The organism is Ktedonobacter sp. SOSP1-85, from assembly GCF_016587415.1.
Taxonomy (GTDB): domain Bacteria; phylum Chloroflexota; class Ktedonobacteria; order Ktedonobacterales; family Ktedonobacteraceae; genus Ktedonobacter.
This window is the reverse complement of record NZ_BNJI01000001.1, coordinates 576,716-905,000: the sequence shown is the minus strand read 5'-3', so window position 1 is coordinate 905,000 and position 328,285 is coordinate 576,716. Positions and strand designations below refer to the sequence as shown.

Sequence of the window (328,285 nt, the reverse complement as noted above, 5' to 3'; positions counted from 1 at the left end):
ACAACGTATCGAGGCTTAAGCATCGTACCGAAGCCGTGGAATACAGGTCAAACTGTATTGGTAGGGGAGCGTTCTCGACGCCTGAGAAGCCAGACCGCAAGGACTGGTGGAGGTAAGAGAAGTGAGAATGCCGGAATGAGTAGCGTAATGTCTGCGAGAACCAGACACACCGAATGCCTGAGGGTTCCTGGGCAACGTCAATCGTCCCAGGGTGAGTCGGGCCCTAAGCCGAGGGCGTCATGCCGTAGGCGATGGAAAGCAGGTCAGAGAATCCTGCACCGGAACATTTCGTTATGAGCAATGGGGGGACGCGGTAGGGAAGGTGAGCCGATCGAATGGACAGGATCGGTGCCTCTGTTGAAGCGCGTGACCGAGGAAAATCCCGGACACATTATGCGTAACACTGAGGCCGAGCGCCCGCAAGGGTGCGGAAGTCATTGGTCCCCAGGCCGTCAAGAAAAGCCTCTCGCCAGAAATTGTTCCGCCCGTACCGCAAACCGACACTGGTAGGCAGGGGGAAATCTCCCCAGGTGATCGAGCGACCCTCTGTTAAGGAACTCGGCAAATTAACCCCGTACCTTTGGAAGAAGGGGTGCCTGCGTAGCTGTCGCTCTTCGGAGCGGTGGTGAGAAGGTTGCAAGAAATCGGCTCAAGCGACTGTTTACCAAAAACACAGGTCTCTGCGAACGCGAAAGCGGAAGTATAGGGGCTGACTCCTGCCCAGTGCCGGAAGGTTACGAGGAGTGGTGTGCGTAGCCACGAATCTAAGCCCCGGTGAACGGCGGCCGTAACTATAACGGTCCTAAGGTAGCGAAATTCCTTGTCGGGTAAGTTCCGACCCGCACGAAAGGAGTAACGACTTGAGCGCTGTCTCGACAGAGGACTCGGCGAAATTGAAGTACCCGTGAAGATACGGGTTACCCACGACAGGACAAAAAGACCCCGTGGAGCTTTACTACAGTTTGGCCTGGAAACGAAGTATGGTGTGCGTAGCATAGGTGGGAGCCGGAGAACTCATCCTTGTGGGGGTGAGGGAGGCAGCAGTGAAATACCACTCTCACCATGGTTTGTGTCTCACACGTCACCGTGATCCGGGACGTGAACAGGGCCAGATGGGTAGTTTGACTGGGGCGGTCGCCTCCCAAAGAGTAACGGAGGCGCCCAAAGGTTCCCTCAGGGTGGATGGACATCACCCTCTGTAGAGTGTAAAGGCACAAGGGAGCTTGACTGTAAGGCAGACAAGCCGAGCAGGGACGAAAGTCGGGCTTAGTGATCCCACATTCCCGTGTGGAAGGAGTGTGGCTCAACGGATAAAAGCTACCCCGGGGATAACAGGCTTATCTTGCCCAAGAGTTCACATCGACGGCAAGGTTTGGCACCTCGATGTCGGCTCGTCGCATCCTGGGGCTGGAGTAGGTCCCAAGGGTTGGGCTGTTCGCCCATGAAAGCGGCACGCGAGCTGGGTTCAGAACGTCGCGAGACAGTTCGGTCTCTATCCGTCGTGGGCGTCGGAAAAGTGAGGGGAGTCATCTTCAGTACGAGAGGACCGAGATGGCTTGACCGCTAGTGCGCCAGTTGGGGGGCCTCCTCCAGAGCTGGGTAGCTACGTCAAGAAGGGATAAGCGCTGAAAGCATCTAAGCGCGAAGCCGACCCGAAGATAACTTTTCCCACTCTCTTGGAAGAGTCAAGATCCCAGGAAGAAGACCTGGTGGATAGGCTGCGCGTGGACGCCTGGTAACAGGTGGAGCGGAGCAGTACTAATGATCGTACGGCTTGTTTCCCATTCTGTTTCTTCGCGAAGTGTGGTGAGTCCTTGTGGTGTGAGTGAGAGCGGTCTGTGATCGGACCTGAGCACGAGCAAGAGGGCGAGCGGCACGGGGAGCAGGAGCAGGCCAGCGTGGCTCAGCAAAATTGAGGGAATACTTCTTTGGACAGGTATCGACAAGAGCGTGATTTCATCAGCAGACACTTGATGGAGTCACGCTCTTTCTATTTTTTGATCTTGATTTCTCCGTGATATACTGGAGCTACCATCTTACATCCCCAAAGGAGAGCTCTCCATGACTGATGTGGCTTTGCAACGTGAGAAGATAAATCAGGCAATACAAATTCTTGATGAGCTTCAGCTTGATTGCTGGCTGACTTTTGTACGTGAGACAGGTGAGCAGCCTGATCCTGCGCTCAAACTTATTTTTGACCAGGAGCTGACCTGGCATTGCGCTTTTATTTTGACGCGCACTGGTGAAAAGATCGCGATAGTTGCGCGCTATGACGATGACCTGGTTAAGCAGGGAAACCTGTACGATACCGTGATTACCTATACCGATAGCTTTGCCTCTGTCCTGGTTGAAACATTGACGCGGCTCAATCCTTCCTCCATTGCATTGAACTATTCTATCGATGATGTGGCGGCCGATGGCTTGACGCATGGCATGTACCTCCAATTAGTGGAAGCATTGAAAGCCACTCCTTTCCCAGGGCGTTTTACCTCCTCTTCTCCCCTTATCTCTCGCCTGCGTAGCCGTAAGACTTCCCAGGAATTGGTGCGTATGCGCCAGGCCATCGAGGAGACGTATGGCCTCTTTGACTTGATTACACGCTCCCTTAAAGCTGGAGTGACTGAGCGGGAGATTAGCGATCTTGTCCACGCTGAGATGGCGAGACGTTCCCTGGGGAGTGCCTGGTCTTATGATAGCTGTCCAGGCGTTAAATTTGGCCCCAATACGCTCTTTGGGCATGGAGTACCTGGAGGGATAGAAATCGAGCCAGGATTTGTGGCTAGCGTCGATTTAGGGGTATCATACGCTGACTACTGCTCTGATCTCCAACGTATTTGGTATCTGCGCAAACCTGGAGAGCAGAATGTGCCCGAGGTTGTCTCCCAAGCCTTTGCTGCTGTTAAGGGGGCTATCGAGGCTGGCAAGGCTGTGCTTAAGCCAGGCGTTCAGGGGTGGCAGGTAGATGCCGCGGCACGCGAGTATCTCGTGCAGGCTGGTTATCCTGAGTACCAGCATGCGCTGGGACACGGCGTTGGTCGCTACGCTCATGATGGTGGACCCATTCTAGGGCCGCGTTGGGCCCGTTATGGCGAAACACCCTATTATACGATTGAAGAGGGACTTGTATTTACTCTAGAACTGGGTGTTATGACCGAGCGTGGATATGTGAGCCAGGAAGACGAGGTTATTGTCACAGCACAGGGCTGTGAGTGGTTCTCACAACCTCAAGATGCGATTTACGTGGTTTAAGCGCTTGTTATAAAAGGATGCGGCTCTGAGCTGGAAGGCTTAGAGTCGCACCCTTTGGCGTTTGAATAGGTCATGTGGCGGTTTATACGGGGAGCGGCGAGAAAACCACGAGGTCTTCAGCCTCGTGGTTTTCTCGCCGCTCCTTCCTCCTATCCCTGGCTTTCAATGTACTGGCGAATAGTCTCCTGGCTTGCATCCCCGATGGTGCAGCAGAGGTACCCATCACTCTAGAATTGTCATTTATCAGATAAAATTGGTGGTTTCTCAGAAAACGTGCTACGCTGCCAAGCGCTTTAGGAGGATGGGTTTTCTCACATAATTTGGCACTGCATCATTTCTTGTTCTCGTGGTGCCTTCCACTCCTCTTGTTTCTGAGATCCTCTGACATCTTTGCCACGATATCTGAGAAAGACGCCAGGAAATGGGTTGGCACCACTGTATTCGCTCAGCCTTGCAAAAAGCTTTCCTTTCTTTTATAATGAGTATGTACTCAGTCATTATTCGATTGGTGAGAGTGTATGGCAAGACCCAAAAGTCCAGAGAAACGCGACGCTCTCCTTGCGGCAGCAGTTCAGGTGATCGCCGAGCAAGGTTTGAGTGTCCCTACCTCCAAAATCGCCAAAGTAGCCGGAGTCTCAGAAGGATCACTATTCACCTACTTTGAGACCAAGGAGACACTGCTCAATGAATTGTATTTGGAATTGAAGGCCGAAGTGCGAGCAAACATGCTCGACACGTATCCCGCCCATGCAAGTTTAGAGGTCCGTGCTCGTTACATTTGGGACATGTATGTTAGGTTCGGCATTGCCCATCCTGATAAATACAAAGTCATAACCCAATTGAGCGTTTCGGATTCCATCTGGGAACAGACCAAATGCCTGAGTATGGAAGGATACGAAGCTCTTCATGCAATGGTTCAAGAGATGTTTGCCTATGGTGCTCTCAAGGATCAGCCCTATGCATTTGGCACAGCCTTACTCCTCTCTCTCATGAATATGACGATTGAGTTCATTGCACTCCATCCTTCAGAGGCCGATCGTTTTTGGGATGCTGGCTTTACCGCTTTCTGGAATGCGGTAACAGGGCCCTAAAAATTTTCCTGTTAAATGAGTATGTAAGCGCTTATTTAACAGGAAACAAATGACTGCCAGACGTTGTCTGACTATCGGTTCTGAGTTTGAGAAAGGAAGTTATAGTATGGCACTCATTGCCACACGGTTTGGTCTACTGATCTGACTCCAACTATCATGATCATGCCATTCGCCTGTTCGGGTATGATCCCCTGACTTTTTGGTTCTCTTCGTCACGTGTAGATTAGATCGTGCCAGGGAAAATGGGACGTGTGCGTCATCAATCACGGCTCTCCACACTTCCGGTACAATCACAAACACTCATGCTTCTTTCAAGAGGTTTTCATGACAGCACCCAATTCACTCATCACAACCCGATTCAACGCCACAAGCACCACTGAGGACGTCGTGGCTGGTCTCGACCTCTCCAGTGTCCGTGCCATCGTCACCGGAGCCTCGTCTGGCATCGGTCTTGAGACCGCTCGCGCACTCGCCGGTGCTGGCGCGGAAGTCACCCTCGCAGTCCGCAATACCGACGCTGGCGCGAAGGCCGCTGAGGACATTGCGAAGTCAACCAGGAATGAGCGTGTGCGCGTCACCGCTCTGGACCTCGCCAATCAAGCCTCAGTAGCCAACTTTGTCCAGAACTGGAACGGCCCGCTGCATCTGCTGATCAACAATGCAGGGGTCATTCCGAGCACTCTGTCCCGAACCGCGGAAGGCTGGGAACTGCAGTTCGCCACCAATTACCTTGGCCACTTCACCCTGAGCCTCGGATTGCATGACGCCCTCGCCGTTGGCGCCCGCGAACGGGGCGAAGCACGCATCGTCTCAGTCAGCTCCACGGCACATATGAGATCACCGGTCGTGTTCGACGACATCCACTTTGAACGACGCGAGTACGACCCGCAGGCGGCCTACGCGCAGTCCAAGACCGCCGACTCGTTATTCGCGGTCGAAGCCACGCGCCGCTGGGCCGCTGACGGCATCGTCGCCAACGCTGTCAACCCCGGCGGCGTCGCCACCGGGCTGCAAAGAGACTTCACACAGAAACAAAAAGATTACTTGGCCGACGCCGAGGCCGCCGGGGTCTTCGCCTACAAGACTGTCGAGCAAGGCGCCGCAACTACCCTCGTCGCGGCAGTTGCCCCCGAATTCGCCCAAACCGGCGGGCACTATCTTACCGACGGCCAGGAGGCCCACACGGTGCCCAACGACGCCGACTTGTTCAAAAATGGCGACGGCGTCAAGCAGTGGGCGATTGACCCGGACACCGCACAGAAACTGTGGGCGGTCTCGCTCGAACTCATCGGCCAACCCGCCGCGTAAGGCGAATCGAATCCGCGTTGCGGGGGGATGCGTGTCCCTATCGGAGGGAGGCCCAGGATACGTGAAAAAATCTATCACTTTGAGTAGTTTTCACACGTATCCTGGGCCTCCCTCCGATTTGCTTCTCGTCACCGTTTGCAACAGCCCGAAAAGGACGCCATTTTATGCTTACAAAATGAGCCGTTGCATTTTTCCGAAAAGCATCAAAGAGATGAGATGAAATTGCACCGCCATATTATGAGAGAGAAGTTTTTCTCAAAAATCGTCTCAATGCATTCTTCAAGCCAATCGTCGGCAAATTATCTGAGAGAAACGCGCCAATTTACCGGCTCATACACAACTTTGGTGAAGTATGGGCTTATTTTTGAAATCTCCTCGCGGTTTTGAGCGGAAAGAATTGCTTCTCAGCATTCTATTGATGTGCTTATCACCAAAGTTGTGTATGAACCAATTTACCTGAGAAATGACAAGAATGCCCTCTCTTTCCAAAATTGCCTTTTTAAGGCATTGCGCATGCCTTTGCCACAGGCGCATGGTCGAGATGTGTTTCAGTCTGCGGACGATGGCCAGCGGTGCGCATCCGAGGTTCGCTTTTCACCAAAGAGTGAATGGGATCTTGATCCACTTCAAGTGCCTCAAAAGAATAATCTGAGTGAGCTGCAATTTCCTCGAATCCTTGTTTCACCTCATTTCCAGAGAAGATAAGCAGCTTTTTCCGGTATTTGCACACGAATTTCAGATGAGGGAGAATGAGGAACTTGGCATGCTTCTTTGACTGATCATCCAGGAAGATCGAGCACTCACTTTCCGCATCCTGGCAAACTTGGGAATTGGTTTCAAATCCGCTTTTTTGCCGGGAAAATCCACAAGGATCGCATATCCTGTAGACATACGCCCCTTGACGATGTAGTTCTGACCCTGGTAGCGCACTTGATCGAATTTGCGCAATCCCCCGATTTTTCCTGTCGTGAGACGTTGCTCGCTTCGCTTTCCTTTGGTTTGCTGATAATCTCCATCTGGAATGCATTTCTTGACAAGCACCGTTTGTATCTGGAAAACAGGCTGATTTCCGCGTGTCGCAATCATGGCCGCGTCAAAACAATGTTCTTTGGGCAAACCCGCAAGCAATCGATGTTCTTTGGTCACGAATCCCCAGGTTTCTTCCGCCTCAACCAGTTTCAACAATTGCACGCGGATGCTATTCATCTGGGTCGCGTGTAGCAAATTCCCTTTTTTCTTCCCGGTGTGTTTGAGCGCCATCATTCCCGCGTGAAGGGTATCATGACAGGTCTTGCAGAGCGTCAAGAGATTGCTTTCCTCATCGCTTCCGTGTTGACTACGAAAGATGATGTGATGGACTTCGAGCCGTTGATCCTTTGCTTTCCCCTTGCAGTGTTGACAGGTGTAGCCATCCCGTGTGAGCACATAGGCTTTGGTATTGGCAAAGCCGTAATTGATGCCCTTCTGATAGAGCCACTTCTTTCGCAAGACCTCCGGGTTTTTGAGTGCATGCGGGTCAAAGGTCGCTGTTTCCAGCACCATGGACGTGATCGGCAACAAGGATTGCACAAAGTGGATTTCTCGTAGATGAGCGTCGATCTTGCTTCTCATTGTCGGGGAGAAGCGTCCAGTCTTGATGGAATTCCTTCGATGTAACCAGCGCGCAGGCCGATACCTGGTTTTGCGTTGACGACGATTGCGACGATGGGTGGCTCGCTCTTTCATCGTCGTGGCAATATCATTGCGGACTTCTATTTCAGAAAGATAGCAGATGTTGCCCTGTTCATCTGCGACAGCCAAACCAATCACCGTACTGCCTGTATCCACACCCAGCGTCAAGGGTTGGGTGTAGGTCCTCTCCGGCTGTGCGTACAACTTGATCGTAAACGGCGTTCTGTGGACGACTTTGGCCTTTCCCTCTTTGAGCAACAAACGGGCAATCGCGGCAGAGCAGGGCATCAATGGTATCTTCTCTGGTGAGAAGACATAGACCATGTTCAGACGATTCCTTTCGGAAAAATGCTCCGGCAAGCGCCGGGTGATGCGTATCCCTGCACTGTGACCATGCAGGGAATCCGACCTCATCTCGACAGTGTTCAAAAGGCTTTTTGTACCTGGATCACCGGGCCTTTCCTCAGCCCTACTTAAATCCAGGCGACAGAGCAGCGGTCTGATGCGTCAACCGCAGGTGTCATGACCTTTCAAACGGTCTCATCATTTCTGATGAGGAGTCTGGTGAACTTGAGCTTCCGAAAAAGCGACCAAACCGCAGACCCGACTACTTCCGAAGAAGCCGCTGCGTCTTCAGCTCAGTGGTAGTTCACTTCTTACGCCTCCCTAGCAGGAATAGCCCCAGCAGAAAACCCAGCCCAATGCCTATGAGCAACGTCTGTCGCTGCTTCTGGCGCTGCCTTCCTGATGAGCGATGCTCCAAATCCGCTTGCTGGGCTTGATCATAGAGACCACCTTGTTGATATGCCTCGTCGAGAAGCTGAATAGGATGGACAACTTTCATGGCGAGGCCGCGCTGGCGTACTCCCATGTCGATCTGCATCATACATCCCGGGTTGCCTGTGGCGATGATCTCCGCGTCAGTCGCGGCAACATTATTCATCTTTCGCTCGAGCAGCTCATTGCCCATCTCCTGATTGACGATGTTGTAGATGCCGGCGCTGCCGCAGCACCAATCGGCCTCTTTGAGTTCAGTCAGCCGTAAGCCGGGAATGGATTTGAGCAGTTGGCGTGGTTGCTGCCTGATTTTTTGCCCGTGTGCCAGGTGGCAGGCATCATGATAGGCGACGGTCCGTGAAATCTCGCCCATTTGTGGATTGAGCGTGAGCCCAGCTAGAAACTCGCTGATGTCTTTTACCTTGTGGCTAAAGGTCTTTGCTCGCTCGGCATAGGCGGGATCATCGCGTAGCATGTAATCGTACTCTTTGAGGGTTGAGCCACAGCCAGCAGAATTGATGATAATGAAATCACAATTATACTGCTCAAAGGTGTCGATGTTGCGCTTGGCCAATTCGCGTCCGCGTGCAGCCTCGCCTCCATGTACATGCAACGCTCCGCAGCAATTCTGTTGAGGTGGCGTAATCACCTCGCAGCCATTGGCGGCCAGTACACGGATGCTTGCTTCATTGATATCGCGAAAAACCTGGTCCATAATACAGCCGCTGACGAAACCAACGCGATAACGCCTTACTCCGATTGCGGATGTTATCTCGGGGAGGAGATCAGGAAATAGGTCTCCAGAGGCCGAGTTCATGAGCTGTTCAGGAAGTTTCAGCTTGCCTTGAAATGGTGTGGGAAGCTCATTGGCCACATCTATGAGGCCTGTGCTGCGCGCGAGCTTCTGTAGCCCACTCCTTTGGTAGATCTTTAGCCCTGAGAAGACAAGCGTCGTTATCGGACGCGAAGGGAGCATGTAGTCAAAGAAGAAGCGATGAAGCAGTTTCCCAGCCACTGATCCCTGTGCATTGGGGCGCTCCTCTTCTGGCTCGGTTGCTGGAACAGTCTGGGTACGCGCCTCGGGCTGCTTGTCGGCTAGCTGAATCTGCTCGCGAGCCGCTTCAATTAGCTTGCCAAATTGCACGCCTGATGGACAAGCGGTTTCACAGGCGCGGCATCCCACACAGCAATTCATATGCTCGATGAAATCATCAGAGATGTCCAGGCGCCCTTCCGCCACTGCCTGCATCTGATAGATGCGCCCACGAGGCGAGTCCATCTCTACGCCCAATACTGCGTAGGTAGGGCAGGTAGGCAGGCAGAAGCCACAATGGATGCATTGACGCATCAGGTCATACGTGTGCGTATCGCGGCGCAATGGCCCCTCTGTGGGGGGAGTGATCTCTGGATATGTCTCATGCCTAATGATCGGCTCTGATACCATGAGGGGACCTCCATATGATGAAAAAAGGCGTGCATGCCTTTATCTACGCGTAGGAAGCGGCTGCGCCGCCGCAACGGTGATCTCTTGCCTGTTATGAAACAACTGGTGTGCTCGCACTATATTGAAATGTTTACGCATCGTTTTCAAGGCTTCGTTCACTGTTTTGAGTGGGTTAATGGTCTCGGTTGCGTGAGGCAACTTAAACACACTGATAATAAAACCCTCTGGTCGTAACTGTGCCGAGGCTCGCACCAGGAGTCTCGCGGCTTCCCGTGCATCCATTTTCATATCATTGACGATCAGGTCAAAGCGGGTGAAGTGCTTCAATTGAGCCTGGGCGTCGAGATAGCGTTCGGTATATCCTTGATAATGTTCGAGTCCTCTATAGGCGCGTAGGCGTGGATCCAGATTTGCTGGGTCGACAGCGACGACATCCAGTCCTGCGTTGAGCAGCAGGCGTGTCCAGCCACCTGGGGCGGCCCCTAGGTCTAGCGCCTTGCCTTGCTCGGGAAGCGTAATATGAAACACCTCCAGCGCTTCAAGTAGCTTAAACTCGGCCCGACTGATTTGCTCTTCTGTCTGGGCGTAGTGGCGCGCTCCTCCAGGCCAACTACTCAGGTTATCTTCGACGTTTGAGATGCCGACGTAGCACTGGTGGGAAGCGCAGAGCAGAGAGACCACCACTTCGGGTTTTTTTATATCTTCGATGGCGCCTGTCTCTTCCGCGAACGCCATGGCTAATTCACGATTGAGCATGCCACTACTGTAGGGGCGTTTGCTCTGTTGTTTGTCCGTCTGAATAAAGCGTGTTTGTACGGCGAAATGAATCCCACGCTCGATGCGTACAAAGCCTGGTAGCTCTGCTATCGCGGTGGCAATGTTGCCTAGATCCTGTTCACTATTGTGTAGCGCAACTATGTCCTGTACAGGCGCCAGGTGGCGTACAAAGATAAGCTGGGCCTGGCTGGCGCGTCGCATAAGTACTGCGCTATCAGGCACGCTACAGTGCAGGATGCCTGGCACAAGCTCTTCCAGAACTTCGATCTGTTTCTCTAATATGCGCAACTCATCTATGGCAGCCTGGGTAAACTCAGGCTGAGTTGTAATAAGCAAAGTATTCTGACTACTCACAATCCTCCCAAAAACCGTCCTTTAATAAATGTTTCCTGTGGATCAAACTGACTTTTGAGGCGCTGCATCATCGTGAAGGCGGCTCCAGGCTCGCCCCAGACATCAATATGTTGTTTCAACCGAGTTGGACAGTGCTCTATTACTAGACTACCACGTAGGGCTTGAACAGCGCTACGTAGCGCTGTCAGGGTGCCAACCAGGCGCGGTGTAGCATCGACAGGTTGGAGTTCTGTATAAACGATGCCGTTGCCAGCGTGCGCAATGTTGGTGGCCTCAAGATCATATTGGTGACAGGTTGAGGACAGTATACGCAGATAATGGGGTATTTGTGAAGGGAGGAGATTTATTTTGCAGGTAAGCGTTCCCTGTGTTTGTTGACGAATAGTCTGCCAGAAGTGCTCTTGCGCGTGATTAGTAAGATCTTCTCCCAGCAGGGCATGTTGTCTACGCGCCAGGAGACGGGTCTCATTGATCTGCCGTTCTATGGTCGAGAGACTGCCCTCAAAATTTACGGCCAGAGTATAGCCATTCACAGGCAGGTTGATGCCGTGAAAGTCGCTCATGACGCTGGCTGCACCGCTATCAATTAACTCAAGAGCTGTAGGTGTGATTACTGAGCCAAGTAGCTGGGTAACAGTCTGCATAGCATCTTCTACATTGGTATAGGTCAACAGGAGTGTATGCTCCGCTGGTGGCAGGGGTTGGAGCTTAAAGTTCGCCTCAACAATAATTCCCAGCGTGCTTAGGGAGCCGATGAAGAGTTTATTCAGGTCATAGCCCGCGACATTCTTCACGACCCGTCCGCCGCTCCTGGCGATCTCTCCATTGGCTTGGATGACACGTAAGCCAATGACGAGATCACGGGCTGTTCCATAAAGAAGGCGTTTAGGTCCGCTGGCATTGGCCGCGAGAAGCCCTCCAATAGTTGCCTGCTCAGCATGGGGTGGGTCAAGGGGTAATCTCTGCCCCTTACGTGCCAGCAATGCCTGAAGGGTTGCTAGTGGCATGCCAGCCTCAACCCGGCAAGTCAAATCGCCCGCTTCATGCTCAAGGAGATGATTAAGCCTGGTTGTAAGCAAGACGGTATCAAAGGGGCTGGGAATGCCGCCGAGATGTATGTAAGTGCCGTTTCCACGTGCTTGTAAGGTTCCCCCATATTGGTGAATAAGCGCGACCGCCTGGGCTGTCTCTTCAATCGTATCTGGTATGAGGATGAATTTTGGCGCAACGTCATCGACTGCATAGGTGTGTCGCTGCTCGGCCTCTTGTAATAGCGTTAAGCTGGGTAGATGTGTTTGCAGGCGCTGCGCAAGCAAGATGCTCTCTCCCATTAGTTTTTCAGCTCCTCATCAAATAAGTAAGTGCAGGGCGTAGCGTTTGGTATGCGAGAATAAGGCATACCAGAGTAGTTATGGCTGGCGCTAGCGCTGTTAGAGTTGTTTCATGTCGGCGCAACGTCCTGGTAGGGGAAAGAGTTTTCCTGGATTGAAGAGCTGATCGGGATTGCAGGCCTGGCGAACCTGTTGCATGACGCGTAAGTCTGTGTCACTGAAGATAAGCGCCATTTCGGCCTGCTTTTCAATTCCTACCCCATGCTCACCGGTAATGGACCCGCCAACGTCAGCGCATACCTGGAGAATCTCGTGTCCGGCCTGGCGCACGCGTTCAATCTCGCCAGGGATATGGGAGTCGAAGAGGATGAGTGGATGCAGGTTTCCATCGCCAGCGTGAAAGACGTTTCCGACTCGTAAGCCATAGTGTTGACAGATCTCATTCACGCGCCGTAGGACATAGGGGAGCTGTGTTCGAGGTACCACGCCATCCTGCACATAAAACTCCGGGCTAATGCGTCCCACCGCGCCGAAGGCATTTTTGCGCCCAGCCCAGAAGCGCTGGCGCTCTATTTCGTCGGCAGCAATGCGTACCTGGCGGGCGTGATGCTTTTCGCAGATGGCGACGATCTGTTGCAACTGCTCCTCAACACTTTCGTATAGTCCTTCTGTTTCTATCAGGAGGACAGCCGCGGCGTCCAGGGGATAGCCTGCGGGAGTATCGGCTTCAACTGCCTGCAAAATCACCCGGTCCATCATTTCAATGGCGGCTGGAATCACTCCGTGCGCAATGATCTCTGTGACCGTATTAGATGCATCCTGCATGGAGTCGAAGATCGCAACCATCATCTTCACAGCCTCGGGCAGGTGAACGATGCGTACAATAATTTTGGTAATGATGCAGAGCGTGCCCTCAGAGCCGATGAGTAGGCCAGTCAGATCATAACCAGAAGCATCATATGTCCAGCTGCCAACCTCGACGATTTCGCCCTCGGCAGTGACCAGTTCAACGCCCAGGACGTGATTTGTGGTGACGCCGTAGAGGAGGGTGTGTGGCCCACCTGCATTCTCGCCCACGTTTCCACCAATCGTGCAGGACCGCTGGCTACTCGGATCAGGGACATAGTAGAAGCCATGTGGATTGAGAGCATGGCTCAAATGCAGATTGACCAGCCCGGGTTGCACGACTGCGCGCAGGTTTTCGTAATCGACCTCTAGGATCTGATTCATACGCGTGAAAACTATTACGATTCCTCCATAGCGTGGAATAGCCCCACCACTCAGGCCCGTCCCTGCACCGCGTGGCACAACGGGTATGTGATAACGGCGCGCACATTTAACGATGGCAGCTACGTCTTCGGTGCTGGCTGGAAAGACAACAACATCTGGCCGACCTCGTTCGATGGAGGCGTCATACTCATAGAGCGCGAGATCATAGGGGGAGTGGAGAACATGTCGCACACCAAGAAGCTGTGTAAGCTCTCTTACCAGCGCTTCTTTGGTTTCCGGGGTCACCCGTTCATAGACTGAAGCGGTGGTCCCGGCTGTTGATCGTTCTGCGATACTCATAATCCCCTCCTTGCGGTGATGCTGCATTGCAGGCAATAGAAGCGCTACACATGCACCCTCCTGCCATTTTCTAGCGTTACTCTGCTACTGTTTGTCTTCTTCGACTACATCCCTTGGATAGATGATACCATGCGCTCTCTAGCTTGTGAAGCTGAACAGTTGTAAGACAAGAAAATGGTAGTAGAGATGTGCTATCGCTTATGAAGCGTGAACATGCAATGTTTGTTGTGCTATGCCGATAGCTGCTTCTTTCTTTCTTTCTTTCTTTCTTTCTTTCTTTGCGTCGGTTATATCACCATGCTTATGGTTGGTTTTTTGGTTGGGGATCAGATGTAGGTTGCTTCGCTGGACGTCGTAGCCAGCGTCGTGCGCCCCAATATATGCCAGCCGCCAGGATAACGGTTAGCCCGCTAAGGAGAAGTTTGCGCGGCGTTGTATCAGGTGTCGTGGATGACATTGACATCTTCCCCACGGCTTGAGCCGGGGGATTCCTCGAGTCACCTCGAGGGTTTCCTGCTTCGCGGAGTCTTGCCAGAACGAGACAAAACTCGTCCAGGTCTTACAGCCTCTCCACAGGCATTGAGGACCGTGAGCCCCACGGACCTAATATTCTTGGCTGCGTTGATATCGCGGTCGTGCTGCACAGCACACGCTGGACACGTCCACTGACGGACATCAAGCGCTAAGGAGTCGAGGAGGTGACCACACTCGAAACAGCGCTTACTGGAGGGATACCACTTGTCAATTTTGACAAGATCTCGACCGTACCAGTCGGCTTTGTATTCCAGTTGGGCCACAAACTCACTCCATCCCACATCGCTGATGGCTTTGCTGAGGGTGGGATGCTTGACCATGTTCTTGACCTGCAAACTCTCCACGCACATCGTTTGGTTCTCACGGATCAAGCGTGTAGAAAGTTTGTGCAGAAAATCACGGCGGCGATCAGCGATACGGGCATGAATGCGAGCTACCTTGAGACGCGCTTTGTCTCGGTTCTTCGAGCCTTTTTTCTTCCTGGCGTGACGGCGTTGGGCTTTGGCCAGGTTCTTTTCATCCTTGTGAAAGAATTTGGGGTTGCCTACCACTTCACCGGTCGAGAGCACCACAAAGGACTTCAAGCCAAGGTCAGCACCTATCGAGGTCTCGATGCAGGGCAAGTGTTCAATCTCATCCTCAACCAGGATGCTGATGAAGTAGCGATTGGCAGCGTCTTTGGAGATGGTCACACTCGAAGGGGTTGCCCCATCTGGCAGGGGACGCGACCATCTGATCTCGAGGGGTTCACTCATCTTGGCGAGGGTCAGGTGCCCATCCTTCCACGTGAAGGCACTGGAGGTGTACGTGGCAGATTGCTTGTTCCGCTTTTTGTGGTACGTTGGATACTTTGCACGTCCCTCAAAGAAATTCAGAAACGCTTTCTCAAGATGACGAAGAGCTTGTTGCAGAGGCACGCTCGAAACGTCATTGAGCCAGGTCATTCCCTCTTGCTTTTTCAGCTCGGTCAGCATCGTGCTCAGGTCTTTATAGTAGAGGCGTTGCTGTTCGTTGTAGTAGGCATCAGTCTTTTTACGCAATGCCCAATTGTAGACGAAACGGCAACATCCAAAGGTATGAGCAAGCATATGCTGTTGTTCTAGTGTCGGGTATATCCGATACTTGAAAGCGCGTTTCTGTTTCATGCTTGCATGATAGCAGAAAAGATGTAAAAAATCAAGCATTCCCCATCCCCTCAAACAAGGAACGCGCCATTTATCCCCATGTCTCAAGAACAGGGGCCTTCTGGCGCGCATATGATGATGCGTAGGAGTTGAGTAGGAGAAATAGGTGTGAAAAAAGAAAAATCCATTAGTTATGTCCAATGCCATAACTAATGGATTCAAGTTCTGCTTATCGCTGGAGGGTTCCTCGGACCAGGATAGACGCTTGAGAAACCCCAAAAATTGAGAAAGAGCAGAGAAACTATTGGGAGAGGTATTTAAACGGCACCTTGTTTCTGTTGGGGAGGCGCGTATCAATGGCGCGGCGAAGTGCCCCTACACTGCTTTCACCAAGTGTGAAGGCAATGATAGAGCCGATGATAAGCCCACAAATGCCGCCGAGGGCAATTCCTTCAAGAAACATGCGGTTGCGAAAAAATGTCATCGTCGTCACCTTTTCTAATTTTTATTGGAGATACACAACTGTTTTGGCATCGCTCCAAAGTCGCTCCAATCGGTAATATTCGCGTTCTTTAGGTGCGAAGATGTGTACAACGACGTCGCCAAAGTCCAGGAGAATCCACCCTGTGTCTGCTGTCCCTTCGCGGTGCAGCAACCTGGCTCCTTGTTTTCCCAACTCCTCGTCAATTGTGCTGGCGATTGTCTGGATCAACCTGGGGTTGCTACCGCTACAGATGACAAAGTAGTCGGCAAAGACAGTAACCTCTCGAATATCGAGGAGTAAAATGTCTGATGCTTTTTTATCAGACGCAATATCGACTGCGGCTTTCGCTAACTGTGCTGGATCTAGCAGAACTCCCTCCACAAGTACTCCCTTGCTTACTTCTAAATGACCCGACACGACGTAGGTCACACATGGTTTTCGCCTAATATAATTTCTATACGTATCTACCAGCCCTTGAGTTCACAACCAGGAAAAATAGGCGGTTCCTTTGGGTTATGGTAAAGACCAGTGACACTGTATTCGTGTATGGGTCCTTAAAGACCTACATGCCCTGGTACGAGTATATTCACATTGTATTTTGTATCCGCATTATAGCATGCTGGGCAAGGCTTGTTAAGTAGTGGGAGATCCTGGTGAGATCGAGACTGGTTGGTCGATGCGAAGAATGCCCTGCTGTGAAACCACCTCAAGTAATTCACGCATGTTCTTGCCAAGAGCAGGGTGCCTGAGGTCTGGGGCGATCTCGGCCAGGGGAGCCAGGACGAAGGCTCGCTCAGCGAGTCGCGGATGTGGAAGCGTAAGCCCTTCTTGCTGCCACTGCTCCTGGTCATAGAGGAGAATATCGATGTCAATGAGTCGTGGCCCGTTGCGAAATGTAGCCTGGCGACCTAGTGTCTGTTCTATGCCCTGGGTGGCCTGTAGGAGCTCTGGTGCGCTTAATACAGTCGTTCCGCTACAGGCCATGTTCAGGAATTTCGGCTGGTTGGCGTAGCCTACTGGCTCGGTTTCATAGACTGAGGAGATACGCTCTAGTTGGAGGTGTTCGCGCAGGAGGCGCAAGGCATACTCCAGGTTGTGGATGCGCTCGCCCAGATTCGTACCAAGCGCCAGGTAGACGCGATGCCTGGCAGGGAGGGCTGTACTTGCTGGCTGCTCTGAAAAATGTGAATGGGGCATGCCTGAAGAAACCTCGCGAACTCTTTCTATCTCCAATGTCGCATGTGTGGAGAACATGCTACTTCTCAAATATCCATAGATTGCGGAAGACGGCTTCGCTATCACCCTCCTGGTCGCTACCGGTCAGGAAGCCAACCATCCCCGAAGTATAGGCGTTATCCACAACATTGGAAAAAATAAGCTGCTTATTGATGTATAACGTAAACTGCGTCCCCTGCATAATTGCGAGCAGGGTATTAAGTTGCCCATACCCATTTATAATAGCACCTGAATGCGTCCAGTCAATAAGAGGTAGCCAGGCGGCCGGGTCGCTACCCTGGGCGCGAACAAAGCGGTATGAGCCTGTATTATTGAGTTCGAGCACATAAAATGACTGGCTCTCTGGTTGCAGGCGGAAGATAAGCCCATAGATGGTGCCACGTGACAGGCGAGCCTGGACCGTAATAGCCATGTTCGTAAAGGAGGGTGCATTCGTATAGCACCAGGCCAGCGCTCGGCTGGCGGCGTAGACATGATATCCTTGAGGCGTGAAATAGCACTGTTGGCCATCATTGAGCCAGCCACCACCTGGCGAGGTGAGGTCATGCGTATAGAGGACGGGACCAGCCCCAATCTCTGAGGTAATACCGGCTGTCGCCTGGACACGTGCGCGTGCTGCCAGCGTTGCCTGAGCCGGATTGCCTGGCAGGAGTCCCTGTGAGGATTGGCTGGCGAGAGAGAACAGGGAATTTGGCGCTGCCTGCCAGCGGATACTGTACCAGAACATAAGCAGGGGCAAGGCCAGGAGCAGGAGCAAGAGGCTAATGAGTGTGAAGAGGAGGGGGCGGCTAGGGCGATGTGCCTGGCGCAATTGGTTCGGTGAAGGCCAGCTAGCCATCGGCATTTGCAGGGGGAAGAGCGGTGTTGGGACCTCTGAGAGCACGAAATCTGGGTCCACTGGTGGCTGGAGCTTCGTTGTCTTCTTGATTAGTGGCGAGGCGTCCTCATCAGGCTCTGTTGGCTCGGAAATAGTGAGCATGAGATCTGTTTGGGTGAGTGCCAGGGCATTCTCAAGCGAGCAGGTGGGTATCGCTTTTTGCAGGGCTTGCAGATAGGCGTTGGAAAAGGCTCGTGCGCTCTGGTAGCGTTGCTCGGGATCCTTGGCGAGAGCCTGGAGCATGACGCTTTCGACGATGGTGGGGATGGCATCATTGAACTGGCTTGGAGGGGAGGCGGGGCCTGGATATGTTTTAAGGTGATGCCGACCGGTGTCTCTGCGCTAAAGGGAACGCGGCCAGTAAGCATTTGATAGAGAATGATACCCAGGGCGTAAATATCGCTGCGATAGTCGCTGATGCCATTAGACTGTTCGGGTGCCATATATTCAGGCGTGCCAACCGTCGCGCTGGAGTGGTTATAGGCGTCCGCCTCAATTTTGGCTTTCGCCAGGCCGAAATCGGCAAGATACGCGTACCCATCGGGACGCAGGAGAATATTGGATGGTTTGACATCACGATGCAGGATATCATGATCATGCGCATATTGCAGCGCGGATGCGATCTGATAGAGATAGCTGCCAGCTTCGTCAAGAGGGAGACGTTCACGATGATAGAGATAGTCGCGTAATGTGCCGCCTTCGATGAAAGGCATCACGAGATAATACCAGGGGCTTTGCTCGCCGAAATCGTACAGAGGGAGAATATGGTTATGGGAGAGCGCGCCAATTGCCAGGGCTTCGCGTTCAAAGCGACGGACGAATGGTTCATTACTCCCGTAGAGGACCTTGATGGCGACGCGCCGTTTGACGCGACGATCAAAGCCTAAGTAGACCTCAGAGGTTGATCCTTGTGCTACACGCCGATGTAGCTCATATCTGCCGAGGGTTGTTCCTTCTATGCCCTTCATCTATCCACACTCCTGCTGTTCCCTCTTGTTCAAGTTGCGCTGCGCTGCGCGGTGCCAGATCGAGCATTTGGTATTCGCCGTTGTGAGGAAATCTTGCTGGCGATTGGCGGTGAACACGCCCGACTGGACGTTTTTCCTGTCACTCTTCAGGATACCACGCAATGCCATGACAGGCGTTAGAAAACGCCTGTCAATAGCACAGATGAGTAAGTTTAGCGGCGGTAGGTCCAGTAGCGTTCCAGGTAAATGGTTTCTACGGGACGAATATTGTGCGTGTAGTGTGTCATGGCCTGGCGCATCTGCTCGGAGCCGCCAAAGTTCTGCTGGGTCTGTGTCGCGTATGCCTCAGCCGCCTCAATGCGCAGCTCAAGCATTTCTGACATCTCAACCAGGGTGGGCTCAAGCGGGAGGTCCAGTTCTTTCAAACGCGCGTCCAGGGCGCCGCTCTGTGTCACATAGGGGAAATCCTCGTAGAAGTAGACCTTTGCCCCGTGCTGTGCCAGGCTATCGGCCACGGATGCCACAATCTGGTGATCGACATGGCGTCCAACGCCAAGTGGCGCGTACCACACTGTATCGGGAAGGCGATTGTGCAGTGTGAGCAGGCCATTGAGCAACTGACGCTCGATCTCGGCGTCGGCGGGATGTACATCACCACCCATCAATTGCGAATCGCTGTTGTAATAGGTTGGGGTGCCGCGATAAATGGCATCTTGGTAGTCGAGCCAGAGATAGTCGGTTGGGAAGAGATCAAGCGCCTTGGCATCCTCTTTACGGCGTATCTCAATAATGTCCTGGGCCGTGGTTGTGCCACCAAAGCCGCGCTGGCGATGCACCTGTTGGGCGAAGGGGCTGAGGGTACCTGTGGTTGGGGCGCCCCCAAAAACGGTGATGACCAGGGGACGCAATCCGCTGCTCAACTGTACACCCAGTGTGCCTCCACAGGAGTAGACCACGTCATCATAGTGTGGTGAGAGAAAGATGTGGCGATGATGTGTTTGTATATCGTTCAAGCTTGTTAGTCGCAACTGCTCGTTCCTCCAAGTAAAATATAGTGCCTCTCAGAAAACCTGAGCGCGCGAGCGGCGTTAGTTTTCGTATAGGGAGACCGGCTCCAGGTAATGAATAAAACAGGTTTCTTTGGTCACCTACAGGTGGGTTAGGGTAAGCGGACTCCATCCTCTGCATCGTCGACCAGGCCGTCTTTTGCCAGACCACTCACCAGACGTTGTAGCCAGGGTTGGTCCGCATCGCTATACTCAGGCTTGATTTTGGGTCCGAGAAGAGTGAGAGTGATGCGCTCTCCCGCTGGCAACGAACGAAGCAGATCAACGATCCGCCCACGAAAGTAGCGATTGGTGCTTGTGAAGGGTTGGCTCTGATAGCTGGTTTTCTTTTCCCCCACCTTGCGCATCTGTCGTAGAACCACCCCGGACGGGAAGAGGCTATGCTGGCTCATCTCCTGATAAGCTTTGCAGGGCTCTTGTAGTGGGCATGCCATACAGCGCGGATTGTTACTTGTACAGGTCGTTGCTCCCATATCCATCAGGGCCTGATTCCAGTTGTAGGCCTCGCCAGGTGGCAAGACCTGTTCCGCAAGCGCCAGCATAGCCGCGTCGTTCAATGCTGTCTCTGGCTGCTCAACACCAATGAAAATGCGATGGAGCACGCGGCGAATGTTGGTATCAACGGTGGCTACTTGCTTATGATAAGCGAAACAGGCAATGGCACCAGCCGTATAGCGGCCAATCCCTTTGAGAGAGAGCAATCCCTCGACAGTATCGGGAATACGTCCATCATACTGAGCCATAACCTGTTGCGCAATGGCTTGTAGGCGCACCGCACGCATGTTGTATCCCAGGGGAACCCATACGTTGATGACATCGGCGGTAGGAGCCACGGCCAGGTCTGCAAGCGTCGGGAACGCGCTCAGAAATTGTTGATATTTGGGCAACACGCGATCAACCTGGGTCTGTTGGAGCATTATCTCTGACACCAGAATCGCATAGGGATCGCTGGTGCGACGCCAGGGTAGATCACGTTGCTCTGCTGCATACCAACGCAGTAAGTCACTCTGAGCGCGTGTAATATGGTCAGGCGCGAGCTGAGAAGAAATAGATGAGGGCTGTGAATCCATGCTCATGCAGATCTAAACTTTGCTCTTCTGCGCGCTTGCTTCTGGTGACGATGCCTGGTCAGCACTGCGCTTGCGCGGCGTAATGTTGAAGAGCGTTTTGCCGCCCTCTTTCCAGCATTGCGCGTCGGGAGCAGGCAGATTTTCGCACAAGACCCAGTCCTGGGCATCTTTGAGAACATGGCCCTTGACGCACTTGGCATACATAATGTGCTCGTTCAGGTCGGGGTCGCCCGGCTTGATGTTTGCTGAGGCAATTTTAGGAATGAAAAATCTACACCACGGCACGGCTAGGTACCTTCCTTAATTTTGATTGATAAAGACACTTGAAACACCACCGCTCTATTCCTTCATTTGACTATGGTGGCACTGCCAATTATAACGCATTATGTTTGATAGCGTCTAGAGCACTCGTTATTGCGATGGTGTGGGTTTCTGGCTGACGATGACGAGCCGGCTATCGAGTGTCAGGGCGTTGCCATCCAGGTCGCCATAATAGCCTGTGACCTGTAACCCTGCTTGATTGATCAGGCTGATGAGTTCGGTAAGTGTATAGATGCGTATGGATTGGCGATGTTCGATGCGCTCGCCATTGGGATGAAGCAGGGTGATGCGGACGTTATTGCGGCTCTTGAGCAGATCGATCTCACGCTCTTCCATGACGATTAAGCCATTGTCGTAGCGAATCATACTTTGAGGGGTAAAGGCACGTACGACTCGTGGTTGGTAGACGGTTTCTAGTAGAAAGATGCCTCCGGGCGCGAGTGCTTTGTGAATCTCTTTGAGCACCAGAAGATCATCTTCTTCCTGCTCAAAATAGCCAAAGGAGGTAAAGATATTGATGGCTGCATCAAAGGTGTCTTCATAGGGGATGGAGCGCATATCTTGCTGTAACCAGTCGATGTTGAGGTGTAGCCTGGCGGTCTCCTGGCGTGCTCGATCAAGGAGGGCCGCGCTAAGGTCTAGCCCGGTAACAGCATATCCGCGTTGCGCTAATGGGAGGGCATGGCGTCCATCTCCACAACACACATCTAAGATCCGCATGCCTGGCGTGAGGTGAAGTAGCGCTTCAATGGCACTGACCTCATGTTGGGTGCGAGATGCAGGTAGGAATGGGGAGTAGATCTGTAGATAGTCTTCGCCAAAAAACGTTTGGTACCAGGGCTGGCTACTCATGCTCAACTCCTTTGACCTGTGCTGGGTATGTCTGTTTGAAGGTGTCTTATACTAAATCTTCTACTAAGAATAAACGATCTTATACCCTCTTTTTGTGGGAACCACGTATCTACCTCTTTACAAGATGTTCTCAGCGTCTGCGATGCTTAGCAGGGGCAGCGCTTACGGCAAAAGTGTCAGGCGGACCCACCAGGTGCAGGCTTTGAAGGCAAGGAGGCCGTAGAGTACACCCCACACTTCGTGCAGCAAGGCGTAGCTGGCGGCCATCGTGAGGAGGAAGAGCAGGGCCAGGCCAGCGGTTTGTTTCATGTATAGGGCGCGCTGGTAGCGGCGAAAGCCGCTCGGTGGCGAGTCGCGGAAGTGCCAGGTAATAATCCATACTCGGGAAAGTAGTACTATAATCCCAGTCGGCCCTATAATATGCAGGCAGAGAGAGAGCACTGAAAGATAGGACATCTGCGTCTCCTGGTTAGACCATGTGACGACTAATAGTATAGTAGAACGCGCAAACACGGCTGGAATGTATTATAATTGAGACGGCCTGAGAACCGGAAATGGGCCTGATTGATCTCTTATTTCGAAAGGCAGTTGTACGTGTGTTTGCAGAAGAATTAGTGGTGATAGATACTGATTCGGCATTATGGGAGGCGGTCAGGCCTTTGGTAGCCGCTGCGCTACGACTTGATCAACAGCAGGAGCCATCCTGGCATGGGTGGAATAAGGAGCAGATAACCACGTTCTTACGCACGCTCCCAGAGCACTGTACCCTTGTCTGCGGGGTATGGGATACGCTGACTGATGAAGAGGGCGATGAGCGCGAGGTGCTGGTGTTGGGATGCGTGTGCGAAGTACAAAGGGGAGAGGTGCTGACAGTGAGGACGTTTGAGGCGCTACAGGACGAAAAGCTTCCCCCACTACAGGAGTTGGAGCCGGGTTTTGAGCATGCACGCGAAATTATCCGCACCATAAAAGCCCAGATTGCTCCCGTGGCCTGGGCTTTGTTTACCGATAAGACGACCTGGGATGAATGGTTGCTGGCTGAGGGTAATGAGGGGGGCGTAGCCGATAAAAAAGCGCTACTTTCGCTCTTTGCCCAGCAGGGGCGCTGTGTACTTATGGGCAGCCAGGCCGCGCATCACTCTCATCATCCATAAATAGAGACTTGCTCTTCTGATAGGTGGTATGGTGGGTCATGGCGGCCTGTGGCTGTTACGATCCACCATACCACCCATTCAGAGATATGTTGCACACAAGATTCATAGAATATAAAGCAAAGAATTTGGGAATAATATGGAACAGAAGACGCCTTTAATTTGGAATCCAATTCTACGGCAATATTTGGTGAATGCACCTCATCGTATGAGCCGCCGCGAAGGAACAACGCAATGCCCGTTTTGTGCTGACATTACCGAAGGGCGTGTAAGTGAGGATACGCAGGTATGGCTCCATCCGAATGATTTCCCTCCCTTGCAACCTCCAGTTGGTGAGGCGGTTGTAGTTATTTATAATCGCGACCACGAGAAGACCTTCACCCAGCTGACCGTGGATGAAGTGTTCGCGGTGACGAAGCTCTGGCGCGAACTATATAATGATCTCTCCTCGCGCTACCCGGCGGTAATGATCTTTGAGAATAGCGGTGAAGCTATCGGCCAGACGCAGCACCATCCTCATGGACAGGCCTATGGCGTCTCTGTCTTACCTCCTGTTCTGGAGCGTAAGTTGGAGACAACGGTACTCGAACACGAGGCTGGCCGCGGGTGTCCCTTCTGCCGCGTGCGCGATGAATTGACGGATACCGATTTTGAGGTAGCCCACAATGAGACCTGGCAGGCGTTTTTGCCCCCCTATGTGCGCTATCCCTATGAGACGCATCTCTATTTGAAGCGGCATGTGCCTAGCCTGGCACAAGCAACCGATGAGGAACTGCGCGACCTCGCCGCCATGCTCCTGAAGGTCATTCGTGGCTATAACAATCTCTTTGATGGCGCGATTGCTCCGATGCCCTACCTGCTAGGTCTGCATCAATTGCAGGATGAGCGGTTCCACTTCCACGTTGAGATTCTTGCTATTGGACGTGCGCCGGGTAAGCTTAAATTTGCCGCCTCCTCAGAGTCTATCTGGGGCATGTGGACTAACGACTCCGCTCCGCAGCAGAAGGCGCTGGAGCTGCGACAGGCTATTGAGAAAGAGATGGAGTAGTAGCATGGAGAGAAAGCAGTATCCACAACCCGCCCTTGAGGCGGCCCAGAAGTTCGCCACGGTTTTCCAGGACGATGGCGTGTACGCGGGTCCGCTCAGTGCAGCCTGGGCGCCGGGTCGTGTCAATATTATTGGCGAGCATACTGACTATAATGACGGCTTTGTCTTGCCATTGGCGGTCGACCGTGTCTCGGCCTTTGCGGGCCGTACGCGCCAGGATCAGGAGGTGCGCCTCTGGTCAGCGCATTTTGAGGAGTATGCGCAGTTTTCGCTTGAGCAACTGCCCGGCTCATTTGAGCAGCAGCGCCAGGGACTTCCCGGCTGGGCGCGCTATGTTCTGGGTGTGGTGACCGAACTGGTACGCGCGGGCTTTGCGCTCAAGGGCTTTGACGCGGTTGTGGCTGGCGATGTACCCCTGGGTGGTGGCATGAGTTCTTCAGCGGCCCTTGAGGTGGCGACGGTCTATGCCTGTGCCCAGTTCTCGGGTGGGCAGCTCAAGATTGGTGATGGCGAGGAGAGCCAGCCGCGCCCCCAGTGGGGGTTACAGAAGATGGAGGTCGCGGCGCTCTGCCAGCGTGCTGAACACATTGCCTCTGGCCTGCGCTCGGGTATTCTGGACCAGGCGGCCTCATGCCTGGGGCAGCCCGGACAGGCGGTCTTGCTGGATTGCCGCTCGTTTGCGTACCAGTATTTCCCCTTCTCTGACCCAGAGGTCGCGGTTGTAGTCATTGATACTAGCGTGCGTCGTGAACTGGCGAGTACGGCTTATAACGAGCGTCGCCAGCAGTGCGAGGAGGCGGCGAGCCTGTTGCGCGAGGCGATCTTGCGCGATGAGCCGGAGAACGCCCAGGCGCGCGAGATCAAGGCTCTCCGCGATATTACGCCTGAGCAGTTCGCGCGCTACAAAGATCAGCTTCCTGAACTGCTACGTAAGCGCGCGGGCTATGTTATCGCCGAGGACGAGCGTGTGATGCAGGTTGTGGAGCTGTTAAAGCGCAATGATTTTGAAGCTGTTGGTCAGGTGCTCTGGCAGGGCCACGCGGGTTTGCGTGATGAGTACGAAGTAAGCTGTTCAGAACTGGATGCCCTGGTGGATATCGCACATAGCGTTCCCGGTGTGCTCGGGGCGCGTATGCTGGGTGGTGGCTTTGGTGGTTGCACAATCAACCTGGTGCGCCAGGAGGCGGTCACCGCGCTGACACAGGCCGTCGAAGAGCAGTATCCCGAGCGCACAGGACGCCAGGCCAGCATCGACATCTGTCGCGCGGCAGGCGGTCCCGGCATGGCGGTCCTGGAGTAAGCTACCTGCCTGGCTGTATCCTGTCGAACGACGTCTACAGGTGCTCCGTGTTCCTCATGTTGCACGATGTGTGTGGAGAGGTGCGCGGAGCACCTGGCTTTAGTAAGGGAGTTGCTATGAAGCTTTTTCTTTCGACCGATTTTGAGGGAACAAGTGGGATCGTGGCCTGGGAGCAGATCATCGAGGGCAATCCTGAGTACGCCCAGGGACGAAAATTGCTGACCGACGAAGTCAACGCTGTAATCGCTGGCGCTCAGGAGGCTGGCGCGCACGAGTTTGTCGTCAATGATGCCCATCATGCGATGCGCAACCTCCATCCCCAGGACTTGCTGGGGCGAGCGACCCTCATCACTGGTCGACATAAGCCGTTGTATATGATGCAGGGATTGGATGCCTCCTTTGATGGCGTCTGTTTCGTCAGCTATCACGGTTCGATTGGGGCCGAGCGCGCGATTCTCTCGCATACCTATAATCCTGGAGCGATCTGGGAGGTGCGCATCAATGGCGAGGTCGTGGGCGAGTCTGGTTTGAATGCCCTGGTCGCGGCGCATTATGGTGTACCTATTATTCTGGTGAGCGGTGATGCGGCAACCGCCCAGGAGGTGCAAACCTTTGCTCCCCAGGCTGAAACGGTCGTGGTGAAAGACTCCATTGGACGTTTTGCCGCGGTCAACCTGCATCCAGAAGTAGCCTGTGAGATGCTGCATGCAGGGGCAAAACGAGCTGTTGAGCAGCTCGCACAGGCACAACCTCCCCATTTCAAACTACCCGTCATGCTGGAGATAACCTTTCTGGTGGCGGATATGGCGGATATGGCGCTCTGGATTCGCGGGGTGGAGCGCGTCGGACCCCGCACCGTGAAGGTCGTGAGCGAGCAACTGTTAGACCTCTACCGCATCTTTGTGACGATTGTCACTCTAACGCGCTCGCTAGTGGATCGCTAACGTTGAATTGTAGGGTCCAAGCTAGCTTGGACCCTACAACAACTCTCTAGGCGTGTTCGATTTCGACAAGAGGAGCTGTCTGGGGTGTGGTGACGCCAGCTTGCTGGAAGAGCAGGCTGTATCGGCCAATCTGGATATTATCTCCGTGATGCAGGGGATAGCCAATGCCGCTGGTAAGCTTGCGTCCATTGATGAACACTCCTTTGGCGCTGCGCTGGTCGAAGAGCACAAACTGGTCATTGACACATTTGAGTAGCGCGTGGTGGCGCGAGGTAAGGTTATCTTGCTCCAGAAGAATATCGCTGGAGCCAGCGCGTCCCAGGGTGATGGTCTCGGCTGGCTCTAGCTTGATCTCTATAGGGGTTGCAGTGTAGGGCGAGGTGATGGTAAAGCGCGCTTGCGTTATTACAACCTCTTCTTGTACATCTAATTCAGTGATAGGCTCTTGCTGGGCCTCGGGTTGAGGCTCATCCACTGGCTGGATACCGGGTGGTGGCGTGAGCGGTGGCGTAGGAAGCGGTTGTGGAATATCTGGTTCCGGCTGTGGTAGCGTTACTGGTTCCTCGGGAGCAAGTGGCTCTGTGCGTGGCTCCTTTGGTTCAGGCACCTCGTTTGGCTCTGTAGGCAGTGATGGCTGCTGCGGTTGGGGATGCGTTGGCACCGGCTCGCTAGGCGTTGGCTGCTCAGGCTGTGGTTGAGGACGAACGGGCTCTGTCGGCTTCTCAGGTGCGGGCTGCGTAGGTTGAGGCTCAGCGGGAATAGATGGCTCCTGTGGCTGAGGGTGAGTGGGTTCAGGCTCAACTGGTGGCTGGACTGGCTCTGGCGCGGCAGGAGGGATGGGCTGCGCGATATCTGGCTCGATGCGTGGTTGTGGTTCAGGCTGCTGCTGTTGCTCTATGGCCGGAGTAGCGCCTGGAGTGTGAGAAGACGCCAGCATCTCCAGGAGCGAAAGCGTATTTGATGTCTCAGCCTGTCTCATTGGTTCCAGTGGGGTGGTATGACTGGTTGGTGTGGTCTCCGATGTAGGTGTAACCGGGAGGGAAGGGGTGAGCAGCGAGGCCAGCAATCGCTCGAATTGAGAGAGTTCTGGCGCCGCAGGAACGATCTCTTCAGGTTGCTGTTCCTTGTCTTGCTGAGCGGCCTGTGCCTTAGCCTTCTCTGAAGCCGCGAAGATCTCTTTGAGCAGGTCGAGTGAAAGCACGGTTGTCTCAGGCATTTCAGCAGCGCCTTGCTCTGCATTGCCGAATTCGTTTGGTAAGAAAAGGGTGCCTTCTAGAGCCTGGACGAAGGCTAGCATAGTGGAATAGCGTCGCTCGGGGTTGGGATCGAGGGCACGGTGGAGAATCGTCTCTTGCTGTCTCGTAACGTGGGGATTGAGAGGGAGGAGCGAAGGTGGAATTTCAAACTGTTTCTGGCGCAGGACCTCCTGGGGGCGACCAATAAATGGGAGGCGGCCAGCTAGCCAGAAATAGAGCAGAATAGCTAAGGCATACTGATCGCAAGCGGGGCTATAGTGACGGTGCCACTGTTCTGGTGCCGCGGTTGCGGGTAGTAGAAGAGGCTGTAGACCTCCCACATGTTGCGCGAAGTAGGTAAAGCCTGCGTCCGCGACCTGGAGCGATGTGGTTTCCGTAGGGGTGGGGATTTCTTCATTGAGAAGGACATTGGAGAATGTGAGGGCACCATGGATATACCCATGCGTATGCAGGTTATGGAGGGCCTGTGCCAGTGGCACAAGCTGCTTGATCGCGACCTGTGGCAGCATTGGTGCTTGAAAGTGTGCTCGCCCTGCATCACCAAGCAGGGAGCCAGCCGCAAAGTAGGTACGTGTGGCATACAGGCGCCCCTCGAAGTCGCCATAGTCGAGGAGGGCTGTGAGTTGTGGGTGAACAATCAAGCTGATATCTTGCATCTCGTGGAAGAATTGATAGCGAGCAGAATTGGGGAGCGCAGGCCATGGGTGCATGACTTTAAGCGTCACTATACATCCGAGATGGGAATCTTCTGCGGCATAGCTCTGGCTGATCAAGCTACCCCCCAGGGCGCGCACAATACGATAGCGCGCAAACATCTGACCTTCTGCCAATTCTTGCATACTTTCACCTCACAATGCGTATTCCAGTGCTATGAAGCATGGGGATATCGGTGCTCGGACTTATGCTTCGCGTCGTTATTGTAGCATACCATGCTTCCCAAGAATAGAGAGAGATCTGGAATATCCAGGATAGCCCAATGGTGGGAGTGCCTTGTCTTCAGGGATGGACACTACTATGCTGCCAGTGTGACCCGTCGATGATTGGAACGTCGTAGAAAGAAAAGATAGAGAAATATTCGATGGATACTGATATCTCACAAGAGAACGATGCTCAGCATGACTCTTCAAGCATACAGACTTCTTCTAATGCTCGGCGGGGGCGCCTGCTCGCTGATCCATGCGTTATTGCCCTGGGGGTAGCTGTAATCTTTTATGCTGCCTCGCTTACGCATCTTTTGCCGGGCGTGGGTATCTGGCATGCCGTGCTGGATATGGCTTTACTCATCTGTATAGGGACCTTGTTGCTCTATAAAGCCTACCAGGTTGCGCGTGCGCATGTATGGCCTGCCGGGAGGCGCCAACGCGTGGTACTGGATGCCTGCCTCTTGCTCTTGATGGGTTCTCTTCTCTTCTACGGCGCCTCCTGGCAGATGTTCAAGGCCTATACCGATGCCGCGAAATACAATTGCTATGCTCTAGCTTTCTGGCAGGGCCTGGACGCGGTCAAGACCTTACCTCCAGCGCAATGTGAGTTTATCTTTCGCCCGGTTACTTTTGACCAGGTGGCCGCGCCTCAGACACAGCAACATGTGCAGCAACCTCCATCTCTGTTAGACCAGGCGGAGCAGTATGGCGTTCCTGCCTCCTGGATGCATCAACTGCGCGCCTGGCAGCCTACCTCGCAGCCCCTGCATACGCTGCCGAATGAGTATCCATTGCCCGTATTGCTGCCATTCTCGCTGGGGCTTTTAGCACCGCAGGGTTGGTACCAGGTTAGTTTTGCCATCTGGATGGCGTTGCTAGCAGGCCTGCTGTGTTATCTGCTGGCGCGCTATCGCTCACGGGAGGCGGCCCTCTCATGTGCCTTTTATCTCATTACCGGTTGCTGGGCGACGGCGGTGGGCCGTTTTGACCTGTTGCCAGCGCTGTTTACGTTGCTGGCGGTCGTCTACGCGGCCCGCTCGCGTTGGGGCTGGGCATTTGCCTACCTGGCCCTGGCCACGCTCTGTAAATTTTACCCAGTATTGCTCTTGCTTCCCTTCCTGCTCCAGCAGCAGCGCCTGGTGCAGGGGAACTGGCGTGCCTGGCAACGCTGGCTTCCCCTGGTGGTCTTTGGGCTTGTGTGCGCGGGCATTGTTGTGGTTTCACTGCTCTTCAGTGTGGAGGGAACCTTGAAGCCCCTGACCTACTTTGGTGACCGCCCAATCCAGGTAGAGTCGCTGCCCGCCTCGCTAATGTGGCTCACGAGCCTGGTCACGGGATTGCCCTTGACCTTCAAGTTTACGTATGGTTCCTTGAACATGTTTGGCTCGCCCGCGCAAATCATTGGTAGTCTGAGTACGCCCCTGTTGTTGGTAGGCCTGGCGTATACCTACTGGCTGCAATGGCGAGGCAAGATCGATCTGGCGACCAGCTCGCTCTTGACGCTCCTCCTGGTGATTGGTACCAGCAAAGTGTTCAGTCCCCAATACTTGATCTGGGTGGCGCCGCTGGTGGCCTACGTTGGCCAGGCAAACTGGCGCTGGATGGTGTCCTGGGGACTTTTGGGTGTGCTGACAACCTTGATCTATCCCTACATCTATATCTCCGTCTCGTTGCAAGCGGTTCCCCAGCAGCCAATCTTCTTTCCCATTGTCACCATACGCAATTTTATTCTGGCCGGTTTTATTATTGCACTCCTGATAGCAGGTCAACGCGGGCGGCTCTCTGCGCGTTCGCAGGAGCATTCACCAGCCGCGCTTTCATGATGTGGTGAGGTTGGATAGGTAGCAAGAAGGCCCGCGTCATATGCGACGCGGGCCTTCTTGTCTCTCAGGTGGAGAATAGTGCTTTACTAGGCCTGGTGTACGTGCTCTTCCTGAGTGAGCATTGCTGCCTGGGAGTGGCGGGGCCGCCAGTAGTAGAGAACCAGGAAGGTAGCTATAGGGGGGAGCAGGGTCGTCAAGAAGTCCCAGCCATTCCAGCGCCCAAAAGGCGAGATAGGAAAGAAGAAGAGGTAGAGGAAATGGATGGTCAGCGTAAATTGCAGGGTTGTACCCACCAGGGCGCGCGGCAGGCGACCACGCGCGGGTAGGCAGATGCAGGCCAAGCCTATGACCCAGGTAATATACCAGGGGAAGAGCCAGGTGATGACGAGGTAGAGCAGCGATAGGAAGGCGATACAGGCCAGTGCCCATACTTGAATACTGGGTTTACGCCAGAGCGCGACCAGGCCTGCTAGCATCGAGGTGCCTATGACAATCACATTGATGATCCGCCAGACAACGGGAGTTGCCAGCACGGTAAAGATTGTGTAATTGACGCCCTCCTGCTGACTCTTGTTCCAGTCGAGCCAGCGGCCAGCGGCTTGCTGAATGGAGTTGTAAGATAGGTAGGAGGATGGTGGGGACGAGAAGCTCTTGATAATATCGGGAACGCTATGTCCCAGGCAGAAAGGCAGGTAGAAACCGATCACCAGCACCGCGCAGAAGGCGCCGCCAATGAGGATATCCCTGCCTGCCTCTAAGAGCTGACCCCGAAGCGCTTTCCCTTGTTGAGCCGCGGCCAGCATAGCACGCCGCCCCATGAGCACGAAGAAGAGCAAGACCAGGGGGGCGCAGGAATACTTGATCAGGATCGCGATAGAGAAGCAGGCCAGCGCGGGCAGGTAGTCGCGTACCCTCAAGCGCTCTGTGAAGGCGCGTAGTTCGTGTTGTAGCCAGCAGTAGGTCCCCAGAAGGAGGAAGGTGACCATAACCGTATCGTTATGGCCGCCCAGGCCGTTCTCTTGTAGCATCAAGGGATTCCAGGCATAGAGAAGCATGCCCAGGGTAACTGTACGCTCAGGGCGTCCCAGTTTGCGGAGAATCAAACCCACCAGGAGAATATTACAGAGATTGGAAGCCAGTGCCAGGAGGCGATAGGTCAGCAGGTAAGACAAGATATTTGTGCCTGCCAGGGTTGAGACCAGTGTACAGATGAGTACCCAGAAAGGTCCATAGGCGCATGTGGCACCCCGCCAATCGTCATACAGATTGAGTTTATCAGGGTAGTTTGTGAGTAGATCAAAGTAGGGACTGGCATGATAGGCTGAGACCAGTCGTCCGTAGCCAGCGTACACAAAGACATCATTGGAGAGCATGGCCGGCGTGAAGACGAAGCAGAGGCCAGCCAGGAGCGCAATTGCCATAATCCAGCGTTGAGTGACGCGGTAATTTGCCTGAGCGGGCTGGCGTGCAAGCCACCAGGCGCTTATGCCATAGACAAGAAACGCGAGAAGGGTCGCGCCGATAAAGAACACCAGGCTGGTATTTTTCACTGATCTGGCAGGAGTGCCCACGAGATGGAGATCTGTTGGGAGCCAGGCACTCAAGCTGAGAAGTGCATTGATGAAGGGCGCGATCCCATTCATATGCTGTACCCCAACCAATCGTGAGAGGGGTGAGAGCATCAATACTGTGCAGAGCAGGAGCGCCAGAGCACAGAGGCCGAGTCCTCTCAGGGAGGGACTCGGCGCCTTTACTTTTATACTGGTATTCGCTGTGGCCGGGAAACGTTCTGATATGGTTGAATGCATACGGTAAACAAACTCCTGGCTACATGCTCAAACGCAGATCGCTTTCTGAGTCGCTAGAGAGGCGACCTGGGGACGGTTAGCGCGAGAGAATGTAGCAGTAAATGGTATTGCCACCGGTGACGGTATGCACAATATGCGAGCGCCAGGGTTCGGGTATTGTATACCCGCGCTGCTGCAGGTGCATTGGCCAGACAAGGTAGTCGCTTTTGTAGGTGCGATCGGACGGGGTCACCGTCGAGAGGCTGAGCTGTTTGGGTAAATCCTGATTGTAATAGTACCAGCTCTGCTCATCCTGAGGGCCGCTCCCTAGAGTCGCTGAGGAGATCGCCACGAGACCAACCCTGGCAGGCCCTTTATCGTTGTCAGCCAGCCAGAGGACAGCATCGCGATAACCTGGATAGGCCACTTGCAGTGAGGCATTTTCGTTTGGGAAAAGTTCACTGGTATAGCCCTCAGCATCCGGAATAGTCACGAGGCCGATCAGGTGTGGAATTGTGAGGATGAGTACCATCAGCGCAATGGTGATTCCTGCACGGGCGTTCAAGGGTGTATAAGGGCGTACGAGCGAAATTTTCTGCTCATCGAGAGGTGTCCCATCTATCGCGACTGCCTGACTGCTTTGCTGCTTCCACGGTAGGGAACGGCGGTAGCGTAACAGGACTGCCAGGCCAAAGGCTCCACTTAGAGCGATAGGTGGCACCACTGGCAGATAGTAGTGTGTCCCTACAACAATATTTAGCAGGCCATACATCGCTATGGCGCTAACGAGCCAGATCGAGAGGAAGACCACGCTAGCTGCCTCCATCGGGGTAACGGTGTTTGGCGTGCGGTGATAGCGAACGAGTTTGACTACAGCATACACGATAAAGCCGAGCGCTGGCAGCGTCAGGAATACACTGAGCTTGGCTCCCAACATGTAGAAAATGGTCCAGCGTGGCATATGCTCGTAGGCGGCTCCGGCCATAAAGGTGAGATGCCCATTTGAGGAGTGATTCCACTCAAAAAAGAAGCTTTGAAAGAGCTTCACAGGTGGATTGGTCCAGATGGCGGGATCGACGAGCAGGAAAACGAGTGGCGAGAGCAGCATGGCGCCAAGCCACCATTTCCACGGTAGTTTGCTAGCTTCGCCCAGGCGAGGGTGGATGAAGAAGGTATAGTAGAGCGCATAGAGCACCATACCTGGCACCAGGAAGACGGCGGGATATTTGCTATCAGCCGCCAGCCCCAGGAAGACGCCCACCAGCAGATACATCCAGGGACGCTGGACCGCGTACCACAGCAGCAGGAAGGCGATGGTCGCGAGCGCGGTCATCGTCATATCCAGGTAGGCCAGGGCGCTAAAATAGGCCAACCAGGGGCTGACCGCCAGGCAGAGCGCTGCCAGCGTCGCCACAGTACGCCCAAAGGGGCGGCGACCAAGCCAATAGATAGCTGCGATCAGGAGCACGCCCATAACAATGCTGGGAACGCGCCCGGCCTGTAGCGTGGTGAGAGGATGTCCCAGGCGCGAGTTACACGCCAGAGTGAAGCCAATTAAGAGCTTTACCAGCGGCGGATGCTCGTAGTTGTAGTGCCAGGCTGGCGAGGTGAATTGGAGGTGGGTGAGGAGGGGGAAATAGACTTTTCCGCCCCAGATATAGACAATCTCGTCGGTAACCATGTCAAGCTGGTTCGCGAGCTGGATGCGTGGAATAAGCGCCACGATGAGCAGAACGAGGACCACACAAATATCGATAATAGCAGGGCGTGTAAGCCTGAAACGCGAGGTGGTGCCGCTCTGGATCGTGCTCTCTTTCTGGCGTTCAGTGAGTTGTTTGATCATGCTTGGAAAGCCTCTCCGCCAAGATGTTAAGTGTCAAACGAAGCGTGTTGATGTGCCAATGAGCTATTAAGAAGCTGTAGCCGTAGTATATATAGCATACTCTGGTAGAGTTGTCGAGCAAATAGCACGAAATGCATAAGACTGTAGGATGCGCAAGAGGGCGTCTGCACATGCAGACGCCCTCTTATCCTGTTTTATACTATGACGGGTTAAACGCAGTCGTGAAGCGCTTGCGCGTTGGTGACACTGCGGAGCTTCATGAGCGCCACAACTTCGAGCTGGCGTACACGTTCTCTGGAGATACCGAGCTCTTTGCCCACCTCCAGCAATGTACGGCTGCGACCATCACCTATGCCATAGCGCAGCATCACGACTGAGCGCTCTCGCGGCGTGAGCACGGCCAGGGCACGGTGGAGTTCTTCTCCAAGCAGGTGGCGCGAGGCTGTCTCGGCTGGCGCGGGAGTGGTATCGTCTTCGAGCGTATCGCCCAGCGAGTAACGTGTCTCATCGTCAACGGGTGTATCGAGGGAGACTGGCTGTTCGATAACTCCGAGCAAATTTTTGACCTCGTCGACCTCAAAATGACAGGCTTCCGCGATCTGCTCAGGCATAGGATCAAGCCCGTTTTCCTGGGAGAGCTGAGCGGAGATGCGGCGAATCTTGCGCAGGCGCGTTGAGACGTGTTCAGGGAGATGGATCATGCGCGATTGCTCGCCAGCGGCGCGGCTGACGGCCTGGCGAATCCACCAGGTGGCATACGTGCCGAAATGGCAGCCACGCTGGTAATCAAACTTCTCAGCGGCGCGCATTAAACCCAGGTTACCCTCCTGGATAAGATCGATCAAGGGGACACCTGTGCTGGTGTAGCGGCGTGCAATGGAGATGACCAGGCGCAGGTTGGATTCGACGAGTTTACGGCGAGCTATGGTGTCGCCTGCCGCCGCTCTTTGTGCCAGGTCGATCTCTTCCGCGTGTGTGAGGAGTCCATACCCGCGAATGTCACGCAGGTAGCTCTGGAAGGCATCTTCAGAACCATTGGCCTTGGTACTGGTTACCCCACCGCGATGGGTATGTGCTGATGAAGTGCTATCCTCATCGCCCTCTTCGTCGTCGTCGTCATCATCATCACTCAGTAGGGCTGCGATCTCGTCTTCCAGTACCACAAAATGGGGAAGAGATTCGGTTGTACGTTGCGCTGTAAGCGCCTCGTCAATCTCAATGCCCAGGGAAGTGGTGAATTCTGCTAGCACATCCTCGTGGCTAGAAAGCCTGGATCGGCGCTCATCACTAATAGGATTGGCAATTGCCATGCTTCCACGCTCCCTTCTGGAAATCTACCGACAAATCAGCGTCGGCTCCATGGCCCGGTCTACAAAATAAGCATTCAGCTTATTGTGGCAATCTTTGGCTTCTGTCTGTTTATCTATACGTCCTAAGTGTAGTCAATGCCGCTTGTTATTACATCAGGTAATTACCTTAAATCGAGTAAGGTTCTAACCGTATCTTGTAGGGAGATAACAGTAGGCAGTTTTGTGCCAGGTCCAGGAACCCACGGTTGCTTCCGTCGAGGCTACAGCATAGCCAGAAAAACGGGATTTTGAGGTTCTATGCCTTAAGGTGATTTTCCTGAAAGCAGGTTGCCTGATTGTGGTAGAGCGGGTAGAGAGATATGCCTCTTTTCGGGAAAGTGCAAAAAAAACACCGGTCTGGCTGCTTGCTATACCGGACCGATGCTCTTACTGCATGTAGTATGCGGATTCAAAGAAATTATGCGCGATGGGTATTTAACGGATTATCGAGGTCAGTGCCGTGATCGTAGAACGTTTGCAGGGTGTCACCTGTATGCTCGTTGGGGCGCTGATCCCAGCGCATCTCTCTGGCCTCGGCCTTACTGACCATAAGATGGACGTTTTCCTCATCAATCGTTGAGATCACACTATAGGGAATGTAGCGATCCTTGTGGAAGAGGAGCCCTTTCTGCACCAGGAAGGAATCATCATAGACATCTTCGACATGCCCCAGATCCTCATTCTCTGCGGAGTATACTTCCATGCCTTTATGTATATTATTTGATGTCCACTGTGTCATGTGGCTTTGCCTTCCTTTCTACTGTATGTAAATGTCACAATGCAAAAGTTGACCTTATTATCTGGCTATCTTGCCATATTCACGCGTTACGCACCAGAAAAGTTTCATTTCTCTTCGCTCCTGCTACTTGACTCAACCGTGTAAGAGCGGTATGATAACCCTTGTAAACAAAATCTATAAAGTGACTGCGAACGAGCGGAGTAAGGGAAACGCGGATTGCCAGAGAAGAGAGGCCACCGGGTGAGAGCCTCTTTCAATTTAGTCCCCTGAACGTGGCTCGGAAGTCGAAGAACTGAGATGCACAAAACGTGTAGTAAGTTCTTCCGGGTGTGGCCCGTTATTGCTGCGCATAAGGATAGTCTGACCCTTGTCATGGTTGGGCGGGTCGACTATCGAATCAAGGTGGTACCGCGAGCGCTGCCCTCGTCCTTGTTTGACGGCAGCGGAATGTCTTCATCTGAAGGAGTACCACAATGAGCTTGCCCGACCGCTACAATTTTCGCTCCGCTGAGCCGCGCCTGGCGCAGTTTTGGCATGATGCCCAGACCTATGCCTTTCAGCCTGATGGCTCTGCGCCTGTCTACACGATTGATACCCCACCCCCTACTGTCTCTGGTGAACTCCATATTGGACACTGCTATTCCTATACGCAGGCCGATGTTATCGCGCGCTTTCACCGTATGCTTGGCGAACGCGTTCTCTATCCTATGGGCTTCGATGACAATGGTTTGCCTACGGAGCGCTTTGTTGAGAAGACCATCAAGCGCAAGGCTCTGGAGATGGAACTGCCCGAGTTCCTGGAGCAGTGTCATACCCTGATACACCAGACCGAGGAGCGCTTCGAAACGTTCTGGCGGCGCTTAAGCCTGAGCATCGACTGGCGCTATCGCTATTCCACCATTTCGCCGCAGGCGCAACGTACCTCGCAGTGGTCGTTTATTCAGCTCTACCAGGCAAAGCGTGTCTATGCGCTCCCGGCCCCCACCCTCTGGTGTCCCGAGTGTCAGACCGCAATAGCCCAGGCGGAAGTTGATGATACGACACTGTCAACGCGCTTCTCTACCCTGGCTTTTACGCTGGAGAATGGCACGACACTCCCTATTGCGACCACGCGCCCAGAACTGCTGTCAGCCTGTGTCGCCGTCTTTGTTCACCCTTCGGATGCGCGCTATGCTGGCCTGGTTGGGACACATGCCTCGCTCGCGAGCGCGTCTTTCGCCTCCAGAGAGCGTATTGAGGTTCCTATCCTGGCGGATGAGGCGGTTGATCCCGCCAAGGGGAGCGGCGCGGTTATGTGCTGTACCTTTGGCGATTCCACCGATGTTCGCTGGTGGCGCACCCATCAATTGCCGCTGCTGGCGGCTATTGGTCGCGATGGACGCATGACGGAACTGGCAGGACCACTGGCCGGTCTCTCTGTTCCACAGGCACGAAAGCGTATCCTGGAAATCCTGGCGGAGCAGGGATTGATCTTGCAGCAAGAGACGATTGAGCATAACGTCGGCGTTCATGAACGCTGTGGTACGCCCGTCGAATACCTGCACACGCGCCAGTGGTTTATTCGTGTCCTGGATCAGAAGGAGCGTTTCCTTGAGGCCGGGCGCCAGACTCGCTGGACGCCTGCCTTTATGCAGGCGCGCTATGAGCACTGGGTCGAGAATTTGCAATGGGACTGGTGTATCTCGCGCCAGCGCTTCCTGGGCGTTCCCATTCCTGCCTGGACGTGCCGAGCCTGTGGCCAATTGTTGCTGGCCTCGCGGGAGCAGTTGCCAATTGACCCGCGTACGACCGCACCCGAGCAGCCATGCTCCTGTGGCTCGACGGAGTTTGAGCCTGAACGCGATGTTATGGATACCTGGGCGACCTCGTCGTGCTCACCTCTGATCATCGCGAACTGGGTTGATGATCCAGAGCGCTTTGCGCGTCATTTCCCGGCCAGCCTGCGTCCTCAGGCGCATGACATCATTCGAACCTGGGCCTTCTATACCATTGTTAAGGCTCTGTATCATACTGGCGAGATTCCCTGGCGCGAGGTCCTGGTCTCGGGCCATGCCCTCTCGGCGGAGCGCTCGAAGATCTCGAAGTCCAAGGGGAATAGCCACACGGGTGGACCACTGGAACTAGTTGAGCGCGAGTCGGCGGACGCGTTGCGCTACTGGGCGACCTCGATTAAGCCTGGCCTGGATACGCCCTTTAATCCCGAGCTGATCGCCAATGGTCGTCGCCTGGTCACTAAGCTCTGGAACGCGGCCCGCTTTGCCGCGCGTCACTTGCGGGAACTCTCGCCTGAGGAGATAGCTTCTACGCAAGAGCCGGCTGGACTCCTGCCAACGGATCGTTGGCTGCTGGCTCGCCTGGCGCAGACCATGGAGCACGCCACCAGGGAACTTATGGAGAACGACTATGCCGCTGCGCGTGCGGAGGTCGAACGCTTCTTCTGGTCGGATTTCTGTGATAACTACCTGGAACTAGTCAAGGCGCGGTTGTATAACGATGAGGGCGAGCACACGCAGGCGGCCCGGTGGACACTTTATCAGGCCTTGCTGGCGGTTATAAAGCTGCTGGCTCCATATATGCCCTTTATCACGGAGGAGATCTACCAGGGCCTCTTTCAAGAGAGGGATGGTGCATCTTCGCTGCATCTCGCGTCCTGGCCCCAGGCGCCCATGTGGTGGCAGAATGCGCGAGCCGAGGCCGATGGGCAGGCGTTGCTGGACCTGATAAAACAGGTTCGGCGCTATAAAGCGGAGCAAGGACTCTCGGTTGGGGCAGAACTGGAGCGATTGGAGTTGAATGTTCGTCCAGAACTCAAGGATATGCTTGAGGCCGCCCTGGTCGACCTCAAAAGCGCCACGCGTGCGCGGGAATTGACCTTCACCTGGCAAGAGGCATAGTGGCGGCATACCGTGCGCTACGTACGTACGTGCCTACGCTCTTCGAGATCGCGAAGGAAGGGCAGGCATTTCGTAGGAGTAACGTCGACCCGGCATGAGTTGCGTTGGCGCGTACGTACGTAGCGCACGGTCCCTTCCTACAGGACAGAAGCGATCATGGCTAGTACGCCAAAGACCACTAATGTTCCTCCCAGGTAGATATCTTCAACCTGACCAGGGTTTGCTGCTGGCACTACAGTGCTCAAGCCTTCAGCAATAATGAGAACGATAAAACCAATGATCGTGATACCTAGAAAGGCCAGTAAACGTACCCACCACTTTAAACGTGGTTTTTTGTGCTTGATCATAATAAAGACAAGCGCCACTATAGCAACCAGGAAGAAAACTAAAAGAGCAACAATAGATATATCATTGCTAGTGAAGCCGGTTAGAAAGCCAAATACTCCTAGACTAGCCCAACATAAATTGAAGAGGTAGAGCATAATACTCAAAATAATTCCACCAGTGGAACGTCCCTGTTCGATTGGAACTTGAGGATATATCGGGGTTGCGTAGTAAGGCGTTTGCATTCCCGCAGATTGTTGTGCGTAGGGAGGAGGTGCATAGGCTTCCCCTGAGCCATAAGGACTGTAGGAGGCTGGAGTTGTATAGACAGGTGTGTCCTGGTAATTAGGGGTAGTAGATATCGCATCTTGCGACCGCCTGGTGACCCCATACATCTCTTCTCGCTGATTGACTGTATAGAGATCATTATTGGCGGGTTTCTCAACGATTTGCCCACAGGCCTCACAATAAAAGGCGCTGAGATCGTTGGCTTTACCACAATGAGGACAGTTTTTCATATAGTGCGGCATATTTCCACGCGCTAACGCGGAAGGGGAGCCATCCTCCTGTTTGCGTGTTTTTATGTATCAAAACATCTTCAGATGATATTTCTTATATGCCTAGTTGGTGCTAGAAATACTGGGTTATAAAAGCGTTCCCGGCATAATGATACACTGTTTAGTTCTCAATGTACAGCAAGAAACTGGTAATGGTTGCTTTTGAGGTATGATAAACAGGAACCGTTGTCTTTGCAGTGAACTAATTTGCATTTATCACAACCATGAATTTACAGAATCTACGTATCTTTTTGAAAGTCGCAGAGCTTGAACATGTGACGCGCGCGGCGGAGGAGCTTCACCTGAGCCAGCCTGCTGTAACCAAGATGATTCATAGTCTGGAGCAGGAGGTGCATCTGAAGCTCATTGAGCGCCAGGGGCGGCGCATCGCCTTGACTAATGCCGGGCGTGTGCTCAAGGAATACGCGCAACAACTCTTCTCGCTGGAGCGCGAAATGGAGGATGCCCTAAAGGAGTTGCGCGATGTCGAGGGCGGCGAGGTGCGCCTGGCCTTCAATCGCACGGCAGGTGTCTACCTGTTGCCGCTCGTTGTCTCGCGCTTTCGTGCCCGCTATCCGCAGGTGACGCTGCATATTTCTATCCTGAATTCACCTGAGATTGTGCAAGCCCTGCTCAACTGGCAGCTGGATTTTGGTCTTGTCGAGAGCGATACCTCGATCTGCCCGCCAGAGTTGCAGGTCGAGATGTCGACGAGTGATGAGCTGATCCTGGTGGTGGCACCCACTCATAAATGGAGCAAGCTTCAGGTCTTGCCGGTTACAGCGCTAAATCAGGGCGAATTGATCCTGCGCGAGGAGGAGAGCGTTATTCGAGTGATGATCGAGCAAGAGTTGGAGCGACACGAAGTTCAAATTCACTCCCTTTTTACCCTGACCGACAACGAGGCGGTAAAACAGATGGTCATGAGTGGCGTGGGCGCGGCGATTATCTCTGCCTTCTCGGTGCAGCGTGAGCTCATGCGTGGAGAACTGGTGCATGTTCCTGTGAGCAACCTTAATCTGCATCCACAGCTCTGCCTGATGCGGCGTGCGGATCGACGGCTCTCGCCAGCGGCCCAGGCCTTCTGCGCCGTGCTCTCGCCCATCTTAGAGCATGGCTTAGAGACCATACGCACCGCGACCCTCGAAGGCAGCCGGTAATGTCGTGTATGTAGTGTTGACGGGGCAATGCCACAGGCATTGCCCCGTCAACACTACATACACTTTTTGCTTAGAATAAAGTTGGCATATTTACGGCTGGTGGGGCTTTGGGTGGTTGCTCGCGTGGATCACCATCGCGTGTCATCAGGTAGGGGTTGAGGATGCCGTCTTCGTCGGTGGGCTTGAGCCCGGCCTCGTAGATGAAGCGGGAGGCCTGGGCATCGCTACCGCGATAGCGCAGGAGAGAGGTCAGGAAGAGCAACTGTTGTGCGCGTGTGTAGGCAACGTAGGCCAGGCGGCGCTCCTCGGCAATGCCCGAGGTTTCAATCGGGCCATCCTCCGTCATGGTAAAAGAGCGCTTGTGCGGGAAGATGCTCTCCGTCATGCCCACGACAAAGACTACTGGCGCCTCCAGTCCCTTAGATTTATGCACCGTCATCAGGCTGACGCAGTCGCGCTTGTTCTTGCTGCTATCCTCGGCCTGTTCTTTAAGCTGGGCCATGGCCTGCAAGAAGTGGCGAATGGTGTGGTGACGCTGGGCAATCTCGGTGAGCTCTTCCAGTTCGTCGTAGCGCCCCTCAAGCTTGACCTCTTCGCGTGGTTTGGGTGTTTCCTCGTCCTCATCCGCGTTCTCTTTGTGACGGCTATCATAGTGCAATAGATGGGTGTCGTAGGCGTATTCGCGCAGGAGCTTGATAGCCTCGGCTGGCCGATTGCGACACTTATTGCTGATCCGCTGAATCAAGCCAACGAAGTCTTTGACGCCCAGCTGGAACTCAGAGGCGATGGTATAGGCCTGCTCTTCACAGAACTGTAACAGAGGCTGTCCCCCTGCAAATGAGGAGAGCGTGCCATAGAAGGTAGGCGTAAAGCGATGCGAGATCTTTCCTGTGCGTGTGAAGTACTCCCGAGAGGGGATATTTGCCACCACGCGGAAGGCCGCGTTCTGCTCGCCGCAGTGTACGGGCGTCAAAACGTCTTCGCGTCTGCGCGGATTGGGTGTCTGGCGCGATGCGAGAAAGTCCTGGTAGATGCGCGTGCCATCGACCAGGGTCAGGAAGGCCAGAATGTCACGCGTGGTCTTGCGCTTAAAGAACGAGGAGCCGCCTACCGTGCGGTAGGGGACGCGGTGCCGGGCCAGGGCGATCTCCAGGTTGGCCAGGTGATGATTGGTACGCGCTAGCACGAAGATATCGCGATAACTGAGCTTATCCTGCTGGGTGCGCCAGGTGCGGGCCAGCTCCTCAATGCGCGTCGCGACCCCGTCTGCCTCGCTCTCCTGGTCCGGGTAGGCTGTGACTAGTACTGGTGCGCCACTGGGCAGTGTTGGGCGCAAGACCTTTTCGAAGCCGGGCGTGATATCATTTTTGCTGATCAGGGTGTTTGCGGCTTCGAGGATCTGTGGCGTCGAGCGATAGTTGTGCTCGATGCGATAGATCTGCCCCTTGGGATACATGCTTTTAAACGAGAGGATCGAGGCCTCGGGGCTGGCGCCACGGAATTGATAAATGGCCTGGTCCGGGTCACCAACGACGACCACGTTATGCCTGGGCGCCGCCAGGTACTGTATCAGCTTATACTGTGAGGGGCTGGTATCCTGCGTCTCGTCGATCTGGAGATACTGATAGCGATTCTGCCAGGTCTTGCGGAATTTGGGGCTGCTCTCAAGCAGCAACAGCGGAATATAGATCAGGTCTGAGAGGTCGTAGAGCTTCTCCTTCTGCTTGGTCTGCTCATAGCGCTCAAAAAACTCCTGATAGCGGGCCGCCAGTTCGGGCATGAGTCCCAGGTGGCGGCGGAAGAATTCCTGTGATTGATCGGGCTGGATAAGCTCTTCCTTGGCCCGGTCGACTGCTGCCAGCACGTCGGTAATATTGACTTCCCAGTTCATGCCGCGTGAGCGGTCGCTGCGCCAAGGGCGTACAATATCTTCGGCCAGCCATTGGCGTGGATCGCCGCTGATGAGGCGCTGGTTGAGTTCCTGTGGTTTAAGCTGGAGCTTCTCGCGCAGCATGACGTGTCCCAGGCCGTGAAAGGTCACGACGCGGAGGGCCTTGAGATCTTTGATGAGTAGACCCCTGGCTTTCAGGCTTTTGAGGGCGCGCTTCTCCATCTCCTCTGCGGCGGCGCGGGTAAAGGTGACACAGAGAATGGCCTCGGGGGCAACCCCGACATCGGCGATCAAGCGCACAAGGCGTTGCACGAGGATCGCGGTTTTGCCTGTGCCTGCCGCCGCGATAAAGGCCGCGGGACCATCTGTATGGGCGATGGCGGCCGCCTGTTGCGGATTGGCGACAAACTCTATCTTTGAAGCTGTTGTTTTCGAAGCTGTTGTTTTCGCTCTGGATTGTGCTCGCTGCGTTGCCATCCTACAAATTTCTCTTCCTATACTTACTATCCAAGTTATCTCGGTCACGGTTTTGTACTATAGCATGCCCCGCCAGTGATGGCAACGACGCATAGTACCGGGCGTCCCAGCAGGAAGCAGGCTCTCCGGGCCGTTTTTCGGGCCCTTTTTGTAGCTCTGCGGTACGCTAACAAAAAGGGCATCGCTTGAGAAAGCGTGTTTTTGGCGGGGATGTGAGCTTTATCACTGCCCTCTTCTCTGCCTTTGACATATACTGGCTTCTAATGTCGCGTGTGCGTACTGCGTTGGTCGTACGGCCTTGTGTTCTGGCAAAAAAAGGCTACAATCAGAGAAAAGCAGTTTAATTAGGTATGTAAATTCTATGTTTCGAAATTTAAAAGCTATTGAAATCGCTGAGGGTGCCCTGCTGGCTGATGTCGCGGTTATCGCGCAACTGGCTGTGACTTATCTGCCCCTGGTGGGAGAGGTCTTTCGCAGCCTGATCTTTCTGGTCTTCGCTGTTCTGGTCTTGCGCCGTGGACTCTATACGGCCTGTTTTGGCCTGGGGGTCGCACTCTTCCTGATTCTGGTGTTGATGGGACCAGCGGCAATGCCGCTCATCTTCCTGGAATGTGTGGGCGGGCTTTTTTTGGGTTTTACCATGCGCCTGCGTCTCCCACACTGGCTCCTCCTCTTCATTGGCATTACTTGTGGAGCTATGGCGTTTTATGGGTTGGTCCTGCTGGTGTTTGTGCTCTCGGGTCGTCCATTGGGGACGATTACCCAGACCATTGACCAGCTTAACGCTAGCATGAGTCAGCTTGTCACGCTCTTCACAAAGCGATTGGGATGGTATGTCTGGTGGCAGCATACCTGGGCCACGCGTGCACAGGCGCTTGGACTCTGGTTAAAGTCGTACTGGTGGCTGACACTCTATCTTGTAATGTGCGCGATCATGCTCCCATTTGTGACGATTGTCTATACCTCTATCAACTTGTTTGTACGCCTGCTTGGCTATGATGTGCGCCCGTTCCCTGGACCACGGATTGAGCGTTTCGTGCGCAGGCTCCTTATAGGGACCTTTAAGCTTGTGCGTGAGATGCTCTTACGTTTGCACAGCTGGAGAGGGAAAGAAAAGAGAGGAGAGGCCGCGTGAGAGAACAGGCACCATTTATTGACTTGCAGGGTATTTGCTATGCTTATCCAGTTTCTGGTCAGGCAGAAACTACAGCCTCCCTCGCGCTCAATGAGGTCTCGTTGCAGATTAACCGTGGCGAATACGTCGTGCTCCTGGGTCATAATGGGAGCGGCAAGTCAACCCTGGCACGCCATTGTAACGCCCTGCTCTTGCCTGATGCCGGGCGTGTGCTGGTGAATGGTATTGATACGCGTGATGAGGGGAAGCGGCGCTATGTGCGCGATAGTGTGGGCATGATCTTTCAGCATCCCGATAATCAGATCATCGCCACTATTGTGGAGGATGATGTGGCCTGGTCTCTCTCTGTGCGTGGTTTCTCGCGCCAGGAGATTCGAGAGCGCGTCTCTCAGGCACTTGAGGCCGTTGGCATCGCGCATTTGCGCCATTCACCTCCGCATAAGCTCTCCGGAGGGCAGCGTCAGCGCCTGGCAATCGCTGGAGTGCTGGCGCTCCGCCCACAGTGTATCATTGCCGACGAGGCGACATCCATGCTTGATCCGCTCTCCCGTCGCGAGATTACCCGCCTGTTGCATCAGCTTCAGCAAGCGTATGGTCTCGCTGTGATCCAGGTGACACACCTGTTGGAGGAGGCTGTACTGGCTGAGCGCGTGGTGGTAATGGAACAGGGCCGTATCGTGCATGAGGGGCAGCCCACTGAGATCTTTCGTGACCTGGAGCATTTGCGGCGTTTGAAGCTGGCTATTCCTGAGCCGCTAGAACTGGCGCAGCGCCTGCGGTTGAGTGGTTTCTCTATCGCGCCCGAGGCCTTGACGCTGGAGGCCATTGCGCGGGAGGTGGCACGTGCCTGAGCCGATTATTCGCGTACATCAGTTGAAGCATATCTATCAAGCTGGCTCCCAGCCAAAGGTGGCGCTTAACGAGGTGAGCCTGGAGATTGCTCGTGGGAGCTGCACCGCCATCATTGGCGTCACGGGCTCTGGGAAGAGCACGCTTATCCAGCACTTTAATGGTCTGCTCTTTCCCTCTGCGGGCGAGGTCATCGTGGATGGCGTGAAGGTGATTGCGCGGGGCGTCGACCTGCGTTTACTGCGACAGCGGGTGGGGATGCTCTTTCAGTTTCCAGAAATGCAGCTTTTTGAGAAAACCCTCTTCGACGATGTAGCCTTTGGCCCAAGGCGGATGAAATTGCCATCCGCTGAGATAGAGGTGCGGGTGAACACGGCGCTTGAGAGCGTCGGACTCGCGCCCGAGCGCTACGCGAAACGTTCGCCTTTTGAACTGAGTGGTGGTCAGCGGCGGCGTGCTGCCCTGGCTGGCGTCCTCGCGATGCAGCCCACGGTCTTGATTCTGGATGAGCCAACAGTAGGCCTGGACGCTGAAGCTCGTACCGAGTTCTATACCTATCTGCGCGAGGCTTCGTTGGAGCGAGGCATAACCATTATTCTGGTTTCACATGATATGACTGAGGTCGCGGCCCTGGCGGATAATCTGCTGGTCCTCCACCAGGGAAGACTGGTCGCCCAGGGAACTCCGCGTACAATCTTTGCCCAGGCGGATCAACTTATAGGTTGGGGGCTGGCACCACCGCCGCTACACGAGCTCTTTGTCTTGCTGCGGCAGCAGGGGGTTCCGCTTCCCGTTGATGTCTATTCGCTCGAAGAGGCTTTTGCCTGGCTAGCTACACATAGCAAGCTCTCCCGCTCATCGTCGTAGTTACCTCCAGGTAGGAGGTCCATGAGAGAAGAAAGAGATAATGCTACAAAATTTGCCGATTGGCGTCTATTATCCTGGTCAAAGCTTCCTCCATCGTTTGCGAGGGCGTACCAAGCTAGTGCTGCTCTTCTGGTGTGCGATCTGGCTGTATATCGCGGAGACGCGTACATGGCGTTTTGCGCCTTATATCGTGGGTATCATCCTGCTAGCTGCGACCATTTCCGCTTCAGGCATCGTGCCGCGCGTGCTCTGGTTGCGCATGCGCTTTCTCCTGCTATTGTCTTTGCTCGGCTCGCTTACGCTGCCCTTTGCCACCGTTGTGCCCAAGGATGATCAAGCACTCTCCACGTTGGGTCCCTGGCCTGTTTCTTATAGTATTGCCCTGAACGGACTACTGACCATCCTTGGCGTTTCTCTAGTCGTGGTGGCCTCTCAGTTTCTCCGCCTGTCTGCGGTACAGGCCTTCTGGCGGCGTCCATGGGTGAGGCGACTCCGTTTTCTCGCCTGGGTTCTGTTGTTTGGCTCTTTGGTGGGTATCTGGCTGCTTACTGGTAGCGCCGGAACCCAGATGTTGGCGCTTGGGCCTGTGTTTGTGACGCGTCTGGGCGTCTGGTATGTCTTTGAGGTGGAGGGGCTATTGTTGCTCTATGCCTTTTCGCTGCTGATTATGCTCACGACCTCGCCGGTCATACTCGTTGAGAGCGTTACTAGCTTGATGGCCCCCTTGCGCCTGGTACGCTTCCCCGTTGATGATTTTGCCTTGATGCTGCTGATCGCGTTGCGTTTTATCCCAACACTCTTGGAGGAGATTGAGCAACTTAGTAAGGCACAGCAGGCTCGTGGAGCATCACTGGCTGATGGAACCCTGGCCGAGCGCTTTCAGGGCTTTACCATGCTGGTCATTCCCCTGATGCGAGGTATATTTCAGCGCGCCAATGACCTCTCGACCGCGCTTGAGGCGCGAGGACATGCCGTCGATGGCAAGCCGACCATGCTCCACGAGACCGGGCTGCGGGGAATAGATTATGTGACGCTTGTCGCTGTCCTAACCCTAACCATTAGCTCGCTGCTGTTGTAGGTAGAGAGTGCAGAGAAAGAGGTATACTCTCTGTTCGTTCAAGACAGCCATTGTCTACAGTTCTCCTGTCGGATTTGTGTATGTCGTTTTCTCAACCCGAAGCATTATATTCCAATGAATCTCAATCGTATCTTAACAAGTCGATAACCCGTTCTTCTGCTCCATCGGCTACTATATGCTCTGGGGAACGAAATCGACTACATGCTCTATATATGCGTTATATGTAGTGCTTGTAGAAACGAAAGATTGTCCGAGTTAAGTACCGCTTATCTGTGCATCCTGCGTATAGGACCATCCATAAGCGATTGCTCCTCACTTTCATATGCCGGGATGAAAACGTCAAATAGGGTTGTAATTCTATTTGCGTTTGAGTGAATGGTACTGGTGAGCTGTCTTGGGGGAGAACGCTCACCAATGACTCGGCATCTGGGTCCCTGTTGGGGGCAATAGGAGAGAGTTGCGAAACGACTCTCTCCTATTGTGTTTTTGGAGAAAAATTTCCTCTTGCATTCGCTTGAGAGCCTGTTTCTCTCGTTAGATTTGAGGCGAGATCAGACCATAGTGTAGGGCAAAGCGCACCAGTTGGGTAATATCATGCAACCCCAGTTTCTCCATCATATTTGAGCGGTGGGCCTGTACTGTTTTGATGCTAATGACCAGCTTATCCGCGATCTCTTGATTGGTAGAGCCCTCGGCAACCAGCTTCAAGACCTCCATCTCACGCGCAGTGAGCGTTTGTAAGGCTTTGTCAAGCTCGGCCCTTTGGGGAGGGAGTGAGCCAGGCTGCTCTGGCGAACTCTGTGGTGCGACATAGGCACGAATCAGAGCTTTGGCCAGACCCGGGTAGAGGAAGGCCCCACCTTGCGCGATAGTACGTACCGCGTTGCACAGTTCCGTGGGCGCCGCTTTCTTGACAATGTAGCCTGCGGCCCCTTTTTTGAGCGATTGGAGAAAATATTCTTCGCTCTCGTGCATAGTGAGCATAAGCACCTGCGTGCCAGGGGCCAGGGCGCGAATACGCTCGCAGGCCTCCAGCCCGTCGAGCTGTGCCATACTAATATCCATGACAACGATATCGGGCCGTTGCTCCTGAACGAGTTTGATTGCCTCCAGCCCGTTACGGGCCTCGCCCACGACTCGCATATCAGCCTGGGCTTGTAGGAGGAGCGTTAAGCCCTGGCGTAAGATGTCATGGTCATCGGCTAGGACAATGCGCGTGATCCGTGCTGGATTGTTCTGGGTCATAGCTTTTTCCTTCCTCCAGAATCTGTAGGGATGTCGCCTGTGTCGGCAGGGGGAGGCAGACATCGATATGAGTGCCCTGTTCTGGCTGTGAGCGCAGGGTCAGTGTTCCCTGGAGTAACGAGGCCCGTTCACGCATGCCAACGACTCCCGAACCTGCATGCGCTCTGGCGGGATCATAGCCGCAGCCTTGATCGCTAATTTGGAGCAAGAGATGTTGCTCGGTCTGGCGCAGTGTTATCCTGGCCTTCTGTACCTGGGCATGGCGTGCTACATTGGTCAGGCTCTCCTGGGCGATGCGAAAGAGCGTCGTCTCGTAAAGCGGTGGCAGCGCATGAACCTCTTCGCTTATGCCCTCAAGCGTCAACCCAACCTCCAATTGGAGCCGTTGCGCGCTATCTTCAACTAGCCAGCGAAAGGCGGCTGCCAGCCCCAGGTCGTCCAGGACGCTGGGGCGGAGCTGTTGTGCCAGGATGCGTACTCCCTCAAGGGTCTGTTGCGTGAGCTGGTTCAGATGCTGTAGGCCTTGCTCAAGCTGCTGCCGGGTCGCGGAGCGCATCTCCTGTTCGGGTAGGAGCTGAAGCTGCTGGCGCAGTAGCTCATTATGAATTAGGAGCGCAGTAAGATTCTGCCCCGCCTCATCGTGCAGCTCCAGGGCGATGCGCCGGCGCTCATTCTCTTGAGTCTGGAGAATAAGGCGCGTTTGCTCTTGTCGTGTATGTTCCAGGCGATCAAGCATGGTATTAAAAGAGCTCGCTAGCTCGCCAATTTCGATGTCTACATGTCTATCGAGTGGCGCGCGTAGCTGAGTCTCTCCTGTACTGATCTGGCGTATGGTCGCGAGCAGGCTAAAGAGGGGGCGGAAACTGAGGCGGAGGAGGATGAAGTTGATCACCACAGTTGTCAGGGTCGCCACGACGATAAAAACAGTGTCTAGCAGATAATGCGCGGATTCAAGGTTATGGCTGGTAACCCAGAATCCGACCTGGGCCTCGCCCAGGAGCATGAGGGTGTTGGCGAGAATGACCTTCTCAAAAAGTGAGAGTCGCCAACGTCGAACCTGCCGCACGAGAAAATGAATCACTGTCTGCTCGCTTCACATAGTATATTTTGGTGTTTGATGCTATATCTTGCCATAGTCTAGCATAGTTTGATAGACTCGACTATGTTCTAACCTGTTGAGGAGGGGGATAGAGAGAGCTTATTGATGAGGTCTGCGTGTCTTTTGTGACTTTGACATGCAGTACATAGGTAAGGGGGGAGAACCCATCGGCCTGTGTCTGAAAGGTGATCTCCCAGGTCCCCGCCATCGTCAGGTACATATGTATCGCATACTGGCCCGAACCCAACGGAGCGACGCGTGAACTGACGGGTTCCATCTGCATATCGGGCATCTGGGCGCTGGGTGTTACCTGCGCCTGGTTAATTGGCAGCCCTTGAGTATCTGTGAGATGAAGATGAATAAGTGCTGCATGGTTAGCGACCAGGCTCTCCTCACTAATCTGTACCTGGAGTTTGGCTGGAATAATCGCGGGTCGAAGTAGCGCCACACTCAAGACGCCCACACAGGCGAGAGCCAGGCAAAGCCAGAAGAATGGTCGTACACGCATCTGCTAGAGATCCTTATCACTGTAGAGAAAATGAACGTTTGCCGTCTTCACCGAAAACGCCGCAGGATGCCCCTGCCCTTTCAGGCATGGGGAGGAATACGCCGTAGACATGCTTTCATCTGCTCATGTATCATTGACAGGCAGATGAAAACTATGGTATAATTCAGATTATGAAAACGGTATTAACAGCGAAACTCAAATTGAATACAACGCCCGAGCAATTCAAGGCATTACGTACAACGCAACTGGCATATCGTGATGCTCTCAACTATGTGAGCCAGTACGCCTTTGCGAATGGCAAAGTGAGTAATGCCCTTCGTTTGCAAGATGCCACCTACGATGAGATCCGCCTCCGTTTTCATCTGCCTTCGCAAATGGCCTGTTCTGTTCCTCGCCAAGTTGGTGCCTCGTATAAAGCCCTCTGGACAAAGGTGAAGAACAATGCTGCTCATCGTAAGGCAGGTCTCACCAAGAAACGGTACAAAGGGCTTGATAAGGCTCCCACGTTTCTCTCCCCCACGTTGACCTACCAGTATAAGAAAGACTACACGTTCAAGAAAGAGCAGCACGTGAGTCTTCTCACTCTCGATGGACGTATCGTTGTGCCCTATACTGGCTACAATAAGCACGTGACATTGATCCAGCGTGGTACGGAGATAGGTGCATCGAAACTCTGGTATGACAAAGCCAAGAAGCAATTTTACCTCCTTGTCTCCCTGGAAGTGGAGATGGCTGATCCTACCCCCGAAACGCACAAGCAAGTCGTTGGCGTGGATGTGGGGATGCGATACCTTGCTGTCACGGCGACAATGCAAGGCGATTGCACCTTCCATGCTGACATCTCTACGGTTGCCAAATCACACCACTCTGCACGACTGAGAAAGCGTCTGCAAAAAAAAGGCACTCGTTCCGCGACGAGAAGGCTCGTTGCCATCAGTGGGCGAGAGAGACGGTTGAAAGCAAACGCCAACCATGTCGTGAGTAAACGGATTGTGAAGCAATATTCGCAAAGCTTGATTGGACTGGAGCATCTGACAGATATTCGCGAGCAGACCAAACGACGGAAAGGCAAGCAAGCCAGTGCCAAACAGCGCAAAGCCAATCGTGTCTTTTCCAAATGGTCCTTTGCAGAGTTGCACAGTATGATCGCTTATAAAGCGCTCTTGCATCGAAGTATGGCGATCAAGGTGGATGCCAACTACACCTCGCAGGCCTGCCCCAAATGTGGGCATACCTGCAAAGAGAATCGTCCTCACAAGGGCCTGCTCTTCGTCTGTCAGAATTGTCAGTACACGCTCCATGCCGATCTGGTTGGTGCAAGAAACATTGCGATGCGAACGCTTCTTATCCGGCAAGACTGGATAGGAACGGGCCTCTTGTCAGTACGCCCTGATGTGTCGGACAATGAAGCCAAAGCAGCACGCCTGAAAAGGTATGCTGAGTTGCGGTGGAGTTCAGACACAACTCCAAGCCCTCGGCTTTCGCCGTAGGGTACTGACTATCTATAACATAGAGAACTGTCCCTGTCTATTGGAGCAAGTCCCTATTTTTGCTTTGTTCCACCCTACATTGTAGCGCCGCAGGCGCGAATTTGTGAGTCCCCAATGAGCGCAAGGCTAGACTATTGCAGCTAATATACAGTGCAATAGTCTAGCCTTTATCCACCTAACGCTCGATTGGTGAAACGGAAATAGAAGAGTAGTAGGGGCAGAAGTCGAGGATGGGCGAGAAAGTTGCCTCTTGTGCAGTATTTACACCTTAGAAAAATAGATGAGGTAAGATTTGCCCAATACTGATTGTTTGTTGAGATCACCCTGCTCAAGAGTATTCAATCAAGTTTCCGCTTTTATGCATCTATATCTTTCTCTGATCTTAGTCCTAAACTATAAATAGATGATATAGCTAAATATTATATCGTTTAGTGATGTTCTTAATGCAGCAATAAGGTTTTGCTTATTTTTCATTTTTGTTATATAATAAAAATAAATATGCATGCATCCTTTTATAAGTGTGTAACAGTTCTGCGTGACACACCGTGTTAGAGATGATAAAGAGAGATCAATGGTTCTCTCCTGTCCTCTTACTACTGGCGCTTGAGGAGGCAAGCATATTGTGTACACCTCGTCTGCCGGTTTTTACCGCTCCTCCTGTTCATGGATGTTCTGAGGTGGTTGGCTCAACTTTGTAGTGCGTTGAACTGCCTGGAGAAATTATCATATGAACATCGTACATATTGCTCCCGCCTGGATTTCTATTCCACCCAAAAACTATGGGGAACTGAAGTTGTCATTTATAACTTAATCGAGGAGCAGGTCGCTCAGGGACATTCTGTCACCCTTCTTGCTCCTGGTAATACCAAAACATCGGCACGCCTGGTCTCATTTTTACCTAAAGCGCTTGTGGAGGATGACGTACCCTGGTACGCTCATCTGAAGGCGTTTTATCATCTCCAAAAATCCGTTGAGTATATTCGTGAGCATACCTTCGATATTGTGCATATGCATCTCTCTTCTGCCTCTGATATGTACCTCCTGCCGCTCACCGCGAGCCTCTTGGTTCCCAGGGTTATGACGCTCCATAGCTGTTTCCCCTTTGACCGGGCGGGTTCCTATATTGGTGACGCGGACAGCTATTATATGGACTGGCTTGCCGACGTGCCACTGGTCGCCATTAGCGAGCAGGCGCGTAAAGAGGTTCCTTATGACCTCAAGTTCCTGGGTGTGATTCCTCATGGTCTGCCTATGCAGGTGTTTACGCCGACGACCAGCGAGCCAGAGCCATACCTGGCCTGGTTAGGACGTTTCGTTCCTGAGAAGGGGGCGCACCTGGCGATCGCCGCGGCGAAGGAGGTGGGGGTGCCACTGGTACTGGCGGGCATTGTGGATCGTCACCTGCCAGAGGCTGTTCGCTACTTTGAGGAAGAGATTGAGCCTGAGCTTGATGGAGAAAGGATCAAATATATTGGTCCTGTCAATATGGAGCAGAAGCTCGACTTCCTCAGTCGCGCGAAGGCGCTGCTCAATCCCATTACCTGGGAGGAGCCCTTTGGTATGGTCATGCTTGAGGCAATGGCGCTAGGTTGTCCTGTCATCTCCTTTAGGCGTGGGGCCGCTCCTGAGGTGGTGCATCATGCCAGGAGTGGTTTCCTGGTCTCCAATCTTGAGGAGATGGTGCAATCTATAGCACATATTGAGGAGCTTGACCGTGCTCAGGTGCGCGCTCATGTGGGGCAGCATTTCTCGGTCAAGGTCATGGCTGAGCGCTATACGCAAGCCTATCGCCGTGCCATCGCGACCCATGTGCGCAACCATTGGACGCATCCAGCCCTTGTGACCCCTCCCATTGTTCATCTGCCTGTCTCTCCTACCTTGATGACTAAAAGAGACGACCTTGCGTCGGCTGGGTTTCCGTCGCTGACGACTCAGTTTCCCATGGCAGAGACGGAAGCGGGACGTATGTCTTAATGCGGGTATAGAGCTCACGACAGATAGCTGGTGAGTGTTCTTCAAATGGGCAGTGGCAGAAAGCATAGACGGTTGTTCCCTGCTTGAGCCATGTGCCCATTTGTTGTGCCCATTCATCGAGGAAGGGGGTATTGACCTCCATGCGTGGATGCCCGATATAACGCACAAAGACAAAGTCTGTAGTGTGAGCTAGATGCACTGGTAGATTGGGTTTACGTTCGCGGGCCTGGAGCATCTGCTGTTCGCTGCTCGACCCTGTGCGTATTGGGCGTGTATCCATAATCACACGTGCTACCGCGTAGCGCTGGAGCAACTCGTCCAGGGGCTGGGCATGGGGTGCTTTAAAGAAGTCGGGATGGCGCACCTCGACGGCGAGGCGCGCGTCTTGCGGCCAGAAGTCAAGGAAGTGTTCGAGTTGGGTCAGTTGCCCTGGGCCAAAGGAAGGGGGCAGCTGTAAGAAGATGGGTCCCAGGCGCTCGCCCAGTCCGCGTATGCGCTCAAGAAAGTGGAGCGCGGCGCTCTTTTGCGCGTCGAGTGGCGCGCTATGGCTGATATCACGTGAGATTTTTGGGCAGAAGCGGAAGGTGGCCGGGGTTTCCTGGTACCAGCGCGCTACAGTCTCCTCGGAGGGTAATGCGTAAAAAGTCGTATTTCCCTCGACACAGGTCAGTCTTCTACTGTAGAGGTGTAGAAAATCGCTCGCGGGTGTCTTTGCCGGAAAAAAATCTGTTCCCACCCATGCTTTGTAGCCCCACATGGGACAGCCCAGGTAGAAGTGTGGCTCCATGGTGTGTTGGTCCTCCTCCCTTGCTTATGCTCAGCGTGTGTGTATGCTCTGGATGCTTGCGCATGCTTTGCCGGATCAGTATAGCATATTTGCTTTATATTCTCTCGTTGGCTTATGTAAAAATGTCGGATTATTGTCGATTTCGCCTTGTACTCTCGCATCCTGGCTGGTAATGTTGTGTTTTGGTATTATTCGAGTATTTTGCTCTTTAACACGCTTGCTTTTGCGAAAGGTCCGGGTGCGCTTCCGATGAAATTGCAGACAATTCTTGATCCCGTTGAGGCCTCTCCTCCTGAGACCCAGACACAACCTCTGCGCCGCTCTGGCGGCTGGATACCTTTTGCGCTTCCTCGTATTGGTCTCCATCTCCATAGCGACGGTGAACAGTTGCTCCTGGCGAACAGGACTGCCATCTCCTGGGTGATCTACCACAAATTTCACCAGCTTGGCGTTATCGATGCCGATGAGACGCTCTTGCTCTCCCTCCCCAAATATGGCTCCTTGAGTGTACGCCCCCATGGGACCAATGATAACGCGGAGTTTCTGGTCCTGCCCTTGCACCATACCATTCAGCAGGTGGTCATTTACAGACATACGATGGGTGCAAATATAGAAATCTATGATATGAAGGGCATGGCAATCTAAGGCGTATTCCTCCACCGACAATACGAAAAGTTGCTATCGTTGCGTTCTTTCCTCAAGAGAAGGACTTGCTGTTTCTCTGAATATGGGAAAGACTCCCATCATATGGCCGTTTTGGGGGATGGGTTAGTTGTGTGGCGAGTACCTGGGCTATACTTATGGATGGCTAATTATGAATGTAAAGATTCAGGGAAAGCGTAACGGCGCATCTTTCCATGCGCAAGCAAGGATTCTTGCGCTCCAGAGATTCTTACAATATTAATGGGGTTTTTGTATATGTCGGCTGCTGCCATCACATCATTTCTGACTGTCGTTATGCTGTCTATTGTTGCTTTTGTTGCCGTGAGTGCCTGGCGTGACCATCAACGTAATAAGCAGATGTTTGCCGCGCAAAATCGCCTCCCGGCTCACCCCCTGGATCGCCACGTGACCGCTATTTTACACCTGCATGATGGGCAGATTGTCTCCGTTGAGAAGCCTACAGGCGCGCTCATGCCTGTTTCGAGACCGTCGTCCTGGTATCAGCATCGTCGCTCACTGGTTTCGCTGGGCGTGCTTGTGCTCTTTGTGTTGACACTCTTCGTGCAGACCGGGATCGCCGGCGGAAGCGTCAAGAGCTTCTCGCAGGGTCTGAGCCTGGGCCTGTTTAATACCTCCGCCAATGGCGATAAAGCGTATGAACCCACGAGCCATGGTATGCCTACCAGTGCTAGCTCGCTCCTGGTGCGAGTCGATTCGGCTGACCCTCATCAGTATGCCAACCTGTATCAGCTCCAGGTCTGGAGCTACTCTTCCTGTTCAGGGATTGCCTTAGAGATGGTGATGAATGCTTACGGGCGCCATCTTATCGCCTCTGATGTGTTGACGCAGGAGCTAAAACTGGGGGTGTGGGACGTCAATCTTGGCCTTTTGCGCGAAGAGGGAATCGCGATGACTGCTGATAGCTATGGCTTTAATGCCAGTGCCGGTCGGACGCGCACCCTGCAACAGGTCATTGATAGCGCAAATAGCGGTTCTCCAGTCATTGTCAGCGTGCGCGATTCCTTCTATTTTCCAGGTGGCCACTTCTTTGTCATTCGCGGTGGCGATAGTCAGAATGTCTATATTGCTGACTCTGCCCCCTCAAACTTCCAGCGTATGCCCCGTGCAATGTTTGTCGGAATGTGGCAGACCTTTAGCGCCGTGCTTACTCCACGCGAGTAGATATGCGCAGTGTATATCCCTCCCTTGCAGGGAATGCCTCTTACAGAGAAGCGCCCTGGCAGCCTTCAGGCTGCCAGGGCGCTTCTCTTTACTTGTATATTGGTAGGTTAGTAGATGAAGACGCCGGTATATAACTGGACGAAGTCATAGACCTGGCTGGCGTTCTCCTTGGAGAGGTTGACGCAGCCGTGGGAGCCTTGCGAGGAGAAGGAGTCACCGCTATCGTCGGCGTGGGGGAAGTTCGTTCCCGGGCCATAGTTGACACGCCACCAGCTATCGTGGATGAAGTAGCCTTCGCTATGGTACTGCATTGCGTAGTTGATGGGTGTATCAGGATAGTAGTCGGGATTTCCTGGTTTGACCCCCGATTTAAAAACGGTCGGCGCTTTTTTGCCCTCTACCCACCAGGTTCCTGGCGGGGTTGGCTTATTGGGACGCCCGGTCGTGACCAGGAAGGCCTTGACCAGCTTCCCATGGTCGTAGAGGCGCATAGCCTCTTCACTCAGTGAGACAACCACGACTTTGCTGTCCATCTTGTTATAATGTTTGAGCATGTCCATGTCGCTCTGGTGGACCTGATTGTAGGGTGTTTTGTCGGCGCTGGCTTTTTTCATTTCCTGAAAATTGTACAGGTACATCTGCTCATTCTCGATGGCCTGCTGGTAGTCAGCAACGTTCTTCGCAGCGTCCAGGTCATCTTGAATCCACCCACCAATACCCTTGGAGCCATATTCAAAGCCCAGTGGGTAGCTTGTGTTGTCGTAGGTGTCATGATAGCTATGCCCGTTGCCCCAGTCACTGACTTGTTTGGCCAGGTTCTGTTGCAGATTCTTACTCTCGGCTTTGAGCGCGTTGAGCTGAATGGAGGCAATCTGGCCGTTAAGGGTATTCAGGGCAGTCTGGTAAGCAGACGCCGATTTGGCACTGTCGAGTGCCTGCTTTGATGCACTAAATTGTTGGTCATATGTGGTGGTATCGCCACCCGATTGCTTCATCAGGGTGATCCATTGTTGAAAGGTTTGCAGCTTGGTATCGCCTTGATTCTTGAGCGAGGTATCAACCGTTGGCGTGGAAACGCTCGTCCCCGTGGTCTGATTCGCGGAGTTGGGCAGGCTGCTACACGCGCTCAAAAAGAGTAGGCCAAGAACGATCACACCTGGAAGTAGCCTGGTGAGCCGCCTGGATCTCTTGTCTTGATGATGGCGTTCTCTATTGTACATGGCCCCCTCTATCTCTCTAGCCAGCCTATCTGGCTCTCGCATAGAAACATATGTATATATATGAATATTCGTCAATGGGAGCGTATCTGACACATCTCTATATATACAAGCGTACCTTTATCCTGCGGGGAAGAACAATGAACCACTTCACAATAATTTTGTGAGAATGGCCTCATGTAACTCTTTTGTTCCGGCGACGACCAGTGAATAGCCCTCGGTCAGGTTCTGGATTGGACGCAAAGGGTTTCCCTGATGATCGCTGACAACTCCCCCTGCCTCTAACACGATGCTGGCGGAGGCAAGGAATGATTCCCCCGTGACGACATCTCCCACATCTATATAGGCGTCGTATGTGCCGCTGGCGACATAGACGCAATCAATGGCTGTGCTTCCCGTACGGCGAATCTGACTGGTCGTAGGCGGCTTTGTCAGAAGATTGCGTACCACGCGTTCATCGCGCTTATCCAGGTTTAAACCCACCAGGCTATGTTTAAGACTGGTAGCATGACTGGTCTGGCAGCGCAGGCCATTGCGGAACGCTCCCTTTCCACGCTCAGCCTGGTAGACGCTCCCATTAAAGAGATCTCCCACAAGTGCCCATTGGACGTGCTCGGGCACAACTGGGGCGTCAATAGGGAGGACTGCCATGGCTACGGCTGCGATCATAATGCCGCGCGCCACGTTGGTAGAGCCGTCAATGGGATCAATAATGATCCGATACTGGACGTTGTCGCTGGTGGAAAGGGTTTCGCGTTCTTCCGTGACGATTTCAAAGCCATGCCCACTCTGGATCAGACCTTCGATAATAATATCTTCCGCGTCCCGATCGAATTGCATGGTTGTGTGCTTTGAGGATTGGTGATAGACTCTGGCTCTATCCCGGTCAAAGCGTTCGGTTTGCGAGTAGTGTCGCACCTGGCGAAAAAGTTGCTCTAGCAATTCAAGCATGGCTATTTTTGTTATTCCAATTTCTGACTACGTACATAGAAACTGCCTATGTATGCTCATTATAGCATACGACCAGGATTAGCCTCTCTCTATGTAGTATCAAGCCATTGAAGATTTTAGCCGAAGTTGCTCTCTTTTGCTTGTAGCGTATATAGCCTTTTATAGGGGTAGTGCAGCGTGTGTTGCTGGAGTCGCTGGCTGGTGGTGGTAATGGCCAGCTCACTCTTGTCGCAGGCAATCCATCTCCGTTTCAGGTGTTCCGCCACGATTGGCGTGACCCCACTGCCACAGAAGCAGTCCATGACCAGGTCGTCATCCTCGGATGAAGCCAGGAGAATGCGTTCCAGGAGCGCGGTGGGCTTCTGCGTGGCGTAGCCTGTACGCTCGGGATCGCGCTGGTGCAGATGGCTGATATCGCTCCAGACATCGCTGGGAGGAATGAGCGTATCTTCGCTATAGGTATAGAGCTTTCCCGCTGACTTGATTGTCCAGCTAATCTGTCCATTTGGCCCCACGACCTGGCGCATATGATTGCGTTTCTGCGCTCCACGTCGTTCACCGATGCGCTCTTTATGGAAGCAATAGTTCCCAGACTTGGTGTAGAACAGGATGGTGTCATGTTTGCGCGTATAGTAGCGCCTGGTCTGTCCCCCGCTCTGGTAGTGCCAGATGATCTCATTTTTAAAGCCTCCCCCATTGCCCTGAACGTTGAAGCCAAAAATTTCATCCAGCATTACTTTAACGTAATGGCTGGTGCGCCAGTCGAGATGAAGGTACATGCTGCCAGTTGGGGCAAGGAGTTGATGGAGGGTCTGGAGAATGGGATAGAGCCATTGCAAGTAGGCATCGATGTCATTGTTCCAGGTATCGCTATAGGCCAGTTGCTCTTTGCGACCAAAGGTGCGCCCGGTCATAAAGGGTGGGTCAATGTAGATGAGATTGACCTGGTCACGAAAGAGTGGGAGGAGAGCTGGCAAGATATCCTGGTTATCACCCCAGATGAGCCGGTTAGACCATCCAGGCTCATTATTGACTTCTGATGTTTCTTCCATGGTAATCAACTCAATGGGCGGGCGTGAGGCCGCTAAATTGCTCCCCTCCGTGCCACCCATTTGCTGCTGTTTCTTTTTCCATACCAGTTCGGCCATCTGCTCTTGCTCCTGCTCACTATGCTGTTCTTTTTTTGCCTTCAAACTGTACCATATGTCGCCTGGCTTGAAAAGGATGAGAGAGGGGCTGCCTATAGCCTCTTTGGGCTATGTCTCTGCATAGATAGGCTGCGATATAGTGGCATACTCTGATATAGTTTGTATCGATGTGTTTATTGTTATGAGCTCCAACCGCTGAACTCTCTAAATGTAGATATTGAGGTTATTTGCTATGCGGCGATCTCTCTCTCTGACGATGCTTATTTTGGCTGTGGGCCTGGTGTTGCTTCTAGCCGCCTGTAGCCCAAAGAGTGGCTCTGTGCCTTCAGGTATCCCCGATACTGGCAATGGTACTCCGGCCGTGCTTGTTTCGCCCACCCCCACGCTACAGGCGGCTTCTGCTGGCTCAAAGGTTGGCTTCTATACCTTTGTGCGTCAGAATCAGCTCTGGATGGCGCTCAATAGCGAAAATGCGACTCAGGTAACCCATTTCGACTTCTCGCAGGCGCCGGAGGTGTTCTGGCAGTCTCCTGCCTGGTCGCCTGACCATAAACACCTTTCTTATCTCTTTAATGCTCTGCCCGCGGGAGTTGGTGGTGGTGGCTGCCCCGAGCCAGACTATACTGCTACAAGTAGCCTGTATGTGCTTGATACCAGTACCCAGCAATTGACGTCCATCACCCTGCCCCAGGTCGCGACAGATGCCAGAGCGGAGGGAAAACCTCGTAGCGATTCCTGGCAGTACGCCTTCTGGGAGGATGCGCAACATCTCCTGGCATGGTACAATGGCGTTACAGGAAAAACAAGCAATGATGCAGGCCTCTACCGCTATGATTTGCAGACGCATAGCCTGATTAAGGTCGCTTCGAGCGAGCAGCTTGGCGCAACCTCGCCTATCAATGCTCAGCAGGGGCAATCGATGCTGCTCTCATTGCGCTATCGCCAGGGACAGCTCTATTATGAGACGGTAGAACAGCCTGGGCAGCAAGATAGCCGCCTGGCGATTTATCGTCTGTCGGTCAATGACCCAGGCGCGCCGCGCCAGCAGGTCGTGGAATTAGGCAAGGAGACCTGGTGTGCTGGAGGACAAAGCAGTGCGCTAACTCAGCCTGGTTGGGATATCTCGCCCGATGGGACGAAGCTCGTTGTGCAGAAGATTGAGAACGGAACGCCGGGTCAGGAGGCCAGCTCGCTCGATATTGTGCCAGTTGATGGAAGCGCCACGCAAAAGGTATTTTTGCAAGCGCCTGCGACTTTTCTGGCCCAGAATGCGTTGCTGCGTTGGAGTCCTCAAGGTAACGCTGTTGTGGCCTCTGAGCGGCATCATATTACTGGTCAGGGGCCTTACCTGGTATCCCTCGATCACCCGCAAGATACCCAGGCGTATGCGCCTTTCGTCTCAGGAGCTGTCTCCTGGCGCAGCGATGGGCAGGCCTTCGCGCTACAGAGCAGTGAGGCCGTCGAAGGTATGGCGCCCTCTGACGTCTACTTGTTTGCTCCTGGCGAAAAGAACGCGCGTCTCTTAGAGAAAGATGCTCGCGTGTTCTCCTGGGGATAAAAGTTTTCTTGGGCTAAAAAATTTCGGGGATACGTTCGCATGCAATTAGTAATTCTGTCTTTGCTCAGTATTATTGCATATATTGGTGGTTTAGTACTCATCTTGCGCATCTCTCCCAGGCTGTTGGGCGCGGCCTTTGATGAGCCGCGCTTTATGGGGCTGGCCATTCTTGAAATCCTGGGTGCTATTCTGATGTTTGGCGCGGTGGTGATCACCTTCGCGGTCTTTAATGGCGCCTTTCCTATACGCGTCCTGGACTTTGTCTTCCTGGTAGGTATCTTTATTGTCTCGGCCAGGGTGGCTCTGTATAGTTTTCAGCCACCGGCCCATATGTTGCGTCGCACGCACCGGGTCTCGCGCATTATTACAGCCGCCTTTGGTATATTCCTGGCGCTAGCGGCCATCTTCTACGTCGTCCAACTCTTTACCGCCAGTTAATTAGTAGTAGAGAAACATAAAACGCCCGGCAGCCAGAGGCTGCCGGGCGTTTTATGTTTCTCCTACTTTTACCCTACAAAAAATGCTCGAACCAGGCGATGGTGCGGCGCAGGCGATCTAGTCGCAGCCTGGGTGTACCCACGGCTGGCCAATCCATCAGATGACCGGTGTTGGGATAGCGCACCAGTTGCACCATCTGCTTGCGCTTGCGCAACTGCACAAACATCTGGATCGATTCGCTGGTGGGACAACGCAGGTCGTTCTCGGCATGTAAGAGCAAGAGCGGTGTCGTGATACGCTCGACATAGGTCAGTGGCGAGCGCTCGCGCTGTACCTCTGGGCTTGTGAGCGAGAGGTTGAACCAGAGTGTCTGATCCGAGAGCATGCCGGCGTGTGTAATATCGCTGATGCCGTTGCGGCTGACTGCAGCCTTAAAACGCCCAGTTTGCGTAATGGCCCAGTTTGTCATATAGCCGCCATAGCTGATGCCGCCGATACCCAGGCGCTCACCATCAATGGGTTCGTTCGCAATCATGGCATCAATCCCCGCCATGAGGTCCGCGAAGTCGGCGCCTCCCCAATCGTTGAGGACGGCGCGACAAAAATCTTCGCCATAGCCAGCGCTGCCTCGCGGATTGGGGGCCAGGACGGCATAGCCGCGCCCCGCCAGGACCTGAAATTCATGGACATAGCTATCTCCCCAGGCCAGGGAGGGACCACCATGTGGTGCCAGGATGAGTGGCACACGTCTCCCCTGTTCAAGCGTTGGTAGGTAGAGCCAGCCCTCGATCTCCGTCGTGCCATCGCCCCCTTTCCAGGTCACCTTTTTCGGACGAAGTAACTGGCGCTGACGTAGCAGTGTGTCGTTGACGCTGGTGAGCTTGCGTAAATTTTCGCCATTCCCGTCCATGCCCCAGACGTCGCCGGGGGTAAACCAGTCCGCACGCACCAGGGCGATGGTCTGCCCGTCGCGTGAGAGTTGGGGCGAGAGGTAGCGTCCATTACCGCGCGTGAGCTGTTCAATCGTATTCTTTGTGGGGTTAATGCGGTAGAGATGAATCTGTCCATGTGTTTGTCCTGGAACCAGGAGCCATTGCCCATCCGGAGACCACTGAGGCGCTACGAGGTAGTCGGTGCGTAGCTCATCGATAATCCACATCTGAGAGTTGATGTCTTCGGCTCCAGTGGCGGCGGGACGTGGCGTCTCCTGCCCATTGGCTGCGACGATCCAGGGGGAGATATTGCTCGCCTCTGTCTGGTCGGGTGAGCGCAAGTAGGCAATAGACCTGCCATCAGGTGACCAGGAAGGCATCTGAGCCAGTTCTTCCTCAGGCGTCAAACGGCGCAGTTGTCCCGTAGCCAGGGTCAGCACCCAGAGAGCCGCGCTCACGCTCAGATCGGGATCCGCCCGGCGATTGGCGCTAAAGACGATCTCGCTGCCATCAGGCGACCAGCAAGCCTGGGTGAGATCGACTGGTTCGGAGGTGAGGCGGGTCGCCGTGCCGTCCAGCCCCAGCAGCCAGAGCTGTTCATGTCGACCATGCTTATAGCCTGAACCATCCCAATGGCTGGCCAGGCGCATCACGACATAGGAGGTCTCTTCTCCTTGTCCCGATCCTTGCTCGTCAGCAGCCTTCCAGGCGCTATGGGCGAGAAGTATCGCGCCATCGGGTCGCCAGCTATACTCGGAGACACCCAGGGGAAGATTACTCAGCTGGCGGGCCTCGCCGCCCCGCAAGGGGAGGAGATAGATCTGTGGTGTGCCCTCTCTATCGCTTAAGAAGGAGAGATAGCGTCCATCGGGCGACCAGCGAGGCGCGTAATCATGCTGTGTGCCACTGCTGACCTGCCAGGGAGACTGGGTCTTGCCACCTCTGCTCTCTACGATCCAGATGGCGCTGCTCGTGCTATTGGTCTCCGTATCGCATTGGAGCATACTAAACGCGATGCGTTTGCCATCGGGTGAGATCTGTGGCTCCCCCACTACACGTAATTGCGCCAGGTCCTCAATACTCATAAAGGGAAGGGCTGGCGTCGTGGGGGCCGGCTGCTCTTTGGGGGCAGGTGTAAAGGCTTCAACGGGAACGCTCACCGTTGCCGGGGTCTCTTCGGAAGCGCGCAGTGTGGGTGACACGGTCTCCTCGCCCTCGCGATCCTCCTCCGGGGGGATCGTAGGTGGAATAGTGGCTGTTCCCGGCTGGGCTTGTTTCTCCTCTAGTTCTAGTGGTAGGTCGACATCGGTTGTAGGTTCTGTTGGATTCTCTATCGTGCTTGCTGCTGCTGTCACATCATCCCTGGTGGCAGATGCTGCGTTCTCGTTTGCTGGGCGTTCGGGAACGGTGCTATCGCCCAGGGGATGGATGGCAACCTCGTCGACGTTGGGCTCGCCTGAAATGGAGTGCTCTTGTTCCACGTTGCGTGTTTGCCCTCCTGGAATTGTTGGATCATCGGATGCTTGTATAGGACGTGGCGTTGTATGTTCAGTATTTTCGGCCATCGGCTATTCCTCATCTCTTTAAAAATTTGCATCTCTATCTTCAGGATAGACGCGTGTAGATGGCTGCGTATGTAGCCTGGCGTGATAAAGTGTGATGTTCTTTCTCTACGCATATTTACGGTGGGTACACGAAGAAGTTGTGAAGAGTGGCTGGTTAATATGCTATGATACAAACTGTTTCCACCGGAGGTCGCTTTTCTCTATTTGGTTGCGTCTCTGTACTGTTGCCTCTCTCCGACTAAGGAGAGACTGCGTCGCCTCCGCTCTGGCGCGTAGGGAGGAAATAAATGATCGTTCGCGATATTATGTCTACCAATCTAACGACAGTCGCTCCAGATGCTACGCTTGCCCATGCTGTCAATTTGTTGCGCCAACATGGCTTCCACCATCTGCCCGTAGCGCGTGTACGTCATGTGGCCGACCCAGAGTCAAAGAGCAAGAAGAAGCATAAGACGCTGCTCTTGCTTGAAGGCATGCTGACCTCTCACGATATCGATATACAAGCGGCCCTCGCGCGCCAGGAAGCCTCCAGTAGCGCGCTGCAACGCTCCTGGCTTGAGCGCCGCGTCGTGGAGGTAATGCATCGCGCCTTGATTCGCGTGACGCCAACCACGAGCGTCCCCTCTGCTGCGCAGATCCTGGTCGAGCGAAACTTGAACTATCTGCCCGTGGTCTCCTATGAGCAGCTGGATGGTGAGAGTAAGGCGGTCCTGGTAGGCCTGGTAACGCGTAGCGATCTCCTGGTGGCTCTCTCGCGTGCCATGGGAGCCTTTGAGCCAGGAATGCAGTTGACTTTGACGCTGCCGCTGGGGGATATTACGCCCCTGGCGCGTTTCCTGGATATTGCCTCGCAGATGCATGTGCATATTCGCAGCGTGCTCGCGGCCCCCTCCGAAGGTGGAGTGCCCTCCCTTGCCGTTGTGCGCCTGGGTACAATTAATCCAGCTCCCCTGCTGATGCGTTTGCAGCAGGAGGGTATTCAATATGTATTTGGTGCTTCGCCAGCTGAAGGGGACACGATTCATGCCGAATGAGATCACGCCATCGACCAGCACGCAGGCAGACAACAACTCCACTCTGGCTCGCTTACTCTTCGATACAGAGGAGTTACGTTACAATTTTGGCCCTCAGCATCCCTTGCAGCCGGCACGCTTAAGTGCCTTGATGGATCTGCTGGAGTGCTCTGGTCTCTGGGATCCCAAGGACGAGCATACCTGTTTGCCCCTGCGCCAGGCTACTTATGAAGAATTGAGCCTGGTGCATGAGCCTGAGTATATCCAGGCCGTGCAACGCCTGAGCCAGCCGCTGGGGGACGAGAGCAACGCGAGCCAGCGTGAGGAGCGTCAGCGCCTGGAGCTGCGCTTCGGCTTTGGCGGCGATGACACACCCGCCTTGCCAGGGATGCACGAGGTTGCCGCGCGCATTGCTGGGGGAACGCTGGTTGCGCTATCGACGGTGATGGGCCTGCCAGAGGGAGAGCGCTTGCCGGAGCAGGAGCGCCCCCTGCGCGTCTTTCATCCCTCGGGGGGCCTGCATCACGCCTGGCAGGACCGGGCCTCAGGCTTTTGTGTCTATAATGACGTGGCGGTTGCCATTGCGCACGTCTTGCAGGCCAGCGAGGCCAAGGTGCTCTACATCGATTTTGATGCCCATCATGGCGATGGTGTACAGCGCGCCTTCTATGATGACCCTCGCGTGATGACGATTTCGCTGCATGAGACGGGGCGCTATCTCTTTCCAGGGACTGGAGATGTCCTGGAGACCGGGAGTGGCAGTGGGCGTGGCTTCGCGGTCAATGTGCCGCTGGAACCCTTCACCGAGGACGACTCCTATATTGAGATGATGGAATCGCTACTCTTGCCGCTGGTAGCCTCGTTCTCGCCTGATGTGATTGTGACGCAACATGGTTGTGATACCCATGCCTGGGACCCGCTGACACACCTGAGCCTGACGATGCGTGGCATTCGTGCCCAGACCAAGATGGCTCGCCGCCTGGCAGATGCATATAGCCAGGGGCGCTGGGTGGCCGTCGGTGGTGGTGGCTATGCGCTCTATCGCGTGGTTCCGCGTGCTTGGAGCATGGTTTGGGCCGAGATGACGGGGCAGGAGCTGCCAGAGATGTTGCCCGAGCCGTGGGTTGAGCGTTGGCGTCCTATCTGGCTCGCGATCAGGGAGGATGACGAGGCGGCGCAGTCGGTAATGGGGAAATCCTCCATGCCACACGACTTTCCGCTCACCTTTATGGACAGCGTGGAGCATTTTCCCGCCCAGCCACGCCGGATGTCGATCAGCAGCACCAATCGCCACACGGCGGCCCTGGTGCGTCACCTGGTGATTCCCCCCTCGGTGCGCCAGGCCTTCCCTGCTGGACGCCATCGCTCGCCCCTGGCGGGCCTCTTCGACCTCCTCCATCTCAAGCGAGATTCCACGACCTCGCCCTCGCGTAGTCGCTCGTTGGAGACCCTTAGGGGCCCTTTACTCTTGCGTGACTTCTGTCCGGTCTCGCTGGTGGAGCGTTTGCGGCCCGACCCCGGCTTGCGTACCTTTGCGCGTCTGCCCGAGCGTGAGCATCAATTACTGCTCGATATTGCGCGTAGTCCCGATTGCGCGCTAACCCTGGCTCATACTCCCCTTGGAGCCATTGTAGGTCAGGTGACCATTGCCCCCGCCGATGAATGGTGGGAGGGCATTGAGAATCTCTACGAGGTCGCGATTGAAGTCAGTTCTGATTGGCGCGGCGCGGGTATTGCGCGCAATATGCTGGCTTTTGCTCTGGAACTAGACGCCCTTGAAGATATGATTCTCTTCGCCATTGGCCTCTCCTGGCACTGGGATACGGAGAGCCTGGGCATTTCTGTCTATCGCTATCGCGAGCTGATCTCGCGCCTCTTCGGCTCGCAAGGCTTTATCGAGTATCCCACCACCGAACCCAATGTCAGCATGGAGCCAAGCAACGTCCTGCTGGCGCGCATCGGCAAGCGAGTGGACAAGCGCACCGCGAACCAGTTCCTGAGCCGTTTACTAAGCTCTCCCAACCTCGCACGCATTTAACTTTTTCAGAAAACACAGCACAAAGCTTAAGCCCAGCTAGCAATGCTTAAGAATTGCTTGGGCAGAGGCCTCTTCACACCGCTGAAGGGGCCTTTTTCTATCCTCCCTGCTTGCGAATAAACGTCTCTGTGTAACGGTGTAGCTAAATGTTCTAAGATGTGTTATTTGGCTGTCTTAGCACATCCGAAGTCTCGCAATAGTTAACGATTTGTATCTCTTTGGGATTGGCGCTTCGTACTATATGTAGTTATCTTGCAGTTCCAACCTCACCCCGCCCCTGGGAAAGCTTAGAGATCGCTTAAAGAACGATTAGAGGAAGATTAGGAATCGATTAAAATCTCTCTAAGCTTAAGCTTATGTGGTCTTAATGTTGTTAGTTTACGCTTAAAGTCGTTTATAGCAGAGTTTATAACCCCCCCAAATACTTGAATTCCCAACCTGAAGAGGCTACTCTATAGGGGACAAAGAGAAAGTGAGGTTGGAACAAGAATGCAAGTACGTGAACGCTCTAAATCCCAGGCGAAGAATGAAGCCGCTCAAATTACCGATGGTATGCTCGTCCAGCGCACAATGGCTGGCGATCAGACTGGTTTTGAAATGCTGGTCAGCCGCTATAACGTGGCGCTGTTTAACTTTATCTGCCATTGCCTTGGCGACTATGACCTGGCAAACGATATTCTTCAGCAAGTATTCTTGCAGCTATATATTTCCATGCCAAAGCTGCGCACTGGCGAGCCTTTGAAGGCATGGTTATTCCAGGTCGCGCGTAATCGCTGTCTCGATGAGCTGCGTCGCAAGCGTGCGATTCACTTCTCCGAGTTGGAGTCTTCCAGTGACGATGATGATCTTTCTCCGCTGGATATCATGCCCGACAATAGCCCACTGCCTGATGAGACTGCTGAACATAATGATTTGCAGCGCGCTTTGCGCCAGGCTATCGATAATCTCCCTCCCAAGTTTCGTTCGGTTGTCTTACTGCGTTATGCTGGTCAGTTGAGCTTCTCAGAGATTGGCCGTACCTTGAAAATGCCTGAGGCGACCGCGAAGACCTACTTCCAGCGTGCACGCCCATTGCTGCGCCAGGCACTTGCGCTCCAGTGGCAGACATTGAAGGCTACTATCTAAGCTCACAAAGGGATTTTTTAAAATTAGATAAGAATGCTTGGAAATCTGAAACTTCTTTCTTATGTTGTTCGTGATATGCTTAGAAGCAATACATACGAACAAAGAGGGAGCAGATATGGACAAGCAATCATTTGATAAAGATTTTTTCAATGCAGATATTGTAAATAATGTCGAGAACGCTGATGATTTCATGGCGGATGATGAGGTTGACAGGCTCTTTAGCCAGCTTGGGCAGATGGAGCCCCCAGTGGGGGTTATTGAGAATATTCTAAATACTGTCTCGCGTTTGCCTCTGCCTCAGTATCTCTCGGATGAGGACATCGAAGAGGCGATGAAGGCGCTACGCTCGTCAGAGCAGGAGCCTGAGGACTCGCTCCTGGCTTTGCTCAATGGCTTGGTGGCGCCTACTCCTCACCTGCAGCACTCATAGGTGCTGGCTAGAAGTAGGTGAGGTATGGGAAAAAGACCCGGACTCGTGCTGATTCGTTCGGGACCATGGATGCTGGCACATGCAGAAATTTCTTGCGGCATCCATGGTTTCTTTATTATGTTTTTGTGGTGTTTTTTTATCAATAACCAAAACAACCGGTTTCTAAGCCATTTCTAAGCTTTCTGCTCGAAGCTTGTCTATCTAGCTTTCTAGAAACCGGTTGTGTATCTGTTCCAGGCGAAAGCACTGGTATATTTCCTCATCAAGCGATCTGATCGCTCAACTTCCCAGTGACGACGAGCCAGCGAATAAACTCCAGACGACGCTTCGTAGCTGCGGCCTGTTGCTTCTCTTTCTCCGCGTGGAAGGCACGCAGTTTACTCAACTCTACTACTTCATTCTCAGCGAAACCACCCTTGCGCAGGATATCTCGATCTTCCTTGCGATCCATATGAACCTCCTTAGTGAGAATCAATGGCTTACGAATTGGGTGCGACCATCAGCATGCGCTGCACCTGTTTGAGGAGTGAAGGCATGGTGTACGGTTTTGCCAGGTGGTCGAGCGTCGCTCGGCTTTCTGCATGGTCTCGTAACTGTTTGCGTACCCCCACAATCGCGCTTGTCGTCAGCAAAACCGGGACGTTGGCGCGGTGTCGCAGGAAGTGTAACACCTGCCAGCCGTCTAAGCTGCCAGCCAGTTCGATGTCGAGTACGACCATATCAGGGAGACTGCCCTGCAAGAAAGCTATGGCATCCTCTCCATTGTGTACGGTGATAACAGTAAAGCCATGAGTTGCCAGGAAATTCGCTTCGAGGCTCGCAAGATCAAGATCGTCCTCAACCACTAAGAGATGCTTGAGAGGCTTTTGCATTGCCAGTACTTCTTTTGTCGGTTGGGCCAATACTTGTTGCAGTGCCTGTGCTCCTTTTGACAAGCTCACATGGTCGTCACGACCAGTTTGATCACTCGCCGCTTGTATGTTGTGCATATCACTTGCATCCCGCTGAGGTGATGATGTACCGCTAGGCGGTGCGTCGACTGGCGCGACGCGGAGGCGCGAGTTCTTCTGCCTCCGTTTTTATAGTGTACCCGAAAAGGAGTGAGAAAGACGTAAAGATCAGGCGCGTTCTGTGAAAATGGTGTGAAAAAATATTGAAATGTATGCGGTTGCGCCTGATCTTGGTTTACGGCTGTGAGGGGGTACCCTGGGCCTCTGTTTCCAGGTTGCTTTCGGCATCGGGCGCAGGCACATAGTAGCCTACCCCCAGTTCATTGTGCAGGAAGCGTGGATTGGCTGGATCTGGCTCCAACTTTCGGCGCAGGTGACGGATGAAGGTACGCAGGTAGGTGTTCTCTCCGCTATAGTCTGATCCCCACACGCGCTGTAGCAGTTCGCGGTGTGTGAGTACCTTACCGGGATGGCGTGTAAGCTCGCAGAGCAGGTCATACTCAGTTGGGGTGAGATGTACCTCCTGTCCATTGGCGATGACCTGTCTGCGGGCAAAGTTGACCTGGAGTCCATTCTGTCCACCATAGCTATACCCTGGACGCTGCTGCTCTGCTACGGCATTGTTGCGCAGTCGGTCCGTCTCCTCGCTCCGCCTGAGCGCGACGCGTATGCGCGCCAGTAGCTCGTTTAAGCTAAATGGCTTGGTGAGATAGTCGTCGGCGCCCATGTCCAGCGCCTTGATCTTGATTGGCTCCTCATCATGGGCCGAGAGGACGATCACGGGCGCCTTGCTCCATTCGCGCAATCGTCGCAGAAAGGTCAGACCATCCAGGGAAGGTAGCGACAGATCGAGCAACACGAGCTGGGGCTGGAAGATGGCGGCTACATCGATGGCTTGTGCTCCATCGCGTACGGCTTGCGTTTGAAAACCACGTGCCTTGAGCTGCGCAGTCAGAAAGGTACGCATCTGGGCATCATCTTCAATACAGAGTATACGCGTCTTTTTTTCGCTGGCTGCCATGTTGTGCTGTCCCTTCCCAGATCGGTATAACCTTGGTAGGGACCAGCTTTAGCGCGTCCGAATGCCATTTATGGCAGTGCGGCGCAAGCCGTTCTTTGTCTGGGAAACGCGTCCACCCTACGATGGCGAAACAGAAGCGTTTTTGGCTAGCGCCGAAGTGCGATGAATCGCCTTCGGACGCGCTAAAGCTGGTCCCTACCGAAAAAAACACCTATCGCTTGCATTGCAGATCGATTGAATTTATTAGGGTTCTTTCCACATTATTTTGTCAAACTCCATGAGCAGCGTCGGGTCACCTCTAATGTTTCCCTGCTGGCTGTGTCACGTAGAGCGGAAGCGTAAACGCGAAGCTGGCTCCCTGACCCGGGCTGGTGCGGAGTGTCAGCTTGCTGCCATGGGCCTCGATGATGCCCCGGCTGATGTAGAGCCCTAAGCCCGTGCCAGGACTCCAGCGCGCGGCGCCACGTTTGCGTGTTGGGGGAGGCTGCTCCTGGGAACGATTGCGCATTGCAGCGAAGGTGTTAAAGCGCTTGAAAATGGCTCTCTGTAGCTCCTCGCTCATACCCGGACCGTGATCGGTGACGCGTAGGGTGACCCCTGTCGCGCCTCGCTGCTTCCCACCCCTGACAATTTCCGCCTCTAGCTGAATTATATCGCCATCCGGGGCGTAATTAAAGGCATTACTCAACAGGTTTGTGAGTACACTCATAATCAGCTCATAATCGCCTTCTACTGCTGGTACCTCTGGGGGGACCGTGATCTGTAACTGGCGGCTGGAACCCAGGATCAGGGCCTCCAGGCGTTCTTGCAGGTCTTCAAAAAGCTCTGGGATGATGATTGGCTCCTGGTCAAGCCGCAACGCTCCTGCCTCCACCCGTGAGGCATCCAGAAAATGGTTGACCATACCTACCAGGCGCTCTACTTGCTCGTCTGAGGTTTGCAGATAGCCTGATTGTTCCTCCTGGGTGAGCTTGAGATCGGGTGTCAGGAGTGCGCTCAGATGGGCTCGAATGTTTGCTAGAGGCGTCTTCAATTCATGGGCCATGGTATTGAAGAGATCTTCGCGTGCACGCTCCAGGGCCTTGGTCCGGCTAATATCGTGCATTACAACAACGGCGCTGGTGATGGCCCCCTCTGGTGAGAGCATTGGCGCCGCATTGACGAGCATACACGTGATCGAGCCATCTTCACGCGTCATATTCAACTCGGCCTCGCTGGCCTGCCCTTTGTGTAGTGCCAGGTACATAGGCTGTTCTTCATACGGCACCACTTGCCCGGTTGAGTTATACATGGTGACGCTACGTAGCAAGGTGTCGTAGCAGAGGCCAATGGCGTTCTGAGCTGCCTGGTCTGGATCATCAAGAGGCTCCAGGGACAGGCCCATCTTTTGTAAGAGCTGGATGCCACGCTGATTGATGAGATTGATGTGCGTGTCCGGGGCATTGACGAGGAGCACGCCTGAGGGCATGCGGGTGAGCAGGAGTTGTAGGCGGGCATTGGTAAGCTCCTGGTGGGCCTTGGTTTGCTGAAGGGCTGTGTTGCGCTGGGCCAGTTCAGCGGTCCGTTTAATGACTTCGGCCTCGATGCGCTCCATGGCCGCAGCCTCTTCGCTGATGTCGTGGTAGACAATGATAAAGGCGAAGATATCGCCCGAGTCATCACGAATAGGCGTATAGGAGCAGCGCAGGGTGTAGCTCTCCCCACCAGGACTGATGAGCTTCATCTCATCGATGACGCGGTTGAGCGCGCGCTCCTCCAGGACGGCAATAAAGTCCAGGCTGGCCGTGACTTCGTGTGGCAGCAGTGGCACGCTGCGTGCCACCAGTTCCTGGATAGAGAGGCCCTGGATCTCCTCGCCCCAGCCAAAGAGCTGACAGGCCGCGGGATTGGCATCGGCCACGCGCCAGCGGGGGTCAAAGATGACGATACCATCGGGAATCGCGCGCATCATATTCTGCTGCTGGTGTGCCTGGCGGTTCGCGGTCCTGGCCCAGTTCTCGATACCACGGAAGAGGCGCGCGTTATGAATGGCCAGCCCGGCCTGTTGCGCGAAGCGCTCCAGGAGCTGGACCTCCTCAGCGGGGAAGCCCCGGGCTCGCTTATGGTAGACCTCAATGGTGCCCAGGATGCTGCGCATATCAGGTGTTGTAGCAGGCTGAGCCGGTGCGACGGTATCACCCTCGTAGGGAACATGAATGGGCACACACAGGGCGGAACCAGGGCGGCAAGGCGTGCCATGATCATCGATCAACGGCAGCTCCAGCTCGGGCTGGGTACTGGTATTGGGGATGATCAGGGCGTGACGGCTCGCGGTTACCTGGGCCAGCAGGGTGTGCTGACTCTCCTCGGGACTCCACTCATAGGACATGGGGTGGATGCCCTTGCGGGCGGCGATGCGTATAAAGCGTAAAGGCCGGGCTTGCGCTTCAGGCGTTTGGGCCTGGCTGCGCTCTTCCTCTGTCGTGGCCTGCTCGGTGAGCAGGATCGCGCAGCGCTTGGCGCCGATCATCTCGTTCAAGGCTTGCAGGATGCCATCGAGCACCTGGGGGAGGCCCGTGGGACCGGCGATGACCGCCGAGATACTATGAATCGCGTTCAAATGCAGGCGAGAGCGTACCTGCTCCGTCACATCCTCGAGCGTGATCAGGAGCATTGGCAGCGCCTCCTGCCCATCATAGGACACGTGCACATACTCTAAACCCACCTGCCAGTAGGTCCGTCCACGCGTCTCTAGCAAGCCCTCATAAGGGACCTCGGTGTAGCGCAGAGCGTGATGGGTATTGGCGACCTCTTGCAGACGTGGTAGGGCCGCCGCAAAGACTTCCGCGGGGAGAATCTCGCGTATATGTCGTCCACGCACCTCCTGATAGCTGCTCCATGGCTCGCTCATCAGCGTACGCAGGTAGGAATTGGCATAGCGAATATTCAGGGTATGGGCATCAAGCAGTGCGACCCCACTGGAGAGATGCTCCAGGATCGGCTCTAGTTGCATAGTTGGTACTAGTTCCATCGATTGGTGCTTCCCTGCTGCTTGTACTCCAGAGGCATACAATTGACTGTTGGTTTTCGGATCCACACGCACCCTACCTTCCCCATCCACAACATGCTTGCTAAGAAGTTATACGAGCGTTCTACGAAATGTATAGGAAACAACAGTACAAAAGATGTCGCTATTTTCCCTTTCGTTGCCACCTAAAAAATGGCATAAGCTAACCTGGAACTGTCGCATCTTCTATTGTACCATGAATACTCATGCCTTTGCATGGCATACTATGTACCTCTTGCTGCCAGCGAGCCATTCAGCTCCTCCTCTCCCAGCATCTGCTGCCTGACTGGATCGCCAGGGAGGCGCGTTACGACAACAATTTCGCGATTCGAGAGCTGATTTTGAAGTATTAGAACACGTTTGCTGGCGTAACCCCCCTTTGTGAATCTAAAAATAAATGCGAATCGATCGATTTGGTAGGTATAACCATACTTTTCTTGTAAGCGACTTATGGATGCCTAGTCGCGGAACTTAGCGCAGGGAACCTTTGAGCGAACTAACAGGTACTTACAAACTCCAAGTAGGAAGGAAAACAAACTATGAAACCAACTAATAACGATAGTTAGGCGCGAGAGAGAAAGCTTTCCGCAGGGAACCTTTGAGCGAACTAACGGGCACTTACAAGCTCCAAGCAGGAAGGAAAACAAACTATGAAACCGACTAATAACAACAGTCTGGCGAGTGAGAAAAAGCTTTCCGAACAGCTTGTGGATTTTGTAGATCTGACAGATGAAAATCTGGAAGAGGTTGAGGTTCCTGGAATTGGTCGTATTCAGGGAGGTTGGGGTGGAAGTTGTGGTGGTTGGGGTGGAAGTTGTGGAAGTTGTGGTGGTTGGGGTGGTGGTGGTGGAAGTTGGTGGGATAGGGGTGGAAGCTGGGGTGGTGGGGGTGGAAGCTGCTGGGGTGGAAGTTGCTGGGGTGGAAGTTGCCACGGCCACGACCATGACTGGGGTGGAAGTTGCGGAAGCTGTGGCAGCTGTGGCTGGAGTTGTGGCAGCTGTGGCAGCTGTGGCTGGAGTTGTGGCAGCTGTGGCAGCTGTGGCAGCTGTGGCTGGAGTTGTGGCAGCTGCGGAGGTTGGAGTTGCGGAAGCTGTGGAGGCTGGGGCTAAGCTTGCCTGCCCACAACAGGGAAAGTTAGCTGGCTCTGTATATATCAGGTAGCAGAGCATTGTTGAGATAACTTTCTCTCTAGAAATGGGATGCTTTTCAGTCCTTGTTCAGGATCTTAACGATCCTGAACAAGGACACCCACAAAGGGGAATGAAATCTATGCCAATGCGAAATATGCAGCCAACCTGGAAGGCAGATACTTACTGTGTCCCTCTGCCCGATGGCGTCTATTTACGTGGAAACAATAACCGCCTCATTCTGAAAGGAAAAAGCTTATATCTGCTCTTACAACAACTCATTCCCCATCTCGATAGCAAGGTGACGCTTGGAGAGATAACAGAAGGTCTGGATGCAGATAGAAAACGAATGGTGACGAATCTGATCGAGAAATTGTTCGCCCATCATTTTCTTACTGATAGCAGCCAGGATCAACCGCATACGCTTCCCCTGCTAGAGCAAGAAAGCTACGCCTCCAACATTGCTTTCATTGAGTCGTTTCAAACGTCAGCCGCCCACCGTTTTGAAGCGTTTCGTGATAAGCATTTTCTGCTTGTCGGTGATGGACTTGCCTGCGTTTCGCTCATCCAGGCAAGCCGCCAATGTGGCATAAAGAACATCAGCGTAATCACAACGTCAGAGGAAGAGCATTTCCGCCAGGAGATGCTAAATTTGTTTGTGCGTGATGCTTCGGCAGAAGATGTGCATGTGATCGATCCTTTCTCATGGGCTAACGAGACGGAGGTGCGCCATACTATCCAGGCTTATGATGCCATTCTTCACATTGCACAAAGCCCCATGCTAGCACGCGCGCAGCTCTTAAACAGGTTGTGCATTGAGGAGGGGAAAACGCTGCTCCAGGCCATCACGGTTGATGATCATGCCTGGATTGGCCCGCTGGTATGTCCAGAGACTGATGCCTGTTGGGAATGCGCATGGCGACGCCTGCAAGCTAATCTGGCTGATGCAGACCAGCCTGCACACTATGAATTTCGCGATCTGCCACCGCCCTCTAGTAGCCAACCTGCCGTCGCGCAGGGATCCAGCATACTTGCCAATCGACTGCTCTTTGACGTATTTCGGCATTTTACGCAAGCTGGCTCTCCAGAAACTGGCGGAAAGATAAGCGCACTTCACACCCAAACATTCCTGAGCGAGAGCCACACCTTTCTGCCGCACCCTCATTGTCAGGCCTGTCGACATACTACTGCCCAAACCGCATCGCAGTTCCTGGAGCAGATGCATAGCGTGCAGCATCAAGAGCCAGTTGACCCGGACCACTTCCTGGAAAAATTTGCTCATTGTGTTGATGCGCGCATGGGACTCTTTACAGCGGTTGAGAACAGTCACTTTGTGAGGCTGCCTCTCGCGGTGTATAAGGTCAATGTGTCCCATCCCCTATCCAGGGAAGATCACCCGGAAACCCTCAGCGTTATTGCTGCAAGCATTGATACAAGAGGCGCGAGAACGCGTGTAGCGCAAAAAGCCTGTGAGCGCTATGCGGCCAATTGTGTGGACCAACGACGATTGCTTTCTTTTGAAGCGGTACAACAAGCGGCTTTGCCTACCATAGCATCCGAGCAATTGCTTGCTCTAAAAGCGTCCTCTTCAGAAAGTGAGATGTGGACCTGGGCGCTGAATTTGCAGACGCAACAGGTCGCGCTTGTGCCAGCGATCTCTGTTTTCTCTTCTTCCTGCGAGCATGAGCGAGGGATTGGGTCCGGAATGACCTGGGAGGAAGCGATCTGCCAGGCACTGTTGGATTGGTGTTGCTACCTCACTGTTGCCCGATTGAAGACCGCACAGCAGCCATATCCCCAGATTGATCTTGAGAGGGCATGCTCAACTCCAGCAGGAGCCTACCTCTATCGCCAGCTCAAAGCAGCAGGTGAGCAGATCACCGCTTACGATATCACTGGCCCGTTAGGTGTTCCAACCTTTGCTGTGTGTGCCGGTGAGAAGGCCGTTGCATACAGCACACATTGCGATAGCGCTCTGGCCTTGAACAGGGGACTGGAACGGGCATTGCAGCAGTATCAGGCCACCTACTTTCAACAGCCTGCATACGCGCTAAGTCCTGTCCCCGATTTTGCGGTCAATCTGCGCGGTGACCAGGTGCTTGTGCCAGATTACGCATTGCCAGGTGCATGGCCAGCCAGGAATGAGTGGTTATTACAGCAATTGCAGAAGAATGGTTTACAAGCGTTTGTCGTGCCCTTGGATCATGATTCGACCCTGACCCAGATATTGCCATATATTGTGCGTGTGCTTTTAAGCGGAAAAGTGTCGCAGGAGGGGAGATAATCTCATGAGCGAGAAGCAGAACTACTCGATTGGGCTTATTGGGCAGGGACTCATCCACCAGCAGGTGAAACGTCATCTTGAGAACACATATCAAATCATGCCTTTGACGACAGAGAGTTCTTCCCAGCAATTGGCAGCGTGTAGCATCATTGTGTATTGCAGCAATACCTGGGCGCCTAGAATACTTCGGGCGCTCAATCGGCGTTGTCTGCAAGCTGATGTAGCGCTGCTTCCTGTGTACACGCAATTTGATGAAGGTGTGCTTGGACCCTGTGTTGTTCCCCGCAAGCAGGGATGCGTAAGCTGTGCCGAGCTACGTAAATTAGGGGCCGCGTCCTTTGAGGGTGATCGTGAGCTTCTGCACCAGTATCTCTCTCATGAGCGAGAACCAGTCGCCTCACAGCCCTGGCTCTCATCCTTCAGTCTGGAGGCATTGGCAGCGCTTGCCAGCAGGGAGGTTGCCATGTATTTGCAGCGATCAGGCCAGCTCCAGACGGAGAGTGCTCTGTTCACTCTCTCTCTGGCAACGCTAGAGTGCTGCAGTCACGCGTTCCTTCCATTTCCTGCCTGCCCTGACTGTGGACAGCTTCCCAGAGATGAAGCTGATCAGGCAGTCATTGAACTTCAATCGCGGCCTAAAGCGGATGTGTTTTCCTACCGTATCAGTCAGCCAGTAGCCACCCCCGAGCAGATCCTCTCAACGTACGTTGAACCGCAGACGGGGCTGATCTCTACGCTTGTCGTAGAGAATGCAAATCTTTTGCCGACAGCCTCATCGCATCTCTTCTCGGCTGGGGAGACAATGACTGGTACTGGCTGTACGCTGCGTCCCGAACAAAGTAAGGTGGTCTCTGTGCTGGAGGCCATTGAGCGTTATGCTGGCTCGCGTCCCAGAGGGAAACGCACCACAGTGCAAGCGAGCTATAACCAGCTCGTCCGAGACGGGCAACCGGTGCTTGATCCCACTATCCTGGGACTGCATACTTCGGAACAATACGAGCAGCACAGGCAGAGTCACGCCTGTCGTCAATTGATCCCATATCATCATGATCTGTTATGCCGCTGGGTGTGGGGGTATTCCTTCCAGAGGCAAGCTCCACTCCTCATCCCAGAACACTGCGCCTATTATAGTGTTCCCGCAAGCAAAGACAATCCAGTTTTTGCCTTCGAAATATCCAATGGTTGTGCGCTTGGGAATTGCCAGGAAGAGGCGATCTTCCATGGCATGCTCGAAGTAGCTGAGCGCGATGCTTTCTTACTCACGTGGTATGCTCGGCTCCAGGTGCCGCGCCTGGATCTGCGCTCGCTTGATGATCCTACGATTCGTTTGCTTATTGAACACCTTGAGTATCATTCAGGGTATACAATCCGCGCTTTTAATATCACCCTGGATCACGCGGTTCCCTGCGTCTGCTTGTTATGCGTTGATGAACAAAATCGATACGAGATGCCAAAGGCCTTTGTCGCGGCTGGTTCACACCCTCATCCTGAGCAAGCCGTGTTGAAAGCACTGCGCGAGTTTGCCATGTTCCTGGCTTTTCCGCGCCGGTTGAATCAACATAACAGAGCCGAGGCCCTGAAGCTGCTCGCGGATTCGAACCTGGTGCGTAACATGGATCAGCACCCACTGGTATACTACCTCCCGGAGGCCTTTGAGCGGCTAGACTTTCTCTATCACACGCCACGCCGGCAAACTTTCCAGGAGGGATTTCGTGATTTTTATGCGCAACCGTCAGAGTGTCTGGATTTGCGCGAAGACCTGGAAGCACTCACTAGCTACTATCTCAAGCGTGGTATTGATATTATGGTCGTCGACCAGACCGCGCCAGAACACAGTGCTTGTGGCCTACACTGTGTGAAAGTGCTCATGCCTGGGATGCTTCCCATGACCTTTGGGCAGTCTAATCGCCGCGTTACCGGGTTCGAGCGCTTGCAGCAAATCCCATATACGTTGGGCTATCAGAGTCAACCTCTAACAGAGGCCGAGATAAATCCATATCCGCACCCATTTTTCTAGCGCCTGTTCTACCATGTGACACTCCGCATGGGCTAAAGCCCAGCAGCTTCTGACACGGCTCCGTACGCGCCTCCGTGAGACCAGTCCCGTAGGGACTACTCAAAATGGAGGCGTAGTGTGGTAGCCATATCTGAGGGGCGCGCACCCATCCGGCGCAATCCCCCCTGGGCGGTGCCAGGCCCGTTGGCGTGATCCCCTTGCCTTGCTTGAGCAATAGATGGTTGCCCTTCGCCTTCGGCATCCTGGGAGATCCCAACACCTGGGTCTTTCGACCCCCTCGTCGCACGTCGCGAACGAGCATGAGGCTTTTCCTTCAACGGTTCTTGGTCGCGCTCTCTCAAGCGCTGCTCGATTCTCAGACTGGCATTGCGGTCGGCATGGGTGCGCATCTGGCATTGTGGGCACAGGCAAAGCGCCGCGCCGGGCGTGTATCCCTCAACCGGCTCGCCCTCATTGTAGCGAATGACGAGCGCATGACAGCGATGGCATTCCCGGCTCGTATTGCGCGGATTGACGCGGCACGTGATGAGACCACTTGCATTCCACGCCTTGTACTTTGCGTACGTGAAGATGCGCCCTTTCATCCAGTATGCGCGTTTCAGGTTGCTGCGGCGCGAATACGTGCCTTTTTCCGGGCGCAGGTTGCCCAGATGCTCGAAGACCAGGATGCTTGCTTGCTGCTCGATGGCGAACTGGACAATGCGGGCGCTCACCTGGTGCGCGATGTGCTCATCGACGTGCCTGATCTTGCGCCACAGATCAGCATTGTCCTGTTCCCCTTCGGCAATGATGCCAGTCTGAGATCGGTTGTGTGCAATGCGTCCGAGCAGTCGCTTCCTAAAGCCCGATACCGCTGTGCCATTTCCAATGAAGGAAGTAGCCAGGATGGTGCCTTCGACGGTCTGGACGGTACACACGGCTACATGCTGGTCGAGGTTCACATCGACCGCGCAGAGACGTGTCTCTTTGGATGCTATCTGTTCAACAACCTTGGCGGGGGCCTCCAACGTTTTCTCGATAGGAGTATGCAACCACCAGCGGTTGCCCTTGCGAACCAGTTGCGGGCTCCCGAGTGCGTACCCCTCGGGAATATCGCGAGGAAGCGCACCAACTTTGAGCCAGGACCAGCACGAGCCAGTCCACACTCTGAGCATGATGGAGTGCGTAGAGCGTTCTTTCCACAAGCCGGCGTAGAAGGAGGCCGATTTGTTCCAGGTGCGCGGCGGGACCGGTGGCCGCTCCCTGAACGGCTGCTGCTTCTTGCCCTTTTTGCATGGTTTGGCCTCGTGCTTCTCTTTGCGTGCTCGCCACGTTTTGAGCGAGGAGAAAAAGGCGCGAGCAGAGCCAAGGGCCGCATTGATGGCGGCGCGGCGGAACATCGCGGGAATATCCGGGGCGATGTCGGAGAGAGGCAGAATGGGATGGGGGCTCTTCTCCGTCGCATGGGTGAGTTTCTCCAGGGCGGTGAGGGCCTCCTTGTTCTTGAGAGAGAGGATGCCCTCATGGGCCTGGATGACCTCAAAGTAGAAGGCCACGACACGATTGTAGAGCGCCTGATGCTCCGCGAAGGAGTGGGCTGACTGTGGCGGATACTGCAACGCGTGTCTGATTGTTTTCGTGGCTTTTGCCATGTTTCGTACTTTTCTCTCAAGAAAATACATCGTGTCTCTTGTAGAGTATACTCCAACGTCTTGGAGTTGTCAAACATACGTTCTATATTGTGCGATGCAAGGGCGAAAGCCGGGACACGCCTCACTGCCGCCGTTGAAACGGCACAGCTTGCGGCGGGCTAAAGCCCGTTATGTCAAAGCGAAGAGGGCTGAATAAGTATCGGCCCTCTTCGCTTTGTGTTTTGGGTTAATGATATTCCTTCTTAAAGAGACAATGTATGCAGTTGCTTGGCATACAGGTAACGGCTATTGCTGTTTGGTGGAGAACGTTGGCCCTTCGCCTGACGTGCTCCTATGTTATATGCTATGGGTAAGATTTGCGGTGCTCTAACCACCTGCTAAGGAGTTTGCATACATGACACACTTGCTGGTCGGAGTTGATACTGGGGGGACATTTACCGACATTGTGCTGTTGCGTGATGGCGGCTTCAAAGTTCATAAAGTGCTTTCGACGCCTGAGGATCCCTCGCGAGCCATTCTTCAGGGATTGCGCGAACTGGGTATTCTAGAGGATATCGAGGCCCTGGTGCATGGGTCGACTGTGGCGACAAATGCCGTTCTAGAGCAGAAAGGTGTCCCCACGGGCTTGATCACGACGGCAGGCTTTCGCGATATCCTGGAGATCGGCAGGCAGACGCGCCCCAGGCTGTATAGTCTGCGCCCGCAAAAGGTCCCTCCCCTGGTGTCTCGTGAACGACGCGTAGAAGTCAAAGAACGCTTAAATGAGCGAGGGGAGGTGCTTATCGCGCTGGATGAAGCCTCGTTGGAGCGCGCACTGGACGCCTTACAATCTGCTGGCGTGGAGGCTGTGGCGATCTCTCTCCTCTTTAGCTTCGCCAATCCTGAGCATGAGCGGCGTGTGGCGGCGCGGGCGCGTGAGGCAGGATTCTATGTGTCAGCCTCCTCAAGCGTTCTGCCCGAGTTTCGCGAATATGAGCGCACGAGTACCACCGTTTTGAACGCCTACATCGGCCCCTTGATCGCACGCTACCTGGAGCGCCTGGAGCAGGAACTGCCCTCGCGTACCACATTGCGCATTATGCAATCTAATGGTGGCTCGATTTCAAGCGCTATGGCGCGGAGCGAAGCAGCCAGAACTCTGCTTTCGGGACCCGCTGCCGGTGTCGTTGGGGCCGCCTTTGTGGCGCAGGCCTCGGGATTCACGCAGACTATTTCCTTCGATATTGGCGGGACCTCGACCGACGTGGCCCTGATCAATGGGACCGCGACCGAGACGACCAATGGCATGATTGGAGGCTATCCGACCCGCCTGCCGATGATCGATATTCACACTGTGGGTGCGGGCGGCGGCAGCATTGGTTGGTTTGATACGGGTGGGGCGTTGCGTGTAGGTCCAATCTCAGCGGGGGCGAATCCCGGACCTGCCGCCTATGGGCGCGGAGGGAGTGCCGCCACGGTCACTGATGCTCATGTCGTGCTTGGGCGCTTGATACCCGAGGCCTTTCTCGGAGGAACAATGAAACTGGATGCACAGGCTGCTCAGCAGGCAATGCAGGCCATTGCGGAGCGGCTGGGGGGATCAGTTGAAGAGGCCGCTCTGGGTATCATCCGTGTTGTGAATGCCAATATGGAGGCGGCCATACGCGTTATTTCAGTGGAGCGTGGGTGTGATCCACGCGATTTTGTCCTGGTGGCCTTTGGTGGCGCGGGACCGCTCCATGCCTGTGAACTGGCGAGTGCCCTGCGTATTCCACGCGTGCTGATTCCTACTGTCCCCGGCGTGCTCTCGGCGCTTGGAACCCTGGTCGCGGATACATTAAAGGACTATGTACGCACAATCATGCTTCCCGCTGAAGAGGCTCAGGAGGTTGCGACCACAGTCCTGGGTGAGTTGGAACAACAGGGACGCGAGGATTTAGCGCATGAGGGTATCGCCCCTGAAGATATACGAATCGAGCGCTACCTGGACCTGCGTTATGTTGGGCAGGCTTATGAACTGCTCATCCCCTATGGGTATGATGTGGCGCAGGCAGTGCTGGACTTCCATCGCATGCACGAGCAGCGCTTTGGGTATAGCGATAGTCATGAGCGAGTGCAGGTTGTAAACGTACGCCTCAAGGCGCGTGGGGTAGGTGATAAGCCTGCCTATGAGTGCAGAGAGGCTGAGGAACAGGTGGATGTGCGTCCGTTTGCCCGGCGCAAGGCTCTTTTCACAGGTGCGATGGGCGAGGCGCTCGCGTACGAGGTGCCGGTATACGAGCGCGCTTCACTGCCGGTGGGAGGCGTGTTGCAAGGCCCGGCGATTATTGTGCAATATGATACAACTACCGTGCTACCGCCTAACTGGCGCGGCTCTGTTGATGCCGTCAACAACCTGGTGCTTGAGCACATAGAGGAGGGTGAATCCGCATGATTGAGTCACGCAAGGTAACACCCATCAGCCTGGAGATCTTTCGCAGCGCTCTGACCGCCATCGCGGAGGAGATGGGAACCGTCTTGATGCTTAGCAGTTATTCACCCAATATTAAGGAGCGTCGCGACTTCTCCTGCGCGCTTTTCGATGTGCAGGGGCGTTTGATCGCCCAAGCGGCTCACATCCCCGTGCATCTTGGCGCCATGCCCGACTCGGTTGCGACCGCGCTCACGACCTTCGACCATTTCGCCCCAGGCGACATTATTGCGCTCAACGATCCCTTCCTGGGTGGTTCCCACCTGCCCGATATTACCCTGATCACACCCATTTATGCCGAAATTCAGAACGCGCCATGTTTAATTGGCTTCGCTGCCAACCGGGCGCATCACTCAGACGTAGGCGGTATCTCCGCAGGCTCCATGCCACTTGCTAGCGAGATCTACCAGGAGGGGATCATTATTCCCCCAGTCAAGTTGTGGGATGCAGGACAGCCCAATCAGCCTCTGCTCTCGTTGCTCTTGCGCAATGTGCGTACGCCTGCTGAGCGCAGGGGCGACCTGGCGGCTCAGGTGGCGGCCAATCGCACCGCCGTCCGCCGCATGGAGGAAATGGTCGCGCGTTGGAGTCTGCCCACGCTGCAAGCGCATATCGAGGAGCTAATCGCCTATGCCCAGCGCATCACCTGTGCGACCATCGCGAATATGCCCGATGGCACCTATTGCTTCGAGGATTATCTCGATGATGACGGCATCGGCGAGGAGCCAGTGAGAATCGCGGTGAGCGTGACCGTTAGCGGCGAAGCTATGACGGTCGATTTCTCAGAGAGTAGCTCGCAGGTGCGCGGGAATATCAATACCGTGGCGGCGGTGGCGAAGTCGGCGGCCTACTATACCGTGCGCTGCCTGATGCCCGATGATACCCCCATGAATCACGGGACATTTGCCCCAGTGACGGTCATCGCGCCCGCTGGAACGGTGGTCAATGCGCGTCCTCCGGCAGGGGTAGCCCAGGGAAACGTTGAGACCTCGCAGCGTATTACCGATACCATCTTTGGTGCGCTGGCCCAGGCGCTACCGGAGGTTATTCCTGCCGCCGGGCAGGGCACAATGAACAATATTACCGCCGGAGGGATTGATCCACGAACAGGTCAGCCCTTTGCCTACTATGAGACCATGGGCGGAGGTATGGGGGCACATCCTGAGCAGGATGGTCTCTCGGGCGCGCATGTGCATATGAGCAACACGCTCAATACACCGGTCGAGGCCTTTGAATACGCCTATCCCATGCGTATCAGCCGCTATGAGCTGCGCGCATGCTCGGGTGGCCAGGGTAAGCATCATGGTGGTGACGGCCTTGTGCGTGAGATCACCTTTGAGGTACCCACCGATGTCACGCTACTCACTGAGCGGCGGCGCTTCGCCCCCTATGGCCTGCAAGGTGGAGAGCCAGGTCAGCGTGGCGAGAATCGCCTTGTTCACGAGGGGCAAGAGAAGCTTTTGCCGGGGAAGGTCCATTTCCGTGCGTCCCCAGGGGATCGTCTGGCCATTGCCTCACCAGGTGGTGGAGGTTGGGGAAAAGCTAGCCCAGGAGGAGAGGAAGATTCCCTGGGTGCTATCGTGATCGAAGTTTCTACAGAGGAATAACGTATAATAGGGCAAGACTGGTATATAAGAGCGTATAGTAGGCAGGAAGCGAGGAGACTTCACAATGAGGTTTGGTATCTGTGCATCCATGCGCGAGGTTGCCGCACTCAAAACGATTCCCTTTGATTATCTTGAGGAGAGTGTGCAGCGTTTTCTAGTGCCAGAGGCGCCCAGAGATGTTTTTCTGGAGCGGTTGCAGTTTGCGCGCACCTTGCCTGTTCCTGTTGAGACAGCCAATGTTTTCCTGCCCGGGGACCTGGCGTTGATCGCTACCCCCGCGCGACCTGTAGATCGCTCACGCATTGAGCGCTATGTGCAAACAGCCCTCCAACGAGCGGCGGAGGCCGGTATTCGTTTGATTGTCTTTGGCAGTGGCGTGGCGCGTGCCTGTCCAGAAGGTTATGCGCATAATGAGGCTCTGTCACAACTCGGAGAGTACCTGGAGCACTGGAATGTCTGGGCCAGCAGGTATGGTGTCGAGCTTGTGCTGGAGCCTCTGCGCTATGAGGAGAGCAATATCTTCAATACAGTCAGTGAAACGGGGGCTTTTGTCGCAAGTCTGAACGCATCGCATGTACGCTTGCTGGCAGATACGTATCATATGGCCTGTAATGGTGAGGCTCCTGAGACCCTTATCCCCGTTGCTCGGAATCTCGCACATGTGCATGTGGCAGAACATGCGGGGCGCTCGGCCCCGGGGCGCCATGGCGAGGACCTGCGTCCCTATTTTCGGGCGCTTCACCAGGTTGGCTATGATCATCGTATCTCGATAGAGTGCAACTGGGATGATTTCGCGGTGCAGGTTGCTCCAGCCTTTGAGGCATTGCGTGAGCAATGGGAGGGTAGTGTACACCGCTAGCGCAGCTTGATGCCCGAGACATCATGTGCTGCGTTAGTAGCACATGACGTTTCGGGCCCTGGAACTTTTCTGGCTCTGCTTCGTTGTATCTGCGAAGGAGGTGCTACTTATGCGTCGTACATTTGTTTTCTTCTCTTTGTGTTTGCTTTGCGTGTTGCCATTAGGTATGGCTGCTTGCGGGAGTGGCGCTCAGCCAGGTTTTGGTTCAAGCGCCACTCCAGGGGAGACTCCAACTCCCAGCGAAAAAACTGCTACCCCTGGTGCCCCAACGCCGGTGCCTTCGCAGAAGACGCCTGGCACGTCCACCTCTGTGGAGGTCGTTGTCAGTAAGACATCCTATGCGAGACAGGAGGCGATAACGGTAACGATCTCTAATCGTTCTGCGCAAAGCATCTTTGCCGCGATTAATCCCTCCAGTTGCACGATTATCCAACTTGAGCGCCAGACCAGTGCGGGCTGGCAGGTTCAACGTCTCTGTGGTTCTTTCTCCGCAACAAGTATGGTCGCGATCACAGCCCAGTCGAGCAAGATCATCATGCTTAAACCCAGATTGCCAGGCATGCAGCCCGCAACAACGCCGGGTATGTGGACTGTGGGAACATATCGTGTCGTTCTGGCCTATCATCCAGCTCCAGATCCAGATACGATTGGTGGCGGAACGCAGGTTTATTCACAGAACTTTGCAATCGCTTGAAAACATGTTCTTGCATATATATTGACATTGTTCAAACTTAACGGTATGCTTATAAACGTGTAAGCAACAAAAGCATTTGTGCCATCTTTGCTGTTATTGATGTGCTTGCATGACATTTCCCTGTTCCCTTCACGCTGCATAAGATGCAGTTCATCACACGCACGGCTCTGGGGGAGAGCCTGGTTCCCTTGTACTATACGCACAACTTAACAAAAGCATATACGGACATGCACATGCTTTTTGAGACAGCTATGTGCCAGGACTGCGTATGCCTGGAGGGTGCATGGGGTAGTAGGGTATGGCCTGCGATATATCCAGTTGGTAAGACTATGTTCCTATCGTGCTGAGATACTTGACTGATTTCTGACTAAATAATCTGTACTATCAGTCGTGTCCTCGCAAAAGCAAGGAGGTTTTTCGCGTATGTCTCGCTCCCACGCATGGCGGCGCTATGTCATCGCGAGCATTTGTGCCGCACTTATGCTTTTTGGCTCATCTGCCGCGTATGCCAGACCAGTGCAGCCACATTACAATCACTTCCTCTATAACAATCCCGATGGCGATGCCCTGTATGCTGATGGCCCCGAGGGGCAAGCGGAGGCGGCGGCACAACAGTATGATGATCGTGCCTATCCACAAACGTACATCGATTATACGCGTGTCAACACTGCCTATAATGCACATCTTGCTGTTACCCAGCAGGTGATGCCAGCCAACATCAAGTCAAACAGTAACGGTGACTGGCAGCTTGTGGGTCCTAGCACTCCCCAGGTTGCACCTCAGGCTACCTACACTGGGCGTGCTACCGTTACATCTGGCCGCATGAATGTTATTTTAGTAGCCAACGACTGTAATGCTACGCTCTGTCGTGTCTGGGTTGGCGCGGCTGGTGGCGGCATCTGGTCGACTGAGAATGGCCTGGCTGCGGAACCAACCTGGACCAACTCTTCGGATGGCCTCTCCTCCAATGCGATTGGATCGATTGTGCTTGATCCCAATGATCACTCGGGACGGACGCTGTATGCTGGCACTGGCGAGCAGAACGGCTCAAGCGACTCCGAGGCAGGCGTTGGTCTCTTCAAGTCAACCGACTATGGCAAGCATTGGAAACTGGTTGAGGGCAGCGTCCCAGCAGCCAAGGATCGCGCAATTAGCTCGGTCGCCGTCGATCCCACGAACGCCAAACATATCTACATTGGTACGGCGGTTGCGCGCCACGGCTCATCCGCGGTCAATGGTGGACGTTTTACACCTCCCCACGCGCCAGTCGTTGGCCTGTACGAGTCGCTCGATGGTGGTAAGACCTTTAAATTGGTCTTTAGCAAAGAGAGCGATACCGTCGACCCCTCTTCCCCCAATGGCAGCGACTTCTTCCGTGGTGGCGTAAGCAAGGTACGCTTCTATCACCAGGGGGCAACGACGCAGGTCTACTTCTCTGTCTTTGACTATGGCCTGTATCGCAGCAACAACGGTTCGTTTGAGCAGGTCTTTGCCTCCGCTGGTCAGGGCACAGTTGCCAATAGCTCACTCTCACGTACCGAGTTCGCGTTGGCCCCCAATGGGAATAAACTGCGCATCTATGTTGGCGATAGCGGCAGCTCTGCTGCACAGCTATACCGCGTCGATGATGCAAATGTGCCGGCCAGCACTTTGACGAATGGTAAGGCCAATCCTGGCTGGCTCGACCTGTCAAACCAGAATGCTGGCACACCTGGTTTCTCGTCGTACAACTATTGTGGTGGGCAGTGTACCTATGACATGCCAGTAGAATCTCCCGCCGGACATCCAGATACCGTCTGGATTGGTGGGCAGATGCAGTATGACGAGATCTTTACCACAACCCCGCCCTCCAATGGTCGCGCGGTTCAGCGCTCTACCGATGCTGGAGCTAGCTTTACCGACATGACCAATGATACCCAGAATCCTCCCCTGGGTATGCATCCCGACCAGCACGTCATCGCCTTCGCACCCAGCAATCCTGATATTGCCTTCCTGGGTTCGGATGGTGGCATCGTGCGTACAAGTGGGCAGTTCGCGGATACCTCCAGCGATTGCGCGAATCGCGGCATCTCGGGGACTGATCTGACGGATTGCCAGGCATGGCTGAAGGCGATTCCAACGCGCATTTACAGTCTCAACGATGGTCTCTCGACCCTTCAGTTCCAGAGCTTGTCGGTCAACCCGAAGGATCCCAAGCATGACCTGATTGGTGGTACTCAGGATAACGGCACCTTTGCCAGCACGCCATCAAACCTCTCCGTCTGGACACAGACCGTGGGCGGCGATGGTGGCAACTCGGTTATTGACGCTGGTAACCCCACTATTCGTATGCACACCTATTATGGTCCAAATGGCGACGTCAACTTCCGTGGCAATGATCCCAATGGTTGGGATTACTGGGCGGACCCGCTCTTCGCGAGTGGAGAGGCGGCTTCGTTCTATGTGCCTCTGATCGGCGATCCCAAGGTGAGCCAGACGATGTTTGTCGGCCTGGAGCACGTGTGGCGCACGCAGGATAGTGGTGGTCCCCAGGCATACCTGGATCAGCACTGCAACGAGATCACAGGCGACTTCACGGTACAGTGTGGCGACTGGGTCCCACTGGGTCCCAATCTGGTGGACTCTACTTTTGGCACAGATAAGGGTGGCAGCTACGTGGTAGCCCTCAAGCGCGCACCGAGTGATACGGGTACGCTCTGGGCGGCGACACGCCGTGGCCGTCTCTTCATCTCGACCAACGCCAATGCTCCCGCCGCTAACGTGACCTATACACGTATCGATACCTCGGCACAGCCCAATCGCTTCATCAGCGGTATCGCGGTTGATCCGAAGGATAAGTATCACGCCTATATCTCGTTCTCGGGGTATGACGCGTATACTCCCAATACGACAGGCCATGTGTTCGATGTCCATTACGATCCCGCGACGGGCAAAGCGTCGTGGAAGGATATTAGCGCTAACCTGGGCGATCAGCCTATCACGAACGTTGCCTATGACAGCGTGACCGGCAACCTTTATGCCGCGACCGACTTTGGTGTCGATGTCCTGCGTAAGGGTAGCTCGCACTGGCGCACCGCCGCTAAGGGTTTGCCGATGGTGGCTGTGTATAGCCTGACCATCTCTGAGTCCGGACGCGTGCTCTATGCGGCCACACATGGGCGCAGCGCCTGGCGGCTCAATCTCTCCAACGACTAAGTGACTGCCCTGTCAGTCAGTACCAGGGACCCCGCGCTCAATTGAGCGCGGGGTCCCTTTTTTATGGCCTGGGCTTCCTATTGGTTGGCACTGTGTTCTATTTATTGGCTGTTGTATCGCAGCCAGACATACTATAGGCTTTCTGTAGGTATATGTGATGGAGTGAGGAAAATGCAGGAGGCATTTTCCTCACTCCATCACATATACTCAAACGAGCCACAAGGTGGCGAGAAGTCCTGAGTAGAATACATAGAAGAATGGATACTACATGCGGCATATCTTCTGGCGCTCCCTCTTTTCATGGAAGTATTTTTTGCGTTTGCTGGTGGTTATCACTGGCTTATTCCTCTACGCGCTTGGTATCGTACTAACCTATCGCTCTGGTGTAGGACTAGACCCCTGGGATGTCTTTCACCAAGGCATTAGCCGGCATACTCCGCTCTCCTTTGGGATGGCCAATATCGTGGTTGGCGCGGCTTTGATTGTGTTGACGTTGGCGCTCAAGGTCTACCCCGGCGTAGGGACCATTTTGAATATGTTCCTTATCGGAACCTTCGTGGACCTGCTCTTGCGCTTCAATGTTATTCCAGATATAGGGCACCTGGCGCTGTTCTGGCGTCTGCTCTGCAACGCACTTGGTGTAGGCGTCATTGGCCTGGGAACGGCCTTCTACATTACACCCCGTCTGGGCACGGGACCTCGCGATGGCTTAATGATGCGCCTGCACACCCTGACTGGGCTGCGCGTGGCGATTGTGCGTACCTCTATCGAGGTGTGTGTACTGGTGATAGGGTTCCTGCTGGGCGGCACCATTGGTATTGGCACACTCATCTTTGCCCTGGGCATCGGACCCGCGGTTGAGGGAAGTTTTTACCTGCTAAAGAAGGTTATGGCGTGGATGCATCTGGTTTCCCATACCAGGCCCGTGGCGCAGGTCCATATAGATGCTGTCGGAGAAAACGCGACCCTCTCGGGCGAAAAATAGGGCATTTGACCCATCCCTCTTGTTCTGCCAGGCTGTATGCTAAGAGGCGTAGAGTGGTAAGTATTGATAAGGCGAGGCCATAGGTTGATGCATCTAACTATTAATCTAGATATAGCCTCGTTTGCAATAATCTTTGGACAGGAGGGCTCGTAATGGCTCGAAGCCTCTATCGTTTCTACTTATATGCGGTTGCCACGGCATTATTGATTTTTGCGATTACCGCCTTTGGCTCGCTGCTCTCGACAGGCCTCGCGTTTACATCCCTGCGTGGCACATATCAGAGTATACCGACACAGGCGCAGTTCGTGCAGGCTGTGAGCTATGCCTGTGTGGCATTTCTCATTGCAGGCCTCTTAGGTGGCCTGCACTACTGGCTCATACGCCGTGATCTCCGGCAAGAACCTCAGGCAGCACATAGCGCTATCCGTTCCTTCTTCTTGAACACAACCGAAGGGATAAGCGTTGCCTTTGGTGTGCCATTGCTGGGCGCGGCACTCTCGTCGTTGGCGTCGACTTACTATAGCGGTGTCATCTTCATCTGGTCGTCAGCTCTCTCCTTCTTGCTTCTAGCCTGCCTGGTACATCTTGAGCGTCGACGCACTGGTGAGCCTACGGGACTCGCGCTCGTCTTTCAACGCATCCACATCTTCGGCGTGCAACTCGTTTTATTGTTTACTGTGACGGCCTTCTTCGTGTTTGTGCCTGCGATCAGAGAGGCGATCGATACGTTTTTCTTTGGTGGTGCTGCCCAGTGTGATATGAATTCCTCCTGCAATCCTGCCAACCCCTTCTGGCTACTGATCTCCTTGCTCTGGGTCGCGGGAAGCTGGATTTTTTACAGTTGGATGGCACGTCAGGATCGATCCCTGGCGACACGTTTGATCTTTCATGGCCTGGGCCTGGCCTATGGTGTGGCCTTCCTGCTGCGAGGATGTTTTCTGGCGATTGTTGTGCTGCTTCACCTGGGGTATAGAGACGCTGTCCACCTGGCGCAGATTCTGGGGTATCAGGGAACATATGATTTCTTCTCGCCCTTGGTGTTGGGGGTGCTTCTCATTGGCATCTATGCCTGGTCATTGAACAGTAGCATACGCCAGGAATTGATGCGTTTGGAAGTATTGCGCCTGACCATGCTGGCAATTGTAGGGGCCGTCCTGGCGGGCGCGTTCTGGTGGGGGCTAGGGAGATTACTCTTTAATGCGCTGGAGATAGTGTTTCCAACCAATGGAATGCTGGTAGATCACCAGGCGTGGTTTGAGTCCTGGGCATTGGTGCTCTGCGGGGCCTGCTATATGTTGGTAGACTGGTACGTGCGCAGAGTATATAAACGGGATGGCGAACTGGTAGCGGGACCGCGTCGTGGGTATGTGCTCACCCTTCTGGGAGCAGGCGTCCTGGCGGGTGCGATTGGCCTGGCAGTGGTATTATATACCGGTGTTACCACACTGCTTGGTTCAGCTGTGTCGAACTGGCAGCTGGCGGCGCAGGGAGGACTTAGTGCCTTCCTGGTTGGCGGCGTCCTGGTGGGTATCTATCTGCCAACCGCGCTTCGTGAGCATCTCTTCAAAGGGAACGAGGTGCCACATGAGGAGAAGCCCTCTTCTGTGGCAGTTCAGCAACCCACAGGTGTGGTACCGGAAGAAGGTCATGAGGAACAGCCTGCTTTGTCGCAAGACGCGGCGATTGAAGCGATCCTGGATGCCTTGCTGGCCAACAATCTCTCGCGTGATCAAGCTGCAGCGCGTCTGCATGAGCTTATACACGTGGGCAAGTAGTATACGCTGGAGCAAGACAAAGCCCTGATAGTGCGTCTGGCCTATCAGGGCTTTGTCTTGTTAAGTTATGTTTCGGGTGAGCGGCCCAAGGAGCCTTAGGCGTGCGAATAGTGGAGCGTCTCCACCTCAAGGGGTGTCGCTGTATGCGCATGTGATGTGGCCTGCGTTTTAGGTGAGCAGTGTGAGCAATAGGAGAACAGAACTGAGCTATGTGGACGGCGCATTTTGCATGCGTGACGGTTGCAAATGGTATGCCCGCACTTGATGCAGGACTGAGTGTTCCACCAACCTAGCGATGCATTGCACAGGGTACAAGACTTTTCATTATGCATGAGCTTCATGCCTCTGGCTCCTTTGACCGATTCTCAATCGGGATGATACGTCTGGTCAAACCAAACTCTGATCTATTCCTGGTAAATGATCATATTTCCGACTGCTCTAATAAGATATTAGCACACCCTAACAAAGACGTCAATATAGTGGTAATGATGAGTGGCTACTGTTTCTTCCAGGTCTGCTGGCCGTATTATTTCATATAGGCGAGGAGAGCGAGCCAACCAAGCGTTAGTAGGAGAAGAGCCTTAAGACTTTCGACGAGAATAAAAGCCTTGTGATGATAGGTGGTGGGGAGCGGATTACCTGCTATCGCCTGCTCTGCGCGGCGATTAAGGGCTGGACGCAGGCTCATTGATTGGTAGAGCACAAGGATAATGATGAGAGCAAGAAGGAGCGCCAGGAGAAGGCTGGGGAAGTGCAGAGCATAGCTGCCAATCAGGAGGACTGCCAGGAGAATTTCTATTCTATTGAGAGCGGTAAAGACCAGGCGCCCGATCCCCAGCCCCAAGGCCTGAGTAATGCCGGGTGCGCGGAATTTAAGTGGTGTCTCCAAAAAAGAGATGCCCAGCAGCAATCCCAGCCAGAGAAAGGGTAGCGCAACCTGTAATGCTTGAGCTATGTAAGCCATGAAAATATTTCCTTCGCGACTTTCTAATCGATATCTGTGCTTGTTACTCCTCTATAGATTGTAGAGCAACAGCCAGCGGAACACAAAGGCAAATAAGACATAGGGTGTCATATAGGGAGCGCTATACTTTGTGGAGGAAAAAGGCAGGTTGTGTTTAAGGAAGGAATGTTATGGCACGTATGAAGTATGGCTTTGTCTTACTGGGAAACGACAAGCAGGTCGTGGAACTGGCGCAGGAGGCAGAGGCGGCGGGCTGGGATGCTATCTTTTTACCTGATGACTATGGGAGTGCCTGGCTTAGATTGGCAGCTATTGCGATGAAGACTGAGCGCATACGCCTGGGGACCATGCTTACTCCCTTGCCTCAGCATCATCCCTGGACTGTCGCGGCGCAGGTGGCAACGCTGGATCATCTCTCCAATGGACGTGTGATTCTGACCGCTGGCTTAGGTGTGCTGGAACTGGATAAGGTTGGCTTGCAGGAGAATCGTAAGAGGGCACAGATGCTAGATGAAGGTCTGGATCTATTGTCGTTGTGGTGGCAGGGAACCTCTATGCGCGAACTGACCTACCAAGGACGACATTATCAACTGACAGAAATGGCGGCGGATGTTCTCTGGCCGACCCATAAGCCGCTCCAGCAGCCGCGTATCCCTATCTGGGTCGTAGGCGGAGAGAAGGCGAGCCAGGTACGAAGGGCGGCGCGCTGGGACGGCGCGCTTATGCATGGCAGCCCCGAGGAGATTCGTCAGCGTTGGGCCATGATTGAGGCACAGCGCATTGATAGCGTCCCTCTGGAGTATATCGTCGAAGGGGAGACGCCAGGTAATGATCCAGAGCAGGCTCGCGCGATGGTCCAGACCTACGCCGAAGCGGGAGCTACCTGGTGGATCGAGAGCATGTGGGAGGAGAAGGATCGTGGCTACGACATGTTGGGGCGCATCAGAATGGGACCTCCTGAAGGTATTGAAAATATACAGGGCAGGCGATAGCGTGGTATGCCCCCGACACATGCTTTAGTAGCGCTGGTCGGGGGCATGTGCGAATATTAAAAAAACTTCAGGGGGCTTGCGACTCCCTGAAGTTTAGCTGTGATTCCGAATTGGAAGTTAATCTTCGCCTACACTGACAGCCTCTGCCAGTTCATGTTCCTCTGATGCTGGCACATGGCCATTGGAACCTACCAGGGAAGGTGTCAGCCCCGCGAGGGCATACTCAGGATAGGCGACCGCGCCGTGCTCGTGCAGGTCCAGGCCCTCAATCTCACCCGCTTTAGAGACGCGCAGCACGCCCATATATTTCAGCGCAAACATGAGGACAAGGGAGACAACCATGGTTGCCGCCACTACCGCGCCAGAGCCGATAGCCTGGTCGAGCAGTTGCGTGGCCCCGCCACCGTAGAAGAGACCTGTGACAACCGAACTGGTGTCGGCACCTGTGGGTGTCGGCAAACCGTATGCACCCGATGCGAAGAGACCGAGAGAGAGCGTACCCCAGATACCCGCTGCCAGGTGGACAGGGACAGCGCCAATAGGATCATCGATACGCAGGTACTCCAGGGCATCAATGCTCCAGGCTACGACCAGAGCGGCAATCGCTCCAATGAAGAACGCGCCAATAGGATCGACCCAGTAGCAGGGGCAGGTGATGGCGACCAGTCCTCCTAAGAAGCCGTTGACAGTGAGACCGAGATCCCATTTTTTCGTGCGAGCGTAGGAGTAGAAGAGAGCGACCAGGCCACCGCTACAAGCCGCGAGCGTGGTGTTGAAGGCGACACGACCAATGCCAACCGCATCGAGCGCAGAGAGTGTGCTACCAGGATTAAAGCCATACCAGCCAAACCAGAGGATCAAGCCACCGACTGCGCCAATGATCAGGTCGTGTGGCGCAGGTGGGCCACCGCCATCGCGCTTGAAGATGCGACCCAGGCGAGGACCAAGAGCGATAGCACCCGCTAATGAGATGGCACCGCCAATGCTGTGAACGACCGTCGAGCCAGCGAAATCGTGGAAGTTGAGGCCGACGAGCCAGCCATCAGGACCCCAGGCCCAGTGACCAATGATCGGATAAATGAAACCGGTAACGCCAATGCTATAGAGGATGTCGCCCCAGAAGCCGCAGCGGCCGATCATCGCACCCGAGGTGATGGTCGAAGCCGTATCAGCGAAGGCGAACTGGAAGACCCAGAAGGCGAGCAGTGGCACACCCGTCGAAAGATAGGTGGAAGGGAGACCCATAAGGAAGAAGCCCTGGGTGCCGATAAAGGGCGTGCCAGGCTCGAACATAAAGGCAAAGCCCCAGGCCCAGAAGAGAATGCCACAGATGCAGGTGTCAGCGATACCTTCGACCAGGATGTTGACCGATTCGCGAGAGCGTGCGAAGCCCGCCTCAAGCATAACAAAGCCAACCTGCATACCAAAGACCAGGAACGCAGCAACCAATACCCATACCGTATTCACGGCATTTATTTCTGGTGTCATAGTTGGGGCGCCATGGACTGTTGCATGTACCACTGTTGGCAGGATCACCCACATTGCGGTGAGGACAAGAGCCAGGCCTAACAACTTTCCAGTCATGAGGAGTGCGACGTTCTTACGAACGATTGGATTGCTCGCGTTTGTGCGCAAGCGCTCCCAGGTAGTGCGGAGAAGTTTCGTCATCTTGCAATAAGTCCTTTCGTGCGAAAGACAACTTGAGTAAGAAATGTGCTCAATGCGAGCAGATGGCGAACGTACTCGGCGCTGAGTAATTGTGGGCAGGCCTGTGGGGGGCGCTGCCACCAGGGAGGGAGTCTGTAAATATCATCATTGATGTGCATCGGTTCTATGGATTAGTATAGAGTCTTTTGATTTATATTCTTAGATACAACTTGTCACAAATCGCTTGCCTGTTTTTGTGCAAATTTTACAAAAATAGACACTTTGGTGAGCTTTTCTTGAGAAAAAACACCTTTTTATTGAGCTTATATTTAGTATAAAGGCCTTTTTATTGAGAATTCCTTTATAAAGTAGCCGCGGCAATTTGTTTAAAATGCCCATATTTATATGCCTCCCATCCGAGTTGAAGAGGTTTCTATCTCAGATAGAGGCAGCTGCAGATCCAATGTATGGTGTTGAGTCGTAAGGTGGGAGAGAGCAGAGGAATGGCCTCAGGAGGAGTGCGTGTTCCCTTTGCGGTTCCACCAGCGGCGAAAGGCGACTATGGCCCAGATGCCCTCCACCACACCAAAAGGCCAGGTGCCAGCCAGCCAGCCATAGAGCGAGGAGGCCGCGCAGGCACAGGCAAAGATCAGAACCCAGTAAGCAGAACGATGTTCGAGGGCATAAGAAAGTAGCATGACGCCCACGGCGCATGCTCCAAAGATCGTTAGCGCATCCATAAATTTTTGGTTCTCGTTTCTAGAGGGGTAGTGAAGTGGCTTGCCAGGATGAGTAATCCAACGCTAGCGCTCGATGATATGTCCAGCTTGTTCTAGCACCTGCAAGGCGCGTTCCACGTTCTCTTCTTTGACTAGCAGGTAATCAGTCGCGTACGTTGCGATGGCCAGGACACTGATGTAGGCCTCTGCCAGGGGAATTGCTAGCGAGGCATTGACGCCCGCGATTGAGAAATCAAAGGCCCCACGCACCTGAACGCAGCGCCACCCGCGCTCCGCTTCAATATCGCCAGGAACATTATCCTCCTGGCAGACGATAGAGAGTTCTTCGGGTGTACGTGTCAGGGAGACAAAATTGCCGAGCAGAGCCCAGTAAGGGATATGTTTATCAGGGTGGAACTGACACACAGCATATTTATCTGGGAGTAGTGAGAGATTGAGTTGTTTCATCGTTAACTGCGCTTGCTCCTTTATTGCTTGCATTTTAGCCTTTAACTGCATCAAGTTGCCGATTACAAGCGTATTAGTCTTTTTGTTTCTGCCAGAGCGTCCACAGCGATAGCAGGCGGGGACGCAATTCTCGACGGTTGTTCCTCCTCCTTGTGGTAGTGGAATAATGTGACTCATGACCTGGAAGGGCCGCTCCTGGCAGTAGGCGCAATGCCAGTTGAAATAGTGCAGGGTCGTAAGCCATTCAAGTAGCGTTAGCGTGGCCTGTGCCTGGAGCGAGCGTGTTTTGCATAATTGTCCCTCAAGGCGATCTATTTCACGGATGATCAAGAGATAGTATTCTTCTGTACCAGCGAGTTGGCGAATCGTCTGTACATGTTTACGCTTGCTCGTCATGACTCGTTCTGCGATGCAGAATAAGGCTCGCTGATGTTTTGGTCCCATTGATGTTTCCTTACATCTCTAGGCGCGTCCTTACCTGTATATTGTGACCCCTACCCCTTCGATCCCTCTATACACAAGGGGATCGAAGGGGTATTACTAATGGTATTGAATGCCGTTAGTCGCCGCTTGTTAGCGCGCCATCACTACCAGTTTCGAGTACAACATCACTGTTGCTACCAAGGCTCGCTTTGTGATCCTCTGGATAGAGGATGGGAATACCTTTGACGAGCTTGCGAATGTAGAGATAGGCGAAGCCAACAACCAGCCAGAGGAGTGAGAAGACACCTGCGATAATCGTGTCTGTCTGCGTAGTACCACCACCAGCGATGGCGAAGTAAAGCACGCCGATCAGCATAGCGATATTGAGCAAGGCTCCCAGCCCTGGGAAGATAAACGTTGTAAGGAAATTCCGTCCCACGACACCGGCAAAAGCGACGATGCAGATGAGGCAGGTCAGGCCATAAAGTATGAACGTGCCGATATTTGAAATGAGTGTTACCTGAGTAAGATTATCGATGTTGAGCACACCATAGCCGCCGATGACCGCTGAGATCACGGAGAGCACAATGACACCGACATGTGGTGTGCGATATTTGCCGTGCAGAAAGCCGAAGACCAGGGGAAGCTCTGTATCTTTCCCCATCGCATAGGTTACGCGAACGCCTGTGTTGAGACAGGAGAGCGCGGTACCAATGAGCGCGATAACAACTGTAGCGGCCAGGATCACCGCGAAAGCCAGGCCATTGCCACCAAGCATCTGGTCGCCAATGATTTTCGCCATGTCCCCAATGGGCGCCCCAGAGGCGAACGCGGCATCAAAACCAGTCTTGCCAGCAGCATGGTAGCCCGTGTTGATAAAGTAGTTCGCGGCAAAGTACTCCAGGAAGTAGAAGACAACCGCCTGAATAACCAGGGAGAGCAGAACGCCACGTGGAATATCGCGTCCAGGATTCTTGGACTCAGCTGCCAGGGCCGTCGCCGATTCAAAGCCAACAACTAGCAAGATGGCGATAGTGGATTGCTGAATAAGACCTGAGAGGTCATGTGGCATAATCACGCTCAGCGCGCTGGTATGCAGATAATGTACCGCGGGATGCTGAGCACGATAGATAATGGCAAGTACAGAGAAGGTGACAAGGGCGACGATCTGAATCACGTTGATGACGATATTGGCCAGTGTCGAGCCAGTCACGCCAACATAGGCGATGGCGCCGACGATTCCTGCGAAGACCACACACACCAGTACCTCTTGCCAGGGTGCGCCAAAATCAGGATAGAACGTCTGGATAATGTAGGTGATGAGCAGGCCCATGAAGGCCACCATCACGCCCGGGTAGATCCAGTAATACAGGTGAGAGGCCCAGCCAACCAGGAACTTGCTCAGGCGCGCGAACTTGAAGTGTCGATGCTCTTCTTTATGTAGCACCGAAGCTTCAGCGAAATAATACGAGCTACCAGCACCTGCTTCAGGGTAACGGTTCGCCAGCGCTGAGTAAGCGACGGCTGTGAGCAAGGCAATCGCGGTTGCGATAAAGACCGAGGCCCACATGTTCATTGCGGAGGAGGGATTGGCTTGCAACTGATAGGTGGTCCAGAGGAAGGCTCCAGGCGCGATAAGCGCCATGGCATTGATCGTGACACCGGTGAGACCAAGGGTAGGTACCATTTTGACTTCGCTTGGGTTTTGAGCTGCCATGTCAGACTCCCTTCTTAAACTGGTTTGAACCGTGCATATGGCGTCATCACCATGGAGAGGGGCCGTCTTTGCTCACCTGGAGACAGAGGTTCGCGTCCGTTGCGTACCTGTTCCAAATCTTCTGCTCCGAACACCCCGAGTGCGTGGCCGCTGTGCCCCCGCATGGGGTTGGGGTTCAGAATAAAATCACATCTCTTAGAGCAAAGTATATGAATTTTCTGGCAGAGATGCTATGTGTAAAACAGAAAAATTTAAGCGTGATTTTTGTGCATCTTACACAAAGACCACGCTTTCCTTGAGTGCCCTTTGAGGAGAGCCAGTCCTTTTTTGCGCGAGCTTTGAGCCTTTCAGCATAGCAAATAGTCAATTTGTACAGAGGGGCAATAAGTCAGGAAAAGAGGGGATTGGCCCGCTTCTATGGCTGGCGCGGGCCACAAGATATTGGGGTCTATTAGAGTTGGTGTACAAAGCCTCGCCCACCAAAATAGAGGCCACCATCAACATTAATGCAGCAGCCACTTGCATAGATCCAGGGATGCTCAACTTTTTTAGGAGAGCAGCCAAGCATGAGGTGAATCGGCGTATGACCATGGAGGAGTTGCTTGCCACCATAGATGCCTAAGAGGCGGCGCGCGAACTCCTCGCCGTGCTGTGCATGGAGAAAGGCGCCACGCCTGGCGAAATCTTCCAGCATCTCCTCCCAGGCCAGGGCATCGCTGTGGCTTAGCAGCTTACGAAAGGTGGTGTTGACCTCGTCGATGGTGCGCCCACATTTAAGATAGAGGGGGGCGTCGGCGTGCAGCAGAAGGCTCTCATCTACGATGGCCATGGCGGGCAGGTGTGCCATCCAGTCGAGGTGGTGCAAGGTTAAGCTGGCGATATCTTTCTGATTGCCCCCATTGCGTTTCCAGCGCGTGAGGAAGGTGCTTCCTAGCCCGGTTGAGCGTCTGCCGAAGCGGTAGGCTGCCAGCAAGAGCATCTCATGATTGCCCAGCAAGGAGGCCACGGTGCCGCCTACGGCAGCGGCCTCGCCCTGGAGACGTATCACGAGGTCCAGAACTTCAATGCCCTGGGGGCCTCGATCCACAAAATCGCCCATAAACCAGAGGGTCGCATTCCCTCCGCACCAGGAGTGATGGTCATCAATTAGTTGGGCCGCCTGTAGCAGTTTAAGCAGCGACTTGAATTGTCCATGAATGTCGCCTATAACATAGACTGGCGCTGAAGCAATATTCGTTGTCATAGAATTTCTTGAAATAGTCAATCCTTGTGTAAATTATGTGGGGCAGTGGGTATGGTAAGTGCTGGCGACCATTGGTCGCCAGCACTTACCATACCCACTGCCCAGGCGAGCGCCGCAGGCGCGAGCAGTCAATGCTGGGCATTATGTACAAATTGTACAAGGAAACCAAGCGCGATGATCACCACAAAGATGGCGAGAATGATCAGTGTCGCGGTAAGCGCAGTCCGGCTGGACTGATTGAGTTTGGGCGCCTCTGGCTCATAGGGGACCGGTTGAACCTCTTCAAAATTGCGCAGGTCGTGATAGAAATCGCGTATCGATTTGTAGCGCTTCTCCGGATCACGGCGAATAGCGCGCATGACCACCGTTGCCAGAGCGGGTGAAAGGTCCGGGTTCGCGAGAAGCAGTGAGGGAGGATCCTGCGAGACATGCTGATTGATGATAGCGAAGACATTTTCTCCCTCGAAGGGGGTATGGCCGCAAAGCATTTCGTAGAGCATGATGCCAACCGCGTAAATATCAGAGCTGGCGGTGCCACGCTCGCCTTTGAGTTGTTCGGGTGACATGTAATCGGGTGTGCCTACGGTTCCGGAGAGTCCGCGCCAGGTCACACGGCGCGCCCCTTCGAGTAGGGCAATGCCAAAATCAATAATTTTGATGTCTCCATCATCTGTGACCATGACATTTTCAGGCTTTATATCCCGGTGAAAGACACCCTGCTCATGGCAGTAGGCAAGCGCATCGCAGAGTTGAAGCGTGATGTGAAGCGCCTGGCTGGTTGGCATTGGTTTGCCCTCTTGATCCTCCAGTAGCAAGCGCAGCGTCTGCCCTTTGATATACTCCACAACGAGATACTCTTGTGAACGTTTCTCATCTGTATTGAGCAGTTCCTGTACCGAGGGATGATGTAGCCGGTTCCCGATCTCTGCCTCGCGTCGATAGCGTTCAAAGACCGCGACATTGCCAATGAGATCTTCGCTAGGAAATTTAAGAACCACGTCGCGCTGATCGGAGAGATCACGCGCGAGATAGACCCGGTTCATCCCACCATGACCCAGCATGCGAATAATTTTATAATGATCAATACGCGTGCCGGGTTTATAGGCTGTGGTCATGCGTGCCATCGGCCTTTCTTCAATACGATCACGATCAATTTGGGACCTGCGACGCTAGTATAGCATATCCCTAATTTAAAGGAATAGAGTGAGACCAGGGAATATGCCTAAAAATTTCTTGAGCGTATTTTACCTTTTTTCTGACGCGAAGGCGAGACCACCAGGTGGAGAAACCGGCTCTTGTAGGACTTCTCGCGCAACGTTGAGGAAGGATTGAATGGCGGGCGAGAGCCATTTCTCTTTATGCCAGAGCATCTGTGTTAGCACCTGAAAGTGCTGCTTACCCCACTGGAGGACGACGAGCTTCCCCTGGGCGATTTCTGTCTCGACCACGAGCGACGGCAGGAAGGCGATGCCCATGCCCGCCATTGCACATTGCTTGATAGCCTCGACGCTGATAAACTCCAGATCAGTCACGGCATCGACGCCAGCAGCATGGAGTGCGCGCTCAAAGACATTGCGGTAGGTGCATCCTTTCTCGGTGAGGAGAAATTGTTCGCCTCGGATATCCTCGGTCTCTACATAGTGTTTGGCTGCCAGGGGATGATCGGGTGAGACCAGCATTAGCAGGGCTTCCTCTGCGAGCGGCTCGCTTTCAAGCGCGCTGGAGCGAACCTGGTCCTCGAGGACAAAGGCAACATCGATGCTTCCCTCGTGAATGCTCTGGCGTTGGTCCAATGTTGGACGAAAGATCAGGCGCGAACGAGGAAACCTGGCACGAAACTGCTGAAGCACTCCGGGTAAGCGATAGGTGCAGAGCGATTCAGGCGCGCTGATCGTCACGGATCCAACTGGATCTCCATCCTCCATAACCGCGCTTCGCGCCTCATCCACCAACCCCAGAATTTTTTCACTATAGAGGAGCAGCTTCTTCCCTGCCTCAGTAAGCGCCACGCGTTTCCCCAAACGATCAAAGAGCTTGACCCCCAGTTCCTCTTCCAGGGCTTGAATCTGTGTTGTGACACTTGATTGCACATAGTTAAGAGCGATGGCGGTGCGGCTGAAGCTGAGCGTATGCGCCACCATGCGGAATGTGGTGAGTTGGCGTACATCCATGTTGGTTTCCTATCGTTTTTATCGATGGTAGATATCAAAAACGTTTCCTTGACTTGATACTACCACTATATTACACTTATGACAAGGGTAAATTCTTATATGCGCATGGAGACATGCAGAAGGATGAGAACATTATGGATGCCGCTTTTGTCTTCTTCTTTTTCTTGCTTTTAGGAATTGCTGCCTATCGCTGGGGCATAGATAGCCAAGAAGGACTGAATGGCCTGGAGTGGGAGCGACGCGCGCGCTACTGGGCCACGCACCTGAGATGCAGCCATGAATAGCCTGGGTATACGATGTCGCTTGCCATGGTCGTAGTGACGGTAACACATCAGGTTGTGTATAGAAGAGGGGACAAAGCATCATCAAACCGATGTTTGTCTCTTCTTTTATGCACAACCTGACTTGCATTTCTCTCTGGATACATAGGTGACCACTCGTGATGTGCTTGTCTCTGACACCGCTCCTTCCTCTATCTCTATTGTATAATGAGTTCCCTTATGCTGTACTATTGCGAGAGAAGAATGCTTGGTATTGTGTTCCTATGGTCTGCTACGCAACGTTTCCCTGCGGTCGACCGTGTCAAGGCATAGAGAACGGAAATCATGCTGCCTGGTATGCGCATACCCTCTAGAGCAGAAAGAAGGATAAAAGCTATGAGTAAGGATCTCTTGTGGAAGGTCAAAGAAGGCGATCATGTCAAACTCAAGGACTATGACCCCGACCACATTGCAAGCCAGATTGATCGTGATGCAGCCGAGAAGCAGTTGCAGAAACTGAGCCAGGAACTAGGAGAGCTCCAGGAACTGATGACGGCGGCGCAGAAGCATAGCTTTTTGATGATTCTACAGGGGATGGATACCAGTGGTAAGGACGGCACCATTCGTCATGTGTTGAGCTCCTTGAACCCCCAGGGGTGCCAGGTGCATTCATTTAAAGCTCCTTCCCAGGATGAATTGCAGCATGATTTTCTCTGGCGTGTCCATCAACATGTACCACCCAGGGGCATCTTCGGAGTTTTTAATCGCTCACACTACGAGGATGTGTTGATCGTGCGCGTACATAATCTTGTGCCAGAAGATACCTGGCACAAACGCTATCATATCATTAATGCCTTTGAAGAAATGTTGGCTGAGAGCGGTACTATCGTGGTCAAGTTTTTCTTGCATATCAGCAAAGATGAGCAGGCCAGGCGTTTAAAGGCGCGCGAGGACGAGCCAGAGAAGTCCTGGAAGCTTAATGTTGATGATTGGAAGGAGCGGCAGTTCTGGGGCGATTACCAGGAGGCGTATGAGGACGCCTTGAGCAAATGTAGCACGAAGCAGGCACCCTGGTATATTGTGCCCGCCAATCATAAGTGGTATCGTAACCTGGCTATTGCCCAAACGCTGGCAGATACGCTGAAGCCATTTAAGGACGAATGGCAAAAAGATTTGCTTGCGCGTGGTCAGCGTGAGTTGGAAGCTCTGAAGCAGATGCATGTCCAGGCTGAGAAGTAAGGCCTGCCAGGCACGAGAAAATAAAGCAATGAGAGGGTATCCATGTATCTTGATTTGTATGATTATCGTTTGCGCGTCCAGGCTATGTACCGTGAGCGGAACCAGGCTATACTGGCTGGAGAGGATGCAGAGATGGTGTGGCAGCGTTTTCGCCAGAGCCGCGACGCACTCTTTGCCCAGCACTCGCAGTCGGCGCTTGATGCTGAACAGCGTCGTGTCTTCTCCGGCTTGCGGTACTTCCCATACAATCCTGCGCTCCGCTTTGCGGTCACGATTGAGACTGATGTTGAGCCACAGCGACAGATCATTACGATGAGCAGTACTGAGCAAATGACCATGCTTACTATAGGGCGTGTGCGTTTCACCGTTGAGCAGGAGCTAGTAATGCTGCATATCTACTGGCTCGATATCTATGGTGGCGGCCTTTTTCTTCCCTTCCGAGACTTGACCAGCCCTGAAGAGGCGTATGGCGGTGGACGCTATCTCTTTGATACCATCAAAGGGAGCGACTGGCTGCCTGTGCCAGGGAAGACGCACCAGCAACAAATCATGCTCGACTTTAATTATGCATATAATCCATCCTGCGCTTACAATGACGCCTGGATGTGTCCTCTCGCGCCCCGAGAGAATCAATTGCGCGTGCCTCTACGCGCAGGCGAGCTGCGTTATAAGTAAAAGAGCATCTGCGCGCAGGTCCTAGGCGCTTATACGCGTCAGGCTAGCTGGGACCGCAGAAATTTTGTGTAACTCAACACAGGATTGCTGGACAATGATGAGCCTGGCCTCACCATCGATGATAATGGAGAGTTCATAGAGCGCGGGGGACTGAGCAGTCTCGTTGATAGTGTGTAGTATTTGCACATTGGGATAGATTTCAGCCACAGAAAAATAGGTGCTATGGCCGTAGATATCGCTGAAGGTCATGGAACGACGAAATGCAAGCGCATAAGTATCCTTGGTAGATGGCATGAGTTGAGTCCTCCTTTGGCGAAAAATAGACAGTTAAGAAATGTATCTGCCTTAAACATCGGAAGCGCGTAGATATCCTGGTCTAGCTATCTTGTTGGCTCGGTACAGAGTCGCCGGGTAACTGGTAGACACCTTTGCTGTAGGCCTGGGGATTATGTTGTCGTAACCAAAGTTCAACGTAGCCAATGGGGAGCGGTTCAGTAGCGAATTCCGCGATAAATGTGTAGAGTTGGGCGCGTGCCTGACGCGTATCCGCCTCCTCTGAACACTCGATCTCGGCTTCAAGAAAGTCGCCCAGGCCCGAGACATGATCCACACAGAGTTGGACCGAGTCCAGGCTATACTGCCGGCGCGTATTCTCGATTCGTGCCAGTTCCACCAGATTGTTTTCCAGCCGGGCGGCCTCCCAGGTGGGCATAGGGTTCCAGGTGGGAAGAAAATGGTTAAAGAGTTCGTTCATCGCTGCCGCTTGATCGGGCTGTGGTTGGAGTGCAAAAGCATGCTCAGTACTCTGAATATGGGCTTTCTCCGCCTGTTCATTGAACTTAAACTCAAGCTTTTGCTGGTTGCGTACTCGCAGGAAAACCGCCCTCTGGAGCAGGTCCCAATCAGGTGTATCGTAGTAGACATCGACATTGTGGATGTGCCGCTCGAAGCGGGCCTCGCGTAACCTGGCTTCAAGCAAGGGCCACGCTTGAGGCGCGACAGCGCTTTTTACTTCAACTTCAATCATGCCACTGCCCTCCTCTGGCTCAGGCCCGCCATGGCATCAGCCGATGAAGTGTACACCGTTCCCTCTTTCTTCTCAATGAAGGTTGCCAGCCTTTGGAGGCGTGCCTCGTCTTCATAACGGGTCCATTCCGGAGCGTGCGCGGACCAGGAGACGGTTGCTCTCCGGCTGGGTACCTGTGTCAGTACCTCGGGCGGAATGAAACGCGCGAATTGTCCACGGTCATCGACGTAGAGCGGCCCAAGCACAAAGCCATCACAGCCTGCTAGCAGAGCCTCGGCTACCAGGCGCTCGTATTCAAGGTCTGGAATATGGGGAAGGATAGGGCGTACAGCGATAAAGACAGGAATGCCAAGGCGTTTCAAGCTAGCAACAGTCTGCATTCGCTTGGCAGGTGAGGGAGTATGAGGCTCGACAAGCGGGGCAGAGTCCCAGCAACTGACAGATACCAGCGCGCTTAAGGTTGTATCATACGCTTCCATCTGGCTTTGAATAGCGGCTAATCCCTCTAGTGTGGTGGCGTTCATCGCGCCCTTTGTGCTGAAATTAACATGTTTACCGTAGGTGGCCAGTCGCCCTAGCATGGCTATTCCTCGCTCGGGACGTGCGAAAGGGTCGCCATCATAGCCAAATTGGATCGTATCAAAGGCAGCTTCGTGCGCGAAAGCTTCAAACTGGGTAAGAACTTCCTCTGGATCCACGCGCGAAAGTCCAACTTCGCCACCACGCGTATAGCAGTAGCGACAGCCAAAGGGGCAGGGTTCCCCAACCGGGACAAGAACGCGATTCTTTTCAACTTTGAACATGATGCGCTTCTTCATATATAACCCCTTTCAAACTCACCCCTACTCGCGACTTTTGGGCACATCATACTATGGACCTGACAAGCGTAAGTGCGCTTGTAGACGTATGACATTCTGGATATTTCTTTAACTCTCCCAGTAAGAGTATAACATAGAATTGTTAATTAGAATACAATTTATGCTAAATTGTAAATTTCGTAGCATTTGCGCAAATGATAGGATGATTCCGAGGATAGTCTTAAACCGGTTTTTTTAAGGCAGTTGCTATAGGTGCAGGAAATCAGCATTTGCTGTTTAATATATGTTTTCACGAAGACATATGTAAGCTATTGCCTGTGCAGAAAATACTTGTAAACGAAGTAGTCGATTTGAGGCTATTGTTTACGCCTGCTCGGGAAAAGAGCGACTGTTGTGTTTTTGTAAAAGATAGTTGCTATGTTCTTTATAATGATGCATAGTAGCAATATGTAGCCTTATGTAGAAAAGAGTGCCCTTGTCATGCAAAATTGCTAAAGAAAACATTTTGAGAATACATATGTTAAATACTTGCATTGCCTATGAATATAGAGTATGCTCTTCTTGTAATATAAAAGCTAGATGTTTGTATGCTTCGCTATATCCACCCCATAGTCTGGCCATGTTGCCCTGAGATATCAAAACCCGGTTCATATGGAAAGGAATTGAGATGCTATGCCAGTAGATGGGCCACAAGTAGGCGGTTCCGAGGTGAAGTTACTCGGTGACGAGCGCTTTCTTCGTAGAGTTGCATATCTCTACTATGAAGAGGGAAATTCTCAAGAGGTAATCGCTGAGAGGGAGTATTGCTCCAGGCAGACCGTAAGTAAGGCACTCCAGAAGGCTAAAGAGCGAGGCATTGTGCGTATTTCGATTGTGCCCGATCTGCGCGCAGGCTTTTTGCGGAACCTGGCGCGTGATGTGCGCATAGAACTGGGACTGGAAGACCTGGTTCTTGTTCCGGGTCGCAGCTTTGATCATCTGAAAGAGTGCCAGTCGTCCTTTGACGAGGTTGTGATTGAAATTACAACCGCGGCGGCTGATTACCTTGATCAGCTTTTGAAAGATGGAGATAAGCTGGCTATCTGTGGTGGTAAGACATTTATGCGCAACGTGGAGCGATACCTTAAACCAACGAAGCTATTACCCAATCTCGATGTTGTCGCAACGATTGGTTTCGTCCAAGCTCACACTACCTATGGCGATGCGAACTTGATCGCGCATGATATTGCGGTTGCTTATGGAGGAAGACATACCTGGTTTTGTGCAGGGGCATTTTTCCCCAATGCCACACCTGATTTTAACTTAGATGGATTTAAGGCCCTGATTCGACAGTATCCTATGCTAGATGACGCCTATTCGCTGTATGAGGAGGTCTCGATTTTTATGTTGAGTGTCTGGCCTCCTCACACGAATGATGATGTTGTCACGCACGGTATTATCTCTCCGGAACAGATGCAGGCTATGGATAATCTCCATCCAGTGGCTGATATTAACCACTGGGTGTTTGATGCCAAGGGACGCTGTATCAATGAGCTTATGGACTCGCCTCCCTATTACCTTACAGGGTTTGAGATTCCTCGCTTAAAGGAGGTATTACAGGGCAGCGGCAAGAAGTCGATTCTTGTCGCTGGCGGCGGTCCAGACTATATTCCCGCCATTCGTGCCGCTTTGAGAGCTGGTGTGGCTAACATCTTAATCACTGACCATGTGACCGCCCAGCTTTTGTTGGAAATCTGAGTACGACATACCCACCCAGGCTATATAAAGGATGCGGCAAGCTGCTGTATTGAAGAGCATACCTTGCCGCAATATAAGCTGATGGAACATATACATATACCCCCACTTTATTGTCCCTTTGAGCCGCGTGTCAGCCCGCATGTCCAGATTGTCCAGGACCATACACAGGGCTGGGTGCAGCATTTCCGTCTGCTGAAGGATGAGGCTACGCGCCATTTCGCAGCAGCACGGATGGGTTGGCTCGTCGCGCGTTGCTATCCCACGGCGACAGTGGGTGAGCTCTCGTTGCTTGCTGATTGGCTCACCTGGTTGTTTCTTGTGGATGATCTTTTTAGTGAAGGGGCGATGAGCCAGCACCCAAAACAAATACAGTTTATTATGGATGAGTTTATTGTCACTCTTTACGGCATATCCGCGAATTTTAAGAAACCATTAACGGAAGCGCTGCATGATCTCTGGTCGCGAACAGCACAGGAGGCGACTACATCCTGGCAAGCGCGCTTTAAACGCCACCTGGTTGCCAATTACTTCGCCGGTACATGTTGGGAGGCGGATAATCGAGCGCAGGGGCGCATGCCGGACGTGGACACATATATTGAAAATCGTCGGAGCTCTAGCGGTATGCTCATGGGGATCGACTTTATTGATTTTGTGGAGCGTATCTCCTTTCCAAGTACTTTGCGCTTGAGTGATGCTTTTCAAACGATCCTGCGCATGACAAACAATATTGTGTGCTGGGCTAATGATATCGTTTCTCTGAGGAAGGAGATAGAGCATCATGATGTCAATAACCTGGTGCTCGTGTTGCAACATACCTATCAATTGCCTTTGCAGGATGCCGTAAATATAACATCTGAAATGATAGAGAGAGAGACGAAGGATTTCCTCCTGGCTGAACAGCGCCTGATTACGCATTTCCCCCTCTTTGAGGAGCAATTGCAGCGCTATACCGCAGCACTGCGCGCATTGATACGAGGGAATCTAGACTGGTCGCTTGAAACTGCACGTTACTTACAAAAAGAGTCTTCAGCAGTATTGAAAAAGTAGGGAAATCATGTTAGAATGTATGTATGGAGCATACATATTCACCAAAACAATTTGGAAAACTGATTGGAAAATCGGTCAATACCTTGCAAAAATGGGATCGCAAGGGGATTTTACCCGCGTTTCGGAGTCCGACAAATCGGCGCTACTACACACATGAACAATACTTGCAGTATCGTGGGCTGATTTCCTCCGAGCAGGGATTGGTGATCGCGTATGCTCGTGTGTCTTCCCCCTCACAGAAAAAAGACCTGGCTCTCCAAAAAGAAGCTCTGCGCGCCTACTGCCTGGAACATGGGATCAACGTGGACCAGTGGATCGAAGACATTGGCTCTGCACTCAACTACAAACGCAAAGGCTTCAATCAGGTGATCGAGCACATTGAATTAGGACAGGTAGCTCGGCTCATTATCGGCTATGAGGATCGGTTCGTGCGCTTTGGTTATGACTGGTTTGAGCAGTTTTGTGAACGGCATGGAACCCAGATCACGGTGGTGAACGGCGAACCCTTCTCCCCCGAAGAAGAACTGGTGCGGGACTTGATGGCCATTGTGACCGTCTTCAGCTCCCAGCTCCCCGGCCTGCGTTCGCACAGAAACCTGATTCGAGCAGCAGCTCTGGGAAAGGATATCAAGGATGATCAAGACCCACAAGATCAGACTGCATCCCACACCTGAGCAAGCCCATTACTTTGCAAGAGCCGCAGGAACGAGCCGGTTCGTGTGGAATTGGGCGCTGGCCGAGTGGAATCGGCAGTATGAGGCCGGAGAAAAACCCACTGCCTTGAAACTCAAGAAGCAATTCAACGAGATCCGGCGCTCTCAATTTCCCTGGACATGGGAGGTGACGAAGAACGCCTCAGATCAGCCCTTTCTCGATCTGGGAAAAGCCTTCACCGCGTTTTTTGAAGGCAAAGCCAAACGCCCCACGTTCAAGAGCAAGAAAACAAGCAAACCCTCCTTTTACCTTGCCAACGATCAATTCGCGTTGGGGGATCATCGCATGTGGATCCCCAAGCTCGGATGGGTCAATCTGGCTGAGAAGCTGCGGTTTGTGGGCCGCGTGAAAGGGGCACGCATCACCAAAACAGCGGATTGGTGGTTTGTTTCCATCCAGGTCGAGATCCCTGATCCCATCCCAGTGAACAAACCAGCCGCCGTGGGAATTGATGTGGGGCTCAACCGCCTGGCCACCTTGAGTACAGGAGAGGAAGTCGAAAACCAAGCCTTCCTCAAAACCGCTCTCAAGAAATTGCGTCAGGCCAACAAACGGCTGCATCGCCGAAAACTGGGATCAAAGAATCGGGAGAAAGCGCGCCAACAGGTCGCCCGTCTGCATTATCGCATCACCTGCCTGCGCCAGGATGTCCTTCAGAAGCTCACCACCAGGCTGGCCGACAGTTACGGGATCATCGGAGTGGAAGATCTCCACCTCAAGGGACTTCTCAAGAATCGCCGTCTCGCTCGCTCGTTGGCCGATGCCTCGCTGGGCACCCTCAGGCGTCTGCTCGAGGCAAAAGTGGCGCAACGTGGGGGACTGGTGATCAAGGTGGGCCGTTTCTTTCCTTCCAGTAAGACCTGTCATTGCTGCGGTTGGACGTGGGAAGTGATGACGCTCAAGGATCGCATCTTTGTGTGTCAGAATCCTGCTTGCCCATATGACCAGTTTTCGCAGGATCGAGATTACAACGCAGGTCAGAATGTGTTACGGGAAGCCCTTCGCTTGATCGGGCTCATTGATCAAGCCGTCTCCGGTACTGGCTCGGACGAAGACGCAAACTTGCCTGCGGACGCGGGGTAAGACCAAAAGGCTTCGGCCCGGAGGCACCTGCGGATGAAACAGGAACAACGAAATTCGGTGTGAACGTATGCTTGCATACGTTTGCATAGGAAAATCGGAGCAGTCTACCGTCGGGAAATGAGGGATAAGGTGGCGAGAAAAAAGTCCTCCGGTGGTACCCGAGGTTTGGGTATGTGAGCAATAACAGGCTGAAGCGTTATACTGAGTAGACAGGGCTAGATTCGTCTGTCTGGCAGATGTGCTTGAGAGTCTGAACGCAGGTACGTTTCGTAATAATCTTAAGGAACGGGTTTTCTGTGTTTTGTTCTGTCCGCGATATTTAGAGTGGTAGCAGGCTGATTGAGTTCCAAGGAGGAGACATCGTATGAGTAATCAACCTTATGGGTCGGATCCACGATATCCGCAGCAAGGTTATCAACAGGCTCAAGAACCAACGGAACCCGTTTATAATGAGCGGGTCTACCGAAGAAATGAAGGCGATGGCTATGTCCAGAGCCAGCAGGAGCGCTATGTCGGACCCAATCAGGTGGAGCGGCGCGAGGAGGTCTATGTTAATCCTGATGTGCAGCGGGCCAAGATGCGCTATTGGGTGGCGGCAACCATCTACTTTATCCTCAGCGTGCTAGAAATTATCCTGCTTTTGCGCTTTATCTTCCGCCTGTTGGGCGCCAATGAATCTAACGGCTTCGTCAAGGGGCTGTATGATCTAAGCTATGTCTTTATGGGACCTTTCAAAGGCATCTTTAGTGACCCATCCTTTGGCCAGGCAAGCATGTTCGAGATCTCAACGCTGATTGCGATGCTCATCTATGCCCTGATTGCCTGGGGCCTGGTGGCGTTGAGCCGGGTCGCGTTGGGTCCCACAGTACGCGCTTAAAGAACTTCTCGCCACTATGTGGCTTGCAGATTATGAGATGGGAGTGGAAATGCCTGCTGCATTTCCACTCCCATCTCATCACGCTGCTCAGCGTTGCAGACGCCGAGAACATCTCTTTTTACAGAGATAGTGGCGAGAAAGCCCCGGTCATTGATGCCTGACACTTACACACAAATCATGAAGGATGGAGACGAGCGGCGAGATGAACGCCCTCCAAGACGTCCATGACCCGCATCCATCCTTTCCATAAGGTCTGCCATCCTGGTGGTCCATCACTCTTCCGGTCGAGGTAACCTCCCAGACGGGCAATCGCGCGCCACAAGTGCTCGGCCGTCACAATGTTGCGGTGACGGTGATCCAACAAGATCACGGCCTGGATAGCCTCTTGAGAAACCACATTCCCCGCAGGGATCTCGGTGGCTTGCTGTGCCGCTTGTCGTATCAGCAACAGGCGCAAGGCAATGGGAGTGAGGATGGCTAACAGGTTCCATTGGGCCTGCATGCTTTGCAGATTGTGCTGCTCCATCCGACAGCCAGTTTTGAGTGCCTTGTGGAAGTCCTCCAGTAGCCAACGCCAGCCATACCATTGCACCACCTCCCATGCCTCGCTTGGGCAAGTGATCGGCAGCGTGGTCAACACGATCCATTCTAACGGTTCTTGCCCTTCGGGTGGGGACGGTTCCCAAACCCGGACGACCCAGGCGACAATCTCCGTTTTGCGCAAACAGGCTCCGTTCACAGGTGGCTGGACTCGCACCTTTTGAAAATTCATCTGTAAGAGTGCTTCTCGCTTGGGCTGAGCATGCTGGGCAGGAATGTGCACCAGATGGGCATCTACGCCAGGGAGGGCACGAGCCAGGGCCTTGAGATGCCCTTCGTCGAGCCTTGCTTGCGCATCCCCTTGGGAAATCTCCACGTTACGATCCTGGGCCACTCGCAACACAAAATCATACTCTAGATCCTCACACGTCTGCCAAAACGTGTAGACATCGCTGCCGCTATCGCTTACATAGACCCATTGATGATGCTCAGGCACTCGCCCGATCTGCCGCACGCTCTCTTCCCAGACGTGGGATTCTCGCTCTCTCTTTTTGCGCTCCGCCTTGGTTTCCCCAACGGGAGCAAGCTGACGAATGAAGGGTGAGAGCGTCATACATCCTAAGATCTGCTGGTTGTGCGGATTCATTGCAAGCACGGTGTGTAAACTGAAGCCAATATCTTTTTTGCTGTTGCCCATCGGCCCTCGTCCTTTGAGTGCATGATGGGTCGAAAAGTCAAACTCGGTCGTGTCTGCCAGCAGCAGGGTGCAAAAGTGTTGGGTTGCCTCGCCGTAGACCTGGCTCCAGTGGGGAGCCAGGATATCCTGATAGGTGATGGCGTCCAGATTCAGCAGGCGATAGGCCCCCTGCGTTTCGCCCCAGGTCTGCAACGCATGAGGCAAGGAACCCGATGGGGTTGTTGCCAACGCGCTGGAGACCTTGAGCAAACGATCTGTGCGTCGTGGATCCCCCAATTCTGCTGCTCCGAAGGTCTGGGCGGCCCATTCGTCGGCATGCTGCAAAGGTTCTTGTTCCATGAGCCTTCCTCCTTGGCTTTTTCACGCTTTTCTTTTCAGCACGCCAAAACTTGTGTGTAAGTGTCAGTCATTGATGCCGGGGATGAATCGCCACCTCCTCGCGTGCGAGAAGAAAACCGGGAGAACGCATACATCTAGAACTTGCGTTCTCCCAGTTTTTCTGGTAAAATAGACGCACAATGATTGGTCGCAGGTGTGAGCTTGAAGGAGGAGCGCAAGTGCCGAAGAAAGGCCAGGGACCGCGCACGCAGAAAGAACAGCAGGAGAAGCGACCCGCGACCCCCACCTTTCTGCTCGAACTGCCTCTGGTGGTCGATCCAGGACAAGCCGCACGCCTGTGCGCCCACCTGGAAGCGGCTCGCCAACTCTACAACGCCATCCTCTCCCAAGGACAGAAGCGCCTGCGACGCATGTGGGCTGACCCCGCCTGGCAAGAGGCCCGTGCCATTCCTCGCACGCACAAGACCGAACGAGCGGCCGCCTTCTCCACCTTGCGCCGCGCGCATGGCTTCACCGAAGCCGCCCTGCACGAAGCGGTCAAGGGGCTACGCGTGGGCTGGATTGCCGAGCATATCGAGGCGGTGCTGGCGCAAACCCTGGCCACCCGCGCCTATCGTGCCCTCAATCGCATCTGTCTGGGCAAAGGAAAACGCGTGCGTTTCAAGAGCCGAGGACGCGGCTTCTCCAGCATCGAGAACAAGCGCAATGATACCAGCCTTCGCTTTGTCCTGCAACCGCCCGAAGCCGGGAATGCGGGATATCTGCTCTGGAACGGAGACCGGTTGCCCGCCCTTATCGACTGGAAGAATGAGGTGGTGACCCACGGCTTGAAGCACCGCATCAAGTATGCTCGCCTCATCCAACGCCCCGCCAGCAGCCCCAGAGCCGCCGGAGCCGATGCGCATGGAGATCGGTATTTCGTCCAACTGGCGCTGGAAGGCAAGCCCCACCACAAACCGAAGCACAAGGTTGGCACAGGCATCGTTGGAGGCGATCTCGGGCCCTCCACTCTGGCCATTGTTCCCCAGGAAGGGGAGGCGAGCCTGAACGTGTTCTGTGCTGAGCTGGCTCCTGATGCCAAAGCCATTCGTCGCTTGCAGCGGCAGATGGATCGGCAGAGGCGAGCGGGTAATCCTGAGCACTATGACGAGAAGGGGCGCATCAAAAAGCAGGGCAAAAAGACGCCGCGATGGAAGCACAGTAAGCGCTACCAGACCACACGACGGCGCAAAGCCACCAAAGAGCGCACGCTGGCAGCTCACCGCAAGAGCCTGCATGGCCGTAAGGTGCATGAGGTCGTGGCGCTGGGCAACACCATCATTCTCGAAAAGGTGTCCTACAAGGCCTGGCAAAAAACGTTTGGCAAGAGCGTGGGGCTGCGAGCACCGGGGATGTTTGTAGAATTCTTGAGACGCACCGTTGCAAGCACGGGCGGCACCCTGGTGGAAGTTCCCACACGCAAAACGGCGCTGAGCCAATGGTGCCATGGCTGTGGCAAGCGGGTCAAGAAGCCGCTCTCCCAGCGCTGGCATCAGTGCTCCTGTGGCATTGGTCCCGTCCAACGCGACCTCTACTCGGCGTTTCTTGCCGCCTACCTTGATCCAGCAGATCCCACTCCCTCGTGTGCCCGATACCAGGGGTATTGGGAAGGTGCGGAAGCGCGCCTGATGGCAGCACATGAGCGTACAACACAACGCGCGAAAGAGGGGCAGACCATGCCCCAAAGCTTGGGCCTGGCCCGAGCCGGAGCGCGTCTGCCCGAAAGTCCAGGGGAACCACCACAAGAGCGAGCAAGCCTCCTCACCAAAGGAGGTCAGTTCGAAGCGTGGGCAGAACCTCTGGAACCCCCGTTGCTTTAGCACGGGGAGCTCTCAGTTGACTTCGATTGTGTCTAGATATTTGGGCGTGCGACGGGCATGCGTACCCTGCTCAAAGGCGTAGGCGAGGCGGATAAGGGTTGCTTCGCTGTAAGCGCGGCCCATAAAGGTCAGCCCTACGGGAAGCTCAAAGACAAAGCCTGCCGGGACGGTGATCGCGGGGTAGCCCGCCAGGGCTGCGGGCTGAGAGCTTCCTCCGAGTGGATGGTCTCCATCGATGACATCAATGCACCAGGCGGGGGCGCTTGTGGGCATGATCAGGGCGTCCAGGTTATACTGCTCCATAATGGCATCAATCCCCTCCTGGCGCGAGAAGCGGCGATTCTCCTCCAGGGCGTGCAGGTAGGTAGAATCATCCAATCCCACTGTCTCCTGGGCGCGCAGGAGTAGTTCCTGTCCAAAATAGGGTAATTCCTCGGTGGCATGAGCCTTGTTAAAGGCGATGATCTCCTCCAAGCTGCGCACGGGACTACTTTCGAGATCTGCCAGGTAGCTATTAAGGTCGGCCTTAAACTCATGCAGCAAGACGATCATCTCGCTTTGGGACTCGCTCATCTGCTTGGCTGTGGGAATATTGGCGGGATCAATAATCTCAGCTCCCAGGCTCCGCAATTGCTCGATAGCCTCTTCAATAATGGCGTCCGCCCTGGCGCTATAGCCAAAATAGACATCGCGTGCCACCCCAATGCGCGCTCCCTTTAACCCATTGCCATCGAGAAATTTCGTGTAGTCAATTGTCTCTGGATGAGGATTCTCGTGACTTGTCGGGTCGAGTTCATCGGGGCCGGTAATGGCGCTTAGAAGGGCGGCGGCGTCTGCGACCGTGCGCGCCATTGGACCAACAGTATCCTGGCTATGCGCGATAGGTACCACACCCGCGCGGCTGGTCAGACCGACCGTTGGTTTGATGCCGACAAGACAGGAGACGGCTGAGGGACAGAGGATAGAACCATCGGTCTCAGTTCCCAGAGCTGCGGTGGCCAGGTTTGCAGCGATGGCCGTGCCTGAGCCGGAACTGGAGCCACAGGGTGTGCGATTGAGCACATAGGGGTTGCGGGTCTGACCTCCTCGGCCACTCCAACCACTGGAGGAGGCGTCTGAGCGAAAGTTGGCCCATTCGCTGAGGTTGGTTTTCCCCAGGAGAATGGCTCCCGCTTCGCGGAGTTTGCGCGCCACCGTTGCGTCGCGACGTGGGCGTGATCCAAGCAGCGCCAGGGATCCCGCGGTGGTCTCCATCTGGTCAGCGGTAGCGATGTTATCTTTGAGCAGGATGGGAATGCCGTGGAGTGGACCTCGTGGCCCCGTGTTTCGGCGCTCCTCGTCAAGCGTATCGGCGATCTCAAGGGCCTCGGGATTGATCTCAAGGACAGATCGCAGGTGTGGCCCCTGCTGGTCAAACTGCTGGATGCGTTCGATATAGTCTTCGGTTAACTGGCGCGCGGTGAGGCGCCCGGAGTCCATGGCGGCTTGTAGCTCGGCAATGCTTGCCTCTTCCAATCGCATATATACCCTTTCTGCACGGAGGAAGTTTGATCTCTTTGTGTATATATGCTCTGGAAAGCGTGTTCCTCACATTGGCTAACATACGAGTAAGCTTAGTACTTTGAAGGTGGTAACCAAAATGGCTAAGCAAGGACCTTAATCATTGTCCTATGAATAAAAAATGTCGAGAAAGCTTTATAACATAGTAGTTGACCTTGCATCAGTAGTGTGTTGCCCTTCTGTTGATTCGAGTGCATAAAAGCCCTTTGCTTGTATGTCTGATCTTTTTGATGAGAGTACGCATATATGCTTCAGTGTTAGCTCATTATTCCAGGGAGTGAACCGCCCATGTCTACCCAGATTAAGCAGGAGAGAATGCCAGATTTTCGTCAAGAGATACCACCTGAAACCGATAAATTGTTGGTATGCTCCGCCTCGCCTGCTCCCAAAGAGCGTGTGCCCTGGACTGTGCGCCTCAAAAATTTTCTCCAGTCTTCTTCATTCTCACCCGAATGGCTTCCTCCTTCCTTACAATCTCCTTTTGTTGGGTATCTTCTTGCGGTGCTGCTCCCTATCTTGATGGTTGGGTGTGTGTACCTGATTACATGTTTTTTGCCTTCGTTTCGCTTTGCGAGCGCTCCCATTATCCTGGCCGTTGTTCTCATCTCATTGGGTTGGGGAACGCTATCCGGCTTGCTTGCTACCCTGGTGGGGACGCTTGCATTGACAATCTTAGTCGTTCCCTCGCTGATGCCATTGACCTTTGATCATGATGAGTATGTCTATAGCGCGATTATGTTTACAATTATTGGCATCAGCTTGAGCCTACTTACCAGCCAGACTCAGCATGCCCGTCGGCAGTCTACAAGAGCGCAAGTTTCCGCTGAATCTACCAGGGGCTTTCTCTACCATATCCTCATGCATGCACCGACTCCTATTGCGGTTGTGAGCGTGCCTGAATATCGTTTTGAGTTGATCAATTCCCATGCCTCTCGTTGCTTTGGCATGTGCGCCTCAATGATTCTTGGGAGATCGGTAGGTGAGGTCATTACGCACGATGATATTCACCAGGTTATCCCGGCTCTCGATTGGGTTCAGAAGACTGGGAATGAATTATCCCTTCAGGAGCGCCCTTTCTTTGTTGATCTACGTTGTGATGGCGGGCGTGTGAAGCAGTACTTTAATATCTACTATCAGCCGATGTTTAGCCTGCAAGGCATCCTGGATGGCATTATCATCTTTGGCGTGGATATAACTGAACAGGTAGAAGCGCGGCAGAAGATTGAACAGCTACTCTCTCAACTCGATAGCTTTATCGGGGTGGTTGCCCATGAATTGCGTACGCCTTTAACTGCTACCAAGACCAGTCTGCAAATCGCGCAGCGCAAATTGAAGCGCACGTTCACAACGCAACCGCTGCTGGGCGTCTCTCTACAGAAAAATGAGGTATTGGGCGCGTTAAGTAAGAATCTCATGCGGGCGGAGCAACAGGTGGACCTGCAAAATCGTCTGGTAGGAGATTTATTGGACGCATCCCGTATGCGTTCTGATCGCCTGGAACTGCATTCCAGGCACTGCGACATCACACGTATCGTTCAGGAGTGTGTCGATGTACAACGTGAGCAACACCCCCAACGTGTGCTGACATTGAAGATGCCCTCAACTCAGAATATCTCGATCATGGCCGATCCTGACCGCGTTGGACAGGTGGTGACGAATTATCTCACCAATGCGCTTAAATATTCCGATGCGGAATACCCCGTCGCGGTTGAGGTCACGCTGAAAGGGGCACATGTGCGTGTCTCTGTGCGTGATCAGGGACCGGGTCTCCAGCTGGAGCAGCAGGAACATCTCTGGGACCGCTTTTACCGCGTGCCGGGTATTCACGTGCGCAGTGGTTCTGGCGTTGGTCTGGGCCTGGGTCTGTATATCTGTCGCTCTATCATGGAGCGCCTGGGAGGAACAACAGGCGTGCAAAGCCGGCCAGGTGAGGGTTCGACCTTCTGGTTCACCCTGCCTGTGAGTGCGTAGTAGGCAGGGTAGCAGGAAATATGATACGCTGCTAGCATGGCCATTCGACATATTAAATGTATCATTGATATTGTGAGGGGGGAAGTATGTCAACTGTTCTTGAACATATCCTACGGAGTCGCCTGGTCGCTATCGTGCGCCTGGAGCATTATGAAAATGCCTTAGATATTGCCCGCGCGCTCCTGGCAGGTGGCGTCACAGCGATAGAATTTACGTTGACTGGTAAGGGTGCCAATCAGGCGATTACTGAGGTGGGCTCGGCTCTGGGTGAGCAGATGAGTATTGGGGTTGGCTCCGTGCTGGAGGCGCGTGCGGCTGAAGAGGCGATTGCTGCGGGTGCTCAATTTGTGGTTACTCCTGTCGTTGTACCTGATGTCATTGTAGCCTGTAAAGCAGTTGGAGTTCCTATTTTGTGTGGAGCATTGACCCCAACCGAGGCTTTAAACGCGTATCGTGCGGGAGCCGATCTTATCAAAATTTTTCCAGCGCGTGTGGGAGGGCCACAATACATTAAGGATATCCTGGCTCCATTGCCGCAGTTGCGTGTCGTCCCGACAGGCGGCGTCAGCCCGGAGAACGCGCGCACCTACCTGGATGCAGGAGCTGTGGCCGTTGCTATGGGTGGCAACCTTGTCTCAGCGAAGGCGGTTGCGGCCGGCGATTGGGAATATATCACGGCTCAGGCGCGTGCCGCCGTTGAGGCGGTGCGCTAAGGTGGAGCACTGTTTGATGTTAAAGGGAGCGTCTCATGTATGATGTGGTAACGCTTGGCGAGTGCATGGCCGTGCTCTATCCCACCGAACCAGTCCCAATGGATCGCGTCTCCACGTTAACGCTTGATATCGCGGGGGCTGAATCGAATACAGCCATTGGTTTGAGTCAGTTGGGACATCATGTGCGTTTTGTGAGCCAGGTGGGCAATGATTCGCTTGGCCAGCGCATTCGAACCACGCTGGCGCAGGAGGGCGTGGATACCACGTATCTCTTGACTGATTCGGACGCCCAGACAGGCGTCTTCTTCCGCGAGTGGCTGCCAGATGGGGCCAGGCGTGTGCAGTATTATCGACGTGCCTCCGCTGCTAGCAGGCTCAGCCCCGAGCACCTGAAGTCGGAGATGTTCGCGGGGGCGCACATCGTGCATATGACAGGTATCACTCCCGCGCTGAGCGAGACGTGCGCGGCGAGCGTGGCACGCGCCATTGAACTGGCACATGAGGCGGGCGCGCTGGTCTCCTTTGATCCAAATTATCGCGCACCCCTATGGAGCGTGGAGGCTGCACGTGTGGCTCTTCTTCCGCTCATGGCCCAGGCTGATATCCTGCTACTGGGCCACGAAGACGCGCATGCCATCCTGGGAACGCATAACGAGGAAGAGGTGCTTGCCCCTATGCCAGGTTTTCGCGCCCAGGTAGTCGTATTGAAGCAAGCCGAAAAAGGGGCCTGCGCCAGGGCTGGGGAGGCGCGTGTCACGGTTCCCGCGACGCCAGTGTCCGAGGTTATTGACCCGGTAGGCGCGGGCGATGGCTTTAATGCCGGTTTCCTCTCGGGTTGGCTACGTGGTTATGCGCTGGCCGATGCCTTGCGCCTGGGGGCACGGGTAGGCGCGCGGATCGTCTCCCAGACGGGCGACTATGTACACAGTCGCGATAAGGCCTAGTCAGGTATTGTCAGATATTTAAAAAGAGCCCTCGAAGCAGGTCTGCTTCGAGGGTTCTTTTATGTTTCATTTAGCGAATGGCTGCTACCTCAGGTGAAGTAGGTGTTTCGTCGATGATCGGGGCTGGGGGAGGCGTGGGGGAGCCGGAGCGACCACGCGCACTCTCCGCGATGACATAGAGCGTCGGAACCACGATCAGGGTCAGGATGGTTGAGGTCGTCAGGCCACCGATGACCACAATGGCCAGCGGGCGAGAGATGAATCCACCCGAGCCTGCACCACCAATACCCAGTACCATTGGCATCAGAGCCAGGATGGTCGCGATAGCCGTCATCAGAATGGGGCGCAGGCGATGGCGCCCACCCTCGACAATCGCTTCGCGGGCCGTCATCCCCTGCTCGCGATACTGGCGTACCAGGTCAAGCAAGACGATGGCGTTAGTGACTACGATACCGACCAGCATCAGGAAGCCGATGAGTGCCGCGGCACCCAGCGGGGTGTCGGTCGCCAGCAGCAGGATCAGCGAACCCGTCGCGGCGAAAGGAATCGAGATCAGTAGAATGACGGGCTGCAAGAGGCTGCGGAAGGTCACAACCATGATGATATAGACCAGCATGATCGCAACGAGTACCGCGAGCCCCAACTGACGGAATGTATCAGCCTGGTCGGAGCTGATACCACCCAGGGAGACCTTGGCGCCAGAAGGCAGGCTCAGCTTGTTCAGGGCCTGCTGCACGTTGGTGCTGACCGCGCCGACATTGCTATCGGTCACAGTCGCGTTGACCGTGGCTGTGCGGTTGCCGTCGATATGCGTGATCTGTGTTGGCCCATTGACCTGGGTCACCGTCGCGATATCCCCAATCTTGACACTGCCAGTTGTCGTGGGAATGCTTAGTGCTTTGATCGCGTCGATATTCGAGGCTGGATTACCCACGAAGAGATCGACATCCTGCTGGCTGCCATTCACGGTGATATGCGTCACCGTCGAGCCGGAGTAGACCTGGCGGATGTTCTGTGCGACCTGTATGGGGGTCATGCCGATCTGCCCAGCCTTAGTCGAATCGACCACAATATTGTACTGTGGAGAGGCTGAGGTCAGGCTGCTGGTGATATCGGCCAGGCCAGAGATGTTTGAGATGCTGTCCTGTACCTGCTTGGTTGTATCATTGAGCGTCTGATCATCATTGGCCTGGATGTTGATGGCAATATTGGAGTTCGATGGACCCGAGTTACCAGCGGAGACCGTCAGTGTCCCCAGGCTTTTATCCGTCTCCAGGCGATCACGAAGATTTTTCTCAAAGGCCGTCTGATCAACACTGTCTTTGGTTACTATGGTGAAGCTAATGGCGTTAGAGCCGCCACCACCAGAGAGCGATGAGAAGCTACCCGCGGAGCCAACGGTTACCTGGTAGGTTTTGATGTCAGAGAGATCGGAGATGGATTGCTCGATCTGCTTGGCGACCTCGTCGCTCTTATCCAGGCTGGTCGCAGATGGAAGCGTCAGGCTGACGCTATAGGTACCCTGGTTAGAAGAACCGAAGAGGTTCGTTTTCAAGCCGCCAGCAAAGGCGAATGAGACGACCAGGAGTGCGATGGCGGCCACAACCAGGACTGTGCGCTGCCACCAGGCACCCGTGACCCAGCGTACAATCGCCACATAGCCGCGCTCAAGCCAGGAGCCAGAATGCTTCTTTGCCTCCTGTCTTTTGGCAAGTACCTCGGCTTTAGGAGCCTTGAGGAACCAGTAGGCCAGCACTGGAATAATGGTCAGGGCCACGAAGAGGGAAGCCAGCAGGGCGACAGTTACTGCCACCGAGAAGGAGCGGAAGAGCTCGCCGACCAGTTGCCCTGTAAAGGCAATGGGGAGGAAGACCGCCACGGTCGTCAAGGTCGAGGCTGTGACCGCGCCCGCGACCTCGCGCACACCATTGAGGACGGCGCTTTTCTTCTCCTCACCCTCTTGCAGGTGACGATAAATGTTCTCCAGAACGACAATCGAGTCATCCACGACGCGGCCCACAGCGATGGTTAGACCACCGAGAGTCAGGATATTGAGGGTAAAGTTGCCGATGTAGAGGCCGATCAAAGCGATAACGATGGAGAGCGGAATGGAGACCGCGGTCACCAGCGTCGAGCGCAATGAGAAGAGGAAGAGTAGGATCACCACGATGGCGAAGAAGGCGCCGATCAGGCCCTCTCTCGTCAGATCATTGACCGACTGGGTGATAGTGGGAGCCTGGTCAGAGATGACCGAGATCTTCGCACCATGCCCCAGTTTGTTCTGGAGTGCGGTGATGTCCTGATTGACGGCCTGTGAAATCGAGACTGTATTGCCGCTCGTGGTCTTGACCAGTGAGATGCCCAGGCTGGGCTGCCCATTGGTACGCGTAAGCGAGGTCGAAGGCGAGAGATCCTCCTTCACCGTCGCGACATCTTGTAACTTGACTGGTTTTGCGGGCGCGAAAGTCTGTGTCGTGTTCGCACCGGGGAAGCCCGCGCCGGCGCTAGTGCCAGGGAAGCCGGAGCCTGTAGAGGCCGACTGGCTACCCACAACCAGGTTTTTCAGGTCGTCTAGCGACGTAAAGGTGTTGCCCGCTGTCACGGGATGTTATTTATGGTGACTTCACTGGAGAGAAGCTAGAGCGCCTTATCACGCTCCTAGAGCGCATAGCGGTGTAGTAAGCCGGGGGACGAGCGTAGGGCACGACCAGGGCGTATGCAGTGTGTACGCCCTCTCTTTTTGCCCACTTTATAGGCCCCTTATTCCCCCCTATCGTAGTGATACATAGTATTAGTAGGGGGTTTATGGGCCTTTATTGTTGGCTTCCTGCTATCAGCAACCCACTAATGAAGCCCCTGGTGTGTTGTTATCGTTAGTACATGTCAGACGGGCCTCTACCATAGCCCCCACCTACGGTTGCGTTACGTCGTGATTGTAGCTTCTCCCACTCGTCAATAAGAGGCTTAACGATAGCATCAAAGATATGCGTTAAGTTAGCATACGACCTCATGAAACTGATATAGCTCTCCAGGCTGTCGATACGCACATAATGCTTCGTACCTTGCCCCGACTCAAAGAGCACTACATAGTCATTGCCATCAGCCGTCGAATAGCTTGGCTTTTGGGCTACGTAGGTCGTGATACCATTCTGTACATACTGTTCTGTGGCCCTTGCAATAACATCAGAGCACGCATTATCATGTGAGTATGCTAGCCCCCCGCTATATGTCCAGTATCGCTCTACTGCCTCTCTTTTCTTCGTCACTGTATGCCCTCTCTTCCCTTCATAGCTTCACTTACCAGACGATCAAGTGTCTCTACCATGCTTAAGCCTAGCAAGGCAGCAAGCACCCGTAGTCTTTGGTGTGTCTTAGACCATACTTTGATTGTGGTCTGTGGCTCCCTATGTCTTCGTGTTTCCATAGTAGTTATTTTACTACACTTCAGGCCGATAGAGAGCATTTTTAGGGGTAGGGCGTGTAGATGTGGGAGCGGCTTTATAAGTCGTTGGAAGTCGTTTTTTTAACGCCCTAGGCGTTAGGGTGGACAGAAGTAGGTACTACCATGCTACAATGGTGGTACATTGTAATGACATTGTAGTAGCATTGTTAAAAAAACGGGGGAACTTATGACAACGACAGTAGAGAAGACGACCACAACCAGGGCGATAGATAGAGATCGTTACTACTCTCTAGCACAGGTAGGGGCCTTCATTGGAAGGTCGCGCTATACCATACACCGTCGCGTAGGGGCTGGCGTGATACCAGCTAGCAAGGCTGGTCGCGCCTTCATTGTGAAGGGTAGTGACGTATTGGAGATCATTGCACAAAGAGCCTAAGGTGTGGATAGAAAAATAGCCCTTTACCTATTGGCGTAGGTGTGGGCTAGTGGAATGGGAGGTTTGTTCAGTTGATAAGTACAATTATAAGCGATTTAGAGGCAGAACACAAGAGGAGTGACGACAGCCATAGAGTAAAGAGATTAACGGTAGGAGATAGTCTGTACAAAGAGATTATACGAACCTACCCACCGCTAAGAGATAACCCAACGTATAGGCGCTTATTCCGCTACATCGTCCTTCAGTATCACTCTGATAGGTACATACCTATCCCACACAAGCTACTAGCTGATATCGCAAGAATACACCCTCGTAAGTTTAATGGAGAGCGGCTGTTAGAAGACTTTAGAAGGAACGTGCTACCAGGCATGGCCTGGTCTAGTTACTCACCAGACAACCATAAATGCCGTGTCATTCTTAAGACTGGTATAGATGAATTTTTACAGCGTCGACTAGACGAAGACAACGAACCAAAGAGGCGCGATATGGAGAGCGGAAAAGTCTATAACCGTGTTTCTCAGAAAGAAGTACACGCTCGTATGCTAGAGGCAAATAACGCCCTGGTAGAAGCTAGCCTCTGCGAGAATGAGGCCATGAGGGAGGTACACCGGGCAATGCTAAACGACCTCAATAACCTGCCTCTTACCCTCTTTCAAGGACTGGCAGACAAACACTACAACGAAGCGTGGTCTGTAGCCTCTCACCTCCCCTATGAGGATGAAAGCGACAGGCGAAAGCTTCAGCTAGAGCTACAGGAAGTGCGCGATATGCCTAAGCCCTTCTATCATCCTTCAGGACAACAGGCCAGGGTATACAGCAGTGGAGGGCTAGCGAATATCAAGAAAGAAGTACGCAGGGCCTTCTTCCTCAAAGAAGAGGGCCATGTAGAGCTAGATATAGCCTGTTGTAATCTCAGTATCGTGGCTCGTCTATGGAATATTGAGAGCATACAGGAGATACAACAGCAAAGGGGTTCTGTCTGGTCGGAATTGTTAGATTATATGGAAACATCAGACGAGCTAAGGGCCATAACCAAGCCGATATTAAAACAGGGCGTCTGTTCCTCGATATACGGTATGAAAGCCAGCAACGTAGAGGGGCAAGTAACCTTGGAGTTTGGTGGAAAGACGCTGAAGGGCAAGGGCGAGAACAGGTACGCTAAGCCGGTAAAAGGACGCCCTGTTCTTCTCAAAGAGAAGCGCTTTACTGATAATCCCCTTATTGCAGATTTACTACAGGCTATCAATCTGGCTAAACAGGAGATCAGAGACGACGGGGGCTACAATGGGGCCTATGGTTTTATTGAATACGACGGTGTAGAGGATATCGATAGTTATCTATGTAGGGTTATAGGCTCGTACGAGCTGGCAATAGTAGCCAGTTGCTTTGAACTAGCCAGGGAGAGAGGCGACTTCCAAGTAGTGCTGTATCAATACGACGGGGTAACGATCAAAGTAGCCAAGAATGATAGGCCCGATAGGGTAGCGTCTGTACTGACAGCGATACAGCACAGAGCCAGTCAAGTAGCGCAAAGCTTTGGAATTTACACGACGCTAGAGCCTTGTTAATCGCGCCCCTGTATTGGCGCAGTAGCGCCTTTAGGTAGCGCGGATATATAGGGGGTAAGTAGCGCTTATATGGGGAGATCAGAAGGAGCGAGAGGAGAGGAACACTCACAGCACACAGCGTCTAAGGGTCTAGCGTCTAGCGTCTCTCTAGTCTCTTTCTCTCTTCTCCTTCATGTATGTCCACTCCCTAAAGTGGGATAAACCCAGATGTAGAGCCACTTTAGACGATTTTGATTTTTTCAGATTTTTCCCAAAGATGTTGAAACGGCTTAGGAAGGTGCTGTAACACCCCCTAAGCCCTACCCTGAACTGTTAGCTACAGGGCAACGTTTATTATAAGCCCTGTAGATAGAGGGAGCAACAAAACATGGTCGTCAATCAGTCGTACTTATCAAAGGGTATCCAGTGGTTTGAAGAGAGGCTTGTAGAGCTATCCTATCTGTTCCTCATTGTGGGCTTCTGTCTTGGAACAATAGACCTCTTCACACAGGGTACACTTATGAGCAATGGTCTAATGGTGTACATCTGGGCCACCACCCAGGCTATAGCTATTGATGGGTCGTTGCTTGTCAAGTGGAAGCGGTTCGCCTTGGCCCTATATACCAAATCATGGGGCGCGGCCTTGGCCTATCTCCCTATCTGCATACTCTTCTCTGTCGTGGCATGGGCTGTCAATGATATTCAGTCTATGGCTGAAGTGTTGAAGATAACCCCTATCGAGTCGGTACAAAGGCTTGGGTTAGACCTTCCAACCTTGACCCATATTAGGGGTGCATTGGTCGTCCTGGTGGCTATATCCATAGCCGTAGAGAACGCGATAAGTAAGGCTGTCGAAGACAAGAAGGTACAAACGAAGAGCTCGGAGCTTGTACCAAACCAGGGTACACGCTCGGTACAAATCGCTGTAGAGGAGCTTGACCCTATGGAGTTAGAAGGGGCCAAGGATGTAGCCCTGCTAGGTACAAGCAAAGACCAGGGTACAAGCCAAAAAGACCAAGGGCCAAACGCAGAGGTACAAGGGTCAAAGGAGCAAGGTACAAGCGGACTTGACGATCTTGTACCAGGGGCTAAGGTACAAAGCAGTGAGGTACAAGGGGATAAGCAACGACGCGCACCATTAACCCCTGAAGCCCTGAAGGTATACGACGCTTATACCGCCCTGATAGCTAAAGGGCTTAAGCCTACAGCCTCACTTCTTCAGGTAGAGGCGGCTGTATCGTTAGGGACTGCGAAGAAATATCTGCGGGAGATACGACAGAAAGAAGCCGTCTAAACCGAAGATGTACGCTCTTTGCCTCTCCTATGGGTGGTATGTGGCTGTGTGGAGTGAGAGAGGGCCTATTAGGCCTATACGACGAATCGTATATGACGTTTTTCGCGTCATATATTGAAGAGGCAGAAACCATGGTGAGAAAAGAACGTGTACAAACAGGTGTGTCACTAGAGAGAAGCAGGGAGATACCTGTGTTCTGTCAGCTAGTGATATTGACCAGTTTTCCGCCACACAAATAAGAATGAGTTGCTAGACAGTGGATTTAGGTTTATATGTGCTGATGCATGAATGGCATGGATTTACTCTCTTCTTGTGGCAGAAAAGGATCTAAGCTCGAGGTATGCGACGTGAATGCACTGTTGGTACGGAAGGTGTCTCACTATCAACAGCAGCATGTGAAAGCCGCTTGTTTTGGAGAGGAGTACGTATCCCTACGAGCACCAACTGGAATAGTTGCACCCGTGTATTGATGAGTTTTTCTAGCGAATGTGAACCAGAGCCCTAAAAAGGGTCTCCCCTTCGCGTACATGACCAGGTATGTCTGCTGCTTTCCGCCTGGTGATCGCTGGTGCGATAGTCAGTCCCGGCGGAATATAGGAGCAGGTCACACAACAGAAAGAGGAAGCAATGAACTCCCATGTTCGTTTGCGCCATTGGTTGCTATTACTGATGGTCAGCAGTGTTTTACTCATGAGTTGCAGTGAGAACACCGACCGAAAAGCGGCCGAATCCCCGACGACGACCTCTGTCTCAACCGAGCTACCACTGCAATCAGCGGTCGATTTTTCTGGCTATATCACTGGAACGATGCAAATTGATCAGACTACGTGCAGTATAAACGGAGATGTTGATAAAAACGGCAATGTGCCGAGAGGAGTCTATAGCATTTCGCTCACCGGCGCCGTGAACGGGAATCTTGTGAATATATACATTATGATGACATTCTATAAGGGCCCGGGAGTCTATACTGACCTCGGGGGAAATACTATTACCATGGATCTGTCTGCAGAGAATTGGGTGCGAGCCTCTCCAGAAACACTGACGAGCCTCAAAGTGTTCCCTGATCCGAAAACTGGCCAGTTCTCCTTTTCAGTACAAGGTCAAAATGGCCCCAGCCACATAGACCCTCCTTCTCTTCCTACTCTTGTCACTATTCAGGTTTCTGGAGTATGGGGATGTACGGAGCTCGAGTAGGCCTATTAGGCCCGTCAGCGCAAAATACAACGTTAAGCTAAGATCGAGCTACTTTCAGATAAACCATGCAAGTTATCGGCAGCGTCTTTTTTGATAGGTGGCGCTCAAAATGAGCACCTTATCGGCAGCGTAGGAGCTATGTGTGCGGCTCACAGTGCCGATAAGGGAGATTCTCAGCGCCGTGGGTCGCTTAACGTTGTAAATTTCGTCGCCGGGCCTAACTGGCTGAGAGGGAGAGGGAGAGCGTTTTATATAGAGTCTTTGTTATCCCTTACAAACACCCTTCGCCTTCGTGGCGAGGGGTGTATTTCTTTGGTGACCAGTAGAGGTAAGCTTCTCCAGTAATAAGCCTTTTACGTATGGGCAATGAAAACGTTCATATTGATGAATATACTTCTATAAGGAGAGAAAAGAGCAATGAAGCTAAACATCATCAGGAGCGTTCTTAGTAGCCTAGTGCCCACACGGAAGCGACCACAAATACAAGCTAGCACTGTTCAGGCTGATACACAACACCCTCCTGATAGTGATGAAGAGGCTTGGCGTAAGTATTGGGAAGAGCGGGGCCAGCCTTGGAGAAGAGAACCGGAGATTAACGTAGAGCGCAAGAAGGAACTTACAAACCTCTATATCATTCAGTGTGATAGGGATAACCCTATGTTCCCTTTTAAAAGCGTTATGTTAACTCGTGCTGACATTGAGTGGTTAATCGAAGCCTCTAAAGGTGAGTTTTTAAACTTGCACAAAGCTAACCTTCATGGTATTGACCTTAGTTATGCCGAGTTAGAAGGTGCAGATCTTAGTTATGCCAGATTAGAAGGTGCAGATCTTAGTTATGCCAGATTAGAAGGTGCAGACCTTAGGAGCGCTAACCTCTTAGACGCTCAGCTAAAAGGCGCTCACCTTCAGAAAGCAAAACTGGATGGGGCTTATCTTATGGGTGCCAAACTAGAGGGTGCTCGTCTCTTCATTACCCAGTTAGAGGGTGCTTATCTCATGAAGGCTTATCTAGACGGGGCTTATCTCTTCGGAGCTCAATTAGAGAGTGCTAATCTCATGGAAGCCCAGCTAAATAGAGCCAACTTCCTAAAAGCCAATCTGAAGGGAGCTAACCTTAGAGATGCAAAGCTAAATAGAGCTAGCCTTTTAGCTGCTCAGCTAGAGGAAGCAGATCTTAGGGGCGCTCAGCTAGAAAGTGCTGATCTTACACAAGCCTGGCTGAATGGAGCTAGCCTTATACAAGCTCAGCTAAAAGGAGCCAAACTTACACAAGCCCAGCTAACAAGAACCGACTTTAGACTGGCTCAGCTAGAGGGAGTTTCTCTTGGGGGGGTTAAGCTAGCTGATAGCAAAAAGATAGGGCCTGCCCTGGTCGATGCCCAATGGGGAAATACAAACCTTACTATTGCAGATTGGTCACAGATAGAGCTTCTAGGTGATGAATGGCAAGCAAGACAAAAGAAGGATAAACAAGGCAAGACAAAGGGCAAAGCCGAGAGGCTAGAAGAGTTCAAAGATGCTGTAAGGGCTAATCGCCAACTTGCTGTAGCCCTGAAAAACCAAGGTATTGATGAAGACGCTGCACGTTTTGCTTATCGTGCTCAGGTGCTACAGGAGCGTGTTTTGTGGTATCGAATGATTCAGCCAAGTACTGATGAGGAGAAGGTTACTTTAGAACGACGTGTATCATGCTTCTTTGCCTGGCTCTACTCCCTGCTTCTCTTCCTACTCTCTGGCTATGGATACAGAATACATCGCAGCTTCTTGACTTACTTGGCTGTGATTGGCCTCTTTACTGTACTCTACCACTTCCTTGTCCCTGGCCTTGCGTGGCAAGTAGCGCTAGAGGTAAGCCTGAATGCCTGCTTATCAAGGGGCATTCCCCCTAGTGCCTTCCAAGCTGGTGATATGGCGTCCCTGGTTTCGGATGTAGAGGCGTTTATTGGGCTGGTGATAGAGGTAGTGTTTATCGCAACCCTGACACAGCGCTTCTTTAATAAGTAGGCTTGTAGCATCGAGGGAGGTTACTTATATGTGATTGTCTTGCCATTAACGCGATACTTGCCAAGATTAGTAACGCCTATATAGCCCTTCTCATAAGTTCCAACCACTTTGATAAAGACGCCAGCTATTTTGATCGTGCCATATTCCAGGCTCTCTCTCGTTCCATCATCATGCAATACCTCGCATTGTCCCAGCACGTCTACATTCCTGGTGTGGTGGTCTATCCCTTTGTCACCTTCATTTAAATACAGGTAGCGAGGTAAACGCACTTGCATATGGGCGCGTGTGATCTTGCGTTCGTTTTTGATCTCTCTGATTATCTGCATTTGGTATCCTTCCTTCAGATAAGCTGACTTGTGGCATATGCAAGCTTGGTGCCCTCTGCCAACATGGTAGATGTAATTTTCCCTGCCTAAAAGGGAAAACCGTTTTTTGCACTCTTCGTTATTCTCCTGTGAAGACGTAGCTCGTAGATTTCTTTCGAACGTCCTTGCACATTGAGGTCAATTTCCCTGCGAGTTTCCTCATCTGGTGCCTTTCCCAAAGCCATCTTCAATGCGCTCTCTGCTTCCTGCTTACGTAGTTTACAGGAACAGACCAAGTCAAGCGCTCTTTCTCGAAGTTCAGGGTCTTGGGTGAGAAGATCTGAAATATAGAGGTCAAGCCCGGCTTCCATGAACTGTCGGCATACTTGCATCAAGGGTTCAGTATGCCCATCAGGGAATGTGAACATTTCTTTGTAGGAAGCTTCTCCATTTCCAATTTCATAAAGCAGATCATACGTTAACACTTTGTCAAACAACTGCCCATTTCGTAACCTTCGTAGTACCTCCGACGCGGCAAAGGGTGCATCTTCTCCGAGATTCCCTTGAATGACCACGACGTTATCTATCTGCCAATAGGCTTCTTCTCGTGCCTGTGAGTCAATAGAATTTAACTGATCGAGCGCTGTAAGTATATACTGAGGTATCGGGAGGGAGACCGCCTCTACTCTTTTCCAATCAATGTCGTTCATCTTTCCTCCTTTATATTCTCTTCTCTCTTTTCTCTATTCTATCATGCAAATATGGTTCCCCATCATTTAATTGGTATAGCAATGTCAAAGCCAGAGTAGAACATCATGTTGTACTCTTGTCATTCCTAAAAGAGAGTGTTATAATCTCTGCTATGAAGTACTGATTATTAAGGTAAATCAGTACTTGAGAACGTAAAACAGAGAGGGAAGGATACCTATGGAGATGCTACCAGCCACACTACACAATGCAGAGATCATAGAGGTTAATGGCCCCCAAAGCATAGGAGAGCTAGCCAACCTGATAGCGGGGAAGACAGCGCATACCAACTATAGCGCTACCAAAGCAGAGAATACCTTGAGACGACAGAAGGCAGATTTAAAGCTGTTCTTTCAATTCTTAGAGGTAGCGCATTATGAACAGCCTATACACACCTTCCTGGTTACTGGTGAGTGGGCGTTGTGGAGTGGTATTACACATGGGCTGGTAGAGGCGTTTGTACACTGGCAAGAGCAGCAAGGCTATTCTATTGGCAGCATTAATGTAAGGCTAGCGACGGTCAAGACGTATTGTACTCTAGCTCACAAAGCAGGAGTAATAGAACAGACAGCCTATGCTTCTATCAGGCTGGTAAAGGGCTTCTCTCACAAAGAGGGTGTACACCTCAATAAAAAGCGTGAGGTAACCAGAGTGGGAGAGAAGAAGGAGAGCGCTACCTCTGTCAGTGTCGCACATGCCGCTATGCTAAAGAGCCAACCAGACGATAAGCAAGGGCGTCGTGATCGTGCTATGATGTGCCTCTTACTAGATCATGGCTTGCGTTGTGGAGAGCTTACAGGGCTGTTAGTCGAGAATATCGACCTACAGGCAGGTACAGTTACCTTCTATCGTGAGAAGGTAGATATGGTACAGACACATAACCTCACTCCAGACACCCTGAAGGCGCTTATGGCCTACCTGCCTGATGTACAAGGGCCTTATCTCTTTGGTGGCTACAAGGGGAAGGCTATCACGACCAGAGCCATAAATAAGCGTGTGGGAGAGCTAGGTAAGGCCATAGGGCTAGAGACGCTTAGTCCCCATGATCTTAGACATTACTGGGCAACTGTCGCCATGAGGAACGGTACAGACGTGAAAAGCCTACAGGTGGCAGGTGGTTGGAAGTCTCCATACATGCCCCTACGCTATGCAGAAGCTACCAGTATTGCCAACCAGGGCGTAAAGCTGTCATAGCCTAGCCCTTGCCCCCCTCCTCTGCCTTTCCCCTGGTGATATGCCGGGGGATATTTTTATGCTTCGTTGCGTAGCATCTCATCACGCACATATGCCATTTAATGGCCCTGAGAGGCCAAATAGAGCCTTTTCAATGGGGCTGTAATGCCGACTATTACACACGCTACCACAGGGGCCTAGAATCGCACTACAGCGACAAATAGCAATGTATATGCGATATGTAAGGCAGAAAGAAGGCAGAAAGAAGCCCCTGGAAGAAGGAGAGAACCAGGGGCCGTAGCAAAGGACAAAAAGGAGCTGCCCCTACCAAAGGGCTTTTCTTCTTAGCAATGTCGTATACCCTATTCTACCATAGAACAATGCAAATATACGCTATTTTACAGCCTCCTCTCAAAGAAACGCGCTACAGTGGGCTAGAGAGGGGCTTGTATATCTGGTTGGTATCTTCTATGGTTGTGATAGCGTAAAGCCCTCAGATTTGCGTCTCAGAGCCAAGAAATAGCACTGTAGGGCATTCAACGACAGCCGTACAATGCCCTACTCCTCTGGTGTGTTTGGTACGTCTTCGATGAGATCAGTAGAGGGGACATTAAGCGCTTGTGCCAATTTGGCAATAACAAGCGTAGACACCTCTTTCGTAGGGTCTTGATAAATACGGCGTAGTGTTCTGATGTCTATGTCTGCTTTTCTGGCTAACTGCGCCATTTTGAAGCCTTGCTTTACGGCTTCTTCTTTTACTCTCAGTCTAATCATTGATAAATCCTCTTTACATGTCGTGTTATTCACATTCTAGCATATTGGCCCTCTTGACGGGTAGTGCGTTAACTGGCTATCATTGTACTAGGTGTTGTCATTGTAGCACGTTAAAAGAGGGCCTTTAACAGAGAGCCTTAGTATGCCAGAAAGGAGCGCATAATAAAGCCCCCTTGTGTCTGATACACACAAGAGGGCCATTGTCGAGAAACCTTTTAACCACGGCTAAGCAGTCTTTAGGGCCTCTCTATGTCTATTCTTGCATAGGGAGCGCCCACCGTCAAGAAAAAGGCATAACAGCACATGTATAAACCTGTTAGAGATCTTCAAGGGCAAGAAGAGCCAACGACCAGCAAGGGCAAAGGCAAGAAGCTAGAAGCCCGCTCCCTCTCTCGCCATAACTGGTATGAGGGTGATGAGGTCGTACTTGTTCCCCGCGTAAAGGGCCATGGTATCAAGGGTAAGCATAAGTCAGTCAAGACACGGCCTATCTATGAGGCTGAAGAGGCAGAAGCAGAGGCACGCCCCCGTCAAAGTAACGCTCTCCTCATCATAGGGGCTGGTATGGCAGGCGCATTACTTCTCATCTGGCTCATGGTCATGGTCGTAATCCCCCTTTGGAACGGCCTACAAACGCAGTGGCACTATGGAGATGCCCACGTATCGCACTACGATTTAGGAGAGCATCACCTTGTAGGAGAGGTCTATAGGGGCTTCGTAACCGTCTACGACATTCCACAGGGCCACCCTGATAAGGCGCACGTGTTTCTACTCCAGAGTGCGACAGATAACGCTGTCGTGCAGTTTGAAACCAGGGACGCCAATAGCGACGGTATACCAGATATCACGGTTGGTACAGAGGGCAGTAGCATAGGTATCACCCTCTATGGCTACAAAGACGGTAGCTTTAGCCAGCAACCCCCACAGGAGGGCAAATAGGCCATGATCGTCTTACATCTCCCCTTTGATATAGAGCACCCCGCTTTGAGGGCTGGCTATGAGAGTGCTAGGCGTCCAGCATTCCAGGCTGATAAACCGACTAACGATATAGACTTTGTGCGATTAGTCAGGGACATACAGGAAGACGACCCCGCTACACTTGCCTTCCATGTGGGCTTCTTGGTTGGCTTATTTGCCGTTCCCTACGAAGAACAGCAACCATAGGCTAACCAGCTTCTAGCCTCTCTCAAAGATTAGAAATTCTCCAGAGAGGCTAGAATTGCCCTTCCAATAGGAATATTCTTCCCTTCTCTATGTATCCAAGTAATTAGAGGGATTGATACATAGATACAGGAGGTAGGAAGGCATGAGCCAGGAAGAAAAATTAAACAGGATAATGGTTATCCTATGCCAAGTGTGTTTGAGATTAGAGGCTGAAGACGAAGCCAAAGAACTAGAGGAGATGAGCAATGCCACGAAGCTACGCGAAGAAAGCAAAGACAGCGCTTAACCCTAATGCGTATGTAGACGAGCATTTAAATTTCCCCCTCCAACAGGGGATTATTATTACCTATGCAAGACAAAGCAAAGAGGAATACTACGGTAACATCAGCACAGAAATACAAACAAAGCATATGCTAGAGCACGCTAGAGGGCTATGTGTTACCCCTGATGAGCAAGTAGTATTTATTGATGAGAACCTACAGGAAGACGGTTCTATCAAGTCTATTAGTGGGACGTGGGGGGCCGACAAGCGTAAAGGCTTAGCCTCACTGTATGAAGCCATAGCCAACGGGGTAAATGGTCAGCGTGTCGCCCTGGTGCTTGCCTTTGCTGAAGATCGTATGTTCAGGGATGATAGCGCTATTGAGTATAACAACTACATCCAGATAGCACAGAAATACAAAGTACAAACGAAGATCTTTCAATCAGGCAAGATTTACAACTTTGCTAACCAGTGGGATAAAAAGCAGTTTCGTGATAAATGTGAGTGGGCGGCTGATGAGCTGACTACAAAGATCTTAGGGCGTATGCTAGGTGCTAGGGAGTACATGACCACTATGGGGCAATATAGTGGCCTCGGTAGCTTGCCTCTTGGCCTCGTGAGGGAAGAGGGTAAGTTGGATAGTGAAGGCAAGCCTAATAAGTATTATCGCAAGCCTGTACCCCTAGAGCCTCATGCCAGCAAGATTAAAGAGCTATTTGAAGCCTACTACGAGAGTGGAAGCCCACGCGCCGTATACAACGAACTGGTGAAAGATCGTTACGTATTTACCCCGCTTCCTGAAGGCACACCTGACTTCTATTCTTCAACCTTCACAGAGAAGGGAGGTAGACTCTCCTATACTGGTCTAATCTCCATTCTGACCAACCCTATGTACATAGGCTGGTGGTACGATAGCGTCAATGGTCGCTGGTTAAAAGACAACCACCCGGCTATAGTGGAGTCGCGTGTATTCTGGTATGCCTTCAATAGACTCTCAGCCACTAAACTAGACGGCACTCCCAACCCTGAGCGTGTACGGGTGCAGGCACAGCGAGAGGGCAAGATAGAGGCGAAAGGGGGCATACTGGAGGGGCACATATACCACCGGGATAGTACAGTGAAGGTGTATTGTACTGTGCGTAAGGGAATAAAGCATTACGACCTTGTAGATAGCAAGGGGTATGGAGAGAAAAAAGCCTTTATGTCCATTCGCTGTGCTGAGATTGATGGGGTAGTGTTGAAGCTGCTTAAGCAAAAGTTAGCTCAGGATGGAAGGCTACAAGAGTTTAAGAAACACGAAGAAGAACTTGCAAAGAAAAAACAGGAGAAGGTTACAGCACGCGCTGTTACCCTGGCAGCTCTTGACGCTCAAATGACAGACCTTAAGGGGCGCATTAAACGAGTCAAGACTCTTGACTTGATCGAGTCGCTAGACGCTGACTATGCAGAGTTGGCTGCTGAGAAGAAGCGGCTACTAGAAGAGCCTGAAGAGACGAATGGCAAAGGGAAGAATGGTAAAGGGAAAGGCAGGCGCTACGACTACTTCACCTTATTGGAGAGGCTAGGCCCCCAACTAGGCGCACTCAAGGATGATGAGCACAAGATATTCATAAAGGCCACTTGTGATATTTACCTAGAAGTCCTGTCGCCACGGTTTTACTTGCTTTCTATCCACTGGCAAGTGTGGGGGCAAGATGTGTACATAATGGAGAGGAAAAATAGAGGGGCTGTCAAGTTTACCACGGAAGAAGACGATCTTATCAGACAGCTATACACTACTGTCTACTCTCCAGACGACCTTACGAAGCGCCTCCCTACTCGCATATGGGGTGCTATCAAGAATAGGGCCTTTGCTTTGGGGGTAGCCAGCAGACCGCGATTAGGGGATGTGATCGACAAGAGAATATGGAAGTTTTCACAAGAGGAGATAGCAATACTAGACCAGTATGGGGTGAAAGAGCTAAACGGGTACGCAGAAGTCACAGAAAAACATGTCCAGTCGTGATGGGAATGGTTTTGCCATCACTGGTTGTCGAGCCAGCGGGGAGCGTGATGTTATTGGCCTGCAGGGCGCCCTGCAACTGGCTAAAGCTCACACCATGATCTTTCAACTTCTGGAGATCAACTGTGATCGTTACGATCTGTGTGCGTACGCCAGTGACATTGACGGTACCAACGCCATCGATGCGCTGCAAATCTGGTACCACATCATGCTTAAGCGCGTCAGCCAGCACCTGCTGATCCTCATCCGCACTGACTGCAAGCTGGATGATAGGGAGGTCTGTGAAGCTAAAGCTCTGCACCTGCGGCGTCACATTGCTCGGGAGGCTGGACTGCACTTTGTTAATGCGCTGTGTGACGGTCTGGGTAGCGCTGTCGATGTCCGTGCCATAGTCGAAGGAAACGACAAGGATCGCAGTTCCCTGATTAGAGTAGGATGTGACTGTTTTTACACCCTTGATGCCCTGAATATTTTGTTCCAGGAGATTGGTGACATCATGCTCGACGACGGAGGGCGATGCCCCTGGATAGGGCGCGATAACCGTGAGTGCCGGGAAAGTAATGGAAGGGAAGAGTTCCTGTTTAAGGGATGGAATAATGTAACCCCCCACCAGGAGGATCGCGATGGTCAACAGCGCGACCGCACTTCTATTAGCGAGGCTGAGCCTCGAGAGGTATGACATACCTCGTGATCTCCTTTCATAATGGCCGCGAGGCACATTATTGAAACAGTGATGGCTGTAGAGATGAAAAAAGTTCGCAGGCTCTGGTAACGGCAAGATGTTTACACATAATGGCCTGTTCAGAGCATGCTCTGGATTGGTATGCGCGTAGAAACGCTAGCTTCTGTCAGGCATCTCAGGGCTATTCCTGCGCGTGAGGATGGTCCGGCACGTAGGTTTGCAGGACTTTGCGAACCTCTGCCTCCATCTGCTCAGGCGGTGTCTTCACCTCAAGGAAGACATAGCCAAAGATGAGGCCCAGGCCCAGACAATGCAGCAGATCCGCCGTTGCCTGGGAACCTTGGAGTTGCACCTCTTCCTGATGGGCCTCTTCCTGGCAACGATCTCTGTCGCGCTGGCGTAAAGAGGCAAAAAAATCTCGTAGACGCTCGCCAATGTCGGGTCGATGGATGGAAGAAGAGGCAAAATGGAGTAACAGCAGGTAGAGTGAGCGGTCAGCATCAACTGATTGGCAAAGAGCTTGAAAGAAACGATTCAGAGAGCGCGGTGTTCCCTCTTCCGTCTGTGTTTCTTGAAAGCGCGCATGCAGACGCTGAATGACATCTTCCAGAACGGCAAATAAGATCTCGTCTTTATCTTTGAAGTGATGTGTCAGGCCGCCAACCGATATATCAGCCTTTTTGCATATATCGGCGATAGTTGTCTCGGCCCATCCTCGCTGCGCTGCGAGTTCTTCAGCGGCTTGAATGATTTGCCTGCGCCGGATGGAGCGGATGTCGATCCTGCTCATAGGCTCTCCTGTGCTCTCCTTCTCGTCTTGTTGCTATCACCTTACAGAATTATCGTTCGATAAACAGAATATACATTCTGTCCAGGTAATCGTCAAGCCCATAGGAGTAAGGGATAAGAGGAAGGTGATGTGATACGCCCTGGCAGCCGCAGGCCGCCAGGGCGTATCACATCACCTTCCTCTTATTCTGGCTTATGAGCAGGCGCGATGCTAGGCGTGCTGCGGCGCTGCTATTGCGTCGCGTGTCCATGCGCCGTCGATGACACGCCAGGCATGGGTGGGATTCTCATCCTGGAGTTCACGCGGCAGGCGCGAGGGGCGGACATTGTCATAGCTTTGCAAGACTGTGAAGCGACTGATAGAGGCTGGGATGCCGACGGAGGTAAAGCCCGCGTGCCCCGTGGAGGGGAAGGGTCCGCCATGCTGCATAGCCGGGCTGACCTCGACGCCCGTAGGCATTTTGTCATTGAGCAGGCGTCCCACGCGCTGACGCAGGACCGGTTCCAGGCTCTGGTACAGGGTCTCGTCGACGCTTCCGGTGTGACTGTAGATGGCGCCGGTCAGGTTGCCCTCCAGGTGACGCGCAATCTCCACCATTTGCTGCTCATTCTCGACGACAACAAAGAGGCTGACGGGGCCAAAGGCTTCGGTTTGCAAGGCCTCGCTCTCGCGCAGGAACTGTTCTCCGGAGACGCGAAGCAGGGTATTGTTGAAGCGGAAGCCCTGCCCCTCTACAGGCGCTCCACCTGTGAGTAGTTCGGCACCATGCGCGGTAAGTGCCTTGAGACTTTCCTGTAGCCCACTAGAGGTGCGCTCGTTGAGCAGGACGCCTGGAGCTTTCTCCTGAAAGAGTGCGGCCACGCGCTGGACAAACGTCTCGCTCTGGGGTCCATCAGGGAGGACCACGAGTCCGGGATTGGTACAGAACTGGCCCGTACCCATCAGGCATGAGGTGGCGAATTCGTTTGCCAGAGTCTCCAGGCGCTCTTCAAGCGCTCCCGGAAGGATAAAGATTGGATTGACGCTTGAGAGTTCGAGATAAATGGGCTTGCCTGCGCGGTCCGCAGCCGCTTTCAAAGCCAGTCCCGCGGGGCGTGACCCCGTGAAGCCCGTGGCACCAATCAGGGGATGGGAGACAAGCTCCAATGCGAGCTCGTTGGGGAAATGATAGAGCAATTGAAATGTGCCTGCTGGCAGGCCAACGCTTTGTAGCGCCTGCGAGGCCAGTTCCGCTAGCAGACGTGTCGTTCCTGGATGGCCAGGATTGGCCTTGGCGATGACGGGATTACGCGCCACGAGCGCTGCGGTAAAGTCGCCTCCGGCCACGGCATTGAAGGCGAAGGGGAAGTTATTGGGGCCAAAGACGACGACTGGCGCTCCTAGGGGGGCATGATATGAACGAATGTTACGTTTGGTATCGATGACGGGATTGGTCCAGGACCCTTCGCGAGCGGCCTGCGCCCCCAGGCGGAGCTGGTTAGAGGTGCGGGGTAGCTCGTTTGAGTTCAGGCGTGGCTCTTTCGGTAGACCGGTCTCACGATGAGCGCTCTCGACCAGGGCCACGCGGTTGACTTCAATCAGCTCCGCGAACTGTTCGAGAAAGGCTGCGATCTGCTCAGGCGAGGTCGATGAGAGCACCTCTGCCGCCTGGTGCGCGGCCATGATTGCCTCATAGACATCCTCTTTGCCAGAGATGGGGTAGCTGCCTTCCAGGGCCTGCCCCGTGCTTGGATCAACTGCCTGAAAGTTTCCTACCGGGTTGCGCGCCTCGCGCCATTGCCCTGCGATAAAGACTGGTTGGGTGCTACTCATCGTCTCGCCTCCTTGTGGCTTCTCGTAATCTATGCGAGTGAGCGAAGCCAGTTCTACATCGCTCACTCGCTTTTTTGGCATTGCTTAATTTAGGACTGGCCTGTGCTTCAGAGCCTCCTCGATGATCTGCCTGGCGCTGGCAAGCTCCTCTCCTTCCAGTTCGAGGCGTGGTCCTCGCACCTGGGCGCTGCCCATGCCGACCATCTCCTGGGCCAGTTTAATAAGCTGGACAAACTTGGGAACCGTGTCCAGGCGTAGCAGCGGCAGGAACCAGTTATAGAGCGCTTCGAGCTGCGCGTGGTCTCCCTGTCCCAGGCGGGCCTGCTGTGCAAGCTGGAAGAGCGCGACCGATTCGTGGGGGAAGGCATTGACCAGGCCAGCGATCCAGCCCATGGCGCCTGCTTGCACTGCCTCGACAAGGCAATCATCAACGCCCACAAGCAGCTCTAGACGCTCGCCAATCAGGGCGCGAATGGCCGCGATGCGTCGCACATCGGCGCTGGATTCTTTGACAGCCTGCAGGTGGCTATGTTCACGCGCCAGTTCCGCAATCTGTTCGGGCAGAAAGTCGGTCTTATAGGCCAGTGGATTGTTATAGAGCATAGCTGGCAGCGAGGTCGCGCGTAAAACCGCGTCGACGTGTGCCTTCATCTCGCGCCAGTCTGTCGAGTAGACATAGGGTGGGAGGACCATGAGACCACTGCAACCTATGCGTTCCGCGGCTTGTGCCAGCCGCACCGCCTCCGTAGTCGAGAGCGACGCGATACCAGGAATAACCGGGACACGGTCTCCGACTGCCTCAAGGGCCGTTTTGAGCAGGGCAATCTTCTCTTCAAAGCTTAGAGTTGCCCCTTCCCCAAGCGAGCCGAGTGGTACAAGCCCTATACATCCCGCATCGACCAGCCAACGACAATGGTTGGCAAAGAACGTATAGTCAATTGTATCATCTCTATTGAATTTTGTGGTAATAGCCGGAATAACGCCTTGCCAGTTGACTTTCATCGAGAAATCTCCTTTGAGTGTGTGTCTTGCATGGATGCGAGACTTGCTATGCGTGTGGAAGCGAGAGGGGGACGGATGGAATCCTGGGTCCAGCCAAAGAGAAAATCGGTCGCGGCGCCACAGACGCGTCCCTGGCAGGGACCCATCCCACAGCGTGTCTGTAGCTTGGCACCACGCCAGCTTGTATGTTGTTCAAGCTCGCCATAAGTAACGTCTTCACAGCGGCAGACAATGGTTCTGGCATCGGCCAGGGTGCGCAGCTCCGGCCGGAGCGCGAAATATTTGGTTTGCAGGGTGGCGAAAGCGCGTGCGCGTACGCGTCGAGTGAAGAGCTGGCGCGCTTCCTCGAAGTGTTCAGTCGCAGCCAGGCCCGCAATCTGCCCCTCAAGCAGAGAGAGCTCCAGTCCACCGATACCAGTAACCTCGCCCGCGCAGTAGATGCCAGGCTGGTTCGTTTCCTGCCACTCATTGACGTGGACTAACCCTTCCTGACGCTCACAGTTAAGCGCGGCTGCCAGCTCCACGTTGGGCGCGAGCCCAAAGCCACAGGCCAGGTAGTCACAATCCAGGGCCAGGCTTCGCTTGCCATACTGGAGAATGACCGCCTCAAGTCGCTGGTCGCCCAGGGCTCGCGTAACCCAACAACTGGTTTTTAATGACACTCCTGCCAGCTCGCGAGCAAAGCCAGCAGCTTGCCAGAGGTACGAGGTGTGGCGTGGCAGGTGGAGCGCGAAGCGCGCCAGGTTGCTCCGTGAGGCCTGCTCTGCGATCAGGCTCACTCGGGCACCCTGGTGCTTGAGGTAGACCGCCACCGCCAGGAGGAGCGGCCCACTACCAGCGATGACAACTCTTTTTCCTGCGATTGGAAGACCTCCCTTGACTAGGGCCTGGAGACCACCAACTCCCATGATACCAGGCAGCGTCCAACCAGGGAAAGGGAGAAAGCGCTCGCGCGCCCCCGTCGCCAGAATAAGCTGCTTATAGCACAGCTCCAGCGAGCCATCAGGAGTTTCTACAAGCAGTTTTCCAGGCTCAAAGGACCCGATGACACGGGAGCGCATATAGTGAGTGATGCGCTCATTTTTGCTCTTTAAGAGCCAGGAGTGAGCCTGGATCCCTGGCTGCTTTGTATGGTCTGCGCGCCAGATTTGCCCACCGGGGGCGGGATTATCGTCCACGAGGGCTACGCTAGCCCCACCTCGGGAGGCGCTACTGGCTGCGGCCAGTCCTGCTGGACCCGCGCCAATGACCAGGACATCAAAAGAGGTGTGTTTCATGTTGTCGTCACCACCATTCCTTCCTCGCAAAGTGTCTGACAACTCAGGGTGTGCTCTCGCTGGTTGATTGTGACCCGGCACTCGTAGCAGATGCCCATGCCACAAAGAGGAGCGCGAGCTTCTCCCTGTACCGAATGGCGATAGGCCTCCACGGGGAGCCGGGCGATGGCCGCAGCCACCGTACTACCCACGGGAACGCGAATGGCCTGTCCATTGATTGTAAGCTGGACGTGATGATGCATGAGTTGTGTATCAGTCATGTGTCGCCTCCTCCAGCTTGCGGGTTGGGAGATAAGGTCCCCAGGGAATAGCTGAGGGTCGACCAAGCATCTGAGACGCGAGCAGGTGTGCCGTGCTTAGAGAGGTGGTGATGCCCAGCCCCTCATGCCCGGTCGCCAGCCAGATATTTTCGCGCTCTGGATAGGGGCCAATGAGAGGGAGCCCATCGGGTGTGGCTGCACGCAGCCCGGTCCAGGCGCGAATGCAGGCGCAGTTCCCTAAGTCTGGCAGGTACTCAAGCGCTCCGGCGAGCACCTTTGCCAGGATGGACTGCTCTATCTCGCGGGAGGCGACGCCTGGCTGGCGCGAGGAGCCGATGAGGATCTGCCCAGTTGCGCGTGGCTGGACGTTGAAAGAGACAGTGTCGCCGCTGGCTGCATGGGCGTTTTTGACGTAGCCTAGCTCTACCAGTTGGTGGCGTAGAAAACCTGGATAGCGGTCTGTGATCAGGAGATGGCCTTTCTTCGGCTCGATGGGGAGTCCTGGTACGAGTGCGGCCGCTCGGACGCCATTAGCGAGAACGACCTTTGAGCCACTGATCACCTGACCATCCTCCAGACGGACGCCATCATTCAGGACATGGGTTACCTGCCCATAGAGTAGCCTGGCGCCATGTTTCTGTGCTTGCTGGAGCAGCCAGTTCGCGCTACGCGGGGGATAGACGACGCTATCGCCGGGGACCAGGAGCCCTCCCGCCAGACCCGGGCGTAGACGTGGCTCCAGTTCATAGAGCTGTGTCGCGTCGAGAATAGAGCTGGGAATCGTATGTGCCGCATATAGGCTGTGCTTGCGCTCTACCTCCTGCATCTCCTCAGCATTGGAGGCTACCCAGATTGTGCCACAGCGTGTGTACTCGTGCTGGTCGGGCGCCTCCTGGACCAGCTCGTCCCAGAGCAATTGCGAATGGCGCGTGAGCGTAAGCTGGGCGGGACTGTCATCCATGACAACGATATGGCCCATGCCTGCCGCCGTCGCGCCGCTACCCACCGTATCGCCTTCGAGGATGCCTACGCTGCAACCCGCTTTAGCAAGCTCCAGAGCGCATGCCGTACCCACGATTCCCGCGCCTACGATGAGCACATCAAAGGTCTTACCCATAGCGAATCCCCTTCCAAAAAGGATCGTGCTCGTCAAGGATCAGTCTCCCTTGCAGGGTGATGAAGGCTTCCCCGGTAATCTGGGGGGAGATCCGCCCATTCTCTACCTGGTAGCTGGCTATAAAACGGCTGCCGATAATGCTCTCATGTATCCAGGACTCTCCAGGAGCCAGTTTGCCATCGGCTGCCAGGCAAGCCACTTTGGCGCTGGTCCCAGTCCCACAGGGGGAGCGGTCATAGGCTTTGCCCGGGCAGAGCACGAAGTTTTTGCTTTGTGTGCCGGGGGAACCCGGACCAAAGAGTTCAATATGATCGATGAGTGCGCCCTGTGCTCCGGTGATCCCAGCCTCTTCCAGAGCCTCGCGAATGCGCCAGCAGAAGGCGGTGAGTTGCTCGACACGCTCAAAACTGAGTTCTTGCCCATGCTCCTCTACCAGGAAGAACCAGTTGCCACCCCAGGCGATATCACCCTTAAGAGGGCCATAGCCCGCTAAGTCAATGGTGACCTGGCTGGCATAGCGATAGCTGGGCACGTTGTGAACGGTAACGCGTCCATTCTCATGCAACTCAGTTGTGACGATTCCAACCGGGGTTTCGATCAAGTGCCGCCCGGGCTGAATACGTCCCAGGTGCGCCAGGGTTGCGACCAGGCCAATGGTTCCATGTCCGCACATGCCCAGGTAAGAAACGTTATTGAAATAAATGACGCCAGCGCTACAGCGCGGATCGACTGGCTGACAGAGGAGTGCTCCCACCAAAACATCTGAGCCGCGTGGCTCATTGATAACGGCGCTGCGGAACCAGTCAAACTGCTCGCGAAAGATACGTAATCTCTCAGAGAGGCTCGTCCCCATTCCCAGGTCCGGTCCACCCTCAAGCACGACGCGTGTTGGCTCACCCGCAGTGTGTGAGTCAATCACATCGACATAGCGCATGTCTTTACCACCTTCTCTTTGTCTCATACAAGTCGGAGCTTAAAATTCTTGTATGCCTTTATCTTATGTGCTAGGAAGGCATAGTTTCTTGTACAATTAAGGGAAGATATATGCGGATTTTGGCATAAGTGAGGTGCGAGAATGTCTTCGTTCCAAACAGAGGCGCGCTCAAGGCAGTCGGCGGAGTGGTTAATGTCTGCTCGCCAGCAGCTCGCGCACGCACTCATTGACCCCTTTTTCGTCGAGGTGCTTTTTGATCAATTGTCCGATGTCGTTTTCTTTATCAAAGACCTGCATGGTAGATACCTGGTGGTCAATGATACATTGAGGCGGCGCTGTGGGTATAAGCAGAAGAGTGAGCTTTTAGGCTGTTCATCCCTGGAGGTCTTCCCCGCCGAACTGGGGGCGATCTACCTGGCTCAGGACCTCGAAATAATCAGGCAGGGACGAGCGATCTCGAATCGCCTTGAGCTTCACCTGTATAACGATGGTGCCCGTGGCTGGTGTCTGACACATAAGATTCCCTTGCTCGACCAGAACTCTCAGGTCGCTGGGCTGGCCGGTATTTCGCGCGACCTGCATATGCCCGATGAATCTCACCCTGTCTATCAACGCCTCTCCGATGTCGTAGCTCATATCCAGCGCTTCTATGCTCAGCCGCTCAGGCTCGAGGACCTGGCTGCGATCTCACACCTCTCTGTATCGCAACTTGAGCGACACATGCAGCGTATTTTTGAACTAACCCCCAAGCAATTTATTATTAAAACGCGTCTCGAAGCGGCAACACGCCTGCTGGAAGGCGATGCCTCCATCACGACCATTGCCCACGCCTGTGGTTATACCGATCACAGCGCATTTTCAAGGCAGTTCAGGCAGGTCGTTGGTATCGCCCCCGCGAAATATAGGGAGCTTTTTCGCAGCCATAGGACGTGAAGTATCGCATGGCTGCATCCAGTCTCGGTCTGCTCACGTAAATAGAATAGAGTGAATACAAAGTGGAAAATATGTTGAAGAACGGTTTAAAAAACATCACATACTTGTAAAAAAGAGGATTGGTATTATGCAAAGCGAAAAAGCATTATTGGCGATCAATCCCCGGGCAGGGCAGAATGTTACCAAGATTCCTGATGTCGTCTCAGTGCTCTCTGCGGCTGGCTGGGAGACCGAGGTGGCCCTGAAGCAGTACGGCGGCCAGTCGATTGAGATGGCGCGTGAGGCCAGTGAGGATGGCCACGATCTCGTAATTGGCTACGGTGGTGATGGAACAGTCAACCAGGTGGTAAATGGTATCATGCGCGCGAAGAAGCCTGGCAAGAGCGTGGTGGGCGTCATTCCAGGCGGTACAGCAAACCTGTGGGCTGGTGATATTGGTGTGCCAACTGAACCTGTCAAGGCTGCCCTGGCATTGGTGAATAGCGAGGTTCGCCGTGTCGATGTGGGCCGTGTGGAAGTTTCTTCAGTCTCTTTCCCGGAGAATATAGAGTCTCAACGAACGCCACAGAACGGGAAGAAAGCGAAGAAGCGCGCGCGCAAGCAGGTTGGTTCACGTGTGCGCAACCATTTCTTGCTCATGGCGGGTTTGGGTTTTGATGCCGAGGTCATGCGTCACGCCCCCAAGCCGCTGAAGTATCGACTCGGTCCGCTTGCCGTTGGTCTGACAGTCGCGCAGAAGTTGCCTGACCATCAGACCTTTCCCATTGAGATTCGTGGCGTTGGTGAGAGTGGGGAGAGCGATATGATCTGGCAGGGCGAGGCGCTCCAGGTCATTATCGGTAACACCCGCCGCTATGCCATGGTGCTGGAGACCACACCTGAAGCTTATATTGACGATGGTGTGCTTGATGTCTGTATCATCGTGGGTGGCGATCCTGTCTCAACCATGCAGCAGGTAGGTTCGCTGTTACTGCGCCATAAGCCCCATAACACAACGAGTCAATACTTCCATGGCTCACACCTGGAGATCAAGGTTCCAGCCTCCGTGCCTATGGAACTGGATGGAAGCGCGGTCAAGCTCAAAGACTACGTAAGCAAGGAAGATTACGAGCTCATTGGCCAAGTGGAAGACTCCAGCCAGGTGATGGTCTCCTATCGTTTTGACGCGCTCCACAAGGCGCTTCCTATGGCCTTCCCCTGTACCTACAATGAGGAATTGTTCCAGCATCCCCGGCGACACAAGAAGCTGGATCTGGAGCAAGAAGAGGAACATAAGGCCAGTAACATTGGTGATAAGAAGAAAGATGATCCCGCACAGACTGAACTGCAAGAGGCAACCGAGCGAGCCATTTCGCAGCCAGAGCATTCTGTAGATGTGGAGAAAGAGAAGCGCCAGGAAGAGATTCGTGCTGAACTGCCGAGTCTTGTTACTTCGCTCTTCGAGAATGGGCGCAAGGTGACTGTGATAGGGAAGGCGCAACACCCGGAGAAACCCGGTACCTATATCGTGGCGGGTACAACGCTAAACACCTTGACCAGCGAGCAGAAGCCTACCGCGGTCATTATTGGTAACAATACCGAGGTCTTCGACCAGAACGGCCAGCATATCCTCAGCTCTGCCGTCGCGGATATTCAGGAGGGTGGCACGATGATAGTTGAGGGCAAACGCAGCAAGCTTGGCGTGATCAAGGCTACGCGCGTGGTCCTTTAAGGGTAAGGTAGGAGGTGTGAGATGGCCCCTGGTTGCCTGCGGCAACCAGGGGCCATCTCACACCTCCTGTTAATCCAAAAAACTGATGCCATATTGGCGGGCGAGCTTCTTCAGGCCCTCTGGCGTCAGTTCATTCTGACGAATGCGTTGCCCCATGGTGATAAAAAAGTCTTCCAGCCCGGCTGGAGTGACCATGATCAGGACATGCCAATGCCCAGATCCTGTGGTGTGAAAGGTGTGGGGGATGTTGCGTGGCCCGAAGATGGTCATCCCTGGACTGGCGGAGACGAGATTATCGCCAATGCGAAACTCGTAGTCGCCTTCGAGGATATACCACGTCTCATCCTCACGCGTATGGACATGTAGCGGTGGCCCGACATTGGGAACCGAAGAGTAGGCATCGATCAGGAAGAAGGCTCCCCCTGTCTCCTTCCCGGTCAGGGTAATTGCAGTCGGGTCCTCGGGAGAGCCCGCGATGCTGATCCCCTCTCCCGGCTGCCTGATAAGCGGCTGGAGAGCAGGGAGTGTCTGGACCTGGGTATGTGTCTGTTGGCCCTTGTTGCGCTTCCTTGCCTCATAACCTATTTTGTTATCTGGCATGCAGTCACCCTTTCTGCTTGAAGAACGGGGAACAGGGAGACATTAGCTTCTTGAATGCAACAGAGAGATGCCAGCTATACTGGCGCTTCTCTGACCAAAATTACGTCCCAACTTTGCCCTTTTTACAATTTCATTTTGTTAGGAGGTGCAAGGCTATGCCTTTCCCCAGCATAAAAAAATCGACCAGGCTATTCTATATGGCCTTGAATTAGCATCCAGCATTTCTATTGTACTACTGTCTATTGGTGTGGTGGCTTCAATGTCGAACACGCTGACCAATGCAGCCGTCGGCTGAGGGGCTTTTCTATACCTCGGCAGAAGAAGGTATAATAGTGGAAAATTTCTGGCATAGCTTGTAGGACGCCGACAGGCAGTCGCCCAACCGCACCGTTAGATCGAGCGTCTGGGCATAGCCCACCGTTTTGAACGTTCTACTCATGTTCTCCCGTATACCATCGCAGAGCCTTTCTTGTCTGCTACGATGTTAACGATCCAAGAAAATCCAACACGATCTGGTTGAACTCGGCTGGCTTCTCCAGAAAAGGATGATGCGCTGTCTCTGCCATGACCACCTTTTTCGCTCCCGGGATCTCTGCTGCCAGGTGCTCCAGCGGATTTGGCCCGTCCCACTCTCCTAAAATGACGAGCGCAGGCACTCCAATCTTCGCCAGACGTCCAACGGCAGGCGGCTCTAATGGTACTGGCTGCGTCTCAGCCTGCGCTTCATCGTCTGGGCGCTCCCAGTTGCGCGTCGTCATCTTGCGTACCCGCTCGCGAACCTCGGGAGCCGCCTGCTCCGGGAGCCGACCCGGCCCATCCGTCCATAATTCGAGCGAGATCTCAACTGCTCGCGCAATGTCGTGCTTCTCAAAGGCTTCATTCAGGCTCGTATACAGACGCACCACATCTGGATGCTGTTTCATCACTTCTTCTGAGGGGCGAAATCCGCTGACGCCTGCGGTGACCGGGATTAGCGCATCGACCATCTCAGGATGCTCAAGCGTAAAATCGAGAGCCAGCGCGCCTCCTCCAGAGACTCCCATCAGGTAGGCGCTCTCGATGCCCAAGAATGTCATCAATGTGTAGAGATCCTGGCGATCAGAATAAGGCTCCCCTTTCGTGATCAGCCCTGAATCGCCAAAGCCTCGCTGATCATAGCGGATAACCCGGTATCGTTGGGCGAAGACGGCGAACTGCTCGTCCCACGATCTTCTATCCAGAAGATGTCCATGGATAAGAACAAATGGATGCCCTGCACCTGCAACCTCATAATACAGTGTTGTACCGTTTACCTCTGCAAAACCAGTCTGTACGCGTTCTGTGTGTGACATAGTGCTGCTCCTCTCTTTTTAGGTACCTCTCTCGTTATGATAGCATCGAAAGCGGTTAGGAACGGCCCTGTATTGGGGTCCCAGAGCTTTTCCATTCTCAAACACCGAACAGTGCAAAGTCGAGGAGGAACCCAATAGCTCGGGCGCGTAGCGAGCTTGTCGTGCCACATTACGAACCCTCAGACGATCTACGAGATACAGGAAATCACACCAGAGAAAGGGGTTGTCTACGGATGGGATATTCTGAAGGGCGAATGGGCCTACCATGACAGGCGGGCGGATATCTGCTTCTCTCCGACAAGCTGCTAGGCAAAGCGATCTACGGGGCACGCAAATGTATTGTCGAACCAGTGATTGGGATTATCAAAGAGGTACTCGGCTTCCGCCAGTTCTCCTTTGATCTACCGCAACCTGCGCGTTGTAATCCTGCTCAAAGCCGGCATGCGTCGAGCTTTTCATTTTGAATCTTCTCTTCATGCTCGCAAGTATGCCACCACAAGCGACGATAAGATGGCACAAAAAAGAACTCGCTCCAGCGAGTTCTTTTTTGTGCCTATGGGCAGATCGTTTGCTGTTGTTACTGCCCTTCCATCACTGAGGAGACCACCTCACTGACGTCCGTCAGCACAGATGCCTCATCAGGTTTCTCAGCAAACACCGATAGGTCGACTCTATCCAAGTGATGCCTATCATTGTAGCGTTCGAGCAGCCAGTGGGGCGGCCAACCTTCACGCGTAAGCAACTGCCAGTGAGTGATGGCGGTAAAGTCGGTATCGACGCTAGCGCGGTGAAGATTGTGGATATTCATGCCAAAGAAGTAGGTGAAGCTGGCCTCGACAATCCCGCCATGGCAGACCAGCACAATCGTCTTTCCCGCGTACTCTTGCGCCAGGCGATTGAGTGCTGACATGGCACGCAGATTGAATTCCACCCAGTTCTCGCCATCGGGTATCCAACGAAAATACGGACGCTGATCGCGCGGCACGTCTTTCCACATGCTGAGAAACTGCTCCCCACTCAAACTGCCATCCTCGTTGCGCCACTCTTCAAAATCAGGATCTTGCACTACAGGCAGCTTGAGCGCTGGCGCGATCACTTGGGCAGTGTGCCGTGCACGCTGCATGGTGCTGGTTATCAACACATCCGCTTTGATCTCGTCGGTCGCAATCAACCGATCGCGCAATAGCTCGGCTTGCTTCACACCGAGCGGCGAGAGGCCGTGGTCAACCAGTTTACCATCGATTTCACTGAGGAGATAGCGCCGACGTATATCATGGAAGTACTGAAGGAATCTGGTTTTGTCCAGACTCCCACCTCAAAGGGCGAAGTTGCGACGCCCGTTTCACCAGTATAGCCCCATTAACAAAGCTTGCTATGAGCAAGGATAGCAAGCTTTGTCAATTTATTGATGGAACTTTAGCTTATCTACGATCTTGTCAATTACTTTTCTCTCTGCTCTGATGGCGAGCCCCACTAGATTCAGGTTCTCTCGTTCGACACCGCGAACAGCATCACGATTGGCGGCATCATGAGTGGTCGAAAACATCTCTTCTGTATAGAGGGCAGGCTGTACTCCTCGAGTGAGGGCGCGATCAAGCGCTCGTGCTAGCGCGGCATGATCCGCTCCATAAATCAATATAGGTTGACCAATGAGTCGCAGATATCCATTTCCGGATGCGTCTTCGTATGGTTCTCCAATACTTTGTGGGTAGGATGCAGCAATCCCGCTTGCCAGGAACGCAGCCACATTCATTTTTTGCCACGAGGCCAAATCATCTCGAATGATCAATGCAATTTTTGTATCAAAGAGCATAAAAATAATCCTCACTTTACAATTTCTGTGTGAGTCTCCGGGAGCGTGCTGCTCTTATAGTGTTCTCGCTTCTCTCAAACCACTCTATCAAGTAGTAGGTGGAGACTCCGGCTGCTTCCATCTGGCGAGGGTTGTGAGCAGATTCCGTAAAACTTTCCTCTCTTCAGAAGAGAATTCGCCGAGAAAATCCTGATTCATTTGATCCATCTCGCGATCAAGCGGAGCCTGGAGATCGCGTCCGCGAGTAGTGAGCGCAACTCTATTCACACGACGGTCGGTCGCATGTGCCTTGCGCTCAATTAGTCCCGCATATTCTAGGCGATCAAGGAGTCCGGTCATCGTCGCGCTGTCTAGCAAGAGGCGCTCACCTAGTTCGGCTCCACTCTGCTGATCGTGTTCCCAGAGGACCTTGAGCAATGCGTATTGCACGGGCGTAACACCATACGGGGCTAGACGCTGTTTGGCTGACTGCGTGACCCGTTGATATGCCTTGCCGAGATAAAAGCTTAAACAATCCTCAATCTGATCCATGAGCACCTCCTGTCGAGAGAGGAAGGGATACGTTCTTGTATTAATCTATATGTATGCAAGTATAACGTAGACATAATACTTTTACAATAGTTACTTGTATACAAGGTAAATTTTGCGCAAGAATGCAGTTACTAATTCTTGCACAAAACATTTTCAAAACGTAGGTGCAGGTGCGCGGCGGAGAGAGAGATTTTCCAGGCTCTTGTGGACGTAGCGGGGGAGGAATAAGCCCGCTAGAAAGGCGATACCAGCTGCGACAATAGGTAGATAGGGGGTTGCAAACGTGTGGGCTAGCCAGACGCTTAGGAGTAGAAAGAGTCCTGTGAGTAGGCCACCTACCAGGCTGACAATTATTCCTTTGAGCAGAGAGCCAAAGATGGTATCGCCAAGCTCGCGATGAAAAACCTGTGCCCCTATCTGCTTGAGCAAAGCGCTTCTCTCTTGTGGCTCAAGCGCCTCGATGGCACTGACCAAACGAGCGCGCTCCTCTTTGGAGAGCTTGCGTGTGAAAAGCGAGCGTAGCATGTGCAGAAAATCGAGCAGGGCAAAGAGCAGGAAGCCAAGGAAGAAGGCTACCAGGGTGGCGAGCGTGGTTAAGAAGGCTGAGCCTGGGGCTTGTAACAGCGCCAGCAGGAAGACACAGGCGACCGCCGCTACGATATAGATGGCTGACCAGAGAATGCCTTTGACATAGTGCTCGATAAGCAGTTTGAGCGCCAGGTGCGGTACCTGGTGTTTGAGAAACTGGATGCCAGCCGCCCCCAGCACCTCACTCTTCTCTTTTGTACCCAGCGGTCGCGTGGCTTTAAAGAGAATCTCAATCTTCTCCCGTGTCGTAAGGAGAGGGAGCCTGCTCTGAATAAGCTGGTGCGAACTTACACGCTCTGGCGGCTGGTTCATCGTCTTATGTGCCTTCCTCAGAGATAAGAGTCAATGTTCTATATGCTGAATTGAAGCAGAAAAACATTGGCCCTTTCTCTCTTATACGCGGCTAAGCTCACGTTCCGCTTCATTGCGTGATTTGGGGTGCACAAGAGGATAGAAGTTGATGGTCCAGCCTACGCCAAAGATATGAGGCGTGAAAATGCTTGAGGTGTTGGGGTTCCACATTCGCTCACGGATACGCTCAGGCGTGGGGGCACGGAAGTCATAGGGCACGCCCAGGATCTGCCCTTCCCAGGTGCGCTCCTCTTGCGGTTTGCGCAGTTGCTCACGCAGGGCGGCCCCGGTCAGTGCGATTACGGCCACGCCAAGCGCGACGTTCTTGACGTCGAACTTTTTCCGTCGTCGACTCATGATTTGTATGTCTCCTTGTTTTTCATCCTGGTAAGGAGTATGGTACACCCTGGCACGCACCGGCGTGCCAGGGTGTACCATACTCCTTACCAGGGCGAGCGCCATAGGCGCGAGAGGTCAAGAGTAAAACTTACACATGGCATTCTTAATCATTTACGCGTATTTGCGCTCCTGGTTGCAATGGATATGCTCCCTCTGCTATTTCTAACAGATGCGCGGCAGGGGATCACCCACCAGCATGTCCAGGACGCGCAGGCCGCCGATATCAGTATGCAGGAAGACCATGCCGGGCGGCTCTGCTTGCACGGTGCCGATCAAGGCCGCCTCGCGCCCCAGTGGGTGTGCGTGGAGCACATCAAGGGCGTGCTCAGCTTGCTCTGGCGCTATGACTGCCAGTAGCTTGCCTTCATTGGCGATGGTCAGGGGATCGAGGCCGAGAATCTCGCAGGCTCCACGCACTCCGGCATGAACCGGGATGGCGTGTTCTTCGAGGCCAATTGAGACCTCTGAACTCATGGCCATCTCATTGAGCGAGGTCGAGACGCCTCCGCGCGTAGGATCCTTCAGACAGTGCACGCCCTCGCCCACGGCTGAGAGCAGCGCCTCAGTCAGGGAGTGTAGCGGCGCTGTATCGCTCTCGACGTCGGTCTCGATATCGAGAGCCTCGCGCGCCATCATGATTGCGATGCCATGATCCCCTACAGGCCCGTTGAGTAGGATCTTATCCCCCGCTCGCAAGAAGTTCTGTCCCATGTTCCAGGTGGCCTGAATGTGCCCGACACCGGCAGTATTGATAAAGAGGCCATCGGCCTTGCCGCGCTGAACGACCTTGGTATCTCCCGTCACAATTGCGATTCCCGCTTCGCGGGCGGCGTTTGCCATCGAGTCGACGATGCGGCGTAGCTCGCTGATGGGAAACCCCTCCTCCAGGATAAAGCCTGCCGAGAGGTAGAGCGGCCTGGCACCTGCCATGGCCAGGTCATTGACTGTGCCATGGACCGCGAGCTTGCCGATATCGCCGCCGGGAAAGAAGAGCGGACTCACCACATAGGTATCGGTAGTGAACGCCAGTCTTGGCTGTTCGCCAGTGACGGTGAAGATCGCTGAATCATCCATGATATCTAGCATAGGATTAGAAAAGGCCGGTGCGAAGACGCCCTCAATGAGGTTATGCGTGGCCTTGCCGCCGCTGCCATGGCTCAAGGTAATGCGTTCATCTCGCAGGTAGAACTTGTGCTTGCGCGCCTGCCGCGTGCGCTCAATCTTTTGTAAAACGCTCTCAACCATGTCCGGGCTGCCTGGGATATGTGCTTGCATCGCGACCCCTCCTCTTTATGAACGGGTGGGAATAGTAGCGTTCGATTCTATATGCAGGCGGGAGCGCTCAGCCGCCATCGAGAAGCGTCCATAGTTAAAGTAGGCTGCGCAGGCCCCCTCCGGCGAGACCATGCAAGTGCCAATGGGTGTTTCAGGGGTGCAGGCCGTGCCAAAGACCTTACACTCCCATGGCTTGATCACGCCCTTGAGCACTTCGCCACACTGGCAGGCCTTGGGATCGGCCACGCGGAGCCCCGGCACGTCGAAGCGTAGCTCGGCATCCCACTCCGCGAACTCCGGGCGGAGCTTCAAGGCGCTATGCGTGATAAAGCCCAGTCCGCGCCACTCGAAGAAGGGGCGTAGCTCCATCGTGCGTGCCATGGCCTCCAGGGCTTTGATGTTCCCCTCCGGGCGGACGACACGTGTATACTGGTTCTCGACCTCTGAGCGCCCCTCGCTGATCTGCTTGACGATCATATAGACAGATTGAATAATGTCGAGCGGCTCAAAGCCTGCGATTACGACTGGCTTGCGATGCTGCTGCGCGATAAAGTTATAGGGCCGCATGCCGATGACCATGCTCACATGTCCAGGTCCGACAAAGCCGTCCAGGCGCAGATCGGGCGAGTCGAGGATAGCCTTGATGGCGGGAATGATGGTCACGTGGTTACAGAAGACCGAGAAGTTGTGCACACCTTCGGCCTTGGCGCGCAGGAGTGTGACCGCTGTTGAGGGCGCTGTCGTCTCAAAGCCGATGGCGAAGAAGACCACCTGGCGGTCGGGATATTGACGGGCCAGCTTAAAGGCGTCCAGGGGTGAGTAGACGAAGCGCACATCGGCTCCCTCTGCTTTGGCATCCAGCAAACTCCCCTTAGAACCCGGGACGCGCATCATATCGCCAAAGGTGGTGAAGATGACGTCCTCCATGCGCGCGATCGCCAGGGCATCGTCGATGCGGCCCATGGGCAGCACACAGACGGGGCAGCCTGGGCCATGCACCAGGTCGATATTGTGTGGTAGGACGTCCTCAATCCCATGTTTATAGATGGTGTGGGTATGCCCGCCACAGACCTCCATAAGCTTGAGCGACTGACCCTGGCTCAGGCGATCTACTTCCGTGGAGATGCGCTTCGCAAGTTCGGCGTCGCGGTATTCATCGATGTATTTCATGCCCATTCGCTTGCTCTTTCTGTTGCTGCTCGCTGAGCAGGAAGTGTATTATTTCAAGGAGCGTGTGATAGACGGTGGCCTGCGCCTCCTGAATGCGTGGAATATGATCGCTTGGTGAGTTGATGCAGTAGTCAAGGGCTTTCGAGCGCAGCATTTTCCCGCCCTCATAGCCTGTCAGGCCGATGGTCAGCATCTGTTGCTTTTTTGCCTGCTCCAGAGCCAGAAGGACATTCGCTGAGTTGCCACTGGTCGAGACGCCCAGCGCGATGTCGCCGGGATGGCCAAAGGCGATGACCTGGCGTAGGAAGACGTTTTCATAGCCTACGTCATTGCCTACTGCCGTGACGACGGCGATGTCATTGGTGAGGGAGATGGCTGGCAGAGGCCTCCCACCTGGAAAGGGTGGGTCTAGCAGCTCGGCCACGATATCCTGGGCGTCGGTCGCGCTGCCGCCGTTGCCAAAGGCCAGGAGCAGCGCTCCATTGGCGAAGGCGTGCGTCATGGCCTCGCCCGCGGCGACGATCTGTTCTTCAAACTCCGCGAGCGTGGCCCGCCTGAGCGCCACGACCTCGTGGCATTTCTCCAGTGTGGAGTGTCGTACCTCCGCCAGCACCTCTGCTACATCAGCTTTTCCCCCTTCAAAGAGGAAGGGGTAGAAGAGCTTGTCGTATTCCGAACCTTGTGCTTCACTCATCGCTTTCCTCCTCCTACTCTCTCTTTAAGGCGAATTCACGAAATGTAGGGTCCATGCTTGCATGGGCTTTTTCGGGCGAGCAGAGTCCATGCAAGCATGGACCCTACATTTGCTTCTGCTTTCCCTCAAGGCTGTCTGCATAGAGTGATATGCCTGTGCCTCCATGTACCAGGATCATGTCGCCTGGTTCCAGGTGATCGAGCAGCGTGACATCGACCTCGGTCTGCTCATCTGCAATCTCTACCACCGCCATCCCACATGCCTCGTCAACGCTCAGAATGCGTGCGGGTAGCGCCTCGTCCGAGCAGGTGATACAGTGCCCATCTATACCTGTAGTGCAGTTGCTGTATGTATCCTGCATCCGCTGCAAGAGCGTCTCTTCCTGATTGTGTGCTTCATGTTTCTTCATTGCGAAAGTAAGCCCTCATGCTCGAAGAAGACGTGAACCAGTTCCCAGAGGACGTGGTAGAGCGTCTCATGCGTCTCTTGAATGACCAGTGGATCCTCGGCCTGGACGACGAAGCAGAAGTCAAGATCACTTCGCGCGATCTCTCCGCCATCACGCCCCAGCAGGGCCAGGGTCAGCAGCCCCCGTTGCCGGGCGAGCGCCAGTCCAGCAAGCACATTGGCGTCCTGCCCATCAACGGAATAGCCAACGGCGATATCCTGGGGGCGTGCCAGGGCTTGCAGTTGACGCGCGAAGGGCATAGTTGGCGCGCCACCAGCCATTAAACCGCTAATGGTGGCGCTATCATTGGTCAGGGCCATGGCCGGAAGGGCGCGTTTCCCCACAATGACCGGGTGGACAAACTCCACCGAGATATGCTGGGCATCGGTGGCCCAGGCCCCATTGCCAAAGGCAATCAGCCGACCTTGCTGGTGAAAGCGGCGTGCCATGGCCCAGCAAGCCTCCGCGATATGCGGGGCCTGAGCGGCGAAAAACGTTTCGGGGACCGAGGTGCTCTGGGCGAAACGGGCCTCGACGAGTGTGCGCAGGTCGACATGTTTTTGTGGCATTGCTTGCGTCATGCTGTCCCCCTCAATCTAGCGTAATAATAGCCATGGCTGGCTGGATAGATCTATTCAATTTGGCTTGAGCGCAGCATCTTCAATTCATCGGTATAGACATCGCCCATCTGGTGGAGGGCAGTCATCGTCTCCTGGGCCTCGTGCTCATCGATCTTGCTCATGGCGAAGCCGACATGAATCAGCACCCAGTCGCCAGGACCAATGCCCTCGGGGCGTACCAGCGCTACATTCACGTTGCGCTTGACGCCCGAGACATCGACTTTGGCAATCGAGTTGGCGTCATCAACAATATCTACTACCTTGCCAGGGATGCCAAGACACATAGCGTTTCTCCTTTTTTCTTATCTAGTGCTTCTTTTAACATCTCTTAGGGAGAGAAGGAAAAGTATCGGGGGACACCCCCGAAGCCCCCGGCAGGGGAGATCCCTGCACCAGGCGCGCCGCCGCTGTGGCGAGCTGTCCCAGGCAGAGCCCGCCATCATTAGGCGGGACCTGCCGATTGACGTAGACATGAAACCCGGAGGCCCCCAGGCGCCGCAGCACTTCTTCAAGCAGGAAGCGATTCTGGAAGACGCCCCCGCTCAGCGCGACGCGCCGCAGCCCGCTGCTCGCCCCCAACTCGCAACAGGCTGTGACCAGCATCTCCGCAATAGTGCGATGAAAACGGGCGGCGATATTGGCTGAGACTTCACCGCGCTTCATGTCCTCGACTATAGCTTGTATGGCAGGCGCGACATTCAGGAGCCTGGGGTGTTGCTCGCCTTGCCCCTGGATGGCGAAGGGATAGCAGTCGTCTTCGATGCTCGGGCCTGCCTTGTGCGCCAGGATTTCAAGTTCAATCGCGGCCTGTCCCTCGTAGAGTACCTCCTGGCGTAGCCCCAGGAGCGCGGCCACGGCGTCAAAGAGTCGCCCCAGGCTGGAGGTAGCTGGACTATTAAGCTGGCGCTCGATCATCTGCGAGATGGGGCGCCAGGCGCGGCGATCAAGCATATGCGTGAAAGGGATGGGTAGCTCAGGGAAGCTCGCGCCAAAGGCCTGGTCCAGGTAGACCGCCGCCATGCGCCAGGGCTGACGGATAGCTTGCTCGCCCCCTGGGAGTGGTATGTAGTCAAGGTGCGCCAGGCGCGTGAAGTCGCCAAGCGTGGCCTGCATAATCTCGCAGCCCCAGATGGCGCCATCCGTCCCATATCCCGTGCCATCGGCGGCGATGCCGAGTACGCTCCCCTCAAGCTGGTGCTCTGCCATGACGCTGGTAATGTGCGCGTGGTGGTGTTGGACACCAATCTTCTGAGGTATGTCCGTCTCAAGGGCATATTTGGTCGCCAGGTACTCGGGATGCAGATCGTATGCGATGGCCTGTGGCTCGATATCGAAGAGGCGCTGAAAGTGTGTGATGCCTTCGCGGAACGAGGTCAAGGTCTCCAGGTTCTCCAGGTCGCCAATGTGGTGGCTGAGGAAGGCGCGGCGCTGCTTGCCAACGCAGAAGGTGTTTTTCAGATGTCCACCACAGGCCAGCAGGGGGACAGGCAGGTCAAAGCCCAGCGCGATAGGCTCGGGCACATAGCCGCGTGCGCGGCGCAGAAACTGTATCCCTCCGCCAGTAACGCGGGCGACCGAGTCGTCGGTGCGCATATGAATCTCGCGGTTATGGCTGAGCATTCCCTCCGTGATGGGGGTGAGGCGGGTCCGCGCATCCGCGTCACGATAGGCAATGGGTTCCTCGCTCAGGTTCCCGCTCGTCATCACGAGGACTGGCACGCCATCCGCCCCGACGTATTCACGAAAATGCCGGAGCAGGAGATGGTGGAGTGGGGTATAAGGCAGCATCAGCCCTAGAGTGTCATAGCCTGGCGCGACACCGGAAGCCACCAGGTTCTCGGGTAGTTGGTCAAGCAGAACAATCGGGCGGCGATGAGACTGGAGCAGGGTCGCCTCGTTCTCGTGGATATGGCAGAGCTGTTGTGCTATCTCAATATCCGGAACCATCAGGGCGAAAGGCTTGGCCTCGCGTCGCTTGCGCTGTCGCAGGCGCTGCACAGCTTCGGCGTTGCAGGCATCACAGGCCAGGTGATAGCCACCCAGTCCCTTGATGGCGAGGATGGCTCCTTGCCCAAGCTGTTCAGCCGCGAGCGCGATCTGATTTCTATGCGGGTCGAGATCAACTTGTGTTTCTTGCCATGCCTGGAACTGCACATGGGGTCCGCACACAGGGCAGGCGTTGGGCTGGGCGTGGAAGCGCCGATTGGCCGGGTCCTCGTATTCCGCCTGGCAGGCGGGACACATGGTGAAGGCGCGCATAGTGGTCTTCTCCCGGTCATAGGGGACATCCTGGATGATGGTGAAGCGTGGACCACAGTTGGTGCAGTTGATAAAGGGATAGGCGAAACGCCGGTCGCCTGGCGTGAAGAGTTCGCGCTGGCAGTCAGGGCAGGTCGCGCAGTCTGGCGAGATGAGAGCCTGCCGCTCGTCTCCTGCCTCGCTGTGAGCAATGCGAAAGTCTTGCTCATGGCACAGGGGAATGGACTTGACTTCCATGGTATCGACGTGTGCCAGGGGAGGTGTGTCATGGCGCATAGTGTGCTGAAAGCGCTCAAGTTGTGCAAGGGTGCCTTCGACCTCGATGGTGACTCCCAGGCTGTTGTTGAGCACAAAGCCTGTCAGCCCGCACCGGAGGGCCTGGGTGTAGACGAATGGGCGGAAACCTACCCCCTGGACGATGCCCCGGATTGTGAGGCGTCTACGCTCAATTGTCATGCCACTGACCGTTGCCATGACTGCTCCTTCGCAGGGCTAAGCGCGTCACTGCGACATCACACCTGATCCTTCCCTGACTCTATACAAAAACGCTAGAAAACGCCCTACCAGATGGGAAATGGACGCGGTCAACCGGGTCCCCTACCGAGGGGGGAGCGACTTGAGCCAGCCGCACCAGGCTGGTAGGCCGGTACCTGTTCGGCAGCTCACTTCGAAGACCGTCAGATCTGGATTGATAGCCTGCGCCTGCCGTTTGACCTTTTCCCGGTCATAGTCGACATAGGGTAGGAGATCCAGTTTGTTGATGATCAGGGCCTGCGCGCTAGCGAACATCTCGGGATACTTGGCTGGTTTATCGTCCCCCTCGCTGGTGCTGACCATCACGACGCGCAGGTCTTCGCCCAGGTCCCAGGCGGAGGGACAGACCAGGTTGCCGATGTTCTCAATGAAGAGCAGGCGCAGAGGAGCCAGGTCCATCTGCGTGAGTGCGTCACGCACCATATGGGCCTCCAGGTGGCAGGCCCCACGCGTATTGATCTGGACGGAGATGCCACCTGCCGCCTCAATGCGCTCGGCGTCCGCGCTGGTCTCGATATCGCCCTCGATGACGCCGATGCCGATGCGTGTATGCAGGCGCGCAATAGTCTGCTCCAGCAGCGTGGTCTTCCCGGCGCCCGGTCCGCTCATGAGGTTGATCGTGCGGATGCCGTGTGCTCGTAGCTGCTGGCGTATCTCCTGGGCGATATCCTCGTTGACCGCCAGGATCTTTTGCGCGATAGTAACCTTGGGCATGCTCACTACTCCTCTGCCTGCATGGGGGCTTCAATCTCTATGTCGACGATCTGCATCTCGGTGCCAGAAACAACCTCTGTCTCCCAGCCCTGACAAGTTGGACACTGGCGAATAAAGTTTATGACGGTGAACTCGCTGGCGCAGTGCTGGCAGCGCGCGCGGTATGGGATGAACTCAATTGAGAGCCGCGACCCCTCTAGCAGCGGGTAGAGGCTGGCCACCATCTCAAAGCAGAAGGTGAGCGAGTCATTCACCACGCCCTGGGCCTCCCCAATCTGGAGGTGGATCTCGCGTACATGCGTGGCCTGGTGGCTCTGCGCCTGGGCGTCGACGGCTTCGGCTATACCCTGCGCGATAGCGAGTTCATGCATAGTGGCCCCTTATTACATATTACATATGGCGTATGCGCATATAGCGCTGATAGTCGGGATAAAGTTGCCTGAGGATGAGCGCTATCAGACCAAGCACGGCGAGTAAGGTAAATGGTTTCATAACATTACCAGACCTTTCCTTGCTAAAAGGATGACTCCTTTGTCCTGGATGAAACGGTTGCCTGCTGAGTATCTACGAGGGTCTCTGCTACAAGTGTGTCAATAAGTTGAATGGCCTCACTAATCGCGGCCTCGACTGGCTGACTTAACCCTGGATGAATGTCGAAGTCGTCTGCCTGGGTGTCGAGTGGCGAGGGTTCGCAGCCAACCAGCAGGGTGCGCCCGGGCTGGGCGCCGAGTGTGCGGGCGAAGGCCAGCATCTTGACCGGGTCCATGCTGTGTGCATCCAGGGCGATGCGACCCGCCTCTGTTCCTTGCTCAGGCGTCGGTTGTGCCTGGTCTATTTCGAGCAGGTAGAGGGTGCCGGGCGCTCCTCCCCGTGCCACCGTGTCGATCAGGATCAGGTTATCGTAGCCATCGAGCAGGGTATAGGCGAGTTCCACGCCTCGGATGCCGAAATCAACTATCTCTACACCTGCGGGATATGGTTTGGTCTCGCGACGCAGGAGGCGCTGAGCTACCTCGCAGCCGAATCCATCATCGCCCAGAAAGATGTTGCCAATCCCGGCGATCAGAATGGATGGTTGGCTTTGTGCCCTGGATGCAGACTGACTCATAGCGTTCCCTCCACCAATGGTTCAACCTCCTCGGGCGCGAAGAAGAAGCGATGCCCGGGCAGGACGCGCTCATCCCATTGCTCGCGCCCGGGATCATCATCCAGCGTCACGACGAGGAAGAGCCGGTTTTCAAAATCCTGCTGGATGCCTTCGACGCGTGCCACCTTGCCATTGAGCAAGAGATCAAAGGCATCTGCCCGCAGTTTGGGATGCAGACGCACGCGGTCGCCAGCGCTTACCTCGCGGTTAGCGATGCGTATCGCCCGTGGCGGCGGATAGTCCTCGCCAGGAAAGGTCTGCTCATAGGTCTTGCTCGCCGGTTGCGGCTTGCTGGTCTGCCACTCGCGAATGGTGCCGTGAAGCGCCATCAATTGTTCTGGCGCCAGAGTCTCGATTCGTTCGAGGAGCTGGCGCGCCTGCTCGCTCCCGTGACGCATGGCCTCTTTCTCCTCATCGCTGAGCGTCAAAATGCGCAGTGAGAGCAATTCGTCGATCTCGGTACCGTCGAAGAAGGTGCCGGGACTCTCGGGTGCGATCTGAGGATAATCATAGAGAATGATGGGCGCTGAGAGCATGGTGTCATGCGCACCCTGTTCTCCAACCAGCACCGGCCATGTGTGGACATTCTGGCAGCTCTGTACCGCCTGGCTCAGCTCGTCGGGGTATTCCAACAGCGAGATAAAGCTACCGTGCTCTACCTGCAAGATTGTGTGAGTGGAGATGAAGGCATGCAAGAGAATGGCATCATGGCGATTGCTGATCTGCTCCGTGCCGGGCGTCGTGTTTTCGATCTCCACCTTGAGCTTGAAGAGTTGCGACTCAAGCCGTGTCGCGCTAATATGTAACCTGCCCTGAAGTGGCTGCTGTACCCGTGTGACAGCGGTTCCGCCAGGCGAGGCGGACGCATCTGTCTGTTGCATGCCCTCGAAGCTAATCTCTATTGTCTTGGGCTGCGCAAGCAGGTCGCCAAGCACCATCTCAGGGGCCAGGACCTCGCGTTCCATGCCCTCTTGCCAGCTCTCTTGCTCGCTTGCCTCACTTTGTGGTGTGTCTGGAGTGCAGGCAAGCAGGTGGAGGAAGCGGGCCAGGACCGCCAGGCGGGTGGTGGGCGAACCCTGTATTAGGCATTCGGTGCGCATGTGCCAGGGTTCAATATTGCCCTGCGCCTCGCTATAGGGGCGAGGATAGACTACGCCGATGGTCCAGCGCAGGCGATTTTTGAGCGCATCGTGACGATAGGGATAGAGCAGGTAGCCCTCGTAGAGCACCGCATCGGCGATGGCTTTGATATGCTCTGATATCATGGCTCTACCTCCTTGCTGGCTGTATAGAGCAGGCGTTGCAGGGTATCATCCCAGGTCAGCAATTTATGTCCCATCTTATAGGCATAGAGAAGATCAAAGACGTCTTTATGCATGCGAATCCAGGCGCTATTGGGATAGTAATGATTCATCATGTCATGCCAGTGGCTGACCGGCAGGCGATAGAAGGCCTCCTTCGACCAGGGGATCTGTCCGATTTGCAACTGTCCCTGCTCTCCACTGTAGAAGACTGTCCCACTAAAGAGAAAATTGAGAGGGATCTCGCCATCCTCGAGGGCGTCAAAGTATTTTGCTCCGATGACATCAAAGTCGTAGGTACAGGGAACAGGCAGATCTACAAGTGTGCTGCCGCGAAACTGTGGTACAACGACCCCCACATGCGTCCAGTGCAGGCTGCGCAGGGTCTCGCCCCAGCGCTGGGGTTCGCCAAAGACTTCAAGAAGGCGAGCCTGGGCGCGGGGGCTGTAGTGGCGCTGCGTGACCGCGATCTGGATCTGGCAGCGGAGCGCGATGCTGTGAATGGTCTCTTCTGCGTCTTCATTGCTCACACGTAACTGAAAGAGCAGCATGGGCGTCGCGGCATATGTTGGAACCTCGGCCTGGACAATTTCGAAGTTCAGCTCTGGCATGACTGCTCTCCTCCATCTGAGGGCGAATTTGTCGGCCTGGTATAGATCGTTGCCTGCGCCCGCAGGTGCTCGAAGAAGGCTCTGATTTCCTCCCATGCCTCCTGCCCGCCACTAAGGCCACGCCAGTGCAGACGAATCTTGCCGACAAGCTGATAACAGACATCGATAGGTGCCAGATAGTATTCGCGCTGCTCGCGCACCCGGTTAATCAGCAAGGCCTCTACATCCTCCTCCATCTCCTCCGATACTGGATTGGCCGCGAGGATGCTCTGCCACTGCTCCAGGCCTAGCAGCGACTCCATAGCGCCAGCCGGACTGGGATAGAAGGCGCGTGCCCCTTGAGCCGTGCGAAAGATGTAGACCATGTTGACCGGGAGCATAAGCGCCTCCCACTGGGCCTCGTCGAGCTGAAAGTCTGAGAGGAGCAGGACGCGCCGGGGAATAGCCCGATAGCGTGCCTGCTGGCGCTCACCCGCAAAGAGGAGCGTACAGGCGTTACAGGAACAGAGGCAGGCGCGGCTGGAGAGGTCCAGGAGGTGGCGATGCTCTGACGCGAGGACCTCGCCACACAGCTCACAGTGTTCCGCAGAGGCCTGTTCGATAGGTTGCGTGCGCGCGAACCTCCTCAGCGCCCGCAGGGGAGGCGGCGCGATATGCCCATCATCTGGATAATTCGCTGTCATAGCGCTTCCCCCGTGCTCTTCTTCTGGCGCTGCCTGGGAACAAAGGTCACAGGCAGCGTTGCCTTATGTTGATTGTTCTGCTCGATCAGGATCTCTTCCAACTCAGGAGCCACCTCATGCACAGTCTGTTCAATTTTTGCCGTCAGGGAGGCGTTTGAGGAGGGACAACTGGAGTGGTTCCCATTGAGGACGAGGTAGGCTCTGGCCTGTTCAATCTTGAGCAGGTCGAGTGTGCCTCCGCGCGGTCCAAGCGTGGTTTGCAGTTTGCCCAGAGCCTGGCGCACGCGCGTCTCCAGGTCGAGGGGGTGAAGTCCATGTAGCAGCAAGAGCGAGGCCAGAAGCTCATCCTGAGCAAAGCGCTCCACGAGCGCGTCTCCTGTGGTTTGAGCGCGTTGGGCGATATCGAGCAGGCGTGCCAGGCCCTCGCCATAGAGGTCGAGCAGCAATTGTACAAGCTCTTCGGTGGTCTCGCGAGCCTGCTGGTCGCGAAAATGGGCTACTTCCTGAAGTAGCGCCTCGATGCGTTCTGCTCGCTGCTGGTGCTCCTGTAGATGTTGCTGCATGGAACCCTTCTCCCTCGCTACTAGGATGCTGGCATGGCCTTCTCCCCCGTGACTTCCACCACGTCAGCGGGAGGAGTCCAAGCCAGCTTGGACCCTACAATGTACTGACTGCTTCTGGGTAGATGCGCTTCTAGAGAAGCATCTACCCATGCTATCTACTGTTTAGGGTGGTGGTAGATACGGACTACTGGGGTCAATTGGTTCTTCCTGGCGGGGATTGATACCTGTAGAGAAGCGCCCTGAGGCCTTTCCCGCACGGCGTTGAGCTCCTCTGATTCCAGTATCGTGGCGTCCTGCCTCTTTGCCGGTCTCTCTGACCGCCTCTTCACCCTTGCCTACCCCGCTCTGGTGCACGGGTTCAGAGGTTTTCTTGCCCTCTGCCATAGTCGTACCTCTTTCTATAGCGGAACCGCGCTACAACGGCTGTCCAAAGGTGGGTGAATGCACAACCTGTAACTCTTTCCCCTTGCCCAGGTACATGTGCACACCGCAGGGTAAGCAGGGATCAAAGCTGCGTACCGTGCGCATGATATCAATGCCCTTGAAGTTGTCTGGCCCATTCTCCTCGAAGATGGGCGTATTTTGTACGGCATCTTCGTATGGTCCAGGAGTGCCATAGATGTCGCGCACGCTGGCATTCCAGGGCGTGGGTGGATAGGGATGATAGTTGGCGATCTTCCCGTTCTCGATCACCATATGGTGCGAGAGCACGCCGCGAACAGCTTCATGGAAGCCGCAGCCAATGGCCTCCTTCGGCACCGAGAAGTCGCTCCAGGTCTTGGTATGCCCGGCGCGGATTTCGGCCAGGGCTTTATCCATACAGTAGAGAGCCACCGCAGCCGCATAGGCCTGGAAGTAGGTACGCGCGCGGTCGCGCTCGAGAGCGTTGCTCCACTGGGGAATCTTCCACTCAAACTCAACCTCGGGCTTCATAGCCGTCTTGGGCAGGCGGATCTTCACGCTATGGCCTGTGGCCTCGATATAGCCATCCAGGTTGACCAGGCCAGCCAGGGCCGTGGTCCATAGGCGCGCGATGGGGCCGCCGCCGGTATCCAGGGCCAGGTGTTTGCCACTACGCTGATCGTACCAGCGGGGCGACATGACCCAGCTATACTTCTCATTGAAGTCGCGCTTCTGCGGCTTTGGAATCGTCGTCTGGTTCCAGGGATGATGCTTATCGACCGGGTTCCCCAGGGGATCGCGATCAACAAAGGTGCGCTCGTTCTGCCAGTCATCATAGTATGAGCTGCCCAGCAGAATGCGAATGCCCAGGTTGATGTCTACGAGGTTCGTGGTGATCAGTTCATTGTCGACGATCACGCCTGGCGTCACAAACATGGCCTTGCCCCACTCATTCATCGTGCGATAGTCATAATCGCAGACGTCCGGGTCCTGGAATGAGCCCCAGCAGCCGAGAAGTGTCTGACGATGCCCGACTTTCTCATAGCCGGGGAGGGCCTGGTAGAAGAAGTCGAAGAGATCATCATGCAAAGGGACGACCTTTTTCATGAACTCGACGTACTTCATCAAGCGGACCAGGTAGTCGGTGAAGAGCTGGACAGTCGCGACGGTACCTACACCACCGGGATAGAGGGTCGAAGGATGAACGTGGCGTCCTTCCATGAGGCAAAACTTCTCACGTGTCAGCCTGCTCATTTGCAGTGCTTCACGATAGAACTCGCCACTGAAGGGATTGAGCGCACGCATAATGTCGGCAATGGTGCGATAACCATGATCTTTAGCGTGCGGAGCCTCGGTCTTTTCCGCCAGGTCGAGTACGCCAGGGTTGGTCTCGCGTACCATCTGTTCGCAGAAGTCGACCCCCGCCAGGTTCTCCTGGTAGAGGTTATGGTCGAACATGTACTCCGCGGCCTCGCCCAGGTTCAGAATCCACTCGCCGAGCGCGGGTGGTTTGACTCCATAGGCCATGTTCTGGGTATAGACCGAACAGGTGGCGTGGTTATCGCCACAGATGCCACAGATGCGGCTGGTAATAAAGTGCGCGTCGCGTGGATCCTTGCCCTGCATAAAGAGGCTATAACCACGGAAGATTGATGAGGTACTGTAACATTCAGCGACCTTGCGCTGCTGGAAATCGATCTTGGTATAGATGCCCAGGCTCCCTACGATACGAGTAATGGGATCCCATGCCATTTCTACGAGCTGGGTTGGTGGCGCTGGAGCTGCTCCTCTCTTGATTTGAGTCGCCATAAATCTCTCTCTTTCTGTCGAGATGTTTCATTGCGCTAGCATCTCGTGGTGGCGTTTACCATTTCGGGTGATAGCTCGTCGCCAGCTCCCGGCCCTTGTGCCGCCAGGATGGCTCTTTGTTGAGTGTTGTGTTAGTGATACTGCGCAGCTTGCGCATGACCGGGCCATAGAGCTCAATCAGGTTAGTAGAAGCCTTGGCGCCGGGTGGCTCATCCATGAAGGGCATGAACTTGTCGGGGAAGCCGGGCATGGTGCAGCCGATGCAGATGCCGCCGACATTGGGGCAGCCGCCCAGACCCGCCATCCAGCCACGCTTGGGCACGTTGCATTGCACGACCGGTCCCCAGCAGCCCAGTTTGACCAGGCACTTGGGCGAACCATACTCGGTCGCGAAGTCACTCTCCTCGTAATAGCTGCCTCGGTCGCAGCCCTCATGGACGGTTTTGCCGAAGAGCCAGGTGGGTCGCAAGGCCTCATCGAGGGGGATCATAGGAGCCATGCCTGCTGCCTGATAGAGCAGGTAGAGCAGGGTCTCCATGAAGTTATCGGGTTGTACTGGGCAACCTGGCACATTCACGATTGGGATGCCGGCCCATGAGCGCCAGTTCTTGCCCAGGTAGTCTGCCAGTCCCATAGCGCCAGTAGCATTGCCCTGCATGGCATGAATGCCGCCATACGTGGCACAGGTTCCTGCGGCAACGACGGCCCAGGCCTTGGGAGCCAGGCGATCTATCCATGTGGCTGTGGGAATGGGCTGGTTGGTTACCGGGTCATTGCCCTGAGCAGCCCAGTAGCCCTCTGCTTTGATGTTTTCATTGGGAATGGAGCCCTCAACAACGAGGACAAAGGGGTCGATCTCTCCGCGCTCGGCCTTATACCACCACGTCATAAAGCCTTCTCCAACCTCGTAGGCCAGTACCGGATTGTGTAGATGCACCTGAGGAAGCCCAGGGATGGCGCCCATTACCACGTCTTCGACGCTTGGTTGGCTGGCTGCGGTAATCGAGATGGTATCTCCATCGCAGCCCAATCCCCCTGTCATCCAGATAATATGAACTTCCTCTACGCGTGCTCGCGTTGCCATACTATCCTTCCTTGAGCATCTCTGCTCCTGGTTGGTAGCTCTGCCCAGGCTGCTCATGTGCTGAGCTGAGGGCAGAAGCGGAGGCTATACAAAACAGATCGCGAAACTCTGGAGAACAGGCCAGATAGCCGCCTGGCGTTTTCTTTTTTTATGCTATGAAGAGGTTATAGAAGCATACCTTCAGGTTGTGTTTTGCTAGCAAGGAAGAGAAACAGGCAGCACTCCGAGCAGAAATTAGCCCGCCGCAGCACATACTTGTTGCTATCCATAGGGCATATGCAGCGAAGACGGTGCGACTTCTCCTCTGCCCTATCCTTACAAGCGAGCAAAATGTATCATAAAAAAAGTAGATTAGCAAGCTAAGCTATATATAGAATAATAGCTGTGTCTGTGTGTAAATAGACGATACCGCTACATTGCTGCTGTCACATTGCCTAAATTATGGTACCACTAGGTACTTTGTCCTATATATCGACGTGTATCATTGCATATCTGGCAATTTCAAGATAATATATCCTTAATCTCAGAAACACCGCTTGCTTGTTGAAGCGATGGTAAGAGATGCGCGTAAGGTTAAGGCAAAGGATTGTCTGCGCGTACAAATGGTAGTCGTTATATTGGTTTTTCTCAATGTATGCTTTGTGACCTGTGATCGCACAAGAAATCACAGAGCAGCAGGTGAGAACGCGAGCAAGGATTATAACCCTAGCCCTGGCCGTGCCAGGACGCAGAAGAGTGTCAATGGGATGGGTGGACTGCTCGTATGAGGAACACACAACCTGACGTTACGAAGAAGGGTTGACTGTTTTAGTTCCTGGCCAATGAGCTATGTTCTTATTCCGAAACCCAACGTCACTGGCGTGACTAGCGCTTCCCCCATTCGGGGACCACCTAACCCCCATTCGGGGGCAAGCGGTGGCACGGCAAGCGCACTCAGGGTTTTCGGAGAAGAAGATGTAGAAAGTCGAGAGGTCCTAATTGAAGGATTTTAAGCAGATCCGTAATGCCTTACGTTTGAACAACATTCAGCGCTTCGGCCTGGTGCGCTTCGCGCTTGTGCTTACCGTGCTCTGTCTGAGCATTCTCTGGGGAGCCAACACGGTGGGCGCTCATGCCCAGACCCGTTGTAGCGGAAAGTCCTATGACGTGGTGAGTGGTGATACGTTGAGTGCTATTGCAGCACAATTTGGCCTGAAATGGCAAGATCTGGCGAAGCAGAACGAACTGACAAATCCCAATCTTATTTTTGTCGGTCAGCAAATCTGTCTTTCGAATGCGGAGAAGAGTAATCCCGCCCCGGCTCCCGCACCTGTGCAGAAGCAGCCCGTCACGACTGCGCCTGCCGCGCCTGCACAGACCACAAGCACGAGCATTGATGGGATGATTGACCAGGTATTTGGCGCTTATGCTCCTGGGGCCAAGCATGTCGCGATGTGTGAATCATCGATGAATCCCAATGCGACTAATCCCTATGCCATTGGTGGTAGCCATGCCGCCGGCCTGTTCCAGATTCTCTATCCAAGCACCTGGAATACGACGTCGCAGGCCAGCCAGTCGCCTTACAACGCTCAGGCGAATATCAAGGCCGCCTATGAAATCTTCCAGCGCGACGGCTATAGCTGGCGCGAGTGGGTCTGCCAGCCCTAATCCTGGCAAATGGATTTACTACCAGCCCAAAGTATGGACCCGGCTAGAGCATATCGCTAGCCGGGTCCATACTTTGGGCTGGTACTCGACCATGTGTAGACGCGTGCTTATGGAGTTTTAATAATTAATCAGATAACGTTGAGCATTATCGTTCCCAGATTAATTATTAAAAGAGCATTAGCAGCGTCAGTAGAGTACTCTGCCAATAAGACATTTATGTTACCTGCTACCTTTCTCATACTCAAACGTGTGCAAGACACGCCCGAGCGGTCAGTTCTTCCTGCTTCATCGTCGATAGCCAGCGCACGGGAACCTTTGGATCAGCCCTCCCGTTTCGGTCTCACATCAACTCCCCAGGCATTTTACGTCCGGCGGTAGCCACTCTCCAGGACGGCCAGCGTTACGCGTGAAGCTGGCGAAGCTGTTGTGTTGCGAACCACAGCACATTCAAGGCGGCATTGAGGTCCCGATCGATGACCAGCCCACAGGCCAAGCACTCATAGGTGCGGTGTTTGAGCGGCATCCTCTTCTTGACCTGCCCACAGCACGAACAGCGTTTGGTCGAGGGAAACCAGCGCGAGGCGATGAAGAGATCGCCCCCGGCGTTGGCCACTTTGGTCTTGAGGAACTGCAACAGCTGCCCCATCGCGGCATCGGCTACGGCACGCGAGAGCTTCCGGTTGGCCATCATCCCCAGGATGTTGAGGTCTTCGATGCCGATGGCCCCGCAGGTTCGCGCCAGTTCGGTCGTGAACTTGTGCTGGACATCCCGCCGGATGTTGGCGATCTGCTGATGCTTGCGCGCGACCTTGAGCCGTTGCTTCTCATACTGCTTGCTGAAGACGGTTCGCTTGGTTTGAAGGTCTTTCGTCTTCTGTTTCTTTGACAGCTTCCGTTGCAGCTTGCCGAGCTTCTTGAGATGGAGCGCGAACGGCCTTTGGTTCTCAAGCCGTCGTCCATCGCTCACCACAGCAGCTTGCTTCAAGCCCACATCCACCCCCACCACAGCTTCGGGGGTTTTGAGGCGCTCCCGTGTGATCTCTACCTGGATGGAGATGTACCAGTGGCCCGCTTCGCAGCTGACGGTCCCCCCAGGATCTTGACGCGTTCGCACGCGACGTGCTTGCGCCTGTTGCGTTTCTTCGTGGGAGTGGTGGCTGCCCCCTTTTCGACGAAGCGCAGTTTTTCTGCCAGGTTCACCGTCCCCAGTTTGCGTAGGAGCTTGCCCCGGTCCTTCTTCGTTTGGCGTTGATCGAGGATGAAACGGCCAAGCCCGGGGATCGAGATCCAATGGCTTCCCAAGGTGAATTTATCGTTGGAGAGATAGAACGATTCGTGCGACTTCCCCTTTTTCTTGTACTGGGGGTAGTTCGCTCTGCCTGCAAAGAAGTTGTCATACGCTTTCTTGAGGTCGTCGAAGGCTCCCTCCACCACACATTTCGTGACGTCATAGGTCCAGGGGTACTCGTGTTCTCGAATCCGGTTGAATTGCTTCTTGAGTGCGAGGGCATGCGGCAGTTTGAGCACGCGCTGCTCCTCGGGAACGGTTTCCTGCTCAGCTTTATACGCCTGATACTGCTTTTCCCACTGCTCGCGCCCCCAGTTGTAGAGAAAGCGCCTCGTGCCACAGGCTCGTTTGAGATACTCCACCTGTTCAGGCGTGGGGTTCATCCGGATCTTGTGCGCGGTTTTCATCCTTGAGCGCCTTTTCTCACGCGTTGCGGGAATGCCGCAGGCCATACAATCTCGATGAAAAACAGTGGAGCATGCTCATCACATCCTGGACAAGCTCTTGTTGTGGAGAGAGCGTCTCGGTGTTCATCACGACCAATTCCGTGTGGTGGGTCTCGCACAGGTGTTTGATCAGAGCAAAGCCAAAGCGCGCCAGCCGATCCTGGTGCGCAATGAGCACACGCTCCACTTCCCCTGCCACAATGGCATCCACCAGAGTCAGAAACCGTTTGCGCTCAACATTGAGACCCCCACCAATCTCCAGAATCCAGTCGTCCACCACCAGCTGCTTGGAGGCCGCGTAGTTCGAGAGCGCTCCTCGTTGGTTCTGCAAGTCCGGTCGTTGAGCAGGACTCGACACCCGGCAAGAGGCGATCGTTCGGCGAGCGGCTGGCCGCTGAGGAAGGTTGAGTGCCGTGGCCAGATCGGCCTCATTGTAGTAGCGGCGCCCGGAAAGCGTTCGTTTGGCTTTGAGCCTGCCTTCTCGGTCCCAGCGCTGCAACGTTTTCACGCTGACACCCACCTGCTTGGCAAATTGTGCGACTAAGTACATATAATGATTTTAGTTCACTTTCGTGCACTTTGTCAATACCTAGTACATTCCTCCCTCTTTGGGGAAACATTCCCCGCCGATCTATGCTACAAATAGCCATACTTTCCCCCTATTGACAAAACAATGACGTTCTGTTAAATTTATGACTACAAAGTCAAAGATTTAAATGTTAAGTCAAACTGAACGAAGAGAAGTCACGCTTTGGCTTTGTAAGTCAAGTATTGGGAGGCATGGAACGGATCGTATGGCTCAATCCCTCTCTCTGAAGGAGCGACAACGCAAGGAGCGCGAGGACCTGATTCTACAGGTCACCCAGGACATACTGTTTGAACAGGGCTATCACCAGATGTCTATGGACGAAATTGCGTCTCGCGTGGGAATTGCCAAAGGTACGCTCTATCTGCATTTTCAACACAAAGGAGATCTTGTAACTGAACTCTTTGCGCGTCGCCTGCATTCTTTTCAGGAGATGGTTGAGCAAGCCATGGCGACTCCGGGCTCTCCTCGCGAACGCCTGGTCTGCGTGCTTGATTCAATGCTGCTGTACCTTTCCGATAAGTACGCACACTTTATGTATGCGTACCATAATAATCTGGAACTGGCATCTTTGCTCCAGGCGAAGCTTTCACAACCTTTTACCTGTATTCGGCAGGGCATTGCCACGTTGCTGGAGGAGGGGAAGCAGGTTGGTGAGTTTGAAGCCTCTCTGCCTACCTTTGTGATGGTGCAGACGTTTTTTAGTGTACTCTCGCCCCTGGCCTATACCCATGTGCTACGGGAGAATCCTCAGCTCACACCTGAAGAACTGTCGGGCTACCTGAAGCGCATTTACTTTCAAGGCATCACTGCTCATCGATGAGCTGAATACATCGCCGTTATTTCCTATCGTGCTGTTATAAACTATTGTTAACCTGATGATCAGACGTACATATTACCCGTCACCGGTAACTGGATATGGTGTCTTATTCTTCTATCCGCTACCAATGTATGTATGTTTGCTTAAATCTTTCTCGTTTGCCTTGTGTGTTTTTTTAGATTGATGTATTGAAATTTTTGTATACATACTAGGAGGTGCTTGCGTGCAAGTTTCCGTCCCCGCTGCAAAGCGAGAGGGAGGCCTCCCGTATAAGTGGATTGTGGCTGGCGTGGTGATTTTTGGTATCTTCATGTCTATTCTGGATGGTACCATCGTCAATATCGCTGTCCCCCGATTAGAGACGGCCTTTGGTTCTGATCTTAATAGCGTACAGTGGGTGCTTACCGCTTATACGCTGGCTCAGGGCGTCGCTACTCCGCTTACGGCTTTCCTTGCCGATCGTATCGGTACTAGACGTTTATACATTCTGGCTCTGGCAGGCTTTACCCTTGGCTCGGTCTTGTGTGGCCTCTCCTGGAGCTTGCCCATGCTCATCCTCTTCCGTATCATGCAGGGTGTGGCCGGTGCCTTTCTCTCGCCTCTAGCCATTACCTTGCTCTACCGCGAGTTTCCTCCCCAGGAGCGTGGTACTGTGATGGGTGCGCTGGGTATTCCTATCTTGCTTGGCCCGGCTCTGGGACCAACTATTGGTGGCTACATCGTGACCTATATGGACTGGCAGTTGATTTTCTATATTAATCTGCCAATCGGTATTCTGGGCGTCTTGCTGGCCTTCTTCTTCCTGCGCGAGGGCGAGATCGTTCCGGATAAAAAGTTTGATATTCCTGGTTTCTTATGCTCAAGCATTGGGCTGGCTCTCCTGCTGTATGGCCTCTCTGATGCCAGTACAGATGGTTGGACCTCACCTATCGTCATGGGCTCGTTGATCGTGGGTATTGTTCTGCTGATAGCTTTCGTTGTCGTGGAACTGAGACTCTCGCGTCGTAATGAGCAACCATTGCTAGACCTGACGGTGTTCGCGGATCGCTCGTTCTCTACCAGTAGCATTGCCAGTATTCTGGTGACCTTTGCGCTCTATGGTGGTCTATTCTTGATCCCCATCTATCTGCAAAACCTGCGTGGTCTGAGCGCGTATCAGGCTGGCCTGGTGCTGCTGCCGCAGGCGCTGGCTTCGATGGTGGCTGTACTTATTGGTGGTCGCTTGGTGGATAGGATTGGTGTGCGAGCCGTGGTTATTCCAGGCTTGATTATTCTGGCGATTGCCATGTGGCTTTATACCTCGCTGAACACCTCAATTCCCATTGGTGATTTCCAGTGGCTCTTGATCTTACGCAGCTTTGGCATTGGCCTTTGCATGCAGCCATTAAGTGTCTCGGCGCTGGCCAATATTCAGCCTCGCCGCCTCTCACAAGCTTCTTCCGTGAGTACGACGCTGCGTTTCGTTGGTAGCTCTCTAGCTGTAGCGATTATCGCGACGCTGGTGCAATCACAGAACAAGGTTCACTACGCTCACCTGGCTGAGCAGGTGACTCCTACGTCTTCGTTTGGTCACATGGTAATGATGATTCAGGCGGGACTGATGGGGAATGGCGCTTCCGCGATGGCGGCGTATGCCTACGCGCTGAAGACTATTGGTGGACTTCTGCAACGCCAATCATATATGCTGGCTATTCAAGATGCCTTCCGCGTCAGCCTCTTCCTGGCCATTGTAGCCATCATTGCGACGCTTTTTGTGACTGGCAGCAAGAAAAAGGCTGTCGTGGTTGACGAGGCGTCGATGACCGCTGAAGAGCGTGCGGAGGCGGAAAAAGCCCGTGAGGAAGCGTCGATGGCGCTCTAATCCGGCACACTCTCGATTCGTAATTTATTAGCTTGCGTAAGCACTTTTGATATTCTTCGTTCTTCTCATTTTACTACTTCATATCCGAAAACCCTGAGCGCGAAGCGCTAGTCACGCAAGTGACGTTGGGGTTCGGAATAAGATCCTTAGGAGGAAACGCATCGTGCGTCGTCTCATTCTTGTTCCAGTTCTCGTCTTTGTGGCCCTGCTGGCTATCGCGGGTGCCGGTGTCTATTGGTTCTACAATAGCTATAACTTCTACTCCACCGATGATGCTCAGATTTCCGGGCAGATTCTCAGTATCAGCAGTCCCCAGGCGGGTCAGTTAACGCAACTGAATGTCAAACAGGGCGATAAAGTTCAGGCCGGACAGGTCATTGGTAGCGTGGCAGCTGTCGCGCAGACCGGCCAGAAGGTGAACGTCAATCTGACCAGTCCTATTGATGGCACTATCGTGCAGGAGACCGGTGTTGAGGGACAGCTTGTCAGCGCTGGCCTCTCCCTGGCTCAGGTCGTTGACCTCTCGAAGCTCAATGTGACCGCGTATGTTGACGAGGCTCAGCTCAACAATATCAAAAATGGTCAGGACGTGGATGTCAGTGTCGATGCCTACTCCGGCGATTCCTTCACTGGTCATATCGATCACATCGTGCAGGCGACTGCTGGCCAGTTCTCGCTGCTGCCTTCTTCCGATAACTCAAGCGGCAACTTCACCAAGGTTGGTCAGCGCGTTCCCGTGGTTGTGAGCCTGGATGGCAACGGTGGTCATACCCTGGTTCCTGGCTTGAGTGCTACTGTAAAGATCCACCTGCACTAATTTGTAGGGATTTACCGTACCACTCACTAGAAAGGAATGTCGCATGTTTATCGTCGGAGGTTTGATCGCGGTCGCGATCCTGGCGATTATTGGAGCCTTCCTCCTGGCGCGCGGTGGCGGAGCCACCAGAGAAGCGAAAAAAGCGGCGCCCGCCGCGCCAGTTCAGGCTCAGGAGGCCATCCAGCAACAGCCGGCTGTGCCTGCCGAGGAGGGTGTGCATACACGCCCACTCGCGTCTGAGTCTACCGCGCAGACGCCTGTCGCTATCGCTGACGCGCCCACAGCTGCTATCCCGGTTCAGGTCTCTCAGCCTCTCGCTGCGATGCCATCTCTGGACCATTTTGAGCAAGAGATTCACATGCTGCAGGATAATGTCTATCAACTGACCGAGCAGCTTCAGATTCTCAATCATCACTCCCGTGAGATCGAGCAGCGCCTGGGACGCATCTATGCCTCCCTCTCCCAACGCGAGCACAGTGCTCCGGCCCCAAAGGAAGAGCGCACTTACTAAAAAGAGAGAAGAGGGAGTGCTGGCCGGGCGACCGCCCGGCCAGCACTCCCTCTTCTCTCTTCCTTATTTGTCTCTACTTGGGGATTCTGGTATGATGGAAGGACGAAAAAAGGGAAGCGAGGGTTTGAAGATATGAACCTGCGGGGAAAGCGCGTGCTGGTCATGGGCCTGGGGCTACAGGGCTCGGGCATGGCTTCAGCTCGCTACGCTGCTCAGCAAGGCGCGGTCGTACGTGTGACCGATATGAAATCGCCTGAGGTCCTGGCCCCCAGCGTGCGTGCGCTGGCTGGCCTTCCCATCGAGTTTATCCTGGGCGAGCATCGCGACGAGGATTTTATCTGGGCCGACGTGGTGATCCGCAATCCTGGAGTGCCGCGTACCTCGCGCTACCTCCTGCTGGCACAGGAGCACGGGGCGCAGATCGAGATGGAGATTGGCCTCTTCTTTCTGGCCTGCCCCGGACGCATTATTGGTATCACTGGGACGCGTGGCAAGACGACCACTACCAGCCTGATCTATGAGATACTGCGTGCTCACGGGCAGGCGCCAGTCGTGATCGGTGGCAACGTCGCGGGCGTGGAGACGCTCTCGCTCTTACCACAGATTACCCCTGAGACACTGGTGGTGCTGGAGTTGTCGAGTTGGCAGCTTGAAGGGTTAGCTCCACACAGCATCAGCCCCTCGGTCGCGGTCATGACCAATATTTATCCCGACCACCTCAATACCTACAATGGCATGGAGGACTATGCCGAGGCCAAGGCTAATATCTTCCGCTTCCAGACGGAGCATGGCATGGCCGTCTTCAACTATGACAATCCCTGGACGCGCCGCTTTGGCCTGGAGGCCCCAGGCGAGACCTGGTTTACCAGCGTTGAGCATGGTGGAAGCTTTCCCCGTTCGGCCCTGGTCGACGGCGCACCCACACAGGTTGAGCCCCTCGCCTTCGCCGAGACGCCCTTGAAGGGGAGGCATAACCTGGAGAATATCTTGCTGGCGACGACGACTGCGCGCCTCCTCGGGATACCCGAAGGTGTGATCGCTGAGACTGTGCGTCGCTTCAAAGGCGTCTCGCATCGCCTCGAAGAGGTCTGCGAGTGGCATGGCGTACGCATTGTAAACGACAGCACCAGTACCTCACCTATCGCAGGCCAGGTGGCTTTGGAGGCTTTTGAGCAACCCATCGTACTCGTCGCGGGCGGCAATACCAAACACCTTCCATTGGAGCAATGGCCCGAAACGATCATCAAGCGCTGTCGCAATGTGATCCTGTTGCCCGGCAGTGGCACCGATGAACTTCTGCCTGAACTACGTCAGGAGATAGAGCGGCAAGGTGTGATTGATCCCGTTCGCGGTACCTTTGATGATTTCCACCAGGCTATCGATGCCGCCCTGGCCCTGACACGCCCTGGCGATGTTCTGCTCTTCTCGCCCGGATTTACCAGCTTTGGCATGTTCCTAAACGAATTTGATCGAGGCGATAAGTTCGTCGCTTACATTCGCGAGAAGACAAAAGGCCAATAATCTGGCATCGCCTCAATGCATGCCCCACAAATTTATTATCGATCACACCGTCGCTTCTCTAAGAGAGGCAACAGTGTGATCGATTGCTTTTTCTGCCTATGCCGGATCACCCTCTCTTCTATCGCGCTTGTGGTTGGGGAATTTGTCTTTGTGTACGTATGTGTGAATATGTGGAATTGTTATGGGACAATTGTGAAGTAGTTGATAGTGCTATTCTGTGTCATCGTTTATGATATCTAGCAGTTAGACGCGGTGAAGAGTGAAAGAGGATGCAACTGTTTCCCAAAAAGTGGGAAACAGAGATCAATCGTGGGCAAGACGCCACGCTTTCGGGCTTCTTGACAGATGAGAACATTTGTCCTATACTGAAGAAAATATGAGGTAAGAGAAAGAGCAGAACCGCATGATTCGCGCCCATAAGATCAGACTGCATCCCACACCTGAGCAGGCCAACTATTTTGCTCGTGCCGCAGGCGTTGCTCGCTTTGTGTGGAATTGGGCGCTGGCCGAATGGAACCGCCAATATGAGGCCGGAGACAAACCCACCGCCTTGAAACTCAAGAAGCAATTCAACGAGATTCGGCGGGTGCAATTCCCCTGGACATGGGAGGTGACGAAGAACGCCTCAGATCAGCCCTTTCTCGATCTGGGAAAAGCCTTCACCGCGTTTTTTGAAGGCAAAGCCAAACGCCCCACGTTCAAGAGCAAGAAAACAAGCAAACCCTCCTTTTACCTTGCCAACGATCAATTCGAGTTGGGGGATCATCGCATGTGGATCCCCAAGCTCGGATGGGTCAATCTGGCTGAGAAGCTGCGGTTTGTGGGCCGCGTGAAAGGGGCACGCATCACCAAAACAGCGGATTGGTGGTTTGTTTCCATCCAGGTCGAGATCCCTGAAACCATCCCGGTGAACAAACCAGCCGCCGTGGGTATCGATGTGGGGCTCAACCGCCTGGCCACCTTGAGTACAGGAGAGGAAGTCGAAAACCAAGCCTTCCTCAAAACCGCTCTCAAGAAATTGCGTCAGGCCAACAAACGGCTGCATCGCCGAAAACTGGGATCCGCGAATCGGGAGAAAGCGCGCCGACAGGTCGCCCGTCTGCATTATCGCATCACCTGCCTGCGCCAGGATGCCCTTCAGAAGCTCACCACCAGGCTGGTCGACAGCTACGGGATCATCGGAGTGGAAGATCTCCACCTCAAGGGACTGCTCAGGAATCGCCGTCTCGCTCGCTCGTTCGCCGATGCCTCACTGGGCACCCTCAGACGTCTGCTCGAGGCAAAAGCGGCGCAACGTGGGGGACAAATAATCAAGGTGGGCCGTTTCTTTCCTTCCAGTAAGACCTGTCATTGCTGCGGTTGGACGTGGGAAGCGATGAGGCTCAAGGATCGCATCTTTGTGTGTCAGAATCCTGCTTGCCCATATGATCAGTTTCCGCAGGATCGAGATTACAACGCAGGTCAGAATGTGTTACGGGAAGCCCTTCGCTTGATCGGGCTCATTGATCAAGCCGTCTCCGGTACTGGCTCGGACGAAGACGCAAACTTGCCTGCGGACGCGGGGTAAGACCAAAGGGCTTCGGCCCGGAGGCACCTACGGATGAAACAGGAACAACGAAATTCGGTGTGAGCGTGTGCTTGCATACGTTTGTATAGGAAAATCGGAGCAGGATAAATAAGAGCATGAATAGATGGATGAGACCTATAAATATATATCTGGGTTTGAGTTGTCTTCTGCTATTGTGCGGCGCTGTAACTGGAGCCTATCTCTCTGAGCCCTCTCAGGAGGAGAGTATTAAGCATGAGATCAGAAATGCGTCGATGCTGGTGGTGCGAGCAGTTCACCCTGCATTGCCAGGCATGAGCTTCGCGCAGGGAAAGGGCGTGGATGCTATTTTGACGAGCCAGGGGCGCCCATGTACATGCAGACACACTACTACTTACCACTATCACAGTTCATATCATAGCTCATCTGGCTCATCTGGCTCATCTATGCCCGCCTGGATGGTTTGGCCTCTTCTTGGCGTTATCGTCCTGATCGGGATCGTCTCCTGGATTGTGAAGTATAGGCGAGGCGGTGATATGGATGACGACTGTGAGGACTATACCTGGAGACGCGAGAATCATGCAAGTAGTAGCCTCTTTACCTCGAGTTCCGACAATAGCTGGCCGAGTAGCAGCAGTAGTAGTAGTGATAGTGGTAATACGAACGAGGGCAGTGGCTTCTTCGGTTCGGATACCTCAATCAACTGGAGCGATGGCGATACGTCCAGCAGCAATGGCGGAGGCGGCAGCTTCTAAGCCGCAAAAAGATGGATTCTACAACTTGCTGGATGAACCAATTAGCATCATTGGGCGAAGGGAAGATATCTAAAGAGGCCTGGAGTAGTATCTCCAGGTCTCTTTTATATTTTGTGCAAGGAGAGAGATAGGTGGCTGTGAAACCAGGCAGGGGTGCCAGTCGTTTGTAAGGTGAATCACACTTATGTGTAAGGTGAATATGTATTTACTTTTTTATTGGGTTATTATTAACATTTATTGCTAGATCTGGCTATTCAGACTGAAAATGGGTTGCTTTATAGCCATGAATTGTATTAAACTAACGGTGGTTAGGTTGGGGCCGGACGCGTTGTAATGGTACTCGGTGGATGAGTGCCAACACCATTGTAGTTGTGAAGCGCGCAAACCAAGAGAGGACCTGGCCCCGAAGGAGATTAAACAGTATGACAATGATGATGAGCAGGAAGGCTCTTGAAGATTACGGTTTAACAAATCTAGGCTCTATTAATTGGAATTTAGATCCTGCTGTGTTGATTGAGCAAGCGCTGTCTCGTAAAGAGGGCGTTCTGGCGTCGAATGGTGCTTTTCGTGCGACGACAGGAAGCCACACTGGCCGCTCCCCCAAGGATAAATTTATCGTTTCAAACGAGGAGATCGCATCGAAGATCTGGTGGGGCGAGAATAATCATCCCATGTCTCCCGAGACATTTGCTCTTATTCGCCAGAGCTTGTCGGACTATCTTCAGGGGCGCGATGTCTATGTCTTAGACGCGGCGGCTGGTGCTGATCCCAACTATCGTATGCCGATCCAGGTTATTACCGAGCTGGCCTGGCATAATCTCTTCGCACGCCAGCTTTTCTTACGCGCGAACGAGAGCGATCAGACGAGCGAGAATCCTGGCTTTACGATTCTCTGCGTTCCTCATTTCCGCATGAATCCACGCGCTCATGGTACACGTTCCGAAACCGCTATTATTATTGATTTTGAAGAGCGCCTGGTCTTGATCGCGGGTACAGAGTACGCGGGCGAGATGAAGAAGTCGATCTTTACTGTGCTTAACTTTATTCTTCCGGCCCAGGGAGTGCTGCCGATGCACTGCTCCGCCAATATTGGCGAAGATGGTGATGTGGCGCTCTTCTTCGGCCTCTCTGGCACGGGTAAGACCAGCCTCTCCGCCGACCCCGAGCGCCGACTGATCGGTGACGACGAGCACGGCTGGGGTGATAATGGCGTCTTCAACTTTGAGGGCGGCTGTTATGCCAAGTGCATCAACCTCTCCGAGAAGTACGAGCCTCAGATCTGGAACGCGATCCGCTTTGGCTCGGTCTACGAGAATGTTGTTCTCGATGAGAAGACTCGTAATCCCAAATACGAAGATAGCTCGCTGACCGAGAACACACGCGTGGCCTACCCGATCGACTTCATCGACAATGTTGTGGAATCTGGCATGGGCGGCCAGCCCCAGGCGGTGATCTTCTTGACGGCTGACTCCTTTGGTGTCTTGCCTCCCATCTCGAAGCTGACGACTAAGCAGGCTATGTACTACTTCCTCTCGGGCTATACCAGCAAGCTGGCGGGTACCGAGCGGGGCGTGACCTCGCCCCAGGCGACCTTTAGCTCCTGCTTTGGTGCGGCCTTCTTGCCCTTGCGCCCAGGTGAGTATGCGAACCTGCTGCGTGAGCGCATCGAGAAGCACAATGTGCGCTGCTACCTGATCAACACCGGCTGGACGGGTGGTGCCTATGGCATTGGCTCGCGTATCAACATCAACTACACGCGCCAGATGGTCAAGGCCGCGATTAATGGCGATATTGAGCAGGCGGAGATCATGACCGATCCCATCTTTGGCCTGCAAATTCCAACGACCTGTCCAGGCGTCCCGGCTGAGGTCTTGCAGCCGCGCAACACCTGGATCGACCAGGACGGCTATGATCAGCAGGCCACCTACCTGGCCGAACTGTTCAAAAAGAATTTTGAGCAGTTCACCCTCGTTAGCGAGGATATACGCGCCGCTGGCCCACGCTAAGCTAATAACCTCATCAAGAGAAAAGCCCGGACCATTCACCGAAGGTGAATGGTCCGGGCTTTTCTCTTGATGAGATTGTGAGTTGAGACAAGAGAACCTCAAGAAATTTTGAGAAACTCGGATAATGATGAACATTTTTATTGACAGCGATCCATGTATGAGCTTATACTATGAATAATAAACCGAGAGTATGTTTGTTAATTGGGAGAGGGAGGATATGGCACGAGTCGTTAACGAGGCAGCCCATGCAGCCAGGCGTAACGCTATTCTTGACGCGGCCCAGCGGGCTATTGCGACCAAAGGTTATGAGCAGATGGCAATTGCCGACTTGCTGGGTGAGCTGGGCATTTCTTCTGGGGCGTTCTATCACTACTTTGATTCCAAGCCAGCATTGCTCGCGGCACTTGTCGAACGCATGGGGAGCGCGGTTGAAGCCCAAATACTCCCCATCGTTCATGATCGAGAATTGGGCGCGATTGAAAAGTTTCAGCGCTTCTTTGCTACAGCTGACCGCTGGAAGCTGGCGCATAGAGACCTGTTGCTTGCGTACACTCGTATCTGGTATGCCGATGACAACGCCATTGTGCGCCATAAGCTGCATTCCACCAGGATCAAGCGCCTGACTCCCTGGCTGGAGGAGATGATCCTGCAAGGATCTCGGGAAGGCGTCTTCCAGATCGCCTATCCCGACCAGGCAGCGCGCTTGATCATCTCCATGCTTGAGGATTTTGGCTATGCATTTGCCGAGCTGTTTCTCTCAGAGGAATGTTCGCAAGACGACCTGCCACGCCTTGAGAGGATCGCTGTCGCGACCTCTGACGCCATGGAGCGTGTGCTCGGCGCGCCCGCCAACAGCCTGTGGCTCGCTACACGCGACGACCTTGCCCAATGGCTGCCACCTTATTCCAGACTGGTAGGGACCTCCACGATGAATCGGGAGGCTAGCGTGTCCGAAGGCGATTAATCGTGGAGATCCCCACCGGAAAAAATACCATGTGTTTTATGCTTTTTGTGAATTTTTAGCCTCTCAATAAGAGGAAAAGGACGCTAACATGACAGCGATTATTGAAGTGGACCACCTGACCAAGCGCTATGGTAGCAAGCGCGGCATTACCGATGTCTCCTTCCAGGTGGAAGAGGGCGAGGTCTTTGGCTTTCTTGGCCCCAATGGCGCGGGCAAAACCACGACGATTCGCCTGCTGATGGCGCTGTTACGCGCCGACGCGGGCACGGCACACATCGCTGGACTGGATATCTGGCAGCAGTCCGTAGAGATCAAGCGCCTGGTCGGCTACCTGCCGGGCGAACTCTCGCTTGATCCCAACCTGACCGGGGGCCAGATTCTCCAATACTTTGGCCATCTACGCGGCGGCATCGATCAGAGCTATCTCAAGCAACTGATCGCCCAGCTGGATTTCGATCCCACCCGTAAGATCCGCCAGTATTCCACTGGCAATAAGCGTAAACTTGGCATCATTCAGGCCTTTATGCATCGCCCGCGTCTGTTAATTCTAGATGAGCCGACCAGTGGCCTGGACCCGCTGAACCAGCAAGAGTTTGATCGCATGGTTACAGAGGTGCGCGATGATGGGCGCACGGTTTTTCTCTCTTCGCACATCCTGACCGAGGTTGAGCAGACGTGTAATCGCGTCGCCATTATTCGCGGTGGTCAACTCGTGCGCGTAGGTCTTATTAATGATTTGAAGGATATCAAGCGTCATGAGCTGACCATCACCTTTGCCAGCCCGGTTCCTGCTGAGGCCTTCAAAGGGCTTGCGGGTGTGGAACAGGTGGAATCGCTGGTCGACGGGCATACCTTGCGCCTGTTTGTACAGGGCCAGGCGGATGCTGTGATCAAAGAGGCAGCTCAGTTTTCAGTTATAGGCTTGACGAGCCACGAGCCGAGCCTGGAAGACATCTTCATGCGCTATTATGAGAGCGACGGTCAGGCCGTTAAGGAGGCCAGCCATGTGGTTCACTAGCGTCTACCTCAAGACCCTGCGCGAGGCCCGCATTGCCATTTTAGGCTGGGGCCTGGGCCTGGGCCTGCTCATGTATGTCGTGCTCTCCGCCGTTCCCTCGCTGGTGAATACGCCACAGGCGCGGGCCGCGCTCGTCAGCCTGTCTAGTTCGTACGCCTGGCTGGCCGAGCCGATCGCTGTAGATACCCCCGGAGGCTATGCAACCTTTAAGTATGGCTTTACTATCTTGATTATCGCCATCTGGCCGCTCCTGATATGTAGCCGCCTGCTGCGTGGCGAGGAGGAGCGCGGCTCCATGGATGTCCTTCTCTCGCTGCCGCGTGGACGCGTGCGCATCGCGCTGGAGAAGCTGGCCGCTGTATGGACCGCTCTGCTGGGTATGGGCCTGCTTATTGGACTCCTGACCTTCGCGGGTGGCCAGTCTGTAAAAGGATCTTTTGGCCTGGGCGATGCCCTGCTCTATGGCTTGAATATATCGCTTATAAGCGCTGTGTTTGGATCTATCGCGCTGCTGCTCTCCCAATTCTTGCCCGAGCGCGGCAAAGCGGCTGGCGTGACTGGTGGCCTGCTGGTACTCTTTATCATGCTGGATATGGTACACCGGGTGACACCCAATACCGAATGGATCAGCCGTTTGTCTCCCATCTACTACTATAATCTGAGCAAGCCCATCGTGCCGGGTCACAGTGCCGACGCTCTTGGGCTACTTGTCCTGCTGGGCCTGAGCGTTCTGCTGAGTGTCGCGGCGCTGGTTTTCTTTGCGCGGCGCGATATTGGCAGTGTGGTGCAGCTGCCACGCTGGCTGCGCCTGCCAGAGCGAACTATGTCCCTGGAGCGAGCGCTCCCGGTAAATTCCTGGTCGCTGAAGTCGGTCTATACACGCAGCCTGGGGATGGTTATAGCTCCCGCCTGCTGGTGGACGCTGGGTATCGCTGGCTTCGCCGGGTGGGTAGTTGTGATTGTTAAGCAGTCTGAGGCGCAACTCTCCTCCATGTACCAGGACTCGCCCTTGCTCAAAGGGTTTATCACAAAAGTTGGTGGGAGTGATGTCAATACCAATGCCACCCTGCTCAGCGCGCTCTTCTCCTTCCTGCCGCTGCTCCTGATGGCCTTCGCCATTACCCAGGCCAGCCGCTGGTCGTCTGATGAAGAGGATGGTTTGCATGAAATGGTGCTGGCAACGCCGCAGTCGCGCCTGACCGTCATTCTGGCACGCTTTGGTGCGCTCACCACGGCCACGGTGCTTATCGGCCTGGTAACCCTGGGCGCCACGGCGCTGGCCTCGGTCGCCAGTGGCCTGAAGCTCGACGGAGGTAACCTGGCTGCCGCGACGCTCTCGCTTATTCCCCTGGGGCTGCTGATGGCCGCCATTGGCTACCTGCTCTCCGGCTGGCTGCGTGCGGCGGTGGATACTGGTCTCCTGAGCTTCTTGCTGGTAATCTGGTTTTTTATCAGCTATGTCGGTCCAGAGCTGAGCTGGCCGGAGACGACGCTGCGCCTCTCCGCCTTTTACTACTATGGAACGCCACTGATTCATGGTCTATCGCTGGGCAATATGCTAGGGGTGCTGGCGGTTGCCATCGTAGCCCTGGTGCTGGCTGCGGCGCGCTTTGTCCGAAAAGATATTGGGCGCTAAGCGGTGAATTCACGAAGAAAGTCAGTGTAGTAGGGTCCATGCTTGCATGGACTCTCTTACACGTGGAACGTCTCTACGCTCGCAAGTCCATGCAAGCATGGACCCTACTTTTAAAATATCAACAGGTGAAAGCCATTTTTGAGTGTAATCGGTTGGTTTTTGTAGAAGGATTTCCAGGCGTACTTGCTCATATGGGCCTGGGTACGAATGTGATCTAGTAGTTCATCGCAAAAGTGTTCCGAGGCAAATAAGATAGCGCGATGAAGTTCTGTGCGTTGGCGTGTGATATCATTGGCCAGGAGGTCTAGCTGGCGTTCATTGTAGGGAAGGTGCTGAATGGCGAGCCGTGCCAGGTAGGCCCATTGCTGGTAGGGGAGACGCAGCGCCGCGTAGCGCTGGCTGATATACGCCGCCAGGGTTGGGAAATCCGGCTTATCGTGGTAATCAATCATGACGTGCATTCATTCCTCCTTCCTGGATACTGGGATGAGAAAAGCATACCACGGGCAGATATGAAAAACAATAGATATAAATAGAGAGAAGAGGATCATGATATGTAGGCGCGTGCTTTAGCGCGCGCCTACATATCATGATCCTCTTCTCTATAACTTAATCAGGCAGCCTTCGTGGGCGCGGAGCTGGAGGTGCGCCAGGTCGACGTCCTCTTCGCGGTCCAGGTAGGTGGAGAGGATGATGTGCCCCTGACCAGTTGGCAAGGGTTTCACTACCTGCTCGGTCTCTGCGAAGTTGAGGACGACCAGGTAGCGCGTGTCCTCGTGTTCGCGCAGAAAGGCGAAGCAGTTGGCATTATCCTGGTCCAGGGTCTGATAGGTACCCTGGGAGAGTGCCGGAAGTGCGCGGCGCAGCGTCAGGAGTGTGCGCGTCAGAGTCAGGAAGGAGCGTGGGTCCTGCTGTTCCGCGGCGACGTTATTGTTCTGATAGTCTAAGGCGATAGGAAGCCAGGTCTGGATACCCGCCGGGCTGAAGCCCGCGTTCGGCGTGTCGTCCCACTGCATGGGTGTGCGATTTGGATCGCGGCCATTGGCGGGATTATCCTTGCCCTGGGGATCATGCATCATCTCAAGCGGGATCGCTACGTCTTGCATGCCCAGTTCATCGCCATAGTAGCATGTGGGGGTGCCGCGTAGGGTCAGCAGGAGCATCTGCGCGGCGCGTGCCTGCTCGCGACCCAGGCGTGAGGCCACGCGTGGGCGGTCGTGATTCCCCAGCACCCAGTTGGGCCAGGCCCCCTCGGGTAGGGCCTCCTCGTACTCATGGACCATGCTCTGGATGGTGCGTGCCTCCCAGGTTGGCGTGGTCACAAACTGGAAGTTGAAGGGGAGATGGGCCTCGTCCAGCATCTCGCCGTAGTAATGCATCAAGCGGTGGATGGGGAGGTAGATCTCGCCGATGAAGACTCGCTCGCCAAACTCGTCGAGGGTCTTGCGCATCTCGCGTACAATCTCGTGTATGCCGGGCTGGTCTTCAGTATAGCGGCCTTCCTGGCGCAAATAAGGGGGATCGCCGGGCTTCCAATCTGGATGCTGTGGGTTGTCGCGCAGTTGTTCATCTTTAAGCAGCATCCAGAGTACATCGACACGGAAGCCATCGATGCCGCGCTCCAGCCAGAAGCGCAGGACATTATACATCGCTTCGCGCATATCGGGATTGCGCCAGTTCAGGTCAGGCTGCTTAACATCAAACATGTGCAGATAGTATTGTCCCGTCTGCTCATCGAATTGCCAGGCCGAACCACCAAAGAAACTGGTCCAGTTATTGGGAGGGCCACCATCGGACGCGGGATCATGCCACATATACCAATCGCGGCGTGGGTTGTCGCGGCTAGAGCGTGACTCCTGGAACCAGGGATGCTCGTCCGAGGTGTGGTTGGGCACGAAGTCGAGGATGACCTTGAGGTCACGCTTATGAGCCTCCACGATGAGTTGCTCCATATCGGAGAGCTTGCCGAAGATCGGATGGACATCGGTATAATCTGCGATATCATAGCCGAAGTCGGCCATAGGTGAGGGATAGATTGGCGAGAGCCAGATCGCATCGACGTCAAGCCAGCGGAGATAATCGAGTTTGCTAATAATGCCGGGGATGTCACCGATGCCATCCCCATTGCCATCCATAAAGCTACGTGGATAGATCTGATATATGGTCCCGGTCTGCCACCAGGAGGGAGTCTGCGTCATAAATTAAAAATTACCTCTCTGTAAAGGATTCTGTTTCGTATAGTAGAGCATGAATATGAAGGATGCAAGAGGGCAATCCCACGCCCATGCAGGAGGAAAAAAGGTAGGTGCGCCGTTTACAAGCACCTACCTTTTTTCTTCCTGCCGGGCGTGGGTCGCACCAGAGAAACGCAGCCGTCCAGCAGGAGGGGCCTTGGTAGGTTGTGCCGCTGCGCCCCCGAATGGGGGTTTACAAGCACTACAGGCCCTTCCTGCATGGGCGGCGGGACTACTACAGGCGGAGTGGTTTCTCGTAGAGGCGCGTGACCCTGGGATACTTCGACTGGTGGTATATGCATTTGTTGGTGCTATCTCACATGCGATGTACGACAAAATAATTGTCCTGGTCGGCGTTCTCAATCAGTTCGCCCAGGCGATCCATATGCATGTGAATCTCTGCGGGCGGTTCGCTTGCCAGTAGATCTTCCACGCTGGCCCAGAAGCTCATGACGATCAGGCGATTGGGATCACTATCGCTATGCTGAATCTGAGCACCTTTAAAGCCCTTCTGCTCCTGTGCGCTGGGGAGAATAATGTCGCGAAAGAGGGCAATGGCCTCCTCATATGTGCCCGGGACGAGACGGATGATCGAGGTGCGTACGTGCATGATCTTCTCCTCTCCGTGGTCTGCAACGCGGAATATATGCGTCTATTCTGCTCATATAATATCACACTGGCATGTGTGCCCATATCCAAAAACAACTCGGGTTAGTTGTGGAGTGGAATGTGCGCTGGTGGCCTGCAGGCCACCAGCGCACATTCCACTCCACAACTATTTTTTTCTCACTCCAAAGGGTCAGGGGAGAATCACTCCTTCGTGGGATGTAGCAAGAAGTAGGGGTGGCATATACTGATTCGTACGTGTTGTGTAGCGGTTTGCATGGTATGTGTTAGCCGGTTAATTTGGTTTGGAGGTTTGGCAGATATGGAGAACGAATATCAGCGTGACCAGAATCTCGATGGTGAGCTGGGAGGTGGGTCTCAGCGCGACCAGAATCTCGATGATGAGCTGGGAGGTGGGTCTCAGCGCGACTTAGGTACTGAACAGGGGACAGAAAAGAAGGGGCTGTTTGAGCGCGCGAAGGAAGTGTTTCAGAAACCGAGTGAGCGGCACGACCAGGATGTAACACAGAGTGATGTTCCGCAACGCGATGAGGACCTGGCAGGACGTTCTTGGCAGGGTGATACGGGTGCCTATGAGCAGGATCAGGGGGTGACGCAGAGGCCGTCCCAGGGCGACGTCACCCAGCAGCAGAACATCAACCAGGAGCCGCTTCAAAGTGGCATCCCTCAGCAGGGCCAGGATGTTTCAGGGATGGGCCAGCGAGACGTCTATCAACGTGACCAGGATGTGGGCCAGACGCCTCTCACAGGCGGGACCCAGCGCGACCAGGATGTGAACCAGTCTCCCCTCTCCGGTGGAGTGCAGCGGGATCAAGATGTAATACAGATGCCGCCCGCAGGCGGGATGCAGCGCGACCAGGATGTGACGCAGACACCAGGTGTACAGTCAGGGCCAGATATCACTTCTGGCTCGGCCCAGCGAGATGTATACGAGCGTGATCAGGGTCTCAATCAGGGACAGGGGCCGCTGACAGGCAGGGATAGGGACGTGACCCAGAACCGCGATGTAAGCCAGGCCCCGTGGAGTGGGCAGCAATTTGATAACCAGCCAGAGGAGAATTACTCTGCGGGAACGACCCCACAGACAGAATCAGGCTTCGACCTCATACGCGAGCGTGACGATGAGCCGCGAGACACCGGATCAGCGGGCGCGGCAGGCATGGCGGGGAATGAGCCCTATACGCAAAGGGGCGCCCAGGGAGATATTACAGAGAATCGCCCCCCTGAAGCCGAAAGACATCCCAATGATTGGATTGACCGGGCGAAGGACAAACTTGAGGGCCTCTTCGGGAATCCCGATGACCCCAGCCCCGAACGCTAAGAAAGTAAGTAAGTAAAGAAAGCAAAACAGCGATCATACCGGACATGTCCGGTATGATCGCTGTTTTGCTTTCTTTACCCTTATTATTGGCCAGTGCTGATGATGATGATTTTGATCTGGTCGGTCTCAGTGGGGAAGTGGTCGCTGTTGAAGGGGAGGCGGAGCTCGACGCGTGCCACGCCAGGTTGCTGATTCAGATAGGCGAGGGCGGTAGTGCTGGTCGAGCCTTTGAGATTAGTGGGCCAGCTTGCGATCTGGCTCTGACTGAAGTTGTAGATCCACTGGCCGTGTACCTGGATATTGAGATAGAGGGCATTGTTCTGCCCGGCCTTGACACTGGTTGTCCCAACCTGGCTTACCTGGTCGTGGAGGGTATAGTTCGCTCCCAGGGAGTGCTGTGCCTCGGTGGTAAGTAGTTGCGCTGCGATATGCGTGGCCAGTTCTTTGTTATAGGCCAGGGTGTCGCCAGTAATGGTGACATCAATTTTTACCTGGTTGGTGGCGGTTCCAACAGGCTGCTCAGGCGTGATATTCATGTCGTAGTGAGGCTGGGCGCCCAGAACCTCGCCGGAGGAGAGGTTCTTTTGGAATTGTTGCTCAAGCTGCTGGCGCAGGCGCGGGATGAGATCGGTTTTGACGCTATCGACGTCGCTCTGCTGGATGGTGTGGATGGTCTGCCCGTTGCTGCCGCCGGTAAAGGGGCTGGGATTGGCGACGCTGACACCTGTGGCATTATAGTTGCCGTCCAGGACATGCGCACCCAGGTTGCCTGCGTCTCCTGGTGTGGTGACGAGCGCCGGGACAACGGCGGTGGCGGGTTTATTGCTACGCTGTCCTTCGAGCTGTACAGGCTGGGTGGTGCGTATTGTCAGGCCGTTGCGGGTCAGGGTTACGACGCCCAGGTTTACGGGTAAGAAGCCGCTATTGCTAAAAATAAGGGTGCCTGTGGCCTGGGTCGGGTTGCTGGTCTTGGTGCCCGTGGCTTTGACGGTGCTATTGCCCTTCACTGTATATTTGAGCTGGCGCGCGGGAAGGCGGTGCGTGGTGGGGTCGGCGGTCTGCACCAAGGGTGAGGCAGTCAGGACATAAGTATTCTGGAGGGTCTTGCTCTCCGCCGTCACATAGACGGTGGCGACCGATGAGCCGCCGAAGAGGTTAAAGCCGAAGACGCGCGGCACGATGAGTAAGAGCAGCGCAAGTGCCGTAAGAAACATAGATATGATGATCAAGGGGAGGGCGACGCGCCTCTGCTTGCGGCGTCGTTTGATCTTTCCCGGACGCATGACCCTGAAATCGGTGGGCTCCTCTGTCACGCGGTGCTGTTGAGTGCGGGCCATCGAGGGGCGAATATCGCCTGTTGTGCGCGCTCGGCGCTCCTGCATGATAATGGGCTGGGGCTGTGCGATCTCAGTATCCAGCGTCGTGTCCTGGTGAGGTGCTCCGGCAACCTCGCGCTTAAGCTCCTGGCTGGCGGTGGCTTCGCGTGGGAAGGGACGAGGCGAACGCCCCGTATTGGGCAACGTGGCCTGGCTGTGGAGGTCCGCGGAGGTCTGACGCCTCTCCTCGTCGAGATCGGGGGCGAGGAATTGATCTATATGCTCGCCGGGTTGCTCATCACTATCGGTAAAGATTTCGACGCGCGGGCCGGAGGTGGCCTTGAGAAATGCCTCACGCAGCTCGGCAACGTTCTGGAAGCGCTGGGCTGGATCTTTGGCCATGGCTTTACGCACAACCTCGCCTAATTCTATCGGAATGGAGGCGTCGCGGTCGCATGGTGAGGGGATGGGATTATAGAGCTGCATCTCGATAACGCGTACATCATCGGGATCATCATAGGGTAGTTCGCCGGTAAGCACCTGGTAAAGCAGGACGCCGAGCGCGTAAATATCAGTTAAAGGTGTGATGATGCCTCGTGTCTGCTCGGGGGCCATATAGTGTGGCGTTCCCGGCACCTGGTCGAGGGGAATGGGTTTCCCAGCCTGCGCGGGATCACCGGGCCAACTCGCGCCGGAGCGTCGTCTGCCACGGCCCGCAATGCTTTTACTCGGCCGAACGAGGCCAAAATCAGCCAGGTAGAGGTGCGGAACCTTGCCGCGTCGCATCTCCAGCAGAACATTCGAGGATTTAATGTCGCGATGGATCAGGTCCTCGTCGTGCGCATACTCGACGGCATCAAGAATCTGCTGATAAAGCGCGGTGACCTCCGCCAGGTCTGGGAGACTACGCCTGAGATAGCTGGTAAGGGTGCCGCCATCGATAAAGGGCATAACCAGGAAGAGGACGCCGCGCTCCTCACCAAACTCAATTAAGGGGAGAATGTTTGGATGGTGCAGACGAGCGACGGTACGCGCCTCGCGCATGAAGCGGCGGCGCATGTCCTGGTCAGTGGCATAGTCGCCCAGGATGACCTTGATGGCGACGCGCCTGCCAAAGGCACTGCGTTGCCGCCCCTCATAGACGGCCCCCATGCCACCTACACGGATGCGACGTATAACGTCATAATTTCCAAGTTGCTTGCCTTCCAACGACAGCATTGGCAGCAATGTTCCTTTCCAAATAAATTACTGGAGGTGTGGAGTGTTGTCCCTGGCGGCCACTGGCCGCCAGGGACAACACTCCACACCTCCTACCCCTTCCCCCCCTGGGGAGTTGCGCTGGGTGCGGTAACGGTGGGTGTGCCCTGGCCTGGGGGAACGTCGCCCAGGCCCTCGATGTTCTGAATGGTAAAGGTGATCTGGTTAGGATCGCCAGGCAGAGTATCGCCATCGACCTGGATATTATTGACCTTGCCGACGCCCTTGGTACTGCTCAGGATGGTCTGGGCCTCGTTGACGTGTTTCCCCGCGATATGCCGGGCCAGCTCCTGCTCAATGCTGGTCGTGATCTGATAGACCCAGAGGCCCCGCGCCTCCATGACCCAGGAGATGCCTTTGTCATTCTGGCGCTGCTGAACGGCGCGTGTCTGGATCTTGCCAACCAGCTTGTAGCCGCTACCCAGGTCGGTATTGGCCTTATCCTGGAGCTTGCTCGCGACCAGACTCTGGAGCTGTTGTCTGTTATAGACCTGGGCCGTACAGGTCACGCTGACACTGACGCTGGTCGAAGGTACATTGGCCCCGGTATCGCCGATGGGTTGGCTATACTTGGGTGACGATGGTTGGCACTGCGGATTGCTTGCCATCTCCTCGCCGTTCTGTATCTGCCCACGTAGCTTGGTCAGGGCGCTCTGCGTAGTCTGGGTTTGCAGATCATTCGCCACTTTGCCAGCCTCGTCATTCGTGACGAAGGTATAGTTCTGTGGGTCCTGCCCACCGCTAAAGCCATTTGTATTCTTTACAAGAATCGAATTTCCGCCTGTGCAGCAGTTTTTATTGATTTTCAGAGATCCGATATTGCCATTCGCGCCAGGATCGGCGGCGTGCGCGTTGACGGTAGCTGTTCCTACAACGCCCGCGCTTAGATTGGCGGGAGGAATAATCACCAGCGAATCGGTAACGACGGTGACCCCGCCTCCGTTGGTGGTAATAGGCGTTCCGCCAGCCAGCGAGAATGAGTTGGATGATCCATTAACAAAGGTAAGCACACCAGAAGCACGGATGCCTGGCGTTTGCTTGTGACCGCTGCCGTTGACGGTCCGGGTGTTGGATTGCACGGTCGCGGAGATCTGGCGGGCCGAGACCTCCAGCTTGGCCGGGTCGGGATTAGTCGTCACGCCATTGACGATGTAATCGTTCTTGACGAGCTGGCTATCAGGTGTGATCGTTACCGTCGCCGGGGATTGGCCCGTGATGGCATGCAGGACCTGGGTGCGCAGGGCGGGCTGGGCGTAGGCCGTCATGCCGCAGGCCGCCAGGAGGACGAGCACTACTATAGCCACGATGACCCAGGGCAGGCCACGGCGCTTCTGACGCTGGTTGGGCTGGAAGCGCCCGCCGCCACTGCCACGACCACCGCCGCCTCCGCCACGTGTGGGCGGCAGACCACCGCCACCACCATTATTAGGTAGAGTCGCGGCCCCGGTGCCCGCGCCAACGGCGGCGGTCTTGCCAGTGCTGCGAGAACCGCTGGCGAGGGCCTCGCCCGCTGCAAGGCCAGCGGCGCCAGCCGCGACTATCTTACCACTATCACGCTTAGAGGTGCGGGTTGCCGGATCGTCGTTCACATTCTTCTTGTCAATTTTTCCGCTGGGGCGTCGCTTGTTCGCGAGGGCGGCGGCGGTTGCCGCACCCTCGGGATTGGCACTCTTGAGATTGACGGTGGTGCGCCTGCGCGGGGCTACTGTCAGGTCGATGGGTTCTGGCTCTGGCGCGCCCGATCTGGAGTTGGACGCGGCCTTCGCGCCCAGCGCGCCACCCACGGCGGCCGCGGCGCCCAGTCCTGCCAGGCCCGCGCCTCTCCCTGTGCCTTCCTCGTTTTCATCACGCGGCGAGATACGTCCCCGGCCAGTCTTGCCAGTGGTCCGGCGCCTGGGGCCGGCTTCTTGCAGCTCACGCGATGGGCGTGGCGCTGGTGGAGACTCACGTCGTAGGCTGAAGGGGCGAGGGGTCGCCTCGTCGTCCTCCAGTTGCATATCGACGGTCTCATAGTCCTCTGCGCGCATCATGCCAGCACGCTGGAGGCCAGGTCCTTTATCGCCGAACTGCTCATCCATCTGCTCAGGCGTGGGAGGGGCCAGCAGGTCACCCTCATCGTCAAAGGCTGGATCGAAGTCGAGTGGCTGTGGCCTCCCCTTCATGGGACCGATAGGCTCGGCATCCTCGTCCAGGTTTGGCGTGTTTGCCACCTCGTCAAAGTCGGAATCATCCAGTGGCCCATTATTGTTAGGTGTGGCCCTGGTAGGGGCAGCCTTGCCTGGGCTAACAGGCTCGGCGTCGACGATGCGTGGAAGCTGCTGCGCGTCCCGCTGTGGAGGACGCGAGGCCATAGCGGCACCTACCGCAGCGGCGGCTCCGCCCAGCACAACTGGATTGACTTCTTGCGATTTACGGCGACCGCTTCCCGATGGTGGCTCGCTGGCGTCCTGGCCCGCGGATGGTGCAGCCTGAGGAGTATTCTTCTTAGCAGGCGTGGCGCTCTTCTTCTCGCCGCGCTTAAAGATGCCGCCCAGGAAGCCAGTGGGTTTGGGTTCTGCCTCGGCGGCTGGCGTCTCCTCAAGGGATTGCGTAAAGCCCTCAAGCGATGAGAAAACCGTGAAGTTGCGATGGCGAGCGAAATTGGCGGGAGGCGAACCGCTGGGAGCTACAAATACAACCTGGGCATGCAGCTTCTTGCGGAGCGACTTGAGGCCATCAAAATCCGCCGGGCGCTGAAAAGCTTTATTCTGAGCTGGTAAAACAACCGCAATTCTCTCGCGGCCAACCTTTTCCTGGGTAAGGATCGCTGTGAGCACATTTTTATGCTCATCATTGGCCGTTACATAGATCATGCCTATCTTCTGGCTGCGGGGATCATTAGGCCCCAACACATCCGAGCCATTTCCTTGTCTCATCTTACAAACCTCTGAATCCTTCAAAGTCTGTTTCTTCTCGCTCCGCAGATATTGTACTATATCGAGCCCCTCCCGTACATACCCACGTACCCGAAGGCGACGCGCATGGGCGCGCGAAGCGATGTATTTCCGTACATAAAAATTGGCGTATAAGTGCTTCTTTATTAAAAATCATGGGTCCACTAACTATTGTTGTTATCACGCATCGTCCAGTTGCCGGGCTTCAAGAACGGACCCAATTTTCCGATAACCATAGGCGCCCAATTTATCGCGCGCCTATGTGATTCCCGAAAGGGAAATGGGTGCGCTGTGAATAGGGCATAAACATAGGTTCCCCCATAGGGTTAAACGCTTGTGGAGCTGGTTTTGGCTGGTTAGTGATGGTAAAGGTGATCTGGTTGGGATCGCCGGGCAGGGTTGCGCCGTTGAATTGGATGTTGGCGTGGGCGACGCCATGGGTGTTCTGGAGTAGGGTCTGGGCCTCGGTGGGGCTCTTGCCGGCGATGAGGCGGGCCAGGGCTTGCTGAGCGGTGGCGTCGAATTGGTAGGCCCAGGTACCCTGCGCCTCTATGCTCCAGGTGGCGTTGGCGCCATCGAGTTGCTGCTGGAGCACGCGCAACTGGAGTGGGCTGGCGAGCTTGCTGCCACTACCCAGGTCGCTATCGGCCTGGGGTTGCAGCTTGCCGATGAGGAGCGTTTGCATCTGCTGCCGAGAATAGGCGAAGGCGTTACAGCTAACGGTCACACTGATGGTGGTGCTGGCGACATTGGCCCCGGTGTCCCCGATGGGGTTAGTGTGATTGGTCGTGTTTTTGCACTGTGGATTACCCGCCATCTCCTCTCCGGCCTGAAGCATCCCATGTAGTTGCTGAAGAGCCTGCACCTGGGCACTATTCTGAAGCCCCCCGCTCACACCGCCCACATCCTGTTGCGTGACAAAGGTATAGTTCTGTGCGTCCTGCCCACCAGTGAAAGGGACCAAGTTTCTTACAAAGATTGTATTGTTGGCAGCGCAGCAGGTTTTATTTATATTCATGGTTGGTATGTTACCCCTGGTACCAGGAGTATCTGCATGAGCAGTTACTTCTGCTTGGCTTACTTTCCCTGTTGCAGAGTTCGCGGCAGGTATGACAAGCGCCGTATCTGTGTTTACTTGAATACCGCTTGCACTTGTGATAGTAGTTCCCGCACCTACTGTAAAGCTATTAAAGGACCCATTGAAAAATGTGAGCATTCCGGTTGCTTTTGTTCCTGCTGTTTGTTTTTTGCCGGTACCCTGGATGGTCTGGGGGGTGGATTGGGCGCTGGCGGTGAGTGGGTGGGCCTGGACCTGGGATTGGGCGGCGTCGGGATTGGTGGGGACGCCGGTTACCTGGTAGGTGTGCTGCTCCAGGTGGCTGGAGGTGGTCAGGACGATGGTAGCACGATTGCCGTTCAGGAGGGTCGCGATGGGGCTTGGCACGCCACGCAGGACGGGAAGGGCAATGATCACACCTGCAATGAGGATGAGGGCCAGGGGCGCTGCCAGTAGCCACGTGCGCCAGGAGTGCCGTGGGGGGACGACGCTACTAAAGTACGCATCTACGTATGATGGTACGGCATGTTTCGTGCCATTATATGTAGACGCGTGCTTTAGCAGCGTTGGTTGGGGCTTTGGATGCAAGCGGGGAGCAGGTGTGACCGGTGAGTTTTCCATGCCGGAACGCGAGCGGCGGGCGGAGGATGGTAGCACGACCGGTCGGGGCTTTGGACGCAATTTGGGAGCAGGTGTGATCGATAGATTTTCACCGCTGCTCTCTAGATCACTCTCCTCCAGGATATCAATATCGCTCTCCTCGCCCTCCTCTATAAATGAGTGGCTCACAGGTGTGATCGATCCCCTATCCAGGTCCTGCTCCATTGCGTAGGTGTGTATCATATGCCCTTTAGGGTAGTAAGTAGCGCTCCTCCCTTGCTCAGCAGCCCTGCTAAAATCATCCCAGAGTGCCTTCGCATCCTGATAGCGCTGTGTGGGATCGTGGGCGAGGGCGCGCAGGATGACGGCATCCAGGTCGGGCGAGAGGAGGGGGTGAAGGCTACTGGGCCTGGGCGGAGGCGTGAGCTGTTGCTGGCGCGCCAGGTCGCGTCCAACCTCGAAGAGGGTGCGGCGGAAGGGGAGGCGCCCGGTACAGAGCTGGTAGAGAATCACGCCCAGGGCGAAGATATCGCTTTGAGGGAGGGCGCCGCCTCGGAACTGCTCCGGAGCCATATAGGGGAGCGTGCCCCCTGCGGGAAAGGTGTGATGGGTCGCGCTGATCTCGACCGCCAGGCCAAAGTCGCTCAGCACGGCCTGCTCTGAACCATTGGGGAGGACGCGAAAGAGAATGTTCAGCGGCTTGAGATCGCGATGGATCACACCATGGGTGTGGGCATAGGCCACAGCGCTACAGAGCTGGGGCGCGAGGGTTAGAATTTTATTGAGCGGGTAGGGCTGGCCTGGACGGAGGCGTTTATGCAGGTCGCCCCCGGCGGCATATTCCATTACTATATAAGGAATCATTGAGCCGCGAGTGGGATCAACCAGCTCAAGTTTGAGGTCGCTATAGATATGTAGGATGTTGGGATGGTTCCACTGCGCGACCTTGGCGGCCTCCTTCACAAAGCGATCCAGTGTGCGCTGATCAAGCTCGTCAGGCTTGATGACCTTGATGGCAACCTCGCGCTGGTCGTGCTCATCCCATGCCAAGCAGACATCGGCCATGCCGCCGCTACCCAGAGAGCCCAGGAGTTGATAGCGCTGTCCAAGTGTCTCAAATGCGCGATTATAGCGCCACAATTTCACAATAGATGCCTCCCGCTACTGGCGTACGCGGCTACTGATAGCCTTTTATGTTGAGGGAGTATACCCGATTAAAAGCATTATTGCATGTGAATAGACAAAAAGGCAACGTATTTGCAGGGACAGTGAAAAAGAGCTGCATAACGCCACAAAATTGGACGTGAATCGTCGGGGTATGGGAGGCGAAGACGCGCCTACACTCAATGTGTAGGCGCGTCCTGTGAGCGTGTATATGGATGTGGATATGAGCGTTATTGATTAGGAGTGACGCTGGTGATTGCGGGAGCGTTCATCTCCGGGCTGTAGGTGGTGCTGGGCGCGTTAGACGCGATATTGGGCGTGCTAGGAGCGTTAGACGCGATATTGGGCGTGCTAGGAGCCGTAGGAGCACTGGCTTCGGTGGCCTGGTTGGCGTCAGACATCGAGCTGCTCTGCTCGCTCATGTCGGAGGGATCGCTCTTCATCCAGCCACCACGCATCATCATACCGTGACGATAGTAGTGGTGGCGATGATAGCCTTTACCACTGATCTTGAGGATGCAGTTGGCATTCTTCTCAAGCTCAATCTCGAAGTCACGATTGACATTGACGGTCATGTTGGTACTATTCTTGCCATCGACGGCGAGAATGATAAAGGTGGAGCAGATTGAGAGGGCGCGTGGTGACCCTTTATAACCCATAGGATAGTCCTGGTGGCTCTGAGGCAGATTGGCTCGTCCAGGTGTAAGGCTGGAGGCGTGAGCGGATGCCGTATGCCCAAAGGCCATGTAGAGGAGGAAGAGGCTGGTGATAGCGAATATGCATGTGCTTTTCTGGATGCACGAACGCGACATTCTCTGTTCCTTTCCACTGTGTCATCTCTGATGGTGAGGATGACAATTTGCTTTTCTTATAGTGATGGGTGCAGATGCGCTGATGCGCGCTACAATGTTCGCTCTACAAAACCATCCCAGGAGCCATAGCTGTTATCCGTAGATGAGTCTGCGCTATGTCTGCTCTCTATTGTTATAGAGGGTCAACCAAGCTCAAGCGTTATGTATACAGAGAAAAACCAGAGCTACCACGATGACGGTACGCCGTCATCGTGGTAGCTCTGGTTTTTCTCTGTATGACAAATTTTATGACGACAAATTTTATGACAAAAATTTAAGAGGGGCATAAAAATTGGGAGGGAGCGTCTGAGACGCTCGCCTCCCTCGTTGTGCTTATGGATCTGGCAGGCGCTTACCAGTAGTGGCAGCCGTACCAGCAGGTGCGATAGAAACTGTGGTTGACGCTATAGCTGTAACTAACGCTATAGCTGTAACTAACGCTATGGCTGCTGCCAATGCTGCTGCCAATGCTACCGCAGCCGTTGCCACAACCGCCACCCCATTGTGCGGTGGCATGAGTTTGTGCTTTCGTGGGGGTCAGGCTGGCCGCGGAAGCGGTATGAATGTTTCCAAACAATAGCGCTGCTGCTACAACACCGCTAAGCATAACGAGACAGACAGCCTTGCGGAGAGTTGAAAGTGCCACTGTTTGCTCCTTTTCCTTTGCTTGGGAAAATGGCTGGAGCCGGACTGCTGGAAGGGGTGCGCTTATACCGTTTCCTTCTTATGCGGAAACCAACGTCGCTCTCGCGACTAGCGCTTCCCCCTTCGGGGACCACCTAACCCCCATTCGGGGGCAAGCGGTGGCACGGCAAGCGCGCTCAGATTTCCGAATAGCACTTCGCTTACCAGCTGGCGTGGCCTCTAGGGCCACGCCAGCATTGGTTTTGCATGTGTAATTGTCTGTTCTGGTCTTAAGAGCTGACCTCTGCTGGCTAGCGGAAACCACGACCGCCGAAGCCACGACCGCCGAAGCCACGACCGAAGCCAAAGCCACGACCGCCGAAGCCGCCGCCAAAGCCACGACCGAAGCCAAAGCCACGACCGAAGCCAAAGCCACGACCGTAGAAGCCACGACCGAAGCCAAAGCCACGACCGTAGAAGCCACGACCGTAGAAGCCACGACCGAAGCCAAAGCCACGACCGTAGAAGCCACCTCCATAGAAGCCGCGACCGAAGCCGAAGCCGCGTCCGTAGCCATAGCCGCCCCAGCCGCCGCCCCAGCCAAAGCCGCGTCCGTAGCCATAGCCACCGCCCCAACCGGGGCCACCCCATGTAGTGGTTACGTGAGTTTGTGCTTGTGTGGGGGTAAGGCTTGCTGCGGAGGCGTTAGCTGTCGTTCCCATGACCAAGGCAACGGCGACGATCGCGCTGAGCATGACCAGACATAGGGTTTTCCGTATGGCGGAAAGTTGCATGTCTTTTTTTCTCCTTAGTGCCTGAGCCTAGATTGCTCCTGTCATGTATATCGTTTTGAGGTTGCTACTACAAGTGATGCCTTCCAGGGGATGCACTACAGGTTTCAGCTTTTTCTGGTTTTAGTATACAGGCATGTATAAACTCATGTATGCTTGTAGCTGTGCTCTGGCCTACGTGATTACTGGGTTCAGTGAGTACACTTTGAAGATACGTCGTAGGTTACAGAGAGGCTTGAGGCGCGATGTTATGGGAATGAGTGTGGATTACCCCACACTTATGCATGCCTGACGGGTAGGTGTGCCATTGAGAAGCACTGCCCAATTTGTATCTTCCCGATCTGGCATAGAGAGAGCAGGACCTATGTTGGTCCTGCTCTCAGAAGGTTTGGATGCTGTAGTGGTTAGAGGCTAGGGGTTATTTGCAGCCGCACTTAAAGCCTTTGCCGCCGAAGCCGCCGAAGCCAGTACCGTAGCCGCCACCATAACCGAAGTTGCCGAAGCCAGTACCGTAGCCGCCACCATAACCGAAGTTGCCGAAGCCAGTACCGTAGCCGCCACCATAACCGAAGTTGCCGAAGCCAGTACCATAGCCGAGGCCATAACCGAAGTTGCCGAAGCCTGTACCGAAGCCGAGGTTGCCAAAGCCTTTGTTGCCTTTGAAGCCTTTACCGCCACCGAAGCCACCACCGAAGCCATAGTTACCGAAGCCAGCGCCATAGCCACCACCGTAACTGAGGCCATAGCCATAATTGCCGAAGCCACCACCATAGCCAGCGCCATAGCCGAAGCCGAGGCCATTACCACAGCCGCAGGAGTGGGCCGAAGCATGGCTGGTAGGCCCTACCATCAGCATCAGGGCGAAGATGGCGGTAAATATGACCGTACAAACGGTCTTCTTAGCAAGTGACATGTTTGTTCCTTTCCTTGCTTAGGTTTATGCTAATTACTCCCTTTTCCTGTGCAGGAGCGGGTTTTTTGGGCATAAACCAGTAACATTCTGGAAACTGTTTGTCTTCTCTTATGGCTCGAGAAGGCGATGTAGCGCGCTCTGTATGTTGCAGAGTTTGGCTACCAGTGCCATTATACGTAGGCTTATAAACTTATACATGTGTACATATGGAAGGGAAGGAACAGCATTGAATAGTGTGCGGCCCGACGTGTGCTTTTGCACACGTCGGGCCGCACACTATTCAATGCTACGTATTGTTCTAGAGGATGGTCAAAAGTTCGGGGGCGCCATCGGTCACGGCTAGCGTATGCTCGAACTGCGCGGAACGCTTGCCATCGGCGGTACAGACGGTCCACTGGTCCGCGAGCACGCGGGTCTTGGCGGTTCCCACATTGATCATAGGCTCGACGGTGAAGACCATGCCCTGGCGGATACGCAGGCCGGTGCCATGCTTGCCAAAGTGCGAGACGTGGGGATCTTCGTGCAGGGAGCGTCCAACGCCATGACCTCCCAATTCACGCACAGTGGAGAAGCCATTGGACTCGGCGTATTCCTGGATGGCCGCGCCCACATCGCCGAGACGTTTGTTGTGGCGAGCTTCGGCGATACCCAGTTCAGTGCAGCGTTTTGCGACCTCCATGAGCTTTTGCGCTTCCTCATCAATCTCGCCAACGGCATAGGTCACGCAGGAGTCGCCGACCCAGCCATTGAGCAGGACGCCGATATCTACGCCGACGATATCGCCCTCCTTCAACTTGACCTCTGCGCTGGGAATGCCGTGGCAGACCACCTCATTGATAGAGATACAGATGGTGCCCGGGAAGGCAGGAATTGCGGGATGCCCGTTATAGGCGGGGCGAGCACCATAGCCTTTATAGATGGGGAGCGCGCCCTTGCCGCGAATATAGTCCTCGGCGATCTGGTCCAACTCAAGGGTCGTCACGCCTGGTTTAACATATGGGCGCATAACCTCAAAGGTCTGGGCCACCAGTCGCCCGGCCTCGCGTAGTTTGGCGATCTCCTGGCGAGATTTCATCATCACTGCCATCGTATATAATCCTCGTTTCTTCAATTTGTAGGGTCCATGCTGGCATGGACTTAGAACCTCGCCAAGCGAGAACTTGCCCGATCCACAACCGCCTTGCTTGGCGGCGTTTGAGTCCATGCCAGCATGGACCCTACAGGCTTTTTGTCAGGTGGCGCGTCCTCGGCTCGCATCAAGGGTGAGAGGAACCTCATCCTGAAGGGCGTGTTCCCAGGTGAGGAGATCATTGACCGTCACACCGAAATAGCGGTTAAAGTAGTTGAGTAACTGATCGATGGTGGTATAGTCAACGCGCCGGCTCTGGCCACGATGAAGCGCGGCCAGGACACTCAACGAGACGCCGCTTTCCTGAGCCAGGCGGCGCAGGCTCAAGGGGGCTGGCCCTCTTTTGCTCGCTCTACATTTGCCCTTGCCAATAGCAAGCGTAGTCTGCACGAGATGGTCAATGTATTCTCGCCTCCCATAAAGCTTATGGAAACGTGTGCCGTTTTGGTAGCACTCGTCCCCATGACCCGCGACATATGTCCTGATTTCAAGAATGTTTGTGTTCCTAAAATAGCAGAAGTGTAGTGGAATGTCAATACAATTGTGAGTAATTTCAGGTACAAAGGGGCGATGGTCAGGTATGGTATCAGTAAATATCGATTTTATGATACAATCGCATCGGTATGATCCCTGGCGCTAGAAATGGCGGGTGGTGGCGATTGAGGAGAGGGATAGCGTTGAATATGCAGGTAGATGCGCATGAGTAAGCAGACAAAAATGTGCAAAGGAAGCGAGAGCAATGGTCAAATTCTGGGGCATAATTGTGCTTGGCATTCTTGTGTATGCTATAGCTTTATTTGGAGCCGTCTTATTTAGCAGGCTGGACCCGCTGAACAAGTATCGCTGGCAGCGTGAGAAGTTGTTCAGGTTCAAACTGGCACGCTTCATGCTCGACTATGGGCAGGGCCTATTGATCGGCCTCTTCTTTGTGCTCGCGACGGTGGCGACAGGCGCGCTCAGTTTGTATACCACAAATACGACGAAAGCACTCCCTAAGGATTGGTATGCCCTGGTCAGCGAGAACCTGGCCTGGCTGAGCAATGGTTTCCTGGTGATCGCAGGCTTGACGGCTGTTATCTGGATCCTGGCGGCGCTTGGAACGACCATTATAGGGAACAAGGGCGCGCGTGGGCGTGGCCTGGGGCTGATGACCAGCCTGGTGGCGATTGTATTCGAGTTTCTCTATGGAGCACAATGGTATCACATGTTTGTGCATATAAAGTAAAAAATGCCAGATTTCCCGATTCAACTGAGCCGAACCGGGAAATCTGGCATTTTTTTGTATTTTAAAAGAAGAGTCAGAGCGCGTTCTTTAAGAGAGGGCTTTATTGGTATTGTTTCTGCTGAGAGGAAGAGAACTATGATGAACGAACTGGCAAAAACATTTTTTGATAATATCTGGCTAATTATGATTTTTTTGTTTATTTTCGGCGGGTCGATTACGAGCATTGTGCGAGGGATATTCAAAGCTTCTTTCGAGCAGCAGTTGAAGATGCAGGAGAAGAAGAACGAAGAGCTGCGCTTGCGGTTGGAATTGGAGCGCTTGCAGAAAGGGCCGGGTAGAGGGTCCAGCATGCCCCAGCCGAAGGAGTCGGCCTGGGACGAGCAGCCGCTGGCGGGCTACGATGATGGATACGAGGGGCAGGACCTGGACCGGAGCACAAAGGAACGTGAGCAGCAGCCTGTAGAGCCATATGTATCAGAAGGACAGGAATTGCCGCCGCAGGTCCAGGGGTAGAGGGCAACCCACATATAGGCGCCCCGCCGCGCCCCCGAATGGTGGTTTACGGCGCGCCAGGCGATTTATCGCAGTGATACCGTGTGCGACCAGTCCCATGGCGAGGCGGTGTTTGTCACGAGATGTTATATCGTTATGGTGAAATAACTGCAATTATGTGTCACTGCGATAAATCGCCTGGCGCGCGATAAATCGGGCGCCTATGGGAGTGAGAGGGCGCTTAGAGGTAGAGAGGTGTGGTGTAGTCGCGGGAAAGTTTGTGTTATACTGTGTTCACCAATATATCGGCTAGTTTGACGCTCGAAGGCACGGGTCCACTCCACGGCTTTAGGAAGTGTAGCGTCTGTCAAATAGTAGCACAGGAAAAGCCTCCGCCCTGGTGGGTACGTTCCCCAGGATTGAGTCTCGAAAGAGGCGGGTGATGCTTCTCTCCAGGAGGCCAAAAACGGGAGTTGTGGGCCATCTCTCCCTTTTCGTAAGGCATGAGAGCAGCACCGCGCATGGCACCGCGCAAGAGAGAACACGCATGGATGGATGCGTCCTCTCAGCTTTTCCTCCTCCACTACGAGAGGCAACGAGTCGGAGTTCTGCTCCATTTCTCTGCCACTCGCGTACAGAGGAGAGGCGAAAGAATCCGTGGGGCTTTAGCCCCTGGCGGAGTGTCACATATGCTGTAATGTCTTATCAGCTTTAACGACATTACATCTGTATGCTTGTTTTGACGCTGACACAGGGAGATTGTAAGGGCCAGGGTTGGCTAAGCTGCGGGGCCTCGAAGTGGCATCAACGTTGATCTCACGCGCTTTATCCCGCCATGTCCTCGTGTCGTCCGCGTTTCGCTGTGTCGTCATTTGTACATCGACGAGGTCGAAATGATAGAAACCAATAAGGATAAGGCTCCCTTGAGGGAGGGGAATATGCGTTATTACGATTCGCTATTAGAGGGGATCGGGAATACGCCGCTGGTGCAGTTGAAGCGCATCGCAAGCGATGTGCCGCCGATGGTGCTGGCGAAGGTGGAGTTTTTTAATCCGGGTGGGAGCGTGAAGGATCGCATTGGCCCGGCGATGATCGAGTACTGCGAGCAGCAGGGCCTGCTGCGTCCAGGTGGGACAATTGTCGAGCCAACGAGCGGTAACACCGGGCATGGCCTGGCAATCGCGGCGGCGATCAAAGGCTATCACTGCATCTTCGTCATGACCGACAAGGCCAGCGAGGAGAAGCGGAGCCTGTTGCGCGCGTATGGCGCGGAGGTTGTGATCTGCCCGAGCAGCGTTACCCATGACTCGCCGGAGTACTACAAAAATGTCGCCTATCGCCTGGCGAAGGAGATTCCGGGCGCGTGCTGCCCCGACCAGTATTCGAATCCGGCCAATCCGGCGGCGCACTATAGCTCCACGGGCCCAGAGATTTGGCGCGATACGGCGGGCAAGATCACGGCTTTCGTCGCGGGCATCGGCACAGGTGGAACTATTTCTGGGACCAGCCGCTATCTCAAAGAGCAGAATCCACAGATCAAAATCATTGGCGCGGATCCTCCAGGCTCGGTCTACTCGGGTGATACCCCCAAGCCCTACAAGGTCGAGGGTATCGGCATGGACATGTTCCCGCGCAACTATGATACCGCTGTTGTCGACGACGTGATTCGTGTTGATGATCGTACCTCGTTCTACTGGGCCAGGCGCCTGGCACGCGAGGAGGGTATTCTGGTTGGTGGCTCGGGGGGCACGGCCCTGGCAGCGGCTATGACCTATGCCAAGCGTCTTACTCCTCAGGATGTGCTGGTTGTGTTGCTCCCCGACACGGGTCGCGGCTACCTGACCAAGCAGTTTAACGATACCTGGATGCGCGAGAACAACTTGCTGGTCCAGGCCGAGAGTGAGCAGCCAGTCATGCAGGATGTGCTAGCGTATCGCCGCTCGCACTCACAGAGCATGCCCCTGGTGGTCAGTATCACTCCCAACGACTCGGTCGCCGATGCCGTTGAGTTGCTGCGGCGCTATGGTATCAGCCAGACGCCCGTCATGGAGGGTGGCAAGATGGTGGGCAGCCTGACCGAAGACCTGCTGCTACGTCGCCTGGCGAGTGGAGAGCCCCTGGAATCGACCACGGTCGGCCAGTTGCAAGGACCAGCCTTCCCCGTACTGGACGCGGTCTCTGAGGCCCGCGAGGCCTATACGCTCTTCAACATGGGGCACTCGGCAGTCGCCGTCGTTCACAATGGCCTGCTTGAGGGCATCGTTACCAAAAGCGACCTGCTTGAATTCTGGGCTCACGCTAGATAAAAAAGAACGAAAAGCAAATGGACCGATCACCCGCGGGTGATCGGTCCATTTGCTTTTCGTTCTTGCTTGATTTTTATTGGATTTCTTCAATTTGGTGGCAAAATGTATTGACAAATCACAATGTCGTGGGTACTATTAAAGCATCTACTACTAATACTTCATAGGAAAAGGAGGGCAGTCATATGTATCGCAGTAATAGCTTTGCCTCTGCATATATCCCCTGTCTGAGACTGTCCTGGAAAGGTTGGCGCTTGTGAAGAACTTTGCGCGCCCCTATGAAGTGTTTGAGCATACTGCGGATGTCGGGCTACATGCCTATGGTCGGGATCTACCAGAACTCTTTTCTCATGCCGCACAGGGTATGGAGAGTCTGATGGTCGCACCGGAGCAGATAAAGCCAGCGACAACGCGGGAAGTCACAGTCGAAGCCCATGATCACATCTCATTATTGATCGGCTGGCTCGATGAACTGATCTTCCTGTTTGATACGCAGTTTCTCCTCGTACGCGATGTCGAGATCCTGGATTTGAGCGAGACGCGTTTAAAAGCCCGAGTGACGGGTGAGGCATATGATGCCCAACGTCATGAACTGGCAAGCGCGATCAAGGCCGTCACCTGGCACGAGGCCGCCATCACCCGTGATGAGGTCAGTGGCTCTTACCAGGCAAGGATCATTTTCGACATTTAGGGATTCGCGGAGTCGCTCGCCCATCTTCCAGTTCATCTCCCGCACTTTTGGGTAGGGACCAGCCGTGTCCCCGAATGGGGGCTTTAGCGCGTCCGAATGCCATTTATGGCAGTGCGGCGCAAGCCGGTTTTTTGCTGAGGAATAGGCAAACCCATCAAGCGAAGTAGCTCCCCAGGAACGTTTTGGGCTACGCCTATGGGCGATTAATCGCCTTTGGACGCGCTGAAGCGGGTCCCTACCGAGAGAGAGGGGTATCCCCAGCAGATCCGTAAATGTGCCATTTATGATGCGCGAGTTCGGCCATATGACAGGTGCTGTTTTTGTACTGTTGTAAGGTTGTATTGTTTGCCTTTTTATAGATGAGATTATAAAGAGGGCAAGTGATATGGATTTAGTAAGCGAGCGAGTGTGAGAAATCTCATAGACGCTTGCTTCTAGATAAAGCAGAATTGGCTCTGTAAGCGAGTTGATGATGCAAGGCTTAATGTGTTGTTACAGTTCCGGAGGAACGGCAAAGATGATGCAGAATGTAAAGACGAGAACCAGGACTACCGGGTCGTATGTGACCAGGCGGTGGGACATTGGTAATGAGCAGCCCCAGCTCCGCCGCGCCGTGACCGTTTCCGCCCCGGTGACTGGCGAGACAATACGCCTGACGAGGCGCCCAACGTATGTCTACACGCGTATTGGACGCTCGATGTTGAAGCGGGGTGGACGCGCGGAGTAAGCGCCTCAAATCACGGAATTGTAGGGTTCAGGCTGGCATGGACTTGAGTGTACAGGTTGCATTGTGCTTGGGCGGGAGTAAGTCCATGCCAGCCTGAACCCTACAGGATGCCAGATGGATTGATTAGGAAGGAGCCAGCCAATGAGTAGTTTGATTGTGCCAGTGGCGACCATTGATAAGATTGGGCCACATAGCAATGCTGACGCGCTGGAACTGGCGCAGGTGCTCGGGTGGCAGATTGTGGTTCCCAAGGGGCAGTACACGGTAGGCGACAAAATTGTGTACTTCCCACCGGATACTGTGCTGCCACTGGAGTTATCGGAGCGCTTTGGCGTGACGAAATACCTTAGCAAGCAGCGTATCAGATGCGCGAAGCTGCGTGGTGAGCCATCCTTTGGCCTGATCGTGAAGCCCGAGGATGCAGCCTGGGAGCCGGGGCAGAACGTTGCTGATTTTTACGGCGTGAAGAAGTATGAGCCACCTTTACGCTCCAGCGCCGGAGATGCTGAGGTAGACCACTCACTCTTCTGGGAGTATACCGAGATTGAGAACATGCGGAATTTTCCAGACATCTTTACTGAGGGCGAAACGGTCCTGGTCAGCGAGAAGATTCATGGCACCTCTTCGCGCGTGGGCATGATTGAGGGCGAGTTGATGGCTGGCTCCAAGGCCCTGCGGCGCAAGCGGCCAGATGACGATAGGTTCGTGGTGAGCACCTACTGGTTTCCCCTGACGCTAGAGTCAGTGCGGAGGCTGGTTGAAGACCTGGGCCAGGAGCACCGGCAGGTCATCCTCTTTGGCGAGGTCTATGGGAGCCGCATCCAATCCTTTGCCTATGGCTTGAGCAATGGGCGCATCGGCTTTCGCGCCTTTGATTTGCTCGTGGATGGTGCTTACCTGGATTGGCCTGAGTTCCTGGCGTATTGTGAGCGCTATGGCATTGAGACCGTGCCCGTCATGGCCAGCATACCGTTTAGCCTGGACGAGATCAAGCGTTTGAGCGAGGGGTCAACTCTGCTGGCTGAGAACGCGCATATCCGAGAAGGCGTCGTCGTGCGCCCGATACAAGAGCGTACCTCGCCCAAGACCGGGCGCGTCATCCTGAAGTATGTCAGCGACTCATACCTCTTTGGCTCAAAGACTGATTACACTGATAAGTAACGCAGCGCGATGGAGGGGAGGGGCAGGAGGGTCTCCCTCCTGCCGAGGTGTGGGGCTTCCTTTCCGCTCACTTGAGCCGTTTAGGCTAGGTGCGAAAGTGCCGCTGCGCCCCGAATGGAGGTGAGTGAGCGGAATAAAAACCAGCTCCCACAAAATCCTTTCCTCCTAATGCGTTGATGTAACAGATAAATTGAGGGGAACAGAGACATGGGCAATGCGAATATCCCATTGGAACGGATCGATTCTAACCGCTGGCAGATACCCAAGCGGTACAATGACGCGATGAACGTGCCGGGCATTGTATATGCCGACGATGAGCTAATTCAGCAGATATTGTCCGACAACGCCCTGACACAGGTGGCCAACGTAGCCACGCTTCCAGGTATCGTCGGGCATTCGCTGGGTATGCCTGACATTCACTGGGGCTATGGCTTCCCCGTGGGCGGGGTTGCCGCGACCGATGCCGAGCACGGTGTCGTCTCCCCAGGTGGGATTGGCTTTGACATCAACTGTGGCGTGCGCCTGCTCGCGACTGACCTTGTGCGCGACCAGATCAAGGGCAAGGCAGATAGGCTCGCGGACGCTCTCTTCAATACCCTGCCCTCGGGCGTGGGTGGCTATGGCATGCGGCGCCTGACCGAGCGCGAGATGCGCGAGGTCATGAAGCGTGGCTCGGCCTGGGCCGTTGAAGAGGGATATGGTGTCGAGGAGGACCTGGAGGTCACCGAAGAGAATGGCTGCTTGAAGGGGGCCAGGCCTGAGGCCGTGAGCCGCAAGGCCCTGGAGCGTGGCATTGGCCAGCTTGGGAGCCTGGGTTCGGGGAACCATTTCGCCGAGGTACAATACGTAGACCATATCTATGACCAGGAGGCCGCTGAGGCTCTGGGCATCGGGCAACTGGGCCAGGTTGTCACCACCATCCACTGCGGGAGCCGGGGCTTTGGGCACCAGATCGCAGAGGATTATATCAAAATCGCCGAGGCGAAGCAGAAGGCGTACGGCTATCACCTGGCGGACAGACAACTGGCGTGTATGCCTATCCATTCCCAGGAGGGGCAGGACTATCTCGGCGCCATGGCCTGCGCGGCGAACTTCGCCTGGGCCAACCGGCAGTTGCTGATGCATGGTGTACGTGAGGCCTTCTCCAGCGTCTTTGGACGCAAGGCGCGGGCTAAGGACCTGCCGATGGTCTACGACGTGTGCCATAACATCGCCAAAATGGAGGAGTACGAGATCGACGGCGAGAAGAAGCGCGTTTGCGTTCACCGCAAGGGGGCGACGCGAGCCTTCCCTCCAGGGCACCCCGCCATGCCAGAGAAGTATCGTGCTGTGGGGCAGCCGGTGCTCATCCCAGGCGACATGGGACGTTACTCATTCGTCCTGGTTGGCGCGCAAGGCTCGATGGAACAGAGCTTCGGCTCATGCTGCCATGGTGCGGGTCGCCGCCAGAGCCGTACCGCGGCCAAAAAGTCCATCTCCGGCAAGGATCTCTTGTCGCAGCTTGAAGCGAAGGGCATCACCGTCCGCGTTCATAGCAAGAACCTGCTGGCGGAGGAAGCTCCCACTGCTTATAAGGATGCACAGCAAGTCGTCAACGTTGTCCACAACGCCGGCCTGGCGAAGCTTGTTGTACGCTTGAAGCCAATCATTGTTGTGAAGGGGTAAGCAGGCCGGGCGCTGCGGGTCCGACGCTACTAAAGTACGCGTCTACATATGCGCGTTATATGTAGACGCGTACTTTAGTAGCGTCGGACCCCTTCCTACCTCGCTCTTTCTTTTTATTTACCTTAGCCAGGAGCGGCGGCGGACCTCCTGGGGGCCGTAGCCGAGTTCCTGGCGCACGCGGCGCGAGAAGTGGTGGCGGGTCTGGAAGCCGTATTGGTCGGCGATGGCCTGGACGGAGAGGCCGGTCTGCTGGAGAAGCGAGATGCCGTGTGTCACGCGGAGCTGCCAGAGATAGGCCATAGGTGTCGTCTGAAGTTGGGCCTGGAAGAGGCGGATAAGGTATGAGGGGCTAATCGAGACTGCCTGGGCGACCTGTTCCAATGTCAGTGGTTCATGCAGGTGCTCATAGACGTAGACACGGGCCTGCTCGATGGTGGCGTGAGTGGGAGCCAGGTTGTGTTGCACGTGGAGTTCTCCCTCACCGATGTAGAGCCAGAGCATCTGTGTGCCCAGGGATTGCAGGAGTTCGCTTGTTGTGGAGAGGCGTGCAGGCTGAAGTGTGAGCGCGGTATGAATAAGCTGTTGCATCAGGGGCGTTAACGGCAGAGGGCGCGGGAGGGCCAGGAGGCGGGTGTGTAGCTCAGGGGAGAGTTCAGGAACATCCAGGTGTAGCCAGGAGTGATGCGTCTCCTCGCTTTCGGCAAAGGCAAAGCGCTCCTGGTGTCCGGGGAAGAGCAGGAAAACGGTATTGGCCTCTGCCTGGTGCGCGACATTGTCGATCCAGACTGTCATACGACCAGTATGGAGAAAAACGAGTTGTAGACATGGCTGATAGCGGGGACCGAAGTGACTACCAGGTGGGTAGTGAATGGTGCCCACATTAGCGTCGGTGGGCCAGAGGAGCGGGTGTTCCATAGTCATAGATATCCTGGATGATGTGCATTACAGACACCTTCTGGTCAATTCTAGCTCTCTCTATTTTGCGTGGAGGTGGGTAAACTGTCAAGAGTGGTGAATGTCAATCTTGTGAAGAAAGAATTGTCAAAGGAGCACGGTCCTGTCCAGGACCGTGCTCCTTTTTGTTATGTTTATTACGCGAAGGCCGGAATGGCTGGCAGCTCGCGTGTAGCCACCTCATGCATGGGCGTTGAGACGGGTTCCACCTGCACGTTGCCGCGGCGATGGACCACTACCTGGCGCTCGCTGCGATTAGCCAGGCTAAAAGGAACCGCTACACAGAGGCAGAGCAGAGCTGGGATAATCATTCCACCACGTGTACCCAGGAAGGGGATCAGCATCCCGATTGAGAGCGGAATCGTCATACCCGCCAGGCCCGCGCTCATCAGAACCATGCTCGAAACGAGCGTTGGCGAGTGCGAGAAACGGCGTGTCGCCATCGATTGTAGACTCGGGAAGATGGGTCCGATACAGATGCCCTCAAGCAGACTGCCGATAAAGCAGATGTAGGGCAGGTTTAGCGAGGCTGTGACCAGGATGCCACTCAGGCCGCCACCGAGAATGCAGGCATAGAGCAGGCGCACATCAGAGATCAGGCCACGCTTAATCAGCTGCGCGACGATAACACGACCAAGGGCCATACCAATCCAGAAGAAGGTCGCGGCAGGTGTCGCCACCGCCACAGCTACATTCGCGCTCTGACTAATTGAGGTCACCAGCCAGTTGCTAAAGCCAGCTTCCGCGCCCACATAGAAACAGATTTGCAGCGCCATAAACCAGAGTAACGTATGCTTAAAGATGCGTGACATGCTGGCTTTCTCCGAAACCTGGACGTTGCCGCCAGCGCTTGTAGTCGCAGGAGCCTCCTTCGAGACGAAGCGCAGCATATTGAACGCAAGCAGACAGGTAAGGCTGACCAGGGCCACAATAACAAAGGAGACCAGCAGACTACCAGTGAGCGACATCGTAAATGAGAGCAGGAGCGGGGCCAGCAGAGAGCCAACACCTGCGAAGCTATAGAGCATGTTGAGCTTTTCGCCCAGGTTCTGGCGAAAGTTCAGCGTCATCGTAATTGAGAGGCCAATGCTAATAAAGCTACCACTCATGCCCTGGAGAACCTGAGCAGCCAGCCAGAATGTGAAGATAGGCGTCGTAGGAATAATCAGGCTGGCGATGGTCAGACCAGCCAGGCCAAGCATAATCACGGGCTTGGCGCCAATTTTTTTGATAAAGAGACTACTGAGCAGAACCGCGATAATGGAGCCAAAGGCGCTGCCGGTAAAGGCCAACCCGGCGGTACCAAGCGCGACATGGGTATGTTGGGCTAGCAGAGTCAGTCCTGCACTGGGGAGCACGCCCAGCAGACCACTGGCGATATAGGCCAGACAACAAATGGCAAAAAGAACGGTTGGATTGTGGCGTATGGTTCCAAGTGACATATGCGTAACAAAATCCTTCAGTTACAATTTCAATTGGGACGAAAGTTTTCTTCTTCTAACGACGTGCTTTTGAACAAATTGTGGTCGTAGTATTTATGTATCCTGCGAAGACGTTAATGCTCAGGGCTACGACTTGTTGAATTCTATCTGTCTCTGACTGATGGCATTATCGATTCTGGAACCACCAAGAGGAGGCTATCTACCGTAGATAAGCGCGAAGATAAAAAGCTGGCTATGCCTCAGATAGAATGTTTGATGTGGAATCAGGAACGTGTCTTTGTGTTGTTACCTCGTTGTTGTTTACCATCGACGAGAGAGTAACATACTTGAATAGCGGCTGCTAGACTGCACGCTGGGCGGTGAGAAAATTCAGTACTTTTTTGGGGGTGAATAGATTTATACTAGAGTTTTGTCGGGGTATCTTGCTCGACCGTGAAAAGTTCGAGCATTCTGCCCAATTCCTCGTGATGTTGATCCGCGTCATGCACATGGCTTAAGCAGACGACCAGGAGGGTGCGGATATGGGCGTCGTCGAGACTATAGAAGACCTGTTTGCCCCGGCGCTGGTTTTTGACTAGGCGGAGCTGGCGCAGGATGCGTAGATGCTGAGAGACGGAGGACTCTGAGCTACCGATAATGGCGGCGAGGTCACAGGTGCATAGCTCCTGTTTGAGCAGGCTATAGACAATCTTAATGCGGCTGGAGTCGCCAAGCGCGCGAAAGATCTCAGCCACCTCAATAGCGGTATCATCGGAGAAGAGGTTGGCGCGCCCACTTTCTACCCGCTCACGGTTAGCACCTGGAATCTGGCAGCGCTCGTCGCCTGATTTCTGCTTTGCCAAATGGGACTGCATGACTTTCCTCCCCGGATAAAGAACCTGATGTATGCACAATTGGTATTTTAACTGGAGTTCCTCTATGCATTATAGCCTTACTTTTTGGCTCCCACAAGTGGAGGATAGAGCTGATAGGTGCTTGCGAAGAAGCATTTTTTTGAGTACAATTTAGTAAATGCTAAATTGTTTAATTGACAGGGAGTCGCGTGCAGGGGAGTGTGTGAGATAAGAGGGCTGCGACCTTGTTGAGCGCATAAAGCATGTTTCGTAATCCGTAAGAAAAAGGGGAAGACGTATGGCGTTGCACACCACAACCTTAAAACTCGCTCCCAATAATGGGAATGCGTGTGGGTCCTGTTTACAGCAGGAGTTGCTCAAGGCCGAGGGCATTAAGGCGGTGGATGAGGGGAAGGGTAACTTGCTTGTAGTGACCTATGAGGATCTACCTGATCCAGCCTTCGATGTCGAGCGCCTGATCGCGCAGACGCAAACGTCGTTGGAGCAGAGGCTGCGCCATGAAACGCTCATCCTGAGCGGACTCGATTGCGCCGATTGCGCGGCCACCCTGGAGAAGGGGCTGCGTAGGATGCAGGGGCTGGTACACGTCAGCGTCAACTTCGCGACCTCAAAGATGGCGGTTGGCTATGAAGCGAGAGGTGTGAGTCACGCCAGGCTGGTGAAGCGGGTGCGGGAACTGGGCTATAGCGTCGTCTCCCCTTTGCAAGTATCAGTGCTGAATGAACAGGTTGCCGAAAAGCAGGAGGCTGGCGCAAGCTGTGGCTGTGGCTCGTGTGGTGACGAACACGCGGATGAGTATGCGCATGCAGAAGAGGTCCCTGTTGCCAGGCAGAATGCGCTCCAGCAGTACTGGCAGAGTGCTCGGGCCTGGCTGCCGACCCTTGTGGCAGCGCTCCTATGGGGCATAGCCTTTCTGTTGAGCCATATTCCTGGCGTGGGCTGGTTGTCGGCCCTGTTTTATGCGCTCGCCATCTGTGTTGGTGGGTATCGCGTGGCCTTGAGCGGTTTTTTTGCCCTGGTGCGTGGGCGCACACTAGGTATTAACCTCCTGATGACGATTGCCGTTGTGGGTGCGGTCGCGCTGGGTCAGTGGTCGGAGGGAGCCGCGGTAGTTGTTCTCTTCGCTCTGGGCGAGTTCCTGGAAGGCTTTACCATGGAACGGGTGCGCGACTCACTGCGCAGCCTGGTGGCTCTCTCACCCAAGAGCGCGCGCATCAAGGTCGAAGGCGAAGAGCGCCAGGTTCTCGTAGACGCGCTACGCGCCGGAGATATCGTCCTGGTACGTCCTGGCGAGCGTATCGCCGCCGATGGCAAGATCTTGAGCGGCACCACAACTGTCAACCAGGCACCCATCACTGGTGAGAGCATCCCGGTTGAGAAGCAGGTTGGCGACGAAGTCTTTGCTGGAACACTGAATGAGCATGGCTTTATCGAAGTGCAGGCCAGCAAGCGTGCCCAGGACTCTATGCTGGCAAAGATCATTGCCCTGGTGCAAGAGGCGCAGGGATCACGCGCGCCTGTACAGCGTTTTGTCGATCGCTTCGCCCAGATCTATACGCCCACGATCATGGTCTTAGCTTTGCTGGTCGCCATCGTTCCGCCGCTGGCGTTCCACGGAGTATGGACGACGTGGATCTACAAGGCGCTGGTGCTGCTCGTCATTGCCTGCCCATGTGCGCTGGTGATCTCAACACCGGTCTCGATTGTAGCCGCGATTGGGCGTGCCTCACGGAGTGGTGTCTTAATCAAGGGCGGAGCGTACCTGGAGGCGCTGGCGCGTGTCAAGGTGCTGGCCTTTGACAAGACGGGAACCCTCACCCAGGGGCGGCCTGTTGTCATGGATGTTTTGCCGCTAGGAACGCTCACGGAAGATGAACTATTGAGCCTGGCGGCAGGGGTGGAGAGTCGTTCGGAGCATCCCCTGGCGCGAGCTATTCTCCGGGAGGCCGAGCGGCGTCGGCTAGCGTGGAACGAGCCAGAGAACTTCCTGGCCTTGCCGGGCCGGGGCGCGCAGGCCACAATAGGCGCGGATACCGTGCTCGTGGGGAGCGCGAAGCTCTTTCCCGCGTGTGACACACATACCCTCAAGAGCATCGAGACCCTTCAGCGAGCAGGGAAAACGATTTTAATTGTGGGACGCAATGAGGAGCCACTGGGCCTTATCGCCGTCGCGGACCAGGTACGCCCCGAGGCAGCGCAGGCTATCGCTCAGCTTAAGCAAGCAGGTGTTGAGCAGATAGTCATGCTGACCGGGGATAATGAGCAGACGGCAAAGGCCGTGGCGCAGCATACAGGTGTTGACCAGGTGTATGCTGGCTTGCTTCCTGACCAAAAAGTAAGAGAGATCAAAAAACTCTTGACGGCGCATACGTCAGTGGCTATGCTTGGAGATGGAATAAATGATGCTCCAGCTATCGCGCTTTCGAGTGTGGGTATCGCCATGGGTGCCGCAGGCAGCGATACCGCGATCGAGACGGCGGACGTTGCGCTGATGAAAGATGACCTGGCGCAGCTCCCGTTTGTGATCAGGCTCAGTCGCGCGGCGTTACGAACCATCCAGACCAATATTGTATTCTCTCTCTTCATCAAAGCGCTTTTCCTGCTTTTAACCCTGTTAGGGGTAACCAATCTCTGGCTCGCCATCTTTGCCGACACCGGGGCCGCGCTGCTCGTCATTGCATACAGCATGCGCTTATTACGCTTTGAGAAGAGCAAGTAATAGCTAGAAGTAAGCACGCGAAAGAGAAAATATGATAGACCTGCTTGCAATGATCGTGCTGGCGGAGGTGCTGGGCCTGTTCTGCCTACCCCTCACGTTCAGCGTATTTCGCCATCTCCCAGATCGTGGCTGGGCCTTTAGCAAGGGCCTGGCCATCGCCCTCCTGACGTTCTGTGCCTGGTTCCCCCTCATGGTCGTGCGCGCTCTCCCCTATACCCAGATGTTTCTTATAGTTGAAGTGCTGGTACTGACGATATGCAGTATCCCCGGACTGCTTAAGATGCGGGGAGAGATTGGTCGGTTTGTGAAGACGCAGTGGCCGTATGTCGTGGCGAGCGAGGTCGTTTTTATCGGCATGGTCCTGGGGTTGGGGTGGATTCGCGGCTATGGGCCGGATATCCGTTCATATGAGATGTTTATGGATGGGGGCTTCCTGGCATCGATTATGCGCAGCGAGCACCTGCCGCCGAGCGATATGTGGTACTCGGGTTCAAGCATCAACTACTACTACTATGGGCATTTTATAGTCGCCACGCTGGCCAAATTGCTAGGACAGGTGCCAGCGGTCGCCTTTAATACGGGTTTCTGCCTCTTATTTGGCGTCTGTGCCGCGAACCTTTTTGGCGTTGCCAGTAATATCGTCGCCTGGTCAAAGGGATTGCGCGCCAGGAGAGATGCGGCCCTGGTCGCGGACGGCGGAGAGCAGAGCGAGCAAGTCTATCCCTTAAGCCAGGCTATCCTCTATGGTGGAGCAAGCGTCGCGTCGGGCCTGGTCCTGGGCAACCTGGCGGCCTTTGTGCAGTGGTGGTTTGACTCGCATGCTGGGCGCGTCTATGACTGGTTCTCGCCCTCACGCGTCATTGGCAAGACCATCAACGAGTTTCCGGCCTTTAGCTATCTACTTGATGACTTCCATGCCCACGTCCTCACGTACTCCTTTACCTTTATGGCCATTGGCCTGGCTTTCTCGCTCTTGCTCGCGCCAGCGGGGAAGGGCCTGGATCTCTTTGGGCAGGGGATCGCGCGTATCGCGACCATTGGCGTGACTGCGCTGGTAGTAGGCAGCCTGTTTGTTATGAATGGCTGGGATTATCCAACCTATATGGGCCTGGTCATTATCTGTATCGCCTGGCAGCAGTGGCGAGTCTATGAGCATCGCTGGCGGTGGCTGTTGCTCCTGGACATCTTCGCCGCTGCGGGCACGCTGGTCGCGCTCTCCTTCTTGCTCTTCCTGCCTTTTTATATGGGCTTTATCTCGCCCTCGCAGGGGATTGGCATCGTGTCACCTGGACAACGCTCGCCACTATGGGATGAAGTGCTTATCTTTGGCTTGCAGGCTTTTATCTTCCTCTCATTACTCATCTGCGGCTACTACCGGCTCATTGGCGCTCGCCTACGCTCGGCGCGCGAGGCCCGAGCAGAAGGCGTCGTGGCAGCGGATTGGAACCCCGCCTGGATTGTGCTGGGCGCGGTTGTTGTACTGGGGATCATTGCCGCAATCATCACGCCGGAGTGGCGGACGTTTTTGATCTCCCTGGCGCTGACGGCGCTTGCGATCTACCTGGCCTTTAAAGTGAGCGATGACCTGGGGCATATGTTTGCGCTCTGGCTGGGGGCGCTGGCCCTGTTGCTGATCGCCGGGTGCGAAGTGGTCTTCTTGCGTGATGTATTCGCGGACTCCTATCCACGTATGAACAGTGTCTTCAAGTTCTACTTTCAGTCCTGGGGCTTGCTGGCGCTGGCTTCGGGCACGGGTCTCTTTTATATTCGCGAGACGCTGGCGTACTGGTCTAAGCATGTGCGGCAGCCAGCCTGGCTCAAGAGTAGCGCGCAGGGAGTCTGGTATCTTGGACTAGTGGTGCTGGTGGTCATGGCCATGGCCTATCCGCTTGTGGCTCCATACGCGCGCTATGTCCAGAGCAAGCCTCTTACGGGCGCACTGTATCTGCAACATACTCTCAACCTGGATGGCATGGAGTATCTGAAAACCTCCTCACCAGGCGATAAAGGGGATTATGAGGCTATTCACTGGCTTAACGCGCATGTAAGCGGCACGCCAGTCATCGTCGAGGCGCTGGGCGATGACTACTCTAAGTTCGCTCGCGTCTCCGCATTGACGGGTCTGCCCACCCTGATGGGTTGGGTTGGACACGAGTACCAGTGGCGCGTCAACTGGCTGCGTAATCCGGTGAATGCGGAGGACTTCCAGCAGCGGCAGACAGATATTAAGACTATCTACACCAGTAGCGATAATGCCCAGGTGCAGTCCCTGCTCAAGCACTACCAGGTCACCTATCTCTATGTGGGTGAGATGGAGCGCGAGGCCTATGCCCCCAGCGACCTCCAGCGCTTTAGCAGCTTCATGGATATCGCCTATCAGGCCGATGGCGTCACCATCTACAAGGTCAGGTAGGGAGTAGTTATAGTCATGCCCAGGTTCAGATCGGAGCGTGCGCGGACGCTCTTTGCATTGCTTGCCACCAGCTTAACTGTAGGCACGCTTATATTGAGCGTGCTCGCGCTGGTGGTTCTGCTCAGGGTACAACAAGATCCCGAGGCCTTTTTTCAAGCCTCGCATGCCAGTCCAGCCACACTCGATCAGCCAACGCCACCCGGAATCTACCTGGAGAATGGTGGGTTGGTCATGCGCATAGATCCCACCACGGGCCGGGTACGCTGGCTTTATCAGCTTGACCTGATGAAGCAACCTGACACACAACTCACGCAGGCCGATAGCATTGTCAGCGTCAGCCATAACACAGTCTTTGTCGAAACACGTACGGAAGGCGTCTATGCCCTGGAAGCGAGCACGGGCGCGCTGCGCTGGCAGAGTGATGTCGCTGGGCAACTGGACATCACACGTACTAGCAGAGCAGTGACTCGAGGCGACGAACTGTATGTAGCGGGAGAGAACGCCATCTATGCGTTGCGCCTTAGCGATGGGAGCCTGGCGCGGACTATCATAACCCGAGGTATCCGCGAGTTCACCCTTGATGGAGATATGCTATACGTCGCTGGTAGCGGAACGCTCGCGGCCTATAGCCTGCCCGCGGGTGCCCTACGCTGGCAGGCACAGGTGCAGGGCGCGCAGCCTTTGACCCAACCTCACCGAGCAGAGGATACGCTCTTCAGTATTGTTCCGGACAAAGAGACGAGCACGCTCTACGCGTTTGATGCCAGTACGGGAAGGGTTAAGTGGCAGGTAGGGCAGGCAGGCGAGGTGCGCGATGTCAGCGTAGCTGGTAGCGTTGTCTATGCTGGCGCGATGGGCAAAGGGATCACGGCCTACGCCGCAAGTGATGGGAAACTGCTCTGGCAGAGCGGGGATATAGGTTTCGCAGGGAAGGCCCCTCAGGTAGAGGGCGCTCAGGTGTATGCCACCGGTAATGTTGCGCCTGACGAAACAGGAACACCGCGAGCGTATAGCGTGTTCTCCCTCGCTACAGAGACTGGACATATCAACTGGGTGTACACACCCCAGACCAGGGTCGCGATAGACTCAGTAAGCGTACAGCACGGCAAGATATATGTAGATCGAGAGAACGGCATTGATGTGCTTGATACGCAGGGAAAGCTCCTCCTGAGTGCGCGTTCGCGTGGAGGCGCGCAGTATACCGCCATTGTCGTGGTGGCGTGAGCTTGAGTCCTGACAATCGTTTTTTCAGATTTAGAACGCGGGACAGAGATAAGGGAAATAGAGATGCGGCGTGGACATTTGTCCATGCCGCATCTCTATTTCCCTTACCCCATAAGAGTATGCTGATTAGGTAGCATAACTATGAATATGAGGAGGGAGTGTAGTGCATGTTTCAGCAGATTCTTGTGCCACTGGATGGCTCAGCGTGTTCTGAACAGGCGCTGGTACTGGCGGCCAGGCTCGCCCGGGCTGTGGATGGAACACTCTACCTTTTGCGTATAGCCAACCAGGAATATACATACGCGTCGACCTCTGTCGCGGGCGTTTTCGTACCCGCCGACCTGGCGGAAATGACGGATCTGGAGATGAAGGGGGATCATGCCTATCTGGACAAAATCGCGAGCTCTTCTCTCCTGGCAGGCCTCAATGTAGTGAAAGAGGTGCGGGCCGAACTAGCGATTCCAGACGCCATCCTGAATTTTATCACCAGTCACCATATGGAAATTGTCGTGATGGGAAGCCATGGGCGAGGTGGCCTGGCGCGCCTGGTCCTGGGGAGCGTGGCGCAGAAGATTGCCTGGAATTCTCCGATACCAGTCCTGGTCCACCGTGTGCAGAAGCCGGAACAGGACGAACAGGTTTCAGAATTGGCGACACCGATTTATGCCCTGGTGCCGTTGGATGGTTCACCGCAGGCCGAGGAGGCTATTGTTCCCGCGGGCTTGCTTGTAGCAGCGCTCAGCGGCGCGGGCGTCGGTTCACTCCACCTGGTCCAAATCATAAAGCCATCAGCCCACCATACAGACGAGCAGCGTGGGCAAGCGCACGAGGAGGCGGAGCGGTATCTGCAAGACCTGGCTGGACGTTTGCGAGGTGGCCTGGCATCAACCTTCCAGCTTGAGATCAAATCCTCAGTATACAGTGATGAGCAGGTCGCACCGACCCTGGTCCATATCGCCGCGTCAGGCGACGGAGCCGCGGCCCCGCATAACCTGATCGCGATGACGACTTCGGGGCGCGGAGGGAAGCGGCGTTTTATTATGGGCAGCGTCGCGGAACATATCCTGCAAAAGACGCCTCTCCCCGTCTTGTTGATCAAACCTGAGGAAACATCAGAGCAGCGCAAGGATAGTTGATGATGGAGGAAAACAAGAGGCCGGAGTTTTTGCGTAATAAACGGAGGTAAGCATGTTAAGGCGAAGTATTATGCGTCCAGGAAGGGCACACGCTGAACCCATGACCTGGCAGAGGCGTTTATGGCTGGTGTTCCGTGCGATAATGATTGTTGTCTTTGGCATTGTGCTCGCGCTTTTGCCACGAATATCCTTCTTCCTGTTTCTTGCCGCCTTTGCCACGCTGGGCATCATCGATGGGATCGCCGCACTGGCAATTGGCTTTAGTAAGAGAAGGCAGAATCCTCGCTGGTGGCTGATCGCCTTGAGTGGTGTCGCGGGCTTGGTTATCGCGGGTCTGATCATTTTTGCGCCTGGACTCACCAAGATAACGCTCATCTACGCCTTTGCCATCTGGGCTATTATCGTCGGTGTCACGCAAATGCTCGCCTTCTTCCGTACGCGTAGCCTCCGTACTGACTGGCTTTCGCTGCTCCCGGCGGTGTTTTCCTTGATCATAGGCGGCTATCTGCTGCTGAAGAGTTCGCCAAATGTGGTTACAGATGTGCGCTTCATTGGTCTCTACGCGATTGTGTATGGCATCTTGACGTTTTTCCAGGCCTTGCAGCCAGCGAGGACACGTGTGGCGATGCCTCAGGAGGCACCACCACGCCATGGCTATGACTAGCGGCCAAGCGCCGCGAGCACGATGGAGGGAACCTTCCAGGGCGAGGGCTGGGCCTCAAAGTCCGCGAGCAGTGGAAAGGTTTTGGTAAGGACCTGGCCCCTGGTCGCGAACCAGGGAGGCGTGGGTGTGCTTTTGAAGGGAGCGCGCACCACGCTTTTCTGTGGGTGCGAGAACATGTACGTGTTATGTACAACGCCAACGCCAGACTGGATATCATCGATGGTGTGGCCAGGATAGGCGCCCCAGGTCGTGCTGCCCAGCGTAAAACTGGTGCCAGCCCAGTAGTTCAGGCTGACGGTTCCATAGCGCAGATCGGCGATGGCCTGCTCCATAGCCGTGGAGATGGCGGGATCTTTGCGTGATTTGGGATGAACGAGCAACGTGACGTTGAGCGTCCCCCAGAGATCCTCATTGGCGAAATTGACGGCCTTCTGAATGTAGTCAACCACACCGTCAGCCTCCAGAGCTGTCTCCGCGAAGAGGCTACAGAAGGCCTCCGTCGTAAAGCAGATATCATCTTTAGCTTTAGGATCGACATCGGTAATCAGTGTCCAGGGGAGATTGTCGTTGTCGCTTCCGCCAAAGCGCTCGGCCTGGGGATGGGCCTCGACAAAGCTCTGCATACGCTGCTGCGCGCCTGGGTAGTAGGCCTGGCGTGCAGGTTGGGCCGCCATAAGGTCGCGCAGCTTGTTTAAGAGAGCCTCGCGCTGGTCCCAGCCCTTGTGTGTAATAATTACACGCGTTGCATTACAGTTAAAGCCAGCATTGGTGGTGAGCATCGAGAAGATGTGCTCGGCCTGGTAGCGCAGATCAGCCTCGCTCCAGGGACCAGGGACGACGATGACGGGGCTGACATTGCCCAACTCGCCTGTGACACGTTTGGTGCGCAAAGGCTGCTTCTCCGCCTTGCGCCGCGCTCCCTCGCTGCCAGGGCCAAAGACGATGGCATCAAAGGTCTTATCGGAACCGGTGACGTGAATTTCTTCAATGCCGGGATGATCGCAGAGATATGAACCCTCCTCGGCTCCGCCATAGGTTACGCGCAAGAAACCCTGCTCGACGAGGGGCTGAAAGCCCTCTTCAATCGATGGTCCCAGATAGGCGTTGACCGGATTCATCTTCAGCAGGACCACCTGGTTCTCCACAAAAAGCTTATAGAGCACATCGGTAGGCGCGATAGAGGAGACATTGCCCGCGCCCAGTACAAGGGCCACCATGCCTGGCTGCTGGGCCTGGCCTTCCTGGTAAATAAGAGCCTGTGTCTGCGGGAGGGTTTCGGCGCTCACGCCCGGCTCCATCCAGATCTCGGCGGTCATGTTTGTAAAGAAGATGCGATCATAATTATTTGTGGGGAAGACCTGGGCCACCACCTGCCCGTTATCGCGAGTTGTGACGGGGCCGGGGATGCGTGGGCGGCCAAAGGCCTCGATATCCAGCAAGGATTGGCGTAGCAGGCGGAGATTGCGCAGAATGGGCCAGGGACCCATGCTCCACTCCTCGCCTGTCAACTGAGGGGAGAGATGCTTGGCCTGGCTACAGGTCTCAACCCAGCGTGGTGCGAGAGAAGCCATGTTCTGAATCAATTCTGTGAGGAGGGAGACACGCTGCTGGAGCGTAGTCGCGATCCAGGTGTCCTTGTGCTCCTGTAGCGCGTGAATGGCCTGATCCATCTCCTCATGGGTTGAGACCTTGTCGGCGATGGTGGGAAATTGTGGCGAACCCGCTGGTGTGAGTGTGGACATGAGTGTCCCCTCCTTCTCTTCTGTGCGAAGCACATACGACTGCGTATATCTACGTGCGATTGCCTGGCGTGTGAATAGCGACGTTCTATTATATGCCACGCCATAGCCTGGAGCAAATCATCCACATGTAGATGATGTATGGAGCAGGCAAAGGGTGATAAAAAAGTTCGAGTTATGCGTTAGAAGAGATGTAGAGCGACATATATGGGTGGAAAGGGAAAATAATGGTCAAGGTATTAGTGACGGGTGGTTCTGGTTTTCTGGGAGGGCACCTGGTGGAGATGCTGCTGGAGCGTGGAAATGAGGTGCGCGCCCTGGTACGGCCCACAGAAGATAGCGCGCACCTGCGCTCCCTCAAGCAGGTGGAAATATGCTCCGGCGATGTGTGTGATCCCCTCTCATTGAGACGCGCCGTACATGGCGTGCGCTATGTCTATCATACCGCGGCTCGGACGGGACCCTGGGGCATGGAGAAAGAGTATCATGAGGTCAATGTACAGGGGACGATCAACCTGGTGAAAACGGCACTGGAGGCTGGGGTCAGGCGGATTGTCCATACGAGCTCGATTACTGTCTACGGGCATCACCTGTTTGGAAAGATCAGCGAGGAGCATCCCTTGCACGCGGAGAATAACCCCTATAGTCGCAGCAAGGTCGTCGCAGAGTTGGCCTTGCTGCGCTTGGCAAGGGAGAGAAAGGCGCCGATTGTAATTGTGCGTCCTGGCTGGATCTATGGTCCACGCGATTGGGCCAGCTTTGGTCGCCTGGCAGGGTTGATTCAGGCGGGGCGGAGCGTCATCTTCGGGACGGGGCAGAACATTCTGCCCGCGATATATGTACGCGACGTGGCCCAGGGTATGATCCAGGCTGCCGAAGCTGGGAAGCAGGTGCTTGGGGAGGCCTATACCCTGGTCGATGACCGACGCGTCACGCAAGAGGAGGTTTTTCAGTTGATTGCCAGCTACCTGGGAGCAAGGCCTATTCGCTGGCATCTTCCCTACTGGCCAACATATGGCGCGGCGTGGGTAGCGGAAAAGCTCTGGGGCCTGCCTGGACCGGGTCGTGTGGGGCCGCCGCCCCTGACGACTTATGGCGTCACGCTCTTTGGCCGTGATCAGTATTTTGCTTTAGAAAAGGCACGTGCGCAACTGGATTTTGTACCCGCGTATGACATTACCCGCGGGATCGAGGAGAGTGTGCGCTGGTACTTGCGGGAGCAGAAGTTACGTCAGGGCATGCGTGAGCTATGAGCGCACGACCTGGGCCTCCGTTATGTGCTGTGTCTCGCGTATCCTGAACCAGTTGGCAAGGTAGGCCAGGGTTAACAGGACGAAGAGCAGATTGCGCAGCGCGACCCACTCAAAAAAGCCCGGCACCTGCATAATATCAGGCGAGCGAGAATAGAGGTAGGCATAAATGAAGGTCGTCAGAGCTGAAATGGCACCCCAGCAGAAGAGCCAGAGTCCCTCCGCAGAGTAGACATAGGCCAGCAGTGGCAGGAGCCAGATCAAGTACTGGGGGCTGAATACCTTTCCAGTCGTGATAAAGACCAGGTGTAACGCGATCAGCGTTTGCCCCAGGCTGAGTTTGCCGCGCCATTGCAGGTAGAGCGTATATGCGTAGCCAAGAACCAGGCCCAACGTGCTCAACTTGGAGACGATATCCCCCAGCGCGCTATCCATATTGAGCGAACCAAAGTCATAGACAACCCTGAACGAAACGCCAAAGCGGCTGGCAAGCCAGAGGAGAGAACTGCCGCTTGCCTCTACCTGGAGGGGGCGCTTGAAGAAGTAGCTTAGCTGGCTGAGAACGGCCCCATCAAAATTTAACAGCGCAAAGCCACTGGTGAGAACGACCAGGCAAGCCAGGAAGAGCAGACAGTTGCGCCACGACCAGCGGCGAAATTCGCGTAGGGTCAACCAGAGCTGGCGCGGGATATCACGCGGTTTGAGACCAGTTGTAGGTTGGTGGAAGCGTCCCAGGGCGCGTTGTTCAGCGATAAAGAAGGCTGGAAGTAAGAGTAGAGGATAGAGTTTCAGGAGCGTTCCGATGGCCAGGGCGAAATAGGCCATGGTCCAATGTTTGCGCTCAGCGGCGATCAAGGCCACCAGGGTAAGCGCCGCGGGCAGGATGTCGAAGCGCACTTGAGTCGTCGCGATAGCTCCAATGAGCAGATAGAAAGCGCAGGTAAGCGCGGAATTGCGAGGCCCGTAGCGTAGCAGGAGCCAGTAGATAAGGAAGGCCACGAGTGACATCAAGAAGGCAAAGACAAATTGATAGTAGGAGAGGGGAGCCAGGAGCGCCAGCGAGAAGGGGATGAGGGTAAGCGGTGGGTACTCAAGGGGCAGCATGTGAAAAGGCGCCTGCAGGATGCTCCCTTGTAGAAAGGCGCACTGCTCAACTGGCAGGCGTTTGAGCGCATCACCACCGAACCAGAACGACAGGGCATAGCACTGGTAGCGCGCGGGATCGCTTTTGGGGAGAAAGAGCTGCCAGGATGTGCCCACAAACATGGCGATGGTAACAAAGATAATCGGGGTATAGGAAACAAGATCGCGCGGATTATGCATATACGCAAGCAAAGATGAGAAAATGCCGCGCTGTTTGTGGGTATAGTCGAGATGTAGCTCTTTCTGTGACACGATAACCAGCCCCTCTCCGTCAATGGTGCAATGTGTATTGGTAAGTAGAAACATGCATAGTCAGTCTATAGGTTAGTATAAAAGTCTGCCTTAACCATGTTTGTTGATGTATGCGAACTTACTTGTTGTACTCTTATAGGACTGCATAAAGGGCGTTTTGAGCTCTGGCAGGCAGCCAATTATGAGTCACGAGCAGGATAGGCCCTGACGCTACACCAGCACACAGATCTTGATTGGTGGTATACTTCAACATGGTTTCGCGCACCATACAAGACGAGCCATGTGCATGTCAGGTAACCAGAACGCGGACACGATCTCGCTATTCGTTGCCTGGGAGAGTATAGTGGGTAGTATCAGTCTGATGATATCATCCACTCTATTTGTGTTAGAAGAGGGAAGGTTAACACAAAGCCAATGGATACTAGAAATCGCACCGAGACAAAGACTTTGAAGGTGGGCGACGTCGCCCCCGATTTTACATTGAAGACTGAAGGGAAAGAAGATTGGCGCCTCAGCGATTTTCGCGGTAAAAAGAACGTCGTTCTCGCTTTTGTGCCTTTCGCGTTCAGCAGCGTCTGCTCCGCCCAGTTGCCCTCATACGAGGCCGACCTGGAGCGTTTCAAGGATTATGACACTGAGGTAGTTAGTATCAGCATGGATAGCCACTTTGCCCTTGAGGCCTGGCAGAAGTCCATGCAGACATCTTTCCACCATCTCTCAGACTTCTATCCTCAGGGGAAGGTTGTAGACCTGTATGGGATACGGCACCCCGCGGGTATGTCCGAGCGCGCCCTCTTTGTCGTCGACAAAGAAGGCATCATCCGTTATATTGAGATCCAGCATGCGCCGGGTGAGATGCCCGACAACGAAGACCTCTTTGAGGCGTTGCGCAAACTCTAAGATCTTATTCCGAAACCCAACGTCACTCTCGTGACTAGCGCTTTGCCCCCATTCGGGGATAAACGCTCAGGGTTTTCGGATCAGAAGTAAGCAGCAAAAAAGCGGCCTGGGCGAATGTACGTTCGCCCAGGCCGCTTTTTTGCTGCTTAGAAAATTCCCCTTGCGTATTGGTGGTGTCTGTGGCATACTAAGGAAAAGTAAGACCTTCGGGGCAGGGTGTAATTCCCGACCGGCGGTATTGCCAATGTGGTTCGCAAGGAACCAGTGGCAGAGCCCGCGAGTCCTCAGGCATGGAAATGCCTGGCGTGATTGATTCGGTGCGAATCCGAAGCCGACGGTATAGTCCGGATGGGAGAAGGTTTCTATAAGGACCAGTTTCTACTTATCCAACCATTATGAAAGGTTGGTGAGTGGCGTAGTTACGCATACTTATCACGCATATCTGTGATGCATGCGGGCTATGTTCTATATGGTCGTTACTGCTCTCCCCCAATGCCTCCCCGAATCAGTTGAATTGACGGATCTCTATGCCTTGTTCTGGCTGAAGCCTGTCAGTAGAGCTATCGAGGGATGTTCATGAGCATGACAACTTCTACACACCAGCACGCTGTGCTGCCTGAGTACGAGGCAGCGGCTGTGCGGAGTGAGGCGCAAGCGCGACGAAGTGCTAGCCGCGCCTCCCAGGCGCCCAGGCGCAATTTTACCTGGAGCCTATCGGTTATTCCCCCCCTGATCCTGGCTGTGGCCCTGCTAATTGGCTGGTTTTTGAGCAGCGCCTACGGGCATGTCAACGCCCTGTTCTTGCCTGCGCCAGCCGATGTATTGGATAGCTTGAGCAGCGGCTTTAGCTCGGGAATATATCTCAGCAATCTTTTGGTCACAGTACAGGAGAGCCTGGTAGGCTTTCTTCTGGCGCTGGCGCTGGCCTTGCCGCTAGGGTATGCCCTGACCAGGTCGCGTGTGCTTGCCGCGGCCATCCATCCTTACCTGGCTGCGGGCCAGGCCATTCCAGTAGTCGTGATCGCGCCATTGCTGGTGTTATGGCTGGGCTATGGCTGGGTTCCCAACATGTATGTCTGCGCGCTCGTGGTTGTCTTTCCCATGGTGGTAAATACCATGCTGGGCGTGCAGACGATAGATCGCGCCTTGACAGACGCGGCGCGTGTGGAGGGGGCTGCTGGCTGGGCAATGTTCGCGCATATCGAGTTTCCCCTGGCGCTGCCCTCGATTATCGCGGGCGTGCGTACGGGATTGACACTCTCCGTCATGGGGGCGCTCGTGGGTGAATTTGTCCAGGGGGGCGACCAGGGTTTGGGGTCGCTGCTCCTGGTGGCAAAGAATCAATATAATACACCGCTCATGTTCGCCACGCTTGTGGTGCTGGCGGTACTGGCGGTCTTGTTCTATAGTAGTACCTGGTTGCTTGGTAAGCTGGCTCAGGTGGTTTACTAGCTTCTTAAACGAAAACCAACGCCACTGTCGTGGCTAGCGCTCCGCGCTCAGGTTTTCGAAAGGCAGTAGGCTAGCTGTAACCAGACTATAAAAGATTTTTAGGGAGAATGGAGTAGTCCGCGATGTCTGCACGTCATCGTTCTTCAACTGTGGCAACGTTCGGCATTCTTTCGCTGCTATTTATGCTGTTGATAACGGCATGCGGGGGAACGTCCACGACAAATACAAGTTCTAATTCGTCTTCGCAGGGAAAACAGGCGATCTCGATTGGCCTGGGCTATGTCCCTGATATTCAGTTCGCGCCGTTTTATGTGGCAAAGTCAAAGGGCTATTATAGCCAGGCGGGGCTGGATGTCACCTTCCACCATGGGATTGTGCCTGACCTGATCGGCTCAATGGTCGCCGGAAAAAATACATTTGTCTTCGCCGGTGGCGATGAGCTTTTGACCGCGCGTAATAGCAACAAGCAGATCAAAGCGCTGGATGTCGCCACGATCTTCCAGAAATATCCAGTAAGCTTGATCGTACCCGCGGACTCCTCGATTAAGAGCCTGAGTGATCTGAAGGGGCATACCATTGGCGTTCCTGGAGCCTATGGCTCGACTTATACAGCGCTGCTGGCCTTCCTCTACAAAGCGCATCTCTCAACCTCGGATGTCAAGATCCAATCGATTGGCTTTACCCAGGTGCCCGCGCTGTTGGCGCATCGTGTGGATGCCGTGATGGGTTACTCGAACAACGAGCCCCTGCAACTGGAGCAGCATGGTCTCAAGGTGCGTACCTTTCCGATCTCCGATTACCAGGCCATTGTCTCAAACGGCATTATCGCGCCCGAGGGGACCTATCAGCAACAGCCAGCCATGGTGCGCAGCTTTGTGCAGGCCACACTCAAGGGGCTGCGTGATGTGATCGCCAATCCCGACGAGGCCTTGCAGGTGAGTCAGAGCTATATTCCCGGCATGAATACCACGCAGGCGCGCGCGGTGTTAAAGGCCACGATTCCTATCTACCAGGGGGATGGCAAACTGGGCAATAATGATGATGCCACCTGGCAGTCTATGGAACAATTCATGGTCGCGGAGAAATTGATCGCGCCCGTTGATAATCTCACATCTGTATACACAAATAAAACGGTCGCCTAAGCTAGTTGTAGTTAGCAAGCCGTTTTATAACGCAAACATGCTCCCTCTCATTAACGATGAGAGGGAGCATGTTTATATGAAAAACCTACGTTTCGGGCTAGGAGCTAGTGAGATAAAAGGACCGTTAACACATATGCACATTGCATACTAGATGCTTTGTGGTGTATAAAGGCGGTAGGATAGTCTTTTTCCTGGGCTATCTGACCAACCAGGCGATGATTTTTAAGCGATTGCGAGGCAACTTTATGAATCATACAACTGATCGCTGTAGCCGGCTCCGTACGCTTCACGATCACCTGACCAATGAAGTAAAAAATATGCGTGAGAGTCTTCAGAGGGCGCAGCAGGAGGGCATCAGCACCTCAGCAGAGTCGCTCAATACGCTCCGAAGCCTTCAGGCTGCTTTAAATAACATTTCGCGCGAACTGCAAAAATGCCCTCCCGAAAAGAGCGAGGAGAGCGCGACCGAGGGGAGAAGTCAACCTTACTACGCCAGGTGAAAGCGGTCTTGCCGGAGCAGCGAGTGCGTAACTGGTTCCCTGACTCCGTGCAGCGCGACGATGAAGAGAGTATCGTGGACGCCATGGAGCCGCGATAGGCTTGAAGTCATAGAAGGGAGCGCTACTGGCGTACGCGCCTACACGTTCGGGGCAGGTATTCGCACCCCAGTGTAGGCGCGTACGCCAGTAGCGCTCCCTCTTATTAGGCGGCGAAGACCTGCAAGTTTTTCAGGGTAACGTGCGAGCCGGGAGTGACAAGAATGCCAATTGCGGCATTCGTACTCGTTCCGTTGTTGGCATACCCCCAATTCGTTCCGTCCACGGTATAGGTATAGCTCGTCCCCTGCACCTGGATATCCACGGTATGCGACTTTGTGGGGTCACCCTGGTTTGCGCCAGAGGCGAGCTGCCCCTGATTGTTCCAGGAGTGATCGTAGTTGTCGCTATGCCAGTTCTCTGCTGAGAGAACAAAGACATTATACGTTTTGGTATCGGGCAGGTCACGGTAGAGAATGCCGTAGTCACCGCTGGCGCTCTCGATTTGAACCTGGATAATATAACTGCTCGGGAACGTCTGACCTTGTGGCAGATCTTTCAGGAGGAGGACGCCTGTGCCACCATTGCTGCTGAGTTCAACATTAGTGTCATGACAGGTCACGGTGAGATTGATTTCGTTCCAGGTGCCTCCACGTTTATCGCATGACTTTCCAGGTAGATCGGTCCCATAGACACGGTTTCCAGCGGAGATCTTTGCTCCTGGTAACGAAAGTGGTCTGGGGGTCGCGGTCGCGGTAGGCGTCGACTTGTTTGTCAACGTCACGTCATGCGTGGGTTGGGCGGTTGGAGCCTTGGAGCCTGTTTGGCTGCCAGCAAAATGCTGATAGGAGGCAACCGAGCCAATGATGATCAAAAGCACCAGGAGTGCTCCTCCAAGTGCGACTGCCAGTGGCTGGCGACGCGCACGAGGACCCTGGGGTCCAGGCTGAGGTGAGGGCTGGGGCATGGGCGAGAATGGTGGCGGACTCAGCGGCGCATTTGTACGCGGCTCTCTCATCTGGGGAGAGGCCGGAACCTGCTCAATGACGGGCTGGGGCCTGGGTGCCACCTCCACTTTGGCTGGCATAAGAGGCGCTGGTTCGTCGTGTTTGCTTTCAACCTGGGCAACAACGCGTGGCGCGGCCTCTGTCGAGGCGTTGTAAATTGTCGTTGGCGTATTTTCTAGCTGAGTAACCGCATCATGCTCAATTACGGGCTGGGGGTGTTTGCCCTCAAGGCGCTCTTTGGTGTTGGGTGTGCCCTGATCGGGTAGCGCGACAAAGACGGTCTGTGCCTCAGTGATGAGTGGCGTACGCTGTGACAGCATTCCTGCTTGCGAGGGAGTAGTAAGCGTGGCCTTGAGAATCCGGGCTAACTCGCTCGCGCTATTGTAGCGTTCGGCAGGATTTTTTGCTAGCGCCTTCATGACGATACCCTCGATCTCAGGGGTGACCTGGGGATTGAGGGCGGAGAGAGAAGGAGGGATCTCCAGCGTGTGCTTGATGGCAATCGCGACTGGGGACGTGCCAGTGAAGGGGACCTGTCCTCCCAGCATCTGGTAGATCATCACGCCAAGGGAGTAGATGTCGGTACGGTGATCGACATCTTTGCCGGTGCCTTGTTCGGGCGAGAGGTATTCAGGGGTGCCAACGATTGTGCCGGCGCTGGTCAAGCCCTCCTGGCTGGAGCGTCCTTTTACGCCGCTTTCATGCAGGTCGCGTACAACTTTGGCCAGGCCAAAATCGGCCAGGAGTACCCGGCCATCGGCATGGAAGAGAATATTGGCTGGTTTGAGGTCACGATGGATAATACCTTGCTTATGAGCGGCCTCAAGTGCGTCGGCAGCCTGCTCGATAATGCGCGCGACCCCATCAAAGGGAAGGATGCCTCGTTCTTCGAGCAGGTCGCGCAGGGTCCCTCCTGTGACGTGAGGCATAACCAGGTAGGCCATATCCTCCTGCTCGCCATATTCGTAGAGCGGTAAAATATTAATATGGTCGAGGGCCGCGATGGAATCGGCCTCTCGCCGGAAGCGTGCGAGGAATTCTTCTCGGGGTCGCTTGTCCATAAGCGTATTGGGCAGGAGTACCTTCACGGCGACAGTGCGTCGTGGACGGCTCTGTTGTGCTAGATAGACTGCGCCCATGCCACCTCGTCCAATAAGGCGTCGGATTGTGCATGTTCCGAGCGTTTTGCCTATCAGATCATTTGTATCTAAGATCACGCTCGTAATGTCCTCTCAGAAAATAAGCTTAGGTCCTCTCGGAAACCTGAGCGCGAAGCGCTAGCCACCCCCATTCGGGGCACGGCGACCTGGCGTTGGTTTCCGCATAAGAAGTTGCTGCTGCTGATATGTAAATGCATTTAAATGTATTTTGTGTCTGGGTAAGGTAAATGTGTTTTTAAATCATGTACTTTGTACTATTGTTTGCTGTTGACCCCACTACCACTGAGTCTACTCGTACTTATGCTCATCATCCAACCTGGCTAGCCTGTGCGTACACACATGTACCCTACTACTATAACCACTTCTGCTGAGAAAAGCCAGGAAAGTAGCGAAGAAGTACGGAAATATGTAAGAAAAGCTGATACCTGCGACGTATCCGGCACTCATTATAGTATATGTCCAGCAATAAGGAAAGTTTTCCAGGCCTTTTTCTGTAAATAGGTAGGTGGAGACCTCCTCTATCGTGCATGTATAGGTGAATGCTAGCCTTGTAGAGTGATACATGAAGATTGGCCAATACGGGCTATCTATCCGGCTCAGGTATGTTTCTTGTTATCAAAAGGCGTAAGGATGATTAGACCTGGTAGAGGGTAAAGCTCTGTACGGTGATGCTTGCACCTTTATCGACTGCGATGCCAGCGGTTCCCTGAGCATAGGTGGTATCTGTTATCTCTCCCAATTTGTGCCCATTGGCGTAGAAAGCGAATGACTGACTATTGGCGATAACCGCGAGGAGGATGGTGGCATGGGCATTGCCAAGGTTGCCACCCGCTAGCTTCGTCGGTGCGCCCGTGTTGTTGTCGTACACATAGGTATTCCAGGTGCCATCAGGGTGGATAAGAAGCGTGTAGACGCCTTGTTGTTGTTGTCCAGGTTGATTGCGGAAGTAGAGGCCAAAGTCGCTGCTGGAGGTGTTCGCTTGTTGTAATTGGGCCTCGACAACGTAGTTGGATGTATAGGCCTGCCCCTGTATCTTGCTGAGAAAGGTGCCTTGAAGCTGTGCCGTTGAGGCTGTGTTGCGGATCACCGTCTGGTTGCTGAAACAGGTGATGCCTACGCCATTGTAATCACTCCAGGTCCCCCCATTATGATCACAGCTCTGACCCACACCCGTTGCTTGATAGAGGCGTGCTCCATGTGGAACCTGAGATGTATCTGGTGTCTTTGTGGCAGGCGCGGAGGTGCTTGTCGTGGAAGGTGTATATTGTGCTCCCCTGGAGGTTGTTGCCGTTGTATGTCCAGAAACAGATGTTGCTGTCGGCGAGGACGCAGGGTTGTTTCTGGTGAGGAGTTGCTGGGCAAAGACAACACTACCCCCAAGGAGAAGGAGAATGAATATCATAGTGAGCGCGATGGTCCAGGGGGAGCGTCTCCGCGTTGCCTGTGGTGCATAATATGCAGGTGTATAAGGATGCGGTTGTGGTTGTGTCTGACGGTTCCCTACCGCGTAGGGAGCATAGGTGGCGGGCGTATCCTGCCTGTTGTTAGGCCAGTGAGAAGCTGATTCTGGCTGGGGTTGCCACTGCGCCTGCACTGGTGGTTGCTGGACTTCGGGCGCGGCAAAGGGCGGAGGTACTGGCTGCGCTGAGGCGTTAGGGAATGCAGGTGCCTTAGTATTGTGTGCAGAAATCTCAGTAGGAGGTTCTGCCAGCTTGAATGTGCCTGGGGAGATCGCGGCCTGGTGCAGGTCACGCATGAGAGCTTGTGCCGATTGATAGCGCTCCTCGCGCTGCTTAGCGCATGCCTTTTGCAGAATTTCATCGTAAACCTGGGGGAGCTCGGGACGCAACTGGTGTAGTGAGGGGAGTGGTTGCTGAACATGACTCATCGCCAGGGCATAGAGCGTTGTGCCAGGGTAAGGGAGACGCCCACTCAAGAGCTGAAAGAGCACGATCCCAAATTCGTAGATATCGGCCAGGTGATTTATCTCTTCTCCCAGCATCATTTCGGGCGCCATATATTCAGGCGTCCCTGGTAGCATACCTGTGGTTGTCAGAGTGGGCATTGTGCCCGGTTGATCCTGGAGGATGCGGGCAATGCCAAAGTCAGCCAGTACCAGGCGGCCATCGGCGTGCAGCAAGAGATTGGATGGCTTGAGATCGCGATGCAGAATACCTTGAGAATGAGCGTAGTCAAGGGCTGAGGCTGCCTGGTTGCCATAGGTGAGTACAGTATTGAGCGGCAGGCGCCCCTCACGTGCCAGGAGATCGCGCAGACTTCCACCGCTGAAGTAGGGCATGACGAGATAGGCAAAATGCTCTTGCTCACCGTATTCATAGATAGGGGTGATATTAACGTGCTCCAGGCGCGCGACAATGTTAGCCTCGCGGCGAAAGCGCTGGAGAAATTGTATGTAGTGTTCGGAATGTGTTGAGCCAGGTGGCTGAAGAATCTTGACCGCGACTTTGCGAGCGGGGAGTTGTTGTTGCGCGAGGTAGACCGCTCCCATGCCTCCCCTGCCCAGGAGACGCTCTAGAGTGTAATTTCCAAGTTTTGTACCGATGAAATGATCTGTCTTCTCAGCCATAATCTTCCCTGCCATATTGGTTTTTAGTTTTTTTATGCGAAGTATGTGGAGTGATATGGTTGCTGAAATAGGACTTTTGCAATGTTCTGCCAAGAGAAGAGTGGAATGCCAATAAAGCTGTTTTTATTGTATGCTATGCTAAGCATAAGAGCAAGAAGAGAGCCCTTTGGATAGCATAAACACTACCGAGAGCACATATGTGTGTATTTCGGCCACTTTTTCGGCTTTTGGCGCACCAGAGTTCCTGGTGGGGGTAAAGTTGGTTGACATTGCCACCCCTGGCTGTTATTCTTGGTCATAATAGAACATAAACTGAAGATCCTCGTATTCTCTCAGTAGTATAGTGTTTTCTGCCCGTGATGACCGGAAGAAGTATGAGGTGCGGAGCCAGACAGCGATCCGACGTCCAGTGCAAGGTCGGAATGGAGTAGCCCTCAGAACGCGTCCGCGAGCGGCTGGCGGAAGAAAATCGTCTCGAGACGATAAGTACGCCGGGTGTGCGGCTCACACGTAAGTTTTTTGAGTCGAAATGAGTGGTCTTTGCTCTCAATTGAGGAAAGGCAAACTGGGTGGCACCGCGGGAGCCAGGCTGTAGCTCTCGTCCCTGTATCAAATGATAGGGATGAGGGTTTTTTTTGTTCCAATATCTTAACTCTTGGGGGCCAGATAATGATTTCTACCGCTATTATTAACGTTACTAGTTATACCGGCCTGGAACTCTTGCGCCTGCTTGCGCAGCATCCTCAATTAAAGGTTACCTCCGTCACCGCACGCAGCCTGGCGGGCAAGACGCTGGTAGATGTCTTCCCACAACTACAGGCCCTTGCAGCCACGACCGCGATTGATCCAACGATGGTGATCGCGGAGGAACCAGCACAGACAGACCTGGCGTTTGTCTGCTTGCCCCATGCCGCCGCCGCAGAGGCGGTCGTACGCCTGCTTGAGCGCGGCACAAAGGTCGTCGATCTCTCAGCGGACTTCCGCCTGCATGATGTGGCGGTGTATGAAGAATGGTATAAGCATACCCATCCTGCTCCAGCCTTGCTCGAAAGCGCGGTCTTTGGTCTCTGTGAGCGCTATCGTGAGCGGATCGCAGGGGCTAGCCTCGTCGCCAGTCCCGGTTGCCACTCAACCACCGCCATTCTTGCCCTTCTACCCGCTTTTGCCCGGGGCATTGTAGAGCCAGACGTCATCGTGGACTCGAAAACGGGCATTAGTGGCGCGGGCCGTGGCTTGACGCTGGGGACACATTTTGCCGAGGCGAACGAAGATATGAGTCCCTATAGTGTAGGCGGTCATCGACATATGCCCGAGATCAAGCAAGAGTTGCTCGCTGCTGCCAGGGATGGCGGACATGCACTCTCCGATATCCGCATGACATTCTTGCCGCACCTGGTACCCATGACGCGGGGCATCCTGGCGACTTGCTATGCCACGCTTGCGCCAAGCGCTGTAGAGAGCCTCTCGTCAGAGGCTATCGTGGAGTTGTATCGCGAGTATTATGCAGGCGAGCCTTTTGTGCATGTAGTGGATCAGCCACCTCATACCAAGTGGGCCTATGGTAGCAATCATTGTTTTATCTATCCAACACTTGATGCCCGAACGGGACGCCTGATTATAATGTCCTGCACCGATAACCTGGTTAAAGGCGCGGTGGGTCAGGCCATTCAGAACGCGAACTGTATGCTTGGTTGGCCCGAGAGTCTGGGCCTGGCAGGGGCTGGCGTCAATCCCTAGTCTGAAAAAATGTATGCAATGTGATCCCTCTACTGTTGTGTGTAACCCGCGAGTCTCGGAGCACATGATGTAGAGTGAGGAGGAACATAGAAACGATGACAATAGCGTTTGAACGCACACCAGACGGCGAAATTATCAATGATCAACATCTTATAGCCAGAGTGTTAAGCGAAGCAATTAATTATATTAACTATCTTAAAGACAAGATCCTGGTGTTTAAACTTGGTGGCAGTATGCTGGAGCACCAGCAGGAGGTGTTGCAGGATATTGTCTGGCTACATCAACTGGGTGCGCTTCCTGTACTGGTGCATGGTGGTGGACCCTATATTAATGACTGGTTGACGAAGCTTAGTATTCCGACGCGTTTCCTGGATGGTATGCGTGTCACCGACGCGGAGACCTTAGAGGTAGTACGCATGGTGTTGCGTGGGCAGGTCAATCAGCGCCTGGTATTGATGCTCTCGCAGTTGGGAGCTAATGCGGTGGGTCTGTGTGGGACAGATGGCAATATGGTACAGGCGCGTATGTTAGATGAGCGCCTGGGCTTTGTGGGTGAGGTGGAGTCGATTGATCCATCCTCTGTGCATACCTTGCTGGAGCAGGGCTTTATTCCGGTGATCGCGCCACTGGGCCAGGGACCGGATGGCACCTGCCTCAATATTAACGCGGACCTGGTCGCCGCGCACCTGGCGGGCGCATTAAACGCGGAGAAGCTGATCTTTTTGAGTAACGTGGTCGGCATCTGCCGCGCCGATGGAACCTTGATTTCCGAATTGAGCGATGCCGAGGCTCGCCGCTTGATCGACGAGGGCGTGATCAGCGGTGGCATGATCCCCAAGGTTTCGGCCTGCCTGGATGCGCTGGCGGCAGTGCCGCGTGTGCATATCGTGGATGGTCGCGAGCCGCATGTGCTCCTACGCGAACTCTGCACAGACCAGGGCGCGGGTACGATGATTATCCGCTAATGCTTGTGATTTGCGTGTGCGGTGATGCGCGTTGAGAAGTTGAGAAGTACTTTAGGTGAAGCGATGCATAGCCTCACCGCAATCCAGCAAATATGTTTTATACTACATAGCAGAGAACAAGAGAGTTGTCCCCGTCAGCGTTGACATCTGGAAAGGGCAGAGTCTTTCCAAACGCTAACGGGGACATGCGTTTATTGCCGCCTGCATTACACAGGAAATGTGACTGTAACAGTGGAGAGGACGTTCCATGAAGAAGCGCGTTGAGCGATTGCGAGGTATGTACGACCTTTTACCAGAGGTCTATCAGCAACAGCAGTGGGTAAGCGAGAAGGTAAGCAAGCTGTTAGAGCACGCGGGCTATGCCCATGTCGATTCCCCCGTGCTAGAGCATAGCGACCTCTTTCATGCCAGCTTTGGCCAGGAGCTATGGCAGAACCTCTACGCCTTTCGTATCCATCAACGCGACCTCTGCCTGCGCCCAGAATATACCGCCTCCATCTGCCGTTTGTACCTGGACCATTATCAGCAGCAGGGACTACCGCAGCGTTTTCAGTACGCTGGCCCGATTTTTCGCTATGAGGCCCCAGGACGCAGCCGTTATCGGCAGCATACGCAGCTCGGCATTGAAATCTTTGGTGGTCAGCCAGCGGCCGCGGATGCTGAGATGATCCAGTTGGCATGCGAGGTTCTCCACGATCTAGGGATCTCACGTTATCGTCTGGAGCTGGGGCATGTGGGCGTCGCGAGCGGCTTCATCAACCGCCTGCACCTCGATGACCACGCGGCCCGCCTCTTGCTTGGCCTGATGGAACAGATCAGCCGGTCGGAGGAGGGGGAGCGCCTGGCGCAGGAGCGGCTGGAGCGCCTCTATCCCGCGGACCAGGCCTTGAACAAGATGGCGTCAGAAGTTTCGCCGCCAGCCACGGTCTTGAGCGGAGTAGATGCACGCTATATCTCGTCGCTCCTGAGCGGTATCAGCATCTCCTTTGGCGATGACGACGTACGGCGCGAGGTCGTGGAGCGCTTCTTGTGGAAAATGGGACGCAATGAGCAGCGGCGGCAGATCTTGAACGCGCTGGAGTTTTTGCGTGAGCTGCATGCCGTCTCGGGTCCTCCTCCAGCCGTCTTTGAGGCAGTGGCAGAACTGCTAGAACGCTATGGTCTCGACACCTCCCCCCTCAACGAGTTGCGCCAACTGGTGGCCGTTGTTGAGCAGTGTGGTGTGCCGAGTGAGCAGATCTTGCTGAACCTCTCGCTTGGGCGTGGCGTGAGTTATTATACGGGCCTGGTCTTCGAGATTCACGCGCAGGAGGCAGACGGCTTCGATGCTCAGCTCTGTGGCGGAGGGCGCTATGATCGCCTCATGCGAGCCGTAGGCAGTTCGCGCGATATCGCGGCCTGTGGCTTCGCCATTGGCCTTGAGCGCTTACTCGCGCACATTCCCCAGGCCACGCTACCAGTGTTAAATCAGACACAGGCTCTGGTGATTCCAGTCAGCGCGAATGAGTTTCCCTATGCCCTTCGCGTGGCACGAGCCGCACGCGAGGCGGGTCAGCCCGTAGAGGTGGATATTAGCGGGCACGGTGTCGGCGCGGGATTGAAGCAAGCTGTTAAGAAGCAGATCCTTCTGGCGCTGATTGTGGGCGAGGATGAAGCCAGGCAGAACGAGGTAACGGTACGCAACCTAGAGACAAGCGTCGAGTGGCGTCTTCCATTTGGCGAGCTTGCCAATGGCCTGGTAGCAGATTTTGGTGAAGAGCAGAAGGAGCAGTTGGTATGAGTGCCCAGGAACGAGTGCGTTTAGCCCTGCCAGGGAAGGGAGCCCTGGAGGGCGCGACTATGTCATTTCTTGCCGAGTGCGGCCTGAAGGTCAGCCGCAGTAATCCGCGTCAATACCTGGCGCGCATCAAAAGCATGCCTGACCTGGAGGTTGTCTTCCAGCGGGCCGCCGATATACCGGCCCTGGTCCAGAGTGGCGACGCGACCCTGGGGGTCTCGGGCTATGATATCCTGGCGGAACATCGAGGCTACGGCGATGACCTGGACGAAGAGGATCACCTGGATGAAGACCTGCTGGTGCTTATGCGTGACCTGGGGTATGGGAGTTGCCGCCTCGTCCTGGCTGTGCCGGAGACCTGGATTGATGTCAGCTCCTGCGCGGATCTCTGGCACCTATCAGGGTATTATCGCACACATCGAGGGCGGGGACTGCGTATCGCCACCAAGTATCCCCTGCTGACCTCGCAGTTCCTACGGCGGCATAACATTACGCACTGCAAGATATTTTCGCCGCATGGCGCGCTAGAGGCTGCTCCGCTGACCGACACCGCCGACCTGATCGCGGATCTGACCGAGACGGGCACGACCCTACGCGAGAACCATCTCAAGCTGCTGGACGATGGCGTGATCCTACGCTCTCAGGCCTGCTTGATGGGCAATGCGCGTCTCCTCAAGCAGCATCCACTCGCGCTCAAGCTGACCGAGACCGTCCTGGAGCTGATTGATGCGCGCAACCAGGCACGCAACCGCTCACTGCTAACCGCCTATATGCGCGCAGAGAGCTTTGAGGGGATGCGCGATGCCTGTGGACGGCTCAACCAGCGCCTGAAGGCCATGGGGGCCGGCATCGAGTTCCGTATGGTCAATTCAGAACTGGATGGTGAGTCGGCCCCTGACCAGTACACGCTCTCGGGTGTGGCCAAAGTCGGTGAGGCCGCGCCTCAACTGCTGGAAACGGTGGCGGTACTGCGCCAGGCCGGAGCCACGCATATCAACGTGACGCCGCTGACCTATCGCTTCGCGCAGGAATCCGTGAATGCGCGTGCACTCAGGGAAAGGCTGAAGAGGTTATCTTGAAAAAAACAGTGATTTTTGATCTGGATGGCGTGATTACCAGCGAGGAGATGTACTGGACGACGGCGGGCCTGGTCTTGCATGAACTGCTCTATAGCCCGCGCTACTGGAATGTGGATGGACGTTCGGAGTACACACCACCCCAGACAGTCGAGGAGTACCGCGCCTGGAGCGAGGCGGTCTTTCCTGAGGCCTTGATTCAGGGCTTAAAGGCACGAGCTGTCAACTCAAACTGGGATACCTGCTATGCCGCTTTCTGCCTCTACCTGATCGATGTGCTTGCCCAGGTGAGCGACCACGCCGCCCTCTGGCCACCGCGTGTCGAAGATGCCGCCTGGAATGCGCGCTTACGCGGGCAACTGGCTCAGGCCCGTCCCCAGGTAGACCCTGAGCGCCTGCGACCGCTCACCGATCCCACGCTCGCTGGTTATACAGGCTTTGATCTGCTGGCACGCCTGGATATCCTGGCTCGCCAGGTTTTGAATGTCGAGAGTGAGGGAGGACTTGGGCATTATAGCCCCTCCTGGAAGTTCTGCCGCGACCTCTTCCAGGAATGGTACCTGGGCGATGCGCTCTTCACGCAGGATTATGGGCGAGCGCCCTGGCAGACAGGCAAGATTGGTTGCATCAACTTTGAGCAGCCTCTTCTACCAATTGAACAGTTGCGCTCAACGCTTGAGGATTTGCAGGCCCAGGGATATACCCTGGGCATCTGCACCGGGCGTGGCAGCTTCGAGGCTCTCACCCCCCTACGTAACTATGGCCTGCTCACTTTCTTTAGTGCTGAGCATATCGTGACGCATACCGAAGTGGCGGAGGCGGAGCGGCGCCTGCGGGAAGAGGGACAACCCCTGACCCTGGCCAAGCCGCATCCCTTCCCCTTCTTGCGCGCCGCCTTCCCGGAGTATATGCCGGGTGATCCCCTGCCGCCGCGCGGCAGCTTTCTCGTGGTTGGAGATACGACCAGCGACGTGCGAGGGGCGCACGCGGGAGATGCCTTCTGTCTCGCGGTCCGAACCGGGGCCAGAACTGAGGAGGCACGGACACTGCTTGCGCAGAGCACTCCCGACTTTCTGTTAGAGGATGTGACGCATGTCCCTGCCCTGGTGCGCCAGATCGATGACCTGGGCACGATCCAGCGGCTCCAATTTCACGAGCGTGAAAAAGCAGAGCAACTCCTACAACGCTGGTTCGCGGTTCAGATGGATCTGCGTATCGACAGCATTCAGCTTACGCCCAAAGCCGTCTCGCTCAATTCATTTAATGGTTTCTATCGGGTTGGTGGAGAGGAGTACTTCTTTAAGACGCATGTAGAGGACCAGGGGGTTCTGGCGGAGTACTATAACGCCACGCTCCTGCACGAGGCGGGCTATAACGTGGTCTTGCCTGTGCGCACATTGCGCAGGAGCGGCCAGCAGATGGTCATCTACCCAGTTATTCGCTGGCCGGTCATGTTCGACATGATGCGTGCGCTGGAGACCGAGCAGCCAGCCCCGGCCTCCCTCGAGCAACTGGTCGCCGCTGAGCGACTGGAGTGCGAGCGCCTCTTGCGTATTTACCAGGAGACAGAGGCCCCGGTGAGCGCCGAGGAGCACGAGGCGGCCCCCATTCACCAGCTGTTCTGGCATCGCCTGACTGGGGGACGCCTGGCCAGCTTCTACGAGGGGAAGAGCCTTCTGCTTCCTACGCAGCCCGAGCGTGAAATTACCTTTGCGCAGCTCTGCACCTATCGCTGGCGTATTAATGGGCAGGTGCAGCGCCTGACGCTGGGTGAGTTGATTGAGCGCGCCAAAAGCGTGCTCCAGCCAGCCCAGGCCGGGCTGACCGTGGTAGGGCATGGCGATGCCCACTTTGGCAACGTCTTTCTGGAGGAGGGGCGCGAATACCTTTACTTCGATCCCGCCTTCGCTGGTCGACACTCGCCATTGCTGGATGTTATTAAGCCGCTCTTTCATAATATCTTCGCAAGCTGGATGTACTTCCCGCGGGAGATCGCGCCGGACTGCTCCTTGCAGGTGAAAGTCGATGAGCAGGAAGGCTGTATCGAGATCGCATATGATTTCACGCTCCCACCCATACGCGAGGCCATCCTCCAGACCAAGCGCGAGCATTTGTTGAGACCATTGCTCGCCTGGCTCTCTTCACAGGGGGCCTTGCCGGAGAATTGGGAAGAGATTATGCACTCTGCGCTGCTCTGCTGCCCCTTGCTAACAATCAACCTCTTTGATGGGCAGCGCCTACCGCCGCTCATTGGCTGGCTGGGATTGACCTATGCTGTGTCGCTGGGACAGGAAACGGAGATACTCTCGCCGCGTCTGTTGGTGGAGACGGTTGAGCAGGAATGCTAGAAGGGAGAGGTGTTATTCATGATTGCCATTGTTGACTATGGAGCGGGCAATATTCACAGTATCGCCAAGGCCTTAGAGCACGTTGGGGGCGAGGTATGTGTCACCGACGATGCGGCGGTGGTCTCGCGGGCGCGTGCCGTTGTCCTGCCTGGTGTTGGCTCGGGAGGCTCGGCCATGAAGTGTATGCGCGAGCGCGGTCTGGATGACGCCATTCGCGAAGCCACGCGGGTGGGCAAGCCATTTTTAGGCATTTGCCTGGGAATGCAACTTCTCTCCGAGCACCATGACGAAGGGGAGACGGCGGGCTTAGGCCTCTTCCCAGGCGAGGTACGGCGTATTCCTCATGGTCCGAAGATTCCGCATATGGGCTGGAACCAGGTCCAACCACTGCGCGAGGACCTGCCCATCTTCGCGGGCATCCCCAACGAGGCATATTTCTATTTCGCGCATTCGTATTATGTGGAACCACGTGACCAGGCAGGTGTCGCAGGCGTGACCGAATATGGCTCGCCCTATTGTTCCGTCATCGTCACTGAGCAGGTTTGGGGCACGCAGTTTCACCCAGAGAAGAGTGGCGCGATTGGTCTGCGTATGTTGCAAAACTTTGTGGATTGGACGAGGCGAGCATGATTATTCTTCCCGCGATTGATATCAAAGATGGCCTGTGTGTACGCCTCTACCAGGGCGACTACGCGCAGGTGACGACCTATGACCGTGATCCCGTGCAGGTCGCACAGCGCTGGCAAGAGGCGGGTGCGAGCTGGTTGCATGTCGTCGATCTGGATGGCGCGGCCCAGGGTCGCCCCGTTAATACCGATCTCATCCAGCGGATGCGGCGAGAGACAACGCTGCAGATCGAGGTTGGGGGGGGCATGCGCAGCCTGGAGCAGATTGAGCAGGTACTGGCCCTGGGCGTGGAGCGTGTTATTCTGGGCACGGTCGCGCTGCGTGATCGTGCGCTGCTGGAGGCGGCGCTTGCGCGCTGGGGAGAGCGAATCGTGGTTGGCCTGGATGCGCGTGATGGCTTTGTCGCCGTCTCGGGCTGGTACGAGACCTCGCAGGTGCGCGCCACAGAGTTGGCTAGCGTACTGTCCAGGTTGGGCGTGCGGCGCTTTGTGTACACCGATATCGCGCGCGATGGCGCGCTGAGCGGTCCCAATTTGCCCGCCTTGCGCGAGATGCAACAGGCGTCCGAGAGCGCGCTGATCGCCTCGGGCGGAGTCAGCTCACTTGAGGACCTGCGCGAACTGGCACAGTCAGGCGTAGAGGGCGCGATTGTTGGCAAGGCTATTTATACCGGCGCGGTCGACCTGGCGCAGGCGGTACGCGAGTTAGAGAAGGGAGCGTGATCAAAGGCTATGTTGACCAAGCGTATTATTCCCTGCCTCGACGTCGCCAATGGTCGTGTCGTCAAAGGCGTGAACTTTGTCAACCTGCGTGACGCGGGCGATCCCGTAGCCCTGGCGACCTTCTATAACGACGAGGGTGCCGACGAGGTAGTCTTCCTCGATATCACCGCCTCCTATGAGCAACGCGCGACCATGCTCGATGTGGTGCGGCGTACCGCCGAGCAGGTTTTTATTCCGGTCACAGTGGGTGGAGGTATCCGCACGGTGGAAGATATCCGCGCCACGCTGGGTGCCGGCGCCGACAAGACCTCGCTGAACACTGCCGCGGTCCAGAAGCCTGAGCTTTTGCGCGCGGGGGCGGAGCAGTTTGGCGCGCAGTGTATTGTGCTGGCGATTGATGCGCGGGCCAATTCCGCCATGCCCAGCGGCTACGAGGTCTTTGTACATGGTGGGCGCACGCCGACCGGGAAGGATGCTCTGGAGTGGGCGCAGTATGGCGTTGAGCTTGGCGCGGGCGAGATCCTGCTGACAAGTATGGATCGTGATGGCACCAAGCAGGGGTATGACCTGGCATTGACGCGTAAGATCGCGAGCGCGGTGAGCGTTCCGGTAATCGCCTCGGGCGGCGTAGGCACGCTAGAGCACCTCTATGCTGGTTTAACGGAAGGGGAGGCCGATGCCGTCCTGGCTGCCTCTATCTTCCACTTTGGCGAGTATCGCGTACGCGACGCCAAGGCATATCTGCATGCGCGTAATGTGATTGTGCGCCCAGCATAAAATTTATAAATCTAAAGAATGTGGAGCATGCTGGCAGCATGCTCCACATTCTTTAGATTGGCATTGGGTGTTAGGCGAGCTGATTTTTGGCGTGGAGGTCGTCGAGGACGAGTTGGAGCACGGTAGAGCAGCGTGCGCGGTCGGTGTATGCCACAAAGGCAATTTCCTCGATCTCGCTACTGGCCTGGGGTTCTCCCTGGATCTTCGCGCTATAGCAGGTTGTGCGCACGAGGGTCCCGGCGGCTTTCCCGTGTGCCTGCGCCTCAAAGGTGCCGAAGTAGTGTTCTGTCCCAGGCTCAAGCGAGACATTCAACTCTTCCAGTACCTCGCGGCTGAGCGCGGCATAATCGCTCTCTCCAGCCTCGAGCTTGCCGCCAGGCAGATAGTACATATCTTTCCCCTGTGAGCGTGTCACCAGGAGCTTACCGTCCTGTAGATAGATAAGCGCTAATTTATCGATGAAATGTGTCTCTTGCATAGTGATATGATGCCTCCCAAATTCCTGAACAAGGAACCAGGCAGTATCATAGCAGAGGTATATGCGGGCTGTCCAATAACCCATGACCCGCTCCTGGCGTACGCGGCTACTGTGGGCCTGGAGGAGTAGCCGCGTACGCCAGGAGCAGGTTCCAATTAACGTGTGGGTGTGGCATGGGCGATGAACTTGCGCACCCCTGGATCGCGGGGGAAGGCCTCGATGAGCACATGTTGGTATTCGAGGAGGCGGTTCATCAGCATTTTGGAGGAGAGCGTATGTATCTCTGAGGCTGCTTCCTGGGCTATCACCAGGCTGGCCTCTTTCTCGCGCTTTTTGGCATAGGCCTCCGCCAGGGGAATAAGGGTCAGGGCGCGTCGTGAGCGCCAGTGTTCTGGAAACTGAGCGAGAGATTGTTCGAAATGGGTAATGGCCTCGTTGTAGCGTCCATTCATCAATGTGCAGTTGCCCGCTATTTGATGCCAGGTCGCGGTGTCAAATTCATCATTAGGTGTCAGAGCTTTGAGCAGTTCTCCCGAGGTCTCAAGCTTCTCCTGGACGATGGCATAGTCCTGAAGGGTAGCCGCGTTGTAGGCCCAGTTCGCCAGTAAGTGTGCTTTGGAACAGAGAAACTCTTCACCCTCCTGCTCTTCAATCAGGCGATAGGCCTCCTCGATATACTGAATAGCGCGACTGTAGCGACCCGCAAAGTTGGCGGCAATCGCCTGCCAGTTCCGGCTCTGAGCCTGGTGCCAGGGATCTTGGGCCTCGGAGGCCGCGGCGTAGGCCCGGGCATACATTTGTTCCTCGGCCTCGCTGGCATCCAGGTGATGGAGGGCCGAACCAATCAGGTTGTAGATTGAGGCCGAGAAGATGGCCTGGACGCGTGCAGGGAGCAAGGTATGAATATAGTCCAGGAGCATACGCAGGGCATGACCAACGGCAAGAACCTGTTCGGGCCGGCTGGCGTGAGAGAATTGCCAGGCCTGGTTGACGCTATGTGTAAAGGATTCCTGCAATTGGAAACACTCGCTGGCAGACATATGCTCCTTGAGATGCAAGGAACCGATACCATAGTGTTGCAGCGCCAGGCGCACGGATGTGGGCATACCGCGTAGGCTTTGGGAGACGATGTGTAGTGATTCAAAGAGCGTTTCGGGCGTCCATTGCTGTTCGAAGGCTGAGGAGAGCTGACTCGCGCCAAGAATGAGCCAGAGTCCTGTCTGTTCCTGGAAGGGCGTCGTCGCGATGGGCGTGGCCGTTGTGTGAGTGGCGTGCCCCTCGTGTCGGGGGGAGGTGTTAGTAGGGTCTAGCTCATGCAAATGTGCAGGGGCTAGTGTCGGCGACGATGAAGTGGCTCGGGTCGTCAGTAATTTTTTTGGTCCACGCTCAGGGGGTATGGTCAATCCCAATTCTTGCGAGGTCAAGCCAAAATAAGTGCATAGACGCCGGCGTGATTCCGCGTTGATGGAATAATTATGTTCCGCGCGCCAAATAGTGGCTGTACTCATACTCGTCTCCTGAGCCAGTTGTTCAATCGTCAGGTTGTAGCGAGTACGCGCGGCACGCAGGGGATGGGTAGCTGCTTTCCTCATTTTCGACCTCTATGTCGTTAGCGATGCAAAGCACTGAAGATACGCTTATCTTTTACAGTATGTTATTTGTTCATAGCTGTCAAGTAAGCTACCCTACCTTCTTTAGTCTGTTCTTAGACTTTTTTACATTCTATAGGTATATCTCTCCTCTTCTAATGGGCTGTGATGTAGAGTGAAGATATATCTCCTGCTGATTTCTATTCAGTTTTTTATCAATCACGTCGCCGAAATTGACTCGTTCCCAAATAAAAAGGTATATCAAGAAGAGAGTTAACTATTTTGCATCTCCAAAGCAGGGAAGCAAGCTATGAAAGCGAGGAGGTCTATGTCTGCGCAAATGCTCCAACGTCGCAGTTGGTGGCAACAGGGACGTTTCACTCTCCCAATAGTTGTGTTATTAGTGCTCATATCGTGTCTCACTATGCAATTTACGACTCACACCACGGCCCAGGCTGCCGGCACGGGCTACTGGCATACCAGCGGATCACAGATCCTAGATGCAAATAATCAGCCGGTGCGTATCGCGGGCATTAACTGGTTTGGCATGGAAACGGCCAACTATGCGCCCCACGGACTCTGGACGCGTAGCTACAAGGATATGCTGGATCAGGTCAAGAGCCTGGGGTATAATACCCTGCGTCTGCCCTATTCAAACCAGCTCTTTGACGCGGGGAGTACCCCCAACGGGATAGATTACAATAAAAATCCCGACTTACAGGGCTTAAGTGGTATCCAGATCATGGACAAGGTGATTGCCTATGCTAGCCAGATTGGCTTACGGACCATTCTGGACCGGCATCGCCCAGATTCTGGCGCGCAATCGGCCCTCTGGTATACCTCCGCGTATCCTGAATCACGCTGGATCTCTGACTGGCAGATGCTGGCCCAGCGTTACAAGGGGAATCCCATGGTCATAGGTGCGGATCTGCACAACGAGCCGCATTCGCCTGCCTGCTGGGGCTGTGGCGACCAGACCGTGGATTGGCGTCTCGCAGCCGAGCGGGCAGGTAACGCGATCCTCTCGGTCAACTCCAACTGGTTGATCTTTGTAGAGGGTGTCGACTGCTTTGGACCGGGTGGTCAAGCCAGTGGCGACTGCTACTGGTGGGGAGGCAATCTCGAGGGAGCGGCGCAGTATCCTGTGACCTTGAATGTTGCTAATCGCCTCGTCTACTCCGCGCATGACTATCCCGCAAGTGTCTACAATCAGACCTGGTTTAGCGCTCCAAACTATCCCAACAATCTGCCTGGCGTCTGGGATACGCATTGGGGCTATCTCATCAAGCAGAACATTGCTCCCGTCTGGCTGGGTGAGTTTGGTACGAGGCTGGCGACTACCTCGGATCAGCAGTGGCTCACAGCATTGACCAACTACCTGGGCAAAGGTGCGAGCGGCATTAACTGGACGTTCTGGTGCTTGAATCCAAATTCCGGTGATACAGGCGGCATCTTAAATGATGACTGGACAACCGTCAACCAGACGAAGCAGGCCTATCTTACGCCGATTGAGTTCCCGCTTGATACAAGCTCTGGTGGGGGCGGTACACCGACACCCACTCCGACCACTACCAATACGCCGACGCCCACACCAACGACAACTACTACGCCCACACCCACACCGCCTCCTGGCTCGGCCTCTGTAAAGGTGTACTACAAAAATAATGACTCTAATCCCACCGACAACCAGATCAGGCCGGGACTGGAGGTCGCCAACACGGGGAGCAACACCATTAATCTGAGCGATATTACTGTTCGCTACTGGTATACCAGCGATAGCAATGTCTCCCAGGCGTACTCGTGTGACTATGCCCAGATTGGTTGCTCCAATATCAGCGCTAGATTCGCAACCGTCTCCCCAGCGCGTACAAACGCCGACTATTACCTGGAAATTAGCTTTACCTCGGGCGCGGGAACGCTTGCCCCTGGCGCTAACACTGGTGATATTCAGAACCGCTTCAACAAGACTGATTGGAGTAATTATAACGAGAATAATGATTACTCGTACAGCCAGAGCACGACAAGTTATACGGCCTGGACGAAGGTGACCGCCTACTATAAAGGCCAGCTCATCTGGGGAACGGAGCCATAGACGAAGGGACTTCCCTAACCCTTCTAGCGCCCCTGCCCTGTCTCAAGACAGGGCAGGGGCTTTTTGTGTGGTCGAGGTTAGCTATCAACATGGATAAAGTTTATCGTGTGCCGGGTCGATAGAAGAGAGCGGTAGATCGTGCTAGCTTTGTTCGTGGTGTGCCCCCTTGACAAATCGACGGGGAACCGATTATAGTAGTAGTGGTTACTACTACTAAAGATGAAAGGGAGAGCGAACTGCGGTGGGTGCGATGATTGAAGAGCTAAAGCATCTGGGTTTTACCGGAGCGGAGGCGCAGGTCTACATCTATCTTTTGCAATATCCCAATGCAACGGGCTATGAAGTAAGTAAGGGGACCGGGCTGCCGCGCGCCAATACCTACCAGGCGTTGGAGACACTGGTTACCAAAGAGGGCGTGATTGCTGTTACACCTGACCCGGTGCGTTACGCTTCGGTGCCGCCTGCGCAGTTGCTCAAGCGCATTCAGCAGGAGACGGCGCAGCGTTGTCACGACCTGGAGCAGCAGCTCTCAGCCCTGGAACAGCCTGACAGCATTGGACACTTCTGGGAGTTGCGGGAGCGCCAGCGTATAGAGACGCGCCTCACCGAATTGATCGCAAGCGCGCAGCATCGGATCGCGGCCAGCCTCTGGGCAGAGGATGTTGAGCTCCTCTCGGGTGTCTTGCGTGCGGCGCGTGATCGTGGCTGTGTCATTATTTTGAATCTCTTCGGTGAAGTGGACGCGGATTTTGCGACCATCTACCGGCACGAGGTTCCTGAAAAGGTCGTAGGCGGCCATGTAGTCGCGCTGGCAATCGATTTTCAAGAGGCCCTGGTAGCCTCCCTGGATGCTCCGGCAAGCGGAGTGGTAACACAGAATCGCACCATGGTACGCGTGGTGGAGAAGTTGATCCGAGATGAAGCCTATCTGGCCGCGATCTATGAGCAGTTCTCACAAGAGCTGGAGACGGCCTTTGGCACGCATCTGGTTCATTTACGTCGCCGCCTCCTGCCGCAGGCGGACGCCGAGCGGCTGGTTGCTGTCACCAGGTTGGACGCGCAAACCCTGCATCTCTCATCCGAACTCGGGCGAGAAGTCAACACGGAAATGCTTTAATTGATAAGGAGCACGAATAGATTATGACTGCATCGGTAACTGTTGTAGTTGGTACACAATGGGGGGATGAGGGGAAGGGAAAGATTGTTGATCTCCTGAGCACAGAAGCAAACATGTGCGTTCGCTTCCAGGGCGGCGGCAATGCTGGCCATACCGTGATCAACGAGTACGGAACATTCAAGTTGCACCTAGTGCCCTCGGGCGTCTTTAATCCCCAGTGTCTCTCCATCCTGGGTACCGGCACCGTCATCGATCCGCCCGCGATGCTTGAGGAGTTGCAGGAGATCGCCTCCCAGGGTGTGAATATCGATAATGTGAAGATCTCTGATCGCGCACACGTCGTTATGCCTTATCATAAAGTGCTGGACAAAGTTGAGGACCAGGCGCGTGGAGCGTATCGTGTAGATACAACCGGGCGTGGTATTGGCCCTGCGTACACCGATAAAGTAGGTCGCATCGGTATCCGCATCAGCGATTTGCAGCATGAGCAGGTGTTGCGCGACAAGCTGGCGATTATCCTGCGCCGGCATAATGCAGTGTTGACAAATGTATATGGCGAGCAGCCGTTTGACCTGGAGCAACTGGTGGCTGAGGCCCTGACCTGGGGCGAGCAGCTCAAAGCGCGCATCGTAGACACGGTTCCTTTGATGCGAGCCGCCTTGCGTGATGGGAAGCGTATCATGCTCGAAGGCCAGTTGAGCGTCATGAAAGACATCGACTGGGGCTCCTATCCCTTTGTCACCAGTTCATCGCCCTCGGCTGGCGGAGCCGCGGTGGGCGCGGGCATCCCTCCACGCTATATTAATCGTGTGATTGGTGTTGCCAAGGCCTATAGCTCTCAGGTTGGCACAGGTCCCATGCCAACGGAGCTCCTGGACGAACTGGGCGCGCACCTGCGTGAACTGGGCGGAGAGTTTGGCGCGACCACGGGCCGCTCCCGGCGTATTGGCTGGTTTGACTCGGTCGTCACACGCTATGTCACCGAGCTTAATGGGTGCACAGGTCTGGCTATTACCAAGCTAGATGTACTGGATACCTTTGCCGAAATTCCCGTCTGCACTGGCTATCGTTATCGCGGTGAGCTGATTACCGACCTTCCTGATCCATTAATTCATGAGGCATGTGAGCCTGTCTACGAGGTACTTCCTGGCTGGCAGCAGCAGACCAGCAGCATTCAGTCTTTGACGGGCCTACCCTACAATGCGCGTGCTTACCTGGATCGCCTGGCCGAATTGACTGGTGTTCCCCTGCATAGCGTGGGCGTCGGTCCGCATCGTAACCAGACGTTACTGGCGTAAGGCTAGAGCTGATGAAGAGGGGCGTTGCCTGGAGCCTGTGGGCTACAGGCAGCGTCCCTTCTGCTATCAAGAGCGTCTTCGCGCCTGCGAGCCGCGAAGAATATATTATAATATCTCTGGAATTTAAGCATAGAGATAGTTAGATTCAAAGGAATTTGTAACATAATGAGTGAGCAAATACTCAATAAAGTGGCGCTATGTGTTGTGGCGCATGCCGACGATACCGAATTTGGCATTGCAGGAACGGTCGCGAACTGGGTGCGCGACGGCTGGGATGTCTATTATGTTATTTGTACTGATTGTAGTGGTGGTGGTCCCGATGACGCTGAGGATCTCAGCCCGGCTGCCCGCCAGCGTACAGTGGAGACACGCAAACTGGAACAGCGTGCGGCGGCCCAGATTCTAGGTGTGAAGGATGTTATCTTCCTGGATTATCCTGATGGCCTGTTGCAGCCAACACTGGAGCTACGTCGCGAGATTGTGCGCTTGATCAGGCAGTATCGCCCCTCGCGCCTCGTCTGCCAGTCGCCAGAGCGCTCCTGGGCGCCTACCATGATTATCCCCCGCTACCATCCCGACCACCTTGCGGCGGGTGAGGCCGCTCTGGCGGCGGCCTATCCTGCCGCGCAGAATCCCTGGGACTTCCCCGAATTATTTGAGGAGGGGCTAAAGCCACATAAGGTCTCAGAGATCTATATTACCGCCGCGCCGATCTTAAATCACTATGTCGATATTACTGAGACCATGGATACGAAACTGGAGGCCCTGCGCGCACATGAGAGCCAGGTAGGCCATAACCTGGAGTTCCTGGAGCGAATGCTGCGTGATGGCGCGGGCGCCCTGGGCGAGCCACACGGCTATACCTACGCCGAAGCCTTCCACCTGACTCGTAACGGCTAAATCTCTCGTAGAGAGCCTGTAAACATAAAAAGTAAGTAGAAGAGGAGCGTCGGGGGCGCTGCCATGGCAGCGCCCCCGACGCTCCTCTTCTACTTGCGACATTACCTTAGCTGGTGCCCCAGATGTCGACCAGGTAGCGGTTCTGGGCACTCACTTCTTGTAGCCATTGATCAGCTTCCTGGCTGCTTTTGCCGGTTTTGGCCTGGTATATCTGTTTATAGCTCTCGGCAACTGCGGGAACCATACGGGTAGTATCGCCACACACATATGTGACGGCCCCCTGTTGTAGCAGAATCCAGATGGCATCCTGCTGTTCCAGCACCTTATCCTGGACGTAGACCCTGGGTTGTGACGCTACACGTGAGTAGCCCGCGAATACCTTGACAATACCATTGTCTTCGCCGCGTTTGATCTCCTCTGGATAGAGCAGGTGCTGCGGATCGCGACAACCAAAGAAGAGCAGGGCCGGTCCAACCTCTTTTCCGGCTTGCTTTTGCCGTCCTCGCTCCTGCAAGAAGCCACGGAAGGGCGATACCCCAGTGCCTGCCGCGATCATAATAATGGGCGTGCGTGGGTCCTCTGGGAGGTGGAAGGGACCATTAGTGTTCTGCACAAAGGCATAGACGATATCACCAGCGTGCTGATTGCGCAGGTAGCTGGTGCAGACGCCCTCGAAAGTGCCATGTCCTGACCAGGCTGGCCCCTGTACAATTCCCACGGAGAGGCTGCATTCGTCGGGCTTGAGGAGAGGCGACGAGGAGATGGAGTAATACCTGGGGCGTAGAGGTGTCAGGCAGTCCAGGAACACATTGAAGGGCATCGTACACGAGGGATATTCTTCGATCAGGTCAATGAGCGATTTGTGTTGCTCAAGTACCTCTTTTTTGTAGGCCGCCTCGCTTTCTGGACCTGAGCCAACCAGCATTTCCAGGCGCGCTCGCTCACTATCATCACTGGTATATTCAAGCATACGCTCGATATGAGTACGTGTGGCGACGTCCTGGAGTTCGATATAATTGGCAAGCAGATCATAGACAGAAATGGGCTCCTCAATTGGGGCGGCGGGCTTGCGTTCATCATTGGCGTGCAGCTGGATGATTGTCTGGCGATCAAACTGGAAATGGTCCGCGATGCGTGTTACCTGCTCTTCAGGATTGCTGGCCAGCACGCCCAGGTGGTCGCCTGTGCGATAGGGCATGTTTGGAGGCAGCGAGATCTGGAGATGGCGTGTAGAGTCGCCATTGAGTGCATCCGGTTGCTGTTGAACCAACTCCCTGTTTTCCAGGATCGTCATTGGTTGCGCCCCGAAGGAGTTAATGAAGGGATAGGGATGCGGGCGGCGAATGATCTCGATATCATAGCGCGGCCTATACTGGTGTTTGACCTCTTCCTGTGGTGTGAGCGATAGGGCCTGGACGACCGAGTTCCATAGCCCATTATACCAGGAGCGGAACTGCCCATCGAAATCGCCTGCGGCATCGCCCTCGCCCCGTTGATAGACACGCCTGGCCCCTGCCTGTTCAAGCGCGCTATCCAGCAACTTGGGAATGGCCTGGTAGGTGCCCGCCCACTCATGGTTGCCGCATCCAAAAATGGTATAGTTGACACCTTTGAGCGCATCTGGCGCGAGACCGCTCTGTAGCCAATGGCAAAATGCACTGGCATTATCGGGAGGCATACCATTGTAGGACGAGGTAACAAGCACAACGAGACCCTCTTTAGGCAGCTTATCGACATAGTTGTCTAGCTCGCCCACGGTGGCCTCAAAGCCACGGGCGGTGCCAGCCTCCGCGATACGATGCGCAATCTCCTCGGCTGTGCCAGTGTTTGAGCCATAGAGCGCGAGTAGGGTCGTCCTCTGGGCTATTTTTTGCGGTGTCTCTGGCTCAGGGTGCGTGGCCTCGACCATGACTGGCTCTGCATCACTGACGGTATCCTCGTCTAGAGGCGTAATAATGATGTGATCGATATCGGTACGCGGCCTGACGCGCATATAGAAATCGGCGGGCTTAATGGTTAGCGCCTCGCGAATCTTCAGCTGATAGATGCCGGTTGTGTAAGGATAGAAGCGCTGGAGCATCATACCCAGAACGAGAGTCGCCTCCTGGAGGGCGAACTCGCGTCCGATGCAGGCGCGTTGCCCGGTGCCAAAGGGCTTGTAGGCATTGGCTGGACGCTGCTTTTCTGCCTCTGGATTGAAATGGTGGTCGGGATTAAAGATCTCCGCGTCGTCGCCCCAGATGCTGCGATCACGGTGGAGCATAGGTGTGAGCACGGTAATGGTGTCGCTGGGCTGAAGCTGATATTTACCTGCCAGAAGGCGCTCCTCGTAGGGGCAGCGATTGAATATTGGCGCGGTTGGGCAGAGGCGAAGCGTCTCTTTGAGGATCTGCTTGATATACACAAGTTGATGAATCTGTTCGTATGTGGGAGCCTTGCTGGTATCCCGACTCAGGACGTGGTCTACCTCTTCATAGGCTCGATTGAGTATATCGGGATGGTGTAAGAGGAAGTAGGTCGCGAAAGAGAGAAGCCCACTCGTCGTCTCATGCCCCGCGATCAGGAAGGTAATGATCTGATTGCGGATATTGACGTCGTCGATCTTCTCACCTGTTTGTTTGTCTACACCGTTCAGCATGGCGTTGAGCAAATCATTGTACTTCTGTCCCTCTGCCCCCATCATCTTGCGCTCCCTTACGAGTTGGTCGGCGGTCGACAAGAGGAGATCTGTGTCGGCCTGGAGCTGTCTGCGCTGGCGGAAGCGCAGCTTTTCTTCAATAGGTGGACGTGCCGCTCTTGCTGCGGTCGTGCTAAGGATATGCACCATCGCCTCGACGAATGGATGCATTTGCTCGCGAGTGATGGCGTGAAAATGGTAGCTGAAGCCACAGAGGCCAATCGTCTCCAGAGTAACCCTGGTCATATCGTCGGGAACATTAATGAGATCCTCAGGATTAAGGTGCTCCCATTTGGCCATCAGTTGTTCTGCGGCATCGAGCATCATAGGTACGTAGTTGCGCATGGCCTGAAGGCTGAAACTAGGCATAAGGATGGTGTGAGCCTTGCGCCAATTGGGGTCACTGGTATCCGCGGAAAAGAGGCCGCTACCAATAGCGCTACGCAGGTTGCGAACATTGACAGAGACGCGTTTATCAAAAAACTGGTCGTTGCAGACCTCGTCAACGAGGGCAAAGCTAGAGAGAACGATACGCCTTGTGCCATCGGGCAGGGGGAGCTGGAAGATGGGACCATGCCGCTGGGCTTGCTTGATAAGATCGCGCACAGCCGACTCAGGATGCACATCTTTCATATCGCCCATGGGGATGGTGTCTAGCTGGGATCGTAACATGACAAAAAGGCTCCTTCACGAGAGCGCTTCCCTGCGTTAACGACGCCGCAAAGTGAGAGACTGTTTCTAAAGATCGCTGTATGTGCATGGTTTGTTCTCTCTATTTATGATACCTGGACCACCATGACGTATGCTTTTTTACGAGATTTGGGGCAATTTGCTACGCTACAGATAGATGCTGTGAGGCTGTGGACTTGGGTGGCAGACTCTGATTATGTTTTCTGTTCGCAGAAAGGAAAGAGTGCTTTGGAGCATACAGACAGAGGGCGCCAGGCAACTTCTCTAGATCCGCGCTCCCTACAGGATCAACTTCTCTATCCGCATGCGTGTTTTACAGCCTTGCGCGAGAAGCATGGCCCGTTAATGTATAATAATGCGGCACGTTTCTGGGAAGCCTTTGACTATGAACTTGTGCATTTGATTGCGAACCAGCATGAATTATTCTCATCTGATAGCGTGAAATATGCCGCAGAACGTAGTGTTGATGAGTTCCAGAGCATGCTCAATACCGACCCACCGCGTCATCGCCAGTTGCGCTCGCTTATCTCTCAGGCCTTCACGCCGCGTACGCTTGCTCAGCTTGCTCCACGTATTGCCGAGATTACCCAGAGTTTGCTTGATGATGTGATCGAACGTGGCAGAATGGATGTGATCGCTGACCTCTCCTTCCCCTTGCCAGTGATCGTCATCGCGGAGCTACTAGGGGTTCCATCTGAGGATCGTGTGCAATTTAAGCAGTGGTCAGATGAACTAGTGATGGGCGAGTATGGCGAGTTTGCCAGCGAAGAGCGCGAGGAGTATGAGCGTCGTACGCGTGAGCGCTTCCGTAAGACGCTGGATACCATTTATGATTACTTTCGCGTGGTCATCGCCCAACGGAGGCGTGAGCCGCGTCATGACCTTATTAGCGAGCTGATCGCCGCTCAGATCGAAGGTGAGTATCTAACAGAACAGGAGCTGCTTAGCTTCTGTGCGCTCCTGCTGGTCGCGGGCAATATTACGACGACCAACTTGATAGGCAATGCCATCCTCTGTTTTGATGAGCATCCCGAGGTTATGGATCGGTTACGACGGGAGCCTGACTTCATGCCTGCCGCAATTGAGGAAGTCCTACGCTATCGCTCGCCAGTGACAGGGATTGGACGCTTCGCGACCCAGGATATTATCCTGCGTGATCGGCATATTCGCCCGGGCGATTTCATTATTGGCTGGGTCGCGTGCGCCAATCACGATCCTGAACAGTTTCCTGAGCCTGGAACATTTGACATTACGCGTACACCCAATCGCCATGTCTCCTTTGGCCACGGCATTCACTTCTGTCTTGGGGCGCCGCTGGCACGCCTGGAAACAAAGATTGCCCTGAATATTATGCTTGAGCGTATGCATGCTCTGCGGCGTAATCACGATCTGGCGCTCCCGCCGGTGCATAGCTCCTTCATCTATGGCGCAAAGTCGCTGCCCATTCTCTTTGAGGAACGCTAAACAGGGCATCAATAGGAGATATCGAGAAGGGGAGATGTAGAGGCGTGAGGTGCCGGGCGGTCGCCCGGCACCTCACGCCTCCCCTGAGCGTCGCAGGCGTGAAATTCTGGTTGGTGGCTCAATCGCCCAGTGTTTAGCTAAAGGTGGGTATATAGTGAAGTGTCCCACTATAGCTCTGTCCAGGAGCGACCTCAAGCAGATGCGCCATCTGATGCTCGCGCTCGTCCTGGTTGTGCAGGTTAATGGCATCAGTTGAGCAGGTCTGATGCTCGACACAGAGGTAAGAGGCACCTGGAGGCGCGTAGATGACGATATGCGTAAAATCGTCACTGGCGGTAATCCGGAGTTGCAAACCACGCTTCTTATAGTCTATAATTGCTGCTTCGCCTGGATGGGTTCGGGTGTAGACATGGTCCAGGTTCAGACACGAGACTGGACGACCCTGGCGTAGATCATACATGGCGTACATCAGCTTTCCCACCTCAAAGATGCGGCCCGTTGGCAGCAGAGCATCGTCAGCCTCCATCACTGCGTCCGCTGGTAGCGTAACGTAGGTCTCTTGTGCGCCGTCAAGGACTGGAAAGTAGGGGTGGAGCGCAAAGCCAAAGGGGAGATCGTGCGTGTCTTTGTTCTCTACTTTATAAGTAATGTCGATGCCCTGGTGGGTGAGAGTATAGGTCAGTGAGAGACGGCTGCGGAAGGGATAGGCCGCAAAGTGGGGACTCTCAGGCGTCTGCTCAATGTAGGTGGTGACGCTAACGCTATCGGCTTTAATGATGGGCTGCTCATATTGCCAGATCTGGTCAAGGACCAGGCCATGCACCAGGGCTTTATCTGTCTCGACTCGTTTTACATCCTGTAGCGAGTAGTTTTTTCCCTGATAACTATAGTGCTTGTCTCGTACACGATTGGGGAGAGGCCAGAGCACAAAGTTGCCAATAAACTGTTTTTGTTTGAGGAGCTCACTCTCATGGTAGATAAGATCAAGTGCTCCAACGCGAAAGCGAAACAAATTGCTACCCAGTTCAGGCGCAATGCCTACCTCCATGCTGTGGGTAGCGTCGTCTTTATCTGTGTAGGTAAGTGAAATAACTGTTGTGTCAATTTCGGCATCAACGCCTATTCGTGCCCCAAAGGGACTCTTCACTCCTTGTTTCATGGTATCACTTGCTCGCTGCTGGTTTGTCATAAGGACCCTTTCTAAACATGTTTCATGTATTTTTGTGACGACTCCCCACGGCTCAAGCCGGGGGCTTCTCAGGAGGCTTGCGCTTCCTGAAGGCTCTGTCCGAGCCAAAGAGCTTTGATGTTGAGTGCGGCATTGTGGTCACGATCCAACTCAGTGCCGCATTCACAGGAATGCCAACGTTCTGAGAGCGTTTTCTTGACCACCGTCCCGCAACCCGAGCACACTTGACTGGTGTACTTGGGGTCAACCTTCACCACCTGCACCCTACCAGCGTTCGCAGCTTTGTACTCGCAGAAGGCGATGAATTGACTCCAACCAGCATCCATGATGGATTTGTTCAGGCCAGATTTCGCACCGGCCCCGTTAGGAAGATAGTGTCCTGTCTCCTCATCCTGCTTCGGCTTTGCTCGTTTGGACAAGTTCGCAGGCGCAATATCCTCAAAGACAATGGTTTCGTAGGTGTCAACAAGCCTTCTGCTCCACTGATGCAAGTAGTCGTTGCGCTGATTACGCACCTTGCGATGCAGGCGAGCCACGCGCTGTATTGCCTTCTTGCGACGCTTGGAACCACGTTTCTTTCTTGACAAGGCTTGTTGTGCTTTAGTGAGCTTCTTCTCAGCACGTCGGTAGTGTTTGGGATTCTCGATCACGTCACCAGTGGAGAGCGTGGCAAGCTTAGACACTCCTAAGTCAATGCCCACAACCTTATCTGTGTAGGGCGTGCGTGGCATCGCCTCCACTTCGCAGGAGAAACAGGCATACCAGTGCTTGCCCTCTCGCTTGATGATACATGTCTTGATCGTTCCCAGCACTTTTCGATGGAGCTTGATTTTGACATGACCGACCTTCGACAACTCCAGACGCCCGTTCTTCAGGGAGAAGCCAACTTGTGGAAAACAGAAGCTATCATAGTGGGTGCGGCTCTGAAACCTGGGGTATCCCGGCTTCTTCCCAGCTTTGACCCGCTTGAAGAAGTCTTTGAAGGTTTTCTCCACCCGTCTAAGCACATCCTGCAACACCTGAGAATGAATGTCCTTGTACTCCTCTCTGATCTCCTTGATTTCAGGCAGTTGCATGGCTTGAGCATTGTAGTTGGTTCCTTTGCCAGTGTATGTGTACATCTCCCGACGCTCTTGAAGCGCGGCGTTGTACAACTCGCAACATCTAGCAAGCGTCCATTCAAGCTTCTCGCATTGCTTCTTGGTGGGGTACAAGCGAAACTTAAAGGTCTTCATGCTCATGTGACTTCCTACCTTTTTTGTGTCGAGCAATCCGCTCTCGTATCGCCTGTACAATCTCCCAATTAATGGATCGTTCCTCATCGTGTGCCATGCTCTCTAACTCATCCCACACCGATTGAGGAATACGAGCCTTAAAAGGATGTTCTTGTTTCTCTTTCATGATGTTATTTTAACATCATAGTGATATCATGTCAAGCATATCCACCACCGCCCTATCCACCCAGAAAAGGAACGGCCCTTATATCCCCATGTCTAAAGACAGGGGTTTTACGGGCCGCCTCGATAACATGGAAAGCTCTGCTGTTAGCATACCAATCGTGAAAAAGCGCGTGTGCTCCTGTTGTTTCAGCCTCAGCTCGCTGCGCGAACCTTCGGGGTAACGGGGGTGTGCCATAAACATGCGTTTGCAAGTAGTATATGCTATGCCCTCTCTCCTGTTCAAATCGCTGTTCGCCAGATGGGGAAGCCTGTTATCGGGAGAGTGTCACGCCAGGCTCAACTGTTTCGTGCCAATAGCAGCCACTGTGACGCATCGCAAGCGCGCCACGTATCGTTGTACAAGTAAAAGATATCCCTATGTTTCCCCGTGAGAAGAGAGAGCAAGAGGACGCAGGTATGGAACAGCAGAAGCAGACACAACAGCTCGGGCCGCTCCTGTGTTGGGCGGTCGTCTTTGCCGATATTGGCACCTCTATCTACTATGTGCCAGGTATTCTCTATGCAACTGTTGGGAAACTGGCGGGCTTTTTTGTCTTCTTAACGATGTCGGTCTTTCTCCTGTTGACCTTTAAATATGTAGAGGTGACCTATCGCTTCCCCCAGGGTGGTGGTGTAGTAACGGTGGCGAGCCAGGCGCTTAATCGCTGGTTTGGAGCTCTGGGTGGCATGTTTATCCTGGTTGACTACTTTCTTACTGCAGCTATCAGTAGTCTCTCGGGTATCTTGTATCTCAGCATCGTCTTTCCTATGTTGGGTACAGGCACGAGCGTACTTGGCTTTAGCCTCGCACTCTGGCTGACGCTGCTTGTGCTAGTGGGTCACCCGGCAATTAGCTTGCCATCAAGAAGGAAAGGGGGTACACTGAAGATCAAGGGGGGAACTGAGCATGAGACGAGTAGATCCACTGCGAGCCTTCACTGCAGAAGAGGAACGAGTCTTGCAGCGAACCGCGAAAGCCACGAGTGAACGGGTGGATGTGGTAAAGCGGGCCAAAGCATTATTGGCAGTCAGAGCAGGCAGGCCGTATACCAAGGCAGCCCAGGAGGTTGGATACAAGAGTGGAGATAGCATCAGCCAATTGGTCAAGCGTTTCAATCAGCAGGGGTTGGCTGCCCTGCTGATTGCGCCAGGGCGAGGCCGCAAACAGACGTATACCAGTGAACAACGCGCACGCATCATGGCCGAGGTCCAACGAAAGCCTGATCGGGAGAAAGACGGAACGGCGACCTGGTCGTTGGAAACCTTAGAGCGGGCCTTGCGCAAAGACGCCCTGCCACAGATCAGTGCCACCACCATTGGGGAAGTGCTCCATGAGTCAGGCTATGCCTTTGGCAAGACACGCACATGGTGTCCGACGGGGACGGCGTTGCGGGTACGCAAAACGGGAACCGTGAAGGTTGAAGACCCCAAGGCGCAAGAAAAAAAACCTTGATCGAACTGGCCTACGAGCACGCGGAAGCCGCCGGCTTGCCCCTGTGGTGTCAAGATGAAGCAGGACCGTATCAAGCGATTCCGCAGCCAGGAGAGAACTGGTATCCAGAGGGCAAGCCACTCTTGCAGCCCCACGAATACGTGCGCGGAGGCACAGCCAAACTGCTCACCCTCTTTCGTCCTCACACCGGCGAAGTGCAGGCCACAGGTGTCCTCTCAGCTCCCAATGCCGTGCTGCATCCCTGGCTCAAAAAACATCTCCAGCCGCTGCTTGACCACTTGGAGGCGAACCCGCCTGTGGTGCGTCATCCCTTGCCCGATGATCACCTGCTGATGCAGACCTGGCAGCATTGGTGGTGGTCCTACGAACGTCCCAAACCGGCTCCGGCCTTGCGTCTCATCTTGATCTGGGACAATCTCAAGGGACATCTGAGCTATGACATGGTGCGCTGGCTGCTGCAACACGGTATTCTGCCGCTTTACACGCCGATCTCTGGTTCCTGGCTCAACATGGCGGAGTCGCTGCAACGCATCATCGTGCGCCGGGCCCTGGCTGGGCAGCATCCCCAGACGGCCCAGCACATCATTGAGTGGTTGGAGCAAACCGTCGTTGGCTGGAATGAGCATCCAACTCCCTTTGTGTGGAATGGCAAGCGCCGCCGACGACGTGAGCGTGCACGACTACGCCGACTCGGCGGCTCTGGGGCAACTGTCGTTCATGGCTACTCAATTGCCGAGTGACCCACTAGTGGGTCAGCTAGCGATGAAGTAACAGTTAGGAACGCGGGAGTGGTAGAATAGGGGAGAGAAAGAAGGAACACGTCCATGGCCCAACTCCAGAAACATCCTCTGCGTGCTTTCAACACACAGGAAGAGCGTGAATTGCGTCGCATCGTCAAAGCGAGTAGTGAACGGATCGACGTGGCGCGACGAGCCAAAGCATTGCTGGCCGTAGCGGCCAAGCAGTCCTTTGCGCAGGCGGCAGGTGTGGCCGGTTTCAAGGAGGCGCGCAGCGTAGGGAAGCTGGTCAGACGCTTCAATGAGCACGGCCTGGCAGCGCTCTCGATTGCGGCAGGTCGAGGCGGCAAGCCGACCTACACGTGTGAGCAGCAGGCACGCATCCTGGCTGAGGTGCAGCGGGTGCCGGATCGGAAAGCCGACCAGACAGCGACGTGGTCGCTCTCACTGCTGCGCAAAGCGCTACGAGCCACCGATCTGCCCCACATTGCCAACGAAACCATTCGCCAGGTGCTTCATAATTCCGGCTACAGCTATCAACGCACGCGCACCTGGTGCCGCACCGGCTACGCGCTGCGCAAGCGCAAAAGCGGGACGGTGACCGTCTATGATATGGAAACGCCGGAAAAAAAAGACTGATTGACCTCGCCTACGAGCACGCTGAAGCGGCAGGGATTGCCCAGCTCAATGAAGATGAGGCCGGCCCGTATCAGGCGATCCCCCAGCCTGGGGCGTCGTGGCAACCGGAAGGCCACCCGGCCTTGCACCCCCATGAATACGAGCGTGGGGGCACCGCCAAACTGCTCACGCTCTTTCGGCCCGCTACTGGTCTTCTGCGCGCCAAAGGCGTCCTGTCAGCGCCCAATGCCGTGTTGCATCCCTGGCTGAAAGGGGAATTGACCGAAGTGCTCGCCGAGATTGAAAAGAAACAGCCCGCTGAGAGCCTGCCCCCCGAAGCGGAGCGCCCGCTGTATGCGCAGTGGGAAACGTGGCTGGGTCATCCTTCCCGCAACCCCTCCCTGCCACCATTACGCATCGTGCTGGTCCTGGATAATCTGGCAGGGCACCTGTCCTGTGATCTGGTGCAGTGGTTCTTTGAGCATGGCGTGATGCCGCTCTACACACCCATCGGCGGCTCCTGGTTGAACATGGCGGAATCGGTGCAACGCATCATTGTCCCGCGCGCTCTGGCCGGGCAGCACCCCAAGAATGCACAAGAAGTGATCGGCTGGTTAGAACAGACGGTGGCAGGCTGGAATGCCGATCCCACTCCCTTTGTCTGGAATGGCAAGCGTCGCAGACGGCGCGAACGCGCTCGTCTGCGACGGTTAGCTGGATCGGGAGCTGCAGTAGCAAAAGGGTATTCAATTGGCAGTTGACCCACTAGTGTTACTGGGCATTCTGAACTGGGTGGGCATCAGCGAGAGCGCACGGGTGAGTATGGTGGGTGCCTGCATTGCCTTCGTAAGTGACCTGGCAATCCTGGTAACTGTCTTTACTCATCTCTCATTTCAGCAATTCTTGAGCCTCTTTCCCGAGATGTTTAGCGGACGAGCAATTACGCCAACCTCCATCTTGATTGGGTACGCGGGATCGTTCCTGGCCTTTTCGGGACTGGAGAGCATCTCGCAGCTTGCCCCCAACATGAAGTTACCACGTCGTGTGGTTGGCAAAATTGCCCTCTTCCTTGTGGTACTTACAGTAGGCCTGACCAGTCCCTTGCTGACAATGCTTTCGACCTTACTCTTACCCAATGATGCCGCCAATGCTGAGCGCTCGGCGCAGATCATCTCGCTCCTGGCTGGCCATTGGGGCGGGCCTATCCTACAGACTGAGGTCGCTATCAGCGCGGGCGCGCTCCTCATTTTCGCCAGTAATACGGCGATCATTGGCTCATATCATGTCTTCCTGGCGCTCTCACGCATGGAGTTTTTTTCCGAGGCGCTTTTGCAGCGCAACAAACTGCGTGACACGCCCCATTATGCCATTATCCTGGCGACGGGAATCCCAATGGTGGTGCTTCTCCTGGTACACGGCAATATCAATATCCTTGGCGATATGTATGCCTTTGGCTTGCTGGGGGCGTTTACGCTGACCTGCCTGGGGATGGATATTGTGCGCTACCGGCAGAACAAGGTCTACCACTTGAAGAAGCTGCTGGAGAAGCAGAGCACGATTGTTGGAGTCGATGGGCAGAGCCAAGCTAAGCTGGAGGGGCACCAGGGAGATCAGCTAGAGGTCTCGGTGGATGGGCAGGTCGAGAGCCGACACGCGGTCGAGGAGCAGGCTGGTCCCGCCGAAGTTCCCGAGTCACCTAGCCGTTGGGCAAGCTCTCCCGTCAATTTCTGGCTTGGTATTCTTACGACGCTTCTTGTGATGATTGCCTGGTGCACAAATCTAATTGCCAAGCCGCTGGCAACGGCCTTTGGTGGCTCGGTCGCGGTTGTAGGCATGCTTATTGCCTTCGCCAGCTACCTCTACCATCGGCGCCGCGGTCGTGTCTCGGTAGTCGCGACTGGCGTTACAAAGCATGTGCCGGGTACGGTCCTCGCGATTTTGAGTTCGAACGATCCGAATAACGAGAAAGTCATACAAGTAGCGATCAACAATAAGGAACACAGGCCAGTCGTCTTTCTCTACCTGGGGCAAGGTGAGACTGAGCGCCGGGAGATTTTTCGCATGACGGAACCTCATATTAACGATGTGGAGGCCAAAGATATCCTTGGACGCGCGAATCACCTGGCCCTGGAGAAGCACATAGAGTGCTACTTCCTCTATCGTCAATATGCCCCCGACACGGTGCAGAGCGTATGGCGAACACTTCATCCGGGTGAGATCATTCTTGAGCAGAGGCAGCGCAATCTGTTGGGAAACCTGTCGCTTGTGTCCGAGAGCGAAGAGGATGATGTACTCCGCCTGCGCAAGGCGCATCACGTAACCGCACTCTAAGAGGAGGTCGCTTTGTGTCAGATGTGGTCTGGTAATGTCATAGGCATTACCAGACCACATCTTTTTACCCCTACGAGTCGCGTAATGGTGAGAAAGTCTGTCACAAAAAGCAAGCTGCAACGATTATTATATATGGCTTTTAATCTATGGGTCATTTGACACATGCTTTTCTATCATCAGTGCCCTATACTACACCGACTCCTGGTGTAGCATATTTCTGGAAAGCTAAATATATGAATTCGCGAAAAATACTTTTGAGTGTGCTTCTGATTGCAATGGTTCTTTTTCTCGTTGCTATGGGAACGTTTGTGTATTTCTCGTTGAACGCTGCGCCTACGATTGCTGCGGCTCAGGAGACGCCAACGCCGGAGCCAACACCCTCCCCGACGCCATCTCCAACCCCTTCACCGACGCCATCTCCAACCCCAACCCCTATCATGAATGGGAGCAGTGCATACATAATAGATAATGCCAACAATCGTGTCCTCTTCGACAGCGATAGTCAGAGAAGCGTCCCGATTGCCAGCACCACCAAGATTATGACCGCGGTCGTGACGATCGAGAATAGCAACCTGGATCAGATTGTCACGGTGCAACAGGCGGACCTGGACCAGTTACCCCCCGAGGCGAGCGTGGCTCAACTGCATGTTGGCGACTATTTGCGCATTCGCCACTTGCTCTATGGGCTACTACTCCCTTCAGGCAGTGATGCTTCTTTGACCCTGGCGCGTTGGGTGGGTGGTTCGACCGATAGCTTTGTTGCCATGATGAACGCCAAGGCCCAGGCGCTCGGCCTGGCACATACCCATTTCTCCAGCCCGCATGGTGTCATTCCTGATGGGAACTATTCAAGCGCACAGGACCTGGTGAAGCTCGCACGCTATGCCATGCGATACCAGATCTTTGCCGAGATTGTGCGGCAGACCGAGTATCATATTCCTCCCACACAATATAATCGGCGCTACGACTGGTATAACACCAATCAACTGCTCACGAGCTATTCAGGTGTGATTGGAATCAAGACCGGCTCGGGGAGCGGCGCTGGCTACTGCGTCGTTTTTGCCGCTGTACGTAATAACCGCCTACTCTATGGCGCCGAACTGGGCGCACCTGGTAGTTTTGATGTTCTCAACAGCGATGTCACGCGCCTGCTTGATAAAGCCTTTGCAAGCTAAGTAAAAAGCCGTCATGAGTAAGGGGTCAAGCAAACTTGGCTCCTTACTCATGATGGCTACACTCTTGTCACCAGGCTTCGAGGAGGGTGGCCTCCAGGTGAATCTCAGTGCCAGCTAGCGCCTTGGAGACGGGGCAGGAGCGCTCGGCCCTTGTCGCGATCTCCTGGAAGGTGGCGGCGTCGATGCCAGGGACGACGGCCTCTGTTTTGAGGTCAATGCGTGGGATGATAAACTCGCCACCGCGCTGGGAGAGGCGCACCTGGGCTGTGGTATGAATGCGCGTAGGCTCATGACCCGCCGCGCCCAGTGCCATGGAGAACGCCATGGTGAAGCAGCCCGCGTGAGCCGAAGCCAGCAGTTCTTCAGGGTTGGTCTCAGCTCCAGCATCCATACGGGTGCGCAACGAATAATCGCCCTCAAACGCACCACTCGCGAGCTTAATATGCCCATGTCCACTCTGGACGCTGCCCTGCCATTCAACATCTGCACTGCGAAATGCCATGATCAAATCCTCCTGTGAGCTTGACTACCTACTAGAAGGTAGATGTATATCAAAAAAATTTGTGCCTTGTCTACTTTTGCAAATCTGAAGACACCTGGAGTGCGATGGCGCGGAAACGCTCGGGATCCTGGTAGGTTCGAGCAGCAATCATCGCTCCCTGCATAGCGGCCACGACGCTCTGAGCCTCGATCTCGGGGTCACCTCCAAAAGTAAAGATACCCTTTGTTCGCCCATCAGTCAGCAGCGCAGAAAACCAGGTCACCTGGTCGCGGAAGTAACCCTGAACCTCGTCTCGTACATTCTCAGGTAAGGTCGGAAGTTCAGCGGCAAAGAGCGTACAGAGACAGAAGAAGTTATCCTCCTTCAGTTGCTTGTGTACCTGCTCAATGTACATAGCGAGTTGGCGCCTGGGATCGTCGCTTGCCTGCTCAATCTGGTTGAGACTCTGTTGCACCAGCGCGCGATAATAAACCACGACTGCGCGCCCAAGGTCGCTTTTATTGGGAAAGTGATAGTGGATACTAGCCTTCCGGATCTCTAGCCGATCCGTAATGTTGGCGTAGCTGAAGGCGTTGTATCCGCGCTCGATCATGAGCGTCAGCGAAATCTCGATAATTTGTTGTGCGGTATTTACCTGTGTCTTCATTAGCTTGAGTCTACCATCTAGTAGGTAGAATGTCAAGAGGGAGAGGTTTGACAGAACAAATGCGTCCAGTTATGATGCTTCCGAGGCCGCTAATCGATGGTGTCTAAAGAATGAATATCTGAGCCATACAATGTGTTATTGCTATAGTAACTAGGCAGTGGAGAAGTATTTTATGAGAACTAGTCAGTGGAGGAATATACTATGAAGCGTGTTGTAGTGACAGGTATGGGGATGGTGACATCCCTGGGGCATACGCTTGAAGAGACCTGGGAGGCGCTCTGTCAGGGGCGCTCGGGTATTGGCCCTATTAGCAGCTTTGATGCCAGCGAGTACCTGGTACGCTTTGCAGGCGAGGTGAGGGACTTTGATGCCAGCCAGTATATGGAGCGTAAGGAGATCCGCCGCAATGATCCCTTCACGCACCTGGCGGTCGCGGCATCTCGCCAGGCGCTTGCCCAGGCCGGTTTAACAATTACTGATCAGCTCGCACCTGATGCGGGCGTCTGTATTGGTAGTGGTGTGGGCGGCTTTATCAGCCTTCATGAACAGTTCGCTGTCCTGCACGAGAAGGGACCCTCTCGCGTCAGTCCATTTCTGATCCCCATGATGATGCTCAACGCGGCCCCCGCCATGGTCTCGCTGCTGACCGGGGCGCGTGGACCCGTATGGGCCGCGGTTTCCGCCTGCGCGACCAGTGGTAACGCGCTTGGAGAGGCCTGGGAGACTATCCGTCGCGGAACGGCGAAAGTCATGCTGGCGGGTGGCTCCGAAAAAGCTGTCACTCCTCTCGGGATGGCCTCCTTCGCCAATATGCATGCCTTGTCGCGCCGCAACGACGATCCTCAGCGGGCCAGTCGCCCGTTCGACGCCGAACGAGATGGCTTTGTGATGGGTGAGGGTGCAGGCATGCTGGTGCTGGAGGACCTGGACTTCGCCCTGGAGCGTGGTGCGCCCATCATCGCGGAACTGGTTGGCTATGGCTCAACGGCGGATGCCTATCATATTACTGAACCCGCTCCGGGAGGAGAGGGATTAATACGTGCCATGCAGCGTGCTTTGCAGAGCGCGGATCTGCGTCCTGAACAGGTCGATTATATCAATGCGCATGGCACCTCGACGCGTTTCAATGACTCTACTGAGACGCAGGCCATCAAAACCTGTTTCGGTGAGCATGCCTACAAGTTGGCGGTAAGCTCGACAAAATCCATGCTGGGGCACACCTTTGGCGCGGCTGGCGCCATTGAAGCCGTCATCTCTATCCTCAGTATCGTGCATGGCATTATGCCGCCAACCATCAATCTGGAGCATCCCGATCCCGAGTGTGACCTGGATTATATCCCCAACGAGGCCAGGCACGGAGAGGTCAACGTCGCGCTCTCTAATTCTATGGGCTTTGGTGGGCATAATACATCCCTGATTTTTCAGCGTTATCAATAGGTTGTGATGGTAGACTGAAGCTCTGGTAGTTGTATCGGCTATACTCGTATCTGCAACACAACCTGGCGAATAGCCTCTACAACGAGATCGGGCACATCGCGATTGAGCATGTGCCCACTCTTCTCCGCTCGCATATGCTGGCTCTTTGAGGAGAGGCGAGCAAGCTCTCTCTGCATTTGCAGCCATGTCAGTTCGATCTCTTCCACGACTCCAGGTGGAAACTTGGCCGGGTCGCGGTCGGAGCGCCCACGACTGATGACCATGAGTGGGAGGTCATCGAGGGAGTGGCAGTGGCGCATAAGTGCGCTATTGGCGCGGTGGTCGAATTTCTCCTCGTTTTTGTTTGGATCATTCCAGCGCGTGCTGAGTATGTGACGTAGATGTGCCAGGTGGCTCAATTCATCCTCTTGCTCAGGTGGCAGTACCGCCAGCAAGCGCTCGCGTTGTTCCTCGTGTGAGGCATCGAGGAGGACCATACCCGCGACCTCTTCTGGATAGTGTTCCCGGTAAAAGCGTACCGTCAAGCCTCCCATAGAATGTCCCACCAGCACATATGGTCCTGGGATAGAGGCATGAAGTAGTAATGCATGCAGGTCTCGTGCGATATCTTGTATCGTTCGTGGCGTGGGTGCCGGATCACTGTAGCCCAGGCCTGCTCGATCATACCAGACCACGTGAGTCAGGGCCGCAAGGCGTTCAGCAATCTCATTAAAGACGCTACCTGCGGCACCTAGCCCCATTTCTAGCACTACTGTTGGTTGTCCCCGCCCTTTATTGCTTACTGCCAATCGGCGCTCGCCAATATTGATCAGCCTTGGCATAAACTGCCCCCATAATTGCTTCCGCGAAATTCTTTCTATGCTTAGTATAGAAGACTACTGTGTTCCTGGCTTCAGGTATTGTCGTAGAAGCGTGTGTTTGGGTATTGATCCGTTTGGCTAACTTTGGTTAGTTTGTTCACATGTGCTCTGTTTCTTCGTCTTAATGATTGAGTAGGCAAGAATATCCGTTGTGTCCGCACTGCGGGCGGATGCTTAGCATGTGGAGCTGTATGGTGTATGCCTATGACGTATTTTTGATGGGAGAGGCTATGTTATGGCGTATTTTCTAGCGAAAACCGATCCAGAGACCTATGCTATTGAGCAGTTGGAGCAGGAGCAGCGTACAACCTGGGATGGTGTGCGCAATGCCCAGGCGGTACGCGTTATTCAAATGATGAAGCCCGGCGATACCATGTTGATTTATCATAGTATGGGAGGGGCGGCGCTTGTCGGAGAGGCGCGTGTGGTCTCAGAGCCGAGACCTGATGAGCATGATAGCAAGAGCTGGGTAGTTGATGTTGAGTTTGTGCGGCGTTTCGCTACACCCGTGACCTTGCGCGAGATTAAAGAGACTCACCTGTTTGACGATTGGAGTCTGATTCGGCAGAGCCGCCTTTCGACCATGAGTGTTCCCGAAAATTTTGTGGAATGGCTGCGGGCAAAACACATTCTAGAAGTACGCTGATAAGGAGTTCCGAACGATGGATACCGAAGCCCTCTGGTATGTCGATGGACGCTGGGTGCATCCGCACGAGGCCACGCTTTCAATCAATGATGTCGCAGTCCTACGGAGCTACTGCGTTTTTGAAAGCCTGCGTACCTACAACCGCCGCCCCTTTCATCTCGATGAGCATATGCGCCGGCTCTATCGCTCGGCAGAGCTTATCGAGCTAGACATTTCCTATACCGCTGAGGAAATTGCCAACGTGGTGCGGGAAGCCATTGAGCGCAACCGCTACATACACGCCTCGCTGCGCCTGCTGGTGACCGGCGGCACAAGTGAGGATGGTGTCTTTCCCAGTGGCAAACCAGTCCTGGCAGTGCTGGTCACGCCCTTGCCCGAGCGAGATATGCGACGCTTCGAGCGTGGCATCAAGGTCATTACCACGCGCATGGAGCGTGAGATGCCCGAAGCCAAAACCTCAAGCTATCTGGCGGCGATGCGCGCCCTGAAAGAGGCCCAGCGACGTGGAGCAAGCGATGCTTTGTATGTAAATGCCGCGGGCCATGTGCTGGAGGGGACGCGGAGCAACTTCTTTGTTTTCCGTGGAGATACGCTGATTACGCCACGCTCTGAGATCCTGATGGGAATTACGCGCCAGGTCATTGTAGAACTGGCGCAAGGACGTTTCCCTATTGAAGAGCGCCCCATCCTTCTCAGTGAGCTTGCTGAGGTCGACGAGGCCTTTATCTCATCTTCCTCGCGTGAGATCACGCCCGTAACCCATATTGACGATGTCCCGATTGGGGAGGGCAAGGCGGGAGCGCGAACCTATGAATTAGAGCAACGCTTTATCGCTATGATCGAGCGCGGCAATTTTTGATGTCGAAACAAACTTGCTTAACATATTATTGGGAGCTATATGTCAGTTCAAGCTATTATCTTTGATCTAGATGAAACCCTCATTGAGGATCGTCAGGCCACGCAGTGCGCCCTGAGTAAGGCCTGTCTCTATGCACAAGCACGTGTTCCGCTTGATAGCACGCGATTGCGTATAGATGCTTACAGACACGCAAAACTACTCTGGGCAGAGGCCCCCACCTACGCTTATTGCCATGCCATCGGTATTAGCGCCTCAGAGGGGATGTGGGGCCGCTTCGAGGGAGAGACTTCGGATCTCCATGCGCTCTTCCAATGGGCGCCTATCTTCCAGCAACTCCTATGGAAACGCGCTCTGGCGGAGCAGGATATCATCAATGATGAGCTGGCCGAAGAGTTGGCTGCCTGTTTCCGTGAGGAGCGCCGGAGCTGTTATCGGGTTTTCTCTGATGTAGAAGCGGCGCTAAGCACGCTAAAGCAGCGGTATGCGCTGGCCCTTTTGACGAATGGCACGCCCGATCTACAGCGAGAGAAGATCCGAGCCTCTGGCCTGGAGCAATATTTTGATACAATTGCCGTATCAGGAGAGGTTGGTATTGGTAAGCCTGAGCCAGAGATATTTGTTCATGTCTTGCAGGAGTTAGGCGTTGCGCCTGAGCAGGCGGTCATGGTCGGCGATAGCCTGCCCAGGGATATCGCCGGCTCCTATCACTCTGGCATGCGTGGTATGTGGATCAATCGCTATGATGATGCCTGTCAGGAGGCGTACCGTCCAATGATTGCCTCACAGATCTCTGTGCTGGACGAATTGGAAGCTGTACTCTAGCAGGCATACAACGTCTACTGTTGATCTTACATTTAGAAATGTAAAAAGAACAGGCAGATGGCTTGCAGATATCATCGCAAGCCATCTGCCTGTTCTCATTCATGAGCACAGCAGGGACGAGGTATAGCTAGCTCAGGCGGCGCCGCCGAGCGGTTGATGAGAAGTCTTCTTGCCTAGTAGATGCAGGGCTGCCTCCTTCAGGCGCTCCTCACTGCGCGCACCAAAGCCTGCTAGCTGGCGAATGCGTTGCTGCTGCGCGGCGCGGAAGAGCTTCTCGGGCGAGTCGATGCTTAATTCCTCATAGAGACGGATCGCCGTGTAAGGACCGACATGCTCGATATTCATTAAGGCCCGTACCCCTGCGGGTAGCGCTGGCATGCAGAGCCCATTCTGGAAGGTCATGGTTCCGCTCTGGGCCAGCTCGCGGATGCGTGTACGCAGCCGTTCTCCCACGCCGGGAATCGTTGGCTCTTCGTTGCGTGCCAGAATATCGGCCACGGGCTCGGACAACTCAAGAACGCCTCGCGCGGCATTGCGATAAGCCTGGACGCGATAAGGGTTGCCATTTTGCGCTTCGATCAGGTCCGCAATACCTGAGAGAACTTCCGCAATCTGGCGATTAGAAATTTTTGGCTTTACTTCGATCTCCGGCTCCAGCCCGGGCAGCATAGGCTGTGAAGGACGCCTGCTTGAACGGGTAGGGAGCGACGGCATGATCTGGATGGTTTGTGTTAATTGAAAAATGCTCATGTGTACACTAACCTCCGGCCCTGCAGGGGCACATTTATGATAGAGAAAAAGAATAAGCAAACGTGGTGGTAAATAAGTGTGTAATGACCCGTTAGTGTACGATGCACATTGAAATCTTGTTCTAATTATAGCATGAAACGAGCTCAGTTTCAAGTCTTTTGACCTTCTCTTCGCTCTACAAGCCAGACGGCATTACAAGCGGTTGCAATTGACAGCAGTGTTGACAGCAGTGTTGTTAAAAAGCGCGTCAATTTGGGGTATTTTTGGGCAATGTGTTCTAAGTTTTTTGCTTTGGATAGAGGCAAAGATGCTTGCCTTATCTAACCGCGCCAGAAGACCCCTGTTGCGCAAACATGGGGATGAATGGCGCGCTCCTTTCTTGGGGTGGATAGGGCAGTGCAAATTGTTGCCTTTTTACACCGTAACTGCTATAATGTATCCTATGAAACAGAAACGCGCTTTCAAGTACCGCGTGTATCCCACGCCAGAACAACAGCAGATCCTTGCTCAAACCTTTGGGTGCTGTCGCGCGCGTCTATAACTGGGCATTGCGCAAGAAAACCGATGCCTATTACAACGACCATCAGCGACTCTATTACAAAGAGTTGAGTCTCCTGTTGACTGACGTGAAAAAGCAAGAAGAGACACACTGGTTGAATGTCGTTTCTAGCGTGCCCTTGCAGCAAGCTCTTCGTCACCTGGACAAAGCGTTTCTCAACTTCTTTGAAGGGCGTGCCAAGTACCCCACCTTCCACAAAAAACGCAACAAGCAATCCGCCACCTATACCGCCAACGCTTTTACCTGGCACAATGGAGCTATCACACTCGCCAAGATGAACGAACCCCTTGATATACGCTGGTCGCGCCCTCTGCCAAAAGATGTAACCCCTTCGAGTGTGACCATCTCCAAAGACTGTGCTGCCCGCTACGCGCATCAGCATCCTTGTGGAAGACGAGATTGAGCATGTGCCTGCCAATGAGCAGGCGATTGGTGCTGACCTTGGCTTGAAGTCCTTTGTGGTCCTCTCGACAGGCGAAGTGGTGGGCAATCCCAGGTTCTTCCACAAGGATGAAAAGAAACTGGGCAAAGCCCAACGTTGTCATGCCAGGAAGAAAAAGGGCTCGAAAAACCGAGACAAGGCACGTCTCAAAGTAGCACGCATTCATGCCCGTATCGCTGATCGCCGCCGTGACGCGCCTGCACAAACTTTCGACCCGACTCATACGCGAGAACCAAGTGGTGTGTGTCGAGTCGTTGGCAGTCAAGAACATGGTCAAGCACCCAACCCTCAGCAAAGCGATCAGCGATGTGGGATGGAGCGAGTTTGTGTCCCAACTCGAATACAAGGCCAACTGGTATGGTCGAAACGTGGTCAAGATTGACAAATGGTATCCTTCCAGTAAGCGCTGTTTCGATTGCGGTCATCTCCTCGACTCCTTAGCGCTTGATGTCCGTCAATGGGACTGCCCTGAATGTGGGGTCCATCATGACCGCGATATCAACGCTGCAAAGAACATTGTGACCGTGGGGCTCACGGTCCTTAACGCCTGTGGAGAGTCTGTAAGACCTGGACGGGCTTTGTCTCGTTCAGGCAAGACTCAGCGAAGCAGGAAACCCTAGAGGCGACTCTAGGAATCCCCTGGCTTTAGCCATGGGGAGGATGTCAATCCCTGCTATTCTATTCTTTTTCTGCCATAAAAAAGGGGTCAGGAAAATACTGACCAGGGTTTCAGACCACTTGCTCTCTTTGCTCATGTAAAGTGGGATTCTCAGGGTCTTTGGCATCTCTCGCCTCTGCCTCTCACGGATGAGATCCATCCGCGTCACTCCCGCTTCCAGAAAAGAGAGGGGGGTCGTATTTCAGCTATCCATGCTACGATGTGCGAAAAGCCCTGCTTGCTCGCCAGACAACGTGGGATGCCAGCACTTCTTTGCTCCACTGCTTGATTGACAAGCAATGATGCGCTTGACTTTGACCGCCTATTCTACAATGTAGGGGAAGAGAGAAATTGCCACAGATATCCATCTCACAGGGCCGCTGCATGTGGAAAAGCGCTCACAGCCCAACGCGCCGTGAGCTGTGCTCTCATGCGCGTGCAGGGCGAGGACAGACGCGTTTTCTGTGATCCTAGGACACGTGGGGAGGGAGAACAATCCTATGTCTTTGTCTCATTCCCATCAGCAAGAAGAGAGGAATCAACCACCTCAGGGGCACGAGGCATTTGCGTATCGTTTTCAGGCCCTCGCGCAAGAGAACGCCGATGTCTTTTGGTGGCTTTCTCCCGATGGCTCGATGCAAGAGGTCTGCCCGAGTTGGCAAACCTTTACTGGACAACAGAAGTGCAAGTGCCTTGGGCGAGGCTGGCTGGATGCGTTGCATCCTGCCGATCAGCCGCAGATCGAAGAAACCGTGCGCCAGGCGGTCACGTCCGCGCGTCCTGCGGAGATGGAGTGTCACATCCGCAGAGGTGGTGGCGCCTACCGCCTGGTCTGCGTGCGCGCTATTCCGGTGCGCACTCCTGAGGGGGAGCTTCGCGAGGTCCTCGCCTGTGGCACCGATATCACCAGACAGGAACTGGCTGGGCAGATGAGTGAAGCAGAGGTGCAACTTGCCCTCAAATTTTCCGGTGTGGGCATGTGGGATTGGGATCTGGTCACGAATCAGATCAATTGGACGGATCAGGGGAAAGCGCTTTTGGGATTGTCGCCAGATATTCCCATCAACTATGAAGGCTTCCTGGCGACGTTGTATCCTGAGGATCGTGAGCCAGTCGACCAGTTCCTGGCATGTGTGGTGGCTGAGCACACGGACTATCAGACCGAGTACCGCATCCTCTGGCCTGACGGGAGCATTCATTGGCTCTCAGATAGGGGTCACGTCATCGCTGACGCGCAAGGTCACCCGGTGCACATGCTCGGAGTCGTCATCGATATCACGGACCTGAAGCAGGCCGAGGAGCAGGTCGCGATCATTCTCGAAAGTATTACGGATGCTTTTTCCCACGTCGATACGCAATGGCGCTATACCCATGTGAATCGCGGGCTGGAAAAGATGCTGGGGAAAAAGCGGGAAGAGGTGGTAGGCCAATCCTTTTGGGACCTGCTTCCTGAGCTTCTTAACACTCCATTCGAGCACGCGTATCGCGAAGCAATGGCGACGCAGCAGGCGACGCACATAGAAGGCTTTCATCCGAGTTTCCAGCGCTGGTTGGAGATCTACCTCTATCCGACTCCGGATGGGCTCTCCTTTTATTTGCACGATGTCACCGAGCGCAAGCAAGCGGAGGAAGCCTTGCGGGAGAGCGAGGCGCGGTTTCGTGGGCTCGTGGAGTCCAATATCATTGGGATCGTCGTGACTGACCCGGAGGGAACCATTTATGAAGCCAACGATGCCTTTCTCTCGCTTTTGGACTATACCCGCGAGGACCTGGCAGCAGGGGGGATGAACTGGGGAACGATGACGGCCCCAGAAGATCGGGTGCAATCCGTTCAGGCCGCAGAGGAACTGCTCGCAACCGGTCGTGTGCAGCCCTTTGAAAAAGACTATGTGGCGAAAGATGGCAAACGCGTGCCCGTTCTGATTGGAGGCACGCTCTTCCGCCGGGAAGGCGCCTCTCCGTTAGTGATCGCTTTCGTTTTAGATCTGACTGCCCGCAAAGAGATCGAACGGCAAAAAGACCTCATGCTCAGCATGACCAGCCACGAGTTGAAAACCCCGCTGGCCGCGCTCAAAGGCACGTTCCAATTGCTGCAGCGGCGAGTAAAACGCCTGGACACCCAGACCGACCACCTGACTCCAGAGGTGAGCGCCTTCTTCAATGACCTTATGGAGCGTCTGGCAGCCAGTGCCCGACAAGTAGATGTCCAAACGCATTTGATCAATGATCTGCTGGATGTCTCGCGAATCACGGCCAATACGCTGGAACTATCATTGGACCACTGTGATCTGGCCTCGATCGTGCGCGAAACCGTCGAGGATCTGCGCGTTACGGCGCCTTCGCGCTCGCTCCTGCTCGAATTGCCGGAGCACACCACGGTCATGGTGCTTGCCGACCGGGCTCGGATCAGCCAGGTGGTGACGAACTATCTGACCAACGCGATCCGCTATTCGAGCGCAGATCAGCCGATCCACATTGGACTGACCATCCGGGAGGGCGTAGCTCGTGTTTGGGTGCGAGACCACGGACCAGGTCTCACCGAAGAGGCTCAAAAGGAACTGTGGCAACGCTTTCACCAGGTCAAGGGAGTACCAGTCCAGAGTGGTTCAGGGAAAGGGTTGGGCCTGGGTTTATATATCTGTCAGACACTCATCACCCAACATCACGGAGAGGTGGGTGTAGAGAGCATGCCTGGGGAGGGTTCTACCTTCTGGTTTACCTTACCCATAGTCAAATGAGCGCGAATACAGACTGCTGGTCCCACTCCAGATGTGTAAAGCGTCGAGTGGCCTCAATCCCTGCTGACCCCTTTGGAACATACTATTCTATGTTTGCTTTTAGCCGCCAAAGATCTGGTCGATGTCGTCGGCCGCGCTCTGTTTCATTTCAGGGCTCACGTGTCCGTAGAGGTCCATCGTCGTCGCAATCTTCGTGTGGCCAAGAAGTGCTTGAACGGTTTTCATTGGGGTTCCAGCTGCGATCAGCGCTGTGGAAACATTGTGGCGGAGATCATGAGGTTTGATATCAGGTAGTCTAAAGTGCCCAAGGAAAGATTTTAGCTGGGTACGAACCAGGCTATCCCAGGTGTGTCCTCCCTTCTTATTTGTGAAGACCAGGTCATGGTCTTCCCATTCTGGTGCCTCTAGTCGTGCTTCTATCTGGTTGATACGATGGGCGGAGAGGGCTTTGATGGCAAGTTGAGAAAGCGCTATTTCTCGCTCGCTGCTCTGCGATTTTGGATCTGCTTCAAAGCGCACATGGTTTTCTGTGTCGTAGCTGAGCGTTGTATCAACGAGAAGAATCTTCTTGTCAAAGTCAATGTCACTCCAATGGAGCGAGAGAGCCTCACCGATACGAATACCAGTCGTGATGAGCAAAAGAACGATAGCTCCAATCTGCCTCTGACTATGAAACACAAACCTATCGTCCAGTCGATGCTCACTTTGCTCTATAATCAAATGTGCCTGCCCTTTAGTTAAAAGTGGATATTCACGCTTCTTCACTTTTGGCAATTTCACGTTATCGCAGGGGTTTTTGGCGATCTTCCCCAGTCGTACTGCATACTCCAGTGCCCCATTCAAAGGGATATGAATTGATTGAAGCGTTGAAGCTTTGAGTCCTTTTTTGGCTTTGATTCCTTCCTTCGCCAGCGCGTCATACATGTGCTGTATATCTTGGGTTGTCAACTTCTGAAGAGGGACATGACCAAATGCTGGTTTGAAGTACAGGCGAATATACGATTTGTAGCGTTGCCAACTGACCAGCTCAATGGTAGGACCATGTACGCTTTCCCAGTAGTCAAGGTACTCAGCTGTCTTCATCTTGCTTACATCAACATACTCACCACGTGCGAGTTGCTTGAGAGCTTCGTCCCGCTTCTTCCTGGCCTCTGTCTTTGTTTTCCCATAGAAGCTCTTGCGCTTTCCAGTTCCACCGAAATTAGGGACAACTGCTTCATAGCGTCCATCTTTACGCTCGAAAACACTGCCCTCGCCATAGTGTGGTTTTCTTCCCATCATCATGCTCCATACAAAGTGTCCCGCCCATGACCACAGTTCACAGGCGGGAGGGTATTCTTACACTACTACTGCTCTACAGGAACGCGAGACTGGACGAGCCATTCATCGATCTCTTCAGGTTTAAACCTGATCGCGCCCCCTATCTTATAGTGAGGGATGGACCGTTCCGTGACCATGGCATAGATTTGGCTCCGCGAGAACCCAAGTTTTACCGCAACCTGGTTTGCCGTCAAATACGGCTGTGAGGGCTGCTCCTGTAGTACTTTCCTGGTTGTTCCCGGCATGACTGGCAACCTCCTCGTGGGTTTCAAAGGCACACTTCCAGTGGTTGATGGCAATCTGGTGGTATCTAGATTTTTAGCCATAATGGCCCAACTTTCTATTGTGAAGGGGTCTATACTGCTAAATCTCACTGAGAGAAGCAAGAGATCCCCTAATTGACACGCAACTAGTTAAGGTACTATCAGACGCTATGTGAGGGCTTTTTTGAGCATCCTAGAAGCACGTTCTTTCTCTGCTTGTGATTAATAGCCTCCTTTGTCGAGAAAATCAAGTATTTTTCGTACTGCCTTCTCCGACCCATTCAGGATGCTGGGAGATATTGTCACTGTGGGTAGCCACTTCACCCCGAGCATTGCCTGGGCCACTTCTGGTTCTACTCCTAACACAGGAAGCAGGGAGATCGTCGTATTGCGCACAGTATGAAAAGAGGTAGGAGGAATATTGACATCTTCCAAGGCCTTCTGAAAATGACGGTCAAGGCTAAAAGGCGAAAGATAGTTCCCCCTCTCATCAGAAAAGATGAGGTCTTTTCCTTCCCATTTCTCACCGGCCAGCTGGCGTGCCTCCTGTTGCTCTTGTTGGTGGAGTTCCATGTCTTGCAAGAGTAAGGAGGGGAGTTTGATAGATCGTTGGCGAAGAGCCTGGATCTCTTTTTCTACGAAGTTGCTTTTCGGGAAAAGCGAGAGACTACGATGAATAGAGAGAACTCGTGTTCCCATATCCAGATCTTGCCAGTGTAGGCTGAGTAACTCTCCTTTTCGTAGGCCTGTACTGAGTGCAAACCGGAACAATACACCGATACCCTTACCTTCCGCGGCAAGCTGTAAAAGCTGAATCTGGTCTTCTGTAAACACTCGCACCTGTGGCCTTTGCAAGGAGATAGCCTTCTTCTCAGGGGTTGTCATAGTCTTTCCCTTCTTTCTCAAGACAGAAGCCGCGAATATCCTACTCGCGGCTTCTGTCTTCTTTTTTCAATGGTGGGTAGCTTTCATGTACCCTTAGAAAGGGTGGTCATTAAGATCAAAGGACAAATCTTCACTATTTTCCACACCAGGCTTGGGAAGAGACGTGGTACACGAGGTGACCGCATTTGCCATGGCTTGCAAGACGTGCAATTGTCCCTTAGCTCGATCAACTCCCGTCTGGTGTGGACGCTCAGGGAGTGGGTGCCCTACACGCGCACAAGCGTCCGCCAGTTTGATATAACTGTTTCCCAGAAAATGACCCAGGTGCATCTGAAGATCCTCGCCGATGAAGTTGATGCGGGGGAGTTGGTCACGATGAGCCGCCTCACTGAGCTTATCTCGGTCAAAGTTCTGGGCAAAGCTGACAATATAGCGACCCTGAAGACACTGCTCTATCCGAGACCAGGCCTCGCGAATAGAAGGGGCATGCTCCAGGTCCTCATTGCGTATCCCGTTGATCTCGCTCAAGCGTGGTGTGAGGGGGTCTTTCGGCTTGATCAGAATGTCATCGATGATGGTTCCAGTACGATCCAGCAGCGTCACACGGACAATTTCAGCGTCCTCGGAGAGGCCCGTCGTATCGATCTCCAGCAGCGTCAGGTTCGGCAGTGCAAGGACTGCATTTGCCCAGAGGACTTCTGGCTCCGGTGGGAGCGATGGCATTGAATGCAGCATGCGCTGAAGCATTTGCACTTGCTCCTCGATATATTGTACATCCTCGTACATCTGCGCTCGATGCTGCACGCGCTCTTGTAAGTCCTGAAAACTGCGCACAGGACCTTTCACGCGTTCCTCAGCAACATGTGCACCTAGTGAGGCCATAATTGTATCGAGACTTTTAGGCATAGACAGGTTCCTTTCTGGTCGAAGACCATAGGTAAGTGAAGAATCAATGGATATTGAGAAGATGCGGTTTATGAACGGATCAACGGGTCGTCACGAGGGCGGCCTGCACGGGAGCCTCTGGCGTTTCAAGAGGGAGTGCCCACAGAGGCGTTTGCTGGCGATAGTTCATCAAGAGTAATTCTTGTGACTGCTCTCGATGATCCTTGGTGCGCTGTGAGTGTTTGCGAGACGACAGAAGCACTTTCTGCCAGCGCTCCTCAGGGTAGAGTTCTGCAAGAAGGGGGTGTTGGTAGTAACTCAAGGTGACACAGGAGGGCGTTGCGTTCAAGAGGGCTGCCAGGCGCTTGTGATCGTCAAGTGTGAACGCATCTCGGTAGTAGCCTTCTGCCTCGATATACGGCGGATCGACATAGAGCAGGGTTTGTGGTGACTGGTGCTGCTTGATCACCTGGGCAAAGTCTCGGTTATCAATCAGCACATGTTGTAAACGTTGTTGTATCAGGGAGAAGAAGGCAAGCGCAGAGCGGAAGGCGTGCGCGTCACACCGCCCTTTGTCTTTGACTCCTCCTTTCCATCCAGGTGCTGAGGAACCACGATCCCACCCGGTAAAACTACTGCGCATAACGTAGAACCAGCGTACGGCGCGTTCTGTCGACTCCAGAGGCATCCCGTCCTGAAGACTCTTATGGTAGGTGTAGTACAGGGACCGAGCATAGGGGAGCGTCTCAAGCCGTTCTTGCATCACCTCGTTGTGATCTCTCATGCAGAGCCAGAAGTTGACCAGATCCCCGTGGATGTCGTTATAGACCTCCACATGGTGATAGGGCGGTTTCTGGATAAGCGTATGAGCAGCTCCGCCAAAGGGCTCGACATAGCGATCATAGCTCTTTGGTGGGGGAAAAGCGGCGAGAATATGGGGAGCCAGATGGAACTTACCCCCGATCCAGGGGAGTGGTGAGTAGATGGGTAGTGACATGAACAACCGTCCTTATCTAACTGACGAGACTATCCGCAGCCAACGCTGAGAATGGCCTCGCCTTTCCAGAAAGGGAAGGACCTACACGACGCCACGCGTCTCCAGTTCTTTGAGCCAGGCAATGAGTGACGAGAGCATCACACGCCGTACGCCATCGCTTAACTTGACTGAGGGAAGACCGTCGCGGAGGTAGTCATACACCTTGGGGCGTCCAACTCCCAGGTATTGTGCCGTCTGCTCAATGGTAAGCGCTCGTTCCTGAGCAAGATCGAACGGTGGTTGAATGGGAGTGACATCGGGAACTCTCTCTTTCCTCTTGCGGCCTCGTCGGGGTTTCTCTGAGGCGCTAGAGGAAACAGGTACAACAGGAACCAGGGTGCGTGGCATAGATGTTTCTCCTTCTAGACTATTCGCACAAGAGTAGTGAATCATGCTGAATCGGCACCGAAGGAGCGCGTGTTACTAGACCGCGCCCCAAGACTGAATCACACAAAATGATGATATTGCAAAGGAAGTAGTGGTAGGAGGCACTACAAAGATCGTGGCAAAACTCTTTGCTCTCCACGGTTCCCTTCCGGGCAAACCAGCAGGATCAGCTTTTTTTTCGCGTCTATGATGGAATAGAGGAAAAGACAAGGAGAGACAAGGTGCATCAACGTTTCCCGCAATTACTACACAGCAATTGGATATCTCCACAGCAACTGGATGCTTGGTGGACGTCTCTTCCCGTTGCCTCTATAATCTGGGACCAGACGGGGAAGATCCTCTCACTCAACCCCGTCGCATGTACGCTCTTTGAGGTCTCGGTTCCTCATACAGTGGTGGGATCGTCGATTCAAGCGTTTTTTCAGCGTTACGCCTGGAGTGATGAACAGCATCTCTCATTCTTATTTGTTCCCTGGTTACTTGATCTGACGACTCACCGAGACAGCGCGATATCCCAATTCTCTACACAATCCCTGCGGCTTGGTCTTCCATCTGGTCGCACGGTGCTCCTTGAACTGCAATGCGCACCTGTGCTGGATGCTCAGGGACAGCTTGGTGGTGTGCTCGCTGTCTTTCAGGAGGTGCCCCCTCGCTACCAGAGAGCGTTACACCTCCAACGAACCTACGAAGCCGTGGTCGCCTTCAATGAAGTGATCGCCCACCTCCCTGAGCAGCTTGCGATGCCATTCTCTGAGGCACATCTCCTCCTTTCTCCTCTCGCACATCTCGTAGGTCAGCCCTTGGTGGATGTCATCCACGCGACTCTGGCTTGCTGGCGTGTGGCTTTGATTGCCTTAAGACTTCCAAGCATAGAGCTGGCCTATGCTGTGGGCAGTGGGTTTACTGAAGAGCAAGAACGTCGTCGCCGAGAAATTGGCAACTACCTGAATTTTCCCGCTGTTGTCGGTGACACGGGGTTGGCAGGTCTTTACGCGAACCAAGAAGTGATTTTTGGCTCCGATCGCATTCCTTTTTCGGTGAGATCGATGTTGGGTATAGAGGCGACAACTATACTCGCTGTTCCTCTTACTCTCGAGCAGCAACTGGCGGGAGTGTTGATCATTCACAAGCAGGGATGGGATTGTGGATATACACAGGAAGAAGTTGATCTCGTGCACACAGTCGTAGCTCAGGCTTCGCTGCTCATCGAGTGGTTGGGAACGTTATACAAAAAGGCGGAAGCGCAGGTGAGGGAGGTGGTGCTCTCCGAAGTCAGTCAGTTGAGTAACAATTTCCTGACCCTAGCCAGCCATGAACTGCGTACTCCCCTCACTGGGATCAAAGGCAACTTGCAGATAGCACAGCGCCGCTTAATACAACTCAAGCAGACGCTAGCTGAGCAGTCCGTGCACCTGGAGGAACATCTGGAACGGGCCCAGCGCGCCCTGGTTTCTGCGGAGCAGAGTGCCCAGTTACAAGAGCGAATGATCCAGGATATGATTGATGATGCACAAATCCAGACGAATCAACTTCATCTGACTTTGCAGCCTTGTGACTTGCTTACGGTGATCAAGACGACCGTGAGGCAACAACAGGAAGCATTGCCCACACACGTGATTATGATCGACAACCGTACCCTCAAATCCACCATCCCAGTGCTGGCCGATGTGTCACGCATCAGCAAGGTCTTGACCATCTATCTTGCCAATGCCCTCACCTCCCCCCCAGCAGAAAAGCCTGTGACCGTCCAGATTCAAGAAATGGAGAATGTTGTACGTGTCTCCGTGCAAGACGAGGGGCCAGGTATTCCTCTTGAAGAGCAAAGCCGCATCTGGGAGCGTTTTTATCGAGGGAAAGGGACGGCAGTTCAACATGAACTGGATCTGAGTTTAGGACTCAGTTTCTATCTCTGCCGAGAGATTATAGAACACCATCAGGGGCATACTGGGGTAGAGAGTGAGCCAGGTCGTGGTGCAACCTTCTGGTTTATCTTACCAAAAGCCATCTCCACAAGTGCTTATTGACCTGAGCATGAGGATCTAAAGTGAAGAACGATGCGAGCCGATGAACGGAGGTATGAGTAAGAAAGAAGCCTTTCCCAAAGATTGGCGCGAAGGCCGACGACTGCGTGCCTGGCAACTCTATCAGCAAGGCTGGAAACAGAAAGACATCGCCGAGGCCTTGGGAGTCACTGAAGGCGCGGTGAGTCAATGGATGCGTCGAGCGAAGAAAGATGGTCCTGATGGGCTGCGCCACCAACCGCCTCCAGGTCCCCAACCCAAACTGATGCCAGGAACAACGCGTCCAGTTGCCTGACCTGCTGGCCAAAGGATCCGAACACTATGGATTTCGCGGCGAGGTCTGGACCACAGCTCGGGTGGCAGTGTTGATCAAGCAGCAATTTGGTGTCAGCTATCATCCAGCCCATTGTAGTCGCCTCCTTCGCGCATCCCGCGTACAGTGTGCAAAAACCGGTCGAACTGGCCACCCAAAGGAATGAAGAGGCCATCAAGGCATGGAAAGAAGAGTGCTGGCCTGCCCTCAAAAAAAAGCCGAGCAGGAACAGCGACAGATCGTTTTTGTAGACGAGTCGGGCTTTTATTTGTTGCCGATGGCGGTGTGCACCTATGCTCCTGTGGGCCAAACGCCGGTCCTGCGCGTGCCACTGACGTATGACCACATCTCGGCTATTGGGGCGCTGACTCCTGAGGGGCGCCTCGCGCATGCAGACCCAACAACGCTCTTACAAGGGACCAGATGTGGTGTGTTTTCTGCGACTGCTTTTGCGCGAGATCCCAGGCAAGTTGCTCGTCATTTGGGACGGTTCCACCATCCATCGCTGCCAGGCCGTCAAAGATTTCCTGGCGCAAGGCGCTGCTGCACGCATTCACCTGGAGCGTTTGCCTGCCTATGCACCCGAGTTCAATCCTCAGGAAGGGGTCTGGAATCTGCTCAAACGCCGTGAGCTCAAGAATCGCTGTTGCAAGGATCTGGCTGAGCTTGAGCAGGAACTGCTGCTTGCCCGTGCAAGGCTCAGGCATCGCAAGCAGGCTCTGCGTCACTGTTTTGTTCATGCCGGCTACGCTCTTTAGGTTCTTATGCTCAGATCAATAGTATACTACAAAGCAGAAGCCTCCTCCACCGTGACGCAGGGCGGCGGCCAGTAGCCTATCAGCGCCCAATCGCAGCTCTCGGACTGCGCAAGGACGAGAGGATGCAAGGAACGCTCTTTTGCAGCAGACACATTGTAGATGTGGAAAATCGCCTGGGTGAGCACTTGGATTTCACCCTGAGCCCGCACCCCGCTGTGAGGTCGTGATTAAAGAGCCAAAAAAGCCTTCCAAGCCGAGCGGGTGAGTCCACCTGGGTCATCATACTGCATGTTTGTCCTTTTCGATGGAACGGCTTTGACCTGTTCAGAAGGATCCTGTTCGTCTACACGTCAAATACTCATTATGACAGAGAGGGTAACTCTATGCCAATGATCGATATTTACGCAGCTGCTGGCACTTTTGCCGATACGAAGCAACTGGTAATTGATGCGGTATTCCATCATGACTCAGTACGCACCAGGACAAGACTGGATTTCAATCGTCAGAAAAAATGGCACCGCCGAATTCGGCAAGGCTTTTGCTCCGAATCCAACTCTTGACGCTTCGGTACTCAACGGCCCATGTGTCGGCGTCGAAGCCATCGCGGCTTTCTTCGCAGCTACGTCCGGCGGCATGTATGAAACCATAGAGTTCACATACGAAACCACCAATGGCATGAAAACTTATCTCGAATGGCAAGGAAAAGCCTTTGGGAAAAACGTCGGTGGAACCACGATTCTTACGTGCAACAGGGAGGAAATGATGAATGTCGTCACAGAAGAGTTTCTGAACACTTTGTAGTAATCGGACAGCCTCACGGCTACCCGATCTAAGAGGCAGCTTTCTGGACGAGGTGCGCAACTTTTTGATCCAGGTCCGCTGCGGTCTGCACAAACTCTTCCTCCGTCACCGCGCCTACGTGCAGCAAAGAGGATGGCCGATCATAACTGAGACAGGTGTTTCCCCGGGTATTTTCATACACCTGCACCCGAATCGGAACATAGAGTCCTGCCTCAGCCGAGTACTTCAAAATGTGCTGCGCAATTAGTGGATTGCCAATAACATAGAGTTTTGCCTTGAGAGGATGGAGAAGGTGAGAGAACCACGCCCCGTGATCAATGGCAAAAAACTCCATGAAGCCGCTTGATCCCAAAAGCTGCTCGATGCCTTGTGTGAACTCTTCTGGTGTGCGACTGGAGGTGACGACGTTCTGATACGCTTCATATCCCTTGCGCCCGATTTGCTCCTCAAATGCTTCAATGACATGATCGAATGCTTGTGTGGTCTCGACGACCACGTGGTCAACAAGGACTTGCTGTTCTGAAGGAGACATGCTTTTGGCCCTTTCTTTTAAAAGAGGAAGATGGGAGAGATCGGGTCGTGCTGAAAAGGGGAAACATGATTGCTTCTCTCTCAACATCTCTCATCAATCATCTTTCTAGATTATGCGAATACATCCTTAATGTAGCGTTGAGATGAAACACAGCGCTACATTGACCCATAATCTGGCTCTCCGTTTTTGGTTGATCTTTGTTCCTGTTTTGGTTGATCTTTGTTCCTGGGTTCATACTATGAAGGAGCCTCTCTCATCCACGGAGGTGGATCAGAAATAGTATAGTATGAAGGAGCATTGACATGAGGGTTGTGATGGATCTGACACGCTGTCAGAGTTCTGGGCGGAGTGTTTCTGGCGCCAAAAGTCTTTCGCTTTCATGGGGAAGAAGCCCTCGCATATGACTCTCCCCTCAATTCGTCCCTTCCTGGAGTCAAAGGGAGAAACGACCGATGATCACACAACCGGCTTTCGCCGTCGAAGCGTGGACCATTCGCGAGAGGGAACTCAACCTTGACGTGCTGGCACAGACCGAATCGATATTTGCCCTTTCCAACGGACACATCGGGCTGCGTGGCAACCTGGATGAAGGAGAGCCGTGTGGCCTTCCCGGCACCTATCTCAATTCCTTCTATGAGCTCCGGCCCCTGCCGTATCCAGAGGGAGGCTATGGGTATCCTGAATCGGGGCAAACGATCGTCAACGTGACCAATGGCAAAATCATCCGCCTGCTGGTCGATGGTGCCCCGTTTGATATCCGATATGGCCAGTTGCAACGTCATGAGCGGGAACTCGACCTGCGCGCAGGAGTCTTACGCCGGACCGCCATGTGGAGCTCGCCGACCGGCCGCACGATCAAGGTATCGTCGATCCGCCTGGTTTCCTTTACCCAACGGGCGATCGCGGCGATCAGCTATGAGGTGGAGCCACTTGACGCTCCTGTGCGCATCGTGGTGCAATCGGAGCTCGTGGCAAATGAGGCGCTACCCGATGTCGGCAAAGATCCGCGAGCAAGCGCGGCTTCCCTGCTCCCCCTCGAAAGCGAGGAGCACGAAGTTCAGAACATGCGTGGACTCTTGATTCATCACACCCAGGCCAGCCACCTGCGCATCGGCGCGGCAATGGATCATCTGGTCGAGGGGCCGGAGGGGATGACGATGGAAGCAGAGAGCACTCCGGACATCGCACGCGTCTCCTTCAGTGCCTGGTTGCAACCTGGCGAGCGACTGCGAATCATCAAGTTTCTGGCCTATGGCTGGTCGAGCCAGCGCTCGCGATCAGCGATCCACGACCAGCTCATCGCTGCGCTCACTGCTGCCCGGTCCACGGGCTGGGAGGGCCTGCTCGCGGAGCAGCGTGACTTTTTGCAGGCGTTCTGGAAGCATGCAGGGATCGAGATGGAAGGGGATGCACAGCTGCAACAGGCAGTACGCTTCGCGCAGTTCCATGCGCTCCAGGCATGCCGCCGAGGAGAGCAGCACCCGATCCCGGCCAAGGGATTGACCGGACCCGGCTATGATGGGCACACCTTTTGGGACACCGAGATCTTTGTTCTGCCCGTGCTGACCCTGATCTTCCCTCACGCTGCCGCCGAAGCCCTGCGCTGGCGTCACTCGACCCTCCCGCTGGCCAGGGAACGGGCTCGCCAACTTGGACTGCGCGGAGCTGCCTTTCCCTGGCGAACCATTCATGGTGAGGAGTGTTCGGGCTACTGGCCGGCTGGTACGGCTGCGTTTCATATCAACGCGGATATCGCGTATGCGGTGACCTTTTACATCGCATGCACCGATGATCACATATTTGAGCAGGAGGTGGGGCTGGAATTGCTTGTCGAGACTGCACGGTTGTGGCGCTCGCTCGGTTTCCTTGATACTCATGGGCAGTTCCGCATCAATGGTGTCACCGGACCCGACGAGTATAGCGCCCTGGCCAACAACAATGTCTATACCAATCTGCTGGCTCAGCAGAACTTGCGCGCAGCGGCAGAGGCTTCCAGGCGTCATCCGCAGGTGGCCTGCTCCCTCGGCGTAGACACGGACGAGATAGCTAGTTGGAACGAGGCAGCCGAGAAGATGTTCATCCCCTATGACCAGGACCTCAACGTCACCCCCCAGGATGACGCCTTTACCTCCTATGAACGGTGGAACTTTGCGGGCACCACACCAGATCAGTACCCCTTGTTCCTGCACGTTCCGTATTTTGATCTCTATCGCAAGCAGGTGGTCAAACAGGCTGATCTGGTTCTGGCCATGCACCTGCGGGGCGATGCCTTTTCGCCAGAGCAGAAGGCGCGCAACTTCGCCTACTATGAGCCGCTGACCGTCCGCGACTCCTCGCTCTCAGCAGCGACGCAGGCCATCATTGCGGCTGAGGTGGGGCAGCTTCAGCTCGCGTATGACTATTTCGCCGAGGTGGCGTTTCTGGATCTGTATGATCTGGCGCAGAACACGCGCGACGGCCTGCATCTCGCGTCGTTGGTGGGAATCTGGACGGCCCTGGTCGCTGGCTTCGGAGGACTGCGTCTGCGCGGCAGTTCACTCGCGTTTACTCCCAAGCTACCAGAGAGGATCACCCGGCTCACGTTCCGCGTGGTGTTCCGCAACCGCTGTATCGGGGTGGAAATCACGCCGACAGAGGTACGGTATGTGCTTCTGAAAGGCTCGCCGCTGGCGGTCTGGCATGAGGACGAGACTATCACGCTTTCCACCCAGGAAGCCGTCATCCGGCCCACATCGCAGATCCAGGCAGGCCCACGACCGGATCAGCCACCTGGGCGTGTCCCTCTGAAACGTGCTGCCCGCCCCCTCTCCGACGGACCAGTGGAGCTATTCCATCATAACAGGTAGGGGTGTCATGCTGTTGACGCACTCGCCGGTTTGATCATGGGTAAGGTCAATCAGAATGTCGTTCCCTGCCCAGGGGTGCTTTCAACCCCAACGGTGCCGTGATGATGTTCGAGGAGTGTCCGGCACAGGTAGAAGCGTAACCCCCCACTCAAATCCAGTTCCTGCTGAACGGAGCTGCCTTTTCCCCGATAGAAGCGATCCCAGAGGCGAACCTGCTCTTCAAGTGGGATGCCTGGTCCTTCGTCATGGACCGAGACGCGGGCCATCTGCTCCTCTTCTTGCACTTGAAGGGTCACGGGCTGCTCCACTGGGGAAGAGGCGAGGGACGTGGTCAGGTAGATGGTGAGCACCTGGGTGATTCGCCCAGCATCGGCCAAGACAGGGATGGTGAGTTCGGGAGTCAGGATTTCGAGCTTGATCGCTCGTTCGGGTATAGACTCCTGCTGCTTTGCCACCGTCTGTTTGACCAGCACGAGCAGATCACAGGGCGCAAGCGTAAGATCTAGCTGACCAGCCTGGATACGCGCGTCATCGATCATATCCTGCACCATGCGCTCTTGCAGCCGGACGCTCTGCTCGGCAGATTCCAGCGACTGCCGGGTCCGTTCAAGCTGCACACTCGTGCGCTCAGCCTGTTGGGCGAGCTCGCTCTGTAATCGCTCTAAGCGGCGCTGTGCTAACTGCAGATTGCCCTTGATCCCTGTCAGCGGGGTGCGCAGTTCATGGCTGGCAAGCCGCAGGAAGTCGTTGAGCAGCCGATTCACTTCGGGCATGACCAATTCCCTGGCCTGTTTCCCCAAGTACGTTTGCAAGGAGCCCAAACATTCAATGAACAGCCGGACGTGCTCGGCGACCGTTCTGATGAGATCAATCTCCTCCTGGGTATATCCACCCTCCCACTCGTGTTTGTGGATCACCAGCACCCCAACCAGCCTCTGCTTCCAGAATATTATGGGAAGCACCAGGAGGTTCGCGTTCCCCAGCTCCTCAGGATACCCGGTCGGAATGCGGAAGCAACCTGATGCGAGAACCACTTCCTGATTGGCCTGGAGGCGAGCGAGCACGGTTTCGTCAAAAAAGTCGGTGGGGTAAAAGTGTTCATTCAATGCACGTAAGAGGTATTCTCGCTCGGCGGTGAAGCCGCTGCCCACCACGTACCCCACATGAGGGGATGGAGGGCGAAAGGCCATTATACTCACGCACCAGCACGCCAGGATCTGACGAATGAAGTCCACGAGCTGTTGGCCGACAAAGAGTACTGGAGGAGAGAGGAGAAGGTTTTCCTCAGAGGGCGCTCCCTGGAATTGCTCAGGAATCCGCGCGATGGCTTCGTTCAAGGTCATCAACGCTTCGTAGACCCGCTGGATGTGAAGGGCCTTTTGATAGCGGGAAGCCACCACATGAAAGGACGCTAGCACGCCTGTTGGCTGTTGCTGTCCGTCAAACACCAGTGAACAGCGCAGTTCGAGGCACACCTGGTGCTGGGAAGGATGAGCAAGGACAAGGATCTGCTCGTAGGGAAAGGACGCGGTTTCTTCCTTGAGAGTGGTCAGGTACAGCAACCACGGGGGAAAAGAGAACGGTCGTTGCTGTTCGTCGTACCACGCATAGCGCTGGAGGAACTGCTGAGCGGAGGTGCCCAACCAGGGAGCTGAAGGCTGGGCATCAAAGAGCGTCAGCGCCGCAGCATTCAGGAAGAGGAGCTTGCCTGCCCGGTCCCACACCATGATGGCATCGGGAAGAGAGGCAAAATACGTTTCGAGGTGCCATAACGACATCGATTTTTGAAACGCTGATGGTACTGGTTGCGGCGCGTTCTGACCCATCTCGTCCCTCCTTTGTGGACGTGAGTGCATAGGCGACGAGTAAGAAAAAGACGCGAGAGGGGAGACAGACGATCATCCTCCGCCGCAATGGAAGAGATAGCCTGCTCATCAAGTTCAAACAGCCCTTCCCTGACTCTCTTCATAATAGCACCGGCGAAAAAATCGGCTGATCCGATCTATTGGCGTATGTATAGAATATTACTGAAGGGACTCTTCCTGAAGTTGTTGTCAAGGTGAAACACTATGATCACCTGGTCGATCACGTCGGTCAGGAATGGAGGTAGTCTCATATGATCGCATCGCAAGCTCTCCTGGATCTACCACTTGATGCCAGGATAGACCCCCAGGAGTTTCTTCATACCGCCATGGAGTGGCATTTCAATCCAGAGACCGGCTCGCCATACTGGCTGAAGCGGGCGAAGTCGTTGCCCTTCGATCCGCGCAAAGACGTCAAACGCATCGAGGACCTGGCGCTTTTTCCCAATATCGTCGACGAACTGCGCGATGTCCGAGCGGAGGATCTCATCCCCAGAGGATACGGGGCGCACCCCGATGTCTTTGGCGTTCCCGAAAGCGGTGGCACTACTGGTATCCCCAAGCGAGTGGTCTTCCTGCGTGACTGGGCGGACAAAGTGGGAACATGGCTGGACGCCCGGCTCGACGCCCACGGGTTTCCACGAAACGTGAACTGGCTTGCCCTCCTCCCGAGAGGACCTCATATGGTCGGCGAGTTTGCCAGATTGCACGCTACTACACGCGGTGGTCTCGCGTTCATGATCGACATGGATCCGCGCTGGGTCAAGAAACTCATCGCCGCCGGCAAAAGCGAGGAGGCCCGCGCGTACGTCGAGCACCTCGTCGAGCAGGCTTCGTTCCTACTGCACAGCCAGGACATCGGCGTCCTCATGACCACGCCACCTCTGTTGGAGCGCATCGCCCAACACGACGATCTGGTGGAACTGATCAACCAGAAGGTGAAGGGGATTCTGTGGGCCGGAGCGCACATGGATACCGACACCCGCCATTTGTTTCAGACCGAGGTCTTCCCCAACGTGAAGCTCGTCGGAGCGTTTGGAAGCACGATGATCCTCTGTGGTATTCCCGAGCGCGTGGGTCTCACCGAAGACGATCCCCGCATTTTCGATCCCCCCTCGCCCTTCATCACCTTTTCCGTGATCGACCCTGCCAGTGGCCACACGGTGGACTACGGCAAACGAGGCCAGGTCGTGATGAACCACGTCAGCAAGAACATGCTGCTCCCCAACAACCTGGAGCGCGACCTGGCCACCCGGATCGCACTCCCGGCGGGTCAGGTAGGCGACTCGGTGGCCGACGTGGCTCCCGTCGCGCAGTTTGGCAACGAAGCTGTTATCGAGGGGGTGTACTGATGAGTGTACTCAGTCAACTGCTCTGCATAGATGCGCTGGGACCCAAAGGGGCGTACCGGACACATAACCGTCTGACCGTTACGGATGTTGCGGGCCACCCGCTGGCCGAACTGAGCTTGGTGCCCAGATTGTTCGTCACGCGGGCCATGGCCGCGCTGCATAAAGCGAAGACGCTCCCCCTGGAGGACCGCCTGACCGCCCTCCGCAGGGCTGGGGAACTGTTCGCAACGGGAGAGGTCGATGGCATGTCCTCTGCAGAGTACCAGCATACGGTGTGTCGCATGTCCGGAACACCACTATCCATCGTACGCGGAGCCGTGGAGGCCGTTGCCCAATACGCGGCGAAGGCTTACTGGAGCGCGCAGCAAGCCCGGCCAATCGGAGCGGTGAACGACTGGCGTGACCCACAGGCCCGTGAGGGGACGGGAGTCTGGATCCGGCGTGGAAACGTCTTTGCCGTGCATGCACCTGGCAACGAACCTGGCGTGCACAGTCTCTGGCTGGAGCCTCTGGCCCTGGGCTACCGTGTGGCCGTCCGGCCCTCGCGGCGGGAACCGCTCACCCCATATCGATTGATGAACGCGCTGCGGGCCTGCGGGTTCGGCGATGATCAGGTGGTCCTGCTACCTACCGATTATGACGCTGCCGACGAGATCTTGCGCCAGGCCGATCTGAGTATGGTCTACGGGGGGCAGGAGGTCATCGAGAAGTACGCCGCAAACCCCACCGTCTTGCCCAATGGGCCTGGTCGGTCGAAGATCCTGGTCACTGCAGACTCGGACTGGCACTCCTCCCTCGACATGATTGTTGACTCGATCAGCAATATGGGCGGGACGGCCTGCATCAACACCACGGCAGTGTTTGTAGAGGGCGACCCGGCGCCGGTCGCACAGGCCATTGCCGAGCGGCTCGCGGCGATTCCAAGCCTGCCGCCCGAAAACGAGCAGGCGGTCCTGCCCGCCTATCCCCTGGAGGCCGCGAAGAAAATCGAGCGCTACCTGCTGGACAAAGCCGCCGGGACCCGGGCTCATCTGGGCGGCAACGGAGTCGTGGATGAACTGGGAGATGGCAGCGCGGTGCTGCGGCCAGCCGTTCACCAACTGGACAATCCGTTCGCCGAGCAGGCAAATATCGAACTGGCCTTTCCGTGCGTATGGGTTGCGCCGTGGACGCAGGAGGCCGGGATCGCTCCCCTCAAAAACACCCTGGTGCTTACGGCGGTCACCCGGTACGAGAAGTTGCTGGACGAACTGCTCACGGATCCGACGATCAAGAACCTCTATATCGGCAACCACCCGACGTACTGGATAGCACCAGGCGTCCCACATGATAGCTATCTCGGCGAGTTCTTGATGCGCACCAAAGCCGTCATCCGCGACTGACATACACGGAGTGGGAGGCCGCGTCCACGATCCAGAGAACAATGGATGGGAGAGAAGAGAAAGACACATGGATGATCGTGTGGCTGGTCGTGTGGCCGTCCAAGTAGCGACATCGCCCACCTGGCGGTGGAAATCAACGATGCTCAGTTCGAACAGCTCACGTTGGTGCAGGTTCTTCAGCCCTACCTCGTGCTTCCATCTGATTGCGTGCGCGTGTTCGCTTCCTCTTCACGTGAGGACCTGGATGAGCAGTGAGAGCGAGAAATGACAGAGTGACAGTGGGTCACCTTTCTCCCCCAAGGAATATAGTTAAGCATAAATCAGACGAAGTCAAGCACCCTCCCCTTGAATAAGGGGAAAGGTGCTTGACTTCGTGGTGCGAGACCCGATATGGTTATAGAATCAAAAGTTTACTTCCCCTTGGCTTTCCTGCGAACGAGTCAGAGGAAACAATGGCATGTCACGACTTTCTCGTCGGCGAAGCCGTGGCAAAGTCAACGCTTTCGTTTCATTTTAAGATGTTGCGTGAAGCTGGGTTGGTACGAATGGTGCCACAGGGAAGACGGATGCAGGTTACGCTACGTCGAGAGGATTTGGAGATGCGCTTCCCTGGGCTACTGGAGAAGATACTTTTGACCTACCAGCAGAAGTAATAGTTTCGCTGTCGTTTTGTGTCACCTACCTCTCCCCTAAAGGGGAAAGGCTTGCCCTCAACTCCGAGGAGAGCCAGGGCTTCAGGGTCGGGTGACCTGATGAGCCTGTTGGGCAACGGACTGCTTTCGAGTCCGACCCACTGCGCACACATCACCTTGGGATTGGGCTGATCATCAGCCCAGGATGTATTTACAGAAGCGCTCTTTGCGGGAGCCGATCAGCGTACAAGCCGTTTCTCTTCAAGGGAAGAGTGCCTTCCCATACTCCTGGACCACATGGCAGAAGGAGGATTCTACCAGGCTATTCTCATTGGGGCTCAGGAAATCGGAACCCCGGTACCCAAGTCCCAGAAAAGGACTCTCCATTTCCCATCGCCCCCTCAAAAGGGACGAGCGCTCTGGTTTGAGGGTAGACTAAGATCCTAGCGAAAATGTGCAGCAAGACCAAATCAAGCTGAAATAGGGCCGCGCTACGGAGCTGTTACTAGCCGCAAGAGAGCGGGAAGAAGATGCGCATATGCATGTCAGCCTCGAGAAATTTCGGCTAAACGTTTTTAGTCATGGTGCATAAGAGGTAAAAAAAAGTATTTATTCACTGGATGTTAGAACAGAAGTGCGCTAATGTACATTTTTGCTAGGACCTTAGCCCATCCTCATGTTTTGTCGCATTCGCAGTTATCTTTCCACGTTGCGTAAGCAAGGGATAAAGCTGCTTGCTGCATTGGAATAAACATTGGCGGAGAATCCTGTTCTTCCCGCTTTTGCTTGATCCATCTGAATAGTTACCATTTCCGCTAGGATCTTAGCCTTCCCTCTGGCTTGGGTATTGTGGCATACAACTCTTCAGGTGATCTCGGTGGCTCATGTGCCATGAATGATAAGAACCTAAAGAGCGTAGCCGGCATGAACAAAACAGTGACGCAGAGCCTGCTTGCGATGCCTGAGCCTTGCACGGGCAAGCAGCAGTTCCTGCTCAAGCTCAGCCAGATCCTTGCAACAGCGATTCTTGAGCTCACGGCGTTTGAGCAGATTCCAGACCCCTTCCTGAGGATTGAACTCGGGTGCATAGGCAGGCAAACGCTCCAGGTGAATGCGTGCAGCAGCGCCTTGCGCCAGGAAATCTTTGACGGCCTGGCAGCGATGGATGGTGGAACCGTCCCAAATGACGAGCAACTTGCCTGGGATCTCGCGCAAAAGCAGTCGCAGAAAACACACCACATCTGGTCCCTTGTAAGAGCGTTGTTGGGTCTGCATGCGCGAGGCGCCCCTCAGGAGTCAGCGCCCCAATAGCCGAGATGTGGTCATACGTCAGTGGCACGCGCAGGACCGGCGTTTGGCCCACAGGAGCATAGGTGCGCACCGCCATCGGCAACAAATAAAAGCCCGACTCGTCTACAAAAACGATCTGTCGCTGTTCCTGCTCGGCTTTTTTTTGAGGGCAGGCCAGCACTCTTCTTTCCATGCCTTGATGGCCTCTTCATTCCTTTGGGTGGCCAGTTCGACCGGTTTTTGCACACTGTACGCGGGATGCGCGAAGGAGGCGACTACAATGGGCTGGATGATAGCTGACACCAAATTGCTGCTTGATCAACACTGCCACCCGAGCTGTGGTCCAGACCTCGCCGCGAAATCCATAGTGTTCGGATCCTTTGGCCAGCAGGTCAGGCAACTGGACGCGTTGTTCCTGGCATCAGTTTGGGTTGGGGACCTGGAGGCGGTTGGTGGCGCAGCCCATCAGGACCATCTTTCTTCGCTCGACGCATCCATTGACTCACCGCGCCTTCAGTGACTCCCAAGGCCTCGGCGATGTCTTTCTGTTTCCAGCCTTGCTGATAGAGTTGCCAGGCACGCAGTCGTCGGCCTTCGCGCCAATCTTTGGGAAGGGCTTCTTTCTTACTCATACCTCCGTTCATCGGCTCGCATCGTTCTTCACTTTAGATCCTCATGCTCAGGTCAATAAAGAGGAAAACCCTAGTCGGCTCATTCGTGCGCTGGCTAGGGCGATCTCTCACAAGGAGGAGATATGCCTACCTACCTGTTTTGCTTCCTCCAGTATCTAGCGTGGCCAGAGGAATACTGCTTTGACAAGCTGCGTGGCTTGCCTACCGATCACCAGGAGATTTACCGCCTCTATGATCCACGCACACAGGCTACACACTACATTGGCCGCGCCAAAGACAGCCAGGAACGCCTACGTTATCACATCAAAGAAAGCGTGAAGTACGCCCGCCGAGGCTGGCTTTCACCGACAACAACAGGGAAAACCTACGTGAGCAATCCCTTGAAAAGAATCTGGATCCTCGAACTTATCTCACAAGGGCTGCGACCGCAAGCGGAAGAACTAGAAGTCGTTGACCCACCCTCGTATGCCCCCCTGCGCGAGCTGCGCTGGTTGCTCCACTACTGCCAAGAGGGGGCCAGGCTTTACAACTATGAGACAGTGCAGCCTGACTCCAGGGTACTACCCTTGGTACGGCACTATGCTGGCGATCTTCTGCATGAAGCACCTGGCGTTCCCATCTGGGATACCCTGGCCAGGGCTGCCCGCGGCGAGTCAATATGACGTAGTCCTGCAGCGTCAATTAGCGTCATGAACCTCACAGCGGCTGATCTCTACTTTTTTGACACGCAGCTTTTTGGGGCTCGCTTGTCGGTTGCGGATGCTGTCCAGTCTCATCAGCAAAAGCGTGTTTGAGCGAACAATGCGGCTCAAATGCAGTTTTGATGACTAATGGTAGGCAAATCACTCTAAATAACAAAATATGGATTAAATACCCTTTTGATGATGAGGCCGGGTATGAATAAACCACACAATTATTTAAAGGAGAGCCAAAGAGCAATTGCGCGTTATGATGTATCTAATTTAGTAGATGTGCATTCTTGGAAGTTTGAAAATGGATGCGATGTCCGAATTCATCGTTCAAATCAGTCAACATGGTTTTTGAAAAGGTATGATACATGCTGAAAACACAGCTCATCTTAGTCGAAGGGATTCCAGGTTCTGGAAAATCGACACTGGCACAGTTTCTTGCGCATACACTCACATGCTCTGGTATTGCCTGTCGGTGGTGGTACGAAGAAGAAAAAGGGCATCCGCTCTATGTCTTTCATGATCTTGTCTCCCTACAGCATACGATTGATGAGTTATCTGCCGGACACTATCAGGTGGTTGTTGAGGCAGCCCTGGAGAAGTGGAGGGAGTTTGCTCAAAACCTCCAGATCTCGGAAAGCATCATGATTCTCGATGGGTGTCTTTATAGCTATCTGACCTGGAGCCTGTTCCCGTTGGATATTCCAGACGTGGAGACTCAACGTTATCTCCGCCAGGTCGAGCATATCCTCCAGCCTCTCCATCCTTGCCTCATTTATCTGTATCAGCAGGATCTGGCTCATGCTTTAGAAAGAATTTGTGGACGTAGAGGCAGTGAAACACGGGAGCGACTGATCACTTGGGCAACCGAGTCACCGTATGGGAAACGACGAGGTCTTCAGGGATTTGATGGGATGGTCACCTATTGGCAGAACTATCGGGCACTTATTGATGCTGAATTTGCTCGTTTCAATGGTTCCAAACTGGGTGTGGAGAATGCGGCAGGAGAGTGGAAAACGTATGAGCAAAACGTTTTAGACTTTCTTGATCTGCTAAGAGAGGAGAACGTAGCTGGAGAGCCGTCCTTCTCCCAAGCCAAATTTGTCGGTACATACTCATTTGAGGAAGGAAACTGCCACGTTCTGCTGGAAAAGAATCAGCTTCTCATCGATGGTATCCCACTTATCTGGCAACGAACGAAACTCATTCCACGAGCCCGGAATATATTCGCCGTTGAATCGTTGCCATTCCAGATCGTTTTTGAAGAAGATAGCCATAGAAGCATCACAGGGATGAGGGTAACAGGACCAGAACTTTTGCAGGGGAAGGTAGATCGCCTGTTTCTGCGAAAAAAGTGAGGGTAATTCCAAATTGTTCAGATATCTCCCTCGTCATCAAAAATGCGTTTGAGCCAACAATGCACCGTACAGCACACAGGGGAGACGCTATAAACCCGCTTGAAGAGACAGTATAGACGGTATAAACAATGTAGAAAAATGACAGCAGTGTTGACGGCAAATAACACCATACTCTGTGTGAAGGTGTGTAAAACATGCACAATTGTAAATAAATGCAATCGTGTGTGAGCGACGGTGAAAAGAGGGTGGAATCGTTTCAAGCCGGGCCATAAAATCGGGGAAAAATGCTATTTGAAACGAGCTCAAAGTCAAATGTAACGCCGCTCGAAACGTGGTTAAAGTGAAGGCACGGATTAGTCTGTAAGCGCTTGTATATATGTAAAAAAAGAGAGGCACATACACTATGCGCCTCTCTCCTGCTCTGTTTTTGGGGCATGCGCCCGCATTTACTATGAGTATTAGTATTGGTTGTCCGCTGGTGGCGGCGTGTTCTCCTTGCGTATCTCCTCGGGTCGGGGTTCACGGCGTCGCTGAGGATTGTTGGTGGTATCAGAGCGCTCCTCGTAAGGATTGTTCTCGCGTGGCGCTATATTGGGATCTGCGTTGGGATTATTATACGTATCTGTCGTGTCCGTCACGCGATAGGGATCATTACCTGGAGCCGCATTGGTACCGTATTCTGCCTGATCCTGGGTATACGGTGACTGCGTCTCTGATTGTTCCATCCCCTGATTGTAGCGCTGCTGAGCCGACTGATCGTAGGCGGGATCATTCTGGCTGTAGGGCTGGGCCTGCATATTACGCTGCTCATAGGGCGTCTGGGCAGTGGTATTGTCATATCCAGGTCTGTTCAGATTACCCTGCTGTATTGAAGGCGCATGTGTGGTGTAATCATCGGGCCGTCTATACTGTGAGGCATCATCTTCCTGCATAGGAGGCATGTCCTTCCGATACATACCGGCGTTATTGCCCTGGAAATCTTCGCCCTCTTGCGGATTGTTTGTGCGATAGTTTTCCGCGCCAGCCCCCACGGGAGAGCCAGTATATGATGTGCCAATGGCGTCGGCAGGCTGTTTTACATTTGTGACAGGATAGTTTTCACGGTTGTAGATGCGCTGTTCGTTTGTGGTATAGCGTGGGTCTGTGTTTTGTGTATCATAGGCGCCAGCGATAGGCTGCTGAGAACCAGGCTGCGCATGCACATCATAAGCGCCCTGTCCGCGCAGGATGGTTACTGCCTCATCATAGCGGTCGCCCGCGTTGACCGTGACCAGGGTACGACCCGCTTCAAGCTCCTGCTGGTAGTAACGCGCCTCATCTTCGGGAACACCCATATTCGTAAGCGCGCCAATCAGGCCGCCTGCTACAGCTCCAATGGCGGCGCCACCCAGCGTTGTAATCAAAATGCCGCCAGCGATGGCCGGGCCAATACCAGGAATGACCAGGGCCGCTGCCGCGCCGAGCAATCCACCCAGAATGCCGCCTCCCACTGCTCCTGTCGCTGCTGCCCCTGTCTTATCCTCGGCAGTCGCGGGCATCTCAGTCGCATCTGTAGCGGCGCGACCAGTATCAGCATTACGCAGGTCACGCTGGATAAAACCGATCATATCATCGGTAAAGCCCGCATTATGCAAAGCCTCCAGGGCACGATCTGCCTGAGCACGCTCTGTAAAAACACCTACTGCGGTTGTATGTTGATGCGTAGTCATAAGCGTTTCCTCCTAACATGCAAGCCAGGTGGCATAAGTATGCTTACCTGACAATGCGGCATTCTTTGTAGGACACCGCTCTACTGCTTACGTCAATTTTGTCACTGATAGAGTATCTATAGGTAAATACACGTATGCCAATGTATAAAAGTTGCAACTGGTGGGTTGCTGAATAGTTGAGTTGTGCTGTTAGCTGTGCAGTATTAATGTAAAAACTGAACAAGGATATGCTTCTGTCCACACGTAGAGGCTCGATTGTGTGTTTGTGCGCGTCTAGCCTATAATAGTGATATGACTGGAGAGCTTCTACATGCATCATCTTGGGCTATCTCAAATGATTTCCGACAATGAACCTATCGTTGCGTTTACCTTGATTCGTTACCAGGAGCCGAGTCTACGCACGTTGGTATATCTGGGGCTGGATCGCTGGACGATGGCGCGTACGCCAGGATTGCGCTTCTGGCGCTTGTTAGGTGTAGGCCAGGGCAAGGCTTTTGATTCACATGCCGATTTGCGGCGTTCCGCCATTTTCTCCGTATGGCACTCTTATGCCGCTTTGCACCAATTTGAAGTTCAGTCTGCATTGATGAAGCGTGTGCAAAGCCAGGCTGAGGAGGTCTGGACGGTGTATATGCAGCCTGTGCGCTGGCAAGGTGTCTGGGGAGGCCAGGACCCTTTTCGCGAGATGATGCCAGCCTCACCACCCCAGCCAGGCCCCTGGGTTATCTTAACGCGCGCTACCATTCGCCCCAGTCGAGTTAGAGCCTTTCTGGGCGCGGTGCCAGCCGTGGCTGAGCAATTGTTGGAGCAGCCAGCGTTACTCAATTCGGTGGGGATTGGCGAGGCCCCTCTGTTCTATCAGGCCACGCTCAGTCTCTGGCAAAGCCTGCCAGATGTAACCGCGTTTGCCTATGGTCAGCAGGCTCATCGCGAGGTCATACGGCGTACCAGGCAAGAGGGTTGGTATAGCGAGGAATTATTTGCGCGTTTCCGACCTCTGGGGGCAAGTGGAACGTGGGATGGTACTAATCCCCTGCCTCAACTAATGGCCCCCGCATCCTAGTCGGAGGCCTTTATCCAGGTTGCATAGTATAGACAGTAATAGATCCGTGGTCTATACTATGCCTCAAATAGAGCCAGGAAAAGTGATCTGGTTTTCGCTGAAACTATATCAGAAATGGCTCATACTGTTCCTATTTCAAATCACCCCTTTCTTATACGAAAACCGACCTCCCACTCGGGGGCAAGCGGTGGCACGGCAGTGTCACAACCGTGGCTAGCGCTCCCGTGCCCAGGTTTTCGCATAGGTAGTCTCCGAAGTTTGTAGAAGGAATCTCATGCCAGACGAGTATCAAGTACTTATTGTAGGCGGCGGCCCCGCTGGTCTGGCCGCGGCTGAGGCTGCGGCTGCCAAAGGGATGCGTACCCTGGTTCTGGAGCGACAGAACGAAATTGGTTATCCCATCCATACCAGCGGCGGAAGCTGGATCAGCGATATGAAGGCATTGAAAGTGCCTCATCACCTCTATCACCCGGTCACTAAGATTGTCTTTGTCTCCCCCAAACGCGAGTTCGAAGTAAACTATAATCCCGCGGTTGCCTGTGTGATTGATATTCGTGGCTTATACCAGCACCTGGCGGGCCGCGCGGTGAGTGCCGGGGCTGAGATACGCGTACGCCACACGGTTGACAAGGTGTTGACTAATGGTGAGCGTGTAGCAGGTGTGACCTATAAAAATCACGTAAGTGAGCGTAGCGAAGTACACGCTGACGTGACGATCGATGCCAGCGGCTTCTCGCGCCATATCGGGGTACGCACAGATATGGGTGAGGCCTTTCACCGCTATGGTTTTGGCGCTGAGTATGACCTTTATGCCCCCCATTATCCCCAGGATACCGTCTATCTCATTATGGGAAGCGAGTATGCTCCACAGGGCTATGCCTGGGTCTTTCCACGTGGAAATGGGCGCGTGCGCCTCGGAACAGGTGTGATTCATCCCGATTGCGATAACGACGCGCGTGTTTATTTGGATCGTATCCTGCACATGCCACAGCTGAAAGAGAAACTGCGCGGTGCAAGCCCGGTTGAATATCATACTGGTCTCTTCCCAGCTGTAAGGCCGGTGGAGCGTTTCTGCCGTGATGGACTGGTGCTGGCAGGCGATGCTGGTGCTCAGGGGTCGACTCTGGTAGGTGAGGGCATTCGTTTTGCGATGTACTCAGGCCAGATGGCGGGCGAGGTCGCCGCCGAGGCCGTTCAGCAGCGTGATGTATCGGGCGCCTTCTTGAGCCGTTTCGATAAGAAATGGCGTGCGCGCTTTGGTCGCGATATGGAGCTTTCCTACCTGATTAATAAGCATATCGCTGCTTATACAGATCAACAGTGGGATGATGCCTTTGATCTGTTAAAACGTCTGACCCCCGCGCAAATGGCCCAGGCCTTGCATTGTGACTATAGTGCCAGTCTCTTTATGGGAATTATGGCGCGTAATCCCATGCTTGTTGCTACGGGTGGCAAGAAGTTTTTAAATGTACTTCTTGAACGCATCAATAAACCATCTGTAGCTGTCGCAGAAGGCTAGAAGCCGCACGAAGCTTATCGAGGGAACGGGAGAAAAGAAAAGATTTTCCACCGTCCCCTCTTTTGGGTAGGGCTATAATGAGATTGAAGTCAGGGTAAAGCCTTGACATGGAGATAAGGTCTATGGCATAATGCCTTCACTCCAAGCACACGGTAAACAGCGACAATCACCGGCCTGATCGGTGCTCCTGTCCGATTTACCCGGCGTCTGTACCTCGCTTTTGAAGCGCAGGATCGCAGATGCCCAGGTGCCACGCTAAGGTGGCTCGCCACGGGTACTTTCCCCGCTGCATGACACGTTCTCTCCAAGAAGAGTGAGCGTGCTTTTTGTGCTGTCTCTGACAGGATGCAGAGAGGGTCCCTGACCAGGTTTTGAGCGACTGGAAACGAGTTTTCCGCGGTCGTAAAAAGAAGTCAGGAAAGTACTTGACAAAGCGCAAAGTGTATGCGATACTGACGAAGTCAACGGCGAGCACGAACACCGCGAACGCCGGAGCGACACACACGAGGCAAGCTCATGGGCTTGCCGGGTTGCGGTTCATCACGCAAAAGAAGAACGAACCAGAGCACCCTGAACAACTGAAGAGTGGAATGCAGAAGTACAACGGAACTTCGTTGATTGAGCACCGCTCAATCGCGGAGAACACCGTTCCTGTCAATTCTGCGAACAAAGCAATGAAGTAACGACAACGTGCTTCTAGCCTGGACGCAAACTACATGATCATTACAGATACCTGTTGGTATCTGTGAGATACATTCATCACTTGAATGGCGAGTTTGATCCTGGCTCAGGATAAACGCTGGCGGCGTGCCTAACACATGCAAGTCGAACGCCCTCTCGCAAGAGAGGGAGTGGCGGACGGGTGAGTAACACATGGGTACCTGCCCCGAGGTGAGGAATACCGGCGAGAAATCGCCGACAATACCGCATACGTTCCTCCGGGAACAAAGCTCGCAAGGGCGCCTTGGGATGGGCCTGTGGCCGATTAGCTTGTTGGTGAGGTAAGAGCTCACCAAGGCCACGATCGGTAGCTGGTCTGAGAGGATGGTCAGCCACACTGGGATTGAGAACGGCCCAGACTCCTACGGGGGGCAGCAGTGAGGAATTTTCGTCAATGGGGGCAACCCTGAACGAGCAACGCCGCGTGCAGGAGGACGCTTTTCGGAGTGTAAACTGCTTTTCTTGGGGACGAGAACGGACGGTACCCAAGGAACAAGCCCCGGCTAACTACGTGCCAGCAGCCGCGGTAATACGTAGGGGGCGAGCGTTGTCCGGAGTTACTGGGCGTAAAGCGCACGCAGGCGGTTTCGTACGTCTGGAGTGACAGTTCCCGGCTCAACTGGGAAAGGTCTTTGGAAACGGCGAGACTTGAGGGCTTCAGAGGGACACGGAATTCCGGGTGGAGTGGTGAAATGCGTAGAGATCCGGAGGAACACCAATGGCGAAGGCAGTGTCCTGGGAAGCATCTGACGCTCAGGTGCGAAAGCTAGGGGAGCGAACAGGATTAGATACCCTGGTAGTCCTAGCCGTAAACGATGACCACTAGGTGTGGGAGGTATCGACCCCTTCCGTGCCGTCGCAAACGCAATAAGTGGTCCGCCTGGGGAGTACGGTCGCAAGATTAAAACTCAAAGGAATTGACGGGGACCCGCACAAGCAGCGGAGCGTGTGGTTTAATTCGATGCAACGCGAAGAACCTTACCAAGTCTTGACATGCAGATGCACCAGCGGTAATGCGCTGTCCCTTCGGGGCGTTTGCACAGGTGCTGCATGGCTGTCGTCAGCTCGTGTCGTGAGATGTTGGGTTAAGTCCCGCAACGAGCGCAACCCCTACTGCCTATTACAACTTCTAGGCGGAACTGCCCTCACGGGAGGAAGGCGGGGATGACGTCAAGTCAGCACGGCCCTTACGACTTGGGCGACACACACGCTACAATGGCCAGAAACAAAGGGATGCCAACCCGCGAGGGGGAGCCAAGCTCAAAAACCTGGTCTCAGTTCAGATTGCAGGCTGAAACTCGCCTGCATGAAGGTGGAGTTGCTAGTAACCGTAGGTCAGCACACTACGGTGAATACGTTCCCGGGTCTTGTACACACCGCCCGTCACACCACGAAAGTCGGCAACACCTGAAGCCGCCAGGCTAACTCTTCGGAGAGGCAGGCGTCGAGGGTGGGGTCGGTGATTGGGGTGAAGTCGTAACAAGGTAGCTGTACCGGAAGGTGCGGCTGGATCACCTCCTTTCTAGGGAGTCATCACTCTCCTCGTGAGAGTGCACTCTCAGGTCGAACAGGAACGACCTGTCCGTTGATACCCTGCTTCCACTCTTGAGCGGTTCGGCCGCTGGTTTTTTCCAGTTCCGAAGCCCGCATTGTACCTGAACAACCAAAGAAGTATCCTTCAATTTTGCTGAGCGAGCACGTTGGCATGCAAGTGTTCAACCGTGACGTGAGTCATTTCAACGCTCGTGACAGTGAAGAGAGAAGACCGAGATCCCATACAACAAGGGTAACTAACAAGCAAGAAGCAGACAAGGCAGAACAAGCGAAACAGAGTACGAGGTGGATGCCTTGGCGCTGAAGACCGATGAAGGACGCGGAGACCGGCGAAACATTCAGGGGGAGCTGCATCCAAGCGATGAGCCCTGAGATTCCGAATGGGGCAACCCCTCCAGAGTTATGTCTGGAGACCTATCGCTGAACACATAGGCGATATGGAGGATCGTGGGTGAACTGAAACATCTCAGTAGCCTGCGTAAGAGAAATCAACCGAGATTCCCGTAGTAGTGGCGAGCGAACCGGGAAGAGCCCAAACCATCTATTCCTCGTGAATAGGCGGGGTTGTAGGACTTCCATCAGCACACTTTTCCTTACTCGAAGGCATTGGAACGTGCCACCAGAGGGGGTGAGAGTCCCGTAGAGGACGAGGAGAAGGGTGTGGGGAGGATCCTGAGTACCACGAGACACGTGCAATCTTGTGGGAAGCTGGGGGGACCACCCTCCAAGGCTAAAGAACTTCAGCGACCGATAGCGAACAAGTACCGTGAGGGAAAGGTGAAAAGTACCCCGAGAGGGGGATGAAAGAGTCCCTGAAACCACGTACTCACAAGCAGTCAGAGGCCACTGTTCCATGAGGAACCAAGGGCTGATGGCGTGCCTTTTGTAGAATGATCCGGCGAGTGCATCGCACGTTGCAGGTTAACCAGCGCTAAAGCTGGGGAGCCAGAGGGCAACCGAGTCTCAAACAGGCGTGTATGTAGCGGCGATGCGACCCGAAACCGTGTGAGCTACCCATGAGCAGAGTGAAGCGGATGTAACAGTCCGTCGAGGCTCGAACCCACCAGTGTTGCAAAACTGGGGGATGACTTGTGGGTAGGGGTGAAATGCTAATCGAACACGGAGATAGCTGGTTCTCCCCGAAATGTATTGAGGTACAGCCGCGACCAAGAGCGTGGTGGAGGTAGAGCACTGGATAGGCTAGGGGCCCTGTGCGGGTTACCAACCCTACTCAAACTCCGAATGCCACTACGTGTTTATCGCGAGTGAGACGGCGGGGGCTAAGCTTCGTCGTCAAAAGGGAAACAGCCCAGACCATCGGCTAAGGTCTCCAAATCGATGCTCAGTGTCAAAGGGGGTCAATGCGCCCAAACAGCCAGGATGTTGGCTTAGAAGCAGCCATCATTTAAAGAGTGCGTAATAGCTCACTGGTCGAGTGCAATGGCACCGACAACGTATCGAGGCTTAAGCATCGTACCGAAGCCGTGGAATACAGCTTTTCGCTGTATTGGTAGGGGAGCGTTCTCGACGCCTGAGAAGCCAGACCGCAAGGACTGGTGGAGGTAAGAGAAGTGAGAATGCCGGAATGAGTAGCGTAATGTCTGCGAGAACCAGACACACCGAATGCCTGAGGGTTCCTGGGCAACGTCAATCGTCCCAGGGTGAGTCGGGCCCTAAGCCGAGGGCGTCATGCCGTAGGCGATGGAAAGCAGGTCAGAGAATCCTGCACCGGAACGTTTCGTTATGAGCAATGGGGGACGCGGTAGGGAAGGTGAGCCGATCGAATGGACAGGATCGGTGCCTCTGTTGAAGCGCGTGACCGAGGAAAATCCCGGTTGCATTATGCGTAACACTGAGGCCGAGCGCCCGCGAGGGTGCGGAAGTCATTGGTCCCCAGGCCGTCAAGAAAAGCCTCTCGCCAGAAACTGTTCCGCCCGTACCGCAAACCGACACTGGTAGGCAGGGGGAAATCTCCCCAGGTGATCGAGCGACCCTCTGTTAAGGAACTCGGCAAATTAACCCCGTACCTTTGGAAGAAGGGGTGCCTGCGTAGCTGTCGCTCTTCGGAGCGGTGGTGAGAAGGTTGCAAGAAATCGGCTCAAGCGACTGTTTACCAAAAACACAGGTCTCTGCGAACGCGAAAGCGGAAGTATAGGGGCTGACTCCTGCCCAGTGCCGGAAGGTTACGAGGAGTGGTGTGCGTAGCCACGAATCTAAGCCCCGGTGAACGGCGGCCGTAACTATAACGGTCCTAAGGTAGCGAAATTCCTTGTCGGGTAAGTTCCGACCCGCACGAAAGGAGTAACGACTTGAGCGCTGTCTCGACAGAGGACTCGGCGAAATTGAAGTACCCGTGAAGATACGGGTTACCCACGACAGGACAAAAAGACCCCGTGGAGCTTTACTACAGTTTGGCCTGGAAACGAAGTATGGTGTGCGTAGCATAGGTGGGAGCTTAAGAACTCATCCTTGTGGGGGTGAGGGAGGCAGCAGTGAAATACCACTCTCACCATGGTTTGTGTCTCACACGTCACCGTGATCCGGGACGTGAACAGGGCCAGATGGGTAGTTTGACTGGGGCGGTCGCCTCCCAAAGAGTAACGGAGGCGCCCAAAGGTTCCCTCAGGGTGGATGGACATCACCCTCTGTAGAGTGTAAAGGCACAAGGGAGCTTGACTGTAAGGCAGACAAGCCGAGCAGGGACGAAAGTCGGGCTTAGTGATCCCACATTCCCGTGTGGAAGGAGTGTGGCTCAACGGATAAAAGCTACCCCGGGGATAACAGGCTTATCTTGCCCAAGAGTTCACATCGACGGCAAGGTTTGGCACCTCGATGTCGGCTCGTCGCATCCTGGGGCTGGAGTAGGTCCCAAGGGTTGGGCTGTTCGCCCATGAAAGCGGCACGCGAGCTGGGTTCAGAACGTCGCGAGACAGTTCGGTCTCTATCCGTCGTGGGCGTCGGAAAAGTGAGGGGAGTCATCTTCAGTACGAGAGGACCGAGATGGCTTGACCGCTAGTGCGCCAGTTGGGGGGCCTCCTCCAGAGCTGGGTAGCTACGTCAAGAAGGGATAAGCGCTGAAAGCATCTAAGCGCGAAGCCGACCCGAAGATAACTTTTCCCACTCTCTTGGAAGAGTCAAGATCCCAGGAAGAAGACCTGGTGGATAGGCTGCGCGTGGACGCCTGGTAACAGGTGGAGCGGAGCAGTACTAATGATCGTACGGCTTGTTTCCCATTCTGTTTCTTCGCGAAGTGTGGTGAGTCCTTGTGGTGTGAGTGAGAGCGGTCTGTGATCGGACCTGAGCACGAGCAAGAGGGCGAGCGGCACGGGGAGCAGGAGCAGGCCAGCGTGGCTCAGCAAAATTGAGGGAGTACTTCTTTGGCAGGTATCGACAAGAGCGTTGACAACAAGAGACCTTGTGTTGTCAACGCTCTTTGTGTTTTTGGCCTCAATTTATACAACACCCCTTCATAGGAAGATATGAGCATGAAAAACCGGGCATTGCCCGGTTTTTCATGCTCATATCTTTACTCTGTGAGCGCCGCAGGCGAGAAGAGTCCTGGTTGCGCCAGGAGAAGATTTCCATTATGCTAATAGTTGAGTTCGAGGCGCTATAATGGGAATAGATCAGCGCCAAGGCTTGTTTTTAGAAGCGAGACCCAAAACCTCGTCGATAAATTACTTTCTCACTAAGGAGCTATCAGTGTCGGATACAACAACCTCTAATACAACCATTAAGATGTACAGCACTACCTGGTGTGGTGATTGCCGTATGGCGAAACGCTGGTTTGATTCGCATAGCATCGCCTATGAGGATATAAACATTGAAGAGGATGAGCAGGCCGCAGAATTTGTGGTCAAGGTCAACGGCGGTAAGCGTACTGTCCCAACCATTATCTTCCCTGATGGCTCGATCCTGGTTGAGCCGAGTGCTCGCGAGCTAGCGGCGAAGTTTGCTCAGTAGTAAGTATCCTGGCTCACATACGACCCTCATACGCATGTGTATGAGGGTTTTCTCTAAAAAAGTCATCCCTTTCGCATCGAGAGTATGGTCCTCCTCCTGAGAAACATCTTATACCAAACAGTTGCACATCGGGTTTGGGTCAGTTCAGGGTCGCTATCCTCAAATGTGCGTGCCTTACACAGGCTGTGCCCCGGGCGGTTGTAGCGGTGTCTGTCGCGGACGCGAAGCAAAGGCTCGAATAGCTGCAAGACCTCCGCCAATCACCGCAATAATACCCAGAACAATCGGCAGAAGAAAAACGCCAATGAGGGGGTTCAACAGCAAAATGATGGCAAAGATGGCATTCATGATGCCCAGGATAGCGAGGCTGGAACCGCCACCTCTGAACGCATGAATGTTCTGTGTCACCCCCATAACAAACGCATCTATTGCCAGAAAGATCACCAGCAATTTTGGCACGAAGATCGCGCTCAATAATGGATTCCGTAAGACGAGCAGACCTGCAACAACGCCTAAAACACCAGAGACAAGCTTCCACCCCCACAACGTTCTATCAATGCAGAGGTTGGCAAAAGCAAGAACACCAGTTACCAACCAATAGACTCCTAAGAGTTGTACGAGCACAAGAAGCGTCGTTCCTGGCGAGATAAGAAGCAACAATCCCACAACAATCGCTGCAATCCCTGTGATCATGACAAACCACCAGGCACTATTGTTTGATGCTGTTGTTTCCATTATGGATGAAAAACGTGAACGCATGTTTACCTCCTCATTTCCGTTTCTCCCTCCAGTATAAGGTAGCGGAAAAAGCCCTGGAATGGAGCACGCGAAGCGCTGAAGCACGGTGGGTGGAATTCCTCTCGTGTGTGACCCGTTTCTTTGGACCACAAACCGGTAGTGTCAGAGTTCAGAAGAAAACTTGATCTGGAAATCGCTGGAGAGGTATGCTGAGAACAATAACCCATCTGATGAGGAGTGATGTATGAACTGCTCCCACTGCGACTCAGCTACCACAGAAGAACAAAAGCAGAAGACAGCGCTCGGTTATCGGACGTTCCGCTGCTCAACTTGTCAGCAACGCTTCAACGAACGGACAGGAACGCCGTTCACCTTTCTGGAATATGCCACCGATGTTGTTCTTTTGGTCCTATCGGGTCCCGTTCAGAAGAGCGAGAGCAGAAGAACAGCGTGATCACAACCATCCCTTTTGTTCGGCCAGGCATGCAGCCTCCATCCGATTGTGTGCTCCCAATTTCTGCATGGCTGCGGAAAGGTGATTGCGCACCGTTCCTTCGGATAAAGAAAGGCGTGCAGCGATCTCTGCATGACTGAGGCCAGGAAGGGCAGCGGCGAGCACCTCCCGCTCTCGACGGGTCAAGGGATTGTTTCCCTCCGAAAGCGCCAGCAAGGCCAGTTCGGGATCAACGACTCGTTCCCCCTGCATCACCCGCCGCAGGGCGGAAGCGAGTTCGGAGGCTGGGGCATCTTTGAGCAGAAATCCGACTGCCCCGCTCTCCATCGCCCGGCGCAGATAGCCGCTACGCCCAAAGGTAGTCAGGATCACTACGCGGCAGGATGGCAACGCCGTGCGCAACGCGTGGGAAGCTTCGAGTCCGTTTTTTTCAGGCATTTCAATATCCAGCAGCGCTACATCTGGGAGAGCCGTCAGAGCTGCTTCGACGACCGTATCCCCCCGCGCCACTTCCGCGACGACCTCAATATCTGGTTCTCGACTCAGTAACGCTGCCAGTGCCCCGCGCACCATCGCCTGATCTTCTGCCAATAACACACGGATCATGATCGTTCCTCCGGTATCGCTGTCACTTCCACCTGGGGCTGCATCGGTAGTTCCACATGTAAGCGAAAATGTGGCTTGCCTTCCAGCAGAAGTGGGCCAGCTTCCATCGTTCCTCCCAGTCTACTCACCCGTTCCCGCAGGCCAAGTAGCCCACTCCCCTGGCCGATGCGTTGCATGTCAGCATCTGCTGTCCCTTCCCTATCATTGAGCATCTCCGCCCCAATCCACCCCTGAACCCGCGTGAACCGCAGCAGACAGTGTCGTGCCCGGCTGTGACGGATGACGTTGGTGACCCCTTCCCTCACCGTCCACGCCAGGACCGCATCGAGTGGCTGGGGAAGCTCTCCATGAAGCTGCTCGACGGAATACTCGATCCCCGCTGCTTCGAGCAGTTGTTGTGCCCCGTCTAATTCGCTCACAAGTCGCGGTTGCCGGTAGCCCGCGACGGTCTTGCGAACTTCGCGCAGCGTCATCCGCCCGACCTGTTCAATCTCAGCGAGTTCCTGGGCACAGCGGGCGGGATCTTCCATGATCAGGCCACGGGCTAGTTCACTCTTCAGGGTGATCACCGAGAGCCTTTGTCCCAGCAGATCATGCAAATCCCGCGCCAGGCGCAGGCGCTCTTCCTCCACTTTCAGGCGCGCAAGTGCTCGGCGCGCCGTATGCAGTTCTCGAAGGGCGCTGCCCAGGCGGGATACGCCAATCATATCCAGGCCCAGTCCTCGCACCAGCAGCATCAGCGCGATGAGCCACCACCAATTGATCCCTGCCACGTCTCTATGGGTGAAAATAGTGATGAGGAGCGGCAAGAGCGTCAAGAGTACGACGACCACCCCCGCCTGGCGCATGGGGAGCACCACTCCAGCCATGGCACTCACCCCCAGAAAGGGCCAGAGCCAGGCAGGATCATCAAGGAGGCTGAACACGGTGACCTGGAGGCCGAGCGTAACCAACAGGAGTACCGACAGATGGGATCGGCCACGGGTTCGCACTCCCCGGCTCGCGGGATGCGGCCACATGATCCAGGTATAACTGATCGCAAAAAAGAGCAGGGCCGTGCCGCCCACAGCGAGACGAAGCCAGGCATCTGGTTTGCGTACCAAAGAAATCAGAGGAAAGGACAGACAAATCAGCAGCCAGAAGTGCTGGTAGAGCCGCCAGATGGGGATGGTAACGCCACTCTCCCTCATCACTTCATCGTTGGTCTCTACTTCCTCCTGGCTTATATTTCCCTTTGCTCGCCACGGATTCTCGTCTCGTACTCGCATAACAGGACCCCTTCTTTTCGGCGCCACAAATGATGTCACTGGGCATCCGCTCCCATTTTACCACCGCCGTTTTGCCCGGCCCACCCTCCATCGACTCGATACGTGTGGGAGCAGGAAAGGGCACACACGCTCTTGCCACCCGGCGGTTGCCGCTCAGGCAATCAACTGTCTCTGTGCTCAAAGAGAGAGATGACTTCGTAGAGGTGTGGATCTACCCGCTCGGCGAGCGGGCGATGGGCCTCCATTTGCTCGCGGTACTTCTTCACAAAGCTTTCAAAGTCCTCCTTCGATCTCCACTGGGCATAGTTGACGACGCGGGTCCCGTCTATGCTTCTATGCAGTGCCGTCCCAATCAGGCCTGGCTCTTCCTTGACGGACTCGACGAAGCGCACCCACGCATCGATCAGTTCCTGTTGCAGCTCGGGTTTCGTCTCAAAGACATTGATCAACGTTACTAGCTGACCCTCTCGGGATATACGCATCTGTTTCCTCCTCTCGTAGAGTTCTTCTCGCGTTTTGATTCCGGCTCTCACCCAGTCAGCCCGACCCTCGCTTGTTTCTCAGCTAGCTTGAGTCTGCTGCGAGAGAGAAACAAGTCTCCAAGAATTCCAGGATACGGACTTACTTCTTCTCCGAAAACCCTGAGCGCGAAGCGCTAGTCACGCCAGTGACGTTGGGTTTCGGAATAAGATCTTAGTGGTGCTGGAGCCATGCTTCCCAGCTGATTGTACCAGTCGCCTGTTGGGGGCAGGTATTGCCACCCTGGCGCAGGCCGCGGGCGGTTTTGCCAGGCAGGAAGATCGGGATAATGACACGGTGCATCCCATGCTGCTTGAGCCAGATCCGCGCCAGCTCTCCCGAGGTGTAGACCTGCGGGCCACCCATATCTGGCAGGCGACCGGAGGGGCCAGCCTGGACGATCTCATAGAGGCGTCCGGCCACTTCCTCCTCGGCCACTGGTTGCAGCAACAGGTCATCCGGCACAAGCGCCACCAGGGGAAGCCTGGTTAGCGTGTGCAGCACGAGCTCGATGAGGTAATAAAACTGGGTCGCTCGCAGGATGGACCAGGAGATACCGCTGTGCTCGATGAGATCTTCGCAGGCGAGCTTGACTTTGCCATAGTTATATGGGACCCGATCAATGCCCACAATCGAAATGTAGACCACATGCGAGACACCCACCTGGCGGGCAGCATCCAGCAGGCGGCGCGTGCCTTCGAAATCGACCTGCCAGGTCCCTTGGCCGGCGGTATGGACCACCACATCTATGCCCTGGACGGCGCGAGAGAGGCCCTCGCCGGTTACCAGATCAGCCTGCTTCCACTCAGCGCCCGGCCAATCCTCTCCAGGGCTGGCCCGGCGACTCATCCCAAGCACTCGATAGCCTGCGGCGCTCAAGTGCTTTACCACCAGGCGGCCCAGCCTTCCCGCCCCGCCGGTCACCAGAATATGTTGCATCGTTTTTCCTTTCGTGCTTCTGTGTACTTTGCATGCTGCGCATACATGTATCGGGCCTCCTGCGGCGTGTGACGACCTTTCAACAAACATAAACTCAGAGCCGCGACACTTGAGATGCAGCCTCGGGCTTCGCCTCGCCGCGCTTGAGCGTCCTGTAGCGCGCGCCGAATGCGCCCGTCAGCACGATAGCGCCGATGCCGACCAGCAGATGCAGCACCTGGATCAGCCAGTGCAGATTCCCGACGAGTAGGTTGAATTGCAACCCGCCAAAGATTAGCAGGATGATGGCGTAGACGATCCCGACCATGCCCCAGATGCGCAGTCCCCTGGCGGTGAGTGCGATGATGCTCATCACCAGCAGCCCCAGGGTGACAAACAGGCCGAAGAGCATATGGATGTCAGTGAGGTCAATGTTTGCGATCCAGATGAGCAGGCCAAGCACCAGGGTGCATAGCCCGGCAATACCAACGATGATCTGTAGAATACGTGCAGTCATAACGACCATAAAACCTCCTCTTCATCTCTGTAACTTGATTGTTTTGGCTGCCTTTCCCCTGCAAGCGGGAGCGATGTTCGGTCCATCTTCTCCAGAGGGACCACGAGCGTGCCGGAACCAGGCTGGTTCTCATCGTTCGACGGCAATTTCTGGTTCTGCTTCCTCTGACTCCTGTCGTGAGTCCCGCAAGGATATGTACAACGAGTGGCAGGAAGAAGGAGAGCGAAAATAATCGATCATGCTTCACGCCTCCTTTGCCTTGCTCCATTTCGCTGCTTGCATCAATTCCTACACAGGAGTGTACCCGCATCCGAAGAGGAGGGGAAGTGAAATTCATCCAGATTTGACCATGACAAAGATCACGGGTTGGGGAGCGAGGACGTGTCGCGCGATGAGCACACGTCCTTGGGGGATGAGGCACAGGAGCGTTTCCTGCGATAACTCCTGTCCTGTAAAAAAACGGGGACGAGAGGCAAGTTTCTATTCCTGCACAAGAAGAAAAATACCAATTGAAAAGGTAATCTCTTGATCTCCCGCTTCACAGTTTCCATCAAAACGGATTAATCTCATATTGCTTCCTTAATAGAATAAAATAGAAAGGATGTTTCTTTGTACATACGACATAATAGGATCAATGCACATTATGCATGAGATGGAACTGTGCCAGGGGGCTGATATCTCACCTTGATCAGGTACACGATCAGATGGGCCGCCTCCCGCCTCTCCAACACTATGTGGCTTGTGGAATAGGAGCAAGACCTATGGCTCATAGCGGTGATTTTTTTGACCAGCATGCATCTGCCTCATCTTCATTCCGGCAGATCTCGCCCACGCATCTCCGCTCATTTTTAGATATTTCACCGGATGCACTCTTGTTGGTTAATCAGTCCGGAACGATTGTTATGTTCAATGAGCAAACGGCCGCGCTCTTCGGGTATGCAGAGAAAGAGCTCTTTGGCGCGCCGCTTGAAATACTCCTCCCACCGCGCATTCGTGAAGCTTATCTCCGTCATCAACAGCAGTATTTCGCCGCTCCGTATGCTCGTTCCATGGGTGCTGGATTGGAACTCTGTGGCCAGCGTAAAAATGGCGCGGAATTTCCGGTTGATGTCAGCCTGCGTCCGCTCCTATTGGATGGAGAGCTTCATATTCTGGGAGCCATTCGTGATGTGACCGCACAACGGGTAACCGAACGCAAATATGCGGTACAAGCACAGCGCCTCAGCCTCTTGACGGATCTGATGAACCTTGCTGTCGATGCAATCCTCATGAGTGACCCCATGAACCGGATTATCTTCTGGAATCATGGAGCCGAGCGACTCTATGGTTGGAGTGAACAAGAAGCCTTAGGGAGAATCTCCCATACTTTGCTCGAGACACGCTACCCTCAGAGTCGTGCCGTCACTGGTACCATACTCGAGCAACAAGGACAGTGGGAAGGAGAACTGACCCATACGTGTCATGATGGGTCTAAGGTCCTGGTTGAGAGCCGCCAAGCATTAATACGCGATAACCAGGGAGAGCCCCTGGCCATTTTGGAGGTAAATCGCGATATTACCGAGCGTCACACACGAGAGCAAATGGAGCGAGCCTACTGTGAGGAAACTGTTGGACGAGAAACGCTCTTTCATCAGATACTTGATAGTTTGCCATGTGTCGTTTTTCTGGTCGCGGGTGCTGATGCCCGCATGCTCTTTGCCAATCGTGCTGCCTATCAGGTGTGGGGCGTACCATGGATGTTCCAGCAGCCCTTGGGTGAGTTTTTCAACACCAATGGCATTACGCTCCTGAATGCTCAGGGACGTCCCCTCTCAGTGGAACACTATGCCACTTTGCGCGCAATCAGAACTGGCGAGCCCGTGCGCGACTTTCAGACGATGATTCTCCCTGATGAAAGGACGCTTCCCATCCAGGTCTATGCAGAACCTTTCTCGCCCCCTCAGAGCGCGGGCATACCTGCTTCCGAGCCAGTCGTGCTGGTCACGTATGAGGATGTCACCGTGCTCAAAGAGGCTGAGAAACTCAAGGACGAGTTTGTGGGCATTGCAGCACACGAACTACGAACCCCTCTTACGGTCCTATCGGGCTATGTGGATATACTGCTGAGGCAGACGTCGCGAGAAGGGACATCACCGCTCTCAGAACGGCAGCAGAAAGTGGTTACAGCAATTAAAGAGGCAACCTTGCGACTCTCCACGCTGACCGGAGATTTACTCGATGTCACGCGCCTGCAAGCAGGACGGCTGGTCTTGAAGTGCTGTTCGACCAACATCGTTCCGCTCGTGCGGCGGGTTGCCTCGTATTGCCAGCATACCACGGAGAAACATAGCATCGAGGTTTCCACAGCAAGGGAAAGAGCGATAGTAATCGTTGATGAGTCTCGCTTGGAACAAATCCTGACCAATCTTATTGACAATGCGATCAAATATAGCCCCCAGGGGGGGCCAGTTCTTATTTCTATCGAGGAGGATCTTCTGCATCGGCAGATCCAGATTAAGGTGCAGGATCGAGGAATTGGTATTCCGCAACACCAGCATGGGCGGATCTTTGGGCGTTTTATGCGCGCGGAGAATGCCCTGGCCTGGGAGATCTCGGGGACCGGACTGGGCCTCTACCTCTGCTATGAGCTTGTCGAATTGATGGGGGGGCATATCTGGTTTGACTCACAGGAAGGAGTAGGCTCTACCTTTTTTGTGTCTTTTCCTATGAGTGAAGGATCAGAGGAGTGGCCTTAGAGACATCAAACTGGGGCAGGATTATTACTGGGCTCAAACCACTTTGTTGATGTTTATTCATCCCGCTCTGCAAGCTGTGTGATACACAGCTTATTTGACAGCTTATAGGGCTGAATTAGTGGATAAAATGGATGTATCAGGATAGAATGGACAGGGGGGTTGAGCGTAGCGAGGGACGTGAGCGACGTTGGTAGCAAGGAGTATCCTTGTAGGAGAGCAGCAAAGGGAGATGCCTGCTTGATTATCTACTCATGATAGAGCCTTGTTGGTTCTACCAGAAGCATGTTCCGATTCTTGCTAAGTGACGCAACATCCCGCAAAAAGCCTGGTGAACCGTAGCATCTCTTTACCTGGGAGCGCCAGGCAAAAACTGAGATCGAGAATTTGACCCAAGAGCTACAACGGAATAAAAGTGTCTGGATCTCATGCAACATGCGGCACATATAGGTATATTTGAGTGGGATATCTTAACGAATGCCATTGTCTGGACGTAAGATGAGTTCATGGGCATTGTGAGGCATGAGTTACGAACACCAGTGACCAACCTGAAGGTATTTGGTCAGGTGTTGCAAAACAGATTTCAAAAAGCCGGTGACCAGAAATCTATAGATCTCTTGAAGAAGTACGATTCCTGGTATCGGGCTGGGGTTATATATCTTCGCTGAAATCATTAAGCGCCATGGGGGCATATGTGGCTGGAGAGCGAGCCTGAGCAGGGACCAACATTCTATTTCAGCTTGCCCTTGGTAAGAGAGCAGGAGCAAGCGAGCGATTTTTCTACGGAGAAGGAGCCTCAGCATGATTGAGCCGAAACGAATTGTCATTGCAGATGATGATCGGTTTATTCTTGAAGCGATGACTATGATCCTGGAGGACGAGGGGTATATCGTGGAGACGGTGCGCAATGGTGCGGAGGTTGAGAAGCACCTGGATGCAGGGGTGGGCGTTCTGCTACTAGACGTTAGAATGTCGGGCATGGATGGAAGTGAGTTGTGTAAACATTTCAAGAGCCAACCAGCAACCAGGCATATTCCGGTTATCCTCTTTTCGGCCAATAGAGAAACGCAACATATCGCCCAGGAGGCGGGGGCGGATGATTTTCTCGTCAAGCCATTTGAGTTGAGCTTATTGCTGGAAAAGTTGCAGCAATATATGTAGACGATGCAGCGAGTGGTTTTGTGTTTGACTTCTCGTGCCTGTGGCGCTCGCCTGGTGAGGAGTGCACATTAACAGGCTGCGGCTGTCAATGTGCACCACACCACCTATGAGCTTAGAGAGTGCTCCAGTAATCGGCGGCCTCATCAGCATTTTGTTCTACGTTAGGCGAAGCCGCGATAATGTTTTCGCCTCCCTGTTGCAGGGCACGCATTCTACCGGTGACCTGGTTTTGTGAGGCGAAGGAGCCGTTGGTGGGCATCTGCTGTGGATAGCGTGGCGCTGTCCCAGCCCCAGGCATGGACGTAGGGTTCGATGCTGGTGTGAATATCGCAGGCGATGCTGGTGCTGGCGGCGTGGCACGCGGTGCTGTGGGTGTGGTCTGGGGCGCCACTTCCCGGGCAGGGCTATTCTCAACCTCCGCGGGAAGCGCGATGGCTGGAACACGAACTACCGGTTGAACGATGCCTTTGTTCATCATCTCGTAATATTCAGTCAGACGCAAGGCGATCAATTGACCTGGCTGGTCAATCATATGATGTTTTAAGGCATCCTGCCTCAGTGCCTCTAATGCAGTCGAATCCTTGAGCAGGCTCACTGTGAAGTGAATAAACTTGTCTGACGAATTCTGTGTCATAGCAAAAACCCTCTCTCCCTAAGTGCGTTTGTGAGCTATCCTTACTTTCCTCTAGACCGCGCTGCTGCTTGGGCTGGCTTGCGTTTTGCGCATCAGCAGGCGGCCAGCAAGATTGCAGTAGCCGAGTGGGTTCGCGTGGACAGGATCCTCAGGGCGCGAGAGGTGTGGAATGCGCTGCTTCAAGAAGCTATAGAAGTAGTACACGCCTCCGCCGATATTGAGTACTGGTTTGAAGCTGGCGGCGACGGCATCGCGGTCGCTCTGGCCCCAGGCCGCGGCGACGAAGGAAGCGATTTCGCTCCCAACCTGCGACACCCCTTCTTTGACCAGGCGCTCAAGCTCAAATTTGCTGATGGCTGTGCCATACGAGGACACCTCTGGATAGGGCTTCTCTCCCTGTGCGGCGTAGGCATGCATGAGTTCACGCGCTTCAAGCAGCGAGAGCGGGCGATCATATTTGTTTTCAAAGGCATCCATGACCATCTGCGTGGCGCGCTCGACTCCCAGGGGTTTACCTTTGCAGTACTCGGTGACAGGCACCTGGCCACGAGCGACGTAGAGATCGGTTGTGCGACCGCCGATGTCGATAACGGCGCTCTCTGTACGATTGCTTCCTTTGTCGCCATAGGCAATAAGGGCGCCTGCACCCTCCATAACCACGGTTGCGACTTCGACGGTGACCCGGCGCATCGTCTGGCTGCCATTGAGGGTAAATATGTAGGTGCCGTCAAGGGCGGCTTTAATGGCGCTGCGCAGAGCCGAGTTTTTGATATAGGTTTCGGCGGGCAGGCCCGTGACAACGTAGATACCGAATTCGGTATCTGGAATCAGCGTTGCCGCGATGGTCAGCAGGCCACGCAGGCTATATTTTCCGGAGTAGCGCTGGATATCGCCGCGTCCATGATAGACGTCAATTGATTGTTCGAGCGCGAGGTCGCCCAGCGCGTAGGCGCTTTCCTCTTCATAGAATTGAATGATATGGACGTTGGATTGATCGAGTTTAATACCAAGGTTGCGCATCGCGGTTGTATCAACCTTGGAGAATGCGGTAGGAAGGCTAAGTGATTGGATTTTTCCGTTAATAACGGTCACTCCACCTATCTCTGCGTTGCCGAAATCATGACCATAGGGATACCATTTCATCGAAATAGAGTCCTTCTTTACTTGGTTAATATCAGTATGTGCAAATTATTGAGTCCAGTCCTCAATACTTAAACGGTTTAGCCTCAAGTTAGTATCGTCACCTGAGGTAATCGGCCGAAAGAGGTTTCTCTTTAATGAGGCAATTGAAGCAAGACGAGAACGCTTCTTATCGCCGTCGCCTCTCCTCATTGTACTGGTCTAATCTATTGACGGGCAATCGTTTACTATAAACTCAAATGAGGGTAATTTTTGCGTCGAATGTGAGTGTGGGGCGTCTATGATGTAAGCATGGCAGCCCACTACAGCCTATTCGTTTGCCTGAGTACTATGATAGAAGAAGATTAGAGCGATAAATTGAAACGCGTTTAGTATGACCCATTTGGGGGGGTGTGATGGCTAAGGATCATTTGCAAGAGACATGTCTGACCTCAAAGAGCTATCTGCCTATCGAAGATTATGGCATGATTGGGGATCTGCATACTGTGGCTCTTATTGGTAAAAATGGCTCGATCGATTGGTGTTGCCTGCCTCGCTTCGATTCGCCAAGTGTCTTTGGGCGGTTGCTTGATGTCAATAAGGGCGGCTTCTTTCGTATAGCACCGCCAGAATCCATTATTGCGGGCCATCGGCAGCTCTATTGGCCAGAGACAAATATCCTGATTACGCGTTTCCTCACAAACGATGGCGTCGGCCAAATTACGGATTTTATGCCAGTGTATCCCGCTCAACGCCTTGGGTATCAGCACCAGATCATCCGTATAGTAAAGGTTGTGCGCGGTTCGCTGGCCTTTTGCATGGAGTGCCGACCAGCCTTCAATTACGCGCGCGAGGCTCACGAGTTGCAGCTCTCTGAAAGCGGAGCGTTGTTTCAGAGCAGTGAACTGGCCCTGGCACTTGACGCGAGTATGCCCCTTGAGGCGGATGATTATGGTGGCGTTCATGCCTCGTTTACACTCCAGGAAGGCGAATCGGCCTACTTCTCCATGGAGTGTGTGACCGAGGGGGAGCTGGTTATTCACTACTACCCCCAGTATTACGAAGATGCGTTTTTGAAGACACGCGCGTACTGGCAGAACTGGTTGTCACAGTGTCAGTACCTGGGGCGCTGGCGCGAGATGGTACAGCGTTCAGCGCTTGTGCTCAAACTCCTGACCTATGCGCCAACGGGGGCCATTGTCGCCGCGCCCACCACCAGCCTGCCCGAGACGATTTGTGGCGCACGCAATTGGGATTACCGTTTTACCTGGTTGCGCGACGCGGCGTTTACGCTTTATAGCCTGCTTCTATTGGGCTTCTCCCAGGAGGCAGAGGCCTTTATGGGATGGCTGAACGCTCGTTGTCATGAGATAGAGGAGGATGGTGGACTTCAACCTATATACGGCATTGATGGCAGTCATGACCTCTCTGAACATACTCTTGACCACCTGGAAGGATACCTGGGGAGCCGTCCCGTGCGTATCGGCAATGGTGCGTACAACCAGAAGCAGCTTGACATCTATGGCGAGCTGATGGACGCTATCTACATCTATAATCGCTACGAGGACATTTCCTATGATCTCTGGCAGAACTTGCGTCGCCTGCTTGGCTGGTTGACTCTGCACTGGCATGAGCCTGATGAGGGGATCTGGGAGGTGCGAGGTGGCCCCAAGCCCTTTGTCCATTCGCGCCTGATGAGCTGGGTGGCCTTTGACCGTGCTATTCGCCTGACGCGCCATCGCGGTTGGTATGCTCCTCTCGATGAATGGTTACGTACGAGCGGCATCATCTATGAAGAGATTATGCGCAAAGGCTGGAGCGACAAGAAAGAGAGCTTTGTACAGTACTATGGGAGCGAGGCTGTGGATGCCAGTGTCCTGCTCATCTCGATTACTAAGTTTCTGGGAGCGACCGATCCGCGTATGTTAAGCACGATGGAGTGTATCAAACGCGAATTGAGCCGTGACTCTCTCGTGTATCGCTATCATCCCGAGCAGGCTGCTGATGACGGCTTGCGCAGTCAAGAGGGTGTGTTTAGCCCCTGTAGCTTCTGGCTGGCTGAGGCGCTGGCAAACGCGGGCCAGTTGGAAGAGGCGCGCCTGATCCTGGAGAATGTGTTTACCTATGCCAATCATCTGGGATTGTACGCAGAAGAGATTGGCCCCACGGGCGAGGCGCTGGGAAATTATCCGCAAGCCTTTACCCACCTCTCACTGATTACCGCTTGCCACACGGTTGATCAGGCGCTCAATAATCCGATGATGCGTTATCGCAGTCGCGAATTTAACCTGTTCTCACCAGGCAGGGGCTAAAAAGCTCTTGCAGTAGCATTGAGTTGTGCGTAGCCCGACGCTGCTAAAGCACGCGTCTACATATGGTCCATATGTAGACGCGTGCTTTAGCAGCGTCGGGCGCTCTGTATGCCGCTATACTTCTGCCGCGAGCCTACCTGCCCGCCGGAAGCTGTGCTCTTGCGTCGAAAATCATCTTTGATGCGTGTGGAACTGGAGGGATTGTAGTGGGGGGTCCTACAATCGTTACTTTTGTAGGTGTAAAGGTGTGAAGATTGTATAATAGAGCAGAAGGGTTCCTCTCCTGGCAGGAAGAGATAATCGCTGGCCGAGTGTGCTTTTAGCTGTATCTGCGAAAGGAATCATTGTTTGCTTGCTCCCTGCCTTTCTTGTCTTCTACGAAAAGAGTAGAGGGCACTTCATGCGCTTTCGCTTTTTCATAGTTTTTAGTGTCAGATGAGAGCGGCTTCATTTTTAGACCTCATGAGGAGGAAAATCGATGTATTGTCCCAAGTGTCGTGTTGACAGCATGACTGAGGATACATTTTGTCGTCAGTGTGGGAATGAGCTGGTAGAAACATCCAGAAGTATGGTCACAACACATCAGGTGAGTCTGCCCGCGGTATTATATAATCCGCAGGTCTCTAAAAGTGTTGCTGCTGGTGTGGGGGCTATCGCGCTTGGTGTAGGTATTGAGTTGTTGCGCCGTAATCTTCTGGCACGCCTGGCGCCTTCGCCCCGCATGGTTGCGAGTACTTTACCCTCAGTAAAGAATATTAAAGATGTGTTGATGCCCCAGAACGAGAAAACGACGAAGCTCCCCAAGGGCTATGAAGTCCAGGAGACCGTCGTATACATGCAACGGGTCATTCGGCGGGCGCGCTAGCCTGGAATCATATATGGCCTTCTCGGCTGGTATACTCACCAGGAGTAGGGCGTGTTGGTGTGCGGTGCGAGCATTCGCTCGCACCGCACACCAACACGCCCTACTCCTGAGCGTCGCAGGCGCGAAAGGGGCAAGAAGCTTGCCTTTCTTCCCTGAGCACTGTATGTTATAGTTGCATCATGTTTTGAGGGAGAAAATTCGTGCAGGCACAACGATCACGTTCTGAGCGTGTTTTTTTATTTTGGCGCCGGTTAGCTGCTTGTGTGATAGGGAGCGTCGTCTTGCTCTCCCTGCTTGCGGCCTGTGGCTCTGGCGCGGGCGCTCTGGGAGGAGGCGACTGGCAGCAGAGCAGCCTGCGCCAGCCTGAGATACGGGCACTGGTGGCGCAACCAGACGACCCTAATACCCTGTATGCTGGCAATAGCCAGGGGCAGATATTTTATAGTACCGATGGTGGTAATAAGTGGAGCAGCACCAGCCCGGAAGTGCTCCAGAGAAGCGCAATTCAGGCGCTTACCTTTGACAGCGCGGGGAAGAAATTGTACGCGGCAACAGAGCATGGCCTCTTTGTTAGCTCGGCACCTACGCAACAGTGGCAGACGCTTGTGAATGCATCAACACACCTGCCCTCGACCAGTTATACTACCATCGCTGTCGACGAGGTACACTCTAATCATCTCTATGCTGGCACAGTTGACCAGGGAGTCTTCATAAGTAGCGATAATGGCACTACCTGGAAGCAGGCGAACTCGGGCCTGCCAGGTCACGTGGCGATCAAGCAACTGGTGTATGATCCTGCGACGCATCGACTCTGGGCCGTGAGTGCTGAGGGCCTCTATCGCTCCGATGACCGGGGCGAGAACTGGCAGGCGGTGTCGACGAGCCTACCAGCGACGACCGAGCTAAATGTAGTCATGCCCGCCTCCGTTGGCGGGGGACGCCAGGGATTGATCTACCTGGGAACCTCGAAGGGAACCTTTCTCTCACAAGATAATGGCCTGCATTGGATAAGTGGAAAATCGCCTCTGCCAGGGCTACAGATTTACAGTATCCTGGTTGATTTTCGCCAGCAAACGAATACGGTCCCGGTCTATGTTGGTAGCAGTATCGGGCCGCTACGCAGCGATGACGAGGGGCAAAGCTGGCGCAGCATTGCCAGCGGCTGGCCCCGGAAGATCCCTGCCTATACTATGATCCTGGGAGCTAGCGACTATGCTCGTTTATATGTCGCTGGTCGCGATGCCCTTTATCAGTATCCTGGTACAAGCACAGGCTTCTCGGCTGATCGGTTGCTCCCATTTGTAATCGTAATTGCGTTCTTTGGCCTGCTCTACTGGCTCCTTCAACGTGGACGAAGGCGTGGTTTGCGGAGCAGGGAATCGGAGCGCGAGAGCGGGGCGACACAGAAGGATTAAGTATATCATCCAGCAAAGAAGATGAGATGTGAGAGGGCGTTGAGCCCTCTACGGATGATGTGTGCCCAGGAAGGCAACGGCGAGATAGAGGAGATAGAGGAGGACGCAGATCAGGACAATCGAGCCATAGCAGGTGAGTGACCAGGCACGCTTGGTATTGAGGGCCTGGCGCAACTGCTCACCCATGTCAGGTGGATCTAGCTCCAGGTCGGGATGTAGCTCTTGCAGATGAGGGAGGAATGCGCGAAAATCCTTGGCATTACTCATACCCTCCGCTAAAATAATGGTCTCTCCATCCGTCAGATCGGCCATAAGAACCAGCTTGGAAGGGGTTGGATCACCGGGCGTCAGAATCAGGCGCTTGAGCTCCTCCAGGGGTAGGCGTATTTCATGGCCTTCCTCTAGCGAGGTAACGACCAGTTCATCCTTATAGAGCTGTATTTCTTTGCCCATGCCATAGCGTACGGCACTGATGGGGTACTTTTTGACTACTTCATTATCGCTCATGCGTACTTCTTCTCTCTGAGATAAGAGTGGTCTATCGACTAAGATTGTACAGCATATTGATGTGAGCGTCGAGAGTGGAGGACCTGCTACTGATAGGGGAGCCTGATAAGGCTTTGCGAGGGGAAGCGGGTTTTCTTGACAGAAAGCGCATTTGAATTTACAATCAAGAGAGAATATCAGAGCAAGCAGCCAGACGCTTTTGCCCCTTGAGGTAAGAGGCGTGTGAGCTGTATAGACGACAGCGTCTCACCTCTAGGCGCGTTCCTGCCATCCCGTGAACGGAGATGGGCCTCCAGAACGGAGTTTCGGTGAAAGTTGCGGTGTTATGGCCCAAGTAGGTTTGCTGGAAGATAATGTACGCATAGCACGCCTGTGTGCAACCATGCTGCAATATGCAGGTCATCAGGTGACGATCTATGACCATGCTCTCGAATGTCTGCAAGCGTTACTCCCCCCAACAGAGATCTCTTCTCAAGCCACTTCCTTGCAGCCTCCCATTTTGCCGGTCGATGTACTGATTCTTGATCTGCATCTGCCAGATGTTGATGGTTTAGATGTGCTACGCCGCTTACAGGCGCATCCCCTCACACAACGCCTCCCGTTGATCTTTTGCACTGCGGCTGCGCTCTCCGAAGTTGAACTGGCTTTGTCGATTGCTCCCCACGCCAGTGTGATTGAGAAGCCTTTCACCTTTAAGGATCTAACTTCGGCAGTCATTAATGTGTTGCCCTCCGCTACCAAGTAGGGGCATAAAAGCGTCTTCCCGCCTGCGGCGCTCATTGGATAAAGGGTGTGCATACATAATGGGCTTTTGCCCATTATGTATGCACACCCTTTATCCAATGTCTTCCGCCCCGTTTGCTAGTGGGCTGGCAGCATAAATCTACGCACGAGATTCCAGGTAGGCATGCACCGCCTGGGCGTTAGGCAGGCCGAGGGCGTGAAGCGCGATGGCGCGAGCCTGCTCTGTATCTAACTGGCGTAGACGTTGTTTGACGAGCGGGACAAAGCTGGCGGTCATGCTAAACTCGTCCAGTCCCAGGCCAAGGAGAACCACTGCCGCCAGGGGATTTCCCGCCAGTTCGCCACAGAGGCCAACCCATTTCCCATGCGTATGGGCAGCGTCGATAACCATGCGGATGAAGCGCAAGACCGCTGGATGGAGGGCATCAGCGAGGTAAGCCACGGCGGAGTTGGTGCGGTCGGCTGCCATCACATATTGAGTGAGATCGTTGGTGCCAATGCTAAAGAAATCGACATGTGGTGCAATGACATCAGCCATCACGGCGGCCGCAGGTACTTCAACCATGATGCCGATTTCAACCTGTTGCGCGTACCGGGTGTTTTGCGCACTGAGAGTGGCCTGAGCCTGCTGGACCTGTGCTCGCAGGGCCTCGACCTCTTCCAGGCTGCTTACCATGGGGAACATGATTTTGAGATTGTGGCCCTCACCAGCTCTGAGCAGTGCGCGGAGTTGCGCTTGCAGGAGGTCGTTATGTTCCAGGGCCAGGCGTGCACCACGGATACCTAGAAATGGGTTCATCTCGTTGCTCATGTGCAGGTATGAGGCGGGTTTGTCGCCGCCGATATCAAATGTACGCACGACAACGGGGCGCTGGTCCATAGCCTGGAGAATGGAGCGATAGATGGCGTATTGCTCGTCCTCGTCGGGAGCGGCCTCACGTTCCATGAAGAGAAATTCTGTGCGCAGAAGACCGACACCATCGGCTCCCTGGCGCAGGGCTTCGGCAACCTGCTCCGGTGTGCCAATGTTCGCGACGACCTCTATCGTGTGCCCATCGCGTGTCGTTGCGGGCTGGTGCGCATCCTGGAATGCATCCTGGCGCGCCTGGGTCAGGGCCTGGATTTCTTGCTGGTAGGTTGCAAGGGTGGCTTTATCTGGATCCAGGATAATTTCTCCACTTGCCCCATTCACAATGGCCCGTTGCCCATCATGGAGGTTTTCAATGGCCTTTCCAAGCCCGGTGATGGCTGGAATGCCAAGCGCTTTCGCCAGAATGGCCACATGGGAGGTTGGACCACCTTCAGCGATACAGAAGGCGCGTATTTTCTCGTTTTCAAATTGAATAGTCTGGGAGGGCGTGAGATCCTGAGCGACAATGATCGCGGGCTCGGAGAGCGCCAGTTTCTGCTCCTCGACACCTTGTAAGATCCGCAAGACACGTTGGGCAACATCTTGCAAGTCCGTAGCGCGGGCGGCGAGATATTCATCATCAATGGCCCGTAATTCGGCGACGGCCTGTTGCGTGCTCTCTTGCCAGGCGTAGGCAGCGCTTACCTGTTGTTGCTGTAGCATACTGTCTACCCGGTCAAGTAGTTCTGGATCGTCGAGAAACATTTCGTGGGCTTCAAAAATAGCGGCCTCGCCTGCGCCAACGTTGTGCTGCGCCTGCGTTGCGAGCGCCTGAATTTCTTGCCTGGCCTGAGCAATGGCCTCCTCCAGGCGCGCTTTTTCTCTCGCGGGATCGGTGCTTGTGCTGTGGGCGACATTCAGGGTCGTCTCCGCATAGTGATGAAGGTGTCCGATGGCGATACCAGGAGAGGCTCCGACGCCTCGCAAGGTGGTGGTGGGCATGCCTATCTACTCCATCTCCTGAAAGTTTTGCATGATCAGTTCGCAAAGCGCTTTGACGGCGGCCTGTTCATCATCGCCCTCAGCGGTAATCCGCAACTGGTCATTCATCTGAATGCTGGCCGAAAGAAGGCGGAGCATGCTCTTCGCATTGACCGGCTGACTCCCCTTGGTTATATTCTCAATA

The 328,285-nt window shown here is 54.4% G+C and carries 277 protein-coding genes, 3 rRNA genes, 3 pseudogenes, 1 riboswitch and 1 other annotated feature (2 of these 285 cut by a window edge); of the genes and pseudogenes, 139 read left to right on the top strand and 144 right to left on the bottom strand.

Annotated elements, in window-relative coordinates; translation table 11 throughout:
- The 4 genes from KTE_RS04140 to KTE_RS04125 form a co-directional block, all read left to right on the top strand.
- Positions 1-1,782 (top strand): 23S ribosomal RNA (locus KTE_RS04140); it begins 1,186 nt to the left of the window's first position.
- Between the two features lie 279 nt (positions 1,783-2,061).
- Positions 2,062-3,249 (top strand): Xaa-Pro peptidase family protein, encoded by a 1,188-nt coding sequence (locus KTE_RS04135; RefSeq protein ID WP_201378834.1) that lies wholly within the window; start codon positions 2,062-2,064, stop codon positions 3,247-3,249.
- 518 nt (positions 3,250-3,767) lie between these two features.
- On the top strand, positions 3,768-4,340 hold the full coding sequence (locus KTE_RS04130) for a TetR/AcrR family transcriptional regulator (protein ID WP_201378832.1): 573 nt from the start codon (positions 3,768-3,770) through the stop codon (positions 4,338-4,340).
- 324 nt (positions 4,341-4,664) lie between these two features.
- Positions 4,665-5,648 (top strand): SDR family NAD(P)-dependent oxidoreductase, encoded by a 984-nt coding sequence (locus KTE_RS04125; RefSeq protein ID WP_201378830.1) that lies wholly within the window; start codon positions 4,665-4,667, stop codon positions 5,646-5,648.
- Between the two features lie 499 nt (positions 5,649-6,147).
- Here the strand turns inward: KTE_RS04125 and KTE_RS49440 are convergent, their stop codons facing one another.
- From KTE_RS49440 to KTE_RS04035, 18 genes are all read right to left on the bottom strand, one after another.
- Positions 6,148-6,378, bottom strand: a complete 231-nt coding sequence (locus tag KTE_RS49440) for a transposase (RefSeq protein WP_201378828.1) — start codon at positions 6,376-6,378, stop codon at positions 6,148-6,150.
- 5 nt (positions 6,379-6,383) lie between these two features.
- Positions 6,384-7,649 (bottom strand): RNA-guided endonuclease IscB, encoded by a 1,266-nt coding sequence (gene iscB / locus KTE_RS04115; RefSeq protein ID WP_201386966.1) that lies wholly within the window; start codon positions 7,647-7,649, stop codon positions 6,384-6,386.
- Positions 7,650-7,968: 319 nt separating this feature from the next.
- The gene (locus tag KTE_RS04110) at positions 7,969-9,540 is read right to left on the bottom strand and encodes a (Fe-S)-binding protein (RefSeq protein ID WP_201378826.1); all 1,572 of its coding nucleotides are present in this window, start codon (positions 9,538-9,540) and stop codon (positions 7,969-7,971) included.
- Positions 9,541-9,579: 39 nt separating this feature from the next.
- Positions 9,580-10,671: an SAM-dependent methyltransferase gene (locus KTE_RS04105; RefSeq protein WP_201378824.1), complete on the bottom strand. Its 1,092-nt coding sequence runs from the start codon at positions 10,669-10,671 to the stop codon at positions 9,580-9,582.
- Positions 10,668-12,002, bottom strand: a complete 1,335-nt coding sequence (locus KTE_RS04100) for an FAD-binding oxidoreductase (protein ID WP_201378822.1) — start codon at positions 12,000-12,002, stop codon at positions 10,668-10,670. The genes KTE_RS04105 and KTE_RS04100 overlap by 4 nt, the downstream gene beginning before the upstream one ends.
- Positions 12,003-12,101: 99 nt before the next feature.
- Positions 12,102-13,571: an FAD-binding oxidoreductase gene (locus KTE_RS04095; protein ID WP_201378820.1), complete on the bottom strand. Its 1,470-nt coding sequence runs from the start codon at positions 13,569-13,571 to the stop codon at positions 12,102-12,104.
- A 301-nt stretch (positions 13,572-13,872) separates the two neighbouring features.
- Complete coding sequence (locus KTE_RS04090; RefSeq protein ID WP_201378818.1) at positions 13,873-14,028, bottom strand: hypothetical protein; 156 nt, start codon at positions 14,026-14,028, stop codon at positions 13,873-13,875.
- 40 nt (positions 14,029-14,068) lie between these two features.
- Positions 14,069-15,250: an IS200/IS605 family element RNA-guided endonuclease TnpB gene (gene tnpB / locus KTE_RS04085; RefSeq protein ID WP_201386964.1), complete on the bottom strand. Its 1,182-nt coding sequence runs from the start codon at positions 15,248-15,250 to the stop codon at positions 14,069-14,071.
- A gap of 280 nt (positions 15,251-15,530) precedes the next feature.
- The gene (locus KTE_RS04080; protein WP_201371909.1) at positions 15,531-15,713 is read right to left on the bottom strand and encodes a hypothetical protein; all 183 of its coding nucleotides are present in this window, start codon (positions 15,711-15,713) and stop codon (positions 15,531-15,533) included.
- 21 nt (positions 15,714-15,734) lie between these two features.
- On the bottom strand, positions 15,735-16,142 hold the full coding sequence (rsfS, locus tag KTE_RS04075; RefSeq protein ID WP_007904958.1) for a ribosome silencing factor: 408 nt from the start codon (positions 16,140-16,142) through the stop codon (positions 15,735-15,737).
- Positions 16,143-16,346: 204 nt separating this feature from the next.
- Entirely contained in the window at positions 16,347-16,910 is a 564-nt protein-coding gene (gene folK / locus KTE_RS04070) for a 2-amino-4-hydroxy-6-hydroxymethyldihydropteridine diphosphokinase (RefSeq protein ID WP_201378816.1), read from the bottom strand.
- Between the two features lie 58 nt (positions 16,911-16,968).
- Positions 16,969-17,928, bottom strand: coding sequence for a hypothetical protein (locus tag KTE_RS04065; RefSeq protein ID WP_201378814.1), 960 nt, complete (start codon positions 17,926-17,928; stop codon positions 16,969-16,971).
- A complete protein-coding gene (locus KTE_RS04060) occupies positions 17,877-18,794 on the bottom strand; it encodes a serine/threonine-protein kinase (protein ID WP_201378812.1) in 918 nt (305 codons plus the stop codon). The genes KTE_RS04065 and KTE_RS04060 overlap by 52 nt, the downstream gene beginning before the upstream one ends.
- Before the next feature lie 212 nt (positions 18,795-19,006).
- Positions 19,007-19,822, bottom strand: coding sequence for a PIG-L deacetylase family protein (locus KTE_RS04055; RefSeq protein WP_201378810.1), 816 nt, complete (start codon positions 19,820-19,822; stop codon positions 19,007-19,009).
- 131 nt (positions 19,823-19,953) lie between these two features.
- Positions 19,954-20,937: an A/G-specific adenine glycosylase gene (locus KTE_RS04050; protein ID WP_201378808.1), complete on the bottom strand. Its 984-nt coding sequence runs from the start codon at positions 20,935-20,937 to the stop codon at positions 19,954-19,956.
- A 6-nt stretch (positions 20,938-20,943) separates the two neighbouring features.
- A complete protein-coding gene (locus KTE_RS04045) occupies positions 20,944-21,216 on the bottom strand; it encodes a hypothetical protein (protein ID WP_201378806.1) in 273 nt (90 codons plus the stop codon).
- A gap of 126 nt (positions 21,217-21,342) precedes the next feature.
- The gene (locus KTE_RS04040) at positions 21,343-22,104 is read right to left on the bottom strand and encodes a class I SAM-dependent methyltransferase (RefSeq protein WP_201378804.1); all 762 of its coding nucleotides are present in this window, start codon (positions 22,102-22,104) and stop codon (positions 21,343-21,345) included.
- 162 nt (positions 22,105-22,266) lie between these two features.
- Positions 22,267-22,560, bottom strand: coding sequence for a hypothetical protein (locus tag KTE_RS04035; RefSeq protein ID WP_201378802.1), 294 nt, complete (start codon positions 22,558-22,560; stop codon positions 22,267-22,269).
- Positions 22,561-22,721: 161 nt separating this feature from the next.
- Between KTE_RS04035 and KTE_RS04030 the strand changes: the two genes are divergently transcribed.
- From KTE_RS04030 to KTE_RS04015, 4 genes are all read left to right on the top strand, one after another.
- Entirely contained in the window at positions 22,722-23,258 is a 537-nt protein-coding gene (locus KTE_RS04030; protein WP_201378800.1) for a hypothetical protein, read from the top strand.
- A 136-nt stretch (positions 23,259-23,394) separates the two neighbouring features.
- A complete protein-coding gene (galT, locus tag KTE_RS04025) occupies positions 23,395-24,303 on the top strand; it encodes a galactose-1-phosphate uridylyltransferase (RefSeq protein ID WP_201378797.1) in 909 nt (302 codons plus the stop codon).
- A gap of 4 nt (positions 24,304-24,307) precedes the next feature.
- Complete coding sequence (gene galK / locus KTE_RS04020) at positions 24,308-25,603, top strand: galactokinase (protein ID WP_201378795.1); 1,296 nt, start codon at positions 24,308-24,310, stop codon at positions 25,601-25,603.
- Between the two features lie 116 nt (positions 25,604-25,719).
- Complete coding sequence (locus tag KTE_RS04015; RefSeq protein ID WP_201378793.1) at positions 25,720-26,547, top strand: M55 family metallopeptidase; 828 nt, start codon at positions 25,720-25,722, stop codon at positions 26,545-26,547.
- A 46-nt stretch (positions 26,548-26,593) separates the two neighbouring features.
- Here the strand turns inward: KTE_RS04015 and KTE_RS04010 are convergent, their stop codons facing one another.
- Positions 26,594-28,642 carry an FHA domain-containing protein gene (locus KTE_RS04010; RefSeq protein ID WP_201378791.1) on the bottom strand — a complete coding sequence of 683 codons (2,049 nt, stop codon included), beginning with the start codon at positions 28,640-28,642 and terminating at the stop codon, positions 26,594-26,596.
- Between the two features lie 239 nt (positions 28,643-28,881).
- Here KTE_RS04010 and KTE_RS04005 point away from each other — a divergent pair, with 239 nt between their 5' ends.
- Positions 28,882-30,549: a glycosyltransferase 87 family protein gene (locus KTE_RS04005; protein ID WP_201378789.1), complete on the top strand. Its 1,668-nt coding sequence runs from the start codon at positions 28,882-28,884 to the stop codon at positions 30,547-30,549.
- Between the two features lie 86 nt (positions 30,550-30,635).
- Here the strand turns inward: KTE_RS04005 and KTE_RS04000 are convergent, their stop codons facing one another.
- The 4 genes from KTE_RS04000 to KTE_RS03985 all read right to left on the bottom strand — a co-directional run bounded on the left by KTE_RS04000 (position 30,636) and on the right by KTE_RS03985 (position 36,267).
- Positions 30,636-32,357 (bottom strand): hypothetical protein, encoded by a 1,722-nt coding sequence (locus KTE_RS04000; protein WP_201378787.1) that lies wholly within the window; start codon positions 32,355-32,357, stop codon positions 30,636-30,638.
- A gap of 76 nt (positions 32,358-32,433) precedes the next feature.
- Complete coding sequence (locus KTE_RS03995; RefSeq protein WP_201378785.1) at positions 32,434-34,179, bottom strand: glycosyltransferase family 39 protein; 1,746 nt, start codon at positions 34,177-34,179, stop codon at positions 32,434-32,436.
- A gap of 209 nt (positions 34,180-34,388) precedes the next feature.
- Complete coding sequence (locus KTE_RS03990) at positions 34,389-35,489, bottom strand: RNA polymerase sigma factor RpoD/SigA (RefSeq protein ID WP_201378783.1); 1,101 nt, start codon at positions 35,487-35,489, stop codon at positions 34,389-34,391.
- Between the two features lie 457 nt (positions 35,490-35,946).
- Entirely contained in the window at positions 35,947-36,267 is a 321-nt protein-coding gene (locus KTE_RS03985) for a DUF2171 domain-containing protein (RefSeq protein WP_201378781.1), read from the bottom strand.
- 178 nt (positions 36,268-36,445) lie between these two features.
- Positions 36,446-36,701: a binding site (T-box leader), on the top strand.
- Between the two features lie 39 nt (positions 36,702-36,740).
- Here KTE_RS03985 and KTE_RS03980 point away from each other — a divergent pair.
- Positions 36,741-39,161: a valine--tRNA ligase gene (locus KTE_RS03980; protein WP_201378779.1), complete on the top strand. Its 2,421-nt coding sequence runs from the start codon at positions 36,741-36,743 to the stop codon at positions 39,159-39,161.
- A gap of 137 nt (positions 39,162-39,298) precedes the next feature.
- Here KTE_RS03980 and KTE_RS03975 read toward each other — a convergent pair whose 3' ends face one another.
- Positions 39,299-40,015, bottom strand: coding sequence for a zinc ribbon domain-containing protein (locus KTE_RS03975; protein WP_201378777.1), 717 nt, complete (start codon positions 40,013-40,015; stop codon positions 39,299-39,301).
- Between the two features lie 251 nt (positions 40,016-40,266).
- On the opposite strand from KTE_RS03975, the gene KTE_RS03970 reads away from it, so the two are divergent.
- A complete protein-coding gene (locus KTE_RS03970) occupies positions 40,267-41,202 on the top strand; it encodes a LysR family transcriptional regulator (RefSeq protein ID WP_201378775.1) in 936 nt (311 codons plus the stop codon).
- A 70-nt stretch (positions 41,203-41,272) separates the two neighbouring features.
- On the opposite strand, the gene KTE_RS03965 is transcribed toward KTE_RS03970, so the two are convergent.
- Positions 41,273-43,570: an ATP-dependent helicase gene (locus KTE_RS03965; RefSeq protein ID WP_201378773.1), complete on the bottom strand. Its 2,298-nt coding sequence runs from the start codon at positions 43,568-43,570 to the stop codon at positions 41,273-41,275.
- Positions 43,571-43,931: 361 nt separating this feature from the next.
- On the opposite strand from KTE_RS03965, the gene KTE_RS03960 reads away from it, so the two are divergent.
- From KTE_RS03960 to KTE_RS03945, 4 genes are read left to right on the top strand one after another with little or no spacing between them, the layout of a single operon-like run.
- Positions 43,932-44,705: a hypothetical protein gene (locus KTE_RS03960; protein WP_201378771.1), complete on the top strand. Its 774-nt coding sequence runs from the start codon at positions 43,932-43,934 to the stop codon at positions 44,703-44,705.
- Complete coding sequence (locus KTE_RS03955; protein WP_201378770.1) at positions 44,702-45,556, top strand: energy-coupling factor transporter ATPase; 855 nt, start codon at positions 44,702-44,704, stop codon at positions 45,554-45,556. The genes KTE_RS03960 and KTE_RS03955 overlap by 4 nt, the downstream gene beginning before the upstream one ends.
- Entirely contained in the window at positions 45,549-46,421 is an 873-nt protein-coding gene (locus KTE_RS03950) for an energy-coupling factor transporter ATPase (RefSeq protein WP_201378769.1), read from the top strand. The genes KTE_RS03955 and KTE_RS03950 overlap by 8 nt, the downstream gene beginning before the upstream one ends.
- A gap of 40 nt (positions 46,422-46,461) precedes the next feature.
- Positions 46,462-47,499 (top strand): energy-coupling factor transporter transmembrane protein EcfT, encoded by a 1,038-nt coding sequence (locus KTE_RS03945; protein ID WP_201378768.1) that lies wholly within the window; start codon positions 46,462-46,464, stop codon positions 47,497-47,499.
- Between the two features lie 534 nt (positions 47,500-48,033).
- On the opposite strand, the gene KTE_RS03940 is transcribed toward KTE_RS03945, so the two are convergent.
- The 3 genes from KTE_RS03940 to KTE_RS03930 form a co-directional block, all read right to left on the bottom strand.
- A complete protein-coding gene (locus KTE_RS03940; RefSeq protein ID WP_201378767.1) occupies positions 48,034-48,744 on the bottom strand; it encodes a response regulator transcription factor in 711 nt (236 codons plus the stop codon).
- Entirely contained in the window at positions 48,695-49,825 is a 1,131-nt protein-coding gene (locus KTE_RS03935) for a sensor histidine kinase (RefSeq protein ID WP_201378766.1), read from the bottom strand. Before KTE_RS03935 ends, KTE_RS03940 begins: the two co-directional genes overlap by 50 nt.
- A gap of 79 nt (positions 49,826-49,904) precedes the next feature.
- Positions 49,905-50,351: a FixH family protein gene (locus KTE_RS03930; protein ID WP_201378765.1), complete on the bottom strand. Its 447-nt coding sequence runs from the start codon at positions 50,349-50,351 to the stop codon at positions 49,905-49,907.
- A gap of 170 nt (positions 50,352-50,521) precedes the next feature.
- Here KTE_RS03930 and KTE_RS03925 point away from each other — a divergent pair, with 170 nt between their 5' ends.
- Both KTE_RS03925 and KTE_RS03920 read left to right on the top strand, forming a co-directional pair.
- Positions 50,522-51,841 (top strand): RNA-guided endonuclease TnpB family protein, encoded by a 1,320-nt coding sequence (locus KTE_RS03925; protein ID WP_201378764.1) that lies wholly within the window; start codon positions 50,522-50,524, stop codon positions 51,839-51,841.
- 681 nt (positions 51,842-52,522) lie between these two features.
- Positions 52,523-53,815 (top strand): glycosyltransferase family 4 protein, encoded by a 1,293-nt coding sequence (locus KTE_RS03920; RefSeq protein ID WP_201378762.1) that lies wholly within the window; start codon positions 52,523-52,525, stop codon positions 53,813-53,815.
- Here KTE_RS03920 and KTE_RS03915 read toward each other — a convergent pair.
- Positions 53,727-54,602: a DUF72 domain-containing protein gene (locus tag KTE_RS03915; RefSeq protein WP_201378760.1), complete on the bottom strand. Its 876-nt coding sequence runs from the start codon at positions 54,600-54,602 to the stop codon at positions 53,727-53,729. The two genes, KTE_RS03920 and KTE_RS03915, sit on opposite strands and share 89 nt — an antisense overlap.
- 249 nt (positions 54,603-54,851) lie before the next feature.
- Between KTE_RS03915 and KTE_RS03910 the strand changes: the two genes are divergently transcribed.
- Together KTE_RS03910 and KTE_RS03905 are read left to right on the top strand one after the other, a co-directional pair.
- Positions 54,852-55,247 (top strand): hypothetical protein, encoded by a 396-nt coding sequence (locus KTE_RS03910; protein WP_201378758.1) that lies wholly within the window; start codon positions 54,852-54,854, stop codon positions 55,245-55,247.
- Positions 55,248-55,520: 273 nt separating this feature from the next.
- The gene (locus tag KTE_RS03905; protein ID WP_201378756.1) at positions 55,521-56,447 is read left to right on the top strand and encodes a C39 family peptidase; all 927 of its coding nucleotides are present in this window, start codon (positions 55,521-55,523) and stop codon (positions 56,445-56,447) included.
- A 107-nt stretch (positions 56,448-56,554) separates the two neighbouring features.
- Here KTE_RS03905 and KTE_RS03900 read toward each other — a convergent pair whose 3' ends face one another.
- From KTE_RS03900 to KTE_RS03890, 3 genes are all read right to left on the bottom strand, one after another.
- On the bottom strand, positions 56,555-57,667 hold the full coding sequence (locus tag KTE_RS03900; protein WP_201378754.1) for a L,D-transpeptidase: 1,113 nt from the start codon (positions 57,665-57,667) through the stop codon (positions 56,555-56,557).
- 147 nt (positions 57,668-57,814) lie between these two features.
- Positions 57,815-58,615 carry an inositol monophosphatase family protein gene (locus tag KTE_RS03895; protein ID WP_007904804.1) on the bottom strand — a complete coding sequence of 267 codons (801 nt, stop codon included), beginning with the start codon at positions 58,613-58,615 and terminating at the stop codon, positions 57,815-57,817.
- A gap of 116 nt (positions 58,616-58,731) precedes the next feature.
- Positions 58,732-59,808 (bottom strand): DNA methyltransferase, encoded by a 1,077-nt coding sequence (locus tag KTE_RS03890; protein ID WP_201378751.1) that lies wholly within the window; start codon positions 59,806-59,808, stop codon positions 58,732-58,734.
- A 187-nt stretch (positions 59,809-59,995) separates the two neighbouring features.
- Between KTE_RS03890 and KTE_RS03885 the strand changes: the two genes are divergently transcribed.
- Together KTE_RS03885 and KTE_RS03880 are read left to right on the top strand one after the other, a co-directional pair.
- On the top strand, positions 59,996-61,321 hold the full coding sequence (locus KTE_RS03885; protein ID WP_201378749.1) for a hypothetical protein: 1,326 nt from the start codon (positions 59,996-59,998) through the stop codon (positions 61,319-61,321).
- A 39-nt stretch (positions 61,322-61,360) separates the two neighbouring features.
- Complete coding sequence (locus KTE_RS03880) at positions 61,361-61,759, top strand: hypothetical protein (protein ID WP_201378747.1); 399 nt, start codon at positions 61,361-61,363, stop codon at positions 61,757-61,759.
- Between the two features lie 73 nt (positions 61,760-61,832).
- Here KTE_RS03880 and KTE_RS03875 read toward each other — a convergent pair whose 3' ends face one another.
- Positions 61,833-64,256 carry a prolyl oligopeptidase family serine peptidase gene (locus KTE_RS03875; RefSeq protein WP_201378745.1) on the bottom strand — a complete coding sequence of 808 codons (2,424 nt, stop codon included), beginning with the start codon at positions 64,254-64,256 and terminating at the stop codon, positions 61,833-61,835.
- A 287-nt stretch (positions 64,257-64,543) separates the two neighbouring features.
- Between KTE_RS03875 and KTE_RS03870 the strand changes: the two genes are divergently transcribed.
- The 4 genes from KTE_RS03870 to KTE_RS03855 all read left to right on the top strand — a co-directional run bounded on the left by KTE_RS03870 (position 64,544) and on the right by KTE_RS03855 (position 68,862).
- Complete coding sequence (locus KTE_RS03870; protein WP_201378743.1) at positions 64,544-65,290, top strand: CBS domain-containing protein; 747 nt, start codon at positions 64,544-64,546, stop codon at positions 65,288-65,290.
- The gene (locus tag KTE_RS03865; RefSeq protein WP_201378734.1) at positions 65,280-67,307 is read left to right on the top strand and encodes an acetoin utilization protein AcuC; all 2,028 of its coding nucleotides are present in this window, start codon (positions 65,280-65,282) and stop codon (positions 67,305-67,307) included. Before KTE_RS03870 ends, KTE_RS03865 begins: the two co-directional genes overlap by 11 nt.
- Before the next feature lie 489 nt (positions 67,308-67,796).
- Positions 67,797-68,432 (top strand): RNA polymerase sigma factor, encoded by a 636-nt coding sequence (locus KTE_RS03860; RefSeq protein WP_201378732.1) that lies wholly within the window; start codon positions 67,797-67,799, stop codon positions 68,430-68,432.
- Between the two features lie 115 nt (positions 68,433-68,547).
- The gene (locus KTE_RS03855; protein ID WP_201378730.1) at positions 68,548-68,862 is read left to right on the top strand and encodes a hypothetical protein; all 315 of its coding nucleotides are present in this window, start codon (positions 68,548-68,550) and stop codon (positions 68,860-68,862) included.
- A gap of 262 nt (positions 68,863-69,124) precedes the next feature.
- Here KTE_RS03855 and KTE_RS03850 read toward each other — a convergent pair whose 3' ends face one another.
- The 4 genes from KTE_RS03850 to KTE_RS03835 form a co-directional block, all read right to left on the bottom strand.
- Positions 69,125-69,313 (bottom strand): hypothetical protein, encoded by a 189-nt coding sequence (locus KTE_RS03850; protein WP_007904785.1) that lies wholly within the window; start codon positions 69,311-69,313, stop codon positions 69,125-69,127.
- A gap of 28 nt (positions 69,314-69,341) precedes the next feature.
- On the bottom strand, positions 69,342-69,851 hold the full coding sequence (locus tag KTE_RS03845; protein WP_201378729.1) for a response regulator transcription factor: 510 nt from the start codon (positions 69,849-69,851) through the stop codon (positions 69,342-69,344).
- A 196-nt stretch (positions 69,852-70,047) separates the two neighbouring features.
- Positions 70,048-70,833: a response regulator gene (locus KTE_RS03840; protein ID WP_201378728.1), complete on the bottom strand. Its 786-nt coding sequence runs from the start codon at positions 70,831-70,833 to the stop codon at positions 70,048-70,050.
- 298 nt (positions 70,834-71,131) lie between these two features.
- Positions 71,132-73,843, bottom strand: a complete 2,712-nt coding sequence (locus tag KTE_RS03835; protein ID WP_201378727.1) for a PAS domain-containing protein — start codon at positions 73,841-73,843, stop codon at positions 71,132-71,134.
- 765 nt (positions 73,844-74,608) lie between these two features.
- On the opposite strand from KTE_RS03835, the gene KTE_RS03830 reads away from it, so the two are divergent.
- The 3 genes from KTE_RS03830 to KTE_RS03820 all read left to right on the top strand — a co-directional run bounded on the left by KTE_RS03830 (position 74,609) and on the right by KTE_RS03820 (position 79,307).
- On the top strand, positions 74,609-75,040 hold the full coding sequence (locus tag KTE_RS03830) for a hypothetical protein (protein ID WP_201378726.1): 432 nt from the start codon (positions 74,609-74,611) through the stop codon (positions 75,038-75,040).
- A 108-nt stretch (positions 75,041-75,148) separates the two neighbouring features.
- Entirely contained in the window at positions 75,149-77,290 is a 2,142-nt protein-coding gene (locus KTE_RS03825; protein ID WP_201378725.1) for a TOMM precursor leader peptide-binding protein, read from the top strand.
- 4 nt (positions 77,291-77,294) lie between these two features.
- Positions 77,295-79,307, top strand: coding sequence for a TOMM precursor leader peptide-binding protein (locus KTE_RS03820; RefSeq protein WP_201378717.1), 2,013 nt, complete (start codon positions 77,295-77,297; stop codon positions 79,305-79,307).
- Between the two features lie 95 nt (positions 79,308-79,402).
- Here the strand turns inward: KTE_RS03820 and KTE_RS03815 are convergent, their stop codons facing one another.
- Positions 79,403-80,938: a zinc ribbon domain-containing protein gene (locus KTE_RS03815; RefSeq protein ID WP_201378711.1), complete on the bottom strand. Its 1,536-nt coding sequence runs from the start codon at positions 80,936-80,938 to the stop codon at positions 79,403-79,405.
- Between the two features lie 394 nt (positions 80,939-81,332).
- On the opposite strand from KTE_RS03815, the gene KTE_RS03810 reads away from it, so the two are divergent.
- From KTE_RS03810 to KTE_RS03780, 7 genes are all read left to right on the top strand, one after another.
- Complete coding sequence (locus tag KTE_RS03810) at positions 81,333-83,351, top strand: hydantoinase/oxoprolinase family protein (protein WP_201378710.1); 2,019 nt, start codon at positions 81,333-81,335, stop codon at positions 83,349-83,351.
- A complete protein-coding gene (locus tag KTE_RS03805) occupies positions 83,348-84,994 on the top strand; it encodes a hydantoinase B/oxoprolinase family protein (RefSeq protein ID WP_201378709.1) in 1,647 nt (548 codons plus the stop codon). Before KTE_RS03810 ends, KTE_RS03805 begins: the two co-directional genes overlap by 4 nt.
- 64 nt (positions 84,995-85,058) lie before the next feature.
- Positions 85,059-85,853 (top strand): sugar phosphate isomerase/epimerase family protein, encoded by a 795-nt coding sequence (locus tag KTE_RS03800; RefSeq protein WP_201378708.1) that lies wholly within the window; start codon positions 85,059-85,061, stop codon positions 85,851-85,853.
- Between the two features lie 109 nt (positions 85,854-85,962).
- On the top strand, positions 85,963-86,547 hold the full coding sequence (locus tag KTE_RS03795) for a hypothetical protein (RefSeq protein WP_201378707.1): 585 nt from the start codon (positions 85,963-85,965) through the stop codon (positions 86,545-86,547).
- A gap of 423 nt (positions 86,548-86,970) precedes the next feature.
- Positions 86,971-89,742 (top strand): hypothetical protein, encoded by a 2,772-nt coding sequence (locus KTE_RS03790; protein WP_201378706.1) that lies wholly within the window; start codon positions 86,971-86,973, stop codon positions 89,740-89,742.
- A 268-nt stretch (positions 89,743-90,010) separates the two neighbouring features.
- A complete protein-coding gene (locus tag KTE_RS03785; protein ID WP_201378704.1) occupies positions 90,011-90,727 on the top strand; it encodes a YitT family protein in 717 nt (238 codons plus the stop codon).
- A gap of 152 nt (positions 90,728-90,879) precedes the next feature.
- Positions 90,880-92,502, top strand: a complete 1,623-nt coding sequence (locus KTE_RS03780; protein WP_201378702.1) for a hypothetical protein — start codon at positions 90,880-90,882, stop codon at positions 92,500-92,502.
- Between the two features lie 526 nt (positions 92,503-93,028).
- On the opposite strand, the gene KTE_RS03775 is transcribed toward KTE_RS03780, so the two are convergent.
- Complete coding sequence (locus KTE_RS03775) at positions 93,029-93,466, bottom strand: hypothetical protein (protein WP_201378700.1); 438 nt, start codon at positions 93,464-93,466, stop codon at positions 93,029-93,031.
- Positions 93,467-93,636: 170 nt separating this feature from the next.
- Here KTE_RS03775 and KTE_RS03770 point away from each other — a divergent pair, with 170 nt between their 5' ends.
- Positions 93,637-94,458, top strand: coding sequence for an LLM class flavin-dependent oxidoreductase (locus KTE_RS03770; protein ID WP_201378693.1), 822 nt, complete (start codon positions 93,637-93,639; stop codon positions 94,456-94,458).
- 117 nt (positions 94,459-94,575) lie between these two features.
- Here the strand turns inward: KTE_RS03770 and KTE_RS03765 are convergent, their stop codons facing one another.
- The 7 genes from KTE_RS03765 to KTE_RS03735 form a co-directional block, all read right to left on the bottom strand.
- The gene (locus tag KTE_RS03765) at positions 94,576-96,126 is read right to left on the bottom strand and encodes an ammonium transporter (protein WP_201378690.1); all 1,551 of its coding nucleotides are present in this window, start codon (positions 96,124-96,126) and stop codon (positions 94,576-94,578) included.
- A gap of 488 nt (positions 96,127-96,614) precedes the next feature.
- The gene (locus KTE_RS03760; protein WP_201378689.1) at positions 96,615-96,845 is read right to left on the bottom strand and encodes a hypothetical protein; all 231 of its coding nucleotides are present in this window, start codon (positions 96,843-96,845) and stop codon (positions 96,615-96,617) included.
- A 63-nt stretch (positions 96,846-96,908) separates the two neighbouring features.
- Complete coding sequence (locus KTE_RS03755; RefSeq protein WP_201378688.1) at positions 96,909-97,736, bottom strand: ACT domain-containing protein; 828 nt, start codon at positions 97,734-97,736, stop codon at positions 96,909-96,911.
- A 115-nt stretch (positions 97,737-97,851) separates the two neighbouring features.
- Positions 97,852-99,432 carry an APC family permease gene (locus KTE_RS03750; RefSeq protein ID WP_201378687.1) on the bottom strand — a complete coding sequence of 527 codons (1,581 nt, stop codon included), beginning with the start codon at positions 99,430-99,432 and terminating at the stop codon, positions 97,852-97,854.
- Positions 99,433-99,883: 451 nt separating this feature from the next.
- The gene (locus KTE_RS03745; protein ID WP_201378686.1) at positions 99,884-100,675 is read right to left on the bottom strand and encodes a metallophosphoesterase; all 792 of its coding nucleotides are present in this window, start codon (positions 100,673-100,675) and stop codon (positions 99,884-99,886) included.
- A gap of 128 nt (positions 100,676-100,803) precedes the next feature.
- Entirely contained in the window at positions 100,804-101,799 is a 996-nt protein-coding gene (locus KTE_RS03740; protein ID WP_201378685.1) for a serine/threonine-protein kinase, read from the bottom strand.
- A 120-nt stretch (positions 101,800-101,919) separates the two neighbouring features.
- Positions 101,920-102,846: a LysR family transcriptional regulator gene (locus KTE_RS03735; RefSeq protein WP_201378683.1), complete on the bottom strand. Its 927-nt coding sequence runs from the start codon at positions 102,844-102,846 to the stop codon at positions 101,920-101,922.
- Positions 102,847-102,959: 113 nt separating this feature from the next.
- Between KTE_RS03735 and KTE_RS03730 the strand changes: the two genes are divergently transcribed.
- From KTE_RS03730 to KTE_RS03720, 3 genes are all read left to right on the top strand, one after another.
- On the top strand, positions 102,960-103,130 hold the full coding sequence (locus KTE_RS03730) for a hypothetical protein (RefSeq protein WP_201378681.1): 171 nt from the start codon (positions 102,960-102,962) through the stop codon (positions 103,128-103,130).
- Positions 103,131-103,502: 372 nt separating this feature from the next.
- Entirely contained in the window at positions 103,503-104,345 is an 843-nt protein-coding gene (locus KTE_RS03725) for a polyphosphate kinase 2 family protein (RefSeq protein ID WP_201378679.1), read from the top strand.
- Positions 104,346-104,387: 42 nt separating this feature from the next.
- Positions 104,388-105,020, top strand: coding sequence for a DUF1684 domain-containing protein (locus tag KTE_RS03720; RefSeq protein WP_201378677.1), 633 nt, complete (start codon positions 104,388-104,390; stop codon positions 105,018-105,020).
- 21 nt (positions 105,021-105,041) lie between these two features.
- On the opposite strand, the gene KTE_RS03715 is transcribed toward KTE_RS03720, so the two are convergent.
- The 3 genes from KTE_RS03715 to KTE_RS03705 form a co-directional block, all read right to left on the bottom strand.
- Positions 105,042-105,314, bottom strand: a complete 273-nt coding sequence (locus KTE_RS03715) for a hypothetical protein (RefSeq protein ID WP_201378675.1) — start codon at positions 105,312-105,314, stop codon at positions 105,042-105,044.
- Between the two features lie 82 nt (positions 105,315-105,396).
- On the bottom strand, positions 105,397-106,047 hold the full coding sequence (locus KTE_RS03710) for a CYTH domain-containing protein (protein WP_201378673.1): 651 nt from the start codon (positions 106,045-106,047) through the stop codon (positions 105,397-105,399).
- Entirely contained in the window at positions 106,044-106,865 is an 822-nt protein-coding gene (locus KTE_RS03705) for a radical SAM protein (protein ID WP_201378670.1), read from the bottom strand. The genes KTE_RS03710 and KTE_RS03705 overlap by 4 nt, the downstream gene beginning before the upstream one ends.
- 672 nt (positions 106,866-107,537) lie before the next feature.
- Between KTE_RS03705 and KTE_RS03700 the strand changes: the two genes are divergently transcribed.
- From KTE_RS03700 to KTE_RS03680, 5 genes are all read left to right on the top strand, one after another.
- A complete protein-coding gene (locus tag KTE_RS03700) occupies positions 107,538-108,602 on the top strand; it encodes a sugar-binding transcriptional regulator (RefSeq protein WP_201378668.1) in 1,065 nt (354 codons plus the stop codon).
- Between the two features lie 63 nt (positions 108,603-108,665).
- On the top strand, positions 108,666-109,649 hold the full coding sequence (locus KTE_RS03695) for a hypothetical protein (RefSeq protein ID WP_201378666.1): 984 nt from the start codon (positions 108,666-108,668) through the stop codon (positions 109,647-109,649).
- A 23-nt stretch (positions 109,650-109,672) separates the two neighbouring features.
- A complete protein-coding gene (locus tag KTE_RS03690; RefSeq protein ID WP_201378664.1) occupies positions 109,673-110,323 on the top strand; it encodes an IS607 family transposase in 651 nt (216 codons plus the stop codon).
- Positions 110,283-111,446 (top strand): RNA-guided endonuclease TnpB family protein, encoded by a 1,164-nt coding sequence (locus KTE_RS03685; RefSeq protein WP_201378662.1) that lies wholly within the window; start codon positions 110,283-110,285, stop codon positions 111,444-111,446. The genes KTE_RS03690 and KTE_RS03685 overlap by 41 nt, the downstream gene beginning before the upstream one ends.
- A 364-nt stretch (positions 111,447-111,810) precedes the next feature.
- Complete coding sequence (locus KTE_RS03680; RefSeq protein ID WP_201371995.1) at positions 111,811-112,323, top strand: YggT family protein; 513 nt, start codon at positions 111,811-111,813, stop codon at positions 112,321-112,323.
- A gap of 175 nt (positions 112,324-112,498) precedes the next feature.
- Here KTE_RS03680 and KTE_RS03675 read toward each other — a convergent pair whose 3' ends face one another.
- Positions 112,499-113,899, bottom strand: coding sequence for an IS4 family transposase (locus tag KTE_RS03675; RefSeq protein WP_201378659.1), 1,401 nt, complete (start codon positions 113,897-113,899; stop codon positions 112,499-112,501).
- 218 nt (positions 113,900-114,117) lie between these two features.
- On the opposite strand from KTE_RS03675, the gene KTE_RS03670 reads away from it, so the two are divergent.
- The gene (locus KTE_RS03670; protein ID WP_201378657.1) at positions 114,118-115,758 is read left to right on the top strand and encodes a zinc ribbon domain-containing protein; all 1,641 of its coding nucleotides are present in this window, start codon (positions 114,118-114,120) and stop codon (positions 115,756-115,758) included.
- Between the two features lie 12 nt (positions 115,759-115,770).
- Here the strand turns inward: KTE_RS03670 and KTE_RS03665 are convergent, their stop codons facing one another.
- On the bottom strand, positions 115,771-117,279 hold the full coding sequence (locus KTE_RS03665; RefSeq protein ID WP_201378655.1) for an amidase: 1,509 nt from the start codon (positions 117,277-117,279) through the stop codon (positions 115,771-115,773).
- 327 nt (positions 117,280-117,606) lie between these two features.
- Here KTE_RS03665 and KTE_RS03660 point away from each other — a divergent pair, with 327 nt between their 5' ends.
- The 3 genes from KTE_RS03660 (at position 117,607) to KTE_RS03650 (ending at position 120,946) form a co-directional block, all read left to right on the top strand.
- Entirely contained in the window at positions 117,607-119,289 is a 1,683-nt protein-coding gene (locus KTE_RS03660; RefSeq protein WP_201378653.1) for an ATP-binding protein, read from the top strand.
- A gap of 86 nt (positions 119,290-119,375) precedes the next feature.
- Positions 119,376-120,002, top strand: a complete 627-nt coding sequence (locus KTE_RS03655; protein ID WP_201378651.1) for a bifunctional 4-hydroxy-2-oxoglutarate aldolase/2-dehydro-3-deoxy-phosphogluconate aldolase — start codon at positions 119,376-119,378, stop codon at positions 120,000-120,002.
- Positions 120,003-120,037: 35 nt separating this feature from the next.
- The gene (locus tag KTE_RS03650; RefSeq protein ID WP_201378649.1) at positions 120,038-120,946 is read left to right on the top strand and encodes a sugar kinase; all 909 of its coding nucleotides are present in this window, start codon (positions 120,038-120,040) and stop codon (positions 120,944-120,946) included.
- Between the two features lie 70 nt (positions 120,947-121,016).
- Here the strand turns inward: KTE_RS03650 and KTE_RS03645 are convergent, their stop codons facing one another.
- Both KTE_RS03645 and KTE_RS03640 read right to left on the bottom strand, forming a co-directional pair.
- Positions 121,017-123,548 carry an efflux RND transporter permease subunit gene (locus KTE_RS03645; protein ID WP_236600275.1) on the bottom strand — a complete coding sequence of 844 codons (2,532 nt, stop codon included), beginning with the start codon at positions 123,546-123,548 and terminating at the stop codon, positions 121,017-121,019.
- 271 nt (positions 123,549-123,819) lie between these two features.
- Positions 123,820-124,212, bottom strand: coding sequence for a hypothetical protein (locus tag KTE_RS03640; RefSeq protein WP_201378647.1), 393 nt, complete (start codon positions 124,210-124,212; stop codon positions 123,820-123,822).
- A gap of 363 nt (positions 124,213-124,575) precedes the next feature.
- On the opposite strand from KTE_RS03640, the gene KTE_RS03635 reads away from it, so the two are divergent.
- The 5 genes from KTE_RS03635 (at position 124,576) to KTE_RS03615 (ending at position 130,824) form a co-directional block, all read left to right on the top strand.
- Positions 124,576-124,785 carry a helix-turn-helix domain-containing protein gene (locus KTE_RS03635; RefSeq protein WP_201378645.1) on the top strand — a complete coding sequence of 70 codons (210 nt, stop codon included), beginning with the start codon at positions 124,576-124,578 and terminating at the stop codon, positions 124,783-124,785.
- A 71-nt stretch (positions 124,786-124,856) separates the two neighbouring features.
- On the top strand, positions 124,857-126,353 hold the full coding sequence (locus KTE_RS03630; protein WP_201378643.1) for a hypothetical protein: 1,497 nt from the start codon (positions 124,857-124,859) through the stop codon (positions 126,351-126,353).
- A gap of 367 nt (positions 126,354-126,720) precedes the next feature.
- On the top strand, positions 126,721-127,626 hold the full coding sequence (locus KTE_RS03625; protein ID WP_201378641.1) for a hypothetical protein: 906 nt from the start codon (positions 126,721-126,723) through the stop codon (positions 127,624-127,626).
- Positions 127,627-128,253: 627 nt separating this feature from the next.
- Positions 128,254-128,820 carry a hypothetical protein gene (locus tag KTE_RS03620; RefSeq protein WP_201378639.1) on the top strand — a complete coding sequence of 189 codons (567 nt, stop codon included), beginning with the start codon at positions 128,254-128,256 and terminating at the stop codon, positions 128,818-128,820.
- 417 nt (positions 128,821-129,237) lie between these two features.
- Positions 129,238-130,824 (top strand): pentapeptide repeat-containing protein, encoded by a 1,587-nt coding sequence (locus KTE_RS03615; protein WP_201378637.1) that lies wholly within the window; start codon positions 129,238-129,240, stop codon positions 130,822-130,824.
- A gap of 20 nt (positions 130,825-130,844) precedes the next feature.
- On the opposite strand, the gene KTE_RS03610 is transcribed toward KTE_RS03615, so the two are convergent.
- Both KTE_RS03610 and KTE_RS03605 read right to left on the bottom strand, forming a co-directional pair.
- The gene (locus tag KTE_RS03610; RefSeq protein ID WP_201378635.1) at positions 130,845-131,150 is read right to left on the bottom strand and encodes a hypothetical protein; all 306 of its coding nucleotides are present in this window, start codon (positions 131,148-131,150) and stop codon (positions 130,845-130,847) included.
- A gap of 86 nt (positions 131,151-131,236) precedes the next feature.
- Positions 131,237-131,839 carry a hypothetical protein gene (locus tag KTE_RS03605; protein WP_201378633.1) on the bottom strand — a complete coding sequence of 201 codons (603 nt, stop codon included), beginning with the start codon at positions 131,837-131,839 and terminating at the stop codon, positions 131,237-131,239.
- A gap of 217 nt (positions 131,840-132,056) precedes the next feature.
- Here KTE_RS03605 and KTE_RS03600 point away from each other — a divergent pair, with 217 nt between their 5' ends.
- The gene (locus KTE_RS03600; RefSeq protein WP_201378631.1) at positions 132,057-133,070 is read left to right on the top strand and encodes a tyrosine-type recombinase/integrase; all 1,014 of its coding nucleotides are present in this window, start codon (positions 132,057-132,059) and stop codon (positions 133,068-133,070) included.
- 537 nt (positions 133,071-133,607) lie between these two features.
- Here the strand turns inward: KTE_RS03600 and KTE_RS03595 are convergent.
- Complete coding sequence (locus KTE_RS03595) at positions 133,608-133,823, bottom strand: helix-turn-helix transcriptional regulator (protein ID WP_201378620.1); 216 nt, start codon at positions 133,821-133,823, stop codon at positions 133,608-133,610.
- Between the two features lie 303 nt (positions 133,824-134,126).
- Between KTE_RS03595 and KTE_RS03590 the strand changes: the two genes are divergently transcribed.
- From KTE_RS03590 to KTE_RS03580, 3 genes are all read left to right on the top strand, one after another.
- On the top strand, positions 134,127-134,762 hold the full coding sequence (locus KTE_RS03590; RefSeq protein ID WP_201378618.1) for a hypothetical protein: 636 nt from the start codon (positions 134,127-134,129) through the stop codon (positions 134,760-134,762).
- Positions 134,763-134,765: 3 nt separating this feature from the next.
- A complete protein-coding gene (locus KTE_RS03585; RefSeq protein ID WP_201378616.1) occupies positions 134,766-134,987 on the top strand; it encodes a hypothetical protein in 222 nt (73 codons plus the stop codon).
- Between the two features lie 245 nt (positions 134,988-135,232).
- Positions 135,233-137,254: a hypothetical protein gene (locus KTE_RS03580; protein WP_201378614.1), complete on the top strand. Its 2,022-nt coding sequence runs from the start codon at positions 135,233-135,235 to the stop codon at positions 137,252-137,254.
- Here KTE_RS03580 and KTE_RS03575 read toward each other — a convergent pair.
- The 8 genes from KTE_RS03575 to KTE_RS03540 form a co-directional block, all read right to left on the bottom strand.
- A complete protein-coding gene (locus KTE_RS03575) occupies positions 137,229-137,933 on the bottom strand; it encodes an efflux RND transporter permease subunit (protein ID WP_236600274.1) in 705 nt (234 codons plus the stop codon). The genes KTE_RS03580 and KTE_RS03575 overlap by 26 nt on opposite strands.
- Before the next feature lie 181 nt (positions 137,934-138,114).
- Positions 138,115-138,723 carry a TetR/AcrR family transcriptional regulator gene (locus KTE_RS03570; protein ID WP_201378613.1) on the bottom strand — a complete coding sequence of 203 codons (609 nt, stop codon included), beginning with the start codon at positions 138,721-138,723 and terminating at the stop codon, positions 138,115-138,117.
- A 210-nt stretch (positions 138,724-138,933) separates the two neighbouring features.
- Entirely contained in the window at positions 138,934-140,535 is a 1,602-nt protein-coding gene (locus tag KTE_RS03565) for an aldehyde dehydrogenase (NADP(+)) (RefSeq protein WP_201378611.1), read from the bottom strand.
- An 84-nt stretch (positions 140,536-140,619) separates the two neighbouring features.
- Positions 140,620-141,537: a dihydrodipicolinate synthase family protein gene (locus KTE_RS03560; protein WP_201378609.1), complete on the bottom strand. Its 918-nt coding sequence runs from the start codon at positions 141,535-141,537 to the stop codon at positions 140,620-140,622.
- The gene (locus KTE_RS03555) at positions 141,534-142,814 is read right to left on the bottom strand and encodes an NAD(P)/FAD-dependent oxidoreductase (RefSeq protein ID WP_201378607.1); all 1,281 of its coding nucleotides are present in this window, start codon (positions 142,812-142,814) and stop codon (positions 141,534-141,536) included. The genes KTE_RS03560 and KTE_RS03555 overlap by 4 nt, the downstream gene beginning before the upstream one ends.
- Complete coding sequence (locus KTE_RS03550; protein WP_201378605.1) at positions 142,811-143,074, bottom strand: (2Fe-2S)-binding protein; 264 nt, start codon at positions 143,072-143,074, stop codon at positions 142,811-142,813. The genes KTE_RS03555 and KTE_RS03550 overlap by 4 nt, the downstream gene beginning before the upstream one ends.
- Positions 143,067-144,191, bottom strand: coding sequence for an FAD-binding oxidoreductase (locus KTE_RS03545; RefSeq protein WP_201378603.1), 1,125 nt, complete (start codon positions 144,189-144,191; stop codon positions 143,067-143,069). The genes KTE_RS03550 and KTE_RS03545 overlap by 8 nt, the downstream gene beginning before the upstream one ends.
- Positions 144,184-145,125: a proline racemase family protein gene (locus KTE_RS03540; RefSeq protein ID WP_201378601.1), complete on the bottom strand. Its 942-nt coding sequence runs from the start codon at positions 145,123-145,125 to the stop codon at positions 144,184-144,186. The genes KTE_RS03545 and KTE_RS03540 overlap by 8 nt, the downstream gene beginning before the upstream one ends.
- A gap of 141 nt (positions 145,126-145,266) precedes the next feature.
- Between KTE_RS03540 and KTE_RS03535 the strand changes: the two genes are divergently transcribed.
- Together KTE_RS03535 and KTE_RS03530 are read left to right on the top strand one after the other, a co-directional pair.
- Entirely contained in the window at positions 145,267-146,058 is a 792-nt protein-coding gene (locus KTE_RS03535; protein ID WP_201378591.1) for an AraC family transcriptional regulator, read from the top strand.
- 127 nt (positions 146,059-146,185) lie between these two features.
- Positions 146,186-147,769 (top strand): diacylglycerol kinase family protein, encoded by a 1,584-nt coding sequence (locus KTE_RS03530; protein ID WP_201378589.1) that lies wholly within the window; start codon positions 146,186-146,188, stop codon positions 147,767-147,769.
- 69 nt (positions 147,770-147,838) lie between these two features.
- On the opposite strand, the gene KTE_RS03525 is transcribed toward KTE_RS03530, so the two are convergent.
- The 25 genes from KTE_RS03525 to KTE_RS03410 all read right to left on the bottom strand — a co-directional run bounded on the left by KTE_RS03525 (position 147,839) and on the right by KTE_RS03410 (position 168,696).
- On the bottom strand, positions 147,839-148,369 hold the full coding sequence (locus KTE_RS03525) for a cupin domain-containing protein (RefSeq protein ID WP_201378587.1): 531 nt from the start codon (positions 148,367-148,369) through the stop codon (positions 147,839-147,841).
- A gap of 476 nt (positions 148,370-148,845) precedes the next feature.
- On the bottom strand, positions 148,846-149,700 hold the full coding sequence (locus tag KTE_RS03520; protein WP_201378585.1) for an alpha/beta fold hydrolase: 855 nt from the start codon (positions 149,698-149,700) through the stop codon (positions 148,846-148,848).
- A gap of 577 nt (positions 149,701-150,277) precedes the next feature.
- Complete coding sequence (locus KTE_RS03515) at positions 150,278-150,931, bottom strand: histidine phosphatase family protein (protein ID WP_255552967.1); 654 nt, start codon at positions 150,929-150,931, stop codon at positions 150,278-150,280.
- A 171-nt stretch (positions 150,932-151,102) separates the two neighbouring features.
- Positions 151,103-151,513 carry a DUF2000 family protein gene (locus KTE_RS03510; RefSeq protein ID WP_201378581.1) on the bottom strand — a complete coding sequence of 137 codons (411 nt, stop codon included), beginning with the start codon at positions 151,511-151,513 and terminating at the stop codon, positions 151,103-151,105.
- Positions 151,514-151,600: 87 nt separating this feature from the next.
- Positions 151,601-152,044: a MarR family winged helix-turn-helix transcriptional regulator gene (locus KTE_RS03505; protein ID WP_201378579.1), complete on the bottom strand. Its 444-nt coding sequence runs from the start codon at positions 152,042-152,044 to the stop codon at positions 151,601-151,603.
- Between the two features lie 153 nt (positions 152,045-152,197).
- Positions 152,198-152,944, bottom strand: coding sequence for a hypothetical protein (locus KTE_RS03500; protein WP_201378577.1), 747 nt, complete (start codon positions 152,942-152,944; stop codon positions 152,198-152,200).
- Positions 152,945-153,025: 81 nt separating this feature from the next.
- The gene (locus tag KTE_RS03495) at positions 153,026-153,340 is read right to left on the bottom strand and encodes a DUF5808 domain-containing protein (RefSeq protein ID WP_201372015.1); all 315 of its coding nucleotides are present in this window, start codon (positions 153,338-153,340) and stop codon (positions 153,026-153,028) included.
- 204 nt (positions 153,341-153,544) lie between these two features.
- The gene (hypE, locus tag KTE_RS03490; RefSeq protein ID WP_236600272.1) at positions 153,545-154,657 is read right to left on the bottom strand and encodes a hydrogenase expression/formation protein HypE; all 1,113 of its coding nucleotides are present in this window, start codon (positions 154,655-154,657) and stop codon (positions 153,545-153,547) included.
- A 15-nt stretch (positions 154,658-154,672) separates the two neighbouring features.
- Positions 154,673-155,827, bottom strand: a complete 1,155-nt coding sequence (gene hypD / locus KTE_RS03485; RefSeq protein WP_236600271.1) for a hydrogenase formation protein HypD — start codon at positions 155,825-155,827, stop codon at positions 154,673-154,675.
- A complete protein-coding gene (locus KTE_RS03480; protein ID WP_201378574.1) occupies positions 155,811-156,521 on the bottom strand; it encodes an SIS domain-containing protein in 711 nt (236 codons plus the stop codon). The genes hypD and KTE_RS03480 overlap by 17 nt, the downstream gene beginning before the upstream one ends.
- 103 nt (positions 156,522-156,624) lie before the next feature.
- On the bottom strand, positions 156,625-156,930 hold the full coding sequence (locus KTE_RS03475; RefSeq protein WP_201378572.1) for a HypC/HybG/HupF family hydrogenase formation chaperone: 306 nt from the start codon (positions 156,928-156,930) through the stop codon (positions 156,625-156,627).
- Positions 156,927-157,550 (bottom strand): SIS domain-containing protein, encoded by a 624-nt coding sequence (locus tag KTE_RS03470; RefSeq protein ID WP_201378569.1) that lies wholly within the window; start codon positions 157,548-157,550, stop codon positions 156,927-156,929. Before KTE_RS03470 ends, KTE_RS03475 begins: the two co-directional genes overlap by 4 nt.
- A gap of 50 nt (positions 157,551-157,600) precedes the next feature.
- Positions 157,601-157,873: a HypC/HybG/HupF family hydrogenase formation chaperone gene (locus KTE_RS03465; protein ID WP_201372020.1), complete on the bottom strand. Its 273-nt coding sequence runs from the start codon at positions 157,871-157,873 to the stop codon at positions 157,601-157,603.
- A gap of 34 nt (positions 157,874-157,907) precedes the next feature.
- Positions 157,908-160,322 carry a carbamoyltransferase HypF gene (hypF, locus tag KTE_RS03460; protein WP_236600270.1) on the bottom strand — a complete coding sequence of 805 codons (2,415 nt, stop codon included), beginning with the start codon at positions 160,320-160,322 and terminating at the stop codon, positions 157,908-157,910.
- Positions 160,323-160,445: 123 nt separating this feature from the next.
- Positions 160,446-161,096, bottom strand: a complete 651-nt coding sequence (gene hypB / locus KTE_RS03455) for a hydrogenase nickel incorporation protein HypB (RefSeq protein WP_201378567.1) — start codon at positions 161,094-161,096, stop codon at positions 160,446-160,448.
- A 5-nt stretch (positions 161,097-161,101) separates the two neighbouring features.
- A complete protein-coding gene (gene hypA, locus KTE_RS03450) occupies positions 161,102-161,467 on the bottom strand; it encodes a hydrogenase maturation nickel metallochaperone HypA (RefSeq protein ID WP_201378565.1) in 366 nt (121 codons plus the stop codon).
- Positions 161,468-161,486: 19 nt separating this feature from the next.
- Positions 161,487-161,588: a hypothetical protein gene (locus KTE_RS49435; RefSeq protein ID WP_374226766.1), complete on the bottom strand. Its 102-nt coding sequence runs from the start codon at positions 161,586-161,588 to the stop codon at positions 161,487-161,489.
- 22 nt (positions 161,589-161,610) lie between these two features.
- Positions 161,611-162,204 carry a hydrogenase maturation protease gene (locus KTE_RS03445; RefSeq protein ID WP_201378564.1) on the bottom strand — a complete coding sequence of 198 codons (594 nt, stop codon included), beginning with the start codon at positions 162,202-162,204 and terminating at the stop codon, positions 161,611-161,613.
- On the bottom strand, positions 162,201-163,508 hold the full coding sequence (locus tag KTE_RS03440; RefSeq protein ID WP_201378563.1) for a hypothetical protein: 1,308 nt from the start codon (positions 163,506-163,508) through the stop codon (positions 162,201-162,203). Before KTE_RS03440 ends, KTE_RS03445 begins: the two co-directional genes overlap by 4 nt.
- The gene (locus KTE_RS03435) at positions 163,505-164,155 is read right to left on the bottom strand and encodes a DUF6084 family protein (protein WP_201378562.1); all 651 of its coding nucleotides are present in this window, start codon (positions 164,153-164,155) and stop codon (positions 163,505-163,507) included. Before KTE_RS03435 ends, KTE_RS03440 begins: the two co-directional genes overlap by 4 nt.
- Positions 164,143-164,838: a DUF5947 family protein gene (locus tag KTE_RS03430; RefSeq protein WP_201378561.1), complete on the bottom strand. Its 696-nt coding sequence runs from the start codon at positions 164,836-164,838 to the stop codon at positions 164,143-164,145. The genes KTE_RS03435 and KTE_RS03430 overlap by 13 nt, the downstream gene beginning before the upstream one ends.
- A complete protein-coding gene (locus KTE_RS03425; RefSeq protein ID WP_201378560.1) occupies positions 164,835-165,401 on the bottom strand; it encodes a NifU family protein in 567 nt (188 codons plus the stop codon). Before KTE_RS03425 ends, KTE_RS03430 begins: the two co-directional genes overlap by 4 nt.
- Before the next feature lie 162 nt (positions 165,402-165,563).
- A complete protein-coding gene (locus tag KTE_RS03420) occupies positions 165,564-165,785 on the bottom strand; it encodes a hypothetical protein (RefSeq protein WP_201378559.1) in 222 nt (73 codons plus the stop codon).
- A gap of 30 nt (positions 165,786-165,815) precedes the next feature.
- Positions 165,816-167,612 (bottom strand): nickel-dependent hydrogenase large subunit, encoded by a 1,797-nt coding sequence (locus KTE_RS03415; protein WP_201378558.1) that lies wholly within the window; start codon positions 167,610-167,612, stop codon positions 165,816-165,818.
- A gap of 55 nt (positions 167,613-167,667) precedes the next feature.
- Complete coding sequence (locus KTE_RS03410) at positions 167,668-168,696, bottom strand: hydrogenase expression protein HypE (protein ID WP_201378556.1); 1,029 nt, start codon at positions 168,694-168,696, stop codon at positions 167,668-167,670.
- Positions 168,697-169,674: 978 nt separating this feature from the next.
- Between KTE_RS03410 and KTE_RS03405 the strand changes: the two genes are divergently transcribed.
- Positions 169,675-170,343 carry a LysM peptidoglycan-binding domain-containing protein gene (locus tag KTE_RS03405; RefSeq protein WP_201378554.1) on the top strand — a complete coding sequence of 223 codons (669 nt, stop codon included), beginning with the start codon at positions 169,675-169,677 and terminating at the stop codon, positions 170,341-170,343.
- A gap of 400 nt (positions 170,344-170,743) precedes the next feature.
- Here the strand turns inward: KTE_RS03405 and KTE_RS03400 are convergent.
- A pseudogene (locus KTE_RS03400) lies at positions 170,744-172,038 on the bottom strand (RNA-guided endonuclease InsQ/TnpB family protein).
- 16 nt (positions 172,039-172,054) lie between these two features.
- On the bottom strand, positions 172,055-172,627 hold the full coding sequence (locus tag KTE_RS03395; RefSeq protein ID WP_201378546.1) for an IS607 family transposase: 573 nt from the start codon (positions 172,625-172,627) through the stop codon (positions 172,055-172,057).
- Positions 172,628-172,871: 244 nt separating this feature from the next.
- On the opposite strand from KTE_RS03395, the gene KTE_RS03390 reads away from it, so the two are divergent.
- From KTE_RS03390 to KTE_RS03340, 11 genes are all read left to right on the top strand, one after another.
- On the top strand, positions 172,872-173,486 hold the full coding sequence (locus KTE_RS03390; RefSeq protein WP_201378543.1) for a TetR/AcrR family transcriptional regulator: 615 nt from the start codon (positions 172,872-172,874) through the stop codon (positions 173,484-173,486).
- A 220-nt stretch (positions 173,487-173,706) separates the two neighbouring features.
- Positions 173,707-175,344: a DHA2 family efflux MFS transporter permease subunit gene (locus KTE_RS03385; RefSeq protein WP_201378541.1), complete on the top strand. Its 1,638-nt coding sequence runs from the start codon at positions 173,707-173,709 to the stop codon at positions 175,342-175,344.
- Positions 175,345-175,507: 163 nt separating this feature from the next.
- Complete coding sequence (locus KTE_RS03380) at positions 175,508-176,161, top strand: HlyD family secretion protein (RefSeq protein ID WP_201378535.1); 654 nt, start codon at positions 175,508-175,510, stop codon at positions 176,159-176,161.
- A 43-nt stretch (positions 176,162-176,204) separates the two neighbouring features.
- Positions 176,205-176,672 carry a hypothetical protein gene (locus KTE_RS03375; RefSeq protein ID WP_201378534.1) on the top strand — a complete coding sequence of 156 codons (468 nt, stop codon included), beginning with the start codon at positions 176,205-176,207 and terminating at the stop codon, positions 176,670-176,672.
- Positions 176,673-176,804: 132 nt separating this feature from the next.
- Complete coding sequence (murD, locus tag KTE_RS03370; protein WP_201378533.1) at positions 176,805-178,193, top strand: UDP-N-acetylmuramoyl-L-alanine--D-glutamate ligase; 1,389 nt, start codon at positions 176,805-176,807, stop codon at positions 178,191-178,193.
- 403 nt (positions 178,194-178,596) lie between these two features.
- Positions 178,597-179,760 carry an RNA-guided endonuclease TnpB family protein gene (locus KTE_RS03365; RefSeq protein ID WP_201378532.1) on the top strand — a complete coding sequence of 388 codons (1,164 nt, stop codon included), beginning with the start codon at positions 178,597-178,599 and terminating at the stop codon, positions 179,758-179,760.
- 254 nt (positions 179,761-180,014) lie between these two features.
- Positions 180,015-180,494: a hypothetical protein gene (locus KTE_RS03360; RefSeq protein WP_201378530.1), complete on the top strand. Its 480-nt coding sequence runs from the start codon at positions 180,015-180,017 to the stop codon at positions 180,492-180,494.
- A gap of 422 nt (positions 180,495-180,916) precedes the next feature.
- Entirely contained in the window at positions 180,917-182,500 is a 1,584-nt protein-coding gene (gene pckA / locus KTE_RS03355; protein ID WP_201378528.1) for a phosphoenolpyruvate carboxykinase (ATP), read from the top strand.
- A 217-nt stretch (positions 182,501-182,717) separates the two neighbouring features.
- Positions 182,718-183,464: a TetR/AcrR family transcriptional regulator gene (locus tag KTE_RS03350; protein WP_236600269.1), complete on the top strand. Its 747-nt coding sequence runs from the start codon at positions 182,718-182,720 to the stop codon at positions 183,462-183,464.
- Positions 183,465-183,552: 88 nt separating this feature from the next.
- On the top strand, positions 183,553-184,482 hold the full coding sequence (locus KTE_RS03345; protein WP_201378526.1) for an ABC transporter ATP-binding protein: 930 nt from the start codon (positions 183,553-183,555) through the stop codon (positions 184,480-184,482).
- Entirely contained in the window at positions 184,469-186,118 is a 1,650-nt protein-coding gene (locus tag KTE_RS03340; RefSeq protein ID WP_201378523.1) for an ABC transporter permease subunit, read from the top strand. Before KTE_RS03345 ends, KTE_RS03340 begins: the two co-directional genes overlap by 14 nt.
- A 110-nt stretch (positions 186,119-186,228) precedes the next feature.
- On the opposite strand, the gene KTE_RS03335 is transcribed toward KTE_RS03340, so the two are convergent.
- From KTE_RS03335 to KTE_RS03325, 3 genes are all read right to left on the bottom strand, one after another.
- The gene (locus tag KTE_RS03335) at positions 186,229-186,579 is read right to left on the bottom strand and encodes a hypothetical protein (RefSeq protein WP_201378518.1); all 351 of its coding nucleotides are present in this window, start codon (positions 186,577-186,579) and stop codon (positions 186,229-186,231) included.
- A 141-nt stretch (positions 186,580-186,720) separates the two neighbouring features.
- Positions 186,721-188,316, bottom strand: a complete 1,596-nt coding sequence (locus KTE_RS03330; protein ID WP_201378516.1) for an alpha-amylase family glycosyl hydrolase — start codon at positions 188,314-188,316, stop codon at positions 186,721-186,723.
- Between the two features lie 352 nt (positions 188,317-188,668).
- Positions 188,669-188,962: an antibiotic biosynthesis monooxygenase gene (locus KTE_RS03325; protein WP_201378506.1), complete on the bottom strand. Its 294-nt coding sequence runs from the start codon at positions 188,960-188,962 to the stop codon at positions 188,669-188,671.
- Positions 188,963-189,280: 318 nt separating this feature from the next.
- Here KTE_RS03325 and KTE_RS03320 point away from each other — a divergent pair, with 318 nt between their 5' ends.
- Positions 189,281-190,300, top strand: a complete 1,020-nt coding sequence (locus KTE_RS03320; protein ID WP_201378495.1) for a hypothetical protein — start codon at positions 189,281-189,283, stop codon at positions 190,298-190,300.
- A gap of 83 nt (positions 190,301-190,383) precedes the next feature.
- On the opposite strand, the gene KTE_RS03315 is transcribed toward KTE_RS03320, so the two are convergent.
- The 9 genes from KTE_RS03315 to KTE_RS03275 all read right to left on the bottom strand — a co-directional run bounded on the left by KTE_RS03315 (position 190,384) and on the right by KTE_RS03275 (position 203,325).
- Complete coding sequence (locus tag KTE_RS03315) at positions 190,384-192,834, bottom strand: serine/threonine-protein kinase (RefSeq protein WP_201378493.1); 2,451 nt, start codon at positions 192,832-192,834, stop codon at positions 190,384-190,386.
- Between the two features lie 92 nt (positions 192,835-192,926).
- A complete protein-coding gene (locus KTE_RS03310) occupies positions 192,927-195,788 on the bottom strand; it encodes a hypothetical protein (RefSeq protein WP_201378485.1) in 2,862 nt (953 codons plus the stop codon).
- Between the two features lie 265 nt (positions 195,789-196,053).
- Positions 196,054-198,609 carry a serine/threonine-protein kinase gene (locus KTE_RS03305; protein ID WP_201378483.1) on the bottom strand — a complete coding sequence of 852 codons (2,556 nt, stop codon included), beginning with the start codon at positions 198,607-198,609 and terminating at the stop codon, positions 196,054-196,056.
- A gap of 248 nt (positions 198,610-198,857) precedes the next feature.
- Positions 198,858-199,439, bottom strand: a complete 582-nt coding sequence (locus KTE_RS03300) for a hypothetical protein (RefSeq protein ID WP_201378475.1) — start codon at positions 199,437-199,439, stop codon at positions 198,858-198,860.
- 391 nt (positions 199,440-199,830) lie between these two features.
- On the bottom strand, positions 199,831-200,124 hold the full coding sequence (locus tag KTE_RS03295) for a hypothetical protein (protein WP_201378473.1): 294 nt from the start codon (positions 200,122-200,124) through the stop codon (positions 199,831-199,833).
- A gap of 289 nt (positions 200,125-200,413) precedes the next feature.
- On the bottom strand, positions 200,414-200,896 hold the full coding sequence (locus KTE_RS03290) for a hypothetical protein (RefSeq protein WP_201378472.1): 483 nt from the start codon (positions 200,894-200,896) through the stop codon (positions 200,414-200,416).
- Between the two features lie 415 nt (positions 200,897-201,311).
- The gene (locus tag KTE_RS03285) at positions 201,312-201,806 is read right to left on the bottom strand and encodes a hypothetical protein (RefSeq protein WP_201378471.1); all 495 of its coding nucleotides are present in this window, start codon (positions 201,804-201,806) and stop codon (positions 201,312-201,314) included.
- A gap of 298 nt (positions 201,807-202,104) precedes the next feature.
- Positions 202,105-202,893 (bottom strand): type I methionyl aminopeptidase, encoded by a 789-nt coding sequence (gene map / locus KTE_RS03280; protein ID WP_201378470.1) that lies wholly within the window; start codon positions 202,891-202,893, stop codon positions 202,105-202,107.
- 144 nt (positions 202,894-203,037) lie between these two features.
- On the bottom strand, positions 203,038-203,325 hold the full coding sequence (locus KTE_RS03275) for a helix-turn-helix transcriptional regulator (protein ID WP_236600268.1): 288 nt from the start codon (positions 203,323-203,325) through the stop codon (positions 203,038-203,040).
- 349 nt (positions 203,326-203,674) lie between these two features.
- On the opposite strand from KTE_RS03275, the gene KTE_RS03270 reads away from it, so the two are divergent.
- The 7 genes from KTE_RS03270 (at position 203,675) to KTE_RS03240 (ending at position 211,199) form a co-directional block, all read left to right on the top strand.
- Positions 203,675-204,160 (top strand): hypothetical protein, encoded by a 486-nt coding sequence (locus tag KTE_RS03270; protein WP_201378464.1) that lies wholly within the window; start codon positions 203,675-203,677, stop codon positions 204,158-204,160.
- 135 nt (positions 204,161-204,295) lie between these two features.
- Positions 204,296-204,673, top strand: coding sequence for a hypothetical protein (locus KTE_RS03265; RefSeq protein WP_201378462.1), 378 nt, complete (start codon positions 204,296-204,298; stop codon positions 204,671-204,673).
- A gap of 917 nt (positions 204,674-205,590) precedes the next feature.
- On the top strand, positions 205,591-206,958 hold the full coding sequence (locus KTE_RS03260) for a cystathionine beta-synthase (RefSeq protein WP_236600267.1): 1,368 nt from the start codon (positions 205,591-205,593) through the stop codon (positions 206,956-206,958).
- Between the two features lie 253 nt (positions 206,959-207,211).
- Positions 207,212-207,646: an archease gene (locus KTE_RS03255; protein WP_201378458.1), complete on the top strand. Its 435-nt coding sequence runs from the start codon at positions 207,212-207,214 to the stop codon at positions 207,644-207,646.
- Positions 207,647-208,163: 517 nt separating this feature from the next.
- Positions 208,164-208,373, top strand: a complete 210-nt coding sequence (locus tag KTE_RS03250; RefSeq protein WP_007904593.1) for a hypothetical protein — start codon at positions 208,164-208,166, stop codon at positions 208,371-208,373.
- A 141-nt stretch (positions 208,374-208,514) separates the two neighbouring features.
- Complete coding sequence (locus KTE_RS03245; RefSeq protein WP_201378455.1) at positions 208,515-209,534, top strand: RNA ligase (ATP); 1,020 nt, start codon at positions 208,515-208,517, stop codon at positions 209,532-209,534.
- A gap of 207 nt (positions 209,535-209,741) precedes the next feature.
- Entirely contained in the window at positions 209,742-211,199 is a 1,458-nt protein-coding gene (locus tag KTE_RS03240) for an RtcB family protein (RefSeq protein ID WP_305068539.1), read from the top strand.
- A 117-nt stretch (positions 211,200-211,316) separates the two neighbouring features.
- Here KTE_RS03240 and KTE_RS03235 read toward each other — a convergent pair whose 3' ends face one another.
- The 3 genes from KTE_RS03235 to KTE_RS03225 form a co-directional block, all read right to left on the bottom strand.
- Complete coding sequence (locus KTE_RS03235) at positions 211,317-212,114, bottom strand: AraC family transcriptional regulator (RefSeq protein ID WP_201378453.1); 798 nt, start codon at positions 212,112-212,114, stop codon at positions 211,317-211,319.
- A gap of 176 nt (positions 212,115-212,290) precedes the next feature.
- A complete protein-coding gene (locus tag KTE_RS03230; RefSeq protein WP_201378451.1) occupies positions 212,291-213,595 on the bottom strand; it encodes a sugar MFS transporter in 1,305 nt (434 codons plus the stop codon).
- A gap of 401 nt (positions 213,596-213,996) precedes the next feature.
- Positions 213,997-214,449 carry a metalloregulator ArsR/SmtB family transcription factor gene (locus KTE_RS03225; protein WP_201372123.1) on the bottom strand — a complete coding sequence of 151 codons (453 nt, stop codon included), beginning with the start codon at positions 214,447-214,449 and terminating at the stop codon, positions 213,997-213,999.
- Between the two features lie 277 nt (positions 214,450-214,726).
- Between KTE_RS03225 and KTE_RS03220 the strand changes: the two genes are divergently transcribed.
- The 5 genes from KTE_RS03220 (at position 214,727) to KTE_RS03200 (ending at position 222,605) form a co-directional block, all read left to right on the top strand.
- On the top strand, positions 214,727-217,168 hold the full coding sequence (locus KTE_RS03220; protein WP_201378449.1) for a cation-translocating P-type ATPase: 2,442 nt from the start codon (positions 214,727-214,729) through the stop codon (positions 217,166-217,168).
- Positions 217,169-217,199: 31 nt separating this feature from the next.
- Positions 217,200-219,581 carry a DUF2298 domain-containing protein gene (locus KTE_RS03215; protein ID WP_201378447.1) on the top strand — a complete coding sequence of 794 codons (2,382 nt, stop codon included), beginning with the start codon at positions 217,200-217,202 and terminating at the stop codon, positions 219,579-219,581.
- A 15-nt stretch (positions 219,582-219,596) separates the two neighbouring features.
- Entirely contained in the window at positions 219,597-220,805 is a 1,209-nt protein-coding gene (locus KTE_RS03210) for a PQQ-like beta-propeller repeat protein (RefSeq protein WP_201378445.1), read from the top strand.
- A 167-nt stretch (positions 220,806-220,972) separates the two neighbouring features.
- Positions 220,973-221,941 carry a universal stress protein gene (locus tag KTE_RS03205; RefSeq protein WP_201378443.1) on the top strand — a complete coding sequence of 323 codons (969 nt, stop codon included), beginning with the start codon at positions 220,973-220,975 and terminating at the stop codon, positions 221,939-221,941.
- Positions 221,942-222,011: 70 nt separating this feature from the next.
- Positions 222,012-222,605 carry an HdeD family acid-resistance protein gene (locus KTE_RS03200; protein ID WP_201378441.1) on the top strand — a complete coding sequence of 198 codons (594 nt, stop codon included), beginning with the start codon at positions 222,012-222,014 and terminating at the stop codon, positions 222,603-222,605.
- Here the strand turns inward: KTE_RS03200 and KTE_RS03195 are convergent.
- The gene (locus KTE_RS03195) at positions 222,602-224,347 is read right to left on the bottom strand and encodes an aldehyde dehydrogenase family protein (RefSeq protein ID WP_201378439.1); all 1,746 of its coding nucleotides are present in this window, start codon (positions 224,345-224,347) and stop codon (positions 222,602-222,604) included. The genes KTE_RS03200 and KTE_RS03195 overlap by 4 nt on opposite strands.
- 224 nt (positions 224,348-224,571) lie before the next feature.
- On the opposite strand from KTE_RS03195, the gene KTE_RS03190 reads away from it, so the two are divergent.
- Positions 224,572-225,597, top strand: a complete 1,026-nt coding sequence (locus tag KTE_RS03190) for an NAD(P)-dependent oxidoreductase (RefSeq protein WP_201378437.1) — start codon at positions 224,572-224,574, stop codon at positions 225,595-225,597.
- Here the strand turns inward: KTE_RS03190 and KTE_RS03185 are convergent.
- Positions 225,592-226,989 carry a glycosyltransferase 87 family protein gene (locus KTE_RS03185; protein ID WP_201378432.1) on the bottom strand — a complete coding sequence of 466 codons (1,398 nt, stop codon included), beginning with the start codon at positions 226,987-226,989 and terminating at the stop codon, positions 225,592-225,594. The two genes, KTE_RS03190 and KTE_RS03185, sit on opposite strands and share 6 nt — an antisense overlap.
- A 414-nt stretch (positions 226,990-227,403) precedes the next feature.
- Here KTE_RS03185 and KTE_RS03180 point away from each other — a divergent pair, with 414 nt between their 5' ends.
- The 4 genes from KTE_RS03180 to KTE_RS03165 all read left to right on the top strand — a co-directional run bounded on the left by KTE_RS03180 (position 227,404) and on the right by KTE_RS03165 (position 230,983).
- Entirely contained in the window at positions 227,404-227,889 is a 486-nt protein-coding gene (locus KTE_RS03180; protein WP_201372133.1) for a redoxin domain-containing protein, read from the top strand.
- 198 nt (positions 227,890-228,087) lie between these two features.
- Positions 228,088-228,253, top strand: a riboswitch (FMN riboswitch).
- Between the two features lie 218 nt (positions 228,254-228,471).
- Positions 228,472-229,341, top strand: coding sequence for an ABC transporter permease (locus KTE_RS03175; protein WP_201378424.1), 870 nt, complete (start codon positions 228,472-228,474; stop codon positions 229,339-229,341).
- Positions 229,342-229,463: 122 nt separating this feature from the next.
- A complete protein-coding gene (locus KTE_RS03170; RefSeq protein ID WP_201378422.1) occupies positions 229,464-230,483 on the top strand; it encodes an ABC transporter substrate-binding protein in 1,020 nt (339 codons plus the stop codon).
- A 245-nt stretch (positions 230,484-230,728) separates the two neighbouring features.
- On the top strand, positions 230,729-230,983 hold the full coding sequence (locus tag KTE_RS03165) for a hypothetical protein (RefSeq protein ID WP_201378413.1): 255 nt from the start codon (positions 230,729-230,731) through the stop codon (positions 230,981-230,983).
- Positions 230,984-231,185: 202 nt separating this feature from the next.
- Here KTE_RS03165 and KTE_RS03160 read toward each other — a convergent pair whose 3' ends face one another.
- Positions 231,186-233,243, bottom strand: coding sequence for a serine/threonine-protein kinase (locus KTE_RS03160; protein ID WP_201378411.1), 2,058 nt, complete (start codon positions 233,241-233,243; stop codon positions 231,186-231,188).
- 577 nt (positions 233,244-233,820) lie between these two features.
- On the bottom strand, positions 233,821-235,773 hold the full coding sequence (locus KTE_RS03155) for a serine/threonine-protein kinase (RefSeq protein ID WP_201378409.1): 1,953 nt from the start codon (positions 235,771-235,773) through the stop codon (positions 233,821-233,823).
- 669 nt (positions 235,774-236,442) lie between these two features.
- Between KTE_RS03155 and argC the strand changes: the two genes are divergently transcribed.
- The 8 genes from argC to hisF all read left to right on the top strand — a co-directional run bounded on the left by argC (position 236,443) and on the right by hisF (position 245,802).
- The gene (gene argC / locus KTE_RS03150) at positions 236,443-237,510 is read left to right on the top strand and encodes an N-acetyl-gamma-glutamyl-phosphate reductase (RefSeq protein ID WP_201378401.1); all 1,068 of its coding nucleotides are present in this window, start codon (positions 236,443-236,445) and stop codon (positions 237,508-237,510) included.
- Positions 237,511-237,605: 95 nt separating this feature from the next.
- On the top strand, positions 237,606-238,475 hold the full coding sequence (gene argB, locus KTE_RS03145; protein ID WP_201378399.1) for an acetylglutamate kinase: 870 nt from the start codon (positions 237,606-237,608) through the stop codon (positions 238,473-238,475).
- 247 nt (positions 238,476-238,722) lie between these two features.
- A complete protein-coding gene (locus tag KTE_RS03140; protein WP_201378398.1) occupies positions 238,723-240,255 on the top strand; it encodes a HisS family protein in 1,533 nt (510 codons plus the stop codon).
- Positions 240,252-241,331 carry an ATP phosphoribosyltransferase gene (gene hisG, locus KTE_RS03135; protein WP_201378396.1) on the top strand — a complete coding sequence of 360 codons (1,080 nt, stop codon included), beginning with the start codon at positions 240,252-240,254 and terminating at the stop codon, positions 241,329-241,331. Before KTE_RS03140 ends, hisG begins: the two co-directional genes overlap by 4 nt.
- On the top strand, positions 241,328-243,676 hold the full coding sequence (locus tag KTE_RS03130; RefSeq protein WP_201378394.1) for an HAD family hydrolase: 2,349 nt from the start codon (positions 241,328-241,330) through the stop codon (positions 243,674-243,676). The genes hisG and KTE_RS03130 overlap by 4 nt, the downstream gene beginning before the upstream one ends.
- An 18-nt stretch (positions 243,677-243,694) precedes the next feature.
- Positions 243,695-244,306 (top strand): imidazole glycerol phosphate synthase subunit HisH, encoded by a 612-nt coding sequence (gene hisH, locus KTE_RS03125; protein ID WP_201378392.1) that lies wholly within the window; start codon positions 243,695-243,697, stop codon positions 244,304-244,306.
- On the top strand, positions 244,303-245,025 hold the full coding sequence (gene hisA / locus KTE_RS03120; RefSeq protein WP_201378390.1) for a 1-(5-phosphoribosyl)-5-[(5-phosphoribosylamino)methylideneamino]imidazole-4-carboxamide isomerase: 723 nt from the start codon (positions 244,303-244,305) through the stop codon (positions 245,023-245,025). Before hisH ends, hisA begins: the two co-directional genes overlap by 4 nt.
- A 9-nt stretch (positions 245,026-245,034) precedes the next feature.
- Positions 245,035-245,802, top strand: coding sequence for an imidazole glycerol phosphate synthase subunit HisF (hisF, locus tag KTE_RS03115; protein ID WP_201378383.1), 768 nt, complete (start codon positions 245,035-245,037; stop codon positions 245,800-245,802).
- A 70-nt stretch (positions 245,803-245,872) separates the two neighbouring features.
- Here the strand turns inward: hisF and KTE_RS03110 are convergent, their stop codons facing one another.
- Positions 245,873-246,280: an NUDIX domain-containing protein gene (locus KTE_RS03110; RefSeq protein ID WP_201386951.1), complete on the bottom strand. Its 408-nt coding sequence runs from the start codon at positions 246,278-246,280 to the stop codon at positions 245,873-245,875.
- 155 nt (positions 246,281-246,435) lie between these two features.
- Positions 246,436-247,872, bottom strand: coding sequence for a helix-turn-helix transcriptional regulator (locus tag KTE_RS03105; protein ID WP_201378381.1), 1,437 nt, complete (start codon positions 247,870-247,872; stop codon positions 246,436-246,438).
- 325 nt (positions 247,873-248,197) lie between these two features.
- On the opposite strand from KTE_RS03105, the gene KTE_RS03100 reads away from it, so the two are divergent.
- The 4 genes from KTE_RS03100 to KTE_RS03085 all read left to right on the top strand — a co-directional run bounded on the left by KTE_RS03100 (position 248,198) and on the right by KTE_RS03085 (position 253,276).
- Positions 248,198-249,961 (top strand): cellulase family glycosylhydrolase, encoded by a 1,764-nt coding sequence (locus tag KTE_RS03100; RefSeq protein ID WP_201378379.1) that lies wholly within the window; start codon positions 248,198-248,200, stop codon positions 249,959-249,961.
- A 250-nt stretch (positions 249,962-250,211) separates the two neighbouring features.
- Positions 250,212-251,078: a TrmB family transcriptional regulator gene (locus tag KTE_RS03095; RefSeq protein WP_236600639.1), complete on the top strand. Its 867-nt coding sequence runs from the start codon at positions 250,212-250,214 to the stop codon at positions 251,076-251,078.
- Positions 251,079-251,101: 23 nt separating this feature from the next.
- Positions 251,102-252,376 (top strand): adenylosuccinate synthase, encoded by a 1,275-nt coding sequence (locus KTE_RS03090; protein WP_201378375.1) that lies wholly within the window; start codon positions 251,102-251,104, stop codon positions 252,374-252,376.
- 165 nt (positions 252,377-252,541) lie between these two features.
- Positions 252,542-253,276: a PIG-L deacetylase family protein gene (locus KTE_RS03085; protein ID WP_201378373.1), complete on the top strand. Its 735-nt coding sequence runs from the start codon at positions 252,542-252,544 to the stop codon at positions 253,274-253,276.
- A gap of 106 nt (positions 253,277-253,382) precedes the next feature.
- Here the strand turns inward: KTE_RS03085 and KTE_RS03080 are convergent, their stop codons facing one another.
- Positions 253,383-256,625 carry a bifunctional cytochrome P450/NADPH--P450 reductase gene (locus KTE_RS03080; protein ID WP_201378372.1) on the bottom strand — a complete coding sequence of 1,081 codons (3,243 nt, stop codon included), beginning with the start codon at positions 256,623-256,625 and terminating at the stop codon, positions 253,383-253,385.
- A gap of 246 nt (positions 256,626-256,871) precedes the next feature.
- On the opposite strand from KTE_RS03080, the gene KTE_RS03075 reads away from it, so the two are divergent.
- Entirely contained in the window at positions 256,872-258,107 is a 1,236-nt protein-coding gene (locus KTE_RS03075; protein ID WP_201378369.1) for a cytochrome P450, read from the top strand.
- Between the two features lie 133 nt (positions 258,108-258,240).
- On the opposite strand, the gene KTE_RS03070 is transcribed toward KTE_RS03075, so the two are convergent.
- The 3 genes from KTE_RS03070 to KTE_RS49430 form a co-directional block, all read right to left on the bottom strand.
- Entirely contained in the window at positions 258,241-259,296 is a 1,056-nt protein-coding gene (locus KTE_RS03070) for an aldose 1-epimerase (protein ID WP_201378367.1), read from the bottom strand.
- Positions 259,297-259,364: 68 nt separating this feature from the next.
- Positions 259,365-260,537, bottom strand: a complete 1,173-nt coding sequence (locus tag KTE_RS03065; RefSeq protein ID WP_236600265.1) for a transposase — start codon at positions 260,535-260,537, stop codon at positions 259,365-259,367.
- A complete protein-coding gene (locus tag KTE_RS49430) occupies positions 260,518-260,697 on the bottom strand; it encodes an Arc family DNA-binding protein (RefSeq protein WP_201378365.1) in 180 nt (59 codons plus the stop codon). The genes KTE_RS03065 and KTE_RS49430 overlap by 20 nt, the downstream gene beginning before the upstream one ends.
- Positions 260,698-261,152: 455 nt before the next feature.
- Between KTE_RS49430 and KTE_RS03055 the strand changes: the two genes are divergently transcribed.
- The 7 genes from KTE_RS03055 (at position 261,153) to KTE_RS03025 (ending at position 267,049) form a co-directional block, all read left to right on the top strand.
- Positions 261,153-261,722: an amino acid permease gene (locus KTE_RS03055; RefSeq protein WP_201378363.1), complete on the top strand. Its 570-nt coding sequence runs from the start codon at positions 261,153-261,155 to the stop codon at positions 261,720-261,722.
- Entirely contained in the window at positions 261,694-262,188 is a 495-nt protein-coding gene (locus tag KTE_RS03050; RefSeq protein ID WP_236600264.1) for a helix-turn-helix domain-containing protein, read from the top strand. Before KTE_RS03055 ends, KTE_RS03050 begins: the two co-directional genes overlap by 29 nt.
- Positions 262,185-262,928 (top strand): transposase, encoded by a 744-nt coding sequence (locus tag KTE_RS03045; RefSeq protein WP_236600263.1) that lies wholly within the window; start codon positions 262,185-262,187, stop codon positions 262,926-262,928. Before KTE_RS03050 ends, KTE_RS03045 begins: the two co-directional genes overlap by 4 nt.
- Positions 262,929-263,012: 84 nt before the next feature.
- Complete coding sequence (locus KTE_RS03040) at positions 263,013-263,564, top strand: helix-turn-helix domain-containing protein (protein WP_201378361.1); 552 nt, start codon at positions 263,013-263,015, stop codon at positions 263,562-263,564.
- Positions 263,565-263,686: 122 nt separating this feature from the next.
- Positions 263,687-264,304, top strand: coding sequence for a transposase (locus KTE_RS03035; RefSeq protein WP_236600262.1), 618 nt, complete (start codon positions 263,687-263,689; stop codon positions 264,302-264,304).
- Positions 264,294-265,874, top strand: coding sequence for an APC family permease (locus KTE_RS03030; protein ID WP_201378359.1), 1,581 nt, complete (start codon positions 264,294-264,296; stop codon positions 265,872-265,874). The genes KTE_RS03035 and KTE_RS03030 overlap by 11 nt, the downstream gene beginning before the upstream one ends.
- Positions 265,875-266,107: 233 nt before the next feature.
- Positions 266,108-267,049, top strand: a complete 942-nt coding sequence (locus tag KTE_RS03025) for a D-alanyl-D-alanine carboxypeptidase family protein (protein ID WP_201378357.1) — start codon at positions 266,108-266,110, stop codon at positions 267,047-267,049.
- Positions 267,050-267,116: 67 nt separating this feature from the next.
- On the opposite strand, the gene KTE_RS03020 is transcribed toward KTE_RS03025, so the two are convergent.
- Both KTE_RS03020 and KTE_RS03015 read right to left on the bottom strand, forming a co-directional pair.
- Positions 267,117-267,551, bottom strand: a complete 435-nt coding sequence (locus KTE_RS03020; RefSeq protein WP_201378355.1) for an OsmC family peroxiredoxin — start codon at positions 267,549-267,551, stop codon at positions 267,117-267,119.
- 70 nt (positions 267,552-267,621) lie between these two features.
- Positions 267,622-268,197, bottom strand: coding sequence for a TetR/AcrR family transcriptional regulator (locus KTE_RS03015; RefSeq protein ID WP_201378353.1), 576 nt, complete (start codon positions 268,195-268,197; stop codon positions 267,622-267,624).
- 201 nt (positions 268,198-268,398) lie between these two features.
- Here KTE_RS03015 and fabF point away from each other — a divergent pair, with 201 nt between their 5' ends.
- The gene (gene fabF / locus KTE_RS03010) at positions 268,399-269,634 is read left to right on the top strand and encodes a beta-ketoacyl-ACP synthase II (RefSeq protein WP_201378351.1); all 1,236 of its coding nucleotides are present in this window, start codon (positions 268,399-268,401) and stop codon (positions 269,632-269,634) included.
- A 38-nt stretch (positions 269,635-269,672) separates the two neighbouring features.
- Here fabF and KTE_RS03005 read toward each other — a convergent pair whose 3' ends face one another.
- Entirely contained in the window at positions 269,673-270,455 is a 783-nt protein-coding gene (locus KTE_RS03005) for an alpha/beta fold hydrolase (protein WP_201378348.1), read from the bottom strand.
- Between the two features lie 274 nt (positions 270,456-270,729).
- On the opposite strand from KTE_RS03005, the gene KTE_RS03000 reads away from it, so the two are divergent.
- The 3 genes from KTE_RS03000 to KTE_RS02990 are packed head-to-tail and all read left to right on the top strand — an operon-like array spanning position 270,730 to position 272,821.
- Positions 270,730-271,140 carry an EVE domain-containing protein gene (locus KTE_RS03000; RefSeq protein WP_201378347.1) on the top strand — a complete coding sequence of 137 codons (411 nt, stop codon included), beginning with the start codon at positions 270,730-270,732 and terminating at the stop codon, positions 271,138-271,140.
- Between the two features lie 16 nt (positions 271,141-271,156).
- Positions 271,157-271,999 carry an aminotransferase class IV gene (locus KTE_RS02995; RefSeq protein ID WP_201378346.1) on the top strand — a complete coding sequence of 281 codons (843 nt, stop codon included), beginning with the start codon at positions 271,157-271,159 and terminating at the stop codon, positions 271,997-271,999.
- Between the two features lie 39 nt (positions 272,000-272,038).
- Positions 272,039-272,821 (top strand): HAD family hydrolase, encoded by a 783-nt coding sequence (locus KTE_RS02990; RefSeq protein WP_201378345.1) that lies wholly within the window; start codon positions 272,039-272,041, stop codon positions 272,819-272,821.
- Positions 272,822-272,953: 132 nt separating this feature from the next.
- Here the strand turns inward: KTE_RS02990 and KTE_RS02985 are convergent, their stop codons facing one another.
- Positions 272,954-273,571 carry a helix-hairpin-helix domain-containing protein gene (locus KTE_RS02985; protein WP_201378344.1) on the bottom strand — a complete coding sequence of 206 codons (618 nt, stop codon included), beginning with the start codon at positions 273,569-273,571 and terminating at the stop codon, positions 272,954-272,956.
- Positions 273,572-274,013: 442 nt separating this feature from the next.
- Between KTE_RS02985 and KTE_RS49425 the strand changes: the two are divergent.
- A pseudogene (locus KTE_RS49425) lies at positions 274,014-275,192 on the top strand (RNA-guided endonuclease TnpB family protein).
- 538 nt (positions 275,193-275,730) lie between these two features.
- Positions 275,731-277,968, top strand: coding sequence for a PAS domain S-box protein (locus tag KTE_RS02975; protein WP_201378343.1), 2,238 nt, complete (start codon positions 275,731-275,733; stop codon positions 277,966-277,968).
- A 99-nt stretch (positions 277,969-278,067) separates the two neighbouring features.
- Here the strand turns inward: KTE_RS02975 and KTE_RS02970 are convergent, their stop codons facing one another.
- The 6 genes from KTE_RS02970 to KTE_RS02945 form a co-directional block, all read right to left on the bottom strand.
- Entirely contained in the window at positions 278,068-279,246 is a 1,179-nt protein-coding gene (locus KTE_RS02970) for a tyrosine-type recombinase/integrase (protein WP_201378341.1), read from the bottom strand.
- A gap of 68 nt (positions 279,247-279,314) precedes the next feature.
- Entirely contained in the window at positions 279,315-279,533 is a 219-nt protein-coding gene (locus KTE_RS02965; protein ID WP_201378333.1) for a helix-turn-helix domain-containing protein, read from the bottom strand.
- Positions 279,534-279,773: 240 nt separating this feature from the next.
- Positions 279,774-280,436 carry a tyrosine-type recombinase/integrase gene (locus KTE_RS02960; RefSeq protein ID WP_201378332.1) on the bottom strand — a complete coding sequence of 221 codons (663 nt, stop codon included), beginning with the start codon at positions 280,434-280,436 and terminating at the stop codon, positions 279,774-279,776.
- Between the two features lie 93 nt (positions 280,437-280,529).
- On the bottom strand, positions 280,530-281,342 hold the full coding sequence (locus tag KTE_RS02955) for a 3'-5' exonuclease (RefSeq protein ID WP_201378327.1): 813 nt from the start codon (positions 281,340-281,342) through the stop codon (positions 280,530-280,532).
- Positions 281,343-281,421: 79 nt separating this feature from the next.
- Positions 281,422-282,318 (bottom strand): DNA adenine methylase, encoded by an 897-nt coding sequence (locus tag KTE_RS02950; RefSeq protein WP_201378325.1) that lies wholly within the window; start codon positions 282,316-282,318, stop codon positions 281,422-281,424.
- An 81-nt stretch (positions 282,319-282,399) separates the two neighbouring features.
- The gene (locus KTE_RS02945; RefSeq protein WP_201378323.1) at positions 282,400-282,705 is read right to left on the bottom strand and encodes a helix-turn-helix domain-containing protein; all 306 of its coding nucleotides are present in this window, start codon (positions 282,703-282,705) and stop codon (positions 282,400-282,402) included.
- 260 nt (positions 282,706-282,965) lie between these two features.
- On the opposite strand from KTE_RS02945, the gene KTE_RS02940 reads away from it, so the two are divergent.
- The 5 genes from KTE_RS02940 to KTE_RS02930 all read left to right on the top strand — a co-directional run bounded on the left by KTE_RS02940 (position 282,966) and on the right by KTE_RS02930 (position 286,637).
- Positions 282,966-284,768: an ATP-binding protein gene (locus KTE_RS02940; RefSeq protein WP_201378321.1), complete on the top strand. Its 1,803-nt coding sequence runs from the start codon at positions 282,966-282,968 to the stop codon at positions 284,766-284,768.
- A 52-nt stretch (positions 284,769-284,820) separates the two neighbouring features.
- Positions 284,821-285,060, top strand: a complete 240-nt coding sequence (locus KTE_RS47315) for a helix-turn-helix domain-containing protein (protein ID WP_236600258.1) — start codon at positions 284,821-284,823, stop codon at positions 285,058-285,060.
- An 89-nt stretch (positions 285,061-285,149) separates the two neighbouring features.
- On the top strand, positions 285,150-285,329 hold the full coding sequence (locus tag KTE_RS47310) for a winged helix-turn-helix domain-containing protein (RefSeq protein ID WP_236600257.1): 180 nt from the start codon (positions 285,150-285,152) through the stop codon (positions 285,327-285,329).
- 138 nt (positions 285,330-285,467) lie between these two features.
- Positions 285,468-285,836 (top strand): transposase, encoded by a 369-nt coding sequence (locus KTE_RS47305; RefSeq protein ID WP_236600256.1) that lies wholly within the window; start codon positions 285,468-285,470, stop codon positions 285,834-285,836.
- Positions 285,837-286,298: 462 nt separating this feature from the next.
- Positions 286,299-286,637: a hypothetical protein gene (locus KTE_RS02930; RefSeq protein ID WP_201378310.1), complete on the top strand. Its 339-nt coding sequence runs from the start codon at positions 286,299-286,301 to the stop codon at positions 286,635-286,637.
- 28 nt (positions 286,638-286,665) lie between these two features.
- Here the strand turns inward: KTE_RS02930 and KTE_RS02925 are convergent, their stop codons facing one another.
- Positions 286,666-287,169: a DUF302 domain-containing protein gene (locus KTE_RS02925; protein ID WP_201378308.1), complete on the bottom strand. Its 504-nt coding sequence runs from the start codon at positions 287,167-287,169 to the stop codon at positions 286,666-286,668.
- Positions 287,170-287,621: 452 nt separating this feature from the next.
- Here KTE_RS02925 and KTE_RS02920 point away from each other — a divergent pair, with 452 nt between their 5' ends.
- Positions 287,622-290,015: a glycoside hydrolase family 65 protein gene (locus KTE_RS02920; protein ID WP_201378306.1), complete on the top strand. Its 2,394-nt coding sequence runs from the start codon at positions 287,622-287,624 to the stop codon at positions 290,013-290,015.
- A 50-nt stretch (positions 290,016-290,065) separates the two neighbouring features.
- On the opposite strand, the gene KTE_RS02915 is transcribed toward KTE_RS02920, so the two are convergent.
- Entirely contained in the window at positions 290,066-291,841 is a 1,776-nt protein-coding gene (locus tag KTE_RS02915; protein ID WP_201378304.1) for an ATP-binding protein, read from the bottom strand.
- Positions 291,842-292,131: 290 nt separating this feature from the next.
- Between KTE_RS02915 and KTE_RS02910 the strand changes: the two genes are divergently transcribed.
- The 3 genes from KTE_RS02910 to KTE_RS02900 all read left to right on the top strand — a co-directional run bounded on the left by KTE_RS02910 (position 292,132) and on the right by KTE_RS02900 (position 295,264).
- A complete protein-coding gene (locus KTE_RS02910; protein WP_201378302.1) occupies positions 292,132-293,229 on the top strand; it encodes a phenazine antibiotic biosynthesis protein in 1,098 nt (365 codons plus the stop codon).
- The gene (locus KTE_RS02905; protein ID WP_201386941.1) at positions 293,229-294,611 is read left to right on the top strand and encodes an aldehyde dehydrogenase family protein; all 1,383 of its coding nucleotides are present in this window, start codon (positions 293,229-293,231) and stop codon (positions 294,609-294,611) included. Before KTE_RS02910 ends, KTE_RS02905 begins: the two co-directional genes overlap by 1 nt.
- A 452-nt stretch (positions 294,612-295,063) precedes the next feature.
- Entirely contained in the window at positions 295,064-295,264 is a 201-nt protein-coding gene (locus KTE_RS02900; RefSeq protein ID WP_201372824.1) for a helix-turn-helix transcriptional regulator, read from the top strand.
- Between the two features lie 240 nt (positions 295,265-295,504).
- On the opposite strand, the gene KTE_RS48760 is transcribed toward KTE_RS02900, so the two are convergent.
- From KTE_RS48760 to KTE_RS47285, 4 genes are all read right to left on the bottom strand, one after another.
- Positions 295,505-295,630 (bottom strand): hypothetical protein, encoded by a 126-nt coding sequence (locus KTE_RS48760; RefSeq protein WP_255552818.1) that lies wholly within the window; start codon positions 295,628-295,630, stop codon positions 295,505-295,507.
- A 519-nt stretch (positions 295,631-296,149) separates the two neighbouring features.
- Positions 296,150-296,518, bottom strand: a complete 369-nt coding sequence (locus KTE_RS47300) for a transposase (protein WP_236600256.1) — start codon at positions 296,516-296,518, stop codon at positions 296,150-296,152.
- A gap of 138 nt (positions 296,519-296,656) precedes the next feature.
- On the bottom strand, positions 296,657-296,836 hold the full coding sequence (locus KTE_RS47295) for a winged helix-turn-helix domain-containing protein (protein WP_236600257.1): 180 nt from the start codon (positions 296,834-296,836) through the stop codon (positions 296,657-296,659).
- Between the two features lie 89 nt (positions 296,837-296,925).
- The gene (locus tag KTE_RS47285; RefSeq protein ID WP_236600255.1) at positions 296,926-297,165 is read right to left on the bottom strand and encodes a helix-turn-helix domain-containing protein; all 240 of its coding nucleotides are present in this window, start codon (positions 297,163-297,165) and stop codon (positions 296,926-296,928) included.
- Between the two features lie 122 nt (positions 297,166-297,287).
- Between KTE_RS47285 and KTE_RS02890 the strand changes: the two genes are divergently transcribed.
- Together KTE_RS02890 and KTE_RS02885 are read left to right on the top strand one after the other, a co-directional pair.
- The gene (locus KTE_RS02890; RefSeq protein ID WP_201378300.1) at positions 297,288-297,827 is read left to right on the top strand and encodes a hypothetical protein; all 540 of its coding nucleotides are present in this window, start codon (positions 297,288-297,290) and stop codon (positions 297,825-297,827) included.
- Between the two features lie 395 nt (positions 297,828-298,222).
- The gene (locus KTE_RS02885; protein ID WP_201378298.1) at positions 298,223-299,212 is read left to right on the top strand and encodes an AAA family ATPase; all 990 of its coding nucleotides are present in this window, start codon (positions 298,223-298,225) and stop codon (positions 299,210-299,212) included.
- A gap of 458 nt (positions 299,213-299,670) precedes the next feature.
- Here KTE_RS02885 and KTE_RS02880 read toward each other — a convergent pair whose 3' ends face one another.
- Complete coding sequence (locus KTE_RS02880) at positions 299,671-300,921, bottom strand: general stress protein (RefSeq protein WP_201378296.1); 1,251 nt, start codon at positions 300,919-300,921, stop codon at positions 299,671-299,673.
- Positions 300,922-301,231: 310 nt separating this feature from the next.
- Here KTE_RS02880 and KTE_RS02875 point away from each other — a divergent pair, with 310 nt between their 5' ends.
- The 6 genes from KTE_RS02875 (at position 301,232) to KTE_RS02850 (ending at position 309,740) form a co-directional block, all read left to right on the top strand.
- The gene (locus KTE_RS02875; protein WP_201378294.1) at positions 301,232-301,984 is read left to right on the top strand and encodes a hypothetical protein; all 753 of its coding nucleotides are present in this window, start codon (positions 301,232-301,234) and stop codon (positions 301,982-301,984) included.
- A gap of 274 nt (positions 301,985-302,258) precedes the next feature.
- Positions 302,259-303,503, top strand: coding sequence for an NAD(P)/FAD-dependent oxidoreductase (locus KTE_RS02870; RefSeq protein WP_201378292.1), 1,245 nt, complete (start codon positions 302,259-302,261; stop codon positions 303,501-303,503).
- A gap of 425 nt (positions 303,504-303,928) precedes the next feature.
- Positions 303,929-304,186, top strand: a complete 258-nt coding sequence (locus tag KTE_RS02865; protein ID WP_201378290.1) for a hypothetical protein — start codon at positions 303,929-303,931, stop codon at positions 304,184-304,186.
- Between the two features lie 81 nt (positions 304,187-304,267).
- Positions 304,268-305,745: ribosomal RNA gene (locus KTE_RS02860) — 16S ribosomal RNA — on the top strand.
- 294 nt (positions 305,746-306,039) lie between these two features.
- Positions 306,040-309,008, top strand: a 23S ribosomal RNA gene (locus tag KTE_RS02855).
- Together the 16S and 23S rRNA genes form the textbook arrangement of a ribosomal RNA operon.
- A 507-nt stretch (positions 309,009-309,515) precedes the next feature.
- On the top strand, positions 309,516-309,740 hold the full coding sequence (locus KTE_RS02850) for a mycoredoxin (protein WP_374226796.1): 225 nt from the start codon (positions 309,516-309,518) through the stop codon (positions 309,738-309,740).
- A 174-nt stretch (positions 309,741-309,914) separates the two neighbouring features.
- Here KTE_RS02850 and KTE_RS02845 read toward each other — a convergent pair whose 3' ends face one another.
- Positions 309,915-310,499 (bottom strand): HdeD family acid-resistance protein, encoded by a 585-nt coding sequence (locus tag KTE_RS02845; protein ID WP_201378285.1) that lies wholly within the window; start codon positions 310,497-310,499, stop codon positions 309,915-309,917.
- Positions 310,500-310,722: 223 nt separating this feature from the next.
- On the opposite strand from KTE_RS02845, the pseudogene KTE_RS47280 reads away from it, so the two are divergent.
- Positions 310,723-310,890 (top strand): annotated as a pseudogene (locus KTE_RS47280) (IS6 family transposase); the annotation flags it as partial.
- A 42-nt stretch (positions 310,891-310,932) separates the two neighbouring features.
- On the opposite strand, the gene KTE_RS02840 reads toward KTE_RS47280, so the two are convergent.
- The 5 genes from KTE_RS02840 to KTE_RS02820 form a co-directional block, all read right to left on the bottom strand.
- Positions 310,933-311,538, bottom strand: a complete 606-nt coding sequence (locus KTE_RS02840) for a response regulator transcription factor (protein WP_201378284.1) — start codon at positions 311,536-311,538, stop codon at positions 310,933-310,935.
- Positions 311,535-312,806: a sensor histidine kinase gene (locus KTE_RS02835; RefSeq protein ID WP_201378282.1), complete on the bottom strand. Its 1,272-nt coding sequence runs from the start codon at positions 312,804-312,806 to the stop codon at positions 311,535-311,537. Before KTE_RS02835 ends, KTE_RS02840 begins: the two co-directional genes overlap by 4 nt.
- Before the next feature lie 161 nt (positions 312,807-312,967).
- The gene (locus tag KTE_RS02830; protein WP_201378280.1) at positions 312,968-313,288 is read right to left on the bottom strand and encodes an antibiotic biosynthesis monooxygenase; all 321 of its coding nucleotides are present in this window, start codon (positions 313,286-313,288) and stop codon (positions 312,968-312,970) included.
- A gap of 211 nt (positions 313,289-313,499) precedes the next feature.
- A complete protein-coding gene (locus KTE_RS02825; RefSeq protein WP_201378278.1) occupies positions 313,500-314,264 on the bottom strand; it encodes an SDR family oxidoreductase in 765 nt (254 codons plus the stop codon).
- 94 nt (positions 314,265-314,358) lie between these two features.
- A complete protein-coding gene (locus KTE_RS02820; RefSeq protein ID WP_201378276.1) occupies positions 314,359-314,769 on the bottom strand; it encodes a hypothetical protein in 411 nt (136 codons plus the stop codon).
- Positions 314,770-315,521: 752 nt separating this feature from the next.
- On the opposite strand from KTE_RS02820, the gene KTE_RS02815 reads away from it, so the two are divergent.
- Positions 315,522-317,495, top strand: a complete 1,974-nt coding sequence (locus KTE_RS02815; protein WP_201378274.1) for a PAS domain-containing sensor histidine kinase — start codon at positions 315,522-315,524, stop codon at positions 317,493-317,495.
- A gap of 798 nt (positions 317,496-318,293) precedes the next feature.
- Positions 318,294-318,653 carry a response regulator gene (locus KTE_RS02810; protein ID WP_201372193.1) on the top strand — a complete coding sequence of 120 codons (360 nt, stop codon included), beginning with the start codon at positions 318,294-318,296 and terminating at the stop codon, positions 318,651-318,653.
- A 112-nt stretch (positions 318,654-318,765) separates the two neighbouring features.
- Here KTE_RS02810 and KTE_RS02805 read toward each other — a convergent pair whose 3' ends face one another.
- Positions 318,766-319,287, bottom strand: a complete 522-nt coding sequence (locus tag KTE_RS02805; protein ID WP_201378272.1) for a hypothetical protein — start codon at positions 319,285-319,287, stop codon at positions 318,766-318,768.
- 51 nt (positions 319,288-319,338) lie between these two features.
- Positions 319,339-320,430 carry a ParM/StbA family protein gene (locus tag KTE_RS02800; RefSeq protein WP_201372195.1) on the bottom strand — a complete coding sequence of 364 codons (1,092 nt, stop codon included), beginning with the start codon at positions 320,428-320,430 and terminating at the stop codon, positions 319,339-319,341.
- 392 nt (positions 320,431-320,822) lie between these two features.
- On the opposite strand from KTE_RS02800, the gene KTE_RS02795 reads away from it, so the two are divergent.
- The 3 genes from KTE_RS02795 to KTE_RS02785 all read left to right on the top strand — a co-directional run bounded on the left by KTE_RS02795 (position 320,823) and on the right by KTE_RS02785 (position 324,998).
- The gene (locus KTE_RS02795) at positions 320,823-322,718 is read left to right on the top strand and encodes a glycoside hydrolase family 15 protein (RefSeq protein ID WP_201378270.1); all 1,896 of its coding nucleotides are present in this window, start codon (positions 320,823-320,825) and stop codon (positions 322,716-322,718) included.
- Positions 322,719-323,286: 568 nt separating this feature from the next.
- Positions 323,287-323,583 (top strand): hypothetical protein, encoded by a 297-nt coding sequence (locus KTE_RS02790; RefSeq protein WP_201378268.1) that lies wholly within the window; start codon positions 323,287-323,289, stop codon positions 323,581-323,583.
- A gap of 281 nt (positions 323,584-323,864) precedes the next feature.
- Positions 323,865-324,998 carry a hypothetical protein gene (locus KTE_RS02785; protein ID WP_201378266.1) on the top strand — a complete coding sequence of 378 codons (1,134 nt, stop codon included), beginning with the start codon at positions 323,865-323,867 and terminating at the stop codon, positions 324,996-324,998.
- Between the two features lie 48 nt (positions 324,999-325,046).
- On the opposite strand, the gene KTE_RS02780 is transcribed toward KTE_RS02785, so the two are convergent.
- The gene (locus KTE_RS02780; protein ID WP_201378264.1) at positions 325,047-325,505 is read right to left on the bottom strand and encodes a hypothetical protein; all 459 of its coding nucleotides are present in this window, start codon (positions 325,503-325,505) and stop codon (positions 325,047-325,049) included.
- Positions 325,506-325,830: 325 nt separating this feature from the next.
- Between KTE_RS02780 and KTE_RS02775 the strand changes: the two genes are divergently transcribed.
- A complete protein-coding gene (locus KTE_RS02775; protein WP_201378261.1) occupies positions 325,831-326,250 on the top strand; it encodes a response regulator in 420 nt (139 codons plus the stop codon).
- Positions 326,251-326,388: 138 nt separating this feature from the next.
- On the opposite strand, the gene ptsP is transcribed toward KTE_RS02775, so the two are convergent.
- Both ptsP and KTE_RS02765 read right to left on the bottom strand, forming a co-directional pair.
- The gene (ptsP, locus tag KTE_RS02770) at positions 326,389-328,101 is read right to left on the bottom strand and encodes a phosphoenolpyruvate--protein phosphotransferase (protein ID WP_201378259.1); all 1,713 of its coding nucleotides are present in this window, start codon (positions 328,099-328,101) and stop codon (positions 326,389-326,391) included.
- A gap of 6 nt (positions 328,102-328,107) precedes the next feature.
- Positions 328,108-328,285 carry the 3' portion of an HPr family phosphocarrier protein gene (locus KTE_RS02765; RefSeq protein WP_201378257.1) on the bottom strand. The gene runs 104 nt beyond the window's last position, so 178 of the gene's 282 nt are visible here — the last part of the coding sequence; its start codon lies off the right edge, out of view — the gene reads right to left on this strand; the stop codon is at positions 328,108-328,110.

What these genes read in the sequence shown, in the direction of transcription:
- KTE_RS04135 (WP_201378834.1), top strand. Translation starts at nt 2,062, where the DNA reads ATGACTGATGTGGCTTTGCAACGTGAGAAGATAAATCAGGCAATACAA.
- KTE_RS04130 (WP_201378832.1), top strand. Translation starts at nt 3,768, where the DNA reads ATGGCAAGACCCAAAAGTCCAGAGAAACGCGACGCTCTCCTTGCGGCA.
- KTE_RS04125 (WP_201378830.1), top strand. Translation starts at nt 4,665, where the DNA reads ATGACAGCACCCAATTCACTCATCACAACCCGATTCAACGCCACAAGC.
- KTE_RS04110 (WP_201378826.1), bottom strand. Translation starts at nt 9,540, where the DNA reads ATGGTATCAGAGCCGATCATTAGGCATGAGACATATCCAGAGATCACT.
- KTE_RS04100 (WP_201378822.1), bottom strand. Translation starts at nt 12,002, where the DNA reads ATGGGAGAGAGCATCTTGCTTGCGCAGCGCCTGCAAACACATCTACCC.
- KTE_RS04095 (WP_201378820.1), bottom strand. Translation starts at nt 13,571, where the DNA reads ATGAGTATCGCAGAACGATCAACAGCCGGGACCACCGCTTCAGTCTAT.
- KTE_RS04090 (WP_201378818.1), bottom strand. Translation starts at nt 14,028, where the DNA reads ATGTCATCCACGACACCTGATACAACGCCGCGCAAACTTCTCCTTAGC.
- tnpB (WP_201386964.1), bottom strand. Translation starts at nt 15,250, where the DNA reads ATGAAACAGAAACGCGCTTTCAAGTATCGGATATACCCGACACTAGAA.
- KTE_RS04080 (WP_201371909.1), bottom strand. Translation starts at nt 15,713, where the DNA reads ATGACATTTTTTCGCAACCGCATGTTTCTTGAAGGAATTGCCCTCGGC.
- folK (WP_201378816.1), bottom strand. Translation starts at nt 16,910, where the DNA reads ATGCCCCATTCACATTTTTCAGAGCAGCCAGCAAGTACAGCCCTCCCT.
- KTE_RS04065 (WP_201378814.1), bottom strand. Translation starts at nt 17,928, where the DNA reads ATGCTCACTATTTCCGAGCCAACAGAGCCTGATGAGGACGCCTCGCCA.
- KTE_RS04060 (WP_201378812.1), bottom strand. Translation starts at nt 18,794, where the DNA reads ATGAAGGGCATAGAAGGAACAACCCTCGGCAGATATGAGCTACATCGG.
- KTE_RS04050 (WP_201378808.1), bottom strand. Translation starts at nt 20,937, where the DNA reads ATGAGCATGGATTCACAGCCCTCATCTATTTCTTCTCAGCTCGCGCCT.
- KTE_RS04040 (WP_201378804.1), bottom strand. Translation starts at nt 22,104, where the DNA reads ATGAGTAGCCAGCCCTGGTACCAAACGTTTTTTGGCGAAGACTATCTA.
- KTE_RS04035 (WP_201378802.1), bottom strand. Translation starts at nt 22,560, where the DNA reads ATGTCCTATCTTTCAGTGCTCTCTCTCTGCCTGCATATTATAGGGCCG.
- galT (WP_201378797.1), top strand. Translation starts at nt 23,395, where the DNA reads ATGGAACAGAAGACGCCTTTAATTTGGAATCCAATTCTACGGCAATAT.
- galK (WP_201378795.1), top strand. Translation starts at nt 24,308, where the DNA reads ATGGAGAGAAAGCAGTATCCACAACCCGCCCTTGAGGCGGCCCAGAAG.
- KTE_RS04015 (WP_201378793.1), top strand. Translation starts at nt 25,720, where the DNA reads ATGAAGCTTTTTCTTTCGACCGATTTTGAGGGAACAAGTGGGATCGTG.
- KTE_RS04010 (WP_201378791.1), bottom strand. Translation starts at nt 28,642, where the DNA reads ATGCAAGAATTGGCAGAAGGTCAGATGTTTGCGCGCTATCGTATTGTG.
- KTE_RS04005 (WP_201378789.1), top strand. Translation starts at nt 28,882, where the DNA reads ATGGATACTGATATCTCACAAGAGAACGATGCTCAGCATGACTCTTCA.
- KTE_RS04000 (WP_201378787.1), bottom strand. Translation starts at nt 32,357, where the DNA reads ATGCATTCAACCATATCAGAACGTTTCCCGGCCACAGCGAATACCAGT.
- KTE_RS03995 (WP_201378785.1), bottom strand. Translation starts at nt 34,179, where the DNA reads ATGATCAAACAACTCACTGAACGCCAGAAAGAGAGCACGATCCAGAGC.
- KTE_RS03990 (WP_201378783.1), bottom strand. Translation starts at nt 35,489, where the DNA reads ATGGCAATTGCCAATCCTATTAGTGATGAGCGCCGATCCAGGCTTTCT.
- KTE_RS03985 (WP_201378781.1), bottom strand. Translation starts at nt 36,267, where the DNA reads ATGACACAGTGGACATCAAATAATATACATAAAGGCATGGAAGTATAC.
- KTE_RS03980 (WP_201378779.1), top strand. Translation starts at nt 36,741, where the DNA reads ATGAGCTTGCCCGACCGCTACAATTTTCGCTCCGCTGAGCCGCGCCTG.
- KTE_RS03975 (WP_201378777.1), bottom strand. Translation starts at nt 40,015, where the DNA reads ATGCCGCACTATATGAAAAACTGTCCTCATTGTGGTAAAGCCAACGAT.
- KTE_RS03970 (WP_201378775.1), top strand. Translation starts at nt 40,267, where the DNA reads ATGAATTTACAGAATCTACGTATCTTTTTGAAAGTCGCAGAGCTTGAA.
- KTE_RS03965 (WP_201378773.1), bottom strand. Translation starts at nt 43,570, where the DNA reads ATGGCAACGCAGCGAGCACAATCCAGAGCGAAAACAACAGCTTCGAAA.
- KTE_RS03960 (WP_201378771.1), top strand. Translation starts at nt 43,932, where the DNA reads ATGTTTCGAAATTTAAAAGCTATTGAAATCGCTGAGGGTGCCCTGCTG.
- KTE_RS03945 (WP_201378768.1), top strand. Translation starts at nt 46,462, where the DNA reads ATGCTACAAAATTTGCCGATTGGCGTCTATTATCCTGGTCAAAGCTTC.
- KTE_RS03940 (WP_201378767.1), bottom strand. Translation starts at nt 48,744, where the DNA reads ATGACCCAGAACAATCCAGCACGGATCACGCGCATTGTCCTAGCCGAT.
- KTE_RS03930 (WP_201378765.1), bottom strand. Translation starts at nt 50,351, where the DNA reads ATGCGTGTACGACCATTCTTCTGGCTTTGCCTGGCTCTCGCCTGTGTG.
- KTE_RS03925 (WP_201378764.1), top strand. Translation starts at nt 50,522, where the DNA reads ATGAAAACGGTATTAACAGCGAAACTCAAATTGAATACAACGCCCGAG.
- KTE_RS03915 (WP_201378760.1), bottom strand. Translation starts at nt 54,602, where the DNA reads ATGGAGCCACACTTCTACCTGGGCTGTCCCATGTGGGGCTACAAAGCA.
- KTE_RS03910 (WP_201378758.1), top strand. Translation starts at nt 54,852, where the DNA reads ATGAAATTGCAGACAATTCTTGATCCCGTTGAGGCCTCTCCTCCTGAG.
- KTE_RS03905 (WP_201378756.1), top strand. Translation starts at nt 55,521, where the DNA reads ATGTCGGCTGCTGCCATCACATCATTTCTGACTGTCGTTATGCTGTCT.
- KTE_RS03900 (WP_201378754.1), bottom strand. Translation starts at nt 57,667, where the DNA reads ATGTACAATAGAGAACGCCATCATCAAGACAAGAGATCCAGGCGGCTC.
- KTE_RS03895 (WP_007904804.1), bottom strand. Translation starts at nt 58,615, where the DNA reads ATGCTTGAATTGCTAGAGCAACTTTTTCGCCAGGTGCGACACTACTCG.
- KTE_RS03885 (WP_201378749.1), top strand. Translation starts at nt 59,996, where the DNA reads ATGCGGCGATCTCTCTCTCTGACGATGCTTATTTTGGCTGTGGGCCTG.
- KTE_RS03880 (WP_201378747.1), top strand. Translation starts at nt 61,361, where the DNA reads ATGCAATTAGTAATTCTGTCTTTGCTCAGTATTATTGCATATATTGGT.
- KTE_RS03875 (WP_201378745.1), bottom strand. Translation starts at nt 64,256, where the DNA reads ATGGCCGAAAATACTGAACATACAACGCCACGTCCTATACAAGCATCC.
- KTE_RS03870 (WP_201378743.1), top strand. Translation starts at nt 64,544, where the DNA reads ATGATCGTTCGCGATATTATGTCTACCAATCTAACGACAGTCGCTCCA.
- KTE_RS03865 (WP_201378734.1), top strand. Translation starts at nt 65,280, where the DNA reads ATGCCGAATGAGATCACGCCATCGACCAGCACGCAGGCAGACAACAAC.
- KTE_RS03860 (WP_201378732.1), top strand. Translation starts at nt 67,797, where the DNA reads ATGCAAGTACGTGAACGCTCTAAATCCCAGGCGAAGAATGAAGCCGCT.
- KTE_RS03855 (WP_201378730.1), top strand. Translation starts at nt 68,548, where the DNA reads ATGGACAAGCAATCATTTGATAAAGATTTTTTCAATGCAGATATTGTA.
- KTE_RS03850 (WP_007904785.1), bottom strand. Translation starts at nt 69,313, where the DNA reads ATGGATCGCAAGGAAGATCGAGATATCCTGCGCAAGGGTGGTTTCGCT.
- KTE_RS03845 (WP_201378729.1), bottom strand. Translation starts at nt 69,851, where the DNA reads ATGCACAACATACAAGCGGCGAGTGATCAAACTGGTCGTGACGACCAT.
- KTE_RS03840 (WP_201378728.1), bottom strand. Translation starts at nt 70,833, where the DNA reads ATGGCAGCCAGCGAAAAAAAGACGCGTATACTCTGTATTGAAGATGAT.
- KTE_RS03835 (WP_201378727.1), bottom strand. Translation starts at nt 73,843, where the DNA reads ATGGAACTAGTACCAACTATGCAACTAGAGCCGATCCTGGAGCATCTC.
- KTE_RS03830 (WP_201378726.1), top strand. Translation starts at nt 74,609, where the DNA reads ATGAAAATCTGGAAGAGGTTGAGGTTCCTGGAATTGGTCGTATTCAGG.
- KTE_RS03825 (WP_201378725.1), top strand. Translation starts at nt 75,149, where the DNA reads ATGCCAATGCGAAATATGCAGCCAACCTGGAAGGCAGATACTTACTGT.
- KTE_RS03820 (WP_201378717.1), top strand. Translation starts at nt 77,295, where the DNA reads ATGAGCGAGAAGCAGAACTACTCGATTGGGCTTATTGGGCAGGGACTC.
- KTE_RS03815 (WP_201378711.1), bottom strand. Translation starts at nt 80,938, where the DNA reads ATGGCAAAAGCCACGAAAACAATCAGACACGCGTTGCAGTATCCGCCA.
- KTE_RS03810 (WP_201378710.1), top strand. Translation starts at nt 81,333, where the DNA reads ATGACACACTTGCTGGTCGGAGTTGATACTGGGGGGACATTTACCGAC.
- KTE_RS03805 (WP_201378709.1), top strand. Translation starts at nt 83,348, where the DNA reads ATGATTGAGTCACGCAAGGTAACACCCATCAGCCTGGAGATCTTTCGC.
- KTE_RS03800 (WP_201378708.1), top strand. Translation starts at nt 85,059, where the DNA reads ATGAGGTTTGGTATCTGTGCATCCATGCGCGAGGTTGCCGCACTCAAA.
- KTE_RS03795 (WP_201378707.1), top strand. Translation starts at nt 85,963, where the DNA reads ATGCGTCGTACATTTGTTTTCTTCTCTTTGTGTTTGCTTTGCGTGTTG.
- KTE_RS03790 (WP_201378706.1), top strand. Translation starts at nt 86,971, where the DNA reads ATGTCTCGCTCCCACGCATGGCGGCGCTATGTCATCGCGAGCATTTGT.
- KTE_RS03785 (WP_201378704.1), top strand. Translation starts at nt 90,011, where the DNA reads ATGCGGCATATCTTCTGGCGCTCCCTCTTTTCATGGAAGTATTTTTTG.
- KTE_RS03780 (WP_201378702.1), top strand. Translation starts at nt 90,880, where the DNA reads ATGGCTCGAAGCCTCTATCGTTTCTACTTATATGCGGTTGCCACGGCA.
- KTE_RS03775 (WP_201378700.1), bottom strand. Translation starts at nt 93,466, where the DNA reads ATGGCTTACATAGCTCAAGCATTACAGGTTGCGCTACCCTTTCTCTGG.
- KTE_RS03770 (WP_201378693.1), top strand. Translation starts at nt 93,637, where the DNA reads ATGGCACGTATGAAGTATGGCTTTGTCTTACTGGGAAACGACAAGCAG.
- KTE_RS03765 (WP_201378690.1), bottom strand. Translation starts at nt 96,126, where the DNA reads ATGACGAAACTTCTCCGCACTACCTGGGAGCGCTTGCGCACAAACGCG.
- KTE_RS03760 (WP_201378689.1), bottom strand. Translation starts at nt 96,845, where the DNA reads ATGGATGCGCTAACGATCTTTGGAGCATGCGCCGTGGGCGTCATGCTA.
- KTE_RS03755 (WP_201378688.1), bottom strand. Translation starts at nt 97,736, where the DNA reads ATGGGACCAAAACATCAGCGAGCCTTATTCTGCATCGCAGAACGAGTC.
- KTE_RS03750 (WP_201378687.1), bottom strand. Translation starts at nt 99,432, where the DNA reads ATGGCAGCTCAAAACCCAAGCGAAGTCAAAATGGTACCTACCCTTGGT.
- KTE_RS03745 (WP_201378686.1), bottom strand. Translation starts at nt 100,675, where the DNA reads ATGACAACGAATATTGCTTCAGCGCCAGTCTATGTTATAGGCGACATT.
- KTE_RS03740 (WP_201378685.1), bottom strand. Translation starts at nt 101,799, where the DNA reads ATGGCACGCATGACCACAGCCTATAAACCCGGCACGCGTATTGATCAT.
- KTE_RS03735 (WP_201378683.1), bottom strand. Translation starts at nt 102,846, where the DNA reads ATGGATGTACGCCAACTCACCACATTCCGCATGGTGGCGCATACGCTC.
- KTE_RS03730 (WP_201378681.1), top strand. Translation starts at nt 102,960, where the DNA reads ATGCAGAAGGATGAGAACATTATGGATGCCGCTTTTGTCTTCTTCTTT.
- KTE_RS03725 (WP_201378679.1), top strand. Translation starts at nt 103,503, where the DNA reads ATGAGTAAGGATCTCTTGTGGAAGGTCAAAGAAGGCGATCATGTCAAA.
- KTE_RS03720 (WP_201378677.1), top strand. Translation starts at nt 104,388, where the DNA reads ATGTATCTTGATTTGTATGATTATCGTTTGCGCGTCCAGGCTATGTAC.
- KTE_RS03715 (WP_201378675.1), bottom strand. Translation starts at nt 105,314, where the DNA reads ATGCCATCTACCAAGGATACTTATGCGCTTGCATTTCGTCGTTCCATG.
- KTE_RS03710 (WP_201378673.1), bottom strand. Translation starts at nt 106,047, where the DNA reads ATGATTGAAGTTGAAGTAAAAAGCGCTGTCGCGCCTCAAGCGTGGCCC.
- KTE_RS03705 (WP_201378670.1), bottom strand. Translation starts at nt 106,865, where the DNA reads ATGAAGAAGCGCATCATGTTCAAAGTTGAAAAGAATCGCGTTCTTGTC.
- KTE_RS03700 (WP_201378668.1), top strand. Translation starts at nt 107,538, where the DNA reads ATGCCAGTAGATGGGCCACAAGTAGGCGGTTCCGAGGTGAAGTTACTC.
- KTE_RS03690 (WP_201378664.1), top strand. Translation starts at nt 109,673, where the DNA reads ATGGAGCATACATATTCACCAAAACAATTTGGAAAACTGATTGGAAAA.
- KTE_RS03685 (WP_201378662.1), top strand. Translation starts at nt 110,283, where the DNA reads ATGATCAAGACCCACAAGATCAGACTGCATCCCACACCTGAGCAAGCC.
- KTE_RS03680 (WP_201371995.1), top strand. Translation starts at nt 111,811, where the DNA reads ATGAGTAATCAACCTTATGGGTCGGATCCACGATATCCGCAGCAAGGT.
- KTE_RS03675 (WP_201378659.1), bottom strand. Translation starts at nt 113,899, where the DNA reads ATGGAACAAGAACCTTTGCAGCATGCCGACGAATGGGCCGCCCAGACC.
- KTE_RS03665 (WP_201378655.1), bottom strand. Translation starts at nt 117,279, where the DNA reads ATGCGATTGGAAGAGGCAAGCATTGCCGAGCTACAAGCCGCCATGGAC.
- KTE_RS03660 (WP_201378653.1), top strand. Translation starts at nt 117,607, where the DNA reads ATGTCTACCCAGATTAAGCAGGAGAGAATGCCAGATTTTCGTCAAGAG.
- KTE_RS03655 (WP_201378651.1), top strand. Translation starts at nt 119,376, where the DNA reads ATGTCAACTGTTCTTGAACATATCCTACGGAGTCGCCTGGTCGCTATC.
- KTE_RS03650 (WP_201378649.1), top strand. Translation starts at nt 120,038, where the DNA reads ATGTATGATGTGGTAACGCTTGGCGAGTGCATGGCCGTGCTCTATCCC.
- KTE_RS03635 (WP_201378645.1), top strand. Translation starts at nt 124,576, where the DNA reads ATGACAACGACAGTAGAGAAGACGACCACAACCAGGGCGATAGATAGA.
- KTE_RS03625 (WP_201378641.1), top strand. Translation starts at nt 126,721, where the DNA reads ATGGTCGTCAATCAGTCGTACTTATCAAAGGGTATCCAGTGGTTTGAA.
- KTE_RS03620 (WP_201378639.1), top strand. Translation starts at nt 128,254, where the DNA reads ATGAACTCCCATGTTCGTTTGCGCCATTGGTTGCTATTACTGATGGTC.
- KTE_RS03615 (WP_201378637.1), top strand. Translation starts at nt 129,238, where the DNA reads ATGAAGCTAAACATCATCAGGAGCGTTCTTAGTAGCCTAGTGCCCACA.
- KTE_RS03610 (WP_201378635.1), bottom strand. Translation starts at nt 131,150, where the DNA reads ATGCAGATAATCAGAGAGATCAAAAACGAACGCAAGATCACACGCGCC.
- KTE_RS03605 (WP_201378633.1), bottom strand. Translation starts at nt 131,839, where the DNA reads ATGAACGACATTGATTGGAAAAGAGTAGAGGCGGTCTCCCTCCCGATA.
- KTE_RS03600 (WP_201378631.1), top strand. Translation starts at nt 132,057, where the DNA reads ATGGAGATGCTACCAGCCACACTACACAATGCAGAGATCATAGAGGTT.
- KTE_RS03595 (WP_201378620.1), bottom strand. Translation starts at nt 133,823, where the DNA reads ATGATTAGACTGAGAGTAAAAGAAGAAGCCGTAAAGCAAGGCTTCAAA.
- KTE_RS03590 (WP_201378618.1), top strand. Translation starts at nt 134,127, where the DNA reads ATGTATAAACCTGTTAGAGATCTTCAAGGGCAAGAAGAGCCAACGACC.
- KTE_RS03585 (WP_201378616.1), top strand. Translation starts at nt 134,766, where the DNA reads ATGATCGTCTTACATCTCCCCTTTGATATAGAGCACCCCGCTTTGAGG.
- KTE_RS03580 (WP_201378614.1), top strand. Translation starts at nt 135,233, where the DNA reads ATGCCACGAAGCTACGCGAAGAAAGCAAAGACAGCGCTTAACCCTAAT.
- KTE_RS03575 (WP_236600274.1), bottom strand. Translation starts at nt 137,933, where the DNA reads ATGTCATACCTCTCGAGGCTCAGCCTCGCTAATAGAAGTGCGGTCGCG.
- KTE_RS03570 (WP_201378613.1), bottom strand. Translation starts at nt 138,723, where the DNA reads ATGAGCAGGATCGACATCCGCTCCATCCGGCGCAGGCAAATCATTCAA.
- KTE_RS03565 (WP_201378611.1), bottom strand. Translation starts at nt 140,535, where the DNA reads ATGAGTAGCACCCAACCAGTCTTTATCGCAGGGCAATGGCGCGAGGCG.
- KTE_RS03560 (WP_201378609.1), bottom strand. Translation starts at nt 141,537, where the DNA reads ATGAAAGTCAACTGGCAAGGCGTTATTCCGGCTATTACCACAAAATTC.
- KTE_RS03555 (WP_201378607.1), bottom strand. Translation starts at nt 142,814, where the DNA reads ATGAAACACACCTCTTTTGATGTCCTGGTCATTGGCGCGGGTCCAGCA.
- KTE_RS03550 (WP_201378605.1), bottom strand. Translation starts at nt 143,074, where the DNA reads ATGACTGATACACAACTCATGCATCATCACGTCCAGCTTACAATCAAT.
- KTE_RS03545 (WP_201378603.1), bottom strand. Translation starts at nt 144,191, where the DNA reads ATGGGTAAGACCTTTGATGTGCTCATCGTAGGCGCGGGAATCGTGGGT.
- KTE_RS03540 (WP_201378601.1), bottom strand. Translation starts at nt 145,125, where the DNA reads ATGCGCTATGTCGATGTGATTGACTCACACACTGCGGGTGAGCCAACA.
- KTE_RS03535 (WP_201378591.1), top strand. Translation starts at nt 145,267, where the DNA reads ATGTCTTCGTTCCAAACAGAGGCGCGCTCAAGGCAGTCGGCGGAGTGG.
- KTE_RS03530 (WP_201378589.1), top strand. Translation starts at nt 146,186, where the DNA reads ATGCAAAGCGAAAAAGCATTATTGGCGATCAATCCCCGGGCAGGGCAG.
- KTE_RS03525 (WP_201378587.1), bottom strand. Translation starts at nt 148,369, where the DNA reads ATGCCAGATAACAAAATAGGTTATGAGGCAAGGAAGCGCAACAAGGGC.
- KTE_RS03520 (WP_201378585.1), bottom strand. Translation starts at nt 149,700, where the DNA reads ATGTCACACACAGAACGCGTACAGACTGGTTTTGCAGAGGTAAACGGT.
- KTE_RS03510 (WP_201378581.1), bottom strand. Translation starts at nt 151,513, where the DNA reads ATGCTCTTTGATACAAAAATTGCATTGATCATTCGAGATGATTTGGCC.
- KTE_RS03505 (WP_201378579.1), bottom strand. Translation starts at nt 152,044, where the DNA reads ATGGATCAGATTGAGGATTGTTTAAGCTTTTATCTCGGCAAGGCATAT.
- KTE_RS03500 (WP_201378577.1), bottom strand. Translation starts at nt 152,944, where the DNA reads ATGAACCAGCCGCCAGAGCGTGTAAGTTCGCACCAGCTTATTCAGAGC.
- KTE_RS03495 (WP_201372015.1), bottom strand. Translation starts at nt 153,340, where the DNA reads ATGAGTCGACGACGGAAAAAGTTCGACGTCAAGAACGTCGCGCTTGGC.
- hypE (WP_236600272.1), bottom strand. Translation starts at nt 154,657, where the DNA reads ATGCAAGCACATATCCCAGGCAGCCCGGACATGGTTGAGAGCGTTTTA.
- hypD (WP_236600271.1), bottom strand. Translation starts at nt 155,827, where the DNA reads ATGAAATACATCGATGAATACCGCGACGCCGAACTTGCGAAGCGCATC.
- KTE_RS03480 (WP_201378574.1), bottom strand. Translation starts at nt 156,521, where the DNA reads ATGAGTGAAGCACAAGGTTCGGAATACGACAAGCTCTTCTACCCCTTC.
- KTE_RS03475 (WP_201378572.1), bottom strand. Translation starts at nt 156,930, where the DNA reads ATGAAGAAACATGAAGCACACAATCAGGAAGAGACGCTCTTGCAGCGG.
- KTE_RS03470 (WP_201378569.1), bottom strand. Translation starts at nt 157,550, where the DNA reads ATGACGCAAGCAATGCCACAAAAACATGTCGACCTGCGCACACTCGTC.
- KTE_RS03465 (WP_201372020.1), bottom strand. Translation starts at nt 157,873, where the DNA reads ATGTGTCTTGGCATCCCTGGCAAGGTAGTAGATATTGTTGATGACGCC.
- hypF (WP_236600270.1), bottom strand. Translation starts at nt 160,322, where the DNA reads ATGGCAACGGTCAGTGGCATGACAATTGAGCGTAGACGCCTCACAATC.
- hypB (WP_201378567.1), bottom strand. Translation starts at nt 161,096, where the DNA reads ATGCCCAAGGTTACTATCGCGCAAAAGATCCTGGCGGTCAACGAGGAT.
- hypA (WP_201378565.1), bottom strand. Translation starts at nt 161,467, where the DNA reads ATGCATGAACTCGCTATCGCGCAGGGTATAGCCGAAGCCGTCGACGCC.
- KTE_RS49435 (WP_374226766.1), bottom strand. Translation starts at nt 161,588, where the DNA reads ATGAAACCATTTACCTTACTCGCCGTGCTTGGTCTGATAGCGCTCATC.
- KTE_RS03445 (WP_201378564.1), bottom strand. Translation starts at nt 162,204, where the DNA reads ATGAGTCAGTCTGCATCCAGGGCACAAAGCCAACCATCCATTCTGATC.
- KTE_RS03440 (WP_201378563.1), bottom strand. Translation starts at nt 163,508, where the DNA reads ATGATATCAGAGCATATCAAAGCCATCGCCGATGCGGTGCTCTACGAG.
- KTE_RS03435 (WP_201378562.1), bottom strand. Translation starts at nt 164,155, where the DNA reads ATGCCAGAGCTGAACTTCGAAATTGTCCAGGCCGAGGTTCCAACATAT.
- KTE_RS03430 (WP_201378561.1), bottom strand. Translation starts at nt 164,838, where the DNA reads ATGACAGCGAATTATCCAGATGATGGGCATATCGCGCCGCCTCCCCTG.
- KTE_RS03425 (WP_201378560.1), bottom strand. Translation starts at nt 165,401, where the DNA reads ATGCAGCAACATCTACAGGAGCACCAGCAGCGAGCAGAACGCATCGAG.
- KTE_RS03420 (WP_201378559.1), bottom strand. Translation starts at nt 165,785, where the DNA reads ATGGCAGAGGGCAAGAAAACCTCTGAACCCGTGCACCAGAGCGGGGTA.
- KTE_RS03415 (WP_201378558.1), bottom strand. Translation starts at nt 167,612, where the DNA reads ATGGCGACTCAAATCAAGAGAGGAGCAGCTCCAGCGCCACCAACCCAG.
- KTE_RS03410 (WP_201378556.1), bottom strand. Translation starts at nt 168,696, where the DNA reads ATGGCAACGCGAGCACGCGTAGAGGAAGTTCATATTATCTGGATGACA.
- KTE_RS03395 (WP_201378546.1), bottom strand. Translation starts at nt 172,627, where the DNA reads ATGTACTTAGTCGCACAATTTGCCAAGCAGGTGGGTGTCAGCGTGAAA.
- KTE_RS03390 (WP_201378543.1), top strand. Translation starts at nt 172,872, where the DNA reads ATGGCTCAATCCCTCTCTCTGAAGGAGCGACAACGCAAGGAGCGCGAG.
- KTE_RS03375 (WP_201378534.1), top strand. Translation starts at nt 176,205, where the DNA reads ATGTTTATCGTCGGAGGTTTGATCGCGGTCGCGATCCTGGCGATTATT.
- murD (WP_201378533.1), top strand. Translation starts at nt 176,805, where the DNA reads ATGAACCTGCGGGGAAAGCGCGTGCTGGTCATGGGCCTGGGGCTACAG.
- KTE_RS03365 (WP_201378532.1), top strand. Translation starts at nt 178,597, where the DNA reads ATGATTCGCGCCCATAAGATCAGACTGCATCCCACACCTGAGCAGGCC.
- KTE_RS03360 (WP_201378530.1), top strand. Translation starts at nt 180,015, where the DNA reads ATGCTGGTGGTGCGAGCAGTTCACCCTGCATTGCCAGGCATGAGCTTC.
- pckA (WP_201378528.1), top strand. Translation starts at nt 180,917, where the DNA reads ATGACAATGATGATGAGCAGGAAGGCTCTTGAAGATTACGGTTTAACA.
- KTE_RS03350 (WP_236600269.1), top strand. Translation starts at nt 182,718, where the DNA reads ATGGCACGAGTCGTTAACGAGGCAGCCCATGCAGCCAGGCGTAACGCT.
- KTE_RS03345 (WP_201378526.1), top strand. Translation starts at nt 183,553, where the DNA reads ATGACAGCGATTATTGAAGTGGACCACCTGACCAAGCGCTATGGTAGC.
- KTE_RS03340 (WP_201378523.1), top strand. Translation starts at nt 184,469, where the DNA reads ATGTGGTTCACTAGCGTCTACCTCAAGACCCTGCGCGAGGCCCGCATT.
- KTE_RS03335 (WP_201378518.1), bottom strand. Translation starts at nt 186,579, where the DNA reads ATGCACGTCATGATTGATTACCACGATAAGCCGGATTTCCCAACCCTG.
- KTE_RS03330 (WP_201378516.1), bottom strand. Translation starts at nt 188,316, where the DNA reads ATGACGCAGACTCCCTCCTGGTGGCAGACCGGGACCATATATCAGATC.
- KTE_RS03325 (WP_201378506.1), bottom strand. Translation starts at nt 188,962, where the DNA reads ATGCACGTACGCACCTCGATCATCCGTCTCGTCCCGGGCACATATGAG.
- KTE_RS03320 (WP_201378495.1), top strand. Translation starts at nt 189,281, where the DNA reads ATGGAGAACGAATATCAGCGTGACCAGAATCTCGATGGTGAGCTGGGA.
- KTE_RS03315 (WP_201378493.1), bottom strand. Translation starts at nt 192,834, where the DNA reads ATGCTGTCGTTGGAAGGCAAGCAACTTGGAAATTATGACGTTATACGT.
- KTE_RS03310 (WP_201378485.1), bottom strand. Translation starts at nt 195,788, where the DNA reads ATGAGACAAGGAAATGGCTCGGATGTGTTGGGGCCTAATGATCCCCGC.
- KTE_RS03300 (WP_201378475.1), bottom strand. Translation starts at nt 199,439, where the DNA reads ATGTCGCGTTCGTGCATCCAGAAAAGCACATGCATATTCGCTATCACC.
- KTE_RS03290 (WP_201378472.1), bottom strand. Translation starts at nt 200,896, where the DNA reads ATGCAACTTTCCGCCATACGGAAAACCCTATGTCTGGTCATGCTCAGC.
- KTE_RS03285 (WP_201378471.1), bottom strand. Translation starts at nt 201,806, where the DNA reads ATGTCACTTGCTAAGAAGACCGTTTGTACGGTCATATTTACCGCCATC.
- map (WP_201378470.1), bottom strand. Translation starts at nt 202,893, where the DNA reads ATGGCAGTGATGATGAAATCTCGCCAGGAGATCGCCAAACTACGCGAG.
- KTE_RS03270 (WP_201378464.1), top strand. Translation starts at nt 203,675, where the DNA reads ATGGTCAAATTCTGGGGCATAATTGTGCTTGGCATTCTTGTGTATGCT.
- KTE_RS03265 (WP_201378462.1), top strand. Translation starts at nt 204,296, where the DNA reads ATGATGAACGAACTGGCAAAAACATTTTTTGATAATATCTGGCTAATT.
- KTE_RS03260 (WP_236600267.1), top strand. Translation starts at nt 205,591, where the DNA reads ATGCGTTATTACGATTCGCTATTAGAGGGGATCGGGAATACGCCGCTG.
- KTE_RS03250 (WP_007904593.1), top strand. Translation starts at nt 208,164, where the DNA reads ATGATGCAGAATGTAAAGACGAGAACCAGGACTACCGGGTCGTATGTG.
- KTE_RS03245 (WP_201378455.1), top strand. Translation starts at nt 208,515, where the DNA reads ATGAGTAGTTTGATTGTGCCAGTGGCGACCATTGATAAGATTGGGCCA.
- KTE_RS03240 (WP_305068539.1), top strand. Translation starts at nt 209,742, where the DNA reads ATGGGCAATGCGAATATCCCATTGGAACGGATCGATTCTAACCGCTGG.
- KTE_RS03235 (WP_201378453.1), bottom strand. Translation starts at nt 212,114, where the DNA reads ATGGAACACCCGCTCCTCTGGCCCACCGACGCTAATGTGGGCACCATT.
- KTE_RS03230 (WP_201378451.1), bottom strand. Translation starts at nt 213,595, where the DNA reads ATGTCACTTGGAACCATACGCCACAATCCAACCGTTCTTTTTGCCATT.
- KTE_RS03225 (WP_201372123.1), bottom strand. Translation starts at nt 214,449, where the DNA reads ATGCAGTCCCATTTGGCAAAGCAGAAATCAGGCGACGAGCGCTGCCAG.
- KTE_RS03220 (WP_201378449.1), top strand. Translation starts at nt 214,727, where the DNA reads ATGGCGTTGCACACCACAACCTTAAAACTCGCTCCCAATAATGGGAAT.
- KTE_RS03215 (WP_201378447.1), top strand. Translation starts at nt 217,200, where the DNA reads ATGATAGACCTGCTTGCAATGATCGTGCTGGCGGAGGTGCTGGGCCTG.
- KTE_RS03210 (WP_201378445.1), top strand. Translation starts at nt 219,597, where the DNA reads ATGCCCAGGTTCAGATCGGAGCGTGCGCGGACGCTCTTTGCATTGCTT.
- KTE_RS03205 (WP_201378443.1), top strand. Translation starts at nt 220,973, where the DNA reads ATGTTTCAGCAGATTCTTGTGCCACTGGATGGCTCAGCGTGTTCTGAA.
- KTE_RS03200 (WP_201378441.1), top strand. Translation starts at nt 222,012, where the DNA reads ATGCGTCCAGGAAGGGCACACGCTGAACCCATGACCTGGCAGAGGCGT.
- KTE_RS03195 (WP_201378439.1), bottom strand. Translation starts at nt 224,347, where the DNA reads ATGTCCACACTCACACCAGCGGGTTCGCCACAATTTCCCACCATCGCC.
- KTE_RS03190 (WP_201378437.1), top strand. Translation starts at nt 224,572, where the DNA reads ATGGTCAAGGTATTAGTGACGGGTGGTTCTGGTTTTCTGGGAGGGCAC.
- KTE_RS03180 (WP_201372133.1), top strand. Translation starts at nt 227,404, where the DNA reads ATGGATACTAGAAATCGCACCGAGACAAAGACTTTGAAGGTGGGCGAC.
- KTE_RS03175 (WP_201378424.1), top strand. Translation starts at nt 228,472, where the DNA reads ATGACAACTTCTACACACCAGCACGCTGTGCTGCCTGAGTACGAGGCA.
- KTE_RS03170 (WP_201378422.1), top strand. Translation starts at nt 229,464, where the DNA reads ATGTCTGCACGTCATCGTTCTTCAACTGTGGCAACGTTCGGCATTCTT.
- KTE_RS03165 (WP_201378413.1), top strand. Translation starts at nt 230,729, where the DNA reads ATGAATCATACAACTGATCGCTGTAGCCGGCTCCGTACGCTTCACGAT.
- KTE_RS03155 (WP_201378409.1), bottom strand. Translation starts at nt 235,773, where the DNA reads ATGGCTGAGAAGACAGATCATTTCATCGGTACAAAACTTGGAAATTAC.
- argC (WP_201378401.1), top strand. Translation starts at nt 236,443, where the DNA reads ATGATTTCTACCGCTATTATTAACGTTACTAGTTATACCGGCCTGGAA.
- argB (WP_201378399.1), top strand. Translation starts at nt 237,606, where the DNA reads ATGACAATAGCGTTTGAACGCACACCAGACGGCGAAATTATCAATGAT.
- KTE_RS03140 (WP_201378398.1), top strand. Translation starts at nt 238,723, where the DNA reads ATGAAGAAGCGCGTTGAGCGATTGCGAGGTATGTACGACCTTTTACCA.
- hisG (WP_201378396.1), top strand. Translation starts at nt 240,252, where the DNA reads ATGAGTGCCCAGGAACGAGTGCGTTTAGCCCTGCCAGGGAAGGGAGCC.
- hisH (WP_201378392.1), top strand. Translation starts at nt 243,695, where the DNA reads ATGATTGCCATTGTTGACTATGGAGCGGGCAATATTCACAGTATCGCC.
- hisA (WP_201378390.1), top strand. Translation starts at nt 244,303, where the DNA reads ATGATTATTCTTCCCGCGATTGATATCAAAGATGGCCTGTGTGTACGC.
- hisF (WP_201378383.1), top strand. Translation starts at nt 245,035, where the DNA reads ATGTTGACCAAGCGTATTATTCCCTGCCTCGACGTCGCCAATGGTCGT.
- KTE_RS03110 (WP_201386951.1), bottom strand. Translation starts at nt 246,280, where the DNA reads ATGCAAGAGACACATTTCATCGATAAATTAGCGCTTATCTATCTACAG.
- KTE_RS03105 (WP_201378381.1), bottom strand. Translation starts at nt 247,872, where the DNA reads ATGAGGAAAGCAGCTACCCATCCCCTGCGTGCCGCGCGTACTCGCTAC.
- KTE_RS03100 (WP_201378379.1), top strand. Translation starts at nt 248,198, where the DNA reads ATGTCTGCGCAAATGCTCCAACGTCGCAGTTGGTGGCAACAGGGACGT.
- KTE_RS03095 (WP_236600639.1), top strand. Translation starts at nt 250,212, where the DNA reads ATGATTGAAGAGCTAAAGCATCTGGGTTTTACCGGAGCGGAGGCGCAG.
- KTE_RS03090 (WP_201378375.1), top strand. Translation starts at nt 251,102, where the DNA reads ATGACTGCATCGGTAACTGTTGTAGTTGGTACACAATGGGGGGATGAG.
- KTE_RS03085 (WP_201378373.1), top strand. Translation starts at nt 252,542, where the DNA reads ATGAGTGAGCAAATACTCAATAAAGTGGCGCTATGTGTTGTGGCGCAT.
- KTE_RS03080 (WP_201378372.1), bottom strand. Translation starts at nt 256,625, where the DNA reads ATGTTACGATCCCAGCTAGACACCATCCCCATGGGCGATATGAAAGAT.
- KTE_RS03070 (WP_201378367.1), bottom strand. Translation starts at nt 259,296, where the DNA reads ATGACAAACCAGCAGCGAGCAAGTGATACCATGAAACAAGGAGTGAAG.
- KTE_RS03065 (WP_236600265.1), bottom strand. Translation starts at nt 260,537, where the DNA reads ATGAGCATGAAGACCTTTAAGTTTCGCTTGTACCCCACCAAGAAGCAA.
- KTE_RS49430 (WP_201378365.1), bottom strand. Translation starts at nt 260,697, where the DNA reads ATGAAAGAGAAACAAGAACATCCTTTTAAGGCTCGTATTCCTCAATCG.
- KTE_RS03055 (WP_201378363.1), top strand. Translation starts at nt 261,153, where the DNA reads ATGGAACAGCAGAAGCAGACACAACAGCTCGGGCCGCTCCTGTGTTGG.
- KTE_RS03040 (WP_201378361.1), top strand. Translation starts at nt 263,013, where the DNA reads ATGGCCCAACTCCAGAAACATCCTCTGCGTGCTTTCAACACACAGGAA.
- KTE_RS03025 (WP_201378357.1), top strand. Translation starts at nt 266,108, where the DNA reads ATGAATTCGCGAAAAATACTTTTGAGTGTGCTTCTGATTGCAATGGTT.
- KTE_RS03020 (WP_201378355.1), bottom strand. Translation starts at nt 267,551, where the DNA reads ATGGCATTTCGCAGTGCAGATGTTGAATGGCAGGGCAGCGTCCAGAGT.
- KTE_RS03015 (WP_201378353.1), bottom strand. Translation starts at nt 268,197, where the DNA reads ATGAAGACACAGGTAAATACCGCACAACAAATTATCGAGATTTCGCTG.
- fabF (WP_201378351.1), top strand. Translation starts at nt 268,399, where the DNA reads ATGAAGCGTGTTGTAGTGACAGGTATGGGGATGGTGACATCCCTGGGG.
- KTE_RS03005 (WP_201378348.1), bottom strand. Translation starts at nt 270,455, where the DNA reads ATGCCAAGGCTGATCAATATTGGCGAGCGCCGATTGGCAGTAAGCAAT.
- KTE_RS03000 (WP_201378347.1), top strand. Translation starts at nt 270,730, where the DNA reads ATGGCGTATTTTCTAGCGAAAACCGATCCAGAGACCTATGCTATTGAG.
- KTE_RS02995 (WP_201378346.1), top strand. Translation starts at nt 271,157, where the DNA reads ATGGATACCGAAGCCCTCTGGTATGTCGATGGACGCTGGGTGCATCCG.
- KTE_RS02990 (WP_201378345.1), top strand. Translation starts at nt 272,039, where the DNA reads ATGTCAGTTCAAGCTATTATCTTTGATCTAGATGAAACCCTCATTGAG.
- KTE_RS02985 (WP_201378344.1), bottom strand. Translation starts at nt 273,571, where the DNA reads ATGAGCATTTTTCAATTAACACAAACCATCCAGATCATGCCGTCGCTC.
- KTE_RS02975 (WP_201378343.1), top strand. Translation starts at nt 275,731, where the DNA reads ATGTCTTTGTCTCATTCCCATCAGCAAGAAGAGAGGAATCAACCACCT.
- KTE_RS02970 (WP_201378341.1), bottom strand. Translation starts at nt 279,246, where the DNA reads ATGGGAAGAAAACCACACTATGGCGAGGGCAGTGTTTTCGAGCGTAAA.
- KTE_RS02965 (WP_201378333.1), bottom strand. Translation starts at nt 279,533, where the DNA reads ATGCCGGGAACAACCAGGAAAGTACTACAGGAGCAGCCCTCACAGCCG.
- KTE_RS02960 (WP_201378332.1), bottom strand. Translation starts at nt 280,436, where the DNA reads ATGACAACCCCTGAGAAGAAGGCTATCTCCTTGCAAAGGCCACAGGTG.
- KTE_RS02955 (WP_201378327.1), bottom strand. Translation starts at nt 281,342, where the DNA reads ATGCCTAAAAGTCTCGATACAATTATGGCCTCACTAGGTGCACATGTT.
- KTE_RS02950 (WP_201378325.1), bottom strand. Translation starts at nt 282,318, where the DNA reads ATGTCACTACCCATCTACTCACCACTCCCCTGGATCGGGGGTAAGTTC.
- KTE_RS02945 (WP_201378323.1), bottom strand. Translation starts at nt 282,705, where the DNA reads ATGCCACGCACCCTGGTTCCTGTTGTACCTGTTTCCTCTAGCGCCTCA.
- KTE_RS47315 (WP_236600258.1), top strand. Translation starts at nt 284,821, where the DNA reads ATGAGTAAGAAAGAAGCCTTTCCCAAAGATTGGCGCGAAGGCCGACGA.
- KTE_RS47305 (WP_236600256.1), top strand. Translation starts at nt 285,468, where the DNA reads ATGCAGACCCAACAACGCTCTTACAAGGGACCAGATGTGGTGTGTTTT.
- KTE_RS02930 (WP_201378310.1), top strand. Translation starts at nt 286,299, where the DNA reads ATGACTCAGTACGCACCAGGACAAGACTGGATTTCAATCGTCAGAAAA.
- KTE_RS02925 (WP_201378308.1), bottom strand. Translation starts at nt 287,169, where the DNA reads ATGTCTCCTTCAGAACAGCAAGTCCTTGTTGACCACGTGGTCGTCGAG.
- KTE_RS02920 (WP_201378306.1), top strand. Translation starts at nt 287,622, where the DNA reads ATGATCACACAACCGGCTTTCGCCGTCGAAGCGTGGACCATTCGCGAG.
- KTE_RS02915 (WP_201378304.1), bottom strand. Translation starts at nt 291,841, where the DNA reads ATGGGTCAGAACGCGCCGCAACCAGTACCATCAGCGTTTCAAAAATCG.
- KTE_RS02910 (WP_201378302.1), top strand. Translation starts at nt 292,132, where the DNA reads ATGATCGCATCGCAAGCTCTCCTGGATCTACCACTTGATGCCAGGATA.
- KTE_RS02905 (WP_201386941.1), top strand. Translation starts at nt 293,229, where the DNA reads ATGAGTGTACTCAGTCAACTGCTCTGCATAGATGCGCTGGGACCCAAA.
- KTE_RS02900 (WP_201372824.1), top strand. Translation starts at nt 295,064, where the DNA reads ATGGCATGTCACGACTTTCTCGTCGGCGAAGCCGTGGCAAAGTCAACG.
- KTE_RS48760 (WP_255552818.1), bottom strand. Translation starts at nt 295,630, where the DNA reads ATGGAGAGTCCTTTTCTGGGACTTGGGTACCGGGGTTCCGATTTCCTG.
- KTE_RS47300 (WP_236600256.1), bottom strand. Translation starts at nt 296,518, where the DNA reads ATGCAGACCCAACAACGCTCTTACAAGGGACCAGATGTGGTGTGTTTT.
- KTE_RS47285 (WP_236600255.1), bottom strand. Translation starts at nt 297,165, where the DNA reads ATGAGTAAGAAAGAAGCCCTTCCCAAAGATTGGCGCGAAGGCCGACGA.
- KTE_RS02890 (WP_201378300.1), top strand. Translation starts at nt 297,288, where the DNA reads ATGCCTACCTACCTGTTTTGCTTCCTCCAGTATCTAGCGTGGCCAGAG.
- KTE_RS02885 (WP_201378298.1), top strand. Translation starts at nt 298,223, where the DNA reads ATGCTGAAAACACAGCTCATCTTAGTCGAAGGGATTCCAGGTTCTGGA.
- KTE_RS02880 (WP_201378296.1), bottom strand. Translation starts at nt 300,921, where the DNA reads ATGACTACGCATCAACATACAACCGCAGTAGGTGTTTTTACAGAGCGT.
- KTE_RS02875 (WP_201378294.1), top strand. Translation starts at nt 301,232, where the DNA reads ATGCATCATCTTGGGCTATCTCAAATGATTTCCGACAATGAACCTATC.
- KTE_RS02870 (WP_201378292.1), top strand. Translation starts at nt 302,259, where the DNA reads ATGCCAGACGAGTATCAAGTACTTATTGTAGGCGGCGGCCCCGCTGGT.
- KTE_RS02850 (WP_374226796.1), top strand. Translation starts at nt 309,516, where the DNA reads ATGTACAGCACTACCTGGTGTGGTGATTGCCGTATGGCGAAACGCTGG.
- KTE_RS02845 (WP_201378285.1), bottom strand. Translation starts at nt 310,499, where the DNA reads ATGCGTTCACGTTTTTCATCCATAATGGAAACAACAGCATCAAACAAT.
- KTE_RS02840 (WP_201378284.1), bottom strand. Translation starts at nt 311,538, where the DNA reads ATGATCCGTGTGTTATTGGCAGAAGATCAGGCGATGGTGCGCGGGGCA.
- KTE_RS02835 (WP_201378282.1), bottom strand. Translation starts at nt 312,806, where the DNA reads ATGCGAGTACGAGACGAGAATCCGTGGCGAGCAAAGGGAAATATAAGC.
- KTE_RS02830 (WP_201378280.1), bottom strand. Translation starts at nt 313,288, where the DNA reads ATGCGTATATCCCGAGAGGGTCAGCTAGTAACGTTGATCAATGTCTTT.
- KTE_RS02825 (WP_201378278.1), bottom strand. Translation starts at nt 314,264, where the DNA reads ATGCAACATATTCTGGTGACCGGCGGGGCGGGAAGGCTGGGCCGCCTG.
- KTE_RS02820 (WP_201378276.1), bottom strand. Translation starts at nt 314,769, where the DNA reads ATGGTCGTTATGACTGCACGTATTCTACAGATCATCGTTGGTATTGCC.
- KTE_RS02815 (WP_201378274.1), top strand. Translation starts at nt 315,522, where the DNA reads ATGGCTCATAGCGGTGATTTTTTTGACCAGCATGCATCTGCCTCATCT.
- KTE_RS02810 (WP_201372193.1), top strand. Translation starts at nt 318,294, where the DNA reads ATGATTGAGCCGAAACGAATTGTCATTGCAGATGATGATCGGTTTATT.
- KTE_RS02805 (WP_201378272.1), bottom strand. Translation starts at nt 319,287, where the DNA reads ATGACACAGAATTCGTCAGACAAGTTTATTCACTTCACAGTGAGCCTG.
- KTE_RS02800 (WP_201372195.1), bottom strand. Translation starts at nt 320,430, where the DNA reads ATGAAATGGTATCCCTATGGTCATGATTTCGGCAACGCAGAGATAGGT.
- KTE_RS02795 (WP_201378270.1), top strand. Translation starts at nt 320,823, where the DNA reads ATGGCTAAGGATCATTTGCAAGAGACATGTCTGACCTCAAAGAGCTAT.
- KTE_RS02790 (WP_201378268.1), top strand. Translation starts at nt 323,287, where the DNA reads ATGGTCACAACACATCAGGTGAGTCTGCCCGCGGTATTATATAATCCG.
- KTE_RS02780 (WP_201378264.1), bottom strand. Translation starts at nt 325,505, where the DNA reads ATGAGCGATAATGAAGTAGTCAAAAAGTACCCCATCAGTGCCGTACGC.
- KTE_RS02775 (WP_201378261.1), top strand. Translation starts at nt 325,831, where the DNA reads ATGGCCCAAGTAGGTTTGCTGGAAGATAATGTACGCATAGCACGCCTG.
- ptsP (WP_201378259.1), bottom strand. Translation starts at nt 328,101, where the DNA reads ATGCCCACCACCACCTTGCGAGGCGTCGGAGCCTCTCCTGGTATCGCC.